The following is a 461373-nucleotide window of genomic DNA, read 5'->3' as shown; positions in this document are numbered from 1 at the left end:
GAAAATTGTTCAAACAGCTGGATGATTTCCTGTCCGTTTACATGTTTAGACATGTCCGATTACCTCCTTCAGCAGAGAAATCCGCTCTTTCAATTCAGCTAATTTTTCATGACTTTCATGCTTTGCGCTGCGGCTGATCTGTTCATAAATTTGTTCAGTATGCTTAAGTTCCTGGCTCCATTTCCGAAGAAACACTTCATTCCTCTCTTTTAATAAAAACGGACCCGCAAGCATTCCGGCAGCCATCGGCACGTCCCGATACGGCGCATCACGGTCGCCAGTTTCCGCAACGAGGATTTCATAATACTTTCCGTCTTCTTCGAGAATCACTTCATCAATCAGTTCATAGCCTTCCTGATACAGCCACTCTCTTATATGAACGGCATGAATATTCGGCTGCAGAATCAGCCGTTCACGCCCCGTCAATTTCGTTTTTCCGGACTCCAAAATATGAGCGATCAGCGCTCCGCCCATGCCCGCGATTGTAATGGCGCCGGCTTCTCCTTTTTCAAGGACGCTCAGCCCGTCACCTTTCCTTACGGAGATAAGAGTGCTTAAGTCCAGTTTTTCCACCTGCTGTTTGGCGGATAGAAACGGTCCGTCTGTAATTTCACCGGCGATTGCCCGGCTTGCCAAACGATTCAAAACGGCATAGCAAGGAAGATACGCGTGGTCCGACCCGATATCAGCAACCAGGGCACCCGGAGGGATATATTCCGCCACAGACTGCAATCTTTTAGATAACTTCATTTCATTCACAATATCACAACTTTTCTCAGGTTCTTTTTCCTTTACTATCATATAAAAAAACCGCCCGGAATCCAAGCGGCGGATAGAGTTTTTCATATGTCTTTTATATAGGGACCGGTAAAGCTTTATTTAATGTCAGAAACCCATTTTGCCATGTCATCCAGCTTTTCGGCCGGCACAAGGCCTGCGGGCATCCCGTTGCCGCCTTTTTCAATTTTTGTTTTAATCTCAGCGACATCTTTTCTTTTGCCGACGCCTTTTAAGTTCGGCCCTGATACACCTTCATAGTTTTCCCCGTGACAGGTGATGCAGTTCGCTTTATAAATCTCTTCAGGTGAAGCGTTTGCAGTTTCCTTCTCGGCATTTTTACTTTCACCGCCGCTTGCGATCTGATGCGCATCTCCATTGCCTTTTACAGCTAAAAAGAAAGTCAGCCCTATTCCCAGCACTGCAATGAGCAAAAAAGGAATCAGCGGATTCCACTTCATATCTCCATCCCCCTTTTTCATTCTCCCCCTATGTAAACACTTCTAATTCTAACTTATTTTTACAAAAAGTAAATGGTCTTGTTCAGCAATTTCTTTGATTTCACAATTTATACAAAAAGCAAAAATAACTGTTTTGTTTATCACAAAATTATCTTTATTCTATTGTATAATGAATTGTATACGCTTACAATAAAGAATATAAATAAACTTATCTCATTTTCCCCCTTTCAGGACATGCCGCATTTTTTCCAAACTCATTTGCAAAACATATGCTTATCCAGTAAAATAAAGGTATATTATCCATATATCTTATACATAAAAAAGAACGGATCAAAAAGACCCGTTCCATTCTATTCGAGAAAATCCTTCAGACGTTTGCTTCTGCTCGGATGTCTCAATTTGCGAAGCGCTTTTGCTTCAATTTGGCGAATACGCTCTCTCGTTACTCCAAACACTTTGCCTACTTCTTCCAAAGTTCTTGTGCGTCCGTCATCCAGACCGAAACGGAGACGCAGCACGTTTTCTTCACGATCTGTCAACGTATCCAGCACATCTTCCAGCTGTTCTTTTAAAAGCTCATATGCCGCATGATCCGACGGAGATGTCGCTTCCTGGTCTTCGATGAAATCACCGAGATGTGAGTCGTCTTCTTCACCGATCGGCGTTTCTAAAGAAACAGGCTCTTGAGCAATTTTTAATATTTCACGGACTTTTTCAGGTGTAAGATCCATGTCTTCAGCAATCTCTTCCGGTGTCGGCTCTCTGCCAAGATCCTGAAGAAGCTGACGTTGCACCCGGATTAATTTGTTGATGGTTTCCACCATGTGAACCGGGATACGAATTGTTCTCGCCTGGTCAGCGATGGCGCGTGTAATCGCCTGTCTGATCCACCAAGTCGCATACGTACTGAATTTATATCCTTTACGGTAGTCAAACTTCTCGACGGCTTTCATGAGACCCATGTTTCCTTCTTGGATCAAGTCTAAGAAAAGCATGCCGCGGCCGACATACCGTTTAGCAATGCTGACAACTAAACGAAGGTTTGCTTCAGCCAGTCTGCGTTTAGATTCCTCGTCACCCTCTTCAATTTTTTGAGCGTAGGTGATTTCTTCTTTAGCAGAAAGAAGATTTACCCGTCCGATTTCCTTAAGGTACATGCGGACTGGATCATTGATCTTTACGCCAGGCGGTACGCTGAGGTCATTAAGGTCAAATTCTTCTTCGGCTTTGGCAAGCTGTTGAATATTAGGATCTTCCGTTTCTTCATTTTCACTAATTAATTCAACACCTTGTTCTCCTAAAAATTCATAATACTCATCCATTTGGTCTGATTCAATTTCAAAGCTGGACATGCGTTCAGCAATTTCTTCATATGTTAAAACGCCACGTTTTTTTCCAGTTTCAGTAAGCTGTTCTTTTACCTGGTCTAATGTAAGTTCTGTTTCTGTTTCGTGGGTTTGTTTATCAGCCATTATGGATCCCTCCTTCCAAAGCTTGCAACGAATTCTAAAAGCGGTATGTTTCTTATCCGACCCGGAAGCCTTCTCTCTTTTTCAGCATGCAGGGCTGCGGATAATAAATGACAATTCATGATGAGGTTAAGCGATCTATTTGCTCCTCCGCAAGGAATCATTGCCAATCAGAACGCAAGCCTCTTTTTGGTGTTACTTTAATGATCGGTTCAATGCAACAATTTCTTGAGCCAGAGACGCAGCTTTCACGAAGTCTTTCTGCCTCTCCGCATCCGCTCTTTCTGCTTCTTTTTCCTTTATCATTGACCATTTTCGGTGATCCAACACTTTTTTTACGTAATCGGATAACTCGGCCTCTGAGAGCTCCTCGTTTACTTGGAGCATCCCTATATCTGAAAGCAGCTGGCTGATTTCCTCATCCTGCACTCTCGCCATAAGATGCTGCGGCGTCATGTCAGCCCCCTCTTCATATACAGCGTACAGGTATGCTGCCAGCGCACGATGTCCGTCAATGTTAAATTCAAAGCCGACACGCTCAATCACTTTCTTTATGACGTTTCGGTCTCTCAGCATATGAGCGAGCAGAAGTCTTTCCGCGTTCTCATAGGCGGGACGGAGACGGCGCCGTTTTGCTTTTGTCGTCACCCGGGCCCGTCTTGTCTGCGGTTCGGCGTTTTTGTCGCCGGGGGCGTTTTGTCTGGCGTAGATGGAAAGCTGTTCCGTCAAAGATTCTACCGAAAGAGAAAATTCTGAGGCGAGCTGCTTCACATACATTTCCTGCTCAAGCGACCCGGAAAGAGCGCTGATTTCTTTCAGCACTTCTTTCATGTAAGCGAGCCGGTCTCCTTCGTCAGATAAGTTTTTCCCTTTGCGGAAATACTGCATTTTAAAAGCCATGACCGTAACGCTTGCATCAATGATATCGGTCCGGAATTTTTCTCCGCCCCGGGTTCTGATATAATCATCAGGATCAAGCCCGTCAGGCAGCATGCTTACTCTTACCTTACAATCGGCTTTCTGAAGCAGGCCGGCCGCTTTCAGCGTAGCTTCGTACCCGGCTTTATCCGAATCGTAGCAGAGAATGACCTCCTGAACATTTCTCCTGAGGATTTTCACATGTTCTTCGGTGAGCGACGTCCCCATTGTGGCGATACTTTCTTTTACGCCTGAGCTGACGGCGGATATGACGTCAGCGAAGCCTTCAAACAGAACGGCTCTCTCCTCTTTCCTGATCGGCAGGCGCGCCTTATGAAAGTTATACAGCAGCTTAGATTTATGAAACAGCGGCGTTTCCGGGCTGTTCATATATTTCGGCTGCTGGCTTCCGAGCGCCCTTCCTGAAAAAGCCGCCACGGCTCCGTGGTGATCATGAATGGGAAACATAATTCTGTTTCTGAAACGGTCAAAATACCCGCTGCCGTCTTCCCTTCTGATCAGCAGACCCGCTTTTTCCATCAGTTCTTCCTCAAAACCGCGCTTTTTCATGAATTTCGTCATGAAATCCCAGGAATCCAGCGCGTAGCCGATTTCAAACTCATCTATGAGCTCTTTCGTAAAACCCCTTGATAAAAGGTAATCTAACGCTTCCTGGCCTTCCTTTGTATTTATTAGCAAATGATGGTAAAATTTCTTCAGAAGCTCGTGGGCTTCCGCCATCTTCTGCTCTCCGGAAGATTCAGGCCTGGATGCAGAGTGAATCGTTATATCATCAGGGAAATCAATCTGATATTTATCCGCAAGGTGAGAAACAGCTTCCGTAAATGAATAGCCTTCCATCTGCCGTAAGAAAGAGAAAACGTTCCCGCCCGCACCGCATCCGAAGCAATGAAAGATCTGCTTATCGCTGGAGACGGAAAACGAGGGCGTGTTTTCCCCGTGAAACGGACAGAGCCCAAAGTAGTTGCGGCCTTGCTTTTTCAATTGGACATAATCACCTATGACTTCAACAATGTCTGCTGACTGCTGCACCTGATTAACTACTTCATCTGGTATGCGGTTTCCCATCTTATAACACTCCGTCGTACATTATTCGATGTTTTGATTTGAAATCCCTTCATCATTCGACAGGATTTTTTTAAGCAGGGTAACAAATCGATTCCGATCTTCTTTATTTAATTTTTTAGGTCCTTTGGAATGAATGCCGCTTCTTCTCATTTTGCCTGACATATGACGGCTCATCAGAGCGAAGTCAATCGTGTCTTCAGTATAAGAACGGCCCCTTTCCGATAAGACGGCAATATTTCTGTTCAGCAAAAGAGAGGCTAAACCGATATCCTGCGTGACTACGACGTCTCCCGATCTCACATGGTTTGCGATATATAAGTCTGCCGCTTCTTTATGAGGATCAACGTATACCCAGTTCTCGTCTTTGCTTCTGGAAAGCTGGTAGTGTTCAAATGATGCGACGAAAATAACCCGAACGCTGTATTGCGATGCAATGAGCATTATTTCCTCTTTTACGGGGCATGCGTCTGCATCGACAAAAATCGTCTTTTCTTTTTCATTTAGAAGACTAATTCTCCATCCCTCCATCAATCTCCTGCATAAAAACAAGCGAAATCGCATATGCTCCATGACTGCGGATCTATTTTGAGCTTTGTCGAAAAATTTCCGGGAGTTATTCTTGACATCTTACCCATAATAGTTTATTCGTATCACACGAAGCTTAAACCTAAAAATAAACATTTTATCACAATTTTTTATTATAATACAAACTTCGCGAAGATGCCATCCTTTTTGTTTATTCCCTATTTGCATACCCAAAAACCCAGGATAAAGCGTCCTGAGTTATCGGCCCTTTGTTTTGAGATGATGAATGATGTTCGCTGTTTCCTCGACCGCTTTATTCGAAACGTCAACGACCTGGCAGCCGATCCGGTCCACGATTTTCTCAAAATACTCCAGCTCTTCTTTAATTCTGTTGATATTGGCGTAAATGGCTTTGTCATTTAAGCCGAGAGATTTTAACCGTTCTTTTCGTATATGGTTCAGTTTATCAGGGCTGATTTTTAAGCCGATGCATTTTTTCGGATCAACGCTGAACAGTTCTTCCGGCGGATCGACCTCAGGAACGATCGGCACATTGGCCACTTTCAGACGCTTATGGGCAAGATATTGTGATAATGGGGTTTTAGACGTTCTGGATACTCCGAGCAGGATGATATCGGCTTTTAAAATGCCTCTTGGATCTCTGCCATCGTCATATTTGACGGCAAACTCGATCGCCTCGACCTTTTTGAAATAATCTTCATCAAGCTGGCGGACGCGGCCCGGTTCATATTTAGCGGTCAGACCGTAAGCCGATTCCATTTTATCGATGAGCGGACCGATAATATCGTAATACAGCACATTCGCTTTTTCCGCTTGTTCAACCAGGTATTTGCGCATTTCAGGAACAACGAGCGTAAAACAAATAATGCCGCCGTCCGCTTTGGCGAGAGACACGACTTCATTAATGGTGCCGATATCTTCCACATAAGGTATTCTTCTGATATGCGTATCATCTGCTGAGCCGTTAAACTGGCTGAGCGAGGCTTTTACAACGAGTTCGGCGGTTTCTCCGACTGAGTCTGATACTACATAAATGATGCGATTGTCCATGTTATCCCCCCGTTAGTTTTCAAGCTTATATGATTTCATTTTCTGATAAACTGACAAGTATCTTAGTCATATTCGTTTTGGTAAACCGGCCGATGACCTCAAAGCCTTTATCCGTATCTTTAATAACGGGCAGGGCATCGATCTGTTTTTCAATTAAATACTTGGCGATGTCCATCACATAATCGTCACGCCGGCAGACGGCGATATTCGGCATTCTTGTCATGATAATATGAACCGGTATTGAGGCAAGTTCCTGCTGGCCGATGCTCGCCCGCAGCAAATCTTTGCGTGACAGCACACCGACTAAGACAGCATCACGATCTACGACAAATAACGTGCCGACATCTTCTAAAAACATGGTGCAGATGGCATCGTATACCGAGACATTCTCATTGATGACAACAGGGATCGATTGAAAATCTTTCACTTGCAGCTTTTTCAGTTTATCCGCAAGCAGCTGATTTCCCGTTTTCCCCGTATAAAAATAACCGACCCGCGGACGGGCCTCTAAGAAGCCTGACATGGTGAGTATGGCCAAGTCCGGCCGCAGCGTGGCCCTCGTTAAATTGAGCTGTTCTGCGATATGCTCTCCGGTAATCGGGCCGTTTTCCTTTACAATCTGTAAAATTTGTTCTTGCCGTTTATTTAATTCGATCGTACTCACCACCTTTATGGAAGGGTTTCTTTATCTATGTTTTCATTCTGTGATGTTTATGTAAAAGGGGAAAAGACGATTGCCGATCACACAGCAACCGTCTTTTTCTTTATTTTACAATAAGATGATTCATATTAGCAAAAGACTTGATCACATCTGCAAGAGCGGTCATTTGCGCTAAACGGTTGGTTTTTAATGCTTCATCGTCCGCATTTACCATCGTGTGATTAAAGTAGTCTTCAATCGGCTCCTTTAATCCGCTGAGCACGGCAAGCGCCTGTTCATAGTTTTTGGAGGCAAAGCTTTCCGCGACACTGTCTTTTGTTTTTTGATAAGCGTCAAACAGCTTTTTCTCCTGTTCATTTTCAAACAGATCCGGATTGATATCGCGGCTCTCGCCTTTTTTGCTGATGGAGATGACCCGGCCGAGTGATTCAGCCGTTTCTTTAAATCCGGGTGTGCCGAGGTGCTTCTCAAGCACTCTTGCTTTATGAACGGCTGCATACGGCTCAAGCTCTGTGCTGTCCAGAACGGCTTCGATAACGTCATGACGGATGTCTTCAGCGTTTAAGACGTATTTCAGACGCTGTGTAAAGAAATCGAGGAGCTCATTTTCTTTTTCTGTTTCTGTCAATGACAGCAGTTCTTTAAAAGAAATGCCCCAGTTGCGGTCGATCAGAATGGAAACGATGCCGCTTGCCTGACGGCGCAATCCGTACGGGTCCTGAGAACCTGTCGGAATCACGTCAATGCTGAAGAAGGAAGCAATCGTGTCCAGTTTATCAGCTAACGCTACAACCGCGCCGGTGAAGGTTGAAGGCACTTCTCCCCCGGCCGCTCTCGGCATATAGTGCTCATTGACTGCGGCAGCGACGGCTTCATCTTCACCGAGCATGCGCGCATATTTTTCTCCCATCACGCCCTGAAGCTCAGGGAACTCATAGATCATATGTGTAACCAGGTCAAATTTAGAAATTTCTGCGGCGCGCTTCACAAGGTTTTGCGTCTGTTCATCCGCTTTCAGGCGGACGGCAAGTTTGCCCGCAATGGCGGCCGCTCTTCTTACTTTATCTCCAAGGGAGCCGAGCTCTTCATGGAAAACGATATTTTCCAGTTTCTTCACGTTTTCATCAATGTTCAGCTTTTGGTCTTCTTTGTAGAAGAACGCAGCATCTGAAAGCCTTGCTCTCAGCACTTTCTCGTTTCCGCGGGCAACATTTTCAATTGCATGGCTGTTCCCGTTTCTTACCGTAATAAAATGAGGAAGCAGATTCCCGTTTTCATCTTTTACCGGGAAGTAGCGCTGATGCTCTTTCATTGTTGTCACAAGCACTTCTTCAGGAATAGAAAGAAACTCGGATTCAAAAGATCCGTAAAGCGCCGTCGGGTATTCCACCAGATGGTTGACTTCGTTCAGCAGATCCTCATCGATCGGAATGTTCCATTTCTTCTCGGCTGCAAGCGCGTCCAGCTGGCTTTGGATCATTTGTTTGCGTTCTTTCGGGTCAGCAATGACGCTTTGTTCTTTCAGCAGCTTTTCGTATGATGACGGTGCATCAACAGATACTTCTTGGCCGAGAAAGCGGTGTCCCTGTGTGTTCCGGCCCGTTTCTACATTTGTGATTTTAAACGGAATGACGTCTTTTCCAAAGAGAGCGATAATCCATTTGATCGGACGGATATAGCGCAGATCCTGCGTGCCCCAGCGCATGTTTTTCGGAAAATGCATTCCGGCAATCAAATTTTCCAGCTGCGGTAAAAGTGTCTTCGTCTCTTGTCCCGCCTGGAATTTTTGAACGAAGACATATTCCGTGCCGTTTACATCTTTTATATACAGATCATCCACTCCGGCGCCTTGGCCTTTTGAAAATCCGATAGCGGCTTTTGTCCAGTTTCCGTCAGCATCCAGAGCGATTTTTTTCGCAGGGCCTTTTGCTTCTTCCTGAATATCAGCCTGTTTTTCTGCTACGTCTTTTATATATACTGCCAGACGTCTCGGCGTATTAAAAAGTTTCACTTCGCCATGGGCGATATTTTTTTCAGCCAGCCAGCCGGTCAGCTTTTCACCGAGCTGCACCATGCTGTCATGTAAAAACCGCGCCGGCATTTCCTCGAGTCCGATCTCTAAAAGCAAGTCTTGTTTACTCATGGGAAGAGCCCTCCTCTTTAAGCATTGGGAACCCTAATTTTTCCCGTTCTTCATAATACGTTTTTGCCACTTTTCTCGCTAAGTTGCGGACACGGCCGATATAACCCGTCCGCTCCGTCACCGAGATCGCGCCTTTTGCATCGAGCAGATTAAATGTGTGAGAGCATTTCAGCACATAATCATAGGCCGGATGCACGAGCCCGTTATCCATTTGTCTGATCGCTTCTTTTTCATAGGTGCTGAACAAATGGAAAAGCATATCCACGTCAGATGTTTCAAAAGTATAAACGGAATGCTCATATTCAGCCATCATAAATAAATCTTTCACAGTAAATCCTGACGTCCATTCAAGATCAAAGACGTTTTCTTTATCCTGAATATATGACGCGAGACGTTCAATACCATACGTGATCTCAACGGATACCGGTTTACATTCAATTCCGCCCACCTGCTGGAAGTATGTAAACTGAGTAATTTCCATCCCGTCAAGCCATACTTCCCAGCCGAGACCTGCACAGCCTAAAGACGGGTTTTCCCAGTTGTCTTCTACGAAACGGATATCATGTTCAAGCGGGTCAATGCCGAGCGCACGCAATGAATCAAGGTAAAGCTCTTGAATGTTATCAGGCGACGGCTTGATAATGACTTGGAATTGGTGATGCTGATAGAGCCTGTTCGGGTTTTCGCCGTACCGTCCGTCCGCAGGCCGCCTGGACGGCTCAACGTAAGCCACTCTCCACGGTTCCGGCCCGATGCTTCGTAAAAATGTATACGGGCTCATTGTGCCTGCGCCTTTCTCCACATCATACGACTGCATGAGCACACAGCCTTCATTCGACCAGTGCTTCTGCAAGGTTAAAATCATATCTTGAATGTTCATTTCAAGCACCTCCACTTTCTCCATTCTTTTACAAGTGCGGCGGCAACCAAAAAACTCCCGTCTCTATGCTTGCCGGCCGCAAACATAGGGACGAGAGTTCTCCCGCGGTTCCACCCTAGTTGCTGAGGATGTGAATCACTCAGCCTCTTTTTAAAGGGTTGCTCGAGAATGCCTTTCGTTGCGCGCTCATCCTTAGCTTACACTGCCCTAAGGTCGCTTGTATGAGTTGGACGCAAGTACTTCTTTCTGTCACTGCAACATATTTTATAATAAATGATCATATAAAAAGATGGGCAGAATGTCAACTTTTGTTTTCATCCAAAAGGTTCTTCATGCTTTCCATCTGATCTAAAAACCGTTTTGACTTTAAATAAAGTCCTGAATATTCTTCGTAATACAGATCAATGACCCGTTTAATTTCATTTTTGGTTTCCTGTTTTAACGAGACGCTGCCGAGCCTTCCGATATCAAAGTAATAAAAAAGCCTTAGCAGCCTTGCCGTTTGCGGCGAAATCGGAACTCTGTACGGATCCTTTTCAAAGCAGCGGTGGCAGATAAACCCGTTATCTCTTATCGAAAAATGAAACGTCCCTTCCCCGCTTTTGCAGTGGACACAATGATTCAGCTCCGGATACAGCCCCATGACGCCGAGCATTTTCATCTGCACGATGAAGGTGATCACGTCCGGGTCAGTCCCGTCATTCAGCCTCTTAAAGGATTCGAGAATCAATTCGAATAAATAGGGGTTCGGTTTCTTCTCTTCCGTTCCTTTGTCAGTGAGTTCAGCGATAAAAGCGGCATACGCCGTCAAAAATAAATCTTCTCTGATCGTTCTCATGCTGAGAATCATTTCACCCTGCTGGAGCGTGCCGAGTCCGGATGTTCTTTGCATTAAAAATGACCCGTACAAAAACGGCTGGCTGACTGCTGACAGCCGGCTGGCTGACTTCCTGGCGCCCCTTGCCATGACGCCGATTTTGCCGTGTTCCCTCGTCAGCAATGTCACGATTTTATTCGTCTCCCCGTAGTCATTCGTACGGAGCACGATTCCTTCACATTTAGTCAGCATTTCCGCACCTTCCAACAATGGGAGGGGCCAAGAGGTTTACAAAATTGGAAAATCAATTCGGGCTAGCTCATCTTCCGGTTCTTCGGGTCTTTCCAGGTTCTCTTTTTCCAGTTCTTTAAAAAGAAGGTACGTATCAACACTTCCTGTTTGAGAAAATACGTTCCAGGTAAAATTCAACACAAAAAACCCACCTTTCATCATTAAACTAGCTTGCAAATCCAAATTCTTACCCTTATCTTGACCTGATGTCCTCCTTTTCATGTTAAACAAATTTTGCTAACGAATCCCTGCTTCTGTGAGGTAATCTCACACCTCAGGCATGCGCCTTAGATGAATTAATATTCATCCTCTTTGAAGCCGAAATCACGCAGCTGAGACATTTTATTCCGCCAGTCCTTCTGCACCTTCACCCATAATTCCAGGTAAACGCGTGAGCCCAAAAGAGCTTCAATATCAGCCCGCGCTCTTTTGCCGACTTCTTTCAGAAGCGCTCCTTTTTTACCGATGACGATGCCTTTTTGAGAATCCCGCTCGACCACAATGGTGGCGGCGACATGGACGGAGCCGTTTTCCTGCCCTTTAATGGACTCGATGGCGACAGCGATGCTGTGCGGCACTTCTTCCCTTGTCAGATGGAGCACTTTTTCTCTGATCAGTTCAGAAATAATGAACCGCTCGGGGTGGTCAGTCACCTGATCGCTCGGATAGAACTGAGGCCCTTCCGGTAAATACGCTTCAATCTGCGCGAGAAGGGTTTCGACGTTGTTCCCTTCCAAAGCTGAGATCGGCACGATTTCTTTAAACGGATAGCGCGTACGGTACTCATCAATTAAAAGAAGCAGCTGGTCAGGGTGGATCTTATCAATTTTGTTTACGATCAGAAAGACCGGTGTAGACGTCTGTCCGAGCTTTTCAATGATAAACTCGTCGCCTTTTCCGTACCCTTCTTCGGCGTTAATCATAAATAACACCAAGTCAACTTCTTTCAGCGTATTCTGCGCCACTTTCATCATAAAGTCGCCAAGCTTGTGCTTTGGTTTGTGAATGCCCGGTGTATCAATAAAAATAGTCTGCGACGTGCCGGTTGTCAGCACCCCTTGGACTTTATTTCTTGTCGTCTGGGGTTTGTCGCTCATGATGGCGATCTTTTGACCGATGACCCTGTTTAAAAAGGTAGACTTTCCTACATTCGGCCTTCCGATGATAGATACAAATCCTGATTTAAAGCTTTCGTTCGTCATGTAAATCCTCCGATGAAAATGCGCCCGGCAATAATTCTTCCGCAGTCATTTCTTTTATTTGTCCTTGTAAGTTGGTCAGAATAACAAGCATATCCTTTGAGCACAGCTCGGAAATTACTTGTCTGCAGGCTCCGCACGGCGAAACCGGTCCCGGAGTATCCGCAGCCACGGCGAGCATCGCAAATTCCGTATCCCCCTCGGAAACAGCTTTGAATATCGCCGTGCGTTCAGCACAGTTGCACATGCTGTATGCCGCATTTTCGATGTTGCAGCCTCTGTACACTTTTCCGTCTTTGGTAAGAAGAGCGGCTCCCACTCTGAAATTTGAATACGGCACATACGCTGTGTCCCGCGCTTTTAATGCTTCTGCAATCAATTCTTGTCTGTTCATGTGTACTTAATTCCTCTCTTACCTTTATCCTGTATGATACCGCTGTCACTTTTATTTTACATAATTATGATTGGTTTTTCACGCCCATTTTTGGCAATGTAAAATAATTGTAAGAATCTTCTGCTAACATATCTTCGGCAAGAAGATGAGTAAACCAATGATACACGATATCACGGCAAAGACGCAAACGGCTCCGGCGGCCGCGTCCTTTGCCGCTTTTGCGAGCGGGTGATACTGATCGGTAACTAAATCCACAACATGCTCTATCGCCGTATTTAAAAGCTCCAAAGCAAGCATCCCTCCGATCAGCACCAAAACAACGGCCCATTCGGCTGTGCTCAGCCCGGTGAGAAAACCGCAAACGATAACGGCGCAGGCCGCGGTAATATGAAATTGAAAATTCCGCTCTGACCGCGCCGTTTTCCAGATTCCCCTCCATGCATGGACAAAGCTCTTCAGGAACCTGCTCCACTCGTTTTTATGATCTCGTGAGTCCATACTCATCCAGCAAATCCTTTTGCTTTGAAAACATTTCTTCCTCTTCTTCTTTTGTCATGTGATCATAGCCAAGCAAATGCAAAAAGCCGTGCACGGCCAGAAAACCGAGCTCTCTCATAAACGAATGGCCGTACTCTTCCGCCTGCTCTTTCGTTCTGTCAGCGCTGATGATAATATCTCCTAAAACAGGCGGCATGTCGGCGCCTACGATTTCAACCTCGTCTTCGCCTTCTTCTTCAAGCGCAAACGAAATGACGTCAGTCGGAGTGTCTTTTCCCCGGTAGTCTCTGTTGATTTCTCTGATTTCCTCATTTGTCACAATCGTGACCGATACTTCAGCCTGGTCCTGAACGCCTTCTTTTTCCGCCGCGAATTGGAGCAGCTTCTCCACTTCTTGGAGCGCATCAGCTGAGACGCTGTTCGTTTCATCAACAATATCTATGAGTAAACTCATTTATTTCACCTTCTTCGTAGCCTCCGGATATTCAATCCGGGAGTGGAAAATTCCTTTTAAAGTCGCACATAGTGTTTTTGCGATCGTATCCAGTTCTCGGAACGTGAGATCACATTCTGAGAATTGTCCGTCCTGAAGCTTATCGGATATAATTCCCCGCACCAGTTTTTCGATCCGCTCGGGATTGGGATTATGCATGGAACGGACGGCGGCTTCAACGCTGTCGGCCACTGAGATAATAGCCGCTTCTTTCGATTGCGGCTTCGGCCCCGGGTAGCGGAACTCTTTCTCTGTAATCTGGTCGCCCTTTTCTTTCGCTTTATAATAAAAGAATTTTAAAAGGGACGTTCCGTGATGCTGCTCCGCGATATCCACAAGCTCTTTCGGAAACTTATAGCTTCTGAGCATATTCGCACCGTCTGTCGTATGTGCGATAATGATATTTTTGCTGAGCTGCGGAGACAGCTTGTCATGCGGATTATCCATATTCATCTGATTTTCAATAAAATATTGCGGACGTTTCGTTTTGCCGAGATCGTGATAATACGCTCCGACCCGTGCTAAAAGACCGTTTGCCCCTACGGCTTCACAAGCCGCTTCCGACAGATTTGCCACCATGACGCTGTGATGATATGTACCGGGTGTTTCCGTTAAAATCTTTCGAAGCAGGGGATGATTCGGATTAGACAGTTCAATCAGCCTCATTGTTGAAAGAATGCCGAATCCCGTCTCAAAAAACGGCATCAGACCGATAATCAAAACGGATGAAGCAAGTCCCGAGACGACCCCCATCAGCATAAGCGTTCCGATTTCAACCGGTGACAGCGCCGTATTTTGTATTAATAAAAGCGACAGCACGATAATCATATTAATAAATGAGACGAACAGTCCCGTCTGCAATATTTTTGATCTCGCATTATGTTTTCCCAAAAACAAAATGCCTGAAATGCTGCTGATTAAATAGTAAATGCCGATGACGTAATTAAATGTTCCCGTCACACCCTGATTAAACATCATACTGCCGCAGATCGCCAGAATGATGCTTCCTAAAATGGCGAGCCTTTCATTGAGCAGCAGCCTGATTAAAATCGCGCCGGCGGCGATCGGCACAAGATAGCCGATATTGGTGTATTCAATCTTCTGAAAGAGACTGACGACTTCCATAATGACGAGAATAAGCGTTGTAATGATAGAAAACAGCAAAAGAGATTTATTTTTCAGCTTAAGCTCCTGCTGCTGTTTCTCAAAATAGTAGACAAGCGTGGCAATAAACAGGCCGATCATCAGAAGGAGACCGCTGATCGGTTTTAACAGGTTGGAATTATTCAAAAGACCCGTCAGTTCAAGCTTCCTGTATACTTCCCGGTCAATCAGATCATTCTCTTCCACGAGAACCTGTCCCTGTTTGATCTGTACCGGCTGGACGCTGTCTGACGCTTCCTGGCGTTTTTCATCGGTCGCTTTCGGATCAAATACGTAATTCGGGATGACCGCGTATTTTCCGATTTCAGTCGCAGCCGCTAAATATTTTGACGGCACAGAAGCGCTTTTCAGCTCTTTTGCGACCTTATCCTTCGCTTCGGCAAGCTTTTCAGAAGGAATTTCACTGCTCATCACCGTATTCACCGCAGTAATGACGGAATCCCTCACAAATGAGAAATCTTCATTGTTTGCATGGAGAAGCGATTTAATGGCATCTTCCGAGACGGATTCATTGACATCCTGTGTCAGCTTGTTTTTCACCGATTTTACCAGTGATTTTTCCGAAGGTGACTTTTTGTCTTTTTCCGCATCTTTTTTCACTTCGCCGATGCTGTCAAAAATGGAAGTGATCAGGTCAAGCCGATTGTCGGTATAGCCTTTTTTCAGAGTGTATTGATCTTCCACCGCATCTTCGGCCGCCTGTTTTTTCGATTCCGTCGCCTGCTGATCTTCCACTGTGGCGGGCGCGTAAATCGTCTTATCACTGACTGCAAACAAATCCAAATTAAGTGATTCAGGTTTTACATGAATAAAGAGCAAACCAAACATGATCGCTGAAAGCAGCAGGTACAGCAGCACATGGGCTGAGCGGGCATGTCTGAAACTGCGGAACCGTTCCCGGGCGCTTTTGCCCTTTCCCTTCTTTTTCAAAACAAGAACCTCCTCCCTGAAACATCAGGAACACATCATATAAAAATGACCCGATAACGGGAGATCGGGTCATTTTTGCATTACTTTTGCTTATCATAAGCTTCAATAATTTTTGCAACAAGCGGATGCCTGACCACATCTGTCTGGTCAAGTTCAATCACGGAGATGCCGTTTACGTCCTTCAGCATGTCCTTCGCCACTGCAAGTCCCGATGTGACGCCTTTCGGCAGGTCAATTTGGCTTACGTCGCCCGTAATGATCATTTTAGAGCCAAAACCCAATCTCGTCAAAAACATTTTCATTTGAGCGGGAGTGGTATTCTGGGCTTCATCAAGAATCACATACGCGTCGTCAAGCGTCCGCCCTCTCATATAGGCAAGCGGGGCGATTTCGATAACCCCTCTTTCCATAAGACGCTCCGTATGGTCGCTTCCGAGCACATCATGGAGCGCGTCATACAGCGGGCGCAGATAAGGATCTACTTTTTCCTTTAAATCTCCGGGCAGAAAACCGAGGCTCTCGCCGGCTTCCACAGCGGGTCTTGTTAAAATAATTTTTTTAATGTGGCCGTTTTTTAAAGCGTGCACCGCTTTTACGACCGCCAAATAAGTTTTGCCGGTTCCCGCCGGCCCGATGCCGAACACCATGTCGTTTTTCTTCATCGCCGCCACATATTCTCTTTGGCCGATGGTTTTGACACGGATCGGTTTGCCTTTTGCCGTTTTCGTTATTTCCTCTTCATACATGCTTTCAAAATAGTCCAGTTCATCTTTTTTTGCCATTTTCACGGCATACAGCACATCACGTTCCGAAATCTCGATCCCCTTGCGAATTAAAGTAAGGAGCGAGCCCAATAATCTGTCAGCGATCTCAAATGTTTCATCATTCCCGGAAACGTAAATGGTTTCACCGCGTGTGATGAGGCTAATGCCCAGATCCTTCTCCATTAAATGTAAAAAGGCATCTTGGCTGCCGAACAAAGAAAGTGCTTCGTCCGGGCTTTTCAGTTTGTGATTAATCGCAAGTAAATGTTCTGCCATTCTTTAGTCTCCCTGAACAATAGGTGTGGTTTGAACGATATCTTCTATAACTTGGTAGAGAATAATCAACTTTACTTTACCATTCTCAACGGATTGGTGCAAAACTTTTTCACTTTCCACCTCTCCGCTGCCGTTTAATCGCTTTTCTACATCTTGTCTTCCCATTTTGATACCGGCCTGAACCGCTTCGCCTTTCGTATAAGTCCGCACGGATGTTTCACTTTCCCTTGTCTGTTCTTGAACGTAAGAAACCGGAAGCTTCATCCCCAGAAATTGAAACGGATGCTTTTCTTCCTCTGTTTTTGGATGTTTCAGCGGCTTCTCATTAAATTCAAAGCCCCAAAAAGGCACGCCCCATGATCCGAAAGACAGCTTGTGCTTCGTCCTTACTTTACCCGTATATAGCGTAAATGATGTTTCAAGGGGCACGGTTACTTCTGACTTGTACCATGTTTCTCCGTAAATTTCCGCTTTTGAGGCGACTTTCCGGTCTTCATTTCCGATCAGTCCTGAGACGAGGAGCTGTCCTTTGTCAACATGATCGTTCACAAAAGCCATCGGCTGCCCCTTTTGCACGAACATCCTTTTGATGACCGCCTTCTTTTTGGCAACGATATGGCGGGGGCTTACGTACTTTTCTTTTGTCGGTTCGTTCTTTTCGACCACTTTCATATGAAGGGCTGTCCCGTTCAATTCCACACCGACCCACGTAATATTATCGATGCCGTTTGTTAATGATTTTTGAATTTTCTCCGGCGTCATCATTAAAAATTGCAAACGGCCTTTTTTCACACCGATTTCTTCAAGATGCTTTACCATCTGATGCTCGGTCTCTGGCTTGGCCCCTTTAATATCAATTTCCCAAATCATGTTGGACAAAAGAAACAATATAACAAAAAATATCACAAATCCCGCAGTGAAGCCCAGATTTAATTTTGATTTGAGAAGCAGAAAGGGAAGACCCTTTCTTTTTGTAAAGCTTGCTTTGCATTCATGTTTTCTGATGACTCTTCTGAAAGCATGTACATCTTGAAGCTGAATCATCAGCAGAACACAGTCTTGCTTTTTTTTCACCGCAAAGATGGCGATTCCGTTTCTCGTGCATTCATTCAGCAGCCGTTCAATCCCTTTTCCTTTGACTTCCACTTGGACTTTACCCGAAAAAAATGACAGCCATTTGTTTTTCACATTATTTCCCCCCGGCTTTATGAATCGACATATCGTACGTGATCTATCGTGCCTTCCAAAAGGATTTCCTCAGGAAGGATTGCCTTAATGACCAAGTTTTTTCCTGATATGATACACTGCCCCTGCTTGAGCATCAGCCTGACTTCTTCTTCACTGAACAGCAGGAGGCCTCTGTGATTCTCTATGTAGATATGAAGTCTGCCGACCATCGTAATACGAGGCAGATCCATCATAACGTCCGGGGGAATTTCCAATGCTCTTGTCAGCCATGCCTTTACACGATTCTTTCTTTGCCCCATAAAAAAAGAACCCCCTTTCATCTCATATGTATGATTTGAAAAGGGGTTCTAACACTTTATTTTTTACCGATGTTCCGCATGGTCCGGTGCGGTTTTTTTGCACGGGGCGGACCCAAAACCTCACTGAATATAATGCCTTGGACCGCAGTTTCTTTATTTATTTTGAGGGCTGATTTCTTCAGAGACGCGTTTCGTGCGCGTGCGGATGTCAGCTTATGTTCAAGCCCGTTAAACATCTGCTCCGTCTCCGCTAGGCGCTTTTCAGCTTCCCTTCTTTTTTGCTCAAAAGGGTTCTCTTCTGAAACGGCAGGCCATTCTTCCGCTTTTGGCTTATGCTCTTTCTGCGGCTGTTTTTGATCCTGCTTTTTTGCCTGATTTCCGGGACGTGTACCCGGCGGACGTTTTTCATCTTTGTTTTTCTTGCCGAATATTGCCGATATAATGCCGATGACGGCGGCAATGACGAGCGGATTTGTCAGAATCTCGTGCATATAGCGGCTCCCTCCTTAATAGAGAGGTTATTGTTGGTCTTCATCTTGCTGGTCATTCGTCAGCTTGCCGATAGAATCCCTCATGTCCGTATCCGCGTCGATATTTTTTATGTTCATATAGTCCATGACGCCGATGTTTCCTTCACGCAACGCTTCTGCCATCGCAAGCGGCACTTCGGCTTCTGCTTCCACGACTTTCGCACGCATTTCTTCTACGCGAGCGCGCATTTCCTGCTCTTGGGCGACCGCCATGGCACGGCGCTCTTCGGCTTTGGCCTGCGCAATGTTTTTGTCTGCTTCTGCCTGATCCGTCTGAAGAATCGCTCCGATGTTTTTGCCGATATCCACGTCGGCGATGTCAATCGAAAGAATTTCAAATGCGGTGCCTGAATCCAGCCCTTTGCCAAGTACAGTCTGCGAAATCATATCAGGGTTTTCAAGCACTTTTTTATGATTGTGTGAAGAACCGATTGTCGAGACAATCCCTTCTCCGACACGGGCGACAACCGTCTCTTCTCCCGCTCCTCCGACAAGGCGCTCAATATTGGCTCTTACCGTGATTCTGGCTTTTGCTTTTACTTCAATTCCGTCCATGGCGACACCCGCGATAAACGGTGTTTCAATGACCTTCGGATTGACGCTCATCTGTACGGCTTCCAATACGTCACGCCCGGCCAGGTCAATGGCTGCGCAGCGTTCAAATGACAGCTCAATATTGGCGCGCTGTGCCGCAATCAGGGCATTGACCACCCTGTCGACATTACCTCCGGCCAGATAATGGCTTTCGAGCTGATTTGTTGTTGCGGACAGGCCGGCTTTGTGCGCTTTAATTAACGGATTGACAACGCGGCTTGGTATGACGCGCCGCAGCCTCATCCCGACCAAAGTGAAAATGCTGATTCTGACTCCTGCCGCAAGCGCCGAAATCCATAGCATCACCGGTACAAAGGTGAAGAATATGGCTAACACAATAATGGCAGCAGCAACTAATGCTAAAATCGCCAAACTTGACAGTTCCATCTAATTCCTCCTCAAGGTTATCATCTATATTTCTCTCACGACAATGCGTGAGCCTTCCGCTTTCACTACTTTCACCTGTCTGTCTTTTTCAGTGAATGATCCTTCCGAGACGACATCCAGACGTTCATCATCAATAATGACGGTGCCTGACGGTCTGAGGGCTGTAGCGGTAACGCCGACTTTTCCCAACAGCTCCGTCCGGTTCTGATTTGAAACATAACCGCTCTCCGTGCTTGTTGAATCAGTTAATATTAATTTTTTAAAGAATTTCATTCGTTTCCCCAACACCCTTGTTAATATGATAAAGGCTGTAATAGACACAGCAATGGCGATCAAGAGAGAAACCGCCATTACGGTAAAGCTGCCCGCAGCGAGAAAGAGGCTCGCAATGACGCCTGCAATACCGATAAGACCGATTATGCCTCCGGGCAGAAATATCTCTAAAAGGATAAAAACCAAGCCCGCGCAAAATAAGAATACGCTGTCATAGCCGGCGAATCCGGCAGCGATATGCCCGGTGAAAAACAGCAGCATGGCCGTCAGTCCGACGGCACCCGGTATCCCGAGGCCCGGCGAGAACAATTCAATGGTCAAACCAAGCAAAGCAAGCGTTAATAAGACGGGGACAACAAACGGATTTGTCAGCCATCTGCCCAGTTTGCCGACGAAACCTTCTTCTGCATGGTGAACATCCGCTTTGTCAAAACCGAGCTTTGTATATAAAGCATCAAGGTCTGAAACCGTGCCCTCCGAATATCCGACTTCCTTGGCTTTTTCAGCTGTCAGTGTCAGCAGTTTTCCCTTTGGGGCGCCCGCTTCCTTTGCATTAATGGCGGGATCTGCCATGGCCAGGGCGTATTTCGGATTTCGGTTGTTTTTAACCGCTGCGTCCTCCATTTCTGCATGCCACAGTGATTGGGCCTTTTTGTCTGCCGCGTTTCCCTTTCCGTCGATGATGGCTGCGGCACCCATTTTTCCGCCCGGCGCCATATAGAATTCATCTGCCTGGAGCGCTATATACGCTCCGGCAGAAAGCGCCCGTTTATTAACGTAAGCGGTAACAGGCACATCCGCGCGGCCGATGATATCCGCAATATCCAAGGCTGATTGAACGGCGCCTCCCGGTGTATTGATGTCAAGAATAATGTGTGACGCGCCGGACTCCTTCGCTTCTTTGAAAGAACGCGATAAAAACGAGGCGAGCCCCTGTTCGACATTTTTCTCAACCGGGATGACATAAACCGATGGGTGATCAGCTTTCGCGTTCAATTGAACCCCTAATAAAGATAATACAAATAAGCCCAATAGAGCAACAGCAATTCCGGTTTTTTTTCGGAACAAGGCAAATATACCCTCCTTCCCGTTTCGTTCTTCTTTATATACGTAACAAATGTACTTTAGTTTCATTTTTTTATGTATAAAAAAAGACATCTCTCAAGGAAAGATGTCTTTTTTCTTGTCAATTAAGATAATTGACTGCTGACAAGTCTGTTAATTACGCTGCCGTCAGCTTTACCTTTTACTTTAGGCATAATAGCACTCATCACTTTGCCCATGTCCGCTTTGGAGCTCGCACCGACTTCAGCGATGGTTTCATTTACGATTGTCTGCAGCTCTTCTTCAGAAAGCTGCTTCGGTAAATAAACTTCTAAAATGTCCAGCTCTTTTTGAACTTTATCTACTAAATCTAAACGATTAGCGTTTGAAAATTCATGGAGGGAGTCTTTACGTTGCTTAAGTTCACGAGATAGGACAGTAAGTTCCTCATCCTCGGTCAAACTGTCTTTCTTAAGCTTAATTGCTTCGTTTTGAAGTGAAGCTTTCACCATTCGAACGACAGTCAGTTTGTCTTTCTCACGGCTTTTCATATACAGCTTCATATCTTGGTTAAGTCGCTCAAGAAGACTCATAAATCCACCCTCTTTTAGAATTTGCGTTTTCTAGCAGCTTCTGACTTTTTCTTGCGCTTTACGCTAGGTTTTTCATAAAATTCGCGCTTTCTTGCTTCTTGCAAAGTACCTGTCTTTGATACACTGCGTTTGAAGCGACGAAGAGCATCTTCAAGCGATTCGTTTTTTCTAACGACCGTTTTTGACATTCTCTTTCCCTCCCTCCGAATACACCAATCGACTACCTTTAAAAAGATACATATATAAACATGTACTTTGACATTATAATATAAGCCATCAGTCAGGTCAACTAAGCGAGCTCACTTTTCCGTCATGAATAAGGCTGCTTGTCTATATAATGATGGAAAGGGGTGTTTCGTTTGATGATACTGATTCTCTTTACCGCACTTATCCTGGTTTTTTTACTCGGAATGAGCCTGCTCAGGCAGGGCCTGATCGCCTTAACGTATTCAAAAATTGAGAAGAGCCTGCTCTTATTTACCGACCACCCTTTGAAAGCTTTTCTCATAAGCATCGTATTCACCGGTTTTCTTCAGAGCAGCTCAGCCTTCATGGTCATTGTCATCGGCTTTGTCAGCGCAGGCGCTTTATCTTTTAAACGGACCATTCCGATGATTCTCGGCACGAATGTCGGCTCCACGTTTACGACGGAGTTTTTAGCCATAAAGATGGATGTGCTCATTTGGGTGCTTTTTATCGGAGGCCTTGTGTTTATCCTCCTCCGTAAATATCCGTTCAGGCAGATCGGCATAAGCTTCCTCGGTCTCGGCATCATCTTTTTTTGCATCACATGCTTCAGCCGGCTCGCCGTTCCGCTGACAGAAATGAAGGCGGGGGCGGAGGTTTTGCGACATGTGAATGATTCGAGCTGGTCCGCTCTTTTTATCGGTATGATATTGACGGCAATCATTCATTCAAGCTCCGTCTGCATCGGCATTTTGATGAGTTTTATGAACGAAGGAGTGATCGGCATTGAACAAGCGGTCAGCGTCGTTCTGGGATCTAATATCGGGACATGCGTCACGGCCGTCATGGCTGCTGTTTCAGGCGGTTATGCCGCCAGACAGACCGCCGGTGCTCACGTTGTGTTTAATATTCTCGGCGTGCTGCTCGTATTTCCCTTCCTGTCCGCATCAGCAGGTTTTACGGAGCGCCTGTCTGATGATCCCGCGCAGATGATTGCGCATTTCAGCCTGTTATTTAACGTAGTCACCGCCTTATTGTTTCTGCCGTTCACACATTTGTTTTACCGGCTGATTGACAGGCTGATTCCTCCGAAACCGTAAAAAAACCGATGCGGGAAGGGGACTGACCCCATAATATGAGACAAACAAAAAACACCTTCAAGTTTGAAAACGGATCGTTGTTATCCGAAATTAGACTTGGAGGTGTTTTTCTATGAGGGCAAGAGTGAGTTATCCGGTTGAAGTCAAACAGAAGGCTGTAGAAATGAGATTGGCGGGCGTGCCTGTGAAGGAGATCATGCAGGAATTGAATATAAAGAATAAGACGCAGGTGCAGACATGGGTCAGGTGGTATAAAGCTGGGGACACACATCGATTCGAACAACCTGTCGGAAAGCAATATTCTTATGGAAAAGGTCCAGAGTATTCTTCCGAATTAGAGAAACTGCAGGCAGAAAATCGTTATCTGAGACAACAGAATGAAGTGTTAAAAAAGTACAACGAATTGGAAAGGAAGCTGATAGCGAAACGCCAGTCGAGCTTGTAGAAGCATTGCGCGGCACAATGACCATACAGGATATCTGTATTCATTTAGGTATCTCACGAGCATCTTATTATCGTTGGAAGAAGAATCTGATGAAAGATAACCCTAAATACCATTTAGAAAAACAAATCGGCACGTTGTGCCGAGAACATAAGTATCGATATGGCTATCGGAAAATCACAGCCATATTAAAAAAGGGAATGCGTATTAATCATAAAACGGTTCAGCGCATTATGCAGAAAAACCAGTGGCAATGCCGGGTTAAGGTGAAAAAGCGCAAGAAGAATGGGCAGCCATATGCCGTGGCCGAGAATATATTAGATCGGAACTTTCAGTCTGATCGCCCTCTGGAAAAGCTAGTAACGGATATCACATATTTGCCTTATGGGCAGAAACAATTGTATCTTTCCAGTATATTGGATTTATACAATGGAGAAGTGATTGCTTTTACGATTGGCGATAGACAGGACACAGATTTTGTCTTACACACACTTGATCAGCTGCCCGTACTCCCAGAGAACTGCGTGTTACATAGTGACCAAGGTTCTGTTTATACATCTTATGAGTATCAGAAAGCTGTTAAAACAAAAGGCATTACCATGAGCATGTCCCGTAAAGGGACACCCGCTGATAATGCCTCCATCGAATCGTTTCATTCCTCACTAAAGTCTGAAACGTTCTACCTCGACAGGTTGGAAAGCACTACGACGACCATCGTAGAGCAAACTGTCGAAACCTATATATACTATTATAACAACATTCGTATTCAAACGAAACTAAACAACCAGCCGCCGGTCACATACCGACAGCTGGCTGCTTAAAGGTGTTTTGATCCCTGTCTCAAAAACGGGGGTCAGTCCCGGAAGGCACCGGTTTTTTTATCTGTTATGAAGACATGCGCATGTTCCGGGTCATTTCATCCTCAACGACGCGGACGAATTGCCCTTCATTATACGGATAGCCCGCTTTTTGAATTTTGACTTTGACAAGTTTGCCGATTACATCTTCCGTGCCTTTGAAGACGACTTTCATGTAATTGTCCGTATAGCCGACGAACATGCCGTCTTCATCAGACTCTTTAAACGCCTCTTCCGGAATGATTTCCAGAACCTCTCCTTCATAATCGGAGGCGTATTCTTTTGCAAGCTGGTCAGACAGCGCGATCAGCTTATGCACCCGTTCGTTTTTCACGTTCTCGTCAACCTGGTCTTCCATTCTGGCCGCAGGTGTTCCGGTGCGTTTGCTGTAAGGGAATACGTGAAGCTCTGAAAACTTATGTTCTTTAATGAACCGGTATGTTTCCATAAATTCTTCTTCCGTTTCTCCCGGGAAACCGACGATGACATCAGATGTGACGGCAAGACCCGGCAGCGCTTCTTTAAGCTTATTTAAACGGTCCGCGAAAAATTCCATCGTATATTTGCGTCTCATCCGTTTCAGAACGGTGTTTGATCCTGACTGAATCGGGATATGAAGGTGACGGACGATTTTATCAGACGCATCCAGCACTTCAATTACTTCATCAGTGATTTGGCTTGCTTCAATAGATGAAATTCTGATCCGCTTCAGTCCTTCTACACGTGTATCAAGCTCGCGGAGAAGCTTGGCGAAATTATAATCTTTCATATCTTCGCCGTAGCCGCCCGTATGAATCCCCGTCAGGACGATTTCTTTATAGCCGGCATCCACCAGCTGCTGCGCCTGTTTAATGACTTCTTCCGGATCGCGGGAACGAAGCAGGCCGCGCGCCCAAGGGATAATGCAGAACGTACAGAAGTTGTTGCAGCCCTCTTGGATTTTTAACGACGCTCTTGTACGGTCAGTAAAAGCAGGAACATCCAGCTCTTCAAACACGCGTGCTTTCATAATATTGCCGACGCCGTTGATCGGCTGGCGCTCTTCCCTGTACTGCTCAATGTAACCGAGCATTTTTTCACGATCCTGCGTGCCGACGACGATGTCAACACCCGGGATGGCCATAATTTCCGCCGGAGAGGTTTGCGCATAGCACCCTGTTACGCAGATGACGCCGTCAGGATTTTGGCGGATCGCCCGTCTGATGACTTGACGGCTTTTTTTATCTCCCGTGTTTGTTACCGTACATGTATTAATGACATATACATCTGCTGTCTGTTCGAATTCTTTTCGTTCATAACCCGCATCTTTAAACAGCTGCCAGATTGCTTCTGTTTCATAATGGTTGACCTTGCAGCCAAGGGTATGAAAAGCAACAGTTGCCACTACTGATCACCTCTTAATAACTCTGTATGATAGGAAACTGCGCTTAACGCGTAAAGAGGCGCAGTTTCAGTCCGTAAAATTCTCGGTCCGAGGCCGCATAAGACGGCGCCTTTTTCTGAGAGCTGATGAACTTCAGACTCAGTCAGACCGCCTTCAGGGCCGAATACGATTAAAAGAGACGAACCTTGCGGAAGGCTTTTGAGCTCCGCAGCGAAAGCGCCCGTTTCTCCCTGCTTTGATGACTCCTCGTATGCAACGACACATTTATCGACATTCTCCGCCATTTCAAGCAGCTGCCGGAACGTATGAACGGTTTTCACTTCGGGAATTTCATTGCGGTACGATTGCTCCGCCGCTTCCTTCGCGATTTTCGCCCATCTCTCCCGCTTTTTCTTTGCCTTTTTGTCGTCTAGCTTAACGACGGATCTGGCGCCCTGAAAGGGGATGAACATACTAGCCCCCAGCTCGGTCCCTTTTTGGATAATCCATTCAAGCTTATCGCCTTTCGGGAGGCCGCTTGCGATCCTGATCTTCAGCGGCAGTTCACGGTTTTCACCCGTCCACTCAGCAATGCTGCATGATATATGATCTTTAGAAACCTCTTTAAGCAGGCATAACGCTTCATGGCCGTCTTTCGAACAGCAGATAATCCGGCCGCCCGCACTCATTCTCATGACATTCGCTATATGGTGGACGTCTTCCCCCGTGATTTGAAAATCGGGAGTTTCGTCCATCTCCTGCTTCGTGAGCTCGATAAAATATCGTTGCATACGCTGTGACACCTACTAACTGTTATTTTTTCGCGATGATGCTGACCCAATCTTCCATAGACAGAATTTCTATGATGGTAAAGCCGGCTTTTTCCAACGCTTCTTTTACTTCCTGTTTTTTCTGGCCGATAATGCCTGAAGTAATAAAATGGCCTCCGTCTTTGAGCAGGTCGTACGCCTGTGATGTAAAGCGGAGAATCACTTCCGCCAAAATATTTGCGACAATGACATCATGTTCGCCCGTGATGCCGTCTAACAAATTGTTCTGCTTCACTTCGGCCGTATCACTCACTTTGTTCAATTTCACATTCAGACGCGCGCTTTCAACAGCGACCGGATCAAGGTCATACGCATGAACCGATTCGGCCTCAAGCATGGCGGCCGCGATGCTTAAAATTCCTGAACCGGTGCCGACATCAATGACACGGTCGCCTTTTTGAACGATGCGCTCAAGCGCCTGAATGCACAGAACGGTTGTCGGATGCGTTCCCGTACCGAATGCCATACCCGGATCCATTTCGATAATCAGTTCATCTGTATGAACAGGTGTGTACGTTTCCCATGTGGGAACGATCGTGAACTTTTCAGAAATTTTCACAGGATGATAATACTTTTTCCAAGCTGTCGCCCATTCTTCTTCATTAACTTCAGAAATGGTGATTGTGTTTCTGCCCAAATCAATGTCGTACAAAAGCAGATTATTAATCGTCTCTTTAATGCCGTCCACCGTTTCGCCGAGGAAACTGTTGATCGGCAGATACGCTTTGACAATGACACCCTCATCGGGGTAATCATTGGGGTCGAGCTGGTAGATTTCCCCGTAAACATTCTCACGCTCTTTCATTAAATCAAGCGGATCTTCGATGACAACCCCGCTCGCACCAGCTTCATGCAAAATATTTGAGATGGGTTCGACCGCTTCATGTGTTGTGTGAATGCTGATTTCGGACCATTTCAAAACTACCAACTCCTATCCAATCATTACTCGCCTTTAAATGCGCGTTTTACTTTGTCAAAGAAACTCATTTCTTGTTCATCCGGCAGGTTTCCGCTGACTTCAGCGAACTCGCGGATGATGTCTTTTTGTTTGTCTGTCAGATTCGTCGGTGTGACGACGCGGACGACAATGTGCTGGTCGCCTTGTCCGTAGCCCCGGACGTTCTGAACGCCTTTGCCTCTTAATCTGAATTTCGTGCCTGTTTGTGTGCCGGCAGGTATTTTCAATTTCACTTTTCCGTGAAGCGTCGGCACTTCCACTTCGTCTCCGAGTGCCGCTTGGGCAAACGTTAACGGCATTTCGCAATAAATATCGTCTCCGTCGCGCTCAAAGAACTCGTGGGCGCGCACATGGAATACGACAAACAGATCTCCCGCAGGCCCTCCGTTTACGCCCGGTTCACCTTGGCCCGGAACGCGCAGCTGCTGTCCGTCATCCACACCGGCAGGAATCGTGACATTGATTTTTTTCCGTTTTTTCACTTTGCCCGTGCCGCCGCAGTCAGAACACTTGTTTTTGATGATTTTTCCTGTTCCTTCACAATGGTGGCAGACTCTTCGGTTAACCACTTTGCCAAACGGCGTGTTCTGTTCGACGTTCAGCTGGCCTGAACCTCCGCAGTGCGAGCACGTATCCGGCTTTGTTCCCGGCTTCGCGCCAGACCCTTTACATGTTTCGCAATTCTCTTCGCGCGGAATTTCAATGATCGTTTCTTTCCCGAAAGCCGCGTCTTCAAATGACAGGGTCATTGTATACTGCAGATCCGCGCCTTGCCGCGGCGCATTCGGGTCACGGCGTCTCGTGCCGCCTCCGAAGATGCTTGAGAAGATGTCATCGAAACCGAAGCCGCCGAAGTCTCCGCCGCCTCCGAAACCGCCGCCGAATCCCTGGTTAGGGTCTGTATGGCCGAATTGGTCATATTGAGCGCGTTTTTGGTCGTCTGAGAGCGCTTCGTACGCTTCTTTTACCTCTTTGAATTTTTCATCTGCTCCGGATTCTTTATTGATATCAGGATGATATTTTTTTGAAAGCTTCCGATAGGCTTTTTTGATTTCATCCTTTGAAGCGCTCTTACTTACCCCAAGCACTTCATAGTAATCACGCTTACTCATCTCGCTTCACTCTCCCGAATTTCTCACATAAATTAGATTGTATCATTTTGAATTATGTTTTTTCAATTCCTTTTATCCCGGGCAAGAAAAAAAGTCAAAGCCAAGAGATGCCTGACTTTGACTTTCTGTCTGTTGAATCAGAATATGCTATGTGTTCTTCCGCCTATAGCCATGCGGGAAAGAACTTATTTTTTCGTTTCGTCGTCTTTTACTTCTTCGTATTCCGCATCGACAACGTTGTCATCCGCTTTTTTGCCTTCAGCGTTTGCTCCGCCTTCAGCCTGCTGCGCTTTCGCCGCTTCCTCGTAAAGCTTCATAGAAAGCTCTTGAACGATTGTTTGAAGCTCATCTTTTTTCGCTTTGATGTCTTCAATTTCGTTTTTCTCGATAGCGTCTTTCAGCGCGTCTTTCGCGTCGTTTGCTTTTTTCACTTGCTCTTCGTCCACTTTGCCTTCCAGATCTTTTAATGTTTTTTCCGTTTGGAACACAAGCTGGTCAGCTTCGTTGCGGACTTCGATTTCTTCTTTTCTTTTCGCATCAGCGTCAGCATTTTCTTCCGCTTCTTTTACCATGCGTTCGATCTCATCATCAGAAAGACCTGATGAAGATTTGATTGTAATATTTTGTTCTTTTCCTGTGCCTAAGTCTTTCGCTCTTACGTTTACGATACCGTTTTTGTCAATATCGAAAGAAACTTCGATTTGCGGTACGCCGCGCGGTGCAGGCGGGATATCAGTAAGCTGGAAGCGGCCGAGCGTTTTGTTGTCGGCAGACATCGGGCGCTCACCTTGAAGCACGTGAATGTCAACAGCCGTTTGGTTGTCAGCTGCAGTTGAGAATACTTGAGACTTGCTCGTCGGAATTGTCGTGTTGCGGTCGATCAGTTTTGTGAACACGCCGCCCATTGTTTCAATACCGAGAGAAAGCGGTGTAACGTCAAGAAGAACAACGTCTTTTACGTCTCCCGTGATGACGCCGCCTTGAATCGCTGCACCCAGTGCTACAACTTCATCAGGGTTTACGCCTTTATGCGCTTCTTTACCCGTTTCTTTTTTGATTGCTTCCTGTACGGCAGGAATACGTGTTGATCCGCCGACAAGGATAACTTTGTCGATTTCGCTTGCAGAAAGATCCGCATCTTGAAGAGCCTGACGGACAGGAGCCATTGTGCGCTCAACAAGGTGAGCGGAAAGCTCTTCGAATTTAGCGCGGGTCAGTGTCAGCTCAAGGTGAAGAGGGCCTGCTTCTCCCGCTGTGATAAATGGTAAAGAAATTTGTGTAGATGAAACGCCGGAAAGATCTTTTTTCGCTTTCTCAGCCGCATCTTTCAAACGCTGAAGCGCCATTTTGTCTTTTGAAAGATCAATGCCGTTTTCTTTTTTGAATTCTGCTACGAGATGATCGATGATGACTTGGTCAAAGTCGTCCCCGCCAAGACGGTTGTCACCGGCAGTTGAACGGACTTCAAACACGCCGTCGCCAAGTTCAAGAACAGATACGTCAAACGTACCGCCGCCAAGGTCGTAAACAAGAATCGTTTGGTCTTCGTCCGTTTTATCAAGTCCGTATGCAAGCGCTGCTGCAGTCGGCTCGTTGATAATACGTTCTACTTCAAGACCGGCGATTTTACCGGCATCTTTTGTCGCTTGGCGCTCCGCATCGTTGAAGTATGCAGGAACCGTGATAACGGCTTTTGAAACTGTTTCGCCAAGGTAGCTTTCAGCATATGCTTTCAGATGCTGAAGGATAATAGCTGACACTTCTTGAGGCGTGTAGTCTTTTCCTTCGATTTCCACTTTATAGTCAGTACCCATATGGCGTTTAACAGACATGATTGTGTTGGGGTTTGTGATGGATTGGCGTTTTGCCACTTCCCCTACTTGGCGCTCGCCGTTTTTAAATGCAACGACTGACGGAGTCGTACGGTTTCCTTCAGCGTTGGCGATGACTGTAGGCTCTCCGCCTTCAAGCACTGCCACACATGAGTTTGTCGTACCCAAGTCAATTCCGATTACTTTACTCACTTTGAATTACCTCCTGCTATGTAGTTATTGATTCACTTTTACCATTGAAGGACGGATGACGCGATCCTTCAGTTTGTAGCCTTTTTGCAATTCTTCGATAACAATATTGCTGCCGAAGTTTTCATCTTCCACCTGCATGACGGCTTGGTGAAGGTTCGGATCAAATTCCTGACCGACAGCTTCAATAGCTTCAACGCCTTCTTTTTCAAGTGCGTCCATCAGCTGGCGGCGGACCATTTCCATACCTTGCAGCAAGCTTTTTGTCTGCTCGCTTTCAGCTTCTACCTGTAACGCCCGTTCAAAGTTGTCGAGAGCCGGAAGGATTTCCGTTACGACGTTTTGAGAACGGTATTTCTGAGCAGCTTCCATTTCAAGGCGGCTGCGTCGTTTATAGTTTTCAAAGTCTGCTTGAACACGCAAAAGCTTGTTTTCTTTTTCATCAAGCAAACCCTGCAATTCATCAATTTGGTGCTGAAGGGCTTCTTCCTGACCTGCCGTTTCTTCATGCTGCTCTTGTGAAGCGGCTTGTTCTGCCTGTTCTGTCACTTCTTCTTGTTCTGCTGCTTCAACCTGTTCTGCTGCTTCAACCTGTTCTGCGGTTTGTTTTTCTTCTGACATTGTGTTCACCTCCCTCAAATGCTGTAAAAAGATGACTGAAAATGATTGCCAAAATTCCCTTATTCATCATACAAACTTGTGAATGCTTTTGACAAGTCCGAAGTCACGTGCTGCAGCAGGCTGACGACTCTTGAATAATTCATGCGCGTCGGCCCGATAATGGCGATTGATCCGATCTGTTTCGTATCAACTGTATAGGTGGCCGTGATTAAACTGCAGTTTTCCATTTCTTCGTAGTCGTTTTCTTTCCCGATTTTGATTGAAATCCCGGCTTTTGATGACTGAAACAGCTTCAGAACATCCTGCTCTTTTTCAATTAAAGATAAGAGCGAGCGGACCCTTTCAATATCATGGAACTCCGGCTGATTCAGCATGTTGATTTTTCCGCCGAAAAACAATTTCTCAACGTGGGCCGCCGGATGGAATGTGGAGCGGAGCGATTCAAGTATGCTGTCATAGTTGGCGATATGCTGCCTTAAATATGTGACAACCTCTTTGAAAATGCGCTCATTCAGTTCGTCCATCGGCACGCCCGCTAATCTATCGTTTAGTATATTGACCAGTTTTTCAATATCGGCCAAATCCACTTTAGCCGGGAAATTGATGGTGCGGTTTTCGACATGCCCCGTGTTCGTGACGAGGATGGCGACCGCCTTATCCGGCTGGATCGGAACGATTTGAATCTGTTTAAGATAGTTCTCGCTCAGCGTCGGCCCGAGGACAATCGATGTGTAGTTTGTCAGGTCGGACAGGATTTGCGCTGATTTTTGGACTGTTTTTTCCAGCTCGAAGATTTTTTCTTTAAATATCGAGTGAATTAAATCCAGATCGGTTTTTGTCAGCTTGACGGGTGACAGCAAATGATCGACATAATACCTGTACCCTTTTTCCGACGGAATCCGTCCTGAGGATGAATGGGTTTTTTCAATAAAGCCCAATTCCTCCAAGTCAGCCATCTCGTTTCTGATCGTTGCAGAGCTGAATGTAATCTCGTCTTTTTTTGAAAGAGTTCTTGATCCTACAGGCTGCGCCGATTGTATAAAATCATTAATAATCACTTGCAGGATCAACAGCTGACGATTTGTTAACATCATCATCACCCCTGTTAGCACTCAAGGTCAGCGAGTGCTAATTCTATATCAAAAGTAACAAACCAAAAGAAAAATGTCAATTATAACTCACCCAAAAAAGCGCCAAAAACCTCATTTCCTAATAATTTGCCTTCATGCGTTAATGCAACCGATTCTTCCGTGTCACAGATCAGGCCTTTTTCGGTTAAATCTTTGAGAACATCGGGAAACAGTTCGTCGACCGAGCGTCCGAATTTATCGAGAAAAGCTTGCTTTTGTACGCCGGACATTTTTCTGAGACCGAGGAACATTTCTTCTTCAATCTGCTCCTCACGTGTCACCTCGTGCGTGTCACGGTAAGGCAGCCCCTTTTCTTCGATGAGCTGCATGTAATGTTTCACAGGCCCGGCGTTGACGGTGCGCGTGCCGCTGATATATCCGTGAGCGCCTGCGCCAAAACCGAAATACTCTTCATTGCTCCAATACGTCAGATTATGCTGGGACTCGTATCCGGGCTTTGCAAAGTTACTGATCTCGTATTGACGGATGCCCGCTTCACTCATCTGCCTCATGACCGTTTCATACATCTCGGCCTCTTGTTCTTGCGCGGGGAGATGCAGGCGGCCTTTTTGCATTAAATTATAAAACACCGTTTTCGGCTCTACGATCAGCGAGTAAACGGAATAGTGCTCCGCATCAAGAGACAAAGCCGTTTTGACGGAATTGTCAAGATCGGCCAGCGTCTGACCCGGCAGGCCGAACATTAAATCGAGACTGATGTTGTCGAAGCCGAGAGCTCTCGCACGTTCAAAGGAAGTGAATACGTCCTTTTGTTTATGCACTCTGCCGATTTTTTGTAAAAGCTCATCTTCAAAGGTTTGAACACCGAAGCTCAGCCGGTTGATACCGGCATTTTTCATGATTTTTAATTTTTCCGGGGATAAATCATCCGGATTCGCTTCCGCGGCAAATTCTATGAGTCCGTCAGAAGGCTTCAGCACGCGGTGAATGGAATCCATCAATTTTTCCAGTTGGACGGGTGAGAGCGATGTCGGCGTGCCTCCCCCGATAAAAATCGTGCGGAGATCAGGGCGTCCCGTCCGTTCTATTGTATTTATCATTTCCTTTTCGAGTGAGTTTAAGTACTCATCGACAGGCTGGCTCTGAATAAAATATTTATTGAAATCGCAATAGTGGCAGATATGCTCACAAAACGGAATATGAATATAAGCTGATTTCATTTTGAAACACCTTCTTCTTTACAGAAAGAAGCCGCAGCGCGGGGCTGCGGCGGCTTCCGTTATTTTTTCGGGCTGTCATCCATTTTAAGAACGGCCATAAACGCTTCCTGCGGCACTTCTACTGAGCCGACCTGCTTCATCCGGCGTTTTCCTTCTTTTTGTTTTTCAAGAAGCTTCCGTTTCCGTGAGATGTCTCCTCCGTAACATTTAGCCAATACGTTTTTACGCATCGCTTTAATGGTAGAGCGGGCCACGATTTTCTGGCCGATCGCCGCTTGAATCGGTACTTCAAAGTGCTGGCGCGGAATGAGCTCTTTTAGTTTTTCTACAATTACCTTTCCGCGTTCGTACGCGTAATCGCGATGCACGATAAATGAAAGGGCGTCGATTTTTTCTCCGTTCAGCATAATGTCCATCTTGACAAGTTTAGACGGTTTGTAGCCGATCAGCTCGTAATCAAAGGACGCGTAGCCTTTTGTGCTTGATTTCAGCTGATCAAAAAATTCATATACGATTTCCGCTAATGGCATGTCATAGACAATGCTGACACGATTTGCGTCTAAATATTGCATGTCGATAAAATTGCCGCGTTTTCCTTGGCAAAGCTCCATCACCGCACCGACATAATCGTTCGGCACCATCATTGTCGCTTTTACATACGGCTCCTCGATTCTTTCGATCTTTTGTGGGTCAGGCATGTTGGACGGATTGTCAACAACAACCTTTTCGCCGTCTGTCATATACACATCATAGATAACACTCGGTGCCGTTGTGATCAGGTCGATTTTAAACTCACGCTCAATCCGCTCCTGAATGATTTCCATGTGAAGCATACCTAAAAATCCGCAGCGGAAACCGAATCCGAGCGCTTGGGATGTCTCTGCTTCATATTGAAGCGATGAGTCATTCAGTTCAAGCTTCTCAAGAGCTTCCCTTAAATCATTGTATTTGGCCGTATCGATCGGATACAAACCGCAATACACCATCGGGTTCAGCTTGCGATACCCAGGCAATGCTTCGGCAGCCTGATTGGCCGCGCTTGTTATCGTGTCACCGACGCGTGTGTCACCGACATTTTTGATCGCAGCAGTTAAAAAGCCTACATCGCCGACAGTCAGTTCATCTGTCGGAGTTGCTTTCGGCGTGAACACACCGACTTCTGTCACTTCAAACTCTTTTCCGGTTGCCATCATTTTAATTTTCTGGCCCGGTTTGACCGTTCCTTCTACGACTCTGATATACGCGACGACTCCGCGGTACGCGTCATAAAGCGAGTCAAAGATGAGCGCTTTCAGCGGAGCTTCCGGATCTCCCGCGGGAGCCGGCACTTTTTCTACGATCTGTTCTAAAATGTCTTCGATGCCGATGCCCGCTTTCGCTGAAGCGAGGACGGCGTCTGAAGCGTCAAGGCCGATAACGTCCTCAACCTCTTGACGCACACGTTCTGGCTCTGCGCTCGGGAGATCGATTTTATTAATGACAGGAAGAATCTCAAGATCATTATCAAGCGCCAGATAGACGTTCGCCAATGTCTGCGCTTCTATTCCCTGAGCCGCATCAACAACGAGAATCGCGCCTTCACAGGCAGCCAGGCTTCGCGATACTTCATATGTAAAGTCGACGTGTCCGGGCGTGTCGATGAGATGAAATATATATTCTTCTCCGTCTTTTGCTTTGTATTTCAGCTGAACGGAATTTAATTTGATGGTAATTCCCCGTTCGCGTTCAAGGTCCATTGAATCAAGCAATTGTTCTTTCATTTCCCGCTGGGTGATCGCCGATGTTTTTTCTAAAATCCGATCCGCCAAGGTCGATTTGCCGTGGTCTATGTGGGCGATGATGGAGAAATTCCGGATTCTTGACTGCCTCTCTAAACGCTTTTCTTTATCTGTCACAATCTATCACTCCTACTATTAAACGCAAAATACACTAGCTTAGATTATATCAATAGGATTGTAAACATTCAATTAAAACAAGAAAGAGAAAAGCTTCCTTTAAGGAATCATCCGCTTTTCTCTTCATCAATGCTAACGGTTCAGTTTCGAAACCCACTCATACATCGCCTGCGCCGAGTCCGTCACGGTATTTGAAAGGGTTTCTCCGGCTTTTGAAAACAGGTTGAAGGTTTCCGCCTGTTCCAGCTGTTTTTGTTTTTCTTCCAGATCTTTCGCCGTAACGGTTTGCCCCAAAATGGAAGCTTCTTTTTCCTGTCCTTCTCCGCCGCCGAGCGTGAATGCTCCTTTTAAGGAAGGGTCTTTGTATCCTTTCATATCAAGCATTCCGCTGTTTGCCTGCTGCATGCCGAACAATACGCCGAAAAACATGACAATGGCGATCAGCAGGCATTTGCCGGTAAAACGGATCATTCGAATCACCTGATTTCTATTGTTTTTTCTTCTCTCCTGATTGCGAGCTGACTTTTTCTGCATCCCAGTACAGTTCGCTGAACACATCGGCCACGGCATCTGATGCGCGCCTCAGTTCTTCAAGATTGTTATCCACGCCCCCGAATTCCAGCAGAAGCGACCGGTCGTTTAAATCTTGGTTGTATACTCCATTATCTCCCGGAGAGCCTTTTGATAAAACACCGACGCTTAAGCCGGGGTATTTTTTCTCCATCAGCTTATGAAGTTCACTTGCGAGTTTATAGTTTTCTTCAAAATTAGCGCTTTTTTTGCCGACGACGATGGCGACTCTGGCATAGCTTTTTCCTTTGATGTCGGCTGTCGTATTTTTCTTGCGGCGGGAATCCCGGTGAATGTCTATGGTATATTGCAGGTTTTTATTTTTGGCGAGCGCGCTTTTTACGACCGGCCTTGATTCGTCGTAGCTTCGCGCATAATTTAAACCGTCTTTGTTCAGGCGGGCCTGAATGTCGGTTTTATCTACGGTCGCTCCTACACCTTGCGCTTCAAGCGCTTTTCCGAACATATCTCCGACAAGCGTGACATTGGCCTTCGAATGGCGGGCGTTATCCGGATTTGTTTCCCCCTTTAACAGAGGAAGATAGGATTCGGTATTATGAGTGTGGTAAATAAAAACGACTTTTTTGCTGCCTGTTGAATGTTTCGGCGGCGCCGTTTCTTCTTTTTTCGTTTTGTTTTCGATTTCTGCCAGGTTCACTTCTTTTTCTTTTTCCATCACCTTTGACGGCGGCGGAGATTCAGCCGGCATATTCGTATAATCCGTCCCCTGCCCCGCCAGAAGGATCTCCGTATCATATTGGGAAAATCCCGGCAGCTCACGTCCCAAGAAACTCCGCGGGTCTTCCATATTAATGCTTGTCGCCAGTTTTAAGGACAGCCGGGACAGCTGAAAAGAGTCTTTTTCAGGAAGCTCTGAGGCGAAATAATGATTTTCCATGCCGAGGAGGTGTGCAAACGCGTCACCCGGAAGTTCTCCGGCAATTCCGTGAAGAGAATCCGAAGAAAGCCTCAGTTCAGGGCGAAGCGATGTGAGCACACCCGATAATACAAAAATAACGATAAGGCTTGTCATAAACAAAAACATGCCCTTGAGCGCATTTCCACCGTTTACTGCAACGACAATTTGACGGTTTCTGCGTTTTTTTCTCATGATTTGAATCCCTCCAGCGCTTGTCTAGTAATTACTCTATGAACAAGCTAGAGGAGGTAGAACCATTTTAATGATTATAAGAACCTTTGTTATCTTGTGACACTTTTTCATGAAGGGCGGTGTTTAACCCGTTTGCAAGTACGTTCGCCATATCATCAATAAAGGTGTCAATCTCCTTCGGCGTGACCATCAGATTATGGCCGAGCGGAGAAAGCACTTCGTGAATCAGCTGGCGTTTTTCGTTTTCGTCCAGCGTGCCGACAATACCGAGAAAGGATTGGCGTTCTTTTTCTCCCGGAAGGTCTTCGTCTGTCAGCACCTTCTTTTTGCCGAAGTTCATTCCGGCGGGCACCAGAGATCTTGACGGGCTGTCATCTTTCATCTCTCTTCCGAAATGTTTTAATATATAATCCACCGTATCGCTTGCGATCGTAACCGCATCAACGACAGTCGGTACCCCGATTGCGATGACGGGAATGCCGAGCGTTTCCTTGCTTAATTCTTTTCTCTTATTGCCGACGCCTGATCCCGGGTGAATGCCCGTATCAGAAAATTGGATGGTCGTGTTCACCCTTTCAACGGCTCTGGCCGCAAGAGCGTCTACCGCGATCACAAAATCCGGCTTTGATTCTTTGATCACACCTTGAATAATATCGCTCGTTTCAATTCCCGTTAATCCCATCACACCGGGAGCAAGCGCGCTGACCGGCCTGTACCCTTCCTGCACGTTTTCCGGCTGAAGCCTGAACAGATGCCTTGTCACAAGAAGGTTTTCGGTCACGAGAGGGCCGAGCGCATCCGGCGTCACATTCCAGTTGCCCAGACCGACGATCAAACAGCTTGCATCCTTTGGAATCTTTAATGCCGACAGATAGGCGGAAAATTCCTCGGCAAACACTTCCGTTACTTTTTCCTGCATGTCAGAGTCGTGTTCCCGAACCCCTTGAGCCTCGATCGTGACATAGCGTCCCTGCTTTTTCCCCGATAGCTCGGCGCCTTCTTTGGTAATATCGACGGTTCTGACTTTAATGCCGCCCTTGTCGCGTTCTTTTTCAATAAACCCGTTTATTTCTTTTTTCTGACCGGCTTGTCCGTCTTTTACCGCCTGTTTCGTTTCTACCGCTAAATCCGTCCGTATCAGAAATTGATTGACATCCAGTTCGTTGTTTTTCACAGGGAAGACCTCCTTCAATCATCGTGGTACATAGTGTGACCATTTACAAAACGAATCATGCGAATTTACCCATCAACGAAAAATACTTTACATTTATATTGCAATCTAAAGTTCTGTTTGATAGAATACAATTTGTTCTATTGTGAAGAAGATTTAACCTTAAGACACTGTGCTACAGGTTGTATCTTAGGAGGTGAAACACATGCCAAACATTAAATCAGCGATTAAACGTACAAAAACAAACAACGAACGCCGCGCTCATAACGCGACAATCAAATCTGCTATGCGTACTGCAATCAAACAAGTTGAAGCTTCTGTTGCTAACAACGAAGCGGATAAAGCGAAAACTGCTCTTTCTGAAGCAGCGAAACGCATTGATAAAGCAGTGAAAACAGGTCTTGTACACAAAAATGCCGCAGCTCGATACAAATCTAGACTTGCGAAACAAGTGAACGGACTTTCTGCATAATACAAAAACGATCCCTTTAACGGGGATCGTTTTTTTCATTCAGTCCGGAGAAGCTCAAGGAGAAAGAGCTCCAGCAAGAGCTGCTTGTCCTTTTTCCCCGTTTTCATTTCATAATCCATCACTGCGAGTCTTTCTATAATACGCCGCAGCTCTTCTTCGGAAAAAAGCCTCGCCTGATCCATCGCCAGTTTTACCCGGAAGGGGTGCACCTTTAAGTTGGAAGCGATTTGCTTTTGGCCGTATCCTTGTCCCGCAAAATACTTTGTCTGCATAATCAGTCGGAATTGGTTGGCGATCAGCGCCATAATTTTGATCGGTTCTTCGTTTTGTTTTAAAAGATCATAAAATATTTGAAGACTTTCCGTCCGTTTTCGGTTCACGATTTTGTTGATCAGCTCAAAAATATTCTGCTCCAAACTTCTTGCGACGAGCTCCCGGACATCTTCAAGTGTGATCTCATGTCTGTCACCGGTGTAGGCGGAGAGTTTTTGTATTTCCTGATATATGGATGACAGATGGCCGTTTGCAAGCAGAACCAAATGCTCGGCAGCTTCTGTATCGATCATTTTATTTTCGGATTTCGCCAGATTAATCGTAAAATCAGTTGTCTCCTTTGCATTCAGCTCCTTAGCTTCAATCATAAGGGCTTTTTGCTTCAGCGCTTTCGTCAGCTTTTTCCGTTCGTCCAGTTTCTCATACGGAGCCACAATCACAAAGACCGTGTAAGGTGCAGGCTCCTTCAGATAAGTCTCCAGAGCGGCTGTATTATGCTCTATTTTTTCTTTCTTTTTTTCCCCTGTTAAAAAAGACGGATTTTTTACGATGACCAGCCGCTTCTCTCCCATAAACGGAAACGTTTCCGCATCGGTTACGGCCTGGTCAAGCGGATCCTCTTCAAGATCAAAAACAGACAGGTTAAAATCCTTTGTCTCCTCATCAACGACAGCTTGTCTGATCCGGCTGACAGTTTCTTGGAGCAGATACGTTTCTTTTCCGTATAAGCAATAAACGGAGCGGACATCCCCTTTTTTCAGGGCTTTCCAAACATCAAATACCATGATCGTATGACTTCCTCTCTTTCTTGATCCCCTTCTATCCTAAATTGAGTTCGGCAAATAGTAAAGAGGAAGCTTTAAGGACAGCTTCCTCATTTATAATAAACGCCTGATTCACAAGCTCCCGGGTCTGCTTGTAAAAAGGCGATAATCACAAGAACAGAAAACGTTACCATCACTTCTAGATTTTTCAAAACAATTCCAGTATACTTAGAGAAGTCAGGAGGGATGAAATTGAATGATTTTGAAAAAAACGTTCAAAGCAAACGAAATGATGCTGTTGACTCAGCTGTCGGTTTTGTCGTGTCCTTCGGATTTTTCGCCTTTTTGTTCGTGATGGCAACAGCCATCCATCTTATCGGCTCTTAGCCGCATTCCGGGCTGCTGTCAATCGGCAGTCTTTTTTACTTCTTGCGCCCTGGTTTCTTCTATATCATATGGAGGGAAGACGGAAAACGTTCCGGCGCCTTTTTTAAATCTGTATTGAATCGTTCCGCTGACATCGGTGCGAAGCACATTGACAGAGTACGCCTTCAAACGATCCAGCACTTCTTCATGCGGATGATGGTATCGATTCTCTTTTCCTGCTGAAATCAGCGCTGCTTCCGGCTGAAGCTGCTTCAAAAAGGCTTCACTCGTTGAGCTTTTGCTGCCGTGATGACCCGCCTTCAATATATCAGCCTTCAGATTCGGATACGTTTTCAGCACTTCCGTTTCGCCGTCCGATTCTAAATCTCCCGTCAAAAGCCAGCTCACTCCGCCAAAAACCGTCCAAAGCACCAGTGACGAATCATTTTTACTCCTTCCGTCAGACGACTCCGGAGACAGCACCTGAAACTGAAGATCCCCGGCTGTAATGGTGTCGCCCCGCTTTGCTTCGGCAACGGGAATGTTGTTTTCTTTCGCCATATTTAATATGTTCTGATCTTTCGGTTCTTTTACGAATCCTACGGGGACAATTAACCGTTTGACTCTATGATTTTTGATTAACACTCCGGCTTCCCCGATGTGATCTTGATCCGCATGGGTTAAAATCAGCGCATCCAGCTTTTTCACCCCTTTTCCGTTTAAAAATGGAATCAAAACCTTCTCGCCGATAGAATATGGGTGGCGTTTTTCTTTCCATGATTCTCCGGGATAAGCAATCACTCCCCCTGTATCAACCATTACGGTCCCTTTGCGGTGCGGCGCGCTTATAAACAGTGAGTCTCCCTGCCCGATATCAAGCATATCCGCTTCTCCCCATGGACTGAAATACGGACGGCATATTAAATAAGCCAAAACCGCGCAGAAAAAAAGAGCCGATTTCCTGAGTTTTAAAAAACCTCCCTTTTCCAAAGCCGCAAAAAGCGTAAAAACGGAAACCGCAAGCAGAAGAAGGGAAACAAAGTCAGGCTTTGACACAATCATAGTAAATAAATCAACGGATGCCGCATATGTAATGAAATCATGCACAGGCTTCATCACAAGGTCAAACATACCAAACAAACATTCTCCCATCTGCCTTGAGAGTAAAAGAAGAAGGAAACCGATGACAGAAACCGGAATGACAAATAACGTATAAAAAGGCACCATCACCATATTCATCGGAAAACTGACAAGTGAAATCTGCTGAAAATGATAGAGAAGAAACGGAAGTGAGCTGAGCTCCGCAATGAATGAAGCCATCGCAAGCCCGGCAAGTCTGCTTTCCCCTGCTTTCTTTAAAATGGAGGATGACAGAATTAAAGAGGCGCTTACCGCAAAGGAAAGCTGGAAGCCCGCCTGCCAAAGGAAGTAAGGATTAAACAGCAGAAGCAGCAGATAAGACAAGGACAATGCAGCAGAGGAATGAATGCCGCGTTTAACAAGAGTTCCGGCGATATAAAATCCCAGCATGAGGGATGCGCGCAATACGGATGGGGCGGCACCGCTCAGCAGCGTATACACCGGCAAAAACAGCAGCAGCAAAATTCCCGCCTTTTCTCTTGTCAGCCCGATTCTGATCAGAGCATAAAATAATCCCGCCGTAATAAGACCGACATGCATTCCGGAAATCGCCATTAAATGAACGACTCCCAAATTTTGATATGCACTCAGTATATCGTCCTCTATAGAAAATCTTTCACCTAAGGTCAGCGCTTCAACAATTCCGGCGGAAGATTCAGGCACGTGATTCCGAATGATCGAAATCAAATTTTTTCTGATGTTCAGCAGTTTAAACAGCGGCTGTTTGGATTTTTCACACTGCTCAATGGAAGTCACGGAAAATAACCAGTGAATCTGCTGAGAGTAAAGATATTCCTTATAATCAAAACCTCCGGGAACCGTCGCATGTGCAGGCTGTTCCAGAGAGCCTGTAAACGTGCAGCGCATCCCCGGTTCAAGCTGTTCAATGAGTCTTTTTTCCTCAAGAGAACGGATTTTGTACGAAGCCGCCCATTTTTCCTTGTCATGTGTACGGATAACAGCTGACATTTTCGCTCCGTCAACCTTCGGAATATTAGTGATGACGGCCTGTTCAGTATAACTGCCGGCCTGATAGCGCGTTACATTCGCAGCGTCACAAACCGTATAAAGATAGAAATAAAGACAAAAAGAAACGAGGCAGACGATAACCGGAGCATGGTGCTTTGTTTTTACAATAATAAAGAGAAGATACAGAAGAAAAAGGAGCAGAACCCAGAAGACATGAGCGGCGGCAATTCCCGCAGTTGCAGAAACCGCCGCCAGAGGCAGAAGAAGGTATTTATATTTCATTTATACGTAACTGGTAAACAGCTCATTGGCCTGTTCATGAATTTTTTTCAGTTCATCTGCCTTAACTCCCGCATCAGATAATTGCTGAATCAGACCTGCGACAAAAGACAATTTTTCGCGGTTTTTCAGATCGATGATCATTTCATCAAGTTCGACCTGCTCCACCTTGACTCCGGCTTGGCTGAACAGCTCTTTTGCATAAGGCTGTGTTTTGTAATCTTCGGCATAATAGACCGTTTTGATGCCTGCCTGGATAATTGATTTGCAGCATTGAATACAAGGATAATGCGTCACATAAATTTCGGCGCCCTCCGTCGGAACACCGAACTTAGAACATTGCAGAATCGCATTCATCTCTGCATGTATGGTCCTCTGGCAATGATTATCTATTAAAAGGCATCCTTCATCAGCGCAATGGACGCCGCCGGCGATTGAGCCGTTGTATCCGCCGGCAATCATCCGCTTATCTCTGACTACGGTTGCCCCGACTGACAGTCTCGGACATGTGCTTCTCAGCGCCAGCAAATGGCTTTGCGCCATAAAATATTGATTCCATGAGATTCGTTCCACAAGTGTTCCCTCCAAAAAGTCTTGTTGCTTTTCTAAGTTTACATAGATTTAAGCAAAACCGTCAATTCACTTTACCGTAATGGAAGTTTTTATCCGCTCAAATGACTTTTCTCCAAAGCCTGATACATTCATCAAATCTTCAGCAGTCTGAAACCGTCCGTTTTCTTCTCGGTAGGCGATAATCGCTTCCGCTTTTTTCTGCCCCACCCCGGAAATCGCCTGAAGTTCGTCCAGAGATGCCGTATTGATATTGACAGCTGCATTCTCCTTTTCACCCGCTGCTGTTTTCGGGCGATTCTCCTCTTCGCCTTCACTCGGAATATAAACAATCGTCCCGTCCTGCAGCTGCTCTGCTAAATTAATATTCAATTCATCCGCCTTTTTCTTCAGGCCGCCGGCTTTTTCAATGGCTTGCGTCACCCTGTCTCCCGCTTTCATTTCATACACGCCGGGATTTCGGACCGCGCCTTTCACATCAATCATAATCTTATCGGCTGCGGTGTCTTTTTTGTCCGCGACGGATACTGAGGCTGTTTGGCCAAGCACGGACTGCTGTTTGACCGGCTCTTCCTTTTCAGAACGAAACAGCCAAATGCAGATAAAAATCGCCCCTGCCGCAAGACAAGCGACCAGGATTTTCAGGTTCCGCCGCAGCCGCTCCGTCATCATCGCTTTCGTCATATTGCATTGCCTCCCCGCATAAGGTTTAGAGGATTAAGGGAAAAAGGAGGGGAATTCATTGAAAATAGGCTTTATCGGCACCGGAAACATGGGAACGATCCTGATTGAATCGTTTATCGAATCAAACGCTGCCGATCCCTCACATATCACCATCACAAACAGAACAATCGAAAAAGCATTAAAACTAAAAGAACGTTTCAGCGGCATCCATGTCACCGAGGATCAGGAAAAGCTCGTACAGGATAATGAAATAATATTCATTTGTGTAAAACCGCTGGATATATATCCTTTGCTGAAAAAACTCACACCGCATTTACGGAAAGATCACATTTTAATCTCCATTACCAGCCCCGTTCAGACGGATCAGATTGAACATACGGTTCCGTGTCAGACGGCCCGCGTCATTCCGAGCATTACGAACCGCGCCTTGGCCGGCGTCTCGCTTGTTACGTTCGGCAAAAGCTGCAGCGAGTCGGCAAAAGCGGATATTCAAACGCTGTTCACTCATATTTCAAAACCTGTGGAAATCAGCATCGGCATTACAAGAGCGGCGTCAGACATTGTCAGCTGCGGGCCCGCTTTTATGAGTTATCTCGTTCAGCGCTTTATTGACGCGGCAGTGGAAGAAACGGACATCACCAAAGAAGAAGCCGTGATTATGTCGACGGAAATGCTTGTCGGTCTCGGAAAGCTTCTGGAAACAGGGCATTACACACTTCCCGCCTTGCAGGAAAAAGTATGCGTAAAAGGCGGCGTCACCGGGGAAGGACTGAAGGCTCTCGAAAGCGGTGTTCAGGATATGTTCAACCGTGTCTTTCAGCGTACACATAACAAATACGATGAAGATATATCGTTAGTGAAGAAGCAATTTCACGTGTAACTGAGTATGCCATAAAGTGCTTTATCGCGCCAATCGCAAAAAATGCATTTTAAAAACCATCGTTTCGTTTAAACGATGGTTTTTGGTTTGCCTGCCGTAAAGAAAAGACGTTCAGACTCTGTTGAAGGAGGCCGGTCTGTAAAATCGGCCGTCACTTTCTTCAGTTCAAATCCGGTCTCTGCAAGCATTTGTTCATATTCTTCAATGTAAAATGTTTTTTGCTCATGCGTCTCGTCATAACGGTCATAAGATTGTCCGTTCCATACAAAAAAGGACATATCATGGATGACAGAAAGCTCTTCATCGCCGGCAAAGCTTTGCCAGATATAGCTGATCTGCTCATCCTGATCCGCATGGGTGCTGTCCGGAAAAAGCTCCGTCATTTTAAATGGGGAATGGACGTCAAACAGAAGCAGGCCGCCCTCCTTCAAAACTTGAAAAACACTTTTGAAGGTGCTTAAGACATCATTTTTCGTTTTTAAGTAATTTAGGGAATCACAGCAGATGACAACGGCATCAAACTGTTCTTCAAAACCGGAAAGCTCTCTCATATCCTGTTGGAGAAAAAGAATCGGCTTTCCCGTTTTTTTCTGCTGGGCACAGCTCAGCATATCTTCACTCAAATCAATCCCCGTGACTTCGCAGCCTTTTTCAGCAAGCCTGATGGATATTTCTCCGGTTCCGCAGGCAAGATCAAGCACCCTTCCCTTTTCCGGAAGAGACGCTTCGATCCAGCCCGCCCATTCATCATACGGCGCATGTGACATTAACTCGTCATATACGCCGGCGAAGCCTTGGTAAATCATGAGTTCAAGCCGAGTTCAAGCTCTGCGAGCGGTGCGTCGCCCCATAGCTTTTCAAGATTGTAGTAGCTTCTTTCATCTTTATGGAAAACGTGGACAATGACGTCGCCGAGATCAACTAAAATCCAGCGGGCCTCATCAAACCCTTCCATCTTTTTGACATCAATGCCGTTTTCTTCTGCCTGATCTTTAATTTCACGCGCAATTGCCTGAACCTGCTTATCAGAATTCCCGTGGCAGATTAAAAAGTAATCCGCTATAAGTGAGATTCCTTCCATGTCCAGCGCTAAAATATCTTCTGCACGTTTATCGTCGCATGCTTTTGCCGCGATTTTTAATACGGAAGCTTGATTCATTCTTTAAATTCCTCCTGTCAATTTTGAGACACCAGCCAATTATAGGTTGCAAACGTCTCCGGAAAGACCGGCTGGTTTTTTTTCATCAGAAATATCATTGTATTTTTCATTGCTTGTATGAGCGCTTCGTTCAGATCTGTTTCCGCCAGACGGCGCACCTCTTCCACTCCGGGGAAATGGCGTCCGGGTTCAATGTAATCCGCAACGTAAATGACTTTGTCTAAAAGGGTCATTCCGGGACGCCCTGACGTGTGATAGCGGATTGCATCCAAGATCTCATGATCAGTGATCCCCGCTTCTTTCTCAGCCAAATACGCTCCCACAGGGGCATGCCACAGCTCGGCATTGTAATCCAAGAGCTCAGCCGGCATTTTTTCCCGCACGATGATCTGCTTCATTTCTTCTTTCGGCCGGAATTTCGCATAATCATGAAAAATAGCCGCCATTTCCGCTTTTTTCGGGTCTGCTCCGAACCGGCCTGCGAGAATAACCGCCGTATCTGTTACGCCGATTGTGTGGATGTAGCGATGCTCGGTCAGCTGCTCTTTGACGCAGGCAAGTGCTTCCTCACGATTCATATAAATCATTCTCCTCTATATACTGCCTCACTTTATCCGGCATTAAGTATTGCGTCGGCTTTTTTGCTTTGAGACGTTCTCTCAGCATCGTTGACGAAACGTCAAATTCCGGAACGTCGGCAAAAAGCAGCGGGTACGGGGTCTCAATATGATACCCCGGGCGCCGCACTCCGATAAATTGAATGAGCGTGAGCAGTTCGTCCAGTTTGTACCATTTCGGCAGATATTCAATCATATCCGCCCCGATAATAAAGAAAAGCTTGTCGTTCGGGTGCCGCTCCTTCAGTAAACGGACGGTATCATAGGTATAAGAAGGGCCTTTCCGGTCCATTTCCGCAAGTTCAAGCTTAAAGCCGGAATTAGAGCTGATGGCAAGCTTCAGCATCTCCACCCGGTGCCGGCTGTCTGTAAAGTCTTCATTCTGCTTATGCGGAGGGATTTTATTGGGCATAAACCAAATCTCATCGAGCTCCGCCTGATGAAGGACTTCATTAGCCATCAGAAGATGTCCGTTGTGCGGAGGGTCAAATGTGCCCCCGAATATTCCGATTTTCTTCATGTCAACCACCTTACGGAAGCTCGATTTGTTTATTTTCCTTTGATTCCTTATACAGTACGATCGTATTTCCGATCGTCTGCACCAATTGTGAGCGGGTGCCTTTCACAAGGGCTTTTGCGACATCATTTTTATCGTCTTCGCAGTTTTGAAGCACGCTGACTTTAATCAGCTCTCTTGCTTCTAAAGCCTCGGCAATCTGTTTCACCATGTTTTCGTTGACTCCGCCTTTTCCCACTTGAAAAATAGGCGTTAAATGATGCGCTTTTGAACGCAAAAACCGTTTTTGTTTTCCTGTTAACATTGTGTTCCTCCTAGTTTTCCTTCAACAATTGCTCTCATTAAGCCGCTGTCAGGCTCTTGTCCCGTCCACAGCTTGAAAGACAGTGCGGCCTGTTCCACAAACATGCCGACACCGTCAAGGGTAGTTAAACCTCTTTTTTCAGCTTCTTTTAAGAACGCCGTTTGAATCGGGTTGTATACGATATCACAAACGATGGCGCCCGTTTTGGCCCGTTCCAATGAGAGCGGCACGGCATCCGTTTTCGGATACATGCCGACAGATGTTGTATGAATAATGACGTCATATTGTTCAAGCTGATTTTCAGCTTCTTTTAAAGTAAGGGCGCGTTTCTGCTGAAAAGAGGGAGCAGCCGCAATCAGATTTTCTGCTTTTTCCGGCGTGCGGTTGCAAACGTCAAATTGTTTCGGCTCTCCGCGGACGATCGTCGTAAAAATCGCTCTTGCCGCTCCTCCCGCCCCAATCATGAGGATGGAGAGCTCTGATATCGGTTTGTCCAATACTTTGACTAAGGATTTATAAAACCCATCTCCGTCAGTATTATACCCGATGAGCCTGTCTCCCTCTCTTTTGACGGTATTTACGGCCCCGAGTACTTTCGCGCTTTCATGTATTTCATCCAGATGCTCCATGATCGCGACTTTATGCGGGACTGTGACGTTCACTCCGCAGATGCCAAGCGCCTTGATTCCGTTAACGGCGTCCTTGAGATGATGAGGTTCCACCTGAAACGCAAAATACTGCCCGTTGATGTTCTTATCTTGCAAAGCCGCGTTATGAATATCGGGTGACATTGAATGCCCGATCGGATTTCCGATTACTCCGTACAATTGTTTCATGCTCCCTCTCCCCTTCTCTCTATATTAATGAACGGCGGACAAATACGTGTACGCCTTTCGGAGCGTATGCCGTTATTTTTTTATCTGCTTGCTGCACCGTGACCCAGCCGAGACCGGAAAAAACGATATCCGTCTTTCCTTCTTTAATCGAAAACGTATGGGGTGTAAGCTCCGGAAATTCATCCAAATGATCTTTTCCGGGCGGGGTAAGCAGTTCTCCCGCATGCTTTTCGTATAAGGCATCAGCATTTTCAAGCTTTGTTCTGTGAATCATCAATTCATTCGGCATATAGCAGACAAACGCCGTTTTATCGCCTGATACATAGTCAAACCGGGCAAGCCCGCCGAAATAAAGCGTTTGTTTTTCATTCAGTTGAAAAGTGCGCGGCTTCAGTTCTTTTTTCGGTGTCAGCACCTTTAAGTCACGCTTGTCCACGTAATGCGCCATCTGGTGATGGTTAATGATTCCCGGCGTATCATAAAGCGCAGATCCGTCATCGAGCGGGATTTCAATCGCGTCAAGCGTCGTGCCCGGAAATTGAGAGGTGGTAATAATATTCTCTTCCCCTGAGACCTCTTTAATAATCCGGTTGATAAATGTGGATTTGCCGACATTGGTACAGCCCACCACATACACATCGCGCCCTTCGCGGTAATGTTCAATGGCGTCAATGACTTCTTTCATCCCTTGTCCGCGGGAAGCGCTGATTAAAAAGACATCAAGGGGTTTTAAGCCGTATTCTTTCGCTTCGCGTTTCATCCATTGAACGAGCCGTTCCCGTTTTACGGATTTCGGCAGGATATCGGCCTTATTACCGACAAGAATGATCGGATTACCGCCGACAAAGCGGTTCAGCCCGTTTATCCAGCTTCCGTTAAAATCAAAAATATCAACGACTTTGACAATTAGAGAGTCAGTATCGCCGATTGTGTGCAAGATATTTAAAAAGTCATCATCCGTTAATGAAACATCTTGAATTTCATTGTAATTTTTCAGTCTGAAGCAGCGCTGACAGATGACATTCTCCTTTGTGAGAGATGCCTTTGGCGCGTATCCGAGACCTTGTTTATCCTCGGTCTGGATCGTTACTCCGCAGCCGATGCAAACAACCTTTTCCATTTCTAATCCTCCCACTGAATATGGCCTTTACGTTTCAAAGAACTCAATATTCTCCGTTCAATCCGGCGGTTAAAGCGCGTCATGACTCCGTCAGAGGAAGCGACAGGCACGACGAGGATCGTATGATACCCGTTTCTGTTTCCGCCGAGAACATCAGTAAGCAGCTGATCGCCGATGACCACACAGTCTTCTTTTTTCAGATCCATGCTGCTGACGGCTCTTTTAAAGGCGCGCCCCATCGGCTTTCTTGCCTTATAAATAAACGGTATGCCAAGCGGCTCCGAGAATAATTTCACTCTTCGTTCATTATTATTGGAGACGATCGTGACTTTAATGCCGTGCTCCTTCATTTCTTCAAACCACTCGATTAATCGAGGTGTCGCACTCGGTCTGTCCCACTCCACAAGCGTGTTGTCAAGGTCTGTAATAATCCCTTTCACATTGCGTTCTTTGAGCTTTTCCGGTGTGATATGAAATATATTTTTCACAAATTCGTCAGGTAAAAAAAACTTTTTTAACAAAACCCGCACCCTTCCTTTTCTTTCTATCATCTATATGTCGAAACCTGTCAGATTTAAAAACAAAGTCGGACTCAGTAAAAAAATTTCGACAAAAATTGGGTTTCTTCACCAGTTGTGGATAAAATTACACACATTATCCACTCTTATTACATCCGGATTTATCCAGATTATAAACAAGATACTAACAAGTTATCCACTTACGAGTGTGGATAACAGAACGATTGTTCTTATTTGTATTTCATGGTAGATTAAAGATAACCTCACCATGATTGAAACGCAACCTTCCATCATATGCTTGCGTCTGATGATTGATTACAATTGTAAGGAGGTGCCACTCCCATTAATTGGGTCCCCGGCATGAGAAAGCTTTCTGATGAATTACTAATAGAATCTTATTTCAAAGCCAATGAAATGAATTTGAGCCGTGAATTTATCGAGTTAATTGAAAACGAAATCAAAAGAAGATCGCTCGGACACATTATTTCCGTTTCTTCTTAAACAGAAAAAAATTCCCGGGCGAATTTCCTTTTTTTACTCAGATGACTGATATTATATCACTTCGGTTATGCGCATTACTACCACTTTCAACAAAAAACACCCCTAAAATAGAGGTGTTTAAGAGGACGGCTGCTATATATTGAACCAATACAGACCGCCCAGGACGAGAATGACGACGAGCAGCACAACAAAAAATGCGTACCAGTACCCCGCATTCACCCGAGGAGGCGGGCATACAGGATATTGCGGAGGGAAACCGCGGTTCATAGCAATCGCCTCCAAAAAGATGTTTTTTCTACAGCCTATGAAGCAGAAGCAAAACGGTTTAGGCAGCTGACGGCGTCAGCGTTCCAAAACCCGCCCATTTTTTATGCCTTCAATTAAGATTCTGGCGCCTTTTGGCGTCATATGATTTCCGGAGGGATCTATCAGTCCGGATTGGATCAGCGCCCGGTCTGTATCTTTGCCGCCGTCCGCGCGTATAAAGTGTTTCCAGTTATCCACCAGCGGCACTTTCAACTCAGCTGCAACCTGCCTCGTAACGCCGTTATAGGAATTATGCCATTTTCTCGCGCCGCCTTTTTCTTTAAAGGCTGAGGCTTTATATCTCGAATAGTAATAGAGATGATGCGTTCCGTTTCCTTCTATAACCGGGATGCACGTCATTAAAATCGGCTTTATGCCGTGATTTCTGCTTTCGTTTATGAAATAAGTCAGGTTTTCTTTAAACCGTTTCTTTGATACCCGCGGCTGATCGCCCGTCAAAATGCCCGCATCATTTGTTCCGAACATGATAAATAAATATTGGGGCTTACGGTCCAGCACGTCGCTTTGAAAGCGCAGGCGCGCATCCTCAGTCGTCTGACCGCCTATTCCCGCATTTATAACCGTAAGACGGCCGCGTTCCGCTGTTTTTAAAATGTTTACCCACTGCTGCGCCTTCGGATAATCACGATAATCCCAGTTGGAACCGCGCGTATTGCTGTCGCCGAACGCGACAACACTTTTTTCTTTGCCCGCGGCGCATCCTGATAACAGACAGATTATCGTAATAAAAAGAACAGCAAACTTCATTTTCTCTCCCCCCAAACCTTACCTCCTATGGTACACATCTCTTTGGCGGCTTTCAACGCGGCGCTCTCTTTACTGAATATGAAAAGGACCGGAATCCTGTCCGATCAAATCCGAAACCTTAACAAACGTGTAGCCCTGCTTTTTCAGCTTGGGAATGATTTCTTTCAAAGCCTCAACCGTCTGGCGCCGGTTTCCTCCGCCGTCATGCAGAAGAACGATATCTCCATCTCTGGCATGTGAAACAACGTGCCTGACGATTTTTCCTTTCCCGGGCCTTTTCCAGTCCCTCGGATCTTGGTTCCATGACCACATGATGATATGATAGCCCTCTTTTAAGATGCTTTTGAAAGCCGTATGATTCAGCGACCCTCCCGGCGGGCGGAATAACTTGTCCCCTTCCGGCTGCAGCGATGTGATATGATGCGCGGAGCTGTGAAGCTCTTGTAAAATGTCTTTGCGTTTCAGTCGGTGAAAATAAACATGGTTCATCGTATGGTTGCCGATTTCATGCCCTTCTTCAACGATGCGTTTTGCCGTTATGGGGTATTTGTCTATACGGCTCCCGACACAAAAAAAGGTTGCTTTAACATTGTGCTGTTTCAGCACGTCTAACACAGCCTCCGTATAGACAGGATGGGGGCCGTCATCGAAGGTTAAAGATAGTTTCTTTTTTTCAGACCTTATATCCCAGTACACGTTTCCCGTCTTCTCCATGTCACTTCTTTTTAAAGATTTCGCATCGGCGGACACGGCAGTGAGACTCGTGAGGACGCATATCATGATGATCAGATGAAAGCATCTCAACGTTTACACCTCCAGTAAACACTACTGTTAACGTGTCCCCTTTTATAAAAATCATTCTCTGCATCAAATGATGCACATCACCCGCTTCCCGCTTGTTTTTGTCCAAACCCGGGTGCCAGCCGTTTCTCATCAAACGGCAAATGCTGATAAATCAAATACGCTTATCGGACAGCTTATTTTAATAGAAGGAGATAGATTTGTGCTGTATACTAATTGACAAGAGGTGAACGTGCAGATGATAAAAAAGGGATTCAGTCTTGCCGTCATCATTGCTGTCGTGATGATCGGCTTTATGCAAAAAGACGTCTGGCTCAGCATGATTCGCGCGGGCGGCATGTACGCCGTGCTTATGAGTATCCTTCTGGTCGCAGCTGACGTATTTTTTCCGATTGTTCCATTCGCCATTATCGCGGCCTTAAACGGAGCGGTTTTCGGGATTGTAAACGGGGTGTGGATTACAATGTCAGGCGCGATGCTCGGAACAATGGCATTGTTTTTTCTCGTCCGGTACGGATTCAGAGACTGGGCCAGAAAAAAGCTGCTGGCTTACCCGGCCGCGGCTCAATATGAAGATTCATTTCATCAGCACGCGTTTACGGCGGTGCTTTTCGGGCGGCTGATTCCGATTATACCGTCGCTTGCCATGAATACCGTCTGCGGGCTGAGTAACATACGATGGCCGATCTTTTTTTCTGCGTCGGTGCTCGGCAAAATTCCGAACATTGTGATCGTGACCGTCGCAGGCGCTTCATTTACAAGCAACAAACTGCTGTCTTTCGGGATTTACGGAATGTATATGCTTGTCTTAATGGCGGTCATTTATAAGAAGTTTCCCGACCTTTTAAAAACAACGAAAAAATGAAGCGCGTACCGCCCCCCCCTATTCCGGCGGTACGGCTCCTCTCATTCTGAGAACTTTTCCGTTACATTCTGAACCGATCACTTCCATGTTTTTCTTTCTGTAAAATGACAGAGCCGCTTCATTGCCCGGCGAAACTCTCAGGTGATATTCCGAAACACCGTTCGCTCTGAAAAACTGATTCGCGGATTGATACAGTTTTGTTCCGCACCCCCTTCCCCTCTGCTGCTCAGTCATATAGTAAAGGTACATATAACCGGTTTTTTGGCTGCGGTAAAATTTGATGGAAGCTTCAAGCTGTCCGATCGGCTGCCCGTTATGAAGAAGCAGCTTAAAATTGTCGGGTGAGTATTTGATTTGGGATGACAGCCACCTGAGATATTCATCCTTATTAAAATGATCCGCCGTGCCAAAGCTGACGAAAAACGAATCCTCACGAAATGAACCGGCCGTCTCTTTATGTTTGTTTACATTGATCCGCTTGAAATACATCGGGAGTCCTCCTTTTTGAGGCCGCAAATAAGAACGAGCATAAAACGGCTGCCAACGCCAGCATAACAGCAGCCCCTGCGATGACGATGCCGCGGACGGAAGAACTGACAGCCGCCGCTCCGAAAACCGCCGTTACCACTATAATGAAGACGGCTTCGACTAATGAATAAAAGCTCCCCACTCTCCCCATGATGTCCACCGGAACATTCTTTTGATAAAACGTCAGAAAGCCTGTATTGGCAAACGCCAGAAAAAAAGCGAGAAGGAAAAATCCGAAAGCAGCCGTCCAAAAAACGTCAGAAAACGCATAAATCATATATCCGGCCGCTGTGAATAAAGAGCCCATTCCTATCAATAAAGAAGCCGGCATTTTTTTATTAAAGAACACATTGACAAGCGCCCCCGCAATAATGCCTGCCCCTGAGACACTGACAAGAAAACCGTAATCGGCATCAGTCAGCTGAAGAACCTCTTTTGCAAAAGCGGCTTCAAGCGAATCAAGCGCGGATGGCATAACGGTCATGACCAGACTGAATAAAAAATAAATGATCATGACGTTTCGCGCCGTGCGGCTGAAGCGATAGACGAGCTTCCAATCTTCTTTGTACACTGCCAAAGAAAGCTTCTGTGCGGGAGAATGTACGTGGGGCTCATTTTCAAGGTTCGGCAGCATCATCGTAATGAAACCGGACAGCACTAAAGCCGCCGCATTCACCCAAATCGCAAAAATCGGCGTGCCGGCGATAAAAAGCAGCCCGGCCGCAGCCGGCCCGAGGAGAAAAGCCCCTGATTCCGACAAAGCCCTTAGTGAATTGAATCGTTTTCTCCTTTCAGCCGGGATAAGCATCGTCACATACGCCATGGAACACGGACGAAACATCGCATTGGCCATTTGAATCAAAAATACGATACAATAAACGGAAAATAAAGACCGTGCAGTAACCATCAGCGGCAGAACGGCAATGAATGCAGCCCGGGTGAAATCAAGCGACATCATCATATTCCGTTTGTTACACCGGTCGATGATGCTGCCCGCCCACCCATTTGTCATCAAAACAGCCGCAGGCCTGATTAAATAAAGGATGGAAACCGCAAAAGCAGCCCCCGTTTCTTTTAAGACAATAAGATTAAGAGACAAAAAATAGATCCATTCACCAATATTTGCTATCCCGATTCCGGTTAACAGAAGCATCGGGTACCGCCAAGACTTCAGGTTTTTCATCTTATCCCTCCCTTAAAAATAAAAAACGCCCTCAAGACAATAAAGTCTTGAGGACGGGAAACAGCCCGCTATGCCACCTCAATTCGGTTTGGTGCCGGCCTAAGCCGGGTACAAAGCTTACTCGGTAACAGGAGTATCCGCCGCATCATCCTCGTGTTTCATGATTCCGATGCGAAGCTAAGAGGTTTGTTTCAACACATCCATTCATACTCCTTCACAGCTCCCGGAGCTCTCTGTCATGAATGATATCTGTCTACTCGTCTCTTCAGCGCTTTTCGTTATATTCTTTTCACCCTTACTTTTTTTAACAATATACAGGCTCAATCAGCAAAAATCAAGAGGCTGTAAGAAATAAAACCTGCCTTTGATTAATTTCCCTGTACAGACACAAACAGCCTGACTGCCACATACAGTTACATATAGGCTTTTGCCTACATAACTTTGTGGAGGTGAGGACGGTGACAGGTGTTTTTGCAGCGCTCGGGTTTATTGTGAAAGAACTTGTGTTTTTAGTATCATACGTGAAAAATAATGCCTTTCCACAACCGCTCTCAAATAATGAGGAGAAAAAATACTTAGACCTTATGGCTGAAGGAGATGAACACGCCCGCAACATGCTGATCGAACATAATCTCCGTTTAGTCGCCCATATTGTGAAAAAATTCGAAAACACGGGAGAGGACGCGGAAGATCTGATCTCCATCGGTACAATCGGGCTGATTAAAGGAATTGAAAGCTACTCAGCCGGAAAAGGCACGAAGCTTGCCACATATGCCGCACGATGTATTGAAAATGAGATTTTAATGCATCTGCGCGCATTGAAAAAAACGAAAAAAGACGTCTCCCTTCATGATCCGATCGGCCAGGATAAAGAAGGGAATGAAATAAGCCTGATCGATGTCCTCAAGTCGGAAAGCGAAGATGTGATCGACACCATTCAGCTCAACATGGAACTTGAAAAGGTCAAAAAATATATCGATATTTTAGACGACCGCGAAAAAGAAGTCATCGTCGGCCGCTTCGGGCTTGATTTAAAAAAAGAAAAAACGCAGCGCGAGATCGCAAAGGAGCTCGGCATTTCAAGGAGTTATGTGTCGCGGATTGAAAAACGCGCATTGATGAAGATGTTTCATGAGTTTTATCGGGCGGAGAAGGAGAAGCGGAAGAAGAAGGGAAAGTGAGCGAAAAGCCGGATCTGACATCCCGGCTTTTTCTGCATTTTAGGACATTGCTCTTCAAGTATAACTTCAGGATTTAAAAATAAAACATAACAAATGAATAAAATTGGTACAATCGTTAACCTTTTTAATAATTTTTCATTGATATTTAACCCCTTCAACATAGCCCTCTTTTTTTAACAATCCGTTTCATTTGGGCTACACCCCCATCATTGAATGTATTTCCTATGAAAAATGATTTTGAACCTCATAGGAACTCTTACATGACAGGGTTTTTGTTGTTTTTTCATTGTTTATCAAGACCTAAAGCAAAAGAACTTGCTAATTCTCAAATACATCCACCAAATGTTCAATGTTAGTTTGTTTTTCATACATACTAATAATAAAAATAAAACCTAGTTAAAACTTTACAAGACAAGCTGAATTGACTATAGTCTAATTAGACTAAAATATTGATGTAAAGAAGTGAAAAATGAGATGATAAAGTCTTTTTTAATGTTGGGGCAGTCGAATATGGCGGGCCGTGGATTTTTGAATGAAGTAGACCCTATCTATAATGAAAAAATAAAAATGCTGCGCAATGGACAATGGCAGATGATGACAGAGCCGATTAATTACGACCGTCCGGTTTCCGGCGTTGGCCTGGCGGCATCTTTTGCAGATGCTTGGTCGAAAGCTCATCCCGATGAAGAAATTGGCTTGATCCCTTGTGCGGAAGGCGGCAGTTCATTGAATGACTGGCATCCGGAAGGCATCCTTTTTCAGCATGCTTTGTCCGAAGCCCGCTTCGCCCTCCGATCCAGTCAAATTTGCGGAATTCTTTGGCATCAAGGTGAGAGTGACAGTTATCGTTCGCTGCATGAAACTTATTACGAGAAATTAACTCTTATCATCGAGACGCTAAGAAACGAGTTGGAACTTGATGAGGTACCGTTGATTATTGGAGGGCTTGGTGACTTTCTTGGGAAGACCGGTTTTGGACAGCACGCGACTGAATTTCGACAGGTTAATGAACAATTGCTGCGTTTTGCTGATGAACAACAGAATTGTTATTTTGTTACTGCAGCAGGTTTGACTGCGAATCCTGATGGCATTCATTTAGACGCAGCTTCACAACGCAAATTAGGTTACCGCTATTTCGAGGCTTTTTCGAAAAAGCACCATATCCTGAAACCCATTTCGGGAGAGGAGCAATCGCTGAAAGTGAATGGTGACTATTCTAAAACAGAACAGATTTACCTTCATAGTATGGATTTGGCTTCGGGTAAAATCACGTACGCGGAATTTGAAGCGCGGATGGCGAAGGTGATGAAACCATGATTCCCTTACTTATCCTTGGCTTGCTCATCCAAAACCCCGGAGCTCACGGCTATGAACTTCTGGCCTTAATGGAAAAACGTCATTACAAGTACATCGTTAACTTCACGAAAGGTTCATTTTATTACAATCTGCAGCAACTTGAAGAAAAGTGTTTGATTGAACAGATTCAGCAGAAACCCTCAACCGGCGGGCGTGAAATCCGTAACTTTAAAGTCACAGATTCGGGAAGGGCAGAATTCGAAAAATTAATGATCAAATACGGCACCAAATCGGAATATGTGAACCTGCAATTTTATGGGGCGTTACTCTTTGCCGATGAATTCGACAAAAGTAAATTACTGGATCTGATCCAATCACAAATCGATCAGACTAAAACTCGAATCGAACTCCTTGATGAATACCTGTCCATCACTCAAGAAATTCCCGGCACAATCAATTACTTTCGCCGTATGAACGAAAATTCCCGTTCACATCACTTGGTTAATTTAGAGTGGTTCGAAAAATTGAAAGCAGAAATAGAGTGAACTATTGCATAATAAAAATGCAATGTTACATATATCAGAATATTAGTTACCTGCATATAAAACCTGTGTCGCAGATATCTCGTAACATCATTGATACAGGTTTTATACCCCTTCTTTTAATTAAACCAGCAATGGGGTTGTCAACACTTGCCCCAAACAAGAGCACGTGAGTCTGCTGCGTGTTCTTCTTTTTCAATCCGTATGAATAACCGCTTTTTACACCTATTTAGTATTCAAGTAAGTCATAGGACATTTCAGTGGCGTATCGGTATAAAGTGAACTAATTTATTAATGTTCAACAACAGAATTTCGTCTATTGACAATAAAGAATGCACAAATCATTGCAAGAATGGCCATCGCCCACCAGAACGTTGAGATCGCCTGGTCATGATCGATGATTATCAAACGAATGACAGCCGTGATGCCAATATAAATAAAGTAGCGAAGCGGGAAATGAAAGTCTGATTTGAAGTATTTGATAATCAAAGCAATGAACTCAAAGTACATGAAGAATATAAGCAGTTCCCCAAGCATCTCATAATAGCTGTCCACTTTGTTGAACAGTGACTTGTATACGAATTGCACAATGTACCATGTCTCGCTGATCAGAAGTCCGCTTAAGGCTATGGCCAGGAAGAACAGGCAGACATTGAGAAGCGCTTGTAACAGGTAAGGTGCCTTTTTGAAATTGTTGGAAAATCTCATCTTGTTGTCTCCTATTTCAATATTTTCGTCGTTTTGATTCGCAGCCTACATCTTTCTGTTCCAAAATCGCAGCACGATGCAGTACTTGGAATTCTTTTGTATACTGTGAAACTGCCCCTGCATGCGGGACATCATTCGCGCAATGCTTCTTTCACCGAGTCCGTTGCTTTCCGGTGTTACATCCGCAAGTTTAATCGTATTGCTGATATGAATCTCAAATATTTCTTGATCAGATACAAACGTGATGCTGATTTCTTCTTCCGGATCTGCGTATTTAAATAAGTTTGACATCACATTATCAAATACACGACCAAGCTCCTCTAAATTCACGTTAATATAGGTTTCCGGCAGCTCGCCTGAAATATGGACCCGGAAATGCTCCTGATGAAGGATAGCAATCTGATCTGATATTAGATCGTAGATCACTTCTTTCACTGCAACGGTCTCCAGGTCGGCCCCATGTTCCTTATTCAGCAGGAAATACGCAAACAGATTGTCAGACAAGTTTTTTAATTGCAGTGCTTTACCATAAGCATTGGCTACATAACGATCTTTGCTTGTACCCGCTTCGCCTCCTTCTTTTTTGGCAAACTCCAGATTCATGATCAGCGACGTCAGCGGTGTGCGCATATCGTGCGACATTTCGGTAACCAGGCTGCGGCTCTCTGCTTGCAATTCCTCGATCGCTTTAAGTTTGTCCAAGAAAGCTTTCCGCAGATCCTCAATGCTCTTTGCAATCATCGCTAATTCATCATGCCCTTTTATCGTCATCTCGTAGTCCAGTTCGCCCCCTTCAAGAATATGAATCTCTTGGTGAATCGTTTTAAGGTAGCGAAGACTTTGGCGAATTCCGAAGAGAACAATAATTAAAAAGATGAGGGTTGCCCCGAACAAATCCAATGCAAAAGCCAGATCATAATATCGGGAAGAGTAGAAACCGTCGATAATGACTCGTCCTTCACCATCGCTGAACTTGACAGGATGTGAATGATTTTGAGCGTACTGAGTCAGCTTTTCCTTTCCATAATCCGATTCGGAATAAATAGAATCATATTGCAGCTCCTGATCCTTAAATATGGTGAGGTTAATGTAATTTTCTTTTTTGACCCACTCGCCAAACGCTTTTCTATCTGATGTAGACAACTCATTTTCTGAAACGTACTTGCTGAATTTTTGAATGTATCTTGCTGACTCCTTGTGATAATACTCTTCCGAACTCAGATATCCCTCGATCAGATTATCTGTGATCTTTTGCAGCGTCAGAAAGATCACACCGCTCACAATCGCAGCAACCATGATCAGCAAAGCCAGTTTTTTGGTTAGCGTAAATTTAAGATGCGCCAAATCGATATCCTCTTCCCCATTCAGTTTTTATATAAACCGGACGTGCCGGATCATCCTCAATTTTGGAGCGCAGCTTCCGAATATGCACCATCACCGTATTGTTAGAACAGTAAAAGTAAGGCTGTCCCCACACACTCTCATATATATTTTGGGCAGAAAATATTTTGTTGCGTTTGCTCATCAGCAGTTTCAGGATACGATACTCCAGATCTGACAGCTTGATTTGCTTCTCCTCTTTCCACACCTCATTAAATTCTTCGCTCACTCTTAGTTTGCCCCCGATAAGAAATGTTTCTTCCTGTTCCTTCTTTTCCTGATAGATAGTATATCTGCGTAATTGAGCAATCACTCTAGCGTGAAGTTCCTCTTCCGAGAATGGTTTAGTCATATAATCATCGCCGCCGGCGAGTAATCCCTCAGTTTTATCGAGTATACTCGATCTGGCCGTCAGAAACAGAATCGGGACGTTAGAGGATTTCCTGATGTGCTGACATGTTTCAATTCCCGAAATGCCTGGCATCATAATATCCAAAATAACCAAATCAAGCGAGTCATTCACAAGTTGCAATGCTCGCTTTCCATCCTTGGCTCTTAGCACCTCGTAACCTGAACGCGTAAGGGATTCCTTCAAAAGATCACCAATATCCCGATCATCCTCTACGACTAATATTCGATGGGTCATGCCTTTTTCACCTCATGATTCTTGATGTTATTTCTGTCACCTTACTATATATCATTCATAAGTAACGTACGTTATAAGATACTACGTAAATCTTAACAGTTTATGAAAGCTGATGTCCGCCACAATTTTGTCACATTTTAAAAAAAATGATGAACCTTCATAAATTGTTAAGATTCTGTCTTTATATTTATCCATTGTAAGGCTCGAGTTTTTCAGATCCGCACTGCACATTGCAATGGTAAATGGGAAAGGAGTATTGATATGATTGTACAAAAAGAAGAACGCGGGCAACCAGTGAGTCTGCGGGAACGGGTTCATTTTCTGGATATTGTACGTGGATTTGCCTTGCTTGGCATTATTATTGTCAACTATTTTCTGATCGTAGATTCAGTAAAGGGATTCGAAATGGCCTCCGGTGACCTCCTGCACAATCTGGTTTCCTGGTTTGCCGAAGGGAAATTCGTTACATTATTCTCCTTCTTGTTCGGAGTTGGGTTTATGATCTTTATGGATCGAGCCGCGCAGAAGGTAGATAGTCCCAACAAGCTGTTTGCCCGCAGGTTATCTATCCTTTTGGGGTTTGGCATTTTGCACATCACATTTGTTTGGGTCGGTGACATATTGACCTTTTACGCCGTAAGCGGCTTCCTGTTACTCGCTTTCTATAAACGCACGGCCAAAACGGTTCTTAGATGGATTATCGCACTTATCGTGTTTCAATTCCTGATTCCTGTTTTCACAATGTTGTACAATGTCATCAATACTGCAGGGTCAAAAAACCCGAATTTTTCAGAGTTTACTTTGTTTAGCCACACAAGCCTTACCTACATGGAATCCATCAGCACCCGGTGGACAGATATGGTCACGATGGCTGCTGGCTCTTTCTCTATGATCTATTCCATGTTTCTCATGTTTCTGCTGGGCGTGTACTTTGTTAAGATGGAATTTTTCAAAGACATGGAAGCGAAAAAGTTCATATGGAAGCGTATCTGGATCATTAGCACAATCGCTTTTCTAATAACACAAAGCAGTATATTACTAGACATGTCTAATCTTTCTGAGAATATGCTGTGGAAGGACATTTCCTCTGTCGTGGGTCAAAATGGCGGCTTAACCGGAAGTATGTTTTATATGAGCACTTTTGCAATGCTGTTTCTGTACGTTCCTCAGCTGCGAGGCCCTATGATGATATTCACCAAAGTCGGACGGATGTCATTGACCTGTTATCTGCTTCACTCTATCATTGGAACAGTTTTGTTCCTCCGGTACGGATTCGGGCTTGCGGATCATATTCAATCCGCCGGCACGTTCATGTTCAGTCTGGCCGTGTACTTCGTGCTTATGAGCTTTAGTACATTGTGGTTGAAACGGTTTAAGTACGGTCCGATGGAATTGATATGGCGCAAGCTGACGTACGGCAAAGTAAACGGAAGTCCCAAAGCGACTCCGCTGCATCCGGAAAAATCAATACAGAAATAACCCCTTTGCACAGATTGCATGACTTCAAATTAGTTTTTGAGAAGTGGGCATTAAACGGACAGATTTGATATATATACTAGTTATTTTTATATCATTTAGGCTTCTTTGGGCTAATAAATTCACCGGAGTTTACTCAATGTGCATTGCTCATGATCGAATCTTTGAATCTTTTACGCATGTTCATAGGCAAAGGCGCCACATTCGACTATTTTTGCAACTTTTCGCAGGAAAAGTTTGAGAATGATGGCAAATCCCGCGTACCACACTTAATACGGCAGTGAACGATAGTAAATAAGGATTACATGCAGCTTGTTTTTTAAGAAAACAAAGAAAAAGACATCATACAAAAAGACAGGAGAAAGCTTTTGAAGTATTTTAACGCCAAATTTACCGCGGAAGAAAAAGCGGCAGAGCAGCTGGAATGTTTTACTGAACGTTTATTTCAGCAACTGAAGGAGTGACAATCATGAAAACAAAAAAGGAACCAAAAGTTATTCTGGAACCAGCAAAGGAATCTGATCTGCCAGAATTCCAAAAAAAATTACAAGAAGCCTTTGCGATCGCCGTAATTGAAACGTTCGGTGATTGCGAAGATGGACCGATTCCATCGGACAATGATGTTCAGGAATCTTTCGACGCTCCCGGAGCAGTCGTTTATCATATTCTTCGGGATGGTAAGAAGGTAGGTGGTGCAGTAGTACGTATCAACAGCGAAACACATCATAATTCGCTAGATTTATTCTATGTATCTCCAGAACATCACAGCCAGGGGATTGGTCTTTCTGCTTGGAAAGCCATAGAAGCACAGTATCCGGATACTGTGCTTTGGGAAACCGTGACACCTTATTTCGAAAAGCGAAATATCAACTTCTATGTGAATAAGTGCGGATTCCATATCGTAGAGTTCTACAATGAACATCACTCTGATCCGCATATGCATCGCAATGGACGCGAAGATGACAAGCCCCTGCCGGATGATGACTTTTTCAGATTTGTAAAGATTATGAAAAAAAAGCACTAAACAATTGAACACTGCGAGATGCCGCAGAAAGTTGCCGGTATCTTTTTTATAGATATTTGTTTGGATCGAAAAAATTCTAAAAATATATTGTGGAAAGCCCTTCTCGTTATGAGAGGGCTTTAATTCGGTCTGAAAATGAGATGGAGAATAAAAATAAACAAAGAAATAATTGATTAGGTGATGAACGATTTATACGAATTTTACAGAAATACTCCAACGGAGAACTTAATGAAGAACAAATCACTTCTCTATTGTGGGATGCTGCCGAAAATAAATCACTTCACAACAGAGAAACTGAAAGCGGTATAAAAAAACAGCTCCGTTAAAATGGCCGGAACTGTCTTTGAATTTTGGTTTTTCAGTTATCACCATCCGTTAGTTTAATTAAAATTCAGATAATCCAAGACACGATCAACTCTTTCATTGACTGAGTAATCTCCTTCAATTTTCAGCAATGGACAAGATAAATCCGCCATCCAATGTTCGTGTAAAGCTTTGCTTCGAACTTCCATTCCGGCATTATCATATAAAGAAGCCCACTCTAAAAATGTTTTTGATTGTTCATATTTACTGCCGCCGGCTAACACTTCGTTTCCATAACGCTGAAATTCCCTATGCCTTAATCTCTCAAGCCGTATATCTTGCGGAATCCATAAGAAGATGACAAGGTCAAAATAACTTTTTAGATCATCGCCCCAGCCGCACACTGCGCCAGAAAGAATCCATTTCTCATTTATTGTCAAGTCTTTTTCAAGCAACTTTCTTCTTTCAGGAATTTCTCTTTTCTTAGTGAATTTATCTGTCCAATAGTAATCATCGGTATCAAGATGCGTATGAGGCAAATGCTTTGATAATGCAACACCCAATGTTGAAGTTCCGACTCCGGAGGCTCCCAGTATGTGAATATTATTCATAGTTCCCTCTCCTTATGAAGCAACGAAACTCCCTGTCCGCTGCCCAAGGTTCTTACTATTATTTTTTCATAAATCCCCAAAAACCTTTACTTTGCCAGGGAAATCCAAATGCGTGTTAAAACCATACTGCTTACGAACATCATGGTCATTTTCAAAAAGAATGATTAACTTTCTCCCCGGCCTATTTTAATATCCTCATACACTTTCTCAAAAGTCTCGATTGGCAGTGAAAACTTGGTTGTTTTCTCGTTACGATAATTGATCATGATCTCAATTTGATTATTTTTTTGTTCAAACTCAATAAGTGCATTCTCCCATTTATCTCTGATTGAAATGATACAATTTCCATTTTTCTTTTCCTTTTTCTTATAAATGTAATTCACTTTAACTCCCCTTTCATTGATCGACAAAAGGTTTCGGAATAAGGAAGCTCCTCAAAAAAAGGATCAAAACTTTTATCAAGTTTGATCCTTTTCCCTTTTTAGTCATTTCTTTGCGAACGTTTATAGACATTCATGGTTAACAGCCAGCTCATAACGATGATTCCTGCAAAAAGAATGAGCATATTACTGTACAAATAAGCGGAATGATCAGCGTTAACAGGCAGCAGCCTTTGATCCAGCAAGCGGGTCGATAATAAACCGCCTGCAATCGAGATACCCGTTCCCTCTGATAAAAAGCTCGTAAAATTAAGCAGACTCATTCCGGCGCCGGCTTCCTTTTGTTTCAAACTGCCAGACACAATTGTAGATATAACCGTTTTTGTGAAGGAGAGCCCCCCAAAAACAAAAACGATGATAACGGTCATGAGCCATGGTGTCGCATCTATAAAAAAGGCAGCGATTAAAAAGCTGAAAGACATCAATGCAATCCCAATGGTCAGCACATATAAAGAACCTTTCCGATCAACAAGCCATCCTCCAATGTAACCGAAGATGATGACGCTCATCGTTCCGGGAAACATAATCCCGCTTCCAATTGCCGCAGTACTTAAATGGTGAACATCTTTCATCATATAAGGAACCATAGACACAAATCCTGCAGCAGTGCCGAATATCAGGCCTCCGCAAAGGACGCCCATCATAAACAAGACATTTTTCCCCAGTGCAGGGTCAACAAAGGGATCTTGAGTTTTCCTAATATGTTTCACAAATATCAGGAAAGCTAGAATACTGATGATCAGAAAAGACATTCTATATGACGTTGTAAACAGTTGTAAACAGCAGAAAAAATACGATGCCTGCAGATATTAATATAATTCCCGCCATATCAAAGCGCCCGCTGATTCTTTCTTCCTTTTCCAGCAGTTTCATCAAGAATGGAACGGTGATAACTGTTGCTGTCGGAATAAGCAGCAAATATGACCAGTGAATATAATGAGCGATCATTCCGCCAATAGCTGGTCCGGCGCCTTCCCCCATTGCCACCAGCGACCCGATCAGACCAAATGCTTTACCCCTGTTTTCTTTCGGAATATAGCGTACTACTGCAACCATCACAAGGGCCGGGAATGCGGCTGCACCAGCCCCTTGAATAAATCGGGCCAGAATGAGTACAGGAAAGAAAGAGTGTCCGACAAATCCAATGATCGACCCGAAGCCATTTACCATAATTCCAAATAGGAGCAGCTTTTTGATGCCCAGCTGATCTGATAACTTCCCATACAGAGCAGTTCCGATGGAAAAGGTTAACATAAAGGCCGTGTTCACCCAGTTTGCACTCGCCGGCAGTTTATGAAAATCGTTGGCGATATCAGGTAACGAGACGTTCAAAACCATTTCATTTAATACGCTGAAAAATGACAGAACACAAAGCCAAATGAACACTTGGTTGTGCCGTAAAGCTGACTGTGAATAAGGCGTATTCACAACTTTCCCTCCATTAATGAGGGCAGACGCAGTTTATAGGGCCATTGATACTCTTCCCTCTTTTAATTGTACCCTGTTCATTTTTTTGCACTTCATCCATAACTCCCCCTGCATTGATTGATATACCTTATTATATACAGATTAAGGTATATAACAATATGGCTCGTGTGCGGAAAAAGAAAATTCCTCAATGCGATTTTGAATACATTAGAACATACACCCGCTATATGAGCAAGATGATGAAACATCAAATACTGTTATATTTTTATATTAAAACACCTTAAAACACCTCAGAACACTACTCACCCTTACTCTGACAAGGGATAAAGGCACTTGTTACACACGATACTGCATCCGTTCAGGATTTGTAATATTCTTTAGGTTATTGTTATACGCTAATAATTATATCATCATAGTTCAAAACCCAATCACTTTAATAAAGTTAACCAAAAGCTCTCAATAAATGATTTTATCTTATGATTTAAAAAGGCGCCTTTATTAATGATCATGCATGTTCACTCACAACTCTTCACTAATTCCCAAAATCACTTCAACTTCTTTAATATGATCTAATTCATAGAACATAAAAAACTCAGCTTCTAACCGATTTGGACATTTCATTAAAATCTCTAAACGGTCAGAAAAATGAACACAAGAGATTATTCTCCAATTCATAGCTCTCATCTTCCGCAATTGCTTATAATCCTCTTGAAATTTTTCCTCTCGTTTTAATTTCTTTTCGTATATTTCATCTATTAAATTAAAGTTTTTATTTGTGTTGGAAACATTAATTCTTCTTATGAAAAGAGCAATAAAAACACATAACAAAATACCTAAAGCAATATAAACATAAGTATCAATTATATGTTCAGAAATATTATCGAAATCCTTTTGCAACTCATTGGAATTCTCTAGTGGTTTCAAATCATTAATATTGTATTTTTTGAAAAGTAAACCTAATCCATAGTTAAAATATGAATTAAAATAAGAGTTCAAAAATAAAAATACTGGCACAATCGTTATTGTAATAATTGAAGCTTTTGTGGAAAAGTTGGCAGCTCTTTCGTATTTATCTTTGGCATAAAGTCGAAGATCTGCAACTTGACTAAGATTTAATTTTTCAATTTCCTTTCTAAGTTTGGAAACATTCGTTGCTAATTTCAACTTAACTTTTGGATCTTCCAAATGTCTAATAATATGCATATAACCTTCTTGACTGAATAAATTTACTTCAACAATACAAGTGAACTCCGAACGAGTAATTCAAAAGTTCAAAAAACATCGTTTCAACTCTATCTTACTATGGCATCTAACCCCTATAATCAGTGAAGAGGTAAGTTTTATATCTCATGTTCGTTGTACATCTCTGATGAATAATCTTGAGTATATCGTCAGCAGCTTCCATTATAATTTTCTGTACGAGATAATTTTACTACCTCCACTTCCTTCTTCAATTGCTATTTGAATAATTAAGCTCTCAAACTCTGGAAAGTCGCCTTCAATTGGATAGGATTTAATTACAACCAAATAATTGTCTCCTCTCTATTAAAGACTACACTGTTAACTTTCAATTAATCCTTTCAAAAATTATTTCCAATTCCTAATTACCAAATTTTTAGCATCTATCCCATTTGAATTATTCTGCATCTGTTTCCCCCTTTTTTGATCTGCACTTTAAAAGCAGTTCTTCCAGATAAAGATTTCACCTTAATTAAAAAAGACGAGGATTTCTCCCCGCCTGAATTGCAATCTTTATTCGCCTAACATTTCGAGAAATTCAGCAAAATTATTTGCCACCGGATAAGTTACAGGAGCAAACTCTCCTGATTCTTCATGACTCCATACACACACTGCAGGTTCGTTCCTATTTGATCTATAATCCAAACAAACAAAATCACCTGCAAAGAGAACGGCGATTGGCAAAATCTCAACTCCAATTAAATCCTCATCTTCAATTATTCTCTCATCTAACTGTGACATGGTAGCCCCTATATCGTACCACTCGAGTTCATTTTCCCCAGTGACTTTTAAAATACATAGAAACCTATCAATAGCATAGTTATGCCCATTACATAAAAATTGGCTTTCTAAAGGTATTCCTCCACTATTTTGTTTAATAAAGGTTTTATAACTTTGAGGTAAGGTTATTCTCCATTTTCTTTCTTTTTCATCCAGCAGCTCGTCTGTTGGAAGTGGATTTATAATTGAATTTTCCTTCATATTCATAAGTCGTTACCTCCAAAATTTTTATCTTGGTGCATCTGCCCACATCCCTTTCGTTCTGCCTCCATTATGTATTGTAACATTATGAATGCCAAACGGGACTAACTCCATTATCCCAGGAAATTCAGTGTGATGCCAAGTCATGCCATCTCTGTGACCACCAATTGCTTTATCTAAATAATCAAATTGCACCTTATCAGAAGCATGCCACAATTCTTTTGGCAACGGAATTGTCTTTTCTACAACTCCAGCACCTTTGAAATCAGCAAACCCAAATGGCATCCCCTCTACTTTTGTTACTTTTATATTTGGGATTAACTGATTTGTAAGTGCTTTTTCTTTTATCAATTTCTTCTGCTTTCCTGTTAAATTTTCTCCACCTAAGATTGTATCATCCCACGACCATGGTTTATTAGAGTTTACTGTTTCTTTATATAATTGTGCATAGTCGTCTACTACATCATTAAAATGTTTATTTCCACTAATAAATTCTTCAATATTTTTTGTGTCTACTTTTTTCGCTAAGTCAGCTTTTTTAAGTCTATGCGCGGGCTTTTTAGTAACTTTTACACCAGTATTAGCACTTTTAGCCATCATCATCAATTTGTCTTTTAAACCTAAGCCGTCAACCGCATTATAAGGGACCTTTCCTATTCCTGCACCTGCTAACTGATGTTTTGAGGCATAAGGAAGCCACTCTGCTAAAGATATATCTTTAACCGTTTGTCCGGCCTTGGTCACACTAGTTTTTACTGCTACCTTTGTAGTCGCTACTCCTGTTTTGGTTATAGATCCAGCACCTTTTGTTCCAAATATTGAAGTTACAACAGTCCCTACAGCATAGGAAACCCAATGTGCTCTAGAATATGAATCTCCATTTACCATATCTCGCTCATACGAGTCGGATATGGATTTTGCAATCATATTGTATGTATCAACAGGATGGATGACGGCCGTTACAACAGCTTCAATCGTACCTGCTGGATTGACCACCAAATCGTAGATGCCAGTGACAAAATCCTTCCCTACATCGTAAAGCCCAACCCCTACTCCTTTTGTAACGTTCCAGACCTGATTTCCTAATTCCTGTTGTGACTTTGCTTGAAGTAGTTGTCCATAGTAAAGTTTTTGATCAGACGTCAGGTTTTCATAACCGACTTCAGTTGCAATGTCGATATAATCATCTACTGATAAATCCCCTGGCTTGTCCAATTTAGCCTTTAATTCTTTGATTCTGCGTTTCTCTGCTTCTTCCTTTTTAATGCGTAAATATGTTTTCACTTCTGCATCAATATGTTTATGTGCTTTATATACTTCTGATTCATGAAACTTATTCGCATCATAATACATCGGTAGTGCTGATTTTCCTCTTCCTGTAGCAGCCATCAATGCAGAATAGAAAGATTTGATATGCTGCTCAATAGGTTCAGATTTGGCATATTCCATCACTAGTTCATGATCCAATTTATAAACAGCGTCTATTGTTTCTCTTCGGACTTTGTCAGCATCATTAAGTCGATCATTAACTGGCTCACTTGAAAACGGTGTTAAATGAATAATGTCGCTAATACCAGCAAATATTCCGGAAAGCTCCCGCTGTTGTTCGTCAATAATACTACGACTGTTTTTGATTCCCTGTTCTAATTGATTTTCGACAAAATGTTCATCAACAAATGTACCACCGGCAAGCCCCATATCTTCCAGCTTTCCTTCAATACTATTGAAAAAGACGATCTGCATCTCAGTGAAGTTCATATATGTTTCGGTGTACAATGCTAAATCGTTAAAAAAATCTTTAATATTATCTGCGCCTCGGCCAGTGAAATCATCACCCAGATTAGACACATCTTCTAATGATTTCTTTAAATCGGATAGTTCTTCACGAAGTTGTTGATATTCTTTGGAGCGTTGTTGTGAGGATGTAATAAGCGATTGTGCATCAAGGATTTTCATAAAAAGGCTCCTTATGAGTTATTCTGTAGGTTAAGAATATCATAAAAGGGAGAATATTCATTGAACTTTTCACCAAACCTTTAAAATATTTCAATTATATCGTCAACCACATTTCACCTAAAAAGAATTAAAGAAAGTCTTCTCTTAATGAATACAATACTGGCTTTAAAGGAGATACTCTTTTAAAGCCTAGACATTTATTGGACAGTGACTTTTCCATAAAAACAAAAAAATGTCTGCCTAATTTTCAAATTAATCTTTCCTATCCTTATATATCTTTTTTGCACTATTATATTCTCTTTTTTTCTTATTATATTAAAATGTTTTATGTTGGAGACGTGGTCATGATTGAAGGACTTGATTCATTTCAAGTCATCCTCTATATCTTAGTGAAGCTCAAATTGCATAAGATTAATAAAAATTTAAAAAGGCGAAGTTATCCTCGCCAATTGAATAGTCATTTTGATTAATTTTTAGGAATTTCCCTCGGCAATTTATCTGCATATTTAGGGTTGTCAGTCCATCCACTGCTTATATTTCGTTCTTTACATGTAAGATAAGCTTCTTCTCCAATCAACAATCTGGTTTTCTCTAAGTTTTCATGCGAGACATTTGATTTGATACCGTCATGAGGAATCCATTTATAAAAATAAACTTTATTTTCTTCTTCAACTATTTTTCGATAGGGAGCAATATCAGCTGGGACAACACGATTCTCATTTGATATATTATGAGGAACACGATCATTAACTAAATTAAGAAAAGCATTAGTGCTGAATTTGTTATTATCATCTTTTTTTATCCCTAATATCTCACATAATCGATAATACTTTTCTTTTTCTATGTAAGAGTTAATATTATATCCCTCTTTCACTTCAAATTCCAAATAAAAATTTACTCCTCTAGCTGCCAAAATCAATTTAAATGGAGACTTATCGATAAGGAATATACACTTGAAATGAGCTGATTTAAATCGAATATCAAATTTAGATCGATCAATATTTTTTCTTGTCATATCTTTACATAAAAAATTCAGATTTTTTAACTGCACACCTCTACACCCTTCTAATTTATTGTATGAATGAAGAGAGCAATTCAAAATGGGCCCTAAAAAAATAATCAGATGTTTACTAACTAGTGGTAGTCGACACTTAGTTGAAGGAAGAGAAAAAAACTTCTCAACATTTAATTACTTATTGTTATAGAAGATTCTTTTAAGCCATTTAAGGATTAATTAACCCCTTTTTCAGTATCATCCTCTCTTGATATTAACTTAATCATCTTTTTTTCCCTTAAATCGAATGGGTAAAGAGAATTTTTATTCTCTTTTAGAATCTTTTTTATTTCTGCGGGAATGGTATTAATATGTTTATATTCTGATATTTCAAACATCACAGAATGCCCCTTTGAATGTACAACATCAACATTGAAACAGACTATTTTCTTATCACATTTGAAGTATAATTCATCTTTGCCGTATTTGTCTTCTTTTAGTTTTTTAATAAAACCTTCCAGGTTGGAATTCTCAGAAGCAGTTCCAACGTATTCAGCACTTAAATAATTATCACTTGGTTGCAATATGAGGACTGTACTTTCATTCCCTATAACTTTTCTAAAAATTAAACTTGTATTAAAAAACTTTACACTTTCATTTATTGATACATTAATTATATTTTTATCAACAGAAAATTTCAGTATAAGATTATTTAACTTCTCAATAATTTCATGCATTTCAATATTCTTAAATTTGTTCAAAGTACTTGTAAAATTACCTAGTGTAAATTGATTTGAATTAAATTGTTTAAAATTATTAAATTTATTAAATGCAATTGGTATTAAATAAAATAAAGCCATCATTGTTAAAGTGATACTACTGATAATTAAAACATTCCCTATGCCCTTATATTTAGTCACTAAGTTAATTAGAACAATTCCCCATGGAATGAGCATAATCCATAAAATAAATTTAAAAAAAATCAATGTCTTTTTATAATTTTTACTATTTTTATAAAGATTCTGCAGTTTATTAATTTTTTGAATTACGTCTTTAACATTGTTATCAAAATTGTCATTAATTATTATATAATTTATTTCACTCCATAAAGTCTCCGCCCCGAAAACAATTTTTTCATTAAAAATTGTTATAATAATAACAAGAAGAGCTAATGTTGTAGCAATGATAGATGTAATACTTATTAAATAAGTAACCACTTCTGCATCAAGAGTAAAAAGGTTTTTAAAGAACACCACGATTTCACATATTGACATTATTTAATTCAACCATTTCTATAATTTTTTTAAATAATTTTTTCAGACAGTTTATTTCAAAATTCGAATTTGATGAAAAAGTGACTAGACCATTTGTGTAGACTTTACCACTTATCAAGTTACTGCAAAGAAATGTAAAGGTCAAACCGAATATTTCATCAACCTCATTAATATATAGATCCCCATAAGAACAGATGTGTTTTTTAACAGGAATCGGTAATAGTAGAATATTCAATTTGACGCTACGGTTAATTTCACTCAAAACTGTATCAAGTATCTGTGCTTGACTAGGATTATCCGTAAAAAGTATATAGTAATCCCCCAGAATCATAAATTTTATAATGTTCATTTTTCCGTATTTATAAGAAATAGACCAATGCAGTTCTCCCAATAACATATTGGAATTTGGCCATCTTATAGAATAGAATCTTGACTCTTTCATAAAAGAAAAATTATTTTTTTTACACTGTTCATTCAATGCACTTACAGAGACGATTATTACTGCCTCAGATACAAACATATTATCTTACCTTTCAAAGGTTATTCTATTGACCACTTATCCCTAAAATAAGTAATGATAATATTTTTTATCTCAGGATCATAACTTTCAGTATCAAAAGACTTTATCAGATCTGATTTTATTTCACTTAGTTGCACTACTGACTCATCCTCTTGGTAATCTTCGAGTGGAGTTAAAACCTTTTCTATACACTTTGCCCCTTCAACCTTTAACTCATCTCTATTTTCCGTTAACCTTATTATCTCTTCAAAGAGAGTTATAGCAAAATCTCTATTATGTATATTAGTGTATTCTGTGTCACTAAAAGTTATGTTGAAAATACTTTTAAAATCTATCTCTACTTGAACTTTAGCTCCGTTTATCTCATTTATAACCTTCATGAAATCAAATCGAAAGCTTATTATTTTGTCCATATTATAAATTCTTTTAATAGCATCTCTATCATTAAAAATGCGGTTTCCGTACATTTTGATGCCCTTAATATACTCAGCATTACTATTACTTAATTTTACCCTATCCACTCCATTTAAAGTGAATTCGAGCCTCGGTAAAGATTTGTATAATAGATAAAATGTTAATAAAGTGACATTGTCAAATACATCATGCTTTCTTCCTTTAGTTTTTTGCAAAATGTAAATGTGTTTAAATCTTATTAAAGAGAAATTATTTGTTATAAATTCTGTGAATTTATCGAAGATTCTTCTATAAATATTACCTGTCCCTATACATAATTTTTTTCTAGTTAAGAAAATTACAGAACAACTACCTTGATCTAAAGGAGTCACCCTTTCACCATCTCGATCAATAAAATACTGTTTATATTTTAATTCTATTGTTACTGAGTGATCCTGTTCATCGATTCTGATATCCTCTTTATTAAAATCAAACTCTTGATACTCAAAAGTATTGGTTTCTTCAAACATTTCTGTAAACATATCGTATAAGTTAGATTCCGAATCCACGCCTGAAAAGTTTGAAAAAAAGTATGGCGTCCCCCTTGTATACTTTTCATAAAAGATATCATAACAAATACTTAATACTTCTTCTTCTTGATCTCTATGATCTCTGCAAAACTCAATAATTTTTGTTAAAAGTCTTGTTGAATCCAAATCTCCATTAATTCTAATATTCATTTCATACTCATCATTTAAAAAAATTGCAAGTGAAAGTAACCGCTTTTGATAAGTTGTATCTCTTCTTCTTTCATCAAAGGCTTTTTTAAGTGACTCTATATTCATTGTTCTACCCCTATATCTTCAAACTCTAAAACCGCATTACCTAACCTGATCACTATATCTTTATTTTTAATTCATAAATAACAATCTCTATAACCTTTTATCGACATACGTTACAAATATTTAAATTATATCTAATAAATTCAAAAAAATCAATATTAATCTCAATACTGACCTTTATCAAGAGACGCTTTGTTTAATGAAGGTATTCACACTCTAACTCGAAGATGAAGAGGAAGAATAAGAGACGTTTGATGGCGAAGTTGTTTTAGTTGTGGGAATTACTAGCTTTTCACAAAATATAAAGTCTCCTGCACTCTAAAGAGTTAAGGGTACAGCAAAGCGTAACAAGGTGATGACTTTATCCAAAGGACAGCATTTAACTTTAGAAGATGCTCAGGCTACCGGTCAATCAAAATCTCGTATGGCGCTGATTACAGAAGTGATCTGATAACTCTCATTCTTTGATATATAGTTTTTTCCATCTTTTGCTTCTTCATTTGAAAAAGCAATTGACCTTCACTTCTTCATCAATTATTCTTATAAATGAATCAAAAAGTCCATCTATATTCTTACTACAGAGGTAAACCGTTTATATAACGGTTTCTGCGTCTTCAATAAGAAAAAGAGAGCGTGCACACCACTGCAGCTCCCTTTAATAAAACATTACTGTATACTTAAATGTTATATCACAATTTTGGCGAATAATTTTGTGGTTTTTTGTGATTTTCTTGTTGCAAAAACATCCAAAAAAAATTTTTAGACTTCTTAAAATGCTCTCCATGCCACCTATCCTCATTATCTGCAATATAGTCTAGCGCTTTCAACAAGACTCTAACAACCTCTTGCTTTGTCATCTTCATAAACTTTTTTTCAGCAATTTTTTTATCTCTGCTGGATTTAATCTTCCTGAAGTAGGCATCATCAACTTCAAGTATTCGATTCTTTTTGTCATTTAACCGTTTCTTTTTCCTATACGATATACTGTATTCCTGATAGTAACAATAAAGGTCAGTATTTGTTTTCACAGAGTTTGAATGAATTCCTTTACTTGTTGGATCTAGTTCCTTTGTTCGTTTACTTATACTCTGCCGGGTTACAGGCATTCCCTCTTTAACTAAGGAATCAATCGCTTTTTTTCCTAGTTGAAAGGTACGATCCCACATTTTAGGTTTCTGTTTTAAAATTTACAGTACCAAAAAACCGCAATTTCATTTGCTGTTGAAAAATTGGAATAAAGCATTGTATCGACCGCTCCTATGACAAAGTTATTTTTGGCATAAAAATGACAAGCTGAAACATTAATATCTTGTGTTTCAAGCATAAGACCGCATAAATGATTCTCCTTTGCCCACTCAATCGCTTTATGTAATAAAGCCGTCCCGACACCATTTTTTCTATAATCTTCTGCAACGGCAATGTCTTCAATCAGTGCGTATCCATTCCAATTAGAACGAAGCTTACTCCGGCCGACACAGTCGTTCTCTGCGTAATAAAAAAAGACAACTTTATCCTCTTCTTCAATATAACTGACATCAATGTCTTCATCGTCATATTTTTTGACATAAGGCTCAGCAAATTTCTCCTCTGTATATGTCCAAACATTGTCCTCAAATGAAGGGATGATTCTCCCTGAAACTACGAAAGGTTCGTTTGGTTTATTGAAGTCTTTCATATTGAATCGCGTCATTTTAGTTATCATCATAATCACCTTTCTGCATTTATTGACCTTAATTTACATCTATTGAACTGTTGATTCGTCTGCATGTCATGGATACCGGTTTAATCACTCTAAGACTAAAACAAAAAAGATACCAACATCGATTGGTATCATCTATTCATTCGAGCCCTTACAACAATATCCTATTTCGGAGCTTCCAAACCGAATTTAATCCATTCCTCTTTTGCCGGACCGTAAATACCCGGAACAGGTAAACCTGCTTGTCTCATAAGGACAGTCATTTGTCCTCGATGATGGTTTTGATGTTGAATTAAAAACATCAAAAGTGAACCATTTGGCAATTGCTGACCAATAAAGTTGACACATTCTTGAAGTGTATCGTCAGTCCATTGCGTTTTTAACGCCTGTACAAATGCATTACTGGCTTGATGATAACTCTCAGCAATAAACCGCGCCGATGCAGGAACAGGATAATCTTCGGCCGGAGCGTGAAACGTTAAATCTGTGTTTGAGGTAATGATGTGAATGGCAGCGACAGTATGCCAAGCAATACGGCCTAAAGTCCAATGTTCTGAAGTGATTTCTTGTTTAAGTGATTCATCAGTCAGATGATTCAGCAGTTTTTGTGTCGCATCGGCTTCGAATTCCCAAGATTTCAAAAAATGGTCTAAGGTTTGAAACATAAAAATCCTCCTTATCCTTTTTTATTTTTCTATGTATCTACAGTTCAATTATAGTGCTCCGTTTAGTTAAAAAAGAACAAAATGATAGACAGACATTTTCAACAGAAAGCCCGATCTTACAACAACAGACAAAAATATAAGAACATAACGGATAACTCTATACTTCTTTTTCTTCAATCGACAAAAAAAGGATAGCTGTTCAAACAGGGTTCTTCTGTCTAATATTTTTTCTTTGCGAAAGTCCATATCGTCTTAGTGATTGAACCGGAGACAAAACAGCTCCCCGTCATCATAGCCACCCAAATGAAAAATGTCGGTTCGGCGCCTATTACAATAAACATGAATATCAAGGACAAAATGAAGACAATAACAACCATCATCCATACTTTTTTAAAGATGAAATATCCTAAAATCCCTAACAGAAAAGAAGCTGCCGGAAGAAAAATAAGAATGATATACGCGGGGCTCAACAGCGGGCTAATACAAACACCTCCCAATTTCAAAACGAGGCAGTTCCGACTTTTTGTCTGATATGAAGTGATTTTTTTCATCTTGATATTACACCGCTTCATTCATTTTATACATATTATACCAATACCATCGAGTCAAATATAGATATTTATTCATTTTTAACATATTTTAGAAAAACCAGAAGTGAATTAAAGTCTGAGGATAGCCCGCTTTTTCTATCCCTAGTAAGCCCTGCCGCATTGATTTTAGCCCATCATTGTTTTTGCAGCGCTAATATTCTCAAAATCGTGTGCATGACGCTGCTTTCCTCATTTGATTTGATGACAAAGTGCGCCGCATCTTTTATTTCGTCAATGGCGTTCTTAACCGCAAAGCTGTAGGATGCCGCTTCCATCAATTCTTTGTCATTGCGGCCGTCTCCGAACGCCATTGTTTCATCAGCCGAAACCCCTAATAATCGCTGCAGTTCTTGTACTGTTGTTCCTTTATGTATTCCGATATTTGATATGTCCATCCAGGTATCCTCTGATGCTACGATATATAATTGGTGAAAAAATTCATGCAGCTTTTCTCTCGTTTCCGGACAGTTGGCGTCGGGGTCATGAACCGTAATCTTGATAAAATCGTCTTTTATCTCAGTAAAATCAGTTATTTTCGTTACATGTGCATAAGAGGCATTTACATATTTCATCTCACTTTCAGACAGATTTTCTTTTACGATCGCACCATTTTTTGTGCATGCGATAATGCTATGCCCGCAGCTGATTTTTTCTACAGCGCCTATAATTGACAGTCCCGCTTCATTGCTGATCAAAGATTCATATACGAACTTGCCGTTCTTTTTTATACGTGTGGCACTGTCTCCTAAAATCCAAAAATCGTTCGCATCTTCTCCGAATAAAGCTTCCACCCTTTCACACTGCTTCCCGGTGCAGATGGCGAAAGCGACATGCTGTTCCTCCATTACTCGTTTTGTCTTTTCAAATAACGTTCTGTCAAAATCGCCTTGATTATTTAAAAATGTACCGTCTAAATCCGTAATCACCAATTTAATCATCGTTCAGCACCTCCGCAGTTAAAACGTCTTTTTCAGACAAAGGGTTTTTCACATTTGAGGATGGAATCAATCGCATTTAAGACCCCTTCTTCATTGTTTGATTGCGTGATATGCGCGGCAGCCTGTTTAATGCTTTCATGTGCATTATCCATGGCGACTCCATATTTCACGGCAGACACCATCTCCAAATCATTGCCGCTGTCTCCGAAGGCCGCACACTCTTCATCGCCCATCCCCCATTGTTTCTGGAGGAGCTTAATCCCGCTTGCTTTATGAAGCCCCGGTATGATCAGATCTATGTCACCGTGCCCGCTTGATACAGGCGTGACGAAAGACCCGATGGCGTTTTTTAAACGGCTCAGAAGTGCGGAACAATGTTCGGCGGGAAAGCTGATGGAAAATTTCAAAATGTCATCATCGATGTTTTCAAAATGCGGCACCCTTTTTAACACATAATAATACTTACTGGCATGCAGATATTCATCTTCACCGGCATTTTCATGAATATACGCGCTTTTTTTTCCGCAGGCAATGACGTTTTTCACCTCATACTGCTTTAAAGCACGGATCACTGCTTTTATAGTGTCTTCAGACATCCTGCCCGCGAATAATTCTTCTCCGGCATTCACGACGAAAGCGCCATTCTCGGCAACGAAAGCGATTTCACTTTTGATTTCCGGAAAGAAGGATGTAAGCTGCGCATACTGGTTTCCGCTTGCTACGGCAAATTTAATTCCCCGCGATTTTAATTCACGATACTGATTCATAAAACGCTCTTTGTTATATGCCATTTCATCATTCAAAAACGTTCCGTCCATATCAACCGCTATCAGTTTGATACTCATATTGTCCTCCTTTTTTCGGCCGCTTTTGTCAGAGACCCTTGAAGAGATCATGCATAAAGCGTATGAACGAATTATATCCGCAGTTGTTTTGCGCCGTAAATCATTGGCTGACGTCTTGTTTTGAATGACACAAAAAGTGATTTGTCACATAAATATAACACTATGTTTCTTTTAAAAATGATATGTTACGATTAGATGTACATTCACCATTCTCATAAAAAGGAGAATCCCCCTGCATGTTCACACACGAAATGATTGCTTCATTTAACGAGCTTGAAACTTCTTTATACAACTACATCTCCCAAAACAGCGAGAAAGTCGTCTATATGCGAATCCGTGAATTGGCAAATGAAACCCATGTATCTACGGCTTCTATTTTACGTTTCTGCAAAAAAATAAACTGTGAAGGGTTTTCGGAGTTTAAGGTGAAGCTGAAAATGTATACGGAGGCAAATAAAAAAACGATTTTAAAGAGTCCCCATCATTCCGTTGCCGAGTTTTTTGAAAGAACAGTGAGCGGAGGGATGGAAGAAAAGCTGAAGGAAGCAGCAGCCCTTGCGGCCGATGCAAAAAGCGTTATTTTTATCGGAGTGGGAAGTTCAGGAATTCTCGCCGAATACGGAGCCAGATATTTTTCGTGCTTAGGGAAACTTTCAATGTATATTAAAGATCCTTACTTTCCGGCCCATTCCCATTTCCGTCATAACAGTATCACGATCGCATTATCGGTTTCAGGTGAAGGAGATTCTACGGTGACTCATCTGAATCAGCTGAAACAAGAAGGCAGCCGGGTCATCAGTATTACAAATCATAAACATTCAACCATTGCCAAAATGGCCGATGTGAATATTTCATATTACGTGACGGAAGAATGGGTTGAAAATGCGAATATCACCACCCAAATCCCCGCTATGTACATACTTGAATCAATGGCTCGGGAGATATACAAATTGAGAGAATAAATTCAGGAACGAAAACACTGATACACTGAAATACCGTCCTTTTTGTAAAAATAATGGAAAACCCTTCTCTGATGCTAGAGAAGGGTTTTGAGGATCACAGATGAGACACAATACAATTTGCATGGCCCGCCAGTTTATATTCTCCCAAACCGGAAGGCAGGAGAATATGATCTCCTTTTCTAAAGGGATATTCATGCCCGCCTGCACTCATTATTCCGTCTCCTTCGATCACGCTGACAAGAAGGAAGGGATGATGCTGGAATAGATTTGCTTCACCTTTTACAACCCACTTTTCGACTGAAAAATAAGGACATTCTATTAAAACAGCTGCCAGCAGATCATCTGTTTGTTTATATTGAACGGTCGGCCGTTCACGGACAGATGGAACGTCTATCACTTCTATACTTTTTTCCAAATGGAGCTCGCGCAGCCTGCCGTCCGCATCTTTTCTTCCGTAATCATACAATCTGTAAGTCGTATCTGAATTTTGCTGCGTCTCTAAAATAAGTGTGCCCTTTCCAATCGCGTGAACGGTGCCGCTTGGGACAAAGAAGAAATCTCCCGGCTTTACCTTAACTCTGTTCAGGAGCCCGTCCCATTCTCCGCGCTCAATCATGGATATCAGTTCTTCTTTTGTTGTTGCGTTGTGGCCGAAAATGATCTCCGCATCTTTTCCACAATCAATGATATACCAGCATTCGGTTTTTCCAAGTTCCCCGTTTTCATGCATTTTGGCAAAGTCATCATTCGGATGCACCTGAACGGACAGGTCTTGGTCCGCATCCAAAATTTTTGTAAGAAGAGGAAAACGATCTCCTTCAAGGTTTCCGAATAAATCTCTGTGATGCTCCCACAATTCACCGAGCGTACATCCTTTATACATGCCGTTTCGAACTGTGCTCTGTCCATTTTGATGAGCGGCGAAGGCCCAGCACTCCCCTGTCCGCTCGGACGGAATATTATAGTGAAAATCACGCAGGGCGGCGCCTCCCCAAATCCTTTCTTTGAAAACCGGATTGAAAAATATCGGTTCAGTAGACATGATCATCCCCCGCTTTATTCGATTTCTTCCAGAAGCTTATACGCCTCTTCTTTTGTCTGAACGGAGAGCAGCCTTTCCCGATAGCTGTCATCCATCAGTTTTCGGGATAACATCTGCAATATTTTCAGATGCTGATTTCCGCCGCTTTCCTTCGGTACGGCAATCATAAAAATCAGTTTTGCATCAGAACCATCAAGGCTGTTCCAGTCAACACCCGAACGCCTTATTCCGAATGCGACACCCGGCGTTTTGACGGTTTCAGACTTTCCGTGCGGAATGGCGATATTCATACCTATCGCCGTGGTTCCCTGCTGTTCCCGGCTCAAAATGGCCTGCTTAAATCCGCTGTCAGACAGCAGCATACCTTTACGGGACATTTTCTCGATCATTTCATCGATAATGTCATCCCTCGTTTCGCCGGATAAATGCGGTTCAATCAAGTCCGTACTGATAATGTCAGTCAGTTTTTTGATTTCGGTCATCCCGGCTTTTCGGCTGTCAGCCTGAGATGGTTCCTTTGTTTCTTTTGCCGCTGCAGCTTCATTTGGTGCGGCAGACGGCAGCACCTCGCCGGGCGCGGGGGATTTCGCCATATCTTTCTTCAGTACATTAACCAATAGAGCGGTGACAAGAGAGCCTGCTGTTACAGCGATAAAAAACATCAGTACATGATCTACTGCTCCAAGTACAGCAACGATGGGTCCGCCGTGTGCCACTCTGTCCCCCACATGGCCGATCATCGCTATCACCGAGCCGGTCATAGAACCCGCCATAATACTCGGGATCACACGAAGGGGGTCTTGGGCCGCAAATGGAATGGCTCCTTCCGTGATACCGAAAAGGCCCATCGTAAATGATGCTTTTCCCATTTCTCTTTCTGCGGCGGCGAATTTTCTTTTTCCTAAAAACGTTGCAATCCCAAGCCCTATCGGCGGTATACAAATGGAAACGGCAATCGGGCCCATAATTTCATAATTTCCTTCTCCGATCATTGCCGATCCGAAAAGAAAGGCCACCTTGTTTACGGGTCCTCCCATATCAAAGGAGATCATCGCTCCTAAAATCAATGCCAGAAGAATTGAACTCGAACCTTTCATTCCCGCAAGCCAAACCGTTAATGATGCGAAAATATGAGCGACGGGGGCGCCGATCAGAAAGACAAACGCCAAACCGACGATCAGTGAGGCAAACACCGGAATAATAATGATCGGCATAATCGGCTGTATTGCTTTAGGAACTTTACATTTTTTGATTCCAAGCGCCGCATACCCCGCCAAAAATCCCGCAATGATTCCTCCAAGAAATCCTGCGCCGCTTGCACTGTCGTAAAAGCTGCCGGATGCCGCAATATATCCGCCGATCATTCCGGGGACAAGACCCGGCTTATCAGCGATGCTGAACGCGATGTACCCGGCTAAAATCGGGATCATGAATGAAAAAGAAGCACTGCCGATCTGTTCAATCGTTTTCCAAAAAGACTCGTCCGGAATGACTAACCCCTTTGGTGTTTTTTCTCCTCCAAGCGTCAATGCAACCGCTATCAATAATCCGCCGACGACAATGAAAGGAACCATAAAAGAAACGCCGTTCATTAAATGACGGTAAATCGGGTTTTGTTTTTTGCCCTGCTGACTTGCGGATTCAGCTTTTGAAGCAGATTGATAGACCGGCACTTCACCGCTAAGCGCTTTTTGAATTAATTCTTCCGGTTTGCGGATGCCTTCCTGAACCCCGACAGCCAGCAGCTTTTTTCCCGCGAATCGGTCTTTGTTCACCGAGCGGTCCGCCGCGATAATGATTGCGTCCGCTTCCCGGATTTCCTCTTCGGTCAGCCTATTTTCCACCCCGATTCCGCCCTGGGTTTCCACTTTGATCTCAACGCCTAATCTGCCGGCTGCTTTTTGTAAATTTTCAGCAGCCATATACGTATGGGCAATGCCGTTCGGACATGATGTAATCGCTAACAGTTTCATATAAATCCTCCTTTGCAGTCTGAATTTCAAGATCTTGTCTCAACTTTATACTGAAATCAGCCTGTGATAAGCGCGTTTTTTTACCATAAGTTCCGGAAATAACTGCATTTTTCCCTATAAACAGAAAAAAAGCAGGGAGCCATTCCCTGCTTTTAATAGTTTAAATACGATAAAAACGTCATCACATTTTTTTCTTCCGTCAGTTTTTGAATAAATGCCGGCTGCTCGCTAAGATAGGAAAGCTCACTGAATAATTGCTTTACCTTGTTTTGATCTTCGTGTTTGACGGCAAGCATAAAAACGAGCGACACCTTTTCTGTCCCCCACTCAATCGGCTCTTTTATAGTGGCGATTGCAATGGCTGATTGTTTGATATATTTAGAGTTCGCGTGAGGGATGGCAATACCCGCCCCGATATTTGTCGCCGACATTTTTTCTCTCATTACTGCATGAATGCCATACTCTTTTTCTACATAGCCTTTTTCATACAAAGCCTGCGCCAGCTTTTCAATGACCTGATAACGGTGCTCTGTCTCTTGCTGTAAAAAAACGAGAAACGGAGTCGTGTCGTTCAGCATTTTAAACGTTTTTTGCTCCCGGCGGTGTGATGTATCAAGCTGTTGCATAAATGCGCTGAGCTTCTTTTCATCAGCAGACTCCAAAAGCGGTGATACGACAATATGAGGGATCGTTACATTTCCAAGCCCTATCGTAGAAATGACGAAATCTATATCTTTATGCTTTTTGATATACTCTGTCAGCTCCGCTTTTGCGATACAGTCTTTTACCGTAATGTGATGAAATTTGCGTTCAATTTTAGTCCGCAGCAATTGCGACATGCCAATGCCCATATGGCAGACGATGATCGTCCTTTTAGGGTTATGACTGCTTCGGCGCAGCCGTTCGATCGCTGCCTGAAAATGCAGCGTCAAATAGGCCGCCTCTTCTTCAGGAATATAAAGATCAAATGTTTGATTGATGTCTTCTAAAACGTCAATGATAAGATGAAACAAATAAGGGTACATTTTTTTGATGTCGTGAAGCATGGGGTTTGAAACAGAGAGATCATAACTCAGCCGCTTCAACACCGGATCGAGATGAATGTTCAATCCGTTGATCAGTTCCCGGTCTTTATGAAAATCCAGCATTTGCAGTTCTGAAACACGATTTATCAAATGCCTGACGACTTTGGAGAGCTCAGAATCTTCAAGATCAAGCTTCTTTTCTTGCTGCGATGGATAGCGGACTTTCCCGCCTATTATATGTAAAGTTAAATAGACGGCTTCTTCCTCAGGAAAACGGATGGCAAATACCGGCTCAAGCCGTTTTAAACAAGCCAGTGTCCATTCATATTCTTTCTTCTTTTTTACCGCGTCCAGCTGTCTTGCAGAAATGGCGACCGGCTGTTTCATTTTGATACGGCGGATAGTCAGCAATGTATGCAGCAGCAAACTTTCAAATGTTTCATCCGTAAAATAGATAGAATGTTTTTTTTGTAATAACTTGATTTCTTTTCTCACAAAGTCCGCTTCATAACTTAAAAACTTACTTTTTATAAATTGGCTTGTAAATTCCGCATTATCAATCAAATCTGAAATTCGCGCCAATGCTTTTCTTTTGTTTTTTTCGTCCCCTTCAATCTTTAAGCCGAGCCGCTGTTTAGAAACCAGTATGAGATCAAATCGCTTCAGCCACTCTTCAACCGCACTTACATCCTTTTTAATGGAAGCTCTGTTTACAAAATGCTGTGCGGCAATTTCTTTTGCGGAAACGGGCTTTGAATTCATTAATAAATCATAAGCGATGTGAAGTATTCTTTCTTCATCGGTCTTGTGCCTGCACGTAAAGTGCTCATTATAAATTTGCCGGCTTAACCGTGACCTTTCCTGTTCCGATATATGTAAATAGACGCCTAATCCCGGTTTGCGGATCAGCTGAGCTTGAGCATGTTCATTCAGGAAATCTTCAATCGTTTTCAAATCATTCCTGATCGTTTTTTCAGAACAGCGGACCCTGTCTGCGAAATCTTGCACAACTAAGTAGTCATCAGGTTCAGATAACAACAGATACAAAATCTTTTTCTGCCTTGAATTCATGTATTTCATCTGTTTTTCTATCCTTCCTGTCCGTTTCTGCTGGAGCAATTGTGATAGGTTAAATATACTGCGCATACGAAACCGTTTTCATTTTATAGTGAAACAAAAGAGTAAAAAGTTTTGTTTTTTACCGCAGGTTCCGGAAAAATCATGTTTTATACAGAGACAATTCACCTTTGATTGACGTCAAAACACCAACCGTTTTTAAACGATTGGTGTCGGCAGCGAAAACCTGCTGTTACAGCCAAAATGTTTCGCCAAGCGCTAACGCTTTCAGGTTTTCAGGAGGTAATGCAAGCCGATCCCACTCGCCGTGCAGTCTGCTTAATGCTTCCGGGCCTGTATCATCAGCAAGCCGGAATGCCCCGTAATGCATGGGAATGAAGCTGTCAGCCTTCAGCTCCAAAAACGCTTTCACGGCGTCTTCCGGATTGATATGTGACACTTGCATAAACCATTCCGGTTCGTATGCTCCGATCGGCATCAGAGCCGCCTTAATACGAAACCTCTCTCCGATTTCTTTAAAGCCTTCAAAATAGCCTGTATCTCCTGCAAAATAGATGGACTCGCCGTTTTCGCTTTCTATGACCCAGCCTCCCCAATGAGAGGTATCGGTATCCCAAAGCGTTCTCCGTGTCCAGTGCTGGGCCGGAACAAATGATATGTTCACCCCCCGCATCTCAAAACGATCCCACCAATTCATTTCATGGACCTTTTTGCGGCCTTTTTTGTTGAACAGCTTTTTCAGTCCCGCAGGCACGTAAAAATCCGGGTTTCCTCTCAGTTTTTTTATACTCGGAAAATGAAGATGGTCATAATGCCCGTGTGAGATGAGCACGGCATCAATGTCAGGCAGTTCGCTCAATTCATATCCCGGCTCTGTCAGCCGTTTTTGAAAACCCATCCTCCGCGCCCATACAGGGTCGGTCATTATGTTAAGCCCCTGTATTTGGATCACAAACGAAGAATGGCCGATCCATGTTATGGCGGTTTCCGTCCGATTGACGGCAACATCACGGACATCCCTTGTGACCGCTTTCGGAATATTCTCGCTTAAATCTTTACTTTTTTCTCTTCGTTCTTTCATCCATTTCCACATGTCCCTGAATCCATGTTCATTCTTCACGCCATTCAAGTTTTCATATCTTTTTTTCATTATCATTCTCCCTTGACACGTGTTCCATTAGATTCATCGGACATTTATACAATGTCTGTAAATACCGCCCCGCTTGCTTTGGCCAAATCTTGAGGCGCTGCTTTCAGCTGCATTCCGATTTTCCCCGCACTGACAATCATAAACTCCAGTGTTTCAGCGGATCTATCAATAAAAGTCGGAAACCTTTTTTTCATGCCGATCGGAGAGCAGCCGCCGCGCATATAGCCGGTTACTCCCAAAAGGTCCTTCGTGGCAATCATTTCTATTTTCTTCTCACCTGCCGCCTTCGCAGCTTTTTTCAGATTCAGTTCTTTTGCAACGGGAACGACAAAGACGTAATAACGATCAGTTCCTGCAGATGCCACTAAGGTTTTATAAACATATTCGGCAGCGTATCCGATTTTTTGTGAAACGGAAAGACCGTCTGCGGGCTGTCCCCCTTCTGTTTTGTAACCTAATAGCTCATAGGGAATGTTTTGCTGCTCAATGATACGGACAGCATTTGTTTTCACTGTTTTTTTCGCCATGGTTTTCCTCCGTTTTTGTATTTCTTTCTGCTTTATTTTCAACTTCGATTTTAATAAAATGACCGCTCAGTTGCGTGCTTTGTAATACTCAAGTGCAAACTGTTTAAAACGCTCAGCAGCGGGAGAGAGAGCATGGTTTTTCAGCTGGGCTAACGCTATGGTGCGTTCGCATTGGTAATCTGCAACCGGAAGAAAAACGACCGGAAAGTATGAATGCTCCGCGGTTTTCGGCAGCACTGCAGCCCCCAGACCCGCGGCGGTCAGCCCTAATATGGTTGACACTTCCTCTCCTTCAAATGCGAGATGCGGGTGTATATTCAAATCCCGGCACATCAGATCAAACATATACCTCAGCCCGTATCCCGGTTTAAAACCCACAAAATCCTCGTCCTGCATCTCTTTCATTTGAATGCTTTTATTTCCTGCAAGCGGGTGGTTCTCAGGTAGCACCGCATAAAGAGGCTCTTTCTCCAGCACTGTCCATTGTAAAAGCTCGCTGGGAAGCGGCGGGGAGCTGAGACAGATATCCGCATCTCCCGTTTCCACCATTTTGCGAAGCGTTTCATTTGCGCCTTGATAAAGCCGGAAGGTCACGTTTGGGTATAGCTTTTTAAATTCGGCAATCAGCTGAGGCATTAAGCGCAGCCCGAGCGTATGAAGAAAAGATACAGATATTTCGCCGTGCTCCAGGCTCATATTCTTTTTCACTTGTTCAACGCCTTCATTTAAAGCTCGTCTCGCTTGTTTTGCTTTTATTAAGAACTGCTCTCCGTGCCTTGTCAGCCGGACGGCTTTTGTCTCTCTGTAAAATAACGGCGCGCCTAATTCTTCTTCGAGCCTGATAATCGATCGGCTTAATGCCGGCTGAGAAATCATTCTTTCTTTTGCCGCATTTGTGAAATGCTGATGAGTTGCCGCCGCAATGAAGTTGTCAATTTGATGAAGCTCCATTTTCTCCTTCTCCCCTTCCTTCATAACCTACACGCATTAATTCTATAGTTATTATAAATTAGACACATTGAAATGAAAAGCGTACGATACATATATAACCAACAGTGAGAAAAGAGGGACATTCATGACGTTTATTCAGCCTCATACAAAGGCTTACAGAAAGGCCAGCTTGGCTCTGTTTATCAGCGGCTTTGTGACCTTCGCCACGCTTTACACGACACAGCCGCTTCTGCCTTTGTTTTCGGAAGAGTTTCATATTTCCGCTGCGGCTGCCAGCTTAACTTTATCCATCTCAACAGCCGTTTTGGCATTTTCATTATTGGCCGCCGCTTCGTTGTCTGACGGATTCGGCAGAAAAAAATTAATGGTGCTGTCGTTAACAGCTACTTCTGTTTTAGGTCTATTAACAGCGTTCAGTCCGGCTTTTCCCGCGCTTTTGGCGATGAGAGCGCTGCTCGGTATTTTCCTGGCAGGCGTTCCGGCTGTCGCTATGACATATGTAGGCGAGGAGTTTGATCCGAAGGGCCTCGGGAAAATGATGGGCTTGTATATCAGCGGCACAAGCATCGGGGGAATGAGCGGCAGGCTGTTAACGGGGCTTCTGACCGATGTATTCGGCTGGCGGCCGGCGCTTGCCATCATCGGCATTCTTTCTATTGTATTAAGCTATTTGTTTTGGCGTTTTCTTCCGGCTCCGCGCCATTCATCTCAGCGGCATGCGGGCGTAAAATCGGCATGTAAGGAATACGGAGCGGTCCTGCACCGCAAACGGCTGCTTTTGTTAATATCTCTGGGATTTATATTAATGGGGAGTTTTGTGACATTATATAATTATATCGGCTTTCATTTAATGGCGGCTCCTTATCATTTGTCGCAGACTGTGATCGGTTTTATTTTTATTGTCTATCTCGCGGGAACGTTCAGCTCGGTCTATATGGGAAAAAAAGCAGATCTTTTCGGAAGCGCGAAAATGATTAAGATTGCGATTTTTGTTATGCTTGCCGGCGCAGCGGTGACACTTTTGCCCCAGCTTGCGCTTAAAATCGCGGGGATTGCCGTCTTTACCTTCGGCTTTTTCGGCGCGCATTCGATCGCAAGCGCCTGGGTCGGCCGCGCAGCCGGTGATCATCGTGCGCAAGCCTCTTCATTATATCTGCTTGCATACTATATCGGTTCAAGCGTGGCAGGGTCTTGCGGCGGTTTCTTTTGGACGCATTTTCATTGGATCGGTATCATTTCATTTATTTCGGTTTTGCTATTGCTGTCTTATCCGGTTTTATTTCTGGCGGAATTCAGAAAAAAGGGACATAGCCGCCTGCATGTAAATCAATAAAAACATTAAAGATTTGTGCCTTTTGTCCGATACTAAAGATAAGGCCGGCACGATACTCCCTATAACTATTCCTTTTGATTCAGTAGATTTCAAATATCGTGCCGGCTTTCTTCAATTAAAAAACATTCTTCAGTTGTCTCACTCTTCTGTTACATACCTGCCCAAACATCTTTCGCATATCTTCCTTCCGCCTGCAGCTGTTCAAGCCACTCCAAGGAAACTTTTGAATCAGTGTTATGCACCTTTTCATACGCCTGAAGCAGTACATTTTCGACAGCCGGAGCCATTTTGCTTCCGTCACCGCATATATAGAGATGGCCGCCTTGGTCAAGAAGGGCAATAATTTGTGCAGCCTCGCGAAGCAGAACATCCTGTACATATACTTTACAGTCCTGATTTAACCTGGAATACGCCCGATGCACGGTGACAAGGCCGTTTTTCTCCGCATGGTCGAATTCATCTTTGTACAGATCGTCTTCTTCAGGATGCCTGCAGCCGAAGTATAAATGAGCTTCGCCCAGGCTGTTACCGGACATTTTTTCGGCAGCCCGCGCCTGGATAAATCCCCTGAACGGCGCAATTCCTGTGCCTGCTCCGACCATAATGAGAGGCGTTTTCGGATTTTCAGGCAATGCGAAACCCGACTGCGGCGAGCGGATGAAACAGACGGCAGAATCGCCTTTTTGTAATCCGGCTAAATAGTTCGAAGCCACGCCCCGGTATTCCCCACGGCCGCTCCATGCCGGAGCCGTCACAACGCCGACTGTGATACTGAGCTCCCCGCTGGCTGCCTTCGGTGAGCTTGAGATTGAATAATAGCGCGCCTTTAAGGACGGCAGAAGTTCTAAAAAGCGCTCAAACGGCAGTTCACATGCAGGATAATCTTCAAGCAGGTCCAGCATGGTCATTCGTTTTTTCAGCACGTTTTCTTTATATGCCGCATCATCAGAATAAAGATGCTCCAATTCTTTTTGGTGCGGCGGGCACACGGTATGTGCGGCAAGTTCGCGAAGCTGGGCTCTCGTTGCCGGCTCCTGCAGCTCTACATAGGACGCCAAAAGCTCCGGCGCATTAACCGGCCGGTCCATCGGCAGATGAGGCAGCTGCCGGCCCTTGATCTTAAAGTGCTGGTTCGGATCAAGACCGAATCGGCGAATGACACGGCTGATCAGTTCCCCGCTGTTTTGCGGAAGCACCCCGAGATGATCTCCTTCCTGATACGTTTCTGTTTCAGGGAGACGCAGCTCAATATGCCGGACTGAGCGCTTGCTGCTTTCGGTATGAAGCTCTTTGTTCGTGATGACCTCTGCCTCAAATGCTTTGTACGTTTTGGCAATCGGCGTCTCGGCTGCTTCACTTACGTATTCGATTGATAGCTGTGATTTGTTTGTCTGTTTTGGAGCGGCCTCTATATGAAAAGCCTTCATGATGTCCTTCCAGAATGAGTCTTCCCAGACTTCCTGACTGTACTCAAAATCATCGGCATTGTCGCCCTCCCCGATAGAGGTCAGCCGTTTTGCCCCTTTTTCTTCAAGCACTTTGTCTATCAGGCGGGGGATCCTTTGGTAAGTGGCGGCCCAGTTGCGGTCTCCGCAGCCGAAGACGGCGTAAGAAACACCCTTTAATTCCTGATCTTCAAGGGTTTCCATCCATTTCACAAAACCCGCCGCATTATCAGGCGGCGCCCCGTTATAAGAAGCCGTAACAATAACGACCGCGCCTTTTACAGGCAGTTTCCCGGCATAATCATCGAGCGGGCCGGTTTCAGTTGAAAATCCTTTGCTTCTTCCGATATCAGCCAGCTCTTCCGCGATTCCTTCCGCAGTTCCTAAATTTGATCCGTAAAGAATGAGAAGCGGCGTTCCGTGGGACGGGATTTCTTTCGTTTCTTCTTTGTGACCGCTGCCTTCAGCTTTATGGTTTTGTACGGGCTGATGATTGGACACGTCCTTGTTTTTCACACGGATTTTAAAATCACCGGGCTTAATGGTTAGAGCTTCTTTAATCGTAAGCTCATAATCAGTATGATCAATCAGTTCAAAGTGTTTCAGGACAAGGCCGAGCACCATTGTCGCTTCCTGCAGGGCAAACTGCATCCCGATGCATGCGCGCTGTCCGTTTCCGAACGGCTTATACGCATCAGCCGGAATTGCCGCGGGATCGCTGAACCTTTCCGGACGGAATAACTCGGCATCTTCTCCCCACGCGCTTTTATCCCGGTGCAGCTGCGGAGTCAGAATCGTCACCGGCTGTCCCTTCGCAATCGGATATTTCCCGCCGAGAACCGTATCTTCTTTCGCGTACAGAGAAAATGCCGGGGCAGTCGGATACAGCCGCAAAGTCTCGTTTAGCACCATGCGGATATATGTCAGCTGCTGAATCTGCTTATATTCAGGGGTCTCTCCCGTCAGCACCCGCTCGGCTTCCTGAACGGCTTTTTTCAATTTATCTTTATTTTTCAGCAGGCAGTATATCGCAAAAGAAAGCAGCCCGCTTGTGGTTTCATGCCCAGCGATCAAAAAGGTAATGATTTGATAACGGATATTTTCATCATCCAGCCTTTCCCCTGTTACAGGGTCTTTCGCTTCAAGCATCAATGCTAAAAGGTCAGACAGATTCTCATCCGGATTTTCCCTCCGCTCAGCGATGATCCGGTCTACAAGCGAATTCATCTCTTCAATATCCTGCTGGAACTGATGTCTCGTTTTGATCATCAGCTTGTCCTGCAGGCTGTGTCTTTGTGATTGGCGCATTGCCTCCTGCAGCGCACGAAGCATACTTGTGATAAAAGGATGCTGTGTGTCGCGGTAAAAGCTGTTAAAGCGGTAATGAAATCCGCACAGGCCGATTGTATCCAGCGTCAGGCGCGTCATATCTTCGGCAACGTCAATTTCTTCATTCGGATTTAATCTGCTCCACTTCTGCACGAGCTGCATGGCAATATCCAGCATCATTGAATGATAGCCTTTCATCGCCTTCTGGCTGAAGCTCGGCAATAAAATCCGATGCGCTTTCTGCCAATTCTTTTCGTGAGTCCAGCTCGTAAATAGTCCGTCACCGCCAAACTCACGGACCTTCAGCAGGGCTTTGCTGAGATTTTTGTCAAATCGCTTTTCATCACAGACTTCTGCCGCGAGCTCGCGGCCTGATACGAAGACCCCGACAGAGCTCGGAAATTCAAAACGAAAGATCGGGCCGTATTCTTCGGCAATTTTCCAGAGCGATTGTGACAGTTTTTCTTTTTCCAAGTGAGGGAGATTTTTCAGAGGTCCGTATGTTTTCGGCTGCGGTATAGCGCTTAGCTGTTTCATATCGATCTTCCTTCCTTCGGCGAATAATTAATGAGTTCTGATGGCATCCCAAGAACATTGTTCCAATTCTTTCAGAAACGGTTTTGTTATTTCGACGCTTCCCGTCCGGATAAGCTGATAGAGTTTGAGATATGCCCCGAGCAGCAGCCCCATCAGCACATTGGACGGCAGATTGCGGAGCACGCCTTCAGACTTGCCGCGCTGAAAAAAGACGTCAAGCATCTGTGTTATTTCATCAAGAAGCTTACGGCTCGTTTCATTCAGAAAGTAGGCGTCCTTATTCGTTTCAAGAAAAAACAATGCATACTCACTTTCCTTCGTAAAATCAATCAGACAATAAAACAGGTGATGAAACCCTTCTCTTACAGATATCCCCTGAAAGTCCGTTTTGACTTTTTTCATAAAACGCTGCGCACTTTCCTGATACAGTACGTTCACAAGTGTCTCTTTACTGTCAAAGTAACGGTAAATTGTGCCGGTTCCGACATCGGCCTGAGCGGCAATCATCGGAATCGTCGTGGCGTCAAATCCTCTATCTGTAAACAAAGTAAGCGACGCTTTCATAATGAGTTCAACCTTATTTGAAGCTGTCATTTCATCCCCCTTTCTAAATGCGGAATGAATATTCATTCCGTTTGTTCAAAATATTTAAAATGTACGGTCATCTGATTACCATTGTATAAGAAAAAAACTTTTTTTAATATAAAATATATGTGAAATAACCAAAAATAAGGAAATATGCCCAATTTCACAAAAAGAGCTGCAGTGACTTAAGCAGCTCTTTTTATTTCCCAAGAAATATTCTATTTAATGGCAGTAATAAAATGGAATGAATCTCTGCTGACAACTGAAATGTCTCTGAAATGCTGATCATAGAGCACCTCAATCACATCCTTTTCACTCATCCGCGAAGGTTTCAAAACCATATAGAAACACCCGTCAATTTGAAGAACGCGGTACACTTCTTTACATGCCGTGCGGTAATCGCTGACTGTTTCAGCAGTATGTAACGAGAAGACTTTATGAAAACTGCGGTCGCGGAACGGTATGCTTTCCGGCCTCCCCTGCTGAATGTTTCCGAGCCCGGCTTTTATAACCGAACGGTTTGCGCGCTGTGTTTTCCGTATTTTACGTTTCGATGTTTCTATGCTTTTAAGACTGCCCTTTTCAAGCTGTCCGATGATTTGTTTAAACATTGAGCCGTTTCCGGTCCCGATTTCCAAAATGCGGTCGTATTCCTGTATGTCCATCAAGATTTGCTGAATGACTGACTCTGCCGGTTCTGATGCAGCAAAGTATTTCGCGCGCATTCGTTTTAATGCTGAAGATGTGTGTTGCAACATTGTATAACACCCGCTTTTCCATTCCTGTGATTTATTATTCAGAAATAATATTACCTCGTATTAGTATGAGGTACTAACTAGACGCACTTCTCTTCATGAACGTTTCGATTTATTTGAAATTTATATTTGTTTTCATAAAAAAAAAGACGGAAAACGTAGGTTTTCCGCCTGCTCTAGTACCAATAATACGGTGCTATATATCTTGTCTGCCGGGAAAGCGCCGCCATTCTCTGCCGGCGATACGGGTTGCCGTAGCCGTGTTTAAATGAATGGGGCATTGACGCATACCCGTGCCCGATGGATGGAATTCTGTTCTGACCGCCTTGCATGCTATCACCCGCTTACCAATTTTTCTTTCTTTACCATGGTATGCAGGCCGTCTGCGACGTGACAGCAACATCCTCGCTAAACCTGGTCCTTCTCCATTGTGTAATGATTCAGCAGTTCAATTCTGAACATGATGATCTCCTCCTTCTCCTCCGTTTTGGCCCTTCGTGTCCGTTAGTTCATATAAAAATGTTTCAGCTGGCGTTCTTTCGCTTCATTATAAAACTCTTCGACCTGCTGTTCTCGTTCATACTCTTCCGCACTTTTAAAACGCTTTGAAATGGTCAGTGTTAAAAAGAAAAGATTAATGGTCATTATCGCTCACCCCCTTTCAATATCCGCACAAGCGAAAATAACCCGCAGCAAAGTTCATATGCGCTGCGGGCAGACTAAATCCGCAGACAAAAGAAGACTGTGCTTCTTTCCCTGCGGGGAGCTGCGAATGTCCTGATACTCCGAAATTAACGTGCTTGACGGGCAGAGGTTAAGGAAGGACACGAACTCTTCCACAGGCTGAATCGGTTCAATTGTAGATTTTGATTGCCGTTTAACGTCGTCATGTGATTCAACCTCCCTTTGCTTTTTTCTTACTTTGTAAGTATATCCATCAGCTTCCATTTTGTAAACATTTTTTTCAAGATTTGGACGGAAAATGTGCTGGCATTCCGCTTCAATTGTCCATGTTTTCCGGCATCTTTCTTACCTCAGGAAACTCTTTTCATCCCTTGCTTTTTCTGATCTTTTTTTGAATATGCAATAAAATAAATAAGGCCGACAAACACTGCCCCGCCGATGACATTCCCGATAAAGGCCGGAATGAGATTGCCAATCAGATCACCCCACGAAAAAGAGCCTGCAAATATCGCAGCCGGGATGATAAACATATTGGCTACAACGTGCTGAAAACCAATTGCGACAAACGCCATAATCGGAAACCATATACCCGCGATTTTTCCGGCTCCGTCTTCTGCGCCGAAAGAAAGCCAGACGGCCAAACAGACAAGCCAGTTACAGCCGATCGCCGAAACAATGACTTTTCCAAACGGCATATCCAATTTGCCTTGTGCGACCGCAATTGTTTTTTCCAAGTAAGGTCCTGTTTCGGTTAATCCGACAACATGTCCGAAAAAGTAAGCGACAAACAGTGCGCCGACAAGATTCATCAACGTCACGATCACCCAATTTTTCACTAATGCACCGGCGGATATTCTTCTGGAAAACAGCGCCATGGATACCGACATCATATTTCCCGTAATTAGCTCCGCGCCGGCAAGAACGACGAGCACCAATCCGATGGGAAACACGGACGCCCCGATTAAACTCGACAGGCTTCCCCATTCTTTCGGAAGGTCGCCGATGACACGGATATCAAGCAAATAACCGAGTGCGATAAACGCTCCTCCCAAAAATCCTAATACAATCAGTGCTGAAAGCGGTGAATGCACCTTTTTTACCCCTGATTCGACCGCAAGCTCCGCTATTTCGTCCGGTTTACGAAAAGCCATAATAACCCCTCCATTTATCATTTCAGCCCGCAGTTTCCAAAGACGCCTAACAAAAAAGGCAGCATTCAACTAACCCGTCTGAAAAAACGGGGTTTGAATGCTGCCTAACTTGTATGCATACCCATACAACAATATCAAGCAGAATGAAAATATGCGGTATAGAATATGTACAGATCATGCACACATTCCATAAAAAATCGTCCTTAGGCCACTGCTGGCAGTTCATATCATATCAAATGTGACAATTTCGTGTCAATTGAATATTGTCAGCTTTTGATTTCTTCTTTATGCTCTTCAATTGAGCGGTCAAAGACAAACACCGATACGGCAATATTTTCCTCTATTTTTATATCTGAAAACAGATGCACCAGCTTTGCTCCGATGAGCTCTTCCATTCCGTCAGGCGTTTGTTTTGAATACAGCTCCTGAATTAAGCTGGTTCGCGCCGCATGAACCATTTCTCTTCCTTCAGGCGTGCGTGCGATAAACTGCTCACTTGCGCTTAGATTTCCGTAAAGTGTAGATACCGCCATGTTATCCACAAAAACGGTGTGAATTCGTTCAGGCCCCTTTCCAAATAATTCTTTGCGCAATTTCCGGATAATATCGTTAAATTCATGAATTTTTTTAGACATATTGTCCCCTCCGATTTTAGCCTATGAAAGACATTCCCGGTTCCCCTTTGTGACATTTCACCTGGTTAAAGTTTTCCTTTCGTATTGTATTATAATAAATATCATCTTATAATAAAAGCAGTGAAGATGGATTTGTAATAGGAAACGTGTTATGAGTCTATCGTTTTATACAAATAGGATTGGTCTGTTAGTAAGACTTGCTAGTGAACTATTCCGCCATGCGTATTTATACCGTTCTCCGGACAGGAGGCCGGTATCTATGTGCATGGCTTTTTTTCGAGTTTAAAAGATGGAGGGGAATTGGAAGTGACAGACGTTCAGTCTATCCGTGTCAAAATTGACGGCACGGAGTATGAAGCACCAGAGGGGTCTAAGATTTTAGATATTTTAAACCAAAACGGAATTGAGATTCCGCAAATATGCCATGTACCGGAAGTGGATCCGATTCAAACATGTGACACCTGTATTGTTGAAGTAAACGGGAAATTGCAGCGTTCTTGTTCCACGGCTGCAGAAAACGGGATGTCCATCTCGCTTACGTCGGGAAGGGTAAAAGAGGCTCAGACAGAGGCCATGGACCGCCTGCTCGAGAATCACCTGCTTTACTGTACGGTATGCGATAACAACAACGGCAATTGCACACTGCATAATACAGCGGAAATGATGGGAATTGAACATCAGAAATATCCGTATACGCCGAAAGATGATTCAAAGTGCGCGGTTGATATGTCTCACCCGTTTTACCGCTATGATCCGAACCAATGCATCGCCTGCGGCCAATGTGTGGAAGTGTGTCAAAACCTTCAGGTGAATGAGACCCTTTCAATTGATTGGGAGCGCGACCGCCCGCGGGTCATTTGGGATGAAGGCGTCGCCATTAATGAATCTTCCTGCGTCAGCTGCGGCCAGTGTGTCACTGTCTGTCCTTGTAACGCACTGATGGAAAAATCAATGCTCGGCCAAGCCGGATTTATGACAGGAATAAAAGAAGATGTCATGGAACCAATGATTGATTTAGTAAAAAATGTTGAACCCGACTATACAAGCATCTTCGCCGTGTCTGAAGTGGAAGCGGCTATGCGCGATAAACGGACGAAAAAAACAAAAACAGTCTGCACGTTCTGCGGCGTCGGATGCTCTTTTGAAGTATGGACAAAAGGACGTGACATCCTTAAAATTCAGCCTGTTTCCGATGCTCCGGTTAACGCGATTTCCACATGTGTGAAAGGGAAATTCGGCTGGGACTTCGTGAATTCGGAAGAACGGATTACAAAACCGCTCATCCGGAAAAACGGCGCATTTGTTGAATCGTCATGGGAAGAAGCTCTTGATCTTGTCGCTTCAAGACTCGGTTCGATCAAGGCCGAACACGGAAATGGTTCTGTCGGTTTTATTTCTTCTTCTAAAATTACGAATGAAGACAACTACGTCATTCAAAAATTGGCACGTCAAGTATTTGAAACCAACAACGTGGATAACTGCTCACGCTACTGCCAGTCACCGGCAACGGACGGCTTATTCCGCACCGTCGGTATGGGCGGAGACGCCGGCACAATTAAAGATATCGCAAAAGCGGGCCTCGTGCTCATCGTCGGCGCCAATCCGGCGGAAGGACATCCGGTTCTGGCCACACGCGTGAAACGCGCCCATAAACTGCACGGCCAAAAACTGATTGTTGCCGATCTGCGCAGAAATGAAATGGCTGAACGGTCCGACCTCTTTATCAGCCCGAAACAAGGGACTGACCAGGTCTGGCTCATGGCAGTAACGAAATATATGATTGACCAAGGCTGGCACGATCAAGCGTTTATTGATGAAAATGTCAACTACTTTGATGATTATAAAGAAACGCTGGAAAAATACACATTGGAATATGCGGAGCGCATCACCGGACTTTCTCAGGATACGATCATCCGCATTGCCGAAATGATTCGTGATGCAGACGGCACTTGTGTTCTTTGGGGCATGGGCGTTACTCAAAATACAGGCGGCTCTGATACATCAGCGGCGATTTCCAACCTGCTGCTTGCCACAGGAAACTACCGCCGTCCGGGCGCCGGAGCCTATCCGCTGCGGGGACATAACAACGTTCAAGGCGCTTGCGATATGGGAACTCTTCCAGGCTGGCTTCCGGGGTATCAGCATATTACCGATGATGCGGCACGCGCTAAATTCGAAAAAGCTTACGGTGTTGAAATTGACGGCAAGCCGGGTCTTGATAATATCGAAATGCTCCATGCGATTGAAGAAGGAAACATGAAAGCCATGTATCTCGTCGGTGAAGATATGGCGCTCGTTGATTCAAACGCCAACCATGTTCATGACATTTTATCCAGCCTTGATTTCTTTGTTGTGCAGGATATTTTCCTTTCAAGAACGGCGCAATACGCGGATGTCATCCTGCCTGCGGTTCCATCTCTTGAAAAAGACGGAACATTTACAAACACAGAGCGGCGTGTGCAAAGGTTGTATCAGGCGCTTCCGACACTCGGCGATGCAAAACCCGACTGGTGGATTATTCAGGAAGTCGCCAATCGTTTAGGCGCTGATTGGAATTACACGCATCCTAGCGACATTTTCTCAGAAATGGCGAGCCTTTCTCCGCTGTTCGGAAAAGCAAGCTACGACGTTCTTAGCGGCTGGAACAGCTTCCTATGGGGAAGCTTTACGGGAGAAAGCACTCCGCTTCTTTATGAAGACGGCTTTAACTTCCCGGACAAAAAAGCCCGTTTTGCGCTGAGCGATTGGGTGGAGCCTGCTGTATTCCCTGAAGAATATGACCTGCATATTAACAATGGACGGATGCTTGAACATTTCCACGAAGGAAACATGACAAACAAGTCAAAAGGCATTCAGTCTAAAGTTCCGGATGTATTTGTTGAAGTATCGCCGGAGCTCGCGGCTGAACGCGGAATTTGCGACGGGACAATGATCCGGCTCGTCTCTCCTTTTGGGGCGGTTAAATTGAACGCGCTTGTGACAGACCGAGTCCGCGCAAATGAGCTTTATCTGCCGATGAACTCTACAGATAAAGATTCTGCGATTAATTTCCTGACCGGGCCTGCGTATGATTCACGGACACATACACCTGCCTATAAGCAGACAAAAGTCCGCATGGAAGTGCTTGGTTCCTGTGATACTCCGCCGCTTCCGAAAACGAATCCGCGGAACAAAAAACGTCATCCGCAAAACGGTGTGGAAGCTCAGCGAAAATGGAACCGTCCGGGCTATGTGCACTTAACTGATTAAGGAAAGGAGGAAACATTATGGCAAGCCCAATTACTGAAATTCAAAAAGAAACGAAAACAGAGGAACAGCTGAAAGCTGAAAAACTGGAAGAACTGAAGACGCTTCTCGCAGAAAATGAAGAAGCCGTCGCGAAAACGATGTCCATCATGGCAGAGCTGAATGGCTTGGGCATTTTTGATGCCGCCGGCTATATGCTCCAGGCAAAAGAGGAGATTGCCAAAATCGCACTCGGACAGATTTCCCGGGAACCTGTCACCAATCTCCTGAATACGATGATGGCCGCGGGAGGCGCGCTGTCAAAAGCTGATCCCGAATTTATGGGCAGACTTTTAGAAAGCGCCATGGCCGGGACAGATCAGGCGCAAAGATTTTTAAAAGAGGACAGGAAAGTCAGTATGTTTGAACTGATGAAAGCCGTCGGTGATCCTGATATTAACCGGGCGCTCGGCTTCGGGCTGCAGTTTTTAAAAGGAATGGGAAAAGAATTACGCGAAACCCCGTCTGAATAAGAAACGAAAAAGCCATTGTCAAAAGACAATGGCTTTTTTTTATTCATCGGCCTCTTCCAGCCTCTTTTTATAAATAAGTGAACGGTCAACGCAGAAATAAGCGCCCGCTAAAAATACACAATCCGTTACAAACATCAGCATTTTCTGGCCCGCAGTCAGCCCTTGTCCGGGAAGAACCGCGCCGATATAAATGAAGGTGCTGACTGCAAGCAGAATAAATGCGTAATGCTTAAAATCTTCTATTAATGATTTCAGTCTTTTCTTCTCCATATAAGGTCACCTGCCAGTTTTATAGTCTACCAACATTATAATACAAGCTGACAGCCGACAGAGAATGTAAATCTATCCATTCTTTATAAAAGTGAATCAAGCGCCTGTTTCACATCCGCCGTTAAATCCTCAGTATCCTCAATACCGACCGAGATCCGCACGAGCCCGTCGGTAATGCCAAGCGCAAGCCGGCGGTCGCGCGGGATCGATGCGTGCGTCATTCTGGACGGCACGGAGATTAAGCTTTCAACCGCTCCTAAACTTTCCGCGATCGTAAACAGGTTCAATTTTTCTAAAAACGCGTCGACGCGTTCGCTGCTGCCGACATCAAAGGAAATCATTCCGCCGAAACCGGAGCTTTGTGCTTTTGTCAGCTCATGGCCCGGGTGTTTCGCTGATCCGGGATAGTAGAGCGTCTGAACGGCATCATGCGCTTCAAGCAGCCCGGCGATTTTTCCGGCGCTGTGATTGATGGCATCCATTCTGAGTCCCAGCGTTTTAATGCCTCTCATCAAAAGCCATGAATCCTGCGGTCCTAAAACGCCGCCCGTTGAGTTTTGCACATAATGAAGCTTTTCGCCCAGTTCTTTATCAGCCGTGACGACTAAGCCGCCGACGACATCGCTGTGGCCGCCGAGATATTTTGTCGCGCTGTGAAGCACGATGTCCGCGCCGAAGCTGAGCGGCTGCTGGAAATACGGCGTGTAAAACGTATTATCGACGATAAGCAATACACCCGCTTCTTTTGCGATGTCAGACATCAGTTTGAGGTCAGTCACTTTTAATAGCGGGTTTGTCGGTGTTTCGATATAAATGGCTTTCGTATTCGGGCGAATGGCCTTTTTGACTTTTTCTTCACTGCTCGTATCGACAAAGTCCGCTTCAATGCCGAAGCGGTTCAGCACGCCTGTCATCACCCGGTAAGTTCCGCCGTATACATCATCCGTCAAAATAACATGATCGCCGCTGTCAAACAGCATCATGACGGCAGTAATCGCAGCCATGCCTGAGCCGAACGCATATCCCGCCGCGCCGCCTTCAAGCTCCGCAATTAAGCTTTCAAGCGCCGTCCGCGTCGGATTGGCCGTTCTTGAATATTCATAACCCGTGTGCTCGCCCGCTTTCGGCTGTTGGTACGTGCTTACTTGATAAATCGGTACGGAAACCGCTCCTGTTTTTTCATCTCCCGTAATTCCTCCGTGCACCATCAGCGTTTTTTTCTTCATCTTACTGACCTCCTTGAAAAATGTTTTTGCTTATATATCGATCGCTACCGTCAGGGAAAATGGTAACGATATTTGATCCGGCGGGCGCTTTTTTCGCTTCTTCAAGCGCTGCATAAAGAGCCGCCCCTGAAGAGCTTCCGATTAAGAGGCCTTCTTTCTCGGCCGCTTCTCTGACTAGCGAAAACGCCGTATCGTCTTCCACCGTGTAAATGGCGTCAAAATGGTTCTCATCCATATAATCCGGGATAAACTCCATGCCGATGCCTTCCGTTTTATGGGCATGCGGCTCTCCGCCATTCAGGATCGAGCCTTCCGGTTCAACGATCACCGTTTTGACAGCAGGATTTTTCTCCTTTAAATAAGCTGCCGTACCGGCAAAGGTGCCGCCGGAACCCGCTCCTGCGACAAAAGCGTGGATATCCCCGCCGAGCGCGTTCCATATTTCAGGTCCGATCGTTTTGTAGTAAGTCAATGGATTTACTCGGTTTTTAAATTGCAGAACGGCATAAGAATTATTAATCTCTCTCTCCAGTTCAAGCGCTTTTCGGATGGCTCCCTGCATGCCTTCTTCTCTCGGCGTATGCACGATGTCCGCTCCGAGAGCTTTCATAATTTGCTGCTTTTCTCTGCTGAAATGCTCCGGGACGCAAAAAACGGCGCGAAGCTGATGCTTTCTGGCGCACAGAGCGAGTCCGATCCCGGTGTTTCCGGCAGTCGCCTCAATGATAACGCCGCCCGGTTTCACCTTTCCCGTGCGAAGCGCATCTTCAATGAGCATCCCGCCCAGCCTGTCTTTAATGCTTCCGCCCGGATTCATCATCTCAAGCTTAGCATAAACCGCTGTTCCCTCCGGTAGATCAAAATGCTTGAGACGGAGCAGCGGTGTATTTCCGATCAGTTCTGTAATATCTGTTATCACGTTCAATATATGTCCTCCTCCTGGAAAAGCGGAGGAGAACGAGAATCCCCCGCTTAGTGAATTCGTTTGATGACATTCAGGACAAGCTCAGTTGAATGAACGGCAGCCTGTTCTAAAAATTTATCAAATGAAACGTCAGATTCTTTTCCGGCAATATCAGATAAAGCTCTGATGACAACAAAAGGCGTTTTGAACTGGTGGCACACCTGTGCGACAGCCGCAGCTTCCATTTCAACCGCGTACAAATCCGCAAATTTGGCGCGTACGTCTTCAACCCGCTTCGGATCATTCATAAAAGAATCTCCCGTTGCGATTGTGCCTTTGGCGACTTGAATGCCGTTCAGTTCAGAAACCGCTTCCTCAGTAATACTGATAAGCTTTTCATCAGCTTTGTATGCTGCCGGAAGACCCGGCACCTGTCCGTATTCATAGTCAAACGCCGTCACATCCACGTCATGATGGCGGACATCTGTTGAGATGACGACGTCGCCTACATTCAATGTATGATGAAAACCGCCCGCTGAGCCTGTGTTAATCACATAATCAGGTTTGAAACGGTCAAGCAGAAGCGTCGTGCTGATCGCCGCGTTGACTTTCCCGATACCTGATTTCAGCAAGATGACTTCGACGCCTTCATAGCTGCCAGTTGTAAACTCACAGTGAGCGATCATCTCTTGTTTTGCGTCTTTCAGTTTGCTTCTTAAAATCGTAACTTCCTCTTCCATTGCTCCGATGACTGCCAGTTTCATTTATACACAATCCCTTCGATTTACCGTTTAATCGCCTCCATTATCCAGACAAAGTCATTTTGCTGCGTAAACCGCGCGGCAAATCCCTCTTCTGAAAAGATGTTTTTCATTGTCCCGAGTGTCGGATAATGTTCCGTCTTTAAATCATCCGCTAATTGATGATAGCCGTTTCGGATTGCTTTTTTAATGGCTTCATCATAAGCTTCATGATCTTTAAAGACGGTATCGGCAAACACTATTTTATCATGCTTCTGAAGGATTGCGCCATACTGCTTTACAGCCGTTCGCTTTTCTTCATCGGTTAAATGATGAAAGGCGTACGAGCTGACGATGGTATCTATTTGAAAAGGCGGAGCGGGAAACTCCAGAAAATCTCCGTCACTGAACACGGCTTTGTCAGAAAGCTTGTCAGCCGCCAGTTTTCTCATTGACGGAGACGGTTCTACACCAAACACCTTTTTGTTCGCAGCGGCTAATTTCGCCGTTAAATTCCCCGTTCCCGGTCCGAACTCTAAAACGTTTGAACCTGAAAGTGCGACAATGCTGTCAAGAATGTTGTCATATCCTTTAAAAACAGCGGCATATTGTTTGTCAGCCCCGTGCACTGTGGCATCATAAGTCGCTGCCCAATCTTCAAATAAAGGAATAAATTCACGGCCCATATTTTTCACTCTCCATAATTTATAATTCCTATGTGTATAGTATGGATTAATCGTGGAACAGTTCCTATCCTATCACAAAAAAGAATGGAAGGGTACTAAAATACTTTGGGATTATTGCGCAATTACGGCAGAAAGGCTTATACTTTCATTGACTCAGAAGAAAAATCAGGAGGATCTGTACTGATGAATTTTCAATTGGATTTAATCAAAGATAAAGTAGAATTTTTCGAAGCGGCATCTTTGCAGGAGCTTGAAAAGAAAATAAACGTTCAGATTGAAAACAACCAGGCGATTATGCTTCGCGTCCGTTCCGTATCCCATCAGGTGACGGCCGTTGACGGCAGAATCCTTTACAGCGCGTCGGTGCATTTTTCAGCTGACGTATGACAAAAAAAAGCAGCTGAATAATCAGCTGCTTTTTTGCGGTTATTTTAAGGTTTCTACTTTTGTCGGCTTCCAGCCTTTTTTGTCTTTCCAAGTGATGGTGACCTGATACTTTTTGCCGTTCGTTTTGTCTAAAACTTTACCCTTCGCATCTTGCGGGCTTCCATTGTTTCCGAGCCACAGCACTGTCATATGATCTTTTGACACGCCTGTTGCGTAAGAGATGGCGTCAAGCATTTCGGACCAGTCTTCAGAGCTTGAGTCATACGTCGCCGCATGTTCTCCCGTCTGCTTTGTGCCGACCGCTTTCCATTTTGGGTTAACAATTGTTTTCTCGACATCGCTTGATGAGCCGCCCTCTGTTATTTTTGCGCCTTTAAAAGGATCGCTTGAATCAGAGTCTTTTTTGCTGCTGTCATCACTTTTCGATGAATCATCGTCTTTTTTGCTGTCAGAGTCTGAAGATGAATCAGATGTGTCCTTATCCTGTTTATCTTTTTTGTCATCGTCTGATGCCGTATCTTTTTTGCTGTCTTTTATGTCTTCATCCGATGTCTGCTTCGTCTTGCCTGATGCAGGTGTTTCCTGCTTCTGGCTCGTGTCCGCTTTTTCGCTCACGTCGCTCGACGGACTGTTGATGAAGAGGCTGACGGCAACGACGACAATAAGAATAGATACGATAGCAATTAAAATGTTAAGCACCATATTTGCTTTTCTGCGCTTATCACGGTTTTCAAAACGAGATTGTTTATTGCTCAATCATTCTGCACTCCTTTATCCCTCTTGCTCAGCATATATTTTAACATGGGCTGAGCGGTTGTTCTATGTCTGATTTATTTCATTTTCATGTACCTTTTTAACAATATCATAAAACACTGTATTTGTCAGAGCCTTATCCCCCGGCGTGTCCATGTGCAGCACCACGAGAGCATATTTCGGCTTGTCCGCGGGAAAGTATCCCGCAAACCATTTGTGGTAAAGCGTCTGTTTTTCTTTTGTGAACATTCCTGTCTGGGCCGTTCCCGATTTGCCTGCTATCTCATACGGCAGATCCTGAAACCTTCGGCCGGTTCCTTTCGGTGAGGTGACGACTTCTCTGAGAATTTTTTGAAGCTGCTGCGCCGTATATTTGTCGATGTTTTCCCCTTTTAACGGCTGATCTTTGAATGACGCCATCGTCGTTTTGTTTTTGTATTCAATTTTGTCCGCGATTTTGACTTGTTTTTTTTCACCGCCGCGCGCGATCGCCGCCATCATATTGGCGACTTCAAGAGGCGTGACTTTCACGTTTTTTTGCCCGATCGCCGTCTGTGCGACGGCTTTTTTTACGGTTTTGTCTTTGTCATCTCCCCAAATGACCCCGCTTTTTTCATTATACAGCTGCCTGAATCCGTCTTCCCGGTACAGCTTGCCTTCCCAGCCCGCCCGCTGGGTGAGACCAAGTTTTCCCGCCATGTTTTCAATAACGGAATCATCTTTTTTGATCAATTTTTCCGCAAGGCTTGTAAACGTATAATTGCAGCTTTGGGCAAAGCTTTCTCCAAAACTGAGCGTGCCTTTGTCATCCCCCGGCTCTCCGTACAGGTTGAGATTGCAGTTAAAGGATGTGCCCGGCTTCACTTCGTTTTGTTCTATTGCGGCTGCGGCGATCACCGTTTTAAATACTGATCCCGGATAAATCGGCGTCAGCATGTAATTTTGCAGTGTCTGCTGCTTTGACATGTCGGCGTCAGGCTTTGATACCATTCCGAGCACACTGCTTTTTTCAATGTCTAAAAGGACGGCTCCCCCCTTTTTTAACCCGCGGTCTTTCAATACATCTTCCATTGCTTTTTGAATATTGCGGTCGATGGAGGTTTTGACTTGCAGCGGATAAAACGCGTTTGCTTCAGCCGTATATTTGACGTCCATTCCGAATAAAGGGTTTCCCCTTCCGTCGACATGATACAAAAGTTTTGTGTCCTGATCCGCCAGTAAAAACTCATCAAACGTCCGCTCCATCCCGCTTGTCCCGATCTTTGCCGTGATCGGCAGTTCCTTCCTGCCGGGGTATTTCTTTTTCAAAAGCTCAGGGTCCTGGTTTGTCGCGCCCAACAGATGAGCGGCTATGTTTGTTTCCTTGCTGTCTTTCATATATACGCCGTAAATGCCGGGATATTTCAAAGAATTGATATTTGACACGGATTGTTTCGTCAAATGTTTTATTTTTCTGCTGTTCAGGACCACCGGTTTTTTCGCTTCCGTGAGCAGCTGCCTGAGCTCCCCCTGTTTCATTCCGAGAATGTCTGATACCCGGTCAACCGGCCAATCCTGCGTCACGAGAAAGGGAAACAGTATGACGGCAGGCTGCTTTTTTCCGGTCAGTTCTTTGCCGTTCCGATCAAGAAAAGAGCCGCGTCCATCTGAAATAAGGACTTCTTCCGTCCGCTGCTTGACGCTTTCCTGAATCAGATTAATATTGGATTTTGAAAAAGATTCTGTAAAAAACAGCTGAATTTCAGCCAGCCTCGCAAGCAGAAAGAAAAACACAAGCAGAAAACAAATCACGGCCGTTTTCAGCCTTTTTGATACGATCATAAAAAACACCTCATCCACATTTTGGACGAGGTGTTTCATTGTTAAACGGATCTTATGAAATTTTCACAATTTTCACGAGCATTTCTCCGCCCGGCGTCTGAACTGTCACTTCTTCGTCCACTTTTCTGCCGAGCAGGCTTTTGGCGATTGGCGAGTCGTTTGATATTTTCCCTTCAAACGGATCAGCTTCAGCGCTTCCGACAATCGTGTAAGATTCTTCTTCACCGTCCGGCAATTCGATGAATGATACGGTTTTTCCTAAACCGACTACATTTGAACCGCCGTCGTCCTCGATGATTTTCGCATTGCGGATCATGTTTTCAAGCGTCGTGATGCGCCCTTCCACAAATGCCTGTTCTTCTTTTGCAGAATCATACTCAGAGTTCTCTGACAGATCTCCGAAGCTTCTTGCGATTTTAATTCGTTCTACTACTTCTTTACGTTTAACCGTTTTCAATTGCTCTAATTCTTGTTCTAGTTTTTGTTTTCCTTCGTGAGTCATCGGAAAAACTTTTTCTTGTGCCATGTTCCTTCACTCCTTGGTGGTTGTCCCTCAACAATAACGTGTGATTATGTATGAGAGCATAAACGAAAAAATCAAGAATGAGAACACAGGGCAGTCCTCGTTCTTCTCTCCCATATAGGTACTGTTTATCTTAAACTGAATGTGTGTTTTCTGCAAATGTTTCGGTTTATAAACAGGGAAAGAAGGGAACTGTCTCATTCCCTTCCAGCCTATACATAATATGGTCTGAGTTATTTATGTCTATGCTATGGTATTACAAAATTGCATTTTGTTCAAGGATCGTTTGAATCTTCGTGACCATCAGATCAATTGCGACGTGGTTTTGTCCGCCTTCCGGAATAATGATGTCCGCGTAGCGTTTCGTCGGTTCAACAAACTGATTGTGCATCGGTCTGACGACGGACACATACTGCTCAATGACAGAATCGATTGAACGGCCTCTTTCGTTAATATCTCTCATAATCCGTCTGATGATACGGAGATCCGCGTCCGTGTCGACATAAAGTTTCATATCCATGAGGTCGCGAAGTCTTTTATCTTCGAGAACGAGAATGCCTTCCAGAATAATGACATCCTTCGGCTCAACCGGAATGGTTTCCTCAGAACGCGTATGCAGTTTATAATCATAAATCGGCTTTTCTATCGGCCGGTAATTCAAAAGCTCCTGAATATGCTCGATTAAATAGTCATTATCAAATGCGAGCGGGTGATCATAGTTTGTGTTCAGCCTTTCTTCAAACGGAAGATGGCTTTGGTCTTTATAATAAAGGTCTTGCTGGATCATTAAAATCGAGTGTCCTTTAAACTGTTCATAGATGGAACGGGTGACGCTTGTTTTTCCTGATCCGGAACCTCCTGCGATGCCTATAACTACAGGACTCTTACCCATTGGTGATTACTTCCCCTTTCTCATCATGTTGCTCGGATAAATCTTTTTGTCTACTTTAAATGTAACGATTTGCAGGGGATGGCGGGCAGCATCAAGCTCGTTTCCGTCTTCGTCCCAAATAGTGCCGATTGTGAATGTGAAATTGTCGATTTCAGGACCGAAAAATTCCACTTCGTCACCTTGTTTAAAGAAATTGCGCTGCTGGAGCGTCACCATTTGAGTTTCCTCGTTATACGCGAGCACGAGACCGGCAAAATCAAATGTTGTTTTCTTTCCGTGTTCGCCGAACATCTGCTCTTCATACCCGGGCGTGCCTTCAAAGAAAGCAGGCGCGGTATCCCGGTTTGCACATTTGTCCAGCTCATCCAGCCATTCTTTTTGAATGACAAAGTTTTCAGGATCAGCGCAGTATGCGTCGATGACTTTGCGATACACGCTGACAACCGTCGCAACGTAATGAATCGATTTCATCCGGCCTTCAATTTTCAGGCTGTCGATGCCCATCTCGATCATTTGCGGAATGGATTCAATTAATTTTAAATCTTTCGGGCTCATCGCAAACGGAGCGTCTTCTTCGTCATAGAGCGCGACCGCGTTTGCACCGTCTGTCTGATACAGGTCATAATCCCAGCGGCAGGACTGACAGCAGCCGCCGCGGTTGGAATCCCGGGCCGTCATGTGATTGCTCAGCACGCATCGGCCTGAATAAGCGATACACATGGCGCCGTGGATAAAGGTTTCAATTTCAATATCCACCTTTTCCTTCATTTCTTTAATTTCCAGTCCGCTCGTTTCACGGGCAAGCACCACGCGGTCAAGCCCTTCTTCTTTCCAGAACTGCACCGCTTTCCAGTTGGAAAGGGACTGCTGTGTACTGAGGTGAATTTCTACGTCCGGGGCCACTCTCCGGCATGTTTCAATAATCAGCGGATCAGCGACGATAATTCCGGCAACTTTTGCGTCTCCCAACGCTTTTAAGTATTCTTCCAGACCGTCCATATTTTCATTATGGGCAAAAATGTTTGTTGTCACATATATTTTTGCCCCGTATTTTTCAGCAAATTCTACGCCCTCTGCGATTTCTTCTATTGAGAAGTTATCCGCATTTGAGCGGAGTCCGTATTCCTGTCCTCCGATAAAAACCGCGTCCGCTCCGTAATGAACGGCAATTTTTAATTTTTCAAGGTTTCCTGCCGGAGCAAGGAGTTCAGGTTTTTTCGTAATGACGCGTTTTCCGTTTACGACTTTGGAAATGGTTTGATTTACGGCTGTCATCCGTTGCACCCTCCTTTTTAATAGACCGTTTCTTTAAAGAAGAATCCTGTGTCGATGCTTCTGTTCACAGGCTGAATGCTTTCAATCCGCTCTATCCAGCTCTCTTTTTTCTCTTCGTATGTCTCCCGGCTTTCGAAGCACAGATCGATTGCTTCTCTGTACATGCGGGTCACTTCAGTTAAGTATTCAGGAGACTTCAAAACTCCGTCGATTTTGAAAGAATCGATGCCGGCGTCCATCAGGTCCTCTAATTCATCAATCATGCACACATCGTTCGGGCTCATGATGTGCGTGCCGTTTTCATCTTCAAAAATCGGGTATTTATTGCCCCGTTCTTTGTCATGCAGAAACATCCCCGCTTCTTTTTTCTTCTGTTCGATGTCCATGACTTTACCCTGGTATTCAAAGTAATGGCCCACTAAAGAACGCTTCGATTGGAACATGCACGTCATGCCGTGGATTTGAATTTCAATTTCCACTTCGGCGTTTTCTTTTATGTCAATGATGCTGTCCATATTTAATTCCTTAGCCAGCACTGCCCGCCGTGCGCCTTTGCGTCCCCAGTAATTGCAGGAGTAGTAGTTGGTTCCCGTTGTTTCCGTGCTCCAGTGCAGTTTAAGCTCGGGAGCCGCTTCACGCGCCGCCATTAAAACGGCCGGATCACCGAAAACAGCCGCATCAACGCCGGCCTCCTGCAAAAAGGCAAGATAGCCGTTCAGCTCGTCCACTTTTTCGTTGTGAAAAATAGCATTGACGGCGGCGTACACTTTCGCGCCTTCCTGATGAGCTGTCTTTACGGCTTCTTTTATATCTTCTCTTGAAAATTCACCGGCCAGTCTCAGGCCGTATCTCTGTTCTCCGACTAACAGGGCCGTTGCGCCCGCTTGAATGAGCGGAAGAATATCCTGTACAGAAGTCGGAGTCACCAAAAGTTCAGGTTTTTTCATGATCATTCACCTCTTCTTTTTACTGATGGCGATGCCGTCTCCGACCGGCAGTATGACCGTTTGATAGTCAGGCCGGTTCATCAGCCATTGGTTATATTGATCAATTTTTTCAACAAGCTTCCGTCTTCTTTTCGGCTCAATGTCCGAGTGATTTTGCGCCACCAGCCCTTTAAACAGAACATTGTCCGTAAAAATGACTCCATCCGGCGCAAGCATCGGTTCATAGAGCTCAAAAAAGTTCGTGTACTGGCCTTTGGCCGCGTCGATAAAAATGGCATCATAAGGAGCCGTGACACGGACAGACTCAGAAAGTTCCAGCGCATCCCCGTGCATTACGTGAATCCGGTTTTCCATTTCAAAGTCTTTTATATTGTTCACAGCTTCTTCATAGCGTTTGTCGTCCCGTTCAATCGTGTAAATATTCGCACCCGGAAGCTCAAGCGCCATCCGTATGGCGGAATATCCGATTGCCGCGCCGATTTCCAAAATGTTTTTCGCCTGTTGAATCGACAGCATTTGAAGCAGCACTTCAATGCCCGCTTCTTCCATAATCGGAACATGGTGCTCTTTTGCATAGGCTTCAAGCTTTTTCACTTTATCAGGCCGAGGCTTCAGCATCGCGTTTATATACTCGTTTATTTGTTCATACCGATCATTCACGGCAAACAGCCTCCGTTCTAAAAAGGAGTGCCCCTGACGAATCCGCGGGGACACTCTCTTAAGACACTTCTTTATCCATAAGTAAACAACCCGATATATTTTATCATAAAACCTTTCAGAATGGAATAAAAGGAGAGCTTTTGCCCTCCTTTTATTCGCTGTCTTTTTTGGAAATATACTTTTCCTTCGCTTTATTATGGTCTTTTAATGTTTTGGTGAAAACAACCTCGCCGTTTGATTTTGCAAGGAAATAGAGATAATCCGTTTTGTCAGGGCGGAGAGCCGCTTCCCATGATGAATCACCGGCATTTGCAATCGGTCCCGGCGGCAGCCCCTTATGTTTATACGTATTAAACGGAGAATCAATTTTCAGGTCTTTGTAGTAGACCCGGCTTTTATGCTTACCGGCCGCATATAATACCGTCGGGTCAGTCTGCAGCGGCATTTTTTCTTCGAGCCTGTTGTAAAAAACGCTGGCGATTTTGTGACGGTCAGCTTTGGCGGTGGCTTCTTCTTCAATTAGCGATGCCATTGTCAGCGCGTTATGAACGGAAAGTTTCTTTTTTTCCAGTTCAGATTTATACGTTTCGATACGGGCGTTTGTTTCCTGAACCATTGCCGTCAAAATCGTGTCAAGCGATGCATCCGGATCATTAAACGGATATGTGGCCGGATACAGATAGCCTTCTAGCGGATGCTTGAGCTTCTTGTTTGAAAGCGCGTCCGTTATCGTATCAGGAAACTGTTTCTTCAGTTTGCCGATGAATGTTTTGTCATCCAGTTTCGCCATGATCTCTTCTTTAGAATATGATGTTTCTTTTGCGATCGCCTCTGCAATCTGCGTAAGCTGTTTTCCTTCAGGAACGGAGATCTGAAAAGCATATCCCGTTGATCCCGCGGTCAGTTTTTTGATAATCGCATCCGCATCCATTCCTTTATTCAGGTGGTAAAATCCCGCCTGAAACCCGGAAGCGCCTTTATACTTCACATACAGCTGAAATGCTTTTTTGCTTTTGATGACATGCTGATCCTCAAGAATTTCAGCGATTGCCGAAACGGAAGAACCGCTCGGAATATTAATATTGACTGCCGTTTTGCTGCCTTTGTCAACCGGAGACAGCAGAGATTTTCCATAGAAAAAAGCACCGCAAATGATGATAAGCAGAGCGATCACGGAGGACAGTATTATCGTCGTTTTTTTGTTTTTACGCGGAAATGAATGTTTAGTCTGATTGATATTCATACAAGTATTTTCCTCCCAACAGCTCTTATACTACATGATTCATGTGCATTCGGCAATTTATTACAAAAAAAAGCCGAAGCGCATATGCGCTCCGGCTTTTTCCGTTCATTTTATTCTTCGTCTTCTTCCGCTAAAAACGTGTTCAGCGTTTCTTCGATCATTTCCCACTCTTCATCGGTTTCAATCGGCATCAATTCGCCGTCTTCACCGTTTTCGTTCGGTTCGAAGCTTGAAGCGTGAATTTCGATTTCATCATCGTCTTGAGCATCAATCGGATAATAAAGTACGTAAGATTTGTTGAATGTGTCGTTTTCAAATGTGAACAGCACTTCGCAAAGCTGTTCGTTGCCTTGATCATCGACAATTGTAATGTGTTTTTCGCCGTGTTCCATTTTTTTCACCTCTTAGTTTAAACTGTCCAGATATCCTTGAAGGATCATGACAGCCGCCATTTTATCAATGACTTTTTTTCGTTTTTGCCTGCTGACGTCAGCCGCGATCAGCATTTTTTCAGCCGCCATCGTCGTCAGACGCTCGTCCCACAGCACAACAGGGACATTGTACGCTGTTTCAAGCAGTTTCGCAAATGTTTGGCTGGCTTCGCCTCTCGGACCGATCGTCCCGTTCATGTTTTTCGGAAAACCGAGCACGATCTTCTCTACATTATAGTCTTTCATCAGCTCGGATAAACGGTCCAGACCGTAATCTCCTTCAGCCTCGTTTATTTTTATCGTCTCAATGCCTTGAGCGGTCCAGCCCATTTCATCGCTTAAAGCTACGCCGAGTGTTTTCGTTCCAAGATCAAGTCCCAATATTCTCATGAATGTATTTACGCCTCTTTATGCTGTTCTAGATAGGATTTTACCAATTCCTCGATTAATTCGTCACGTTCCAGTTTGCGAATTAAGTTCCGGGCGTCGCGATGCCTAGGAATGTATGCAGGATCTCCAGACAGCAAGTATCCGACAATCTGGTTGATAGGATTGTACCCCTTTTCCTGAAGCGCATCATATACCGTAATCAGCACTTCTTCGACGTTTGTTTCAGCAGAATCATCGGAGAAATTAAATTTCATCGTTTTATCAAACGAGCTCACCGTTTTGCACCTCTTTCCCAAATTCGCAGGCAAAGTTCAGCCTGAGGTCCTCATCTTATCATCATTCTACACTAGTTGAAAGGATTATAAAACGGATTTTATCCAATCTTCCGCAGATGCGAGCGCCTCTTCCAATTTTTCAGGCTGCTTTCCGCCGGCCTGCGCCATGTCCGGACGGCCTCCGCCTCCGCCTCCGCAGACTTCAGCCGCTTGTTTGACCATTTTGCCGGCATGAAGACCTTTTTCAATCAGGTCTTTCGTCACGCCTGCTGAAAGGTTGACTTTCTCATTTTGCGCGGCGCCGAGAATGATGACCGCAGAACCGAGCTTCGCTTTCAGATCATCCACCATAGTGCGAAGGTGGTTCATGTCTTTCGCATTTACTTTTTCAGCCAGCACTTTTACGCCGCCGATGTCTTTTACTTTAGACAGAATGGCTCCGGCTTCCACATTGCCGAGTTTGCTGAGCAATGATTCATTTTCTCTTTGCGCTTCCTTCAGCTCCGCTTGAAGAGACTGAATTCGCTTCGGTACGTCTTTTACGTTTGATTTCAGCTCGTCCGCAGCGTGCTGCAGAAGGCTGAGCTGGCTGTTCATTTCCTGATAAGCGCCTTTTCCTGTTACGGCTTCAATTCTTCGCGTCCCTGCGCCGATCCCTGATTCGGATACGATTTTAAACAGGCCGATTTCAGCCGTATTCGTGACATGGCATCCGCCGCAAAGCTCAAGGCTGTAATCTCCGACTTGTACGACGCGGACGATATCGCCGTATTTCTCGCCGAACAGGGCCATCGCGCCCATTTCTTTCGCTTCATTGATCGGTTTCAAATCAATCGCTACCGGAATGCTCTCCCAGATTTTTTCGTTGACGATTCCTTCAATGCGTTCAAGTTCTTCTTTCGTCACTTGACCGAAATGAGAGAAGTCAAAACGCAGACGGTTTTCGGTAACGAGTGAACCCGCTTGGTTGACATGTGTGCCGAGAACGTCTTTCAGCGCCTGGTGCAGAAGGTGGGTAGCCGTATGGTTTTTCACCACGCCGCTTCTCATTTGATCTTCAACTTCAGCCGTCACGCTTGCGCCTTTTTGAATCGTGCCGCTAGCCACCGTGCCTTCGTGTACATGCTGACCGTTCGGAGCTTTTTTCACGTCTTTAATGGTTACGACAGCCTGCTCGCTTCTCAGCACTCCTCTGTCACCGATCTGTCCGCCGCTTTCAGCATAGAAAGGCGTTTTGTCAAGAAGAATTTGGACGGTATCCCCTTCATGCGCCTCACTGATTAATTGCCCGTCATGAAGAAGCTCGATCACCTTCGCTTCAGCTTTTACGGCACTGTAGCCGACAAATGTGCTTTCTGCGGTAATGTCGCGCAATGCGCCGCCCTGAACCTGCATGCTTCCTACATCTTGGCGCGCATTTCTCGCCCGTTCACGCTGTTTTTCCATTTCGGCTTCAAAGCCTTTATGGTCAACCGTCATTTGCTCATCTTCCGCGTATTCCTCCGTCAATTCAACCGGGAATCCGTACGTATCGTACAGTTTGAATACGTCTTTTCCGGAGATGATGCCGCTGCCTTTTTCCTTCTCTTTCTTTATCACGTCGGATAAAATGGCCAGACCTTCGTTTAATGTTTCGTGGAAGCGCTCTTCCTCCGTTTTGATGACTTTGGCGATAAACTCTTGCTTTTCTTTCACCTCCGGATAGAAAGCGTCCATAATTCCTGCAACAGTCGGTACCAGTTCGTACATAAACGGACGGCTGATACCGATGGTTTTCGCGTATCGCACTGCCCGGCGCAAGAGGCGTCTCAGTACATACCCGCGCCCTTCGTTCGAAGGCAGCGCCCCGTCGCTTACCGCAAATGCGACCGTTCTGATATGATCGGCGATCACTTTAAAGGCCGTATCCTTCACTGCATCCTTTCCGTAAGCATCTCCGGAAATGCGCTCTGTTGCTTCAATAATCGGCATAAACAAATCAGTGTCAAAGTTTGTCGGGACATCCTGAATCACGGAGACCATCCGTTCAAGCCCCATGCCCGTATCAATGTTTTTCTTCGGAAGCGGTGTGTACGTGCCGTCCGGGTTGTGGTTGAACTCTGAGAATACCAGGTTCCATACTTCAAGATAACGATCATTTTCGCCGCCCGGATACAATTCAGAATCTGACGGGTCATTGCCGTATTTCTCGCCGCGGTCATAGAAAATTTCCGTATTCGGTCCGCTCGGGCCTTCGCCGATATCCCAGAAGTTCCCTTCCAGACGGATGATTCTTTCTTCCGGAACGCCGATTTTTTCCGCCCATAGCGTATAAGCTTCTTCATCCTCAGGGTGAACCGTTACAGACAGCAGCTCCGGATCAAAGCCGATCCACTTTTCGCTCGTTAAAAACTCCCATGCCCACGTGATCGCTTCTTCTTTAAAATAATCACCGATGGAAAAGTTTCCGAGCATCTCAAAGAACGTGTGGTGGCGCGCCGTTTTCCCCACATTTTCAATATCATTTGTTCGGATTGATTTTTGCGCGTTTACAATTCTCGGATTCTCCGGCACAACGCGGCCGTCAAAGTATTTTTTCAGCGTCGCAACGCCGCTGTTGATCCATAATAAAGACGGATCTTCATGCGGAACCAATGAGGCGCTCGGTTCAACGGCATGGCCTTTTTCTTTAAAGAAATCTAAAAACATTTGACGCACTTCAGCAGAAGTTAAGTGTTTCATCTATATTCCTCCTTATCACTACCCGAAATTCTCTTTTGCGACAGCAAAAAAGCTCTCTCCCTATGCAAACCATGCGTTCACACAGGGACGAGAGCTGTCTCGCGGTACCACCCTGATTACAGGCCGAAAAAGGCCTGTCACCTTTCATCCCGTAACGCAGGACTGCGGCAGCCTTTAACTGCACTCAGGATTAGCTTCGGCCGATCTTCTGCTGAAGCTCCTTTCAGCGTATCGGAGCTTCTCTCTTAAACAGGGCTTCGGCGTACTCATATCCGTCACTCGAGATTCGTATGTATTCTACTCGAAATTATAGACAAGCAGAACCCGAATGTCAATGTTCCGTCCTGATCCGCAAAAAGTGTATGGCCGTCACTTTTAAAATGGCTGCCGCCGGAACAGCGAGAATCATGCCGGGTATGCCCGCGAGCTCTCCTCCGGCAAGGAGCGCCAGCATGATCACGACGGGGTGCATTCTGAGACTGCGCCCGACAATAAGCGGGCTCAAAATGTTTCCTTCTATAAATTGCAGAATAAAAATCGTGACGATTACGATGATCACAGCTTTAGCAGAAATCGCCAGCGAAAGGAGCAGCGCCGGCACAGCGCCGATAAACGGACCGAAATACGGGATGACATTCGTAACCCCGATGGCAAGGCCCAAAATCAGCGGGTAAGGAAGCCCGAACAGCCAAAATGAAACGCCGGCTATTAGCCCGAGCAAAAAACAAACGAGAAGCTGACCGCGGATGTAATCACCGAGAGAGTCGTCCACATCCCGCAGAAATTCACTCCCCCTTTTTCTCCAGGACTTCGGCGTCAAATACCAGACTGTCTTTTTCATGCCGTCTATATCCTTCACCATATAGAACACGAGAAAAGGAATCGTCGCCGCGATCAGGATATAATCAAGCACGAAACGGATGCTTCTGATCGTGCTTTCAATCGTGCCGGCAAGAAACGTTTCTGTCTGCTGAATCATTTTGTCCATTCGATGGTGCATGCCGTCAGGCCAATGATCCGTGTGATTATGCAGATGCTTCAGCATGCTGTTGTAGTTTTTGGCAAGACCGGGAATGCTCTCAGACAGATCCTGCAGCTGTTCAATTAAAACAGGAACCCCTTTATAAACCCCCCAGCCGATTCCGCCGAAAAACAGGCAATAAATCAGAAGCAGGCTTAAAGTTCTAGGCATCCCTTTTCTATGAAGCCATTCAGTAATCGGAAGTAAAAGATAAGCAATAAATACTGCAATGAATATAGGAATAAAGAGAGATTTTATAACAAGCCAAATGGGAGACCATAACATATCGAGCATGCAAAAGACATACACTGTTAACAAAACGAGCAGACATACAGCCGTCCACATTAAGAGCTGCAGCGGTTTTTGAAGCATGACGTTTCACCTCTTGCTTTATCTTTTGACAGAAAGCCGGAATTATTCCCGTTTCATAAACTCCGCCTTATGACGCAGACCTCTTGACGGAAACAATTATCAGAAATTACGAAATAATCTAAATAATATTCATAAAAATCTGTATAACTATCGTAATGTGTTAAAGGGTTTTAAAACTGTCCAGTCAAAATGACTCATGTTTTTTAAGGAGGATGGCCATGATTTCATTTCAGGATGTAAATAAGCACTACGGACATTTCCACGTGCTGAAAAACATTAATCTGCACATTAAAAAAGGGGAAGTCGTCGTTATCATCGGACCTTCAGGATCGGGAAAAAGCACGCTTCTCCGCTGCATTAATCAGCTGGAAACAGTTGATGGAGGCGCCTTAACGGTAAACGGCGTCTCCATCCATGACAAGAAAACGGATATAAATAAGGTCCGCCGCAATATCGGCATGGTGTTCCAGCATTTTCATCTGTACCCGCACAAAACCGTTCTGCAAAACATCATGCTCGCACCGATCAAAGTACTTAAGCAATCAAAAGAAGAAGCAAAAGAAACGGCCTTATACTATTTGAAAAAAGTCGGTATACCGGAAAAAGCGGACGCTTATCCTTCACAGCTTTCCGGCGGCCAGCAGCAGCGTGTCGCCATCGCCAGGGGGCTTGCGATGAAGCCCGAAATTATGCTGTTTGATGAACCCACATCTGCGCTTGATCCGGAAATGATCGGGGAAGTGCTGGATGTCATGAAAACACTCGCAAAGGAAGGCATGACCATGGCAGTCGTCACACATGAAATGGGATTCGCAAAAGAAGTGGCGGACCGCATCGTGTTTATCGACGGCGGAGCCATCTTAGAAGAAGCTGCACCGGCTGAATTTTACGAAAGCCCACGTGAAGAGAGGGCGCGTTTATTCTTAAGCCGTATTTTAAATCACTGAAAAGAAACGGAGGAGTGCTTATGTCACGTGTAACAAAATGGTTGTCATTCGGGTTGATATCACTGCTGGCCGTCTTTATGCTGGCCGCCTGCGGAGGGAAAGAAACGTCCGGAGATTCAAAAGGAACGGGAAAAGACACGTTAGCCTCTATTAAAGACAGAGACAAAATCATCTTCGGCGTCAAAACCGACACGAGGTTATTCGGGCTGAAAAACCCAAGCTCCGGTGATATTGAAGGCTTCGATATTGATATCTCAAAACAGCTCGCAAAAGATATTCTGGGGGATGAGAAGAAAGCGGAATTTAAAGAAGTGACGTCAAAAACGAGAATTCCGATGCTGCAAAACGGCGATATCGATGCCATCACCGCCACGATGACAATAACGGATGAGCGGAAAAAAGAAGTTGATTTCTCAGATGTTTATTTTGAAGCCGGGCAATCCCTGCTCGTCAAAAAAGGAAGCAGCATCAAAAGCACCGAAGACCTGGGAAAAGGCTCAAAAGTATTGGCGGTAAAAGGCTCTACTTCCTCACAAAACATCAGAGAAAAAGCGCCTGAGGCCTCAGTGCTGGAATTTGAAAATTACGCCGAAGCGTTCACTGCGCTTAAAGCGGGACAGGGAGATGCGCTCACAACCGATAATGCGATTTTATACGGCATGGCAGATGAAAATAAACAATATCAGCTGACAGGCGAAACCTTCACCGATGAACCTTACGGAATCGCCGTCAAAAAAGGCCAATCCGAACTCATCAAGGAAATCAACGCCTCTTTGAAAAAAATGAAAGCCGACGGCAGGTACGAAAAAATCTATAAAAAATGGATTAAAGAAGAACCGGCAAAATAGAAAGGACCGCGGGATGAGCAGGCATGCTCATCCCCGTTTTATAAGGAGTGACATAGATGAACTTTTCAATTTTAACGGAAAACTTCGATATGTATATGGACGGTTTCCTGCACACATTGCTTGCGAGCTTCATCGCGCTGGCAGGCAGCTTTGCGCTGGGCGTTCTGATCGCAGTCATGAGAATCACGGCTTTCAAACCCCTTCAATGGATCGGCACTGCGTATGTGGAATTTATCCGGAACATCCCGCTTCTCCTCATCACATTCGTTTTTTATTTCGGACTTCCGAACGTCGGGCTGAGACTGGACGGCTTTCAGGCGGGAACGATTGCGCTGACGATTTACACATCCGCCTTTATCGCAGAAGCCATCAGAGCCGGAATTCAGACTGTCTCCAAAGGGCAGATGGAAGCGGCCAGATCGTCAGGCTTCACCTACAGTCAGGCGATGAGATATATCATTCTTCCTCAGGCCGTAAAAATCGTGATTCCCCCGCTCGGAAACCAATTTCTCAACCTTGTCAAAAACTCATCAATACTCGGAGTGGTGGCGGGACTCGATTTGATGTATCAGGCGGATCTCGTTTCCTCAAGCACTCTTGTCGTGTTTGATGTCTATATTTTCGTCGCGCTTTTTTATTTGATAGTAACGATCCCGCTCAGCATCGGGGTTCACTATTTGGAAAGACGTCTCGGAAAGAGTTATTAGAGAAGGAGAGTGAAAAACATGGATTTTAGCGGCGCCTATACACCTGACCATCTGCTGTTTTTATGGGACGGCTTTTTGGTCACACTTTATGTTGCACTGATCTCCATTGTCCTGAGTTTTATTTTCGGGCTTGCCGCCGGCACTTTGCGCTATGCGAAAATTCCTATCGTCTCGGGCATTATAGCGGCCATTGTGGAAACCATCCGCAACCTGCCGCTGTTATTAATCATTTTCTTTACGTTTTTTGCCCTTCCGGAAATCGGGATCAAGCTGGAAATTACCGCGGCCGCCATCACGGCGCTGACGATTTTTGAATCGGCCATGCTGTCAGAAATCATCAGAAGCGGTTTGCAATCCGTTGACAAAGGACAGATTGAAGCGGCGCGTTCTTCAGGACTGACGTACACGCAGACTCTTTTTCTCGTCGTCATGCCGCAGGCGCTCAGGCGTATGGTTCCTCCGATTGTGAGCCAGTTTATCTCCTTATTAAAGGATACGTCACTTGCGGTCGTCATCGCTCTGCCCGAACTGATTCATAACGCGCAGATCTTAAACGGACAAAGCGCTGACGGAGGATATTTTTTCCCGATCTTTCTGCTGGCGGCCCTGATGTATTTCGCGGTCAATTACAGCCTGTCTCTCGCAGCCAGCCGGCTGGAAGCGAGACAAACGTAAAAAGGATACTTCCGGAGAAGTATCCTTTTTTCTGCTTAAAACATTTTCATGACTCGTCTTCTCATCCGTTTCATACCTTTTTTATTCAGCATATCGGATTGAGAAGCCATACGATACATAACGGCTCCAGCTCCTAAAGCCAACAGAGAGGTCATTGTTCTGCCCATCGCGCGTATCTCCTTTCAACTTTAAAAATTGATACTGCGTTCGTCTTCAGAAAACAAATCATCAAGACTGCTTAATGTGCCGTCTTCCTCTACTTGATGTGTCGCAATTTTGCCTTTGGCCACCGTCAGCTCAATGAAGCAGCCCCAGCAATAGTATTGGTTTACGCCGATTTTGCCGATATCTTTACTTTTGCAGTTCGGACATACAAGCACAGACTACACCTCTTATCCGTTCAGGACGATGCCTTCTTTCCCCGCTTCAATAAGCGTATCGGCGGCGCGGCGCACTTGGCGTCTGCCTGCCAGATCTGAAAAGAAGCCGTCCGAGAGTTCATATGCTACGATTATGCCCCTGTCCAAACAAAAGTATACATCTTCCAGCAAACCGAACATTTCACCATCAGGCGATTTCACCGGCTGCATCTTAATCTGTTCAAAGGTGAAACAGCTCTTCGGCAAAGGCTGCAAATGAGCATGACCGGCAGCTACGGCTTCTTGATCCATCTCTTTTATATCACTTGCCTCTAAAAAAAGATGGCGGTTGTGAAACAGGCGTTTCTGCTCCAGCACGAAACCGAGAAACCGGCCGTCCAGAGAGAAACATACATCCGATATCATCCCGAGACTGCGCCCGGTGTTTTCGTCATATACTGTTCGTCCTTCAGCTGCATGGCATGTTCTCAAAGTGTGATCAACCACCTTTTGTTGAACACGTATAGGTTTTGCCAAGAAGCCGGGCAGCATACTTTGAAATGACTTCCACAGGCGAAAACCCGGCGCATGTTTATACTCCGGGTTTTATTTACGCTTTTTCTTCCATAAAGTCAAACGGCGTGATGCCTTCCATTCCGATGTTCGCATCATATACACTGAACGGCAGCTCTTTTTGCAGGGCGGCCAGTTCTGCATCCATCTCTTCAGTCTGCTCTGTGAGCCTGTTTCTAAGCGACGTCTGTCTGACGGTGGCATCATTGTTTTTGACGCCCCATTCAAGCGCTTCTTCTTCTCCGCAAAGAATCAGAAATTTTTTCGCCCTTGTTATGGCGGTATAAAGCAGATTTCTCCTGAGCATTCGATAGTAGCCTTTGACGACAGGCAGGACGACAATCGGGAATTCGCTCCCCTGCGACTTATGAATGGAACAGCAGTACGCGTGGGTAAACTGGCTGAAGTCCTTTTTCGTAAAGGTGATTTCGTTGCCGTCAAATGAGACGACGACCATGTCTTCTTTTTCCGTATTTTCTTTGGCATAAAAAATGGATACGATTTCGCCGATATCGCCGTTAAACACATTGTTTTCCGGCTGGTTGACAAGCTGTAATATTTTATCGCCCGTCCTGTAGACGACATCACCGAATTTCAGCTCCCGCCTTTTTTCTTTCGGCGGATTCATGATGTCTTGAAGAAGCATATTCAGCTCGTTAATTCCCGCTTTTCCCCTGTACATCGGGGCCAGCACTTGAATATCCCTGGAGGTATACCCCTTTTTTAACGCGTTCGAAACGACCTGATCCACGACTTCTTTAATCTGTGAAGAATTACAGCGGATAAATGAGCGGTCCTTTGTCGGCGCGGTCAGCCCCTTTGGAAGCAGTCCTTTTTTCATATCATGCGCAAGTTCCACAATGGATGATCCTTCAGCCTGACGGTAAATATCTGTCAGGCGCACGGTCGGCAGCACCTCAGAAGCCAAAAGGTCTCTGAGCACCTGCCCCGGTCCTACTGAAGGAAGCTGGTCTTCATCACCGACGACAATGAGCTGAATGTGCTTAGGAAGCGCCTTAAACAAATGGCTGGCGAGCCAGATATCGAGCATACTCGCTTCGTCTATAATGATCAGTTTCCCTTCTATCGGCTGATCTTCATTGTAGGTAAAGCCTTCAGCGCCATTCCAGCCGAGCAGCCTGTGTATCGTAACAGCCGGCAGACCCGTAGATTCGCTCATCCGTTTTGCGGCTCTTCCCGTCGGCGCGGCAAGCAGCACCGGGAACGTCTCGTCTTTTTTATAATCACCGGGGTCAAGCGATACTCCGTGCAGTTCACTGTATAATTCCACGATTCCTTTAATAACGGTCGTTTTCCCCGTCCCGGGTCCTCCGGTCAGTAAAAGCATCGGTGAAGACAGCGCTTTTTGAATGGCATCCTTTTGGCTTGGCGCGTATTGAACATTCATCCGTTCTTCCAGTTCACCGAGTGCAAGCAGAAATTCCGATTCAGGAAATTGATCGGCATACTCCGTTTGAGCCGCAATGTCGAGCACGCGTTTTGCGACATTTTGTTCGGCGTAATACAAGGACGGAAAATAGCAGCGTTCTCCTTCTATGACGATATCCTTACTCTCCCCGAGGGCGATGATGCCGTCAGCCGCATCCATTTCCGTGACGCGGCCGCCTTCAGCTGACTGATTCAGGAGCGTTTGCGTATTGATTATCAGCTGCTTTGTTTCTATGTACGTATGGCCCTCTGAAAGACAGGTCGATTCAATTGTATATAAGATAGCCGCTTTGATCCGCTCCGGGTGGTTTCCTGACAGACCCATTTTTCCGCCCAGCTCGTCAGCTTTCACAAAGCCGATGCCTTCAACGTCTTTTACAAGCTGATAAGGATTTTCCTGAATTTTCTCCAGTGTTTCCGTTTCGTAGGCCTGATATATTTTCATGGATAGCTGGGGCCCGAAACCGTATTGGTTCAGAGAGATCATAATCTGCTCAAGCCCCTGATGCCGCTGCAGCTCTCCGGCAAGCTTATCCGCTTTCTTTTTCGACATTTTCGGCACATCGTAAAGCACCGATGCATCCGTCAGAATTTTATTGAGCGCGCCGTCTCCGAGCTTTTTGACGATTTCTTCCGCCGTTTTTTTTCCGATTCCTTCAAACAGATCACTTGATAAATAGTGAATGATCCCTTCTTTTGTGGTCGGAATTTCTTTTTTAAAGTGTTCAGCCTGAAATTGCAGGCCGAACTTAGGATGCGTGGCGGTTTTTCCGTAAAATGTGTAGGTCTCATCTTCTTGCAGCAGAGGGAAGTAGCCCGTTACGGATACGACCTTGTCTTCGATCGCCTCAGACGTTTCTGCAACCTTGACTTTCAGCACTGTATACAGGTTGGTGTCATTATGATAAATGACCGTATGAATGACGCCTTTTACATACGGCTGTTCTTCGATGTTCAGCTGATCCACGAGCCTTCCCTCCTTTTGTTATGACTGGGTGATAAGCTGTTTCGCATGAAGCGCAAGCATATGATCAGGCTGTATGCCGATTGCGCCTTCCAGCATCTCAAGCGCCTTTTCACGATTTTCTTTGTACGCGTAAGCGACCCCGGCATTATAAAATGCGTCCGCGTGGCTTGGGTCCTGCTCGATCACCGTCTCAAACTGCGCCAGAGCTTCATCCAGCATTTCTTCGTTTGCGAGGCACATTCCGAACTGGAAGCGTGCTTCCGTGTCATTTTCATTTAATTCAACGGCACGCTGCAAATATGGCAGTGCAAGCTTCGGCCGCTCTAATTTAACGAGAACGGTCCCCAGCATATAAAACAAATCTCCGTTTTCCATTCCGGAGCGAAGCGCTTTTTCAAACATATCCTTCGCTTCGGAAAACGATTCTTTCATCACATATACGTTTCCCGCACCGTAATAAGCGGCTGCCGCCGAATTGTCCAATTCAAGCGCTCTGTTATAGAATGCAAGCGCCCGTTCGAGTTCGTTCACAGAAGAAAGCAGATTTGCGAAGTTGATATACGGCACCGGATCTTGGCCGTTTTCCTCAATCGCTTTCGTAAAAGCCTCTGCCGCTTTTTCAAAATCGCCCTCCTGCATGGCGTCAATCCCGATTTTATTATAATCCATTTTTAACTTCCTTTCGCTAAAAAACCCCAACATGCGAGTTGAGGTTTTTTACATGTGTTATACGTACCACAGTTTTGTTCCGTCTTTATAAACGTCATCTATCGTTCCGCCGCCGAGGCACTCTTCTCCGTCATAAAAAACGACGGCTTGTCCCGGCGTAACGGCGCGTACCTGCCCGTCAAAAATGACTTCCGCTTCATCATCACCCGTCATTTTCACCGTTACTTTGTGATCTTCCTGACGGTAGCGGAATTTCGCCGTGCATGTCATTTCGCCGCCGTCCATCAGACCGGGACGCGTCCAGCTGACATTTGTCGCCGTGATCTTGTCAGAATACAGAAGCGGATTATGGAATCCTTGATCAACATACAGAATGTTTTTTTCAAGATCTTTACCGACGGCGAACCACGGCTCGCCGCTTCCGCCGATTCCAAGACCGTGGCGCTGTCCGATAGTATAATACATCAGACCGTCATGACGCCCTTTTACTTCTCCGTCCATTGTCATCATATCGCCCGGCTGAGCGGGGAGATATTGGCTGAGAAACGTTTTGAAGTTGCGTTCGCCGATAAAGCAGATTCCCGTGCTGTCTTTTTTCGCAGCTGTCGCAAGTTCCGCTTCTTTGGCGATTTCCCGCACGCGGCTTTTTTGCAGATCACCGATCGGGAACATGACTTTGCTGAGCTGTTCCTGATTGAGCTGATTCAGAAAATAAGTCTGGTCCTTGTTTTCATCCAGACCGCGGAGCATGCGCACTGTACCTGCGCTTCTGTCCACGCGGGCGTAATGGCCCGTCGCAAGATAATCCGCGCCGAGTGACAGAGCATGATCCAAGAAAGCCTTAAACTTAATTTCTTTATTGCACATGACATCCGGATTGGGGGTTCTTCCGGCTTTATATTCATCAAGGAAATATTGAAATACCTTTTCCCAATATTGCTTCTCAAAATTGACGGCATAATACGGAATTCCGATTTGGTTGCAGACCCGGATGACGTCTTCATAATCTTCCGTCGCCGTGCAAAAACCGTTTTCGTCCGTATCATCCCAGTTTTTCATAAAGATTCCGATTACATCGTAGCCCTGCTCCTTCAGCAGAAGGGCCGCCACGGAAGAGTCCACGCCGCCGGACATGCCGACTACGACTCTTGTATCCTCCGGCCGTTTTTCCATTTGCATTCACTCCATTAAAAACGTAAGTCCGCCGTTTTAAGCAAGCCGTTTAACGACGGCGGCAAGCTTTTCGGCGGCTGTTTCGATTTGTTCCGCCGTATTGCCGAGGCCGAAGCTGAGGCGGATTGACGAAGTCAGCCTGCCGCTCTCACTTCCGAACATGGCTGTAAGCACATGGGACGGAAGAACGGATCCTGCCGTACAAGCAGATCCGCTGGAGACGGCAACGCCTTCCATGTCAAGATTGACCAGCAGCGCTTCCACCGGCACACCGGGAAAGTAAAGGTTTAAAATATGAGGCAGGCATTTCTCGGCATCTCCGTTCACCTCCGCTGTGACGCCGGATTTTTCCAGCGTGCTCATGATAATATTCTTAAACTCCTTATACTTCGCTGTTTTCTCTTCCCTCTCACGGTTTGAAAGGACGACCGCTTCTTTTAAGCCGGCGATGCCCGGTACATTTTCCGTCCCCGCGCGGCGCTTTCGTTCCTGCTCTCCCCCGAGAAGAATCGGTGACAGCTTCACCTCTTGATTTACATATAAAAAGCCTGTCCCTTTAGGCCCGTTAAGCTTGTGACCGGAAACAGACAGCATGTCAATTCTGCTTTTTTTCACGTCAATCGGCATATAACCGAATGCCTGGACGGCATCTGTGTGAAAATAGGCCTGATGCCCGCTTAACAGCTCTCCGATTTCGTCAATCGGCTGAATGGTTCCGACTTCGTTATTGCCATACATGACGGTAACAAGGATTGTATCATCACGGAGCGCTTCTTTCACCTGATTTGCACTGATCCATCCTGAAGGGCCGGGGATGAGGTATGTCACCTCAAAGCCGTCTTCTTCCAGCTTTTCGCAGGCGTGCAATACAGCATGATGCTCAACAGCGGTCGTAATGATATGCTTTCCTTCATTCTTCCGGGCGGCAGCCGTTCCGAAAATCGCTAAATTATCAGCCTCCGTGCCGCCGCTTGTGAAAATAATTTCCTGTTCTTTCGCACTGATTTCGCGCGCGATGTCCGCTCTCGCTTCATCGACCCATTTCCGGGATTCTCTTCCGAATGAATGAATGCTTGACGGGTTGCCGAAACTGCCGAAGAAATGGGGCTTCATTTCTTCGAGCACACGCTCATCCATCGGGGAAGTCGCGGCATGATCTAAATAAATCCGTTCCATTGTCTGTACACCTCTGGTTTAAATATAGAACATATAAGCTTCCTGCTCGCCGTCCGTGTAGCTCGCAAGGTCTTCTAACGTCGTGCTGTCCAGCACGTCTTTTACAGCGTCGCGGATGCGGATCCATAACTCCCGCTTGGCAGGCTCTTCATCCTCAAGCACTTCTACCGGGCTGATCGGCCCTTCCAGCACTCTGATAATATCTCCGGCCGTTATCTCTTCAGGCTGGCCCCCGAGCACGTACCCCCCGTAAGCGCCTCTGATGCTTTTTACGAGTCCGGCGTTTCTGAGCGGTGATACAAGCTGTTCCAAGTAATGCTCAGAAAGGCTGTTTGTTTGGGCGATGCTTTTGAGCGACGTCGGACCGTCTCCGTGCTTTTTCGCCAATTCAATCATAATGGTGAGCCCGTATCTTCCCTTTGTCGATATTTTCAATATGAACACCCCAGTCAATTCTAATTGTTAATTTATACAAGTAAATGGATATGAATAATCTGTTTAGTATCTTATAGACCAACTGTTATTATAACATAACTTATCCTAATTTTCATTGAAACACGGGGCCCGCCGCAATTCGCTTTTCTAATCGTCCGTTTTCCGTTACCCTGTATATGTAAGGAGAGATGTTCATGAAACCATTGGCGTATCGGATGCGGCCTGCCAATATCGAAGACATTATCGGCCAGGAACATTTGGTCAAAGAAGATAAAATCATCGGCAGAATGGTGCGTGCAAAGCACTTATCATCCATGATCCTGTACGGGCCGCCGGGCATCGGAAAAACGTCCATCGCCACAGCGATCGCAGGATCGACAAGCATCGCATTCAGGAAATTGAATGCCGTCATTCATAATAAAAAAGACATGGAGATTGTCGTACAGGAAGCGAAAATGTCAGGCCAGGTCATTTTAATCCTTGACGAAGTGCACAGGCTTGATAAGGGAAAGCAGGATTTTCTGCTGCCCTATTTAGAAAACGGCATGATTATTTTAATCGGCGCGACGACCGCCAACCCTTATCATGCCATTAACCCGGCCATCAGAAGCCGGACCCAGATCTTCGAGCTTGAACCGTTAACACCCGATCTGATCAAGCAGGCATTGGAAAGAGCGCTCACAGATGAACACCGGGGACTCGGTTCCTACAGCGTTTCGGTGGACGACGACGCGATGGATCATTTCGCGCAAGGGTGCGGAGGAGACGTCCGCTCCGCTTTGAACGCACTGGAGCTTGCCGTGCTCTCCACAAAGGAATCAAGCGACGGCACGATCCGGATTACACGGGAGACGGCGGAAGAATGTCTGCAGAAAAAAAGCTATACTCATGATAAAAACGGCGATGCGCATTATGACGTCTTATCCGCCTTCCAAAAATCGATCCGAGGCTCGGACGCAAACGCCGCCCTTCATTATCTGGCCCGTCTGATCGAAGCCGGCGACCTTGAAAGCATATCAAGAAGGCTTCTCGTGATCGCCTATGAAGATATCGGCCTCGCAAGCCCGCAGGCAGGCCCCCGGGTGCTGAGCGCGATTCAGACCGCAGAACGGATCGGCTTTCCGGAAGCGAGAATTCCGCTGGCCAATGCGGTAATCGAATTATGCCTCTCGCCAAAATCAAACTCCGCCATCTCAGCCGTTGATGAGGCGCTCAAAGACATCAGGACGGGTAAAATCGGCGATGTGCCGAAACATTTAAAAGACGCCCACTATAAAGGGGCCCAAGAGCTCGGACGCGGGATCGGCTATCAATATCCTCACGATTTCGAGAACGGATGGGTCGAACAGCAATATTTGCCTGATCCGTTAAAAAACAAGCAATACTATAAACCGAAACAAACGGGGAAATTTGAAGCCGCCATAAAGCAAGTGTATGAAAAACTGATGAAGCAGAAAAAATAACCGGACAAGAACACCCTATGTGTTCTTGTTTTTTTTGATACCGGCCAAAACCTTTCGTGTAAACGGCGGATTCAAATAAAAAAACAGCCTTTCCTGAAGAAGGCTGTTTTTCTTTTTATTTATCTTTAACCCGTTTAATGTCGATGTCCTTTAAGAGCTCCATGACAACATGTCCGCCCATAATCAGACCGGCCACTGACGGAACCCAGGCGTTGGAAGACGGCGGCATTTGCGCTTTACGGATTTTCGCTTCATCATTCCCGACTTCTTTTCTGACGTCTTCACGGATGACGATCGGGCTTTCATCAGAAAAAATGACCTGTACGCCTTTTTTAATGCCCTCTTTACGAAGCCTTGTGCGGACGACTTTGGCAATCGGATCAGTATGGGTTTTTGAAATATCAGCAATCTGAAAGCGTGTCGGGTCTGTTTTATTCGCCGCTCCCATGCTTGAAATCAGCGGAACATTCCGTTTCAGACATTCTTTCATCAGATGAATTTTATAATGAATCGTATCCGACGCGTCAATGACGTAATCGAGCGGATGCTCAAAGAACTGCTCATACGTCTCTTCCGTATAAAACATTTTTAAGGCGACGACATCGCAATCCGGATTAATATCCGCGATCCGCGCTTTCATCAAGTCTGTTTTCGGCTGTCCCACCGTCGACAAGAGCGCATGCAGCTGGCGGTTTACGTTTGTAATGTCAACATCATCTTTATCGACAAGCACGATCCGCCCCACTCCGGACCTCGCCAATGCTTCGGCAGCGAATGAACCGACTCCGCCGACGCCGAGAACGGCCACCGTGCTGTTTTTTAACGTGTCCAGCCCTTCTTTTCCAATCGCTAGCTCATTTCTGGAAAACTGATGTAACAAGAACCTCACTCCACATTCTGGTTTTATAAACTCGGCTTGTCAAAAAGCCGCTGGTTTTAGCGCACAAAAAATAAAGTCCCAATTGTGCCGTTGCAGCTTTCCTTCGTTTTGAACCCGCTCTCAGCAGGTGGGTGCCCTTTTTTAAATCTTGTAAGTCCTCTTAACGAATGAAAAGAGGCATGTACGCCATTTAAAAATGCGGGCTCCCAAATCAAAAAAATGTTCGGTCAAAACTAGGTGTACAACTAACACATCAGGACTTTATTTAACTTGTCAAAATCATATCACAGCAGATTTTGATTTTCAAGAAACAAACTGCTGATCTTTACTGTTTCACTTTTCTTTTGACAGAAAGGTGAAGTTCTTCAAGCTGGGCGTCGCTCACTTCGCCGGGCGCTTCCGTAAGAAGGCAGCTTGCGCTTGCCGTTTTCGGGAAAGCGATCGTATCTCTTAAGTTTGTGCGGCCTGCAAGAAGCATAACCAAACGGTCTAAGCCGAGCGCGATTCCGCCGTGCGGAGGGGCGCCGTATTCAAAGGCTTCAAGAAGGTATCCGAACTCCTCCTCCGCTTCTTCTTTTGTAAAGCCGAGAAGCCCGAACATTTTTTCCTGAACGTCTTTTTCAAAAATACGGATTGAGCCTCCGCCGAGTTCATAGCCGTTTAAGACAAGGTCGTAAGCCTGCGCTTTCATATCTTCAGGCGCCGTTTCAATCAGGTCAAGATCTTCACGGACAGGCATTGTAAACGGATGGTGAGCCGCATAGAAACGGCCTTCTTCCTCGTCATGCTCCAGTAACGGCCAGTCCACAACCCACAGGAAGTTGAAGAGGCTTTCGTCAATCAGGCCGCGTTCTTTGCCGAGCTTTAAGCGAAGCGCGCCGAGGGATTGAGCCACAACCTCAAACTTATCAGCGCCGAACAGGAGCAGATCGCCTTCAGAAGCATCAAGTGCTTCAGCCAGTTTTGCCTGCTTCTCTTCATCAAAGAATTTCGCAATCGGGCCTTTTACGCCGTCAGCTTCAACTTTCACCCAAGCGAGACCTTTCGCGCCGTAATTTCCGGCAAAAACGCCGAGCGCATCGATATCTTTTCTGGAATAGTCGCCGGCAGCGCCTTTGACATTGATCGCTTTTACAACGCCGCCGTTTGCCACGGCTGATGAGAACACCTTAAATTCAGTATCTTTCACTATGTCTGACACGTCCGTCAGCAGCATGCCGAAGCGGGTGTCAGGCTTGTCGGAACCGTAGCTGTTCATCGCTTCTTCATATGTCATTCGCGGAAGCGGCAGCGGTACTTCAACACCTTTTGTTTCAAGCATGACTTTCGCCATCATCTCTTCCGCCAGAGCCATGATGTCCTCTTGACTCATAAAGGACATTTCGATATCAATCTGCGTAAATTCCGGCTGGCGGTCGGCACGCAAGTCTTCATCGCGGAAGCAGCGGGCCACTTGATAATACCGTTCAAAGCCCGACACCATCAGAAGCTGTTTAAAAATCTGCGGCGATTGCGGAAGGGCGTAAAATTCTCCTTCATGCACCCGGCTCGGCACTAAGTAATCACGGGCGCCTTCGGGAGAGCTTTTTGTTAAAATCGGTGTTTCAATATCAAGAAATCCGTTTTCATCCAAGAAATGGCGGATGGATTTTGTGACTTGGTGGCGCATTTGCAATGTTTGAAACATCGCCGGTCGGCGCAAATCCAAATAGCGGTGTTTTAACCGGACGTCTTCAGAAACCTCAGCCGCCTGGTCACTGATCGGAAACGGAGGCGTTTTCGCCGTACTGAGCACCGTCACCGCTTCAGCTTTGATTTCAATTTTACCGGTTTTCAGGTTGGAATTCACCGTGCCTTCTTCACGGGCAGAAACCGTGCCTTCGATATCAAGCACATATTCGTTTCTGATTGCTTCCGCTGCGGCAAGGGCTTCCTTTGATACGTCAGGGTTGAACACGACTTGCACAATACCCGAGCGGTCGCGCAAATCAATGAAAATCAAGCCGCCGAGATCGCGCCGTTTCTGCACCCACCCTTTCAGTTTGACGGTTTCGCCAATCGCTTTTTCAGTTATCTCGCCACAATAATATGTTCTTCCAAACATAGCGTTCCTCTCCTTCACTGCTTTTGATCTGCCTTTAACACTTGTATCAGCTCGTCTAACACCACTTCACGCTGCTCTCCTGTTTCCGCATCTTTTACATTGATTTTATTTTGGGCAAGCTCATCTTCCCCTAAAATCGCAATAAAACGTGCGCCGAGACGGTCAGCTGTTTTAAATTGGCCCTTCATCTTTTTATTTTCATAATCGATTTCACTTGAGATGCCCGCTTCTCTCAGTTTGTACACGAGGGAAACGGAATAATCCTTCGCTTTTTCTCCGAGCGTCACGATGTAGCAGTCAATCCCCTGATTGACGGGAAGCTCTGTTTTCTCAGCGTCAATGGCTGCCAGCAGACGTTCGATGCTCATCGCAAATCCGATACCCGGCGCCTCAGGTCCGCCGATCTGTTCAACAAGCCCGTCATAGCGGCCTCCGCCGGCAAGGGTTGTAATCGCTCCGAATCCTTCGGCATTGCTCATAATTTCAAAAGCGGTATGGTTATAATAATCAAGCCCTCTGACAAGGTTCGGATCTATTTCGAACGGGATGCCGAGATCGTTTAAGTATTGTTTTACTTTCTCAAAATAAGCGGCTGATTCTTCATTTAAGTAATCAAGAATGGACGGAGCCGTTTTCATCAGTTCATGCTCTCTGTCTTTCTTGCAGTCAAGAATTCTGAGCGGGTTTGTGTGCAGACGCGACTGGCAGTCTGAGCAAAACTCTCCGATGCGCGGTTCAAAATGTTTGACGAGCGCTTCCCGGTAGGATTTGCGGCTGTCCTGGTCACCAAGGCTGTTCAGCACAAGCTTGACATGTTTCAAACCGGCTGTGCGGTAAATACTCATCGCAAGCGCAATGACTTCTGCATCCACGGCCGGATCTTTGGAGCCGATCGCTTCGATTCCGAATTGATAGAATTGCCGGAAACGCCCCGTCTGCGGACGTTCGTAACGGAACATCGGTCCGACATAATAAAGCTTCGTCGGCTGCACCGGGTTCGCAAATAATTTATTTTCATTGAACGCGCGGACTGCAGCGGCTGTTCCTTCCGGCCGAAGCGTCAGGCTTCTCCCTTTACGGTCTTCAAACGTGTACATTTCTTTCTGCACGATATCTGTAGACTCACCGACGCCTCTTGCGAACAATTCCGTATGCTCGAAAATCGGTGTGCGGATTTCTTTATATTGATAAGTGCGGCACGTCTCCCTCATAATTTGTTCGACGAACTGCCATCTGTCTGATTCACCCGGCAGTATGTCCTGTGTGCCTCTTGGAATGTGATATGCCATGTTACAGGCCTCCTTAATGTCTTTCTTCAAATAAAAAAACTCCCGCTCCTACTATACATGTATAGTAGGGACGAGAGTTATACCCGTGGTGCCACCCTAGTTGGAATGCCGAAGCATCCCCGCTCTGACCTTTAACGCAGGTTCACGTCCGCTGCCTAATGACTTGCAAAAGCGTTCAGCAGGGAACCTCCGGAGTGTTGTTTCGAGAAAGATGCAGTGCGGATCCGCTTTCAGCCCGGGACGGTTCCTCTCTTCTCCATGCATTCTGACCTACTCTTCTCCATTATCGGTTCAAAATCGTTATCATGACTTATGTACATCAATTTCTATTATAATAATGGGATTGCACTCCCCTGTCAAGTTTTATTCCGTCTGTTTTTCCTTGCGACCGCTTCTTTCGATAAGAGACCGAACTCCGTCGCCGTCTCTTCAAGAAAACCCGCCTTTTCGCTATCGCTCTGATCACTGAAGTGCAGATTTCCTTCCGCATCGTGCAGCGCGCGTCCCATTTTTGGTTGATATTTCATGATTTGCACACCTTTTCGCTGTATTTATGACTAGTATAAACAAACCATTTTATTTTTATTTAACATTCAGCAAGGAAAATACGATATTATACAAGAATGTATTTTAGTTAGTTCAGAAAGGAGGACAGCCATGAAGAAGAGAACTCTTGCTCTTATTTTATGCGGCGTCATCATCACAGCGCTTCTTCCGTCATTCCACACCGCAATCGCCGCAGAGGGAGAAGCGGTCATCGCGACAGACAAGATCAATGTCAGAGGCGGTCCCGGCCTGAGCTACGGAATTAAGGCTGAAGTAAAAAAAGGGGAAAGATACCCGATCGCTAAAGAAGAGGGAGACTGGGTGCAGCTTCAGCTGAGCCCCGGTAAAACCGGATGGGTCGTTTCCTGGCTGATATCAAAAACAGCCGGGGGAGCAGACCATTCATCCGCAACAAGCGGAACGGTCACTTCCACCGATCCCGACCTCCGCATCAGAAAAGGCCCGGGGACATCGTATGAAGTCATCGGCAAACTTCCGCAAGGCGCACATGCATCCGTGCTGGACAAGAACAGCGGATGGGTGAACATTTCTTATCAAGGCACAACCGGATGGGTTTCTTCCGAATACGTCACCGCGGACAGCGGAGGATCGGATACGAAAGCCACTTCGGCCCGAAGCGGGTCAAAAAACGGGACTGTCGGCGTTTCTTCATTGAATGTCAGAAGTGCAGCATCACATGATTCAGCGATTATGACTAAATTATCACGCGGAACAAAGGTTTCCATCTTAAGTGAAGACCACGGCTGGCTGAAAATTGAAGCAAACGGGCAAAAAGGCTGGGCAGCAAGCCACTACATCATAAAGGATTCTGACTCATCGGACAGCGCATCCGGCTCGGGAGACGGTTCTGCGGGCTCAGGCTCCTCGAAAAAAGCGTATATTGTTTACGGCGGCACCAACTTAAGGAGCTCGGCCTCGACTTCCGCTTCTATCGTAAAAAGAGCAGATAAAGGCGCAGCCTACCCGATTGTCGGCTCAAGCGGCAAATGGTATGAAGTCCGGCTTGAAAACGGACAAACCGCATATGTGGCAAACTGGGTCGTACAAACGTCAAAAAGCGGTGAGGAAACAGGAGAAGCACCTTCTCCCGACACGTCAGGCGGCAGCGGCTCACTTAAAAACAAAACGATCGTCGTTGATCCCGGACACGGAGGAAAAGACAGCGGAACGATCGGCTACTCCGGAAAGTTTGAAAAAAACGTAACCATTAAAACCGCTAAGCTGCTGGCCCAAAAATTGCGGGCGGCCGGTGCAAACGTGTATATCACCAGACAGGATGATACTTTTATCAGCCTGCAGGCCAGGGTTTCAACCTCTCATTACCGGAATGCGGATGCCTTTATCAGCATTCACTATGACAGCTATGCCGATACGTCAACACGGGGAAGCACGGCTTATTATTACAGTCCGTCTAAGGATCGCCAGCTTGCCTCAGACGTCCATTCTGAAGTAGTGAAGCGTTCCTCTATCCCGGATCGCGGCGTTCTGTTTGGCGATTATTACGTCCTGAGGGAAAATAAACGGCCTGCCATGCTGTATGAGCTCGGCTATCTCAGTCAACCGCAAGAAGAAACAATCATACATAGCGGCTCTTATCAGGAAAAAGTGACAGACGGAATTGAAAGCGGATTGGAACATTATTTTCAATCATAAAAAAAAGCTGCCGAACGGCAGCTTTTTTATTGTTTAGAATCCATAATCAATGTAATCGGCCCGGAATTCGTCAGCTGAACATCCATCATGGCTCCGAATATTCCGGTTTCCACTTTGACTCCATTTTCCCGAAGGAGTTCGTTCCACTTTTCATAAAGGAGCACAGCCTGATCCGGTTTAGCCGCATTCATAAAATTCGGGCGTCTCCCTTTCTTCGTTTCGCCGTAAAGCGTAAACTGGGAAACGGATAAAATCTCCCCGCCCGTATCCAAAAGCGATAAATTCATCTTACCGCTTTCATCATCAAAAATCCGAAGATTCACGATTTTATCCGCCAAGTAAGCGGCATCTTCTTCTGTATCTTCATGAGTGATGCCGACAAGCGCCATAATGCCGGGTCCGATCCGGCCGGCGACAGCGCCGTCAACCGTCACACTCGCTTCTGTTACACGCTGAACAACTAATTTCATAGCAAGCTCCTTTTAGTTCATTACCCGCCGGACTGAATAGATGTCTCTGATCTGCTTAATCCGCTCGACCACTTTATGCAGATGGTTGATGTTTTGAATAAAAATCGCCATATGAATCGTAGCGACTTTATTGCGGTCGGATTTGCCGGAGACAGAGGAGATGTTGGTTTTCGTTTCATTTACGGCTTGGAGCACCTCATTTAAAAGCCCGAGACGGTCATACCCCAAAATCTCAATCTCAACGTTATATTCTTTGCGTCTTTGAACCTGTGATTCATGCTCCCATTCAACGGGGATCAGACGTTCCTGCGCTTCATTCGTTTTGACGTTCGGACAGTCATCCCGGTGAACGGATACACCGCGCCCTTTTGTAATAAAACCGACAATATGGTCGCCAGGCACCGGGTTGCAGCATTTCGACAAGCGGACGAGAAGGTTGTCAATGCCTTTTACGCGCACACCCGCTTCCCGTTTTCTCCCTTGCGGATAATGTTTCGGCTCGGAAGTGACTTCCTGAACGATTTTTTCCTGCTCTTCCTGGTCACGCAGCTTCCGTTCTTTTTCGGTGAGCCTGTTGGCCACCTGAAGAGCGGTAATGCCGTTATATCCGACCGCCGCGTACATATCCTCTTCATTTGAGAAATTGAACTTGTCGGCAACTTTTTGAAGATTTTCGAGTGTTAAAACATCTTTCACTTCAAAATCAAGATTTTTAATTTCTTTCTCGACAAGCTCACGGCCTTTTTCGACGTTTTCTTCACGGCGCTGTTTCTTAAAGAATTGGCGGATTTTGTGTTTCGCCTGGGACGTCTGCGCCAGTTTGACCCAGTCTTGACTCGGGCCGTATGAATGCTTGGACGTCAGAATCTCGACGATGTCGCCCGTCCGGAGCTTATGGTCAAGCGTCACCATTTTTCCGTTCACTTTCGCCCCGATTGTTTTGTTGCCGATCTCCGAGTGGATCCTGTAGGAAAAATCAATCGGCACAGAGCCTGACGGCAGTTCAATGACATCGCCTTTTGGCGTAAATACGTATACCATGTCAGAAAACAGATCGATTTTCAGCGATTCCATAAATTCTTCCGCATCGGTAGACTCGTTTTGGAATTCCAGAATTTCACGGAACCAGGACAGTTTTTTCTCAAATGTCGCTTCTTCGTTTGCAGCCTTGCCTTCTTTATATGCCCAGTGTGCGGCCACCCCGTATTCAGCGATCTCATGCATCTCAAACGTTCTGATCTGCACTTCCAGCGGATCGCCTTTAGGCCCGATTACGGTCGTATGCAGCGACTGATACATATTCGGCTTAGGCATTGCAATATAATCTTTGAATCTGCCCGGCATCGGCTTCCAGCACGTATGAATAATGCCGAGTACGGCGTAGCAGTCTTTAATGCTTCCGACAAGAATACGGACGGCGAGCAGATCATATATTTCATTGAACTGTTTATTTTGCAGCGCCATCTTGCGGTAAATGCTGTAGATGTGCTTCGGACGTCCTGAGAAGTCCGCTTTGATATTTACTTCTTCGACCCGTTTTTTCACTTCATTGACAACCTCTTCGACATAAAGTTCGCGTTCCGCGCGCTTTTTCTTCATGAGGTTGACGATTCTGTAATATTGCTGAGGATTCAAATAACGGAGAGCGGTGTCTTCCAGCTCCCATTTGATTTTAGAAATCCCGAGCCGATGGGCCAGCGGAGCGAAAATTTCCAGCGTCTCATTTGAAATTCTCCGCTGCTTTTCCTGCGGAAGATGCTTTAACGTCCGCATATTGTGAAGGCGATCTGCCAGCTTGATCAATATGACTCTGATATCCTGAGCCATAGCGACAAACATTTTTCGATGGTTTTCCGCCTGCTGCTCCTCTTGAGATTTATACTTAATTTTACCGAGCTTCGTCACGCCGTCGACAAGCATCGCCACTTCTTCAGAAAATGCTTCCTTCAGGTCGTCGAGGGTGACATCCGTGTCCTCTACCACGTCATGCAGAAATCCGCCCGCAATCGTGGAAGGGTCCATTTCCAGATCGACGAGGATCCCCGCCACCTGAATCGGATGAATGATGTACGGCTCACCTGATTTGCGGTACTGTTCGCGATGCGCGTTTTGCGCATACAGGTAAGCTTTCTCAACAAACGCAATCTGCTCCTCCGGCAGATAAGTGCGCGCTTTATCTATTACTTGCTCGGCAGTCAATACTTGTTCGTTCGCCATGGAATCACCTTTTTTAAATGTAAACTGTATTAGTTTATTATCAAGAAAAAAACGAGAGATGTAAAGGGCAGAAGTTCAAAACACCTAAAGAATCTGTCAGGATGATGAAATAATAGGAAAAAAGCACCCTGACACGAGTGCTTTTTTCCATATGCGGTTAATATTTCATTAATGTTAAAATATCGTAGTCGTCAAGCTTGTCTCTGCCGTCAAGGTAAGAAAGCTCGATTAAGAACGCAATACCGGCTACGACGCCGCCCAGTTCTTCGACCAGCTTAATCGTTGCTTCGATCGTGCCGCCTGTTGCAAGCAAGTCATCAGTAATCAGCACGCGCTGTCCCGGCAGAATCGCATCTTTATGAATCGTCAGTACGTCTTTTCCGTACTCCAAACCGTAATCGACTTTAATGACCTCACGCGGAAGTTTTCCTTCTTTCCGAACCGGCGCAAAGCCCACTCCGAGAGCGTATGCAACCGGACAGCCGATAATAAAGCCGCGCGCTTCAGGCCCGACAACTAAATCAATTTCTTTTTCTTTTGCATATTCAACAATTTGGTCAGTGGCGTAACGGTATACGTCGCCTTTGTCCATCAATGTCGTAATATCTTTAAATTGTACGCCTTCTTTCGGGTAATCGGGCACAATTGTTACGTATTTTTTAAGATCCATCTGTTCTATGTCCTCCTCGTACTTTCATAAGCTTCTGAACCTTGGTTCATCAGCTTATTCAGCCATTCCTTCAGCTCATGGGCTGCGGAATAATTGAGCTTCTGGTCTAATTCCATCAGCTGCTGTTTTACCTGATAGGTTTGCGAATCTGCCAGGTCGCGTTTTTTCGCGCCGCTCACGACAGACAGCACACCATCTTCTATTTTAACAAAACCGAGATCAAAAAACACCTTTGTCATGAAATTGATTGTGTCAATTGACCATCCTCTGTGTCTCGCAAGCTCTGAACCATGCTTGCCGAAGTCAAAAGCGCCCCTTTTCAAGAGAAATGCGTAAAACCACTTGAAATCATTCCGAGATGGAAATGAGGACAGGAAATGTTCTTCATGATTGATAAAAACAAAATAAATCCGTTCCGGCTTCTTTCCGTCAAGCAAATGCTGCAGGCGATCCGCTGACGGCGGCACATCCAGAAAAACGGCATATTTTCCGTCAAGCTGGAGAGCTTCCGCCTCGGATTCCGATGTGATCCCGGCCAGCTCGCCCGACAGCTCTTTTGCACGGAGCTTCTGAGCGGTTTTTTCGTTAAAGCTGATGAGCACCCGTTTTTCCTTCGGCAGCGCGGTGACCGTGTCTTCCCACGTCCGCTTGCCCCTGATATCAAAAAGCTGCCATTCCGGCACCGCAGCGTCTTTAATCATCAGCTGGGGCTTCTTTCTGTTGTTCCATTCATTAATGGACATCTCGCCGACAATGGAAATCGTTGATCCGGGGACAACTCCGGCTTCAAGCTCTCCTTTGTTAAAGCCGACGCAGTCAAGGACGGCGGAATCACTTTTCACCGTCATTTTCACGTGATTTTTATTCGCTCCGATCAGGCGCACATCATCAAGCACGGCATTTTTCACCATCACATGCGGTTTAGGGTTAAGCATGCCGAACGGCGACAGCATATTTAATTCTGTAATGCTTTCAACGGTTATGTCTTCTACGCCGCAGACAAGATCAACCTCCTGAACGGGAATAAAATCCTCTTCCGTAAGGGTTTCTTCAGCCATTTGATTCAGCCTGTCCCTTAATTCCGCCACATCTTCAGCCTTCAACGTCATTCCTGCCGCCATCGGATGCCCGCCGAAATGAGGAAGAATGTCTCTGCACTGTGAAAGGCTCGTAAACAGGTTGAAGCCTCTGATGCTTCGCGCCGACCCTTTAGCGATTCCCTGCTCCTCATCTATCCCAAGCACAACAGCGGGCCGGTAAAAACGTTCAGCCAGCTTCGATGCGACAATACCGACGACTCCCGGATTCCAGCCGGCTTTTGCCACTACAATGGCAGACGGGTTTCCGCCTTGCTGCTGAACCATTTCAACAGCCTCTTCGGTCATGGTTTTCACCATTTTCTGCCGCTCTTTATTCAGCCGGTCAATATCCGAAGCCAGTTCCTCCGCTTCAAACTGATCTTCGGTCATCAGCAGATGGACGGCGGGATCGGCCTGTTCTATTCTTCCGACGGCATTGAGCCTCGGCGCGACCTGAAATCCGATCGTTTCCTCATCAGCTTGTCCGATATCTCCGCCGGAAAGCTTAATCAGGGCTTTGAGGCCCGGCCGATTTGTCGTCCTAAGCCTTTTGATTCCGAGTGACGCAATTAATCTGTTTTCATCATGAAGAGGCACCAGATCTGCAACCGTACCGATTGCCGCCAAGTCCAGCATAGCTTCCGGCAAAGAACCCGTAAGCGCGTGGGCAAGCTTAAACGCCACACCGACGCCGGCCAATTCTTTAAACGGATAGCCGCAGCCCGGCTGCTTCGGGTGGATGATCGCAAATACGTCAGGAAGCTCGGGTCCCGGCTCATGGTGGTCGGTAATAATGACGTCTAAGCCCAGCTCTTTTGCAACTTCAGCTTCATGGACGGCGGCGATTCCCGTATCCACTGTAATGATCAGCGAAAATCCCCGCTCTTTTATGGAGCGGAAAGCTTGTTCATTCGGGCCGTAGCCTTCTGTGAAACGGTCGGGAATATAAAAGTCAACGTCCGCCGACAGCTGTCTGAGTGCCGTCAGCATCACCGACGTGCTTGTAACGCCGTCTGCATCGTAATCTCCGTAAATCATAATCGGTTCCCCTTGAGAAACCGCCAGTTTTATCCGATCAACTGCTTCCCGCATTCCCTTTAATTCATACGGGTCATAAAAGTCTGCATCCTTTGTATGTAAAAACAGCCTTGCGCTTTCGGCAGTATCAAAACCTCTTTTTACAAGCAGTGATGCCACAAGAGGTGTTATGTCCAATTGTTCTGTGAGTGATTTGACTTTTTCCTGATCCGGCTGCTGGATTTCCCAGCGCATTTTTGACGCTAACATAAATTCACCCCTCAACCACCCTATTATACTAGAGCGGACTGAGGGGTTTCAAATGTTATTCTGATCCTTTTTTCTCTTCAAGCATTTCTTCCGGCGGCGCGGCTGTTTTTTGGCCGTCCGATTCAGTCGTCAATTCAGCCTCGGATCTGTTTTCTTTCCGCAGCATTTTAATTTCGCGCTTCAGTTTCATCACTTGAAAGATACCGGCCGAAAACACGATCAGCGCTCCCATTAACACAGAGCCTAAAATGACTAAAATCAGCGGCCATTCAGCGGTTCCGAACAGATAATCAACCTCAACCGCCCGCACGTTAATGACAGCAAAGATGGCGACAATCAAAGTAAATAGTAAAGCGAATATAATAGTCCATTGTTTATTCATGCGTCTGCCCCCAATTGTTCATTCTTATCTTTTCCCCCATTTTCCCGGGAGTAAACCCCGGTCTCAGGAAATCCGGGCCGTTAACTGCTCGCGGACCAGCTTTTTCAGTCCGCTTCTTTCACCCGATATGACGAGGGTGTCCCCTGCTTCAATTACGGTATCAATGCCGGGGCTCAGCTGTTTTTGCCGGTTTTTCTTTACGATCGCAATAATCTGGACGTTGTAATGTTTCTTGATCTCCAAATCTCCGATTGTACGGCTGACAGCCGGTGCATGAGATTCGGCTTTAAACCACTCAATGACGAGGTCATCAAGCGCAACTTCCACAGATTCCAGCGCTTTCGGCTTATACGTCATCCCGCCTAAAATAGCGGAAATCTGCCTCGCCTCTTCGTCGTTAAATTCAACGGATGCCAGGCATTCGTCATGATCATTCTCATCGAAGTAATAGAGCTCTTTTCTGCCGTCATCATGAAGAATAATACTGATTTTATCGTGATTTTTCGTAATGACTTCTACTTTCTGGCCGATGCCCGGAAGCTCCGACTCACGAACGTTCATAAGAACCCTCCTACATGTTTTTACAATGATGATTGATTATGTAAGCGTATGTCATTATAGCAAATGCAGGTTTTAAGTTCAATGCGGCCTAAAAAAACAGGCTGCCTTCTGCAAGACAGCCTGTTCCCACTTTACTCTTCGATTGATTTTTTCCCTTTAAATTCTTTACCTTTCCATACAAGCCACAGCTGCGCGGCGATGTAAAGAGAGGAATAAACGCCCGTCAATAAACCGACCAATAAAGCGACGGAGAAGTTTGTAATTGACGATGAGCCCAAAATGAGCAGCACGACGACAACAATCACAACGGTCAAGACCGTATTGATCGAACGTGTAAAGGTTTGCTGCAAGCTCAGATTCACGATATGTTCCAGATCGGCAAATGACTTCGGCTTGCGTTTTTTCATCTGCTCGCGTATCCGGTCAAATGTAACGATCGTATCATTTATCGAGTAACCGATTATGGTGAGAATAGCGGCGATAAAGGTGACATCGACCTCCAGCCTTGTAATGCTGAAAAACGCGATGATAAAGAAAGCGTCATACAGCAGGGATACAATTGCGGCGACAGCCATTCTGTACTCGAAACGTATTGATACGTAAATAATGATGCCGATTGATGCAATGGCGACAGCATATAAAGCATTACGGGCCAGTTCTTTTCCGACTGTCGGCGATACCGTGCTGACGTTCGGTTCAGATCCGTATTTGTCCTTAAAGTACGTTTTGATTTCAGCGATTTTTTCTTTAGATGGCTCTCCGACAAACCGGGCCGCGGCAACATGGTTCTCTTTACCCGAGAGCACGATGTTTTCCGGATCCATGCCGAGAGAGTCAAAGTCCTTTTCAACCTGCTGCGCCGTCAATGCATGATTGCTCTGCACGTCAATCCGCGCGCCGCTTGCAAAATCGATTCCCAGGTTGAGCTTAAAGACCAGCAAGATGATAATTCCCGCAATGGTTACAGCGCTTGAGAAAATAAAGAAATATTTTCGCTTGCTCGTGAAATCCCATTTTTGGAATGCCGTATGCGGTTCAGTATTTTCGTCGGTCTTTTGAATGTCCATAATATGTTTTTTCTTGACGCCGAACCAGCTTTTTTTCCGGTCAAGCCATCTGCTTTCCACGAGAAGGGAGAGCAGGAATCTTGAAAGGAAGACAGCTGTAATAAAGCTTGTCAGAATTGACAGAATCAGCATCGTCGCAAACCCTTTTACAGAGCTTGTCCCGAAAATAAAGAGCACGACCGCTGCGATGATCGTTGTAATGTTCGCATCGAAAATCGTCGCGAATGACCGTCTGTTCCCTGAACGGAAAGCTGAGCGGACGGATTTGCCGAGTTTCAGTTCTTCTTTTATCCGTTCATAGGTGATGATGTTGGCGTCAACCGCCATCCCGACACCCAAAATGAGCGCCGCAATACCCGGAAGCGTCAGCACCGCCTGCATCCAGTCAAACACTTGAAGCGTAATATATACGTATACAGAAAGCGTAATTACCGCTATGAGTCCAGGCAGTCTGTAATAAAGCAGCATAAATAAGAAAACAATTGCAATACCGATGATGCCGGCCTCTACCGTATCATGCAAAGCCTGCTGTCCGAATTGCGCCCCTACTGAAGTAGAGTATTTTTCGGTCAGTTTCACAGGCAGCGCGCCCGCGTTTAAAATATTGGCCAAGTCCTTCGCTTTTTGAACGGTGAACTGACCTTCAATCGTGACATCCTTCGTGTTTAATTCCTGGCTCACATTCGGAGCGGATACATATTTCGGATGTTTTTTGCCGACTTCTTTTTTAAATGAATCGCCTTTTTGGTAATCAAGCCAGATCACAAGCTGATTATTAGGCGCCATTTTCTTGACTTTTTTCGTCACTTCTCCGAACTTATCCGCATCCTTCAGCTTAACGCTGACAATCGGTTCGTTCGTCGTCGGATCAAAGGTTTGCTTCGCGCCGTTTTCCACGAGATCAGAGCCGTTTAACAACTCTTTATCATTCGTATCCCTGAACGAGAGCTGCGCTTCCGTTGACAGAATTTCGCGCGCCCTGTTCTGATTCGTGACGCCCGCCAGCTGTACGCGGATGCGGTTATTTCCTTCAATCTGAATGTTCGGCTCGCTTACGCCGAGAACGTTAGCCCGGCGGTTCAGCGCCTGCACCGTGCTGACGAGCACGTCTTTTGTGATTTTATCGCCTTTTTTGACGGGCTGCACATCGTACAGAACTTCAAACCCGCCGCGTAAATCCAATCCTAACGTAATATTATTGGCAGCCGGTTTTGTAAAATACCCCAGCCCTGTGCCGATCAATAATACGATCAGGAAAAACGCAATCAAGCGTCCTTTTTTCATTATGTATTTCCTCCTTAAACCTATGCCGTCAAATCATTATCTCAGCAGTTCATCTAAAGCTTCCTGACCCTCATCGCTTTCCAGCCAATTAGACGACTTAAAAGCTTCAACGGTTGCATAGTTCATAAAATCGCCAATTTTAACTGATAAAATATGACCGGCCAATTCATGCAGCGGCAGTTCCTTTTTCTGTTTCCACTTTTTATGTATTAAGTATGACCATAAACTTTCGTGCTCAACATCATCGTATCCGAGGATTTTGAACTCTTCAAGTTTACTGTACAAGAAAGGCCGCAAATGATCTTTGTACATTTCGGCGGGATGTTTCTCCACTGGGCGCTCGCTCCTTTTTCCATTTTTCTCGAAGACTTGTCATGCTCGGACGACATCGGCGCATATCTTTATTGTATATGATTCCAGGTAGTTTGAGAAGGCAGGGGTTTATAAAATGGCAAAACAGACTTTTTTAAGGGGCACTCTTATTCTCATCGCAGCCGGGATGATTACGAGAATGCTCGGCTTTGTCAACCGGGTGGTTATCGCCCGGTTTATCGGTGAAGAAGGGGTCGGTTTATACATGATGGCTGCCCCGACATTTTTCTTGGCCACCACTTTGACTCAATTCGGCCTCCCCGTTGCCATCAGCAAACTTGTCGCTGAAGCAAGCGCGCGGGGGGACAGGCAGAAAATGAAACACATTTTAGTGATGTCGCTTACCGTCACCGGGATATTAAGTCTCATCTTCACGCCGCTGTTTTTATGCTTTGCGCCGATTATGTCCGAAACGATGCTGACGGATCAGCGCACGGTTTATCCGCTTCTGGCGATTACGCCCGTCGTGCCGATTATCGCGATCTCCAGCGTGCTGCGCGGTTACTTTCAGGGCAGGCAGAATATGAACCCGCTCGCATTTTCCCAAGTGCTTGAGCAGATCGTGCGGATTTCACTTGTCGCGGTCTGCACGACGGTGTTTCTGCCGTACGGGATTGAATATGCCGCAGCCGGAGCCATGATTTCGTCTGTCATCGGGGAGCTTGCCTCTCTTATTTATTTATTCATTTGTTTTAAAGCAAATAAAACAATCAGAATCAGAAAACAATTTTTCAAGTCAATCGCAAATGGAAAAGAAACCTTCCGCCAGCTGATGAGCGTGTCGCTCCCAACAACCGGAAGCCGCTTCATCGGAAATTTATCTTGGTTTTTTGAACCTATTGTCGTCGCGCAAAGCCTTGCGATTGCAGGAGTGGCCACCGCTGCCGCCACCAGCCAGTACGGGGAGCTGACCGGATTTGCCATGACGGTTTTGACGCTGCCCAGCTTTATAACCTATTCTCTGTCAACGGCACTTGTTCCTGCGATCAGTGAAGGAATGGAGCAAAAAAAGCTGCAAGTTGTCGAATACCGTCTGGAACAGGCGATGCGGCTGTGTCTTTTAAGCGGAGGCATTTCGGTGGTTATTTTATTCTCTTTCGCTGATGAACTGATGTCCGTCATGTACGGATCAACGAATGCGGCGGTATTTGTTAAAGTGATGGCGCCGTTTTTTCTGCTTTACTATTTTCAGGGGCCCCTTCAGGCGGTGCTGCAGGCTCTCAATTTAGCCGGGGCCGCCATGATGAACAGTTTTATCGGCGCCGCTGTCAAAACTGGCCTAATTTTTGTTTTGGCGACCAGGCCTTCCTTGGGCATCATGGGCGCCGCACTTGCGATTGTAACGGGGATGGTTCTTGTCACCCTGCTGCATGCGGCCACCGTAAGCAAGGTGCTTCCGATCAGCATTAAAATAAAAGAATACGCGCTCTGTTTTGCCGTCATATTCATTTGCGGCTATGTCAGCCGCATCATCAAGCACGCCGTTCATTTTTCAGGATCAGAGGCTGTTAATCTCACAGGCTGGATTGCAATGACCGCGATTTTGTACATTGCGCTTCTTCTGTTATTCAAGCTGATTAAAAGGGAAGAGCTGATCCGGATTCCGGTCATCGGCAAGTTCGTCACGCGGTGAAACCGATTCATGGCTCCCCTTTTTCATCTTTAAGATCAATAAAAAAAGCGCCGTCCGTAAACGTGCAGAATGATATAACCGAAAGATCGCGATATCCTCTTTTTGCTAAATTTTTTTCGAGCCAGTGTTTATCTTTCCCGATTCTGTCCAGATGCTCGTTCTGAATGACCCCGTCAACGATAAGCGATGTTTCCATCTGCTTATCCTTATTGTTTTTCTTTTTGACGATCGACAGTTTGCCTGAAGACTCCAAAATGGCATATGACACGTCAGAGATTCTATCGATGTTATTCTCCCTCAGCTGCATAAGAAGATCGTCAAAATTGTAGCGCTGCGATCTCATCGCCCGTTCATCAATTTTTCCCTGTTTGATAATAATGGTGGGTTTTCCGTCAAGCAGCTGCCGTATTTTTTGGCTTTTGAGCGAAATAAAAGCAAGGCTTACTTGAATAATCATTAAAACGACAATCGGCACAATCGTATGCAAAAGCTTATCTTTTACATTTTCAATTGCCAATACGGCAATCTCGGCAATCATAATGGAGACGACAAGGTCTAAAATGCTCAGTTCTCCGATTTCCCGTTTTCCCATCAGTCTGAAAATCACAAGAATGATAAAATAAAGCACAATCGTACGAAACGTAATAATGAAAATATCTTCCATATCGCACCTCCAACGGTCATAGCATTTGCCATCGGCTCTGAATTATGTAAGAAACGGGCTGAACATCATGCATTTACGTCTAATTCGAACATTAAGAGAATACATTTAGAAAAAGACGGGCTCCGGCTTGTCATATATCAGGCCGCAGAGCGGAGAGGAGATAAAAATGGAAGAAACGAAACAAGTGGGAAGAGGCGTCTTGTACGGCTTAGTGGCTATTTTTGCGGTGATGCTTCTTACGAGTTTGGCAATTTCGCTTTTACTGACGGTTACCTCAATGGAAGAATCATCTTTCAGCTGGCTGATCACCGCGCTTTCCTTTCTTTCTTTATTTGCGGGCGGTTTTATATCGGGCGGCAAAGCGAAGGAAAAAGGCTGGATGATCGGAGCGTTAACCGCCGTCTGTTTTTCATTAATCATCTTGCTGTTTCAATATTTAGGGTTCGGAAAAACGTTTACATCCGGTCAGCTTTTGTTTCATCTCGGCTTTTTGGGAGTCAGTATGCTGGGCGGCATTTTCGGAGTGAATTTGAAAGGAAGCAGATCAGCGTAATAAAAAAAGAGCGGATTCTCCGCTCTTTTTTTGTATGTATGAGCTTCGCTGTTATTCAGCGGAAGCTTCTCTGATTGCGCGGCGGTCAAATGTTAAACGGGTGTTATCACCTGTTTTAATGACGACCTTGCTTTCATCAATTGAATCAACAGTGCCGTGCAATCCTCCGATTGTCACCACTGAATCCCCTTTTTTCAGCTCTTCCTGCATCTGGCGTACGGCCTTCTGCTGCTTTTGCTGCGGACGGATGAGCAGGAAATAAAGCACTGCAAACATTAAAATAATAGGAACGATTGTGCCTAAAGTACCCATCTGTTTCCCTCCTTTCAAGAATGGTTTTATTTAGAAGCTTTTCGCATTTGGCTTATTATAGCCGTAACGCTCAAAGAACTCTTCTCGGAAATCACCAAGACGATCCTCCCGGATGGCTTGTCTGACCTGCTCCATTAAGTGTAACAGAAAATGAAGGTTATGGTAAGTTGTTAATCGAATTCCAAACGTTTCATTACAGCGGATCAAATGTCTGATGTAAGCGCGGGAGTAATTTTTACATGTATGGCAGCTGCACTCTTCGTCAATCGGACGGAAATCACGCTCATATTTGGCGTTTTTCATATTCAGACGCCCTTCATTCGTAAACACCGTGCCGTTTCGGGCAATCCGGGTCGGCAGTACGCAGTCAAACATATCCACGCCGCGGATGGCGCCGTCAATTAAAGCATCCGGTGAACCCACACCCATTAAATATCTCGGCTTGTCCTTCGGTAAAAGCGGAGTTGTAAACTCAAGCACTCGGTTCATGACGTGCTTCGGCTCGCCGACAGATAACCCGCCTATGGCATAACCCGGAAAATCAAGCGAAACCAAGTCTTTTGCACTTTGTGTCCGCAGGTCTTCGTATTCTCCGCCCTGTACGATTCCGAACAGCCCCTGCTCATCTGAGCGCCCGTGCGCCTCCAGGCAGCGTTCCGCCCAGCGGCTGGTCCGTTCCACAGAGCGTTTCATGTAATCATACTCTGCCGGATACGGCGGACACTCATCAAACGCCATCATGATATCAGAGCCGAGGGCGTTTTGAATTTCCATCGCTTTTTCCGGAGATAAAAACAGCTTGTCTCCGTTTAAGTGATTGCGGAAATGAACGCCTTCTTCTTCTATATTACGAAACTTGCTCAATGAAAAGACCTGAAAACCGCCGGAATCCGTTAAAATCGCGCGGTCCCAGTTCATAAACTTATGAAGCCCGCCCGCTTCTTTTACAATGTCGTGTCCCGGGCGGAGCCATAAATGGTACGTATTGCTTAAAATAATGCCCGCATCCATAGATTTCAGCTCGTCCGGAGACATCGTCTTTACCGTAGCAAGCGTGCCGACCGGCATAAATACAGGCGTCTCAAAGGAGCCGTGGGGCGTATGGACTCTGCCCAGGCGCGCTCCCGTTTGTTTGCATTCCTTTATAAATTCATAACGTATCGGTTGTTCAGCCACTTTGTATGAGGCCTCCTGTCATTCAAATTAGATAATCAGCATGGCGTCGCCAAAGCTGAAGAAACGATATTCCTCTTCTACCGCATGACGGTAGGCGGAAAGAACATGCTCTCTGCCGGCAAGCGCAGAAACGAGCATGATAAGGGAAGATTTCGGCAGATGAAAATTGGTGATCATGCCGTCAATCGCCTTAAATTCATATCCCGGATAAATGAAGATGGACGTCCAGCCGCTTGAAGCGGTAAATACGCCGTCATGCTCGCCGGCAATGGTTTCCAGGGTGCGCGTGGATGTCGTCCCGACCGACACAATGCGCCCTCCCGCCTTTCTGACCTCGTTTAAAGAGGCGGCGGTTTCTTCCGTCATTTCATAAAATTCCGCGTGCATGTTATGCTCTTCCACATCATCCGCACTGACCGGGCGGAATGTGCCGAGTCCCACATGAAGTGTGATAAATTCAATCCGCACACCTTTTTGCTTCAGCTCGTCCAGAATCTCTTCCGTAAAATGAAGTCCGGCAGTCGGAGCTGCGGCAGATCCGATTTCTTTTGAAAAGACGGTCTGGTACCGTTCTTTATCATCAAGCTGCTCTTTAATATAAGGAGGCAGCGGCATTTCACCGAGTGATTCAAGCACTTCGTAAAAAATCCCGTCATACCGGAATTCTATTTTTCTGCCTCCGTGATCAAGCTCCTCCGTGCAGACCGCTGTCAGCCGGCCGTCGCCAAATGTCAGGACCGTTCCTTTTTTTACGCGTTTCGCCGGCTTTACGAGCGTTTCCCATGTATCATTTTCTTCCTGTTTTAATAACAGAAGCTCCACTTTCGCTCCCGTATCTTCTTTTGTGCCGAATAATCTTGCAGGCAGCACACGGGTATTGTTCAAGACGAGGCAATCCCCTTCATTAAAAAAGCTTACAATCTCTTTAAATGAACTGTCCGTCAGCCCGCCCGTCTGTTTGTCGAGCACCATCAGCCGCGATGCGTCACGCTCTTTAAGCGGCACTTGGGCTATGAGGCGTTCAGGCAGTTCAAAATCAAATAAATCGACTTTCATCATTTCACCTTAATTCTGTCTATTGTTATTTCATTCTGCCGAAAAAATTAAGCAGAATGGATAGTATCACACTGATCACAATACAAGTGACAACGGGAAAGAAAAATGTAACATTTCCCTTCTTAACGAAAATATCTCCGGGCAGCCTTCCGACAAAGTGCCAGACTGCGCCGGCAATAAGCAAAACGGCACCGAGAACCATGAGAACCTTCGGAAAGTCAGTCACGGGCGGGCGCCTCCAATCGAAAATGTTCATACACAGCCGGAGTCACGACCCGTCCCCTCGGCGTCCTCTGAAGAAATCCGATCTGCAGCAGATACGGTTCGTACACATCCTCTATTGTATGCGGTTCTTCGCCGATTGTCGCGGAAATCGTATCAAGGCCGACGGGACCGCCGCTGAATTTTTCGATCATGCCCATCAGCAGCTTATGGTCGATATGGTCAAGGCCGAGCGCATCGACTTGAAGACGTTCGAGCGCGTCGTGAGCGATTTCTTCCGTGATGCGGCTGTCGCCGAGCACCTGGGCAAAATCTCTCACCCTTCTGAGCAGACGGTTTGCAACCCGCGGCGTTCCCCTTGACCGTCTGGCGATTTCCAGAGCCGGGGCTTTTTCGATATCCACTTCAAAAACGTCAGCCGTTCTTGACACGATATCTGTCAGCTCTTCCTGCGTATAGTATTCAAGGCGCGACAGCACCCCGAACCGGTCTCTGAGCGGTGCGGTCAATAATCCGACCCTTGTCGTCGCTCCTACAAGCGTAAAAGGGGGAAGGTCGAGACGGACGGAGCGGGCGGACGGGCCTTTTCCAATGACAATATCAAGGCAGAAATCCTCCATCGCCGGGTACAGCACTTCCTCAATTGAGCGGTTCAGCCTGTGAATTTCGTCTATAAACAGCACATCCCCTGGTTCGAGCGCCGTCAAAATGGCTGCCAAATCTCCCGGTCTTTCGATGGCGGGACCTGACGTCGTCCGCATCTCCACACCCATCTCATTGGCCACGATAGACGCAAGCGTTGTTTTCCCGAGACCCGGAGGCCCGTATAAAAGAACGTGGTCCAGCGTTTCCTGCCTCATTTTCGCCGCATCGATAAACACGCGCAGATTTTCTTTCACTTTCTTTTGGCCGATATACTGGGCGAGATTCTGCGGCCTGAGGCTTTGCTCGATTATTGATTCATGGCTGTCTGCTTCACTTGAAACGAGCCGTTCATCCATGAACATCACCTTACTTTAATAATTTTTGCAATGCTTTTTTCACATATTGATCTGTTGAAAGCGCCGTTTCCTCTTTTAAGTGAGGAAGCACTTTTTTAATTTCTTTTTCGGCGTAGCCGAGAACCCGGAGCGCTTCAAGCGCCTCGTCAAGCGCCGTTTCAGCCTCTTGTTTTTCAATGCGCGCTTCATGATTGAACAGGTTGTCAATCATTTCAGGCACGACGTCGGCAAGTTTGCCTTTCAAATCAAGAATAATCTGCCGCGCCGTTTTTTTGCCCACACCCGGAAATTTCACCAAAAAGGCTTCATCTTCCTGTTCGATCGCTTCGATGACGGCTCCGGGATCACCGGAACCGAGGATGGCGAGCGCCCCTTTCGGCCCGATGCCGGTGACGTTCAGCAGCTTTGTAAAAAGCGCTTTTTCTTCCCGGGTTGAAAAACCGTACAAAGAAAAGGCATCTTCTTTTATATGATGATACGTAAAAATGGTCTCTTGATTGCTTACCTTATAAATAAACGGATTCGGAGTGAAGACCTGATAGCCGATTCCGCCGTTTTCAATCACGATGTATTGGGGAGATACATAATCAATCGTCCCCTTCACGAATTCAATCACACCTATTCACCTCTTTGACTGCTTATCATTGTAACACAAAAACAGCCAAAGTCTTATAGAAAAGTTAACGTATGTTCGCTCTGACACCTTCCATTCAGAAAAAAAAGACATGTGTCACATGTCTTGCGTCAAAGTCAGCCGCTGTAAGTCTTAATATGATCGATCACGCTCTCAAACTCCGCTTTTGTCCTGTACGGTATGCCGTGTTCCAAGTGCTTTTGCAATCGGCTTTCCAGTCTTTCTATATCAATCTGGAAGAAAGATTGAATCGGCTCGGCCAGCGATCCGGGACGGCCGTGAAAAGTGGAGATGACGCCTCCGTCCGTGACGCCGATATAACCGTTAACCTTACTGAGCGGAGAAATGTCATCAACATGCTTACGGAAAAGGACGAAGCCTTTTTTCTGCTCAACGAGCGTCCAGCCGGCATATGAGGCCCAAAAATCCTCCATCGCCAAAACGGTTTCATCCGTATGTTCGATGCCGACATCACCGTCCAGATAGACCTTTTCCAGCTGGACGTGCACCCGAAGCGGCCCGTAATGCTCAACCTCCGCCCCGTATGCGCCTTTTCCTCCGCAAATCAGGACTGCAGCCGATAAGACAAGCATAAACAATAGACGAGCACCGCAAATTCGTTTCACCAATAACACCTCTTTATTCAATCAAACTCTTGATGCTAGTTTGACCAAAGATGCCGGTGCTTAATCGTTTTCTTTCATTTGTCTGTTTCAGCCGAAAAAAAGCAGCTCTCTAAATGAGGGCTGCTGCGATGATTATGCCCGACCGGCTGAAATCAGTTTCATTTGTCCGGGCGTCAGTTTGAGCCGGTATCCCCTTACGGTCAGATACACAGTTTTTGCTCCGCGGCTTTTGTCATGCTCCGTTTTTTTCATCCCGGCCCCTCCGTTACGTTTTATTACTTTTATGTTAACACCGCAATATAAAGAGCGTTTTAAGAATATGTAAAGAAATGATGAAGCTTTATCCATAAAAATACTGCCGGATGAAATCATCCGGCAGTCCCGTTTAACGGCTGTTTCTGTTCATGTCTTGCAGCTTTGTAAAAGTAGCGTTGTCGGTAAACACTTGAATTGTACGGCCGTCCGCGAATTTTTTGGCCGCATGTTTGACATGTTTATCATCATTCTTCGTAAAAGGATGATTTGTTCTGACGGCAATGACGACTCTCGTGTCAGTCACGATGACCTGACTATCCTGTACGCCTTTTACTTTTTTCACGCGGTTTGCAACTTTTGCCGCCAACCTGATGTTTTCGGCGTTGTCATACCCATTATAAGACATTGCTGCCGGCGGCGTATTGACATTTCGGCCGTTATATGTGCCGTCCGTCGTTAACGGAACCCCGTCATTAGGCGCGTACTGATCGGACACGTTTGTCGTATTATGACGGCCGTTTCGGTTTTCCATCATTTCAGAAACGGGTCCTTGATGGTCCATTCCGTACTGGCCTCTGCCGTTACCATTATCATTCGAATAATATCCGACCGGACGTGTTGACTGGTTGTAGCGTCCGTCATTCATGGCATTATTTGCTCCGCATGCCGTTAAGCTTGCCGTCACGGCTAAAACGCCCGCGATCGTCATCAGTTTTTTACCCAATGGAAAAACCCCCCGTGGATTCATCGCTGTTTTGAGCGTTTTCCGCTCATGTTTAGGATGCGCGGCGGGCGGCGGGTTTAAGCTTGTCAGTTATGTCCATTCCTCAGTTGGACATAAAAAAAGGAACGACATACATCGTCCCGAAACATTAATCTTCTTCTTCCTCCGGCCGTCCGAATACTTGATTTGGACTCGGCTGATTCGGCGCGGCATTAGGATTTGCTCCGCCGTAAGGCATAAAATATCCGGCGTTTGCACCCATATTCGGATACGGCTGCACAGGCATATTTGCGTGATGGTGATGTGAACCGTGGTGATGGTGGTGATGATGTGAATCATGGCAGCCGCAATCATCATCCTTATATTTCCCATCATGATGAGGCGCGTTTGCGTAATGTGACGAATATCCGCCGTAATACGGCATTTGACCGTACGGAGCACCGCCGAAACCAGATGCAGAACCATCATAATGCTCTGCATTTTCATGGGCCTGGTTTTCATATTCACCGTAACCCGCTTGCGGCCCAAATCCCGGATGATGGAATCCGTATGGTAACGGCATCGGCATTACCGGAAAGCCTCCAAAACCTCCTCCAAAACCGCCGAAACCTCCGCCTACCGGGAAGCACGGATGGCATAGTCCCGAACCCGGCAGCATCGGTGTCACCGGAACCGGACAAGGACAAGGCATGCACGGCATCGGGTAATGCATAAAAGACGGTTCAACGGCCGGCATATTCGGAAACGGGACATTCGGAATGTTTGGCATGTTCGGCAGATGATAAGCGGCGTTTTCTTCTTCCATCTTTCCGGCTTCAGGCGCCTTTGGCATATTCGGGTAATTCGCGTTTTCCATGTTGATCATTTCCTCCTGTTGTGGAATGTTATTGTCATGCTCTTTTTCTTTCGGCTCGACAAAATGTGTCACCGGTTCCTCCGGCTTAGGAGGCGACCACGGCTGAAACAGCTGATTGGACGGGTAATATTGGTTCATATCAGCTTCCGGCAGCACATTTTCATGCTTTTCAGGGATTGGCGGCACATACGGAATTGACGGCTTTGGTTCTTCCGGTATGGTGTCTTCAATGTCCACAACTGATTTCGGTTTTTCTTTGGCATATGGATGCTCATGCTTATGCGCAGACGTTCCGAAGCCGGCCTTAGGTTCTTTTCTGACCGGAACGGCTTCTGAAGGCACCTTTATCTTCATTCCAGGCATAATTAAGTCTGGATTGCTAAGCTGATGATTCAGTTTTTTTAACTCTTCAAGATCAACTCCGTATTTTTCAGCTATTTTCCAGAGCGAATCGCCTTTTTGAACGATATGAATTTTCAACGTTTTCCCCTCCTATGCACAAAACGTGAACGGTACATTTGTCATTACAATACGTTTCTTCACACTATATGCCGATGGACTGGGCATGATGATAAAAAATTTGGGAAGGAGGGGAAATTTTTATAATTACGTATGACTCAGCATTCTGTTCAAAGCACGAAGCGCTTCTGTCCGAACCGCTTCCGGAACTTTAATGACACCCTTCGGCTCGCCTTTTTCAAGCTGCTCAAGCGACCACAATAAATGCGGCAGGTCGATTCTGTTCATTGTCAGACACGGACACATATCGGGATTCAATGATTCAATCTGTTTATCCGGATGCGATTGAATGAGGCGCTGAACAAGATTCATTTCCGTGCCGATCGCCCATTTGCTTCCCGGTTCAGCCTGTTCGATCGTATCAATAATGTATTTGGTAGACCCGCTGTCGTCACTGAGCGAGACCACTTCCCGCGAACATTCCGGATGAACGATAATGCGGATGCCGGAATCCCGCTGCCGCAGCTGAGAAATATTTTCCGCTGTAAACTTTTCGTGTACGGAGCAATGCCCTTTCCAAAGGATAACCTTAATGTTTTCCGGATGGTCAGTAAGCAATCGGTTCTGCACCGGGTCCCATACAGCCATTTCTGTCAGCGGAATGCCGAGGTCATAGGCCGTATTTCTGCCTAAATGCTGATCCGGTAAAAATAAAATCCTCTCTTTTTGTTTAAAAGCCCATTTCAGCACACTCCGGGCATTTGAAGAGGTGACGGTCGCTCCCCCGTGCCGTCCGACGAATGCTTTAATTTTCGCCGTCGAGTTAACATATGTTAACGGAATGATGGTGTTACCGTACAGTTCTTGAAGCTCTTGCCATGCTTTGTCCGTCTGCTGAATATCTGCCATATCAGCCATCGAGCATCCGGCGCGCATGTCGGGCAAAATGACGGTTTGGTTATCATCAGTCAGCATATCAGCGGTTTCCGCCATAAAATGCACGCCGCAAAACACAATATATTCCGCCTCTTTATTTTTTTCTGCCACTTGAGCGAGCTGCAGGGAGTCACCTGCCGTATCGGCGAATTGTATTACTTCGTCTTTTTGATAGTGATGCCCCGGAATGAACAGGCGCTTTCCGAAAGCCCGTTTAATGGCGGCGACCCGCTTTTCCATTTCTCCTGTGCTCATGTCTTTATAATGGCTCGGCATCATTTCGGCTGATGCAGTTAGCACGTCAAAAATAGACATCTTAAAAATCCCCCTGTTCCGCAGCCTCAACATCCATGCTGATGTCGGCGCTTTTTACTGAATGAGTCAGAAATCCGAGTGAAATATATTGGACGCCCGTTCCTTTAAAAGCGGGCAATGTACCGAGCGTTATGCCTCCGGATGCTTCCGTTTTGATATGACCCGGTGTCATGCCTGCAAAACGCCGGACGGACTCAGGCGGACAGTTGTCAAACATAATAACGTCTGCACCCGCTTCTATTGCCTCGAGCAGCTGCTGTTCGGATTCGATTTCGACTTCCACCGCAAGCATCTGCCCCGCCGTTTTTCTTGCCCGCTCCATGGCAGCCTTTATCGATCCGCAGGCAGCAATATGATTATCTTTTATCATGATGCCGTCATATAAGCCGAAGCGATGATTAAAGCCGCCTCCGACCCGAACGGCGTATTTTTCCAGCATTCTGAGCCCGGGTGTCGTTTTTCTCGTATCACAAAGCTTGATGGACGGATCATCAAGACGCCTTTTGGCCTCATCCGTCATTGTCGCAATGCCTGACATTCTTTGTATGAGATTCAGAATGACCCGCTCCCCCGTAAGAAGAGCCGCCGCCTGGCCTTCCATTTCAGCGAGCACGTCTCCTTTTTTCATCCGTTCTCCGTCTTTTTTCAGGGAGCGGATGCGGATGTCATCGTGTAAAAGCTTCCATCCTTCACGGATAACGGCTTCTCCGGCAAACACGCCGTCTGTTTTTGCGATGATTCGCGCTTTACATTGCTGATCAGAAAAAATCGCTTGTGACGTCGCATCACCCGTTCCGATATCTTCCTGAAAAAAATGAGTCAGCATTTGTTTCAGCTGCAGAATGTCCATAGTTCCCCAATCCTTTCGTTTTTTCTGATAACTGTTCCAGATGTTGAATGAATGATTTGTTTTCCGTGCCACTCTTTCTCCGTCCCGGGAAAATCAGCGCGAAAATGAGCGCCCCTGCTTTCTTCCCGAATAAGGGCTGAGGTCACAACAAGTTGCGCAGTCTTCCATAGGCAGGATAGCTCGGCTTGTTCTATTGTGATATCCTTCACATTTATATGACGCACAGATACGTTGTTAAGCCAGGATGCCAGCGCCTGCATGTTTTCTTTTTCCCTGACGATGCCCGCTCCGGTTGTCATTTTGGCTTGGAGCACATGAAGCGCTGTGTCCGGCACTTGTAAGATGACGTCAGATTTCTTCGGGGTTTTTTTATATCTTCCGTTTAACGGTGTTTGAATGATATGTTCAGCACATCGTTGCCCGCTTGCCAGCGCTTCCAGCAGTGAGTTGCTCGCAAGGCGGTTCGCCCCGTGCAATCCTGTGCAGGCGGTCTCGCCTATGGCGTACAAATCAGGCACGGACGTTTTCCCCCAGGTATCGGCTTTTACTCCGCCCATTAAAAAATGCATTCCGGGTGCTACAGGAACCCCGCTTTCAAGATCAACACCGGCTGTTTGACAAATTTCTGTTATGGTCGGAAAACGTTTCTTAAAATCGGCTATTCGGCTGCAATTTATAAAAACAGGATTTTCTTTCATCATTTCTTCATAAATCGCCCGTGAAACCACATCCCGGGGCGCCAAATCTTCAAGCGCGTGTCTGCCAGCCATGATCCTGCGCCCGAAGCGATCCGCTAAATATCCGCCTTCTCCTCTCACTGCTTCAGAAATCAGGCCGTACACAGTCCCGTTTTTCACAAGGAGGGTCGGGTGGAACTGGGTGAACTCCATATCCGTGATCTCAGCTCCCGCGCGGAAGGCAAGAGCGATGCCGTCTCCCGTTATGGCGGAATCATTTGTGTGATATTGGTACAGACTGCCGCAGCCGCCTGATGCAAGCACTACACAATCCGCTCTTCTGTAAGAAACGGCGCCTGAAGCATCCTTTACGGCAACACCTGCGCATCGTCCGTGTTCAATCAGCAGATCAACAACCGTCTCGTGTTCAATGATCCGTATGCCGTCCCTCACCTGCTGAACCAGAAACTCAACCAACATCCGTCCGGTCGCATCTCCCCCGGCGTGCAGAATTCTCCTTTTGGAATGAGCGCCTTCCCTGCCGAGACAAAACGTTCCGTCCGACTTCGTATCAAAAGGGAAATGGCCTTCTATCAGCCTGTTTATCATGCTCTGTCCGCTTTGCAGCAAATGCCGCACGGCTGTCACGTCATTGTGTCCGCATCCCGCATACAGTGTATCGTTCACATGGGATTCTATCGAGTCATCTTTTGCGTATGAAACAGCAATCCCGCCTTGAGCATAATGCGAATTGCTGTTCGTTACGTTTCTTTTTGTGATGACGGTCACTTGGTATGACGGAGGAAATGAGGAAGCACAGGCAAGGGCCGCCGTCCCCGAACCAATGACGATAATTGTTTTTTCAGACATACATCAACCTCCCGTTACGTTTACACCTGTCTTGACACCTATATTTACACAACGATAAAATAAACTCAAGCTTTTTTTAACATAAACGGATAGGAGACGGGCTGTATGATTTATCTTGATTACGCGGCGGGAGCGCCTTTAAGCAAAGAAGCCGCGAAAGTCTTTCAGCATCTCAGCACAGAGGTATACGGCAATGCAAGCAGCCTTCATGACGCCGGAGGAAGAGCGGCGGACGTGCTGGAATATTGCAGACATTCTGCAGGAAAATTGATCGGCGGAGCGGCAGACGGCATTTACTTTACAAGCGGCGGAACGGAAGCGAACATCCTGGCCGTCCAATCATTGCTGCACGGCCTGCCCGATCACAAAAAACATTTTATTACGACCGCAATGGAACACCATTCGATCCATAATGCCGCTGCGTTTTTAGCTGACCGTGGAATTGATGTCACCATCATATATCCCGACGAAAACGGCCTTATAACCGAGGACATACTGGCGGCTCATGTCCGTCCTGACACGGGGCTCGTTTCCATACAGCACGCCAATTCAGAAACCGGTCTCATCCAGCCTGTGAATCGTCTGGCCGCTTTTCTTCACCAGAGAAACATTTTGCTGCATTGCGATTGTGTTCAAAGTTTCGGCAAACTGCCGATTGATGCGGATCAGGCGGGAATCGACGCCCTTTCCATCTCCGGTCATAAAGTATACGGCCCGAAAGGCACCGGGGCTGTTTACATTCGGCCCGGTGTCAGCTGGAACCCGGTTTATCCGCATACCGTGCATGAAAACGGGTTCAGGCCCGGTACGGTGAATGTGCCGGCCATCGGCGCTTTTACCGCTGCTGCGGAGTATGCAGTGAAACATATGGAGGAACACCGTGAGCATGCTGACAGGCTGAGGAATTATTTGTATGACCAAATTCGGCGTCAAGGCCTCCCCATTTCATTTTCAGAGGAAGAAACCGGCGGTGAATGCCTGCCTCACATTGTCGGGTGTTTTTTTCACTCCGTTGAAGGACAATATATTATGTTAGAATGTAATCGTAACGATATTTGCATCTCAACCGGGAGCGCATGTTCCGCCGGCAGCCACGGCCCTTCTTCAGCTATGAAGGCGCTGGGAAAAACCGAACGGGAAGCGCGGCAGTTTTTCCGGATCTCATTCGGAAACGAAACAACATGTGAACAGCTCGATATGCTGATACATACATTTACGGCGCTATGGGAGCAAAAGAAAGGAGAATCAGCAATTTGACAGAAGGAACGAAGCTTACTGGGGAGAAAAGACGCGACATGCTGCTTCATTGGCTGAAAGAAGCCGGCTCGCCATTAACAGGAGGCGAATTGGCCAAAAAAGCAAATGTCTCAAGACAGGTGATCGTGCAGGACATATCGCTTTTGAAAGCAAAAAACGAGCCGATTATCGCGACGAGCCAAGGCTACTTATACATCAGCATGAATGCCGGCGGCGAAAAAAATGCCGAACGGATTGTCGCCTGTCTGCACGGCCCGGAGCGGACGGAAGAAGAGCTTGCACTCATTGTCGATGAAGGCGTCACAATAAAGGACGTCATAATTGAACACCCCGTATACGGCGATTTAACCGCCGCCATAAGAGTCAGTACACGGAAAGAAGTCAAACAATTCATGGATCACATTAACTCGACAAATGCCGCTTACCTTTCACAGCTAACCGGAGGCGTGCACCTCCATACGTTAAGCGCCCCGACAAAAGAGCGGATTGACCAAGCCTGCCAAGCGCTGGACGACGCGGGTATTTTAATAAAAGATTAAAAAAAGCCCCCTGAAGGGCTTTTTTTATATCGAATAGGATTGATATGTTCCCAGAAGCTTGACCCGGCAGCCGAGGGCTTCCATCTCTTGAACGGCACCGGGAATGAGAACCTGATCCATCGCCTGTTCAATATCAATAATAAAGAAATAGTTGCCGAGACCCGTTTTTGTCGGGCGCGATTCGATCTTTGATAAATTCAGGTTTCTCCATGAAAAAGCCGACAGCACCCTGTGCAGCGCACCTGATTGGTCATCTTGGGGAAGCGTTACCATCATCGTCGTTTTCGGCCGTGAAGACAGTTTCGCATTCACTTCGAATGAGACGTCTTTTTCAGGCGAAAGAATGACAAATCTCGTGTGGTTGTCCTGATAATCCTGAATATCCCGCTTCACGATGCTCAATCCGTATGTAGCGGCGGCCATTTCATTTGCAATCACGCCGATCGGAAGGTCCGAATGCTCACTGACATACTTGGCAGCCGCACCTGTTGACTTCGCATACTCATAAGGAACGGACGAAAAATGCCGGTGAAGAAATTTGTGGCATTGCGCAATCGCATGGGAATGAGAATAAATTTTCTCAAGCTTTTTCCACTCATTTTCTCTCGAAGGGTGAACGAGCAGATGCTGGTGAATCGGCAGCGTCATTTCCCCCACGATCGCAAGAGGCTGCTCATGAATCAAATAGTCAATCGTTAAGTTAACCGAGCCTTCCAGCGCGTTTTCCAAAGGAACAAATGCAAGATCAACTTCTCCCGCAACCGCCGCATCCATGCATGCCGGTATTGTTTGATAAGGTGCTTGTGTCACGCTGTTTTGAAAGCAGGAACTGACTGCTAGATGTGTAAATGTGGCTTCTGGCCCTAAATAACCGACTTTCATGTCTCTTCTCTCCTTACGCGCCTGACCCTAAGATCTCAACTTTTTCTATAAAATCAAATTTTCTCAGTTTATTCATTAACGTATGAATGTTTTCTTCCATTGCGGACGTACTGATTGAGAGCGTGACATTCGCCCTGCCCTGAAGCGGAATCGTCTGGTGAATGGAAAGCACGTTGCTTCCTGAGTCAGCCACCGCCTGCAAAAGCTGGGATAACGCGCCTGACCGATCCTCCAAATGAAAGAAAAGTGTGATTATTTGTTCTTTAACCATCGTGTAAAAAGGGAAAACCGCGTCTCGGTATTTGTAAAAAGCGCTTCTGCTTAAATCGACTTTCTGCACGGCATCTGCAACCGATTCAGCCTTTTTTCTGTCGAGCAGCTTTTTGACTTCAAGGGTTTTCCGCATCGCATCAGGCAGAACGTCTTCACGCACTAAATAAAATGTCTCTTCTTTCACCTGCACCCCTCCCTTTTACATCAGAGAGCCTGCATTGCAAGCTCTCCGTTTTTTTAATCAATAAATTCAAATTCAAATTCCAGAAGCCGGATGATATCGCCGTCTTTAGCACCGCGTTCTCTGAGCGCTTCATCAACGCCCATACCGCGCATCTGTCTTGCAAAACGCTTGACGGATTCGTCACGGGAGAAATCAGTCATTTTAAAGAGACGTTCCAGGCTGTCACCTGAAAGCACAAACGCGCCGTCCGGATCACGGGTAATGTTAAATGGAATTTCTTCGTCTTCCATCGTGTACATTACGCGGTTTTCCGCCAGTTCTTCTTCATCATACAGCGGGAATTCAGGCGTTGTTTCCAGCTGGTTGGCGACTTCAAACAGAAGATCGCGGAGCCCTTCTCTCGTCACAGCGCTGATCGGAAAGACAGGGTGATCATCCTGAAGCTTTTCTTTAAACGCTTTAAGATTTTCAGCCGCTTCGGGCATGTCCATTTTATTCGCAACGATAATTTGCGGACGCTCCGTCAGCCGCAGATTATATTCACTGAGCTCCTGATTAATGGTGACATAATCCTCATACGGATCACGGCCTTCCATCGCTGACATGTCAATGACGTGAACGATGACGCGCGTCCGTTCGATATGGCGGAGAAATTGGTGGCCTAAGCCGACTCCTTCATGCGCTCCTTCAATCAAACCGGGCAGATCCGCCATGACGAAGCTTCTTCCGTCATCCGTTTCCACCATGCCCAGATTCGGAACAAGCGTTGTAAAATGATAATCGGCGATTTTCGGCTTTGCCGATGAAACGACAGACAGAAGCGTAGATTTTCCGACGCTCGGGAAGCCGACGAGGCCTACGTCTGCAAGCACTTTCAGTTCAAGCACGATATAGCGCTCTTTTCCGGGCTCTCCGTGCTCTGACAGCTGCGGTGCCGGGTTGGCCGGTGTCGCAAAGCGGGTATTTCCGCGTCCGCCGCGTCCGCCTTTTGCGATGACGGCGCGCTGCCCGTGCTCTGTCAGATCGGCAATGACCTGTTTTGTATCGTCATCCGTTACGACTGTGCCGGGCGGAACTTTAACAACCATATCGTCCGCATTTCTGCCGTGCTGGTTTTTAGACATGCCGTGCTCGCCGCGTATCGCTTTGAAATGCCGCTGGTACCGGAAGTCCATGAGCGTGCGCAGTCCTTCATCAACCTCAAAAACGACGTCGCCTCCATTACCTCCGTCACCGCCGGCAGGCCCGCCTTTCGGCACATATTTTTCACGGCGGAACGCAACCATTCCGTTACCGCCGTCGCCGCCTTTTACATATACTTTCACCTGATCTACAAACATAATATCCTCCGTTCTAAACCGTAAAAAACCGCTAGTTCATTCCAATTTCGGCCACACATTCATGGCCGGTCAGCTCAAATTGCATGACATCAAAGTCCTCATGCCGGGATTTGCGAAATTCATCAAACACATCTGCATTTGCAATCGTTCCATGAAAATCGAGATATACAATAAGCTGTCTGTCAGGGTGATCCGTCTGCAGCGATACGGTCAGATGATTTTCACTTTCATTGTTTACCGCCAGACCGAACAGATGAAACAGTTTTCTCATCAGGTTCGACAGCTTTTGATCATATGCCGATAAATCTTTAATTTCTCCGAGCACTTCGTATTCGAGCCTCATATAACGGGACTTCCAATTAAATGTAAGAAAGTCAAACGCCAAGTGCGGGGTTTTCAGGTTTGAGAGCTTTGATTCGTGCTTTGCATCTATGACCATTTCGTCAATAATTTCAACGACCCTGTCATACTTCTGCAAACTTAAGTTTCCTTTTATCAGCTGCAGCTTATTCATCCAATCATGACGGAAATGGCCCATTAATTGGATCAGCTCATTGATCAGAGCCGCATCGCTTACAGGTTCTTCTTGTTTCTTCGATACATCCTTCATTTTCGCACTCCCAATCGTTTAATTTCTTTTTAGGAGTCTTGATAAGTGTGTACTATGAATTATAACAGAGAAGGCTTTGTTAAAAAAACACTTGTTTTTCCTGGTTCATCATGTTCCTTTTTCGGATCGCATACAATGCGGATGCCAGGCAGAAACATTTTTGGTATCACTGCTTGGGGAACATATCCAGTGGGTATGGGAAGCTGATGTCCTCATTCAAGGCGGGGTTCACTCACGCATCCTCTGCTTTTCATTCTTGATGTTACTCCGCTTACTGCAAAAAAAACTCCAGTCAACGACCGGAGTTTTTTGTGTCATTATTGAGCTACAGGATATACGCTCACTTTTTTGCGGTCACGGCCGAAACGTTCGAATTTAACAGTTCCGTCGATTTTAGCAAAAAGAGTGTCATCTCCTCCGCGGCCCACGTTTTCACCTGGGTAGATTTTCGTTCCGCGTTGACGGTAAAGGATAGATCCGCCTGTTACGAATTGACCGTCTGCACGTTTAGCGCCTAAACGTTTAGATTCAGAGTCACGTCCGTTCTTTGTAGAACCTACACCTTTTTTAGAAGCGAAAAACTGAAGATCTAATCTAAGCATGTAACTCACCTCCTATATTTGGTTTGCAGTCAACCGTAAGTGTTCACTGTAATCCCGCTCGATCGTTTCAAGAGAAACAATCATGCCTTCAATCAGCAGCTGCGCTTTTTGCAAAGCTTCCTGATCAGCGGCTTCAGGGAATTCAAAGTAGAAATAACCCCCGTCCTCGCCTATATCAAGAATCGGTTCGAGAGGAGCCAGCGCGATAACCGCATTGACCGCTCCGAAAACGACAGCCGTGACCCCGGCGCATACGAGATCTCGTCCATGTTCAGCAAAATCGGCATGTCCCGTCATTTCAAAGGACAATATGCCCCCGTCATTCCGGGATCTTCGAATTGTTGCCTCAATCATGCTTACGCGTTGATTTTTTCGATTGTCAATTTAGTATAAGGCTGACGATGACCTTGTTTTTTATGAACATTTTTCTTTGGCTTGTAACGGAAAACAGTGATTTTTTTCGCACGGCCTTGTTTTTCAACTTTAGCTGTAACTGTCGCGCCTGCAACTGTTGGGTTGCCGACTTTCACGCTGTCTCCGCCAACAAACAATACGTCTTCAAACGTCACTGTTTCACCTGCTTCAGCAGCAAGTTTTTCGATGTAAACAGTTTGACCTTCTTCAACTTTGATTTGTTTTCCGCCTGTTTTAATGATTGCGTACATTCTCTGCACCTCCTATTAGACTAAGACTCGCCAGCAACAGGGGGCTTTAAAGCTCTTATCACCTGTCCCGAGCGGTTGTAGCATTGGTGCTACATCCATAACATTAAAAAATATATCAGAACCAAAAGGATATGTCAATCTATTTCTAGTAAGGCAGCAGCAGGTCTTCCATAGAGGAATCTGTCCGTTTATCGGCAAAATACGCATGAAGCACTTCATTTTCATCGAGCTGGCTGAGCTTTTCGCCGGCTTTTTCAACGATAATGGGGTGCTTGCATCCCCGTTTGAATTCGGCCATGACATGCTTTACTTTGGCATCGGCCGCGACCGTCAAAGGATGCAGCATGGCGACATCGCGGTTTTTGCCGTAGTATCTCTCCAAAAGAAACCTCAGCTGAATATAATGCCGCTTCCGGTATTCGTCCCATAAAGAAGCGGCGAGAAAGACGAACAGCACCCATGCGCTGACCTGAAGGGGGACGGCCAGCACAATCCAGCAGCAGAGCAAAAGCGCGGAAACGGCTGATGTCTGCAGGCTGAGGAGATGCGCTTTTTGAAAAGCCATTTGTTTAGAGAAGTATAAAAACACGAACTTTCCGCCGTCAAGCGGCCAGATCGGCAAAAGATTGATGAAAAGAATGGAGAGATTATAAAAGGTAAACATCTCAAATGTCTGCTCACTTGCCAAGCCTGACATGAAAAAGAGCCAGGCTGCCGCCTGAAGCCACACATGCTGAAGCGGGCCCGCCAGAATGACCGCGAATTCCTCTTTAAGCGGCCGGTTTCCGTGCTCCTCCACCTCAACCGTCCCGCCGAAAGGGAGCAGAAAGATGCGTTTAATGCGCCACGAAAAAAACACAGCCAGAGCAGCATGCCCCAGCTCATGAACGGATACGACCAGCAAAAGACACAGCAGCGCTTTGATGTGCCCCGTCATAAGACCAAGCCCCATGATAATCCAAAGAAAAGGATGGACATGAATTTTAAAAAGGAGGATGAGCCATTTATTCATCAAATGTGATCACCTGGATCGGATCTATGAATTTATCGCCATCCTGGATCGCGAAATAGTACTGGCCTTTACTTTTATCGTTGAGCTTGATCGAACCGATCTTTTTCCCTTTATCGACAAAGTCGTACAATGAAACATTAACATCTTTTAGCCGGCCGTAAATGCTGCTGGTATTGTCGGCGTGCTGCACCTTCACCGTCAGTCCTGTTTTTTTATCTTTGCTCACTTCCATAATGTAGCCTTCTTTTACGCTGTCAATGGCTTCGCTGGCGGTTTCGACGACGACGCCTTCTCCGTTATTTTGAAAGTCCTGCTGGATTTTCCCCGCGGCAGGAACAGCCATATCCTGACTGACCGCCACCTGACCGTCCTTCTTTTTCGTTCCCGGCGTAAGAAAAGCGAGCGGGTTTCCGAAGGAAGATACGAACCAATTGCTTACGGCAGCAAACTGAAATTCTTTTTGAAAGGTTTGTGCGATCGCCGGTTTGATCTGACTCAGCGGCTGTTTGTCAGTTTTATAGGCAATAGCGGAGATCAGTACGAGACAGGCGGCCAGCAGGCATTTTAAAATAATAGAATGAGCGCTGATCAATGGATGCCGTCCGTTAAATTCGGGCGGGTGTTCCGTTTGATATTCGTAGTCCGGTAGAAGCTTGTGCTTTTCCTGCTCCTTGACCGTCTGCCACGCGGGAAAATTCTGCGTTTGGGCGTTTTGAACGAAAGTCCGTTTTGATTCAGGCCGCTGTTTTCTTCTTTTGGCCAGTCTTTTTCTAATTTCATCAGCTCTGTGACTCATCGCCATCATCCTTTGCAATCGTTGGGTTTGTACATCCTATGTCTTGTCCATTGCAAATATGCGCTCTTGAAAAACAAAAAAGACCTGATAAGCTGGGCTTCATCAGATCTTTGTATTCTGGTATATATTATGAACGCACGCCGAAAAATGACTTGATTTTCGCCATCATCCCTTTTTGCTGCTCTTCAAGCACCTGCAAAGGAACGGATTCTCCTAAAATGCGCCGGGCGATATTGCGGTACGCAATGCTGGCGCGGTTTTTGGAATTCATGGCAATCGGTTCGCCGATATTTGAAGCCCTGATCACTTCATCATCGTCAGCAACGATTCCGAGGAGATCAATAGAGAGATGATGAACAACTTCATCCACATCCATCGTGTCACCGTTTTTCACCAGATGATTTCTGATGCGGTTCACGATAAGGCGCGGCGGTTCGATATCTTCCTGCTCCAAAAGTCCGATAATGCGGTCAGCGTCCCGCACCGCTGATATTTCCGGCGTCGTCACAACAATCGCCTTATCAGCTCCGGAGACGGCATTTTTATAGCCTTGTTCAATTCCGGCCGGACAATCAATAATGACATAATCAAATTCCTGCTTAAGCTCCTGCACAAGCGATTTGATCTGCTCAGGGACAACAGCCGTCTTGTCGCTTGTCTGGGCAGCCGGCATTAAATGAAGCAGATCATCAAAACGTTTGTCTTTGACAAGCGCCTGATGCGTCTTGCATCTGCCTTCAATTACATCTACTAAGTCGTAAATAATTCTGTTTTCAAGACCCATTACGACATCAAGGTTGCGCAGTCCGATATCTGTGTCTACCAAACAGACGCGCTTCCCTAAAATGGCTAAGGCGGTACCGAGGTTTGCAGATGTTGTTGTTTTACCTACTCCGCCTTTTCCCGAAGTTATTACGATAGCCTCACCCAATTTCACATTCCTCCCTCAAGCCTTGTTAGATCAGGTCTTAAATGAGCCAATTGCTGAAGGCGTTCAATGACCATATTTCCGTCAGTATCTAAATAAGCACATTCCATGTCGTTCCCTTTTTGAATGTGGTCTGGGGAGCGATTTAACACGTGATTGATCCTCAATTGTGTCGGCATCATTTCTGATGCGGCGATCACAGCCCGGTTATTTCCGTTATAACCCGCGTGGGCAATCCCTTTTAATGAACCGAGAACAAATATATTTCCTCCGGCTCTGATCGTACCGCCGGGATTCACATCTCCGATTAAAAGCAAATCTCCCGTCACGTGAAGCACCTGGCCCGAACGGACGATTTTGGAAACAGAAACAATTTCCTGCTCCTCTTTCATCCGCTGCGCTTCTTCTTTGGCGATGACTTCACTGTCAATTGAATGCACGACTAAATCTTTCTTTGACGCGATCAGATCAGTCAGCTGCTCTGCCTGTTCCTGATACAGATACCGATGCCCGAGTTTAATATGAACACTGATTTTTTGCCCTTTGCCATCAGTATATTGTTCAATCGACAGCATGTTTTGAAGACCATCGAGAAGCTCATCAAAAGAGCACGCATCATCCAGATGCAATGTTAAGCCGTTTTTTGTTCCTTTTATTGTTACATATTGCTGCTTTTTGGCCTTCATCAATGTTCACCTCAACAACATACTCTTTTCGTCAAAAAAAGATAAAATCCTTTTTACTCATCTCTTAATTCTTTCTTCAGACTTATATAAAACAGCCTGAAGGGCAGGACTAATATAACGGCTCCCGCAATATTCAGCAAAGCGGTCGGCAAGAACCTCTGAATGACAAAATCGTTAAACGTCATTGTGCCGCTGCGGATTAACGTCTGAATGCCGTAGACGTAAAATTCAAGCACACATACGCTCAGCACCGCAACCAGAATGACCATCAGGGCGTTTGTCTGCAGCACTTTAAACGCTTTGGCCGCCAGATAGCATAAACCGGCAAAACCAAACATATAAACGCCTAAAACACCCGTATAATTGATGTCATAAAGAAATCCGAAAATCAAACCGTAGATCACCGCATGCTTTTGGTTGATATAAGCGGACATAAAAATCAGCGCAAGCAAAAGAAAATGCGGAACGACCTGCTGCTCGACGGAAACGAAAGGAAAACGCACCAGATCGGTATAGATGCTTTCCGCACAAAAGACCAAAATCATAATCAAAGGGAGAAGGAAACGTTTCACGATCCTTCCTCCCCTGTTGCTACGCTTCGGTTCACGACGATGACATGGTCAAGATCGTACAGGTCGGCAGCCGGTTTCACGTAAGCGATTTTCGTCAGGCCGTAAGCATCTGATTCTACATCGGTCACTTCCCCGACCGTCAGCCCTTGAGGAAATACGCCGCCCGTTCCGGATGTCTCCACGAGGTCGCCTTTTTTCACTTCGCGTTTTTCATCCGGCTCAAGGATGGTCATTTTCAGAGTCTGTTTCTTTTTATCATACCCTTCAATTAAACCGTAGCCTTTGCTTCCCTTTTTGCCGGAGATTTTGGTGGCCACTCTGTTATTGCGGTCAACATCGCTCAGCAGCTGAACGGCGGATGTGAAACTGTTGAGTCCGCTGCTTTTGATCTTCCCGACCAGCGCACCCTTTTCGTTCGTGACAGCCATGTCTTTGGCCACTTTCTGCTTCGTTCCCTTATTGATCATGATCTGCTTGTACCATTGATCAGGGTTTCTGGCGATAACGGTCGCTAAAATCGGATCATAGTCGGAAATTGATTTGACATGTCCGAGTTCATCACGCAGCTTCTTGTTTTCATCTTTGAGTTCTTGGAGCTTCGCTTCATATTGTGTCTGTCCGTCCAGCTTTTGTCTTAAGCGTTCGTTTTCCTTGTACGTGTTTTTCAGGTCTTTTATGTCCCCGAAGAACCCTGCAAAATATTCGGCAGGCGTGTGAAAAATGTTTTGAAATACTCCCGTCGTATCACCGATCAGCTTTTCAGGCCAGGTGGTATTACGGCCGTTCTTCAGCGAGAATCCAATCATAGCCACCAATATGATAATACACAGAAGTAATAGCATTAACCGTTTGTTCGGCATCGTGATACACCTCTTCTATTTAACTCCTGATTATCTTGTTTTTCCTTTGAAAAGATGGATGTGTTCCAGTGCTTTTCCAGTGCCGATCGCAACACAATCCAGCGGATCTTCAGCGATAAGAACAGGCATTTTCGTTTCGTCGCTGATGACTTTGTCGAGATTGCGGAGCAGGGCGCCTCCCCCTGTTAATACAATACCTCTGTCCATAATATCAGCGGCCAGCTCAGGCGGTGTTTTTTCAAGCGTGCTCTTCACCGCGTCAACGATTGAGAGAACTGTATCACGCAGTGCATTTGCAATTTCCGTTCCCGTGATTTCGATCGTTTTCGGCAGACCTGTCAGAAGATCGCGGCCGCGGATTTCCATTGACGCATTTTCTTCACCGGTTTCTGCTGAACCGATTTCCATTTTAATAGCTTCCGCCGTACGGTCACCGATCATCAGATTATATGTTTTTCTGATATAGCTGATGATTGAGTCGTCCATTTCGTCACCGGCTACGCGGATTGACTGAGACGTGACAATGCCGCCTAAAGAAATGATCGCCACTTCAGTTGTTCCGCCGCCGATATCAACGACCATGCTGCCCGTCGGCTCCCATACCGGAAGATTCGCGCCGATTGCTGCCGCAAAAGGTTCTTCAATCGGATAAGCGTCACGTGCGCCCGCTTGTCTTGTCGCGTCGATGACCGCCCGTTCTTCAACGGCCGTAATACCTGACGGCACACACACCATAACGTAAGGCTTTCTCGCAAACAATCCTTTATTTTTCACAGCCTGATTAATGTAGTATTTCATCATTGTCGCAGTTGTTTCATAGTCAGCGATAACGCCGTCTTTCATCGGACGGAGCGCAACCACGTTGCCCGGAGTTCTTCCGATCATGTTTTTCGCATCGTTACCGACCGCAACGATGGACTTCGTATCCGTTTGCAGAGCAACGACAGACGGCTCTCTCACTACGATTCCTTTACCCTTAACAAACACAAGCGTATTCGCGGTTCCCAAATCTATACCAAGGTCTCTTGTACCAATTCCGAACATATGTATGTATCTTCCTTTCTTAAAGCAAAAATACCCTAAAGGGAAAAACTCATAAAATCTATTATATCTTAAATCAACGAAAAAAAAAGTGTTACAAATATCCTTTTTCCTTTAAACTCACAAATTTTTTGTCACCAATGACCAAATGATCCAGCAGCTCGATGCCGATTAAATTTCCGCACTCAAAAAGCCGCCTGGTTACCTCTATATCTTCCCTGCTCGGTGTAGGATCTCCTGAAGGATGATTGTGAACGCAAATGAAGGACGCGGCGGATCGTTTGAAAGCTTCTTTAAACACCTCCCGCGGGTGGACAATAGATGAATTCAGACTTCCGATAAAAACGGTGCGTTTATGAATGACTTGATTTTTGGTATTTAAATATAAACAGACAAAATGCTCCTGGGATAAAAAGCGCATATCCTCCATCACATACTTCGCCCCGTCTTCCGGAGAGCGGATGACGCAATGCTCCCCGGCGGATGTCTTATGAATGCGGCTCCCCAGCTCAATTGCGGCAAGAATCTGAACGGCTTTCACCGTGCCGATTCCCGGAATGCTGGAAAGCTCCTGGGCAGAGGCGCCTTTTAACAGTCGCAGCCCGTCAAACGTCCGCAGCAGCCGGTGAGCGAGGTTCATGACGGACTCATGTTTCGTTCCCGTCCGCAGCAGGATGGCGAGCAATTCATTGTTAGAGAGATGTTCGGCTCCGAAGTGCAGAAGCCGCTCTCTCGGTTTTTCTTTTTCGGGGAAATCTCTTAATTTTAACGGCAGATCACGGATGATCAACCCCTCCTTGTTCCCCTTCCCGGTTTGAACATCAAGCTTTTATATTAAATTCTTTCAAGGCTCTCATTGTTTTAGCGACAGGAAGCCCGACGACAGAATAAAAATCACCGTCTATTTTTTTCACTAAAAGCGCGCCTTTTCCTTGGATGCCGTATGCACCTGCTTTATCCATCGGTTCTTTTGTTTCAATGTAGAGCTGTATGTCGTCTTCACTGAGCGGCCAAAACGTCACTTCCGTCGTGTCACAGAACGTTTCTTTCCGGTCATGCGTCTGAATGCTGACCGCCGTAATGACTTGATGGCTTCGGCCGGAAAGCCTCCGCAGCATGTGTGCCGCTTCTTCCCTGTCACGCGGTTTGCCGAGGCACTCGCCGTCTATGCACACCATCGTGTCAGCCCCGATAACGACTGCATCGGGATTTTCGGCCAATACAGCTCCGGCTTTTTGCTCGGCCAAACATTGGACGTTTTCTTCCGGCGAAAGGTTTCGATTTAATTTTTCTTCTGTGCGGCTTGCAATAATGCTGTAAGGAATCTGAAGAAGATTAAGGAGTTCTTTTCTTCGCGGAGATTGTGATGCGAGTATTAAGCGTTTTGTCATGATTGTCATCCTTTCAGGGTTTGCTTAAGAAAAAAAGATACTTGTCTATCCTACCAAATCAAACGGGCAACCACAATTTCAGAAAAATAACTTTTTGATGACAAAATAAAAAATCCCGCCGGATGACGGGAAATGAGATACTATTTTACAACACTTAAAAGCTCTTTTTGGGCTTTCCAGCCGGATTCCGAACCCGACGTTTCCAGTTCTTTCAGCGCTTGAAGGACGGCCTCTTTCTGCTTTTTGTCAGCGGCATCTGCACCGTCTGCCGCTTTTGCCGCTTCAGCCACTTCCGTTTTTGAAAGATCTTTGCCAGTAATCGCTTTGGCGGAGAGCTCAGATGCCTGTTTAAAAGAGTCTTCCAGTCCTGAATCGACCGCAAAGCTGAGCTCTTTTCCGCCCCAAGCCTCAAAATCATGGTCTATCAGTGTCTGACCCAATTGCTGTGATAGGCTTTTTTCCGCTGCAAGCCCGGCGATCACGTATGTGTATCCGTCTTCTTTAGCCAGAGAGACGGCCGAGTATCCTTTTTCAGTCAGCTGGTCAACAAGGGTTTGCGCTCCTTTTTCTGATGAAAATTTTCCGGCCTGCACCGCATATGTTTTATAGTTTCCCTCTGAAGATTCCGCATCTCCTGTGCCGGCTGTTTCAGATTTGTCTTTAGAAACATCTCCCGCTTTCGCCGTCTGCCCTTGTGAACCTTTGTCAGCTGATGCCGGAGCGGAGGCTTCTTTACTTCCCGACATATTTAAGGCGACAAGGCCGAGCCCGGTGCCTAAAACAGCCGCAACGGCAATTGTCGTGACCGCTTTTTTAACTGGAGAAGACGGCTGCTTTTTTTTCGGAAAATGAGAGCCGTTTTTTTTCTTCTGGTATGGAGGAACGACTTTCGGGTCATCTTCAAATACCTCAGAATTCTTCTCATGATCCCAATTGAAATCTTCTTCTTTCGGATCTTCATGGGATGCGGCGGTCTCCTGCTCCGCCTTTTTTGTTTCTTCCCAATTTGAAAATGTGACGGTTTTCTCCCCGCCTTCTTTCACATCTTCTTGTCCATACATCGTTTCTTCTTGTCCGTTAATGGTTACTTTAAGGGCATTGTTTTTTGCGTTGCTGTGCTTTTTGCTCTTCCTTTTTTTCAACGTCTCTTCCCCCTTGCATTCGTCTTGGCCGTACCTTGAACTGATCATGGTTCACACTTTAGCATAGGCGAAAAAAAAAAGAACAAGACTTTTGTCGTCTTGTCCAAAAAACGTTCGCCAAATTTTTCAAGCCCCGCCTGAAGCGAGCTTGATGTAAAACGAAAACAGCTCTTCACCGTATAAATAACTCAAAGCGCTCCCGACTGAGATGGCCGGCGCAAACGGAAATGGCTGCTTTTTACCAAGCCTGCCCCGGGCTGCGGCGCACATACCGTATACGGCTCCGATCATAACGGAGAGAAAGAATGCAATGAGCACGAGCTTCACGCCGAGCGTCAGGCCGATCACCCCAAACAGTTTCACATCACCTGCGCCGATGCCTCCTTTACTGACAAACATGATAAAAACAAGCAGAAAAAATCCGCAAACGGCTCCGGCAAACCCTGCATACCATGAATCCAGCGGAGAAAACATACGGCCGGCGATGAAAAGCGGAAGAAAAAACAGCAGAACCTTGTCAGGAATCAGCATATATTGCAGATCCGTCATAGTAACAATCATGAGCAGAGACAGAAATAACAGCGCGACTAACAGTTCTTTTGAGAAACCGAAATGAATGCCTGCAGCCGTGAATAAACACGCCGTCCAGCATTCCGCCGCCGGATACATAACCGACAGCTTCGCACGACAGTTTCTGCATCTGCCTCTTTGCAGAATATAGGAAACGACGGGCACAAGCTCCCCCCAGGAGAGCGGCAAGCGGCAAAACGAACAGGCTGAACGCGGCGAAATAACCGAGATTCGCAGCGGGATACGGCACGCTGCTGTATAAAAAAAAGAACCGAAAATCAAGCCGAGAAAAAACAGAATCAAAAGCACTCAGACCACACCTTTACTATCAATCTGGCTCAGATTATAGCAAAGAAAAACACCATGACTGAAATGGCTGAAAATATATTTTCAGCATAAAAACACCCGGCAAAACCGTAAAATGGTCTGCCGGGCATCCGAGGGGCTGTCAGATAAGCCGCTTTCTCATTTCTGAAATAAAATATAAGGAGCCGGTAATGATGATGACATCATCCGCCCCGTCTTTTTGTTCTATCCATTCTTTCACACTGTCCGGGTTCTCATCGAAGCTCTTATCCGCTAGACTGCTTGCGTTATAAAGGGCTTCGGCGCTTGAAGCACGCGGAAAGTCAAATGATACAAAGTGAATGGAATCCGCTTCGGTTTCAAGCTTTTCAATCATTTCCTGATACGGTTTGTCTTTTAATGCGCTGAATACGACATGGACGTTTTTACCGGCAAAGCGCTGCCGGATCGTTTCTATCAGCGTTTCAACGCCCTCTTCGTTATGGGCGCCGTCCGCAAACACTAAAGGGCGGCTTTGAAGACGTTCAAACCGGCCCGGCCACGATGCTTTTTTCAGGCCGTTTCGCATCGCTTCTTCAGAAATGGCTGCGGCTTCCAGGCGATTCAGCCATTCAGCGGCCAATATCACCAATGCCGCATTCTGCCTTTGGTGAATGCCGATCAGCGACGTTTGAATGTTTTCATAGCATTTCGTTTCCGTTTCCAGCGAAAAGCTTTCACCGGACGGAAGCGCCGCTTCATTAAACAGTCTGCACGTTTTATATAGTGACTGATACGGAGCCTGCTTTTTTTCGGCTTCCGCTTCAATGACGCCGAGTGCTTCCGGCTGATTGACGCCCGTAATAACCGGAATGGAATTTTTAATGATACCGGCTTTCTGCCCGGCGATCTCCTCGATGGTATTTCCTAGGATCGCCATATGGTCATGTCCGATACTTGTGATAACCGACAGGAGCGGATTCACAATATTGGTTGAATCAAATGTGCCGCCGAGCCCCGCTTCAAAAATGACAAAATCGATATCAGCCCGCTTCGCAAAATATAAAAATGCACACGCTGTAATGATTTCAAATTCTGTCACCGTTCCGCCATCGGTCTTATCAAGCTCATCGACTATCGGTTTTATGTCATTAACGAGCGTTCTCCATTCCTCATCAGAAATCGGCGTGCCGTTGACGCTGATACGCTCATTAAACGTAATAATGTAAGGCGATGTGAACGTGCCGACCGTATAACCGGCTTCTTGAAGCACGGAACGGATAAAAGCGACGGTCGATCCTTTGCCGTTTGTGCCCGCCACATGAATGGCGCGAATGTTCTTTTCCGGGTGTTCCAGTTTTTCCATCAGCTTTTCCATACGGAGAAGGCCCGGCTTAACGCCGAACTTGAGTCTGCCGTGAATCCAGCTGATCGCTTCTTTGTACGTATTAAACAATGAAATCCCCTCTTTTATACAACAAGGCGGTTTCTTAGGAAACCGCCCCGCTGTTTTATCAGCCTTTCAGCTCTGCAATCCGCTGCCGGACAGCTTCGCGTTTTGCCGTGTAGTCTTTCTCTTTTCCGCGTTCTTCTTCAATGACATGCTCAGGAGCTTTTTTAATAAATCCTTCGTTGCCGAGTTTTTTCTGAACGCGTTCGACCTCTTTTGTCAGCTTGTCGAATTCTTTTTGCAGACGGGCGATCTCCTCATCAATGTTAATCAGCCCTTCAAGCGGCAGAATGACTTCCGCTCCGGTGACGACCGCTGTCATCGCTTTGTCTGCCGCAGTGATATCCGTCCCGATTTTCAGCGTGCTCGGATTCGTAAAGCGTTCAACGTAAGAACGGTTCTTCTCAAGGCGGCCGGCAATGTCTTCGGTAGCTGTTTTAATGTAAAGCTCAACCTGCTTGCTCATCGGCGTGTTGACTTCGCTCCGGATATTGCGGACAGAACGGATTAATTCAACGAGCAGTTTCATATCCGCCGCTGCCTCTTTATCCGTATGTTCCGGCACCGGAACCGGCCAAGAGCTGATCGTGATTGACTCGCCTTCATGAGGAAGGTGCTGCCAGATTTCTTCCGTTAAGAATGGCATAAACGGGTGAAGAAGACGCATCGTCTGGTCAAGCACGTATGCCAGAACAGAACGGGTTGTTTTCTTCGCCGCTTCATCTTCCCCGTACAGCGGAAGCTTTGCCATTTCGATATACCAGTCGCACACATCGTCCCAGATAAAGTTGTACAGGTGGCGTCCGACTTCGCCGAATTCATAACGATCCGCAAGCTGGGTTACGTCTTCTATCGTTTCATTCAGTCTTGTGAGGATCCACTTATCAGCAACTGATTTTTCACCGGACAGATCAAGCTCGTCATACGTCATGCCGTCCATGTTCATTAAGGCAAAACGGGAGGCGTTCCAAATTTTATTTGCGAAATTCCATGTGGATTCCACTTTTTCATAGCTGAAACGGAGATCCTGTCCCGGTGAACTTCCGGTTGCCAGGAAATAGCGCAGGGAATCCGCTCCGTACTTGTCGATGACATCCATCGGGTCCACGCCGTTCCCAAGGGATTTACTCATTTTTCTGCCCTGCTCGTCACGGATTAAGCCGTGAATCAGCACGTCTTTGAACGGACGCTCGCCGGTAAACTCAAGACCTTGGAAAATCATCCGGGATACCCAGAAGAAAATGATGTCATATCCCGTTACAAGAACATCGGTTGAGTAATACCGCTTAAAGTCTTCAGCGTTTTCATCAGGCCAGCCCATTGTAGAAAACGGCCAAAGCGCGGAGCTGAACCATGTATCAAGCACGTCTGAATCCTGTTCCCAATTTTCACTGTCCTCAGGCGCCTCAAGGCCGACGTACACTTCTTTTGTTTCTTTATGATACCAAGCCGGGATGCGGTGGCCCCACCACAGCTGACGGGAAATACACCAATCACGGATATTTTCCATCCAGTGCAGGTACGTTTTCTCGAACCGGTCAGGAACGAAGTGAACTTTCTCTTCTTTTGACTGAAGGTCAACCGCAGCATCGGCCAGCGGCTGCATTTTGACAAACCATTGTGTGGACAGGTACGGCTCAACAACGGCGCCGCTTCTCTCACTATGTCCGACAGAATGCATATGGTCTTCGATTTTAAAGAGAACACCGGATTCCTGAAGATCATTGACGAGTTTTTTGCGGCATTCAAACCGGTCCATGCCGTTATATTGCAGCGCTTTTTCATTCATTGTTCCGTCTTCATTCATGACGAGAATCCGCTCTAGATTGTGGCGGTTTCCGAGTTCAAAATCATTCGGGTCATGGGCAGGCGTGATTTTAACGGCGCCTGATCCGAATTCCATATCAACATAATCATCGCCGACGATCGGAATTTCGCGGTTTGTAATCGGCAGAATCACCGTTTTGCCGATTAAGTGCTTGTAGCGCTCATCTTCAGGATGAACCGCGACAGCCGTGTCGCCAAGCATCGTTTCCGGACGGGTGGTCGCGATTTCAATTGAGCCTGAACCGTCTGCTAACGGATAGCGCAAATGATAAAACGCGCCCTGTACGTCTTTGTAAATTACTTCAATATCGGATAAAGCCGTTTTTGTGGCAGGGTCCCAGTTGATGATATATTCGCCTCTGTAAATCAAGCCTTTTTTGTACAGCTTGACGAATACTTCCCGCACTGCTTTGTTCAGCCCTTCATCAAGAGTGAAACGTTCGCGCGAATAATCGAGTCCGAGCCCCATCTTGGCCCATTGGCTGCGGATGAAATCAGCATACTCTTCCTTCCACTTCCACGTTTCTTCTAAAAACTTTTCACGGCCGAGATCATAACGGCTTGTGCCCTGTTCGCGGAGTTTCGCTTCGACTTTTGCCTGAGTGGCGATGCCGGCGTGGTCCATGCCCGGAAGCCAGAGCACGTCATAGCCCTGCATGCGTTTCATACGCGTAACGATATCTTGCAGCGTCGTATCCCACGCATGTCCGAGGTGCAGCCTGCCCGTCACGTTCGGCGGCGGAATGACGACAGAATACGGCTGTTTCGTTTGATCGCCGCCCGCTTCAAAATATTTTCCTTTCAGCCAAAAATCATAGCGGCCTTTTTCAATCGCAGACGGATCATATTTTGTCGGCATTGTTTGTTCGTTTGTATCCATGATAACCCTCCAGCATGTTTAGAAATGGCTGAGCAACTAAAAAAGAGCCTTCATCCTGATAAAGGACGAAAAGCTCTTTCGCGGTACCACCTTTTTTCATGAACAGATTTGTTCATGCACTTAAACGGATAACGGGTGCGGCCCGAATTTCTCTACTGTATGTTCAAGAAATTATGCTCCCGGGCGACCTTCCAATGAGACGGCATAAGAAGCCTTTCAGCACAGTAGCTTCTCTCTCTTCATGCGTCTTTCTTGTACTCTTCCCGTTCAAAGCAGGTGTATTTATATCAGCTCATGATCTTATTTATTATGTTCTTTATTATAGTAAAAGTGTTTTTGATTCGTCAATCATCTTTTCCAAAAACCGCTGCCGTCATACATAAATGGGCATGCACCCCGCCCTTTCCCTTACATACGATACATAGAAAGGCGAATGTGAGGAGGAATTGCCCGTGAGAAAAAAATTCAATTCTTATTCGCTCCCCCAGTGGGCCAGACAGGTCCGCCTTGTATCCGTGCAAGTCATTATCCCGATTACGATCTTTCAGGGGATCAGGACGATTTTCTTTCCGACGACTTTTGATGTCCTGCTGCTTGCCATCCTGCTGTTTTTAGCGTGCGCCCTGCATTTGGAATGGATATAAAAAAACGAGTCCCGTTATGAAGAGGACTCGTTTTCCGCTTTTATTTTTTTCTCCCGCTCAATCTGATGAACCTTCATGAGAAAAGGCTCAACATTTTTCATCTGCCAAAACGCTCTTAATAATTGCGTACACTCTTCTTTTTCAGAGCCCCTTTGGCCGGTCTGATACCGTTTCAGCACTTTGTACATGGCGGACGGATAAGCCATATAGCTGAGAAACAGGCTGATTTCCGCTTCACGGAGCGGGAATGATTTGTGATACGTATAAAACCAGTCCAGACATTCCGGGCATGCTTTCGGATAGCTTCTGAACATTCTGGAGTAAAAGCCGAGCAGGTCGTTTTGCGGAGGGCCCAGCGCAGCTTTCTCGAAATTCGTGAAAAAGCCCGATCCCGCATCATTATACAGAAAGTGGCGGCTCGATAAGCTGCCGTGGTTGATCACCGCTCTCGTCTTGTCATGATCCTTTGCCGCGTCAAACCATTCTTCCAGACGTTCCAGAGCAAAATTGACGGCAGAAACCGTTTCTGTAAGATACGTAACAGCCTGCAGTTCAAAAGGTGAAAGATACCACTCTTTTTCCGCCCGGTCGGCGAATTGTTCATAGACAAGCTTATCATTTTCCCAATCTCTTTTCGTTGCTTCATAAAAGCCGCTGATATCTTCAGTCCGGATTTGGATGTCCCGCACAGTCGCGGAGTGGAGCTTCGCGACCTCTTTAAAAAGGTAAACATGTTTTTGGTCCCGTTCCTCTTCCTGATCGTACTGAAGCCAAGGCATTAAATAATAAGAATTCTCCGTCTGTGTTCCCGCAAAAAAATCGCCGGCATACGTGCGGCAGATCGGCACAAATGATCGGTAGCCTTTCTCCTCAATCTCAATCATAAGATCCGTAAATTCACTGCTGCGGGCCGGCTTGAGCTGTTTCAAAGCAAAAATGCCGTAGTTTGAGTAGACCTTCCAAACATGCGGGCTGACAGGCTCAATATACTCAGCCGCCAGCCCGTATTCCTGAAGCACTGATTGGACTGCTTCCATTCCATTCACCACATTTTTACGGCCTCTTTGTGCTTACGCATGGCTGTTATTATATTCAGGTATATACAGAAGCTGACCTTCTTCAAGCTCGTCATCAAACGATAAAGCATTCGTTCTGATGAGCTGCTGGGATGTTATGTCATATCGTTCACACACCCGGTCGATAGTATCTTGCTGCTGTACGATACAAATTTTCATTCTTGAAAACTTTTCTTCTTCCCTTGTAAATAATTTTGTCAAGTAATGAGAGTTGTCATTTTCCTTCTGCTCGGTTCCCGGTGCCGCTTCTTCATTCTTTCTTTCAGACTTAAGCGGCTCAGGCGGTTCAGCTTGCGCCGGCTCCTCAGGCGGCAGTTTGGAAAACTGAAAAGACAAATCGAGAGGCTTCCCGGTTTCCTCCTCCGGCGGCGCCATCTTCCTTACCTCAATTTCGAACCCTACTTCATCCTGAGACTCTTCTTCAAGCAGCTTAGGAGCGCTGTAAAACTCCTCTTCCTGCTGTTCCGGAACGAACTCGCGATAAACGGGCGCCTGCTCTTCTTGAAAAACCGCAGGCTCATCTTCGTCTTCTGCCGCCTCATGATCGCTCTGACGGAGAAGCGGCTCGGCCTCTGGCTGTTTTTCTTTTTGAAGGAAGGGCTGTTCCGCAATTTTTGGTTTTTCTGCATGCGGAGTCAGAGTGAACGCAGGGAAAACCGGCTCGTTATCATCTTTTGGCTCTTCCTGCACTTCTGCTGAATCATCGTCAAATACAGGTTCATTCCTCACAGCCGACATGATTGCAGGCTCCTCAGCTTCTTCCTGCTCTTCTTCGTGTTGGAAGGAAACGGGAGGAGGAGGCTCAGTAAAGGAAACAGGTTTCGGCACCTCTTCCTGCTCCCTCAGAACCGGGGCGGTCTCCTGCTCTTCTTCTTCCCGCTCCCTCAAAATCGGGGCTGCTTCCTGCTCCTCTTCTTCTTCCCGCTCCCTCAAAATCGGGGCTGCTTCCTGTTCTTCTTCTTCCTGCTCCCTCAAAATCGGGGCTGCTTCCTGTTCTTCTTCTTCCTGCTCCCTCAAAATCGGGGCTGCTTCCTGCTCTTCTTCTTCCTGCTCTCTCAGAATCGGGGCTGCTTCCTGCTCTTCTTCTTCCTGCTCTCTCAGAATCGGGGCTGCTTCCTGCTCTTCTTCTTCCCGCTCCCTCAGAATCGGGGCTGCTTCCTGCTCTTCTTCTTCCTGCTCTCTCAGAATCGGGGCAGCTCCCTGCTCTTCTTCCTCCTGCCTGAGTAAAGGCGGGGTTTCTTCCTCGTTCTTCTCGGTTTCTTGTGCTGCTTCTTTTGATACACTCAAAGGTATTTCAGGCTCATGGCGTATCATTAATTCTGGTTCGTTTTCGTCCTCCAAATGATGTCCGGCAAGATTGATCATTTCTTCTCTGGCAAATTCAGGAGCCACGTACAAAGGGATCTCCGGCTCTTTTGGCTCGGATTCCTCAAGCAGCCCTTCAATTGCCAAATCAGCCTGAATGGTTAAGATCCTTGAATCCGTCAGCTGATAATCAAAGGCATCGATAAATACGAAAACATCATTGAGGTGGCTCACTTTATTTTTCGGAATCGTAATATCCACCGGGAAACAATGAATGAGCTCGGCCGTGCCATCCTCCCTCGCCCTCACTTCCTCTACATGCCTCATCTCCCTATCAAGCTCTTCAAAATGACTGCTGTGATCTATGTTGTACTCGCCAGTAAGTTCTAATGATCCTTTAATTGAGACATAATCATTTACTTCCTGCACCCTGATGTCAGGGTCTAATGAAATCGAAAGTAATTCAGAAACTTCCTGTCCTTTTTGGAAACAGATTGATTCTTCAACAGAAAATTGCAATCGGTGATTATGCGGCAAGTTCATATCCTCCTTTCATCTAATCCATACAATTAGATGTCACTAAAGGTGTATGCCGCAATCCGGAAAAATATGATAATGGAGGCATTGAAAAAAGCCGATACAAGTCTTGCTTGCATCGGCTTTTCGGTATCAGCGGCTGATCGCCTGGAACACTTTCTCAGCGGCTTGAATGGTATTTTCAATATCCTCCATTGTATGCGCAGTGGAGAGAAACAATCCTTCAAATTGAGACGGCGGCAGAAATACGCCTGCGTCGGCCATCCCTTTATAATACTTGGCGAACAGCTTTAAATCAGAAGATTTGGCTGCTTCATAGTTAATGACAGGCTCATTTGTGAAAAAGAAGCCGATCATTGAACCCGCCCGGTTAAACGTGTGCGGAATGCCATGTGCTGCAGCTGCTTTTGAAATGCCTTCTTCAAGCATATCGCCTTTTTTCACAAATTCTTGGTAAGATTCAGGTGTGAGCTGCTGTAACGTCTCAAGTCCCGCTGTCATGGCAAGCGGATTTCCTGACAATGTTCCAGCCTGATAGATCGGACCGCTCGGCGCGATTCGTTCCATAATGTCAGCTTTTCCGCCATACGCACCGACAGGAAGACCGCCGCCTATGACTTTGCCGAGACACGTTAAGTCAGGCGTCACGCCGAAATACCCTTGCGCACAGTTATAATCCACGCGAAAACCGGTCATGACCTCATCAAAAATGAGCAGCGCGCCATACTGTTCCGTCATGTCGCGAAGTCCTTGTAAAAAGCCTTCCTGCGGCGGAACAACGCCCATATTGCCTGCTACCGGTTCAACAATGACCCCGGCAATATCTTCACCGTACTCCCGGAATGCGAGTGCAACGCTTTCCAAGTCGTTGTATGGAACGGTAATCGTATTCATTGCTATTCCTTCCGGCACGCCCGGGCTGTCCGGAAGGCCGAGTGTCGCCACTCCGGATCCCGCTTTGATCAGCAGTGAATCACCATGGCCGTGGTAACAGCCTTCGAATTTCAAAATTTTGTTTCGGCCGGTATATCCTCTTGCCAGACGCAGGGCGCTCATTGTCGCCTCTGTGCCGGAGCTGACCATCCGCACGATTTCAACAGACGGCACACGGTCAATGACCAATTTGGCCAGTTCGTTTTCCACCTCAGTAGATGCTCCGAAACTTGTCCCGTTCTCGGCTACTTTTTTCAGGCTTTCAACGACCCGGTCGTTCGTGTGGCCCAAAATGAGCGGCCCCCAGCTCAGGACGTAGTCGATATATTCATTGCCGTCAATATCAAAAATTTTCGATCCTTTTCCGCGCTGCATAAAGATCGGGTCCATATCGACTGATTTAAACGCGCGCACCGGGCTGTTCACTCCGCCCGGCATCAGTTTCTGCGCTTCTTTAAAAGCGGCTTTTGATTTTTCATAGCTTCTCATCTGCCTCAGCTCCCGTCAAATGAAATCGTTACTCAGCAAGCCATCTTGCTGCGTCTTTTGCATGATACGTCATAATCAGATCGGCTCCTGCACGTTTCATGCCCGTTAAAATTTCCAGCACCATTTCTTTTTCTTTAATCCAGCCGTTTTGGGCTGCCGCTTTCACCATGGAATACTCCCCGCTCACATTATATGCGACCAGCGGCAGGTGATGGCGGTTTTTCACATCACGCATAATATCTAAGTATGACATAGACGGTTTGACGATTAAAAAGTCAGCGCCTTCTGCCGCGTCTGATTCAGCCTCACGGAGCGCTTCCAAGCGGTTGGCCGGATCCATCTGATATGTTTTTCGGTCTCCGAACTGCGGCGTGCTGTCAGCCGCGTCGCGGAACGGACCGTAAAATTCACTTGAATATTTCACGGCATAAGACATGATCGGAATATTCGTGAATCCTTCTTTGTCGAGCGCTTCCCTGATCACTGTGACAAAACCGTCCATCATATTTGAAGGAGCGATGATATCAGCGCCGGCTTTGGCCTGACTGACGGCTGTCTGAGCCAGCAGCTCAAGCGACTCGTCATTGAGGATTTCTCCGTCTTTCACGACGCCGCAATGGCCGTGATCCGTGTATTCACAGAGACACGTATCAGCGATGACGATCATTTCAGGATAATGCTTTTTAATTTCAGCAATCCCTTTCTGCACAATGCCGTGATCGTGAAAAGCCTGGGTTCCGCAGGCGTCTTTTTCTTCCGGCACGCCGAAAACGATGACCGACTTAATGCCGAGCGATATCAGCTCAGCCATTTCATCCTTTAACAAATCGAGTGATACATGATAAACCCCCGGCATGGAAGGAACTTCTTTTTTTCCTTCGAGCCCTTCAACGACAAATAACGGGTAAATAAAATCTGAGGGGTGAAGACGTGTTTCTTTTACTAAATCTCTCATCGCAGCGTTCGCGCGCAAACGGCGGTGTCTGTTAAATGTTTGATTCATCATTATCAATCCTTTCCCGACATACTGCACATGACGTCCAGCATGCCTTCAATCGTATAAGTGTCAGGCACATGGGATGAGATCCCGTATTCCAAGAGCGCTTTCTCTGTCAAAGGGCCGATGCTGATATAGCTCGCACCGCTGTTTTCCCACGCTTTTTCTCCGTCTCCGACCGCGTGCATAAACGTATGGACCGCCGATGAGCTGGTAAACGTAATAAAATCAAAATGAGAGCGGGATGCAGCCCGTCTCAGCTCGTCCATGCCTTTTTCATCCTGAATGGTATTGTATAACACCCATTCCCTTATTTGATAGCCAAGCGGCTCAAGCTCCGCTTTTATGACATCGCGTGATAAATTGCCCTTTATCACTGAAATGGGTTCGGCAGCTGATGCGTGCCGTTTTAAAGTATCAGCCAGACATTCCGCCACATACTCGTCAGGCATCGCATCCGTCCGGGCTCCCCGCTCTTTCAGGGCGCGCGCAGTCTTTTCACCGACGGTCGCGATTTTTTTCCGTCCCGATAGCGCAAGACCGTGACGATCAAGATAGGAAAAAAAGAACCGGACACCGTTTACGCTTGTAAACACAAGCCATCCCGGCTCAGAAAGGTCTTCCCGCAGACTGTCCGCACATTCATCCGGGAGCGCTTCCTGAAAAGCGATCAGCGAAGCGGAAACAGCCGTTCCGCCGAGCGCTTCCACTTTTTTTCGGAACGGTGCGGCCTGTCTTTTGTTCCGGGTGACAAGCACGGTCTTTCCTTGTAAAGGAAGGTCATTTGCCATCCTGATCGAGCTCCTGTTTCACGCTGTCGATTAATGCTTTGGCTCCTTTTTCAGACATCATCGCCGCACAGCGTTTTCCGATTTCTTCCGGATCATGTCCCGCCGCTGTTTCTTTATAAATCGTCTTTCCGTCCGGAGACGCGACAAGACCGACCAATTCAACCTCATCCCGGTCATTGACGGACGCATACCCGGCTATCGGCACTTGGCAGCCGCCTTCCATCGCGTGTAAGAAAGCCCGTTCGGCTGCCACCGTGCGCTGCGTATACTCATCGGTAAATTGCGCAAACAGCTTCAAAAGCTCCTCATCCGACTCTCTGCATTCAATGGCAAGAGCGCCTTGGCCGACCGCAGGCAGACAGCGGTCCGGTTCGAGAAATTCAGATACGACATCATCTTTCCAGCCCATTCTCGAAAGTCCCGCAGCCGCTAAAATAATAGCATCGTAATCTTCCGTTTCAAGCTTTTGAAGTCTCGTATCAATATTGCCTCTGATCCACTTAATTGTAAGATCTGGGCGTTCAGCAAGAATCTGGGCGCTTCTTCTTAAACTGCTGGTGCCGATGATGCCTCCTTCTTTTATGTCGTCCAGCTTTTGATGCCCCTTTGAAATCAGCGCATCACGCGGATCCTCACGTTTCGGTATGCAGCCTATGACAAGACCCTCGGGCAAAACGGCGGGCATGTCTTTCATGCTGTGAACCGCCATATCAATCTCCTGATGCAGCAGCGCCTGTTCAATCTCTTTGACAAACAAACCTTTGCCGCCCACTTTTGACAGTGTAACATCAAGGATGCGGTCGCCTTTTGTGACAATCTCCCGGATTTCAAAGTTATAGGAAGGGTTCAATTCCTTCAGTTTGTTAATCACCCATTTTGTCTGGGTCATAGCCAGTTTGCTCCGTCTGGAACCTACCTTAATCGTTCTCATTTTCTTTCCTCCCGAATCTGTTTGGGCGCGTGCGTTAACTGAACCAATGGAATTGCGACAGGCTTCCGAGCAGGAAGTAATTAATCATCAGCACGAGAAAACATGCTGAATTCCATAACGCCGCCACTTTTCCCTGCAGTTCCTTAATCAATCTGATATATAAATAGTAGCTGTATAAAAGCAGCACAATAAACGAGCCGAGCACTTTTGAATCAAACCAGTACAGCGTTTCCAGCGACACATACGCCCAGATCACGCCTAATATCAGGCTCAACAGCAGCATCGGAACCCCGATGACATTTAAAACGTAAGCCATATAATCAAGTTTTGACAAATCTTCAATTCTCAACAGCCATTTTCCCCATTTTTTCTTCTTTAATAAAGAATATTGAAACTGATAAAGAAGCGAAAAGACAAAAGAAAGGGAAAAAGCGCCGTAAGACAGAATCGCCATTGTAATATGAATGACCAAAAGCTCTGAGACCAGCTGGCCGGAAAAAGCGGCCGAATGCTGATCCGTCGGTGAAAACGTATGGATCGCAATCATCGAGAAACCGATGACATTCGTGAAAAACACGATAAAATCAACGCGCAGAATCTGCGTGACCACAAGTGAGAGCGTGACAAGCACCCACGCATAAAAGTAAAGGGCCTCCGTAATATTCAAGACCGGAAATCTGCCCGTCTGCCACATAAAATAAGAAAGATAGACGGTTTGCAGAGTCCAGACAATAGAAAGCAACCAGAAGGCCATTTTCCCAGCCTTCCGGTTGTGTTGAAGAAAATCTATAAAGTAAAAAAGGACGCTTACTGCATAAATAACAATTGTCGCTTCATTAAGTCTTGCCATTGCTGTATCAATCATACAGCCCTCACTCACTTACAAGCGGACGTAAGCCCGTTTTTGCTTCTGCCTTTTGAAACGAATGAACCGTCTGGCGGTTATCCAGGCTTTTGTCCAGCTGGCGGCCGGCCTCTTCCTCAATATCGAAAATCTGCATAAACAGCTTCAGCTTTTCATCTGAATCCGCTTCAGCCGCAAGCTCTTTCGCTTTCAGAATCGGGTCGCGCAGCATTTGGTTAATGATGCTTTTCGTATGTTTGCTGAGAAGTTTTTTCTCTCTTACCGTCAGATGAGGCAGCTTGCGCTCAATGCTCTGCATCGTATCGGACTGGATGGACAGCGCCTTTTCACGCAGCGCCGAAATGACCGGCACGACGCCGAGCGTATTAAGCCACTGCTTAAACTCAACAATTGCCGCTTCAATAAACAGCTCGACTTTTTCAGCGGTTTCACGGCGTTCTTGTAAGTTGGCTTCAACGATTCCTTCAAGGTCATCAATATCGTACAGAAAAACACCTTCAAGATCGTTCAGCGCCGGATCGAGATCTCTCGGCACAGCGATATCCACCATAAATAACGGGCGGCCTTTCCGCTGTCTGCCCGCTCTCTCCATCATTTCTTTAGACACGACGAAATCACTTGCGCCTGTCGAACTGATTAAAATATCAGCTTCAGCAAGTGCATGTTCAAGCTGGTTTAAGCTGCGCGCTTCTCCGGAGAAACGGTCAGCGAGCGCTTTTGCCTTCAAAAACGTTCTGTTGATGACCGTTACTTTGCCGATGCCCTGACCGTGCAGGTTTTCTGCGGCGAGCTCGCCCATTTTTCCCGCACCGAGAATCAAAATGTGCTTATTTGACAATGAGCCGAAGATTTTTTTCGCGAGTTCAACGGCGGCGTAACTGACGGAAACGGCATTGGCGCCGATATCGGTTTCAGCATGCGTGCGTTTGCCGACGGTCACCGCCTGTTTAAACAGCTCATTGAAAATGGTGCCGATCGTCTTTTCTGCCTGCGCCGTTTTAAAGCTTGAGCGGACCTGGCCGAGTATTTGCGTTTCTCCGATGACCATGGAATCCAAGCCGCATGCCACACGGAATAAATGCTCGATCGCCGCGTCGCTCTCATAAAATTTCAGAAACGGAGACAGCTCTTCTTTCGGCAGCGAGAACCATTCGGATAAAAATGTTTTTATATAATAACGGCCGGTATGAAGCTGGTCGACCACCGCATATATTTCGGTGCGGTTGCAGGTTGACACGATAATGTTTTCAAGAACGCTTTTTTCTTCTTTTAAACGAAGCATCGCTTCCGCAAGCTCATCCGGCTGAAAACTTATTTTTTCGCGTATTTCAATAGGGGCGGATTTATAATCTACTCCCACAACAAGAATATGCATCGCTTTCATGCACCCCCGTACATCGCAATTTATTTATAATCATTCTAACATAGAATTTATTATTTATAATAATTATAACATAGTTTCTTCGGGAAAATGTGAACAGATTTCAAAAATGTTATGCTATAGTATAAAAAGCTCGTTTCCACTGTAATCATCATACTAAAAATCCTTTACTGCGGGTAGGTGACAGGATGAAAAAAACATCAATTTTATTACCGGGACTTCTGCTTGCCGCTTCATTATTCGCATGGCTTCAGAGCGGACAGGTTCACCTGTTTGCGAATCAGGGGGAATGGCCGGTGCTCCTTATGCTTTTGGGTGCCGTGCTCTTGTATCAGGGCAAAAAGGAAGCGGCCGGGCCTCACGTCCTGATCGGCATGCTTCTTTTCGGCATAGGTTTACACTTTTTCGCCAAACCTGAGCTCTCATGGTGGCCGGGAGATTTTGAAATGATTCTCTTCGTCTTCGGATTCTCCTTATTTGCGGCAGCCAGAAAAGAATATGTATACGAAGCGGTTGCCATGATTGGTTTTTCCCTCTTTTTATACTTCTTTAAACAAATTACGGCGTGGCTGGAGTCCGTCCATATTCCGACGGAACACTTCAAAACATACTGGCCGTATGTTTTCATCGGAATCAGCCTTTTATTATTGTTTATCAAGCGGAACAAAACTATACGATAAAACCCAAAACGCACTGCGTTTTGGGTTTTTCATTACCGGCTGATCATTTTTTTAATGGCTCCCCATGCTTCATCTTTGCCTTTTTTCGTTTCAGAGGAAAATAAAATCAGCTCATCTTCAGGATCCATATCAAGCGTCTGTTTGACAACCTTTAAGTGCTTGTCCCATTTTCCTTTTGGAATCTTATCCGCTTTTGTCGCGATAACGATGACGGGAATGCCGTAATACTTCAGGAATTCATACATGTTCACGTCTTCAGCAGACGGCGCGTGCCTGAGGTCGACAATCTGCACGCAGGCTTTCAGCTCTTCGCGGGTCGTCATATAGGTTTCAATCATTCTCCCCCATGCTTCCCGCTCGCTTTTGGAAACTTTCGCAAATCCGTACCCGGGAACATCGACAAAATGCAATTCATCATTGATGATGTAAAAGTTTAGGGTCTGTGTTTTCCCCGGTTTTGATGACGTTCTGGCCAAGTTTTTCCGATTGATTAATGAATTGATAAAAGATGACTTTCCTACATTTGATCTTCCCGCCAGCGCGATTTCCGGAAGCCCCCCATTAGGGTACTGTTCGGGTTTGACCGCGCTGATCACGATTTCTGACTTTGTGACTTTCATTTCTTCTCTCCTACTAAGGCATGTTCCAAAACGTCATCCAGGTGAGAAACGAATATAAACTTCAGTCCTTCTCTGACGCTTTCTGGAATATCCTCTATATCTTTTTCGTTATCTTTAGGCGCAATAATAGTGGTCAGGCCCGCTCTGTGCGCGCCGAGCGCCTTTTCTTTCAGTCCGCCGATCGGAAGCACGCGGCCCCGCAGCGTGATTTCTCCCGTCATACCGACTTCGCGTTTTACCGCACGGTCCGTTAATGCTGAAACGAGCGCCGTGGCCATCGTAATTCCGGCAGAAGGGCCGTCTTTCGGCACCGCTCCTTCAGGGACATGGATATGAATGTCATACTTCTCATGGAATTTCGGATCGATTCCGAACTGTTCCGCTTTCGAGCGGACATAACTGAAAGCGGCCTGCGCTGATTCCCGCATGACATCTCCAAGCTTCCCGGTCAGAATCAGCTTTCCTTTTCCCGGTGACAATGACACTTCGATTGACAGCGTATCTCCGCCGACCGTCGTATACGCAAGCCCCGTGACAACCCCGATTTGATCTTCGGTTTCCGCCTGTCCGTATCTGAATATCCGTTTTCCGAGATAGTCGGCCAGATTTTTCTCTGTAACGGTAATGCGTTTTCTCTCCTCAGACACAATGGCTTTTGCAGCCTTTCGGCAAATGGCGGCAATCTGGCGTTCAAGCGTTCTCACGCCGGCTTCCCTCGTGTAGTAGCGGATGATGTCCGTAATCGCCTGGTCCCGAATCTGCAGGTTGCTCTTTGTGAGCCCGTGCTCTTTGATTTGTTTCGGAAGCAGGTGGTCCTTCACGATCTCCAGCTTTTCGTTTTCAGTGTAGCCTGACAGGCTGATAATCTCCATTCTGTCTCTGAGAGGGCCCGGGATGGAAGCAAGGTTATTCGCAGTCGCGATAAACAGCACTTTCGATAAATCGAACGTCTCTTCAATATAGTGGTCGCTGAATGTGCTGTTTTGTTCCGGATCCAGCACCTCAAGCATCGCCGAAGACGGATCGCCTCTGAAATCAGACGACATTTTGTCGATCTCATCCAGGAGAAAAACCGGATTTTGTTTGCCGGCTTTTTTCATCCCCTGTATAATACGGCCCGGCATCGCTCCGACGTATGTACGCCGGTGCCCGCGGATTTCAGACTCATCGCGCACTCCGCCCAGTGAAATTCTCACAAAACGGCGCCCCATGCTCGTACTGATTGATTTTGCAAGAGATGTTTTGCCGACTCCCGGAGGTCCGGCCAGACAAAGAATCGGCCCTTTCAGCGTTTTCGTCAGCTGTTTCACGGCCAAATACTCCAAAATCCGCTCTTTCACTTTCTCTAAGCCGTGGTGCTCTTTATCTAAGATTTCCCCGGCTTTTTTAATATCAAGTTTATCTTCTGTTTCATCTGACCACGGAAGGGCGATGAGCCAGTCGATATAGTTGCGGATAACAGAGCTTTCCGCTGAGCTTGACGGCACTTTTTCGTAACGGCTTAATTCCTTAAGCGCCGTTTCTTTGACACGCTCAGGCATGCCTGCTTCTTCTATCTTTTCCGTGAGCGACTGAACTTCGCCGGTTTTTCCTTCTTTGTCGCCAAGCTCCTTCTGAATGGCTTTCATCTGTTCACGCAAGTAGTATTCCTTTTGAGTGCGTTCCATCGAACGTTTGACGCGCTGACCGATTTTTTTCTCAATCTCCAGCACTTCTTTTTCATTATGAATGGAACGGATGACCTTATTCAGACGTTCTTTAATATCCGCCGTTTCTAAAATGTCCTGCTTGTCCTTTAATTTCAGCGGGAGATGAGAAGCGACGATATCCGCCATTCTGCCGGGCTCTTCAATATCAGTCACAGCCGCATACGTTTCTGCGGAGATTTTTTTAGAAATTTTTATGTACTGGTCAAAATGGTCCAGCAGCGTCCGCATAAGCGCTTCGTCTTCCACGTCTTTTGAATCATCCTCATGCATCAGCTGTATATCGACCGAAATATAATCTTCGAGCTCGGTGTATTCAAGGATCTGCGCCCGCTGAATTCCTTCTACAAGCACTCTGATCGTACCGTTGGGCAGCTTCAGCATCTGTTTAATTTTTGTATAAGTGCCGACGGCGAAAATATCCTCTTCACCCGGTTCGTCTATCGAAATATCCTGCTGAGTGGCTAAAAAAATCATATGATCATGCATCATTGCCTGTTCAAGAGCCTGAACCGACTTGTCACGGCCTACATCTAAATGTAAAACCATTGTCGGGTATACCAATAAGCCTCTTAAAGGGAGGAGCGGGATGCTGCGTTTTGTATCTTCTGCCATGTGACTGACACCTCCGTGACTTTAGTATGAACCATTATAATACAACTTTTTCACCGTTGTACAATTCCGGGATCGGGCTTTAATCGGCTTATCCGCCTGCCCTGTATATAAAACAGTCTCTTCGTAGTATACCCTTTCTTTCTGTTCTGAAAAAGGAAAAGATGTCCTCCATAAAAAAACCCCATTATAAAAATGGGGTTTATACGGATTCTTTATTCATTTGGATATCAAACGGTTTTTGTTCTGAAGGAGGGTCAACCAATATGACGTCCAGCACTTCCTGGAACGTTTTTACCGCTTTAATGGTGATTCCGTCTATTCGTTTCAGAATGGACTGCTGATTTTCATATGGGATAATGACCGTTTTTGCTCCGGCCTGTTTTGCGGCTTTAATTTTCGGAATGACGCCGCCGATCGGTTTGACAAGCCCCGTCAGGCTGATTTCTCCCGTCATCGCCACCGTATGGTCGATCGGGATGCGGTGAATCGCGGAAAAAATCCCCGCGGCCATTGCGATACCTGCTGAAGGTCCGTCAATCGGGCCTCCGCCCGGAAAATTGACGTGAATGTCATAGTCTGAAGGTTTGATGCCCATTGTGCGGAGAACCGTCAGAACATTTTCCACAGATCCCTTCGCCATGCTTTTGCGGCGGATCGACTTCGATTGGCTGCCGATACTTTCTTCCTCTGCAATTCCCGTGATATTCAGGCTTCCTTTGTCCTGCGCAGGTGTGACATTCACTTCGATTTCCAGCAATGCGCCGCTGTTCGGCCCGTAGACGGCAAGTCCGTTCACGATGCCGACTTGCGGTTCATCGGCAATTTTCTGCTCATTTTTAGGTGTAAGCTGACTGGAATGAACAACCCATTCTATATCTTCTGTCGTAATTTCTTTTCTGTCCTCAGTCACCGCCATGCCGGCGGCGATCTGGATCATATTGACGGCTTCACGTCCGTTTCTCGTATATGTGGTCAGCACACTGAGAGCTTCGTCAGAAATCTCTTTCTGAATTTTGTCGGCTGCTTTTTTCGCAACGATTTTAAGTTCATCCTTTTCCAGCTCGCGGAAAAATACTTCAAGACAGCGCGAACGGATGGCCGGCGGAATTTCATTCGGCATTCTCGTTGTCGCTCCGATCAAACGGAAATCTGCCGGAAGCCCATTTTGAAAAATATCATGAATGTGATTCGGTATTTGCGTATTTTCTTCACTGTAATACGCACTGTCTAAAAATACTTTTCGATCTTCAAGCACCTTCAGCATTTTATTCATCTGAATCGGGTGAAGCTCGCCGATTTCATCAATAAACAATACCCCGCCGTGAGCATGGGTCACAGCCCCCTGTTTCGGCTGCGGAATGCCTGCTTGGCCCATCGCACCCGCTCCCTGATAAATCGGATCATGCACTGAACCGATAAGCGGATCGGCAATCCCCCGTTCATCAAATCGCGCGGTCGTCGCATCAAGTTCAACAAATACAGCCTGCTTTTGAAACGGTGACTGTTTATGTTTTTTCGCTTCTTCCAATACCAGCCGCGCCGCAGCCGTTTTACCGACTCCCGGAGGACCGTAAATAATGACGTGCTGCGGGTTCGGTCCGCAAAGCGCTGCTTTTAACGCTTTAATTCCGTCTTCCTGGCCGACAATGTCCTGAAAGCTTTTCGGCCGCACCTTTTCTGATAAAGGTTCTGATAAACTGATGGCGCGCATTTTGCGCAGCTGTTCCATTTCTTTTTTTGATTCTTTATCTATCGTCACTTTTTGTGTACGCTGGTTTTTGAGCAGATTCCAAAAATATAATCCGATGACTATCCCGAAAAACAGCTGTACAAATAATGCGATCCCTGTCCAACTCATGCTGGTCCCTCCTGAAAAAACGATTTATGTATCCAATTCATTCCTCTGTCCGCTAGTATCTCCCAGCAAAGCCCGAAATAAACATTTTCAGAAGGGTCAGGACAAGAAAAAAACCTCCTGATCAATTCGAGTCAGGAGGTTTTGTCATGTTATGCTGATGTTTTATCTTGGCCGACAACTGTGCCGTCTTTTAATACAAGACGCGGTGCTTCACCGTCTGCGACTGTCGCTCCGGTAATGACACATTTTTCAATATCATCGCGGGACGGCAGATCAAACATGACGTCAAGCATGATGCCTTCAATGATAGAACGCAGGCCGCGTGCGCCTGTTTTACGCTCGATCGCTTTTTTCGCAATTTCAGATAATGCCTCGTCTTCAAATTCAAGCTCGACATCATCAAGTTCTAACATTTTCTTGTATTGTTTGACGAGTGCGTTTTTCGGTTTAGTCAGAATTTCAACCAGTGCCGTTTCGTCAAGCTGCTCAAGGCTTGCAATGACAGGAAGACGGCCGATGAATTCAGGAATCAGACCGAAACGGAGCAAGTCTTCAGGAAGAACTTTAGAAAGCAGTTCTTCTTTTTCCAGGTCTGCCGCTTTATTATCAGAGCCGAAGCCGATGACTTTTTGTCCGAGACGGCGTTTGATGATTTGTTCGATGCCGTCAAATGCACCGCCGCAAATGAACAGGATGTTCGTCGTATCGATCTGGATGAATTCCTGATGAGGATGTTTGCGTCCTCCTTGAGGCGGCACGCTTGCAACCGTTCCTTCAAGAATTTTCAGCAGCGCCTGCTGAACGCCTTCGCCTGATACGTCGCGTGTAATGGACGGGTTTTCAGATTTTCGCGCTACTTTATCGATTTCATCGATATAAATAATACCTTTTTCTGCTTTTTCCACATCATAGTCTGCTGCCTGAATCAGCTTGAGGAGGATGTTTTCTACGTCCTCACCGACATATCCGGCTTCAGTCAGAGATGTAGCGTCCGCGATCGCAAACGGCACGTTCAGAATACGCGCAAGCGTCTGGGCAAGAAGTGTTTTCCCGCTTCCAGTCGGTCCGATTAAAGAAATATTACTTTTAGAAAGCTCGACATCATCCACTTTACTGTTGGAGTTGATGCGTTTGTAATGGTTGTATACCGCAACCGCAAGTGATTTCTTCGCCTGATCCTGTCCGATGACATATTCATTCAGAATCTCACGGATTTCCTGCGGCTTCGGAACGTCTTTAAATTCGACTTCTTCTTCTGTACCAAGCTCTTCCTCTACGATTTCTGTACAGAGCTCAATACATTCGTCGCATATATATACACCCGGTCCTGCAACCAGCTTACGAACCTGATCTTGCGTTTTTCCGCAGAACGAGCATTTCAATTGTCCTTTTTCCTCGTTGAATTTAAACATTCTTTCACCCCTTAATCTTGTCTCACTTTTTCTTTTACCTGAAGGGCAAAAGAAAACGGTTCTTGCTACGATCGAGTATGTATTGCATTTTACCATACTTTCCAGTAAGACGGTAACAATGTGTTTCGCACTTGCACATTCTATATGTATGACGAAAAACAGCCCGGCAATGACTATCTTGCCCCAAGAAAAAGAGTTATATCATAATTGTACAAAACAAGGCACGAATTAATCGCGCCCTGTTTTATTATGTCTATTATTATGAACCATATTAACGGTTTTCTACAAGAAAATCAATTGCTTTTCGAACTTTTAAATCTTCTTTCATCGCGTCAGTTGAACCGATTGCCTGCTTAATGTTTTCAACCGGCATGTTGTAAGCTTCAGCCATTTTAGTCAGCTCAGCTTCAACTTCTTCGTCCGTTACTTCAAGGTTTTCTGCTTGAGCGATCGCTTCAAGAGTCAGGTTTGATTTTACGCGTTTTGCGGCATCTTCTTTCATTTGCTCTTTTAACGCGTTTTCGTCTTGGCCTGAGAATTGAGTGTAAAGCTCAAGGTTCATGCCTTGCATTTGCAGACGCTGTTCGAATTCTTTCAGCATGCGGTCAAGCTCAGTGTCGATCATCGCTTGAGGAACATCAGCTTCAGCGTTTTCAGATGCTTTCAGAACAAGCTCTTCACGCAATTTAGCGTCAGCTTCGTTTTCTTTTGCTTCTTCAAGGCGTTTTTTTGTTTTCTCAGTTAATTCAGCAAGCGTTTCAACTTCTTCGTCAATGTCTTTTGCGAATTCGTCGTTAAGCTCAGGAAGCTCTTTCGCTTTGATTTCATGAATTTTCACTTTGAAAACAGCTGGTTTTCCGGCAAGCTCTTCAGCGTGGTACTCTTCAGGGAATGTTACTTCAACATCCTTTTCAGCGCCTGCTTCAAGGCCTGTTAACTGCTCTTCGAAGCCCGGGATGAATGAACCTGATCCTACTTCAAGTGAGTAGTTCTCAGCTTTTCCGCCTTCAAACGCTTCGCCGTCAACGAAACCTTCGAAGTCAAGAACGACTGTATCGCCGTTTTCAACAGCGCCTTCTTCTTTCACGACAAGCTCAGCCTGACGCTCTTGAAGAGCTTTAAGTTCGTTTTGTACATCTTCGTCAGTAACGGCAGTGTCATCTTTTTCGATTCCTAAGCCTTTGTAATCGCCAAGTTTCACTTCCGGTTTTACAGTCACTTTTGCAGTGAAAATCAAGCTTTCGCCTTTTTCGATTTTTTCAACATCGATTTCAGGGCGGTCTACAGGCTCAATGCCGGCTTCTTCAACCGCTTTAGGGTATTCTACAGGAAGTAAAATATCTAAAGCATCCTGGTAAAGAGCTTCAACGCCGAAACGCTGTTCGAATAAACCGCGGGGAACTTTCCCTTTGCGGAATCCAGGAATAGAAACCTGTTTTACTACTTTTTTAAATGCATCATCAAGAGCTGTTTTGAACGTATCCGCATCAACTTCAACCGTTAATACGCCTTCGTTGCCTTCTTGTTTTTCCCATTTTACAGACATGTGTTTCCCTCCAAAAATCTATTCAGGTTGTGTCGGTCTTCCATTCTAAAGCAATCCGCGGCTTTGTCAAAGAAAAAACCGCTTTGAATCAGAATCATTATGTAATGAACTGGCAGCCTGTCCAACCGTAATTCTCATTTCAGTTAAACCGCTATACATAAATACAACCACTATATTATAACATAACGCCTACCGCTTTCAACTATATGGTGTGATTTACAAATAAGAAATTTCTTCAATATCCTTAATCATCGAGCAGGCTTCTTCGAGTTCGCGGCTGTCAAACTCGTACATCATATGAAGTTCCTCCTGCTCAATGTCAATGCCGTGCATCTCGTAACCGACCTTATGAAGCGCCGCCGCCCATAAATCTGCGTTCAAAAACTTCGGCATAAAAGGGTGCAGAACGTACAGATGCCTTCTCCACAGCTCCTCGACGGCAGCGTATAATGTAGGGTTTTCATTGCCGAGCGTTTCATCAAGCACCCGGAGAACGCGATGCAAAATCGGAGCCGCATCAGGCTGAACCGTTTCACTCGGAACCGCGGTCATTGAATCGCCGAATTTTGTAATATGGACCGGCTTGCTGTAGTCATGGTCCGCCATCAGCGTCAAAATCATCGTCTTGATAAGAGGATGAGCGCCCGGATCTTGAAGAATCGTTTTTAAGAGACCCGTGTATTTTGCAATATTGCGGTCTTTGAGAGAATGAATCAGATTCATTTGTTCAGCGGGGCTGTTCAGCACTTTTTCCGCATCAAGAATGTCCTCGTATTCCTCCTCCCACGCTTCATCCTGCTGGTCGGGATCGGTCATTTTGCGGCTGAATTCGAGCAGCCGGTAGAATTGCTCCGCACTTTCTGCGGGCAGCTGGTTTTCTTCCAGCACAGCTTCAATTGTGCTTTTGACTTCTTCATATTGTTTCAGCTGAATTAAAATGGTCATGTACACTTGCAGTACGGTGAAATAATGGCCGTACCCTTCATTCAGCATTTTCTCGCAAACTTGTTTTGCTTCTTCCAATTCCCCGAGTTCCAGAAAACAAATCGCCATGCCTAAATGTACGTCGGACTCGGTATCGCCGTGGCTTACCGCCTCTGAGAACAGTTCGAGGGCCTCCTGATACTGTTTATCCTTCATGGCGGCCATCCCTTTATCAACCAAGCGTTCTTTCAGACGGGGGAAAGGAATGATATCAGCTTTTTTCTTGTCATGCGTCATACTTTATTTCCTTTCAGGCGCTATTTTTTTCAAGTGTATCAACACGCGTCAGGAAACACAAGAAAGGATGGTGCGCACGGTAAAAAAAGCCGCCGGACAGATCCGGTCGGCTTTTTTCAGGCTTGAAGCCAAGAACTTCTTTTCGATTCAAACTGCTGAATGTCGTCCTCCAGCAGAAGCGTTAATGAAATTTCATCATAACCGTTAATCAGCATTTCCTTCCAGTGCGGATCGACTTCAAATGAAATCTCTTTGCCTTCACTGTCGTGAATGAGCTGGTTTTCCAAATCAACCGTCATGTTAAGGGACTGATTTTCATATTGACCGGCGAGTTTTTTCCACTGATCATACGGCATACGGATGGGAAGCATACCGTTTTTAAAACAGTTTTGATGAAAAATATCGGCAAATGACGGAGCAATGATGATTTTGAAGCCGTAATCATCCAGCGCCCAAGGAGCGTGCTCACGGGATGATCCGCAGCCGAAATTCTCTCCGGCAATTAATATGGACGCGCCTTCATAGACTTTGCGGTTTAATTCAAATTCAGGATCAGGCTCACCGTTCTCAAGGTATCTCCAATCAAAAAACGCGAATCTGCCGTATCCTGTTCTTTCAATTCTTTTCAAAAACTGTTTCGGAATAATCTGGTCCGTATCGACGTTGATCCGATTTAAGACGGCCGCTTTTCCCGTATGCGTTTTTAAAGGTTCCATCTTTTCGCGCACTCCTTACACAACTGTTTTTTCTTGATAAAACTTTCTTACATCGACGAAATGCCCGTGAATGGCTGCCATTGCCGCCATCGCCGGACTGACAAGGTGTGTTCTCGCGCCTTTTCCCTGTCTGCCTTCGAAGTTGCGGTTGGAAGTGGAAGCGCATCGTTCCCCTTCAGGCACGACATCATTGTTCATACTGAGGCACATGCTGCAGCCTGATTCTCTCCATTCAAATCCGGCCTCGAGAAACACGCGGTGCAGCCCTTCTTCTTCGGCCTGCTGTTTCACGCTTTGAGAACCCGGGACCACAATGGCTCTGACGCTGTCAGCGACTTTTCGGCCTTTGATCATATCCGCAGCCTGGCGAAGATCGGTCATCCGCGAATTTGTACAGGAGCCAATAAACACATGCTCGACTTTAATATCTTCAATTTTTTGATTCGGTGAGATTCCCATGTATTCGTACGCGCGGATGGCTTCTTTTTTACCGTCTTCAGAATCAATCGTTTCCGGCGCCGGTATTTGGGCATCGACCGGAAGAACCATACCGGGATTGACGCCCCATGTTACCATTGGAGAAATCTCGCTGCCGTCTAGCACGATGGAATGATCGTATACGGCGCCCGGATCGGTTTTTAACGCTTTCCATTCTGCGGCGGCTTTTTCAAATTCCTCGCCTTTTGGCGCGTATTTACGGTTTTTACAATATTCAATCGTCGTGTCATCCGGAGCGATCAGTCCCGCCCGGGCTCCCGCTTCTATTGACATATTGCAGACGGTCATGCGTTCGTCCATAGACATGTTTCTGAATACTTCCCCGGTGTATTCAATGACATATCCGGTACCGAATTTCACCCCGTATTTTCCGATGACCGACAAGATGACATCCTTCGCGGTCACTCCTTTTTGGAGCGTTCCGTCAACGCGGATTTCAAGCGTTTTCGGCCGCTGCTGCCACAATGTCTGAGTGGAAAGAACATGTTCCACCTCACTTGTGCCGATACCGAAGGCAAGCGCCCCGAATGCGCCGTGAGTCGATGTATGGCTGTCTCCGCAAACGATCGTTTTCCCCGGTAGTGTCAGACCAAGCTCAGGTCCGACTACGTGAACGATTCCCTGGTCTGCGCTGTGAAGATCCGCAAGACGGACGCCAAACTCCTCACAATTCCGTTCAAGCGCGGTTACTTGGCGCTTTGCGACTTCATCTTTAATGTCAAAACGGTTGACGGTCGGAATATTGTGGTCCATCGTTGCGAATGTGTTCTGCGGCCGTCTGACCTTTCTTCCCTTCTGCCTTAACCCTTCGAACGCCTGAGGAGACGTCACCTCATGAATGAGGTGCAGATCAATATAGAGAAGGTCGGGTTTTCCTTCACCGCTTTTTACAACATGCCGATCCCAAATCTTTTCGATGATTGTTCGAGGCATCATCTTTGTTTCCTCCCTCTACCTATGAACTAAGACCGCTTTCTTTAAAGCGTCACACTATAGATTTTGTACTCGAGCCGGCTAATGCGGCTTTTACTTTTTCAGTAATGTCATGCGTTCCGGCATATTGGCCGTCCCAGGCGATATCACGTGTACGGCTGCCGTCTGCAAGCACCTTTGCGACCGCTTTTTCCACCGCCTGCGCTTCGTTTTCAAGCCCGAAAGATGTTCTCAAAAGCATCGCCGCTGATAAAATCGCCGCAAACGGATTGGCCATCCCTTTACCGGCGATGTCAGGCGCAGATCCATGCACGGGTTCAAACAAGTGAAGACCTGAACTTGATAAGCTGGCTGACGGCAGCATGCCGAGCGAGCCTGTCAGCATGGAGGCTTCATCGCTTAAAATATCGCCGAACATATTCTCAGTTACGACGACGTCAAACTGGCTCGGAGCGTAGATGAGCTGCATCGCGGCATTATCGACAAGCATATGTTCAAGCGTCACATCAGGAAATTCTTTTGCGATTTCATCCGCTGTTTCCCGCCAAAGCCTGCTTGATGAAAGCACATTCGCCTTATCAACGGACGTCACTTTTCCTTTTCTGCCGGCAGCCATCTTAAAGGCTTCTCTGACAACGCGTGCGATTTCTTCTTTCTTATAAAAAAGGGTATCGACCGCTTCCTTTTCTCCCGCTTCATTGACATACTGTCTGCTCGGTTCTCCGAAGTAGAGGCCGCCCGTCAGTTCCCTGACGATTACAAAGTCGACGCCGCTGATATATTCTTTTTTCAGCGGAGACGCCTCAGACAGGCTTTCAAATACGGTCACGGGACGCAGATTGGCAAACAGGCCGAGTTTTTTTCTGATGCCGAGCAGGCCTTTTTCCGGTCTGAGCTCCGGAGGATTTTGGTCCCATTTCGGCCCGCCGACTGCCCCGAGCAGGATGGCGTCGGATCTTTCACAAAGAGCCACCGTCTCCTCAGGAAGGGGGTTTTGATGGGCGTCAATAGCCGCTCCCCCGATCAGCCCGTTTTCAAATTCAAATTCATGTCCGAATTGTTCGGCAACGCTTTTCAATACATCTGCCGCTGATTCCGCCACTTCCGGTCCGATTCCGTCACCGGGCAGCAAAGCAATACGTTTTTTCAAATCAAACGTTCTCCTTTCTATTACGAGCCGACCGCAGTCTGTCTCTTTAATCCGTCTATATTGCAATCCAGCACCAATTGCCGGTTCACGGCGTTCAAATATGCTTTTGCAGAAGCTTCCAGAACATCCTGCGCGATTCCCCGCCCTGATGTTTCTTTTCCGTTCACGGTCACTCTGACAAAAACTTGAGCCAGCGCGTCTTCGCCTTTCCGGTTGGATTGGATGCGGTAGTCTGTCAGTTCAATATTTTTATCGATGCAGCGCCCGAGCGTATTATAAACGGCTTCTACGCTGCCCGCCCCCGTTGCCGCCTCTTGAATCAGCTGTTCGTTTTCCTGATTTTTTAAAGAGACTGTTGCAGTCGGCACCTGAGACGTCCCGTAATGCACTTGCAGAGACAAAAATTCATAGCCGATTTTTTTGTCTGTCACTTTTTCTTCTAAAATAAGAGAAATCAAGTCATCATCGGTGATTTCTTTTTTCTTTTCGGTCAGTTCTTTAAACATCGTAAAAAATTTATTGATTTCCTCACTATCAAACTGGAATCCAAGCGCATTCAGGCGGTCTTTGAACGCATGGCGTCCGGAATGCTTTCCGAGTACGAGCGCATCAGCAGTCACGCCGACAAGTTCCGGTGAAATGATTTCATATGTTGATTTTTCTTTCAGGAAACCGTCTTGGTGAATGCCGGACTCATGTGCGAAAGCGTTATCTCCGACGATTGCTTTATTGCGGGGAACGGCCATGCCCGTCAGTTTGCTGACAAGATCACTCGTCCGCTTCAATTCATGAAGATTGAGGGATGAATCGGCTTGATGCGCGTCATTTCTGACATGAAGCGCAACGGCGATTTCCTCTAGCGCGGCGTTCCCGGCTCTTTCTCCTATGCCGTTAATGGCGCATTCAATTTGATCAGCGCCGTTCTCAATTGCCGAAAGCGAGTTGGCAACCGCCATTCCGAGATCATCGTGGCAATGGGCTGAAAGCTTTACCCGGTTGATATTCGGAACGTGTTCCTTCATATATTTAAAGATGTTTCCGTATTCAGCCGGCGTCAGGTAACCTACAGTGTCCGGCAGGTTGATGACGCTCGCGCCGGCATCAATCACTTCTTCAACGATTTCAGCCAGAAACGGAAGTTCGGTGCGGCATGCGTCTTCTGCTGACCATTGAACGATCGGAAAGCGTTCTTTTGCATACTTCACCATTTCAACCGCTTTTTCCTTAACCTCTTCCCGCGTCATTTTCAGCTTATGCTTCAGATGAATGTCAGAGGTGGCGATAAAGATGTGAATCCGCGGGCTGGCCCCGTCTTTCAGCGCTTCCCAGGCTGCGTCGATGTCACCTTTGACAGATCGGGCAAGCCCTGTTACCGAACAATTTTTAATCGTTCTTGCGATTTCCTGCACGGCTAAAAAATCACCTCGGGATGAAGCGGGAAATCCCGCTTCAATAATATCCACCCCGAGTCTTTCAAGCTGCTTGGCTATCGCCAGTTTCTCCCGGGAATTGAGGTTGACCCCGGGGGATTGTTCACCGTCACGAAGGGTCGTGTCGAAAACATTAATTTTGCGCAACGGAGACCACCGCTTCCTTCTTTTTGCCTTGTTTGACAAACGGCATCATTTCACGAAGCTGTCTGCCGACCTTTTCAATCTGATGCTCGTTTTCACTTGCATTGATCGCATTGAAGCGAGGACGGTTCACTTGGTTTTCCACGATCCATTCTTTCGCGAATGTACCGTTTTGAATATCTGTTAATACTTGTTTCATCGATTCTTTTACCTTCGCATCGACTACGCGCGGCCCTGAGACAAAATCTCCCCATTGAGCCGTATCGGAGATAGAGTATCTCATGCCCGCCAATCCTTCTTCATACATCAAGTCTACGATCAGCTTCAGTTCGTGCAGACACTCGAAGTATGCGAGTTCAGGCTGGTAGCCGGCTTCTGTCAGCGTTTCAAAACCCGCTTTGACAAGCGCCGTTAAACCTCCGCACAGAACAGCCTGCTCACCGAACAAATCCGTTTCCGTTTCTTCCTTAAATGTTGTTTCAAGAACGCCCGCACGCGCTCCGCCGATTCCTTTTGCATAAGCAAGAGCCGTATCTTTCGCTTCGCCTGATACATCCTGGTAGATGGCAAACAATGCCGGTACGCCCGCGCCTTGTTCATATGTTCTTCTGACAAGGTGTCCCGGTCCTTTAGGGGCGACAAGGAATACATCCACATCAGCAGGAGGCACGATCTGATGGAAATGGACGTTAAATCCGTGTGCGAATACTAATGACTTGCCCGCCGTCAATTCATCTTTGATTTCAGCTTCATATACTTTTTGCTGCTGTTCATCCGGAAGAAGAACCATAATGATATCAGCCTGGGCAGCCGCTTCTCTTACCGAAAAGACTTTATGACCGTCTTCTTGGGCCTGTGTAAATGATTTTCCTTGTCTGACGCCGACAATGACATCAATTCCGCTTTCTTTTAAGTTCAGCGCATGTGCGTGACCTTGTGAACCGTAACCGATAATCGCTACTTTTTTACCTGCCAATACGTTCTCTTTGATATCACCGTTATAATATACTTTTACCATTTTAATCTCTCCCTTTTTTGTGTTATACAATTGAAATTGTTTTATTGGATGACGCCTTCTGCTGGGTTCCCCTCGCAAAAGCCGTTGTGCCCGTTCTCGCGATTTCTTTAATGCCGTAAGGTTTGAGCAGCTCTATGAGCGCTTCGATTTTATTAGATTCGCCGGTAACCTGAACGACGATGCTGTCTCTTGAGACATCAACGACGGAAGCTCTGAACGGCTCAATGATTCCATTGATTTCCGTTCTGGCCGACGGTGCGGAAACAACTTTGATTAATGCCAGCTCACGCTGTACAATCGATTGGTTTGTAATATCCGTCACTTTCAGGACGTCAATTTGTTTGTTAAGCTGCTTTGTCAGCTGCTCTACGTCATTTTCGCCTTCCACATGGACGACAAATGTAATTCTTGAAACACCGCTTGTTTCCGTGTGGCCTACAGTGATGCTTTCGATATTATAGTGTCTTTTTGTAAACAGGCCGGTGATCCGGTTTAATACTCCCGAGCGGTTGACCACCGTTAATGTGATTATGCGTTTCAAGGTTTCACCCCCACCATTTCATGAAGTCCTTTACCCGGCGCAATCATCGGGAATACTTTCTCGCTTTTGGCGACCCGGACGTCAATAACGGCCGGTTCTTTTGATGAAAGCGCCTTTTTAAGCTCTTCTTCCGCCTCTTCCTCCGATGAAATCCGGACGCCTTTAATGCCGTAGGCTTCTGACAATTTGACAAAGTCAGGCTGCGCCGAGAATTTGGATTCAGAATAGCGCTCTTCATAGAAGATTTCCTGCCACTGTCTGACCATGCCCAGACATTCGTTGTTTAAGATAACCACTTTGACAGGAAGATTCAGCTGCCGGATGACATCTAATTCCTGAAGGGTCATCTGAAAACCGCCGTCTCCGAGGATGGCAACGACCGTGGCGTTACGATCGGCCAGCTGCGCTCCGATAGCCGCCGGAAGGCCGAAGCCCATTGTGCCGAGTCCCCCCGAGGTCACCCACTTATCAGCCTTTCGGAAAGGATAAAACTGAGCCGCCCACATCTGGTGCTGGCCGACATCCGTCGCCACAATCGCCTCACCGTTTGTGAATTGGTGAATATACTCAATCAGCTTTTGGGGTTTAAAGCCCTCTTCTCTGTTGTCTGTATACCAAAGCGGATATTCTTCTTTCCATTCTGAAAGCTGCTGTTTCCATTCCTCTGTCTGTCCCTGTTTTCCGTTTTGCTTCAATAATTCCTGAAGGACGATTTTACTGTCGCCGACCACCGGAATCTGCGTTTCGATAATTTTTCCGATTTCAGCAGGATCAATATCGATATGCGCCACTTTGGCCGATTTTGCAAAATGCTTCAGATTTCCGGTCACGCGATCATCGAACCGCGCTCCGATACTGATCAACAAGTCACAGTGGTAAAGCGCCATATTCGCTGTGTATGTGCCGTGCATCCCCGCCATTCCCAGAAAAAGAGGATGGTCTGCCGGGAAACCGCCCAGACCGAGGAGCGTGTGCGCTACCGGAATTTGCTGCTGTTCGACATAATTTTTTAAATCTTCTGAAGCTTTACCGTGCAAAACACCCGCTCCGGCTAAAATAACCGGCTTTTTCGCACTGCTGACAGCTTCCACGAGCTTTCGGATCTGCAGATAGTTAGGCTCTTTTACAGGCTGATAACCCGGAAGGCTGATCTCGTGATCATATCTGAACTCTCCTTCAAATGCTGCGACATCCTTCGGTATATCAATTAATACCGGGCCCGGTCTTCCCGTCGTGGCGATATGGAACGCCTCTTTAATCACACGGGGGAGATCTTCCGGACGGCGGACTTGGTAGCTGTGTTTCGTAATCGGCATCGTAATTCCTAAAATGTCGGCTTCCTGGAAAGCGTCGCTGCCGATGACCGAAGTGGCCACCTGACCGGTAAACACTACGAGCGGCAATGAATCTATCATCGCATCCGCAAGACCGGTAACTAAATTTGTCGCTCCGGGTCCGGAGGTAGCAATCACAACCCCCGGCTTTCCGGAGACTCTCGCATACCCTTCTGCCGCATGAATCGCGCCTTGCTCGTGGCGGGGCAGGATGTGAACCAATCCTGATTGATACAGTTTATCGTAAATCGGAAGGACGGCTCCCCCCGGATAGCCGAAGATCATCTCGACATTTTCTTTCTTTAATGATTCAATCAGCATCAGAGCCCCGTTCATTGTTTTTGTACATTCGGCAGACAAAGAATCCGCCTGTACATTTGTGCCCATTTTCAGTTCCTCCTTTTCAATGTTCCCTTCTAAAATCCAATTCATAAAACGCAGCGCCGGCTGACGCAAATAAAAAAGCCTTCCCACCCACATTCAGCCAAGCATTTCATGCGATAGCCAAAAGGGGCGAAAAGGCTTTGCTTTCCGCGGTACCACCCTTGTTTACGATCATATGCAGACCGTCTCATGGATAATGATTATCCGTTTTGATAACGAGTAAACATTGTGTTCACTCGGCCGAGTCCTACTCTTTACATTTCAGACCGGCACTCTGAGGGGAGTTCACTTTGATTTGTTTTACCGGCTCTCAGCGTTACCGGCTCTCTGTGAAAAACTTCAGCAAAGCTACTTATCCTCTTCTGCGCTTTTTATTATGGCAGCTCTTTTATTGAAAAAGAACCTTCATTAGTTTGTTTTTTCAGTGTTTTATGATTTTTCTTTTTAGCGTGAATCATTTATTTATTTTTGTTTGAACTCATATTACGCCCGTTTGCAGGCAGTGTCAACAGCATTTTTATAATTATTAGACAATTTAGATTAATCAATCTACTTTGTATACGCTTTCATTACTGGTACAAAGGGATCTGTAAATATTAAAAGTTTTTATCATTTTTTTATTAATCTCTCAAGATTACATGAAATTTTTCCGTTCATATACGAATATGTCACATTTTATTACACGATTTTTCTCTGTCCTTCCGGCATGCTTGTCAGATATTCCGTTCGATTGAACAGGCTCTTTATACAGACATACGCATACACTGTTCTTATCTCGTAAGAAATGAGTGATGTCATGAATAAGATGTTATCAGGCATGCAGGGCCTGCCTCCTGGATTTCCGCCTTTACCGGTCTTACCGCCGCAGTCTTATTATCCTCCGGCCCCGATGCATACAGCACCATATCAAGGCGGCCCTTCTTTTCAGCAGGGATTCCCGTCATCCGGCTACGGACAGCAGACCCCGCAAAGCACGCTGTCATTCGCCGGGCAGCAATTCGTTCCGTACCCTTATACAACCGGGTACTACGGCCAATCCTTCAGTGACGTCGGCGGAAGCCTCGGCGCCGGGGCGCATCCCGGCGCGCTCGGGGGCGGTTTCAGCGGCCATGCCGGGGGCTTCAGCGCTCCGAGCGGATTCAGATGATACAAAAACCGGCCTCCCACGGCCGGTTTCTTTTCTTATTCACAGAGTATAACGGTCATTCCACTGATTCATTTCCTGCTCCGTATAGTAATCAGCCCTTGAAACCTCAACAATGATTAAACCGCATTGAGTGATTAAAAATTGCTTCAGTTCCTCAAACAGCTCGTCTTTTCCGCAAAAGATCGTTTCTATTTTGTGATTTTTATATGCAAATGCGTACTTCAAAGCTAATTCCTCCTGCTGTCTTTCTATCATTCATTGACAAAATGTATGATAGAAATTAGATAATTTATCACTCAAGGGCACCTTAAGTATCTTTATACATATATTTATTACGGTAAATATTACATTAAGTTTCATTTATATTAAAATCACTTTACAATTTTCATCAAATACGGAACTTTTGTTTCGTAAAATAAAATACAAAAAAACCTCAAGCCCATTGTCAGGGCTTGAGGTTTTTATACGTCCCAGGAGAGATTCGAACTCCCGACCGACGGCTTAGAAGGCCGTTGCTCTATCCGGCCTTCATCCTTTACATATCGCTATCGTTACGTTCATGTATAACGGTCACTTTCCGAACTTTGACCGATTGACTTACTTTCTATTATATTTGCTTACACTTTATAATTCAAGCATTCATATAGTAGAAAACAACCCTATTTAAAAGGTAAAACAGTTGTACTTAAATCTGCTATAAAACGTAAAGGTATTTATTTAAAGGAGTGGTTTCATGAGAGATAACAAAGAATGCTGTCCCTATTGCGATGCTGATGCAACCCACGATAATACCTGTAACACCAAGTAAGCTATGAAAGAATCGATGAGTCATTGTGTATACAACAATGGCATATCCATTTCAACAATATGTACTTTAATGCTCTGTGTGATATCTTTCCACTCGTTTAAAATCCTCTCTTTGTTACGACCTAGCCTATCTAATGAATGTATGTATAACGTATCTCCTTTTCGCAAACGCAATTTCAAAGCTTGGTATCGAGGTCTATTGAAGTCTTTCCCGATTTGCTTATCGATATGTATATCACGCTCATCAATTCCAAGAGCATACATACTATCCAGTTGTCATGCTTCATTTTGGTCTCTGCTGCTTACTCTAACGTGTCCAAATTCTTTGTTGTCCATAATTGATTCCACCTTGAGGCATCGGTATCTTTTCTTTGATATCACTTATAAGTCTACACCCTCTGCTATCGATATTATTATCGAACTCGAATAGGGTTTCACTGCAACTCTTATTACTTTACCATGTTAAATCACATTGAGAATCTGAGTCGTATCGAAAATTTACCGATTGTAGTTTGTGAATGAGAGTGGTTCTGTATCAAACTAATACCACAACTTGGCATGTATACAACCATAAAAGACATCCAATTAATTTGGATGCCTTCTTACAACTATTTTACCTGTTCTTGAAGAACTTCTTTTAACAATTCAATCGCATTTTCTTCCCTTGGGTCATTTGTTCCAAGTTCACCTCGGAAGGCTTTAGAGAGGGTAGCCTGCTTTAAAGTTTCTAATTTATCTTCAACGTTAAGTATTTTCAAAGTTTCTTTTTCATTTTTCAATAGATTATTTAACATCTTTTCAATTTCTTTTGCTTCTTCTAAAGGGGGGATTGGAATTAAAATAGATTCTACTGCCTTAGAGCCTACGTTTCCTTGATTAACCCCACCTGTTTCAAAACTAAAGAATACATCCCTAAATACAGAAGATTGAAGATAATAAAAAATATATTCATCCATAAAGTTTGGATTTAAAGATAGGATTCGTTGATTGAGAAGTAAAGGTTTTTCAACCCCTTCCACTCTAACAGCATATCCGTAATCTCTCTTATATTTAGTGCCTGTTAATGATAATAAAATATCCCCATTTTTAACTGAATATTTTTCGATTATCTTTTCATCAAAATCTAAAGGCATATAAACAGGGTTTCTATCCAATGCTAAATCATTTTTATAGAGATTACCCATCCTTACCAATTGGATACCTTGTTCCACAAAATCCTTACTCTTAAATGCAAAACCGTTTTTAAAGCTAGCTACATCTTTTAATTTACGCCATTTCCATGTAGTTGGTATTGAATACGGTGAATTTGATTCTATGGATTGATTTCCATTTATTAACTCTACTTCTTTTTTCTCAAGAGAATTTTCTTCTCTCCACTTTCTTGTCAATTCTCCACGAAATGCCTTATCCAAAATAGCCGCTCGACGAAGTTCAAACGTATCCTTCGCTTCCTCAATCAACTGCTTTGCTTCTTCAATTTTACTTAAAAGACGCTCCACTTTCTCAGCAATCCGTTTTTGTTCATTAAAAGGAGGTAAAACATAAGGAATCAAAGACATTTTTCCTTTATTAATTATTGAAACTGTTGTGGCAGAAGAGCGATTCCAAAGCTCATTTTGGTAAGTTCCATTTAAAACTTGATAATAGTTAAACTTTGGGTTAATCATTTTCTTATTTGGCACAAGTGAATTTATTTGTTGATTAGTTGTACATTCAACAGTACTAAATCCAGCCTTTCCAATAGAACCAATACAACATACCATCGTAGATTCCTTTGGTATAATTCTAGAAACGGCTTTGCCCTTCTCAGTCAAATATTCAGAAGCATGAATAACTTCGCTACCTTGTTCTAAATCTGCTGGCTTCACAAATGGAAAGCCACCACCATAATACTCACTCTGTTTCTTAGCTGGGGTAGAACCTGTAACTATGCCATTTGCTGTTTCAGTTCTTACCCAAACCCAATTCTCAGGTACTTGGAATGGTTGCTCATCCTCTGGTACTAGTGCTTCTTCTAACAATTCCCCAATGGTCTTTTTTTTCTTACTCATTTTATGACCACCTCATCCTCTTCAACAGCACGTAACTCCTCAACTACTTCATTTAATAAATCCATTGCCTGTTGAAGTTTCACAATCGCTTCTTCTGCTGATGCAATTGGGTCTGGCAAGTTGTCGTATGAAGATAATGATTCATCTGCAATTAATCCAATATCTAAACTATCATCTTTTTTTGCGATATCTTCTCGTGTAAACACATTCCAACGCTCATCTTCTATCTTAGAACGGTCTTCAGCTACATATGCCTTCATGAAGTTTTCAAAATGAGCCATTGTTAGCTGATTACGTTTGCCAAATGAAGTCATATTTGTCCGAAGATCATAGACCCATACATCCTTCGTGTTATCTTGGTCTGTTGTTCCCCTTGTAAAGAATAAGACATTCGTTTTTACACCTTGCGCATAAAAAATTCCTGTTGGTAAGCGTAAAATCGTGTGTAAGTTACATTTGTTCATCAAGTCACGACGAATTTGTGAGCCAATCCCGCTTTCAAACAAGACATTATCGGGCAAGATAACCGCTGCTCTTGCATTTCCATCATCTTTTAATGCGTTATAAATCAACTGCAAGAAATTCAACTGTTTGTTCGATGTTTCAAACGTTAAATCGTCACGGGATACCCGTTCCCCGCCTTTTTTTGTACCGAACGGCGGGTTTGTTAAAATAACATCAAAGTTCTTCATCCATTTCCCGTTACCCGATAAAGTATCGCCTTGTTCCAAACGTCCTTCGATATTATGAAGCAACGCATTCATGAGTGCCAGGCGATGCGTATCTTTAACAAGTTCCATACCTACAAAAGCTTCTTTCTTTTGGAACTCGGCTTCTTGTGGTTCTATATCGAAGTAGTCATCTGTTTGATTCTTTAAATATTGGTCTGCAGCAATCATGAAACCGAATGTTCCAGCTGCAGGGTCAGCGCATCGCTCACCGATTTTCGGGTCGATTAATTGAACCATCACATCAATTAATACACGAGGTGTGAAGTATTGCCCCGCTCCTGATTTCTTTTCACTTGCATTCTTCTCTAATAGACCCTCATAAAGATTGCCTAGCCCTTCTTCTTTTGCATTGTACCAATCAAGGGCATCAATAGATTTAATAATCTTCTCTAAGTTTTTCGGCTCAGCAATACTTGTAGAAGCATCACTGTATATTAGACGCAGCCGCTCATTTTCACTGCTTCCTAATTCAAGTAACAATCGCTGATAAAATTTCTTTAATTCCAAACCTTCTTTATCTAACAAATCATCCCATCGATTCCCTTCTGGAATCACACCTTCTGTTTCCTGCTCCTTCATCATTTTGAGGAATAATAAGTAGGTTAACTCTGTTACATATTGCTGATAGGTAATCCCATCATCACGTAACACATTACATAAATTCCATAGTTTTTGAACGATTTCTTGGTTGTTCATTTTTCAGCCTCCTGCTAACTCCGAGTATATTTTAATGTTGGATTCTCATTCAAACCTCATTAAAGTGAAAATCAAGGATAAAGTAACTTATCTATTATAACTTAAAAAGTGCCCCTATGAAGAGGCACATTATTAACTAATATAAAGGTTCTCATTTATAGTGGTAACAACCGTATCAATATAGTCACCGAACTCCCGCTTCAGCAATTTATAGCCGCCCGGAGTTTTAAATGGTTCTTCCGAGAATGCCTCTTCTGCAGTCGGTGCTAATACAGGCACTTTAAGTAATTGCTTTTCTATTCTCTCTAACCATTTCTTCTGTCTTGGAGTCCAATCATGCAGTGAATACACTTTTTGCATCGCCTGTTTAATACGTGCTTCATGGGCAACTAGCGCTTCACCTAATGCAGCTTGGCGAATAAAGCTAATAATGTCTGCTGCAATGTCTTCATTTTTTGTCTGCTTCCAAGCTGTCTGCAAATGCGATTGCTTAAAGCCTTTCGTTTCTAGAATGGTAATAAGTTCTCGTAAATCCTGCCTTGTTAAATCTTTCGGTCGTGTGCAAATAAGATGAAGAGCGGGAATTTCATTAATATTTTCTTGGATAAAACGAACGAAACCTTCTAAATAATCTTCTGGTCTCTTGTTTCCTTCACCATATCCCCGAACCACATCTGTTACTTCATCCTCTTTGTTGGAGATATATCGTTTCTCGCCTTTTACCCGATAGGCTTCCATATATTCAAATAACATGTTGTGCTGTTTTGCTTCTTGTGGCGTATACGTTTGAATTTCTTTCGCCCACTCATCCACATTTTTTCCATTCGACAATTCTTCAAACTTTTGTTTTCCTTCTTCATTCAGCCTTTGCTTGCGACGCTGAATTTTCACTGCCAATTGGTCACGATAAAACGAAGCTTCATCTTCTGCAGTAGCATTGGCAAGTGATTCATATAGTTCACCGATACTGTAATTTTGTTTCTTTACAACAGGTTTCATCTCCGTATAGTTTTGCAATTTATCGTAGATGCCCACTGCATCGTAAATGTTAAAGTGTGTTTTTCCAATGTCGGGACAAAGACGGGTTGCACGTCCAAGCATTTGGTCATAAAGAATACGAGACTGTATACGCCGTAAGAATACTAGATTTGTTATTGGAGGAACGTCAATGCCTGTGGTGAGTAAATCAACCGTTACAACGACATTTGGCAGCCGCTCGTTCTTAAACCTTTTAATGGCATCTAATGGCTTATAGATATAGCCAGTAATTTTCATAATAGCATCATCTTCAATTTCATCGCCACGTTCTTTAAAGGCTTCCTTTAATAACCGAACAACCAAATCTGCGTGTTGGTCAGTGGCTGCAAAGATAAGAGTTTTCTCTTTTCCTGTCGGATCAATGTATTCAACCAGTTTGTTTAGAACCGCCCGATTAAAAGGTTCAGTAATTACCCGTTTATTAAACTGCTCAACCTCAAAATGAATGGTATCTTCCATTTTTTCTAGTTGAATCTCGCCTTTATCAACATCATACACTTCAACTTCTTCGTCTTTTTCAAGAGTAATGCCGACTTGTGAAAGTTCTGTCTTAAACAGATATGGTGGTTCATGGTCAACTAAGTAGCCATCCAGAACCGCTTCACTATAAGAATACTTAAAAATAGGCATACCAAAAATCTCTGTTGTATGAAGAGCTGGTGTTGCAGTAAGTCCTAAACATGCCGCATCAAAATAATCAATTACACGTCGATATTGGCTAATATAATCATTTTGGTCACGGAATTTCAATTCTTCCTCTGACATTTCTTTGTCACTTGTATAGCCACGATGTGCTTCATCTACAATGATGAAATCATACTGCCCGACACTTGGAAGCTTTTCGTTATCGCTATAGAAAAGTCTTCTAACCATTCCCTGCACCGTCGCAATTTGCACCTTCGTTTCAACTTCTGGAGACATGTCTTCTAAAGATTTCACATCGTATATATCAGCAAATGAGTAGCCTTCAATTTTTGTATCCTTAAGTGCATCCTCTGTCTGTTTTCCTAACGAATTACGGTCTACAAGGAAAAGAATACGACGACATTTTTTGGACTTAATTAAGCGATACATGAGGGCGATAGCTGTACGAGTTTTCCCAGTTCCAGTTGCCATTGCAATAAGCATTCTTCGTTGCCCTTCTTTTAATCCCTCTTCAGCGGAAAGTACCGCTCTTTGCTGATAATGACGCAAACCAAACTTCGTAATATCCTCTTCTTCTAACCGTTTATTCGCATCCTTATCATCTTGACTAAGAAGAAGCTGCAAGTCGTCAGGTGAATGCCAGCCTTCTAATGGGCGAGCATGTTCTAACGGTTTACGTGAATCCCAAAACCAGATGCCCGACTCTTCTTGAAGTTGTTTCAAGTATGGTCGGCCGTTCGTTGCGTATAAGAACGGCACCTTATATTCACCTGTTGTAGGTGTGATGACTTCATCTTCGACTTGTGCCACATTTTTTGCATACACTTTTGTTTGACTTTCTAATGCGCCAGGAATCGTTTTCTTTTTTGCCTTAGCTTCAATAAAGCCAACAAGCTTTAAGCCAATAAACAACGCATAGTCAATCCTGCCGCCATTGACCTTCCATTCAGCAATTGCCATGTTTCGATTTTTCTCTGGCAGCGTTCCGTTCTTTTGATGATTTAGTACAGTTGTGTCTACTTCCCATCCAACAGCACGTAGTTTTCCATCAATAATCGTACGCGTTTCGGCTTCAGTTAATTGCTGTCGACGCATAAAGTTTTTGGATATTTTTTTACGCTCGATTTTTACCTCTTCTTGTTCCACTTCCGCCTGTCGACGAATTGCCTCTAATTCTTCTTCAAGCTTTTTGACTTTTTCCTCATATTCTCGCTGAAGTGTTTCTGTACTCTGTTCTACTTGTTCTTGAAGTTCTGTATACTCTGGTGCTTGAAAATCCCAATCACCATATACCTCCATGAACCAAATGGACAAGCGGAACGTTAATTGCAACAAAGCCTTTGCTTCTTCTACTTTTCCATAATCCGCTTCATGCATCGCTACATTCCCTTTGCGACGAAGAGCCTCTAATATATCAATTAATTCAGGCTCAAGTAACCTTTCCCGACGCAAAGTATTAATGCGATCCACTTGCGTTGTACCATATGCCTCTTTAATATTTTCAGCGGCAAGAATAAATTTAGTTAATGTTTCAGCGAACAATCTCAGTTTCATTACTGTTGTATGGGGGTCATGATATACATTTCTCTCAGCTGTCTCTCCCAAGTTAGCAAGTACATCCCATTTCCCTTGAAAAAATGAAAAGTTGCCACTCATTGTTATCACCGTTTTCCTAAAAGGTTGTTTGTGTCCATTATACTATAATCATGCAAAAATTAGGGAATAAGATGTATCGCTCTTTTTTTCTACTCTGCTCCTTAGTTTAGGTTCATTCTTTAACCAAGTGAATAAAAGACGGGTTTTATTAGTTACTGTTTAAATATTGAGGCTACGACATCAGATTTGATCAATTAAAAGAAGAGCCTCAATTAAGAGACTCCTACAAAGTTTGTGCCTTTTATTGAATAATTACCGCATCCGCTCCATATATAGATTCTGCAAGTGTAACCTCTTAGCTCCCAAGTCGTAGCCAGCAAAGATATCTTCAAGTTCTTGCTGCGAGTAGAAGAGTCTAATAAATATTTCCTCTTCCTCAGTGGCAAATCCAATCTTCTGTTCCTTGTATTACTGAAGCCTTTGCTTGTGACGTTTCTCAGCCTTTTTCATGATATTTACCTTACGCTTTAGCACATAGTCAGCTTCATTTTCATTTTCTTTTGGTCACAACAAAAAACCTCCTATATCGAAAGTAATATAAGCCAATAACAGGGTAATTTCTTACGTGACCGTTATACTGACTGTTTCACTAACGATATAGAAGGTTGATTTGACGGGCTTTAGCACCCGATTTATTAACGTCCCAGGAGAGATTCGAACTCCCGACCGACGGCTTAGAAGGCCGTTGCTCTATCCGGCTGAGCTACTGGGACATGAAAATCAAATTGTTCTGCTGATCATTTTACCATGATTTCAGCGATTTGACAATATAGTCATCCGATAAAAAAGGCCAGCGGCATCAGTTTTCACTCTGATGTCACCAGCTCTTTTTTTTGTACGTCCCAGGAGAGATTCGAACTCCCGACCGACGGCTTAGAAGGCCGTTGCTCTATCCAGCTGAGCTACTGGGACAGCTTTTGCTTTATGTATCAGCGACAAGATTTATTATATACAGGTTCAAATCATAAGTCAATATTTTTTTAAAAACTTTTGATGGGGAAGAATGAAATCTCCCCCATCACTTGTTAAAAACTGATTGTATTCCCAAAGTCCTTCAATTCCCGACCCGTTTCGTCGTAAAATGTCACGGCGCCTTCTCTTTCTGTAAGAGTAAGAATGGCATAGCTTTTCACATTGCGGACTCTCGGAAGACGGATGCTGCCCGGATTAATCAAAAGCTTGCCCCGAAGCTCTTCACTCCCGGCAATATGTGAATGGCCGAAGCAGACGACATCCGCCCCAAGCTCTTCCGCCCGGTAAAAAACAGTTAAAAGTGACTGTTTAATGCCGTGAAGATGCCCGTGAACGGCCAGAATTTTCTTTGAACCTGCGTCCAGAAGAAGTTCATCCTGAAACCCGCCGCCAAAGTCGCAATTGCCTTTTACCGTGTGAAACGGCGTAAGCGCCGGATGTGCAGCGTCAAGCTCTGAATCACCGCAATGAATCATCAGATCCGCTTCGTCTTCGTGCCGCTTTGCAATCGTCTCCAGCTCGTCTTCAAGGCCGTGACTGTCACTTATTATCAGCACTTTCATTGCATACGCTCCCCCTTATGAATCAAGCAGCTTTGACAGTTTCTTGAGCGCCTCAGCCCTGTGGCTGATTTTGTTTTTCTGAGCGCTTGTCAGCTGGGCCATGGTTTTATCTTTATCTTTTACAATAAAAATGGGATCATAGCCGAACCCGTTATCCCCCTCGGGTCCTTCCGCAATATACCCTTCAACATGACCTTCGACCGTTTTTGTTTCCTGCCCCGGCATGCTGACGGCAAGGGCGCAGCGGAAACGGGCCGTACGCTGCTCTTTTTCGATGCCTTTTAATTCTGACAGCACCTTGTCCATATTCGCCTTATCATCTTTTGCTTCTCCGGCATAACGGGCTGAATAAACGCCCGGTCTGCCTCCAAGGTTGTCCACCGATAAACCGGAGTCGTCTGCAATGACCATTTTGTTTACGGCTTTTGCCACGGCTTCCGCTTTTAAGATGGCGTTTTCTTCAAAGGTATGTCCGGTTTCCTCAATTTCTTCCGTAAATCCGATTTCCGCCAAAGAAGAGACGCTGTAGCCTTTCGGTTCGAGTATTTCCTTGAATTCTTTCACTTTTCCCTGATTGTGTGTCGCAATAATGGCTTCTTTCACGGTGATCAGGCCTCTCTTTCTTATTTCAGTTCAGGCAATGTTTCTCCCAGCACTTCTTTTTGCTTTTGAATAAGCGTCTGGATTCCTTTTTCGGCAAGGCTTAACAGTCCGTTTAAATCTTCACGGGAGAATGTGGCTTCTTCGCCCGTCCCTTGAAGCTCTACAAAACGTCCGCTTCCCGTCATGATGATATTCATGTCGACTTCAGCCGCCGAATCCTCTTCATAATTCAGATCCAAAAGAAGGCCTTCTTCTTTATCCATCCCGACAGAAATGGCCGCGAGATAATCTGTCACAGGAGAGGTTTTGATAACGCCGCTTTTTACTAGTTTGCCGATCGCAATGGCCATTGCCAAGAAGGCGCCGGTAATGGAAGCCGTTCTTGTTCCGCCGTCAGCTTGAATGACGTCACAGTCGATCCAGATCGTCCGTTCGCCGAGCTTCTCCAAATCAACGACGGCCCGGAGCGCGCGCCCGATCAGCCGCTGAATTTCCATCGTTCTGCCGGAGACCTTTCCTTTTGAAGATTCTCTTATCGTTCTTTGATTCGTCGCGCGGGGAAGCATGCTGTATTCCGCTGTGATCCAGCCTTTTCCTCCGCCGCGTAAAAATGGCGGCACCCGGTCTTCCACAGATGCATTACAGATGACCTTCGTATTTCCCGCTGTAATTAAAACAGAGCCTTCCGGGTGAGTGATAAAATCCAAATCAAATGTGATAGGGCGCAACTCATCGTGCTGTCTTCCGTCGTGTCTCATATTTTACCTCCGATTATATGTACATAAACCTTTTGTTCCGGATTGCGAATAAAGAAAGAGGCAGCCGGAACGCTAACCTCTTTTTTATTAGTATATCAAAAATCGCAAATTAAAAACTACCCGTATTCACTTGTGACGGCCTCGAAACAGGTTTTGAAAGGGATTCTCCTTTTTCATTCACCAGTTCTGATTTTCCGTTTACTTTTATAGAAACACTTTTAATTGACGGCTGTTCGGTTAACGTGAGAACGATGCTGTCCAGTACGCCCGATGATACCATTTTTGTTTTTTCGTCGGCGCTTCCGTAAATGGAGCTGTTAAAGTCCAGTGTAACCTGGCCGTCTTTCACTTTCGGCTTGCTGAGAAGCTTAACATCGTTATTAAAGTCCGTCAAAAGCCCGCTTGCTTTGCCCGGTCCGTCGGTGAGCTGTTCAACGGCAGCGGTGATGTCATTTGTTTCCGAATTGTCAATCCGCTTTGTGACAGGTACGTAGTATTCGCTTGTCTCTGTTTCCGCCAGATAATAGACAGTCAGCGGATGGGTGTCTGTCAGATCATTCACTCCGGCCGTTTCAATATTAATCCCGTCTTTTCTGCTTAAGTCGCCCGTAATCGGCGTACCGCCCACAGGCATTTCTTTCAGTTCGTGCCCGTTGATTCTGATTTTGACTTTATCTATTGAGCTGAATTGGGTAAGCGTCCATGTAATCGATTGCAGGATTTTTTGTTCGTCTTCTTTTTTATAGTTTTTAAATTCCTTCGAAAAATCAGCGACGGCAGTGCCGTCTTTTTTAATATCGACATTTACCGTCGTATCCGCAGGGAGCACCGCTCTGAAGCCGTTCGGCAGGATTTCTGACACAGGCCCTCCCTGAACCAAATACTCAAGGGCCTGCTTTGCGGTTCCCTCACTGTTCGGAAGAGGCAGTGTCTGTGCTGCGACATAGCCGTTTTTATCAATCAGATACAGCTCTCTCATGACTGTATTGGCCGGCTGGTCGGCTTTAGAAGTGCCGTTTTTCTCTGACTGCTTTGGTTTTGCCTGAATTCCCGCTTCATCCTTTACATATGAAATGTCTTGAGGCGGGTCAATTTCCCCGGCTGTTTTATCGGATTGAAACAAACCGCATCCAGATAACACAAAAGCCGAAGTAAGACATGTTGCAGCAATGACTGCAGGTCCTTTTTTCAGCATACTTTTCCCTCCTAAGGCTGTTTGTACTATGATGTATACGAGCCCTGTCCGGGAAATAGACCGGGAAGCGCAAAAAAACCCGCCGTAAACAGCGGGTTTTTTGATTTATTTTCTGACCGGCTCTTGAAGGGAGATGCACTCGACATGGCCGATTTCGTGGCCGAACCAGTCTTCGGCAATTTTTGCGAAGCCGTTCCGCTCTCCCGTTGTAAGAAATTGATGCTCCGGTGCATGTTTCGATTGGTTTAACAAACCTTTATAAGACAAGATGGTGCTCACTTCTCTCGCCGTCTCGTCTCCGGAGGAAATGATTTTCACATGCTCTCCCATATAGTTCTGAATCGGATCCTTTAAAATCGGATAATGCGTACATCCTAAAATCAAGGTGTCAATTGATGTACCTTTTAAAGGCTCAAGCGATGCTTCAACCGCTTCCTCCGCTGATTCCTGAAGAAACCGTCCGCTTTCCACAAACGGCACGAGCAGCGGACAAGCCGTGTTCTCAACTTGAAGTTCTGCGTTTAACCCGAGCAGCGCCTGCTCATATGCTCTGCTTTTAATGGTATTGACCGTACCGATGACGCCGATATGCTGGTTTTTCGTGACCTTTATCGCCGTTCTCGCACCCGGCTGAATGACGCCGACAACCGGAATATCCGTTTTGCGCTGAATATCCTCCAAGGCAATGGCCGTGGCCGTATTGCAGGCGATCACGAGCATTTTGATATGGTGGTTTTCCAGCAGGTAATCGGTCATTTCCCACGTGTATTGAAGAACTTCTTCTTCAGGACGCGGGCCGTACGGGCAGCGTTTTGTATCTCCCACATAGATGATATTTTCCTTCGGTAGCTGTCTCATGATTTCCTTAGCAACGGTTAACCCGCCAACCCCGGAATCAATGACTCCTATCGGCTGTTCCAACAAAATCGCCTCATTTTCTTTTCATTTCATGCTGCAGTTTCAATAATGATTTTTCGAAAGCGGCTGTTTCTTCTTCGGAAAATGTCGCAAACATATCCCGCAAATAAGCCTGTCTTTTCAAAATCACTTCTTGGATAATGCGCTCTCCTTCAGCGAGAAGATGAATTCTGACGACCCGTCTGTCAGCCGGGTCTTTCACCCGCTCGACAAGCTTATTTTTTTCCATGCGGTCTATCAGATCCGTCGTCGTGCTGCAAGCCAAATACATTTTGCCTGATAATTCGCCTATTGTCATATCCCCCAATTCATAAAGCCATTGAAGCCCCACGAATTGCGGCGGTGTAATTGCATATTGGTTAAGGATTTCTCTTCCTTTTTGTTTAATGATCGCAGCGATATGGCGGAGTGATTTTTCGATATCCGCAACATGCTCTACAGATTTTGATGTCATTTGTCCATCCCTCACTCAAGGATCTTTCTGGGCTATGCGCTCCGTGTCTATTTTCCTTCTTTTTTTAAGAAAATGCAAGACTGACAGAGAAAAAGGAAAAACCGGGATTTTCACCGCATGCCCATCAGCCCGGGCGCCAACGCAAATAACCGGCTCCTTCTCGAAAAGAAGGAAAACCGGCAAGAATCAGAGCTCTAGCTCACCCATTCTAAGAAGCTCGACAACAGCTTGCGAACGCCCTTTCACACCTAACTTCTGCATGGCATTTGAAATGTGATTCCGTACAGTTTTTTCACTGATAAATAGCTCGCTTGCAATTTCCTTTGTTGTCTTGTCTTGAACGAGCAATTCGAATACTTCTCTTTCTCTTTTGGTCAGCAGCGGCTTTGATTGAAAATCTTTCTCCTTCAAGTATTGTAACCCTCCTTGCTAAGGTGAGAGCGAATCTGAAACGAATGGGTTTATATAGTCAAGATATCATATGTAAAGGGCGCTTCGGAGGTGACGTCTCTTAGAGAAATAGTTATCCGTTCAGGCGAGCAGAATGCCTTTCTCCCGCTCCGTCCAGCTGACCGCTTTGCCGCTTTTCTTCGACACTTGAACCATAACGACGGAACCTGTAAAGCACGGCAGGCCCGACTCATTTTCTCCAAGGTAATGAAGGGTGACGGACGCATTTCCGGCAGCGCTCGCTTTCACATAAATCCGCAGATTTTCATACGGCATCACCTGACGCATATAGTCGCACTGCTGGCTTGCGACGACCGTCATCGTTTCCGAGTTTTGCGCCGTTATGCCTCGCTGTTTGAAATAAGCGATCCGTGCTTCTTCAAAATAGATGAAAGGGGTTACATTATTCATATGGCCGAACATATCCGTTTCTGAAAAACGAACCGATACTTCAGTAAAGAAAGAAAACGACTGTCTCCATTCTTCAAACGGGATATCAATATATTGCGGTTGTTTCATCACCTTCAGCTCCTTATAAAAAAACCTCTCCCGTGCGCGGAAGAGGCTCTTTTTCTCTTTCTTATACTCTGTCGCTTCCGAAGAAATTACGGAATGCTTGTAAATTGGTATCTCTGTTCAAAGCGGCGATTGAAGTCGTAAGCGGAATGCCTTTCGGGCAGGATTGAACACAGTTTTGTGAATTCCCGCAATCTCCGAGGCCGCCGTCTGTCATTAACGCTTCTAAACGTTCTGCTTTGTTCATCGCGCCCGTCGGATGGGCGTTAAACAGACGCACTTGCGACATCGGGGCAGGCCCCATGAATTTCGACTTGCTGTTGACGTTCGGGCAGGCTTCGAGGCAGACGCCGCATGTCATGCATTTAGACAGTTCATATGCCCACTGGCGGCGTTTTTCCGGCATTCTCGGCCCCGGCCCCAAATCGTAAGTTCCGTCAATCGGCACCCATGCTTTCACTTTTTTCAGTGAATCAAACATTCTGCTGCGGTCAACCTGAAGGTCACGGACAACCGGGAATGTTTTCATCGGTTTCAGACGGATCGGCTGTTCCAGCTTATCAATCAGCGCCGTACATGACTGGCGCGGTCTCCCGTTGATGACCATGGAGCAGGCGCCGCATACTTCTTCAAGACAGTTCATGTCCCATGCGACCGGAGTGGTTTTCTCTCCTTTTGCATTCACGGGATTTCTGCGGATTTCCATCAGGGCAGAAATCACGTTCAGATTCGGGCGGTAATTGATTTCGAATTCTTCATCGTATGGCGCGCTTTCGGGCGTATCCTGACGTGTAATGATAAACCGTATCTTTTTCTCACTCATGATTATTTCGCCACCTTCTTCTTCGAGTAGTCGCGTTTACGGGGCGCAATCAGTGATACATCGACATCCTGATATTCAAATTCCGGAGCTTCAAACGGACCGGCATGTTTCGCCATCGTCGTTTTGAGCCACTCATCGTCATTTCTTTCAGGGAAATCCGGTTTATAGTGCGCTCCCCGGCTTTCGTTTCGGTTATATGCGCCGAGCGTGATGACTCTGGCAAGCTGAAGCATATTGGAGAATTGGCGGGTGAACATCGCGCCTTGGTTGCTCCATTTTGTCGTATCGTTGATATTGATTTTCTTAAAGCGTTCCATCAGCTCTTGGATTTTGTCATCCGTTTTCAAAAGCTTGTCATTGTGGCGGACCACCGTGACGTTGGCCGTCATCCATTCTCCGAGCTCACGGTGAAGCACGTAGGCATTTTCGTCGCCGTCCATCTTCATGATATCGGCCCATTTTTCTTCTTCTTTTTTCACATAGGAATCAAATAATGAAGAAGACAGGTCTTCCGCTGATGTTTCAAGTCCGGAAACATATTTCACCGCATTCGGTCCGGCCACCATTCCTCCGTAGATGGCGGAAAGCAGAGAGTTCGCCCCTAAACGGTTTCCTCCGTGCATTGAATAATCACATTCTCCCGCTGCGAACAGTCCGCGGATGCTTGTCATCTGATCATAATCAACCCACAGTCCGCCCATTGAATAGTGAACGGCAGGGAAAATTTTCATCGGAAGCTTGCGCGGGTCATCGCCCATGAATTTTTCATAGATTTCGATAATGCCGCCAAGCTTAACATCAAGCTCTTTCGGATCTTTGTGCGACAGATCGAGATACACCATGTTTTCTCCGTTGATGCCGAGTTTTTGATTCACGCACACGTCAAAGATTTCACGTGTCGCAATATCCCGCGGCACGAGGTTTCCGTAAGCCGGATATTTTTCCTCAAGGAAGTACCAAGGTTTTCCGTCTTTGTACGTCCAGACTCTTCCGCCCTCGCCGCGCGCCGATTCACTCATCAGACGCAGTTTATCGTCCCCCGGGATTGCTGTCGGGTGAATTTGGATAAATTCGCCGTTTGCATAATAAGCTCCCTGCTGATAAACGATTGATGCGGCAGATCCCGTGTTGATCATGCTGTTTGTTGATTTGCCGAATACGATTCCGGGACCTCCCGTCGCCATAATAACGGCGTCAGAACGGAATGACTCGATTTGCATATTGGTCAGATTTTGGGCTACGATACCGCGGCACGTGCGCTCATCGTCAAGAACGGCGCCGAGGAATTCCCAGCCTTCGTATTTTGTGACGAGACCCGCCACTTCATATCTGCGCACCTGCTCGTCCAGTGCGTAAAGAAGCTGCTGACCCGTCGTCGCTCCCGCGTATGCGGTTCTGTGATGCTGTGTACCCCCGAAACGGCGGAAGTCCAAGAGCCCTTCCGGCGTTCTGTTAAACATAACCCCCATGCGGTCCAATAAGTGGATAATGGACGGCGCCGCTTCACACATCGCTTTTACAGGAGGCTGGTTTGCCAAAAAGTCGCCTCCGTATACCGTGTCATCAAAATGCTCAAACGGAGAGTCTCCTTCCCCTTTTGTGTTGACAGCTCCGTTTATCCCGCCCTGCGCGCAGACCGAGTGAGAGCGTTTGACCGGAACGATGGAAAACAATTTAACGGCCGTGCCTGATTCCGCTGCTTTAATTGTCGCCATGAGGCCGGCAAGACCCCCGCCGACTACGATAATGCTTGATTGACTCATGATAGCCCCTCTCCCTCTAGTAATCTAGTTCTCTTACACAAACGCAAAAATCGCTTTTAAACCTACGTATGAAAGCGCTAAAAATATAATCAGCGTCACGTAAGTCGAAATTCTTTGAGAACGCGGCGTGACCGTGATCCCCCATGTGACCGCAAAAGACCATAAGCCGTTTGAAAAGTGGAAAATGACCGATAAAACGCCTACAATGTAAAAACCGAGCATAAACGGCGAGCTCAAAATATTCGCCATCATATCGAAGTTGACTTCAGCGCCCATCTGCGCGGCAATCCGCGTCTGCCACACATGCCAGCTGACGAAAATAAGGGTGAGAATACCAGTGACACGCTGAAGCACAAACATCCAGTTTCTGAAATAACTGTAGTGGCCAGCGTTGTTTTTCGCAGTAAATGCTATGTACACACCGTAAACCGCATGATAAATTAAAGGTAAGAAAATAATAAAAATTTCTAACGCATACCTGAACGGCAGACTGTCCATAAAGCCGGCCGCCTTGTTAAACGCATCCGCTCCCCTTGCGGCAAATTGGTTGACGACTAAATGCTGGATCAAAAAGATGCCGACCGGAATAACACCGAGCAAGGAATGCAATCTTCGAAAATAAAACTCTCTGTTCCCAGACATTACTTTACCCCCTGTTTGATTTAAGTGCGAAATGTACTAAAATCTCTGCCCCCACTTCGTTTCAATTGTAAGCACTTTATTAAAATTTATTGACAATTTCATTTTACTCCTCCCTCAAAAGGGCGTCAAGAAAACGTGTACATAAATTATAATTTTCGGAATTGATTATCTGGAGGGAAAATTTTATTTTCCTGCGATATCTTTCTCACATTTTTTCGCGTGTTTTATAGGATCATCCTGTAATCCTCCCCCCTGTTTAAGCTATAATAAACGAAGGAGAGAGGGGAATACATAATATGAAGAATAATTATGAAGCAGCTTTAGAACCTTTAACTGAACTCGACGTCAGCGCATACGGCTACGAATTAATCCGGGAAATCGTGCTTCCGGATATCCTCGGCCCGGAGCATTCATCGATGATGTATTGGGCGGGAAAACGCCTCGCCCGCAAATTTCCTCTTCAATCGTGGGAAGAAATCCCCGCCTTTTTTGAAAAAGCCGGCTGGGGAACTTTGACAAACGCAGGATCGAAAAAACAAGAACTGGAATTTGAACTGGAAGGACCGCTCGTATCCAGCAGGCTCAAACATCAGAAAGAGCCTTGTTTTCAGCTTGAAGCCGGTTTTATAGCCGAACAGATTCAATTGATGAACGATCAGATTGCAGAATCTTATGAACAGGTAAAAAAGAGAGCGGATAAAGTCGTCCTGACCGTAAAATGGGATATGAAGGACCCTGTATAATTGAAAAAAGGCGGTGACTCCAAGTCCCGCCTTTTTGCCTGCCCGTTTATACGGCAGACGGCTGTTTAGAAAGCTCAAACGCATCATGAAGCGCTTCGACCGCTTTCACCATATCATTTTCGCTGACAACCGCTGATACTTTTATTTCAGATGTGCTTACCATTTTGACTTGTACATTTTTTTCCGCCAGTACGGCAAACATGTCCGCGGCGACGCCGGGATTTGAAACCATGCCCGACCCGACAATGGAGACTTTCGCCAGTTTTCTTTCGGTTTCAATTTTTTCATAGTCAAGCGCGTTTTTATATTCTTCAAGCACGGCGACCGTTTGCGCAGCATCTTCCGTTTTCACTGAGAAAGAAATATCCGCTTCCCCATCGTCCGACTGTGTCTGAATAATAATGTCAACGTTGATGTTTCGTTTTGCCAGCGCGGTGAAGATTGTTGAAAGTGTTGTCAATCCGCTTGCAAGGCCCGTAACGGACACCCTCGTGATCTGGTCTTCAAATGCAATTCCTCTGACGATTAAATTCTGCTCCATTGATGATTCCTCCTCAATTAATGTTCCCGCTTCATGTTCCGTACTTGACCGCACTTCTAAAGGCACTTGGTAGTTTTTCGCGAACTCAACCGCCCGCGGGTGAAGAACACCCGCTCCCAGATTTGCAAGCTCCAGCATTTCATCATAAGAAATTCCCGCCAGTTTTCTCGCTGACCGGACATACCGCGGATCTGTCGTAAATACGCCCGGAACATCTGTATAAATGTCGCATTTATCCGCTTCCAGCGCTGCGGCAAGAGCGACCGCCGTCGTATCGGAACCGCCCCGTCCGAGCGTCGTGATGCCGCCGTCTTCCGTTACGCCCTGAAAACCGGCAACGACTGTAATCCTGCCTTCTGCAAGCTGCGAACGAATCGCCGTGATATCAATATCCGTAATTCTCGCATTGCCGTGAACGGCTTCCGTGCGGACACCCGCCTGCCAGCCCGTATAAGAGACGGCGTCATATCCTTTTTCCTGAAGCGCCATGGCCAAAAGCGAAATCGTGACCTGCTCTCCCGTAGACAAAAGCATATCCATCTCGCGTCTGCTTGGTTCAGATGTGATTTCACCCGCGAGGTTAACGAGCGCGTCGGTTGATTTTCCCATTGCCGAAACGACGACTACGACGTCATGGCCTTTTTGCTTTTCAGCAATGGCGCGATTTGCGGCATTTTGAATTTTTTCGGCAGAGCCGACGGAAGTGCCTCCGAATTTTTGTACGATAAGACCCATACTAGACCACCCTTTACATTTTGGTTCGTGCGGGTGAGGAGAAAAGAGCGTTTTGTCCACAATAAAAAAAGCAATGAGAGGAATAGCTCTCATTGCTTTTTCATATCATTACGATTGATTATGAACAACGAGATAGCCCTCCAAGAAAATGAATTCTTGACAGCCTTACATTTATTTAATGCAAGGCCAGCGAATCACACCGATGGGATGTGATACACTTCGGCGACGCTCCCCTTTCAGCCTTTTTCGCAGAATCCATCATTCTCCAAAGGCTTACTATTGAAGTTCGCACCTCTATCTTCACCATATAACACGATCTTATGAAATTAGTTCACATTCTAGCAGATTTTTCAGAAAAGCACAATACTATTTTTTTAATTTTTCAAACAGCAGCTGGGCCGCCGCGGCCGGCACACCCGCTTTTTTGATATCGTCAAGGCTTGCTTCCTTCATCTTTTTGACAGATCCGAAATGTTTTAAGAGCATTTTTTTGCGTTTTTCGCCGATTCCGGGGATATCATCCAGAACGGATTGAAAGGCGCTTTTTCCCCGGATCTGTCTGTGAAAGCTGATCGCAAAACGGTGAACTTCGTCCTGAATGCGCTGAAGCAGGTAAAACTCTTGGCTGTTTCGCTCCAGAAACACCGGTTCAAGCGGGTCGCCGATCAAAAGGTTGGATGTCCGGTGTTTATCATCTTTCGCCAATCCCGCTACCGGGACATCAAGGCCGAGCTCATTCTCGAGCACGTCGCGCGCCGCGTTAATCTGCCCTTTTCCGCCGTCAATGATGATTAAATCCGGCAGCGGAAGATTTTCGCGAAGCACCCTCGTGTACCTTCTTCTGACGACTTCCCTCATTGAGCCGTAATCATCCGGCCCTGTTACGGTTTTAATTTTATATTTGCGGTATTCCTTTTTATTCGGTTTTCCGTCAATAAAGACAATCATGGCCGATACGGGGTTTGTGCCTTGAATATTGGAGTTGTCAAACGCTTCAATCCGATGCGGCGTATAAATATTCAGCGCTTCGCCGAGCCGTTCGGCTGCACCGATTGACCGTTCCTCATCCCGCTCGATTAACGAGAATTTTTCCCGCAGGGCGATTTTCGCATTTTTGTGCGCAAGCAAAAGCAGCTCTTTTTTCGGGCCTTTTTTCGGCTGATGGACGGCGGTTTCCAACAGCTCGGTGATCATGTCCCTGTCAACGCTGTCAGGCACCAGAATTTCCTTAGGCAGAAAGTGATTGTTTTTAGAGTAGAACTGGCCGATGAAGGTCAGAAATTCTTCATCCGCTTCCTGATACATCGGAAACATGCTGACGTCACGTTCGATCAGTTTTCCTTGGCGTATGAAAAAGACTTGGACGCACATCCAGCCTTTATCGTAGGCATATGCAAACACATCGCGGTCCAGAAGGTCATTCATGGTCATTTTTTGCTTCTCCATCGTCGATTCGATGTGAGCAAGCTGGTCGCGGAATTCTTTAGCCCGTTCAAATTCAAGCTTTTCCGCCGCTTCTGACATTTTCGCTTCGAGCTCTTTTTTGATTTCGTTATGCCCTCCCTTTAAAAAACGGGTGATGTCTTCAACAATCTCGCGGTTTGTCTCCTCAGATATATCCTTTACACATGGGGCGAGGCATTGTCCGAGATGATAATAGAGACAGACGCGGTCCGGAAGCTTTGAGCATTTCCTGAGCGGGTAAAGGCGGTCCAGCAGTTTTTTCGTTTCCCGCGCCGCCTGCACATTCGGATACGGGCCGAAATAGCGTCCTTTGTCTTTTTTGACATTCCGGGTGACAATCAGCCGCGGATGGCGTTCATGGGTGATTTTAATAAAGGGATAGGTTTTATCATCTTTCAGCATGACATTGTATTTCGGATCGTATTTTTTAATCAGATTCATTTCCAAAATAAGCGCTTCAAGATTGGAGGAAGTCACGATATATTCAAAGTCCTCAATCTCCGTCACAAGCCGTTGGGTTTTTGCGTCGTGAGAACCGGTGAAATAAGATCGCACCCTGTTTTTCAAGACTTTCGCTTTCCCCACGTAGATGACTGTTTTTTGACGGTCTTTCATTAAATAACAGCCCGGCTGATCGGGAAGGAGGGCCAGTTTTTCTTTCAGTTGTTTATTCATACGTTACCCTTCCTTACATTCATTTCTCGTGTCCATTCAGTGTATCACGAACATTTGTTTTTCTCCATTCTCAGCTTTTGGAAGATCAAAAAAGGCGATTCCCTTCAAAGGAATCGCCCTGCCGTAACGAAAGCTTTCGGCTTACAGATGTTTGTTTACAAGCTCTTCAAGAGCTTCTTTCGGTTTGAAACCGACAGATGTTTCAACGACTTCTCCGTCTTTCAATACGAGAAGTGTCGGGATGCTCATGACGCCGTATTTACCGGCAGTTTCTTGGTTTTCATCCACGTCGATTTTAACGATTTTCAGTTTGTCTCCCATTTCTTGATCAAGCTCTTCAAGAACGGGCGCGATCATTTTACAAGGTCCGCACCAAGGAGCCCAGAAATCAGCCAATACGACACCTTCACTTGTTTCAGCTGAGAACGATTGATCAGTTGCTTTTACGATAGCCATTTGTTATTCCTCCAATTGTCAAATGATGATTTTTAGTATAGCATCTCCCATTCGTTCATGCTAATTTAATGCTTATATTATTTTCTCCCGAACCCGCCGGAAATAATCTTTTTTATACAGTGTATTATAACCGGGCGGCAGGCGTTCAAAACTTAAGATGGATTCGCAGGCAGCGTGATTAGTACAACCGCCATCGGAGGAAGCTCCGCCTCAAGTTTTCCGCCCTTTTGAGCAAACCCGGAAAACGGCTTCGGTTTGACGTTTTCCGGACTGCTGAATGTATTGTGGGCATTCATTTTTTCCGCGTGAAGAATCGTTCCCGAAGGCTTCCCTGTCTTTTTCATGCCCCGCAGTTCAATCTTCACATCAGCTTTGTGCAGATGATCGATATTGCAAAGGCTGATATGTATGTCTCCGTTTTGCTGTTTGGACGCTGAAATGCTGACTTGCGGGAGCCGGCCGTCATTCCATTCGTACCCGGCTGCTTTTGTTTCTGTCGCCAAAAGAGAAGCGTCCTGATGCACCTTAAACATATCAAACACATGATACGTCGGCGTCAGCAGCATGTCTTTCCCTTCTGTCAGGATCATTGCCTGAAGCACGTTGACGGTTTGCGCGATATTGGCCATCTGTACGCGGTCTGCGTGCTGATGAAAAATGTGAAAATGCGTGGCTGCCACAAGGGCGTCGCGGATCGTATTCTGCTGATACAGAAAGCCCGGATTCGTGCCCGGCTCAGGATCAAGCCACGTGCCCCATTCATCAATGATCAGCCCGACTCTTTTTTCGGGATCGTACTGATCCATGATGGCGCTGTGCCTTGTGATCAATTCATCCATATGCGCCGCTTTTTTCATCGTGATGAACCATTCATCTTCCGTAAACTCCGTCGCTGATCCTTTCCCCTTCCAGAAATCGCCCGGTATTGTGTAATAATGAAGGCTCAGCCCGTCCATGAGATCAGCGGCTTTTTTCATTAAAGTTTCAGTCCAGCGGTAATCATCGACATTCGCGCCGCCGGCAATTTTATAGATTTCATTACCGCTGTAATTGCGGACATAGGTTTGAAAGTTTCTGTAAAGGTCGGCATAATACTCAGGATGCATGTTTCCGCCGCAGCCCCAGTTCTCATTCCCTATTCCGAAATATGTCAGCTTCCACGGTTTTTCCCGCCCGTTTTCTTTTCTCCAGTCGGACATCGGCGTGCCCGCTTCAAACGTCATGTATTCAATCCAATCAGCCATTTCTTTAACCGTTCCGCTGCCGACGTTTCCGGCGATGTACGGTTCGCAGCCGAGCAGTTCACAAAGCATCATAAACTCGTGCGTGCCGAATTCATTGGAATCAATCGTCCCGCCCCAATGGGTATTCAGCATGGTTTTGCGTTTCCCTACGCCGTTTGCCCAATGGTATTCATCTGCAAAGCAGCCGCCCGGCCATCTGAGGACGGGAATCTGAAGCTGTTTGAGGGCGGCGGCGACATCCGTCCTGACCCCGCCGGTATTCGGAATATCGGAATCTTTTCCGACCCAGATGCCCTCATATATGCCTCTTCCCAGGTGTTCCGCGAAATGTCCGTATATGTTTTTATTAATGGTTCCCCGTGTGATATCAGTTTGAATGACTGCCGTATTGTGAGACAAACTTGATCATTCCTTTCCCTTAATAAGAATGAAAGCACTACAGCCGATCTATGTATCTGGGATGTATGCTGAATGGATAAGTTTGTAAGCGCTTTACAAAAGCTTATTATATTGGTTCGTACATGTCAATCTCTTATTTTATCAACCTTTAATTTGTACGAACCAATTAACACAAATTAAAACCCTCTGACAAATAAGCCAGAGGGTTTATGATTATGAATGAATATTGGCATTTTTAAATTCTTGGGTCAGAAGCGGAACCACTTCGAACAAATCGCCGACAATTCCGTAGTCCGCTATTTTAAATATTTCCGCTTCCGGGTCTTTGTTAATGGCAACAATGACCTTACTATTTGACATGCCCGCCAAGTGCTGAATCGCTCCGGAAATGCCGCAGGCGATATACAAATCCGGCGTGACGACTTTTCCCGTCTGGCCGATTTGAAGGGAATAATCGCAATAGTCCGCGTCACACGCGCCGCGTGAAGCGCCCACCGCTGCTCCGAGCACCTCGGCAAGTTCTTTTAACGGTTCAAATCCATCTTTGCTTTTTACACCGCGGCCGCCTGCTACGATAATTTTCGCTTCTGATAAATCCACGCCGTCCGCCGTTTTTTTGACTACTTCTTCAATGACCGTCCGCAAATCTGCCGGAGGCGCCGCAAGCTCTTCGATATCACCCGTCCGGCTCGCGTCTTTTTCTAATGCCTGAATATTATTCGGACGAATCGTCGCCAAAATGAACGGATCGGTTGAAATTACCTGTTCAAAGGCTTTGCCGGAATAGATCGGTCTTGTAAAAACGATGTTGTCTCCGGTAACGCTTACATCCGTGCTGTCTGAAATCAGCCCCGTTTCAAACCGGGCCGCAAGCTTAGGTGACAAATCTTTTCCCATAGAAGTGTGGCCGAAAATAACCGCATCAGGCTTTTCATTTTCGATCAGATCCCCGAGAACCGCGGCATATCCGTCCGCCGTATACTGAGAAAGCCCCGGCGAATCGGCCGTAAATACTTTGTCGGCGCCGTACTGAATGAGTTCTGGTGCTGCATCAGCTGCGCCTTTTCCCATCAGCACGCCGATGACATTTCCTCCGCCGGAAATGGTTTTGCCTGCGGCTATGGCTTCAAAGGTGACGTTCCGTAAGGCGCCGTCACGAATTTCTCCGAGTACGATCACTTTTTTTCCCATTCTGACATCCCCCAGTTTCTTTAATATCGGTTTATACGACTTTGGCTTCTTTTCTCAGCAGTGACACAAGCTCTTTCGCCTGCTCAGCGGCTTCTCCTTCGATCAGTCTGCCCGCTTCTTTTTGCGGCGGCAGAAAACGTTCGATCGTTTTGAGCTTCGGTGCGGCATCTTCTTCATCAATGTCGAGGTCATCGAGCTCAAGTTCTTCCAGCGGTTTTTTCTTCGCCTTCATAATGCCCGGAAGCGACGGATAGCGCGGCTCGTTTAAGCCTTGCTGTGCCGTGATGACTAAAGGAAGTGAGGTTTTAATGATTTCGGTATCCCCTTCATTGTCTTTCTCTGCCACAGCTTCATCGCCGCTGATTGTCAGTTTTGTGATCGTTGTGACGCAAGGAATGTTCAGCAGTTCGGCAAGCCTTGGAGCCACTTGGCCTGAACCGCCGTCAATCGCGACATTTCCGCCGAGAATCAGATCATATTCCCGGTCCTTGAAATAATGATATAAGATAGTTGAAATGGAGTATTGGTCAGGATCGCTCAGATCATCTTCAATATTGATTAACACCGCCTGGTCACAGCCCATCGCAAGGGCGGTTCTCAGTTCTTTCTCCGCATCTTCTCCGCCGACGGTTACGGCGGTAACGGTTCCGCTGTGCTCTTCCTTCAGCTGAATGGCTTCTTCAATGGCGTATTCATCATATGGATTAATGATAAATTCGGCCCCGTCCTCCTGAATCTTTCCTGCTTCAATGACGATTTTCTCTTCTGTGTCAAACGTCCGTTTCATCAGTACAAATAGATTCATAATCTTATCCCCTTTATCTTCGCCCACCGAATTGAGGCTTTCTTTTTTCGAGAAATGCCTGAATGCCTTCTTTTGCGTCATCTGATGCAAATGCTTCCCCAAAACGCTTTGCTTCAAGCTTTAAGCCGCCGTCATAAGAATAGATCTTGTTTGAATAAAGGAGCTCAAGCAGAGAAGCCATCGACTGCGGGCTTTTTTCCGCAAACTTGCCCGCGAGCGTTTTCGCCTTTTTCAGCAGCTCTTCCTCATGTTCGGCGCCTATCGTGACAAGCCCGAGGCTGAGCGCTTCTTCTCCGGTCACAGGTTCTGAAGTGCCGATCATTTCAAGCGCTTTCGCCGTACCGACGTACCGGGGAAGCCGCTGCGTCCCGGCAAAGCCCGGAATAATGCCGAGATTCAGCTCGGGCAGGCCGAGCTTTGCATCTAATGTAGCGATTCTGATATGGCAGGCCATGGCTAGCTCAAGACCGCCTCCGAGCGCAGCACCGTGAATCGCTGCGATCACGGGCTTCGGAAACCCTTCAATTCTTTCCATCAGCTGCTGGCCTTTATCCGCCATGGCAGAAGATTGCTCAAGATTTTCAAGCGACGTAAATTCCTTTATATCGGCGCCCGCCGAGAAAAATTTCCCCTCACCGCGAATGATGATGCTTCTGACGCTGTCATCTGTTTCACACCGGTCGAACAGACCGGATAACTCATCTAAAACCGCACCGGACAGCGCGTTGGCCGGCTGATGATTAATGGTGATCACCGCAACAGATTGTTCTACCGCCATCGAAAGGCTGTTCATCCGTCAACCCCCTTTAGTTTTGATGAATTCCTGACACCAACAGCTCCAATACCTTGTCTGACAAATCCGGAAGATCATATTTTTGATCGTTCATCACCCATGTTGTCACTGTCTCATCTATCGTCCCGAATATCATCTGCCGGGCGAGGCGGACGTCGAGATTGTCTTTCCATTCCCCCGACTTGATTCCTTCGGTCAAAATGGTGTCCAGCATGTTTAAATAACCTTTTAAAATATCATTGATTTTCAGGCGCAGCTTGATATTTGACTGTCTGAGCTCAAGCTGGGTCACAATCGCGAGGTGGCGGTCATTGCCGAGCAGTGTGAAATGCTGCTTAATAACGAGGGCGAGTTTTTCTTTTGCCGTCGTTTTTTCTTTCACTTCTTCTTCCATGCGTTCAATGAACTGGCCCATCTTTTCTTTAAAAAGAGAAATGAGTATATCCTCTTTGTTTTTGAAATATAAATAGATGGTGCCGTCCGCAACGCCGGCCTGCTTGGCGATTTTGGACACCTGTGATTGGTGATAGCCGTTTTCCGCTATGACTTCTACTGCTGCATCAATAATCTGCATATACTTTGGCCGTTTTTGGTTCAATGTCATCGTTCCTTCCTTCGATAAATGAATGACTATTCATTCATAACTTCATGATAAAAAGGAATCCGGATTTTGTCAAGTTTTTCTTTTAAGGCACCTTGTTTTCACGGGAAGCATCTTCCTCTTCGACTAAACGCCTTCTTAATATTTTTCCGACGGCCGTTTTCGGAAGCTCTTTTCTGAATTCGTAAAGCTTCGGGACTTTGTACGGCGCAAGCCGCTCTCTTGCAAACGCATCAAGCTCATCGGCATCTGCCTCGGCGCCTTTTTTCAAAACGATAAATGCTTTCACCGTTTCCCCTCTGTAGGAGTCAGGGACGCCCGCTACGACAATTTCCTGAACGGCTTCATGCTCATAAAGCGCCTCCTCCACCTCCCGGGGGTAAATGTTGTATCCGCCGGCAATGATGATGTCTTTTTTCCTGTCGGCGATGTAGAAAAATCCTTCCTCATCCATATATCCCATATCTCCGGTAAACAGCCAGCCGTCTCTGATGACACGCGCCGTCTCCTCCTGCTTATTCCAGTATCCTTTCATGACCTGAGGGCCTTTTACGATCAGCTCGCCGTGTTCATACGGCCCCGCAAGCCCGCCTTTTTCTTCTGAATAGATTCCGGCGTCGGTATTGGGCCAGGGACAGCCGATGCTGCCGGGTTTATTTTTTCCCCAAATGAAGTTTGAATGGGTAACCGGTGATGCTTCGGATAATCCGTAGCCTTCCACAAGCTTTCCTCCGGTCACTTTTTCAAATTTCTGTTTGACCTCAACCGGCAGCGCCGCTGAACCGCTCGGACAGCTTTCAATGGAGGACAAATCATACTTATTCAGCTCCGGGTGATGCAACAGCCCGATGTAAATCGTCGGCGCCCCGGGAAAAACCGTCGGCTTCAGCCTGTCGATTGTTTTCAGGGTATCCAAAGGATTAAATTTAGGAAGAAGGATCATTTCACATCCCTGCATAATGGAAAAATTGAGCACGGCGGTCAATCCGTACACATGAAAAAAAGGCACGATGCCGAGCACCTTTTCGGCTCCCTTTTTCATTTTGTACATCCAGGCGGCGCCCATTTCTGTATTGGCCTGAATGTTCCGGTGTGTGAGCATGACGCCTTTCGGATAGCCGGTTGTTCCGCCCGTGTATTGAAGCACGGCGATGTCATGCGCAGGGTCAATATCAAATGGCTCTGCCTCCTCCGCTCTTTCGTTTTTTAAAATATCCGCTAATTTGTGAATTTGTTCGCAGCCGTCATAATCAATATGCACCTGTTGTTTTTGCGTGAGCGTATACAGCATATTTTTCGGAAACGGCAAAAAATCTTTTATACTCGTTGTAATAATGCGTTCGACGAGTGATAACGTTTTCATTTTTATCACCTTCGGAAACAGCATATCAAGGGTGATGATCACGCGCGGCGCACTGTCTTTCAGCTGATACTCAAGCTCGTGTTCCGTGTAGAGAGGATTGGTCTGAACGACAATGCCGCCGGCAAACAATACACCGTAAAAAGCGATGACCGACTGCGGACAATTGGGCAGCATAATGGCGGCTCTGTCACCCTTTTTCAGGCCTGTTTTGCGTAAAAAAGCGGCTAGCTTTAACGAATCTGTGAGAACGTCCTGGAATGTGAGTTTTTTTCCGAGAAAATAAATGGCGGTATGGTTCGGGAATTGAGCTGCGGAGTTTGTCAGATTGGATGGCAGGGTTTGATCGGTAAATTCAAGCTCATGCGGAATCTCTTCGGGATATTGAGAAAGCCATGGCTTTTCAGACTGCATAATACCTCTCCCTTCTGTTTTCCTATACGTTATTATTATAGCAGAAGGGTGATTGGAATTGGAAAGCGTTTCATGTGAAATTTCGAGTTTCAGGAGGTGTTGAGCTTGCTGGAAACGCTGCATTTTGAAGAGGGAGTTCCTATCCTGCGCCAGCTGCCGAAGCCGTTTACGTCGGCCGCCTTTTTGCTCCATCCCTTTGTCCGGATGCCGGATGGGTGGGAAGAGCAAAAGCGCAAACGGCCTTATGAACATATGTATCCGAGTGATGAGGAGATCATCGCGATGGGCAGACCCGTTTCCTGGCAATCCGTCATGACCGTTTGCGGATTGCGCTCTGAAAAAGAGACGGCGCTTGCGCTTATGACTGCTGCCACGGCACTTCGGGATGAATATGCACATCCTGAATCCGCCAGGCTGTTTAATCGGCTTCATCCCGATCTGTACTTGCCAAGCGACGATGTCACTTCACCATTTTTAATTCCGGGACTTTTGGATGTGTTCCGTTCAAAAGGCATAAAGCGCTGCACTTATTTTGAGCCGGTCGAAGAGAAAGGCATATTTTCACTCAATCAAACGGCGGCTTCGGATGTATGCGGACTGCTGCGGGCTGACATGATCATTGCCGACGAAAAACGGCGCGCCGCTTTTATGAGCCTATATGATTCTTTTACGACACTTTTTCTTATGGAAGATCAAGACATGCCGTCTGTCATCCGCACCATGAGTTGGGAAGCCGTCATTTGCTCTGATACGGCCTGCATAAACTGGTATTCTCAATAAAAAAGGCCGCCGATTTTAGTTCGGCAGCCTTTTTTCAGTATTAATCAGTATTAAGATGTCATGACCAGATAAATAAGTCCGATGAACAGAAAAATTCCCGCTGCCGACAGCAGCACTTTCGCAAGCTTCTCCATTTTTCCCCGTCCCCTTAAATCCCGGCGGCCACCACAAATGACAGGCCGACTGAGATGACAAATGAAATAAAGCCGACAGCTCTGTTATCTTTTTCAATTTCTTTATCAATTTTAAACCGGGGCGTCAGAAATTCAAAGATAAAATAGCTGATTAAAAGCATAATAAATCCGTATACGCCCCAGCCGATCATTTGCAAAAGCGAATTATGCTGGGCGATGCTGTGCTGAAAGACATTTGCGATACCGAGAATTTTCCCTCCGGTCGCCATTGCCACCGCAAGATTGCCTTTTTGGATTTCCACCCAGTTCTTATAGGATGTCACCAATTCAAACACGGTCAGAAAAATGACGAGACACAAGACGGCTACACTGTAATAAGCCGCGATTTCAACAAGCTCATTTTCCCAAAAAGCATTCATGACGTTTACTCCCTTTTTATTTTAGTTCGACAATCGTTACGCCTGATCCTCCTTCTCCCGCTTCCCCGAACCGCGAACTTTTCACGCTGCGGTGGTTTTTCAGAAGATCCTGCACCCCTTTTCGGAGGGCGCCCGTGCCTTTTCCGTGAATGATGGACACTCTCGGATGGCCGGCAAGCACCGCGTCATCTAAATATTTTTCGACGCGGCTGAGGGCGTTTTCGTAACGCTCTCCCCTGAGGTCAAGTTCAAGGGATACGTGATAATCCTTCCCTTTTACGGCGGTGATTGCTTTTTCTTTTTTCGGTTCAGGAGCCGATTTGAGAAACTCAAGATCTTTTTCCTTCACCTTCATTTTGAGGATGCCGATTTGGACGTTCCATTCTTTCTCGCCGGTTTTCTCAAGCAGCGCCCCTTTTTGTCCGAATGTGAGCACCTTTACTTCGTCGCCCGGCTTCAGCTCGCGTTTTTTCTCTGTTTTTCTTTCCGGCTGCTTTGATTTTTCAAAAGCCGGCATCGCGTCTCCGAGACGTTTTTTGGCGTCAATCAGCTCGTGTTCCTTAAAGGATCTGTGTTCTTGCTTGATGGACCTGAGCTCGCGGATAATCTGTTCGGCTTCTTTTGCGGCGGCTTCCAGTTTTTCCGCAGCTTTCTGCTCGGCTTCTTCCATCATTTTATCTTTTTGGGCGTTAAGCTCAATGATTTGCTGCTGAAGCTCTTTGTGCAGTTTTTCTGCTTCTTTTCTGATTGATTCGGTTTCAGAAAGCTCTTCATCCGCTCTTTTTTTGCTTTTTTCAAGCGATGCGATCATCAGATCGACTTCGTTATGTTCGACGGTCATTTCTGACTTCGCCTGGCCGATGATATGCTCCGGAAGCCCAAGGCGTCTTGAGATTTCAAATGCGTTGCTTCGGCCCGGCACTCCGATCAGAAGCTTATAGGTAGGCGAAAGCGTTTCAATGTCAAATTCAACGCTGGCATTCATGACGCCTTGTCTGTTATATCCGTATGCTTTCAGTTCCGGATAATGGGTTGTCGCAAGCACTCTGGCGTTTGTCCGGTGAACTTCGTCAAGGATGCTCATGGCAAGCGCCGCTCCTTCCTGCGGATCTGTTCCGGCACCGAGTTCATCAAACAGCACAAGACTGTTTTCAGACACGTCTTTTAAAATATTGACGATATTGACCATGTGGGATGAGAACGTACTCAGACTTTGTTCGATCGACTGTTCATCGCCGATATCGGCAAACACATTGTCAAATACTGCTGCTTCCGATCCCTCATCAGCCGGTATGTGCAATCCTGCCTGCGCCATTATCGTCAGCAGCCCGAGTGTTTTTAACGTAACGGTTTTACCGCCCGTATTCGGTCCCGTGATGACGATCGTTGAATAATCTCCGCCCAGTTCAATATCGTTGGCCACGACTTGATCTTGGGGCAGCAGCGGATGGCGCGCTTTTTTCAGCCGGATAAAACCGTCTCCGTTCATGAGTGGTTTTGTCGCCTTCATCGCTTTTGCGTATCTCGCTTTGGCGAAAATGAAATCCAGTGTCTGCAGCACTTCCACATTTTGAGCGATTTCTTGTGTGTGTTCAGCCGTATGCTCCGTCAGCATCCGGAGAATCCGTTCGATTTCCTGTTTTTCTTTTACTTTCGCCTGCTGAAGCGAGTTGTTCATATCTACGATCGCCTGCGGTTCAATAAACAGTGTCGCACCGGATGAAGATGTATCGTGGACAATTCCGCCGTAGCTTGATCTGTATTCCTGTTTGACCGGGATGACAAAGCGGTCATTCCGAATCGTAACGATGGTGTCAGACAGCATTTTAGAAGCGGAAGATGAACGCAGCATCGATTCAAGCCGGTCTCTGACTCTTGATTCAAGTGTCCTAAGCTGCGTGCGGATTCCCCTTAAAGCGGGAGACGCATGATCAAGCACTTCACCATGGTCATCAATGCAGGAGTTAATCTCCCTTTCCAAATCGCCCAATGTAATCAGTTCTTCTGCATGGGCCTGTATCAGCGGAATGCCGACGCCGTCTTCTGTCATTTGGCTGATAAAATGCTTCATTTGTTTAACGGCATACAGCAGCCCGGACAATTCGGTAAATTCCGCCGGCGTCAGCACACTGCCGATTTCCGCCCGCCGTAAAGCGGATCTTATGTCGGTCAGGCCGCCGAACGGAGCATGGCCTCTCAAGCGCATGACCGCGGATGCTTCTTCGACTTCATCCAGCTGTTTTTGGATGTCTGAGAGATCCGTCAAAGGTTTCAGCTGCAGAAGCTTCTCCCGGCCGAGCGATGAGGCGGCATGTGCGGTAATCTGTTCTTTTACTTTATGAAATTCAAGTGATGATAACACTTTTTGCTGCACGGTTTTGTGATCCTCCTTACTTAATCATTGCGCGTCAGAAATGCTTTGACCTCGTGTAGCGGCCGGGCGTTTAACACATGTTTTGTCTCCGTCCACCCTTTGCGCGCAGCGGTCACGCCCGTTTTCATATCATCGAGCATCTCGATATTATGGGCATCGGTATTAATGACCAAAGTCACACCTTTTTCATTTGCTTTGATCAGATGCTCAGTCCGTAAATCAAGGCGCGCGGGGTTTGCATTCAGTTCAAGCGCCGTATTTGTTTTGGCGGCGAGTTCAATCAGCATGTCGATGTCGACTTCATAGCCGGCCCGTCTGCCGATCAGGCGTCCCGTCGGGTGGGCGATAATGTCCACGTGCTTATTCGTCAGCGCCTGTTCAAGCCGTTTCATAATGACATGCTCCGGCTGGCTGAAGCTTGAATGAATAGATGCGATGACAAGATCCATTTCCGACAGAACACTGTCATCATAATCAAGTGAACCGTCGGGGAGAATGTCCATTTCTACGCCTTTAAAAATATGAAAATTTTCAAATTCAGCATTTAACGCGTCAATTTCTTCCGCCTGTTTTTTGAGCCGTTCGGCTGTTAAACCGTTGGCTACCTTTAAATATTGGGAATGGTCGGTGATCGCCATGTACTGATAGCCTTTTGCCATACACGCTTCTGCCATTTCTCTGATGGAAAAAGCGCCGTCACTCCAGGCTGAGTGCATGTGGAGATCGCCTTTTATCGCTTTATGCTCCACAAGATCCGTTTCTTCCCGGTACGTGTCGACCTCCTGACCGCTTTCTCTGAGCTCAGGAGGAATAAACGGCAGACCGAAGTGGGCGTAAAACGCTGCTTCGCTCGGGAATGTTTTGACGTCTCCCGTTTCTATGGTTTCTACTCCGTATTCACTGATCCGTTCACCGCGCTCTTTCGCAAGCTGGCGCATTTTAATGTTGTGATCTTTAGAACCGGTAAAATGATGGAGTGTGGTGGCAAACTGTTCCTCTGTCACAAGCCGGAAATCCACACTCGTCTCATATTCAAAGGTCAGGATGACTGATACTTTTGTATCCCCGCTCGCTATCACGTCTTTTACGTTCGGGAGAGAAAGAAGCTGTTCTCTGACAGCCTCCGGATGATCTGTAGCGATAATGTAATCCAGATCTTTTACAGTCTCCCGCGCTCTTCTGAGACTGCCGGCCCGGGAATATTTCTGAATATCCGTCAGCCGGGCCAAATGTTCTTCAATTACTGAAGCAATGCTGAGCGCATAGCCGATCGGAAACCGTTCCGGCTGTTTTCCGGCTTCTCCGAGAGCCTGGAGGATTTTCTCCTCCGTTTTTTTGCCGAAACCGGCGAGCCCCTGTACTTTTTGCTGCTCGCATGCTTCTTTCAACGATTCCGCGTCATGAACGCCCAGTTCCTGATACAGCTTGGCGATTTTTTTGCCGCCGAGGCCCGGAAGCTTCAAAAGAGGAACCAAGCCTTCCGGAACTTCTTTCTGCAATTGGAGAAGCGTGCCGGACACACCTTCCTGCATATATTCACGAATGACGCCGTAGGTGCCTTTTCCGATTCCGGATAAAGACATCATGTCGTCGATTTCCGACAGGCTGCGGTCATCCTGCTCAAGCGCCGCTGCCGCTTTTCGGAAGGCTGATATTTTAAACGGGTTGTCCCCTTTCAGTTCCATATAGACCGCAATCGTTTCAAGCAGCCTGATGATATCTTTTTTATGCATACTCTTAACCCCCAGTCGTTTCCTGCTTTTCATCATACAAATTTTTCTCCTCCGGCACAACTGACGCAGAGCTTGAAAAAAACTTCTCCGGTCAAGAGAAGTTTTTTATGCCCCGTACTGGGCCCACAGTTCTTGCAGGAGCCCTGACAGATACGGCGTATGATGTGTGATGATATTTGCAAGCGTCGATTGTGCGAGCATATCCTGAAGCGCGCTTACCGGCAGTACGGATGCGACGTATAACAGGATAAACGCAAATAAATAGACTTCCAGAAACCCAAGCACCCCGCCCAGCAGTTTGTTGATCTGTTTAATGACCGGAATGCCGGCGATGATATTAAGCGCCGCTCCGATAATCCGGAGCAGAATCTTTGCGATGATAAACAAAATGACAAACGCGATCGCGTTGTAATAAGCCGTCTCTACGTTTCCTTTAATAAAAGACAGAGCCGCCTGCCCGCCGGAAAAATCAGGCGCGGGTATAAAGCTCAGATGCGGGGCCAGATTTTTGTAAAAAAGCGCCGCAAACGCAATCGAGAGGATGAAACTCGTTAAATATATAAATTGGAGGATAAATCCTCTTTTTAATCCAAGCAATGTGCCCATTAAGAGCAAAACTAAGATGATGATATCTATCATATGGTGTTCATTCCTTTTCTTTAAGCTGCCGCTCCAGTATTTCATATTTTTCTTGCAGTTTCATATAATCATGCACGACATTGACCGCAGTCAATACAGCGAGCTTATTTATATCAAGATATGGATTTTTCTCGTTGATTTCTCTCATTTTATCATCAACCACTCCGGCCACATGGCGCATATGCGCTTTGCTTTCTTCCCCGATAATGGTGAAGTGCTGGCCGTAAATGTTTACTGTCGTTTTGGTTTTTTTGCCGTCAGACAACGTTTCTCCTCCATTCCGCGAGAATCCTAGTTCCTATCATACCACGATTATCGTTTGAATGGAAAGACGAGCCTCGGGCTGTTATGATACACTGGTATATACAGTGAAAAGTGCCAAAAAAGGAGATTATATCGTGTCCCATTCTGTTATAAAAGTATCCGCTTCCGCTATGGAACAAATGAAACAATCCTATGCCGGCTCCCTTACTCCCTCCGTTCCGCAGGGCGCCGTCTTCCAGGCCAAGCCTCCGGGCTGTACCATTACAGCCTACCGCTCGGGCAAGGTTCTCTTTCAAGGAAAAAACGCCGGCACAGAAGCGGCCCGCTGGGGAACGGCTGAGGCGCCGAAATCAAAGAAAACCGTCAAAAAAGCGGCCGACCCGCTTTACGCTCCCCCGGCGGGCATTGCCTCCATGTCAGTGATCGGCTCTGATGAAGTCGGAACAGGCGATTACTTCGGGCCGATAACGGTTGCCTGCGCCTACGCAGACAAATCAAAGCTCTCTTTAATGAAAGAACTCGGTGTGAAGGATTCGAAGGATTTAAAAGATCCGCAGATTATTGAAATCGCCAAACTGTTAATTAAAACCATCCCTTACAGCCTGCTTGTGTTAAAAAACGAAAAATACAATCAGATGCAGGAAAAAGGCATGAGCCAAGGAAAAATGAAGGCGCTCCTTCATAATCAGGCGATTTCCAATCTGCTGAAAAAAATGAACGGCGTTAAACCGGAAGCGATTCTGATTGACCAATTCGCAGACCCCGGCATCTATTTTAAGCATCTTTCCGGACGGGATATCGTAAAAGAAAAAACGTTTTTCAGCACGAAAGCGGAAAGCATACATCTTTCCGTCGCCGCAGCCTCTATCATTGCGCGATATTCTTTCTTAATTGAAATGGATAAGCTTTCCCGAGACGCTGGGATGACGATTCCGAAAGGCGCGGGGCCGCATGTCGATGAAGCTGCCGCCAAGCTGATCATCAATAAGGGAGAAGGTGCGCTCAGAACGTTCACCAAACTGCATTTTGCCAATACGCAAAAAGCGAAACGCCTTGTTGAACGGAAGCGGTCATAATAAAAAAGCTTGCAGAGTGATCTGCAAGCTTTTTCTTTATCCTCTTAATACGGCCTGATACGTTTCTTCCAGCGCTTTCAGCACGTTTTCATGTACTTTTGTCACTTCTTCTTCTGTCAATGTTTGTTCAGGGTTAACATATTGGAGCGAGAAGGCGACGGATTTTTTGCCTTCTTCCATATGCTCACCTTCGTACACATCAAATACGGTGACTTCTTTCAGCAGCGCACCGCCGGCTTCTTTGATCACGGCTTCGAGCTGTCCGCTTGTAACGGTTTTATCTGCCACAAGCGCAATGTCGCGCGTGACAGACGGGTACTTCGGAATCGGCGTATACACGACAGGTTCTGTTTCCTCGGTCAGAAGCGCGTGCAGATCAAGCTCGAACACATACGTTTCTTTGATATCCAGCTCTTTTTCCATTGCCGGATGCACCTGGCCGATAAATCCGGCAAGCGAACCGTTCAACAGAATGTTTGCCGTCCGGCCGGGATGCATGTTTTTGCGTTCTGACTGGACAAATTCAATCCGGTCTGACACATTCAATTGATGCAGCAGGCCTTCAACGATTCCTTTGACGACAAAGAAATCAACCGGCTTTTTCTCACCCTGCCATAGGTTTTTGCGCCATAATCCGGTTACGGCTCCGGCAACCCGTTCTTTTTCAACCGGTTTTGTGTTTTCTTCCTTCGTCAGAAATACAGAACCCGTTTCGTATAAAGCAACGGAATCAGTCTGTCTGGCCAGATTGTATGAAACGGCTTCAAGCAGATTCGGCACGAGGCTGTGTCTGAGAATGCTTCTTTCTTCGCTCATCGGCAGAGCAAGCATCGTATTGAATGATTTTTCGATCGCAAAAGCGGCCGCTTTTTTATCATTCGTCAATGAATATGTGGTTGCTTGTGAAAGACCCGCTCCTTCAAGGAAACGTCTCACTTTCCGGCGTTTTGCCTGATACGGTGTTAAGCCGCCTGTCGTGCCGGCCGTTTCCGGAAGCGTGGACGGAATATTGTCATACCCGTACAGTCTTGCCGCTTCTTCAATCAGGTCCTCTTCGATTTTAATATCTCCGCGGCGTGACGGCACTGTTACGACCAGAACGTCTTTTGCTTCACCGACTGCAAAACCAAGGCGCTTGTAAATGCTGATGATTTCTTCTTTAGTGATTGTCATGCCGAGCACGGCGTTCACTTTGTCAACAGATACATGAATGTTGTTCGCTTCGATTTCCAGATGGTTTTCTTCGACCGTGCCTGAGAGCACTTCTCCGCCGGCATACGCCTGAATGAGGCTACAGGCCCGTTCAGCCGCCAGCAGAACGCGTGCCGGGTCAATGCCTTTTTCATATCTGGCGCTCGCTTCGCTTCTCAGCCCGAGGTCTCTCGACGCTTTGCGGACGGTCTGTCCGTCGAAATAAGCGGCTTCCAGTAAAATCGCGGTGGTGTCTTCGCGGACTTCAGATTCTGCTCCGCCCATGACTCCCGCAACGGCTTGCGCTTTTTCTCCGTTCGTGATGACCAAATGGCTGCTTGACAGCTTGCGCTCCTGTTCATCCAGCGTCACGATGGTTTCGTTTTCCGCCGCTTTTCTGACGACGACTTCTTTTGAACCGAACCGGTCGTAATCGAAAGCGTGAAGCGGCTGGCCGTACTCAAGGAGGACGAAGTTTGTGATGTCCACGACGTTATTGTGCGGGCGGATGCCTGCATTCATCAGCTTCGTCTGCATCCACAGTGGAGACGGGCCGATTTTGACGTTTTTAATGATTTTTGCGGCATAATGCGGATTGGCCTGCGTATCTTCAATCTTGACGGAAACAGCGTCCGCCGCTTTTTCTGCCGCTTTTTCATATGAAGCCTCCGGAAGCTTTACCTCTGCGCCGAGGATAGCCGCAACTTCATAAGCCACGCCAAGCATGTTCATCGCGTCGGCGCGGTTCGGCGTTAAGCCCAATTCTAAAATCGCATCATCAAGCTGAAGGGCCGCCATTGCGTCAGCTCCCGTTTCAGCATCATTCGGAAAAACGAAAATGCCTTCCGCATATTCTTTCGCCACGAGCTTGCTTTCAATGCCGAGCTCCTGAAGGGAACAGATCATGCCGTGAGACGCTTCGCCGCGCAGCTTGGCTTTTTTAATTTTGAAATTGCCGGGAAGCACGGCTCCGACCGTTGCAACGGCAACCTTCTGTCCTTTATCAACATTCGGGGCGCCGCAGATAATCTGCACGGGTTCCTCCGCACCGATATCAACAAGGCATTTGTTGAGTTTATCGGCATTCGGGTGCTGTTCGCGCTCAAGCACGTGTCCGATGACAACGCCTTTTACGCCCTCCCCTTTATACTCGATACCCTCAACTTCAATACCGGCTCTCGTAATTTTTTCTGCAAGCACGGCCGGGTCGATTCCCTGCAAGTCAACGTAATCTTCTAACCATTTATAAGAAACAAACATGTGTATCCTCCTCTTACGCCTGTTTAAACTGCGAAATGAATCTGACATCATTGGTATAGAAATGGCGGATATCTTCAATGCCGTATTTCAGCATCGCGATACGTTCAACACCCATTCCGAAAGCAAAACCCTGGTATTCCTCAGGATTGAATCCAGCCATCTTCAGCACGTTCGGGTGAACCATGCCGGCGCCGAGAATTTCGATCCAGCCTGTTTTTTTGCAGACGGAGCAGCCTTGTCCGCCGCACTTAAAGCAGGTCACATCCACCTCGACAGAAGGCTCTGTGAATGGGAAAAAGCTCGGACGGAGCCTGATTTCACGATCTTGGCCGAACATTTTTTTGGCGACCAATTCAAGCGTGCCTTTCAGGTCGCTCATGCTGATTTTGCGGTCGACGACGAGACCCTCGATCTGCATGAACTGATGGGAATGTGTCGCGTCATCGTTGTCGCGGCGATACACTTTACCGGGACAAATGATTTTGACGGGGCCTTTTCCTTTATGCTTTTCCATCGTGCGCGTCTGCACCGGTGACGTCTGCGTTCTCATCAGCATTTCTTCTGTAATGTAAAAGCTGTCCTGCATGTCGCGGGCCGGATGTTCCTTCGGCAGGTTCAGCGCCTCAAAGTTGTAATAATCCGTTTCCACTTCAGGGCCTTCTTCGACGGTATATCCCATGCCGATAAATAAATCTTCAATTTCTTCAATAACGACCGTCAGCGGATGGCGCCCGCCGATGTTTACCTGACTGCCCGGCAACGTGACGTCAATCGTCTGGCTGCTGAGTTTTTTATTCATTTCTTCTTGTTCAAGCTGTTCATTTTTCGCCGTAATGGCTGCTGCAATGCGCTCTCTCACTTCATTGGCGAGCGCTCCCATTTTCGGGCGCTCTTCGGCGGACAGTTTGCCCATGCCGCGGAGAACTTCTGTAATCGGCCCTTTTTTTCCGAGATATTGCACCCGAATGTCGTTAACTTCTTTTAATGAACCCGCCGCTTCTACTTTTTCTGCAGCTTCCAGTTCGAGCTGTTTAAGCTTCTCTTCCATCATGCATCCTCCTTTTATGTAAACCAAACCGTTCTATGCCTTTTTCAGAAAACAAAAAAACCCGCCCCTTGAGAGAAGGGACGAGTTGTGGCCGCGGTACCACCCTTTTTAAGGCAGACTTCATCTGCCGACAGCTTCATTGACATAACGGAAACGATCGTTCCGGTTCACCTTTACGCGCGTTTGGCGCGGTCCCGGTGACAACTCGAGAGGTGAAAATCAATTTTTGTGCTGCGATAAAAATGCTTTCAGTCAGCGGCATTTTCTCCCTGGAAGGCAGTGTGTGCAAAAATTGACGTCCTCTGTCACGGTTTTTACATTATTGCTATCTATTATAGTGAAATCCAAGGCTTTTCGCAACCTATCCTCTGAGATGATAAACGAGGATGGCGGCCGCTACCGCTACATTCAGCGATTCCGCCTGTCCATACAGCGGAACGTACAGGTTGAGATCGGTTTTTTGCAGAAGGCCGGCGTCCACTCCCGCCCCCTCGTTCCCGACGATCAACGCGAACGATTCTTCAGGCTTCACGCTTTGATAAGCCGCACCGTTTTCAAGCGCCGTGCCGTAGATCGTGACGCCTTGTGATTTCAGCTCAGCGGTGAACTCATCAAGCGGACGTTTCAAAATGGGAATATGAAAATGAGATCCTTGTGCTGAACGCAGCGTTTTTCCATTGTACGGGTCTGCTGTTCCCTCACCAAGGACAACGGCGTCGATTCCCGCCGCATCTGCCGTTCTGATCATTGTTCCTAAATTCCCCGGATCCTGCACGGCATCAATCAGAAGCAGCCGCTTCAGCTGATCAGGCTGCCTATCCGGCATATGGCAGACCGCGGCGATCCGCTGCGGCGTTTCTGTTTCCGTCACGGCTGAAAACGCGTCTTCGCTCAGCACGTAGCACGGAATGCTCATGTCCAGATCGGCCGGGATGGCGCTCTCATCGTTTACGAGAATTTCTTTTACCGTTCCCTTTGATTTGAGCGCTTCTTCTGCCAGATGCTCTCCTTCTATCAGAAATGTATACGTTTTAAGTCTCTCTTTTTTTGTGTGAAGTTTTTTCCAGTCCTTCACTTTTTGGTTTTTTGCAGAGTCGATTCGTTTCACTTTATGTCTGTGCTCTCCTTTTTTCATGCATGTTGTTATTATATCTTAAGAACAGCACATAATAAACCGCGTGCGCGGTAAGAATATGCGTATCACATTCAGAAAAAGGAGCGGTTGTAATGGATCTTAATTTACGCAATGCCGTTATTGCCAATGTAACCGGCAATAACCAGGATCAGCTGGAGCATACGATCGTTGACGCCATCCAAAGCGGTGAAGAAAAAATGCTTCCGGGCCTAGGCGTCTTATTCGAAGTTCTTTGGCAGCATGCGTCGGACTCAGAAAAAAATGAAATGCTCAAAACACTTGAAGGCGGGTTAAAACCTGCGCAATAAGCATGAACCGGGTGATGGGACACCCGGTTTTTTTTGTATAATAATGGCGAGGGGGATCGCCATGCAGTTACAGCCGGAACTGGCAAAGAAATTGATTGCCGAAGTCAAACATATGTACAGCCGCGAAGTGATTATTGCCGATACAAAAGGCATGATCATCGCGGGCACTAACGAGGCGCGCGCCGGATGGTTTCATGAAGGCGCACTGATCTGCGCGCGCGAAAAACGGAATGTCATCATTACGAAAGAAGATGAAAAACGGCTCGAGGGCGTAAAAGCAGGACTGAACCTCCCCGTTTTTTCAGGCCATGAAGTGATCGGAGTATTCGGCCTGACAGGAGACCCTGACGATATCCTGCCTTTCGGAGAATTGCTCAGAAAAATGACGGAGCTGTTTATTAAAGAAACGCGCCATATGGAAGAAGCGCAGTGGCGTGCGAGAATGCTTGAATCCTTTATGGTTGATTGGCTGCAGCTGAAAGAATGGTCTCCGGGCTTTTTAGAAAAAGCAAAGCTCATCGGCGCAGACCTTCACGCATACCGCCGGATCATACTCATTCAAGGCCGTTATGAGCAATATAAAGCGGAGGAGCTCGGGCGGCTCTGGCAGTACGAATGCCCTGAAGACCTGTTTGTCCGCTGGGGAAATGAACGAATTCTCATTAATCATGAAGCAAATTCGGCTTCCAAAACACAGCTCATTAAAAAGATCGGCGCCGTTTTTGGGCTGCCTGTCACCGCCGGCATCGGACGGATCGTTCCGGGAGAGCGCCTCACGGAATCATACGAACAGGCAGATAAAGCACTTTCAGCCGGCATCGGTGACAAGCAGGCCGTCTTTGAAGAAGATTTAAAACTGGATATGTGTCTTGCCGATATCACCCCCCGCACGAGGTCGGAATTTTCACGGCGGGTTCTCGAGCATGTACTCGGCCGGGAAGAACTTCTGGATACGCTGCGCGCCTTTTTCGACCGGCAATTATCGTTAAAGCGCACCGCCAACGACATGCATATTCATATCAACACATTGCGCTACCGTCTTTCCAAACTGGAATCACTGACAAATATGAAGCTGGACCGCCCTGAAGACATAACGGCTTTTTATTTGGCGTTGCGCTTTTTAGATCAACATACAAAAAGCACGTAATCATATCATCATTTTTCATATGTTTCTCCATAGTGTGCGGAATCGTTTTTCTTTACAATTAAATGAAAACGCTTTTCTTATCAGGGAGGTTGGGAGAACATGATTTCACGAGAGGCAAAAGAAGCGTTCATCCGGACGGTCGGGAAGGAGAATTATGATGATTCGGCGGCGGGCCGTCTTGTGTATTCTTATGATGCGGCTCCTCAGCTGCAAGCCATGCCGGATGCGGTAATCGCCCCCCGCAGCGCGGATGACGTGTCCCGTATATTAACGATTTGCAGCAGGCATGACATTCCGATCGTGCCGAGGGGTTCAGGCACAAACTTATGCGGCGGCACATGTCCGTCTGAAGGCGGGCTTGTGCTTTTATTCAAACATATGAACCGCATTTTAGAAATCGATGAAGAAAATTTGACGGCAACCGTCCAGCCGGGCGTGATTACGCAAGATATGATCCGTGCGGTTGAACAAAAAGGTTTATTTTATCCGCCTGATCCGAGCAGCATGAAAATATCGACAATCGGCGGGAATATTAATGAAAATTCCGGCGGGCTGCGCGGTTTGAAGTACGGCGTCACCCGGGATTATGTCCTCGGCCTTGAAGCCGTCTTGGCTTCAGGCGATATCATCCGCACAGGAGGAAAGCTGACAAAGGATGTCGCCGGTTATGATCTGACCCGGCTTTTCGTCGGATCAGAAGGGACGCTCGGCGTTGTGACGGAAGCGACTTTAAAGCTGGTTCCGAAGCCGGAAACGAAAAAAACGCTGCTTGCACTCTATGAACATATTGAAGCGGCTGCGGAATCGGTTTCTGCCATCATCGCTGAAAAAATCATTCCGGCGACACTCGAATTTCTGGATCAGCCGACACTGCAGGTCATTGAAGATTACGCCAAGATCGGGCTTCCGACCGACGCAAAAGCGGTGCTGCTGATCGAACAGGACGGTGACATCGACACGGTCAGACGAGATATGGAAAAAATCGAAGCGATTTGTAAAAACGGAGCCGCCGTATCCGTCCAAACGGCTGAAACCGAGGAAGAGGCATTCGCGCTTACAGAGGCCAGACGGTCCGCATTATCAGCCCTTGCCCGGCTGAAACCGACAACGATTCTGGAAGATGCGACCGTGCCGAGATCACAAATTGCCAGCATGGTCAAAGCCATTAACGAGATTGCAGAAACATACGGCCTGTCCATCTGCACATTCGGCCATGCCGGAGACGGCAACCTCCATCCGACGTGCACCACCGATATCCGAAATACAGAGGAAATGGAACGTGTCGAAAAAGCTTTTGCCGCCATTTTTGAAAAAGCGATTGAGCTGGGCGGAACGATAACGGGTGAACACGGGGTCGGCATCGTAAAAGCGCCGTATTTAGAAATGAAACTGAAAACAGAAGGCATCACCGCCATGAAAGCGATCAAACAAGCGCTTGATCCCCAAAATCTGCTGAATCCGGGAAAAATATTCGCCAATTCATCAAGGAAACGCGTGGTGGTGATGAAATGACAACGGCTAAAGAGCAGCAACAAATTCAAACAGAATTCAAAAACCGCATGGATGAAGGTGAATTGCTGAACTGTATGCGCTGCGGCTTCTGCCTTCCTTCCTGTCCGACCTATATTGAATCGGGATTTCAAGAATCCCATTCGCCGCGCGGCAGGATCGCCCTGATGAAAGCCGTCACAGACGGACTGATCGAGCCGGATGAAGATGTCGAGCGCTCACTTTCGCTGTGTCTCGGATGCCGGGCATGCGAGCCCGTTTGTCCGGCAGGGGTCAATTACGGACAGCTGCTTGAAGAAGCGAGGGATATCATTCATCAAAATAAAAAACATAAGCCGGGCGTGCGCCTCTTGCGGAAAGCCGCCTTCACCGGGCTTTTCCCTCATCAAAACCGCATGCAGACAGCCGTAAATCTTCTCGGAATATACCAAAGATCGGGACTGCAGACCGCCGTCAGAAAAACCGGTATGCTGCGCGTTTTGCCTGAACATCTGCGCACAATGGAACAAGTGCTCCCGCCCGCCCCGAAACGGAAAGACATGAAGGAAAGGCCGCGTTTTCTTCCTGCCGCGGGTCCCGTCCAAAAACGGGCCGCTTTTTTCTCGGGCTGCTTAATGGATACGATGTTTTTAGCGACAAATCATGCGACAACGGCGCTTTTACAGGCGGCCGGGTGTGAAATCGCGGTCCCGGACGGCCAGGCGTGCTGCGGCGCGCTTCACGGGCACAGCGGAGAAAAAGAGATGGGAAAAGAACTGGCCAAGCGGAATATCGCGGCTTTTGAAGCGCTTGACGCTGATTATATCATTACAAACGCCGGCGGATGCGGCGCCTTTCTTCAGGAATATCCGCATTTACTGAAAGATGAACCTGGATGGGCGGAACGTGCCGAACAATTCGTCCGGAAGCTCAAAGACTTTTCATCCGTACTGGTTGATCTGAAGTTCCATCAAAAAAACCTGCGGGCGCAGTCTCCTCATATCGTCACATATCAGGACTCCTGCCATCTCCGCAATGTGATGCATACGTCAGAGGAACCGCGCACGCTTTTGAAAAGCATTAAAGGGGCTGAGTACAGAGAAATGGAAAAGGCCGACAGCTGCTGCGGGTCGGCGGGAATTTATAATATAACAGAGTCAGAGATGTCTATGAAAATATTAGACAGTAAGATGAAAGCCGCCGGAAAAACGGAGGCGGCCGTCATCGTGACAGCCAATCCCGGATGCCTTCTGCAAATGCAGCTCGGCATTTTACGCGAAGGATTAACAGGCCGTGTCCGGGCGGTTCATTTGGCGGATTACCTTTTGGAAGCGGTGGATTTGTCATAAGATGAAAGCAGAGAGACCGATCGGCTCTCTGCTTTTTTTATGATGCTGCATGTTCGGACGGCCGCGGATTTATCCGGGTATTGAAGCTTCCAGTCTGGCACTCGGATCACGCCATACATTCGCCCATTTTTTCACAGCCGCAATGATAATCACAAGCCCGAGAATGAGCATGATAATGGATAAAACGCCATTCAGCACGTTGTATCCCACCGCTTCGGGGTTCAAATACACATACCGCACCATCCAATAACCCGCATAGTTGACGGTCACGTACAAATAAGCGAGAGGAATCAGGCATGTCAGCATATAGCGCCGCTTATCCGCTATTTTTAATACGACGGTCGCACCGATAATTAAGCCGACAGACGCCATAAGCTGATTGGATACGCCGAACAGCGCCCAAATGGAGCTGATGTCGCCCGAATACAGAAGATAGCCCCACAGCAGGCAGGCGAGCGCGCTTGAGAAAATCGAGCCCGGCAGCCAGTCTGTTTTTTTCAGCGGCTTATAGACCTCTCCGAAAAACTCTTGAATCAAATACCGGGCGACACGGGTTCCCGCATCAATCGCCGTTAAAATAAACACCGCTTCAAACATAATGACGAATTGAAAAAAGTATGAAGCCAAATGACTGAAAAACGGAATCTCCGTAAAGATATACGTCATTCCGACGGCAAGCGTAACAGCGCCGCCCGTTCTTCCTTCCAGACTGAGCCCGATTTCTTTACTCAATTCAGGCAGATGGACGACATTCATCCCGAGGGTGCGGAATATTTCAGGCGTGCTGTTTATAGCAAAATAGTCGGCGGGCTCAAGAGCGGCAGCTGCAATGAGCGCCATAATTCCGACGAGACATTCCACAAGCATCGCTCCGAAAGCAACCGGCTTTATATCACTCCATTTATCCAGCATTTTCGGCGTTGTGCCGGAACCGACAAATGCATGAAAGCCCGAAATGGCGCCGCAGGCAATCGTTATTGAAATAAACGGCCAGACAGGACCCGCGATCACCGGCCCTCCGCCGTGAATAAACTCCGTTACGGCCGGAAATTTAATGGCGGGATTGACGAAAAAGACGCCTGCGATCAAAGCGGCAAAAACCCCGATTTTCATAAAACTGCTTAAATAGTCACGCGGAGCCAGCAAAAGCCAAACCGGAAGCGCCGCGGCGAAAAACGCATAGACAGGAAGCGCCACTGCAAGCGTTTTCGCATCCAGTGTCAGCATGTCCCCGAGAGCCGTTGTCTGCAGCCGCGGCCCGATTACAACACCGGCCATTAACAAAAGAAACCCGACAGTTGATGCGAGTTTGAGATTGCCCGTTTTTTTATAGTAGAGGCCGACCCCCATCGCGATCGGAATCGTAATCCCCACCGCAAACGTTCCCCACGGGTTTTTCTCAAGCGCGTGCAGCACAACCATGGACAGCCCCGCCATCGTGATCGTAATGATAAACAGCATCGAGAGACCCGTGCAAAAACCCGCCACCGGGCCGAGCTCTTCTTTGGCGACTTCAGAAAGCGTTTTCCCTTTTTTCCGCATTGATGCAAACAATACGACAATATCGTGCACGGCTCCTCCGATCACCGCCCCGATTAACAGCCATAAAAGCCCGGGCAGATAGCCGAACTGAGCTGCCAGAATCGGTCCGACAAGCGGGCCGGCAGCGGCGATTGCCGCGAAGTGGTGGCCGAATGACACCCACTTATTCGTCGGCACATAATCTTTCCCATCCTCAAGCACATGGGCCGGAGTCGGTGTCTGATCATTGATTTTTAATACTTTGACCATCATAAAGGTACCGTAAAGCCGATAGGCGATCGCCAGAATACATATAGACGCTATGACGATTGTAATCGCATTCATTTAATCCCAGCCCCTTATCTCTTTTTCTAAATATTATCACAATTATCAGATAACAGGAGATGATTTTTGCGTAAAAAAAAGCCGGCGGCTCAGCCCGGCTTTTCGGAACATTATTTGCCTGATAAACGGATGACATTCCAGGACAGCGGAGTAAAATGAGCCGTTATCCCTTCAGCATTTGCCGAAGACGTTCCGTTTGAGTGAGGCGTGACTTCTTTTCTGTTTTTTTGATTGGTCGCTTTCATATCCTGATGCTCCAGCACAATATGCTCAATGATGCGGTAATCTTCAAACCCCCTCAGTTTGATCTCCGTTTCCATCAGTTCCTTGCTTTTGTTGACGGCAAAAATGGTCAGTGCTTCATCCTCTTCGCGGTAAACGGCCGCGGCATCAACATACGGCACATCCGTAAAGTCCGCCGAGTCGTATTTCGGGGAGGTAATCAGCAGCTTCATCGAAGTCCCTCTCCCGTAGACAGAGGCGTGCATGTAAGGGTAAAAGATCGGCTGCCTCCATGCTTCTCCGCCCTTTTCGGTCATGATAGGCGCAATTACGTTGACAAGCTGGGCGAGACAGGCGATCTTTAGTCTGTCCGCATGCTGCAGCATCGTAATCAGCAGTGAACCGATCAACAGCGCATCTTCAAAATTGTAGATGTCTTCAAGAATCGGCCGGGCCGTAATCCACGGCTCCACTTTTTTATCCGCTTCATTTGAGTGATACCACACATTCCATTCATCTAAAGAAAGGTGAATCGTTTTTTTGCTGCGTTTTTTCGCTTTCATATAATCACATACGGCTGTGACGGATTTAATAAAATGGTCTAAATCCATCGACTTCGCCAAATAGTTCTCAAGATCATTTTCATGGTTGCCGTAATACGTATGCAGTGAGATGTAATCCACATGCTCGTACGTATGCTCAAGCACCTCGGCCTCCCACTCAATGAAGGACGGCATGCCGCTGTTTGAGCTTCCGCAAGCCACCAATTCGATCGTCGGGTCCGTCCATTTCATCACCTTTGCCGTTTCAGCGGCGAGCCGTCCGTATTCATGCGCCGTTTTATGACCGATCTGCCAAGGGCCGTCCATCTCATTTCCTAAGCACCATGTTTTGATGCCGTAAGGTTTTTCATATCCGTGCGATTTTCGTAAGTCGCTCCAGTATGACCCTTCAGGATGGTTGCAGTATTCGACGAGGTTCCGGGCGGCATCGATCCCTCTCGTCCCGAGATTGACCGCCATATTCACTTCGGCGTTCACTTTTTTCGCCCACGTTAAAAATTCATTCGTCCCCACTTCGTTCGTTTCTGTCGTCTGCCATGCCAAATCTAGCCTCCGCGGGCGGTCCTTCACCGGCCCGACACCGTCTTCCCAATTGTAGCCCGAGAGAAAATTCCCTCCCGGATAGCGGATGAACGGCACTTGCAATTCCTTGATTAACTCCTGCACGTCTGTTCTGAAGCCGTCCTTGTCGGCTTTCGGGTGTCCTGGCTCATAAATGCCTTCATACACCGCCCGGCCCATATGTTCTATAAATGATCCGTACATCCGTTTGTCCACTTCACCGATGATATATTCTTTATCTGCTGTAATCCCCGCTTTTTTCATTATTATATTTCCTCCCTCTCTCTATCCCTTCACTCCGCCTACTGTGAGTCCGGAAATGAAGTATTTTTGGAAAAACAAGAATATGATGATCACCGGAAGTATCGCAAAAACGGACCCGGAAATCAGCATGTCATAGTTGTTGCCGTACGGACTCAGCAGGCCTGAAAGTCCGATTGGAAGCGTAAACATTTCTTTCGACCGAAGCACGATCAGCGGCCATAAAAAGTTATTCCAGCTGTTTAAAGATTGAAGAATGATCATTGCCCCGAATGCCGGTTTCATGAGCGGCGCCATAATTCTGAAAAAAATGCCGAATTCGGTGCAGCCGTCCATTCTCGCTGAATCAAGCAGATCCTTCGGAAGTCCGAGCGCATATTGCCGGAAAAAGAACACGGCGACAGGCGACACAATAAACGGCAGAATCACTCCAGTATAAGAATCGATCAAATGAAGACCCACCGTCAATTTGAACAACGGAAGCATCATCACTTCAAGAGGCACCATCATAATGATCAGCACAAGAACGAAAATAATATTTCTGCCTTTAAATTCGTAGACACCGAGTCCGTAGCCGATCAAAGAGGAAAAAAACAGCGTGAGAACCGTGGTGAGAGCGCCGAGCAGCAGGCTGTTAAAAAACCATTTGAAATAAATGCTCCCCCCGTTGAACAAATAGGTGTAGTTATCAAGGCTCATCACATCCGGATCAAGACGCAGATTCAGCCCGATACGCATCAGCTCAGATGACGGCTTTAAAGAACCGAGCAATAGGCAGATCATCGGAAAGATATACAACAGGCTCAGCATGATAAAAAACAAGGTAAACGCGACTCTGTACACGGAAAACATGTGATTGTTACGCAACGCTTATCCCTCCCCTTTAAACGAACCGGACAGTTTCAGTGAAACAAGACTGACTAGTAAGATGACAAGCAAAAGGACAATTCCGATTGCGGCCCCGTAGCCCATTTCGTTGTATGCAAGCCCCTGCTGATATAAATAACCGACAAGCGTGAGGCCGATATTGCCCGGGGAATTATTCTGCCAAAGCACATAGCTTTCCTCAAACATTCTGAAACCGCCGATAATACTGATCGTTAACACATAAACGGACACCGGCTTTAAAAATGGAAGGGTAATATGCCGGAACTTTTTCCACGTACTCGCCCCGTCAATTTCAGCCGCTTCATACAATTCTTTCGGAACGTTTTGCAATCCCGCCAGAAAGTAAAGAATGTTAATCCCCATCCACCTCCATGACGCAAGCAGCACCATTAAAAACATGCCGGTGCCTTTGTTGTTGAGCCAGTTTTGGGGTGATGCGCCAAGCTTCATCATCAGCTCGTTTGCAAGCGACGTATTCATTTCTCCGAACATCAGACGGAAAATAATCCCCGCTACGATCGTCGATGTTAAAGCCGGTACAAACAGAGCCGATTTAAACACATTTCTGAACCTGACGAGCTTCGAATTCAGAATCACCGCCAAAAGAAGCGGTACCGGAATCAGCACGATCAGCGTCCAGAAGGTATATTCCAATGTGTTAAATAATGCCGTATAAAAGGTTGGATTAAGAAGAGCGGTATAATTGGAAAACCCGACAAATGTAATTTCTCCCGGCAGTATCCGCTGAAAGCTCATGATAAACACGCTGATAATCGGATACAAAAAGAAAACGAGAAACGAAATGATAAATGGCGCCGTAAACAGATAAGGCGCCGCTTTTTTTGAATACAGCACATTGCGCCGGCGCGGCTTCTTCCGGACTGCAGAAACGGTTTGCGCTGTCTCTGTCTTTACAGGTCTCATAAAAGCTCCCCCGCTTTCACTGTTAAATAGGGCGGCTTCTCCTATTTCTCTAATTGCTCTGCCGCCTCGTCCAAGGCTTCCTTAGGTGTTTTTTCCTGCGTCTTCAGCGCATCGAACAGCACTTGTCTGACAACGAGATCAGCCGCTTTAGAGAAGTCTTCATGCAGATAAATCGGATTGATCTCATCTTTTATTTCAAGGAGCGAGGAAAAAATTGACGTACCGTTCCGGAAGAAATCCGTGTACTTGTTTTTCTCCTTCAATTCTTTTGAATCCCACACGTCCCAGCGGAGCGGGTCAAAGCCGAGCACCGTCCAAAGCTTTATATTCCCTTCCTTCGAACCTTTCGCAAAACCGAGAAATTCTTTCGCGAGCTTCAGATGTTCAGCCTGCTTCGGCACAACGGTGGCTGTTCCGCCTAAACCCGCTGATCTGTCACCGCCTTCTTTCCAGGCCGGCATAGGGTAAATCGCCATTTTGCCTTTTAAATCAGGCATATAATCGATAAACCGTCCCATGTACCAAATGGGCATCAGCACTGAGGCTGCCCCGCCCTGATTCATAAAACCGTAGTATTCTTCGCTGTGATGGCCGCCGCCGGGAGCCGGCAGAAGGGTTTTATCATTTACCATGTCCTTTACATAATTCAGTGTGTCTGTATTCGTCTTGCTGTTCAGAATCAATTTTCCGTTTTTGCTGTAGTAGCCTGACCCTTGCTGCGAAATCATGGATAGGAATGTGGCGGAGTCGTTTGTTTCAACCGTTCCCATCGGTTCCCCAGCGGCCTCACGCACTTTTTTCCCTGCCCGCCGGTAATCTTCCCATGTCTTAATGGAGGCGGGATCAACGCCCGCTTTTTTCATGATATCCATGTTGTAAAACATGACGGTCGTCCCCACATGTGTATCAAGGCCGTACAATTTTCCGTTTTTGCTGTATAAGGCCAGACGCGCTTCCACAAACTTATCGCGGTCTTTTTCAATCAGCGGCGTCAGATCGGCAAGCGGGATATCCTTCCCCTTCAGAAAGTTCGAGAACCGGCTTAATTCCACGTCGGCTATATCGGGAAGCCCCTCACCCGCGATCAGCGAAACCGATAAATTATCATGCATTTGTCCATAAGGATAAACAACGGTATTCAGCTTGATTTTGCGATCCGGATATTTCTGATTCCATTCTTTGACCATTTCCTGATAAAACTGTTCGTGCAGACCGTTAAATGTCCAAAACGTCAGCTCTGTTTCTCCCGGCCGGCCGGCAGTCCGTTCTTGTGAACAGCCGGCGGTAAACAAGAAGAGCATCATCAGCACCAAACATACAGCGGTCGTTTTTTTCATGTCATTACCCCTTCCACTTTAGGCCGTGCGGCTATTGATGCAAATGATGTGCAAAGAGCGCTGCATTTTCATTTATGATGGTTAAACCGGTATAACGGTCTCGCAGTGTGTGCGCATGCTTAAGCGCATCGCTGACAAGGTCCTGTTTTACACCGATCTCATCGAAACAGGCGGGACCTCCCGCAGATGCGAGCCACCCGGCAATTGTCTTGCCGTCGGGAAGCCCTTCATATGCAGATTGAATCGCCTCGCGAAAGTGCGGCGGCAGTTCAGCAAGCTTTTCGTGACAAGCCAGTTCTTTGTAAATATCACTCAGCACCGCGCACGCACAGCCGACCTTCGCACCGTGGAGAATCGGAGGCTGTTTTGCCTTCAGCATTTCCATCTCAATCCAATGCGAGATGTGATGTTCTCCTCCTGAGGCGGGGCGGGAGTGGTCAAGCGCAAGCATGACAAGACCCGAAACGATCAGCGCTTCCATCAGTATCTGAATGCCGGCCTCCGTTCCCATGGCAATGTCAGCGCGGTGATCAATGCACTGCCAAAGCGCGTCTTTCACAAGCTTCGCCCCGGCTTCTGAGTACGGCTCACCCGCAAGCCTGCGGGAAATCTCCCAATCTGCCAGCGATGTTATTTTTCCGAGCATGTCTCCGAAGCCCGCGGCTGTCATTGAACGGGGCGCTTCTTTTAATACATTCGTATCCGCAAATAAGGCGATCGGCGCTTTCGTTTGAATCGTCGTTTTGATTCCGTTTAATATGAGCGGCGCTCCCGCCGACGTAAAACCGTCGACTGACGGAGCGGTGGGGAATGAGATAAACGGCAATCCGCGCTGGCAGGCGGCAAACCGCGTAATGTCGTGAATCGTTCCTGTACCGGCCGCAATGATGACATCCGTCTCTTCCGCGAGATTGATCAGCGTATAGACCAATGTCCTCTCATCAGCCGCGGCGGCCCCGGCTTCATGCTCCGGAATAATGACTTTTGACGCTTTGATCCCGCCTGCCCTCAATTCGTCCGCAAGCAGACGCCCCGCCGCCTCGTACGTGTTCCGGTCACAGACGATGACCGGATGATTCCAGCATTTTTTTTGCAGAAATCTGAGAAGCTCTTCTTTTGCATTCGCCCCGATCACGATATCTTCTATTTGAATCGGTGAGCGGCTGGCCCCTTCCTTGTCAAACTCGGATTGAATGTCCTCAGGAGAACGTTTCATAAAAGGATTCCCTCCTTCGCTAATTCTGTCAGGTCTTTAATAGAATCAAGGACGATGTCAGGTTCATATAGACGGGGCTCCCCAAGTTTGGCCGACCCCGTCAGAACCAATACGCTTTTCATCCCGTACAGGCTGCCCATTGCGATATCTGATTCGAGGCTGTCTCCGATAATGGCGCATTCCTCAGGGGGAAGTCCGAGCGCTTCACATGCCGCCTCAGCCATCAGCCAAGACGGTTTGCCGATGACAAGCTCCGTTTTTGCTCCGGCGGATGCTTCAATGGCCCCGATCATTCCCGCGACGTCCATGGCATGGCCGTCTTCATTCGGAAAGGAGCGGTCCCGGTTCGTGGCGATGATGCGCGCGCCGGAGGAAGCCGCCTTAAAAGCGAGATTCAGATCCTCATAGGTGACGGTTTCATGCAGGGAGATGACAAGCCAGTCTGCCGCCTGCGGGTTTTGCGCCAGGGCGACACCCGCTAAAGCGAGTTCATCAGTCAGCCCTTTTTCCCCTAACACCCACGCCTTTGACAAAGGATAATGCTTCTTTAAAAATGATGCCGTCACACTGGAGGACAGCACGATGCTCCGTTCATCCGTGCGGATACCGGCACCCAGCAGTTTCTTTCGGCACATTGCTCTTGATAGATTGCCGCGGTTACTTAAAAAGACAACGGCTTTGCCCAGTGACTGAAGGGTATGAACGGCTTCTTTCGCGCCGTCAATCAGCTCCCGCCCCCTGAATACGGTTCCGTCTAAATCAATCAGAAACCCGGCTGCGTCAAGTTTGGCCATAATAAGCATTCGCCCCGTGTTTTCTGTAAAAATGCTTATCATGCAGCACTCTGTCGATCGGACTGAGCTGTTTGTTCAGCATAAGCGAATGGTAGGCCATTTCCGCTACCGTTTCGAGCACAACGGCGTTATGCAGGGCATTCAGCGCGTCCGTTCCCCAGCAGAACGGGCCGTGGCTGTGGACGAGGACACCCGGGTTTTGTTCATACGGTTCGTTTTGAAAGGTTTCGGCTATGACTTTGCCTGTATGATATTCGTAATCTTTCACAATTTCTTCTTCATACATTTCCCTCGTGCAGCGTATAGCGCTTTCAAAGTAATCCGCGTGAGTCGTTCCGAGAGCGGGTATGTCTCTTCCGGACTGCGCCCAGCTCGTCGCCCAGCGGGAGTGCGTATGAACGATTCCGCCGATAGCCGGAAACGCTTTATACAGATAAAGATGGGTCGGCGTGTCAGAAGACGGTTTCAGCGAGCCTTCGAGAATGTCTCCGTCCTCATTCAGGACGACCAGTTTGTCAGCGGTCAGCTCACTGTAATCGACACCGCTCGGTTTAATGACGATTCTCCCGCTCTCTCTGTCAATGCCGCTGACATTCCCCCATGTAAACGTGACAAGGTTATGTTCCTCAAGCTTCAGATTGGCGGCGAGCACTTCTTCTTTTAACGCTTCAAGCATGGCGGCTCCCTCCTTTCGCAAAATCACGGTTTTTAATGGCTTTCAGGCGTTTCATGACATTGTTTTCTTTGCCGAAGTAGTGTACGAGCTCTTTATATTCCGCATATAAGCTGTCATAAATCTCAGCTCTTTCCCGGTTCGGGGCATAAAAGCCGTCTTTTAATTTCCCCATATGCGCACATGCTTCAGCAATATTGGAGTATCCCCCGTTTTCCCGTCCCGCGGCGAGCGCTCCGAAAATCGCGGAGCCCAGTGCCGGCGCCTGCGGAGAACCGGATAATTGAATGTCCATATTTGTGACGTCTGCATAAATTTGCATGATAAATGGATTTTTCTCGGCGATTCCTCCGGCTGCGTAAAGCTCCTCGACCGGAACGCCGTTTTCCCGAAACGTTTCGATAATCATCCTCGTTCCGAACGCCGTCGCTTCAATCAATGCCCTGTAGATTTCTTCCGGCTTCGTGTGCAGCGTCATGCCGAGCATCATGCCCGTCAAATCGGCGTCCACCAAGGTTGACCGGTTTCCGTTCCACCAGTCAAGCGCGAGAAGGCCGCTATCCCCCGGAACAAGTTCAGCTGCTTTTTTGCTGAGCAGCTCGTGGATGTCTATTTGTTTATCCTCAGCTTCCTTCTCATAGTCTCTCGGAACGCACGTTTTGACGAACCATTCAAAGTGGTCGCCGACACAGGACTGCCCCGCTTCATATCCCGCATATCCGGGCAAGATGCCGTTATTGACGACCCCGCACATACCGGGGACGATATGTTCTTCCTCGCCGAGCAGCACATGGCAGGTAGACGTTCCCATAATCATCAGCATTTTCCCCGGCTCTGTAATACCGACCGCGGGCACTGACACGTGGGCGTCGACATTGGCGACGGCAACGGCCGTCCCCGGCAGAAGCCCGGTCAGCTCCGCCATTTTTTCGGTCAAACCTCCTGCCTTTTCCCCGACTGAATAAATGGTGCCGCTTAATTTATCCTTTGTAATCGTTTTCATTAACGGGTTGAGCCTTTCGAAAAAATGATCCGGCGGATACCCCGTCTCCTCATTCCAGATTGCTTTGTAGCCGGCCGTGCAGTTGCTTCGCTTCAATGAACCGCACAATTGATAGACGATCCAGTCTGCCGCTTCCACAATCCGATCTGCCGCCTTGTATATATGCGGCGCTTCTTCCGCGATTTGCATGATTTTCGGGATCATCCATTCAGAAGAAATTTTACCGCCGTATCTTTTAAGGAATGTTTCTTTTGTGTCTTCGGCAACCGTGTTCAAACGGTCTGCATGTTTTTGAGCCGCATGATGCTTCCACAGCTTCACATAACTGTGGGGCTCCCGTTCAAATTCCGGCAGCATACAAAGCGGCTGCCCCGCGACGTCTATCGGCAAAATCGTGCAGGCGGTAAAATCAATTCCTATGCCGATCACGTCTTTTGGATCAGTGCCCGCCTCTTGAAGCAGGTTCGGAATCGCTGTTTCCAGAACTTCGATATAATCGGCAGGATGCTGAAGCGCCCAGTCCCGAGGGAGTTTTTCACCCGTCTTCGGCAGCGTGCGGTCGATGACGGCATGAGTGTATTCTTTTACCGCAGACGCGATTTCTTCGCCCGTGCGGACATTGACAAGCACCGCCCGGCCGGACAATGTGCCGAAATCAACACCAATCGTATACGCCATATCAATTCCCTCCCAGCCGGTATAATACGTCATTCCATTTCAGCTCTTTTTTCAGCTCATGTATTTCGGTATTGCGGGAAATAAAGATGCTTTCTATGCCTGCCATCTCAGCCCAGTCAAGCATCTGTTCAGCCGTAAGCCGGAAGGACATACAAGTATGATGGGCGCCTCCCGCCAAAATCCATGCTTCCGCAGCTGTTTTCAGCGATGGCTCCGGCTTCCATAGCACCCGCGCCACAGGAAGATTCGGCATATCATGATCAATCTCCCTGCCTTCCGCTTCATTCAGAATGAGACGGAATCGCCCGCCGATATCAATGATGCTGGCGATGATGGCTGAGCCGCCGATTCCGTTAAAGACCAACCGGGCCGGATCTTCCTTCCCTCCGATTGAGAGAGGATGGACTTCGATTTTCGGCTGATCAAGGGCGATCGTCGGACATACTTCAAGCATATGTGATCCGAGAATCATCGCACGCCCCGGTTCAAAATGGTACGTATAATCTTCCATGAAGGAGGTTTGTTCTCCGTCCGCCATTATTTTCATCATTCGCACAAGGGCAGCCGTTTTCCAATCGCCTTCGCCGGCAAATCCGTACCCTTTTTCCATGAGACGCTGAACGGCAAGACCCGGAAGCTGCTTCATTCCGTGCAAAACTTCAAAGGAGGTCGAAAACGCTGTATATCCGCCCCGTTCGAGAAAGGCCGTTAATCCGAGTTCAATTTTCGCCTGTTCTTTAATGGAAGCAACTTTTGCTTCATCCCGTTTTGTTTCGCCGCTGATGACATACAATTTGTCGTATTCCTCATAAAGCGCCTCAATTTCTGCGTCGGTGACGTTGTTCATCACCTCGGTAAGATCGCCGATTCCGTACCCGTCAACCTGCCAGCCGAATTGGATGTGGGCGCCGACTTTGTCTCCGTCAGTAACCGCTACATTCCGCATATTGTCGCCGAACCGGGCTACTTTAATATTCCTGCTTTCATTCCAGGCGGCAGCAGTGTTCATCCATTGCGAAATGTCATGTTTGACTTCCTCATCATCCCAATAGCCTGCGATGACTTTTCTCGTCTGCCCCATTCTTGACTGGATATATCCGTATTCCCGGTCTCCGTGAGCGGATTGGTTGCTGTTCATAAAGTCCATATCAATCGTTTCCCACGGGATGTCGCGATGATACTGGGTATGAAGATGAAGCATCGGCTTTTGAAAAGCGGAAAGACCTTCAATCCACATTTTCGCAGGGGAAAATGTATGCATCCATGTCACGACCCCGGCACAGTTTTCTTGATACTGCGCTTCCCGCAAAACCTCTCTGATCGTTTCAGATGACGTGACAACCGGTTTATGCCTGATCTTGTATCTTGATGACACCCCGCTGAGGCCGTCACATATTCCCTTTGCGTGTTTATCGACAAGCTGCAGCGTTTCCTCTCCGTATAAGTGCTGGCTTCCCGTTACAAACCAAAATTCATATTCTTTGTTCTGAAGCACATTCATTTCCCCTTCCCATCAAAATAAAGCGCTTGCATTTTTAAAAAATATACGTACGAATATAAACAACAAAACTTTTATCCTTTTATTTGTACGAACAATTTTATTATAGTTAAGGAGGAATCAAACTGTCAATCTTTTATTGCAAGTAAAAAAGCCGGACACACATGCCCGGCTGATCAATTAATAGGAAGGCCAGCCTGAACTCCAATCGATATCATTGATGAGCATCTTCGGAATTCCGCTGTTTTCGGCATCATACGCATGACGCACTAAAATATTCCCGTTCACAATGTCTTGACCGCCCGGGCCTTTCCAGCGGTCATTGCCGGAGTCAAGAATCGTCCCTCCGCCTTCTGACATGCTTTTCCCGCTTTTATCGAGATATGGGCCGGTGATGCTTTTGGATCTTCCATAAGCGATTTTGTACGTACTATTCACGCCTGAACAGCATTTATCAAACGACACCATTAAGTAATAGTAGCCGTTCTGGTAGGTGATGGCCGGCGCTTCCAAAGCTCCGCCGTTATTCGGTCTGGCAGCGATGGAATAAAGTGATCCCGTCGGTTTCATTGTATTTTTATCAAGCTTTGTCAGCTTAATGCCGCTCCAAAAAGAACCGAAGGCAAGCCAAGGGTTTCCATCTTTATCAATTGTCAGCTCCGGATCAATTGCATTGTAGTTATCGGCGCTTGTTGAACGGATGACGAGCCCTTCGTCCTTCCAGTTTCCCGAACTGAGGCTTGCAGATGATGCAAGACCGATCGCGGAGGTATTTTTGCCGAATGAAGAAACGGCATAATACAGCCAATACTTTCCGTTAAAATATTGAACATCGGGGGCCCATTGATTCAGCCCGTAATTCGGCACATAATTGCCCCACCATGACAGCGGGGAAGTAAAGATTGATTTCTGAACGGTCCATATGCCGCCGCTGCCCGCCTTTAAGACGCGAAGCCCCCTCTCCCCTTCCAAACCGGTTCCGAAAGCGTACCACGTGTTTCCTTCCTTCGCCATTGTCGGATCGTGAAGCAATTCATTTGATGCCCCCCAAAACGCGGCAGATGCCGGAGATGAAGACATCAGCAGCAGACCGGCTGTAACGGCTGCGCATGAAAAGCGGATCATGCGTCTGAATCTGTTTTTCATTTGTAAACCCTCCCTTTTTTAAAGCGCTTCCAAAAACATGTTGTCAGATTTTTCTATGTCTTCTCTTATTGTAGACGCAGGGCTCATATTTGTACAGACAAAAAAAAGAATCTGCTTAAAAAAGCAGATTCTTCCGTATCTTTATTGATAAGTAATACGGTCAACCGTTTCCCGGTCTAATTTTTTAATCACTTCTGTGATCAATTTCACCGTATTCTCATAATCATCCCGATGCAAAATAGCGGCATGAGTGTGAATGTAGCGCGTCGCAATCGTAATGGACAGCGCCGGCACTCCGTTTGCGGTTAAATGAATGGAACCTGAATCCGTGCCCCCTCCGGCAATGGAATCGAATTGATACGGAATTCCCGCTTCTTCCGCCGTGTTCACGACAAGGTCGCGCAACCCTTTGTGAGATACCATTGACGCGTCATACAGAATAATTTGCGGCCCTTCGCCGATTTTGCTTTGCGCCTCTTTTTCAGAAATTCCCGGTGTATCTCCGGCAATTCCGACATCCACACCGAACGCGATATCAGGCTGGATCGTATGTGCCGCTGTTTTCGCCCCGCGCAGCCCGACTTCTTCCTGAACCGTTCCGACCCCGTATACTTCATTCGGATGATCGCTGTTTTTCAGATTTTTTAATACATCGATGGCAATCGCGCAGCCGATACGGTTGTCCCATGCTTTCGCCAATAAATGCTTTTCATTGTTCATCACTGTAAATTCAAAATACGGCACAATCTGGTCACCCGGAAGAACGCCCCATTCCATTGCTTCTTCACGGCTGGACGCCCCGATATCGATGAACATCTCTTTAATATCGGCGGCTTTTTTTCTGGCGTCAGGAGGCAGAATGTGAGGCGGTTTCGAACCGATGATCCCCGTGATGTCCCCTTTTTTTGTCACGACGGTGACGCGCTGGGCCAGCATGACCTGAGACCACCAGCCGCCGACGGTTTGAAAGCGGAGAAAGCCTTTGTCAGTGATTTGCGTCACCATAAAACCGACTTCGTCTAAATGCCCTGAGATCATGATTTTCGGACCGTTTTCTTTGCCGGTTTTTTTGGCGATTAAGCTTCCCAGCCGGTCTGTTGTGACATCATCGGCAAATGGTTCTATGTATGATTTCATCACTTGTCTTACTTCTCTCTCATTTCCCGGTATCCCTTTTGCATCCGTTAACGCTTTCAGCATGGTGAGCGTTTCATCTAATTTTGTCATCAATAAACCTCCTTTTTTTCACTACCCTTCTTATTATACAAAACCAATGCTGAAGCATACGATTAATTCGCCTGAAAAACGGGTAAATGTTTTTATCTATTTCTTTTAAAAAAATGAAACCTTTTGTTTTGTTTTTCGTATTACATCAGATCATGACAAAGGTGAGGAGGTGCCTTCACACATATGGCCATTACAGTATTGAGGATTGTCTTGCTTGCACTTCTTATTTATTTTATTTACATGGGCGTCAAATTTTACGCAAACCCGAAAAGAAGGCTCAGACTGGCGCAATCAAAAGAGAATTTTTATTTTATTGACGAACAGAAAAACACGCGAAAAAATCTCCAGCTTACTTATAAAGGAGTGCTCTTTGAAGGAGAAAAGCATATCCCTTCCAAAGATCATCCGCTGTTTATTCATACGATTTTTGTATGGACCGAAAATCCGGAAAAGCTGAACCGCTTTTCTGCAGGTGATTTTGAAGAAGTCGAAAAAAAGGTATTGGAGCGGTACCCGAATTGCAAGATTGATTGGGACCAGCCCATCAAAAAAGCGAAAAAAGCAGGCGAGCGATAAGCTCTCCTGCTTTTTTTATGTTTTATACATCAAATACATCAGCACAAGGACGGCTTCAGTGAGAAAAAGCAGCGGCACCCCGTATAAAAAGGATTTGTGTTTCGTCTTATGCCTGAAGGTGCGCATGCCGATCCATACGCCGAGTGAGCCGAACATGGCGGCTGTGAGCCATATTCGTTTCTCTGATATTCTCCACCTGTGCGCCTTTGCTCTTCTTTTATCAGTGCCCATGATCCAAAAGCCGTATCCGTTTATCAATACGGCGTAAATGAAGAGAGCCATTGATTGTCACCCTTTACGTAAAAAAACCGCTCCCGGAAAGAGAGCGGCTTTTTCAACTTACTTGTCTAACTGAGCTTTAGCAGCATCAGCAAGCTGATTGAAAGCAGTAAGATCGTTTACAGCAAGATCAGCAAGCATTTTGCGGTTTACTTCGATGCCTGAAAGCTTAAGACCGTGCATTAAACGGCTGTAAGAAAGACCGTTCATACGTGCAGCAGCGTTGATACGAGTGATCCAAAGCTTACGGAAATCACGTTTTTTCTGACGGCGGTCACGGAATGCATAGTTTCCTGATTTCATGACCTGCTGGTTTGCTACTTTGTATAATGTATGTTTTGAACCGAAATAACCTTTTGCTAATTTAAGAACCTTTTTACGACGCTTACGTGTAACAGTTCCGCCTTTTACTCTTGGCATTAGATTTCCCTCCTAATTGTTCCTTGTCCGATTACTTGATGTTGGCAAGCTGTTGTTTGATGCGTTTGAAGTCTCCTGCGCTCACAATAGCACCCTTGCGAAGCTTACGCTTTTGCTTTTGGGATTTGTTGGCGAATAAGTGACTTGTGTATGCATGAGAACGTTTTAACTTCCCAGAACCTGTCTTTTTAAAACGTTTAGCAGATCCGCGGTGAGTTTTCATTTTTGGCATGGGATTTCCTCCTTATTGCTTTTCGTTTTTCGGCGCGAGCATTAAGAACATGCTGCGGCCGTCCATTTTTGGTTTTGTTTCGACTGTCGCAACTTCCGCACATGCTTCAGAGAAACGGTCCAATACGCGCTGGCCGATTTCTTTATGAGTGATTGCGCGCCCTTTAAAGCGGATAGAAGCTTTCACTTTATCGCCTTTTTCAAGGAATTTAATCGCATTGCGCAATTTCGTGTTAAAGTCATGCTCATCGATCGTCGGACTTAATCTAACTTCTTTTAAGTTAATGATTTTTTGATTTTTGCGTGCTTCTTTGTCCTTTTTCTGCTGCTCGAATCTGAACTTACCGTAGTCCATGATGCGGCAGACAGGCGGTTTTGCATTTGCTGCAACTAACACAAGGTCAAGATTTGCGCGGCCGGCGATTTCAAGTGCTTCCTGACGGGACTTGATGCCGAGCTGATCGCCATTTTGTCCGATCAGACGAACTTCACGTGCACGGATACCCTCATTAACCAATTGATCTTTGCTAATAATGAGCCACCTCCATAGTTTCTTCGAATTGATTCACAACGCTTGTTGACTGCATTCTGCAGGCAAACAAAAAGTGCGGGCATGACAACACACCCACACTACGAACATCTGCATAAATAAAAATGTACGGTCAACCTGCCAACTACATGAATGTGTCAATCAGGTGAGAAGCGGGTGCCTCTGCTTGTGATTTATATTCAATTCAATAACTATTCTACACAATACCGGATCATTAGTCAAGAATGACTTCTCCGGATCAACTTTTTCATTTTAACACGATGCCGGGGCGAGCGCAAGGAAAAATGTGAAATTTCGTTCTTTGCCGCACGCGGACGTGCCAACACAATAAAAAAACCCGGGTCTATGACCCGGGTTTATCCTCCGATGAGCTGAACGAATACCGGAATGACCAGCACCGTCACCACTCCTACGACGACAACCGCGATACTTGCCATTGCCGCTTCTACTTCTCCCATCTCAATACCGACCGCAACACCGAGTGCGTGTCCGGATGTGCCGAGAGCCAGTCCTTTAGAGATCGGGTGCTTTACTTTAAACAGTTTTAAGAATAGAGCGCCCAGAGCATAGACGATAACGGCGTTGAAAATAACGGCGAAAGCGGTGATGTCGGTGATGCCGCCGATTCCTTTTGACAGCGGAAGGGCAATTGCCGTTGTCGCCGCCTGCGGAAGCATGCTTTTCATAACGGCCGCGTCAAGATGAATGCCTTTTGCGATCAAATAGACAATCGTAACTGAGCAGATAGAGCCGACAATGATAGAAGACATGATCTGCCACCAGTATTTTTTCAGTTTGTCACGCTGTTTGTATAAAGGGATGGCAAAAGCGATCGTCGCGGGCTCCAGGAAGAATTTAATAATGTCTCCCCCGCTTTTATAATCTTCATATGAAAAACCGCCGAGCTTCAGAAAAAGGATTCCAAGCACCATCGCGACAAACAGCGGGGTGAAGAGGAAAAAGCCTCTCGTTTTTTTAAATAAATACGTGCCGATGCCAAAGGCCGCAAGTGAAACGACAATACCGAAATATGGACTCATCCGATTTCCCTCCTAATGCTGCACAAGTTCTTTTTCATGATTGGAACGGCGCACCGTTTGTTTTTCAGGGGCTGCCTTCTGACGTTTTTGGCTGACAGACAAGATCAGCTGAGAAAAAAGGCCCGTCGCCCCTAACAGAATGATGGTAGCGAGTAAGATGACGAGTGCGATCTGCACGCCGTACTGCTGCATGACGCCAAGTGAATTCATCACGGAGATGCCCGACGGGACAAATAAAAATCCGATCAGTGACGTTAATGATGTTCCCAGCGTTTCTACTTGTTCAAGCTTAATCACTTTCAGGCATAAGAGGACAAATAATAACACCAAACCTACTACGGAAGCGGGTATAGGAATGGGGACAATCGCTGCAATCCCATTAGATATGAGCATAATTACGGCAAAAATAAATGCTTGTGTCAGAAATCCGTACACTTTTTTCGCACTCATTTTCTTCACCTCTTTCTCTTTGTTAGGTCCATTATAAAAGAGGAATCGCCTTTTGAAGCGCTTTCATAACAAACGGCTGAATATTCATTCTGAAATGCAAAAAACGGCTGCTGAAATGCAAAAGCCGCCTCATATAATATGAAGCAGCTTTTTTAAGTCCTTGGCGTATGTACGGCTGACGGGAATTTTAGAGCCGTCTTTTAAGATAAGATTGTACGTCGAATTAAACCACGGATGAATTTCCGTAATATGCTCCGTATTCACGATGAACGCGCGGTGCACTCTCAAGAAACCCGTATCAGGCAGTTTTTTCTCAATGACCGCCAAAGTTTCATGAACGGAATAAGACGCGGCAAACGTTTTGACGGAAACGTGTCCGTCCTCCATGCCGGCGTAAATAATGTCCTTCGTATCTAAAATGACAATTGATTCACCGGCTGATACAGCCAGTTTATGCGCTCCGGCTGCGGACGGCTGCTCTGAGACGGCTCCTGCCCTGTCCCGCTTCACTCTTTTAAACTTTCTGATCGTCTGGCGCACTCTTTCTTCATCAAAAGGCTTCGTTAAATAATCGAGCGCGTCGACTTCAAAGGCTTTTAAAGCAAATTGGTCATACGCCGTCGCAAAAACGACGGCCGGCGGATTTTTCATGTTTTTCAGCCGTTTGGCAATGTCAAATCCGTTTTCTCCTGACAAATCAACGTCCAAAAACAGCAGATCCGGTTTTTGATCCATCATACTGTCAAAAGCGGATTCAATATTTTCAGCTTCGTTTATGTCACTTACTTCATTCGTCCGTTTCAGCAAATAAGCTAATTCATCTCTTGCCAGCATTTCATCATCAACGATTAACACCTTCAGCATGTTCTTCTCCTTTAGTCATCAGTTTCAAAGGCAGCTCAAATGATACGTCCGTACCTTTGCCGGCCTCACTTTCCAATCGCAGAGCTGCTTTGGGGCCGAACAGCCCGATCAGCCGCTGATTTAAATTGTAAAGCGCGGTTCCCGTCCCTTCTTTAGACGGCAGCGGACGGTTTCCGAGCACGGACAGCAATTCCGGATCAATTCCCCGCCCGTTATCTCCAACCCGCATTAAAACCGATTGACCGGCGGATACCACGCTGACATTGACGGCACAGCTGTCCTGCTTTCTTGAAAATGCATGGCGGAGCGCATTTTCGACGAGGATCTGCAGCACAAAAGGAGGAATTTCGATGTCCTCCAAACCGTGTTCGATTTCAAGGCTGATTTTATATTTCCCGGGAAAACGGGCCTGCTCCAATGATAAATATGCCTGCAGATGGTTCAGTTCTTTAGAAAGCGGGATGAGCAGCTGCCTTGCCCCCTGCAGATTGGAACGGAAATAGACGCTGAGCTGCAGCAGAAGCTTTCGGGTTTTTTCCACATCCGTACGGCAAAGAGCAGAAATCGTATTGATCGCATTAAACAGAAAATGCGGATTGACCTGGGCCTGAAGCGCCTTTATTTCTGCGTCTTTCAGCAATTTGCTCTGCAGTTCCGCCTCGCCGAGTTCAAGCTGAGTGGAAAACAGCATGGCGAGTCCTTCTGCAAGCTCTTCTTCAACCCGGCTTAAACCTGACGGGCTTTTAAAGTACATCTTCAACGTCCCGATCGTTTTGCCGTTTGACGTCAGCGGCAATACGATCGCCGCATGCAGCGGACAGGGATCGTGCGTGCATTCAATTTCTTCCTTTGATGTCGCTTTCATAATATGACCCGTTTTAATGACGCGTTTTGACAATCCGGTGATCAGGCTTTCAGACGGAATATGATGGTCGGCACCCGCGCCGACGTGCGCCAAAATCTTTTCGTTATCCGTAAGCGATACCGCGTCCGTTCCTGTTTGACTGTGAATGATGGCGGCGACGCTTTTGCATGAGCTTTCATTCAGCCCCTGGCGGAAAAACGGAAGCGTCTGGTCGGCAATCATCAGCACCCTGTGGGTTTCAAGGGCTCTCGCCCGTTCTTCCTTCCGGATAATCGACTGAATGATCGAAAGAAAAATAAAAGTCCCTGACCCGTTTACCAATATCATCGGGATGCCGATGATGCTCACAAGCGTCCAAGCATCAGAAAACGGCTTGGCCATCAAGAGGATGAGCAGCATTTGCAGCGATTCCATTCCGAGTCCGACAAGCGCGGCCACCCGCGGTGTCGGCATCGCATAGCGTTTTCTGAAATACCGTCCGATCCAGCCGGACAAAATGCCCGCTAAAACGGATGAGACGGCACAGCTGACTGCGGTCGCGCCGCCGAGTGATAAACGATGCAGGCCGGCCAGTATGCCGACGCCGATCCCCACATACGGGCCGCCTAAGAGTCCGCCGATTTCAACGCCCATAATTCTTGTATTGGCAATTGAACCGGACGGATTAATTTGAAACACCCAGTCATTATTCATGATTGTATTCCGCTGAATTTCTATTCCCGTATAGTTGCTGATGATACTGAACAGCGAGAAAATTGAAATCAGCACCGCTTTGCCTTTATAGCTCTCAGGCTGCTGGAGCGCCTGTCTGAACAATCTGGTATGAGCCAGAACAAATCCCAATATGACGATAATTCCGACTCTTTCCAGCATCATGATGATCAAATGCAGCATACTTTTCACCTGTTCTTTCAAATTTTATTTTATCACGTTTTTGAGCCTGAGACAGAATCTGACACAAACCTGCCTGTTTTTTTCAAATCATCTGAAAACAAATCTTTCACAGTCTATATATCTATTGTAGAATAAACGGGAGCCTTGCGGCAGAGAGTTTCAGAATATAACAAAGAGGAGAAGATCATGAAAGCCGTATTTTTTGATTTGGACGATACACTGTTATGGGATGAAAAAAGCGTCAGAACAACATTCAGGGAAACATGTTTACAAGCGGAAAAAAAATATGGCCTTGACCCGCATACATTTGAAGATGCGGTTCGGAAAGCGGCACGGGAATTGTATATGTCATACGAAACCTATCCTTATACGGTCATGATCGGCATTAATCCATTTGAAGGATTGTGGGCGAATTTTTCCGAGCCGGTCAGCGAAGGATTTAAACAGCTGAATCGGATTGCCCCGGAATACAGACGAAACGCCTGGACGAACGGCTTAAAAAGCGTCGGTATAGACGATGCGGCTTACGGCGAATATTTGGCGGAGTTTTTCGCGGCGGAACGCAGACAGCGTCCGTACGTGTATGATGAAACGTTTGCGGTGCTTGATAAGCTGAAAGGTGTTTATGAATTGCTTCTGCTGACAAACGGCGATCCCAGCCTGCAGAAAGAAAAACTCGCCGGCGTTCCTGAGCTCGCGCCTTATTTTAATGAAATCGTCATCTCAGGCGCTTTCGGAAAAGGGAAACCCGACGCCTCCATATTCGAACATTGCCTCGGCCTCCTGAACCTGAAAAAAGAAGACGCCATTATGGTCGGAGATAACCTCAATACTGATATATTGGGAGCGAAACGGGCAGGCATTACGACAGTCTGGGTAAACCGGACGCAAAAGAAAAATGATACGGACATTGCGCCTGATTACGTGATCAGCGATCTTCACGAGCTGTTTGCGATTATAGAGAAACAAAAAGAAAGATAATGTTATACGCAAAAAAACCCCATTCTGAATGAACGGGGTTTTTGTATTTCCGGTTATTTTTTCGCTTCGGCTACAGCCTTTTTCACAAAATCGTCCAATGAGACGGTTTCTGATTTCTGCTCGCCGTATTTCCGGACGTTTACCGCGCCGTTTTCCGCTTCTTGGTCACCGACCACAAGCATGTACGGGATTTTTTGCATTTGCGCTTCACGGATTTTATAGCCGATTTTTTCGTCCCGGCTGTCAAGCTCGACACGCAGGCCTTCGCGCTGCAGGCGCTCCTGCACTTTTTTCGCATAGTCAAGATGCACGGACGGTGATACAGGAATGACTTGGAATTGCACCGGCGCAAGCCATGTCGGAAGGGCGCCTTTGTGCTCTTCGATTAAGAAAGCAACGAAACGCTCCATCGTTGACACGACGCCGCGGTGAATAACGACAGGGCGGTGCTGTTTGCCGTCTTCTCCGACGTAAGTGAGATCAAAGCGTTCCGGAAGAAGGAAGTCAAGCTGTACAGTTGACAATGTCTCTTCTTTGCCGATCGCCGTTTTCACCTGCACGTCAAGTTTAGGGCCGTAAAACGCCGCTTCGCCTTCCGCTTCATAATAGTCGTGCCCCATCTCATCCATTGCCGCCTTCAGCATGGATTGCGCTTTGTTCCACATCTCATCATCATCAAAATATTTTTCCGTGTCTTCAGGATCGCGGTAAGACAGGCGGAATGTGTAATCATTCAGGCCGAAGTCTTCGTATACGTCTTGAATCAAACGGACCGTGCGGATGAATTCTTCTTTAATCTGATCAGGGCGGACGAAAATGTGCGCGTCATTTAACGTCATGCCGCGTACGCGCTGAAGACCTGAAAGCGCCCCGGACATTTCGTATCGGTGCATCGTTCCCAGCTCTGCAATCCGGATCGGAAGCTCGCGGTAGCTGTGAATGTCCTGCTTGTAAATCATCATATGGTGAGGACAGTTCATCGGACGGAGCACGAGTGTTTCATTGTCCATTTCCATCGGCGGGAACATCGTATCCTGATAATGATCCCAATGGCCCGATGTTTCGTACAGGTCTTTGCTTCCGAGAACAGGCGTATAGACGTGCTCATAACCGAGGCTCAGCTCTTTATCCACAATGTAGCGCTCGATCACGCGGCGGATGGTCGCGCCTTTCGGCAGCCAGAGCGGCAGACCTTGTCCGACTTTTTGAGAGTTGGCAAACAATTTTAATTCTTTGCCCAGTTTTCGGTGGTCGCGCTCTTTCGCTTCTTCAAGCATGCGCAAATGCTCTTTCAAGTCATCCTTTTTAAAGAAGGCCGTGCCGTAAATGCGCTGAAGCATTTGGTTTTTGCTGTCGCCGCGCCAGTATGCGCCCGCAAGGCTCAGCAGCTTAAATTCTTTAATTTTGCCTGTAGACGGCACGTGCACGCCGCGGCACAGGTCAAAAAATTCGCCCTGCTCATAAATGGAGACCGTTTCGTCTTCTGGAATCGCATCCAGCAGTTCAAGCTTCAGATTATCGCCGATTTCCGCAAACATGGCTTTTGCTTCATCACGGCTCACTTCTTTTCGGATGATCGGCAGATTTTCACCGATGATCCGTTTCATTTCTTTTTCAATCTTCGGAAGGTCATCCGGCGTCAGCGCCTGTTCCATTTCAACGTCATAATAGAACCCGTTTTCAATGACGGGGCCGACTCCGAATTTCACATCTTTATAAATGCGTTTAATCGCCTGGGCCAATAAATGCGCCGTGCTGTGCCGCATGATGTTCAAACCTTCTTCTGTGCCTTCTGTAATGATTTCTACGGCACCGTCCTCTTGAATCGGCGTTCTTAGATCAATTTCCTGTCCGTTCAGTTTTCCGGCTAAAGACTTTTTCTTTAATCCCGGGCTGATGGATGCCGCGATATCTTCTGTTGTTGTTCCTTTCGGAAATTCCTTTACCGCTCCGTCCGGAAATGTGATGTTGATCATATCTGACATCTTCGTCACTCCTTTTTTTATGCAAATCAAAAACCCCGCCCCCTATGAAAGGGACGAGGTTAAATAAACGGAATCGTGGTTCCACCCTTTTTTCCGCGCGGCCGATTGCTTCGGCACCTGCGGCTCTAAGCTCTGTAACGGGAGTTCCCGTCAGCTATTACTGGCGCTTCTTCCGGCGTTCACAGCTGAAGTTCAAAGGCGGTAAAGACAATGATCCATAGCTGGAAAGCTTTCAGCCTGGGCTCTCCTCTCTTATAAAGCCGGTATCAATGCTTCATGTCCTTATCAATACGTGTAGCAATCATTAATCTTTTATGTATTATAAAATGTCTGTGAAAAAAATGCAACTCGGTTTTCCGTCTGATTTCGCAAAGACAGCCCTGCCGCTTACACAAGGCCGTCCGTGCGGCTATCCTTCCGTCTTCTCGGCTGCAAACGCGCCCAGCGGAAAAAGGCGCACCCTCTCCTGAAACACGTTTTGAATCGTTCTGGACATCATATGCTCCGGTTTGTCCGTATACAGTTCTACCGTCTCAGGCGCAATGGAGATCAGCGGCGCAAGGAGATGGGAATCTATATACATCGGGTGCTCCCGCACAAACCGTCTGTCTATGTATTTTTTCTGTTCCCGTTCTGACAAATAGCGCAGCTCCCACAGCGTAAAAGCCCGGTCATGTACGATGCGGACTTTCTTCATCCGCGGCGGATTGGATGTCACATAATCTCTCAGAGACTGGATAAAGTTTTGATATTCCTGTTCCATCCGATATTCATCTATCGCAGCCTCCGCGTATTCTCTGAGCCGCTCATAATACCTGCCGAGCCGGAACGTCTGAAACGAACGCACGGAAAAAACACCCGCATCAAGTGAAATCGTCCGGAGCGCATCTGAAATAAACTGTGTGCGCGGCTCTTTCTTCGGCTCGAACGGATGATCATCAAGCTCTCCTTCCATAATGCTGTGTGCAAGCTGAAGGATTTGCTGCTGTTCATCCTGATCGGTGAAGCAGTATGCATCCTCAATAAGCGAAAGCATATGCTCGTCTTCTTTGCATTCCAAAAAAAACCTGACAAGTATCGGCTCAATAAAGCGCTGAACGCAAAAAGCCGTTTCAGACCTTGCGATTCCGACTTTTTTTATGCCTTCACGGACAATAAAATGTCTCCGGTCGTCCGATTGCTGAATGAGATGTAAAAAAGCGGCGGTATCGTGGTCATCTTCAAAGATCACTTCAAGCATATTTGTCCCCCCTTACGGCATCTGTTACAAGTATATGGGGGATGTTTTTAAAATAGACGTAAAGGTTAGCTTTCACCGCCGAACAAATGGCGCACCTTCTTTTTAAATATAACGGGAAGCGATAAAAATACGATGTAAAGACAGATCACGCCGAGTACGGTCAGCACATTGCCGGACATAAAGCTCGCGCCGAGCACATTCAGGACGATCGTCCCCGGAATGATGCCCGCTGCGGTCGCCAAAAAATACGTCATCGGCCTGACTTTCGATAGGCCCGCGGCATAGCTGATCACATCAAAGTTAACAGGCAGAATGCGCAGGATAAAAATATAAAAGAAGCCATTGGTTTTCATCTGCTTTTGAATGGCTTCCATTTTTCCATGACGGCTTTTCTCATTAAAGGCAAACAGCCCCGCCGCAAAAAAAGACGCGGCGGCAGCGCCCATTGAGCCCGCCAGCGTATACACGGTGCCGAAAAACGGGCCGAACGCCAATCCTCCGGCGACGGAAACGATTGATACGGGAAACAGCACAAAAGGCCTGACGATGGAAATTCCGATAAACACAAGCGGCGCAAAAACACCGAACGATAACACCCACAGCCGGATCTCCTTAGGCGACAGATTCAAATATTTGCGGTTTGCCCACAGCAAAAGGCCCGCTCCCGCCGCAGCCGCAGCCCAAGTGACAGCCTTCTTATTCCTCATTCCCTCAAATCCTTCCCATTGGACGCCGGCATCATGAACGGCGGCGGTTTTCCCCGTCAAGACGGACGGGCGAAGCCAAATATAAAATCCGCTCCATCAGTCTTGCCGCTTTTACTTCTTCCTTTTCTCCCCGCTGTGAATACGTAAAATGATGCTTCAGCTCGTCAGGTGAAAAATTAGACGAGAAGAAAGTGGGAAGCTGCTGGCTCATTCTGTGCTGAAGCACGGTGCCGATGACTTCATCCCTGACCCAGCTTGTCATTGATTCCGCTCCGATGTCATCAAGCATCAGTACGGGCGTCGTTTTCACCATATTCAGTTTCGCCTCCAACGACTGATCCTGGAGCGAGTTTTTCAGCTCTCTGACAAATTCGGGAACATATACGATCATTGATGAATACTCTTTTTCCGCCAGTTCGTTAGCAATGGCGGCTAAAATAAATGTCTTTCCGATTCCGAATTTTCCGTACAGATACAGCCCTTTGCCTTTTCCTGTTTCATTATAACTCTTCAGAAAATCCGTCACATGCTGGAAAATGCCGACTCTGCTCGGATCGGTAATGTCGATCTGCTGAAACGTCGCGCCGAGAAGATCCTGCTGGATATACATGCTCTTCATCAGGGACTTTTGCCTTTTCTGGCGGTCGAGCTTTCTCTTTTCCGGACATTCGTAATATTCAATATCGATGGAATGCCCGTTGATCACAAGCTTCGGATGATAGCCTTCAAGCAGGCTGTTCGTCCGGCTGTCTTTCGAACAGAAGGCGCACTGTTTGCTTTGCTGAACGAATTCGTACAGTTTATTTAACCCTCTGTCAATCATGCTTTGATTGATTACATCTTTCTGTTCCTTCAAAAAAGCCTGGACGTCTTCGTCGGCCATGACTTGCTGCTGCATTCGTTCCAGGCGTTTTTGAAAGTCAGGTCTTTTCGTCACGCCTTCTAAGGATCGGCTGATCGGTTCCATTCAATATCACCCCGCTTCTCTGTCTCAATAGGCAGAGTATTTTTTCAGTTTTTTCATTTCTTCCATCATTTTTTTCTTCTGTTCTTCAAGATCCTGCGCGGAAAGAGCCGGCTGTTCTTGTTTCTTCCCGGTTTCTTCTTTCATCCAATCAGGGCGCTTTTCTTCCCGGACGGTTTTTTTGCCGCGCGCCGCGCCGTTTGTTTTGCCGTCCGCCCAATCAAGATATTGCCTGTGCTCTTCTATTGCGAGCTTCATTGCTTCCCGTACCGTTTTGACTTTCTTTCTGGCCCAGTGGGCGGCGATTTTTTGGATATAGTTTTTGGACAGCTTCATATCCGTTTTCAGCATGACATAATAAATCAGCACATTGGTGACGCCGGGCTCAAGCTTTTGTTCGAACATAATATCGGCAATAATCTGCAAGTCGGCTTTTGACGGCTCGGTCCCGTCCGCAATGTCCTGAAGAAGCTTTCTCGGTGATATGGTCTCAAGCTGTGCGATGAGTTCGCCGTTCAATGAATCGTCCTTTTCCGTCCGGTTTTCTCTCAAGGTGACAGGCTGTGTTTTATCAATCAGTTCCGGAAGCTTACCGCTTCTTTCAATTTGGTACCAGTCGCTGGCCGCTTTCCTCAGCGCTTCGGCCGTTATCGTATCCTGTTCATTAATTGCGGTCATGACGACGTGCTGCATGGAGATAGGATCTATTCCGTATAAATATGAAAGCTTTTTAATGCTCTCCCGCACGTCCTGCGTGATTGATTTTCGCGGTATCATCGTTTCTGACAGTCCCGCCATGAAAAGCTCAAAATCAAATACTTCCTCCGTCACCGTATAGGAAGGCGCTTGTCCGACAGACGCCGTCTCATAGTCCTCGGGGAGCTTCATCGCCTCTTCCATATCAGGCGTCATTTTCCATTCACTCGGCTGAAAAGAGGCAAAGGCGTGATTAAACGGACGGGTAATTTCCCTTGCGCCCGCGCCGACGGAAGGGTGCGTGTAAAATTGTCTCAGCTGCTGGTATTTCGTTTTACCGACTCTGTTATAAAGAAAGACATTCAGCATGCCGTCTTCAAAAAAATCATTCGGTCTGAGCGGGGGCAGCAGCTCATAAATAAACATCCGCTCTTTTTGCTCGGACTCCCGGATATACACTTTCAGCAGCCCGATTCCTTCAAGCTTTCCCTGTTCATGATGAATCTTTTTTAAATTTGACTGCATCATGCCCATCAGCTGCCTGTGCGTGGATTCCGCTCCCCACAAGCGGTTCTGCTCAAGCTCTCCCCATAAGGTCATATAAAGGGAGAATGCAAAAGAACCGATCAGCGGCTGGTACAGATGTGTCAAAACCTGTCTGTCGACATCCTGAAGAAGCGAACGGCTTTTGACCGTATAAGGATCTACAGGCAATACGTCATTCCAATAGTCAGCCATGATTCTCAAACCTTCCGATATGTTTCTACTCTCATTTTACACCGTTTCTGCGATCTATCAAATGCCAATTTTGCTCATGAGAAAAGAGCCAGACACAATCTCTTAGCTCTCTCAGCGTTCTTTCTTTATTAAATCTTTCAATTCATCGATAAACACGTTTATATCCTTAAACTGCCGGTAGACGGAGGCAAAGCGGACATAAGACACCTCATCGATTTTCGCCAGACGGTCCATTACCATTTCTCCGACAAGTTCGCTTTTGACTTCAGATACACCTTGGTTTCTCAGCTCTTTTTCAATGTCAAAGCACATGTCTTCCAATGTTTTTAAAGGAACGGGCCTTTTTTCACAAGCTTTAATTAACCCGCGCAGCATTTTTTCACGGCTGAATTCTTCCCGGACGCCTTCTTTTTTCACGACGATCAGAGGCATCTCTTCAAACTTCTCAAATGTAGTGAAGCGGTAATGGCAGGCTTCGCATTCCCGCCTTCTGCGGATTGATTTCCCTTCGTCCGCAGGCCGTGAATCAAGTACGCGGGAACCGTTGTGCTGGCATGAAGGACATTTCAAATTGGATCAGCTCCCATCTGTTTCGTTGCTGTAATGCGGTTCGCAAGCTTCCGGTAAATGCCCGCCAACGTTTCTAGGATGAGCCTATTTGTTGGGAGAGCCGATAGACCGGCCTTATCTTTTCTATTTTACAAAAAAAATGCTTAAAGAAAAAGCAATGCTGTTTTTTTACATTAGAAAAGGAGCATCAGCTTCAAAGCGCGTAATGGCTTTTTCAGCTTAGCTCCCTTGTGTTTGCGTTTTGAAAATTACAGTACTTTCGCTTGTGCCTGTTTAATCTGTACAGGCCCCATTCCTCTCGGTATTTCAATGTTTTCTCTTGTATCTGCATGTAATGCGTCCGCAATGTAATCCGCAGCCACATTAGGATCCAGGTCTCCACAAGTATAAACATCAATGCTTGCATATCCGTGTTCAGGAAAACTGTGAATCGTTAAATGTGACTCAGAGATAATAACGACTCCGCTTACGCCTTGCGGTGCAAATTTGTGAAATGCGACCTCGCGCACTTCAGCTCCTGATTTCAAAGCAGCATTTACAAACGTTTTTTCAATAAAATCCATGTCATTGAGCTTATCAAAATCGCATCCCCACAGCTCGGAGATGACGTGACGCCCCATTGTTTCCATAATCATGGACCCCCCTTAACAAGAATTAAAAAAGTGAATTTCCGAGAACTGACCCGGCCATTTACCACGGGGGAAAGTTAGTCCGGAGAGGTCCTAACCCTTTAAGTAATTCCGAAGCAGTCACGAGCAAGAAGTTCACGAAAGATAGTATACTGTGTTTAAGTTTATTTTGCAAGGTGTGTTTTTTGCGAATATGCCGTTAAGGGTTTTTTTCTAACAAATGTCCATGATCTTTAGTCTACACAGCTGACGGGTGTTTCATTCGCGCGGCGACGTGACGGATAAGATCAACGACCCGGCAGGAATATCCCCATTCATTGTCATACCAGGCGAGCACCTTTACTTTTCGGTCTTCCATCACCATCGTTGTCAGTCCGTCGATGATCGCAGAGTGTGAATTCGTATTATAATCCGAAGAAACGAGCGGCTCATCCGAATAATCAAGAATTCCGTACATCGACGTTTTTGCGGCTCTTTGGAAAGCGGCGTTCACTTGCTCGGCCGACACATCTGTTTTCAGATCGCAGACAAGGTCCACTAATGACACATTCGGAACGGGAACACGCAAAGCGAGACCGTGAAGTTTTCCTTTCAAATGAGGCAGCACGAGCGACAGCGCTTTGGCGGCGCCTGTAGAAGTCGGAATGATGGATTCTCCGCACGCTCTCGCCCTCCGCAGATCTTTATGCGGATTGTCGATATTTTTTTGATCATTCGTGTAAGCGTGAACAGTCGTCATCAGGCCGCTTTCGATCCCGAATTCCTGATCAAGCACTTTGACGACCGGCGCAAGACAGTTTGTCGTGCAGGATGCATTTGAAATAATGACATGTTCATCGGGATTGAACTGCTCTTCATTTACTCCCATGACAATGGTAACGTCTTCATTTTTGCCCGGAGCCGTTAAAATGACTTTTTTCGCCCCTGCTTCAATATGGCTCATTGCTTTTTCTTTTGAATTAAATTTCCCCGTTGCCTCTACGACGATGTCTATTCCGCATTCTTTCCACGGAAGCTCTCTCGGGTCCCGGCGATTGAACAGCATAATATGTTTTCCGTTGACGATCAGGCTGTCGTCGGAGGTCTCAACTTCTTGATCGTATTTGCCGTGAATTGTGTCATACTTTATCAAATGAGCAAGCGTTTCCGGGGGATAGCTTGCATTAATGGCTGTTATTTGAATTTGATCATCTTCCATTGCTTTTCTGAACACCATTCTTCCGATTCTACCAAACCCGTTGATTGCTACTTTTACCTTCATGCTCAGGTCACCCCTTTTTAATATGCCACTCTAATTTACCTTTATTTATATATAGTATAACACATTAAAAGAAATCCGCCAGTACAACTTGATAAAAATCCACCCTTATACCGATCAATATGTTGTTCAATCGGTTTTTTTGCATATAAAATGATCTTTCTTCCATAAAAAAAGCAGGATCAGCGTCTCAGGCTGCCTGCTTTTTTCTTATATTTGTCCCGGTTCTTTAAATTTGTCATTTAAAATGCTGTCCTCTAAAACGGAAGACACCTCGCCGTACCGTTTAGCAATATGCATCGCGCCCCAGTCGCACAGCGCGTTTAAAATTCTTTCCAGACTGTGCCCGTATTCACTCAGCTCGTATTCCACTTTCGGCGGCACCTGATTGTACACGATCCGGTTGATAACGCCGTCAGCTTCCAGCTCCCGCAATTGCTGTGTCAGCATCTTCTGGGTGATGTCCGGCATAAGCCGCTTCAATTCGCTTGTCCGTTTTTTCCCGCGCATGAGGTGGCAGAGGATCACACACTTCCATTTTCCGCCGATCACTTCAAGCGCCGCCTCTACGGATATATTGTATTTTTTCTTCAGCAACGGTAATTCCTCCTCATCTATAGGAACTAAAAAGTGCCTATGGCACTTAAAAGTACGTTCTTTTCAATGACACTTCTATCGATCATAATGACATTTGCCGGCTGAAAAGGAATGTACTCTTATACTTATATCGTTTACCCGGCATCATTTCAACCATACATTATCGTTCAAGGAGGAAAACAGATGTCTTCACATCGCCAAAGCTATTTACCAGCGCTGCTGGCATTAGCCGTCAGCGCTTTTGCGATCGGCACAACCGAATTTATCAGCGTCGGGCTGCTGCCGCTTATATCTCAAGATCTGCATATACCTGTGACAACGGCGGGACTTACCGTTTCCATGTATGCTCTGGGCGTGACATTCGGCGCGCCGGTTTTAACGTCTCTCACATCCGGCATGTCGCGGAAAACGCTGTTGCTCTGGGTGATGTTAATTTTTATCGCCGGAAATACACTCGCAGCGAGCGCTTCCTCAATCGGCGTCTTACTGGCGGCACGGGTCATTTCGGCTTTTTCCCACGGCATTTTCATGTCAATCGGGGCAACAATCGCCGCCAATATCGTGCCGGAGCATAAAAGAGCAAGCGCGATTTCTATCATGTTTACGGGGCTGACGGTGGCTACGGTGACCGGCGTTCCATTCGGCACCTATCTCGGCCAGCAATTCGGATGGAGAATCGCATTTGCCGTCATTGTAGCGGTAGGAATCATCGCATTCCTCACAAACGCGCTTCTCGTTCCGTCACATTTGCGCAAAGGGACGAAAACCGCATTTGCCGAGCAGGTCAAACTCGTCACAAACGGCCGGTTATTGCTTTTATTTATCATTACCGCGTTAGGCTACGGCGGAACGTTTGTCGTGTTTACGTATTTATCTCCGCTTCTTCAGGAGGTAACCGGTTTTCAGAAAGAAACCGTCGCGGCCATCCTGCTCATTTACGGAATTGCGATTGCCATCGGAAACATGATTGGCGGCCGTTTATCAAACCGAAATCCGCTGAAAGCCTTGTTTTATATGTTCATTGTCCAGGCTGCTGTGCTGTTTGTTCTGACTTTTACCGCGCCGTTTAAAACAGCCGGGCTGATCACCATTATTTTCATGGGGCTGTTGGCGTTTATGAATGTGCCGGGGCTTCAGGTATATGTCGTGATGCTGAGTGAACGTTTTGCGCCAAACGCCGTTGATACAGCATCAGCCTTAAATATCGCGGCATTTAATGCCGGAATCGCGATCGGCTCGTTTGCCGGCGGAATCATTACAGACTCAATCGGAATCATTCATACCGCTTGGATCGGGGCGCTGATGGTGCTCAGCGCGGTTGTATTAACCGGATGGAGCAGGAAGCTTGAAAAGCGGGATCGCACTGCCCTTGAAAGGAGGTGAGTTTTTCTTCAGCGCATTTTGATTGTTTCAACAGACAACTAATAGGAGGAATATATACATGACAACACATTTACAAGCAAAAGCAACATTGCATAACGGAGTAGAGATGCCTTGGTTCGGCATCGGAGTTTTCAAAGTAGAGGAAGGCGCGGAACTCGTCAACGCGGTGAAAACGGCATTGGTGCACGGCTATCGCAGCGTTGATACCGCCGCGATTTACGGAAATGAAGAAGGTGTCGGCGAAGGCATCCGCCAAGGGCTGCAAGAAGCGGGATTAAAACGTGAAGACATTTTTGTCACGTCAAAAGTATGGAATGCCGATTTAGGATATGAAGAAACGTTAAAAGCGTTTGACACAAGCTTAGAAAAACTCGGTTTAGATTATTTGGATTTATATTTGATCCATTGGCCTGTCGAAGGAAAGTACATCGATGCGTGGCGGGCGCTCGAAACCCTCTACCGGGATGGACGCATTAAGGCGATCGGGGTCAGCAATTTCCAAATTCACCATCTGAAACATCTCATGAAAGAGACGGAAATCAAGCCGATGATCAACCAGGTGGAGTACCATCCTCGTCTGACACAGAAAGAACTGCTTGCTTTCTGCACTGAACAAGGCATTCAGCTTGAAGCGTGGTCGCCATTGATGCAAGGTCAGCTGCTTGATCACACCGTTTTACAGGAAATCGCTGAGAAGTACGGCAAATCAGCCGCCCAAGTGATTTTGCGCTGGGATTTGCAGAACGGTGTCATCACCATTCCGAAATCAACGAAAAAACACCGTATTGAAGAAAATGCAAATGTCTTTGATTTCGAACTGTCAGCTGACGATATGAAGCGGATTGATGATCTGAACGAAAACCTCCGTGTCGGTCCTGATCCTGACAATTTTGATTTTTAACCAAAAAAACACCGTTCGGCTTTCCGAACGGTGTTTGTTTATGCCCAGCCGCTCAATACTTCCTCAAGCTGGTGCTTTGTATATTCAAGACTGCCGCTGTTATCAATGACGGCGTCAGCTTTTTTTGTTTTATCCGCTAAAGGCATTTGCGACGTTATCCGGCTCATCGCTGCTTCTTCTGTAAGGGAATTCCGCTCCATCAGCCGTTTAAGCTGAATGTCTGCCGGTACGGTGACGACGAGCACCTTGCCGACAAGATAATCAAGCCCGCTTTCATACAAAAGCGGTATATCCAAAACGACGAACTGCTCTTTTCGCGCAACGGCTTCATCCCGCTGTTTCAGCATTTCCGCACGTACTGCCGGATGAACGATCTGATTCAGCTTCAGACGCTTCTGTTCGTCAGTGAAAACGATAGAACCGAGTTTTTTTCTGTCAATACCGCCATTTTCCAGCAGGATGTCTTTTCCGAATGCCTCCACAATTTGTCCGTAAGCCGGCATTCCTTTTTCCACCGCCTGTTTTGCGATGACATCCGCATCAATGACTGTTATTTTTTTGTCGATCAGCATACGCGCTACCGTGCTTTTGCCGCTTGCGATGCCTCCCGTTAAACCGATGACCAAGCTCAAAAAGCCCACTCCTTCTTACATTTTCCAAATCCCGATGATAATCAGCAGGACTCCCGGCAAAAATGTCATTTTATCTATCCAATTCCATCTTGAAAGCAAATGCCCCGCGTTTATGCCGAGTGAAACAAACAGCGAGCTCATCAGCCCGACAGTCACGCTCATCATAACCGGAGAAAAGCCGAGAATGGCCGCTCCCAGCCCGGCGCCAAACGCGTCAATGGATAAGGCGATACCGAGCAGAAGCGCCTCGACTCCGTTAATGGTTCCGGATTGATCAATATCGGCGCTGGTCGGTTTTTTCAAAATATGAATGACGATGCCGAGCGATTTCACTTCAAGATTAAGTAACGTTTTTTCATGCAATAAGTAATCCGGCTCTTTAGCCGGTTTGAAAAATTGCCAGATGACCCATGCCCCGATTCCGATTAAGATCAGCCCGCCCAGTTTTTCCGTGACGGATACGGGAAAAATCTTTGTCAGAAAATGGCCGATCAGCATGGATATAAACATCACAGAGGCTGAACAGCAAGCGATCACGGCAATCGCTTTGAACGGGATTTTCATTTTTCTCAAACCATACGTAAACCCGACTGAAAAACTGTCCAAGCTGACAGCAAAAGCCAAAAGCAGCAAAGAAACAATCTCCATATCCGTTTCTCCCTTTCTCTTGATCGGCAATTGTGACATATGCCTATTGGGTGAATCACAATATATATATGGAGAAAGGTCATCAACTGTGTTAGAAAAAAGTCATTCTGCTGCCGCCTGCTTGAACCGCTTCAGTTTATGATTTTTTTTGGCAGCGGGCGCAAAAATGAGTACCCCTTCCGCCGACCACGATTTTAGAAATCATCGTGCCGCACGTTTTGCACGGCTCATCCTTTTTGCCGTATACGTAATGTTTGAGCTGAAACATTCCGATTTCCCCTTGAGAATTGATATAAGACCGGACGGTGCTCCCGCCCGCGTCAATCGCTTCCTGAAGGGTGTCTTTAATTTCTGTATGAAGCGTTTTTATCTGCCCGTCTGACAGACTGTTCGCTTTTGTCTCAGGATGAATACGCGCCCGGAATAAAGCTTCATCGACATAAATATTGCCGAGGCCGACGACCGCTTTTTGGTCGAGCAGGGCGGTTTTCACCGCGCGGTTCGTTTTTGCAAGCCGCTCTTTTAAATAAGCAGCGGTAAATGCTTCATCATCGGGTTCGGGCCCGAGCTGTGAAAGCGGTAATGCATTCAATTCCTCTCCCGGCGCAAACAAATGCATCGTGCCGAATTTCCGGACATCCCGGTAGCGGAGCTGTGTTCCGTCCGTCATGTGAAACACGACGTGCACATGTTTATCGTCAGGCTCATCGGCCTGATGAAGACCGTATTTCCCCTCCATCCGCAGGTGGGACACCATGACATAATGATCCAGATGGAAAAGCAAAAACTTTCCCCTTCTTCCGATGGATCGGATTGTTTCTCCTTCAATCTGCCGCGCGAATTCCTCCGGCTCGGCGGGTTTTTTGATGATATTCGGCCATCTGATATCCGCCGATTCAATCGTTTTCCCCTTCACAAGACCGGTCAGAGTGCGCCGGACCGTTTCAACTTCTGGTAATTCCGGCACAATCATCACTTCCTTTTTCTCTGTTTACTTTGCATCGTACCAAGACGGCCCTGAAGCATAATCCGCCTTCAGCGGCACGTCTAATGCCAAAGCATGCTCCATCACTTCAGGAACCAGCTTCTCTAATATTTCAATTTCTTCCTTAGGCGCTTCAAAAATCAATTCATCGTGCACCTGAAGCAGCAGTCGCGCCTTCAGGTTTTTTTCTTTCAGCTCAGCTGCCATGTCAATCATGGCTTTTTTAATAATATCGGCGGCGCTTCCCTGAATCGGCGTATTCATGGCCGTCCGTTCCGCAAAGCTCCGCAGGTTGAAGTTGCGGCTTGTCAGCTCAGGAATGTAGCGGCGGCGCTGCATAAGTGTCGTGACATATCCTTTTTGCTTCGCTTCCTGCACCGATTCTTCCATATACGCCTTAACGCCCGGGAAGCTCTCCAAATAGCGGTCTATAAAAGCGCCCGCTTCTTTCCGGGTGATGCCGAGGTTTTGTGACAGCCCGTAATCACTGATGCCGTAAACAATACCGAAATTGACGGCCTTTGCCTGGCGGCGCATCGCTTGTGTCACTTCATCTTCACTGACATGAAATACGTCCATGGCGGTTTTTGTGTGAATATCCATGTCATTCGTAAACGCTTCGATCAGATTTTCATCTTTTGAAATATGCGCAAGCACCCTTAATTCAATTTGTGAATAATCGGCGGCGAAAATAAGCCAGTCCGGTTCGGACGGTACGAAAGCCTGACGGATTTTCCGCCCTTCCTCCAGCCGGATCGGAATATTTTGCAGGTTCGGATCCGTTGAGCTGAGGCGTCCGGTTTGAGTCAACGCCTGATTGAATCGTGTATGCACCTTATGAGAATCCTTGCGCGTGACCTTTAGCAGCCCTTCTATATAAGTCGATTGAAGCTTGCCGATTTGTCTGTATTGCAGAATGTGCGCGACGATATCATGTTTGTCTGCGAGCTTCTCAAGCACATCAGCTGAAGTGGAATAGCCTGTTTTTGTTTTCTTTACTGGCGGCAGGCCGAGCTTTTCAAACAGAATGACGCCGAGCTGTTTTGGTGAATTGATGTTAAACGGCTCACCGGCGATGTCATGGATTTTTTCTTCATATTCTTTCAGCTTCGCCTTAAGCTCTTCGCCCATTCGCTTCAGTCTTTCAACATCCACTTTGACGCCCATTGACTCCATTTCTCCGAGAATAAGCGCAAGCGGGAGTTCGAGATCTTCATATAATTCAAGCTGATTATTTTCTTCCAAAGCGTCGAGCAGTTTGTCACGGAGGCTGTTAACGGCAGACGCTTTCCGCGCGAGATGATCGGCAAGCTCTTTTTCAGCCGGAACGGCGCGCTTTGCGCCCTTTCCGTATACCGCTTCATCTTTTGAAACGATATTCAGCCCGTATTCTTTCGCTACGCTCGCGACATCGTCGTACGAATTGCCCGGGTTTATAATGTAGGCAGCAAGAAGCGCGTCAAATTCCGTTCCCTTCAGCTCAATTCCCTGCCAGCGCAAAGCGACGACGGAACGTTTGCTGTCGAACACCCACTTTTTCATCGATTCATCTTCAGCCCAAGATTTAAAAGCTTCAGACTGAATGGCGATTTCTTTCGGAATATAATAAAGACCTGTTTCATTCACGATGGAAAAGCCGAGGATCGGTTCTTCGTGATAGTTATCACCGATTTGTTCAACGACCAAAGCGGACGGCGAAACGAGCATATCTTCGGTGATTTCTTCTGCCGTTTCAACATTGATGTCTTCAAAATTTTCTTCCGCCGTTTCGCCGCTTTCTTCACCGAGCCGCTCAAGAAGCGTATTAAAACCGAGGTCTTTAAAAATGGCAACAACTTGTTCACGGTCAAACCCTTGGTAATCTAAATCTTCGGGCTTGACTTCAATCGGCGCATTTGTCATAATCGTCGCCAGCTCTTTGCTCATCAGGGCTTGTTCCTTATATTCTTCAAGCTTTTCTTTTAATTTTTTTCCGCTGACTTCATCAATGGAATCAAGCAGTTTCTCAACCGAATGGAACTGCTTTAAAAGCTTAATCGCGGTTTTTTCTCCGACGCCGGGGACGCCCGGTATGTTATCGGATGAATCCCCCATTAATCCCTTCATATCAATGATTTGCAAAGGGGTCAGACCGTACTTTTCTTGCACGTGCTCCGGCGTGTAATCTTCCACGTCAGTAATGCCTTTTCTCGTAATGGCAACGGTCGTTTTCCCGGTTGCAAGCTGGGTTAAGTCCTTGTCCCCCGACACTACCTTTACTTCGAAGCCTTCTTTTTCAGCAGAAACGGCAAGGGTGCCGATAATATCGTCCGCTTCATATTCAGGAAGCTCGTAGCGGCTGATTTTGTAGGCATCAAGGAGCTCGCGGATGAACGGCATCTGTTCTGAAAGCTCCGGCGGCGTTTTTTGTCTTCCGCCTTTATATTCTTTAAACGTGCTGTGGCGGAAAGTGGTTTTTCCCGCATCAAAAGCCACCAGCATGTGGGTCGGCTTTTCATCTTCCAGCATTTTCATTAAAATCATCGCAAACCCGTATACGGCATTTGTATGGATGCCTTTTTCATTGCTTAAAAGCGGCAATGCAAAAAACGCCCGGTACGCCAGACTGTTTCCGTCGACAAGCACTAATTTTTTTCGTTCCGTCATTCAATATCCTCCTAAGAGCAAAAGCTCGTCATTCCTCTATTTTTTAATTTCACAGCTTCTCTTATTTTAACAAAGTTCAATTTGAAAGGAAAATGAGCGAACCCCGTGAAAACGCAAAAAAGGACGGGAACAAGAAAACACGTTCCCGCCGTCAAAATTGGCTCCTTGGATGAAGGGGTTCTGTTACATCCTAACAAGATAGGTTTAACAGGTCATGAAGAAATTGTTAATCCTTTGTAAAGCTGATCACGCTTCCGGCTGCCGCTTCAGCGTCACGGTAAATACAGTCCCCTGTCCCGGCTCGCTTGTGACCTCGATTTTACCTTCATGGGCTTCTATTAAGTGCTTCACGATGGCGAGGCCGAGCCCGGTTCCTCCCGAGTTGCGGCTTCTGTCTTTATCCACGCGGTAGAATCTCTCAAATATCCTCGGGATCTCTTCCTTTTGAATGCCGATTCCCGTATCGGACACTTTGATATCGACAACGGTTTCTTTCACATGTACCGAAATCCCCACCGTCCCTTTTTCAGGCGTGTAGGTCAGGGCATTGTTCGCCAGATTCAAAAACACCTGCTTCAGCCTGTGCGCGTCACCCGTCACAAAAATCGGCTCTTCCGGGAGATCGAGCTGAAAGCTGATGCCTTTTTCCGCAGCCTTATGCCGCAAAAGCGCTTCAATTTCATGCAGAATTTTTGCGGCGTCAAAGGACTCTACGCGCATCGTAAAGTTTTGCTGCTCCATCTTGGATAAATCCAGTAAATCCTGCACGAGAGATTGGAGCCGCTCACTTTCTTTCAGAATGATAGACAGAAAGTCTGAAAGCGCCTTTTCGTCTTTCATCGCTCCGTCTAACAGTGTTTCCGTAAATCCTTTAATCGAGGTGATCGGTGTTTTCAGTTCATGGGAGACATTGGCGACGAAGTCCTTTCTCATCTGCTCCAATTTTTTAATTTCCGTCATATCGTGAAAGACGAGGACGATGCCCTTCCATTCATCGTCAGGGCCCATGATCGGAACGCCGTCAACTTCAAAGTAGCGCCGCTCAATGTTGATGGGAAGTCTGAGCAGCTGGCATTTTTTCGTCTCCGTCATAAAAATGTCTTCGACAAGCCGAATGATCTCCTCATGTTCAAACGCATCATGGTAAAGGCGCCGAAGCAGACGTTCAGGATTTGTATGAAACTGCTTCGTGTATGACCGGTTCACGAGATTGATAAAACCTCTCCCGTCTATTAAAATCAAACCGGATCCGATATTTTCAATGACGGTTAACAGACGATCGCGCTGCATATCCTGCGTTCTCGTCATTTCCATTAAATCGACCGCCAGGCTGTTCATCGCACGGCCGAGACGGTCCGACCGCCTTGCGTAACCGCTGTAGGAGCGGGCGTCATAATTCCCCTTGGACAGCTCCGTCGCCACCTTTGTCGCGGCGTCGATTGATTTTTTGTAACGGGACGTCATGTTTGTATAAAAGAAAACGATAATGATAAAAGCGGTACAAAGACTTGCTGCCAGCATGCCCCACATTTCTCCGGTAACGCTTGAACCGCCGTTGATCTCAGAGGAAACGAGTACATACCCCGCAATTTTCCCGGCGTCATTTTTTACGGCAGTGCCGCGGATGACTTTGCTTTTCGACTGTACGGCTTCCTCGCTTTTATTGTGAGAAATGAACTCCTTTACGGCTGAATCATCAGCACGACTGCCGGAATGAAATACGGCGTCACCCTTCTCGTTGAGCAAAGAGACGTTTATACCGAGGGTGCGGCCGGCGTCACGGATTACCGTTTCATTGCTTTTATTGCCGATTCGGCCGGTGTCAAGAAGGCCCGCTATGTATACCGATTCCTTTTTCAGCTGATCCGCCGTTCTTTCTTCAGCGGATGAAGAAATAAGCTGCTGTAAAAAAAGGCCGAGAACACTGAAAACCAATATGATACATACAACGAGTAAAGCGAACAGACGCACACGGACTTTATTCATTCATTTTTGGCTCCTCCAGTTTATACCCCAAACCTCTGATTGTTTTAATATAGATGGGTTTTTTGGTATTTGATTCGATTTTGTCGCGCAGATGGCTGATATGAACGTCAACAATCCGGGTATCCCCGGCAAAATCATAGTTCCAGACCGCGCTCAGCAGAAGATCTCTCGTCAGCACTCTTCCCTTATGTTTTCCCAAATACAGAAGCAGTTCAAATTCTTTAGGCGTCAATTCCAGCTGTTCTGACTTGAAGTACGCTTCGTAATGCTCCGGAAGAATTTTCAGCTCGCCGATGAGGATCTGCCCGTCCTTTTCCTCTTCTCTGCCTTGTGCCAGCGAAGAAATGTCAGCCCTTCTTAAAATGGCTTTCACCCGCGCAGTGACTTCCCGCGGACTGAACGGCTTTGTCATGTAATCATCCGCTCCGAGCTCCAGTCCCAGCACCTTATCAAACTCCTCATCTTTTGCTGTCAGCATCAAGATCGGAACCATCATTTTCTGCTGTCTGAGCTGTTTACAGACGTCGATTCCGTCCACTTTCGGCAGCATGACATCCAGTACGATTAAATCCGGATTTTCGTTCTCTGCCTGCTCCAAAGCCTCTTCGCCGTCTGATGCGGTAATGACATCATAGCCGGACCGTTCCAGATTATACTGTAAAAGAGTAACGATAGATTGTTCATCATCTACAACTAAAATTTTTTTGTTCATGCTGCGCCCTCCGCTGTCTATTTTCCCCGACATCCAATTTTCTCTATTTTATGTGCTGCATATCACTTTATGATTTCATTTTATCCAATACTGCCCGTTCAGACAATTCGCCTTTTTGATCATTTTCAGAGAAAGGATCGCTCAGGGAAAAAGAAAACGCTTTCATTAATTGTAAAAAGAGGAAGGCTTCTGATTCGGAAGCCTTCCCTTTTTTCTTATGACAATACTTTCATCACGTTTTTGACAGATTCAACTGATTTACTCAGCTGCGCTTTTTCATAGTCTGTCAGTTCAAGCTCGATGATTTGCTCTAGGCCGTTTCCTCCGATAATTGTCGGTACGCCTAAGTAAATGCCTTCATGACCGTATTCGCCTTCTAAGTAAGCGATGGTCGGAAGCACGCGGCGCTGATCTTTCAAAATGGCTTCTACCATTTCAGTCAGTGATGCAGCAGGCGCGTAGTAGGCGCTTCCGTTGCCGAGAAGGTTGACGATTTCCCCGCCGCCTTTTCTTGTGCGTTCTACAATCGCATCAAGACGGTCTTTCGGGATAAGCGTTTCAAGCGGAATGCCGCCCGCATAGGAATAACGGACGAGAGGAACCATGTCGTCACCATGTCCGCCAAGAACAAAACCGGTCACATCTTTTACAGACAGGTTTAATTCTTCAGCGACGAATGTTCTGAATCGCGCAGTGTCAAGCACTCCGGATTGTCCGATGACGCGTTCTTTCGGGAAGCCTGATTCTTTGTACACCGCATATGTCATAGCATCAACAGGGTTTGTCAATACAACGATAATGCAGTCAGGAGAATATTTCACGATCTCACGTGTGACGCTTCTCATGATTTTTTCGTTTGTAGATACGAGATCATCACGGCTCATGCCCGGTTTTCTCGCAATTCCGGCTGTGATGACGACGATATCAGAACCGGCTGTGTCCTCGTAGTTGGACGTGCCTGTGATTTTCGCGTCAAATCCTTGAACCGGACTTGCTTCGAGCATGTCTAGCGCTTTTCCTTTTGTCGGGTTTTCTAATTGCGGAATATCAACGAGCACAACGTCCGCAAGCTCTTTTTGAGCTGTCAGAAAGGCTGTTGTCGCTCCCGTAAATCCTGCTCCGATAACAGAAACTTTACTGCGTGTTTTTCCCATGATTCTCTTCTCCTTTTTTGGCTTCATTAGAAGTCTGCTTTAGGTTCAGTCCATGTTTTTAATTAGCTCTTCACCAAACTCTGAACATTTCACTTCAGTTGCGCCGTCCATTAATCTAGCAAAATCGTACGTTACTACTTTTGAAGCAATCGTTTTTTCCATAGATTTAATGATCAAGTCAGCAGCCTCATTCCAGTTCAGGTGTTCAAGAAGAAGCACTCCTGAAAGGATGACGGATGACGGGTTGACTTTGTCAAGGCCGGCATATTTAGGAGCCGTTCCGTGAGTCGCTTCGAAAATCGCATGCCCTGTTTCATAGTTGATGTTCGCTCCAGGCGCGATTCCGATTCCGCCTACCTGAGCGGCAAGCGCATCAGAGATATAGTCTCCGTTTAAGTTCATTGTCGCCACGACGTCGAATTCGCTCGGACGGGTTAAGATCTGCTGAAGGAAAATATCAGCGATGCTGTCTTTGACGATGATTTTTCCTGCCGCTTCCGCGTCGCTCTGCGCTTTATCAGCCGCTTCTTTTCCGTCTTTTTCGACAATACGGTCATATTCTGCCCAAGTGAATACTTTATCTCCGTATTCTCTTTCGGCAAGCTCGTAGCCCCAGTTTTTAAATGCCCCTTCAGTGAACTTCATGATGTTTCCTTTGTGGACAAGCGTGACAGACTTACGGCCGTTTTCGATCGCATACTCAATGGCAGCTCTGACTAAGCGGCTTGTGCCTTCTTCAGAAACAGGTTTGATGCCGATTCCTGACGTTTCAGGGAAACGGATTTTGTTAACACCCATTTCATTTTGCAGGAAGCTGATCAGCTTTTCAACCTCTTCAGAACCTTTCGCATACTCAATTCCGGCATAAATATCTTCCGTATTCTCGCGGAAAATGACCATATCCGTATCTTCAGGTCGTTTAACCGGAGAAGGCACTCCCGTGAAATATCTGACAGGGCGCAGGCACGTAAACAAATCAAGCTCCTGTCTCAGCGCCACGTTCAGAGAACGGATACCGCCGCCGACCGGTGTCGTCAGAGGACCTTTGATGGCGATGAAGTACTCTCTGATGTCTTCCAGCGTTTCGGCAGGAAGCCACTCACCTGTTTTATTATAAGCCTTTTCACCGGCATAAACTTCTTTCCACGTGATTTTTTTCTCGCCTTTATATGCTTTTTCAACAGCGGCTTCCAATACTTTAGAAGCGGCGTTCCAAATATCAGGGCCTGTGCCGTCGCCTTCAATAAACGGGATAATCGGATTATTTGGTACGTTTAATACTCCATTAGAGACTGTAATTTTTTCACCTTGTGACACAATATTACCTCCCAGTATGTAATTCATATTTAGAAAACATTTTATTTTTCTTGTATAGAAAATAAAATGACTTTTCTCAAGATTCTATCAAAATTGTAAACCAATCCGGGCTTGATTAACAAGAGGCTAACGACATGAAAATCACCAGCCTCCCGTTTGATCAGGCTCTTTCATCAATCGGAACAAAAGTCTGCTTATCCGGACCCGTGTAATCAGCGCGCGGGCGGATGAGGCGGTTGTTATCGTACTGTTCAAGAATATGGGCGATCCATCCTGACATTCTGCTGACCGCAAAGATCGGCGTGAACAGATCGTGATCAATGCCGAGACTGTGGTATACAGATGCGGAATAGAAATCAACGTTAGGCGGGAGTTTTTTCTCCGACGTCACGATTTCTTCGACACGGATTGACATATCGTACCATTTGCTTTCACCCGTCAGATTCGTCAGGCGTTTGCTCATTTCTTTTAAGTGTTTGGCGCGCGGGTCTCCATGCTTATACACACGGTGTCCGAAGCCCATTACTTTTTCCTTTTTCTCCATTTTGCTGCGGATATAAGGCTCGGCGTTTTCCACCTCGCCGATTTCTGTCAGCATTTTCATGACGGCTTCATTGGCTCCGCCGTGAAGCGGCCCTTTTAAAGCGCCGATGGCAGCAGTGATGCCTGAGTAAATATCAGATAAGGTGGCGACACATACTCTCGCCGTAAATGTTGATGCGTTCAGCTCATGATCCGCATGAAGAATGAGCGCTTTGTTAAACGCTTCCACTTCGATCGGAGAAGGCTCTTCACCGTTTAAGGTGTAAAGGAAGTTCTCCGCGATTCCGTACTCTTCCTTCGGTTCAACAGGATCAAGTCCTTTGCGGATTCTTGAGAAAGCGGCGACAATGCCCGGCACTTTCGCCTGCAGACGGATGGCTTTTCTATAGTTCGCTTCCGGATTCATAACATCGGCTTCACTGTCAGTCAGACCGAGTAATGAAATCGCCGTCCGGAGAGCAGCCATTGGATGTACGTTATTGAGGGGATAGGATTTGAAGTGCTCAATGATTTCTTGTGGAACGGCAGCTTCTTTCGCAAGCTGTTTTTTCAGTTCAGCAAGTTCCGTTTTATTCGGCAGGCGCAGATGCCACAGCAAATAAATAATTTCTTCAAAACTTGCATTCTCTGTCAAGTCGTCAATATCGTACCCTACATATGTAAGGGTATCGTCGATAATAGAGCTTACAGATGATGTTGTTGCTACAACCCCTTCAAGACCGCGTGTTGCTGTCATATTCAACCTCTCCTTTTCAATCAAAATTCCCCTTTAAAGAGTATATAAAACATACGGCTTACTTAAAATGAGTCATGCAAACACTCCCTTTCCCCTTCAAGAAAATGCTTACATTTCACTGGTTGCGGTTACATAACCGATATGCTTATAGAGGAACATAACAAATTCTTATAAGCTTATTTAAGTTTAAGCCTATTCTTATTATAAACAATAATCTGATTAATTTGTAGACTTTTAACTAAAAATGTTTTAAAAGCCCTATATATCAAGGCTTGGCGTTGATAAATTTAATCGTTTGCTTTCAGGCGCTTTGTAAAACCATGTATTCTCATGTTTTCATTTGGGGGAGTTTTGGAGGAGACTTTAAAAGGACAGGCGCGACAACTTCACCGCAAATTTAACCCCCCTTCTTTACCGGAGAAGGGGGTTATTTTGTTTACTCGACTGAATCAATGTTCGGATCAGCTTCAGAAATCCAGGTCTTGGTTTTAGTTGGCTCCCCGCACATGGACTGGAATCGTTTGACTGCATTTGCGCTGTTTTCGGGCTGTAAATATCCTCATCAAACCGTTCATCAATTGAAACTGACTCATTTACTGATGTAAGTGATTTTAAATAAATGGCAGAAAAACCCTCCTCATCTCGAGAAGGGCTCTGACTTATACTTCTTTTTCTCTAAATCAGTCCGAAGAAACTAACTGATGCCGCTCAACTTTTCAATCGAAGGGCTTCATCGGGCTCTCCAACTATTTTCCCCTATGCTTTTCTTTTGCTTTTTGTTTTCTGATTAAATATTTTTGTTCCTTTATTTTTTCTCTTTGTTTTCTATTCAGTTGTTTTTTCTTTTCTTTTCTTGCTTCAAGCTCCTGTTTTATCGCTTTTTGTGCCTTAGTTGATATCCCGATATTTTTCATCTCTTTAGAAGCTTGTCGCTGCAATCTTTTTGGGTTTAATTTCTTAGATTTTGCTTTAACACAAACCCCTTCTTGTTCAGTGTGGGAGAGAGTCTGTAAAAGTTGATTATTAACAAAATGCATTATTTCTGAATCCTTTGGCTCTTGTCCAAACAAATGACGAATTGCTCTTAATTTCCCGTCATTCACAACTTCAATGACTCCTACCCAAAACTGACCATCGTAGTAAACCGTTAATTTCATAACGATTCCCTCCTCCTAAATTTACTGAAGAATGATGGACATCCCGAGGAGGGGAAGGTTACTGACATTTTAAATCATGCATCCGGACTACCAACCGAATTGTGTTTTTTCATTCTCATTATAAATCTAACAAACTTTCAAATTGAAGGAAAGAGGGTCTCCGCTTATTTTAACAACACTTCAAGTTTTGCTTTGGTATCAGGCCCATAAATCCCATCAGCTTTTAATCTACTGCAATCGCTGTTTTCGCTCCATGTGCGCCGTCAATCCCGAAGTTCTTTGTTACATGGTAAGCCGCTTCATTCATCGGAATAATGCAAATGGCATTTGTCTGAACTACAAAATGCGAAGGTGCAAACTCTAATTTTCTCCACAAAAAAAAGCAGCTTTACGCCGCTTTTTTACTTTACGAAGTGAACATTTTAACGATTTGCATGGCCAAGTAGGCGATTCCGGCGCCGATTAACGGGCCGACGGCGACGCCTCCGAAAAGCGCGACGGCAAGTATCGTGCCGATGACCAGCGCCGTTGTAATATGAGGGTCGTTTTCCAATAAGGTGAGACCGTTTTTGGCGATTAAGGCAACCGCGATCCCGGCACCGAGAGCGATCCACGCATAATATGATTTCATCGCTTCTCCGAGCTGTTTAAAACCGATATCGCCTGTGGCAATCGGCACTAAAACGGCGATTGTAATGACGGTGACTCCCCAGTTGATGCCTTTTGACTGAATAACCGGAAATAGTTTCTGATCAAGACCGACAGCTTTTATCACAATGAGAAAGCCGACGGCAAAAAGCAATGACTGATTTTTGGCTACCAATGCGATGGCCAGCAATAATAGTAAAAATAAATTCGCCTGTGTAAACATCCTGAAAGCACCTTCTTTCATCATATCTGTATTCATATCCTTTTTTTTGACGAATAAACTAATGTAATAGGACGTGCCGACCGAGAGGAGGATCGACGTGAATCCGCACTATGCAACTGTTTTTTTCCGCGCGCTGTTTGTACTCGCTGCGGCCGGCGGCGCTTTAGCGGCCGGTTACGCCTCATTTCCGTTAACTTATCCGTTTCTGATCGCCCTTATTCTGTCATCAGCGATCATTCCCGTAGTTGACTGGCTGGACAAACTGACGGGGCTGCCCCGGTCAGTCAATACTGTCATTGTCCTGGTCTTCTTTTTGCTTATTCTTCTTGGGGCGGCGACATTTCTCGTTGCGGAAATCATTTCGGGAACCGCCTATCTGGCCAAAACGCTCCCTCCCCATATCAGCGCCTTTATGACGTATTGCGAAGAGCTGTTCACTTCCCGCATTCAGCCATTGTACCACGAGCTGACTGTCCTATTTAACGGGCTTGAAACCAATCAGCAGGCATCCATCGTGACGCATATTCAGACCCTCGGTGATACAGCCGCTAAAAATGCGGGGCTGATGCTTTCACATCTTTTGGAGCTGGTGCCGAAATGGATTGCCTTCCTTCCCAATACAGCTGCCGTCTTCATTTTCGCAATGCTGGCGACTTTTTTTATGACAAAGGACTGGCATAAGCTGAAGGCGCTGCTTTATTCCATTTTTCCGGAACGGGTTTCGGCAAACGCCAAGGCCGTATCGGGAGAGCTGAAAAAAGCGATGGCAGGTTTCATTAAGGCGCAGGCCGTGCTCATACTTTTCACGATGATCATTGTCTTTATCGGACTTTTTCTTTTAGGGATTGAGCATGCGGCAACCATCGCCTTTTTTATCGGCCTGGTGGACCTTCTCCCGTATCTCGGCGCCGGGTCGGTCTTTGTTCCCTGGATTATGTATTTGGCCATTGCCGGTCAGCTTCCTCAAGCGATCGGTCTCGGTGTTTTATATATTGTGGTTCTTATCCAGCGCCAGCTGACGGAGCCGAAAATTTTAAGCAAGTCAATCGGACTTGATCCGCTTGCGACCTTAATCGCCCTGTTTGCCGGCTTTAAATTGTTCGGAATTTTAGGACTGGCTGCGGGGCCCGCGCTGCTCGTTTTCATTCAGGCCTTTATCACAACGGGCGCTTTAAAAGAAATATGGGCCTATATTACTGTTCAGTCCAAATAAAAACAGCAGCCCTGTAAGAAGGCTGCCGTTTTTATTTGATAATGATCCGCTTGTTTTTTGACATGCCTCTCAGCCATTTGAACAAAAGCGGCTTCATGCGGTTCCGAGTGAACGGAATCAGAAGACAGGCCCCTGCAATATCGGACAGAAAACCCGGAAGCATCAAAAGCAGGCCTCCGAAAAAGACGCATATTCCGTCAAGAAGCGCTTCCCCCGGCATTTTGCCGTGCTGCAGGTCGCGCATCACCCGATGATACACATCGGTTCCCTGTCTTTTTGCCACCAAGGCGCCTAACACGCCTGTCAAAATGATGAGAAGGAAGGTCGGAAAAATACCGAGCCATTTTCCCGCCAGCAGAAACAAACCGATTTCAATTGCCGGACATACGATAAACAGTAAGAATAACACTCTCATTTTTCTGCCCTCCTGCCCTTCTAAAAGCGCGTCACCGCCCGCATGGGAATAGGAAAATCAACCTAAAGACAAAAGAGAAGGGAGAACCCCCCTCTCTTTTTTAAAGCTGTTTAAAGAACGCTTGCGCGGCCTTCATACACAGCGCCGCGGGCAGCGTCAACTGTGATAACCTGTCCTTCTGTTAAAACTGAAGTTGCGTTCTCAAGACCGACGATAACCGGAATGCCCAAGCTTAAACCGACAACGGCTGCATGGCTTGTCAGACCGCCTTCTTCAGTGATGAGCGCTGATGCTTTTTCAAGTGAAGCGATCATGTCGCGGTCAGTGCTTGAAGCAACCAATACTGCGCCGTCTGTCATTTTTTGTTCAGCTTCTTTCGCATTTTTTGCAACAACGACCGGACCGAATGCAGATTTGCGTCCGATGCCTTGCCCTTTCGCGATAATGCTGCCGACAGTGTGGACTTTCATCAGATTCGTCGTGCCTGATTCACCGACAGAACCTGCTGTAATGACAATCAGATCACCGCGTTTCACGATGCCGCTGTCAAGTGATTTTTGAACCGCGTCTTCAAGCATTTCATCGGTTGAATTCGCGTTTTGGCCGCTTGCCGGGAATACACCGAATACAAGGCCGAGTTTGCGTGATACAGACTCATTAACCGTAACGGCTACAATCGGAGCCTGCGGACGGTATTTCGCGATCATACGCGCCGTATGGCCGCTTTCTGTAGGGGTAACGATAGCTGCCGCACTCAGATTGATCGCCGTGTGCGCAACTGATTGGCCGATCGCATCGGTAATCGTCATGCCGACCTGATCTCTGCGTTTAGACAGAATTTCTTTGTAGTTCAGAGATTCTTCCGTGCGTGTGGCGATGTTAAACATTGTTTGAACCGCCTCGACAGGATATTGTCCCGCAGCCGTCTCACCGGAAAGCATGATAGCGTCTGTGCCGTCGAAAATGGCGTTGGCAACGTCACTTGCTTCAGCGCGTGTCGGACGAGGGTTGCGCTGCATGCTGTCAAGCATTTGTGTCGCAGTAATAACCGGTTTGCCTAGCGCGTTGCATTTTTTGATCATTTCTTTTTGCACGAGCGGCACTTCTTCGGCCGGAATCTCTACGCCGAGGTCTCCGCGCGCTACCATTAAGCCGTCAGATACTTCCAGGATCGCATCCAAGTTGTCCACGCCTTCTTGGTTCTCGATCTTAGGAATGATTTGAATGTCAGACGCGTTATGCTCTTCAAGCAGTTCGCGGATTTCCAGGACATCCGTAGAACGGCGTACAAATGACGCAGCGATGAAATCAACGCCTTGCTCGATACCGAATACGATGTCTTTGGCGTCTTTTTCAGTAATTCCCGGAAGGTTGACGCTGACGCCGGGAACGTTTACGCCTTTTTTATTTTTCAGCGTGCCGCTGTTTAAGATTTTTGTTTTGATTTCGTGTTTTTCCGGATTTGATTCTAGCACTTCCAATCCGATTAAACCGTCATCCAACAGGATGATAGACCCTGCCGACACGTCGTCTGCCAGGCCTTCATAAGAAACTGAGAATTTTTCAAGCGTTCCCAGCACCTGTTTCGTAGAAACGATAATTTCATTTCCCGCCTGAAGCTCAAGCGCGCCGTTTTCCATATCGTGCGTGCGGATTTCCGGACCTTTTGTATCGAGGAGAATCCCCACGTTTTTGCCGAGCTTTTTGCTTGCTTCTCTGATGTTTTTGATTCTTGCGCCGTGCTCTTCGAAATCACCGTGTGAAAAATTCAGACGAGCAACGTTCATACCCGCTTCCATCAATTTTGTCAGCATTTCTACACTTTCACTGGCCGGACCGATTGTACAAACGATTTTTGTTTTTTTCAACTCGTTCACTTCCTTCTGAAATCTTCAGCTTCTTCCGCCTTAAATAGACAGTTCTTTTGAAAGCTGATACATGTTTGGTTCAACAGTATGTTTTGATTCTAAAATTTCTATAATATCATGGTCTACAAGCTTGTTGTTTTGTATACCTACGCAGCGTCCGCCTTTTCCTTTAAGCAGAAGCTCAACCGCGTAAGCGCCGAGGCGGCTTGCAAGAACCCGGTCAGAAGCGCTTGGAGATCCGCCGCGCTGGATGTGCCCTAAAACGGATACCCGTGTTTCAAGGTTCGTTTCTTCTTCGATGCGTTTTCCGAATTCAACCCCGCTGCCTACCCCTTCTGCAACGATGATGATACTGTGTTTTTTGCCGCGGTCGTGCCCTCTCTTCAAACGGCCGATAATTTCCTGCATATCGTAGTCCGCTTCAGGAATTAAAATTGATTCCGCTCCGCCTGCAAGACCTGCCCATAAAGCAATGTCGCCCGCATGGCGCCCCATCACTTCAATAACGTATGTACGCTCATGAGACGTAGCGGTGTCACGGATTTTATCAATCGCATCAATTACGGTGTTTAACGCCGTATCAAATCCGATCGTAAAATCAGTTCCCGGGATGTCATTATCTATCGTACCCGGTACACCCACACACGGAAACCCGTGTTCCGTTAATTTTTTCGCACCCATGTATGAACCGTCTCCGCCGATGACGACAAGACCTTCAATGCCGAGTTTCTTTAAATTTTCGATTCCTTTTTCACGGCCTTCAACTGTTTTGAATTCAGGACATCTGGCCGTGTACAGCTTTGTTCCGCCGCGGTGGATGATGTCACCGACCGAACCAAGCTCCAGTTTCTCTATTTTACCGCTGATTAATCCTGAATAACCGTTATAAATTCCGTACACTTCGACGTCGTGGTAGATAGCTTTCCGCACAACCGCGCGCACCGCAGCGTTCATACCCGGGGAATCCCCGCCGCTCGTTAAAACTCCTATACGCTTCATTTCCTATTCACCTCAGCAACATATATATGTTAAACATATCATGATCATTGCCCTAAAACAATGAAAAGGGACGCCTGAGCTCCCATGAAACCTTACCTATTATACAATTAAATAAATTGTTTTTAAATAAAATTTAAGGAATATCACAAAAATCACAAAAAATAAACGTGAGCCATAGGCTTCACGTCTATTCAGTTTACCCCGATATATTGATCCTCAACCGAAACTTTCCCGATTGCTTTATATTTTTCATAGCGCTGTGAGATCAATTCTTCGGCGTTCAATTGAAGAAGAGATTTTAACGTTTCTTTAAGAATACCGTCAATGTAGCCCGCCTGCTGCTTAATATCATGGTGAGCTCCGCCCTTCACTTCTTTAATCATATCATCAATAATTCCTAAATCTAATAAATCGGGCGCAGTAATCTTCATGGATTCGGCCGCTTTTTTCGCAAGGCCGGAGTCTTTCCACAAAATGGATGCGGCTCCTTCAGGAGAAATAACGGAATACGTCGAGTTCTCAAGCATCAGCATGCGGTTGCCCACACCTAACGCAAGCGCGCCTCCGCTGCCGCCTTCCCCGATGACGATACAAACGACAGGCACTGTCAGGCCGGCCATCTCGAACAGGTTCTTGGCGATGGCTTCACTTTGTCCCCGCTCCTCCGCCGCTTTACCCGGGTACGCTCCCTTCGTGTCGATGAAGCAGATAATCGGGCGGTTGAACTTATCCGCCTGCTTCATGAGACGAAGCGCTTTGCGGTAGCCCTCAGGGTGAGGCATCCCGAAATTGCGGACAAGGTTTTCTTTCGTGTCTTTTCCGCGCTGATGTCCGATGACGGTGACCGGCATGCCGTGATATTTGGCGACTCCGCCGACAATCGCCGCATCATCTCCGTATGTTCTGTCTCCGTGGCACTCAAAAAAGTCGGTAAACAGGTATTGAATGTAATCAAGCGTCGTCGGCCGGTCGGGAAGGCGTGCGATCTGCACTCTGTCCCACGGCTTCAGGTTTTTATAAATCTCATCCTGGAGCTTGCTGAGCCGGTCTTCAAGTCTTGCGATTTCAGCGCTTAAATCCATCTCCGAATCTTGGGTGAATTTTTTCAGTTCGGCGATTTTCGTCTGCAGTTCAATCACCGGTTTTTCAAATTCTAATCTTGCAGCCACTCATGCTCACCTCCTGTTTGGTGCATGTCCAGCAGAAATGCGAGTTTGTCTTTCATGTCGTTTCGGTGAATCACCGCATCAAGCTGGCCGTGCTTTAATAAAAATTCCGCCGTCTGGAAATCTTCCGGCAGTTTTTCCCCGATCGTCTGTTCAATAATACGTCTTCCGGCAAATCCGATCAAGGCGCCCGGTTCAGCGAAATTATAATCACCGAGAGACGCGAAACTGGCTGATACACCGCCTGTCGTCGGGTGGGTCATGACAGAAATAATCAGTCCCTGCTCCTCACTGAACAGTTTTAATGCAGAGCTTGTCTTTGCCATTTGCATAAGGCTTAAGACCCCCTCCTGCATACGTGCGCCGCCGGAAGCGGTAAAGATGATAAACGGGACTTTTTCCTCTTTTGCTTTTTCAATTGCAAGCGTGATTTTTTCGCCGACAACCGAACCCATGCTGCCCATTCGGAATGTTGAATCCATGATCGCGATCACGGCCGGGAATCCGCTGATGGTTCCTTTTCCGGTAACCACCGCTTCATTCAGCGATGTTTTCTCACGGTCTTTTTCGATTTTTTCTAAGTATTCCGGGAAACCGAGCGGGTTTTCAGATATCATTCCCTGGTTGAATTCTTCGAATGAATCTTCATCCAGGAGGCTTTCAATGCGCTGCTTTGCATTCATCGGGAAATGGTGCCCGCAGTTCATGCAGACGCGCAGGTTTTTATCTAACTCTTTTGTGAGCATGATTTTTTTACATTTGGGGCACTTTGTCATAATGCCTTCCGGAACATCATGTTTTGCCTGCTCAGACGGCACGGAAGCATATTTTTTCTTTTTTGTGAATATATCCTTTAACAAATGATTACCTCCCTTTTGTGAAGGGTTCTCTTCACTGCATGTCTTCCGATTAGATAGACTTAATAATAACTTTACCGAAACTATTGTACTTTTTTTGTCAAACGGTGTCATCCTCCATTCGACATTTTTTGCTTCAAAACAGACGGAAACGGACGGATTTCATACCGTAAAAAGCGTTGTTCAGCCTTATCTGTCAGCGTTTTCAAAAGAAATAAGGATTCTGCTGAAATTTTTTTAAGACCTGCCCTTAAAAAAATTTCAGCAGTCCGTATATTGAACAGCAGCGCGTTGTTTTTTTCCAACGCGCTGCCATTTCATTTTTGTGTTATTATTCGCCGATGACCGTAAGCTGTCTTGTTTTTTCAGCCACTTCCTCAGGATCGACCGTAATTCTGGCGACGCCCGTTTCCATCGCTGCTTTCGCAACAGCTTTCGCAACGGCAGGAGCCACACGTTTGTCAAATGGAGCCGGGATGACATAATCAGCGCTTAATTCTTCCTCTGTAACAAGGGAAGCAATCGCTTCAACCGCAGCAATTTTCATTTCTTCGTTGATGTGAGTCGCGCGAACGTCAAGCGCCCCGCGGAAAATTCCAGGGAATGCCAGGACGTTGTTGACCTGGTTCGGGAAATCAGAACGGCCTGTTCCGATTACGCTTGCGCCGGCTGCGCGCGCGTCTTCAGGCATGATTTCCGGATTCGGGTTGGCCATTGCGAAGATAATCGGATCTTTCGCCATGCTCTCCACCATTTCTTTCGTCAGCGCACCTTCGACTGATACGCCGATAAAGACGTCTGCATCTTTAATGACATCCTGCAGCGAACCGTCGTTGCGGTCTTGGTTTGTAAACTTCGCCACTTCGTTTTTCACTGCGTTCATGCCGGCCGGACGCCCTTCGTAAATCGCCCCTTTAGAGTCGCACATTACGATGTTGCGTACGCCGAAATGGTAAAGAAGCTTGATGATCGCGATGCCTGCCGCTCCCGCTCCGTTTGCCACAACTTTAATGGATGACATGGATTTTCCTGATAATTTCAGCGCGTTTACAAGTCCGGCAACGGTTACGATGGCAGTGCCGTGCTGATCATCGTGAAAAACCGGAATGTTTGTTTCTTTTTTCAGGCGCTCTTCGATAATGAAGCAGTTCGGCGCCGCAATATCTTCAAGGTTGACACCGCCGAATGTCGGTGCAAGCAGCTTTACAGTGTCAATGATTTTGTCCACATCGTTTGTGTCAAGCGCGATCGGGAATGCATCCACGCCCGCGAAACTTTTGAACAGCACCGCTTTCCCTTCCATGACCGGAAGTGAAGCTTCAGGCCCGATATTACCGAGGCCGAGAACGGCTGATCCGTCTGTTACGACTGCTACCATGTTCCCCTTCATTGTATAATCATATACTTTGTTTTTATCGTCATAAATCTCTTTACAAGGCTCAGCTACTCCGGGAGAGTAGGCAAGGCTTAAGTCATCTGCATTTCTGACTTCTACCTTTGCTTTTGATTCCAGCTTTCCTTGATTTACTTTGTGTAAATGTAACGCTTCTTCTCTTAATGACATTCTAAACACTCCTTTTAAGTACTTTGTTACATATTCTGCCGCATAGACTGGTACAATCGCTGGAGGTGAAAAATTTCAGAATCTTTAAATAAGATAGCACAATTGTTTCAATTGTATAACAAAACGATTATTGTTACCACTATTTTAACACGACGTTTTCGCGGCCCAGCAGCTCTTTTAAACGGTATAACACCTGATGGTCCGCCTGAATATGAAAAGTATCCGGCAGCCTGATCGTCTGCTTGTCTTTTTCATAATAAAGATAAACGCCGGTTTCCCCTTTATGCTCCAGTAAAATACGCTTCATCTTTTCCAAAAACTCCTGATTGTGCCGGCTGCCTTCGATTTTGATGTAAACAGACGGCGCTCTGTCTGCCTCCGTCTGCTCAAGAAGAGAGGCGGATGACATGATGAATTGTGTCTTCTCCTGACGCTCTTCCATTTTTCCGGCGGCGAATAAAAGCGCGCCTTCCTTTAACAGCGGAGACAGCCTTCTATATTGGTCAGGAAACACGACGGCTTCCATTTCTCCCGTTTCATCGCTTAATGTGAGAAACGCCATATGCTGACCTGTCTTTGTCCGAATCGTTTTGATGCCCGCGAGCAAAGCGCCGATTGACAGCTGCCCCTTCGGCATCTGCCGCGCTGCTGTGATCGCTTGCGCCCCCCGTTTTTTCAGGAGATCCCTGAAAGCGGATAAAGGATGGCTTGAGAAATAAACACCGAGAGCTTCTTTTTCGAACCGAAGCTTGTCCACGAGCGGAAATTCCTCAGCCTCTACATATTTTGGCTTAATGGAGAACGATTCTTCCAAAAACAATCCCATTTGGTCATCGTCTGCACGAAAAAGTTCAGCGTGCTCTAAAGCCACATCAACGGAGGCCAGCAAGGCGGCGCGATTTTGATTGAATTCGTCCATGGCGCCAGAAAATATAAGGGCTTCGATTGCTTTCCGATTCACGCTTTTTGCAGGTACGCGAAAGCAGAAATCGAAAAGATCCTCGAACGGTTTATGTGTTCTTGCTTTATAAATATCTTTCACTGCCGAGACGCCTACGTTTTTAACGGCCCGCAAACTGTATCTGACGGCTCCGTTTTCCGGCGCAAACGGAAAACCGCTTTTGTTTATTGACGGCGGAAGGACTTGAATCCCGCTCCCCTTCGCTTCATGCAGATATTGCGATATTTTGTCCTCATTGCCGATGACGCTCGTCAACAGCCCGCACATAAAATATAACGGATAATGCGCTTTTAAATAGGCGAGCTGATAGCCGATCATGCTGTATGCGACAGCATGGCTTCTGTTGAATCCGTAGTTAGCGAATTTTACAATCAGATCATAGACCTCGTTTGCAGTGACTACAGAATACTCCTTTTTTAAGCACCCTTCAACAAAATGGCTTCGCTCTCTGTCCAGAATGTCCTTTTGCTTTTTGCTGACAGCCCGTCTGAGCAGATCCGCTTCACCTAATGAAAACCCTGCCATGCGCGAGGCGATCATCATTATCTGTTCTTGATAGACGATGACGCCGTAAGTGTCACTGAGAATATTTCGTACGTCCTCGTGCGGCACTTCCACACGCGCCCGCCCGTGCTTCCGGTCGATAAATAACGGAATATTTTCCATCGGTCCCGGCCTGTAAAGCGCGTTAACCGCGACAATGTCTTCCAGTCTTGACGGCTTCAGGCGTTTCAGCACGTTTCTCATTCCTGATGATTCCAGCTGGAAAATACCCGTCGTATCACCGTTTGACAATAGTGAGAACGTTTTTTCATCCTGATAAGAAATCTCGGAAAAATCAATTTTCGTATTCGTTTCTTTTTCAATCATCGTTTTAATGGATTCAATAAGCGTAAGGTTGCGCAAACCTAAAAAGTCCATTTTTAAAAGACCGAGATCTTCCAAGTGATCCATCGCATACTGCGTTAAATACACGCCGTCATGCCCTTCTTGAAGAGGGACAACTTCCGAAAGCGGCTCTTTACTGAGAACGACCCCGGCCGCGTGTGTTGACGTGTGCCGCGGAAGACCTTCAATTTTCCTTGCGATCTGAAACACTTTATGAAGAACGGCGGATTCGGACAGCCTCCTGTTCAGCTGAGCGGACTGCCGCCTCGCTTCATCAAGCGTCATTCCCGGTTTTGACGGAATCAGGCGGGCAAGCTGGTCGGCTTCTTTCGGGCTGATTCCGAACACTCTCCCGGTATCCCTTAACGCCGCCTTTGCGGCCAATGTCCCGAAGGTGATAATCTGGGCGACGTGCATGGCCCCGTACTTATTTTGTACATACTGAATGACCTCATCCCTTCTCGTATCAGGGAAATCGATATCAATATCCGGCATGCTGATCCGCTCGGGATTAAGAAATCTCTCAAACAGCAGAGAATGTTTAAGCGGATCCACGTCGGTAATGAAAAGGGAGTAAGCGACAAGCGAGCCTGCCGCGGACCCCCTTCCCGGGCCTGTCACAATGCCCTTTTCATGCGCGTACTTCATAAAGTCCCATACGATGAGAAAATAATCACTGAATTTCATGCGCCTGATGACGTCCAGCTCATATTCAAGCCGGCGGACAGCGCGCTCATCAGGAGTGCCGAAACGGAGGCGCAGCCCCTCATGACAGATCTCCGCCAAATAGTCATCGGCTGATTTGCCGTCCGGCGCCGGAAAAGACGGAAGCTGTGTCTGTCCGAGGCTGACATCGACCCGGCATTGCCGGGCGATACGCGCGGCTGCTTCAATCGCTTCCGGATGCCGCGTGTAAAGCTCTGCCATTTCTTCAGGCGCCCTCAAGTATAAGTCCGGCAGATTCCCGCTCTGATCCTCCCACTTCTCTCCGGCTTTAATAGCGCACAGACAGCGGTACGCATCTTGATCTTCTTTCTTGATATAACGGACATCTCCCGCAGCGCAGACAGCGATTTCCGTCTCGGCTGACAGGCGGAGAATCTCTTCTGATAACGTCTCATGTCCTTTAAACGGCTGGTACCCTAAATAAAAACGGCCGTCTCCGAACAGCTCCCGGAATCCTTCGGCAGCCCGGACCGCTTCTTCAAACTTCCCGGCTTGAAGCAGGCTTTCAATGTACCCGTTTTCACCGGGCGTAATGGCGATCAGCCCCTCATGATAGCTCTTCATCCATTTTCGCTTCATGCCGCCCTTTGCCATGGATTGCAGCGCACTTGAGATTTTCACCAGGTTCTGATATCCGGTGTTTGTCTCTGCTAAAAGAATGAGCGGGTGTGCTTCAAGCTCCGTATCGTCCGTGTATATAGAAGCCGTCAGACCGATAATCGGCTTCATTCCGTTTGATTTGCATGCTTTATAAAACTCAATGGCGCCGTACATCACATTTTCGTCCGTCAGCGCCAATGATGAATATCCGAGTTCCTTCGCTTGTGTAACAAGCTCTTTTACAGAAGCGGCGCTGTTTAACAGACTGTAGCCGCTATGTACTTGCAGGTGAACAAAAGACAATGCCGCCACTCCTTTCCCATACGTTCATTTTGCCTTTCTACATTATAAGACGGGTTTTCTTAAGAAACAAATGTTCTTTTTTGACTCATCATCATACTTGTCCGTTTCGCTCAATATGATAGAAAAGTGAGGTGGTGTATATATGGATCAGGAAGCCGGATTTATGGCGAATTTCATCAGCAGTTATTTTATCGCCCTCGGTGTGTTGCTCGGCGGCGCGCTGATCGGCGGCCTCGGAGCTTATTTATCAGGCGAGCCTCCGCTGACGGCGATCACAAAATTGGCGAACAGGCTGAAGATCTGGGCGCTTGTCGCGGCCATCGGGGGAACATTTGACGCGGTATACAGTTTCGAGCGGGGACTGTTTGAAGGCAACACGCGCGACATCTTCAAACAGCTTCTTTTAATTATTTCAGCAATGGGCGGCGCGCAGACCGGCTGGCTGATTATTTCATGGCTGACCCAGGAGAATATGTCATCATGAGAATTCCCGAGTATTATAAAAAACCGGGATGGCAGCGTTTTTTTGCGGGAATGATGTGCGGAGCCATCGTCAGCTGGCTGTTCTTTCTGTTTACATACGGAACGTTTCAGGAAGAACAAGTGACGTTAATTGAAAAGCAGCGTGAGCACGCGCGGGATTTAAAAAACCAAATCTCCATCTATCAGAAGGATCTTCATAAATTAAATGAGGATAATAAGCAAAGACTTCTCATCCAAAGTGTTGATGTGAAGCTGATCAATGGGGAAAAATACAGAATCGCCCAGCCTGACAAGATGAAATTTGAGGAACAAGTGAAAGATAATATTTCTGAAGTCATCACAAAAGATATTGAAAGCGTGTATAAAACAAAGGAGCTTTTAAAACGGACGATCGAAAACAAAATATACACCATAAATGAGAAGGAATTTAAAGCTGAAGTAAAGGAACTGACGATTTATACGAGATTGTCTGTCGAAATTCATATTTCTTTTGCGACGTAATTATGTCATTTTTAAAAATTTTCCATAGATCTGTCGCTTTTTTCTCCGCTTTTTTATAAACTGTAGATGAGACATTTTCAATGATTCTGAAGGGAGGAAGGGAAAATGGAGGTTTTTAGTGAACGACGCTTGGCAAAAGATCATGCAGCCCGAATCAGACAAGGCTATTCCGCATATGCAGAAACAGACACACTCGCTTCCCTCATAAAAAAAGAACTCCAAATCTGTAATCTCCGCGTCTACGAAGACCTGACTGAATTCGGCTGCTGGTTCATCCCCGTGACAGATGAACACTAAGAAAGAGGGTCTCCCCTCTACTTGTGTTCGTTACATACCTCTTCCAGATCAGCAAGAATCTGATCGGTTTCATCCCAGCTGAAGATGGATGCGCCGGCCGCAAGCGGATGTCCGCCGCCATTGTATTTCCGGGCAATTCCGTTGATGACCGGACCTTTTGAACGGAACCGGACTCTGATTTGATCGTCTTCTTCTACGAAAAACACCCAAGCGCGGATACCCGAAATATTTCCGAGTGTTCCGACAAGCTGCGACGCTTCAGAAGCGGTGGTTCCATATGTCTCCAAAATGTCTTTTTTAATGAAAACGGAAGCGACGCCGTTTTCAGACAGTGACACATTTTGATAAATAAAGCCGTTAAGCTTCACCACATTTAATTTTGTTTCATACAATTGATTGAACAGTTCTGACGATGAAAATGGGAACTCAATGAGCTCTCCCGCGTATTTTAATGTCTTTTTTGTGGTGTTCGGGAATAAGAAACGCCCCGTATCACCGACGATACCCGCGTAGATCAGCTCAGCTGCTTTCGTATTCAGTTTCCAGCCGTGCTGTTTTCCTTCCAGGTACAGCTCATAGATCATTTCGCTTACGGAGCTTGCATTCGTATCGACCCATAACAGATCGCCATACGGATCTTCATTTGGATGGTGGTCTATTTTCATGAGCTTTGCGCCGGAATGGTAGCGCTGATCGTCGACCCTGCCTTGGTTTGCGGTGTCGCACACGATGACAAGAGCATCTTTATAGGTTTCGTCATCCACCTCATCGAGGGAATATAAAAAAGACAAGGACGGCTCAGGCTGTCCGACGGCAAAAATATTTTTTTCGGGATACGTTTCCCGCAGGATTTCCGTAAGGCCGCACTGTGAACCGTAGGCGTCCGGGTCAGGCCTCACATGTCTATGTAAGATAATGGTGTCATATAATGATATGGTTCTGATCAGTTCGGATTTCATCGCTTTCTCCTTTTCGTTTTTATTCATTTAATCATACTCTTTATCCATGGAAAAGGAAAATCTTTCAGCAACGGTATAAACGGTTTTGCAAACTCATATAATGGAGGATTTCATTTATGCTGGTTTTTGTTTTTCTCATCGGGCTTTCTGCCTGCTTTTACGTGTATTACAAAGTAAAAGGAATCCAGACGAAACGGGCGCTGGAAAAAGAATGTTTTTCGGCTAAATCAAGTATGGCATTAGGCGCGCTGGTGTTTTTGTACGGAGTAAACCAAATGATTCTGTTTCACTCCGTCCTGACCCTGGTCATCGGCGGCGTCTTCATTTTAATCGGAGCAGGCAGCGCATGGGCCGGGTATAAAGCCTATAAGCATTATGAGCCCATCCACGCAAAGGAAGCGGAGAGGGACCACGCATAATGAATGCCAAGGGACCCGGGTGCGTCCCTTAACTTCTCTCCATCAGCTGCACCATGAGCATCGCTTTTGAAACGATGCCGCTTTGGCTTGACACTTCCACTTCCATTTTCCCGAATTTCCGGCCCGCCTCTAAAATGCGCGGTTTCACTTCAATGACCGACTCCATCTGTACGGGCTTCAGGAAGAAAATCGTAATGCTTTCAATGACCAGCTCGCCGCGTTTGCGGGAGCGTAAAAATCGGCTGGCGGCCTGGGTTAAAATCGTCGTAAACACCCCGTAAGAAATCGTGCCGAGCTGATTGGTCATTTGCGGCGTGACTTCATATTGATAAACGGCCGGCGTTTTGTCATCTTCGTCTTCTTTAAATCCCCTTGAAACAATATCATCCAGCTTTTCCCCGACCTGAGGCTGCTTTTGAACCATTTGAAGCGCTTTTAAGACATCCTGGCGGCTGATCATTCCGATCAGTTTGTGATGCCCGTCTGTCACCGGAAGCACTTCAATTCCTTCCCAAACCATCATTTGAGCCGCTGAGGCGACAGATGTTTTCCCGATCACCGTGACAGGGTTTTTGGTCATTACTTTTTCAATCGGAACTGACCGGTCATGCCCCGCGATATCTTTCGATGTGAGAATTCCGTGGATTTTCATCTGCTGATCGATCACCGGGAAGCGGCCGTGTCCGGTTTCATAGTTCTTTTCGTACCATTTCTCCAGCTTATCCTTAGGGGACAGCGTCACTGTCCGATCTGCGGGCGTCAAAATGTCTTCCACGAGCACAATCTCTTTTTTTATGAGCTGATCATAGATCGCCCGGTTGATCATCGCGGCTACCGTAAAGGTATCGTAACTCGTGGAGAGAATCGGAAGCTCAAGCATATCAGCCAGCTCGATAATGCTGTCGTCGGTATTAAACCCTCCCGTTACCAAAACAGCCGCGCCCGCTTCAAGCGCCTGGCGGTGGGCGTTGATTCGGTTCCCGACGATTAACAGGTTCCCCGCCGCTGTATAACGCATCATCGCGTCAAGCTCCATCGCGCCGATCACAAACTTGTTCAACGTTTTATGCAGACCGGCTTTTCCGCCGAGCACCTGGCCGTCTATCACATTGACGACCTCGGCGTATGTCAGCTTTTCAATATTTTCTTTTTTCTTCTGTTCAATCCGGATGGTCCCCACACGTTCAATAGTGGAAACGAATCCTTTGTTTTCGGCTTCCTTAATGGCTCTGTAAGCCGTTCCTTCACTGACTTTCATTTCTTTCGCAATTCTTCTGACCGAAATTTTTTCACCGACAGGAAGCGAATCTATGTATGATAGGATTTGTTCATGCTTTGTTGCCAAGCGTTTCACCTCTAAGGACAGTCTTCTGCTTTTATTATAAGGGTACGGGGGATTCATTCGCAATGAGACGCCCGAAAAAAGGCGGCATCACAAAAAGACCTTCTGAATGCTTGATTCAGAAGGTCTTTGACACATATGTCAGACAAGCTCAATGGTCTCGCCGACCGCCATGACTTTGCCGACGCCTCCGGGCAGACTTTCGGCGAAAGCGTCAGGATCCTGTTCAATGACGGGGAATGTATTGTAATGGACGGGAACGACCTGTTTCGCTCTCAGCCACTCAGCCGCGAGTTTCGCATCTTCAGGGCCCATGGTGAAGTTATCACCGATCGGCAGAAACGCCAGGTCAATGTGATTCAGTTCCCCGATCAGTTTCATATCAGAGAACAGCGCCGTGTCCCCGGCGTGGAAAATCGTTTTGCCGTCAATCGTCAATAAAATCCCAGCCGGCATCCCCGTGTACGTAATGGTTTTGTTTTCTTCATCAGTGACCGCCGATCCGTGGAATGCCTGTGTCAGTTTCACTTTACCGAAATCAAATTGGCGCGCCCCTCCGATATGCATCGGGTGGACCTTTAAACCTTTAAAGCCGAGATAAACGGCCAGCTCGTTCGGCGCAATAACGAGCGCATCGTTTTGTTTAGCGATCTGCTCTGTATCTCCGACATGGTCATTGTGTCCGTGAGTAAGCAGGATGACATCCGCTTTCACTTCTTCCGGTTTCAAATTTGTCAGACTGTTTCCGGTCAGAAACGGATCAAAAATAATGTTATGGGTTTTCGTTTCCACTTGAATGACAGAATGTCCGTGATAAGTCACTTTCATCGTTTTCACCTCATAAAAAATTAATATTTATCAAGTTCCCTTTTTGACAAACGAAAAAACTTACAGGGATTGATGCCTGTTAATCACATTCAGCCCGCCTGTTGCTTCAATGACCGTTCCGGTTACAAGATCGGAATCATCTTCACATAAAAAGGCGATAATTCTCGCAATGTCCTCTCCGGTTCCGGACCTGCCGATCGGCGTCTTTTCTTTGCCGATTTTCCGTCTTGCTTCCTCTATAGACGCTTCTTTCATATCTCCTACAATATCACCCGGGCAGACCATATTGGCCGTAATGCCTGATTCAGCTTCTTCAATCGCAATGGTTTTCGTTAACGAAGCCAATCCGACTTTAGCCGCTCCGAAAGCTGAACGGTGAAGCCAGCCGGGGGCATGGTCCGCTCCTTGAAAACCGTATGTAATAATCCGGCCGAACCGCTGCTGTCTCATGACCGGGATAACCGCTTTAAACAGATGGAAAACGGCGCTTAAATTCCCTTCAAGCATGTCATACCATTCGTCATCGGAGTAATCGGCAAGCTTTTTGCGCTCAAATATGTACGGCCCGGCATTGTTAATCAGTATGTCAATCCTTCCAAACCGCTGAAGGGCTGCATCGGCGATCCGCATGAGATCTTCTTTCCGGGTTACATCGCCCTTAACGAATTGCAATCTGTCATGGCACCCGGGATAATCCGCCTTCAGACAGGCGACCGCTTCTTCGTCTTGTCTGTAATTCACTGTGACAGAAAAGCCTTTTTCCAGAAGCATTTCAGTCACTTTTCGGCCCAATCCCTTTGTACCGGCAGTGATTAGAGCATGTCGCACATTGAATACCCTCCCCAGGCAACGTTGCCGCTTCAATAAAATCAAGACGTTTCTCCCTCTACTTTACTATAAACAAACGGCAATATCACTTTTTTGCACTTCGTCCGCACGAAAAAAAAGCCGTCTTTACAGACAGCTTAATTTTCTGAAGGAGCAGAGGCTTCCTCCATGCCGACATAACCGCTTTCGTATGCCTCTGAGATGAGCCTGGCCGTTTCTTCACTTTCTTTTTCATCATAGATGTAACGGTCTTGTTCTTTGCGCATTCCTTCTACCTCCCATCTTTATAGATGTAGGGTGTCTGATATGACGGGAAAATATGAAGGAAATTTCAGCAAATTAAATGCCGGCGCAGGCTTTTGCTTTTACGAGCGCCTGTTCTACCTGCTGAAAACCCGTTCCGCCGGCGCTCATTCTTTTTTCAACCGCATGATGCGGATCGAGCACGGTATAGATGTCTTCTTCAAAGAGACTGCTGGCTTGAAGGAATTCTTCAAATGCCATATCACTTAAATAGATTCCTTTTTCAATGCAGCTGTACACAAGCTTGCCGACCACTTCATGCGCTTCTCTGAACGGCATGCCTTTTTTAGCTAAATAATCGGCAAGTTCCGTCGCGTTTGAAAAATCTTGTTTTGTCGCTTGTTTCATGATGTCTTTGTTTACTTTCATCGTTTCAATCATGCCCGTGAAAATCTGAAGGCTTCCTTCAACGGTTTTCACCGTGTCGAACATGCCTTCTTTATCTTCCTGCAGGTCTTTGTTGTAAGCGAGCGGGAGCCCTTTCATAATCGTGAAAAGCCCCATCATATCACCGTATACGCGTCCGGTTTTACCGCGGATCAGCTCCGCCATGTCGGGGTTTTTCTTCTGCGGCATCATGCTGCTTCCCGTCGCATACGTATCATCCAGTTCAATGAATCTGAATTCCTGCGAGCACCATAGAATGATTTCTTCTGATAAACGCGAAAGGTGCATCATCAGCATGCTGCTGCCGCTTAAAAACTCGAGAATAAAATCTCTGTCACTGACTCCGTCAAGACTGTTCTCATAAATGGAGTCAAAACCGAGCAGCTCCGCCGAATAGTTACGGTCTATCGGAAACGTGGTTCCGGCAAGCGCCCCGCATCCGAGCGGCGATATGTTAATCCGCTTCATAGCATCGCGAAAACGCTCTTTATCCCGTTCAAGCATCCAAAAATAAGCAAGCAGATGGTGGGCGAAAGAAATCGGCTGAGCCCGCTGTAAATGGGTGTACCCCGGCAGAATGGTCTCGACATTGGCCTCCGCTTTTTCGATCAGCGCTTTTTGGAACTGTTCAATCAACACGATGATATGTGAGACATGATCTTTCAAATACAAATGCATGTCGGTCGCCACCTGGTCATTCCGGCTTCTGCCGGTATGGAGCTTGCCGCCTAGCGGTCCGATTTCTTCGATCAGCATTTTTTCAATATTCAAATGGATATCTTCATATTCAACAGAGAATTCAAGCGTCCCTTCCTCTGCTTTTTGCAGGAGGGTCTGCAGCCCCTGTCGGATGGCGCCTTCTTCTTCTTCCGTCAGAATGCCGCATTTTTTCAGCATTGCCGCATGAGCGAGAGACCCTGTAATATCCTCTTTGACTAAGTTTTGGTCGAATGTGATGGATGCGCCGAACTCATCGACCCACTTTTCCGGTGTTTTTTGAAAACGGCCTCCCCAAAGCTTCTTCATGCTTCAATCTGCTCCTTCTTTTTCACAATGCTGTTTACTTTTGTCGGCAGCCCCCAAAGCTCAATGAAACCGATTGCCGCGTGATGGTCAAAAGCATCGTCTTTTGTATATGTCGCAAGTTTTTCGTCGTAGAGTGAATATTCCGACTTACGTCCTTCTACAATGGCATGGCCTTTAAACAGCTTGACGCGCACGACGCCGGTGACGTGTTTTTGGGTTTCTTTCAAGAATGCAAGCAGCGCGTCTTTTAACGGCGAGAACCATAAACCGTTATAGATGATTTCAGACAGTTTTTGTTCAATTGCCGGTTTGAAATGGGCCACTTCTTTCACTAAAGTCAGATCCTCAAGTTCTTTGTGAGCCGTAATCAAAGTCATGGCGCCCGGGCACTCATAAACTTCACGGGACTTAATGCCGACCAGGCGGTTTTCCACATGGTCAATCCGGCCGATGCCGTGTTTTCCGGCAGTCTCGTTCAGCTTGAGAATTAAATCAGCGAGCGGGTAGGTTACGCCGTCGATTGAAACCGGAACACCGGCTTCAAATGCGATTTCGATGATTTCCGGAACGTCCGGCGTGTTTTCAAGAGATGCTGTCAGGTCATATGCCCCTTCAGGCGGCGCCGCCCACGGGTCTTCTAATATACCGCATTCATTGGCGCGTCCCCATAGGTTCTGGTCGATGGAATACGGGCTGTCAAGATTGATCGGAATCGGTATGCCGCGGCTTGCGGCATATTCAATTTCTTCTTCACGCGACCATTGCCACTCACGGACCGGAGCAATGACCTCCAGATCAGGATTTAATGATTTAATGGATACTTCGAAACGCACCTGATCGTTGCCTTTTCCCGTGCAGCCGTGCGCTACGGCCACCGCGTTTTCCTTTTCCGCGACTTCAACGAGTTTTTTCGCGATCAACGGACGGGATAGTGCAGATACGAGCGGATACTTGCCTTCATACATTGTATGGGCCTGCATAGAAATGAGCGCGTACTCCCGGGCGAATTCTTCTTTCGCATCAATCACATAGGAATTTACGGCGCCTACTTCCAGCGCTTTTTGCTGAACGAATGCCAAATCCTTTCCTTCCCCTACGTCTAAGCAGCAGGCAACAACATCGTATCCCTGTTCTTGCAGCCATTTTATCGCTACAGAAGTATCAAGACCTCCTGAGTATGCCAATACAACCTTTTTTTGTTCTGCCATGTTAAAAGCTCCCTTTTGTATAAAAATTAGTTTTAATTAATAAAAATGCATTTTGTATGTATACACTGTAACAAGTAAATTCTGTTTTTTCAAGCCTTTTATAAAAAAAACCCCACCCAATTTTTTGAGCGGAGCAGAGCCTTTTTATACATTTATAAATCTTTTCGGATTTCCCGGAGCACATGGGGCAGTTCAGGAATAATCAGTTTACTCATCGCAAGCTTTACGGCGCCTGAGGAGCCGGGCGTGCAGAAGACTGCGGTATTTTGGATCACACCCGCTGCCGCTCTGGACAAAATGGCGGCGGAACCGATGTCCTCCGTATAGCTCAGCATGCGGAACAGCTCGCCGAATCCCGGGAGTTCTTTTGAAAACAGCGGCGTGACCGCTTCAATTGTGACATCCCTCTCGGCAATGCCCGTCCCTCCGTTTAACAGCACCGCATCTGTATATTCATCCATACAGCCGGATAAAACGGCTTTCTGCAATTCATCTTTTTCATCTTTAACAATGTCATAAGCGACCGTTTCAAATCCCGCTTCCCTGAGGAAGTCCATCATGACGCGCCCGCTCTTGTCGGTTTCTTTCGTTCTCGTGTCGCTGACTGTAATCACCTTGCAGCGCACGGCTGACGGGGCTTCTTGTTTATGTTCATGCACACTCATTACTTCACCTCATCGTTTATGTATTAAACATATCGTAACGTTTGATTCTGGGGCATTCAATAAAAAAGCACACCCTAAAAGGATGTGCTTTTTTCGATCATTACTGTGCAAGGCGGACAACATCGCGTGCGATCATGACCTCTTCGTCAGTCGGAATGATCATGACTTTGACAGGAGAGTGAGGGTAGCTGATAAAGGCTTCCTCGCCGCGCACGTTGTTCAGCGCAGGATCCCAATATACACCCATGAATTCTAAGCCGCGAAGCACGCGTTCTCTGACTTCAACGCTGTTTTCACCGATACCCGCAGTGAAAATAATCGCGTCAACGCCGCTCATTCTCGCAGCGTAAGAACCGATGTATTTATGGATTCTGCTTGCAAACACTTCAAGAGCCGTTTCCGCTCTTTCGTTTCCTTCTTTTGAAGCTTCCACGATATCGCGTAGGTCGCTGGAGAAACCGGATACGCCAAGCAGTCCGCTCTTTTTATTTAACGTATTTAATACTTCATCTGCCGTCTGATCCGTTTTTTCCATAATGTACGGAATCAATGCAGGGTCGATGTTTCCTGAACGTGTTCCCATCGCAACACCCGCAAGCGGTGTGAAGCCCATTGACGTATCAATGGATTTTCCGCCTTCTACGGCCGCGATACTTGCGCCGTTACCGAGGTGGCAGGAAATCAGACGCAAATCTTCAAGCGGGCGGCCGAGAAGCTCAGCTGCGCGCTGTGTCACGTATTTATGAGATGTGCCGTGGAAACCGTATTTGCGAATGCCGTATTTCTCGTAGTATTCGTACGGTAGGCTGTACAGGTAGGATTGTTCAGGCATCGTTTGGTGGAACGCCGTATCAAACACTGCAACCGCAGGCACATTCGGAAGCACTTCTTTAAAGGCTTTAATGCCGACGATGTTAGCCGGGTTGTGAAGCGGCGCTAGTTCTGAAATCTCTTCAATCTCACGGATTGTTTCATCCGTAAGCAAAACAGAATCGCTGAATTTTTCTCCGCCGTGAACCACACGGTGGCCGATTCCGTCAATTTCATTTAAATCCTTTATAATACCGAATTCAGTCAGCTTGTGAAGCAGCATCTTCACCGCAACCGCATGATCCGGAATATCTGTCACTTCTGTATTTTTTTCGCCGTTAACAGAGATTGTGAAAACGCTGTCGGCGATACCGATCCGTTCTACTAAACCTTTTGTTAGCACCTTTTCTGAAGGCATTTCGAATAACTGAAATTTTAAAGATGAGCTTCCTGCGTTAATTGCAATAATTTTAGACATAAATGACGCTCCTATCAAAATTCTTCTTCGTTTGTTCGTTCTTTTTTCCCAGACCATAATTGCAGTCCAAAAAATATCTGACTTTTCCATTTAAACATTGTCAACTCAGCATTTCAAGTCAACATCCACATTGGTACCGCTTACAATATGAAGTCGATATTTTCTGATAAATTTCATTTGTGCCAAATGGACGGCACGGTCTTACGAAATGTTATTTTCTTTCCTTAATTTGTGTTATCGTCCTGATTTCCATTCATTTTAAAAAGCAAAAGCAGTGCGGGATTTTGCATCTCACACTGCTTCTTCGCCATTATTTTTCTTTTTGAATCCATTGATCCAATTTTGCCGTCATTTCCCGCATCGCCTGCTGGTTCGCAAAGGAAGGAAGATTCGCCAAAAGCGCTTGTTTCGGCGGCTTTGCGTCTTCGCCTTTTTTCTGCAAGATTAAAATGCTCTTTGCCTGCGCTTCGTCTTTAAACATAGTAGCCGGCAGCTGAAGAAGGGCGTTGATATACACTTTTTCCGCAAAAAACCGCTTCAGTTTATCGCTTTGCGCGCTGTCAAACAGATGGTTCGGAATCATAAAAAATAAGTATCCGCCCGGTTTTGTATGTTTGACGCTCTGCTCAATAAATAAGTGGTGAGCAAAAGAGTGGCCTTCATCCGCTTTCAGCTCAAACGCTTCAGCGCCTTCGTCATTCGGATAGTAGCCGACCGGCAAATCGCAGATGACCGCATCGGCCGGTTCGATAAATAACGGCTGAAGACTGTCCTGGCAGAACAGCTCCATTTCTTTTTCCTGCAGATTCGCCTGAGCATAAGCGATCTTCAGAAGGACATCGTCGATTTCAATGCCGAAGCTTTTTGCCGCTTTGTCAGAAAGCTGGTTTGCCGCGGTCAGCAGAAGATTTCCGGTGCCGCAGGCGGGGTCCAGCAATGTCAGGCCTTTTCGGCCGCCCGTAAATTTATTCACGAGGTAACTGATGAAAATGCCGATCGTATCAGGCGTCATCTGTCTGTTCGGATGGGACTTATCTTTCAGCCCTTTTAAAATGGCGAGCTGGAACGCCTTGCGGATCCATTCATGCTCCCACTTTCTGAAGTCTGCTTTCGCAAGCAGGCTGTTAAGCTCGCCGGTTTGCTTTTCCTGAAGCGGAAGCTGGTCGGCCTTTTCAAGAAAATACATTTCTCCCGCTTCCGCAAGCCCCTCAATATAAGAAATCTGAAGGCCTTCTGCTATCACTTGGGCGGCTTCATCTAAAAGTTCATAAATCTGACCGACATGGTCGTGTTGCATGCTGTTTCCTCCTTGCCATGAAAAGAGCTCCGCGGCAGCACCCGGAGCTCTTTTTCTCTCTTTACTTGATTAACGCTTTTGCAGCTTCGATAGGCTTTTCATAATTCGGGTGGTTTGTCGCTTCGCTTACGTATTCCGCGTAAACGACTTTTCCGTCCTGATCAAGGACAAATACGGAACGTGCCAAAAGACGAAGTTCTTTAATGTGAACACCGAATGCTTCACCAAATGACATCTCTTTATGATCCGATAATGTTTCAACTTTATCAATTCCGTTCGCTCCGCACCAGCGCGCTTGTGCAAACGGAAGGTCGGCGCTGATTGTATAAACGTTCACATCACCGAGTTTTGCGGCTTCTTCGTTGAAGCGGCGTGTTTGCGCGTCACATACGCCTGTGTCAATGGAAGGAATAACGGATATGATCGTTACTTTCCCTTTCATATCTGCTAATGTCTTCTCTTCTAATCCGTTTGTCAGAACCGTGAAGTCAGGAGCTTGGTCACCCGGTTTCACTTCTTGTCCGATCAGCGTCACGGCTCCGCCTTTAAATGTAATTTCAGCCATTCTGATTCCTCCCTTTATCTATGTATAGCTCTATCATAGTCGAGTTTTATGCAAACTGCAAAGGTTATGCCGCATCGTAAAAAAAGCTAACTGCGGGCGGCAGTTAACTTTTTTGTTATAAATCGATATCCGTTCTTTTTTGGTTCCGGCCTTTTTCATTCTTTTTAAACATATGCTGGATGCGTTCAATCGTTTGAGGCGCGGAGTCTAACAGTTTATCAATCAGGTGGGTGTTTTCGTCTAAATGAAGCATGCGCACGCCGTTTGTTCCGACAATCAGAAACGCAATCGGCGTAATGGATACTCCGCCGCCGCTTCCGCCGCCGAACGGGAGCTTCTGCTCTTTTCTTTCATCGTCCTCGGTTCTTTTTTCAGCCGGCTTTCCTCCAAACTCGCTTCCGCCCGCCGCAAATCCGAAGCCGACCTTTGAAACCGTTAAGATTACGCTGCCGTCAGGCGTTTCAACAGGATCGCCGATGATTGTATTCACGTCAATCATTTCTTTTAAATTTTCCATAGCGGTTTTCATTAAACCTTGAATGGGATGGTCTGCCATATGCGCTCCTCCTTAAACTGATGAATCATTCTTTGAAGCAACCGGAACCGGCTGTTTCTTTCGTATGATAGAAAGTCCGTTCCGCCCGTATTTGAGCAATTTGAAAGCTGCACCTATAAGATGTCCAAAACGAAAAAAGAATATACACTGCAAATGCGTCTTGGATGCAGGCACTTGAAAAGACGGAATGACTTCGCACACCGGTTTATGTATGAAACGCAGATGATCATACAGCATCGCCGTCAGGCCTCCCTTTACGGCCCACAATCCGCCGGCGGCGATTCCCGTAACGGCGGCGTCCTTTATTCCGATAACCGTCACCCATTCGAACTTCGTAACACGGACTCCCGCAAGAAATGAAGCGGCGATTTGGCGCATCTGAAAGACTTGGTGCAGAATCATTTCTATTCTGTGAATGCTCTGTTTGACATCTTCATATGTGATTTTTTTCTTCTCTTTTTTCTGACCTTTCATTTCTGATTTTGTGTCCTGTTTGACATCAATTGACGCGTCTTCGCTGTTTACTTTAATGACGGGCAGCGTTTTTTTAATACGGATCAGCCCGTATAAGGCCGAGAGTTTAAACGTCAGTTTGTCGTTATCTTTATCGTGAAGATATTCGAAAGTCAGATGGATTTTCATCCTCATGAGCAGCCAGGCCAAAATGAGAATGAGAATAACAGCTGCTGCGGCATATCCCATAAGCTTCACTTCCTTAGCAGCATTATCGCCAAAACCAAAAAAAATAAACCCGGACGTTTATTCCGGGTTTACTGCTTTTATTTGCGGTACAGCGCTTCGTGAATTACCGTTGTGTCGGCGATCAGATCATGAATGCCCTGCTTTTTGGGCGTAAACGCAATGACGATATAGAGAATCCAGATTTTATCGATATAACGCCCCACCGCTTCTCTGAAAATGACGGTGCTCCAAGTCAGCGGCTTTTCGGGCGTCAAAGAAGTGACCTTTAACCCGAAGACCATCTTGCCGAGTGTCTGATGAAACCATTTCGTCATGAACACAAAATAGGCGAGGTAGACGATCAGGGTTGTGACGGAATAAGCTGAGATTGTAAACATTCCGCTTGTTGCGGGGAGCTTCATCAGCGTAAAAATCGGTGAAACGATGAGATGGTTAAGTCCCCAGACCACCAGCCAATCAAGAAGAAACGCCCAAAACCTGATCCAAAAGCCCGCATATGCCTGCTCGGGCGCCCTCTGTTGTTCGGCTTCCTCTTCTTTGCCGTGAAAGCCTTCGTAAGTCGCGTCCATTCTTTCTTCCCCCCTACTTTGCATAGAGATACATCATCCGCGGCGAACCGGATTGCGAAATGAGTTCTTTCATATTCAGAAAATCAATTTCGCTTTTAAACATTTTCGCTGCGCTCATGGAAAAGAGCGAGCCTAATCCGAATCCTTCCTCGTATGTGATGACTGAAGCGTTTTTCATATTTTTATGGTCCTTTTTCATCGCGCTGATCGTATCATCGTAAAAACCGAGCTCATCAACGAGGCCGATTTTTTTCGCTTGTCTGCCGTCGTAAACACGGCCGTCGGCAATTTTTTTCACATCCGCTTTTGACATGTGCCGGCCTTTTGAAATGACATTGACAAATCCTTCATAAGAATCGTTGACCATTGTCTGCATGATCTTTCTTTCTTCCTTCGTCATGTCGCGGGTCGGGGACATGATGTCTTTATGCGCGCCGCTTTTAATGGTTTCAAACTTGATGCCGAGTTCATCGGCGAGCTTGGAATAATTGACGCTTTCCATGATGACGCCCAGTGAACCCGTGAGCGTTTCCGGTGAAGCATAGATTTTATCGGCGGCCGTTGAAATATAATAGCCTCCCGATGCCGCCATGGAGCCCATGGATACATAAATCGGTTTCTTCGTTTCTTTCTTTAGTTCTTCCAGTTTTTTATGTATTTCCGCGCTTTCGTACACGCCTCCGCCAGGGGAATTGATTTTCAGCACAATTCCTTTGACGCTTTTGTCTTCTTTCGCACGCTCAACCTGTTTTAAAAATGATCTGTGATCATACCCGCCTGAGCTGAGCAGGCCAGCGGACCCGCCGTTATCCTCAATCGTGCCGTCCACTTCAAGCACGGCGATTTTACTGCCGGGGCTGCCCTTATCCAGCGTCACTTCCTCTGTGTCATCTGTCAGTGAGGCAAAGTCAGACCCTGTATCTCCGATATTCTTCAGCACCCCGACAGTCACACTTGCAATGACTGATACGCCGAAAATGCCGAGCGCGATGACGAGCGCAATCCATCTTTTTGCATTCATTTGTTCTCCTCCTTTTCTGTCAATATTCGTACGTTCCCCCGTAAAAAAAGATTCATTTTTTTCATGAAGCGCTTTCCCTTAACGGATAAACAGGAAACATGTTACACTATTGCCACAGGTATTTTAACACAATACCTGCTGGGAGAAAAACGTAAATATGACAGCAAAGGGGAATGGGGATATGACCGATCTTCGCCGCAATGTTTATTTTTTTCACAAACAAAACAACGAAACAAAAGAACAAGTCAGCTCTTTGAAGCAGCTTGCTGAATCGCACGGTTTTACAGTTGCGGCTCAACCGGAGGATGCCGGAATTATCGCCAGCATCGGCAGCGACGGCTCATTTCTGCAAGCCGTCAGAAAAACCGGATTCCGTGATGACTGCCTGTATGTCGGCATCGCTAAAAAAGGGAAAGCCCATTTGTACTGTGATTTTCACAGCGATGAGCCTGAAAAAATGGCGGCCAGCATGACCGCGGAACAGCTTGAGGTCAGAAAATACCCGCTCATTCACGTAACGGTGGACGGCAGCAATCATTTTCACTGTTTAAACGAGGTTTCCATCCGTTCAAGCATTATTAAAACGTTTGTGATGGATGTGTTAATTGATGATCTTCATTTTGAGACGTTCAGAGGAGACGGGATGATCATTTCCACCCCGACGGGCAGCACCGCCTACAATAAATCTGTTTCAGGCGCCGTTGTTGATCCTTTGATTTCCTGCATGCAGGTATCCGAACTGGCGTCGTTGAACAACAACACATACCGTACACTCGGATCTTCGTTTATTTTAAGCTCAGACCGGAAGCTGACACTGCAGGTGGTGCAAGACGGCAATGAGCATCCGATTATCGGGCTTGATAATGAAGCGCTCAGCACGCGGAATGTCAAAAAGGTTGAGATTACACTATCCGATAAAAAAATCAAAACGGTGAAACTGAAAGACAATTCTTTCTGGGAAAAAGTAAAGCGATCATTTTTATCATAAAAAAAGAGGACGGGCATCACTGCCTGTCCTCTTTTTCATATACGATACGGCCGCCGACGACGGTTTTGACAGCTTCCAATTCATGAAGCTTTTTCGGGTCCGTCCTGAACGGATCACCGCTGAGTACGGTAAAGTCGGCATCATAGCCGGGGGCGATACGGCCGCGGCTATGTTCTTTATGGATGATGGCCGCGCTTCCCTCCGTGTAAAGCTGAACGGCTTCGTACACGGTCAGGCACTCTTTTTCATAATAGGCCGGACCTTCCGGGCGCTGCTTGCTCGTACGGAGCACAGCCGATTGAATGCCCAGAAGCGGATCGGCCGGCTCAATCGGGGCATCTGAACCTCCGGCGCACAGCAGCCCTTTTGACAGCAGTGTTTTCCAGGCGAATGCCGTTTTCATCCGCTCTTCTCCGAGCCTGTCAATCACCCACGGAAAATCACTGGCCACAAAATGCGGCTGAAGATCAAGTCCGATCGGCAGCCGGGCGGCTCTTTCAATCAATCCGTCATCTAATACTTGCGCATGAATGAGCCTGTCTAGCTGTCCGGGCTTTGCCGGGTACCTTTCGATAACATCCAGCACCTTTTCAAATGCAAGGTCGCCAATCGCGTGCACGGCGATCTCCATCCCTTTCTCTCTCGCTTTATAAACAAGAGCGGCAAGGATTTCGTCATCATGCACCTGAACGCCGGAAACAGACGGATCATCATGATAAGGCTTTTTCAATAGAGCGGTTCTGCCTCCGAGCGCGCCGTCAGCAAAAATTTTCATCGCTCCGTATTCCAGATAAGGTCCGGTCGATTTATCCAGAGCGCTCCAGCTGTCGACGGCTTCGTGATGAACGAGCAGATGGGCGCGAAAAGGATAAAGGCCGCTGCCGGTTAATGACTCGTACGCGGCAACGGGAACGGACGCGTCTCCGTAGTATGCCAGATCTTCTGAATGCCCGCCGGTCAGGCCTTTTGACCAGCAGTCCGTAATCGCCGTTTGAAGCGCGCGTTTGACATAGTAAGGTGAGACGGGCGGCAGGGCCTGTGTCACAAGCTCTTGGGCTTTATCCAGCAGAAGGCCTGTCGGACCGGTGCCGTCCCGGACGATAATTCCGCCGTTTGGATCAGGTGTTTCGTTTGTAATTCCCGCCGCGCGCAATGCGGCTGAATTAACCGCGGCGGCGTGCCTGCATACCCGCTTCAGCAGGACGGGGCGGTCGGGAAAGAGCGGGTCAAGGTCATGCTTCGTGATGTAATCCGGCTGTTCAAACAGATTTTCATCCCAGCCTTCGCCGATCAGCCATTCGCCATCTTCCAATTCACGCTCTGCTTCTTTTGCGGCCCGCAGTATCGCTTCTTTTGACGTCAGCTGCGACAAATCGAGGCGAAGCTGTTTTTCCCCGTGTCCGATTAAATGCATATGACTGTCCGTAAACCCCGGGAACATGACAGCCCCATGTAAATCGATTTCCTCCGTACAAGGCGAACCGTATGTTCCTTGGAGCTCCCGGAAGCTGCCCGTCTGCCTGATGACGCCTTCTTCGGTATAAATCGCTTCAGTGACATGATTCTTGTCCAGCATTGTATAGATGGTGCCGCCGTGCCAAATCGCTTTCATCCCCGCTCACCCTTTATCCTGTATTATGCTTTTTTATCAGCCTTCAGCCGTTCTTCACGCTGTCTCAGCTCCACACGTCTGATTTTTGCGGACGCCGTTTTCGGCAGGCTTTCGACAAACTCAATTTCTCTCGGATATTTGTAAGGCGCCGTAATCGTTTTTACGTGGTTTTGCAGTTCTTTGACAAGTTCGTCACTGCGCTTTTCATCGTCTTGTAAAACGACATAGGCTTTTACGATTGAACCTCTGATTTCATCCGGGCTCGCCACGACGGCACATTCTTTCACTTCCGGATGCTTCACAAGCGCGTCCTCTACTTCAAAAGGCCCGATTGTATATCCGGAGCTGACGATGATGTCATCATTGCGGCTCTCAAACCAAAAGTAGCCGTCCTCGTCTTTTTTCGCGCGGTCTCCTGTAAGAAAGTAATCTCCGCGAATCTGCTTTTTCGTTCTTTCGGGATCTTTATAATATTCCTTGAATAAGGCCGGTGTGCTCAAATGCACGGCGATATCGCCCGTTTCGCCAATTTCGCATATTTCGCCTTTATCGTTTATAATCTCCACTTGATTTCCAGGGGTCGGTTTGCCCATGCTTCCCGGCTTAATATCCATATCCTTCAGGACGCCGACTAACAGGGTGCTCTCCGTTTGGCCGTATCCGTCTCTCACTTTAATGCCGAAATGCTTCCGGAATACGTCAATGACTTCCCGGTTTAATGGCTCACCCGCAGAAACTGCGCTGTGAAGGCCAGAAAGGTCATATTTGTCTAACTCCTCCACTTTTGCCATCAGGCGGTATTCCGTCGGGGTACAGCAGAAGACATTTACTTGATGGCGCTCCAGCAGCTCTAAATACGTCTTGGCGCTGAATCTGCCGTGATAAATGACTCCTGTCGCGCCGCTTCCCAGAATTGCGAGCAGCGGGCTCCACACCCATTTCTGCCAGCCGGGCGCCGCGGTGGCCCACACTGTATCGTCTTCAGAAATATCCAGCCATGCACCGGCTGATGTTTTTAAATGGGCAAAGGCCCAGCCGTGTGTATGTACAACGCCTTTAGGCTGGCCGGTCGTGCCTGAAGTATAGGACAAAAACGCCATGTCTTCTCTTGTTGTATCAGCTGTTTGAAAACTGTCTCCATCCGCTTCAATCGTTAGGAGGTTTTTCCAGCCGGCATCATTTTCACCGATTGACAATGTCACCAGCTGTTCGGTATTCACCTCGTCAAACGCGTTTATAAATGAAGGATAAACGATAGCGCCTTTCACTTCGGCGTGTTTGATCCGGTATTCAAGGTCTTTGGCGCGCAGCATTTCCGAGCAAGGAATGACGACCATCCCCGCTTTTAAGATCGCTAAATAAACGGCATACGCTTCAAGCACTCTCGGAACCATGACAATCAGCTTATCGCCTTTTTCAAATCCGAGACCTTTCAGGCGGGCTCCGATTTTATTCGTTTCTTCCATCAATTTTTCATACGTCCAGACTTTCTTGCCGCCTGTTTGATCTTCCCAAATAAGCGCGTTCTTCTCTTTGGAACGGCTGAACTTTTCGATTTCATTTACAAGGTTATAGTTCTTTGGGGCGATTAAATCTTCTCGTTTTAACACGAACAACTCCTCACTTTCTTTCCCCATTATACATAAACATAGGCCATTACAATAAAAATATGCATAAATTGCTTCCCGCCTTCTATCTATACTCATGAAAAAAGAGCGGGGAATTCCCCGCTCTCTTAGCCATTATGTGAAGTTGTGATTAAAACTGCTGCTGGCTGCTTCCGCCCATGCTTTGCTGAGCAAAAGAGACAAGACGTTTTGTGATTTCTCCACCGACAGAACCGTTGGCGCGAGAAGTTGTTTCCGGTCCAAGGTTTACACCGAATTCAGAAGCGATTTCATACTTCATTTGGTCGATAGCTTGAGCAGCGCCTGGCACTAAAAGCTGGTTGCTGTTTCCGCTGTTTGATTGTTGTGACATGTGTATCACCTCCTTGTGAGTATAGAATGTGATAAAACACATGTCTTCATTCAAAAAAACTTTGGTAATTGTATACAGTTTTAAAACAGGCCGGCAAACTTATCGTGAGCTTCCTGCTCTGAGTAAACAGTGATGGTTTCGATGCCGGCAGCGGCCTCTGCAATCAGCGGTTCAAAATCAACGAAGCTTTCGAAGTGCTCGATTTTTTCTTTTTTCGGGCGTGTTTTCGGACTTGGCGGCGTAAAGATGGTGCAGCAGTCCTCAAACGGCTGAATGCTTGTTTCATAAGTGCCGATTTCTTTTGATTTTTCGATGATTTCTGTTTTGTCCATTCCGATTAAAGGGCGCAAAATCGGCGTTGCCGTCACCGCATTGATCGCATACATGCTTTCAAGCGTCTGGCTCGCTACCTGCCCGAGGCTTTCTCCCGTAATGATCGCGAGCGCTTTCCGTTCTTCTCTGATTCTGTCCGCGATTTGCAGCATAAGACGCCGCGTCGCCGTCATCGTATAGTTCTCCGGGATTTGTTTTTGGATGAGTTCCTGCGTCTTTGTAAACGGCACGATATGAAGTGTCATACTGCCGCCGAACTTCGCGAGGCATCCCGCGAGATCCATGACTTTCTGCTTTGCCCGTTCACTCGTATACGGCGGACTGAAGAAATGTACGGCTTCAACTGATAATCCCCGTTTCATCGCGTAAAAACCGGCGACCGGACTGTCAAAACCGCCGGAAAGCATCAGCATCGCTTTACCCGCGGAACCGACAGGAAGGCCTCCGGCGCCTTTTTCGTTACGAATGGTCAGGAATGTCGCTTCCTCCCTGATTTCAATCCGAAGCGGAATATCGGGATTTCTCACATCGACGGTTAATCCATCCGTGTTTTTCAAAATATGGCCGCCGATTTCAGCGTTCATCGCATTCGTATCTAATTCAAACTGTTTGTAAGCCCGTTTGGTCTCGACCTTAAACGTATTCCCCGGTTTATATTCGCCTTCTATCGCGGCTAAAGCCGTTTTTTTAATGTCTTCCAGCTTGCTTTCGCATTTAATTGCGAGACTAAAGCTTTGAATGCCGAATATATTCTTTAATAAGGAACAAATTTCCTCCGGGTTTTCTCCATTAAGTGTAATTGACATCCGGTCCCGGTTTGAAAAGTATTTTACTTTTTTATAATCCTTTAATACCAGGCGGATATTCTGTTTTAATCTTTCAATAAAACTGCGTCTGTTTTTTCCTTTTGTGGATATTTCACCAAAACGGATTAAAATATGATCGTAATTCATATGCTACCTCATCATTTTTTTTAGTTTTTGAACAGCCGGCGCCAGCGCGGCCATAAACGGCTCCGTGATGTCAGCCGTATGGCTGAAGTTCAGGCTGACTCTTATGCTGCTTGATGCAATCTGTTCGCCTTTATTCATTTGCAGAAGAACACGGCTCGGTTTGTGCTCTCTTGCCGAACATGCCGCGGTTGTGGAAACATATATTCCTTTTTCCTCAAGCATGTGCAGCAGCACTTCCGCCTTCACGCCCGGAACGGAAAAATTAATGATATGCGGCGCGCTGTTTTCAGCGGGGGTGTTGATAACGACCCCGTCCGTCCCGCTCAGCCTTTCCATGAGCGCATTCTTGGCAGCCTCCACGGAAGAAAGCCGCTCGTTCATGTCACGCGCGGAAAGATTGATCGCTTTCGCAAGGGAAACGGCGCCTGCCGTGTGTTCCGTTCCGGCGCGGACGCCTTTTTGCTGCGAGCCGCCTGTGATAAGCGGAATGAGCCGCGTTCCTTTTTTGACGATAAGCGCTCCTGTCCCTTTTAAGCCGTGAAACTTATGCCCTGAAACGGTGCAAAGGTCAATGCCCGCTTCTTCTATAGACAGCGGAACTTTATGAATGCCCTGCACATGATCAACATGAAACAGAATATTCCGGTGCTGCTTCAAAAACCCGCCGATTTCCTTTACGGGCTGAATGGAGCCGACTTCGTTATTGACATGCATGACGCTGACGATTATCGTATCCGGCCTGATAGCCGATTTGACGTCTTTCAAAGAAACGAAGCCGTTTTGATCGGCCGGAAGATATGTGACTTCAAAGCCGAACAGCTCTGTCAGCTGATCAAGCGTCTCCGTCACAGAAGGATGCTCAATCGCCGAAGCAATGATATGCCTTCCTTTACTCATGTTTGCCCAGGCCGCTCCCTTTAACGCCGCGTTATTCGCTTCAGTCGCGCCTGATGTAAATACAATATCATAATTTTTTAAACGCAAGGTTTTTTTTATTTGCTGAGCGGCCGCTTCAAGGAGCTGTTCCGTCTCAGTTCCTAACCGGTGCAGAGACGAAGGATTGCCGAAATAACGGCTGCTCGTCTGTTTATACACTTCCAAAACCTCTTCATACGGCTCGGTCGTTGAGCTGTTGTCTAAATATATCATTTTTTTTACTCCTTTAATGAAAACGGTACATCGTATGATATTTATGCTACCATAACAAAAGTAAATATAAATTCGCAATAAATCGAGTATTGACTTCTCTGTACATTGCCATATAATAAGTAATGTTCGTTTTGTTATATTATCTGACAATTAATTGACAGAATATTTCAACATAGTATTTAGGAGGATTTTTATGAAACACTCACTACCTGTCAAAGATACCGTTATTATCGGTTTCATGCTTTTCGCACTTTTTTTCGGGGCAGGAAATATGATATATCCGCCGGAGCTCGGGCAAGCGGCGGGGCATAATGTCTGGAAAGCGATGGGCGGTTTCTTACTGACCGGCGTTGGTCTGCCGCTTTTGGGTATTATCGCCATCGCATTAACGGGCAAAGACGCGAAAGGGCTTGCCGATAAAGCTCATCCGGTATTCGGGACTATTTTCACCGTTGTGCTTTATTTATCAATCGGGCCGCTTTTCGCGATTCCGAGAACCGGAACCGTTTCATATGAAATCGGTGCAGTTCCGTTTTTAAGCGGCATTCCGGAAAGATTATCTTTATTTGTTTTCACGTTGATCTTTTTTTCTATTACGTATTATTTAGCTCTTAACCCGTCCAAAATCGTGGACAGAGTCGGAAAGATTTTGACTCCTATTAAATTCGGTATTATTTTAATCATCGTCGTAAAAGCCATTGTCACTCCGATGGGCGGACTGGGCGCCGTACATCAGGCATATTCCGGAACGCCGGTGTTCAAAGGATTTTTGGAAGGCTATAAAACAATGGATGCGCTCGCCTCAATCGTCTTCGGCGTCGTTGTCGTCAACGCTGTTAAAAGCAGGGGCGTCACCCAGCGTAAAGCGCTCGCCGCCGCTTGTATTAAAGCGGGTCTGATTGCAGCGGCAGGTTTGACATTCATTTATTTATCTTTGGCCTATTTGGGAGCGACAAGCACGGATGCTGTGGGGCCGCTCGGCGAAGGCGCAAAGATTTTATCAGCTTCATCTGATTACCTGTTCGGTTCACTGGGAAACATCGTTCTCGGCGCCGCCATCACCGTTGCGTGTTTAACGACAAGCATCGGGCTTGTCACATCTTGCGGCGAATATTTTTCAAAATTGATTCCCGCTTTATCATACAAAATGGTGGTGACGATTGTCACGCTCTTCAGCCTGGCGATTTCAAATTTCGGACTTGCTGAAATTATTGCATTTTCAGTTCCTATTTTATCAGCCATTTACCCGCTGGCGATTGTCATTATCGTCCTTTCCTTTATTGATAAAATGTTCAAGGAAAGACGCGAAGTCTATATCGCCTGCCTGATCGGAACGGGGCTGTTCAGTATCCTGGACGGTTTGAAGGCAGCCGGCATTCCGCTCGGATCATTAGATTCATTCTTAAACGCAAATCTTCCGCTTTACAGCATGGGAATCGGCTGGGTGCTTCCGGGCATTGCCGGAGCGATCATCGGCTGCATCATCACATTTTTTACCAGCCCGCCCATCGAATTAAATAAAGCAAAATCGTAACATTCAGCGCCTGCGGTTTGATGTATATCAGCCGCAGGCTTTTTATATTCCGTGAGAAACTAAAAAACTGCACCTCTGATTTCCATCAGGGTGCAGTTTTTGCTTGTGCGTCTATGAAGCAGATTGATCAGCTTTAATTTTTTTCACGGCGCCGGGAGCTGCTTTTTCAACAGCATCTGCCGCCATCTCATAAGCTTCATTATAGCTGTAAGCGTAAAACAGCCGTTCCGCTTCTTTCAGCTGTTCGGATAAAATATGATTCTGGCTTCGGAAGCGGTTGCCGTACTGGATGATCCGCTCAATCAGCTTCACCTGAATCACAAGATCTTCCGCCTCTTCGCTGACTTCCTCAACCACCTTTTCGGCTTCGGCCAGATGTTTGGCGGCTTCCTCCATGTTCAGCGGCAGCTCTTCCAATTGGCTGACGGTTTCTTCTATATGATGATTTGCCGTCTCGAGCTTGTCCTTGACTTGTTCAGGAATTCCCGGCACATTGCTTTTTTGCAGCATTCGGGCCGTGTCAGAAATGGTTTTCCGAAGATTCATCAGCGTTTCCCGCGCCTGCAGTTCTTCTTTTCTGAGCGCCTGCAGATTTTCACGGTATTCGGCATGTTCTTTCTGAGCCTCTTCCATCTGCTTTTCGATGGCCTCGACTTCTTCAATCAGCAGCGAGTAAGCGACATGCTCACCGTCAAGCTTTTCTCTCGCCTGCTCAAGGAGCCGGCCGATCGTTTCCAGCTGTTTTTCGAAGGCATGCTGCCTGCTGATTTCTCCCGCGGTCAGCTGATAGCTTTCCTTGACGAGCTCCGTTTCGGTTTTTGTGCGGTCTTTTTCTTCCTCAAGCTTCTCATACGCGATGATCAGCTCAGGCATTTTGCTTAATACGGACTGTCCGGCTTCCACTTCTCCTTCCAGCTGTTCATACATCGATTGAATGGTTTCATCAATCAGCTGAAGGATGGCGGACGCTTCGTCGACATCTAATTCTTCCAAAAGCGCGTTTTCGGCCCGTTTCAATTGATTTGAGAGTGTATCCAGCTCTTTTTCGATTTGAATATGCTCCAATTTGTAGCCTTTTTCCGTCATTTCCCGGTAGCCGTCTTTCAGCTTGGCAATTTGGTTCGGCACGGTCTGTTTACAGTCCGCAAGCAGTTTCGGAACGTCATCTATGTATGTCTGAAGCTGATCCAGTCTGCGGTCCTGTTCAAGCAGCACTTTTCTCGCTTTGATGTAATTGCCGCTTTCCGTCTCTTCTTCGAACTCTTTTATGCCGCTCCAGATTTCGTCGAGATCCGTCTCCAGGCTGTTGTAAAGCTCTCCGTAGAGATGGCTGTACGCCAGAAGGTTTTTCCGCGCTTTTGAATACCGCTCACGCACCTGTTCAATCTCTCCGCGGCTTTTTTCCTCGCTCGTCACAAGGTCGCTGATCTCACGCAGTATGCCTTCTATATTTGATTCGGCTGCAGTGAGGAGGTCGTCGATGTGGACAAGCACCTGATTCGCTTTTTTAAACCGGTATTTGTCGGCGTTCTCTTCGGCATCATAAAGGAGCTCTTCTACTTTCGGCAGATGGGCTGTGACAATTTCATCCCACTCTTCGCGCCATCTTTCAAAGAACTCTTCCGTCTCTCCGGTCATTTTCAGATGTTTGATCTTGGACATTTCTTCCACTATCGAACGGTTTAAAATTTCAATCTTCCATGACTCCAGCCGGTCAATTTCCGTATAAATTTTTTTCCTGAAAAAGTAGCCCGCCGCAAAGAGCGCGAGCAGTATAACCAATAATCCGATGACTAACTCCATAATGAGCCCCCTTGTTGTTCTCTTAATCTGTCAGGGTGTTTTATGTATTCAGAAAGATTTCAATATATGTATTGAGAAAATCTGTCGTTTTCATTGTTATTATGATACCATGTAACCAACATTTTTTGACCAGAAATCAAAAACTTTTTGCATAATTTCGGCAGGATTCTGCAATTTTTTAATGGAGTGACACAAATGGAAAAACGAGACGCTCATATCCACACCCCTTTTTGCCCTCACGGCTCGAAGGATGCGCTGAAACAATATGTCGAAAAGGCCCTGGAAAGAGGCTTTGACTCGATCACATTTACAGAGCACGCCCCCCTTCCTCCGTCATTTCAAGATCCCGTACCGCTTCAGGACAGCGCGATGGATCTCAGACAGATGGAGGTTTATTTGGAGCGGCTGTCACAGCTGAAAAAGGAATACGATGGACAAATCAGCATTCTGACTGGACTTGAAACCGATTTTATCACAGGGTATGAAGAGGAAACCGCGGCGTTTCTGAACACATACGGCCCCTCACTGGATGACGGCATCTTATCCGTTCATTTTTTGAAAACCGGTCCGTCTTATATATGCCTCGATTTTGACGAGCACGCCTTTCAGCAGCTTGCCGACCGCTTCGGAAGCGTTGAAGCCGTATATGAACAATACTATGAAACCGTGTATTCTTCCATTGTAACACCGCTCGGCCCCTTTAAGCCAAAACGGGTCGGCCATATCACGCTCGTCAAAAAATTCGCGCGCCTTTTCCCCTATAGCATGTCACCTCAAATAAGAGAGCTTGCGGCCCGCTGTCTTGACGCCGTGAAAGAACACGGAATGGAGCTGGATGTGAATACATCCGGGCTCAGAAAGAAGTTTGCCGGGGAAGTATACATGGAGGATTGGATGGCTAAGACGGCGAAGCAAAAAAAAATCCCGCTCATATTCGGGTCGGACGCCCATCAAGCGGAAGATGTCGGCAGTTCCTACGAAACGTACAAAAACATCATTACTTCATAAGCGCCGCATCAGGCCGCCGGAACACGCTTTCGATCCAGATCTTCACCTCTTCAAAATACCTTTTATAAAAGTACGGCTCATGAGGCTGCATATAGAGCACCTCCGTAATATATTGAGGCTGGAGATACGGCATCATCAAGAGGGATTTCAATTGCAGAATAAAATGCGGCACGGGCAGCGTCAGCCGTCTATGGCGTGACTGCCCTTCTTCAATCACCAGCTGGAAAATATATTTTTCTTTCATTAAGTAAGTAGACATAATTTCCCTGATCAGCACGGAATCAATCGTCACTTCCCGGTATACAAACCGCGTTAATTGACGGTTATCGTGCTGATAGGATAAAATATCGAAAATCACCCGCAGGATGCGTTCCTGCGCGTCTTCACCCTTCATACTGACGGCGGCTTTTTCCAGCGCTTCAGTATAGCCTTCGTAAAACTCGGAAACTAAATGTTCCATTAATCCGCCTTTCCCTTTAAAATAGTAGGAGATGTGCGCAACATTTACATCAGCTGACTTTGCGATTTCACGGACGGACGTGCCGGAATAACCTTTTTGGTTAAACAGCTGGACAGCGGCGTTAATAATTTTGTCTTTGGTGCTTACTTTCATACGGCTCACCCCTTTATGTGTAACAATTCAAGCAGAAAGGCGCCGTTCCTGTAAGAACTTCTCGACAAATGCCGGCAGAACGGCCGGAACTTTGTTTGATATTATAGAAAAAGTGAGGGTTTTCCATGTTTCATGTCGAAAAACAATCCGGAGATAAAGAAAAAAGTTATCAGCTTCTGCTTAAACAGCTCGAAGCCATGACAGAAGATGAAACGGATGCGATCGCAAATTACGCGAATGCGTCAGCGCTTTTATACCATTCATTACATGAAGTCAACTGGGCGGGGTTTTACTTCGCTAAAGAGGGCGAGCTCGTGCTCGGACCGTTTCAAGGACTTCCTGCCTGTGTGCGCATTCCGTTCGGCAGAGGCGTATGCGGCACTGCCTACTCTAATGGCGACGTGCAGCGGATTGCCGATGTGAATGCGTTCCCGGGACATATCGCCTGTGACGCGGCTTCCCAGTCAGAAATCGTTCTTCCGATCCGCGTAAACGGTGAAGTGATCGGTGTGCTGGACATTGACAGCCCCGTGAAAAACCGTTTTGATGAAACGGACGAAACCTATTTAGCAAAGTTTGTTGAAACGCTTGAAAAACGATTAGGATAAAAAAAGGAGCCCGGCCGGCAGGCCGGCTCCTTTTTTATGTCGTCGTGCTGTTTTGATGGATGATCAGCCGGTTTTTGCCGTTCCGTTTGGCGATATAAAGCGCCTCATCCGCTTGCTGAACGAGCAATTTCAACGGCATCGGGCCGGTCTTTGACCAGCAGGAAACGCCGCAGGAAATCGTCACGCGCGGCTCGGTATTTTCCCGGATGGCGCGAACCAGCCTTTTAGCGATGCGTTCTCCGGATGACACGTTGATATTCGGCAGATAGACAGCCAGCTCCTCGCCCCCCCACCTCGCAGCGACATCATGCTCACGAATATGGTTCTTCATAACGGAGGCCACCTGAATCAGGATCGAATCTCCCGTTTGATGACCGTATGTATCATTAATATTTTTGAAATTATCGATATCAACGAGGATGAATACACCCCGTTTATGAATTTTCATGCTGTATTGAATTTTCTCATCCAAATAGGTTCTTGAATACAGCTCCGTCAGCTGGTCTGTCTGAACAAGATGCTCAAGCCTGTCGCGCAGCATGGAGTTCGTGACCGCCAATGTCGCATGGTGAATGAGCGCTTGAAAAAGCTTATACATTTCAAACGTAAAAGCATACAAATCCTTTTTCAATAAAATCGCGAACCCGAAGACGGTGTCATTTTCGATCATCGGCACCGCCATCAGCGAGCCGAAACCGTTTTCGCCGAATACAGTCTTTCCGCTGCCGATAAACACGCCCTTTTCTCCCTCGAACAGCTTTTCCTTCACAATGCTGATATAGGGGTTCGCACGTTCTGTCTTAAAAAAAGCGGTATGTCCCGGAAGCAGATTTTGCGTCTCAAAATGATCAATATGAAAAAAAGCCACTTCTTCCGCATGAAACGATTGGGTCATAATGGCGGCGAGCTCCCGCATCGTATCAGTGAGTCTGAGGCGCTGATTCAGCTGGCGCGATGTTTCATTAATGAGCTCCAGATTCGCAATGCTTTTTTTCGATTGCTCATAGAGCTGCGCATTTTCAAATGCTTTTCCCGCTGCGCCCGCAAGCAGCAGCATTTCACTGAGAGTACTGCACGAAAGAACGGCATCCTGCAGCCCCTCCGTCTTCAGAACCCCGTAAGTCCCCTGCTGGCCTTTGATCGGCAGATAAGCAGATGACCTGCCTTTTCTGAGCAGTCTCCCCGATAAATAAACCTTCAGGGCAGACGGATCGGCATCTTTTCCGTCCATATGTAATTCTTTTGCGGGAAGCTGTCTGTCCGTATCCTGATCCTGCGTGATAAACAGTGAAAAACGGAAAGACCGGAAAGCCGTACTCAAACTTGCCTGCAGTTTTTCCAAAACCTCATTTTGGTCCAAAAGCGAATGGAACATTTCTGTCATTCTGTGAATTTTCCGCTGATGCTTCGTTTTGTCAAACAGCCCGCTTTGTCTCACAGATTGATTAATAAACTGAGTAACGATCTCAGGCAATGATTCCGGGATCGGCAGCCCGCCTTCCGAGCGCAGATAAAAGGATCTGCCGGACGTCTGATTCCTGATCATAAAACGGCCGTCACTCTCTTTCAGCGGAGCATAATGCGGTTCATCTTCTGTTTTTATGGTGAAACGTGTTGATTCTGCCGGTGAAAGGGTCAATGAAAGAGATGTAAAGCAGGATTCTAGAGCTGAGGCCAGCCATAACAGCGAGTCGGATAATGAGACGGATTCAGATTTCGTTAAGAAAAAAGAAAGCATTTTCTGATGAAAGGCCGTCACTTCATCAATTGTTTGTTTTTTCATTTTTATCACCTAAACATGTACTACTCATTTTTGTACATTATATCATAAACCGGCACTCTTCATGGAGAAATGGTTGACGGCGGCGGAGAAAAATCATATAATGTTCTTTGTGTGAAATATTGCAGCCTTTTTGTTCAGCTTCTGTGTTTGCATTTTGTTCCTTAGCTGTAAGGTGTATCGTGTAACTCTCTGCTGCTGGAGCGAGGATACATGAAAACAAAATGTGCACGGTCGGATCGAACAGACGGTTTTTATTTTCCACAAAATAAAACCAAAGGAGGAGTCACATTATGGCTCGCTATACAGGTCCATCTTGGAAACTGTCTCGCCGTTTAGGAATCTCTCTTAGCGGTACAGGTAAAGAATTAGAAAAACGCCCTTACGCACCAGGCCCCCACGGTCCGGGACAGCGTAAAAAACTATCAGAATACGGTTTGCAATTGCAAGAAAAGCAAAAACTTCGTCACATGTACGGTGTAAACGAACGTCAATTCCGCACATTGTTTGACAAAGCTGCAAAAATGACTGGTAAACACGGCGAAAACTTCATGATTCTTTTAGATGCACGTCTTGATAACGTTGTGTACAAGCTCGGTCTTGCGCGCACTCGCCGTCAAGCACGCCAATTAGTTAACCACGGTCACATCCTTGTTGACGGAAGCCGCGTTGACATTCCGTCTTACCAAGTAAAACCTGGTCAAACAATCGGTGTTCGCGAAAAATCAAGAAACCTTTCTATCATCAAAGAATCTGTAGAAGTAAACAACTTCGTTCCTGAGTACCTTACTTTCGACGCTGAAAAGCTTGAAGGTACATTCACTCGTCTTCCAGAGCGCTCTGAGCTTGCTCCGGAAATTAACGAAGCGCTTATCGTTGAGTTCTACTCCCGTTAAGTAAAACGCTCTTTAAAGAGCATTGGATTAAACCCCGGACATGTTGTGATGACAATGTGTCCGGGGTTTTTCTTTTGGGCTGTCAGAATAATGGACAGATGCTCCCTCTCTTTATTAAAAAAAGCCCCTGTCCGGGGCTTTTTTTATGTACCAACTGGCTTTTCAGCTACATGTACATTAGAAAAACCCATTTGACAAGCAGAAGCGATTTTTTACATAATGAATCATCATACCTTACAAAAAAGGAGCGACTGAATGAACAGCATCCCCTCTATCGTCAGCAAGCACAAAGCCTATTTTGCGGCGGGGCATACGAGACAGCTAGAATCGAGACTGAACATTTTGCAGAAGCTGAAACAAGCCGTCAAAACTCATGAAGCCGATCTCATAGCCGCTCTCTATCAGGATCTCCACAAATCCGAACAGGAGTCGTACACGACAGAAATCGGAATTGTACTGGAGGAAATCAGTTTTGTGATGAAGCGGCTGGGAAAATGGATCAAACCGAAACGAGTCAAAACGCCTCTGACTCACCTAGGCTCGAAAAGCATCATTATCCCTGAGCCATATGGAACCGTTTTGGTGATTGCGCCTTGGAACTATCCCTTGCAGCTGGCGCTTTCTCCGTTGATTGGAGCCATTGCGGCCGGAAACACGGTCGTTCTCAAACCGTCAGAATATACGCCGGCGGTTTCCGCTGTTCTTTCCAAACTCATCAGCAGCGTTTTTCCGAGTGACTATGTCGCTATGGCGGAGGGTGGGCCCGACGTCAGCACTGTGTTATTACAGCAGCCCTTTGACTATATTTTCTTCACAGGAAGCGTAGCCGTGGGAAAAATCGTCATGGAGGCCGCCGCCAAACAATTAATTCCCGTTACCTTGGAGCTCGGCGGCAAAAGTCCCTGCATTGTCCATAAGGATGCTGATATACAGCTTGCCGCCAAACGCATCGTCTTCGGGAAATTTACAAATGCAGGGCAAACCTGCATCGCACCGGATTATTTATTTGTCCACCAAGATATCAAAATGAAGCTCACAGAAGAAATGAAGCGTGCGATCAGCGAATTTTACGGTCCTCAGCCTGAACAAAATCCGCAGTACGGCAAAATCGTCAGTGAACGCCACTATCAGCGGCTGCTCAGCTTTCTGAATGATGGCGTCCCGCTCACAGGCGGACAATCTGATCCCGCTCATCATAAAATTGCGCCGACCATTCTCGAACAAGTGAGGGATGACTCTCCAGTGATGCAGGAGGAGATTTTCGGGCCGATTCTTCCGCTCTTTACATACGGCGATATCAATGAAGTCATTGAGAAAGTCCAATCGCGCCCAAAGCCGCTCGCCCTGTATCTCTTCACCACAAACAAAGAAACTGAGCGCGCTGTTTTAGAGAACCTGTCGTTTGGCGGAGGCTGTATCAATGATACGTTAATGCACGTCGCAACACCGTATTTGCCATTCGGCGGCGTCGGGGAAAGCGGCATCGGCAGCTATCACGGATTTGACAGCTTTAACACGTTTACGCACAAAAAAAGCCTCGTCAAACAAACGAACCGCTTCGACTTCGCTTTCCGTTATCCTTCTTCCAAAAACGGGCTGCGAATGATTAGGAAAATACTTAAATAAAAAAGCGCAGAGTATCTGCGCTTTTTATAAATCCTCTATACACCAATTAAACGGTTCGTCTCCTAAATTAAACCTATTTTTAAAAGTTCAAATCGAAGTCTAATAGTAAAAATGAACCAACCCAACTGTAGGAAAGGTTAATCCTCATCACCCTGGTGAGTCCTATAATAATTTTCAGCAGTATAGATATTCCACTCCCAAAAATTTGCTCCTTGAGACATGATATACCTATCTAAAAATATCTCAAAATTAAGTTGCATTGGTTCATACTCAATAAATCCGCGGAACCATAAATAGTTTGGATCTGTGGACATTTTGGTTTTGTCAATTAACAAATAACATCCGTCTAACAGATGTGCGACGGGAATAAACTGAGGCTTTAAAAAACCATTTTGCATATACTTTTCAATCTCTTCTACATTAAGAATATGCAAACCCCCACCTACATTCTCACCGTAAATCAACAAATCAAATATTCTGGCTCCGTTATGCAATTTTAAAAAGGTTTTATAATCTTCAGGAAGTGAGACTTTTATTTTCTTCTCAAAACTCTCAATCTCCAGATCTGTTGCACCTTTAGAGAAAGTACATTCTGTTTCTAAAAGCGCTCCTTCATTCCCTAAAATTTTCAAGCGGCCTTTTTCATCAATTAATTCTTCTAGACCCTGGATCGTTTTTTCAACAAAAACCGCCATTGAGCCACCTCTTACTTATTAATATTTATTCCACCAAGGATTTAAAAGGTTGTGATCCGTTCTGTGATTCCATTTTTCTCTTTTATCGACAGGTACAACCTGGAAATTTGCTTTAGCCGGTAAGGGCATTGTTTTTTTCTGTGAGTATTTATTATCTCTGGATACAGCATTGCTATTTTATTCGCAAGAGCAGGAGCCAATGTTCCAGTTGAAGTATCAGGAAGTGAACCATTCCAGCCGGCTACCGAAGTATGTTGGGACATAAAAAGCTTTGTCTTTTTATGATACTACGACGTTGAATATGATTTACCTGCTTTAATATCCTTCCCTAAAAATTCTCTATTATGGAGAAAAACCCCTCCATATTTTCCGCTATAAGTGTTACTTACGTATAATCGTTTGTTCCTCCTCCCCACCACTTCTTTCCGGGTGCCTCCTGTTGTGGCACTTTAAACAGATCGTTTTATGATTATCAAGATTAAATGCCACGCTTGGATCATCTCTTAATGTGTTGGTATTTGCCTCCGTTATTAATCCACGACAACGTCACTCACAACACAAATAGCCGTCCCTTATCAGAACGACTTTCCTTACTCGCTTCCAGCGTGCTGTATTATATATTTTGTCTAATTCGTCACGTTGCCTTGCCATGCTTATTCCTTTTCTGATTTACCTGAACAGACTACACACGACAAGCAGAAGAACGTGAGCGCAATAAACCATGACGTCTCAGATGAGTGCGCATAAATTGTTTTCATGCTCTATCAACATAAAAAGCTTCTATGGATAGCGGTTTGGGCGTTCGCATCCTTTCAGCCGCACACCTTAGATTCTTTCCTAATTCCTCAAAGGCTTAATTAATTGTTTTCATGTAATCCCTCCAATCATATTCTTTCTAAACTGCCCCCCGTCCTCAGACTGTTAACCGCCAATAGTTTCTCTGAGGTTTACCGGAATCGGTTTACAGAGAATATAAAAAGCACCCAACAGGATGCTTTTAAAAAATGAGCAAATTGTACTTTTTCACGTGTTTAATTCTGTTTCTTCAAAAGATGAATCATTAACTTCTTCATCAGTTATCTCTGTCATCCTTAAAACACGAATATATTGATTATTTACTAGTTCCTTGAACAAATCTGTACTTATTTTTTCAAAAGAACTTAATTGTATCATATAAGCATTGTAGTTATTATCTTTCAAGTCTTGAATCACCTTAAATGATAAAGGTATAGAGTTATAAAGGTCTGAATGAGCCTTTATTATTTTTTTAGTTAGAGTATTTAAATCTTCAGTTTCGCTTGGGGTTACTGTAGCAATAATTTCATAAGTATGTATGAATTTCAACTTAGACTTCCTAGTATCCCTGCGAATTGGAAAGGGCCTTGGCTTGTTATCTTCATATAACCACTTCAACTTTAATTCTTCTTTTTCTCTCTCTAATTGTATTGCTTCTTCATTGGCTATTACACTTTTCTTATATTGATTAATACTCTCTATCGCTGCATCAATTCTTTTAGAATCAATAGGAAAACCTTTAGATTCTTTACAATTCTCCAAGAACTGTTTTGTTTTATATATATATATATTATTCCCGCCAGTCTCTCTCCTGAACTCTTGAATTAGTTCCGGATGTGGTCCCAATGTTTTTCCATGTGAAATTGACCACCAGTCCTCTTTTTTATCATCTGTAACAAAAATAATATCTGTTTTTTTACTCTTTGCAAAATCTATAATTTGCTTCCACAACACTAAATCACCATATTTTTTTGTATAATGCAAACCATCAAAATATCTCTTCGAATCACCTTTATCAATATCCTTAAATCCTGGTGGTACTAAATTCTCAAAACGGATTTCTCCATCTTTGTATATATCATTTAATTGTTCTTGAGAATAAGGTTCACCGATATTTCCTTCAAATATTTGCGCAATTTGCATGCTCAATTTTTCATAATTAGGGTGTTGTTCCTTTTGTGTATTTATTTCTTGTATTAACTCATCTAAGATATCATTAAATTTACCCTGTATCTGGTCATTTAAAATTAAAGTTGAGTGTTTTAATGAAATACGTTTATATACATTTTCAAGGTCTGTTCCTAAATCCCGGATAGAAGATTCGAGTTCTTTATATGCGCTATCCTGTATATAAATTTCCTCATTAATATTATGGTGATACTCTAAACCCACTTGATGAGGAATCCATAGTCGAGAGCGATCGCGCAAAATCGTTAATACCTCTAATATTACTTCTCTTGCAATCGTTTGAAAACGAAAAGGATTAATTAGGGTATTGGTATCAAAAACAAAATAGCCATCAGACCACATCTTTTGAAACTCTCTTTTTGTCGGCCGGTAAAAACCTTTAAAGTAATCTCTCATTGATTCTTCTCCCTTGTTTTTCTTTATTATGACATATCAGTTAGGGAAAAAGAACCATATGCAAATTTTGTCGAACAAAAAAAGCACCCTTATAGGGATGCTTTCCTTCATTTCTTAAATATAAGCCTATAAATCATTGTCTTATTTCTTGTTCCATGCTTAAATTCGGAGCGATCCAAAGAGTAAATATACCACTTATCATGACGGTCAGAACGGCTAACACATTCAGTTTTTACAACGTCAGGATAACTGTATGTATATTCTTCACCACTCTGTGGATTTTCCAAATGAACAAACAGAATAGATCCGGTCTTCGTTTCTATACTACCGTACCCTTTTATTGTATGAATTATCGTTTCATCTAATCCCGAAATATCGGGGTCAGTGCTTAATTCAATTTTTTCATAGCTTTGCAAACAATTGATTAACATAGGATCAATTGTCATTATATTCACATCCAATCTACCTTATTAGTTAATGGAAAATAGCTCTATTAAATTTCCTGCTTGAAGATAAATTTCACATCACCTGATGAAACTGATACATCCCCTTCAGAACCATGACCTTTAACCATAGGTAAAGCAGATACAAGTTCCCATCCTTCCTTACCAAATCTTTCGAGTTTGTTTTCTAAAGAATTATCGTCACTATACATCTGACCAAAATTATAAGTGAAAACTTTATATGAGTATTTTTTCAATTCATTTCACCTCCTGCTGTAAATATCGACAGAAAAGGCTAAAAGGAAATACATTTACGAAATTTGTCGAACGAAAGTTCTTTTCATAAATTAGTCTCAAGTAAGACAAAAAATACTTTTTTTTCAAAAAAAGTATCTACACGTATAAATAATACGTGTTATAATTTATGAAGAGAGGGAAACATGAAGTCTTCAAGAAATATCATAAAGATACTTACTAAAGATGGGTGGTATTTAAAACGAGTTGTTGGTAGTCATCACCACTTTAAACATCCAACCAAACCGGGCACGGTAACAGTCCCACATCCAAAAAAGACTTCAAACCCAGCACACTAAATTCTATACTTAAACAACCCCCTTGTAAGGAGGTTTTATATATATGGCAAAGTATTTATTTCCGGCGATTTTTGATGCAGGAGAAAACGGAAGCGACGGCTACACAATTACCTTTCCCGATTTACCCGGCTGCATTTCAGAAGGCGAGAACGTGGATGATGCTATGAGCATGGCAAAAGATGCGCTCGAAGGCTTTCTATATGGCATGGAAGAAGACGGCGAAGACATCCCTTCCCCCTCCGCTCCAAAAGATATCAAAGTGCCGGCAACCGGTTTTGTTGTTATGGTAAGCGCCTGGACAGATATTGTCCGTGATGAAATGGAAAACAAAGCGGTGAAAAAGACACTTACTGTACCTAAATGGCTGGCGGAAGCAGCAGAAAAAGAAGGTGTAAACTTTTCGCATCTTCTTCAATTTGCATTACGTGAGCGGCTTGGCATTAATAAAAGATCATCATAAAAAAGACAGCCTGTTTAAGCTAAACAAAAAGGCTGTCTTTTGCTCTATTTTTCATTTTTAAGCGGGATCGTTCAATATTTTTTTGGACGGTTCCTTTTTTTATATTGAGTAAAGCGGCTATTTCTTCAAAAGACATATTTTGCACAGCGTGCATGATAAAAATATCTTTCTCGGGGTCTGTCAGTACAGAAAGATCGCTATTCTTTCCCTGTTCCAATCGCTTGCCTCTCCATCAGGGCCCTGAACGATTGCATATTCTTCCGGCAGCGCATCAATTAAACGCGGATCAGAAAGGATCGTTCTTTTATACGCATCCCTGCGATCAGCACCACGGCGGGCGCCGGGTTGTCTTCCGTTCTGCAGCCATTCGATTGTATTCAATGTCGCTTATCATGCCGCCAATAATCTTTTTATCGCTGTTTTGTTCAACGGTTAAGAGACTGTCAGCAACCGCCGATAATTGCCGGTACATCTTTTTAACATCTTTCAATGCGTTTTTATATTCAATGATTAAATCTTGCATATGTTTCCTTCTGTTATTTCTCCTTAAATATGCCGCTCCCGGCTCGTTTCATCCTTTTCCAATTCCCCGACTCCCCCACTTTTGGGGAAAAGCCCTCAGATTGAACCCTACGCAATATTCAGCACTTCTTTATCGATGCTTCCGAAAAACAAAAAACGGACACCAATCAGAGCACAGTAATTCTGTACAATGATCATTGTCCAAAGCTTTCCGTCTAGGGCTTATTTAAACTTTTCTCTTTATCTTCTTTCTACTACCTAGTTTGATTTCTTTCTCTAATAAATATCCTTGTAAAATCCGTTCCAGTTCCTTATATGCTTTTTTTTCACTAAAAATACTTAATGTGGGTAATGCTTTAAATGATGTTGCACCAATAAACTATAACATAATTGTAATAGAACCAAGAGTTAATAAAAATCCCTTAAATTCTACTAAACTGGCTGATTCATTAATACTTGTGGTAAACAATACCCCAAATATACTAACAGGTATTGATACTACAATAGACGGGATCACAACTTTCAGAAATGAACCAATGGAATATAACTCAAGATTGGAGTTTTTCGATATTATATAAGGTAAAATGCGTTTTTCAATAACTTTATCGTTATAATTTTTTCTGTGTAAATATTTTTTTAAGGCCTTATAAGAAAGTGAATAATATAAATCACTTATTCCCCATTTACGATCAACCAACATAGCATATTTCCTTAAAGTAACCGCAATTATCACCATAATTGGAAAGATTGAAAGGCTTATAGTTAATATAATAGCGTTAGACTTTGAAATATCTAATTTAGCAGTAAAATCTTCTAATGAATAATATAAATTCTTAAACAAAAATTCCCTTCCGATTAAAAAGTAAGCTATTATACTAACAACTCCAAGAAAGAAGTAAAGCCTCTTTTTCCATCGGTCTCCTTTAGATTTTAGGAAAGACGATGTCCAAAACACATTTTTGACACTCTTAGCGCATTTTACCTCTTGTGCCATCTTAAATATTTCAACATCTATATTCATATTAACACTCCTCCATAATCTTACGATCTGAATGACGGATAGTTTCATTAATTTCCAATCAAATAAGATTTCATTATTATTCTCCAAATCCCTTGCACTTGTCTCCTTTTTTAACCCGTTGTTCTTATCCAACAAATAAGGCGTCTATTTTATCCTTAAATTTTCCTTCATGGAAAAATTTAGCAACCTATTCCTGGTCCTTGCTCTAAACCAAAAAACTCAATTAGCAGGATAAGGGAATAATAATTATGCCTCAGTGTTTCTCTATAGCAATCTCTAACTGTCAAATCTACGCTCCAAATTCAGGAACAAACCGTATTCTTTAATGAACGTCAGTTAAACAGTTTTGACCGGCCGTTTCGCTGCTTTTAATTTTGCTCTCGCTTTACTTTTCGTAATAATTCTTCCGATGAAGAAACCCAATGACAACCGCGACCAATTCAATTTGTTCCGATTCTCTTATGTCCTGCCGCTGTTCAACGCTCCGTGAAAGCTGACTGACGTAATAACGCAAATACCCAACTCGCAGGCCATATGTTTTCATGCGGCTGATTTTGATGGCGGTCAAAAATTCCGAGATCAGCAGAGCCGAGAACCCCGTTTACTTATAAAAGCAATATTTCCAAGGATGAAATGGCATTTCAGGAACTGCTTTTTCAAGGAAGAAAATACCCACTCCCAAAACGGGGCCGATATAAAATAAAAAAGCACCCAATCCGGGTGCTTCATACATTAAAATCATCGTCCTTCCTTGTTCAATCACACCATACTCAGCTGCGGTTCAAATAATTCATAGTGAATGGATTCCGGCGGTGTATTGAATTCAGAAATCAGCTTTTTCATTTCTTTAATGAACGACGGTGATCCGCACAGGTAAAAATCAGCATCTTTATCTGTCATCACTTCTTCTAACAGCTGTTTGTCAATCCGGCCTTCCCGAAAACGAATGTTTTCTGAACGGTCTTGTTCGGACGGCTCGCTGTAAATAAAGAGGGTGTCAACGGATGAGTGTTCCGCGGCTTCTTCAGCTTCATGCCGCAACGCATGATACTCTCCGCTCCTTGCCGCATGGATAAAGAGAACGTTTCGCTGCGGCTGGGTTTTGGCAACCGTCTTTAACATACTGATCATAGGGGTAATTCCGATACCGGCACTGATGAGAACCAGATTCTTTTTGGAATCAGGGTCTAATACGAAATCCCCGGCCGGAGCGCTGATCTCAATTGAATCCTTTTCGTGTAATTGGTCATGCAGATATGAAGAAACAATTCCGTCTTTTTTCACGGAAATCCTGTAATAATCCTTACCGGATACATCCGACAAACTGTACTGGCGGATATGCGTATAACCCGTGTCCGGAATGTATACTTTTACACTGATATACTGTCCCGCTTTGAACTCGGGGAGAACTTGTCCGTCTTCCGGTTTTAAATAAAACGACGTTATCTCCTTGCTTTCTTTTACCTTTTTATCAATTTTAAACGCCTTATAGTCTTTCCAGCCGCCTTTTTGCGTTTCCGCTTGTTCATACATGTCCTTCTCAATTCCGATAAAAGCGTCTGCAATGACGCCGTATGCTTTTTCCCATGCCTGAATGACCTCAGGAGCAGCCCCGTCTTTTAGAACATCCTTTATCGCGATTAACAAGTAATTTCCAACGATTGGGTAATGCTCGGGCTTAACACCGATACTCCGGTGCTTATGGCTGATTTGTTTGACGACGGGAACGATGTTTTCCAGCCGGTCAATATTGGCTGCGGCCGCAATCACAGCATTCGACAAGGCCGTACGCTGTGTTTTTTTCTTTTGATTCGTCTGATTAAAGATATTCAGCAGCTCAGGGTGATGCTGAAAAAGCAGGTCATAAAATCGGCCTGTGATTTCTTCACCATGCTCTTCTAAGACCGGCACTGTGCTTTTAATGATTTCAATCGTTTTTTCATCGAGCATTCTAAAAATCCCCCTAGAGATGTATGCATCTCGATTGACCTGAGAAAAGAATCGTTTTTGAATTCTTTTTTATAGATTTCCCCGTTCAAAAAGGGTTAGCCATTCCAATTTGAGACGGATTCAGGAAAAACCAGAAAAACGAAATTGCGTCTGGAAAATTGTGGACTTGCCATGGTGTACTTGTCCGATGCAAAACCCTCCTTGTCAGCATTTAATAAAGTACGGGAGGTGAGATGAATGGGTAAAAAATCGAAAGTGTATTACTGTGACCCTAAGTATATTGTGACTGACAAGTATACTGACAAAGAAGTGGTTTACGTCCATCCCATCAAACACATTAACAGAGAGCATATCCGTTATGTTCCCCGCCACGTTTATAAGGAAGAAACAATTCACGAAGTCATTGATCCGGGCGATCCGGGGAAATGCGGGTGTAAAAAGCAGAAAAAAAGACGCAAAAAGTAATTGGTTCGATTTCTTGCCTTATCTCAGGTTAAACACGTAAGTTTCAGCAGACCTCCGTACCTTTTGGCTCCTCTTTTCCAGAGGGGTCTTTTTTCATAAGCAAATACGTTGTGAGGCGGGAATCCGCCTGATATTCTTGTCATATACAAATTCACAGGAGGCATGATGTATGAGCAAAAAAATCGCAGTTCTGATGACAGATCAATTTGAGGATATTGAATATACAAGCCCGGCGGAAGCATTTAAAGAAGCGGGCCACAGTGTGGTGACAATAGATTTGGAAGCAGGGAAAGAAGTGACGGGCAAGCACGGTGAGAAAGTAAAGATCGATCAAGCGATCTCAGACGCAGACGCCAAGGAATTCGATGCGTTATTGATTCCCGGAGGCTTTTCACCGGATCTTCTGCGCGGAGATGACCGCCCGGGTGAATTCACTAAAGCATTCGTGGAAAATCAGAAACCCGTTTTCGCGATCTGCCACGGCCCGCAGCTGCTGATTGATACCGACCTTCTTAAAGGAAAAGATATCACGGGATTCCGCAGCATCCGCAAAGACTTAATCAATGCCGGCGCACATTATAAAGATGAAGAAGTCGTCGTGAGCCATAACATCGTAACAAGCAGAACACCTGACGATTTGGAAGCCTTTAATCGTGAATCATTGAACCTGCTGAAATAAGAGAAAAAAGCACAGACCCGTTCAGTCTGTGCTTTTTTTTATGGATTTATAAAGAAACACCAATAGTTAGACCTATTCTCTCCCCCATCCATAATAAGTAAAATAAAGAGTGGGTTTTTCAACACTCGACGGGAGGTTCGCTATGTGGATGATCATTTTGCTGCTTATCATTTTAATCGGTTTTACCGGTAATATCGTCTCGCTTTTGAGAGCGCAAAAACACGCATCTCAAAGAATAATTGAGCTTTTAGAAAAGCAAAGCCGAAAATACTCTGTTAGCGCTGTGTTACCCATAATAGTAATAATAATTCCGGCAGATTTCCTGAAATATGATTTGATGCCCTTTCTCGTTCGGATGAAGACCTTCTGACATGCACATGCTGCGGAAAGCGGGATTATACGGGTCGATGAGATCAGTATCAAACAGATCGGCATATGGTACAGAGAGGAGTGTGCAGGCTTCTTTTTGGGCTTTCACATAGTCAGCCAGCTTCAGGCCCAGTTTATTTTTATCAGTATCACGGCGGACGATTTTTCCTTTTGACATTTTGGCTTGTCTCGTTGGGGTCACCACAATGATGCTCGCGCCTTTATTTCCGCTCCGCAGCTGCTGGATCACTTGACAGAAGCCTCCGTAAAATGTGGTGATATCCTTTTCATCTGTGCCGATGGGAATGTGGTTGCACCAATCATCATCTGTTCCCTGGACAATGATGACATCATGTCCCTTTGTTTTAAGCGCCTGCTGATAAATGTTATCGCTTCCGTTGTTGCTCATATTAACGCCGCTGACAGACAGATTGGTTATTTCAGCGTTTGTCCGGTCTTTCAGAATGTCACCAAAGCCGTATTCCGCACGCAGCCCCCGGGCGACGCTGTCACCTAAGATCGCGATTTTCGAAGCCTTCCGCAGCCTGCTTATGCTGATAAAGTCAACGCTGATATGCCCGCTGTCCGTGATATGCAAAAGCTTGCTGCTTATGTTTGGCAAAGAGACTGTCTTTCCTTCAGAGTTATAAAAATCCTCATTCAGCTTCATTCGGCGTCATCCCTTCCTTTTTATCCTCCGGCATCTTTTTTGACATAAAAAACGGACACGAACAAACAGCGCCATGTTGTCAGTTCAGTGTCCGCAGATGATGATACTGGATTTTTTATGCAGTTCTCTTGCCATTATAGCAGATCTCCGTTACTTGTAATAGAGTCTGCTGTCAGCATTTAAAACAGCGTTTGCGGGTACGTTTTTGATGAGACCGTCTGCTGCGGGAACGGTGTGTCCGGCGATGCGTCCGTCTTCTGCTGCGGGAACGGTGTGTCCGGTGATGCGTCCGTCTTCTGCTGCGGGAACGGTGTGTCCGGTGATGCGTCCGTCTTCTGCTGCGGGAACGGTGTGTCCGGTGATGCGTCCGTCTTCTGCTGCGAGAACGGTGTGTCCGTTTTCTGCTGCGGGAACGGCGCGAACATTTTTTAGAAACCGGTTCTTGGTATAAATACTCCCCTAAACCTTCTCTTTCCGCAACGGCAACTCCATGTTCAATTTCTTTAACAGAAATAGCGTTCAATTCTGTTCACCTCCCTTTTTCTTTACAACATAACGTATGAAATGAACCCCTCACGTGTATAAGCTTATCTCTCATATGAGCGAGAAATAGTCATTTATACAACAAAAAGACCCGTGGGAACGGGCCTTTTGCAGGCATTTTGCCGGGAACAAACGCAAACATAAGATCGATTTATTTCTTCCTCTCGCTCTCCGGCTCGGGGTGAATCATTACCTGTGCTTGTTTGAATTCATTCGTAATATCTCTTTCAATGCGGTCACACAGGTCATGCACGTCTTTAATCGTCACGTGAGAGGCTACGACCAGGTGAAAATCAATATACTCCTGCGGGCCGGAGCGCCTTGTACGAAAATCGTGAATTTCAATAAATTCCTGTTGAAATGTTTCAATAATCTTTAAAATTGTTTTTTCTTCCTCTTCCGACAAACGGGTATCAATCAGCGGCGGGAATGCTTCTTTCATTAACTTAAACGCTTCATATATGATATACACCGCCAGCACCATACCTATAATGGGATCAAGTATGTACCACTCCGTTAAGGTAACAACCAAAAGGCTTGCCGCTACGCCTAATGATGTGTACACGTCAGTCAGTAAATGCAGGGCATTTGATTTCATTGCCACGGAATTAACCTTTTCGGCTTCTCTTTTTACGAACTTCGAAACGATCAAATTAATGAGAGCCCCCGCAAGCATCACAACAATTCCCAATACAGGCAGATGAACCGGCGCGGGGTTGACCAGTTTTTGAACGCATTCATATATCATCCAAATCCCTGCCGCAAAAATCAGAATCGTCTCGATAGTCCCCGACAGATTCTCGACTTTTCCATGACCGTACGGATGCCCTGTATCAGCCGGCTTTTTTGAAATCCTGACGGAGATAAAGGCGATGAAGGCGGCGATCAAATCTAAAAAAGAATGAATGGCTTCAGAAAGTATCGCGACAGATCCGGTTATGATCCCCACCACTATTTTGAGCATGACGACCAGGGAATTGCTTATAACCGATAAAAAAGCGATTTTAGAGGTGTTTTCCACCGTGATCCTCCTCTTTTTAACTTCTTGAATTTATCGTATCAAACGCATTCGTGTGGGTCTACGGCAACGTTTTTCACAAAAGCCATACATGTAACTCACCATAAACTAAGTTGGAAAGCGACAAAAACAGGCGCACCTTTCTTTCAGCACTCAAGTCCCATTGACAAGATATAACCGCTTACATTATAGTAGTTTCATGAATAACCACTACGGAGGATGTTTATGGAGGATGTTCTGAAAGAATTACAGAAATTTGGATTTTCTCAATATGAATGTAAAGCATATATCGGCTTGTTGAAACACTCGCCTGTTACCGGATATGAAATCAGCAAAAGGTCAGGCGTCCCCCGCTCAATGATCTATGAGGTATTGGGGAAATTAGTTGATAAAGGCGCTGTCCATATTGTGCCGTCTGATCCGGTTACATATGCTCCGCTTGCCGGAAAGGAATTAATCGACCGGCTCCGGCACGATTTCGAGAGCTCATTCGGCTACCTTGAGGAAAAGTTATTGGCGCTGGAAAGCGAGCAGGAGATGAATGTCATCCGCCGCATCAGCACGAATGATCATGTCATCAATGAGATGAAGGATATGATTGAAAAAGCCGAGGAAGAGTTGTGGCTGTCTGTCTGGGAACAGCAGATTCCCTTTATTCAAGAAGCCGCTAACAAACGCGCCGCCGAACAATTGCCCGTCTTTTCGATTGTGTTCGGCCCTCCGGAAGTGAAGCTCGGAAATACGACAAATCATAATATGTCTCCTGAAGTGGCGGAGAAACGGATGGGCGGGAGATTAACAATAGCTGCCCGCGATAATAAAGAAGTCTTAATCGCCAATTTTTCTCCGCAGACGAATGCCTGGGCCATTAAATCAGAAGATCCCGCTCTCGTTCTCGTGGCCATGGAATATATGAGGCACGATCTGATGTTCGCGGAGCTTGTGAAAGAAGTCGGGGCTGAGAAAGTTGAAGGCCTGATGAAACAAAACCATTCGTTATTTCATGTCGTCACCGGAAATCGGTTCATATAAATGTGAACCGTATTTTCTTTGATTTTTTCATTAGTCGTTATCATTATAATCTCTATGAAAGGAGTATGAAAAATGATTAACACAGAAGTGCAAAAAACCGCCGTTTCCCGGGAAATGAACGATACGTTTTTACAGGGGGTGCGGGATTGTGTGCCTACGCTGCTGGGCTATATGAGCATCGGTTTTGCTTTCGGCATCGTTGGCGTTGCCTCTCATCTAAGCATTCTTGAAATTTGTTTGTTATCTTTGTTTGTCTATGCCGGCGCCGCCCAATTTATTATTTGCTCGCTCCTTGTTTCCGGGAGTCCGATTTCCGCCATTATTTTAACGACGTTTATCGTCAATCTGCGGCACCTTCTGCTGAGCCTGACCATCGCGCCGTATTTCACGAAATACTCTTTGCTGAAAAATATCGGCTTCGGGGCTTTGCTTACTGATGAATCTTTCGGGGTAGCGGTGAACAAAGCGGCTCAGAACGGCAGGTTATACGATAAATGGATGAACGGCCTCAATATAACCGCTTACATGTGCTGGGTTATTTCCTGCGTGATGGGCGGGCTTCTCGGACAATGGATATCTGATCCTTACGCGCTCGGCCTGGACTTTGCTTTGCCCGCTATGTTTGCGGCGCTGCTTGTGCTGCAATTGCAATCGTCCGCTTCGGAAAAGCTGAAGCACAACCTCTCCTTAATTCTCTATATGATCATTTTTATGGTCTTGTTATCGTATTTCGTCCCGTCACACATCGCGGTCATCGTCTCAACCGTGATTGTGGCAACGATCGGGGTGGTGACGGACAAATGAGCATCAGCACACAAATGATCTGGATTATACTCGGCTGCATGATTGTTACACTTGTGCCGCGCATTGTTCCGTTTATATTTGTCCGGAACATTCAGATGCCTGAATTGGCTTTAAAATGGCTCTCCTTTATTCCGCTTTGTATTTTGACGGCTCTGGTAACGGAAAGCATGATTGTGAAAACAAACAGCGCTTTGACCTTTGATTGGAAAGCAATGATCGTTCTCATCCCGACATTGCTTTGCGCGATGCTGACAAAAAGCTTATCCATCACGGTCATCACGGGAGTCGTGCTGATGGCCGCCGTCAGGCTGATATGGTGACAATCAAAAGCCTCCATTCCGCAGAATGGAGGCTTTACCTTTATGATGTCGGATTTTCTTCTTCCGTCTCTGATTCCTCGGCTTTGGCTTCGGCGTTTATGCTTTGCTGCTGTTCCCAATGATCCCGCTGCAATCTTTCTTTTGCGATGGTAAACATGAAATTCACGGCGCAGCACCCCTTCCCTGTTTTGCTTGTACTATGTACTGTACTCATTTCCCCGTGCAGTATTCACAAAACATAAAAAAGCAGCCTGCCGCATTAAGCGGCCGGACTGCTTTTTATTTTCAGTACGTGATCAGGAAGTATTTTTTCTTTCCGCGGCGCAGTACGGTAAATTGATCTTCAATGCGGTCTTCCGCAGTCAGAAGATGCCCGATGTCCGTCTGGCGCTCGCCGTTAATGTAAACAGCTCCGTTTTGAATGTCTTCGCGGGCCTGCCGTTTTGAAGGCGACAATTTAGATTCCACAAGCACGTCTACTAAAGACAGTTCTTCAGAGCGGTCTTTTTCAAACGAAGGTACATCTTTAAATCCTACCTTGACGTCTTGAGCGGAAAGCTCTTTAATATTGCCGCTGAACAGCGCCTGAGAGATATGAACGGCCTGCTCAAGCGCTTCGCGGCCGTGTACAAGAACAGTCACCTCTTCAGCGAGACGTTTCTGCGCTTCTCTTTTCTCAGGAGCCGTCTCCGTTTTTTCAGCATAAGCTTCAATTTCCTCTTTTGATAAGAAAGTAAAGTATTTTAAGTATTTGACGACGTCGCGGTCATCTGTATTGATCCAGAACTGGTAGAATTCGTACGGCGATGTTTTTTCTTTATCAAGCCAAATGGCGCCGCCTTCCGTTTTGCCGAATTTCGTGCCGTCAGCTTTTGTGACGAGCGGAATGGTAAGACCGAAAGCTTTCGCCCCTTCTTCTTCTGATTTTCTGATCAGTTCAAGACCGGCCGTGATGTTGCCCCACTGGTCACTGCCTCCGATTTGGAGTTTGCAGTTCTTTTCTCTGTACAGATTCAGAAAATCGTAGGATTGCAGGATCATGTAGCTGAATTCCGTGTAAGAAATTCCGGTTTCAATTCTTGAGCTTACAGTATCTTTCGCAAGCATGTAGTTAATTCCGAAGTTCTTTCCGACGTCACGGAGAAATTCAATAATGCTCAGCTTTCCGATCCAGTCAAAGTTGTTCGCTATGACAGCGGGGTTTTCTCCGGCCTCGAAATCTAAAAATCGGGAAAGCTGATTTTTAATTTTTTGCGACCATTCGACAACGATATCCTGAGTATTTAACGTACGTTCCGCTTTTTTGCCGCTCGGATCGCCGATCAGTCCCGTCGCACCGCCTACAAGCGCAATCGGATGGTGGCCTGCAAGCTGGAACCGGCGCAGTGTCAATATCGGCAGAAGGTGTCCGATGTGCAGGCTGTCAGCCGTCGGGTCAAACCCTGAGTATAAACGGATTTTTTCCTCGTTCAGCTGTTTATTCAGTCCTTCTTCATCCGTCATTTGCTGGATTAAGCCGCGGAATGATAAATCCTCTAATAAGTTAGTCATTTTGTCTGCTCCTTTGTTTATGAAAATAAAAAACGCCCCTTCGTTTAAAACGAAGGGACGATATAATCGCGGTACCACCCTACTAATAAAAGCATAAAAAAGCTTTTATCACTCTTTTTGATAACGGACCGTGTCCGTTCTTTCACTACTGAAAGCCTTGGAATGGCTTTGTTCGCAAAAACGGTTCATGAGTGTATTCGGCATATCTTATGTGCTGATTTTCACCGGCCATCAGCTCTCTTGAACAATCAGATACCCTACTTGTCTCAATCAAAACCTTTTCGTATGAAGCTTACTCATTTTTAACATAAATAAGATACGATGTCAACGCCGTCTTTAATCTTCCATTGTGGACAGGTCGCCTGCCGGCAGGTTCAGCTCCCACGCCTTCAGCACACGTCTCATGATTTTTCCGCTCCGTGTTTTCGGAAGTTTATCTTTGAATTCAATTTCCCGCGGTGCGGCATGCGCGGCAAGCCCCTGTTTTACAAAGAGGCGAATGTCCTCCTTCAGCTGATCGGATGGCTCATGCCCTTCTCTGAGCGCGATAAACGCTTTAATAATTTCTCCCCGGACAGGGTCCGGCTTTCCGATGACGCCGGCTTCGGCAATCGCCGGATGTTCAACAAGTTTGCTTTCGACTTCAAACGGGCCGACGCGCTCGCCGGATGTCATGATGACATCATCGACTCTGCCTTGGAACCAGAAATAACCGTCTTCATCCATATAAGCAGAATCTCCGGAAACATACCAGCCGCCCGGCATGAAATAAGAATCATATTTCTCTTTGTTGTTCCAAATGGAATCCATCATCGACGGCCAGCCCTTTTTAATGGCGAGATTCCCCATTCGGTACGGCGGAAGCTCATTTCCCTGATTGTCAACGATCGCCGCTTCCACTCCCGGAATCGGTTTCCCCATTGAACCCGGCTTGATCTCCATGCAAGGATAATTGCAAATGAGCTGTCCGCCCGTTTCTGTCATCCACCACGTGTCGTGGATGCGCTTGCCGAATACTTTATGTCCCCACTTGATGACCTCGGGGTTCAAAGGTTCTCCGACACTCAGGACGTGACGAAGTGAAGTAAGGTCAAATTTGGATGCCATTTCATCTCCGGCGCCCATAAGCATTCTGAAAGCCGTCGGAGCGCTGTACCAGACGCTGACACCGAGCTTCTCGATCGTGCCGTACCAGTTTTCCGGACTGAACCTGCCGCCGACGATCACATTCGCCGCTCCGTTCAGCCACGGCGCAAATATCCCGTACACCGTCCCGGTCACCCAGCCCGGGTCCGCAGTGCACCAGTAAATATCGTCTTCTTTAAGATCAAGCACCCACTTGCCGGTCTGGTATTGCTGAATCATGGCTTCATGAACGTGGAGCACACCTTTGGGCGTTCCGGTAGATCCTGATGTGTAGTGAAGCAGGTAGCCGTCTCTTCTGTCCATCCATTCAATATCAAGTCTCGTGCTTTCTCCCTCAGCCGCTTTATCATAATGAATGATTTTATCTCCCGCTTCTTTGCTGCCGCCGACAATGAAAATATGCTCGAGGTCGGGCAGGCTGTCCGCCGGAATCCGTTCGGCCAGTTCAGGTGTCGTCACGACAACCTTTGCCTGGCTGTTCAAGAGGCGGTCTTTGACGGCGCCTTCCATAAACGCTTCAAATAAAGGACCGGCGATCGCACCGATTTTAATTGCGCCGAGCATGATAAAGTAAAGCTCCGGCGAACGCGGCATGAAAATAAAAACGCGGTCCCCTTTTTCCACGTTTCCATACCGTCTCAGTACATTTCCCGCCCGGTTCGATTCCTCCATCATTTCTTTAAATGTGTATTTTTCATCCCGATTTGCGTCCTTGTAATACAGCGCTACTTTGTTTTTTCGAAATGATTCGGCATGACGGTCAATCGCTTCGTACGCCGCATTCAGCTTCCCCGTCTGATGCCAGGAAAATGCCGCTTCGACCTCTTTCCAATCGAAGCTGCGGTACGTTTCCTCATAATTTCGCAGATGATAATTCCCCTTTTCCGCCGGCAGCGCTTTCAAATTCATGCAACATCCCCCTTTGCTTATCTATAGACTAATTATAGTAGATGTTCACAGTTTTCTCAATTTTTAAAATATAAATTACAACACTATTGAAAACGCTTTATATTTTGTTATGCTTAAAAGAGATGTGTTTTTATTAAGAACCGACAGGCGGTGAATCAGTGAAACATCATAAAACGTACCATTCTTCATCAATTCAGACAGCAGCCGGCCCTCTTTTAGTAGAAGGGCCCGTTCCTCCAGGGGATCTAGCACAGTATGAGTTTCATGAAGGCCTGACAGCCTTTCGCCTTCCTCATGAACAGCACAAAGCGTTAATCGAGATCGCCGGGCTTCCTGAAGGTCGGATCATTATTGCCAGGGACGGACAGACGATTATCGGCTATGTGACGTATTTATATCCTGATCCGCTTGAACGGTGGTCTGACGGAAATATGGAAGACCTCCTTGAACTCGGGGCGATCGAGGTCGCTCCCGGCTACAGGGGCTGTTCTGTCGGAAAAACTTTGCTGACAGTCAGCATGATGGATGAACAGATGGAACGGTACATCATCATGACGACGGAATATTACTGGCATTGGGATTTAAAAGGAATGAAAAAAGATGTGTGGGAATACAGAAAGATCATGGAAAAGATGATGAATGCCGGGGGTCTTGTCTGGTTCGCAACGGATGAACCGGAAATCAGTTCTCATCCGGCCAATTGTCTGATGGCCCGCATCGGCAGGCACGTCAGTCAGGAGTCAATTGAACAGTTCGACAGGCTTCGTTTTTATCAGCGATTTATGTATTGACTGACATACAAAGGGGATAAAAAGATGATTGCAGAACAAATCATGAAACGGGACGTCATCACCGTCTCAAAACACGACTCCATTGAAACAGCCGTCCGTAAAATGAAGACATATCATATCCGCCATCTCCCTGTCATCGACGACGAGCTGCACGTCATCGGTATTGTCACAGACAGAGACATTAAACAGGCCGGCCCCGGCAGCTTTGAACAAAAGGAACGCGGCGCATTTCTGACAAACAAAGTGGAGACCATTATGAAGCGGAATGTCATCTGCGCCCATCCGCTTGACTTTGTGGAAGAAATATCCGCTTCCTTTTATGAGCACGGCATCGGCTGTCTGCCGATTACGGTAAATCATAAGCTGACGGGCATTTTAACGAAAACCGACGTGCTCCGGACTTTCGTCAGCCTGACAGGCGCGGCCCAGCCGGGATCACAGGTGGAAATCCTGGTGACGGATATGACAAAAAGCCTTGCTGATCTCAGCTGCATGTGCCGCGATCTTCAGCTGCAAATCCTGAGTGTGCTCGTCTATCCCCATGATTCCGCCGGGTCGAACATTCTCGTCTTCCGGGTGAAGACGATGAATCCGCTCCCTTTTATCCGTGCCGTTCAAGAAGCCGGATACAATGTCTTATGGCCGAAACATTTGAGGGATCAGCCATGAGAGACAGCGTTTTTGTTTACTCGCCTTCTTATCAGACGTATCAATTTCATCAGGAACATCCGTTCAATCAGCGTCGTGTGCTTTTAACATACGATCTGCTTCAGGCGGCGGATGCGTTTGACGAAGGAGATATCGTCACACCGCGCACGGCCGCTAAAGAAGAGCTGGCTCTCGTTCATACGGAGGATTATATACAGGCGGTGGAACTAGCGGGTGCGGGCCGGCTCCCTGCCGCAGAAGGAGAAAGCTACGGTCTCGGAACGGAAGACACCCCCGTTTTTGCCGGCATGCATGAAGCCGCGTCACTTCTGGTGGGCGGCACCTTAACGGCGGCTGATTATGTCATGACGGGACAAGCCAGGCACGCCTGCAATTTAGGAGGCGGCCTTCACCACGGCTTCCGCGGCAGGGCCTCAGGCTTTTGTATCTATAATGACAGCGCCGTGGCCATCCAATACATCCAGAAGAACTACGGGGCAAAAGTGTTATACATTGATACAGACGCCCATCACGGCGACGGCGTTCAATTTACGTTTTACGACAGGTCTGATGTCTGCACTGTTTCTTTTCACGAGACCGGGCGTTATTTATTTCCCGGGACGGGACAGGTACTGGAAAAAGGAAGCGGGCAAGGCTACGGCTATTCTTTTAACATTCCCCTGGACGCTTTCACAGAGGACGATTCCTTTCTTCACGCTTACAATACGGCCGCCTCAGAAATCGCGGCTTTTTTTAAGCCGGATGTGATTCTTACCCAAAACGGTGCGGACGCCCATTATTACGACCCATTGACACACCTGTCCAATACAATCTCCATTTATCAGGAGATCCCGCGGCTTGCTCATTCATTAGCCCATCAATATTGCAGCGGCAGATGGATCGCGGTCGGCGGCGGCGGATACGATATTTGGAGAGTCGTCCCGAGAGCATGGAGCCGCATTTGGCTTGAGATGAAAGGGATTGATCCCGGGGAACGCATACCGCAGAAATGGATTGATAAATGGCAGAAGCACTCCCCCTGCACGTTGCCCGCTTTTTGGAGTGATCCTGAACAATTATATCCTCCGATTCCCCGCAAAGAAGAAATTTCAGAAAAAAATGCCCAAATCGTGGAAAAAGCACTTTTTGCCATCCGGTCTGAGCAGCGGTATAAAACAAAATAAAAAACGACCTTATGAGGAGGTCGTTTTTTTGATCACAATTTCTACACGGCGGTTTTCTTTCATATGTCCGGGACTTTTGTTGTCCTTCACAGGTTTCGTATCCGCATACCCGGCAGAGATAAACCGTTTGGCGGAAAAGTCTTCATTCGCGGTAAAATACCGGATCACACTCGCCGCTCTTGCAGACGACAGCTCCCAATTTGACGGAAATTGATAGGTGGAAATCCGGCGGCTGTCCGTATGGCCTTCTACCTGTATGTCATTCGGAATTGTTTTTAAAAGCACCGCGATCTGATGCAGAACCGGCTCGGCGTTTTTCAGCACATCCGCTTTTCCTGTCTGAAACAGAACGGCCTCCTGCAGCACCAGAACCACTCCGCGCTCATCGCGCTTCGCCGTCAATTTCGAACTCAAATGATGCGCTTTTATGTATGTCTTCACGTTTTGCAGGAGCAAATCCTGTTCTTTATTTTCATTTGCTTTGTCTGATGACGCCGGTTCACCCCCGCTGCCGTTTGTATGAATTGATGAAACGGCAGATTGAAATTTTCCCGCGTCTATTTGCGACATCGAAAAAAGCAATATAAAGAACACGAGAATGAGCGTGATCAAGTCAGCGAACGTCACCATCCATCTCGGCGAACCGCCGGAATGTTCCGGTTTGTTTCTTCTTTCAAAACGCTCTTTTCTAAGCTTCATGGACAGCGCCCTTTTTCTTGTTCGCAGGCTGTCCTTTACGCCAGTCTTCTCTTGAGCTGAAGACAACGAGCTGACTTTCGAGGTTGCGGGGATTTTTGCCCGATTGGATGCCGACAACCCCTTCGATCATGACCTGTTTGATGAAAATTTCACTTTCCGTTTTTTCTTCAAGCTTTGCCGCGATTGGGATAAACACCAAGTTGGCAAGCAGCGCTCCGTACAGCGTCGTCAATAGCGCAACGGCCATGTTCGGTCCGAGGGTATGCGGGTCATTTAAGTTTTTGAGCATGAGAACGAGTCCGACGAGCGTCCCGATCATTCCCCAGGCGGGTGCGAAATCACCGGCTTTTTCAAAAACGCGTCTTCCTTTTCTGTGTCTTTCTTCCATCGCGGCGATCTCAGAATCCATTACCAGCCGGATCGTTTCCTCGTCCCAGCCGTCAATCGCAAGCAAAAGCCCTTTTTTTAAAAACGGATCCTTGATCTCACGCGCCTGGTCATCCAGAGACAGAAGCCCCTGCCTGCGTGCCTGCTCCGAAAGGCTGACAAATACTCTGACAAGCTCTTTCACATTGTCATCCTGACGGGAGAATACCTGTTTCAGAACAGAAGGGGTTTTCTTTAAATCCCTCGGCGGAAAGCTGATAAAGATCGCCGCAGCAAGGCCGCCTGTGACGATTAAAAAAGAAGTCAGATCTAAAAATGAACTGATTCCCGCCAGTCCCGTCCCTGACAGAATACCGATTGCGACAATAATACAGCCTAACATAAAGCCAACGGGCGTCAGATAATCAAAACGTTTCATATCTTCTCCTTACTCAAGTAAAAAAGCAAGATTCCACCCCTCAGAGTGAAGCTTGCTTTTCCGTTTTTTTATGACTTGGTTGATTGTCTTAATTCGATGCGGTGAGGCAATTCGACGATATGCTCTTCAACCGGCTCTTTGTTCATCAGTTTTGTCAAAAGTCTCATCGCCACGGCGCCGATATCGTACGTAGGCTGCACGACTGTTGAAAGCTGAGGGCGGACCATCAGGCTCAATCTCGTATTGTCAAAACCGATAATATCAAGATCATCAGGTATCGAAAGACCTTGATCTTGGGCCGCATGGATAATGCCGAGGGCCATTTCATCCGTCGCAGAAAGAATCGCCGTCGGTTTCCGGTCAAGGCCCATCAAGCTTTGAAGCGCCTCCATACCGGAATCATAAGTGTAATCGCCTTCCGCTACGAATTGCTCGTTAAACGGAATCGCCGCTTCTTCAAGCGCCCGTTTGTACCCTTGCAGTTTTTTCGAACGGTTGATCGGCTCTTGCATCGGTCCGGAGACGAGTGCAATATCGCGATGCCCTTTATCAATGAAAAGCTTAACGGCATCATAAATCGCCTGTTCGTAATCAATGGCGACAGAAGGCGTCTCGCCCTGTTCTTCCACTGATGCCGCCAAGACGATCGGCACAGGAGAGCGCTTAAATTCTTCGACATGCTCGTCCGTAATGTTGCCGCCCATAAATACGATACCGTCCACTTGTTTGCCAAGCATCGTATTTAACAGATGCAGTTCTTTCTCAAGATTTTGGTCCGAGTTGCTTAAAATAATATTATATTTGTACATCGTCGCGATATCTTCAATTCCACGCGCAAGTTCAGAGTAGAAAATGCTTGAGATATCAGGGATGATGACGCCGACCGTAGTCGTTTTTTTGCTTGCAAGCCCTCTTGCCACCGCATTCGGGCGATAGCCGAGCCGGTCAATGGCTTCCAATACTTTTTTTCTGGTCGTCGGTTTTACATTCGGGTTGCCGTTCACGACGCGGGAAACAGTCGCCATACTGACATTTGCTTCTCTGGCCACATCGTATATCGTAATGTTGCTCACTGAAACCACTCCTTTTACTGGATACACTTATCCTTATCTATAGCATAAACACTTTATGTAAAGAAATGTCGTACGATTTCGCATTCTGTCGTTTATGATTGTAAGCGTAAGTCAGTAGTGTACATTATTTTTCATTATTCATCAAATTTAAATATCTCTCATGAAATTATACACGTTTTTCCCAGTGATGAAAACGTTCACTTTCATTTTATAATTAAATAAAATGAAGATACGAAAAAAAGCCGCGCGAGGCGGCCTTTAAAGAGCGGAACGTTGTATTATGCTTTTACTTTCAGCATTGGCTTTAATTCGTTCAGCCATTTCTCGAATTCAGGTATATCCATCTGCTGCGCAGAGTCTGAAAGGGCAACGGAAGGATCAGGGTGAACTTCGGCCATCACGCCGTCAGCGCCGATCGCAAGCGCCGCTTTTGCTGTCGGAAGCAGGAGATCGCGGCGGCCTGTTGAATGTGTGACGTCAACAAACACCGGCAAGTGAGTTTCCTGTTTCAAAATCGGCACGGCAGAAATGTCGAGTGTGTTTCTCGTTGCCGTTTCGTACGTTCTGATACCGCGCTCACAAAGAATGATTTGGTCGTTTCCTTGTGACATGATGTATTCAGCTGCATTGATGAACTCTGAAATTGTTGCGGCAAGACCGCGTTTTAACAATACCGGCTTTTTAACGGAACCGGCGGCTTTCAGCAATTCAAAGTTTTGCATGTTCCGCGCGCCGATCTGAATGACGTCAATGTAATCAATCGCTTGCTCAATGTGTGCGGGCGTTACGATTTCACTGATCACCGCGAGGTCATATTCATCAGCGACGCGTTTAAGAATTTGCAGGCCTTCTACGCCGAGACCTTGGAAATCATACGGACTTGTGCGGGGTTTAAACGCACCCCCGCGCAGGATTTTAATGCCTTGTTTTTTCGCTGCGGCCGCTACTTCGGCAACCTGCTCATAGCTTTCTACGGCACAAGGTCCGACGATGAATCTCTGATCGCCGTCACCGATTTTTTCACCTTTAATGTCAACGATCGTATCTTCTGCTTTTTTCTTCCGGGAGACGAGCAACGCTTTGCTGTGATCCTCTTCTTGAAGTTCAAGTCCGGCTTTGAAAATTTCTTTGAAAATATGCTGGATCGTTGAGTTTTCAAATGGGCCGTCATTGCTTTCAATTATGCGGTTAAGCATTGTACGCTCTCTGACAGGGTCAAATCGGTTGACACCCTGTGCTTCCTTTGCTTTACCGATTTCTTTTACAACGGCTCCGCGTTCATTGATTAATTTAAGGATTTCTAAGTTTAGTGCGTCTGCCTGCTGTCTTAGGCTCTCTAATTCCTTGTTGCTCATCTTTTTCATCCCTTCTATGCTATGTTTTATTTTAATGGTTAACATGCATCTTACTACAGTTATGCGAAAATAGGAATATGAAATAATAAATTTTTTCACATTCGGCTTTATCACCAAAACGCTTTTAAGCTTTTATGCGTTGAAGCGGTATATATTGATATCCTACATGATCCGGCTGAAATGATCAATAGTTTTTTTCAAAAAAAAAAACCGCCGGTATCAACCGGCGGCCAGCAATTATGAAAGGTGCTGCTCTATTGCGTTTTTTGTGATTTGTGAATGAGACGCGTGCCATTTCACTTCGCCGTTTGCAATGACGAATACTTGCGGGCTTTCATGTTTCACGCCGTATGTCTCGGCGATATAGTTTGAAAGCGGCCGGCTGTCCTGCACCTGCAGGTAATAAGAAGGCACTTCCGAATGCGCCGATGCAAAGGCGTCAAACTCCTGAAACGCGGCTTGGCTGATCGGGCAGGTTGTGCTGTGTTTCAAAAACACGAGCTTGTTTTCTTTCTCAACGGCATTTTTGAACTCTTCTTCAGACGATATCAGCTGTTTTGTCATGTCGGTTATCTCTCCTTATTGAAGATCAGCGATTTGCCTGACCGGCTTTTTCCCCGGCGTCTTCCGCTTCGGCCTTGATGCTTTGGGCCGTGTCCTGCATTTCGCTTCTCGTCTCTTCGGCTTTCTCGGTTAGTGTGCTCTTAGAACGGTCTTTTAAATCCTTCACTTTATTCATAATCTGGCCTGACTGATCAGCTACCAGCTGGGTGATATTAGATGTTTTGTCTTTGGCGATGCTGACATATTGAGAGCCTTTTTCTTTCGCGTCGGCCGTCATTCTGTCCGTCTTATCCTTTAACGCAGAAGCCTGACTGCCGAGATCGTCGCGCAGCTCCTTACCTGATTTAGGCGCCAGAAACAACGCCGTTGTCGCGCCGATAATTCCCCCGATCAGCGTTCCGATTAAAAAATCCTTACTATTGATTCCATCTTTGCTCATTATGATTCCTCCTTAGTGGATTTTTCTTATGATTAAAGCGATGTTTTTTTCTTTTGCTTCCACTTGTCCCATATTTCCATAGCGGCCTGGCTCCAGGTGACAACCTGACTGATCTTATCCTGATTCTCTCTTACAGAGGCCGTAACGGAACCTGCTGCCTGCTTTATGGATGTATTAAACTGCTGGACGGAAGTTCCCACTTCCTGGACAGCATGGACAACCGTATTTAATTTCTCTGATTTTTCCTGTATGTCTTCCGCGAGACGGTTTGTCTTATGTAACAGCTCGGTTGTCTCTGCGGTAATGCCTTTCATCTGCCCTTCAAGGCCGTCTAAAGTCGAGGCAACGTTTGTTAAAGTCATCTGCACGGACTTTAATGTTTTGGACAGATAGATGACGAGGATGAGAAATGCAACGGCAATGAGTGCGACGCTTAAGTAAAGAATGATGATCATCTAATACCTCCTTAATGCAGGATATAGTGGTATATACCCAATTCTTAAAATGATAAACATATATGAAAGATCTGTATGTATACTATTTCTCCGTTTCTCGGTAAATCCCTTTGCAGCACGCGCAAAAAAGCAGTGAGAGCCCCACTGCTTTTTCGTTATGCTATGACGTTTTCATAGGCTCTCATATATTTTTGAATGTCTCCGGCGCCCATGAAGATCAGCACTGCGCCTTCATGCGCTTTTAACACGGATGTGTCATTTTCTTCAATGAGTTCTGCGTTAGCGATTTTTTCCTGAAGATCCGTGATCGTGAGCTTGCCGACGTTCTCGCGGGCAGAGCCGAAAATGTCGCACAGATACACGCGATCGGCCGCGCTTAAGCTTTCTGCGAATTCATCCAGGAATGATTGCGTCCGTGTAAACGTATGCGGCTGAAATACCGCGATGATTTCACGTTCGGGATATTTTTGGCGCGCCGCCTCAATCGTGACTTTGATTTCAGTCGGATGGTGGGCGTAGTCGTCGATCAGTACCTGGCTGCCGATCACTTTTTCATTGAATCTGCGTTTGACGCCGCCGAATGATTCAAGTCCGCGCTTAATCATGTTCACGTCTATCTCTTCATAGTGGCAGAGCGCAATAACCGCTAAGGAATTGAGGACATTGTGATGCCCGTATGCCGGGATGTAGAACGTATCGTAAAACGTATTGCGGACAAAGACGTCAAATGTCGTGCCTTCCGTATTTTTCACGATGTTTCTCGCTTGAAAATCATTTTCTTCTCCCGTGCCGTAATAAACGACAGGCACATTGGCGTGAATTTTCGGCAGGTACTCGTCATCACCGCAGGCAATGATGCCTTTGTTGACTTGAAGCGCCATGTTTTGGAAAGCATCAAACACATCGTCAATGTTGGCGAAATAATCAGGGTGGTCAAAATCAATATTCGTCATAATCGCATAATCAGGCTGATAGCTTAGAAAATGACGGCGGTACTCGCAGGCTTCAAATACAAAGTATTCGCTGCTTTCATTTCCTCTGCCCGTTCCGTCCCCGATAAGAAACGAAGTCGGCTTCGCCTGCTGCATCACGTGTGCCAAGAGGCCCGTTGTGGACGTCTTGCCGTGTGCGCCCGTTACCGCGACACTTGTGTATTTTTTCATATATTCAGCTAAAAATTTATGATATCTGATGACAGGAATCCCTTCAGCGAGCGCCTTTGCGATTTCCGGATGAGAATCAGGGAATGCGTTTCCGGCGATTACCGTTAAGCCGGGTTTGATGTTATCGGCGCTGAACGGATAGATCGGGATATTTCTTTTTTCAAGGGCAGCCTGAGTGAAAATCTGCTTCTCGATATCCGATCCCTGCACCTGATACCCTGTATCATGCAGGATTTGAGCAAGCGGGCTCATACCTGTCCCTTTTATTCCAACAAAATGATAAACAGTCATAATCGTACCTCCAACAAACGTCTATCTGTTCCCCAGTATATGACGCTCATTTCATTTTGCGACCGCCGCGGGCAAAAAGCCCGCACAGCGGCGCTTCCATTTATTTTTACGTTATCGTCAGTATCTGTAACTTTCTTTTTGATTAAACCTGCCGCATGATATTTCAGCGCGTGACAGTGATGCAGTTTTGATGGTCCATCCACTATCATACCATGTTTGTGAGAAAAATGAACGATATTCTTATTCTTGAGCAATGTCAGCGGCCGTAATCAGCACTTCACGGGGTTTGCTGCCCTTCGCTTCTGAGATCATGCCTTCGGCTTCCATCATGTCAATCAGCCTCGCGGCGCGATTATAACCGATTCTGAACCTTCTTTGAAGGCTTGAGGTGCTGGCGCTGTTTTGCTCCACGACGAATTGGCACGCCTCAGGAAACAGTTCGTCTTCTTCCTTGAGGGCGGTTCCCTGCCTGATCAGTTCTTCCTGTTCAAACAAATAAGAAGGCGGCAGCTGCTTTCTGACATGAGAGACGACGCGGTCAATTTCTCTGTCGGATACAAAGTTGCCCTGCAGGCGCACCGGTTTTCCGGTACCGTTTTCCCAGTACAGCATGTCGCCTTTTCCGAGCAGCTTTTCCGCTCCCGCCATGTCGATGATCGTTCTGGAATCTACCTGGCTTGAGACGGAGAATGCAATCCTCGTCGGTATGTTTGCCTTGATCATTCCGGTAATGACATCGACAGACGGACGCTGTGTTGCGACAAGCAGATGAATGCCGCAGGCTCTCGCTTTCTGCGCGATTCTGGCAATGCTTTCTTCCACATCGTTCGGCGCGACCATCATTAAATCGGCAAGCTCATCAATGACCACTACGAGGTACGGAAGCTTTTCGCCTGTCTTATGATCGGCGGTTAATTCATTAAAGCGGCCGATATCTCTCACACCCGAATGGGCAAACAGTTCATATCGCCGTTCCATCTCTTCCACAACCCATTTTAACGCGGCGGTCGCGGCTTTGGCGTCCGTGATGACGGGGCTGACCAAATGCGGAATTTGGTTATATGGCGCAAGCTCGACCATTTTCGGATCAATCAGAAGCATTTTGACATCACTCGGATCCGCCTTATAAAGCAGACTGACCAAAATGGTATTGATGCAGACGCTTTTTCCCGATCCTGTCGCACCCGCTATCAACCCGTGCGGCATCTTTTTCAAATCAATGACGACCGGGTTTCCGGAAATATCGACACCGAGCGCGGCTGTAAGCGGAGACGGATTCGTCCTGAAAGCGGCGCTTCTGATCATCTGCCTTAAATCGACGACTTTGCTTACGCGGTTCGGAACTTCAATGCCGATCGTGTTTTTACCGGGGATCGGCGCCTCAATCCGAATATCCTTGGCAGACAGGCTCAGTTTAATATCATCTGCTAAGTTTGTAATTTTGTTTACTTTCACTCCGGGCTCAGGATGCACTTCAAAACGTGTGACGGACGGGCCTTGTGTGACATGAACGACTTGGGCGCGCACATTAAAGTTTTTCAGCGTAACGTTTAAAAGCTCGCGCTGTTCTTCAATCCACGATTGGTCGTCATGTCTTTGCGCCGGTGGTACGTCCAGAAGCGACAGATTCGGAAAGACATAGCTCGCTCCGCCCTCTGGCGTCTTCGCCTGCTTGTGTTTATCGCTTTTAAGCATCATGACGTTAAACGGAACATTGCGCTCTTTCGGCCGCTCCGCTTTTTTCACAGTCTGAGGCTGTCCTTGATGCTCCGTTTTTTCTTCGGCAGGCCGGGACGGGGCATCGGCCGTCTCGATGCTTGCAAGTTCAGGCTCGGGGTCTGAATGCCGCGTGACTTCATTGTACTCAGACTGAGAGTCTGCTTCCTGTTTCGCGTCGGTTTCAGCTGATTCGGGCTTGTCTTCAGACTGCGGCTGAACTTCCTCATCGTATCCGGGTTCTGTGTATGTATACACCGTTTCTTCCGCGGTTTCAAAAGGCGGTGCTTTTTCCGGCTCAGGCTCCTGATATTCCTCCTGCGGCGCCGCTTGTTCCTCTGTGTTTTCAGCCGTTCGGGATACTTCATACTCAGGCTCTTTAATAGGCTGCGGGCGGGTTTGTTCATGCTCTTGTTCTTCTGTAAAGCCGGCAGACTCCGCGCTTTCCGTGTGCTCCCGCTCTTCAGTCTGCTGCGGTTCTGCTGCTGCAAACACTTGCTCTTTTACATTCTCAGCCTCGGTGTGAAGCTCCTCTTTTTTAACGGCCGGGATTTCTTCCGTCTCTTGTTTCGCAAACGGTTCTGGCTGGTCATTCGTCTGTTTTGTTATGCCGGATGTTGTGAAGACGGGCTCTTTTTCTGTTTCCTGGCCGGCTTTTGGCGGAACAAATTGCTCCTCTGAAAGCAATGTTACGTTCTCTTCACGCCGCTTTTCGGAATTAGGCGCTTTTTTTATGCTGTGCTGAGATTGAAAGCCGTAAACCGGTGAAGGAATGGATGACGGTTTAAAGGGCTTTTTCACCGTTTCAGGCTCTTTATGTGTATGCTGTTTCCGCTCGGTTTGCTCCTTCCCGGCGGCATAATCCCGGGACGGCTGGCGGCGTTCGTGCCTTTCCCGCTGTCTTTGGTTTTGCTCCGTTCGCTTATAGCCGTCCGGAACGACGGGGAAGCGGAAATTCCCTTTCGGATATTCGTAATATATTTTAGGATCTTCCATGCGCGTGAATTTGCCTTCTGGCTGATCCGGTATCTGCTGTTTCGGGATTTGGGCATGCGTGTTTGGTTCACGTTCATGCTCTTCTTCTTTTTCACCTAAAAATAAGTCAAAAAATTTATTCAGCCAACTCATGTTTAATCACTCTCTAACTCCCTTTTTAGTAGTCTGGGACGATATTTAGTATACCATTGCCGGGCGGCTCAGAAAAGATTAAGCTCCCAACTGAAGAAAGCCGTTAAGCAGGCCTGCTTAACGGCTTTCTCTCACATCATTCGATTCTGTGCGCTTATTTATGGGAGTTAGAATTGAAATGCTTCGCCGGCCTCGCGGCTGTCTTCAAGAACAAGAATCCCTTTTTCCGCCGGCGCATCCGGCAAAGCGAGTTCTTTCGCGGAGCAGATCATGCCGCTTGACGGAACGCCTCTTAATTCAGCGTCTTTAATCACAAGTCCGCTCGGCATCACCGCGCCGACTTTAGCGACGACGACTTTTTGCCCTTTGTCCACGTTCGGCGCGCCGCAAACGATTTGGAGGGTTTCCTCTCCCACATTCACTTGGCAGATATTCAGTTTATCCGCATTCGGATGTTTTTCTTTCGATTCAACGTGACCGACAACAAATTTCGGAGAAAGGTCAACCGTCAGCGTTTCTGAAACGCCGTTTCTGTTCAGTATTTCATTCACATCCTGAACGAATGTCTCAGACAAAGCGACGGGGCCGTTGTCCTCAATCTGTAGATAAGAAGACACATTAAAAATGTTAAAGCCCGTCGTTTCTTTTGTTTCTTTGTTAAAGATTCTGATGACATCGCCTTCTCTTTCATAGGCGATTTCTTCGCGTGCCGCATCTTTAAGAGAGATCAGAAGCGTATCTCCCACACCTTCTTTATTGTAAAAAGCGTTCATAAGAAAAATCCTTTCTAATCCTTTTTCGGCCGGCTTTTCGCCATGATAAACACAGGTTCCAGTCTGCCTTCATTATACAGAAATGAAAGGGCCGTAATCGGCACCGTGCCGCTTGCAAAGAAGCTCATGGACATTTGCCCTAAAATATCATAACCCGATTCATTTCGAATGTCAGCAAGTATTAATACATCCTGATGCGGGACGGAAATCGCCAATTCGCCTTCAGCGGCCTGCTTGTATTCATGAAGAATCGAATCATTGAGAATCCGGCTGGCGTCATAGCCGTCATTCGCCCTGAAAAAATAAAAATAATTGTCCGCAACCGTATCCTGTTTCACAACTGAAGGAAGAGAGCGGAGATTGAATGACGCCGTCTCCCTGATCCGTTCTTTTGTCCAGTTTTCTTTCTCGAGCATACGGCTGTCAATTAAGCGGTACGTCTTGCCGAGGTCAAGCGCGTAGTAGATTCTCGTTTCGGCCGTATGGTCATCATACACGAGGGGAATGCCGTCGCTCGTTTGATCGGGAAATGATGTGGAGCGGATGACCGGATAGATTCCCGCTTCCTTTCCGGACATCTCCTGTCCGCTGCCTTCCATCGCCTCCATTGCTTCTGACACATAGTAGACGATTTCGTCGATCGCTTCTTCTTTTTTCGTCTCCCACTTCGCAATGATCGGCGGGAGCTCCAATGTGATGCCTTTTTTGGTCGTTTGATCCTCAACACGGAGGGTGTCTTTTTCTCTGTCAAAAAAGAAGGATCGGTTCTCGTGCTGCAGGCGCTGTTTTAATAAATCCGCCAGCTTCCTTGACGTCATTTTCAAAGCCCGTGGCCTCCTTTATGCTTTAGCAAGGGAATCGGTTAAAAATTGCTCAATTTCTTCTTTTGTTTTACGGTCTTTGCTGACGAAGCGGTTCACTTCTTTTCCTCCGTTAAACACAACAAAGCTCGGAATGCCGTAAATTTCCCATTCCGCGCATGTATCAATAAATTGATCGCGGTCTACGTAGTAATAAGTGAATTCAGGAAAGTCCGCTTCCAGCTCAGGGAGAAACGGATCCACAAAGCGGCAGTCCGGGCACCAATCCGCTGAAAACATAAATACCGCCCAATCGTCTTGTACCGCTTTTTGCAATTCTTCCGTGCTTTCAATCTTTTTCATTGTCATTCCTCCATCTGGATTATGAGTTTTTTATATGCTGATGTTTGTCCAATTGGATCATACCAGACTGTTTACGGCAAGACCAACTATATGCAATATCATTATCATATTTCATTTGCATTATCAAGCAAGTTTCGTTTACCATTTTGCTTGTAGCCGTACGAAAATCTGAATATGTACATAAGGAGGGGCAAAAGATGCAGTTTGTCGTGTATTTAGCGGGTGAGATCCACAGTAATTGGCGGGATGAGATTAAGCAAAAAGCAACGGCGCTGGACCTGCCGATTACGTTTGTCGGCCCGATGGAAAACCATGAACGCTCAGACAATATCGGAGAAGAGATTATGGGCGTGCAGCCCGATTCTGTTTTAAAAGACGCCAGAGCTTCTGATATCAACAATTTCCGTACAGAGGTGCTGATGGAAAAAGCCGATTTTGTGATCGCCCTGTTTGGCGAGAAATATAAGCAGTGGAATACCGCGATGGATGCTTCTTATGCCATCGCAAAAGGAAAGCCGCTCATTCTCATCCGTCCGAAAGAACTTCATCATCCGCTGAAAGAGCTTTCCGGAAAAGCGAATATCACGGTCGAAACCGTCAATCAAGCGATGAAAGCACTCTCTTATTTATTTGAAACAGAATAAGCAGGCCGCCTTTATGCGGTCCTGCTTATTTTTTCACACATTTTCTCTGATCGTTTCGACCGTCTGTTTGTCACTCGCCATGACCAGCTTAATGAGCATTTCTTTCGCCGCGGCATAATCATCGACATGGATGATGGCGGCATTTGTATGAATGTATCTTGAACAAATGCCGATGACGGCAGACGGAACCCCGCTGTTTGATATGTGGACCCGTCCGGCATCCGTTCCCCCGCCTGAAGCGAAATATTGATAAGGGATATTGTGCGTTTCCGCCATATCAAGGACGAACTCTCTCATCCCGCGGTGCATGACCGTCGTTCTGTCGAGAATGCGGAGCAGCACCCCCTCGCCGAGACGGCCGAACAGCTCCTTATCGCCGGTCATATCATTTGCCGGGCTGGCATCAAGCGCGAAGAAGAGATCAGGCTGAATCATATTGGCCGCTGTCTGCGCCCCTCTCAAGCCGACTTCCTCCTGAACGGTGGCCCCGGCGTACAGATTGTTCGGCAGGTCTTTTCCGTGCAGCTCTTTTAATAGTTCAATGCTTAACCCGCAGCCGTAGCGGTTATCCCACGCTTTGGACAATATTTTCTTCTCGTTGGCCATCGGGGTGAACGGGCAGACAGGCACAACCTGCTGTCCCGGTCTGATCCCCATTTTGACCGCGTCCTCTCTGTCATCGGCACCGATATCAATCATCATATTTTTGATCTCCATCGGCTTTGCGCGCTGGGCATCCGTTAAAATGTGGGGCGGGATGCTTGAGATGACGCCGATAATCGGTCCGTTATCCGTCTGCACCTCGACGCGCTGGGCAAGCAGCACCTGACTCCACCAGCCGCCGAGCGTCTGAAATCTCAGCATGCCGTTATCCGTAATCTGCGTTACCATAAACCCGACTTCGTCCATATGGCCGGCTACCATAACGGTTGGCGCATCTTCAGCGCCGCGCCTTACTCCGAAAACACTTCCGAGTCTGTCCTGCACGATGTCATCCGCATATTTCGCAAGCTCCCGTTTCATAAAGGAGCGGACCTGATGTTCATTTCCCGGTGCGCCGGGAAGCTGCGTCAGCGTCCGGAAAAGCGTTTTCGTTTCCTCATTCATATTTTCCCCTCATTTCTATGTAATGCTTTTATTTTATTAGAAAAACAACTGTTTTCCAAGCGCACAGATTGAATGGGCTGGAAAACCGCCGCTTTACTTAACACCGCCTGGCATCTTCTGTATAATAAAAATTACGACATAATTGGAGGTGCTTCATATTGAAATTACGTCATTTTCTCTTAGGTGCAGGAGTCGGATTATGCGCTGCCATCGCAGTGAAAAAGTATGCGATGAAACCTTATATCTCTTCAGAAAAAGCGCTCCGTATCGTAAAAGCGGCTTTTAAACAGCGCGGGCCGATAGACGGATCATGGATTTACACAGAGCCCGAGCCCTACCAGGTAAACGGAGAAACCATCCAGGTATACAAGACCGGCGTGACACGTTCGGCATTCGGCGAACTGGAGCAATATGAAGTTATGGTCAATGCAAAAACAGGCCAGATTGTCGATGTCATTGATTCTGTCGCCTCATAATTCGGACAAGCAAAAAATAAAGCCCAAAACCATCAGCGTTTTGGGCTTTATTCGGTTACATCGGCCGAATTCGTTTATATACGGGGTGCCACATCGCGTCCTGCACCGCTTGGATCAGATCCTCGGGTTCCGTTTCCGCTACACCGTCCTGAATGGCCGCTTTAGCTACAGCTACCGCCACAGTTGCCGATACCGTCCTAAGATCCTCCACTTTCGGAAGCATCGGCGCCCCCGGCTTGCCGACATCCACCATACCGGCGATGGCATTCGCGCAGGCAACGAACATATTGTCCGTAATGATCCTTGCTTTCGTCACAATCGTGCCGAGTCCGAGTCCCGGGAATACGAGCGCGTTATTCGCCTGTCCGATATGGTAGGTAACGCCGTTATACGCAACAGGCGGAAACGGACTACCCGTAGTGACAAGCGCGCGGCCTTCCGTCCATTTAATCAAATCTTCAGGTTTTGCTTCTGATAATGTCGTCGGGTTTGACATCGGCAAAATAGCGGGCCGTTTGACATGTGAGGCCATTTCTTTGACGATTTCTTCCGTAAATGCGCCTGATACGGTGGATGTGCCGATCAGAATCGTCGGCTTGGCCTGACGCACCGTCTCCGCCAGATCAATTGATCCGCCTTCACCGCTGCGGCCGTACTCTTTCACTTCATCAGCAGGACGCGCGTACGGAACCTGAAAATCACGCAAGTCCTTCATATCATCCGTTAACAATCCGTTTCTGTCGATACACCAAAAATGGCTGTAGGATTCTTCTTCGCTTAATCCGTCATGCACCATGGCTTCGCGCAGCTGCTCAGCAATTCCGATACCGGCCGTTCCCGCGCCGAAAACGACGACTTTATGCTCTTTTAAAGGCACTTTTGATGCTTTTGCACACGCTAAAACAGCTGCAAGCGATACCGCGCCCGTTCCTTGAATGTCATCGTTAAACGTACAGACTTTATCTTTATACCGTTTTAATATGCCGCGGGCGTTAGCCGTACCGAAATCCTCCCAATGAAGCAGCGCATTCGGGAATGTTTCCCGGGCAAGCGAGACATACTCATCAATAAAGCGGTCATATTTCTCGCCGCGCACTCTTGAATGCTGGTTTCCGACATACAGCGGGTCATTTAAGAGGCTTTCCTGATTTGTCCCCGCGTCCAATACGACCGCAAGCACTCGTGACGGATCAATTCCGGCCGCCGCCGTATACACCGCGAGTTTTCCGACAGAAATGGCGATGCCGCCGACCCCCCAGTCACCGATTCCCAGAATGCCCTCCGCATCTGTGGCAACGATTAAGTCAATGTTTTCATTTTTTCCGAACTGCTGAAATGCGGCGCGCATTCCCTCAGGATCATCTATCGACAAATACAGACCGCGGGGTTTTCTGTACTCATGGCTGTAACGCTGGATCGCGGTGCCGACGGTCGGCGTATATACGATCGGCAGCATTTCGCCTAAATGATCATTTAACAGCCTGTAAAATAACGTTTCATTCCGGTCATGGAGAGCGGTCAAGTACACATTTTTGCTCAGCTCATCAGGCTGCGAACTGAATTGTTCGTAGGCCCGCCTCGCCTGCTCTTCGATTGTCAATACTTTCGGCGGCAGAAACCCCTCGAGCCCGAGTTCCTTTCTTTCCTCCTGTGTAAAGGCCACCCCTTTATTTAAAAAAGGCGTAGAAAGCACTTCTAATCCGCGCAGTGTTGTTTTGATTTCTCCATCTTTCGTCACTTGAAATTGATTCACCTGTCTCTTCCTTTCAAAGCAATTTGTCTTAGGTTTGCTTTTATTCCCGAAATTCATACAGGCAAATCATCGATCCGCTTATTTTTTCTCCCGTTTGACAGATGCAGCCACTTCGCCGTCTTCTCCCCATTTTACCGCTCTGTAAATCGCGTCGTGATAGAAAATCAGCCAGGCGTCTTTTTCTGCCGCGAACGTCTGCCATTTCTGCTTTTCTGGAATAGAGGTCATCGGATAATCATCATAGGCCAGCACCCATAACGGATTTTTATGCGCATTCGTCGGCATCAGGTCGGCAAAATGCACAGCCGTCTCCCCTCCGTCTTCTAAGACGATGACGCTGTGGCCGTCGCTGTGGCCGCCGGTGTGGTGCATCGTAATGCCTTCTGTCAGCTGATACTCGTTCTCAAAGGTTTCGACCTGACCTTGTACCGCCTCCCAATTTTCTCTCCAATATGTATTTTTCGATCTGATATTAGGATTTCTCATTTCGCGCCACTCTGTTGCAGAAGTGATAATGCGGGCATTCGGGAAAACAGAGACAAGCTCCTCTCCGCTGTACTCCGTCAGGCCGCATGCATGGTCAAAATGAAGATGGGTCATCGCGGCAATATGAATGTCCTCACAAGAAAGCCCGAGGTCACGAAGAGATTGTTTCAGATTGGATTCCTGTGTTACGCCGTAATTCCTTTTTTGTTTATCAGAGAATTTCCCTCGGCCGATACCCGCGTCAACCAATATATTCAGGCCGTTTTTTCTGATCAGAATCGGGTCTGTTCTTAATTCAATCTGGTTTTTGTCATTTACGGGGTATTTTCTCGACCATAAAGGTTTCGGAACAACGCCGAACATCGCTCCGCCGTCCATATGCGTTACACCGCCGTCCAGCCATGTTAATGAAATATTCCCAATATTCAATGCCTCCATCTTGATCCCTCCTGATGTAATGGTAGCAAATGGCGGCATAAAAAAACAGACTCCCGCATCAGAGTCTGTCTTTTGTTCTCCATTCAACTTCGGCCCGATAAATCGGCTGGCCGAGCGCGGAGAATTTTTCTTCGTATTCTGTCATAATATTGCCCTTCGGATCGCTGTTGTGCAGATCAAGGCTGACTTCCGTCAGAAGCAGGCCGTATTCGGAAAAGCTTTTCAGAGAGTATTCGAATAAACCGCGGTTATCGGTTTTGAAATGAATCTCACCTGTTTCGCCCATCACTTCTTCGTATTTTTTCAAGAACGTTTTAAAAGTTAAACGGCGCTTTTCGTGGCGGTTTTTCGGCCACGGGTCAGAAAAGTTTAAATATACGCGCTTGATTTCTCCCCGTTCAAATACGTCATTCAGTGTTTCCGCGTCTATATTTAACAAACGGACATTGTGAGCCCCGCTGTCCTTAACTTTTTGGACGGCAGTGACGATGACGCTTTTAAACAGCTCAATCCCGATATAGTTGATATCCGGATTCTGCTTGGCCATTCCTGAAATGAACTGCCCTTTTCCGGTACCGACTTCAATATGGATCGGGTTGTCATTGCCAAAGACCGTGTTCCACCGCCCTTTATACTGGGCCGGATCACTGATGGCGATGTCAGCGTTTTCTGCCAGAAAATCATTCGCCCAAGGTTTATGGCGCATTCTCATATGATTGACACCTCTATCTATAATTTCGAGTAACAACATACCATGAAACATAAAGAGCCGCAAGCGCCTTTTAAAGGCGCCGGCCGCATAAAAAAAGAGGCTCCCCGGTCCGGAACACTCATGTGATGCATAAAACCGCACCGCTTTGCACAATGTATGACACAGAAAGGATGTGTATATGAATCATGGGCTTAACAAGCGAACATCAGGTCCGGTTATTAAAGGACATACTGGCCGACCATCAATTGGATTGCTGCGGCACGGTTGCCGAGTATGAACAGCTGGAGCGCGTCATCAAATCACTGATGGCCAACACCGGGCTGGATTCAAATATAAAAAACGTGCTCGAGGATGTCTACCGCTACAGCCAGTCCGGCATCACGGCCGATTCCATCGACACGCATATTCAGGAGCACCAAAACCATTTGTCCCAATGGGTGGAGCAGATGGATTCGTACTCCTGACTACTTGACAATCCGCTTCATCAGGGCATGAAGCTCTTCCATGGCATCATGATACGCTTTGTCGTTTCCTTTTGATTTGTGCCAGGCGATGAAGGTGATGGTCTCCGATAACATGTACCACGCCATCCGCAGCCGAAGCCCTTCCGTGAGCTTCATGCCGTACATCCCAAGCCAGCTGTCCCACGCTGGCTCTTCGACGTAATGATACAATAAAGGGCCGAGATCCATGGCCGGATCAGCTATCATGGCGCCGTCCCAATCTATTAAATACAGCTGGTTGTCTTCAGACAGAAGCCAGTTATTATGATTCACATCACAATGGCAAACGACTTTTTCACCGAATTGCACCTGATCCACATGAGCTTCCAAATAAGCAAGGCCTTCCTGAATAAGCGGCGAAAATTGCCGCACGGCAAAGACGGCCTGCTTCAGCTGCGACAAAAGGGCGCCCGGATCAAGCGGTTCTTTTCCCAATCTTTTCAGCATGTCGAGCAAAGCTTTTGATGTGTGGATTTTGCGGAGCAGCTCAGCCACCGGGCGTCCGCTCATATCCTTTGCCTTCAGCTCCCTGCCCGCCATCCAATGCTGAGCCGTAATGACGTCTCCATTTTCCATCCGTTTCGTCCAAACCAGCTTCGGAACAATGCCTTCGGCGGATAACACGGCTAAAAAGGGCGAGCTATTACGTTTTAAAAAAAGCTGTTGGCCGTTATGTTTCGCATAATATGCATCTCCTGTAGCTCCTCCGGCGGGGAAGATCTCCCAATCGCTACCTAGTAATTGTCCCAACCAGTTCATATCAATGTTCAACCCATCATTTCTTAAAATATTTTAGAATAGGCCTCCAGCCTTTCTCTATTGGCGGAGCGGCCTGTCATAAACAATTTCATGAGAATAAAAAAGACAGCTATTGAGAGTCTCATATGCTAATCAATAGCCGTCCTATAAATTTTAGCGCTACAGCACAAACTTCGTCAAGCAAAACTAGCAAGAACACCTGTGAATTCTGAAGATTTATGCCGCGAACCGCTCCTTTGCCGTAAAACATTTGACGGGTTTCATTTGTTTATTATGTTTTTATTTTCAACGGCGCACCGCCCGGCATAAGCCGAAACGGCGTCGTTCCGATCAGCTCGCCGTCAGCGTGAAACGGAATTTTCCCATCTGTTTCAAAAACGAATTCCTTCCCCTTTATCATCGTCACTCCGTCCATTTTGATATGCCGGCCGAAGCTCATCGCCCATAAAAAACGATACAGCGAGAAAAAGGACAGGTTTTCTGCGACGACAATATCAAAATGGTTTTGACGGGGATTTGCTGAAGGCGCCGCTTTCATGCCGCCTCCGTAATAAGGGTGATTAGCCGCTATGACAAACCAGACATTGCGGAATTCTCGCCTCTGGCCGTCTGCCGTGCAAACAAATCTGAACGGCTGAAACCCCGAGGCCGTATGTAAATGCGCGAGCGGGTAAATCACAAAGCCGAGACGCAAAAGCCGAAGAACGCGCGATAACGGAAAATTCGCCGCTGCCTTCAAAACTGAGGCATCGAAGCCGACAGACAGGTGGTTAATAAAATAAAGTGATTGCGCTTTGTCATGAAAAAAGTTGATGTTTCCCGCAAAAAATTTCCGTGTGAGCGGGCGGTGCAGACTTTTGATTTCTTGGAGGAGCGCCGACTTCTTAATACCGAGCCCTTTGGAAAAGTCATTGTACGAACCGGCGGGCACAAAGGTCAGCTCAATCTGGTCCGTTCCTTTCAGTCCGTTAATGACTTCATGCATCGTCCCGTCACCGCCGATGACGAACAGCCGCTTAAGCTTATGATCCTGCATCATTGAAATCTGTCTCGCCAGCACTTCCGCATGTCCGGGATGCCCGGTCAAAAAAGAACGGTGGCTGACCCCGCGCCTGTTCAGCTCTTTTTGAACTGATTTCCAGACACGCCGGCCCCGCCCGCCTCCTGAGACCGGATTAATAATAAAAAACCATTGACTCATCGTTTGTTTTCACCTGCTTCATAGATGAAGAGACAGCCGGCAAACGTCCGTTTTAATCAAGCCATTCCTGTCTCCGGCTTGAATCGCTTAAGCCGTAAGACAAAAGAGCCTTCGCCGCCTTGAGCTGGTGGTGCTTGATCGGCGCCGTATTTTTCTGCTGCTTTTCCACCCACTCTGCGGCAGTCCGTTTATCAGCTATTTCCAGCCCGTACGGCGGCTCCGGATAATCAATATAAGACGTTCTGCTGAGCAAAAGCTTCCGCACGGGAATGTCGGCCTGCTTTTCTTTTACGATTTGCGAAACGACCGAGCCCGTCCGGTGCAGGCTGAGAGACGGATTCAATACTTGGCGCGTGCTGCCGGAGCCTCTTTCTTCCCAAAAACGGTGTTTTGATCCGATATATACGGTGTCCTCTTCCGCTTCCATAAAAGCGGCGCAGAAAATCTCCAGCGGCGAGATGATGATCATGCTCAGTTCGACGGACGCCTGCTGAATTTGCAGAACCGGATGATACATCACAAAATAGGAATCGGGCAGCTTTTGAGCCAGCATTTTTAACATCCCGTCCCTTTTGACCGCCTGTGAAAGCTCAGACTTTTGAGAAAGCGTGGAGCTCGCCCATTTTAATTGAAAGTCATACAGCTGATCTTTGAAAAAAGGCGCGAGCTCAGACTTTCGAGACGGGAGATTCCCGAACAGCGCCTCTTCTCCCTCCGGCTCATCAAACCATTGGTGCCTCTTTTCATTTATATCGGCCGTATTTTCTTCTTTTCTCTTTTTTAAGGAAAATTTTTTCCTGGCCGGCGCTTGATCGGTTTCCCCGCCGGCAGCCGTTTCCGTTTCTTTTTCTTCCGTCATCCGGTCAAACGCTTCAAGAAGCGCCTCAAAGCGTTCTTTCTTCAGCCGGATAAACTGGTTCATATAATGATATGGATCAAGTTCATATCTGGATATGCAGTCGTGAATTTTGATGATCTGTGCCATGTGATTTCTCCACTCCGAATATTTGTTTATGTCAATTGAAACTGTGCAATTTCTTCGTATTTAGGCGACCGGTCAAGATGGGTCTGAAACAGGGAAAACCGGCTGACGGCACTTTGCACCCTGCCGCTTTCAAACGGCACATCGTCAGGAAACGGCCGGTCTCCCGCCCACTTCCGCGCCATCGTCATATGAGGGTGATACGGGCGTTTTTCCACTTGAAAACCAGCTTTCAAAACAGCCTGTTTTGTTTTTTCCCGCAAATCAAAGAGCAGTTCATTCCGTTCGGGCTCAAGGTGAAGCACTCTCGGCTGTCTGCGGTCGCCGAAAATATCCAGATGCTGAAACTGTACGGTAAACGGCTGCGCTGCCGACGCAGCATCTGCGAGCAGCGACGATAATTTCGCAAGCCGTTCTTCATCCGCGGCTCCGAGAAAAATGAGTGTAATATGATAGTCATGCGGGTGCACCCATTTTTTGAATGTTAACGCCGGCTCCTTTTTGGCTGCTTCCCAAATCGGTTCAGCAATGTCAGCCGGAATCGGAATGCCGATAAAATAATGCGGCAATGAAGCTTTCATACGAGGATCTCCCCCTCTTTGGTTATGGTGTTATTATAAAACGGATAAGCGGAGAGGAGAACCCTGTCCGCTCATTATGATAGGATATTATGTACCGAACGTTTTATACAGAAAGGAATGAGCCGGTCTTGAAAATCGTAAACAGCACGGCGGAGCTGATCGGCGGCACACCGATCGTAAAGCTCAATCGTCTTCAGCCAGAACATGCAGCGCAGGTCTATTTAAAATTAGAATCGTTTAACCCGAGCGGCAGTGTCAAAGACAGAGCGGCTTACAATATGATCATTGAGGCGGAAAACAGCGGGCATTTAAAACCCGGCTCTGTCATCATCGAACCGACAAGCGGCAACACAGGCATCGGCCTGGCGATGAACGCGGCGGCGCGCGGCTACAAGGCAATCCTCGTCATGCCTGACACGATGACGAAAGAACGCATCAACCTCCTGAAAGCGTACGGCGCGGAGGTTGTGTTAACACCGGGGGCGGAAAGAATGCCCGGCAGCATCAAAAAAGCGAAAGAACTCGCCGAACAGATTCCGGGAAGTTTTATCCCTATGCAATTCGATAACGGCGCAAATCCAGATGCCCACCGAAAAACGACAGCCATTGAAATCTATCAGGCCGTTCAGCAGCTCAACAGACCGCTCGGTGCTTTTGTGGCAACGGCGGGAACGGGCGGAACCATTACCGGAACTGGAGAAACGCTGAGGGAGCTTTTCCCGGATATGATTGTTCATGTCGCCGAGCCGGCGGGATCTCCCGTCCTGTCTGGCGGAAAACCCGGAGCCCATAAGCTTGTCGGGACAAGCCCCGGATTTATTCCCGGCATACTGAATCAGGACGTTTACGATGAAATCATGAAAATATCTGATGAAGATGCGTATACGACAACACGCCGTCTGGCCCGGGAAGAAGGCATACTCGTCGGACCGTCTTCAGGCGCCGCCTGCTTCGCCGCCATTGAAACCGCAAAACGACTCCCTTCCGAACAGATCGTCATCTGTATGACGGCCGATACGGGAGAACGTTATTTATCAACGGATTTATGGTCATTTGAATGATAAAAAGGGATGCCGCTTTCGGCGTCCCTTTTTATTATCACTTGGCAAGCTCATAAATGGCTTCGGCATATAAAGCGGTTGACCGGAGAAGGTCATCGATTTCAATGTACTCATCCTTTTGATGCGCGCTGTCAGGCCGGCCGGGGAACAGCGGCCCGAACGCGACGCCCGCCGAAAGGGATCTCGCATACGTTCCTCCGCCGATTGAAATCAGATCCGCTTTCTTTCCCGTCTGTCCTTCGTAAACCTTTTGAAGCGTCTTTACGAGCGGATGATCGGCAGAAACGTGGTGCGGTTTGCTGTCTTTAAATTCTTCAAGCCGGAATTCTTCAGCAGACGTAAAAGCATCACGGATGACTTTGCTGTCTGAAGTGACGGGATAACGGATGTTGATGCCGAGTTCTCCTTCCTCACCCTTTCTGTATGTAAAGGTGCCGACATTCAATGTAAGCTCTCCGCTGATGTCATCCCTGCAATCAATTTTCAGCTTTTTGCCTCGTGTATCATTTAAAAAATAGTCACTGACGGTTTTGACAAAGTTCTTTCCAGCTTCATCCAGATCTGTTCCATTAAGGCATTCAGCAAGCTTTAAGCCGGCATTAACACCATTATCCGGTTCCATCGCGTGGCATGATTTTCCGTATACCCGAAGCGTCAGTTTTCCATTTTCCGAAACTGCTTCACCCTGTGTTTTTGACTGCTCAAGCCATTTGCTGAAATATGCGTGCACGGCATCAAGACCGTCCCCTTCAATAACCGCTTCAGCCGCATCCGGCACCATGTTCAAGCGCAGTCCTGAACGGAATGACAGAAGCCCGTTTTTTGCGTCTTTGTCAGAAGCGCTTTTTACAATGCGCAGTGATGCATCTATAATTCCTTTTTCCGCGTTAATGATTGGAAAATCCGCGTCAGGAGCAAAGCCGATGTCAGGCATTTTTTCGTGTTTGAAGTAGTGATCCACGCATCTCCAATCACTTTCTTCATCCGTTCCGATGATGATTCTCACGCGTTTGGATAAAGGGAGCTGCATGTCTTTGACGATTTTCAGCGCATAAAACGCCGCCATTGTCGGCCCTTTATCATCTATGGCGCCTCTGGCATATATCCGGCCGTCCCTGATATCGGCTGAAAACGGATCGCTCGTCCAGCCGTCTCCGGGCGGAACGACATCGACGTGGCACAGAACGCCGACGATTTCGTCACCCGTTCCCCATTCAATATGGCCCGCATAGCCATCAAGATTCTTTACGGTGAAGCCTTCTTTTTCACCGAATTCCAGCAGTGACGTCAGGCTGGCATTGACGCCTTCTCCAAACGGCCGGCCGGGACCGGCTGTTGATTCGTCCATTACGCTGTTGATCTGCAAAAACTTCTGCGTGTCACGGATCAGATCTTCTTTGTTTCTGATGACTTCAACTTCCCAGTTCATCACAAATCCCCTTTCTTGATAAAGACTTGCAAAATGTCGATAAAACGAATAATATAGATGATGTTTTGAAAAAATGTTCGTCATTGGAGGTACTTATGTTTCATCTCGACAAGCATCAAACGACAATAAAAAGAGAAATTACCGCGGGATTGACCACCTTTTTCACAATGGTGTATATCATTGTCGTCAATCCGGTGATCCTTTCCAATGCGGGAATTCCGTTTGACCAGGTGTTCACCGCGACGATTATCGCTTCCATTGTCGGAACTTTATGGATGGCTCTCGCTGCGAATTTTCCGATCGCCATTGCCCCCGGCATGGGCTTAAACGCGTATCTTGCCTTTCACGTTGTCGGCACAGGCAGCGGCATTACGTATCAGACGGCTTTCAGCGCCGTTTTTATCGCGGGAGTCATCTTTATTATTTTATCGTTAACGCCTTTAAGAAAACAACTTATAGAAGCGATTCCGGACAATTTAAAATACGGAATTACGACCGGCATCGGCTTATTTATCGCTTTTATCGGCTTACGCCAATCCGGAATCATCACGGCTGATAAATCTAATCTGGTCGCACTCGGCGATCTTCATTCGCCCGCCGTCATTTTAACGCTTATCGGACTTATCATCAGTATTGTACTGATGGTGCTGAATGTTAACGGGGCTCTGTTCATCGGCATGGCGCTGACCGCTATCATTGCCTTTTTGACCGGACAGATCCATTTCGCGAAAGGATTCATGTCCTTCCCGCACCTGCCGGAGGGGCTTTTGATCACAAATCCGTTCGGAGCCCTCGGGGATGTCGTGCATCACGGTCTGTACGCCGTTGTGTTTTCTTTTCTTCTCGTTACGATTTTTGACACGACCGGCACCATGATCGGTGTCGCCGAACAAGCGGGACTGATCAAAAACAATCAGCTGCCGAATGCCAGAAGAGCGCTTTTGGCTGATTCGACCGCTACGACGGTGGGAAGCATCTTCGGCACCAGCCCGACGACCGCGTTCGTTGAATCTTCAGCAGGTGTGGCGGCCGGCGGAAGAACGGGTCTGACGGCGCTGACGATTGCGGTTATGTTTGCCGTTTCCATGTTTTTCAGCCCGCTTGTCAGCGTCTTATCGGAAGTGTCAGCGATTACGTCACCGGCTCTGATTATTGTCGGCAGCCTGATGATGGGTGCTGTGTCGAATATCCGCTGGAATGAGCTTGATGAAGCGTTCCCGGCCTTTCTCGTCATTTTGGCGATGCCTTTAACGTCCAGTATTTCAACCGGAATCGCACTCGGCTTCATTTCATATCCGCTTGTTAAAGCAGCTAAGAAAAAATGGCGCGAAATCCATCCTTTAGTCATCATCTTCGCCGTGCTGTTTTTTATTCAGCTTTTTATTTTGAACGGACATTAAGAAAAATCCCTTTCCTTTTTCGGAAAGGGATTTTCACATATAAAGAACGGAAAGAATCGCGGCAATGAGACACCAGGCGGAACAGATGACTTGGATGACGGTTAATGCGCTGTTTCGCGCCCTGAAATAGTCATCACTGTCTCTCTTGATACCGCTTAAAACCGGTTTATCCATGATCCGGTCAAATAAAAGTGACGCGGCATAGCGGCTGACGATCGCAAACAAAATGAGAACTGCCGGCTTGACTAAGAGCGGAAGAACGAGAATAAGAGCTGTAAAAGCCGCGGTTAAAAGGTAAAGCTGCCGGAGATACCCGCCGTTTCGGATCAGCACTTTAAAGAACAATTCTTTCCACGCCGTATACGCCGACCGTTTTGTAAAGATGTGCTTTGAGCCGGGATATAAAAACGGCTTGCTCCGCCCTTTATGTTTACCATTCGGGAGCTGCACATCATGGCTGAGCATCAAAACAGAGGCCGCGAATGAAAGCTTGCGCCTGTTCTCCTCAAGCACTTCTTCCTCAAAGGCTGATAATGTCTCCGTCCCTTTCCGAGTCAAAAGAGCGGAACAGATGAACAATATACATCCCGCCGGCCAAAGCCAATACCATTCGGCGGCAAAGACGATCATAAAAAACGCACCCGCCATCAGAACCATCACTTTCAGCCAGCCCGCCGCCTGATTCCCGAATGTCCGCCTGCTGTTTTTTCTGTGCCGGTGCACCGCTAATATTGCAGTATGGAAGCCGAACAGACAGCAAAACATACCCGAATATGCCGGTAAGGTACAGTCACCGTATTGGCGCCATAAGGGAAATAACAATACGGCAAGCGCACCCCATTTGATAAGGGAAAGGAACATCGAATACAAAAGCGCGTACCGTTTCAGCTTTTGCATCAGATGTTTTGCATGCACCAAAAATACGTGATCCGCTTCCAGCAAAAAGGTATGAATAAAACCCGTGCACAACAGCAGGGCACTGAATACATACAGCCAGCCCCATCCTAATACTCCTGCCGCTCCATTAAGAAGCCCCCTGCCGTTCAGCCATTCAGCATATTGATAAACGGCAAATGCGGCAGCGGGAAGAACGATATACAGCGCGACCGTCCAATCAATGACCGTCTGAAACACCTTCCATTGATACCGCCAATAATGAAACAGCCTTTGAAAAAACAAAGCCCGCCCAGTCATCGCTGACTGCTCCGAACCGCTGAATAAAAGCAATCCAGCAGTGAACGGCTCCCCGTTTTTTCCTGAAGCTCCTCTAACGTGCCTTGAAGAAGCAGAGCGCCCTGATCCAGCAAATAAAACCGGTCGCAGATTTTTTCCGCCGTATCCAGAACATGAGTGCACATCAAAATTCCCGCGCCCCTTTCTTTCTCAGCAATCAGCATGTCGGTAAACAGCTTCGTTGAGATCGGATCAAGTCCGATAAAAGGCTCATCAATGATGTAAATATCCGGCTTCGCCAAAAATGCCTGTATAAGCATCAATTTTTGCTGCATCCCTTTTGAAAAACCGGAAGGCAAATCATGTGTTACAGACGTCAGCGAAAACTCTTCAAGCAGCCGCCCTGCCCGTTCACGGCACTCTTCCCCTTCCATGCCCCGCAATGACCCGGTCAGCTCGAGATGCTCCCAAAGCGTCAGTTCATCGTAAAAACTCGGACGCTCCGGTATGTAAGCATAAGATGAATCATTCCACTCAATTCCGCCCTCTATATCCCGGGACAGCCCGAGAACCGCCTTTATCACTGTGCTTTTCCCCGCGCCGTTCGCTCCGATTAAACCGGCAATTTCACCAGCGTTGACTGACAGAGATACATCAGAAATCACCTTCGGCCTGTCAGCATAACCGGCGCAGACAATGTTTGCATTCAATAATTCTCCCAAACTTCTCACTCCCCCGTTTTCATACGGACATGTATAAAAAAAGTTTCAGTTTCCATAATAATAAAAGCGGACCGAGCATAGTAATGCACCAAGGCGGCACTCATTTGGAAAAAATTATCTGCGCTTATTCCTAGATTCATGTTGTCCATATCGTGTATAATGGAGGCAGTTAAAAGAGAAAAAACAGAATGTCATCCTTTGTTGCTTATTCGTACGAAGTTTTAGAGTCGAAAGTTGTGGTATATCAAGTCCATCCGATCTTATGATAGGGAGTGGTTTTTTGAAACCTTCAACAAATCGTATGCTGACTCGGATTAAATCAGTTTACATGTTCATCCAGGAAAAAGGCCTTGTGACAACACAGGAACTGGTTGATGAATTCGGCATTACACCTAGAACCATTCAGCGAGACTTAAATGTGTTAGCATACAATGATCTTGTTCATAGTCCTAGCCGAGGCAAGTGGGAGACAACACGAAAAAAAGTGAAAATTACATCTTAAGCGAACAATTACATAAGGCCCTTTTCGGCCTGACATGCTGCAAGGCAAAGCAGCGTCTTTGCCTTGTTTTTTGTTCCTCTATATAAAAAGCCCAAAACAAATCTGTTTTGGGCTTTTCTGATATCGATTACACTTCAGCGCCTCTCAGCGTTTCGAGCTCTTCTTCAGTCAGCTCGCGGAATTCTCCCGGTTTAAGATCCGGGTCAAGAGAAACAGCCCCCATCGAAAGCCGCTTCAAATAAGCCACTTCATTTCCGACAGCCTTTGCCATCAGCTTCACCTGATGATATTTGCCTTCTGTAATGGTCAAATGAATCACCGTTTCATCCGGGCTTTCTGTAATGATTTCAACGGCTGCCGGCTTCGTTTTATAGCCTCCTTCAATGACGACGCCTCTTTCCAGATGAACGATGTCTTCCGGTGACAGAGGCGAGGTTAACCGGACCTCATATGTTTTAGGCACATGCTTTTTCGGAGAAAGCAGGCGATGAGCGAGCTGCCCGTCATTGGTCAGAAGCAAAAAGCCTTCCGTATCCTTATCAAGACGTCCCGCCGGAAACGGTTCAAATCGCTGTTCTTCAGGCGTCAGCAGATCAACCACCGTTTGCTGGCGGCTGTCTTCGGTAGCGGACAGGACTCCTTGCGGCTTATTCATCATGACATAAATAAATTCACGATAGTCTGCCGGCTCTCCGTATACCGTGATGTCCTGTTTTTCCGGATCGACATGGGTTTTCACATCTTTCGCCGGCTCTCCGTCAATCATGACAGCCCCGGCCTTGACGATTTTTTTCACATCTTTTCTTGAGCCGAATCCGCTGTTGGCAAGCAGTTTATCAAGTCTCATCCTGATCCTCTCCTTTAAAAAGAAAAGCCCGCGATAAGCGGACTATTCATTATTTCTCAATGGGCGGAATGCCTGCCTCTCCTCAAAACACGGGGCAGACGGTTTCCAAACATTTTCTGTAAAAATCCGATTCGGTACGCGGCAAACATGTACACCGCACCGCCGACAGCGGCGCAGACAAAGACGACAATCGCCGCATGCACCTGGCCGCTTTGGTATGTTACAAAGAAACTGAGCAGCCATTGAGTCAGCTTGACCGCGACTCCCATCACGACGGACAGGACTGCGATTAAAATGACCCGTTTTATAAGTACCGTATACGAATAGCCCGCATGGCGCTTAATCATAATAAAACCGTACAGAAGAGAAGCGATATAACCGAGCGCCGTTGCCAAGATGGCCCCGTCTCCCTGAAACAGCTTGATCAGCGGCACGTTCAGCACCACTTTTATAATGACGCCGATGAAAAGGCTCACGACAGCAAATTTCTGCTTATTAATCCCTTGCAGGATCGCGGCGTTTACGGTAAACAGAGAAAACAGAATCGCGACAGGCGCGTACCAGAACAATATATCCTGTCCGATATCCGGGCGAAGACTTTCAGAGCCGTAGAAGAACGTATAGGCCGGACCCGATAACACGGACATCCCGACAACTGCGGGAATAACCAAAAACAGAATGATTTGCATCGTCTGGTTAATCTGCTGGTTCAAAAGCTTATAATTCCTGCTCGTAAACGATTCAGTAATCGTCGGAATCAGCGTCAGACCGAAAGCGGTCGCCAGAGAAACCGGGATCATGACAAGCTTCGGCACATAAAGAGTGACAATCGCAAGCATGTCCTGGCTGATATCCTTATGGCCTGCCGCAATCATCGCTTTATTAAACGTATTCGTATCGATATAAGAATACAAAGGAATCGCCAGTCCGACAAATACGTAAGGAGCGGCATAACTGAAAAGCTCAATGAACATTTTTTTATAACTTAAGTTCGCAGACGGGACGAGATTCGGCTTCATCGCCAGAAGATCGCCCTTCCGCTTATTCCAGTAAATATAAAGGACGACAAGCCCTCCGAATGATCCGATCAGCGCCGCGAAAGTCGCGTATCCGACTGCGATGACAAGGCCGCCGTTGATCACTCTTAAAATCAAATACGTGGCGCCCAATAAAAAGATGATCCGGGCAAGCTGCTCCACAACCTGTGAAACGGCTGTCGGCCCCATCATCTGATGACCTTGGAAAAAACCGCGCACAAGACTCATAATCGGCACGACCAAAAGTGCCAGACTCACCATCCGGATGACATAAACGACGTGGTCAATCGTAAGTCCGTTGTTACTCGTGCCGCCGAGAGATGTTTCCGCAAAAAACGGCGCCGAAATATAAAGAATTGAAAAAGCGATCATCCCGGTTACGAGCATAACCGACATTCCCGCTCTCAGCATCCGCCTGCTTGTCTCATAGTCTCCCTTGGAATTATATTTCGAGACAAATTTTGAAACCGCGGCGGGAAATCCCATCGTGGCAATGTTTAAAAACAGTGTATATTGATTATATCCGTATTGAAACAAAGCTCCGCCCGTCGCTCCGACCATCGCTCCGAACGGGATCAGATAAATCATCCCTAAAATCCGCGATATATAGGTGCCGAGCGTCAGCACGAACGTGCCCCTTAACAATTTGCTTGACATGTTTCCTCATCACCATTTTCTACGAAGATTCAACTTTTCTATTTTAACACAACTGGGCAATTAGACGGTAATAATTACAGCGGGAAACTTTTTGGGAAAACTCTTTAAAAAACAAAATACGTTTAAGGATTCCCTTTCTTTCGCTATAATAGCAGAAAGCGGACATTTCCGCCTATTATACGTGAAAAAGAAAGTTGTTGATGAAAGATGAAACATTATGACGTGATTGTGATCGGCGGCGGCCCGTCCGGTTTAATGGCTGCGATTGCGGCAGGCGAAGAAGGCGCGGACGTATTATTAATCGATAAAGGAAACAAGCTGGGACGGAAGCTGGCGATTTCCGGCGGCGGGCGCTGCAACGTGACCAACCGCCTCCCCGTTGAAGAAATCATCAAACACATCCCCGGCAACGGCCGCTTTTTATACAGCGCGTTTTCCGAATTTAATAATGAAGATATCATCGCCTTTTTTGAAAAACTCGGCATTCAGCTGAAAGAAGAAGACCACGGGCGCATGTTCCCGGTGACGGACAAAGCACAAAGCGTTGTCGATGCGCTTTTGAACCGATTAAAACAACTGAATGTCACCATCCGTACAAATGAAAAAATCAAAGAAGTGCGGTACGAGAACGGCAGGACAGCAGGCATTACGACAAACAATGACGAACACATTAACGCAGACGCCGTCATTATCGCGGTCGGCGGAAAATCAGTCCCGCATACCGGCAGCACCGGAGACGGCTATGCATGGGCGGAAGCGGCCGGTCATACCGTGACCGAACTCTTTCCGACGGAAGTGCCGGTTACGTCGTCAGAACCGTTTATTAAACAAAAAACACTTCAGGGGCTGTCTCTTAGAAACGCGGCCGTCAGCGTTCTGAATAAAAAAGGCAAACCAATCGTCACACACGTGATGGACATGCTGTTTACCCATTTCGGCTTGTCAGGCCCCGCCATTCTCCGCTGCAGCCAGTTTGTCGTCAAAGAACTGAAAAAGCAGCCAGAGGTCAAACTCCGCATCGATCTGTTTCCCGGCATCAACGAGGAAGAGTTATTTCAAAAGATGCACAAGGAACTGAAAGACGCACCGAAAAAAGCGCTCAAAAACGCGCTGAAGCCGTGGATGCAGGAACGGTACCTGCTTTTTCTTCTGGAACGGAACGGTCTTGATCCGCAGACAAGCTTTACGGAACTGCCGAAGGATCAATTCAGGGCTTTTGTCAAAGACTGCAAACAATTTACGGTTGCCGCTGACGGAACGCTTTCTTTGGACAAAGCGTTTGTCACAGGCGGAGGTGTTTCCGTAAAAGAGATTGAGCCGAAACAAATGGCGTCTAAAAAAATGGAAGGCTTATATTTTTGCGGAGAAATACTCGACATTCACGGCTATACCGGGGGCTACAATATCACTTCAGCCTTTGTTACGGGGCGTCTCGCCGGTTTGAATGCAGGACGTTTCTCACGCTCGCTCTAAATGGTTTAAAGCGCACTTACCTGAGCGTCCCCGTTGATAATTGACCAAAAACATGATAGAGTTTTCTGCGTTTTGTTTCACCTGATTGAGGGAATAGGAAGAAAGGAATGATCTGCAATCGTACGACCATACTAAAACAAAATGGCGTATTGAAAAAAATAGTCAGAGGGTGAGAACGTTTGAAGAAGAACATCTCCAGTGTTTTTTGGATTGTGATTGTCATCACAGCCGCTGCGGTTTTATGGGGGGCCATTTCTCCTGACAGCCTGCAGCAAGTCACTGATACGGCACAAAAATTTATTACGGATTCTTTCGGCTGGTATTATCTGCTGGTCGTTTCTATATTTGTCGGTTTCTGTCTCTTTCTCATTGTGAGTCCGATCGGCACAATAAAACTCGGAAAACCCGGGGAAAAACCGGAATTCGGCTTATTATCTTGGTTTGCCATGCTTTTCAGCGCGGGCATGGGAATCGGTTTGGTATTTTACGGGGCTGCGGAACCGATCAGCCATTACGCCATCAGCTCTCCCTCAGGTGAAACAGAAACGCCCCAAGCATTTCGTGATGCGCTCCGGTACACATTTTTCCACTGGGGGCTGCACGCTTGGGCCATCTATGCGGTTGTCGCTTTATGTATCGCATATTTTCAATTCAGAAAAGACGCGCCCGGTTTGATCAGCAGCACACTGACACCGCTTTTGGGCGATAAAGTAAACGGGCCGATCGGCAAAGCGATTGACTGTATCGCCGTGTTTGCGACCGTTGTCGGTGTGGCGACAAGCTTAGGGCTCGGAGCGACTCAGATCAACGGCGGTCTGCATTATTTATTCGGCATTCCGAAAACATTTTCCATTCAGCTGATCCTGATCGCTGTCGTGACCGTGTTATTTTTGATTTCTGCGTGGAGCGGAATCGGCAAAGGGATTAAATACTTAAGCAATACCAACATGGCGCTCGCGGCTATTTTAATGATCTTTATGCTCATTGCAGGTCCGACGGTGCTGATTATGAACTCATTTACCGATTCTATCGGCCAATACATCCAAAATATCGTGCAGATGAGCTTTCGCTTGTCTCCGAATGATCCCCAAAAACGCGAATGGATTAACAGCTGGACCATTTTCTATTGGGCCTGGTGGATATCCTGGTCGCCGTTTGTCGGCATTTTTATCGCCCGTGTATCAAGGGGCCGGACGATCCGGGAATTTTTAATCGGGGTGTTGGTGACACCTTGTATATTGGCTTTCTTATGGTTTGCGATCTTCGGTGTATCCGCGATGGATCTTCAGCAGAAAGGCGTATTCAATGTCGCGGGAATGTCAACGGATACGATGCTGTTCGGCGCACTCAGCCACTATCCGCTGACAATGGTGACATCCGTATTAACGCTTGTTCTGATCGCTGTATTCTTTATTACATCAGCGGATTCAGCGACATTTGTGCTTGGAATGCAAACGTCTTACGGCTCATTAGACCCGTCAAACCGGGTGAAAATCATCTGGGGCGTCATCCAGTCCGCCGTGGCAGCGGTTTTGTTATATTCCGGCGGTCTGGCCGCACTGCAAAACACGGCCATTCTCGCCGCGGTTCCGTTTTCAGTCGTGATCCTTCTGATGATCGTGTCTCTGTACAAGTCATTAGCGAGCGAGAGAAAAGGAATTAAACAAGCGGAGAAATACCAAAAACCAAGAAGTCCCCGCGTCAAAAAAGCATAATGAACAACGAAGCCCGGCATTTCGTCCGTCCGGGCTTCTTTATTTTCGGTATAAAATGAGAGCGGAAAAACAATAAAGCTGCTCACCTTCAGGATCACAGGCCGCCGCTACCGTATATTTAATATCAACGAGCTGTTCATCAGAAATCCCCTTTAAAAATGTATTGACTTCAGTCTGCAGATCCTTTTCATGCTCCTCATCAAAAACAGCTATCTTCAGCACATCACCCTCTCCTTTCTCTATCAATTTATTCCGGTTCAATTGAAATATGATAGAGAAAAACAGATTTTCTTTTTTACTGATTTTTACTAAAAGTAACCAAAAATAGTTATTGAAAACGCTTACTCTCGTATGATAATATCATTTTAACAATAACCAGGTCATTTCTGTTTAGTAAATATTTAGTAAAAAGGAGATGCGAAATGGTCCGTCTCAAAGATATTGCCTTACAGGCATCTGTATCCAGCGCGACAGTATCGAGAATTTTGAATAAGGATGACTCTTTGGCTGTGACTGATGAAACAAGAGAAAAAGTTCTGAGGATCGCCGATGAGCTGGGCTATCAGCCGTCGGCAAAAAGACGGAAGAACCGCAGCCGCAGCGATTCAGCGCCCCTGATCGGCGTTGTCAGCTGCCTGTCACCGGAAGAAGAACGGCAGGATCCTTATTTTTCGGCGATCCGAAAAGGCATTGAAGAAGAATGCTTTCGGCAAAAAATTTTTATCACATCTTCTATCCATCTCGGTTCTTTTCAAGAGCATATGTTTCACGAACTGGACGGCGTCATCGTCATCGGCAGCCTGCAAGACGAGGCGCTTACGAATATCAGCGCCGCTTTCAGGCACGCGGTATTTGTTAACGGCACCCCCGATCCCGCCCGCTACGATTCCGTCAGCGTGGATTTTTATGCCGCAGCGCAAAAGGCGATAGAACATCTACTGTCGCTCGGTTACCAGCGGCTCGGTTATATCGGCGGCCGGGAGCGGGAACATACCGTCATAGACGGTGTAAACAGCAATAAAACGATTGAGGATAAGCGTCTGACCGCTTTCTTACAAATGGCCGGCGCCGAGCCGGAGCATGTACTGATCGGCGAATACAGCATGCACGAAGGGTTCCGGCTGATGAATGAAGCCGTCAAAGGCGGAAGTCTCCCCGATGCCTTTTTTATCGCAAGTGATTCGATGGCTGTCGGCGCTTTAAAAGCCTTGCAGGAAGCCGGCCTTCAAGTCCCGCGCGATACGGCGGTTGTCAGCTTCAACGGAATTGATGAGGCAGAATACGCCAGCACGCCGTTATCAACGGTAAAAGTATACACGGAAGAGATGGGCCGGACGGGTGTCAAATTGCTTCTCGACCGTTTAAACGGCAGAACCGTCCCGCTGGCCGTGACGCTCCCCACTTCATTGATTGTCAGACAAAGCTGCGGCTCACAAGAAAGGTGGTGACGTGTCCCGCAGCGTTTATATCATATTTAAAGGAGGAAAAGATGAAACGCTTACTGGCTTTGTTTCTTTCTTTTACTTGCATGATACTTCCCGGCTGCTCGGCAGAACAGAGCGGCGCCGGAGAAAAGCAGAAAACATTGACAGTCTATTCCACCATATCCTCAGACAGCGAACGCGCCGTATTCAGAAAGTTGGCTGATTCATTCCAAAAAGAACATCCGGACATTCAAGTAAACGTTCATTTCCCAGGCAATGACTACGAAAATATGATGAGGGTCAGGATGGCGGCCGGTGATATGCCCGATCTTTTCGACACACACGGCTGGGCCAAAATCCGCTACGGAGAATATACCGCCGACCTCAGCGGCATGTCTTGGACGAAGCGGCTCGATCCGAATTTAAACAGCATGCTCAAAGACGCCAAAGGCAGAATATACGCCTTCCCTCTGAATCAGGCAAAGGACGGACTGGCCTACAATCGTACGTTGTTAGAAAAATACGGAATCAAACCGCCGGAAACAATGGATGATTTTATGAAGGCACTGCGACAGATTAAAGAAAAAAGCGGCGGAACAGTCACCCCCTTCTGGTTTGCCGGCTATGAGAAAAGCTCATTTGCCCAATATTACGATCAATTCGCCGCACCGCTTCTCATCACAGATCCCGCACACCGTTACAAAAAACAACTGTTAAACGGAACCTTCCGCTGGACACACTTCACCTATTTATCTGACAAACTGAAAGAGATGCAAAAGGAAAACCTGCTCAATATAGATGCCGTGACGGCAAAACGGTCCCAGCTCATTGAACTGATGGCGCAAAACAAAATCGCCTTTACGCTGCAGGGCGGCACCCTCGGCCAAGACGTCGCTCAAATCAATCCGAAGGTAAAAGTCGGCATCATACCGACCCCGGCCGTCCATAAGGGAGACGCGCCGGTTTGGATCGGAGGCGAACGTTACACGCTGGCGGCATTCAAGGATTCCCCGCGGCTTGAAGAAGCGAAACAGTTTATCGCATTTATGGCCCGACCCGAGCATGCAAAATCAATTGCCGAAGCGACCTCGCTTCCGGCCGGATTAGTGAATGTGCAAACGGACATTTTCTACGCAAATGACTATAAGCGCTATCAGCATATTAAGGTGCAGCCTTATTTTGACCGCCTTTATTTGCCGAACGGAATGTGGGATGTGATGGGAACAGCCGGGCAGGAGCTGATGGCCGATATCTTAACCCCCGCTGAAATTTCAGCGAAACTCGGCAGGGAATATAAGCGGCTTCGGCTTCAATCTGATTCATGGGGAGCTGAAAAAGAATGAGTGATCTTGCAAAAGAAACCCAAGGATTTCAACATCAAAAGCCGGTAAAACCCGCGTCACTGTGGTGGATGTACGTTCCCGCTCTTGCCACGGTTTTTATTTTCATGATTTTTCCGTTTGTCAAAGGCGCTTTTATCACATTTACAAACTGGAACGGCTTCTCACAGACGTATCAATGGGTGGGGGTTACTCAATATAAAAGGCTTTTTACAGATCCGGACACGTGGCTTGTTGTGAAAAACACTTTGCTTTACGGCATCGGAAGCACTTTTTTTCAGAATATGCTCGGACTTTTATATGCGCTGCTTTTGAATCAGAGCTTAAAAATGAAGGCGCTCACAAGAACGATCGTCTACCTGCCCGTCATTATCAGTCCGCTGATTATGGGATACATTTGGTATTTTATTTTCTCATATGACGGGGGTGCGCTGAATGATGTGCTTGGCGCACTGGGAATCGGTCCTGTCAACGCCTTGGCAAGCCCTGCGGCAAACCCGTGGATTATCGTCATGATTAACACATATCAATACGCAGGCATTGCGATGATTGTATATTTGGCGGGGCTGCAAAGCATTCCGAAAGATTATTACGAAGCCGCAAAAATGGATGGCGCGGGAGGTCTTCAGCCGTTTTTCACCATCACCCTGCCTTTATTGATGCCGGCTGTCACCATCAACATGGTCATCAATATCATCGGCGGGCTGAAGCTGTTTGATGTCATTTTCGCGCTGACCGCAGGCGGGCCGGGCAATTCCTCTCAATCGATGTCAACGTTTATGTATGATTTATATTTTAAACGGCAGGATGCGGGATATGCCGCCGCCCAAGGCGTGTTTATGTCCGTCATTATTCTTGTCATCAGCTTTTCGGCTCTCGTGTATTTCAAGCGAAAGGAGACGGAAATGTCATGAAAACAGCCCGAATGCGGATTTTTACGCTGTTGGCAGCCGTTATCTCGTGCGTTCATATTGTCCCCTTTTATATTTTGCTGACCACGTCATTAAAAGCAAAAGGTGACTACAGTTCAAAATGGTCGCTGCCATCCGCCTTTTCATTTCAGAATTTTCGTGAAGCATGGGAACGTGCCTCTCTCGGGCAATCCTTTCTGAACACGATTATCATTACAGCCGTTTCCGCCGCTTTATTAATTTTCATGGGTTCGCTTGCCGCATACCCGCTCGCAAGAAGAAATACAAAGCTGAACAAAATCGTCTTCGGCCTTTTGATTTCAATCATGATCATCCCGCCTTTGACTTCCATGGTTCCTTTATACAAGATGGTCGCTGATGCGGGGCTGATCAATACGCATGCCGCAGCCATTCTCATTAATACGGCTGCATATATGCCGCTGACCGTTTTCTTATATTCGGGGTTTATCCGCTCTTCCATTCCGAAAGAGCTTGAGGAAGCCGCCAGGATGGACGGCGCGGGATTGATCAGGACTTTTTATACAATCGTGTTTCCTTTGTTGAAACCGATTACCGCAACGGTCTGCATAATTTCCTGCGTGTTTATCTGGAACGATTACCAATTTGCGATTTTCTTTTTACAAGATCAAAAGGTGCAGACATTGACCGTGGCCATGGCGGGATTCTTCGGCGAAAACGCGAACAATCTTCACTTAGTCGCCGCAGCCGCGATCATGGCGATGCTGCCGATGGTCGTATTGTTTTTGGCGCTTCAAAAATATTTTATCTCAGGGCTGTCCTCCGGGGCGGTCAAAGGCTGAGAAGAAAAGGGAGGAATTTCTGTTGAAGAAAATTACGTTTATCGGAGCGGGGAGCACGATTTTCGCCAAAAATGTACTGGGGGACTGCTTACTGACTGAAGCATTAAACGGGTTTGAATTCGCGCTTTATGATATTGACGCTGTACGGCTGAAAGAATCCCAGCTCATGCTGGAAAACATGAGAGACCGCTACAATACGAGTATATCCATCATCTCCTACGATGACCGAAAACAGGCGCTTACACACGCCGGCTATGTGATAAATGCCATTCAGGTCGGAGGTTATAAACCCGCGACGGTCATTGACTTTGACATCCCGAAGCGGTACGGTCTCCGCCAGACGATTGCCGATACCGTCGGAATAGGCGGTATTTTCCGTTCCCTTCGCACCATCCCCGTTTTATTTGACATCGCAAAAGACATGGAAGAGGTCTGCCCGGATGCGTGGCTGTTAAATTATACAAATCCGATGGCCTCTCTGACCGGAGCGATGCTCAGACATACAAATGTCAAAACGGTCGGCCTGTGCCACAGCGTCCAGGTATGTACCAAAGATCTGTTTGACTCACTCGGCATGGATCACGAAGGGACGGAAGAACGCATTGCCGGCATCAACCATATGGCTTGGCTTTTGGAGATTAAAAAAGACGGAATTGATTTATATCCGGAAATTAAAAGACGGGCACGCGAAAAACAAAAGACGAAACATAAGGACATGGTGCGGTTTGAGCTGATGGATAAATTCGGCTGCTACGTAACGGAATCATCTGAGCATAATGCCGAATATCACCCGTATTTTATAAAAAGCCGGTATCCTGGGCTGATAGATGAACTCCAAATTCCGCTTGATGAATATCCGAGGAGATGCGCGGAACAAATCAACAATTGGGAAACGATGAGAGACAGCATCATCAACAACCAAAACCTGACGCATGAACGCTCAAAAGAATACGGTTCGAGAATTATTGAAGCGATGGAGACGGGCAAACCGTTCACATTCGGCGGCAATGTGCTGAATACCGGGTTGATACCGAATCTGCCGGCGAAAGCGGTCGTTGAAGTGCCTTGCACAGCCGTCAAAAACCACATTATGCCGTGCTATTCCGGCGAACTTCCCGAGCAGCTCGCGGCGCTCAACAGAACAAACATTAACACACAGCTTTTAACCATCGAAGCGGCCGTTACATTAAAAAAGGAAGCTGTATATCAGGCGGCCATGCTTGATCCGCATACGAGCGCCGAGCTTTCCATGAATGACATCATCTCTTTGTGCGATGACTTATTTGAAGCGCACAAAGACCGGCTTCCGGCTTATCACTGATCATTCGCGTTCCGGTCCTGGGCGGGCCGGACGCTTTTATATGTTCAGTACCAGTTTGACCGTCTGTAAAGTGTGTCCTTTAAAGTCTTCTTCAAATTCACATACCCATTGAAACCCTTTCGCTTGATAAAAGGATAAGGCAATGCGGTTCTCTTTTTCTGCATGGACATAAAGCTTTTTTACCCCGCCGGACTGCCTGATGCATTCTTTAAGGAGTGCCGTGCCTATCCCGTTTCCCTGGCAATCCGGGTCAATATAGATGGCGGTCAGCTCCGCATTTCCGTCTTTTTGAACCGGGGTGGTATTTGCAAAACCGAGCACTCGCCCCTCTTCTTCTGCCACAAAGAACAGAGAATGCAAGAGCCGGCGTTCCATCATCTCATCCTGATAGGCGGATTCGAGAAACTGATCTTGAATGTGTCTGGGAATAATCCCTTCATACGTATGATGCCAGCTGCGTTCTGCGACTTGCCGGACCTGTTTGATATCGTTTGTTTTCATCGCGCGGATCATCGGTTTCACCTGATTCGCCTCCCGTTTTTTTATAAAAAAAGAAGAAAAAGACGCACATCCCTTTTCTTCTTTCACTTCAAAGCGTTATTTCTTCGGCTTTGTTTCGCCTTCCCACTCCAGCATGCCGCCTTCAACATTAACCGTACGGAAGCCCTGCTCATGTAAATACATACAAACGTTCATGCTTCTTTTTCCGGAACGGCAGATAAATACATATTCCTTGTCCTTGTCTAACGCATCCATCTTCTCAGGGATGTCCCCCATGCGGATGTGAACGGCCTCCGGAATCATTCCTTCGGCAACTTCTTCGTCTTCTCTGACATCAATCAGATACAGCTCTTCTCCCGCTTTTAATTTTTCTTCCAGTGCGGCTGTGCTGATTTCATTTATTTTCAATGTGTGACACTCCCATTCATCTTTATGGTGTTAAGTATACCAAAGCCCGCGGTGCAATTTCTATCATAGAGGCTGATAAAAAAGCCCCTCTCTGTAGGAGAGGGGCTTCGCCCGGTCAGTTTGCCACGATATTGACAAGCTTGCCCGGTACGGCAATGATTTTTCGGATCGTTTTTCCTTCAAGCTGCTCTTTTACTTTTTCGTCAGCTTGTGCGAGCTGTTCTAACGCTGCTTTATCAGCATCAGCCGGAACCATTAATTTCGCTTTTACTTTTCCGTTCAGCTGGACGACGATTTCCACTTCATCGTCCACCAGTTTTGATTCGTCATAAGCAGGCCAAGCCTCGTATGCAATCGAACCTTCGTGGCCGAGTTTTTCCCACAGCTCTTCCGCCAAATGCGGCGCAATAGGAGAAAGCAGCTTCACAAAACCTTCGATATATTCTCTCGGCAGTTCATTCGCTTTGTAAGCTTCATTAATGAAGACCATCAGCTGAGAAATGCCCGTGTTAAAACGAAGGGCTTCGAAGTTTTCTGTCACTTTCATGACCGTTTCATGATAGACGCGTTCAAGAGTTTCGCCTGCGCCTTCTGTCACTTTGCCCGTCAGCTCGCCGTTTTCCTCGATAAACAAACGCCATACGCGGTCAAGGAAGCGGCGCGCTCCGTCAAGACCTGATTCAGACCAGGCGATAGATGCATCAAGCGGCCCCATAAACATTTCGTACAGGCGGAGCGTATCTGCCCCGTGAGACGCCACAATTTCATCCGGATTGACGACGTTTCCGCGGGATTTACTCATTTTTTCATTGTTTTCCCCGAGAATCATTCCTTGGTTATACAGCTTTTGGAACGGTTCTTTCGTCGGCACGACACCGATATCGTAGAGAAATTTATGCCAGAAACGCGCGTACAGAAGGTGAAGCACGGCATGCTCCGCTCCTCCAATGTAAATATCAACGGGCAGCCATTTATCCAGTTTCTCAGGTGAAGCGAGCTGATCCGGATTTTTCGGGTCGATAAAGCGGAGGAAATACCAGCAGCTTCCCGCCCATTGCGGCATCGTGTTCGTTTCTCTTCTGCCTTTTTTGCCCGTTTCAGGATCAGTGACTTCCACCCACTCTTTAATGTTGGCAAGCGGTGATTCACCTGTTCCGCTCGGTTTGATCTCATCGGTTTTCGGCAGAATCAGCGGCAGCTCTTCCGCCGGAACGGCTGTTGACGTGCCGTCTTCCCAATGAATGACCGGAATCGGCTCGCCCCAATAGCGCTGGCGGCTGAACAGCCAATCACGCAGACGGTATGTCACTTTTTTCTCACCGTTTTTCGTTTCTTCAAGCCAGGCGATCATTTTTTCAATCGCTTCCGCTTTATTCAGTCCGTTCAGAAAGCCGGAATTGACATGCTCTCCGTCTCCCGTGTACGCTTCTTCTTCCGTGTTTCCGCCTTTTACGACTTCTTTGACAGGCAGGCTGAACACTTTGGCGAATTCAAAATCACGTTCGTCATGCGCCGGCACGGCCATTACAGCGCCCGTTCCGTAAGAGGCGAGGACATAATCCGCTATCCAGATCGGCAGCTTTTCCCCGTTTGCAGGGTTTACGGCATATGCGCCCGTGAAGACGCCCGTTTTTGTTTTCGCAAGATCCGTCCGTTCCAGGTCACTTTTCGCCTGAACTTCTTTAACATAAGCATCTACCGCTTCTTTTTGTTCAGGCGTCGTGATGGCCTCCACAAGCTCATGCTCAGGAGCCAGTACGGCATAAGCCGCGCCGAACAGCGTGTCCGGTCTTGTCGTAAACACGGTAAACGTGTCATCAGTGCCGTCGATCGCGAAATGCACGTTTGCGCCTTCTGAGCGTCCGATCCAGTTGCGCTGCATGTCTTTAATGCTTTCCGGCCAGTCAAGTTCTTCTAAATCTTCAAGAAGCCTGTCCGCATAAGCGGTGATTTTCAGCATCCATTGTCTCATCGGGCGGCGTTCAACCGGATGGCCGCCCCGCTCGCTTTTGCCGTCAATGACTTCTTCGTTCGCAAGCACCGTTCCGAGCGCCGGGCACCAGTTGACCGGCACTTCGTCTACGTAAGCGAGCCCTTTTTCGTACAGCTTGGTGAAGATCCACTGCGTCCACTTGTAATAGTCCGGATCAGTCGTATTGATTTCACGATCCCAATCATATGAAAATCCGAGCGATTGAATCTGGCGGCGGAAATTATCGATATTTTGTTTTGTGAACTCAGCCGGATCATTCCCCGTGTCAAGCGCGTATTGCTCGGCAGGAAGCCCGAACGCGTCCCATCCCATCGGATGAAGCACATTGTATCCTTGCATGCGTCTCATGCGCGAAAGGATATCGGTTGCCGTATAGCCTTCCGGATGTCCGACATGAAGGCCGGCTCCTGAAGGATACGGGAACATGTCAAGCGCGTAAAACTTCGGCTTGTCATTCTCTTCACTGACGGCGAACGTTTTATGATCCAACCAGTAATTCTGCCATTTCTTTTCTATTTTTTCATGCTGAAAACTCAACGTAAAAACCTCCTTCTGATTGAATACGGCGTATGTAGTCCAAGTATTGACGGGATGAGAAAGATTATATTCAGATTATTCTAAAACTAAAAAAACTCCCTCATCCCAAAAAGGGACGAGAGATTTTTATTTCCCGCGGTACCACCCTCGTTAGCGCGGTTTTGAGCCGCACTCACTTGATACTTTTAACGCAGTTATGCGTCAGCGGTTTTGCCGCTGCAACTCTGAGGCGAGTTCGGAAACAGACTTGATTGACTTGCACCGGCCGTCAACTCTCTGATTGCAAAATCTGCTTCTTACTGCTCCTCTTCACTGTTCTTATCGCTACCGTAATCTTACCTGTATTTTATAGAATTCTGTTCATAAGTGCAAGCAGGTTTGTATACAATGGGAATGTACCCGGAACGGGTCATGAGCGGGGATATTATTTTGATGGAGGATTTTTTTGCTGGTGTGGTTTTGCTTCGGCCGAATCACTGTTTTGTTCTCTGACAAAATCAAAGCTCCTGAGAACAGCTTCTCCGCCGTAGCCTGCGATTATGGATAAGATGACGAGTTGAATTCCTGAATCGGGGTCAGCGGATAAGACAAGTAAGATGGAAGCAGCCATTCCGATAAAACCATCTTCCAAAAAACCGAGATAGATAAACCGCTTTGTCATTCTGGGTTTCTCCAGCCTGCCTCTCTTTTTCACATGACCGAGAACCCCCATGATTCCTCCAATTACACAAGCAATTATTACCTGATGCAGCATCTTCATCACCTTCCTAAAGCCCTTATTTAGTAAAGCGACTTCAGGCCATCCAGCCCCCTTACGAATACGATGATATTCGATATCTACATACCGGCGATTGAGCAGGAAAGTAAAAAGCTTGTTTCTTCCATTATATGTGAACACATGATCGGTAAGCTTGATGCATTAGATTCATTTTTCACCCAGTGACAATGACCTAGTCACTTACTTAGCGATGATGTGCCTTCCCCTTATATATTCAGTGTATATGAGGACAAGCCCGAATGACAAATTGCAAACTTCGGCTGCTTGAATCAGAACATATGTTATGCTACGGTTACTGTAGATTCATTTAAAAAGGGGAGAAACAATGGCTGAAAAAGCGCGCAGCTTTACGGCCAAAAGGGGGTTTTACATGGCTGACTCAAATGTATCCGGAAAACTGGAGCAGCTGGAGCTTATCAAAAAGGCGCTTGATCACGCACGCATCGGCGTGGTGATTACAGACCCCTCTCTTGAGGACAATCCCATCATATATACAAATCAGGGATTTATGGATATGACAGGCTACTCTTCCGAAGAGATATTAGGTAAGAACTGCAGATTTCTGCAAAGCAAAGAAACCGACCGTCAACAAGTCGCGAAAATCAGAAAGAGCTTAACCCAGAAAGAAAAGATCACGGTGCGGCTGAAAAACGTCAAAAAAGACGGCACCCCATTTTGGAATGAACTCAACATTGATCCTCTTTATGTTGAAGACAAGCTCTATTTTGTCGGTTTTCAAAAAGACATTACAGAGCAGAAAGAATACGAAAAGCTCCTTGAGGATTCCCTCACAGAAATCACGACGCTGTCAACTCCGGTTGTTCCGATCCGAAACGGCATCTCCGCTTTGCCGTTAGTGGGAAACTTAACGGAAGAACGATTTGATTCAATTGTGACAACTTTGACGGACATATTAACCGCATCTAAAGATGATTACTTAATTATAGACTTATCAGGTCTGGCCGAGGTAAACGAACAGACCGCAGACCGGATTTTCAAATTGCACCACCTGCTTAAATTAATCGGCACGGAATTGATTATCACCGGTATCAAGCCTACCCTCGCCATGAGAATGAATCAGCTTGATGCCAGCTTTTCTTCATTAAAGACGTATTTAAACGTTAAGGACGCCGTCAACGTGCTTCCGGTCGTATAAACAAAAAAATCCCGCCGAAACAGCGGGATTTTTTTATGTCGTCATCGTACTTGGACGTTTTGTTTATTAACGGTTTTCAGGCGTTTGTCGTACAGCACCGTCGCTGCGATGCTGACAACAAGAAGCACCATCAGGATCAACAGCAGCACGCTCATTCCGTACTGATCAACCAGCACGCCGCCAAGGAGCGGCCCGATCATTCTGCCGCCCGTCGCCGCACTGTTGACGAATCCTTGGTAAAACCCTTCTTTCCCCTTAGGCGCAAGCTGATTGGCAATGGTAGGCACGGCAGGCCAGACAAGCATTTCTCCGACGGTTAAAATCACCATTGCGGTGAGGTACATCGGAAATTGCTTGGCGCTGAGAAGCACGCCGAACGAGACGATAAAAATACAAAAGCCGATGACCATCTGCGTTTTTAACGCACCGGACCATTTTTTCAGAACAGCTCCCATGAGAGGCTGTCCGGCGACAATTAATATTCCGTTTACGGTCCAGAGCACACTGTATAATGAAAGCGGCATACCGATGCTTTGAGTATGTGACGCAACGGTTGTGGACCACTGCGAATAGGCGATCCACCCGAGAACATACCCGCCGCTCAATATGAGAAGCGCCGTAAATTTCGTTCTGCTGCTGACAGGCTCGTAGTCCAGAACAGAAACCTGGCTCGCATTTTGGGTTTTGATATTTCGAAACCCGAAAAATACGATAAGGAAAAACAGCACATACAGCATAGCATTGGCTAAAAACACGTACGTAAACGAGTACGCCGCAACCATCCCGCCGAGTGCCGAGCCCACGGCGACACCTGCGTTCTGAGCTACATAAATCGCATTAAAAGCTCTCCGCCCGCCTTCTTTCCATACCGCTCCCGCCATGGCGTAACTGGCCGGGAACACGATACCGGAACCGAAGCCGACAATGATGAGCAGCCAAATATAAACGGGCCATTGATGAAACAGAACGAGTCCGAGAAGACTTGCCAATGTGATCATAATGCCCAGCATAATGGATTTGAATCCGCCGATTTTATCAAACAAAAATCCGCCGCATAAATTCCCCGCCACACTGGCACCGGAATTCAGCATCAGAACAATCCCCGCAACAGTCAGCGATTTCCCTAAATGATTATGAATATAGATCGTATTCAGCGGCCACAAAAAAGATGCGCCCGTCACATTGATAAACATTCCGATGATTAATATCTTCAAAGCGCGCGGCATACCGATCCCCCTCTCTCTATAAAAAACCCCATGAAAAAACGGAAACCGCAAGCCGCGGCTCCGTATCGAACACGTTATCATAGCACATTCATTCTATCGCCGCGGACATCTTTTTTCAACATCAGAATCTGAAAAAAATAATGCCGGAATGTTGAAAAAATTACAAATGATTGGATTCACAAAAACAGGCCGGCCTCATGCTCTTTTCCTCAGCAGCCAAAACGGAATATACAGAATGAAAAAGCTCAATATCACCGCCGCTTCCATTGATAGAAGATACCACGGCCAAGGTCCGAAAACATTCAGAAGCGAAGCGGTCTTCGGTTTTTTCATTAGGTATAAGTAATTTGCATTCAGCACACGATCAATAAAAAAGACACACGCCCCGTACAGATTTACGATCAGCACCGATACCCACAGCCCGCGTGCCGACGGTCTGTACCTTTCTGAAGCGGCCATGAATAGGCAGGTAAGAAAAACACAGCCGTGGGAGACGAAAAACACGATGTACCGAAAATGCGGGAAAGAATACGCCCCTAAATCAGGTGTTGCCATCGCCTGTACGGCGCTGCCCAAACCGGCAAAATAGAGGAAGGCGAACAGTTTTTTGCTTTTTGTCATGACCATCAGCATTGCCAAATAGACGGAAAGGTCGCTCAGCTGCAGCGGCAGAGCTGTTTTCAGCGACCAGGCATGATGACAAAGCAGCCATATATGATAGCTGATCTGCGACACGGCAAGGAGAATGAATAGTACATAGCGGATCATGCGACTCTGGTTGAGCTGTTTCCGGAATATGATCACGCACACCCCAAGCAATCCGATGATCAACAGCGTGAAAATGTGTTCCCTGGAAAATAGATGAAAGGCCCCTGTTTCAGATTTCAATTGAAAATACTTCTGCATAAGGCTCCCCCGCGCGAAAAAATGACGTATGTCTATTCTTTTTAAAATCGCTTTCTTCTATTCATACAAAAAAAGCCTCCGCTTATGCGGAGGCTCAGGCTGTCGAGAAAATCTCGACAGCCTTTGTTTTTTCTTAAAATATCCATTCTCCTGTAATAAAATAAAAGAAAGATTTCAAAAGGACGGTGTCTTTCTCATGTTCCACACAAGAAATTCTTCTCAAAACACAGCCGAATTTGTTCTGCTTGACCAACTCGTCGAAAAGGATCACCTGCTTCGAAAAATTGATCAGTACATAAACTTTTCTTTCATCATTGAAAAGGTCAAACCTTACTACAGCGAAAATAAAGGCCGCCCCTCACTTGATCCGCTGATTTTATTCAAAATGATGTTTATCGGATACCTCTACGGTATCCGTTCAGAAAGACAGCTGGAAAAAGAAATTTACTACAATATGGGGTACAGATGGTTTCTGGGATTAAACATCAATGATCCGGTTCCGCATCACTCCACCATCAGCTGGAACAGACGCACTCGCTTCAAAAATACAACCATCTTCCAAGACATTTTTGATGAGATCGTTCTTCAGGCCATCAATCATGATATGGTGGGCGGGCGTGTCTTATTCACTGATTCCACTCACCTAAAAGCCAATGCCAACAAGCACAAATACACAAGAAAAACGATTGAACAAGATACACAAAACTATATCAGGGATTTAAATGAAGCCATTCAAGAGGATCGGGAGGAACACGGAAAAAAGCCGTTAAAAGTCAAAGAGGAGGTGAAAGCTGAAAAAGAAATCCGACACAGCACAACCGACCCGGAAAGTGGATATCTGTATCGTGAAAATAAACCGGAGGGTTTCTTTTACTTAGATCACAGAACAACGGATATGAAATATAACATTATTACCGATGCCTATGTAACTCCGGGCAATGTCCATGATTCTATGCCTTATCTTGATCGATTAGATCACCAAATCGCCCGATTTGATTTTCAAGTAGAAGCCGTCGCTCTTGATTCCGGTTATTTAACAACTCCCATCTGTAAAGGCCTATTTGATCGCCGTATCTTTGGTGTCATCGCACATAGACGTTATCACCCTGTCAGGGGCTTGTTTCCAAAATGGAAATTTCATTATGACAGTGAACAAGACAGGTACATTTGTCCGAATCAGCAAACACTTACGTACTCAACAACTGACCGCAAAGGCTACCGGTCATATAAGTCAAATTCTGAAACATGTTCCTTATGCCCGCTGCTTGAGAAATGCACAAAATCAAAGAATCGTCAGAAAGTCATCACCCGGCATGTATGGGAAGACCACAAAGAAAAGGTCAGACAAAATCGCTTGTCTGTTTCAGGGAAAACCCTCTACAAAAAAAGAAAAGAAAAAATAGAGCGAAGCTTTGCAGATTCAAAACAGCTGCATGGGCTTCGCTATTGCAGGTTGAGGGGAAAACAAAATGTGAGCGAACAAGTTCTCCTCACAGCCGCATGTCAAAACATGAAGAAGATTGCCACATACCTAGCCAAGCAGGGCTAGGTATGCGGGAGCTCTTTTTCGGTTTCTAGAAACAGGTGAATTGGGTATGAAAATGCATAAAAAACAAAAAAGCTTGTAGAAAAAACATGGTTTTCTCTACAAGCTGAGCCTCCGCTTATGCGGAGGCTCCTCAACTTGTTTTACAAGGCGGATTGAATGACCTTTTTATAGTATAGCACCGACAGCATGCCGAAGATGGAGTACAGCAGCGTATACAGCGCCATGACGATGATCATCGGCGTCCACACTTCCGTTCCGAATAAAAACCATCCTGACTGAACGGCAAAATAGCTGTGGAACAGCCCGAGAACGAGCGGAATGCCGAAATGATACGCCTGCTTCCGGCGGATGCCTTTCAGCAGATCTCCCGTTGTGAAGCCGAGCTTCCGCAATATCGTATAATCAGCCTTCTCATCCTCACACTCGCCCATTTGTTTAAAATAAAGGATACAGCCTGAGGTAATCAGAAAGGTTAATCCTAAAAACCCGACAATAAACATGACCAGCCCCATGTTTTTCTTTTGCGTGTCAGCCGTTTCAAATTGTGAAAGCGCACCGTCTGAATAGTGCTGCGCCTGAAACAGACCATCAGCTTTTTGGATGTCCTCTTCACGTTTGAGTGTAATGCCGAAAAAACGATTTGATTTTCCCTGAATGGACGGGTCGATATCTTTCTCGATCCGGTCGAATACCTGCTGCGTGACGATAACGGTCGGCAGCCCTCCGCTTGTAAATGTATATGACAGAAGGAAGTCGTTCTTCAAGCCCTTATACGCCAGCGGTATTTTATCCGTTTTGCCGTTTATATCAATGGAACCTGACGTTTTCAGGTCGAGAAATCTTTTCATCATATCATTATATCCGGTAAACACGGCTTCTCCGTCAGAAAGCTCCGTCCCTTCTGCGTCTTTCTCGCTTATAATCGGCAGCGCCAAGCTGGACGGGTCTTGTTGAAAGCTTTTCATGTCGCCGTTTATGATGTTCTTCATATTGACACCGGCTTGAATGGTCTTGATTGTTTTCACTTTGTGTTCAATTCCGTTTTTCTTCAATAAAGCGGTAAATGAGTCAGTCTCCTTTTGGTTATCAAACGCAAAGTCCGCGGCCGTATTTTGCTCAGCCGATTTTTCCGCGGAATAGTACGAGATATAGCTTAAAGACAGCAAACCGATTGCCAGCGCCGAAAGAGTCGTAATAATCGTCAGCAGGACGGCGTTTGACTTCATCCGGAACATGATGGATGACAAAGACAGCACTTCACTGACATTCAGATACCCGCCTTTTGATTTTCGGACGAGATTTGCCAGAAAGCTGACCGAACCTTTATAAAACAGATAGGTTCCGATAATGACCGAGCCGAGAATAAACACCATGGCCGAAAACAGTTCATTCATGCTTGTAAAACTGCCTCCGAATAAATCCGCGGACACGGCATAGCCGGCGATAATGGCCGCAATACCGACAACACCGATCGACATCTGCACCCAAGAAAGCCGTCTTATGCCGCTTTCTGACGATGACGCGGTTTTAAATAAAGACAAAATGCTTTGCCGTTTAATAAATAAGTAATTCATCATCATAATCAGCACGTAAATCGCCCCGAACACAATTAACGTCTGAACGAGCGCCTTGTTTGAAAAAAACAGTGAGACAGAGGCTTTCACACCGACTGTATGAAACAGCATCATCATACATAATTTCGAGAGAGAAAAGCCGGCAAAAATACCGATCCAAATCGATCCGAAATACAAAATGAAATTTTCTGTGCTGAGTATGCGGAAAATGTGCATTTTCGTCATGCCGATTAATCGGAATAAGCCGATTTCCCGGCCGCGCCGTTTAATAAAAATAGTGTTGGCGTACAAAAGAAATACCGACACGATCGCCACAAGCAGTACAGAGGCTGCCCGGATTGCCGCCGCTCCTTTTATGGAGCTTTTCATTTCATCAAGCGCCGGATCGTATTGCATCGTGACAAACGCGAAATAAAGGGCGGCGCTGAACACCAGCGCAAAAACGTAAAGGTAATAGTTTTTCAAATTCTTTTTCAGGTTCTGGAAGATCAAATGATGAATACTCATGCCTGAACCCCGCCCAATACACTTTGCGTTTTCATAATATCCTGAAAAAAGTCCGGTCTGTCCTGGCCGCCTTTATTCAGCTGTGTATACACACGGCCGTCTTTAATGAAAATCACACGTCCGGAATAGCTGGCGGCAACCGGATCATGCGTCACCATCACAATGGTGGCGCGGCGTTTTTGATTCAGACGGCTGAGTTTATTCAGTAAATCCATGGCAGCCTTTGAATCGAGCGCTCCGGTCGGCTCATCAGCAAAAATAATGCCCGGTTCGTGAATAACAGCTCTTGCGGCAGACGTCCGCTGTTTTTGCCCGCCGGAAATTTCACTCGGATACTTATGTCGCAAATCATAGATCCCAAGCTCCTCTGCCGTCTCGGCAAATCGCAGGTCCGCCTCTTTCTTAGACATTTTCGTAATGGATAACGGCAGGAGTATGTTTTCTTTCACGGTCAGGGTGTCCAATAAATTATAATCCTGAAAAATAAAGCCGAGATGCCGTTTTCTGAATTCGGCAAGCTGCTTTTCTTTCATGGATGTAATCTCCGTCTCATTCAGTTTAATGGTGCCCGCGCTCACTTTATCAATGGAGGAAAGCACATTCAAAAGGGTCGTTTTCCCTGATCCCGACGGGCCCATAATGCTGACGAATTCCCCTTTGTGAATCTGAAGATCAATTCCTTTCAGCACTTCTTGTTTATTCAGCTTGTTTCCGTAGCTTTTTTGGATATTGCCTGCTTCTAAAATCATCACGTTCTGATTCTCCTTTTACATTGGTTATCTTTATTTTAAAAACAGAAGCCGTTTTTTTCGTTTGATTAAGCGAACAAAAGAGAAAAGCATGTGACACTTTTGTCACACGCTGAACATGCTGACGGCATCGTTCTGTTTCGGAAACACCAAGGTAAAAACCGTGCCGCTTTCCGGCTCAGAGCGCACGCTGATCTGGATAAGAAGCGGAGCCGCGGCTTTTCGAGCCAAATACAGGCCCATCCCCGTTGACGCGTGATCACGTCTCATTCGCGTCGAGGTAAATCCCTTTTCAAAAATGCGCGGAAGATCTTTGGGCTCGATGCCGATGCCGCGGTCTTCGATATCCACATGCACCCGGCCGTTTTGTTCATAGCTTTTTACGGTAATGTCATCCGCCTCACTGTATTTGACGGCATTGCTTAACAGCTGCCTGATGATGAAGGAAAGCCATTTTCCGTCACTGTGAACGTCTGGTGAATCAAGCTGAATGTCAAACCCGATCCCTTTTTGTATACACCATGATTGCAGATTTTTAATTTCTTTGAAAACGAGCGGCCTGAGCTGAATTCGCTGGAATGATAAATCATTTTCAATAAAGGACAATCGTTTCTGATGAAGCTGCTGGTCCAGAAGATGGTGAATCCGCAGCCATTCATACAGCAAAGGGGCTTTCAGCGGCTGTTCATCAAGGCGCTCAATCATGAGATGCATCGCTGTCATCGGTGTTTTGACCTCGTGAATCCATGACATCAGATCGTCCTTTTCATGCTCTGACGCCGCCTGAAGATCAAGTGAGCTTTTTCTTAACTGCTCTGTCTGCCCTTCAATGCTTTCTTCAACGATAGACTCAAACGGACTGTCAGGCGCTTTAAGGTAAGACATGTCTAAATTGGCGTCCCACTCTCTTAAGCTTTTATAATAGGCGGTCTCTTTACGATAGCGGAACAAGAGAAATACAAGAAACACAAGAAGAGACAGGTAAACGAAATACAGCACCGAAAAAAACGGAATAGACGGATCAATATATGCCGCAAAAAGGAGCACAGCCTGCTGCAAAAGAAACATCGCGATCCAGCTCTTTCTTTCGAGCAGAAATGATTTAATCATAAAGACCGTCTTCTTCCTTTGCGATGTATCCCTGCCCCACCTTGGTTTCAATCATTTTCCCGATGCCTAATTGATCGAGTTTTTTCCGCAGCCGGTTGACATTCACCGTCAGCGTATTATCACTGACGAAACGCTCATCATTCCATAGGCTTCTGATGAGTTCTTCCCTGCTGACGATTTTATTTTTCTGCTCAGCCAGCAGTTTTAAGATCAGCATTTCGTTTTTGGTCAGCTCGACCGAACCGTTTTTACGGCTGACCGTGTTGGTTTCTGTGTCAATGACCGCCCCGCACCATCTTTTCATCAGCGCCGGTTCTGTGCCGTATTGATGCACACGGCGGAACACCGCCTGTATTTTCGCGATTAACACATCAAAGTGAAAAGGCTTCTGAATAAAATCATCTGCCCCGAGCTGCATCGACATGACCATATCCGCGGGATGATCGCGCGAGGACAAAAAGAGAATCGGCACGTTTGATTGGGAGCGTATCATTCTGCACCAATGAAAGCCGTCAAATTTCGGCAGCTGTACATCAATGATCACCAAATCAGGCTTAATTTCGGAAAACTCCCGGATGACCCGGCTGAAATCTTTTATTCCGTGCACCGCAAATGACCAGCCCGTTAATCTCTCTTTCATCTCATGAAACAAAGTGTTATCATCTTCTATTAACAAAATGTGAAACATGGTATCCGCCCTTTTCTGATAGATAGAGGAAAAACCGGCTGATGTCCAGCCGGCTTTTTTCCTTTACAGTTCTCTTCTTAATGCAGTCAGAACGTTGGTTTTTGTCGCTTTGCGGGCCGGATTCATACCGGAAATTACCGCGACCCCCGCACAAATGACAACTGCAATCACAACGAGGCTGAGCGGGATATAGGAGAAGGTATAATGAAGATCTTCGGCTCCGGTGTTTCCCCCTACCGCTTTCAAAATAACCGGCACAGCCAGATTGACGGCAAAACTCACTCCGTAAGAAATGATAATCCCGATGACAGAACCTAATATCCCGATATAGGCGCTTTCCATCAGGAACATTCTGCGGATGATGGACGGGCTTGCGCCGATCGCTTTCATAATCCCGATTTCCTGCGTTCGTTCCGTCACCGCCATCGTCATCGTATTGAAAATACCGATGGCAGAAATCACGACGGCGATAAAGCCGACAAAGATCAGGCCGATTTTAAAGACGAGGAAAAAGGTGTTGACGCCCTTCAGCTCGGTTGTGACAGATCTGACATAAAAGCCGTCATCCGTGAGGTCATGGGTAAGCTGATCGACATGATCGAATTTGTCTGCATACACATTGATGCTTTTTTCCGCATTTCCATTCTTCAGATCCAAGAATGTTGAGAAGTCCTTCTTGAATTGATCACTCACAAAAATATTTGTATCCTCCATCCAATCTTGGGACGGTTTTTTTGTAATTCCGACTACTTTGAAGTCGTACGTTTTCGTTTTTTCAACGTCTCCGTCTTTGTTTGTTTTGGAGATGCTCAGCTGTATCGTTTTATTAAGCAGGTCTTTCGTATAGCCTTTTGGTTTTTTCACATCCGACATGTCGCCTTGGTGATCATTTAACTCTTTGTCGTAAGCGTCAGCCTCTTTTTTCGTCAATAGGTTCTTCGCAAAATCATAGCCGACCACGATTTCATTCTCTGTGCGGGCGACTCTTCCCCGATCAAGCTCCATATTGGCTTTGACTTCATCGTTCATGTTTGTCAGCACAATGGCTGAATCTTCATTTGTTCGGTTTCCCAACGACGCTTTGTTCGGTTCATACACTTGTGTTCTTTCAACGACAGATTTGACATTTTTATACTTTTCCAAGTCTGACTTCTTCACGGCTTTTCCGTTCTCTTGGCCGAGCACATTGATTTCCGTAACAATCTGCTGGCTCATGGTTATGTCTGTAATCGTTTTTTGGATGCCGAATCCGACGGAAGCCAGCACCACTAAAAACGCGCACGCCATTGTCGTCGCCAGCACCGTCATGAAAACACGCAGCCGGTTTTTCTTCATATTTCTTCTGATAAAGTGAATCTGATCCTTAAATCTCAACAGTAACGCCCCCCTTTTAATACACCGTCATGCAGCTGGAATTTTGAATGCGCGATCGAAGCGACTTCATCGTCATGCGTAATGATGACAAATGTAATCCCGCGCTCCCGGTTCAGCTGCTGAATTAATGCAAGCACCTCAAGTTCCGTTTCTGAATCAAGGCTTCCCGTCGGCTCATCAGCTAAAATAATCGACGGATTTAAAATCAGGGCTCTTGCGATACTGACACGCTGCTGCTGGCCGCCTGACAGCTCATTCGGATAATGATTCGCATGATTCTCAAGTCCGACCCGTTTCAGCATGTCCGCGACTTTCTGCTTGCGTTCAGACGGTTTGACGCCTTTTAAGGCAAGCGGCATTTCAACATTTTCATAGGTTGTCAGACTCGGAATGAGCTGAAAGCTTTGAAAAATAAAGCCGAAATGCCCGAGGCGGAACTGCGCCCACTCTTTTTCACTGAAGCCCGTCACATCAGTGCCGTTAATGACGATACGGCCCTTCGTCGGCGCTATGTATCCGGATATTAAATTCAGAAGCGTTGATTTTCCGGAACCGCTCCGCCCGACGATACAGGCAATTTCCCCTTTTTCAACGGTCAAAGAGACATCCTTCAGCACCGGAACCTCACTCTCTCTGCCTTTCCTGCCGATTTTAAATGAATGATCAATATGCTGTACTTCTATCACGTACACCACTCCCCCTTATATCTGTTTCGTTTTTTTATAGATGAAGTAATAACTGATGAAAAACCCGATAACCGCGCCGATAAGCATGCCGAATATGTAACCGGTATACGAACCGTTATAAGCATATCCGCACACCCCCGCACTTCCCAGCATACTGAGCGACATGACGAGCACTTGAATGATGCGTTCAATGTGTTTGCTCAGGATAAAATGTCCGCTTCGTTCACTCGGCATTTTAAGGAAATTCACATAGCCGAATAGATAGAAACAACATCCCATTAATGCGGAGATTAACAATGCGTGTTTCATGTAATACATCCATGATGTATGGATGTAAGCGGCAGGCATGAAATAGATCAGAAATCCGCTCCAAGGGAAATCAATATCCGGCACAGCCTGCCTGCCAAAAAGGAACTCGGCGTTTAACAGGTAAATCGTCATAACCACGATCGGAAAGACGGAAACCGTGAACGCTGTGATCAGCTGCGCCGCTAAATTGCCCGTTATCGTGCCGGCAGCTGTCACTAATGCATAAATCATCAAGCTGATGACCAGCATCCCTGCGCTGAATGATTGAAAATGATGGACAGCGTCAGGTTTAAGAGCTAGAAACAATATGTCAGATACTCCGTAAGAAACAAATTGCGAGCCGGCTAACACAGCTGCTCCCAAGAAAAACTTCGTATGAAATATCCGGCTTCTCGAATACGGAAGGCTCAGTGTAAACATCCTTTCAGCCCGGCCTCCTCTTATCAGAAAAAGCCCCATCATAACCGGAGGAATGAAATGAAGCCCAATCAAATTCCGATTGCTGTAATCAATGCTGAACGTACAAACTGAACCTGAATATTGATGAAGCACACTCAAACAATCCTTATAGTGAAAATACTCATTTATAATTGCAAAAGGGCCTAAGATAGATAAGAACCCCGCTGTGAGAAGCAGCAGCGTCTGCCGCTGCTTCCATTCTTTATAAAGCAAACCGCTAATCGGCACCTTGCCTTCCTCCAAACTGCTCATTTTCAAACAGATCTACATATGCTTTGACTTCCTGTAAACCGTAAAATAACTGATGAAAAACCCGATAACCGCGCCGAAGATAATGCCGGCTAAATAGCCGAACATCGTGTCTGTGACCCCGTATCCGAAAACGCCGAAACCCATAACGGCAAAGGCAATCACCAAGATCTGCGCCGGCCGGTCCAACTTACTCCAAAGAAAGAATCTGCCGTTCCGTTCATTCGGATGTTTCAGAAAGCTGACGTAACCGATCAGATAAAAGACAAGGCTCATCACAATCGGAATGATTAAAACCAAATCCCTTTCTCTGATCCAGTCGTTAAACACATATCCAATAGGGGTTACAAATATAAAAAGACGGGATTCGATATAACTGCTGATAAAAGAAAATTGACTTCCCACACTAATATCGAAAACGACCTCCAAATTCGCGGCCGGCAGACCGATGAGTAAAAAGGGCAGAACCGTGACGGTAAACGCCGTTAACAGCTGGGCGAATATCTGTCCCGTTAATGCGCCGGATGCCATTAACAAGGCGTAAGCCATAAAACTGATGACAATCATTCCGATTGAAAAATGATCAAAATCGTACGTATGGCTCGGTTTCAGCAAAGATATCAGCAATGACGCCGCTCCATAGCCTATCGCCTGAGGAACAACAATGACTGCTGCGCCAAGCCAGAATTTCGTCTGAAAGATTTGGCCTCTGCTGTATGGCATGCTTAACAAAGCATCCATCGTTCCCTTTGTCCGTTCCAAGCCTAATAAGAAGACAGCAATGATGACACTCACAATCCAGCTGAAGGAAAGAGGCGACCCATTCGTATAATTGACAACGAATTCACAATCTTGAAGAGCTGGGTTATTCAAACATTCTTGATATGTTGAGTAGTTGTTATAAACCATAAAAGGGTTTGCCGCCATTAAAAGAATGCCGCTGCATAAAAACAACCACTGATTTTTTTTCCATTCTGTGTACAACAATCCCCGCGGTATCATTCCGGTCCTCCTCTCTTACACATGCTTTGTTTTTTTATAAATCACAAAATAACTGACTAAAAATCCGACCGCTCCCCCGACAATCATTCCGGCCACATATCCTGTCATCGTATGTCCCGTCGAGTACCCCGCCAGGCCAAAACCGAGAACGGCGATTATGATCACCACAATCTGAATGGGCCGGTCAAGCTGTCTCCAAAGGAAAAAACGGCCGTTCCGTTCCACCGGCTGCCTGACATAGCAAAAGTACCCGATGGCATAAAATACAATGCTCATCACTGCCGGGATGAGTAATATATACTTGCTGGCAGATACCCAATCTGTATCAATGTACATGATCGGATTCAAGTATTGAAAAAGATTGTATACTTTGATATAAGCATCGACTGACGGCATCAGCTCATACATGCCGGCTCCGAAGATGACTTCTACATTGGACAACGGCAACGTAATGATCAAGTATGGTGATATCGACACAGTAAACGCCGTTAACAGCTGAGCGAACGTATTCCCCGTTAAGCAGCCCGCGCTCGCAACCAATGTAAAAGCCAAAACACTCACAATAATCTCTCCGACGCTGTAATGGTGAAAGAAATATACACGCTCAGGCTTTAACAGAAGAATGAGCAGCTCAGCCAGTCCGTAGCCGATCACCTGAGCGCCGGCAATGACCGCCGCTCCGAGCCAAAATTTAGTGTGAAACACCTGAGCGCGGGAATAAGGCAGACTGAAAAGCGCATCAATCGTTCCTTTCGTGCGTTCCAGTCCGAATAAGCAAACCGCCAAAATGACAGCGGGCGCCCAGTTTAAGTTCAGCATTCCGCTATCCAAAGAATTCACATAAAACTTACAATATGCTCCGTGGGTGTCCAGACAGCCTTGATAAACCAGATAGGTATTTAACACTTCAAATGGATTGACCGCCGCTAAAAAAATGCCGACCATCACAAGAACAGTTCGATTCTGCACCCATTCCCTGTACAGCAATCCCCTGTCTACCATCTCCGGTTCCCTCCAAACTTCGCGATGAAGACCTCTTCTAAGTTCACAGGAAGTTCATTCCATACTTTCGGCCGCAGCTCTTGCAGAAAGTTCTTTTTCTTCTCATCGTTCTTTTGAATCAGCACCGTATAAAACACACCGGCATGGTCGAGAATCGGTATGTTTTGTTCTCTGATCCTCAAGGCGACGTCCTCTTCAAATGCCATTTGGATTTTCATGTACTCTTCCTTCATATCATCCAAGTCCATCACATTCGTCAGCTGATTTCCTTCCAAAAACCCGATCCGGTTGCACATTCGCTCAATATCTTCTAGGCGGTGTGAGGTAATCAGAATACTCGTTTCCCGTTCAGCCACTTCATCCACCATAAGCTGCAGCACGTCATGACGCGTTACGGCGTCAATTCCGTCCGTCGGTTCATCCAAAAGGATAAGAGCCGGGCGTGAAGCAAAGGCAAGGACGAGCGCAAGCTGTTTTTTCAGGCCTGTCGATAATTCACGGTATTTCTTCGTTTCCGGAATGCCGTACCTGTTCATCAGCTCATTGGCGTAAGTCACATCAAAATTCGGATAGATTCTGCTTACAATCGCAACAAGCTGTTTATATGTATACTTGTCATAAAAAGGATTTTCAACAGGCATATAAATGATGTTCTGTTTTACTTTCGGATGCCGCTTTATTTCCACCTGATTAAATAAAACCGTCCCTTGATCCGGCAGCAGAATCTGCTGAATAAGCCGGAGCAGTGTTGTTTTCCCTGATCCGTTTCGTCCGAGCAGCCCGAAAATTTCCCCTTTTCCGATGGTGAGCGAAATATCCTTGAGCACTTCTTTACCGTCTATCGTTTTTGAGAGATTCCGCAATTCAATCATGATCCTTGCCTCCTTTCACATCAGCGCTGATTTCCTTTATCCATTCCTGCAGCTTCTCCAGCTCAACTCCCGCGTAATGGGCATCGATGATGAGCTGTTTCAATTGCTCTTTTATCATCGTCATCTTCCCTTCAACCAATGTCGTTTTTGCATTCTCCGATATATACGTTCCTCTTCCCCTCAGCGTTTCAATGACACCATCGCGTTCGAGCTCCTTGTACGCTTTGCTGACTGTGTTCGGATTGGCGATAATGATCGTTGCCAATTCCCTGACAGAAGGAAGTTTATCCCCCGGCTTCATGATCCCTTTTAAACAAAGCTCTTTCAGTTGCTGTATGATCTGCTCATAAATCGGAGTTGAGCTTCTCGGATCGATTTGAATCATTTACTTCCCTTCTTTCTTTTACGAGCTGCTCTCTTTCTTTAAATGTTCTGCCATTGAAAACCGATGACGACAAGAACGACAAACAGACTGCTTGCCAAAACCGAGGCGGCGATAATAAGAGGCACATCTTGTTTTACGGATCTTTTGTTTTTCATGAAAGTTCCCCTTCCCTATGGTTAACATTTATATGTCGATTTCATTTTTCGAGTGTTTTATGTGTATTACATCAAGTAGTACACATAAAACAATAAACACACTCCGCCCTATTGTCAATTCTTTTTTTAAAAGAAATACAAAAAAACCCGCCGGGATTCCGGCAGGTTTGCTGAACCATTTGAAACGGCGCGGTCAGTAATCAAAATTACGCTGCAAAATCATATTGTTTTGCAAGGTCTGCAGCTGCAATCTCATTCGGTAAAGCTGCTCTCTTTGCTGATCATTCGCAGATAATGACAGCTTGTTTAATTCATTCACCGCGTTTTCAAGCATCATTTGCGCTTCACTGTACTCATTATCATTATAATGCTCTTGTTTCGAAGCGGTCATAAATTGCTCATTCGCAAATTCATACGCCTGTTCGCTTCTTTGGAGATGTTCATCTACTGATTGTCTTGTTGCCATTAAACAGTCCTCCTATTGATAATGTCATATCAATAGTATTTCTTATTCCAAATAAATTCTCACAAGAAATTTCAGGTAATTCATACACAAGACAGAGATGGTATAAAATACGATTAAATGTAAAACTTAATCAAGACAGAATGAAATCTTTATAAAAATCCGCCATTTTAGAACGATAACTTAATTCTTCTTTTATTAAAAACATTAAAATTTTCTCACATCACTCACAAGATCTTCGGTTCGCTTTAAATTGTTTACCATCAAATTATCTTTTTTGTGTAAAACACCCAGGATTCATCATATTTTTTGGGTATCCAATTCATTAGACGATCTGTTTTTATTAGCTTTAATTATCATCCCGAAACTAACACCAACTATAAAACCAAAACCTTTTTTACTCATCCCCGTCTAAGCCTGGAACAGCTTTAAATTTTTTCAACAAACCGTTCAAAAGAGAATCGAATTTTGAAGAATTAAGATAATAGTATGTTTTATTTTGATTTCTCGTACTCTCAACTAAACCTTGCAATGTCAAAATTCTCATATGGTGTGAAATCGTTGCGTTGGTTAAATTTAGCTGTTCAGCAATCTCATTAGCATACATTTTTTTATGACAAAGTAAAATTAATATCTTGAACTTACTTTTATCCGATAAAAGCTTCAAAAAATCAATAATATGATTAATCTCAGCTTTCCCTAATGTATTTTCGAAAATTTTATCAACTTTATAACCAAGTCCAACATAAATGTTATCTTCACTTTTCGTAATAGTTGCAGTGTAAGGTAAAAGTGTTGGATATATATTAATATAATTACAAGATAAGTATTCCTTACCTTTTAACGTACTGATTATCTTTTTTGGAAAATCCATATTTATGTTTTTTAATTGATTCATCCACTCATCTCTAAATTTAATTAAATTATAAATCGCCTCGTTAAGATAACCATTCACCAACATTAATTTATTGCAAAATTGATCTACATAAGTTTTAGGAGATTTCATTACCTTAAATATGATCCACTTGTATTCGGGCTTTATATTTAGATTATTAAGTAGCTCAAATAAACTTTCCCTATCATTTAAATACTGTTCGGTAGATGTTTCAGTTTTAAGATCTCCTTGTAAATAAATTAGAGACTCTAAAATATTTTTTCTTATCTCTTCTTCTGTAACTGCAGACAAATAATCAATAATTTCAAAAAAATCTTTCGTATAAATTTGTGGGATTTTAAAAAAGGTTGTGGCTAAACAAAAAATATTTGCATTCCTAACATCTTTGTAGTCGCAAAAGCTGCCAAAATAAAAATTTAAAAACTCACTATCTAACTCTTTTATTCTTTTAAGATCATCTAGTAATACAAAATATTCATTATCTAATTTTATACCCAATTTAGTTGTATAATCTTTGAAGAATTCCTCGTGTTTCAAGAATAGAATAGAGGATATCTTGTCAAAGAATTCTGAAACACTGTCATTAATTATTAACCGCACTTTTTCACACCCCATAAAGTCTTTTTCCACAAGGAAAACGTTGTACTATCTTCATGTCAGACATTTTACATTTTTAATATTATCAATCAAAAGGGAACTTTCAAAGAATATTCATTTCTAATTTTAAAGAATTTTCCTTTAAGCACATACCTGACTGAGCATTATCATGAGCAGTCCTAGATTTATTAGACTTGCCTCACCTCTTGCTGAGTGTTCTCCTCATGTCACACTCTTCAGAAATCCTTCATCATCTCAGCTAGTTTACAGGTGAATTTTAGCTCTTATTGAGTTATTTCAAGTTACAAAATTGTTGAATTATAAAAATATGATTTCGAGAAAAGTGGATGAAAAAACAATTTATGAATAATATTGACACCTCTTAAGATTACATTTATCATGTTTTTAGATATATATCGAATTTAAATTTAGATTAATATCTAATGGAGGTTATAGGTTTGAATTTTCAAAAATTAATTATGCTATCTGCATTATTATTAGGTACATTCATTTCAGTAATGGACACCACTATAGTAAATATCGCCTTACCTAAGATGCTGGATTATTTTTCGAGTAACCTTTCTCAAGTAGCATGGGTGGCTACAGGTTATACTTTAGCTTTTGCGGTTTTATTAGTAGGTGCATCAAAGCTGGCAGACCATTTTGGAAGAAAAAAAGCTTTTATGTTTGGATTAGCACTTTTTATTTTGACATCAGTTATTGCATGTTTGAGCACTTCAATTGAAATGCTTGTCACAATTAGAGTGATTCAGGGATTATCTGCTGCTTTCATTGTACCTGTTACAATGCCTATAGCTTTAGCTATCGTACCTCCAAATAAAAAAGGAATGATCATTGGAATCTGGGGTGCTTTCTCAGGATTAGCAGCTACATTAGGACCTGTACTTGGAGGATTATTAACTGAAAATTTTAATTGGCAAGCTATCTTCTTCATAAATATTCCTTTAGGTCTGATTTCTCTTTTTTTAGCAGCATTTTTTATTACTGAGAGTTATGATGAAACAGTGAGTAAAAAAATTGATTACATGGGGATTCTTATTTTATCCGGAGCTCTCTTCTGTTTAACCTTTGGTTTTGCAAAAGTATCTGACTTAGGCTGGTCATCACAATTAATTATCTCTCTTTTTGTAATCTCTGTATTATTATTCTGTTTGTTTTTCTTTATTGAATCTAAGATTAAAAACCCGATGATTCCCTTATCCATGCTGAAGATACGTACGTTTAGTTTCAGTTCTTTCACCCTCTTTATGCAGGGCCTTGGATTAACAAGCGGTACCCTTATTATTACTTTACTCCTCACGAATTTAATGGGAAAAACTGAATTAGAAGCGGGGTTAATTGTTTCTACATTAGCTCTATCATCTATGTTTACCTCTGTACTTTCTGGAAAGCTATCTGATAAACTCGGGGGCATTTGGCTTTCGGGTCTAGGTATGCTCGGTTTAACAATCACAACATATTTATATGGATACATACGATACGACAGTTCTATAACGTCAGTAATTATTCTGTTATGTTTGATCGGCTTAGCTTTAGGGCTTGTAATAGGACCAGCAATGAGTTCAGGGATACGGCTTATTCCTCCTGAGAAAGTAGGAATTGCCTCAGGTATTCTTAATATGATGCGGACAGTTGGACAAGCGCTAGGCATTGCCATACTTACATCTGTGCTTACAATGAATATAAATGATCACACAGCTACTGCGAAAAAAGAAGCCATTAAAATTGTGGAAAGCAATCAGGTTTTTGATAAAAATGCAAAGAACGAGATAATAACTCACTTAAAGCATTCAGACAGTAAAGGTTTCGATCGAAGCAAAAGTATTGCTGAATTAAACAAAAAAGAGGAAGAAATACTATCTATAACCCCGGATCCGTATAAAGAAAAAGTACAAAAAAGCTTCAATATTCAAAAGAAGGAAGTTATGGCTATCCAGAAAAAAATTTCAAATTTATATAATGAAAAAATAAGTGACAGTTTTAATAATACATTCAAAGTAGGCAGTGTAATTCTTATTTTAGGAATTATTTTTGCATTGTTCAGTGATATTTCTCCAAAACGTTTAAAACAACAACAGAAAAACCAGGTAGATATTACGTCCTGACCGTTCCATAATTGTTTCATTGTTCCGCTCCATCATTCATGCTACAATTTTAGGATGCATCTGATGTGAGGGAGGCTTTTTGAACATTGAACGAGAATAACCCTTTTCCTTATTCAAATACGGAAAAACGGTACCATACATTAAATTATCATCTGCGGGAGCATTTCGGGCATAAAGTGTTTAAAGTCGCGCTTGACGGCGGTTTTGACTGCCCGAATCGGGACGGCACGGTTGCACACGGAGGCTGTACATTCTGCAGCGCGGCGGGCTCCGGTGATTTTGCCGGCAATCGGGCCGATGACTTACTCACGCAATTTCACGATATCAAAAACCGCATGCACGAAAAGTGGAAAGACGGCAAATATATCGCATATTTCCAAGCGTTCACGAATACGCATGCTCCGGTAGAGGAGCTGCGAGAAAAATTCGAATCCGTCCTCAAGCTTGACGGCGTTGTCGGCATGTCGATCGCGACCCGTCCGGACTGTCTTCCGGACGATGTCGTGGAATATTTGGCCGAACTGAATGAGCGGACCTATTTGTGGGTTGAACTCGGACTGCAGACCGTGCATGAGCGGACTGCCCTTCTGATCAACCGCGCCCATGATTTTGACTGCTATGTTGAGGGTGTCAATAAACTGAGAAAACACGGCATCCGCGTTTGTTCCCATATCATTAACGGGCTTCCGCTTGAAAACAGGGACATGATGATGGAGACGGCCAAAGCCGTCGCTGATTTGGATGTCCAAGGCATTAAAATTCACCTGCTTCACTTATTAAAAGGCACACCGATGGTGAAGCAATATGAAAAAGGAAAGCTGGAGTTCCTTTCTCAAGAAGAATATGTAAGTCTTGTATGTGATCAGCTCGAAATCATTCCCCCGGAAATGATCGTTCACCGCATTACGGGAGACGGGCCGATCGAATTAATGGTCGGACCGATGTGGAGCGTCAATAAGTGGGAAGTACTGGGCGCCATTCAAAAAGAGCTGGAAACACGGGGAAGCTATCAAGGAAAGCTCTTCAGAAAGATCGGGGAGGAGACCGCCCTATGACCTTGATGCACATCCTCCCTTTCAGTAAAGAATTGCTGAAGTCCGCCGCACAGGAAGGTGATATCACGGTTGACGCGACGATGGGCAACGGACATGATACATATTTCCTGGCCGGCCTTGTCGGTGAGACAGGACATGTCCATGCCTTTGATATTCAAGCGGACGCACTCGCTAAAACGAAGGAGCGGCTCGGTGCCGACTTCAGTCCGCGCGTCACGCTTCACCATAAGAGCCATGATCAAATAAAGGCATCGCTGCCTGAGGATGCGCACGGTCGTGTGGCTTGCGCCGTGTTTAATCTCGGCTATCTGCCCGGCGGCGATAAAAGCATTACGACAAACGGCCACTCAACCATTTCCGCGATCGAACAGCTCCTTGAACTGCTGAAGGAGAACGGGCTGATCGTTCTCGTTGTGTACCACGGGCATCCTGAAGGCAAGACGGAAAAAAGTGCATTACTGGACTACTGCAGCAATCTTGATCAGGAAAAAGCGCGCGTGCTGAGCTACGGCTTTCTCAACCAGCGAAACGACCCGCCGTTTATTATAGCGATTGAAAAGAAATCTGCCGGCAAATAAAGAATCGGCCTGTCATAAGCGGGCCGATTCTTTTTGTGTTTACTTTTTCTGAAAAATCAATTACTATGAAGTAATGGAAAAAAGTTCATCTTTTAAGTGTAACATCTGGGAGGAGCGGCAGTTTGAATATTCTTCGCATCATATTTTCAAGTGTTCCCTATGTGATGTTCGTCATCATTTTATCAAGACATTTAGGATTTGAGTTCGCAAAAACCTATTACTGGTGGTTTGCTGCATTTTTTGTCATCGGGCTGATCGGCAAATTCGTAATGCACCTTGCGGCAAAAAAGAAACCGTTAAAAAAAGAGACAGCGTAAATGCGCATGTCTCTTTTTATTTACTGTTTTGCAGCACGCCGCGTGTATAAGCGGGATTGTTTGTAAAGACACCATCTGCTTTTTGTTTCAGCATAATAGGCGTCAGCGTATGCTCGTCTTCCTTATCAAAAAACACGTGCACTTTCATCTTATTGTGATGAATGCGCTTCACGACTGCTTCATTTGCCAATTTGGCGTTGAGCCCGACTGTATCAGCATACGTTCTGATGGTTTGCAGCTGCTTATCATTTATCTCCTCAGCCTCGTTATCTTTTAATAAGCGAACAAGAGGAACTTTTTTATCCATAGATCGAACTTTCTTTAAGCTCTTCCCGCTAAAAGACTCAATGACTGCTTTATGGCTGGAAATCAGCTTATGTTTTTGTAATATGTCAATCAGTTTCTTTTCCATCACCAGGCTGCCGTTGCTTTCTCTTGTCTCAATATAGTAATTGGCAGTTTGTCCGAATTTCTGTATGATTTCTTCTAATGTTAAAATCTTTTCTCCTTTTCCCGCATTCAGTTTCTTAATCTGAGCCAAAGACAGATCATCTGTCATCCCTTTACCATCTGTTGTCCGATCTACCGTGTTATCGTGAATTGCAATCAGATGGCCGTCCTTTGTCTCCCGTAAGTCTATCTCAATATAATCTGCTTTGTCTTTAATGGCACGCGCATAAGACAAAGCTGTATGTTCCGGCTCAATCGCAGAAGAGCCCCTGTGCGCTATCAAGACAGGATGATAGCCGGCGGAAGCGTGGATGACGGAGCAGCCTCCGGAAATGGAAAGTAATGCTATGACCGCTAAATACTTTAATTTTTTCATAAAATTAAAGTATCATATTCTGCAGGCGTAAACAATGTTTCATTTCATACTTCACGTCATAAATAAAAAACTGCGCCGTCATGATTTACACGAGAGGCGCAGTTCACCCATTACGAACTTTTCGTCCAAGCCATCTTCTGAAATTTGCGGTAGGCTCTTCCGTTGATATAAAAGAAAAATGACGTTTTTCCGCTAGCCCTGATCAGCTTTCGCGCGAGGCGGCCCATTTCTTTTTGGCCGGCGACTTTGTCATCGGATAAATAGACGCCGAGCAGCCCTCTGTTGATCAGCCGGTGAAAATTTTCATGCGGAATGCCTTGCAAATGTTCATCCGCTTTTTCAATAAAATGCTGCAGTCTCTGCATCATTTCTTCATGAGACTGATAATACGTACAGAAATTCAGATCGCCTTCAAGCAGATCCTCTTCCTGGTCAATTAAATAATCAAGCAGTATATGCAGCCCTTGTATGTACGGAAAATAACTGCTGCGGATTTTCTCAGCGGTATGTTCGTTAAAATCAGGCTGGAATGAGTAAGCAACGAGACAGAAAATACCTAACGTCGATCCGGCGCAGGCCGAGAACTCAAACCACTCCATTTCCGGAAGCTGTGACCGGTACTGCTCAAACCAGGATTTAAGCCTCGGAACGCGTTCATGCTCAACGACATGCTTATGAACCTGAAGATCGCAATAATAATCACACAGCTCAAGCAAATAAGGTTTAATGATACCGTAATGTTCTATTGACCCGAGCACCCGCTGGCATGTTCTGACCAGCTCATGAAGATAACCGCCGTCATCCCGCTCGTCTCTGTACTGATAGTACGGCCGCACCTCGGCACCGACCGTCAGCGCGTCACGCATGGAGAGATGAAGCATGCGGAAGTCCTCGGGATCAAGCGAGGTGCTGCGGTCGCACAGATTGTCCAGATAATCACTGATTGTCTGATACGCGATGATAAATTGCACGCATTTCTGTTTCTGTTCTCCCGAAAGCAGGGCTAAAATGCCGCCGCCTTCACAATGAAACGACTTATCACGGATACTTGCGGCCGCCTGCTGCCGCAGTTCGGTATTTTTAATGGAATCTGATTTTTCCCGCCACATGTTCAATTCTTGATGAACGAGCGGAAAAATTTCCCGATACACTTTTGCCATAAGGTTAAAAGGATGTTCCGGTACTGTCAACTTATGCACCCCCAGCGAATTCAAATATACTGATCTGTAAAGGCTTTTGCCGCCTTAAACACAGTTTCTCTTTCCGGTTCATTAAAAATTTCATGATAAAGCCCTTCCCATTCCCGGTACGATTTATTATGGGAAGCCACACCGGAAAACCATTTGCGGACCTTCATTTTATCGACGATTTTGTCATCTCCGCCCTGCATAAGCAAAAGCGGCACCTTTAAAAACGCATCAGTCGGCACCATAGCGGCATCAATGGTTTTTAAAAGCTCTCTGTACCATCTTACGGATACCTTCGTGACATATAAAGAATCGTTTTGATCCGCTTCAATCATATCCGCATTCCTCGTTGCCATATCAGGTGATAAGCCGGAATCCACTCTGAGGGACGGAGCGAGGACGTTCAGTCCTTTAGACGCAAAATCAAGGACTTTATTGACTTTTATTTGCAGACCCAGACAAGGTGATGATAAAATGAGTGCCGTAATGCGGGGATTTCTCTGCTGCTTAAACCATTCTATCGAAATCAGTCCGCCCATGCTGTGGCCCAAAAGGAAAACGGGCGCTTCAAGCGTTCTCGCTTTATCAATCCATATATCTACTTCATCAATGTATTCTTGGAAAGAGCGAATATGCCCTCTGGCGCGGGTCGACGTTCCCTGACCGGGCAAATCGCCCATCACCACGTTATATCCGGAAGATCTCCACATTTCAACGAGCCATTTATAACGTCCGTGGTATTCGCTTGCCCCGTGGATAATGACAATGGTACCGACGGGCCTGTCTGCTTTCCAAGTCCACATGCAGTTCACCTCTTACATAAATTTAGAGAAAGAAGGATGAGACATGATAATCTACCCTTATAAACAATTTACGCCTGACATACATCCTGAAGCGTTCATTGCGGATAACGCCGTCATTACGGGCGACGTCGTGATCGGAGAACAATCAAGCATTTGGTTCTCAGCCGTCATCCGGGGGGATGTTGCGCCGACAAGGATCGGAAAAAGAGTCAGCATACAAGACTTGAGCTGTCTGCATCAAAGTCCGAACCGCCCGCTTCTTATTGAAGATGACGTCACGATCGGCCATCAGGTTACACTGCACAGCGCAATCATCAAAAAGAATGCTTTAATCGGTATGGGCTCCGTCATTCTGGACGGGGCGGAAATCGGAGAAGGCGCGTTTATCGGCGCCGGAAGTCTCGTTCCTCCGGGCAAAACCATTCCTCCCGGCTGTCTTGCGTTCGGCCGGCCCGCAAAGGTTATCCGCCGGCTGACAGAAGAAGACATACGGGACATGGAAAGAATCAGAACGGAATATGTTGAAAAAGGCCGATACTATAAAACACTGCAAGAGAAATAAAAATAGATCAGCTTTGTTTTATTACTGTACCATTTTTCAAAATATTATTTAAGTAAAAACCATTTGCATTCTCCCGATTGTCAGGAAACAGAAGCAAAATGTTCAGGAATTTGTTTTATTCTTTCCCCGCCGGCCCGATCCTATGAAAAAAAGAGCCCATGTCCCGGGCTCTTTTTTTACGCTTTTTCGGCGAATGTCTGTCCGTTTTCCAGACCTATGTCTTTTCTTTTATGGAAACCTTTCCCGTAATAGGCGGCTAATAATATGCCGAACCAGACAGGCCCGATGATGACGGCCACCCGGGTCTCTGCATTAAAAGCCATCAGCACAACGACAAAAGCGAGAAATGCCAGCGAGATATATGAGGAAAAGGGGTATAAAGGCATTTTATATTTGAGTTTTTTCCGTTGTTCCGGCTGTAAGCTTTTACGGTATTTCATTTGGGAAAGCAAAATAATCGACCATGTCCAAATCGCCCCGAACGTCGCAATGCTCGTCACCCACGTAAACACCTTCGCCGGCACCACGTAGTTCAGCAAAACGCCGATGCATAACGCGCCCGCTGAAACCAATACCGCTTTTCCCGGCACACCGCCTCTTGTGACCGTACCGTATGCTTTAGGCGCTTCATTTTGTTCCGCCAGATTGAACAGCATGCGCCCCGTGCTGAAGATCCCGCTGTTGCAGGAAGAAAGGGCCGCCGTCAATACGACAAAATTAATGATTCCGGCTGCAGCGGGTATTCCGATTTTTTCAAATGTCAAAACAAACGGGCTTCCGCCTGAACCGATTTCCTGCCACGGATAAATTGACATAATGACAAACAAAGCTCCGACGTAAAAAATGAGAATGCGCCAAAAAACAGTATCTATGGCCCGCGCCAGTGATTTTTCCGGATTTTTGACCTCACCGGCTGTGACACCGATCAGCTCAATCCCGAGATAGGCAAACATGACCATTTGAAGCGACAGCAGCACCCCTTTAATCCCATTCGGGAAAAAGCCGCCGTGGCTCCATAAATTGCTGATTCCGAGCGCAACGCCTCCGTTTCCGAGACCGAATACGATCATCACCAGACCGATCGCGATCATTGACAGAATCGCCAAGACTTTAATGAGCGCAAACCAGAATTCAAGCTCACCGTACGCTTTGACCGCCAGAAAGTTGACAGCCGTCATAATGACGAGTGCACAAAGCGCCCAGATCCATGACGGCACGTCAGGGAACCAGTAGCCCATATAAATGCCGACCGCGGTGATTTCCGCCATGCAGGTAACAACCCATAAAAACCAATAATTCCAGCCTGTTAAAAACCCGGCAAGCGGACCGAGGTAATCTCTGGCATACCGGCTGAATGAGCCGGCTACAGGCTTTTGAATCGCCATTTCCCCTAATGCCCGCATAATAAAAAACATAATCAGCCCGCTGCAGGCGTAAGCGGCTAAAATCCCCGGCCCGGCAAGCTTTATGGCAGAAGCCGACCCGAGAAACAGCCCGACTCCTATCGCGGCGCCCAACGACATAAGCGAGATATGCCGCTCTTCCAAGCCGCGGTGAAGCGTTTTTTCTTTGTTTTGCATAACTCTCCCTCCCCCTGATTTTGACAAAGAAACAACAAACCGAGACGAAATAGCCAGAAAACACTTTCCGGAATCTACCCGATTAGTCCTATTATAACCTTTTTCTGAATATTGCGTAATACTTTGTCGAAAACAGAGCGGAATAGACGGTTTACAAAAAAACAATAGAAAAAAGGCTTTCGATAACATCGAAAGCCTTTTGGATTAAACGAAAATGACTTCTTTCGGCTGATGATTCAGCTCTTCCGGCACCAGTCTTTTTTCAACATTGATGCTGTGCCAGATCATGAAGATCAGCACGGTCCAGATTTTGCGGCTGTTGTCCGCTCTGTCGGCACAATGATCTTCCAGAAGCTGAAGGACATAATCCTTTTCAATATAAGCATCTGTTTCACTTTCACGAATGATGTTGCGAACCCATTCGTTCATTTCATTTTTCAGCCAGTGGCGGATCGGCACAGGGAAGCCGAGTTTTTTGCGGTTAAGCACATGATCAGGCACTACCCCTTCAGCAGCTTTGCGCAGAAGGTATTTCGTCGTGCCGTTTTTCGTTTTCAGTTCATCCGGAATTTTAGAAGCCACGTCAAACACGACTTTATCAAGGAACGGCACGCGCAGTTCCAATGAGTTGGCCATCGTCATTTTGTCAGCCTTTAACAGGATGTCGCCGCGCATCCACGTATGGATGTCAACATACTGCATTTTATTAATGTCGCTGTATGAACGGCTTTCCGTAAAGTACGGCTTCGTGACATCACGGTATGAAAGCTCTGGATTGTAATGTTTGAGCAGCTGTTTTTTCACGGGCTCTTCAAAAATCTTCGCATTACCGATATAACGCTCCTCAAGCGGTGTGCAGCCGCGGACTAAGAGGCTTTTCCCTCTCATTCCTTCAGGCATGACGGACGCCACATGAAGAAGCATTTTTTTCAGACCGGACGGAATGCGTTCAAACGGTTTAAGCGAAAGCGGTTCGCGGTAAATATTGTATCCGCCGAACAGCTCGTCCGCGCCTTCCCCGGATAACGCGACCGTTACATGTTTTTTCGCTTCTTTCGCGACAAAGTACAAAGGAATCGCCGCCGGATCTGCAAGCGGGTCATCAAAGTGCCAGACGATTTTCGGAAGCTCGTTCATATACTCCTCAGGAGAAATGACTTTGCTGATGTTTTCAATTCCGAGCGCGGCAGCCGTTTCCTTCGCTACGTCAACCTCACTGAAGCCCTGCTGCTCAAAACCGACGGAAAATGTTTTAAGGCTCGGGTGAAATTCTTTCGCAACTGAGACGATAAAAGAAGAGTCAATACCGCCGGATAGAAACGAACCGACAGGCACGTCACTTCTCATGTGGACTTTGACAGAGTCAAAGATTGCGTCTCTGACTTCTTTCACCAATTTATCTTCATCAGACTGAACAGGCTTGAAGTTCGCTTTGAAATATGTTTTAAACGCGATGTCGCCTTCCGGACGGATCGTAAACTGGCTGCCCGGCTCGACTTTTTTCACTTCAGCGTCAAGCGTGCTCGGTTCAGGAACGAATTGGAAAGACATATATTGCTGTAAAGAAGCTGTATCAAGATCAATGCCGTTTTGAGCGGCCATTAAACTTTTTCTTTCAGATGCAAAATATACTTTGTCCCCGATGGTTGTGTAATACAGCGGTTTAATGCCGAACGGGTCTCTCGCGCCGTACATGACGCGGTCAGCTTTGTTCCAGATTAAAAACGCAAACATTCCGCGAAGCTTTGAAGCAGCTTCTTCTTTATAATGACGGTATGTCGCAAGGAGCACTTCGGTATCGGAATCTGTATTGAAAGTGTAGCCTTTCGCTTCAAGCTCTTCTCTCAATTCAATGTAGTTATAGATTTCGCCGTTAAAAATGATCCAATATTTTTCGTCTTCATATGATAAAGGCTGTCCGCCGTTTTCTACGTCAATAATACTGAGCCGTCTGAAGCCGAATCCGACGTGCTCGTCATGATAATACCCATCGCTGTCAGGACCGCGGTGAACGATCATTTGGTTCATTTGTTTGATTAGCTCTTCTTGATCTGCGGTTTGAGTTAATGGATGCTTATTAAAAACACCGACAAATCCACACATAGTATAGCCTCCATAAGTGTAATTTTCTAATTGGACCCCCTTTTTATAGACGCTTTGTTACGCCATTGGTTTCACGCTATGTAAAAAATAAGCATGGCAGCATCTACAAAAAGGGAAAGCCGCTTAAGTAAGCGGCTATAAAATTATTCTCCTAGTGCTTCTTTGCGAAGCGCATCCGCCTTGTCAGTACGCTCCCAAGGAAGATCCACATCATGACGTCCGAAGTGGCCGTAAGCAGCTGTCTGCTTATAGATCGGGCGGCGCAGATCAAGCATTTTAATAATGCCGGCAGGTCTCAGGTCGAAGTTATTCCGTACGACTTCGATCAGTTTTTCTTCAGAAGCTTTTCCTGTATCAAATGTATTGATGGAAATAGAAACAGGCTGTGCCACGCCGATTGCGTATGCAAGCTGCACTTCACAAGAATCAGCAAGACCTGCTGCCACGATGTTTTTCGCTACGTATCTCGCAGCGTATGCCGCAGAACGGTCTACCTTCGTCGCATCCTTACCGGAGAATGCGCCGCCGCCGTGGCGTGCATATCCGCCGTATGTGTCAACGATGATTTTACGGCCGGTAAGACCCGCATCACCTTGAGGTCCGCCGATTACGAAACGTCCCGTAGGGTTGATGAAGTATTTTGTCTCTTCATCGATCAGTTCCTCAGGCACGACAGGGTTAATGACATGCTCTTTCAGATTGCGCTGAATCTGCTCAAGCGTAATTTCCGGGTGGTGCTGAGTTGAAATGACGATCGCGTCGATGCGGACCGGCTTGTTGTTTTCATCATATTCAACGGTAACTTGCGTTTTGCCGTCAGGGCGAAGGTACGGAAGAATGTCTTCTTTGCGGACTTCGCTCAAACGGCGGGCTAATTTATGCGCCAAAGAGATCGGAAGCGGCATAAGCTCTTTCGTTTCGTTACACGCATAACCGAACATCAGGCCTTGGTCTCCCGCTCCGATTGCTTCGATTTCAGCATCGCTCATTGTGCCTTCACGCGCTTCAAGAGCCTGATCGACACCCATTGCGATATCCGCAGACTGTTCATCAATTGATGTTAAAACAGCGCAAGTCTCCGCATCAAATCCATATTTGGCGCGTGTGTAGCCGATTTCTTTAATCGTTTCACGGACTGTTTTCGGAATGTCAACGTATGTTGATGTAGTAATCTCTCCGCTTACCAGCACAAGTCCTGTCGTTACAGATGTTTCGCAGGCTACGCGCGCGTTCGGGTCATTTTTTAAAATCTCATCTAAGATACTGTCAGAAATTTGGTCACAGATTTTGTCCGGATGACCCTCAGTAACAGATTCAGATGTAAATAGTCGACGGTTTTTACTCATTCACTTTTCCTCCTGAAAAAAGATCTTTTGCAAGACCTTTTCATATGATACGGAACTCGCTCCCTCTTAATACAATGTCACTATATCAGAGAATGTTAATTGGCATATTTTATGAAATAAAAAAACCTTTTCCACTCGAGGAAAGGGTTTGGTCTGTGTGCCTTTCACTCTTATCGCTCAAGGAAAATATTAAACCTTGCATCAGGTTAGCACCTTGGTTTCCCACAGTGTTTTCACCTGCTTTTTTACAGAGAAACCGGTTGCTGGGCTTCATCGGGCCTGTCCCTCCGCCAGCTCGGGATAAGAGTATCCGCTCAATGAAATATCTTATCGTAAAAGGGCGGAAAGTGTCAATATGAATTAAAGCGATTACGCGCCTTTATTTCGGGAAGCAATGGAAAAACACAAACAAAAAACCGCAAATAGTATAGACTATTTTCAGATATATGTTATACTAATTCCACATTCAGCGAAATACAAATAAACCGGCAAAGGAAGGTTTTTATGAAATTAGTTGATTTAACCGCAGATCTTCAAGCATTACTTGCAAGTCCGAATGTGCATCATAATTTATCGGCTCCAAAACTTACCGAAAAAGTGATCAGCCGAAATGAAGGAACGCTGACATCAACGGGCGCCGTACGCGCCACCACCGGCGCATATACAGGCCGGTCACCTAAAGATAAATTTATCGTCCGTGAACAAAGCACAGAAAATCAAATTGATTGGGGCGCGGTGAATCAGCCCATTTCTGAAGAGGCATTTGAAAAGCTGTACGCCAAAGTCGTCAGCTACTTAAAACAGCGGGATGAACTGTTTGTGTTTGAAGGATTCGCGGGAGCGGATGAAAAATACAGACTCCCGATTACGGTCGTAAATGAATTTGCGTGGCACAATTTATTCGCGCGCCAGCTGTTTATCAGACCGGAGACGGATGAAAGAGACACGCAAGCGCAGCCTTTCACCATTCTCTCAGCTCCGCATTTTAAAGCAGATCCGGAGACGGACGGCACGCATTCGGAAACATTTATCATTGTCTCTTTCGAAAAGCGCGTCATTTTAATCGGCGGCACCGAATACGCCGGAGAAATGAAAAAATCAATATTCTCCATTATGAACTTCCTGCTTCCGCAGCAGGATATACTGCCGATGCACTGCTCAGCCAATGTCGGTGAAAAAGGCGATGTCGCCCTGTTTTTCGGCCTTTCCGGCACAGGGAAAACGACGCTTTCAGCCGATGCGGACCGCAAACTGATCGGCGATGACGAGCACGGCTGGTCAGATTCCGGCGTTTTCAACATTGAAGGCGGATGTTACGCTAAATGTATCAATCTGAGCGAGGAAAAAGAACCGCAGATTTTTCGTGCGATCCGCTTCGGGTCTGTTCTTGAGAATGTCGTGCTTGATGAAAAAACGGGTGAAGCGGATTACGGCAATTCCTTCTACACGGAAAACACAAGAGCCGCATATCCGATTGAGATGATCGGCAATATCGTGCAGCCGAGCATTGCCGGCCATCCGCAGGCGATCGTCTTTTTAACGGCGGACGCATTCGGCGTGCTTCCTCCGATCAGCAAACTGACGAAGGAACAGGCGATGTATCACTTCTTAAGCGGGTACACCAGTAAACTCGCAGGAACCGAGCGCGGCGTGACATCTCCGCAAACGACTTTCTCGACGTGCTTCGGTTCACCGTTCCTTCCGCTTCCGGCGCATGTATATGCCGAAATGCTCGGGCATAAAATCGATGAACACGGCGTTCAAGTCTTCTTGGTCAACACAGGCTGGACCGGCGGAGGGTACGGAGTCGGAGAACGGATGAAACTTTCGTATACAAGAGCGATGGTCAAGGCCGCTATTGAAGGCAGACTGAACCAAACTGACATGACGGCAGACAGCATTTTCGGCCTGCGCAGTCCCGTTCATGTTCCGGGCGTGCCGGATGAAGTTCTTCAGCCTGAAAACACATGGAGCGATAAACAAGCATACAACGAAAAAGCGCTGTTTTTAGCCAATGAGTTTAAAGAAAACTTTAAAAAGTTTTCCCATGCGGACTTGATTGCCAAAGCCGGCGGACCTCTCGTGTAATCAAAAAAGCCAAGGGCGTTTATGCCCTCGGCTTTTGTTTTTTCAGTTTGTCGAATGAAGCGACGTGAGTCTGTATGTAATGCTTGTCCGGCCGTTCGCCCATTCGAGCTTCTGGACCTCGCCGGTGCCGGATTTCTCGCCGGTTTTCGTTTTGCGCACGTCCATCGGAATATCAAGAGGATAGACGCGGTAGCCCTCTTTCTCCAATAAAAAGATATTTTCCTCTATCCTTTTTTCATTGCCTTTTGTCACAATCATGGTATTAAATTCAACAGGCATTCCCAAAATGAAAATCCCCTTTCATTCTCTTATTCTTTATTATCATAACATAAATCAGGCATCTTACCGTGTCTTCATCCATTCCGCCAGCCGCCGGACAATGCGTCTGTTTTCCTGCGGCGGAAAATAATGCGTAAAACCGCTGTAATACCAAGTTGCCACCGGTTTCCCCGCCTCTTTCAGCTTGTCCTCGATCATTCGGGCGTGTTCGATCGAAACATTCTCATCATTCTCTCCATGGATGAGCAGCACAGGGGCCTGAATGCGGTCTGCTTTTTCAAACGGCGAACGCCATCTGTATTCATCCGGCACCTTTTTCGGCGTGCCCCCGATCACCCGCTTCATCATCCGCCGCATATCCTTCCGCTCTTCATAAGTAAGCACCATATCGCTCACACCGCCCCATGATACGAGCGAAGCCGCTTGATGCCCCATTTCAATCGCGGTCAAAAGCCCCATGATACCGCCCCGGGAAAAACCGAAAATATGCACCCGCCCTTCCCTGACGTTCGGATGCTCCCGAAGCAGGCGGAAAGCGGAAAACGCGTCCTCTCTGTCCTCTCCCGCAAAATCTTCATTTCCCTCGCCGCCCTGGTTGCCTCTGTAATAAGGCGCAAACACGACAAAGCCTTGGGAAGCAAATTGAACGATTCTTCCGGGGCGTACCATGCCGACATTTTTTATGCCGCCGCGCAAATATAAAAAACCGTCATATGTTCCCGGCGCCGCAGGCTCGGCAAGAAGCCCCTTTACCTTCAGCCCTTCTGACTCATAGCATACCGCAAAGAGGCGGATATGCGGACTCGGAGACGGGAACCTTTTCTTTTCTACCAGCAAAACAATGGCCTCCTTATATCATCACTTTTTTTATTCTTTCCCAACGTGAATATGGGCACTCACACATTTTTTATACCCATCATACGATATGTAAAGCAGAAAAGGTTATTTTAACGCTTAAAACAAGGAGGTTACACCGTGAACAAATGGCTCAAAACGGGCTGCGTTTTTGTCATATGCGCCTTTTTCCTGCTCATTCTTCCGGCCTGCAGACAGGAAGAAAGTCTGACAAAGGTAAAGGTGGCGGAAGTCACACACTCCATCTTCTATACGCCTCTGTATGTCGCTGAAGCAAAAGGTTTCTTTAAAAAAGAAGGGCTCCAAGTATCACTTCAAACAACATGGGGCGGAGACAAAACGATGACATCGCTTTTGTCAAACGGGTCTGATATCGCGCTGGTCGGTTCTGAAACATCCATTTACGTGGAGGCGCAGGGAGCAAAAGATCCGGTCATCAACTTCGCGCAGCTGACACAGACGGACGGCACATTTCTCGTGTCACGGAAGGATGAGAAATCATTCAAATGGAACGATTTAAAAGGAAAAACATTTCTCGGCCAGCGAAAAGGCGGCATGCCCCAAATGGCCGGTGAGTACGTCCTGAAAAAGAATCACATAGAGCCGAAAAAAGACATTAACCTCGTTCAAAACATTGATTTCGCCAATATTTCCAACGCATTCGCATCCGGAACGGGTGATTATGTGCAGCTGTTTGAACCGACGGCATCCCAATTTGAAAAAGAAGGCATCGGCCATATCGTCGCATCCTTCGGAAAAGCTTCCGGCCAAATGCCATACACAACCTTTATGGCAAAAGAAAGTTATTTGAAAACCAATGAAAAGACGGCGGAAAAATTCACCCGCGCCATCTATCGCGCCCAGCAATGGGTGGAAAGCCATCCGGCCAAAGACATCGCAAAAACGATTCAGAAGGAATTTGCCGATACCGATCCGGCCATTATCGAAACATCAATAGAGCGATATAAAAAACAAAAGTCATTCTCTGCAGACCCAGTTCTGCAAAAGGATGAATGGGAACAGCTTCAATCTATTATGGATGAAGCCGGAGAGCTCCCGAAACACATTCCGTACAGCAAACTCGTCAACACAAAAATCGCCAAAAAAGTCACCTCAGAACAATAGGAGGAACATGAATGTCTTTTTTACATGTGGATCATGTAACACATACTTATTTCTCGCTGAAAGAAAAGACAACCGCCGTGAAAGATATACATTTTCAGATTGAAAAAGGGGATTTCATCTCCTTTCTCGGACCGAGCGGATGCGGAAAAACAACACTCCTGTCCATTCTGGCCGGCCTTATTACTCCTGCGCAAGGCCGGGTGCTGATTGAAGGAAGCGTGCCGAACCATAAAGAACACCAAATCGGTTATATGCTTCAGCAGGATTATTTATTTCCTTGGAAATCAATTGAGGAAAACGTGCTGCTCGGTTTACACATTTCAAAAACATTAACAGAAGAAAAAAGAGCTGAAGTTCTCAGCCTTCTGCCTAAGCTCGGATTAATCGGCGTTGAAAAGAAATACCCGAAAGAGCTGTCAGGCGGGATGCGGCAGCGGGCGGCACTTGCCAGAACTCTTGCGCCGGACCCGGGACTGCTGCTCCTTGATGAACCGTTTTCCGCGCTGGACTTTCAAACGAAGCTTTCCTTGGAAAACCTTGTCTTCAGAACATTAAAGGATTTTCAAAAAACCGCCGTGCTCGTCACCCACGATATCGGTGAAGCCATCGCCATGAGCGATACGATCTATTTATTTTCGAATCAGCCGGGCACCATCCACCAAATATTCACCGTGCCTAAGGAGCTCGCGGCTTTAGATCCGTTTGACGCGCGTCAGGATCCGGCCTTTCAGCCGCTGTTTCAAACCATATGGAAGGAGCTGAATTCCCTTGAAAAACAGCAGCGGCACGATTGAACAGCTTCATCAGCAGTTTAAGAAAAGACACCGAAAAGAAAAGCTCCGGATCCGTGCGTATCAGGCCGCCATTTTCATCGTATTTTTTGCCGGCTGGGAAATATCGAGCAGGGCGGGCTGGATCGATCCGTTAATCTTCAGCTCACCCTCCGCCGTTTGCAGGCTTTTAGTTGAAAAGATTGCGGACGGATCCCTTGCGGCGCACATCGGCGTAACCTTAGGAGAAACCGTTCTCGGCTTTTTGTTCGGCACGCTCCTCGGCACATGCCTCGCCGCTCTGTTATGGTGGTCAAACAGGCTCGCCCGGGTTTTAGACCCGTACCTCGTCATTTTAAACGCGATGCCAAAGGTCGCACTCGGACCGATTCTCATCGTGGCACTCGGACCGAATTTCACAAGCATTGTCGCCATGGGAGCAGTCATCAGTGTCATTATCACGACAATCGTCGTCTTTACGGCTTTTCAGGAAGTGGATGAAAACTATATTAAAGTGATGAAAACCTTCGGAGCGAAAAGAAGCATCATGTTTAAAGAAGTCATTCTGCCGGCATGCGCCCCCGCGATTATTTCCGCGCTTAAAGTGAACGTCGGTTTATCCTGGGTCGGTGTCATCGTCGGCGAGTTTCTCGTTTCCGAAAAAGGTCTGGGCTACATGATCATTTACGGATTCCAGGTCTTCAATTTCACTCTTGTGTTCTTAAGCCTTCTGATCATCGCGATTTTTGCGACATTGATGTATCAGGGAGTCGAACTGTTAGAAAGAAAATGGACGAAAGGAAAAATTTAAAAAAGACCCGTGCGTAAACGCCGGGTCTTCGTTTTTATGATTGAAATACGCCGTCCTCTTTCAGCTTTTTCAGACTGATCGGAAGCACCGAATCTTTCATAATGAAACTGAATTTTTTATTTCGCGGGAGATTCTCCGGCAGTTCGCTGAACAGCACCGGTCCCTTTGTTTCAAAATAATCAGCCTGTTGTTCAAGCTTTTCAATATCGGCAAAATAAATATTTTTCACGATTACCTTTTCCCTGCCGAGAACTTTATACTGTCCGACGTACTTCAGATGTCTTACCGCGGCGCCGGTTTCTTCTTTCACCTCGCGCAGGGCCGCTTCCTCCGCACATTCCATCGGCTCCACTTTTCCGCCCGGAAATTCAAACCCCCGGTCTTCGTGCTCAGTCAAAAGCCACTTATCTCCATATCGGCATATGACCCACACGTGCTTCGGGCTGTCTGAAAAAGGCTGGTGTTCAAAGGAGAGCTGAACAGTGTTCTGATAATAGTCTTTAAACTCGTACATGTTTATCCCTCTAATCCGTTCCTTCATATCTTCCATACATCATACCACAGTTGCGTTTGTTCGGAAGCCCTTTATCAAAAATTCAGAGGAAAACCATCATACCCGCTAGTATAGCCTCCTTTGAAGCAAATGTTACGGTTTGCGCTTGAATTTATTTTTCAAAGTATCCAATAGGTCGACGAGCACCTGCGGAACCGGTATGCCCAGCGAGCTTGCCGTAATCACGATCTGAACCGATTCGTATAAGATATAAAACATGATAGCCAAATTACGGATGGCGCCTTCGGTATGAAGCAGCTGGTCAAAAAAATGGCAAACTGAGACTAATGCCAGGGTCACGATTTTTTTGACCAGCCGCGCAAAAAGCTTTCTTGCGCTCAGCTGCTGCAAAAGAGATTCTTTTAAGCTTGTACTGATAAACTCAATCGCCATGACCGATAGCAAAATCAGAAACGAATACTGAAAACCTCCGAAGAAAAACCCCGCTGCCGACACGATCACTGCAAAAAACGAAAAGATGCCAAAGTCTTTGCCCACTTGATCCAACATCCTTTCACAGAAACGGCCTTACATTATTCTATGAAAAGTGAATGGAACGGACTGGATTTTTCAGAAAAATGGACAACACCTCTCTTCGGCAGCCAAATAAAAGACCGAGTGCTTTATAGCCCCGGTCTTCCCTTGTTGATTATCCCAAATACGCTTTCAGCATCCAGTTATGTTTTTCGATATTCTGGTGAATGGCAAGCAGCATATCACCGGTCGTTTCGTCTCCTACCTCATCTGCGAGATCCATGCCGCTTTTCAGCTCTTCCGCAATGACAGTGAAATCATCATAAATGTTCTGTACCATTTGTTCTGCGCTCTCATTGCCTTCCGCTTCTTTTACAGACGCTGTCTTCAATGATTCCGTCATTGTGCCGATCGGCTTGCCGTTTAATGCCAGCAGACGTTCTGCCAGATCATCAATATATGTAGCCGTTTCGTTATACAGCTCCTCGAACTTTTCATGCAATGTGAAAAAGTCCTTCCCTTTGACGTACCAATGATAGTTATGTAATTTCACGTACATGACCGTCCAGTTTGCAACTTGCTTATTGACTGCATCCAATAGTTTTTCTGACATGCCTATCTTCCTCCTTTGGTTTACTATTGATATACCCTATATATCGTGTGTTAAAACATAAATTTTTAGCCCTTGATTTTACGGATGGAAAATATGTTATGATTTGTTAAAAAGGAGGGATTTCATGCTGCTTCTTCTGAGCTTCGGCTTTCTTATCGTGCTCGCCGTGCTGCTTTTATCCATCTGGTCGACTGTAAGAGCTTATAATGTAAAACATACGATTGACCCGCCGGAGGACGCATCAAAAGGCTTGACGGATAAAAAAAATCCTTAATGATGATGCGTCTGTTCCTCATGGCCGGAGGAATCATCGGCAGCTTCAGCATCCCCGACACGCACTTTTACAGTCGGCATATTATGCTGCTGTTTTGCCGTTACGTGGGATTGAACGGTATACACACCCTCTTCATCAAATTCAGTCCGCAGGTGATACGCCCCTTTTTCCTCCTTGGCCTTGCTTGTTTTGCTGCTGCCTTTTTTTCCTTCTTTCCATACTTCAAACATGACTTCATCCGCATCCGTGACACGCTTGCCGCCGTAAAAAACTTCCGCCTTGTATTCCGTTTTTTCATGCGGTGCTGCCGTTTCCGGTCCTGTAAGCTTGACCTCAAGCGCTTTAGGCTCTTCATCCGCGGAGGTTTTGTCCGAATTGCCCCCGCAGGAAGATAATAGAAATACCATACCGCACATACCTGCCAATACAGCCCGTTTCATCCCATCACTCCTTCATGTTTGCTTCTATTTTAGCAAACGCTTACACATAAGGTGTGACATTTTTTAGAAATATGTAAAAAAGCCTTTTTGCATGTCAGCAAAAAGGCCTGTTTTTTATCCGAACACTTTCAGCAAATCTTCTTTATCCTGTGACAGCCAGAAACGCATCAGACGTTTCGCGCCTTCTAAATCATGAAGTTTCGCCTGGCCGCACTGTTTTTCGTTGGCCGCCGGAATCTCCGTAATATCGATGGCTTCTTTCAGCGTAGCGTCAAGCAGGTCTACAATTTCTTCCGCTGTCGGCTCGCCGCTGACAACAAGATAATAGCCTGTCTGGCAGCCCATCGGTGAGATATCTATGATGTCGAAGTGATCGTATTTCTCAGAATGTGTGCGAATCGTAAACGCAAGCAAGTGCTCAAGCGTATGAATCGTATCCGGCTTCATCGCCTGTTTGTTCGGCTGGCAGAAGCGAATGTCAAACTTATTCACGACGCCGTCTGTTCCGACTTTATGCACTCCGCAATGTCTTACATACGGAGCCACAACCGCATTATGGTCAAGCTCAAAACTTTCTACTGAAGGCATAATGGCACTCCCTTTTTTTCAGAATATGCATCCATTATAACACAGTTTTCCGATAAGAATTGTGGCGGAAGCTTTTCAATCTGAAATTTTTTTTCTATACTAGCATCAGAAAGGTGGTTTTTTTGATGAAAACCATAATGATTGCTTTAATTCGCGGATACCAGAAGTTCATCTCTCCGCTGACGCCGCCGTCATGCCGCTTTTATCCGACGTGTTCGCAGTACGGAATCGAAGCCGTCAAGACTCACGGCGCATTAAAAGGCGGATGGCTGACACTGAAGCGGATTTTAAAGTGCCACCCTTTTCATCCGGGCGGTGTTGATCCCGTACCGGACAAAAAACAAAAACATTAGTCCATATGCTGGTAGCCGTCGATCACCAGATCAAGTTTACCGGTTTCAGGATCAATCACCAGACCGTGCACCGGCACATTGTCAGGGAATAGCGGATGGTGTTTAATGACGTTTACGCTGTCTGTAACACTCGCTTCTACTGAATCAAAGCTTTTCAGCCATTGATCAAGATCAACTCCTGAGTGCTTCAGCATGTCAATCCGCTCTTTCGGAATACCGCGGTCGATAATTTTATCGAGCATATCCTCGCTGTTGATTTTGCTCATGCCGCAATCATGGTGGCCGATAACGCAGACTTCATCGGCGTTTAATTCGTATACGGCCACTAAAAGGCTGCGCATGATACTTCCGAACGGGTGGGCGACAAGCGCGCCGGCACTTTTAATAATTTTCACATCGCCGTTTCGCATGTTCATCGCATGCGGAAGCAATTCTACAAGACGTGTGTCCATACAGGACAAAATCGCCATTTTTTTATCCGGGAATTTAGATGTTTGGTATTTTTCATAATCTTTGTTTTTAGTGAACTGCTCATTAAATTGCATGATATCGTTTAGAAGACTCATCTTGGTGTTTCCTTTCTGCTTTTTTATTCACAATATAACATAAGACGGGTCATTTCGTCACTCCCCGCACGAGATGACAAAGTGCTCAATAAATAAGACAAACCCCATTGGGCTTGTCTTATTTTCCCATATTGTATTTTTTGTTGAACTGTTCGACTCTCCCGCCTTTTTCGTTGAACTTTTGGCGGCCTGTATAAAACGGATGCGTATCTGAGCTGACTTCCACTTTAATCAGCGGGTATGTTTTTCCGTCTTCCCACTCTGCCGTTTCCGCTGACGTTTTCGTAGAATGGCTTAAAAAGCGATAGCCGCTGTTCACATCTTGAAAAATCACTTGATGGTTATCCGGATGAATATCTTTTTTCATGCTGATCCCCCTTTCTCAAATCGTAATTATTACGTTTTATTTTAAACCTTAAATAACCGCTTGTCAATCATATATGCCCTGATCCCTTGGTTTCTAAACCCTGCACATATATGGAATCGGAAGAATAATCTAATCGCTTCAGCAAATAATATAACCACATTACATAAAACGGTAATTTAGAAAGGCGGTTTATGATCGTGGATGATTTAGTATTAGCCAGAAGCCTGTTCGGGACAACCATGGGCTTTCATATTATTTTTGCGACGCTTGGTGTCGGCTTGCCTCTGATGATTTTAATGGCTGAATTGATTTATCAAAAAACAAAAGATCCGCATTATGCCATTATGGCGAAAAGGTGGACGAAGGCGCAGGCTGTTCTGCTCGGCGTGGCGATACCGACCGGAACGATCGCGGGTACACAGCTTGCCCTTTTGTGGCCCGGATTCATGGAAGTCATCGGCAGGGTGATGTCCCTCCCGTTTCAGATTGAAATTTATGCATTCTTTATCGAAGCGCTGTTTATGTCCATTTATGTCTACGCCGCTGACCGGCTGACTCCGGCGATGCGCATCATTGCCGTTATTTTCGTTTTGATCGGCGCCGCGGCATCCGCCGTCTTAATCACAAATGTTCACGCATTTGAAGGAACGCCGGCCGGCTTTAAAATTTTAAACGGCAAAATCACTGACGTCGAACCTTGGGCAGCGTTTTTTAATCCGAGCTTTTTCACCACCGCGGGCCATGTCGTACTGACGGCTTTCATGACCGGTGCATTTATCGTCGCGTCAGTTGCGGCTTATAAAATGCTGAGAACGAGAAAACAGGAGCAGGTATACCGCTTTCACCGAAAAGCGCTGCTGCTCGCCTTAACGATCGGCGGGATATTCTCCATTATTGCCTCTTTAAACGGTCACGAGTCAGCCCAGCTTCTTTACGAATACCAGCCTGAGAAGCTTGCGGGCGCAGAAGGGCTGTTTGAAACTAGATCACACGCTCCGCTTGCGATCGGGGGTTTTACTGATGCAAAAGAAGAAAAAGTAAAATGGGCGATAGAAGTGCCGTGGGCTTTAAGCTTTTTGGCCGCAAACAGCTTTGATACCGTCGTCAAAGGATTGAACGCGTTTCCGAAAGACGAGTGGCCGCCTTTATTCATCCATACACTGTTTAACGGAATGGTCGGCATCGGAATGCTGCTCATTTTGTACTCAATCATCGGCATCGTGTGGAGAAAAGTTTTAAAGAAAGACAGCTTTCCGACTTGGCTTTTGATTTTATTTTTAACCGCAGGACCGCTCAGTCTGATCGGAATTGAATTCGGGTGGATATTCGCTTGTACGGGGCGGCAGCCATGGGTGATTTACCATCTCTTGAAAACGTCTGATGTCGTCACGACAACCGGTTCAATCGGTTTGCTGTTCATCCTGTTTACAGTGGTTTACGCCATTTTGGCAGCCGCAGTCATTTATGTGCTGCTTTATTATTTCCGCAAACATCCCGTTGAGGAGGATGTAAAAGCGGCGGAATCCTAACAATAGAAAGGGCTGAATTAAAATGGACATTACCATGGATGCTCTCATTGCGATATCAATCGTATGGGGCTTCGTGTTTATCTACGCGGTCATGGCAACGATGGACTTCGGAGCCGGCTTTTGGTCGATGATTTATTTAAATAGAGAACAAACAAAGGCGACAAACATCGCCAACCGTTATTTGTCCCCGACATGGGAAGTGACCAACGTCTTTATCGTCGCAATTGTTGTCGCCCTATTCAGCTTCTTTCCAGGGGCAACCTTCGTGCTGGGAACCGTTTTATTGATCCCGGGGAGTATTATTTTACTGCTTTTAGCCATCCGCAGCGGCTTTCTCGTCTTCTCCAATACGGCGAAGGAAAGAAAAATCATGAGATATATCTCCGGAATTTCGGGCTTCATTATTCCCGCTGTGTTGATTTTGGTCCTTCCGGTCACACACGGAGGATTTATTGAGAAGACGGGCGGAGTGTATCAACTGAATTTGGCAAATGTCTTTACAAGCCTTAATGCGTATGCGTTTATCGGCTTTGCCATTTTAAGCACTTTATTTTTATCTTCACTGCTTCTGGCCGATTTTTCAAATGTTGCGGAAGAGGAGCATGCGTACCGCATCTACAGACGGAGTTCTTTACTAACAGGGCCGCTTTCGCTTCTATTTGCCTTCTTCATTATGCTGACATTACGCAACGAAGCCGGCTGGCTGTATACGGGGATGATGAAAGACAAGACATGGCTTATCCTGTCTGTTATCATGTTTTTCATTGCCGGCGCGGCCCTGTTTTTGCCGAATAAACGCTTCGGCCGCAACCTCGGCAAACCAAGAATCGCCATGATCGCCATTGCGCTTCAATACTTTCTGGCAAGCTATGCATACGGACGGGCGCATCTTCCTTATATGATTTATCCTGATATTACGGTCATGTCAGGATTTACGGAGCCGGCCACCTTCAGGGCGCTGTTTATGACGTATATCGTCGCTTTCATCATTTTGTTTCCCGGGTTTTATTTCTTCTGGAAGCTCTTTATGAAAGACAGACGTTATATCCGCCAGGAGGAATAACAAAAATCAGGGCGGCTCATACTAATGGCGTACCTTTTATCTTGGAGGGGAGCCAGCATGGACCAAAAAATTCTGTGTGAAGTCAATAACTGTTCATATTGGGGCAGAGGAAACAAATGCACGGCCGACGCGATTTATGTGGTCAGCCATACAGGCGAAACCGCTGAAAAAAGTGAAGAAACGGATTGCAAAACCTTTAAACCGCATGATTTATAAAAGAAAAGAGCTGTTTTATACAGCTCTTTTTCATTTCCGCGCCGCAAGCCTTTTTGAAATCAGCCCCTGAGCCGGGGAAAATCGCGCTGATGAAAAGCATGGAAGAAAGGCGGTTTGTCAGTCTAGGCGGCTGCAGGCGGTACAATCAGTATCGCATTCATGACAAGCACAGAATTTTTTATCAAGATGTACATGTTTGCCCCAGCCAGAAAGCAACACCTGCGATGTAAAGCCGACACTGTTTGAACAATAAAAAAATCATCGCATTCGCCTATTAAAAAAACCGGCTGATACAGCCGGTTCAAACGGGGGAAGGGGTGATGATGAACAGTTTCAATATAACAGCAGCATACAGGCAGCTCAACTCGCTGAAATGTCTTTTTATCAATTGTTTGTCGTAAAAACGTCCATTTGGGTGACGTATTTTCTCATTATTTCCTGATTGACTTCAACACCCAGTCCGGGGCCGTCCGGAACAGAGATGAATCCCTCTTCGATACGTATGTCGGGAGTGACAATATCCTCCTCCCAGTATCGGTCTGATGAGGAAATATCACCCGGTATCGTAAATTGCGGCAGCGAAGCAAGCGCGACTGTCTGCGCTCTCGAAATGCCGGTTTCAAACATTCCGCCGCACCAAACCGGCATGTGATGCTCTCTGCATAAGTCATGTATTTTTAAAGCCTCTGTCAGGCCTCCTACACGCGCCGGTTTTATGTTAATGATTTTACAGCTCCCAAGCTCAATCGCCCGCCTTGCGTCATCATATGAGCATATGCTTTCATCAAGGCATACCGCGGTTCTTAAGTGTTTCTGCAGATGGCGGTGATCGACAATATCATCTGCCTGAAGCGGCTGTTCTATCATCATGAGCTGGAATTCATCCAACTCTTTCAGCCTGCTGATGTCTTTCAGTTCATATGCCGAGTTGGCATCCGCCATCAGCGGTACGTTCGGAAAACGGCTGCGGATGGATCTGACCAGATCAACGTCATGGCCGGGCTGAATTTTTATTTTTATACGTTGATAACCTTCTTTTACGTATTGCTCAATTTCCCGAAGCATCTCATCAGCCGAAGCCAGACCCACCGCCACGCCGGCGGGCACTTTATCTCTTTTGCCCCCTAAGGCTTCTGCGAGAGATATCCCCTTTTTCTTGGCATATAGATCCCACACGGCTGATTCAAGCCCCGCTTTTGCCATGCGGTTTCCTTTGAAACGCGCGAGACTGTCAGGCACTTCTGACGGATGGAAAAACTCGCGGCCTACGACATTTGGGATGAAAAAATCTCTCAGCATATGCGCGCATGTCTGAATCGTTTCTTCTGTATACCACGGAGAAGAAAACGCCGATACCTCCCCCCAGCCGGTTCTCCCGGTTTCATCGATCGCTTCCACGATCAAAAATTTACGGTCCTGCAGCGTTTCAATACTTGTTTTAAACGGTTTTTTCAGCCTCATACTTACATGATAAAGGGTGATTTTTTCAATCTTAATCATGACAATTCTCCTTTACGAAGCTCATTCAGCCGATGCCTCATCAGTTTATTGGACGCGTTCCGCGGGAGCCCGTCAACCTTGAAAAAAGCAGCCGGTATTTTATATTTTGCAAGCCGCTCACGGCAAAAAGCGGTCAGCTCCTCAGAACTGACAGAAGAAGTCAGCACGAGAAAAGCATGCGGCACTTTCCCCCACTTCGGATCTTCGGCTCCCGAAACACCGGCCTCCGCTACAGCCGGATGGGCAAGCAGCGCCGCTTCCACTTCTGCCGGGTAGATGTTCTCTCCGCCTGAAATAATGAGGTCCGACCGCCTGTCCAGCACGTATAAAAACCCTTCATCATCCAAATAGCCAAGATCGCCCGTTTTAAACCATCCATTATGAAAAGCGGCCTGGTTCGCGTCGTCACGATGATAATACCCTTTCATTACATTCGGGCCTTTCACCGTAATTTCACCGTGTTCAAACGGCGCACAAGGGCTTCCGTCTTTTTCAATTCTAATTTCGCATGAAAACAGCGGTTTACCGGCCGAGCCGAGCTTGTCCATACTGAATTCCGGAGAAAGCGTGACAATCTGTGAGCAGGTTTCAGTCAAGCCGTAAGATTGAAATACCGGAAATTGTTTCCTGCGGCATTCTTCAAGGAGCGGCAGCGGTGCCGGACCCCCGCCAAGCAGAATGCAGCGCAGTGATTCAGGACATTGTTCAGTTTCCGCAAGCAGGCCCGAAAGCATGGTCTGCACCGCTGAAATGATCGTGACCTGATGGGAGCTGATGCTGTCCAGCACATCAGTGACAGAAAATTTTTGATGAAGCACGACAGGCATGCCGTAAATGACCGACTTAAACAGCGCAGACAGACCGCTGATATGAAACAGCGGCAGCGCAATAAGCCAGCGGTCCCGCTCCGTGACCCCCAGATTCAGCGCAGACGATACAGCGCTGGAATAATGATTACCGAAAGTCTGCTGCACCCCCTTCGGCCTTCCCGTTGTTCCTGACGTATACATAAGAGTCGCCGTATCATCAAGCGTTACATAAGCTTCAGGTTCAATGTCTCCCGCGGCTTCAGCCTGCAGCTCGTCCACGTCCGCAGCGGCGACCGCAGATTCATATTCTTCACGGCAAAAACCGTCCTCCGTCAATAAAAGCTTAGCCTGTGAATCTTTGAGCTGAAACATCCGTTCCTGTTTTGAGAGCTTCGTATTCAACAGCACAGCTTCCGCCCCTAATAAGAAACAGGCGTGAACGGCATAAACCATTTCCGGTCTGTTAGAAAGCAAAATCGCGGCCCGGTCTCCTTTTTTAAGCGAGCAGTATTTGGACAGCCGCGCGGCCATTTGTTTAGAAGCATGATATAATTCTCTGAATGTCATCTGTTTGTTTTCAAATATGAGAGCGATTCTCTCTGGTGTCAGCTGAGCCCTTTGAATGAGCCAATTCGGCTGTTCTGTCAGCATGTTATCATCTCCGAGGTAAAAGTACTGTTTTTGAAAAGAAAACAGCTTGGACCAGAGCGGCTCAAGCTGTTTCGTAGTGTCATCTGATCACGGAAAACGAGGGAATTGACCGAAATCGGGACTGCGTTTCTCTTTAAAGGAATCGCGGCCTTCTTTCGCTTCGTCAGTCGTGTAATAAAGAAGCGTTGCATCTCCTGCAAATTGCTGAATTCCGGCGAGGCCGTCTGTATCTGCGTTAAATGCCGCTTTAAGGAAACGAAGGGCTGTAGGGCTTTTCTCAAGCATTTCTTCACACCATTTAATTGTTTCCTCTTCAAGTTTCTCTAATGGGACAACCGTATTGACAAGCCCCATGTCGAGCGCTTCCTGCGCGTTGTATTGACGGCACAGGTACCAGATTTCACGGGCTTTCTTATGTCCGACGATACGCGCCAGGTAACCTGAGCCGTAACCGGCATCAAAGCTTCCCACTTTCGGTCCGGTTTGGCCGAAAATCGCGTTATCGGCCGCAATCGTTAAATCACAGACGATATGAAGCACATGGCCTCCGCCGATGGCATAGCCTGATACCATTGCTACGACCGGTTTAGGAATAACACGGATCAAACGCTGAAGATCAAGCACATTCAGACGCGGGATCTGATCGTCTCCGACATATCCGCCGTGACCGCGGACTTTTTGGTCTCCGCCTGAACAGAATGCTTTATCTCCCGCTCCCGCAAGAACGATGACACCAATATTGGAGTCATCACGCGCACGAGCAAACGCGTCAATCATTTCTGATACCGTCTTAGGAGTAAATGCGTTATGTACCTCCGGGCGGTTAATTGTTATTTTTGCAATACCGTTATACGTCTCGTACAGGATTTCATCGTACTGACGTTCACTTTTCCATTCTGCAGCCATTGATATGACCTCCTTCATTTTTGCCTGAGTCCGGCCGAAAAGCTATTTTCTTTATGCTTTACAAGCCGTATAAAAACTCACTTACTATCTTACCAAAAATTCGCGGCTGTTCCACATGTACCGTGTGCCCCGCCTGTTTGACAACCTCTATTTTACTTGATGGGAGCAGGTTATGCACCTTTTGATTAATAGCGCAAAACTTTTCATCCCATTCACCGCATATGAGCAGAACGGGTGCTTTGATGCGGTGTAATGCCTCCCACCAGGAAGGCTGTGAGCCCGTCCCCATTCCGAGCAGGCTGCCTGCAAGTCCGGACGGATTATTTTTCATCCTGCCGGCACGGATGGACGCCTTTACGCTGTCCGGCAGAGAAAGCTGCGTGGCAAACAACGGAATGCCCTCCCAATAATCGACAAACGATGTTATACCTTCCCGCAATATAAAGTCAGCAAGCTTCCGGTCTGACTGAATCCGCTTTTTGCGTTCCTGAAGCGTGCTGAGGCCCGGGGTTGTACTTTCCAAAACAAGCGCTGACACCCGATGCGGAAATGCCTGTGCAAAGGAATACGCAAGTCTTCCCCCCATAGAATAACCAATAAGTTTCACTTTGTGAAGTTTTAATTGATCAAAAACGGCGGCAAGGTCCGCAACCTGCCGGCTCGCACTGTACCTTGCCGCTTGCACAGGCGCGTCTGTCTCCCCGTGACCCAGGCAGTCAATCATCACCATTCGTTCGCCGGGAAACATGCCGCGTAAAAACATCCATGATTCTTTGCTGCCCGTAAATCCATGCAGACAAACAATAGCTTCAGATGATTCGTGTCCGCTATCAGCAGCACGATAGCATACGCCGTCGGCCGTTTTAACTGTTACAGTTTCCATTCTTTTTTCACTTCCCGCACTGCGGCCTGCAGCAGATCGCGATGGAATTGAACTCTTGATGTCCGATCTGTTTTCAGCTCGATTATATGAAGTCCGGGCTTGTCCGCCTGCGGCTGATACGCATCCTTAAATGCTTCCCATGTCTCAGGGCAAGTATACGTCCCGCCGTACAGTGCGGCGGCATGCCGGAAATCAAGACCCGTCGGCGTACCGAACAGTTCTTCAAAATGAGTCTTATCAGATGCCTGCGGCAAAAACGAGAAAATCCCGCCGCCATCATTGTTTATTAAAATAACCGTAAGCGGAATTCCAAGTTTTTTAGCCGCTAACAGCCCGTTTAAATCATGGTAAAACGATAAATCTCCAATTACAAGCGTGACAGGAGCTTTTGTACCTTCACACAGTCCCATAGCCGAGGAGACAACTCCGTCAATTCCGTTAGCGCCGCGGTTGGCATAGACACGGAAGGAGCGATCTTGTTTTTCAAAGAACGTATCCACGTCGCGAATCGGCATGCTGTTTCCGACAAAAATCGAACTGCCTTCAGGGACAAGGTGCTGAAGCTGACGATATACATTTCCTTCAAATGATAAATCATCCATGCTCGCGTCCTGTAAATGACTCCGGAAACGCTCATTGACAAACTGCCATTTCTCAAGCCATCCGGACGGCCGCTTTCCGGTTTCAGCTGAACGGACCGCTTCCAAAAACACCGACGGATGGCAATGAATCATATGCGCGCCGGCCTGGGTGGGATCTCTCCATCCTCCGTCTTCATCGACGATAAACTGCTCAATGGCAGGATCATCTCTGAGCCATAAAAAGAGCGGTTTAGAAACCGGCATCGGACCGAAGCGGATCACAGCGTCAGGGCGCAGCGCCTCTTTTATTTCTTCATCTTTTAAAAACGAGTCATAAGCATCAATAATCAGCGTCTTATCATGCTCCCCGTTTCGGAGGTTTGAAAGCGGATCAGCCAAAATCGGGAACTGAAGCATCTCGGCAAGAGCGATGATTTGCTGCTTTTCTGCTTCACCGTGAATTTCGCCGCAGACGATCATACCTCTTTCGGTACCCGCGAGACGCTCTGTAATATGATAGAGAGAATCTTGATCAGCTGACTGAATCCCTGTTGTGACTGAGACGTGCCGCCCCTTTCTCATTCTTTCAAAAGGTGCGGCTGATAAATCCGGCATCAAAGGCTCTCTGAGCGGCACATTGATATGGACCGGCCCCATCGGGCGCTTCCCGGCTTCACTTACGGCTCTGCCGGCCAATGTTCTGATATAGCTCAGCATTTGAGGATTTTCCTCAGGTAGAGCCGAGTCTGTGAAAAACTTAACAAAGTTACCGAACAGAAAATGCTGGTTAATCGCCTGAGGCGCCCCCACTTCCCTCAATTCATGAGGCCGGTCAGCAGTCAGGACAATAAGAGGCACTCTTGAATAATGAGCTTCAATCACGGCCGGATAGAAGTTAGCCGCTGCCGTTCCTGACGTACAAATCAGCATGACCGGACGCTGGCGGGCTTTTGCAAGACCGAGTGCGAAAAAACCTGCGGATCGTTCATCAATCTGTATATGGACTTGAATATCCGGGTGGGCCGCCGCCAAAACCGCCAAGGGAGTTGACCTCGATCCCGGGCAAACAACCGCGTCGGTGACACCCGATAGGGCGAATTCATCAATAAAGCTTCCGATATAATGTGTAATCGGGTTTGTCAAAGCCTTTCACCTCCTAAAGCAGAGATCATCGGCTTTAGTTTAATTTGTGTTTCTTCATATTCTGATTGCGGATCTGAATCTTCAACAATGCCGCAGCCTGCGAAAAGCCGCGCACTTTTGCCTTCAATCAGCCCTGATCGGATAGCCACGACAAATTCTCCGTTTTCCCTGCCGTCCATCCAGCCGATCGGGGCCGCGTACCATCCGCGTGTCATCGGTTCAATATCAGCGATAACTTCAACAGCTTTCTGCTGGGGAGCTCCGCCCAATGCCGGTGTGGGATGCAGCTTTTCAATTAAATCAAACAGGGAAGCGGACGTTTTAAGATGGCCTGTGATCGGTGTATATAGATGCTGAACACTTTTTGTTTTATATAATTGCGGACCTGCAGGCTTTTTCACATCGCTGCAGCTCGACAAGAAAGAATCGTGTATCATCTGAACCACAAAATCATGTTCCGCGAGATTTTTTTCGTCATGCAGCAGCTCTTTGCCGAGACGGTCATCTTCTTGTTGACTTTCTCCGCGCTTAATTGAACCTGCCAGACAGGTGGACATGACGTCTTTGCCGGATTTTTTGATCAGCCGTTCCGGTGAAGCGCCGACAAAGCATTTATCTCCCTGCTCAATCGCAAAAACATAGCTTGTCGTTTGGTCCGTCAAAAGCTTGCGGACAACGCTCTCCGCCGGAATAGGCCCATCATATGACAAAACGACTTCCCTTGCCAGCACGACTTTATCATATTGATTTGCTTTCATATCATTTGTTGCTGTTTTAATGGCTTCAAGCCAGTTTTCCACATCAAGTTCTTCCGCTTTTGTTAAAACAGGATATTCTTCATACTCGATTGAAGAAACTGAAAAAGCTTCCGAAAAAGATTTCAGACGTTTCAGCGTATCTTCTGCCTGATTACCGTCTGCCGCCCATTGATTGACGGTTAAATAATCACCATCTGCCGTCTTTGTCAGCATGAGTGAGGGGATAAAGAACAGTCCTTCTTCGAACCCGTTCCATTCGTCTCCTCTCTCTTCAGCGGGATTAAATGAAAAACCGCCGAATAAGACAGGGCCGACCGCGGTATGCGCCGCCTCTTCTTCTTCATGAATATGAAAAGCCGTCTTTTTAAAGCGCTCCCATTGTTCAAAAACGTCGTGATAACGCTTTCCATTTTTTTCATTCGATTGGAACAGCGCTTCTGTGCCAAGACCGACTATTGTTAATTCGCTACCGGGTTCTGACCAAAAAAATCGTTTGCCTTTATATTTTTTTGCTCCGTCTTTGAAAAATGATAGAGGGTCTAAAGACGCAATACGTCTTGAATAGCTCAATAAGACAGCATGGTTGACTTGTTTGGCTTTATGTAATGCATGATCTGCTTCCTCTCGGAACGTATGCTGCACCGTTGTCACCATGAGACATTCCTCCATAATCCGTTAAATGCTTTTAATACAATACACCTGTGATGACTTTGTGTCAAACACACAGATTTGAGCACGACAAAATGCCTGCATTTCTTATTATAAACCTTTTTGCGCAAATGAATAAAGAAACAAACTTGAATTTTCTTTCCCCACTCTCGGCAATCACTGTATCCTTTTACTTCCTCATGGGAAAATGACTATTTTTATCCACCATTTTTCTGCGCAAAAGCGTTCATACTAACAGTAAGTATCACATAGAAACGAGGGATTAATGTGCTTACAAACGAACAGATCACACACTTAAAAAAAGAATTAGAAGAAGCCAGACATGATATTTTGAGCCGCTTTAAAGAAAATGATCAATTTCAGTTAGCTGATGAATTCCCGTATCAGTCATCCGGCGAATTGTCTTCCTATGACAATCATCCCGGCGATCAGGCGACCGAATTATACGAGCGGGAAAAAGACCTGGCTCTGCTCGACCATGAACGAGAGCACCTTCGCGATATTGATTACTCTCTGAAGCAAATTGAAAACGGCACATACGGCACATGTGAAGTCAGCGGCAAGGACATTCCTTATGACAGACTCGAAGCTCTGCCGACGGCTACGACATTGGCGGAATATTCCTCGCAGGATGCCGTTTCCAAAGACAGGCCGATTGAGGAGGAAACACCGTTCGGACAGTTTGAATTTGATGATGATGAATCAATCCGGGCGGCTTACGATAGTGAAGATGCTTATCAGGATGTTGAGGAATACGGAAACTCAGAAACGCCTCAGGATTTAGAAGATCCTCCGCTCAGCTATGGGGATATGACAATGAACTCAGAAGAAAACATCGGCTATGCTGAGGATTATGAAAACTTTATCGCGACAGATATTACCGGAAAAAACATTTCCGTGTATCCAAGCAAAGCACACGAAAAATATGAACAGGAACTGGACGAAGAAGGAATTATGACGACCTTTGGCGATCTTCATGCTGATTAAAACCCCGGCCTGCCGGGGTTTTTGAATACAAATAAATGGTTTGCTGCATTTTCACACTGAAAACTCATACACTTAATGATGCATAAACCTTTTAAAAGGTTTAATCTTTCCAAAAAAGGGAACTAACGTATTGACATTGAATGACGGAGGGAACAAATGAAAAAGAAGTATATCGGTGCGATTATTGTATTTATCATTACATATGTCTTGTTTTCTTTAGCGGGGGTTCTCTTTCCCATCGACCGTGAATGGTATGACGCGCTGCAAAAAACTGACTGGACGCCGAGCGGATCAGTGATCGGCATCATATGGGCGGTTTTGTTTGCGCTTATTTCGCTCTCAGCAGCCATGATATACGCAAAGTTTTCATGTAAAGAATCCAAAGCTTTTTGGGTGATGCTTCTCATCAATTATATCGTGAATCAAGGATTCAGCTATTTTCAATTCACACAGAAAAATTTGCTTGCTGCATCTATCGATTGCCTGCTTGTGGCTGTGACAACACTCATTCTGTTGCTCATTGCCGGTAAATACAGTAAAGCTTCAGCCTGGCTTCTGGTTCCTTATTTATTATGGAGCGCTTTTGCCACATACTTGTCTTTTACCATTTATGCTATGAACGCATAATAAAAAACCTTGCATAGTATGCAAGGTTTTTTAATGACCCGTACGGGATTCGAACCCGTGTTACCGCCGTGAAAGGGCGGTGTCTTAACCGCTTGACCAACGGGCCTTATGGCGGAGAAGGAGGGATTTGAACCCTCGCGCCGCTTACACGACCTACACCCTTAGCAGGGGCGCCTCTTCAGCCACTTGAGTACTTCTCCGTATGGCTCCACAGGCAGGATTCGAACCTGCGACCGATCGGTTAACAGCCGATAGCTCTACCACTGAGCTACTGTGGAAAAATCATCATGGTGGGCCTGAGTGGACTCGAACCACCGACCTCACGCTTATCAGGCGTGCGCTCTAACCAGCTGAGCTACAGGCCCATGACAATATAAAAATGGAGCGGGTGATGGGAATCGAACCCACGACATCAGCTTGGAAGGCTGAGGTTTTACCACTAAACTACACCCGCATGTTGTATGGGGCGATTGATGGGAATCGAACCCACGAGTGCCAGAGCCACAATCTGGTGCGTTAACCACTTCGCCACAACCGCCAAAACAATATTAAATTAAATGGTGGCTCGGGACGGAATCGAACCGCCGACACACGGATTTTCAGTCCGTTGCTCTACCAACTGAGCTACCGAGCCTTTTTATAAATGGCGGTCCGGACGGGACTCGAACCCGCGACCTCCTGCGTGACAGGCAGGCATTCTAACCAACTGAACTACCGGACCATTTTTTTGGTTGCGGGGGCAGGATTTGAACCTGCGACCTTCGGGTTATGAGCCCGACGAGCTACCGAACTGCTCCACCCCGCGATGATAATTAAATTATATATGGCGGAGGAAGAGGGATTCGAACCCCCGCGGGCTTTGACACCCCTGTCGGTTTTCAAGACCGATCCCTTCAGCCAGACTTGGGTATTCCTCCGTATAAGTGGTGGACCTTGTAGGACTCGAACCTACGACCGGACGGTTATGAGCCGTCTGCTCTAACCAACTGAGCTAAAGGTCCAATGGTAGCGGCGGAGGGGATCGAACCCCCGACCTCACGGGTATGAACCGTACGCTCTAGCCAGCTGAGCTACACCGCCAAAAAACAATTAAAATCAAGTGGAGCCTAGCGGGATCGAACCGCTGACCTCCTGCGTGCAAAGCAGGCGCTCTCCCAGCTGAGCTAAGGCCCCAAAATGGTCGGGAAGACAGGATTCGAACCTGCGACCCCATGGTCCCAAACCATGTGCTCTACCAAGCTGAGCTACTTCCCGTTTTTCAAAAGTATGTATGGCGCGCCCGAGAGGAGTCGAACCCCTAACCTTTTGATCCGTAGTCAAACGCTCTATCCAATTGAGCTACGGGCGCAACAATAAGTGCCGAGGGCCGGACTTGAACCGGCACGGTAGTCACCTACCGCAGGATTTTAAGTCCTGTGTGTCTGCCAATTCCACCACCCCGGCATGGATGGTATAGTATAGTTGGAGCGGAAGACGGGATTCGAACCCGCGACCCCCACCTTGGCAAGGTGATGTTCTACCACTGAACTACTTCCGCGTTTGGCAATGCGGATGAAGGGACTTGAACCCCCACGTCTGTAAAGACACTAGAGCCTGATTCTAGCGCGTCTGCCAATTCCGCCACATCCGCAAGAAAAACATGGTGAGCCATGAAGGACTCGAACCTTCGACCCTCTGATTAAAAGTCAGATGCTCTACCAACTGAGCTAATGGCTCTTATTACAAGAGACTTATATAGTATAACATATAAAGGTGGTGCCGGCAAGAGGACTTGAACCCCCAACCTACTGATTACAAGTCAGTTGCTCTACCAATTGAGCTACACCGGCTTAATACGCCAACTTATGTATGATAGGAATGGTGGAGGATGACGGGCTCGAACCGCCGACCCTCTGCTTGTAAGGCAGATGCTCTCCCAGCTGAGCTAATCCTCCGTATATTACACTTGCGTGTAATGGCTTGGCGGCGTCCTACTCTCACAGGGGGAAACCCCCGACTACCATCGGCGCTGAAGAGCTTAACTTCCGTGTTCGGCATGGGAACGGGTGTGACCTCTTCGCTATCGCCACCAAACCATTGAGAGTGTTCTCTCAAAACTAGATAACAGTAAGCATACATTCAAATTGGTTAAGTCCTCGATCGATTAGTATCTGTCAGCTCCATGTGTCGCCACACTTCCACCTCAGACCTATCAACCTGATCATCTTTCAGGGATCTTACTTCCTTGCGGAATGGG

451 protein-coding genes, 23 tRNA genes, 2 rRNA genes, 1 other RNA gene, 11 pseudogenes, 2 riboswitches and 8 other annotated features (2 of these 498 cut by a window edge) are annotated in these 461373 nt (G+C 46.1%); of the genes and pseudogenes, 94 read left to right on the top strand and 394 right to left on the bottom strand.

Annotated elements, in window-relative coordinates:
• The 25 genes and pseudogenes from BZ167_RS17295 to rpsU all read right to left on the bottom strand — a co-directional run.
• Positions 1–53, bottom strand: the start of a protein-coding gene (locus tag BZ167_RS17295; RefSeq protein WP_031378940.1) for a Nif3-like dinuclear metal center hexameric protein. It extends 1069 nt beyond the left edge of the window; only the first 53 of its 1122 coding nucleotides appear in the window; its start codon is at positions 51–53; the stop codon falls past the left edge of the window.
• Complete coding sequence (locus BZ167_RS17290) at positions 46–750, bottom strand: tRNA (adenine(22)-N(1))-methyltransferase (RefSeq protein WP_156886069.1); 705 nt, start codon at positions 748–750, stop codon at positions 46–48. The genes BZ167_RS17295 and BZ167_RS17290 overlap by 8 nt, the downstream gene beginning before the upstream one ends.
• A gap of 125 nt (positions 751–875) precedes the next feature.
• Positions 876–1238 carry a cytochrome c550 gene (gene cccA, locus BZ167_RS17285; RefSeq protein WP_003152999.1) on the bottom strand — a complete coding sequence of 121 codons (363 nt, stop codon included), beginning with the start codon at positions 1236–1238 and terminating at the stop codon, positions 876–878.
• Between the two features lie 350 nt (positions 1239–1588).
• Positions 1589–2710 (bottom strand): RNA polymerase sigma factor RpoD, encoded by a 1122-nt coding sequence (gene rpoD, locus BZ167_RS17280; RefSeq protein WP_003152998.1) that lies wholly within the window; start codon positions 2708–2710, stop codon positions 1589–1591.
• A 192-nt stretch (positions 2711–2902) separates the two neighbouring features.
• Positions 2903–4714 (bottom strand): DNA primase, encoded by a 1812-nt coding sequence (gene dnaG / locus BZ167_RS17275; protein WP_077392157.1) that lies wholly within the window; start codon positions 4712–4714, stop codon positions 2903–2905.
• 21 nt (positions 4715–4735) lie between these two features.
• Positions 4736–5242, bottom strand: a complete 507-nt coding sequence (locus tag BZ167_RS17270) for a YaiI/YqxD family protein (RefSeq protein WP_007408289.1) — start codon at positions 5240–5242, stop codon at positions 4736–4738.
• Positions 5243–5497: 255 nt separating this feature from the next.
• Positions 5498–6310: a pyruvate, water dikinase regulatory protein gene (locus tag BZ167_RS17265; RefSeq protein ID WP_003152991.1), complete on the bottom strand. Its 813-nt coding sequence runs from the start codon at positions 6308–6310 to the stop codon at positions 5498–5500.
• Between the two features lie 25 nt (positions 6311–6335).
• Positions 6336–6974 (bottom strand): transcriptional regulator CcpN, encoded by a 639-nt coding sequence (gene ccpN, locus BZ167_RS17260; protein ID WP_003152989.1) that lies wholly within the window; start codon positions 6972–6974, stop codon positions 6336–6338.
• 100 nt (positions 6975–7074) lie between these two features.
• Positions 7075–9114 carry a glycine--tRNA ligase subunit beta gene (glyS, locus tag BZ167_RS17255; RefSeq protein ID WP_061860718.1) on the bottom strand — a complete coding sequence of 680 codons (2040 nt, stop codon included), beginning with the start codon at positions 9112–9114 and terminating at the stop codon, positions 7075–7077.
• Positions 9107–9994 carry a glycine--tRNA ligase subunit alpha gene (gene glyQ, locus BZ167_RS17250; RefSeq protein WP_003152984.1) on the bottom strand — a complete coding sequence of 296 codons (888 nt, stop codon included), beginning with the start codon at positions 9992–9994 and terminating at the stop codon, positions 9107–9109. Before glyQ ends, glyS begins: the two co-directional genes overlap by 8 nt.
• Positions 9995–10295: 301 nt before the next feature.
• Positions 10296–11063, bottom strand: a complete 768-nt coding sequence (gene recO / locus BZ167_RS17245; protein WP_007408287.1) for a DNA repair protein RecO — start codon at positions 11061–11063, stop codon at positions 10296–10298.
• A 36-nt stretch (positions 11064–11099) separates the two neighbouring features.
• Positions 11100–11243, bottom strand: coding sequence for a YqzL family protein (locus tag BZ167_RS17240; protein WP_007408286.1), 144 nt, complete (start codon positions 11241–11243; stop codon positions 11100–11102).
• 155 nt (positions 11244–11398) lie between these two features.
• On the bottom strand, positions 11399–12304 hold the full coding sequence (era, locus tag BZ167_RS17235) for a GTPase Era (RefSeq protein ID WP_007408285.1): 906 nt from the start codon (positions 12302–12304) through the stop codon (positions 11399–11401).
• Positions 12285–12695 carry a cytidine deaminase gene (locus tag BZ167_RS17230; protein WP_003152976.1) on the bottom strand — a complete coding sequence of 137 codons (411 nt, stop codon included), beginning with the start codon at positions 12693–12695 and terminating at the stop codon, positions 12285–12287. Before BZ167_RS17230 ends, era begins: the two co-directional genes overlap by 20 nt.
• Before the next feature lie 123 nt (positions 12696–12818).
• Positions 12819–13193 (bottom strand): diacylglycerol kinase family protein, encoded by a 375-nt coding sequence (locus BZ167_RS17225; RefSeq protein WP_003152974.1) that lies wholly within the window; start codon positions 13191–13193, stop codon positions 12819–12821.
• On the bottom strand, positions 13174–13647 hold the full coding sequence (ybeY, locus tag BZ167_RS17220; protein ID WP_012118016.1) for an rRNA maturation RNase YbeY: 474 nt from the start codon (positions 13645–13647) through the stop codon (positions 13174–13176). Before ybeY ends, BZ167_RS17225 begins: the two co-directional genes overlap by 20 nt.
• Complete coding sequence (locus BZ167_RS17215) at positions 13648–15780, bottom strand: HD family phosphohydrolase (protein WP_007408284.1); 2133 nt, start codon at positions 15778–15780, stop codon at positions 13648–13650. It abuts the gene before it with no gap.
• An 80-nt stretch (positions 15781–15860) separates the two neighbouring features.
• Complete coding sequence (locus BZ167_RS17210; RefSeq protein WP_007408283.1) at positions 15861–16820, bottom strand: PhoH family protein; 960 nt, start codon at positions 16818–16820, stop codon at positions 15861–15863.
• A pseudogene (gene yqfD / locus BZ167_RS17205) lies at positions 16784–18008 on the bottom strand (sporulation protein YqfD). The gene BZ167_RS17210 and the pseudogene yqfD overlap by 37 nt, the downstream one beginning before the upstream one ends.
• A gap of 17 nt (positions 18009–18025) precedes the next feature.
• Entirely contained in the window at positions 18026–18307 is a 282-nt protein-coding gene (gene yqfC / locus BZ167_RS17200) for a sporulation protein YqfC (protein WP_003152966.1), read from the bottom strand.
• A gap of 56 nt (positions 18308–18363) precedes the next feature.
• Positions 18364–18798 carry a YqfB family membrane protein gene (locus BZ167_RS17195; RefSeq protein WP_039254434.1) on the bottom strand — a complete coding sequence of 145 codons (435 nt, stop codon included), beginning with the start codon at positions 18796–18798 and terminating at the stop codon, positions 18364–18366.
• A gap of 27 nt (positions 18799–18825) precedes the next feature.
• Positions 18826–19818 carry a flotillin-like protein FloA gene (gene floA / locus BZ167_RS17190; protein ID WP_007408280.1) on the bottom strand — a complete coding sequence of 331 codons (993 nt, stop codon included), beginning with the start codon at positions 19816–19818 and terminating at the stop codon, positions 18826–18828.
• A 24-nt stretch (positions 19819–19842) separates the two neighbouring features.
• Entirely contained in the window at positions 19843–21159 is a 1317-nt protein-coding gene (locus BZ167_RS17185; RefSeq protein ID WP_061860719.1) for an NfeD family protein, read from the bottom strand.
• A 122-nt stretch (positions 21160–21281) separates the two neighbouring features.
• Positions 21282–21728, bottom strand: coding sequence for a GatB/YqeY domain-containing protein (locus BZ167_RS17180; RefSeq protein WP_007408278.1), 447 nt, complete (start codon positions 21726–21728; stop codon positions 21282–21284).
• 14 nt (positions 21729–21742) lie between these two features.
• On the bottom strand, positions 21743–21916 hold the full coding sequence (gene rpsU / locus BZ167_RS17175) for a 30S ribosomal protein S21 (protein WP_003152957.1): 174 nt from the start codon (positions 21914–21916) through the stop codon (positions 21743–21745).
• A 171-nt stretch (positions 21917–22087) separates the two neighbouring features.
• On the opposite strand from rpsU, the gene BZ167_RS17170 reads away from it, so the two are divergent.
• Positions 22088–23014 carry a Na/Pi symporter gene (locus BZ167_RS17170; protein WP_007408277.1) on the top strand — a complete coding sequence of 309 codons (927 nt, stop codon included), beginning with the start codon at positions 22088–22090 and terminating at the stop codon, positions 23012–23014.
• A 112-nt stretch (positions 23015–23126) separates the two neighbouring features.
• A protein-coding gene (locus tag BZ167_RS17165; protein ID WP_095352997.1) for an IS3 family transposase occupies positions 23127–24277 on the top strand; the annotation gives its coding sequence in 2 pieces (ribosomal slippage) (positions 23127–23400 and positions 23400–24277; 1152 coding nt in all).
• A gap of 64 nt (positions 24278–24341) precedes the next feature.
• Here the strand turns inward: BZ167_RS17165 and mtaB are convergent.
• From mtaB to gpr, 12 genes are all read right to left on the bottom strand, one after another.
• The gene (gene mtaB / locus BZ167_RS17160; protein ID WP_014305444.1) at positions 24342–25697 is read right to left on the bottom strand and encodes a tRNA (N(6)-L-threonylcarbamoyladenosine(37)-C(2))-methylthiotransferase MtaB; all 1356 of its coding nucleotides are present in this window, start codon (positions 25695–25697) and stop codon (positions 24342–24344) included.
• Positions 25697–26467 (bottom strand): 16S rRNA (uracil(1498)-N(3))-methyltransferase, encoded by a 771-nt coding sequence (locus BZ167_RS17155; protein ID WP_015417848.1) that lies wholly within the window; start codon positions 26465–26467, stop codon positions 25697–25699. Before BZ167_RS17155 ends, mtaB begins: the two co-directional genes overlap by 1 nt.
• Positions 26468–26489: 22 nt before the next feature.
• Positions 26490–27425 carry a 50S ribosomal protein L11 methyltransferase gene (gene prmA / locus BZ167_RS17150; RefSeq protein WP_012118021.1) on the bottom strand — a complete coding sequence of 312 codons (936 nt, stop codon included), beginning with the start codon at positions 27423–27425 and terminating at the stop codon, positions 26490–26492.
• Positions 27426–27448: 23 nt separating this feature from the next.
• Positions 27449–28576 (bottom strand): molecular chaperone DnaJ, encoded by a 1128-nt coding sequence (dnaJ, locus tag BZ167_RS17145; protein WP_003152895.1) that lies wholly within the window; start codon positions 28574–28576, stop codon positions 27449–27451.
• Between the two features lie 185 nt (positions 28577–28761).
• A complete protein-coding gene (gene dnaK / locus BZ167_RS17140; RefSeq protein ID WP_015417849.1) occupies positions 28762–30600 on the bottom strand; it encodes a molecular chaperone DnaK in 1839 nt (612 codons plus the stop codon).
• Positions 30601–30624: 24 nt separating this feature from the next.
• On the bottom strand, positions 30625–31218 hold the full coding sequence (grpE, locus tag BZ167_RS17135; protein ID WP_033574149.1) for a nucleotide exchange factor GrpE: 594 nt from the start codon (positions 31216–31218) through the stop codon (positions 30625–30627).
• Between the two features lie 59 nt (positions 31219–31277).
• Positions 31278–32309 carry a heat-inducible transcriptional repressor HrcA gene (gene hrcA / locus BZ167_RS17130; protein WP_003152889.1) on the bottom strand — a complete coding sequence of 344 codons (1032 nt, stop codon included), beginning with the start codon at positions 32307–32309 and terminating at the stop codon, positions 31278–31280.
• A gap of 80 nt (positions 32310–32389) precedes the next feature.
• The gene (gene hemW, locus BZ167_RS17125) at positions 32390–33529 is read right to left on the bottom strand and encodes a radical SAM family heme chaperone HemW (RefSeq protein ID WP_015417851.1); all 1140 of its coding nucleotides are present in this window, start codon (positions 33527–33529) and stop codon (positions 32390–32392) included.
• Positions 33530–33588: 59 nt separating this feature from the next.
• A complete protein-coding gene (lepA, locus tag BZ167_RS17120) occupies positions 33589–35424 on the bottom strand; it encodes a translation elongation factor 4 (protein ID WP_014418416.1) in 1836 nt (611 codons plus the stop codon).
• Between the two features lie 132 nt (positions 35425–35556).
• Positions 35557–35895, bottom strand: a complete 339-nt coding sequence (locus BZ167_RS17115) for a YqxA family protein (RefSeq protein WP_007408270.1) — start codon at positions 35893–35895, stop codon at positions 35557–35559.
• A 16-nt stretch (positions 35896–35911) separates the two neighbouring features.
• Positions 35912–37105: a stage II sporulation protein P gene (gene spoIIP / locus BZ167_RS17110; RefSeq protein ID WP_060674653.1), complete on the bottom strand. Its 1194-nt coding sequence runs from the start codon at positions 37103–37105 to the stop codon at positions 35912–35914.
• 67 nt (positions 37106–37172) lie between these two features.
• A complete protein-coding gene (gene gpr / locus BZ167_RS17105) occupies positions 37173–38279 on the bottom strand; it encodes a GPR endopeptidase (RefSeq protein ID WP_007408268.1) in 1107 nt (368 codons plus the stop codon).
• Between the two features lie 202 nt (positions 38280–38481).
• Here gpr and rpsT point away from each other — a divergent pair, with 202 nt between their 5' ends.
• Positions 38482–38748 (top strand): 30S ribosomal protein S20, encoded by a 267-nt coding sequence (gene rpsT, locus BZ167_RS17100; protein WP_003152876.1) that lies wholly within the window; start codon positions 38482–38484, stop codon positions 38746–38748.
• Between the two features lie 16 nt (positions 38749–38764).
• Here the strand turns inward: rpsT and holA are convergent.
• Positions 38765–39806, bottom strand: a pseudogene (holA, locus tag BZ167_RS17095) (DNA polymerase III subunit delta).
• Positions 39807–39845: 39 nt separating this feature from the next.
• A pseudogene (locus BZ167_RS20190) lies at positions 39846–39997 on the bottom strand (hypothetical protein).
• A 40-nt stretch (positions 39998–40037) separates the two neighbouring features.
• Here BZ167_RS20190 and BZ167_RS17090 point away from each other — a divergent pair.
• Entirely contained in the window at positions 40038–40172 is a 135-nt protein-coding gene (locus BZ167_RS17090) for a YqzM family protein (protein ID WP_003152870.1), read from the top strand.
• A gap of 18 nt (positions 40173–40190) precedes the next feature.
• Here the strand turns inward: BZ167_RS17090 and BZ167_RS17085 are convergent, their stop codons facing one another.
• The 3 genes from BZ167_RS17085 to BZ167_RS17075 all read right to left on the bottom strand — a co-directional run bounded on the left by BZ167_RS17085 (position 40191) and on the right by BZ167_RS17075 (position 43793).
• Positions 40191–42542, bottom strand: a complete 2352-nt coding sequence (locus tag BZ167_RS17085; RefSeq protein ID WP_060674655.1) for a DNA internalization-related competence protein ComEC/Rec2 — start codon at positions 42540–42542, stop codon at positions 40191–40193.
• Complete coding sequence (locus tag BZ167_RS17080) at positions 42543–43112, bottom strand: ComE operon protein 2 (RefSeq protein WP_003152868.1); 570 nt, start codon at positions 43110–43112, stop codon at positions 42543–42545.
• Positions 43113–43178: 66 nt separating this feature from the next.
• Positions 43179–43793 carry a helix-hairpin-helix domain-containing protein gene (locus tag BZ167_RS17075; protein ID WP_061860722.1) on the bottom strand — a complete coding sequence of 205 codons (615 nt, stop codon included), beginning with the start codon at positions 43791–43793 and terminating at the stop codon, positions 43179–43181.
• A gap of 58 nt (positions 43794–43851) precedes the next feature.
• Here BZ167_RS17075 and comER point away from each other — a divergent pair, with 58 nt between their 5' ends.
• Positions 43852–44673, top strand: a complete 822-nt coding sequence (gene comER, locus BZ167_RS17070; protein ID WP_061860723.1) for a late competence protein ComER — start codon at positions 43852–43854, stop codon at positions 44671–44673.
• Positions 44674–44741: 68 nt separating this feature from the next.
• On the opposite strand, the gene BZ167_RS17065 is transcribed toward comER, so the two are convergent.
• Genes BZ167_RS17065 through BZ167_RS17030 form a run of 8 tightly spaced genes read right to left on the bottom strand, consistent with a single transcriptional unit; the run spans position 44742 to position 49747 of the window.
• On the bottom strand, positions 44742–45479 hold the full coding sequence (locus BZ167_RS17065; RefSeq protein WP_015417856.1) for a class I SAM-dependent DNA methyltransferase: 738 nt from the start codon (positions 45477–45479) through the stop codon (positions 44742–44744).
• Positions 45476–45832: a ribosome silencing factor gene (rsfS, locus tag BZ167_RS17060; RefSeq protein WP_007408260.1), complete on the bottom strand. Its 357-nt coding sequence runs from the start codon at positions 45830–45832 to the stop codon at positions 45476–45478. The genes BZ167_RS17065 and rsfS overlap by 4 nt, the downstream gene beginning before the upstream one ends.
• Positions 45833–45849: 17 nt before the next feature.
• Entirely contained in the window at positions 45850–46410 is a 561-nt protein-coding gene (gene yqeK / locus BZ167_RS17055) for a bis(5'-nucleosyl)-tetraphosphatase (symmetrical) YqeK (RefSeq protein WP_077392156.1), read from the bottom strand.
• Positions 46400–46969, bottom strand: coding sequence for a nicotinate-nucleotide adenylyltransferase (locus BZ167_RS17050; protein WP_007408258.1), 570 nt, complete (start codon positions 46967–46969; stop codon positions 46400–46402). Before BZ167_RS17050 ends, yqeK begins: the two co-directional genes overlap by 11 nt.
• A gap of 10 nt (positions 46970–46979) precedes the next feature.
• Positions 46980–47270, bottom strand: a complete 291-nt coding sequence (gene yhbY / locus BZ167_RS17045; protein WP_061860725.1) for a ribosome assembly RNA-binding protein YhbY — start codon at positions 47268–47270, stop codon at positions 46980–46982.
• Positions 47264–48106, bottom strand: coding sequence for a shikimate dehydrogenase (gene aroE / locus BZ167_RS17040; protein ID WP_039254404.1), 843 nt, complete (start codon positions 48104–48106; stop codon positions 47264–47266). Before aroE ends, yhbY begins: the two co-directional genes overlap by 7 nt.
• 19 nt (positions 48107–48125) lie before the next feature.
• The gene (gene yqeH / locus BZ167_RS17035) at positions 48126–49226 is read right to left on the bottom strand and encodes a ribosome biogenesis GTPase YqeH (RefSeq protein ID WP_033574151.1); all 1101 of its coding nucleotides are present in this window, start codon (positions 49224–49226) and stop codon (positions 48126–48128) included.
• Positions 49227–49228: 2 nt separating this feature from the next.
• On the bottom strand, positions 49229–49747 hold the full coding sequence (locus tag BZ167_RS17030) for a YqeG family HAD IIIA-type phosphatase (RefSeq protein ID WP_007408254.1): 519 nt from the start codon (positions 49745–49747) through the stop codon (positions 49229–49231).
• A gap of 357 nt (positions 49748–50104) precedes the next feature.
• Here BZ167_RS17030 and BZ167_RS17025 point away from each other — a divergent pair, with 357 nt between their 5' ends.
• Positions 50105–50245 carry a sporulation histidine kinase inhibitor Sda gene (locus BZ167_RS17025; protein ID WP_003152850.1) on the top strand — a complete coding sequence of 47 codons (141 nt, stop codon included), beginning with the start codon at positions 50105–50107 and terminating at the stop codon, positions 50243–50245.
• Between the two features lie 132 nt (positions 50246–50377).
• Here the strand turns inward: BZ167_RS17025 and BZ167_RS20650 are convergent, their stop codons facing one another.
• From BZ167_RS20650 to BZ167_RS17015, 3 genes are all read right to left on the bottom strand, one after another.
• Entirely contained in the window at positions 50378–50512 is a 135-nt protein-coding gene (locus BZ167_RS20650) for a hypothetical protein (RefSeq protein ID WP_003152848.1), read from the bottom strand.
• 75 nt (positions 50513–50587) lie between these two features.
• Entirely contained in the window at positions 50588–51319 is a 732-nt protein-coding gene (locus BZ167_RS17020; protein WP_007408253.1) for an SGNH/GDSL hydrolase family protein, read from the bottom strand.
• Between the two features lie 69 nt (positions 51320–51388).
• Positions 51389–52123, bottom strand: coding sequence for a polysaccharide deacetylase family protein (locus BZ167_RS17015; protein ID WP_007612700.1), 735 nt, complete (start codon positions 52121–52123; stop codon positions 51389–51391).
• 235 nt (positions 52124–52358) lie between these two features.
• Between BZ167_RS17015 and BZ167_RS17010 the strand changes: the two genes are divergently transcribed.
• Positions 52359–52985 (top strand): TVP38/TMEM64 family protein, encoded by a 627-nt coding sequence (locus BZ167_RS17010; RefSeq protein ID WP_077392155.1) that lies wholly within the window; start codon positions 52359–52361, stop codon positions 52983–52985.
• A gap of 18 nt (positions 52986–53003) precedes the next feature.
• On the opposite strand, the gene BZ167_RS17005 is transcribed toward BZ167_RS17010, so the two are convergent.
• Together BZ167_RS17005 and BZ167_RS17000 are read right to left on the bottom strand one after the other, a co-directional pair.
• Positions 53004–53474: a GNAT family N-acetyltransferase gene (locus tag BZ167_RS17005; RefSeq protein WP_077392215.1), complete on the bottom strand. Its 471-nt coding sequence runs from the start codon at positions 53472–53474 to the stop codon at positions 53004–53006.
• Positions 53440–54696, bottom strand: a complete 1257-nt coding sequence (locus BZ167_RS17000) for an MFS transporter (protein WP_077392154.1) — start codon at positions 54694–54696, stop codon at positions 53440–53442. The genes BZ167_RS17005 and BZ167_RS17000 overlap by 35 nt, the downstream gene beginning before the upstream one ends.
• 458 nt (positions 54697–55154) lie before the next feature.
• On the opposite strand from BZ167_RS17000, the gene sigK reads away from it, so the two are divergent.
• The 3 genes from sigK to BZ167_RS16980 all read left to right on the top strand — a co-directional run bounded on the left by sigK (position 55155) and on the right by BZ167_RS16980 (position 57718).
• A complete protein-coding gene (sigK, locus tag BZ167_RS16995; protein WP_007408248.1) occupies positions 55155–55877 on the top strand; it encodes an RNA polymerase sporulation sigma factor SigK in 723 nt (240 codons plus the stop codon).
• Positions 55878–56351: 474 nt separating this feature from the next.
• Positions 56352–57194, top strand: coding sequence for a sialate O-acetylesterase (locus tag BZ167_RS16985; RefSeq protein WP_061860728.1), 843 nt, complete (start codon positions 56352–56354; stop codon positions 57192–57194).
• The gene (locus BZ167_RS16980; protein WP_060674662.1) at positions 57191–57718 is read left to right on the top strand and encodes a PadR family transcriptional regulator; all 528 of its coding nucleotides are present in this window, start codon (positions 57191–57193) and stop codon (positions 57716–57718) included. Before BZ167_RS16985 ends, BZ167_RS16980 begins: the two co-directional genes overlap by 4 nt.
• Before the next feature lie 288 nt (positions 57719–58006).
• Here BZ167_RS16980 and psiE read toward each other — a convergent pair whose 3' ends face one another.
• Genes psiE through yrkP form a run of 3 tightly spaced genes read right to left on the bottom strand, consistent with a single transcriptional unit; the run spans position 58007 to position 60449 of the window.
• Positions 58007–58423 (bottom strand): phosphate-starvation-inducible protein PsiE, encoded by a 417-nt coding sequence (gene psiE / locus BZ167_RS16975; protein ID WP_012118039.1) that lies wholly within the window; start codon positions 58421–58423, stop codon positions 58007–58009.
• Positions 58424–58468: 45 nt separating this feature from the next.
• Positions 58469–59767, bottom strand: coding sequence for a two-component system sensor histidine kinase YrkQ (yrkQ, locus tag BZ167_RS16970; RefSeq protein ID WP_061860729.1), 1299 nt, complete (start codon positions 59765–59767; stop codon positions 58469–58471).
• Positions 59754–60449, bottom strand: a complete 696-nt coding sequence (gene yrkP, locus BZ167_RS16965) for a two-component response regulator YrkP (protein WP_061860730.1) — start codon at positions 60447–60449, stop codon at positions 59754–59756. The genes yrkQ and yrkP overlap by 14 nt, the downstream gene beginning before the upstream one ends.
• Positions 60450–60710: 261 nt before the next feature.
• Between yrkP and BZ167_RS16960 the strand changes: the two genes are divergently transcribed.
• The 3 genes and pseudogenes from BZ167_RS16960 (at position 60711) to BZ167_RS16955 (ending at position 62949) form a co-directional block, all read left to right on the top strand.
• Positions 60711–61928, top strand: a complete 1218-nt coding sequence (locus tag BZ167_RS16960; RefSeq protein ID WP_061860731.1) for a DUF418 domain-containing protein — start codon at positions 60711–60713, stop codon at positions 61926–61928.
• Positions 61847–62088 (top strand): annotated as a pseudogene (locus tag BZ167_RS20185) (hypothetical protein); the annotation flags it as partial. The gene BZ167_RS16960 and the pseudogene BZ167_RS20185, both read left to right, overlap by 82 nt.
• 306 nt (positions 62089–62394) lie before the next feature.
• Positions 62395–62949 carry a GNAT family N-acetyltransferase gene (locus BZ167_RS16955; protein WP_061890732.1) on the top strand — a complete coding sequence of 185 codons (555 nt, stop codon included), beginning with the start codon at positions 62395–62397 and terminating at the stop codon, positions 62947–62949.
• 380 nt (positions 62950–63329) lie between these two features.
• Here BZ167_RS16955 and BZ167_RS16950 read toward each other — a convergent pair whose 3' ends face one another.
• The 18 genes and pseudogenes from BZ167_RS16950 to BZ167_RS16870 form a co-directional block, all read right to left on the bottom strand.
• Positions 63330–63863 (bottom strand): ATP-binding protein, encoded by a 534-nt coding sequence (locus tag BZ167_RS16950; protein WP_033574157.1) that lies wholly within the window; start codon positions 63861–63863, stop codon positions 63330–63332.
• Between the two features lie 164 nt (positions 63864–64027).
• Positions 64028–64246 carry a hypothetical protein gene (locus tag BZ167_RS16945; protein ID WP_033574158.1) on the bottom strand — a complete coding sequence of 73 codons (219 nt, stop codon included), beginning with the start codon at positions 64244–64246 and terminating at the stop codon, positions 64028–64030.
• A gap of 98 nt (positions 64247–64344) precedes the next feature.
• A pseudogene (gene tet / locus BZ167_RS16940) lies at positions 64345–65731 on the bottom strand (Tet(L)/Tet(K)/Tet(45) family tetracycline efflux MFS transporter).
• A gap of 33 nt (positions 65732–65764) precedes the next feature.
• Positions 65765–65827: a tetracycline resistance efflux system leader peptide gene (locus BZ167_RS20750; RefSeq protein WP_224463275.1), complete on the bottom strand. Its 63-nt coding sequence runs from the start codon at positions 65825–65827 to the stop codon at positions 65765–65767.
• Between the two features lie 423 nt (positions 65828–66250).
• Entirely contained in the window at positions 66251–66934 is a 684-nt protein-coding gene (locus BZ167_RS16935) for a hypothetical protein (protein ID WP_061860734.1), read from the bottom strand.
• Positions 66935–67135: 201 nt separating this feature from the next.
• Complete coding sequence (locus BZ167_RS20645; RefSeq protein WP_260654643.1) at positions 67136–67258, bottom strand: hypothetical protein; 123 nt, start codon at positions 67256–67258, stop codon at positions 67136–67138.
• A 225-nt stretch (positions 67259–67483) separates the two neighbouring features.
• Positions 67484–67957, bottom strand: coding sequence for an SMI1/KNR4 family protein (locus BZ167_RS16930; RefSeq protein ID WP_046559892.1), 474 nt, complete (start codon positions 67955–67957; stop codon positions 67484–67486).
• 21 nt (positions 67958–67978) lie between these two features.
• Entirely contained in the window at positions 67979–69907 is a 1929-nt protein-coding gene (locus BZ167_RS16925; protein ID WP_061860735.1) for a T7SS effector LXG polymorphic toxin, read from the bottom strand.
• 466 nt (positions 69908–70373) lie between these two features.
• Positions 70374–70958 carry a DUF6037 family protein gene (locus BZ167_RS16915; protein ID WP_061860737.1) on the bottom strand — a complete coding sequence of 195 codons (585 nt, stop codon included), beginning with the start codon at positions 70956–70958 and terminating at the stop codon, positions 70374–70376.
• A gap of 179 nt (positions 70959–71137) precedes the next feature.
• A complete protein-coding gene (locus BZ167_RS16910) occupies positions 71138–72175 on the bottom strand; it encodes a hypothetical protein (protein WP_061860738.1) in 1038 nt (345 codons plus the stop codon).
• Positions 72162–72695, bottom strand: a complete 534-nt coding sequence (locus BZ167_RS16905; RefSeq protein WP_061860739.1) for a hypothetical protein — start codon at positions 72693–72695, stop codon at positions 72162–72164. Before BZ167_RS16905 ends, BZ167_RS16910 begins: the two co-directional genes overlap by 14 nt.
• 20 nt (positions 72696–72715) lie before the next feature.
• Positions 72716–73933, bottom strand: a complete 1218-nt coding sequence (locus BZ167_RS16900) for a hypothetical protein (RefSeq protein WP_061860740.1) — start codon at positions 73931–73933, stop codon at positions 72716–72718.
• A gap of 686 nt (positions 73934–74619) precedes the next feature.
• Positions 74620–75096 (bottom strand): hypothetical protein, encoded by a 477-nt coding sequence (locus BZ167_RS16895; protein WP_061860741.1) that lies wholly within the window; start codon positions 75094–75096, stop codon positions 74620–74622.
• Between the two features lie 14 nt (positions 75097–75110).
• A complete protein-coding gene (gene satA, locus BZ167_RS16890; RefSeq protein ID WP_033574159.1) occupies positions 75111–75632 on the bottom strand; it encodes a streptothricin N-acetyltransferase SatA in 522 nt (173 codons plus the stop codon).
• A gap of 161 nt (positions 75633–75793) precedes the next feature.
• Entirely contained in the window at positions 75794–76294 is a 501-nt protein-coding gene (locus BZ167_RS16885; RefSeq protein WP_007408241.1) for a DinB family protein, read from the bottom strand.
• 218 nt (positions 76295–76512) lie between these two features.
• Positions 76513–76845 (bottom strand): DUF2651 family protein, encoded by a 333-nt coding sequence (locus BZ167_RS16880; RefSeq protein WP_077392153.1) that lies wholly within the window; start codon positions 76843–76845, stop codon positions 76513–76515.
• Positions 76846–77018: 173 nt separating this feature from the next.
• Entirely contained in the window at positions 77019–77822 is an 804-nt protein-coding gene (locus tag BZ167_RS16875) for an HAD-IIB family hydrolase (protein ID WP_060674670.1), read from the bottom strand.
• A gap of 32 nt (positions 77823–77854) precedes the next feature.
• On the bottom strand, positions 77855–78667 hold the full coding sequence (locus BZ167_RS16870; protein WP_060674672.1) for a Cof-type HAD-IIB family hydrolase: 813 nt from the start codon (positions 78665–78667) through the stop codon (positions 77855–77857).
• A 236-nt stretch (positions 78668–78903) separates the two neighbouring features.
• Here BZ167_RS16870 and BZ167_RS16865 point away from each other — a divergent pair, with 236 nt between their 5' ends.
• Positions 78904–79629 (top strand): MurR/RpiR family transcriptional regulator, encoded by a 726-nt coding sequence (locus BZ167_RS16865; protein ID WP_060674674.1) that lies wholly within the window; start codon positions 78904–78906, stop codon positions 79627–79629.
• Between the two features lie 94 nt (positions 79630–79723).
• Here BZ167_RS16865 and manA read toward each other — a convergent pair whose 3' ends face one another.
• From manA to BZ167_RS16835, 6 genes are all read right to left on the bottom strand, one after another.
• Positions 79724–80671 (bottom strand): mannose-6-phosphate isomerase, class I, encoded by a 948-nt coding sequence (manA, locus tag BZ167_RS16860; protein WP_061860742.1) that lies wholly within the window; start codon positions 80669–80671, stop codon positions 79724–79726.
• Between the two features lie 14 nt (positions 80672–80685).
• Positions 80686–82644 (bottom strand): fructose-specific PTS transporter subunit EIIC, encoded by a 1959-nt coding sequence (locus BZ167_RS16855; protein WP_061860743.1) that lies wholly within the window; start codon positions 82642–82644, stop codon positions 80686–80688.
• A gap of 152 nt (positions 82645–82796) precedes the next feature.
• Positions 82797–84749 (bottom strand): mannose transport/utilization transcriptional regulator ManR, encoded by a 1953-nt coding sequence (locus BZ167_RS16850; protein ID WP_061860744.1) that lies wholly within the window; start codon positions 84747–84749, stop codon positions 82797–82799.
• 229 nt (positions 84750–84978) lie between these two features.
• On the bottom strand, positions 84979–85896 hold the full coding sequence (locus tag BZ167_RS16845) for an MBL fold metallo-hydrolase (protein WP_061860745.1): 918 nt from the start codon (positions 85894–85896) through the stop codon (positions 84979–84981).
• 44 nt (positions 85897–85940) lie between these two features.
• Complete coding sequence (ybaK, locus tag BZ167_RS16840) at positions 85941–86423, bottom strand: Cys-tRNA(Pro) deacylase (RefSeq protein ID WP_060674684.1); 483 nt, start codon at positions 86421–86423, stop codon at positions 85941–85943.
• Positions 86424–86489: 66 nt separating this feature from the next.
• On the bottom strand, positions 86490–87374 hold the full coding sequence (locus tag BZ167_RS16835; RefSeq protein WP_007408231.1) for a LysR family transcriptional regulator: 885 nt from the start codon (positions 87372–87374) through the stop codon (positions 86490–86492).
• Positions 87375–87498: 124 nt separating this feature from the next.
• Here BZ167_RS16835 and BZ167_RS16830 point away from each other — a divergent pair, with 124 nt between their 5' ends.
• On the top strand, positions 87499–88707 hold the full coding sequence (locus BZ167_RS16830; protein ID WP_031378918.1) for an MFS transporter: 1209 nt from the start codon (positions 87499–87501) through the stop codon (positions 88705–88707).
• Positions 88708–88856: 149 nt separating this feature from the next.
• Here the strand turns inward: BZ167_RS16830 and BZ167_RS16825 are convergent, their stop codons facing one another.
• The 7 genes from BZ167_RS16825 to BZ167_RS16795 all read right to left on the bottom strand — a co-directional run bounded on the left by BZ167_RS16825 (position 88857) and on the right by BZ167_RS16795 (position 95828).
• Positions 88857–92018 (bottom strand): bifunctional cytochrome P450/NADPH--P450 reductase, encoded by a 3162-nt coding sequence (locus BZ167_RS16825; RefSeq protein WP_015417892.1) that lies wholly within the window; start codon positions 92016–92018, stop codon positions 88857–88859.
• Positions 92019–92045: 27 nt separating this feature from the next.
• Positions 92046–92612 carry a TetR/AcrR family transcriptional regulator gene (locus tag BZ167_RS16820; protein WP_015417893.1) on the bottom strand — a complete coding sequence of 189 codons (567 nt, stop codon included), beginning with the start codon at positions 92610–92612 and terminating at the stop codon, positions 92046–92048.
• A 209-nt stretch (positions 92613–92821) separates the two neighbouring features.
• A complete protein-coding gene (locus BZ167_RS16815; protein ID WP_007408228.1) occupies positions 92822–93361 on the bottom strand; it encodes a class I SAM-dependent methyltransferase in 540 nt (179 codons plus the stop codon).
• A gap of 173 nt (positions 93362–93534) precedes the next feature.
• Positions 93535–93690 carry a hypothetical protein gene (locus BZ167_RS20365; protein ID WP_007408227.1) on the bottom strand — a complete coding sequence of 52 codons (156 nt, stop codon included), beginning with the start codon at positions 93688–93690 and terminating at the stop codon, positions 93535–93537.
• 172 nt (positions 93691–93862) lie between these two features.
• Complete coding sequence (locus tag BZ167_RS16810) at positions 93863–94003, bottom strand: YrzI family small protein (protein WP_003152787.1); 141 nt, start codon at positions 94001–94003, stop codon at positions 93863–93865.
• A 389-nt stretch (positions 94004–94392) separates the two neighbouring features.
• Positions 94393–95193 (bottom strand): formate/nitrite transporter family protein, encoded by an 801-nt coding sequence (locus BZ167_RS16800; protein WP_007408225.1) that lies wholly within the window; start codon positions 95191–95193, stop codon positions 94393–94395.
• Positions 95194–95459: 266 nt separating this feature from the next.
• A complete protein-coding gene (locus BZ167_RS16795; protein WP_007408224.1) occupies positions 95460–95828 on the bottom strand; it encodes a Na-translocating system protein MpsC family protein in 369 nt (122 codons plus the stop codon).
• 306 nt (positions 95829–96134) lie between these two features.
• On the opposite strand from BZ167_RS16795, the gene fdhF reads away from it, so the two are divergent.
• A complete protein-coding gene (gene fdhF, locus BZ167_RS16790; protein ID WP_087920802.1) occupies positions 96135–99077 on the top strand; it encodes a formate dehydrogenase subunit alpha in 2943 nt (980 codons plus the stop codon).
• Positions 99078–99094: 17 nt separating this feature from the next.
• Positions 99095–99586 (top strand): helical membrane plugin domain-containing protein, encoded by a 492-nt coding sequence (locus tag BZ167_RS16785; RefSeq protein WP_003152780.1) that lies wholly within the window; start codon positions 99095–99097, stop codon positions 99584–99586.
• Positions 99587–99625: 39 nt separating this feature from the next.
• Here BZ167_RS16785 and BZ167_RS16780 read toward each other — a convergent pair whose 3' ends face one another.
• From BZ167_RS16780 to BZ167_RS16760, 5 genes are all read right to left on the bottom strand, one after another.
• Positions 99626–99856 (bottom strand): YrhC family protein, encoded by a 231-nt coding sequence (locus tag BZ167_RS16780; protein ID WP_012118061.1) that lies wholly within the window; start codon positions 99854–99856, stop codon positions 99626–99628.
• A gap of 83 nt (positions 99857–99939) precedes the next feature.
• On the bottom strand, positions 99940–101082 hold the full coding sequence (locus BZ167_RS16775; protein WP_015417894.1) for a bifunctional cystathionine gamma-lyase/homocysteine desulfhydrase: 1143 nt from the start codon (positions 101080–101082) through the stop codon (positions 99940–99942).
• A gap of 1 nt (position 101083) precedes the next feature.
• Positions 101084–102007, bottom strand: a complete 924-nt coding sequence (locus BZ167_RS16770) for an O-acetylserine dependent cystathionine beta-synthase (RefSeq protein ID WP_007408220.1) — start codon at positions 102005–102007, stop codon at positions 101084–101086.
• A 47-nt stretch (positions 102008–102054) separates the two neighbouring features.
• Positions 102055–102750 (bottom strand): 5'-methylthioadenosine/S-adenosylhomocysteine nucleosidase, encoded by a 696-nt coding sequence (mtnN, locus tag BZ167_RS16765; protein ID WP_003152774.1) that lies wholly within the window; start codon positions 102748–102750, stop codon positions 102055–102057.
• A gap of 20 nt (positions 102751–102770) precedes the next feature.
• Complete coding sequence (locus BZ167_RS16760) at positions 102771–103412, bottom strand: class I SAM-dependent methyltransferase (protein WP_012118064.1); 642 nt, start codon at positions 103410–103412, stop codon at positions 102771–102773.
• A 183-nt stretch (positions 103413–103595) separates the two neighbouring features.
• Here BZ167_RS16760 and BZ167_RS16755 point away from each other — a divergent pair, with 183 nt between their 5' ends.
• Positions 103596–103799: a YrzA family protein gene (locus tag BZ167_RS16755; protein ID WP_003152771.1), complete on the top strand. Its 204-nt coding sequence runs from the start codon at positions 103596–103598 to the stop codon at positions 103797–103799.
• Between the two features lie 39 nt (positions 103800–103838).
• On the opposite strand, the gene BZ167_RS16750 is transcribed toward BZ167_RS16755, so the two are convergent.
• The 13 genes from BZ167_RS16750 to BZ167_RS16690 all read right to left on the bottom strand — a co-directional run bounded on the left by BZ167_RS16750 (position 103839) and on the right by BZ167_RS16690 (position 117123).
• Complete coding sequence (locus BZ167_RS16750; protein ID WP_014305483.1) at positions 103839–104555, bottom strand: YrrS family protein; 717 nt, start codon at positions 104553–104555, stop codon at positions 103839–103841.
• Positions 104556–104618: 63 nt separating this feature from the next.
• Positions 104619–106373: a peptidoglycan D,D-transpeptidase FtsI family protein gene (locus tag BZ167_RS16745; protein ID WP_077392152.1), complete on the bottom strand. Its 1755-nt coding sequence runs from the start codon at positions 106371–106373 to the stop codon at positions 104619–104621.
• A 52-nt stretch (positions 106374–106425) separates the two neighbouring features.
• The gene (gene greA, locus BZ167_RS16740) at positions 106426–106899 is read right to left on the bottom strand and encodes a transcription elongation factor GreA (RefSeq protein WP_003152766.1); all 474 of its coding nucleotides are present in this window, start codon (positions 106897–106899) and stop codon (positions 106426–106428) included.
• 253 nt (positions 106900–107152) lie between these two features.
• Positions 107153–107788: a uridine kinase gene (gene udk, locus BZ167_RS16735; protein ID WP_003152763.1), complete on the bottom strand. Its 636-nt coding sequence runs from the start codon at positions 107786–107788 to the stop codon at positions 107153–107155.
• Positions 107789–107794: 6 nt separating this feature from the next.
• Positions 107795–109063, bottom strand: coding sequence for a peptidase U32 family protein (locus BZ167_RS16730; protein WP_015417896.1), 1269 nt, complete (start codon positions 109061–109063; stop codon positions 107795–107797).
• A 17-nt stretch (positions 109064–109080) separates the two neighbouring features.
• A complete protein-coding gene (locus tag BZ167_RS16725) occupies positions 109081–110010 on the bottom strand; it encodes a peptidase U32 family protein (RefSeq protein WP_007408214.1) in 930 nt (309 codons plus the stop codon).
• Between the two features lie 6 nt (positions 110011–110016).
• Positions 110017–110670 carry an O-methyltransferase gene (locus tag BZ167_RS16720; protein ID WP_015387906.1) on the bottom strand — a complete coding sequence of 218 codons (654 nt, stop codon included), beginning with the start codon at positions 110668–110670 and terminating at the stop codon, positions 110017–110019.
• A 151-nt stretch (positions 110671–110821) separates the two neighbouring features.
• Positions 110822–111913 carry an endolytic transglycosylase MltG gene (gene mltG, locus BZ167_RS16715; protein WP_053573165.1) on the bottom strand — a complete coding sequence of 364 codons (1092 nt, stop codon included), beginning with the start codon at positions 111911–111913 and terminating at the stop codon, positions 110822–110824.
• A 110-nt stretch (positions 111914–112023) separates the two neighbouring features.
• Entirely contained in the window at positions 112024–112305 is a 282-nt protein-coding gene (locus BZ167_RS16710; RefSeq protein ID WP_003152751.1) for a DUF1292 domain-containing protein, read from the bottom strand.
• Between the two features lie 12 nt (positions 112306–112317).
• Positions 112318–112734, bottom strand: coding sequence for a Holliday junction resolvase RuvX (gene ruvX / locus BZ167_RS16705; protein WP_003152750.1), 417 nt, complete (start codon positions 112732–112734; stop codon positions 112318–112320).
• 8 nt (positions 112735–112742) lie between these two features.
• Positions 112743–113009 (bottom strand): IreB family regulatory phosphoprotein, encoded by a 267-nt coding sequence (locus tag BZ167_RS16700; RefSeq protein ID WP_003152749.1) that lies wholly within the window; start codon positions 113007–113009, stop codon positions 112743–112745.
• An 84-nt stretch (positions 113010–113093) separates the two neighbouring features.
• Positions 113094–115730 carry an alanine--tRNA ligase gene (gene alaS, locus BZ167_RS16695; RefSeq protein WP_077392151.1) on the bottom strand — a complete coding sequence of 879 codons (2637 nt, stop codon included), beginning with the start codon at positions 115728–115730 and terminating at the stop codon, positions 113094–113096.
• An 80-nt stretch (positions 115731–115810) separates the two neighbouring features.
• Positions 115811–116018 (bottom strand) — a binding site (T-box leader).
• 43 nt (positions 116019–116061) lie between these two features.
• The gene (locus BZ167_RS16690; protein ID WP_077392150.1) at positions 116062–117123 is read right to left on the bottom strand and encodes an AI-2E family transporter; all 1062 of its coding nucleotides are present in this window, start codon (positions 117121–117123) and stop codon (positions 116062–116064) included.
• A 218-nt stretch (positions 117124–117341) separates the two neighbouring features.
• Between BZ167_RS16690 and BZ167_RS16685 the strand changes: the two genes are divergently transcribed.
• From BZ167_RS16685 to BZ167_RS16670, 4 genes are read left to right on the top strand one after another with little or no spacing between them, the layout of a single operon-like run.
• The gene (locus BZ167_RS16685; protein ID WP_007408209.1) at positions 117342–118070 is read left to right on the top strand and encodes an amino acid ABC transporter ATP-binding protein; all 729 of its coding nucleotides are present in this window, start codon (positions 117342–117344) and stop codon (positions 118068–118070) included.
• Between the two features lie 20 nt (positions 118071–118090).
• A complete protein-coding gene (locus BZ167_RS16680) occupies positions 118091–118918 on the top strand; it encodes a transporter substrate-binding domain-containing protein (RefSeq protein WP_061860748.1) in 828 nt (275 codons plus the stop codon).
• A 56-nt stretch (positions 118919–118974) separates the two neighbouring features.
• Positions 118975–119625: an amino acid ABC transporter permease gene (locus BZ167_RS16675; RefSeq protein ID WP_061860749.1), complete on the top strand. Its 651-nt coding sequence runs from the start codon at positions 118975–118977 to the stop codon at positions 119623–119625.
• An 18-nt stretch (positions 119626–119643) separates the two neighbouring features.
• On the top strand, positions 119644–120300 hold the full coding sequence (locus BZ167_RS16670) for an amino acid ABC transporter permease (protein WP_053103958.1): 657 nt from the start codon (positions 119644–119646) through the stop codon (positions 120298–120300).
• Positions 120301–120335: 35 nt separating this feature from the next.
• On the opposite strand, the gene BZ167_RS16665 is transcribed toward BZ167_RS16670, so the two are convergent.
• From BZ167_RS16665 to cymR, 8 genes are all read right to left on the bottom strand, one after another.
• Positions 120336–120467, bottom strand: a complete 132-nt coding sequence (locus BZ167_RS16665) for a YrzQ family protein (protein ID WP_003152741.1) — start codon at positions 120465–120467, stop codon at positions 120336–120338.
• Between the two features lie 21 nt (positions 120468–120488).
• The gene (locus BZ167_RS16660) at positions 120489–120680 is read right to left on the bottom strand and encodes a hypothetical protein (protein ID WP_003152738.1); all 192 of its coding nucleotides are present in this window, start codon (positions 120678–120680) and stop codon (positions 120489–120491) included.
• A 12-nt stretch (positions 120681–120692) separates the two neighbouring features.
• Positions 120693–121151, bottom strand: coding sequence for a PRC-barrel domain-containing protein (locus BZ167_RS16655; RefSeq protein WP_007408205.1), 459 nt, complete (start codon positions 121149–121151; stop codon positions 120693–120695).
• 118 nt (positions 121152–121269) lie between these two features.
• Positions 121270–123648 (bottom strand): SF1B family DNA helicase RecD2, encoded by a 2379-nt coding sequence (recD2, locus tag BZ167_RS16650; protein ID WP_061860750.1) that lies wholly within the window; start codon positions 123646–123648, stop codon positions 121270–121272.
• 18 nt (positions 123649–123666) lie between these two features.
• Complete coding sequence (locus BZ167_RS16645) at positions 123667–124287, bottom strand: tetratricopeptide repeat protein (protein ID WP_088461189.1); 621 nt, start codon at positions 124285–124287, stop codon at positions 123667–123669.
• Positions 124288–124374: 87 nt separating this feature from the next.
• Entirely contained in the window at positions 124375–125490 is a 1116-nt protein-coding gene (mnmA, locus tag BZ167_RS16640; protein WP_012118077.1) for a tRNA 2-thiouridine(34) synthase MnmA, read from the bottom strand.
• Between the two features lie 36 nt (positions 125491–125526).
• Positions 125527–126666 (bottom strand): cysteine desulfurase family protein, encoded by a 1140-nt coding sequence (locus tag BZ167_RS16635; RefSeq protein ID WP_077392149.1) that lies wholly within the window; start codon positions 126664–126666, stop codon positions 125527–125529.
• A gap of 18 nt (positions 126667–126684) precedes the next feature.
• Complete coding sequence (gene cymR / locus BZ167_RS16630; RefSeq protein ID WP_003152730.1) at positions 126685–127101, bottom strand: cysteine metabolism transcriptional regulator CymR; 417 nt, start codon at positions 127099–127101, stop codon at positions 126685–126687.
• A 194-nt stretch (positions 127102–127295) separates the two neighbouring features.
• Here cymR and BZ167_RS16625 point away from each other — a divergent pair, with 194 nt between their 5' ends.
• Positions 127296–128564 carry a replication-associated recombination protein A gene (locus BZ167_RS16625; protein WP_015240288.1) on the top strand — a complete coding sequence of 423 codons (1269 nt, stop codon included), beginning with the start codon at positions 127296–127298 and terminating at the stop codon, positions 128562–128564.
• 115 nt (positions 128565–128679) lie between these two features.
• Here the strand turns inward: BZ167_RS16625 and BZ167_RS16620 are convergent, their stop codons facing one another.
• From BZ167_RS16620 to BZ167_RS20360, 5 genes are all read right to left on the bottom strand, one after another.
• Positions 128680–129444, bottom strand: coding sequence for a tRNA threonylcarbamoyladenosine dehydratase (locus BZ167_RS16620; RefSeq protein ID WP_015240289.1), 765 nt, complete (start codon positions 129442–129444; stop codon positions 128680–128682).
• A 71-nt stretch (positions 129445–129515) separates the two neighbouring features.
• A non-coding RNA gene (ssrS, locus tag BZ167_RS16615) (6S RNA) lies at positions 129516–129707 on the bottom strand.
• A gap of 62 nt (positions 129708–129769) precedes the next feature.
• A complete protein-coding gene (gene aspS, locus BZ167_RS16610) occupies positions 129770–131548 on the bottom strand; it encodes an aspartate--tRNA ligase (protein ID WP_031378916.1) in 1779 nt (592 codons plus the stop codon).
• Positions 131549–131562: 14 nt separating this feature from the next.
• Complete coding sequence (hisS, locus tag BZ167_RS16605) at positions 131563–132837, bottom strand: histidine--tRNA ligase (protein ID WP_015417909.1); 1275 nt, start codon at positions 132835–132837, stop codon at positions 131563–131565.
• A gap of 63 nt (positions 132838–132900) precedes the next feature.
• Positions 132901–133133, bottom strand: a binding site (T-box leader).
• A gap of 60 nt (positions 133134–133193) precedes the next feature.
• Positions 133194–133364: a YrzK family protein gene (locus BZ167_RS20360; protein WP_012118083.1), complete on the bottom strand. Its 171-nt coding sequence runs from the start codon at positions 133362–133364 to the stop codon at positions 133194–133196.
• Positions 133365–133494: 130 nt separating this feature from the next.
• On the opposite strand from BZ167_RS20360, the gene BZ167_RS16600 reads away from it, so the two are divergent.
• Positions 133495–135057, top strand: coding sequence for an N-acetylmuramoyl-L-alanine amidase family protein (locus BZ167_RS16600; protein WP_077392148.1), 1563 nt, complete (start codon positions 133495–133497; stop codon positions 135055–135057).
• Positions 135058–135083: 26 nt separating this feature from the next.
• Here the strand turns inward: BZ167_RS16600 and dtd are convergent, their stop codons facing one another.
• The 8 genes from dtd to BZ167_RS16560 all read right to left on the bottom strand — a co-directional run bounded on the left by dtd (position 135084) and on the right by BZ167_RS16560 (position 144407).
• Complete coding sequence (gene dtd / locus BZ167_RS16595) at positions 135084–135527, bottom strand: D-aminoacyl-tRNA deacylase (RefSeq protein ID WP_077392147.1); 444 nt, start codon at positions 135525–135527, stop codon at positions 135084–135086.
• Positions 135528–135539: 12 nt separating this feature from the next.
• On the bottom strand, positions 135540–137744 hold the full coding sequence (gene relA, locus BZ167_RS16590; protein ID WP_003152716.1) for a GTP diphosphokinase: 2205 nt from the start codon (positions 137742–137744) through the stop codon (positions 135540–135542).
• Between the two features lie 157 nt (positions 137745–137901).
• Entirely contained in the window at positions 137902–138414 is a 513-nt protein-coding gene (locus BZ167_RS16585; RefSeq protein WP_003152714.1) for an adenine phosphoribosyltransferase, read from the bottom strand.
• A 5-nt stretch (positions 138415–138419) separates the two neighbouring features.
• Complete coding sequence (recJ, locus tag BZ167_RS16580; RefSeq protein WP_015417911.1) at positions 138420–140780, bottom strand: single-stranded-DNA-specific exonuclease RecJ; 2361 nt, start codon at positions 140778–140780, stop codon at positions 138420–138422.
• A gap of 55 nt (positions 140781–140835) precedes the next feature.
• Complete coding sequence (locus tag BZ167_RS16575) at positions 140836–141162, bottom strand: LapA family protein (RefSeq protein WP_015417912.1); 327 nt, start codon at positions 141160–141162, stop codon at positions 140836–140838.
• Between the two features lie 63 nt (positions 141163–141225).
• Positions 141226–141723: a cation:proton antiporter regulatory subunit gene (locus BZ167_RS16570; protein ID WP_044801628.1), complete on the bottom strand. Its 498-nt coding sequence runs from the start codon at positions 141721–141723 to the stop codon at positions 141226–141228.
• A gap of 131 nt (positions 141724–141854) precedes the next feature.
• On the bottom strand, positions 141855–144074 hold the full coding sequence (gene secDF, locus BZ167_RS16565; protein WP_015417914.1) for a protein translocase subunit SecDF: 2220 nt from the start codon (positions 144072–144074) through the stop codon (positions 141855–141857).
• Positions 144075–144110: 36 nt separating this feature from the next.
• Entirely contained in the window at positions 144111–144407 is a 297-nt protein-coding gene (locus tag BZ167_RS16560) for a post-transcriptional regulator (RefSeq protein WP_007408189.1), read from the bottom strand.
• A gap of 115 nt (positions 144408–144522) precedes the next feature.
• Between BZ167_RS16560 and spoVB the strand changes: the two genes are divergently transcribed.
• Positions 144523–146079 (top strand): stage V sporulation protein B, encoded by a 1557-nt coding sequence (gene spoVB, locus BZ167_RS16555; protein WP_015417915.1) that lies wholly within the window; start codon positions 144523–144525, stop codon positions 146077–146079.
• Between the two features lie 7 nt (positions 146080–146086).
• Here spoVB and BZ167_RS16550 read toward each other — a convergent pair whose 3' ends face one another.
• Complete coding sequence (locus BZ167_RS16550; RefSeq protein WP_003152699.1) at positions 146087–146743, bottom strand: DUF421 domain-containing protein; 657 nt, start codon at positions 146741–146743, stop codon at positions 146087–146089.
• A gap of 166 nt (positions 146744–146909) precedes the next feature.
• Between BZ167_RS16550 and BZ167_RS16545 the strand changes: the two genes are divergently transcribed.
• Positions 146910–147296 carry a TIGR04086 family membrane protein gene (locus BZ167_RS16545; RefSeq protein ID WP_003152697.1) on the top strand — a complete coding sequence of 129 codons (387 nt, stop codon included), beginning with the start codon at positions 146910–146912 and terminating at the stop codon, positions 147294–147296.
• Between the two features lie 51 nt (positions 147297–147347).
• On the opposite strand, the gene yajC is transcribed toward BZ167_RS16545, so the two are convergent.
• The 13 genes from yajC to nadB all read right to left on the bottom strand — a co-directional run bounded on the left by yajC (position 147348) and on the right by nadB (position 158265).
• The gene (yajC, locus tag BZ167_RS16540; RefSeq protein ID WP_003152695.1) at positions 147348–147608 is read right to left on the bottom strand and encodes a preprotein translocase subunit YajC; all 261 of its coding nucleotides are present in this window, start codon (positions 147606–147608) and stop codon (positions 147348–147350) included.
• A 30-nt stretch (positions 147609–147638) separates the two neighbouring features.
• A complete protein-coding gene (gene tgt / locus BZ167_RS16535; protein WP_007408186.1) occupies positions 147639–148784 on the bottom strand; it encodes a tRNA guanosine(34) transglycosylase Tgt in 1146 nt (381 codons plus the stop codon).
• Positions 148785–148811: 27 nt separating this feature from the next.
• A complete protein-coding gene (gene queA / locus BZ167_RS16530; RefSeq protein WP_003152692.1) occupies positions 148812–149840 on the bottom strand; it encodes a tRNA preQ1(34) S-adenosylmethionine ribosyltransferase-isomerase QueA in 1029 nt (342 codons plus the stop codon).
• A gap of 25 nt (positions 149841–149865) precedes the next feature.
• The gene (locus BZ167_RS16525) at positions 149866–150066 is read right to left on the bottom strand and encodes a DUF2905 domain-containing protein (protein ID WP_003152687.1); all 201 of its coding nucleotides are present in this window, start codon (positions 150064–150066) and stop codon (positions 149866–149868) included.
• Positions 150059–151063 carry a Holliday junction branch migration DNA helicase RuvB gene (ruvB, locus tag BZ167_RS16520; protein ID WP_007408185.1) on the bottom strand — a complete coding sequence of 335 codons (1005 nt, stop codon included), beginning with the start codon at positions 151061–151063 and terminating at the stop codon, positions 150059–150061. Before ruvB ends, BZ167_RS16525 begins: the two co-directional genes overlap by 8 nt.
• Before the next feature lie 10 nt (positions 151064–151073).
• Entirely contained in the window at positions 151074–151679 is a 606-nt protein-coding gene (ruvA, locus tag BZ167_RS16515; RefSeq protein ID WP_003152683.1) for a Holliday junction branch migration protein RuvA, read from the bottom strand.
• A gap of 134 nt (positions 151680–151813) precedes the next feature.
• Positions 151814–152323: a sporulation cell-cell signaling protein BofC gene (locus tag BZ167_RS16510; RefSeq protein ID WP_015417917.1), complete on the bottom strand. Its 510-nt coding sequence runs from the start codon at positions 152321–152323 to the stop codon at positions 151814–151816.
• Between the two features lie 132 nt (positions 152324–152455).
• Positions 152456–152575: a hypothetical protein gene (locus tag BZ167_RS20745; RefSeq protein WP_007612850.1), complete on the bottom strand. Its 120-nt coding sequence runs from the start codon at positions 152573–152575 to the stop codon at positions 152456–152458.
• Between the two features lie 133 nt (positions 152576–152708).
• Positions 152709–153302, bottom strand: a complete 594-nt coding sequence (locus BZ167_RS16500; RefSeq protein ID WP_014721606.1) for a YhcN/YlaJ family sporulation lipoprotein — start codon at positions 153300–153302, stop codon at positions 152709–152711.
• A 148-nt stretch (positions 153303–153450) separates the two neighbouring features.
• Complete coding sequence (gene safA / locus BZ167_RS16495) at positions 153451–154638, bottom strand: SafA/ExsA family spore coat assembly protein (protein WP_061860757.1); 1188 nt, start codon at positions 154636–154638, stop codon at positions 153451–153453.
• A 126-nt stretch (positions 154639–154764) separates the two neighbouring features.
• A complete protein-coding gene (nadA, locus tag BZ167_RS16490; RefSeq protein WP_077392146.1) occupies positions 154765–155868 on the bottom strand; it encodes a quinolinate synthase NadA in 1104 nt (367 codons plus the stop codon).
• Between the two features lies 1 nt (position 155869).
• Positions 155870–156718, bottom strand: coding sequence for a carboxylating nicotinate-nucleotide diphosphorylase (gene nadC, locus BZ167_RS16485; protein ID WP_015417919.1), 849 nt, complete (start codon positions 156716–156718; stop codon positions 155870–155872).
• Positions 156700–158265 carry an L-aspartate oxidase gene (nadB, locus tag BZ167_RS16480; RefSeq protein WP_039254365.1) on the bottom strand — a complete coding sequence of 522 codons (1566 nt, stop codon included), beginning with the start codon at positions 158263–158265 and terminating at the stop codon, positions 156700–156702. The genes nadC and nadB overlap by 19 nt, the downstream gene beginning before the upstream one ends.
• A gap of 105 nt (positions 158266–158370) precedes the next feature.
• Here nadB and BZ167_RS16475 point away from each other — a divergent pair, with 105 nt between their 5' ends.
• Positions 158371–159522 carry an IscS subfamily cysteine desulfurase gene (locus tag BZ167_RS16475; protein ID WP_077392145.1) on the top strand — a complete coding sequence of 384 codons (1152 nt, stop codon included), beginning with the start codon at positions 158371–158373 and terminating at the stop codon, positions 159520–159522.
• Positions 159519–160061: a transcription repressor NadR gene (locus tag BZ167_RS16470; protein WP_012118101.1), complete on the top strand. Its 543-nt coding sequence runs from the start codon at positions 159519–159521 to the stop codon at positions 160059–160061. The genes BZ167_RS16475 and BZ167_RS16470 overlap by 4 nt, the downstream gene beginning before the upstream one ends.
• A 24-nt stretch (positions 160062–160085) precedes the next feature.
• Here the strand turns inward: BZ167_RS16470 and pheA are convergent, their stop codons facing one another.
• The 20 genes from pheA to BZ167_RS16370 all read right to left on the bottom strand — a co-directional run bounded on the left by pheA (position 160086) and on the right by BZ167_RS16370 (position 178057).
• Positions 160086–160943 (bottom strand): prephenate dehydratase, encoded by an 858-nt coding sequence (gene pheA / locus BZ167_RS16465; RefSeq protein WP_003152668.1) that lies wholly within the window; start codon positions 160941–160943, stop codon positions 160086–160088.
• Positions 160944–160956: 13 nt separating this feature from the next.
• Positions 160957–161400 carry a transcriptional regulator ThrR gene (gene thrR / locus BZ167_RS16460; protein ID WP_007408173.1) on the bottom strand — a complete coding sequence of 148 codons (444 nt, stop codon included), beginning with the start codon at positions 161398–161400 and terminating at the stop codon, positions 160957–160959.
• 53 nt (positions 161401–161453) lie between these two features.
• Positions 161454–162740, bottom strand: coding sequence for a GTPase ObgE (obgE, locus tag BZ167_RS16455; RefSeq protein WP_007408172.1), 1287 nt, complete (start codon positions 162738–162740; stop codon positions 161454–161456).
• A 31-nt stretch (positions 162741–162771) separates the two neighbouring features.
• On the bottom strand, positions 162772–163350 hold the full coding sequence (locus tag BZ167_RS16450; RefSeq protein WP_007408171.1) for a sporulation initiation phosphotransferase B: 579 nt from the start codon (positions 163348–163350) through the stop codon (positions 162772–162774).
• 317 nt (positions 163351–163667) lie between these two features.
• Positions 163668–163952: a 50S ribosomal protein L27 gene (gene rpmA, locus BZ167_RS16445; RefSeq protein ID WP_003152662.1), complete on the bottom strand. Its 285-nt coding sequence runs from the start codon at positions 163950–163952 to the stop codon at positions 163668–163670.
• A 12-nt stretch (positions 163953–163964) separates the two neighbouring features.
• A complete protein-coding gene (locus tag BZ167_RS16440; protein ID WP_012118103.1) occupies positions 163965–164306 on the bottom strand; it encodes a ribosomal-processing cysteine protease Prp in 342 nt (113 codons plus the stop codon).
• A 2-nt stretch (positions 164307–164308) separates the two neighbouring features.
• Entirely contained in the window at positions 164309–164617 is a 309-nt protein-coding gene (rplU, locus tag BZ167_RS16435) for a 50S ribosomal protein L21 (protein ID WP_003152660.1), read from the bottom strand.
• Positions 164618–164630: 13 nt separating this feature from the next.
• Positions 164631–164704, bottom strand: a sequence feature (ribosomal protein L21 leader region).
• A gap of 58 nt (positions 164705–164762) precedes the next feature.
• Complete coding sequence (locus BZ167_RS16430; RefSeq protein ID WP_015417924.1) at positions 164763–165629, bottom strand: M50 family metallopeptidase; 867 nt, start codon at positions 165627–165629, stop codon at positions 164763–164765.
• Positions 165622–166425 carry a M23 family metallopeptidase gene (locus tag BZ167_RS16425; RefSeq protein WP_007408168.1) on the bottom strand — a complete coding sequence of 268 codons (804 nt, stop codon included), beginning with the start codon at positions 166423–166425 and terminating at the stop codon, positions 165622–165624. Before BZ167_RS16425 ends, BZ167_RS16430 begins: the two co-directional genes overlap by 8 nt.
• Before the next feature lie 127 nt (positions 166426–166552).
• Positions 166553–167356 (bottom strand): septum site-determining protein MinD, encoded by an 804-nt coding sequence (minD, locus tag BZ167_RS16420; RefSeq protein ID WP_003152655.1) that lies wholly within the window; start codon positions 167354–167356, stop codon positions 166553–166555.
• Between the two features lie 2 nt (positions 167357–167358).
• Positions 167359–168039: a septum site-determining protein MinC gene (minC, locus tag BZ167_RS16415; RefSeq protein WP_031378910.1), complete on the bottom strand. Its 681-nt coding sequence runs from the start codon at positions 168037–168039 to the stop codon at positions 167359–167361.
• A 53-nt stretch (positions 168040–168092) separates the two neighbouring features.
• A complete protein-coding gene (gene mreD / locus BZ167_RS16410) occupies positions 168093–168611 on the bottom strand; it encodes a rod shape-determining protein MreD (protein WP_007408167.1) in 519 nt (172 codons plus the stop codon).
• A complete protein-coding gene (mreC, locus tag BZ167_RS16405) occupies positions 168608–169471 on the bottom strand; it encodes a rod shape-determining protein MreC (RefSeq protein WP_007408166.1) in 864 nt (287 codons plus the stop codon). The genes mreD and mreC overlap by 4 nt, the downstream gene beginning before the upstream one ends.
• 30 nt (positions 169472–169501) lie before the next feature.
• Positions 169502–170515, bottom strand: a complete 1014-nt coding sequence (gene mreB / locus BZ167_RS16400; protein WP_003152647.1) for a cell shape-determining protein MreB — start codon at positions 170513–170515, stop codon at positions 169502–169504.
• 91 nt (positions 170516–170606) lie between these two features.
• Complete coding sequence (radC, locus tag BZ167_RS16395) at positions 170607–171302, bottom strand: RadC family protein (RefSeq protein WP_007408165.1); 696 nt, start codon at positions 171300–171302, stop codon at positions 170607–170609.
• Between the two features lie 31 nt (positions 171303–171333).
• The gene (locus tag BZ167_RS16390; protein WP_015417926.1) at positions 171334–171903 is read right to left on the bottom strand and encodes a Maf family protein; all 570 of its coding nucleotides are present in this window, start codon (positions 171901–171903) and stop codon (positions 171334–171336) included.
• Between the two features lie 140 nt (positions 171904–172043).
• Positions 172044–173045 carry an SPOR domain-containing protein gene (locus BZ167_RS16385; RefSeq protein WP_015417927.1) on the bottom strand — a complete coding sequence of 334 codons (1002 nt, stop codon included), beginning with the start codon at positions 173043–173045 and terminating at the stop codon, positions 172044–172046.
• A gap of 126 nt (positions 173046–173171) precedes the next feature.
• Positions 173172–173924 carry a prepilin peptidase gene (locus BZ167_RS16380; protein ID WP_015417928.1) on the bottom strand — a complete coding sequence of 251 codons (753 nt, stop codon included), beginning with the start codon at positions 173922–173924 and terminating at the stop codon, positions 173172–173174.
• Between the two features lie 139 nt (positions 173925–174063).
• On the bottom strand, positions 174064–175356 hold the full coding sequence (locus BZ167_RS16375) for a bifunctional folylpolyglutamate synthase/dihydrofolate synthase (protein WP_064115685.1): 1293 nt from the start codon (positions 175354–175356) through the stop codon (positions 174064–174066).
• 58 nt (positions 175357–175414) lie between these two features.
• Positions 175415–178057, bottom strand: coding sequence for a valine--tRNA ligase (locus BZ167_RS16370; protein WP_064115684.1), 2643 nt, complete (start codon positions 178055–178057; stop codon positions 175415–175417).
• Positions 178058–178115: 58 nt separating this feature from the next.
• Positions 178116–178337: a binding site (T-box leader), on the bottom strand.
• Between the two features lie 172 nt (positions 178338–178509).
• On the opposite strand from BZ167_RS16370, the gene BZ167_RS16365 reads away from it, so the two are divergent.
• Complete coding sequence (locus BZ167_RS16365; RefSeq protein WP_003152639.1) at positions 178510–178701, top strand: hypothetical protein; 192 nt, start codon at positions 178510–178512, stop codon at positions 178699–178701.
• Positions 178702–178715: 14 nt separating this feature from the next.
• On the opposite strand, the gene ysxE is transcribed toward BZ167_RS16365, so the two are convergent.
• From ysxE to hemA, 8 genes are all read right to left on the bottom strand, one after another.
• Entirely contained in the window at positions 178716–179738 is a 1023-nt protein-coding gene (gene ysxE, locus BZ167_RS16360) for a spore coat protein YsxE (protein WP_039255075.1), read from the bottom strand.
• 33 nt (positions 179739–179771) lie between these two features.
• Positions 179772–181619: a LysM peptidoglycan-binding domain-containing protein gene (locus BZ167_RS16355; RefSeq protein WP_039254349.1), complete on the bottom strand. Its 1848-nt coding sequence runs from the start codon at positions 181617–181619 to the stop codon at positions 179772–179774.
• 132 nt (positions 181620–181751) lie between these two features.
• Complete coding sequence (hemL, locus tag BZ167_RS16350) at positions 181752–183041, bottom strand: glutamate-1-semialdehyde 2,1-aminomutase (RefSeq protein ID WP_012118112.1); 1290 nt, start codon at positions 183039–183041, stop codon at positions 181752–181754.
• Between the two features lie 28 nt (positions 183042–183069).
• Entirely contained in the window at positions 183070–184044 is a 975-nt protein-coding gene (hemB, locus tag BZ167_RS16345; protein ID WP_099686900.1) for a porphobilinogen synthase, read from the bottom strand.
• A gap of 5 nt (positions 184045–184049) precedes the next feature.
• On the bottom strand, positions 184050–184829 hold the full coding sequence (locus BZ167_RS16340) for a uroporphyrinogen-III synthase (RefSeq protein ID WP_015417934.1): 780 nt from the start codon (positions 184827–184829) through the stop codon (positions 184050–184052).
• The gene (gene hemC, locus BZ167_RS16335; RefSeq protein ID WP_007408155.1) at positions 184819–185760 is read right to left on the bottom strand and encodes a hydroxymethylbilane synthase; all 942 of its coding nucleotides are present in this window, start codon (positions 185758–185760) and stop codon (positions 184819–184821) included. Before hemC ends, BZ167_RS16340 begins: the two co-directional genes overlap by 11 nt.
• Before the next feature lie 34 nt (positions 185761–185794).
• Complete coding sequence (locus BZ167_RS16330) at positions 185795–186625, bottom strand: cytochrome c biogenesis protein (RefSeq protein WP_015417935.1); 831 nt, start codon at positions 186623–186625, stop codon at positions 185795–185797.
• A 7-nt stretch (positions 186626–186632) separates the two neighbouring features.
• Entirely contained in the window at positions 186633–188000 is a 1368-nt protein-coding gene (gene hemA, locus BZ167_RS16325; protein WP_003152628.1) for a glutamyl-tRNA reductase, read from the bottom strand.
• Positions 188001–188194: 194 nt separating this feature from the next.
• On the opposite strand from hemA, the gene BZ167_RS16320 reads away from it, so the two are divergent.
• Positions 188195–188686, top strand: a complete 492-nt coding sequence (locus BZ167_RS16320; RefSeq protein WP_015240316.1) for a hypothetical protein — start codon at positions 188195–188197, stop codon at positions 188684–188686.
• 32 nt (positions 188687–188718) lie between these two features.
• Here the strand turns inward: BZ167_RS16320 and yihA are convergent, their stop codons facing one another.
• From yihA to ilvB, 13 genes are all read right to left on the bottom strand, one after another.
• Entirely contained in the window at positions 188719–189306 is a 588-nt protein-coding gene (gene yihA, locus BZ167_RS16315) for a ribosome biogenesis GTP-binding protein YihA/YsxC (protein ID WP_007612895.1), read from the bottom strand.
• On the bottom strand, positions 189303–191627 hold the full coding sequence (gene lon, locus BZ167_RS16310; RefSeq protein ID WP_077392144.1) for an endopeptidase La: 2325 nt from the start codon (positions 191625–191627) through the stop codon (positions 189303–189305). Before lon ends, yihA begins: the two co-directional genes overlap by 4 nt.
• A gap of 199 nt (positions 191628–191826) precedes the next feature.
• Entirely contained in the window at positions 191827–193485 is a 1659-nt protein-coding gene (gene lonB, locus BZ167_RS16305) for an ATP-dependent protease LonB (protein WP_012118116.1), read from the bottom strand.
• Positions 193486–193634: 149 nt separating this feature from the next.
• Positions 193635–194897 (bottom strand): ATP-dependent protease ATP-binding subunit ClpX, encoded by a 1263-nt coding sequence (clpX, locus tag BZ167_RS16300; protein ID WP_007408149.1) that lies wholly within the window; start codon positions 194895–194897, stop codon positions 193635–193637.
• 271 nt (positions 194898–195168) lie between these two features.
• Entirely contained in the window at positions 195169–196443 is a 1275-nt protein-coding gene (gene tig, locus BZ167_RS16295; RefSeq protein ID WP_003152618.1) for a trigger factor, read from the bottom strand.
• 216 nt (positions 196444–196659) lie between these two features.
• On the bottom strand, positions 196660–197664 hold the full coding sequence (gene ddcA, locus BZ167_RS16290; RefSeq protein WP_015417936.1) for a DNA damage checkpoint antagonist DdcA: 1005 nt from the start codon (positions 197662–197664) through the stop codon (positions 196660–196662).
• A 116-nt stretch (positions 197665–197780) separates the two neighbouring features.
• Complete coding sequence (gene leuD / locus BZ167_RS16285) at positions 197781–198380, bottom strand: 3-isopropylmalate dehydratase small subunit (protein WP_007408146.1); 600 nt, start codon at positions 198378–198380, stop codon at positions 197781–197783.
• 15 nt (positions 198381–198395) lie between these two features.
• Positions 198396–199814 (bottom strand): 3-isopropylmalate dehydratase large subunit, encoded by a 1419-nt coding sequence (gene leuC, locus BZ167_RS16280; protein WP_007408145.1) that lies wholly within the window; start codon positions 199812–199814, stop codon positions 198396–198398.
• Between the two features lie 49 nt (positions 199815–199863).
• Complete coding sequence (gene leuB / locus BZ167_RS16275) at positions 199864–200961, bottom strand: 3-isopropylmalate dehydrogenase (RefSeq protein WP_077392143.1); 1098 nt, start codon at positions 200959–200961, stop codon at positions 199864–199866.
• Positions 200962–200981: 20 nt separating this feature from the next.
• Positions 200982–202538 carry a 2-isopropylmalate synthase gene (locus BZ167_RS16270; protein WP_033574188.1) on the bottom strand — a complete coding sequence of 519 codons (1557 nt, stop codon included), beginning with the start codon at positions 202536–202538 and terminating at the stop codon, positions 200982–200984.
• Positions 202525–203553 (bottom strand): ketol-acid reductoisomerase, encoded by a 1029-nt coding sequence (gene ilvC, locus BZ167_RS16265; protein WP_003152600.1) that lies wholly within the window; start codon positions 203551–203553, stop codon positions 202525–202527. Before ilvC ends, BZ167_RS16270 begins: the two co-directional genes overlap by 14 nt.
• A gap of 22 nt (positions 203554–203575) precedes the next feature.
• Positions 203576–204094 carry an acetolactate synthase small subunit gene (gene ilvN, locus BZ167_RS16260; protein WP_003152598.1) on the bottom strand — a complete coding sequence of 173 codons (519 nt, stop codon included), beginning with the start codon at positions 204092–204094 and terminating at the stop codon, positions 203576–203578.
• Entirely contained in the window at positions 204091–205815 is a 1725-nt protein-coding gene (ilvB, locus tag BZ167_RS16255) for an acetolactate synthase large subunit (protein WP_053573227.1), read from the bottom strand. The genes ilvN and ilvB overlap by 4 nt, the downstream gene beginning before the upstream one ends.
• A gap of 119 nt (positions 205816–205934) precedes the next feature.
• Positions 205935–206186 (bottom strand) — a binding site (T-box leader).
• A gap of 422 nt (positions 206187–206608) precedes the next feature.
• On the opposite strand from ilvB, the gene BZ167_RS16250 reads away from it, so the two are divergent.
• On the top strand, positions 206609–206959 hold the full coding sequence (locus BZ167_RS16250) for a hypothetical protein (RefSeq protein ID WP_015417942.1): 351 nt from the start codon (positions 206609–206611) through the stop codon (positions 206957–206959).
• Positions 206960–206998: 39 nt separating this feature from the next.
• On the opposite strand, the gene BZ167_RS16245 is transcribed toward BZ167_RS16250, so the two are convergent.
• The 18 genes and pseudogenes from BZ167_RS16245 to sdhC all read right to left on the bottom strand — a co-directional run bounded on the left by BZ167_RS16245 (position 206999) and on the right by sdhC (position 224240).
• Entirely contained in the window at positions 206999–207184 is a 186-nt protein-coding gene (locus BZ167_RS16245; protein WP_060674750.1) for a hypothetical protein, read from the bottom strand.
• Between the two features lie 606 nt (positions 207185–207790).
• Positions 207791–208030 (bottom strand): annotated as a pseudogene (locus BZ167_RS16240) (recombinase family protein); the annotation flags it as partial.
• Positions 208031–208374: 344 nt separating this feature from the next.
• Entirely contained in the window at positions 208375–209817 is a 1443-nt protein-coding gene (locus tag BZ167_RS16235) for a restriction endonuclease subunit S (protein ID WP_060674754.1), read from the bottom strand.
• A complete protein-coding gene (locus BZ167_RS16230) occupies positions 209814–211244 on the bottom strand; it encodes a class I SAM-dependent DNA methyltransferase (protein WP_061890753.1) in 1431 nt (476 codons plus the stop codon). The genes BZ167_RS16235 and BZ167_RS16230 overlap by 4 nt, the downstream gene beginning before the upstream one ends.
• Before the next feature lie 132 nt (positions 211245–211376).
• On the bottom strand, positions 211377–214583 hold the full coding sequence (gene hsdR / locus BZ167_RS16225; protein ID WP_039254323.1) for a type I restriction-modification system endonuclease: 3207 nt from the start codon (positions 214581–214583) through the stop codon (positions 211377–211379).
• A gap of 639 nt (positions 214584–215222) precedes the next feature.
• A tRNA-Arg gene (locus BZ167_RS16220) sits at positions 215223–215296 on the bottom strand.
• Positions 215297–215421: 125 nt separating this feature from the next.
• Positions 215422–215495 (bottom strand) — tRNA-Arg (locus tag BZ167_RS16215).
• Positions 215496–215608: 113 nt separating this feature from the next.
• Entirely contained in the window at positions 215609–216118 is a 510-nt protein-coding gene (locus BZ167_RS16210) for a YfcE family phosphodiesterase (protein ID WP_015417943.1), read from the bottom strand.
• 15 nt (positions 216119–216133) lie between these two features.
• The gene (locus tag BZ167_RS16205) at positions 216134–216730 is read right to left on the bottom strand and encodes an XTP/dITP diphosphatase (RefSeq protein WP_088056439.1); all 597 of its coding nucleotides are present in this window, start codon (positions 216728–216730) and stop codon (positions 216134–216136) included.
• Positions 216731–216741: 11 nt separating this feature from the next.
• Positions 216742–217479 (bottom strand): ribonuclease PH, encoded by a 738-nt coding sequence (gene rph, locus BZ167_RS16200; protein ID WP_007612934.1) that lies wholly within the window; start codon positions 217477–217479, stop codon positions 216742–216744.
• Between the two features lie 109 nt (positions 217480–217588).
• On the bottom strand, positions 217589–218674 hold the full coding sequence (locus tag BZ167_RS16195; protein WP_039254321.1) for a GerMN domain-containing protein: 1086 nt from the start codon (positions 218672–218674) through the stop codon (positions 217589–217591).
• Between the two features lie 105 nt (positions 218675–218779).
• On the bottom strand, positions 218780–219598 hold the full coding sequence (gene racE / locus BZ167_RS16190) for a glutamate racemase (RefSeq protein WP_012118125.1): 819 nt from the start codon (positions 219596–219598) through the stop codon (positions 218780–218782).
• A gap of 7 nt (positions 219599–219605) precedes the next feature.
• Positions 219606–220046, bottom strand: coding sequence for a MarR family winged helix-turn-helix transcriptional regulator (locus BZ167_RS16185; RefSeq protein WP_003152580.1), 441 nt, complete (start codon positions 220044–220046; stop codon positions 219606–219608).
• 186 nt (positions 220047–220232) lie between these two features.
• Positions 220233–220457, bottom strand: a complete 225-nt coding sequence (gene gerE, locus BZ167_RS16180; RefSeq protein ID WP_003152579.1) for a spore germination transcription factor GerE — start codon at positions 220455–220457, stop codon at positions 220233–220235.
• 120 nt (positions 220458–220577) lie between these two features.
• On the bottom strand, positions 220578–221015 hold the full coding sequence (locus BZ167_RS16175; protein WP_012118126.1) for an acyl-CoA thioesterase: 438 nt from the start codon (positions 221013–221015) through the stop codon (positions 220578–220580).
• A 61-nt stretch (positions 221016–221076) separates the two neighbouring features.
• Complete coding sequence (gene sdhB / locus BZ167_RS16170) at positions 221077–221835, bottom strand: succinate dehydrogenase iron-sulfur subunit (RefSeq protein WP_003152575.1); 759 nt, start codon at positions 221833–221835, stop codon at positions 221077–221079.
• A gap of 2 nt (positions 221836–221837) precedes the next feature.
• A complete protein-coding gene (sdhA, locus tag BZ167_RS16165) occupies positions 221838–223598 on the bottom strand; it encodes a succinate dehydrogenase flavoprotein subunit (protein WP_003152573.1) in 1761 nt (586 codons plus the stop codon).
• Positions 223599–223631: 33 nt separating this feature from the next.
• Positions 223632–224240 (bottom strand): succinate dehydrogenase cytochrome B558, encoded by a 609-nt coding sequence (gene sdhC, locus BZ167_RS16160; protein WP_003152571.1) that lies wholly within the window; start codon positions 224238–224240, stop codon positions 223632–223634.
• Between the two features lie 296 nt (positions 224241–224536).
• Here sdhC and BZ167_RS16155 point away from each other — a divergent pair, with 296 nt between their 5' ends.
• The gene (locus BZ167_RS16155) at positions 224537–224983 is read left to right on the top strand and encodes a YslB family protein (RefSeq protein WP_007612940.1); all 447 of its coding nucleotides are present in this window, start codon (positions 224537–224539) and stop codon (positions 224981–224983) included.
• 46 nt (positions 224984–225029) lie between these two features.
• Here BZ167_RS16155 and BZ167_RS16150 read toward each other — a convergent pair whose 3' ends face one another.
• The 9 genes from BZ167_RS16150 to BZ167_RS16105 form a co-directional block, all read right to left on the bottom strand.
• Positions 225030–226259 carry an aspartate kinase gene (locus BZ167_RS16150; RefSeq protein ID WP_015417947.1) on the bottom strand — a complete coding sequence of 410 codons (1230 nt, stop codon included), beginning with the start codon at positions 226257–226259 and terminating at the stop codon, positions 225030–225032.
• Positions 226260–226384: 125 nt separating this feature from the next.
• A riboswitch (Lysine riboswitch) is annotated at positions 226385–226564 on the bottom strand.
• 61 nt (positions 226565–226625) lie between these two features.
• Entirely contained in the window at positions 226626–228398 is a 1773-nt protein-coding gene (gene uvrC, locus BZ167_RS16140; protein ID WP_040237872.1) for an excinuclease ABC subunit UvrC, read from the bottom strand.
• A 141-nt stretch (positions 228399–228539) separates the two neighbouring features.
• A complete protein-coding gene (trxA, locus tag BZ167_RS16135; protein ID WP_003152560.1) occupies positions 228540–228854 on the bottom strand; it encodes a thioredoxin in 315 nt (104 codons plus the stop codon).
• Between the two features lie 152 nt (positions 228855–229006).
• Entirely contained in the window at positions 229007–230497 is a 1491-nt protein-coding gene (locus BZ167_RS16130; RefSeq protein ID WP_015417949.1) for an alpha-N-arabinofuranosidase, read from the bottom strand.
• Between the two features lie 213 nt (positions 230498–230710).
• Positions 230711–231688 carry an electron transfer flavoprotein subunit alpha/FixB family protein gene (locus BZ167_RS16125; RefSeq protein ID WP_015417950.1) on the bottom strand — a complete coding sequence of 326 codons (978 nt, stop codon included), beginning with the start codon at positions 231686–231688 and terminating at the stop codon, positions 230711–230713.
• A 31-nt stretch (positions 231689–231719) separates the two neighbouring features.
• Positions 231720–232493, bottom strand: coding sequence for an electron transfer flavoprotein subunit beta/FixA family protein (locus BZ167_RS16120; protein ID WP_077392141.1), 774 nt, complete (start codon positions 232491–232493; stop codon positions 231720–231722).
• Between the two features lie 13 nt (positions 232494–232506).
• On the bottom strand, positions 232507–233286 hold the full coding sequence (locus tag BZ167_RS16115) for an enoyl-CoA hydratase (RefSeq protein ID WP_022552859.1): 780 nt from the start codon (positions 233284–233286) through the stop codon (positions 232507–232509).
• Positions 233287–233299: 13 nt separating this feature from the next.
• Positions 233300–233884, bottom strand: a complete 585-nt coding sequence (locus BZ167_RS16110; protein WP_007408119.1) for a fatty acid metabolism transcriptional regulator FadR — start codon at positions 233882–233884, stop codon at positions 233300–233302.
• An 88-nt stretch (positions 233885–233972) separates the two neighbouring features.
• The gene (locus BZ167_RS16105; RefSeq protein ID WP_061890758.1) at positions 233973–235661 is read right to left on the bottom strand and encodes an AMP-binding protein; all 1689 of its coding nucleotides are present in this window, start codon (positions 235659–235661) and stop codon (positions 233973–233975) included.
• Between the two features lie 105 nt (positions 235662–235766).
• Here BZ167_RS16105 and BZ167_RS16100 point away from each other — a divergent pair, with 105 nt between their 5' ends.
• Complete coding sequence (locus BZ167_RS16100) at positions 235767–236441, top strand: DUF2711 family protein (RefSeq protein ID WP_077392140.1); 675 nt, start codon at positions 235767–235769, stop codon at positions 236439–236441.
• Positions 236442–236589: 148 nt separating this feature from the next.
• Here the strand turns inward: BZ167_RS16100 and BZ167_RS16095 are convergent, their stop codons facing one another.
• The 5 genes from BZ167_RS16095 to zapA form a co-directional block, all read right to left on the bottom strand.
• Positions 236590–236994 carry a DUF350 domain-containing protein gene (locus tag BZ167_RS16095; RefSeq protein ID WP_003152541.1) on the bottom strand — a complete coding sequence of 135 codons (405 nt, stop codon included), beginning with the start codon at positions 236992–236994 and terminating at the stop codon, positions 236590–236592.
• A gap of 16 nt (positions 236995–237010) precedes the next feature.
• Positions 237011–239368, bottom strand: a complete 2358-nt coding sequence (locus tag BZ167_RS16090; protein ID WP_077392139.1) for an endonuclease MutS2 — start codon at positions 239366–239368, stop codon at positions 237011–237013.
• A 20-nt stretch (positions 239369–239388) separates the two neighbouring features.
• Positions 239389–241101, bottom strand: coding sequence for a DNA polymerase/3'-5' exonuclease PolX (polX, locus tag BZ167_RS16085; RefSeq protein WP_039254303.1), 1713 nt, complete (start codon positions 241099–241101; stop codon positions 239389–239391).
• A gap of 105 nt (positions 241102–241206) precedes the next feature.
• Positions 241207–241740 (bottom strand): CvpA family protein, encoded by a 534-nt coding sequence (locus BZ167_RS16080; RefSeq protein ID WP_003152534.1) that lies wholly within the window; start codon positions 241738–241740, stop codon positions 241207–241209.
• Positions 241741–241747: 7 nt separating this feature from the next.
• A complete protein-coding gene (gene zapA, locus BZ167_RS16075; protein WP_007408114.1) occupies positions 241748–242005 on the bottom strand; it encodes a cell division protein ZapA in 258 nt (85 codons plus the stop codon).
• A 133-nt stretch (positions 242006–242138) separates the two neighbouring features.
• Here zapA and rnhC point away from each other — a divergent pair, with 133 nt between their 5' ends.
• On the top strand, positions 242139–243080 hold the full coding sequence (gene rnhC / locus BZ167_RS16070) for a ribonuclease HIII (RefSeq protein WP_039254299.1): 942 nt from the start codon (positions 242139–242141) through the stop codon (positions 243078–243080).
• A 36-nt stretch (positions 243081–243116) separates the two neighbouring features.
• Here the strand turns inward: rnhC and pheT are convergent, their stop codons facing one another.
• The 3 genes from pheT to BZ167_RS16055 all read right to left on the bottom strand — a co-directional run bounded on the left by pheT (position 243117) and on the right by BZ167_RS16055 (position 247687).
• Complete coding sequence (gene pheT, locus BZ167_RS16065; RefSeq protein WP_077392138.1) at positions 243117–245531, bottom strand: phenylalanine--tRNA ligase subunit beta; 2415 nt, start codon at positions 245529–245531, stop codon at positions 243117–243119.
• Between the two features lie 13 nt (positions 245532–245544).
• Positions 245545–246579 (bottom strand): phenylalanine--tRNA ligase subunit alpha, encoded by a 1035-nt coding sequence (gene pheS / locus BZ167_RS16060; protein ID WP_003152530.1) that lies wholly within the window; start codon positions 246577–246579, stop codon positions 245545–245547.
• 361 nt (positions 246580–246940) lie between these two features.
• A complete protein-coding gene (locus BZ167_RS16055) occupies positions 246941–247687 on the bottom strand; it encodes a TrmH family RNA methyltransferase (protein WP_039254294.1) in 747 nt (248 codons plus the stop codon).
• Between the two features lie 119 nt (positions 247688–247806).
• On the opposite strand from BZ167_RS16055, the gene sspI reads away from it, so the two are divergent.
• The 4 genes from sspI (at position 247807) to BZ167_RS16035 (ending at position 252006) form a co-directional block, all read left to right on the top strand.
• Positions 247807–248022, top strand: coding sequence for a small acid-soluble spore protein SspI (gene sspI, locus BZ167_RS16050; protein WP_003152527.1), 216 nt, complete (start codon positions 247807–247809; stop codon positions 248020–248022).
• 61 nt (positions 248023–248083) lie between these two features.
• Positions 248084–249169, top strand: a complete 1086-nt coding sequence (locus tag BZ167_RS16045) for a CdaR family transcriptional regulator (RefSeq protein WP_039254291.1) — start codon at positions 248084–248086, stop codon at positions 249167–249169.
• A 99-nt stretch (positions 249170–249268) separates the two neighbouring features.
• Positions 249269–250681 carry a glycolate oxidase subunit GlcD gene (glcD, locus tag BZ167_RS16040; RefSeq protein ID WP_015417962.1) on the top strand — a complete coding sequence of 471 codons (1413 nt, stop codon included), beginning with the start codon at positions 249269–249271 and terminating at the stop codon, positions 250679–250681.
• Positions 250678–252006, top strand: coding sequence for a (Fe-S)-binding protein (locus tag BZ167_RS16035; RefSeq protein ID WP_015417963.1), 1329 nt, complete (start codon positions 250678–250680; stop codon positions 252004–252006). The genes glcD and BZ167_RS16035 overlap by 4 nt, the downstream gene beginning before the upstream one ends.
• Positions 252007–252075: 69 nt before the next feature.
• Here the strand turns inward: BZ167_RS16035 and cstA are convergent, their stop codons facing one another.
• The 12 genes from cstA to BZ167_RS15975 form a co-directional block, all read right to left on the bottom strand.
• Positions 252076–253872 carry a carbon starvation protein CstA gene (cstA, locus tag BZ167_RS16030; RefSeq protein ID WP_015417964.1) on the bottom strand — a complete coding sequence of 599 codons (1797 nt, stop codon included), beginning with the start codon at positions 253870–253872 and terminating at the stop codon, positions 252076–252078.
• Between the two features lie 110 nt (positions 253873–253982).
• A complete protein-coding gene (gene arfA / locus BZ167_RS16025) occupies positions 253983–255482 on the bottom strand; it encodes an arabinosylfuranosidase ArfA (RefSeq protein WP_015417965.1) in 1500 nt (499 codons plus the stop codon).
• Positions 255483–255503: 21 nt separating this feature from the next.
• Complete coding sequence (locus BZ167_RS16020; RefSeq protein ID WP_033574252.1) at positions 255504–256331, bottom strand: arabinooligosaccharides ABC transporter permease AraQ; 828 nt, start codon at positions 256329–256331, stop codon at positions 255504–255506.
• Between the two features lie 18 nt (positions 256332–256349).
• Complete coding sequence (locus BZ167_RS16015) at positions 256350–257291, bottom strand: arabinooligosaccharides ABC transporter permease AraP (RefSeq protein ID WP_007408105.1); 942 nt, start codon at positions 257289–257291, stop codon at positions 256350–256352.
• A 41-nt stretch (positions 257292–257332) separates the two neighbouring features.
• Positions 257333–258628, bottom strand: a complete 1296-nt coding sequence (locus BZ167_RS16010; RefSeq protein WP_077392137.1) for an arabinooligosaccharides ABC transporter substrate-binding protein AraN — start codon at positions 258626–258628, stop codon at positions 257333–257335.
• A gap of 31 nt (positions 258629–258659) precedes the next feature.
• Positions 258660–259844, bottom strand: coding sequence for a sn-glycerol-1-phosphate dehydrogenase (locus BZ167_RS16005; protein WP_015417967.1), 1185 nt, complete (start codon positions 259842–259844; stop codon positions 258660–258662).
• Positions 259841–260647 (bottom strand): sugar-phosphatase AraL, encoded by an 807-nt coding sequence (locus BZ167_RS16000; RefSeq protein WP_370529536.1) that lies wholly within the window; start codon positions 260645–260647, stop codon positions 259841–259843. The genes BZ167_RS16005 and BZ167_RS16000 overlap by 4 nt, the downstream gene beginning before the upstream one ends.
• Positions 260625–261314 carry an L-ribulose-5-phosphate 4-epimerase gene (gene araD / locus BZ167_RS15995; RefSeq protein WP_033574193.1) on the bottom strand — a complete coding sequence of 230 codons (690 nt, stop codon included), beginning with the start codon at positions 261312–261314 and terminating at the stop codon, positions 260625–260627. The genes BZ167_RS16000 and araD overlap by 23 nt, the downstream gene beginning before the upstream one ends.
• Positions 261307–262992 carry a ribulokinase gene (araB, locus tag BZ167_RS15990; protein WP_033574194.1) on the bottom strand — a complete coding sequence of 562 codons (1686 nt, stop codon included), beginning with the start codon at positions 262990–262992 and terminating at the stop codon, positions 261307–261309. Before araB ends, araD begins: the two co-directional genes overlap by 8 nt.
• Before the next feature lies 1 nt (position 262993).
• Positions 262994–264487, bottom strand: coding sequence for an L-arabinose isomerase (gene araA / locus BZ167_RS15985; protein ID WP_015240350.1), 1494 nt, complete (start codon positions 264485–264487; stop codon positions 262994–262996).
• A gap of 183 nt (positions 264488–264670) precedes the next feature.
• Positions 264671–265636 (bottom strand): arabinan endo-1,5-alpha-L-arabinosidase AbnA, encoded by a 966-nt coding sequence (locus BZ167_RS15980; protein ID WP_015417971.1) that lies wholly within the window; start codon positions 265634–265636, stop codon positions 264671–264673.
• Between the two features lie 141 nt (positions 265637–265777).
• Positions 265778–266863, bottom strand: a complete 1086-nt coding sequence (locus BZ167_RS15975; RefSeq protein WP_007408096.1) for a M42 family metallopeptidase — start codon at positions 266861–266863, stop codon at positions 265778–265780.
• A gap of 183 nt (positions 266864–267046) precedes the next feature.
• Between BZ167_RS15975 and BZ167_RS15970 the strand changes: the two genes are divergently transcribed.
• Positions 267047–267439 (top strand): hypothetical protein, encoded by a 393-nt coding sequence (locus BZ167_RS15970; protein ID WP_007408095.1) that lies wholly within the window; start codon positions 267047–267049, stop codon positions 267437–267439.
• Positions 267440–267454: 15 nt separating this feature from the next.
• On the opposite strand, the gene BZ167_RS15965 is transcribed toward BZ167_RS15970, so the two are convergent.
• The 8 genes from BZ167_RS15965 to BZ167_RS15930 form a co-directional block, all read right to left on the bottom strand.
• On the bottom strand, positions 267455–267721 hold the full coding sequence (locus tag BZ167_RS15965) for a DUF1294 domain-containing protein (protein WP_060674794.1): 267 nt from the start codon (positions 267719–267721) through the stop codon (positions 267455–267457).
• A gap of 57 nt (positions 267722–267778) precedes the next feature.
• Positions 267779–268138, bottom strand: a complete 360-nt coding sequence (rplT, locus tag BZ167_RS15960) for a 50S ribosomal protein L20 (RefSeq protein ID WP_003152495.1) — start codon at positions 268136–268138, stop codon at positions 267779–267781.
• A gap of 31 nt (positions 268139–268169) precedes the next feature.
• Positions 268170–268370, bottom strand: a complete 201-nt coding sequence (gene rpmI, locus BZ167_RS15955; RefSeq protein WP_003152493.1) for a 50S ribosomal protein L35 — start codon at positions 268368–268370, stop codon at positions 268170–268172.
• A gap of 12 nt (positions 268371–268382) precedes the next feature.
• Positions 268383–268904, bottom strand: coding sequence for a translation initiation factor IF-3 (gene infC / locus BZ167_RS15950; RefSeq protein WP_071543361.1), 522 nt, complete (start codon positions 268902–268904; stop codon positions 268383–268385).
• 58 nt (positions 268905–268962) lie between these two features.
• Positions 268963–269093 (bottom strand) — a sequence feature (ribosomal protein L20 leader region).
• 182 nt (positions 269094–269275) lie between these two features.
• Positions 269276–269959: an antiholin-like protein LrgB gene (gene lrgB, locus BZ167_RS15945; RefSeq protein ID WP_007408093.1), complete on the bottom strand. Its 684-nt coding sequence runs from the start codon at positions 269957–269959 to the stop codon at positions 269276–269278.
• Positions 269960–269971: 12 nt separating this feature from the next.
• Complete coding sequence (gene lrgA, locus BZ167_RS15940) at positions 269972–270409, bottom strand: antiholin-like murein hydrolase modulator LrgA (RefSeq protein ID WP_015417975.1); 438 nt, start codon at positions 270407–270409, stop codon at positions 269972–269974.
• Positions 270410–270538: 129 nt separating this feature from the next.
• Positions 270539–271273: a LytR/AlgR family response regulator transcription factor gene (locus BZ167_RS15935; protein ID WP_015417976.1), complete on the bottom strand. Its 735-nt coding sequence runs from the start codon at positions 271271–271273 to the stop codon at positions 270539–270541.
• Entirely contained in the window at positions 271251–273032 is a 1782-nt protein-coding gene (locus BZ167_RS15930; RefSeq protein WP_039254256.1) for a sensor histidine kinase, read from the bottom strand. The genes BZ167_RS15935 and BZ167_RS15930 overlap by 23 nt, the downstream gene beginning before the upstream one ends.
• Positions 273033–273218: 186 nt before the next feature.
• Between BZ167_RS15930 and BZ167_RS15925 the strand changes: the two genes are divergently transcribed.
• Positions 273219–274013 (top strand): HAD family hydrolase, encoded by a 795-nt coding sequence (locus BZ167_RS15925; RefSeq protein WP_015240354.1) that lies wholly within the window; start codon positions 273219–273221, stop codon positions 274011–274013.
• A 53-nt stretch (positions 274014–274066) separates the two neighbouring features.
• On the opposite strand, the gene thrS is transcribed toward BZ167_RS15925, so the two are convergent.
• From thrS to BZ167_RS15880, 9 genes are all read right to left on the bottom strand, one after another.
• Complete coding sequence (thrS, locus tag BZ167_RS15920; protein WP_015417978.1) at positions 274067–275998, bottom strand: threonine--tRNA ligase; 1932 nt, start codon at positions 275996–275998, stop codon at positions 274067–274069.
• Positions 275999–276407: 409 nt separating this feature from the next.
• Positions 276408–277238, bottom strand: coding sequence for a putative sporulation protein YtxC (ytxC, locus tag BZ167_RS15915; RefSeq protein ID WP_015240356.1), 831 nt, complete (start codon positions 277236–277238; stop codon positions 276408–276410).
• Positions 277239–277303: 65 nt separating this feature from the next.
• A complete protein-coding gene (locus tag BZ167_RS15910) occupies positions 277304–277945 on the bottom strand; it encodes a TVP38/TMEM64 family protein (protein WP_007408086.1) in 642 nt (213 codons plus the stop codon).
• Positions 277946–277976: 31 nt separating this feature from the next.
• On the bottom strand, positions 277977–278912 hold the full coding sequence (gene dnaI / locus BZ167_RS15905) for a primosomal protein DnaI (protein WP_061860776.1): 936 nt from the start codon (positions 278910–278912) through the stop codon (positions 277977–277979).
• A gap of 24 nt (positions 278913–278936) precedes the next feature.
• Complete coding sequence (locus tag BZ167_RS15900; RefSeq protein WP_015417981.1) at positions 278937–280343, bottom strand: replicative helicase loading/DNA remodeling protein DnaB; 1407 nt, start codon at positions 280341–280343, stop codon at positions 278937–278939.
• 111 nt (positions 280344–280454) lie between these two features.
• On the bottom strand, positions 280455–280913 hold the full coding sequence (gene nrdR / locus BZ167_RS15895; RefSeq protein WP_003152473.1) for a transcriptional regulator NrdR: 459 nt from the start codon (positions 280911–280913) through the stop codon (positions 280455–280457).
• 248 nt (positions 280914–281161) lie between these two features.
• Positions 281162–281542: an adenosylmethionine decarboxylase gene (gene speD, locus BZ167_RS15890; RefSeq protein ID WP_003152471.1), complete on the bottom strand. Its 381-nt coding sequence runs from the start codon at positions 281540–281542 to the stop codon at positions 281162–281164.
• Between the two features lie 238 nt (positions 281543–281780).
• The gene (locus BZ167_RS15885; protein ID WP_007408083.1) at positions 281781–282803 is read right to left on the bottom strand and encodes a glyceraldehyde-3-phosphate dehydrogenase; all 1023 of its coding nucleotides are present in this window, start codon (positions 282801–282803) and stop codon (positions 281781–281783) included.
• 207 nt (positions 282804–283010) lie between these two features.
• Positions 283011–283397, bottom strand: a complete 387-nt coding sequence (locus BZ167_RS15880; protein WP_003152469.1) for a winged helix-turn-helix transcriptional regulator — start codon at positions 283395–283397, stop codon at positions 283011–283013.
• 183 nt (positions 283398–283580) lie between these two features.
• Here BZ167_RS15880 and BZ167_RS15875 point away from each other — a divergent pair, with 183 nt between their 5' ends.
• Both BZ167_RS15875 and BZ167_RS15870 read left to right on the top strand, forming a co-directional pair.
• Complete coding sequence (locus BZ167_RS15875; RefSeq protein WP_061890765.1) at positions 283581–284780, top strand: MFS transporter; 1200 nt, start codon at positions 283581–283583, stop codon at positions 284778–284780.
• A 58-nt stretch (positions 284781–284838) separates the two neighbouring features.
• Positions 284839–285681: an aldo/keto reductase gene (locus tag BZ167_RS15870; RefSeq protein ID WP_007408081.1), complete on the top strand. Its 843-nt coding sequence runs from the start codon at positions 284839–284841 to the stop codon at positions 285679–285681.
• A gap of 38 nt (positions 285682–285719) precedes the next feature.
• Here BZ167_RS15870 and coaE read toward each other — a convergent pair whose 3' ends face one another.
• The 12 genes and pseudogenes from coaE to BZ167_RS15815 all read right to left on the bottom strand — a co-directional run bounded on the left by coaE (position 285720) and on the right by BZ167_RS15815 (position 299068).
• Positions 285720–286313, bottom strand: a complete 594-nt coding sequence (coaE, locus tag BZ167_RS15865; protein WP_033574197.1) for a dephospho-CoA kinase — start codon at positions 286311–286313, stop codon at positions 285720–285722.
• A gap of 15 nt (positions 286314–286328) precedes the next feature.
• Positions 286329–286961: a sporulation membrane protein YtaF gene (gene ytaF / locus BZ167_RS15860; RefSeq protein WP_003152461.1), complete on the bottom strand. Its 633-nt coding sequence runs from the start codon at positions 286959–286961 to the stop codon at positions 286329–286331.
• A 136-nt stretch (positions 286962–287097) separates the two neighbouring features.
• A complete protein-coding gene (gene mutM / locus BZ167_RS15855; RefSeq protein WP_095284170.1) occupies positions 287098–287928 on the bottom strand; it encodes a DNA-formamidopyrimidine glycosylase in 831 nt (276 codons plus the stop codon).
• A gap of 24 nt (positions 287929–287952) precedes the next feature.
• Entirely contained in the window at positions 287953–290592 is a 2640-nt protein-coding gene (gene polA / locus BZ167_RS15850; protein ID WP_015417985.1) for a DNA polymerase I, read from the bottom strand.
• 246 nt (positions 290593–290838) lie between these two features.
• Positions 290839–292578: a two-component system histidine kinase PnpS gene (gene pnpS, locus BZ167_RS15845; RefSeq protein WP_060674802.1), complete on the bottom strand. Its 1740-nt coding sequence runs from the start codon at positions 292576–292578 to the stop codon at positions 290839–290841.
• On the bottom strand, positions 292571–293290 hold the full coding sequence (locus BZ167_RS15840; protein WP_031379143.1) for a response regulator transcription factor: 720 nt from the start codon (positions 293288–293290) through the stop codon (positions 292571–292573). The genes pnpS and BZ167_RS15840 overlap by 8 nt, the downstream gene beginning before the upstream one ends.
• 215 nt (positions 293291–293505) lie before the next feature.
• Positions 293506–294444 (bottom strand): malate dehydrogenase, encoded by a 939-nt coding sequence (mdh, locus tag BZ167_RS15835; RefSeq protein ID WP_003152455.1) that lies wholly within the window; start codon positions 294442–294444, stop codon positions 293506–293508.
• A 45-nt stretch (positions 294445–294489) separates the two neighbouring features.
• A complete protein-coding gene (gene icd, locus BZ167_RS15830) occupies positions 294490–295761 on the bottom strand; it encodes an NADP-dependent isocitrate dehydrogenase (protein WP_007408075.1) in 1272 nt (423 codons plus the stop codon).
• Between the two features lie 160 nt (positions 295762–295921).
• On the bottom strand, positions 295922–297040 hold the full coding sequence (citZ, locus tag BZ167_RS15825; protein ID WP_007613059.1) for a citrate synthase: 1119 nt from the start codon (positions 297038–297040) through the stop codon (positions 295922–295924).
• 746 nt (positions 297041–297786) lie between these two features.
• Positions 297787–298197, bottom strand: coding sequence for a YjdF family protein (locus BZ167_RS15820; protein ID WP_015240369.1), 411 nt, complete (start codon positions 298195–298197; stop codon positions 297787–297789).
• Between the two features lie 164 nt (positions 298198–298361).
• Positions 298362–298477, bottom strand: a pseudogene (locus tag BZ167_RS20560) (N-acetylmuramoyl-L-alanine amidase); the annotation flags it as partial.
• Between the two features lie 126 nt (positions 298478–298603).
• Positions 298604–299068, bottom strand: a complete 465-nt coding sequence (locus BZ167_RS15815; RefSeq protein ID WP_015417989.1) for a DUF441 domain-containing protein — start codon at positions 299066–299068, stop codon at positions 298604–298606.
• A 97-nt stretch (positions 299069–299165) separates the two neighbouring features.
• On the opposite strand from BZ167_RS15815, the gene ytvI reads away from it, so the two are divergent.
• Complete coding sequence (gene ytvI / locus BZ167_RS15810; protein ID WP_003152446.1) at positions 299166–300281, top strand: sporulation integral membrane protein YtvI; 1116 nt, start codon at positions 299166–299168, stop codon at positions 300279–300281.
• A gap of 31 nt (positions 300282–300312) precedes the next feature.
• Here ytvI and BZ167_RS15805 read toward each other — a convergent pair whose 3' ends face one another.
• The 7 genes from BZ167_RS15805 to dnaE form a co-directional block, all read right to left on the bottom strand.
• Positions 300313–300696 (bottom strand): FxsA family protein, encoded by a 384-nt coding sequence (locus BZ167_RS15805; protein WP_012118168.1) that lies wholly within the window; start codon positions 300694–300696, stop codon positions 300313–300315.
• 110 nt (positions 300697–300806) lie between these two features.
• The gene (gene pyk, locus BZ167_RS15800) at positions 300807–302564 is read right to left on the bottom strand and encodes a pyruvate kinase (RefSeq protein ID WP_031379141.1); all 1758 of its coding nucleotides are present in this window, start codon (positions 302562–302564) and stop codon (positions 300807–300809) included.
• A gap of 39 nt (positions 302565–302603) precedes the next feature.
• A complete protein-coding gene (gene pfkA / locus BZ167_RS15795; RefSeq protein WP_007408068.1) occupies positions 302604–303563 on the bottom strand; it encodes a 6-phosphofructokinase in 960 nt (319 codons plus the stop codon).
• Positions 303564–303754: 191 nt separating this feature from the next.
• Complete coding sequence (accA, locus tag BZ167_RS15790; protein ID WP_060674806.1) at positions 303755–304732, bottom strand: acetyl-CoA carboxylase carboxyl transferase subunit alpha; 978 nt, start codon at positions 304730–304732, stop codon at positions 303755–303757.
• Positions 304717–305589: an acetyl-CoA carboxylase, carboxyltransferase subunit beta gene (accD, locus tag BZ167_RS15785; RefSeq protein ID WP_003152441.1), complete on the bottom strand. Its 873-nt coding sequence runs from the start codon at positions 305587–305589 to the stop codon at positions 304717–304719. Before accD ends, accA begins: the two co-directional genes overlap by 16 nt.
• Positions 305590–305917: 328 nt before the next feature.
• Complete coding sequence (locus tag BZ167_RS15780; RefSeq protein WP_015240371.1) at positions 305918–307150, bottom strand: NADP-dependent malic enzyme; 1233 nt, start codon at positions 307148–307150, stop codon at positions 305918–305920.
• Positions 307151–307289: 139 nt separating this feature from the next.
• Positions 307290–310628, bottom strand: coding sequence for a DNA polymerase III subunit alpha (gene dnaE / locus BZ167_RS15775; RefSeq protein WP_061860779.1), 3339 nt, complete (start codon positions 310626–310628; stop codon positions 307290–307292).
• Between the two features lie 142 nt (positions 310629–310770).
• Here dnaE and BZ167_RS15770 point away from each other — a divergent pair, with 142 nt between their 5' ends.
• The 3 genes from BZ167_RS15770 to BZ167_RS15760 all read left to right on the top strand — a co-directional run bounded on the left by BZ167_RS15770 (position 310771) and on the right by BZ167_RS15760 (position 311909).
• Positions 310771–311112, top strand: coding sequence for a sporulation membrane protein YtrH (locus BZ167_RS15770; protein WP_003152438.1), 342 nt, complete (start codon positions 310771–310773; stop codon positions 311110–311112).
• Positions 311109–311612, top strand: coding sequence for a sporulation membrane protein YtrI (ytrI, locus tag BZ167_RS15765; RefSeq protein WP_007408062.1), 504 nt, complete (start codon positions 311109–311111; stop codon positions 311610–311612). Before BZ167_RS15770 ends, ytrI begins: the two co-directional genes overlap by 4 nt.
• A gap of 105 nt (positions 311613–311717) precedes the next feature.
• Positions 311718–311909, top strand: a complete 192-nt coding sequence (locus tag BZ167_RS15760) for a YtzJ family protein (protein WP_003152436.1) — start codon at positions 311718–311720, stop codon at positions 311907–311909.
• A gap of 17 nt (positions 311910–311926) precedes the next feature.
• Here the strand turns inward: BZ167_RS15760 and BZ167_RS15755 are convergent, their stop codons facing one another.
• The gene (locus tag BZ167_RS15755; protein ID WP_003152435.1) at positions 311927–312868 is read right to left on the bottom strand and encodes a DHH family phosphoesterase; all 942 of its coding nucleotides are present in this window, start codon (positions 312866–312868) and stop codon (positions 311927–311929) included.
• A gap of 116 nt (positions 312869–312984) precedes the next feature.
• Between BZ167_RS15755 and BZ167_RS15750 the strand changes: the two genes are divergently transcribed.
• A complete protein-coding gene (locus BZ167_RS15750; RefSeq protein WP_007408059.1) occupies positions 312985–313287 on the top strand; it encodes a YtpI family protein in 303 nt (100 codons plus the stop codon).
• 28 nt (positions 313288–313315) lie between these two features.
• On the opposite strand, the gene BZ167_RS15745 is transcribed toward BZ167_RS15750, so the two are convergent.
• From BZ167_RS15745 to sppA, 14 genes are all read right to left on the bottom strand, one after another.
• Positions 313316–314632: a CBS domain-containing protein gene (locus BZ167_RS15745; protein WP_012118175.1), complete on the bottom strand. Its 1317-nt coding sequence runs from the start codon at positions 314630–314632 to the stop codon at positions 313316–313318.
• 138 nt (positions 314633–314770) lie between these two features.
• A complete protein-coding gene (locus tag BZ167_RS15740) occupies positions 314771–315457 on the bottom strand; it encodes a metal-dependent hydrolase (protein WP_061860780.1) in 687 nt (228 codons plus the stop codon).
• A gap of 60 nt (positions 315458–315517) precedes the next feature.
• On the bottom strand, positions 315518–316285 hold the full coding sequence (locus BZ167_RS15735; RefSeq protein WP_012118176.1) for an SDR family oxidoreductase: 768 nt from the start codon (positions 316283–316285) through the stop codon (positions 315518–315520).
• 137 nt (positions 316286–316422) lie between these two features.
• Positions 316423–316551, bottom strand: a complete 129-nt coding sequence (locus BZ167_RS20640; protein WP_007408056.1) for a hypothetical protein — start codon at positions 316549–316551, stop codon at positions 316423–316425.
• 73 nt (positions 316552–316624) lie between these two features.
• Positions 316625–318001 (bottom strand): argininosuccinate lyase, encoded by a 1377-nt coding sequence (gene argH, locus BZ167_RS15730; RefSeq protein ID WP_061860781.1) that lies wholly within the window; start codon positions 317999–318001, stop codon positions 316625–316627.
• Positions 317998–319209, bottom strand: coding sequence for an argininosuccinate synthase (locus BZ167_RS15725; protein WP_003152428.1), 1212 nt, complete (start codon positions 319207–319209; stop codon positions 317998–318000). The genes argH and BZ167_RS15725 overlap by 4 nt, the downstream gene beginning before the upstream one ends.
• A gap of 152 nt (positions 319210–319361) precedes the next feature.
• A complete protein-coding gene (locus tag BZ167_RS15720) occupies positions 319362–319874 on the bottom strand; it encodes a MogA/MoaB family molybdenum cofactor biosynthesis protein (protein WP_007408054.1) in 513 nt (170 codons plus the stop codon).
• 100 nt (positions 319875–319974) lie between these two features.
• A complete protein-coding gene (locus BZ167_RS15715) occupies positions 319975–321162 on the bottom strand; it encodes an acetate kinase (RefSeq protein ID WP_007408053.1) in 1188 nt (395 codons plus the stop codon).
• 310 nt (positions 321163–321472) lie between these two features.
• On the bottom strand, positions 321473–322459 hold the full coding sequence (locus BZ167_RS15710; protein WP_007408051.1) for a class I SAM-dependent methyltransferase: 987 nt from the start codon (positions 322457–322459) through the stop codon (positions 321473–321475).
• A 61-nt stretch (positions 322460–322520) separates the two neighbouring features.
• A complete protein-coding gene (tpx, locus tag BZ167_RS15705; RefSeq protein WP_007613091.1) occupies positions 322521–323024 on the bottom strand; it encodes a thiol peroxidase in 504 nt (167 codons plus the stop codon).
• 115 nt (positions 323025–323139) lie between these two features.
• Positions 323140–323580, bottom strand: a complete 441-nt coding sequence (gene ytfJ, locus BZ167_RS15700; protein WP_013353179.1) for a GerW family sporulation protein — start codon at positions 323578–323580, stop codon at positions 323140–323142.
• A 12-nt stretch (positions 323581–323592) separates the two neighbouring features.
• Positions 323593–324282 carry a DUF2953 domain-containing protein gene (locus BZ167_RS15695; RefSeq protein WP_015417997.1) on the bottom strand — a complete coding sequence of 230 codons (690 nt, stop codon included), beginning with the start codon at positions 324280–324282 and terminating at the stop codon, positions 323593–323595.
• 77 nt (positions 324283–324359) lie between these two features.
• Positions 324360–324851, bottom strand: coding sequence for an RDD family protein (locus BZ167_RS15690; protein ID WP_061860782.1), 492 nt, complete (start codon positions 324849–324851; stop codon positions 324360–324362).
• Positions 324852–324864: 13 nt separating this feature from the next.
• Complete coding sequence (gene sppA / locus BZ167_RS15685; RefSeq protein WP_003152419.1) at positions 324865–325872, bottom strand: signal peptide peptidase SppA; 1008 nt, start codon at positions 325870–325872, stop codon at positions 324865–324867.
• Positions 325873–326053: 181 nt separating this feature from the next.
• Between sppA and BZ167_RS15680 the strand changes: the two genes are divergently transcribed.
• Positions 326054–326860, top strand: a complete 807-nt coding sequence (locus tag BZ167_RS15680) for an NAD kinase (protein ID WP_015240378.1) — start codon at positions 326054–326056, stop codon at positions 326858–326860.
• A gap of 16 nt (positions 326861–326876) precedes the next feature.
• On the opposite strand, the gene BZ167_RS15675 is transcribed toward BZ167_RS15680, so the two are convergent.
• The 5 genes from BZ167_RS15675 to BZ167_RS15655 form a co-directional block, all read right to left on the bottom strand.
• Positions 326877–328472 (bottom strand): amidohydrolase, encoded by a 1596-nt coding sequence (locus tag BZ167_RS15675; RefSeq protein WP_061860783.1) that lies wholly within the window; start codon positions 328470–328472, stop codon positions 326877–326879.
• A gap of 23 nt (positions 328473–328495) precedes the next feature.
• Complete coding sequence (mbcS, locus tag BZ167_RS15670; RefSeq protein ID WP_077392136.1) at positions 328496–330082, bottom strand: acyl-CoA synthetase MbcS; 1587 nt, start codon at positions 330080–330082, stop codon at positions 328496–328498.
• 148 nt (positions 330083–330230) lie between these two features.
• Positions 330231–330452: an alpha/beta-type small acid-soluble spore protein gene (locus tag BZ167_RS15665; protein WP_007408043.1), complete on the bottom strand. Its 222-nt coding sequence runs from the start codon at positions 330450–330452 to the stop codon at positions 330231–330233.
• 80 nt (positions 330453–330532) lie between these two features.
• Positions 330533–331738: a tRNA uracil 4-sulfurtransferase ThiI gene (gene thiI, locus BZ167_RS15660; RefSeq protein ID WP_032871699.1), complete on the bottom strand. Its 1206-nt coding sequence runs from the start codon at positions 331736–331738 to the stop codon at positions 330533–330535.
• A gap of 3 nt (positions 331739–331741) precedes the next feature.
• Entirely contained in the window at positions 331742–332887 is a 1146-nt protein-coding gene (locus tag BZ167_RS15655; RefSeq protein WP_061046562.1) for a cysteine desulfurase family protein, read from the bottom strand.
• Between the two features lie 193 nt (positions 332888–333080).
• Between BZ167_RS15655 and brnQ the strand changes: the two genes are divergently transcribed.
• Complete coding sequence (gene brnQ / locus BZ167_RS15650; RefSeq protein ID WP_007408040.1) at positions 333081–334421, top strand: branched-chain amino acid transport system II carrier protein; 1341 nt, start codon at positions 333081–333083, stop codon at positions 334419–334421.
• 111 nt (positions 334422–334532) lie between these two features.
• On the opposite strand, the gene ezrA is transcribed toward brnQ, so the two are convergent.
• A complete protein-coding gene (gene ezrA / locus BZ167_RS15645; RefSeq protein ID WP_061046561.1) occupies positions 334533–336224 on the bottom strand; it encodes a septation ring formation regulator EzrA in 1692 nt (563 codons plus the stop codon).
• 195 nt (positions 336225–336419) lie between these two features.
• Here ezrA and hisJ point away from each other — a divergent pair, with 195 nt between their 5' ends.
• Positions 336420–337232, top strand: a complete 813-nt coding sequence (gene hisJ / locus BZ167_RS15640; protein ID WP_047936030.1) for a histidinol-phosphatase HisJ — start codon at positions 336420–336422, stop codon at positions 337230–337232.
• Here the strand turns inward: hisJ and refZ are convergent.
• Positions 337222–337845, bottom strand: coding sequence for a forespore capture DNA-binding protein RefZ (refZ, locus tag BZ167_RS15635; protein WP_032866509.1), 624 nt, complete (start codon positions 337843–337845; stop codon positions 337222–337224). The genes hisJ and refZ overlap by 11 nt on opposite strands.
• 125 nt (positions 337846–337970) lie before the next feature.
• Here refZ and BZ167_RS15630 point away from each other — a divergent pair, with 125 nt between their 5' ends.
• Positions 337971–338453, top strand: a complete 483-nt coding sequence (locus tag BZ167_RS15630) for a GAF domain-containing protein (protein ID WP_007408037.1) — start codon at positions 337971–337973, stop codon at positions 338451–338453.
• A 34-nt stretch (positions 338454–338487) separates the two neighbouring features.
• Here BZ167_RS15630 and BZ167_RS15625 read toward each other — a convergent pair whose 3' ends face one another.
• Positions 338488–340236 carry a sensor domain-containing diguanylate cyclase gene (locus BZ167_RS15625; RefSeq protein ID WP_031379135.1) on the bottom strand — a complete coding sequence of 583 codons (1749 nt, stop codon included), beginning with the start codon at positions 340234–340236 and terminating at the stop codon, positions 338488–338490.
• A gap of 290 nt (positions 340237–340526) precedes the next feature.
• Between BZ167_RS15625 and rpsD the strand changes: the two genes are divergently transcribed.
• Together rpsD and BZ167_RS15610 are read left to right on the top strand one after the other, a co-directional pair.
• Complete coding sequence (rpsD, locus tag BZ167_RS15615; protein ID WP_003152406.1) at positions 340527–341129, top strand: 30S ribosomal protein S4; 603 nt, start codon at positions 340527–340529, stop codon at positions 341127–341129.
• A 255-nt stretch (positions 341130–341384) separates the two neighbouring features.
• Positions 341385–342755 carry an aldehyde dehydrogenase gene (locus BZ167_RS15610; RefSeq protein WP_061860787.1) on the top strand — a complete coding sequence of 457 codons (1371 nt, stop codon included), beginning with the start codon at positions 341385–341387 and terminating at the stop codon, positions 342753–342755.
• 137 nt (positions 342756–342892) lie between these two features.
• Here BZ167_RS15610 and BZ167_RS15605 read toward each other — a convergent pair whose 3' ends face one another.
• From BZ167_RS15605 to BZ167_RS15580, 4 genes are all read right to left on the bottom strand, one after another.
• Positions 342893–343450 (bottom strand): SMI1/KNR4 family protein, encoded by a 558-nt coding sequence (locus BZ167_RS15605; protein ID WP_060674825.1) that lies wholly within the window; start codon positions 343448–343450, stop codon positions 342893–342895.
• Positions 343451–344473: 1023 nt separating this feature from the next.
• Positions 344474–345829 (bottom strand): PIN-like domain-containing protein, encoded by a 1356-nt coding sequence (locus tag BZ167_RS15590; protein WP_077392135.1) that lies wholly within the window; start codon positions 345827–345829, stop codon positions 344474–344476.
• A 107-nt stretch (positions 345830–345936) separates the two neighbouring features.
• Positions 345937–346275, bottom strand: coding sequence for a hypothetical protein (locus BZ167_RS15585; RefSeq protein ID WP_061860790.1), 339 nt, complete (start codon positions 346273–346275; stop codon positions 345937–345939).
• A 47-nt stretch (positions 346276–346322) separates the two neighbouring features.
• Positions 346323–346529 carry a DUF4177 domain-containing protein gene (locus tag BZ167_RS15580; protein ID WP_061860791.1) on the bottom strand — a complete coding sequence of 69 codons (207 nt, stop codon included), beginning with the start codon at positions 346527–346529 and terminating at the stop codon, positions 346323–346325.
• Between the two features lie 183 nt (positions 346530–346712).
• On the opposite strand from BZ167_RS15580, the pseudogene BZ167_RS15575 reads away from it, so the two are divergent.
• Both BZ167_RS15575 and BZ167_RS15570 read left to right on the top strand, forming a co-directional pair.
• A pseudogene (locus BZ167_RS15575) lies at positions 346713–346882 on the top strand (type II toxin-antitoxin system HicA family toxin); the annotation flags it as partial.
• Between the two features lie 26 nt (positions 346883–346908).
• Positions 346909–347325 (top strand): type II toxin-antitoxin system HicB family antitoxin, encoded by a 417-nt coding sequence (locus BZ167_RS15570; RefSeq protein ID WP_061860792.1) that lies wholly within the window; start codon positions 346909–346911, stop codon positions 347323–347325.
• 19 nt (positions 347326–347344) lie between these two features.
• On the opposite strand, the pseudogene BZ167_RS15565 reads toward BZ167_RS15570, so the two are convergent.
• The 5 genes and pseudogenes from BZ167_RS15565 to hmpA all read right to left on the bottom strand — a co-directional run bounded on the left by BZ167_RS15565 (position 347345) and on the right by hmpA (position 350818).
• Positions 347345–347848: pseudogene (locus tag BZ167_RS15565) on the bottom strand (sigma factor-like helix-turn-helix DNA-binding protein).
• A gap of 378 nt (positions 347849–348226) precedes the next feature.
• Positions 348227–348868: a hypothetical protein gene (locus BZ167_RS15560; RefSeq protein ID WP_148660065.1), complete on the bottom strand. Its 642-nt coding sequence runs from the start codon at positions 348866–348868 to the stop codon at positions 348227–348229.
• Positions 348869–349253: 385 nt separating this feature from the next.
• Entirely contained in the window at positions 349254–349412 is a 159-nt protein-coding gene (locus BZ167_RS20740) for a DnaB-like helicase C-terminal domain-containing protein (RefSeq protein WP_223302485.1), read from the bottom strand.
• Positions 349413–349469: 57 nt separating this feature from the next.
• The gene (locus BZ167_RS20170) at positions 349470–349631 is read right to left on the bottom strand and encodes a hypothetical protein (RefSeq protein ID WP_156886068.1); all 162 of its coding nucleotides are present in this window, start codon (positions 349629–349631) and stop codon (positions 349470–349472) included.
• Positions 349628–350818: an NO-inducible flavohemoprotein gene (gene hmpA / locus BZ167_RS15555; RefSeq protein ID WP_033574212.1), complete on the bottom strand. Its 1191-nt coding sequence runs from the start codon at positions 350816–350818 to the stop codon at positions 349628–349630. Before hmpA ends, BZ167_RS20170 begins: the two co-directional genes overlap by 4 nt.
• 237 nt (positions 350819–351055) lie before the next feature.
• Here hmpA and BZ167_RS15550 point away from each other — a divergent pair, with 237 nt between their 5' ends.
• On the top strand, positions 351056–351283 hold the full coding sequence (locus tag BZ167_RS15550; protein ID WP_007408759.1) for a hypothetical protein: 228 nt from the start codon (positions 351056–351058) through the stop codon (positions 351281–351283).
• Between the two features lie 169 nt (positions 351284–351452).
• On the top strand, positions 351453–351962 hold the full coding sequence (locus tag BZ167_RS15545; RefSeq protein ID WP_007408760.1) for a cysteine protease YraA: 510 nt from the start codon (positions 351453–351455) through the stop codon (positions 351960–351962).
• Between the two features lie 286 nt (positions 351963–352248).
• On the opposite strand, the gene BZ167_RS15535 is transcribed toward BZ167_RS15545, so the two are convergent.
• From BZ167_RS15535 to BZ167_RS15525, 4 genes and pseudogenes are all read right to left on the bottom strand, one after another.
• Positions 352249–353001: an SGNH/GDSL hydrolase family protein gene (locus BZ167_RS15535; protein ID WP_007408762.1), complete on the bottom strand. Its 753-nt coding sequence runs from the start codon at positions 352999–353001 to the stop codon at positions 352249–352251.
• A gap of 179 nt (positions 353002–353180) precedes the next feature.
• The gene (locus BZ167_RS15530; RefSeq protein ID WP_033574213.1) at positions 353181–353426 is read right to left on the bottom strand and encodes a hypothetical protein; all 246 of its coding nucleotides are present in this window, start codon (positions 353424–353426) and stop codon (positions 353181–353183) included.
• 47 nt (positions 353427–353473) lie between these two features.
• Positions 353474–353524 (bottom strand): annotated as a pseudogene (locus tag BZ167_RS20735) (hypothetical protein); the annotation flags it as partial.
• 171 nt (positions 353525–353695) lie between these two features.
• Complete coding sequence (locus BZ167_RS15525; RefSeq protein WP_007408764.1) at positions 353696–354565, bottom strand: cation diffusion facilitator family transporter; 870 nt, start codon at positions 354563–354565, stop codon at positions 353696–353698.
• A gap of 222 nt (positions 354566–354787) precedes the next feature.
• Between BZ167_RS15525 and BZ167_RS15520 the strand changes: the two genes are divergently transcribed.
• The 3 genes from BZ167_RS15520 (at position 354788) to BZ167_RS15510 (ending at position 356718) form a co-directional block, all read left to right on the top strand.
• The gene (locus BZ167_RS15520) at positions 354788–355594 is read left to right on the top strand and encodes a TrmB family transcriptional regulator (protein WP_007408765.1); all 807 of its coding nucleotides are present in this window, start codon (positions 354788–354790) and stop codon (positions 355592–355594) included.
• 72 nt (positions 355595–355666) lie between these two features.
• The gene (locus tag BZ167_RS15515; RefSeq protein ID WP_033574214.1) at positions 355667–356398 is read left to right on the top strand and encodes an AzlC family ABC transporter permease; all 732 of its coding nucleotides are present in this window, start codon (positions 355667–355669) and stop codon (positions 356396–356398) included.
• Positions 356395–356718 (top strand): AzlD domain-containing protein, encoded by a 324-nt coding sequence (locus BZ167_RS15510; RefSeq protein ID WP_003152394.1) that lies wholly within the window; start codon positions 356395–356397, stop codon positions 356716–356718. Before BZ167_RS15515 ends, BZ167_RS15510 begins: the two co-directional genes overlap by 4 nt.
• Positions 356719–356758: 40 nt before the next feature.
• Here BZ167_RS15510 and sr7p read toward each other — a convergent pair whose 3' ends face one another.
• The 3 genes from sr7p to acsA all read right to left on the bottom strand — a co-directional run bounded on the left by sr7p (position 356759) and on the right by acsA (position 360324).
• Positions 356759–356884, bottom strand: a complete 126-nt coding sequence (gene sr7p / locus BZ167_RS20635; protein WP_007408768.1) for a small protein SR7P — start codon at positions 356882–356884, stop codon at positions 356759–356761.
• A 119-nt stretch (positions 356885–357003) separates the two neighbouring features.
• Positions 357004–358269, bottom strand: coding sequence for a tyrosine--tRNA ligase (tyrS, locus tag BZ167_RS15505; RefSeq protein ID WP_007613147.1), 1266 nt, complete (start codon positions 358267–358269; stop codon positions 357004–357006).
• Positions 358270–358319: 50 nt separating this feature from the next.
• Positions 358320–358552 (bottom strand) — a binding site (T-box leader).
• Between the two features lie 53 nt (positions 358553–358605).
• Entirely contained in the window at positions 358606–360324 is a 1719-nt protein-coding gene (acsA, locus tag BZ167_RS15495; protein ID WP_007408770.1) for an acetate--CoA ligase, read from the bottom strand.
• 158 nt (positions 360325–360482) lie between these two features.
• Here acsA and BZ167_RS15490 point away from each other — a divergent pair, with 158 nt between their 5' ends.
• Genes BZ167_RS15490 through BZ167_RS15480 form a run of 3 tightly spaced genes read left to right on the top strand, consistent with a single transcriptional unit; the run spans position 360483 to position 362947 of the window.
• The gene (locus BZ167_RS15490) at positions 360483–361115 is read left to right on the top strand and encodes a GNAT family N-acetyltransferase (protein ID WP_007408771.1); all 633 of its coding nucleotides are present in this window, start codon (positions 360483–360485) and stop codon (positions 361113–361115) included.
• Positions 361116–361139: 24 nt separating this feature from the next.
• On the top strand, positions 361140–361784 hold the full coding sequence (locus tag BZ167_RS15485) for an acetoin utilization AcuB family protein (RefSeq protein WP_033574215.1): 645 nt from the start codon (positions 361140–361142) through the stop codon (positions 361782–361784).
• Positions 361781–362947, top strand: a complete 1167-nt coding sequence (locus BZ167_RS15480; RefSeq protein ID WP_033574216.1) for an acetoin utilization protein AcuC — start codon at positions 361781–361783, stop codon at positions 362945–362947. Before BZ167_RS15485 ends, BZ167_RS15480 begins: the two co-directional genes overlap by 4 nt.
• Positions 362948–362956: 9 nt before the next feature.
• On the opposite strand, the gene motS is transcribed toward BZ167_RS15480, so the two are convergent.
• The 12 genes from motS to BZ167_RS15420 form a co-directional block, all read right to left on the bottom strand.
• On the bottom strand, positions 362957–363646 hold the full coding sequence (gene motS / locus BZ167_RS15475) for a flagellar motor protein MotS (protein ID WP_033574217.1): 690 nt from the start codon (positions 363644–363646) through the stop codon (positions 362957–362959).
• Positions 363636–364451 (bottom strand): flagellar motor protein MotP, encoded by an 816-nt coding sequence (gene motP / locus BZ167_RS15470; RefSeq protein WP_007408775.1) that lies wholly within the window; start codon positions 364449–364451, stop codon positions 363636–363638. Before motP ends, motS begins: the two co-directional genes overlap by 11 nt.
• A 68-nt stretch (positions 364452–364519) precedes the next feature.
• Complete coding sequence (ccpA, locus tag BZ167_RS15465; RefSeq protein ID WP_032871678.1) at positions 364520–365524, bottom strand: catabolite control protein A; 1005 nt, start codon at positions 365522–365524, stop codon at positions 364520–364522.
• Positions 365525–365802: 278 nt separating this feature from the next.
• On the bottom strand, positions 365803–366879 hold the full coding sequence (locus tag BZ167_RS15460; protein ID WP_003152383.1) for a bifunctional 3-deoxy-7-phosphoheptulonate synthase/chorismate mutase: 1077 nt from the start codon (positions 366877–366879) through the stop codon (positions 365803–365805).
• Positions 366880–367116: 237 nt separating this feature from the next.
• Positions 367117–367443: a bacillithiol system redox-active protein YtxJ gene (ytxJ, locus tag BZ167_RS15455; RefSeq protein WP_033574218.1), complete on the bottom strand. Its 327-nt coding sequence runs from the start codon at positions 367441–367443 to the stop codon at positions 367117–367119.
• 25 nt (positions 367444–367468) lie between these two features.
• Positions 367469–367882 (bottom strand): YtxH domain-containing protein, encoded by a 414-nt coding sequence (locus BZ167_RS15450; protein ID WP_003152380.1) that lies wholly within the window; start codon positions 367880–367882, stop codon positions 367469–367471.
• Positions 367883–367914: 32 nt separating this feature from the next.
• A complete protein-coding gene (locus BZ167_RS15445; protein WP_007408777.1) occupies positions 367915–368337 on the bottom strand; it encodes a DUF948 domain-containing protein in 423 nt (140 codons plus the stop codon).
• A 155-nt stretch (positions 368338–368492) separates the two neighbouring features.
• Positions 368493–369791, bottom strand: a complete 1299-nt coding sequence (gene murC, locus BZ167_RS15440) for a UDP-N-acetylmuramate--L-alanine ligase (RefSeq protein ID WP_015418019.1) — start codon at positions 369789–369791, stop codon at positions 368493–368495.
• Positions 369792–370031: 240 nt separating this feature from the next.
• Entirely contained in the window at positions 370032–372635 is a 2604-nt protein-coding gene (locus BZ167_RS15435; RefSeq protein ID WP_061860797.1) for a DNA translocase FtsK, read from the bottom strand.
• Between the two features lie 167 nt (positions 372636–372802).
• Entirely contained in the window at positions 372803–373408 is a 606-nt protein-coding gene (ytpR, locus tag BZ167_RS15430; protein WP_022552814.1) for a YtpR family tRNA-binding protein, read from the bottom strand.
• A gap of 14 nt (positions 373409–373422) precedes the next feature.
• The gene (locus BZ167_RS15425) at positions 373423–374232 is read right to left on the bottom strand and encodes a DUF1444 domain-containing protein (protein WP_012118213.1); all 810 of its coding nucleotides are present in this window, start codon (positions 374230–374232) and stop codon (positions 373423–373425) included.
• 15 nt (positions 374233–374247) lie between these two features.
• The gene (locus BZ167_RS15420; RefSeq protein ID WP_077392133.1) at positions 374248–374571 is read right to left on the bottom strand and encodes a thioredoxin family protein; all 324 of its coding nucleotides are present in this window, start codon (positions 374569–374571) and stop codon (positions 374248–374250) included.
• Between the two features lie 197 nt (positions 374572–374768).
• Here BZ167_RS15420 and BZ167_RS15415 point away from each other — a divergent pair, with 197 nt between their 5' ends.
• Positions 374769–375215, top strand: coding sequence for a YtoQ family protein (locus tag BZ167_RS15415; protein ID WP_007408781.1), 447 nt, complete (start codon positions 374769–374771; stop codon positions 375213–375215).
• A gap of 33 nt (positions 375216–375248) precedes the next feature.
• Here the strand turns inward: BZ167_RS15415 and BZ167_RS15410 are convergent, their stop codons facing one another.
• Complete coding sequence (locus tag BZ167_RS15410) at positions 375249–376322, bottom strand: M42 family metallopeptidase (RefSeq protein WP_031379296.1); 1074 nt, start codon at positions 376320–376322, stop codon at positions 375249–375251.
• Positions 376323–376480: 158 nt separating this feature from the next.
• On the opposite strand from BZ167_RS15410, the gene BZ167_RS15405 reads away from it, so the two are divergent.
• Complete coding sequence (locus BZ167_RS15405; protein ID WP_003152366.1) at positions 376481–376798, top strand: PepSY domain-containing protein; 318 nt, start codon at positions 376481–376483, stop codon at positions 376796–376798.
• Between the two features lie 55 nt (positions 376799–376853).
• Here the strand turns inward: BZ167_RS15405 and BZ167_RS15400 are convergent, their stop codons facing one another.
• The 3 genes from BZ167_RS15400 to trmB all read right to left on the bottom strand — a co-directional run bounded on the left by BZ167_RS15400 (position 376854) and on the right by trmB (position 380187).
• On the bottom strand, positions 376854–378551 hold the full coding sequence (locus BZ167_RS15400; RefSeq protein ID WP_031379297.1) for an NAD-dependent malic enzyme: 1698 nt from the start codon (positions 378549–378551) through the stop codon (positions 376854–376856).
• 78 nt (positions 378552–378629) lie between these two features.
• Positions 378630–379475, bottom strand: coding sequence for a YtnP family quorum-quenching lactonase (locus BZ167_RS15395; RefSeq protein WP_031379298.1), 846 nt, complete (start codon positions 379473–379475; stop codon positions 378630–378632).
• Between the two features lie 58 nt (positions 379476–379533).
• A complete protein-coding gene (trmB, locus tag BZ167_RS15390) occupies positions 379534–380187 on the bottom strand; it encodes a tRNA (guanosine(46)-N7)-methyltransferase TrmB (protein WP_003152359.1) in 654 nt (217 codons plus the stop codon).
• 185 nt (positions 380188–380372) lie between these two features.
• Here trmB and BZ167_RS15385 point away from each other — a divergent pair, with 185 nt between their 5' ends.
• On the top strand, positions 380373–380651 hold the full coding sequence (locus BZ167_RS15385) for a YtzH-like family protein (RefSeq protein ID WP_003152357.1): 279 nt from the start codon (positions 380373–380375) through the stop codon (positions 380649–380651).
• Here the strand turns inward: BZ167_RS15385 and BZ167_RS15380 are convergent, their stop codons facing one another.
• The 4 genes from BZ167_RS15380 to thpR all read right to left on the bottom strand — a co-directional run bounded on the left by BZ167_RS15380 (position 380652) and on the right by thpR (position 384213).
• A complete protein-coding gene (locus tag BZ167_RS15380) occupies positions 380652–381449 on the bottom strand; it encodes a phosphotransferase family protein (protein ID WP_003152355.1) in 798 nt (265 codons plus the stop codon).
• Between the two features lie 271 nt (positions 381450–381720).
• Entirely contained in the window at positions 381721–382650 is a 930-nt protein-coding gene (locus BZ167_RS15375; protein WP_031379299.1) for a YegS/Rv2252/BmrU family lipid kinase, read from the bottom strand.
• A gap of 52 nt (positions 382651–382702) precedes the next feature.
• Positions 382703–383635, bottom strand: a complete 933-nt coding sequence (locus BZ167_RS15370) for a hypothetical protein (protein WP_015418026.1) — start codon at positions 383633–383635, stop codon at positions 382703–382705.
• A 26-nt stretch (positions 383636–383661) separates the two neighbouring features.
• Complete coding sequence (gene thpR / locus BZ167_RS15365) at positions 383662–384213, bottom strand: RNA 2',3'-cyclic phosphodiesterase (RefSeq protein ID WP_015418027.1); 552 nt, start codon at positions 384211–384213, stop codon at positions 383662–383664.
• An 89-nt stretch (positions 384214–384302) separates the two neighbouring features.
• On the opposite strand from thpR, the gene cysK reads away from it, so the two are divergent.
• Positions 384303–385274 (top strand): cysteine synthase A, encoded by a 972-nt coding sequence (gene cysK / locus BZ167_RS15360; RefSeq protein WP_134816643.1) that lies wholly within the window; start codon positions 384303–384305, stop codon positions 385272–385274.
• Positions 385275–385311: 37 nt separating this feature from the next.
• Here the strand turns inward: cysK and pepV are convergent, their stop codons facing one another.
• Positions 385312–386703 (bottom strand): dipeptidase PepV, encoded by a 1392-nt coding sequence (gene pepV / locus BZ167_RS15355; protein WP_077392132.1) that lies wholly within the window; start codon positions 386701–386703, stop codon positions 385312–385314.
• A gap of 95 nt (positions 386704–386798) precedes the next feature.
• Here pepV and BZ167_RS15350 point away from each other — a divergent pair, with 95 nt between their 5' ends.
• Positions 386799–388103 (top strand): NCS2 family permease, encoded by a 1305-nt coding sequence (locus BZ167_RS15350; protein ID WP_014418668.1) that lies wholly within the window; start codon positions 386799–386801, stop codon positions 388101–388103.
• Positions 388104–388136: 33 nt separating this feature from the next.
• Here BZ167_RS15350 and BZ167_RS15345 read toward each other — a convergent pair whose 3' ends face one another.
• Together BZ167_RS15345 and BZ167_RS15340 are read right to left on the bottom strand one after the other, a co-directional pair.
• On the bottom strand, positions 388137–389297 hold the full coding sequence (locus BZ167_RS15345) for an ABC transporter permease (protein ID WP_039254170.1): 1161 nt from the start codon (positions 389295–389297) through the stop codon (positions 388137–388139).
• Positions 389294–389998, bottom strand: a complete 705-nt coding sequence (locus tag BZ167_RS15340) for an ABC transporter ATP-binding protein (RefSeq protein WP_031379302.1) — start codon at positions 389996–389998, stop codon at positions 389294–389296. The genes BZ167_RS15345 and BZ167_RS15340 overlap by 4 nt, the downstream gene beginning before the upstream one ends.
• 280 nt (positions 389999–390278) lie before the next feature.
• Between BZ167_RS15340 and BZ167_RS15335 the strand changes: the two genes are divergently transcribed.
• Complete coding sequence (locus tag BZ167_RS15335; protein WP_003152337.1) at positions 390279–390500, top strand: DeoR family transcriptional regulator; 222 nt, start codon at positions 390279–390281, stop codon at positions 390498–390500.
• Positions 390501–390627: 127 nt separating this feature from the next.
• On the opposite strand, the gene BZ167_RS15330 is transcribed toward BZ167_RS15335, so the two are convergent.
• Together BZ167_RS15330 and BZ167_RS15325 are read right to left on the bottom strand one after the other, a co-directional pair.
• Positions 390628–391347, bottom strand: a complete 720-nt coding sequence (locus tag BZ167_RS15330; RefSeq protein WP_007408795.1) for a pseudouridine synthase — start codon at positions 391345–391347, stop codon at positions 390628–390630.
• 56 nt (positions 391348–391403) lie between these two features.
• On the bottom strand, positions 391404–393041 hold the full coding sequence (locus tag BZ167_RS15325; protein ID WP_003152313.1) for a putative polysaccharide biosynthesis protein: 1638 nt from the start codon (positions 393039–393041) through the stop codon (positions 391404–391406).
• 207 nt (positions 393042–393248) lie between these two features.
• Between BZ167_RS15325 and BZ167_RS15320 the strand changes: the two genes are divergently transcribed.
• Together BZ167_RS15320 and opuD are read left to right on the top strand one after the other, a co-directional pair.
• Positions 393249–394514 (top strand): BaiN/RdsA family NAD(P)/FAD-dependent oxidoreductase, encoded by a 1266-nt coding sequence (locus tag BZ167_RS15320; protein WP_007408798.1) that lies wholly within the window; start codon positions 393249–393251, stop codon positions 394512–394514.
• A 179-nt stretch (positions 394515–394693) separates the two neighbouring features.
• Entirely contained in the window at positions 394694–396229 is a 1536-nt protein-coding gene (opuD, locus tag BZ167_RS15315; protein WP_012118228.1) for a glycine betaine transporter OpuD, read from the top strand.
• Positions 396230–396268: 39 nt separating this feature from the next.
• Here opuD and BZ167_RS15310 read toward each other — a convergent pair whose 3' ends face one another.
• Positions 396269–396451, bottom strand: coding sequence for a sporulation protein Cse60 (locus BZ167_RS15310; protein WP_003152309.1), 183 nt, complete (start codon positions 396449–396451; stop codon positions 396269–396271).
• Positions 396452–396651: 200 nt separating this feature from the next.
• On the opposite strand from BZ167_RS15310, the gene BZ167_RS15305 reads away from it, so the two are divergent.
• The 5 genes from BZ167_RS15305 to melA are packed head-to-tail and all read left to right on the top strand — an operon-like array spanning position 396652 to position 402046.
• Positions 396652–397677 carry a LacI family DNA-binding transcriptional regulator gene (locus BZ167_RS15305; protein ID WP_077392131.1) on the top strand — a complete coding sequence of 342 codons (1026 nt, stop codon included), beginning with the start codon at positions 396652–396654 and terminating at the stop codon, positions 397675–397677.
• A gap of 41 nt (positions 397678–397718) precedes the next feature.
• Positions 397719–398996, top strand: coding sequence for an ABC transporter substrate-binding protein (locus BZ167_RS15300; protein WP_032868339.1), 1278 nt, complete (start codon positions 397719–397721; stop codon positions 398994–398996).
• Positions 398993–399907, top strand: coding sequence for a carbohydrate ABC transporter permease (locus BZ167_RS15295; RefSeq protein ID WP_015240414.1), 915 nt, complete (start codon positions 398993–398995; stop codon positions 399905–399907). The genes BZ167_RS15300 and BZ167_RS15295 overlap by 4 nt, the downstream gene beginning before the upstream one ends.
• Positions 399904–400725: a carbohydrate ABC transporter permease gene (locus BZ167_RS15290; RefSeq protein WP_007408803.1), complete on the top strand. Its 822-nt coding sequence runs from the start codon at positions 399904–399906 to the stop codon at positions 400723–400725. Before BZ167_RS15295 ends, BZ167_RS15290 begins: the two co-directional genes overlap by 4 nt.
• A 22-nt stretch (positions 400726–400747) precedes the next feature.
• Positions 400748–402046, top strand: coding sequence for an alpha-galactosidase MelA (melA, locus tag BZ167_RS15285; protein WP_060674854.1), 1299 nt, complete (start codon positions 400748–400750; stop codon positions 402044–402046).
• A gap of 36 nt (positions 402047–402082) precedes the next feature.
• On the opposite strand, the gene BZ167_RS15280 is transcribed toward melA, so the two are convergent.
• The 4 genes from BZ167_RS15280 to BZ167_RS15265 form a co-directional block, all read right to left on the bottom strand.
• The gene (locus BZ167_RS15280) at positions 402083–402634 is read right to left on the bottom strand and encodes a GNAT family N-acetyltransferase (RefSeq protein ID WP_077392130.1); all 552 of its coding nucleotides are present in this window, start codon (positions 402632–402634) and stop codon (positions 402083–402085) included.
• Between the two features lie 9 nt (positions 402635–402643).
• Positions 402644–402955, bottom strand: coding sequence for a rhodanese-like domain-containing protein (locus tag BZ167_RS15275; RefSeq protein WP_003152299.1), 312 nt, complete (start codon positions 402953–402955; stop codon positions 402644–402646).
• Positions 402956–403070: 115 nt separating this feature from the next.
• A complete protein-coding gene (gene leuS, locus BZ167_RS15270) occupies positions 403071–405485 on the bottom strand; it encodes a leucine--tRNA ligase (RefSeq protein WP_022553637.1) in 2415 nt (804 codons plus the stop codon).
• Positions 405486–405593: 108 nt separating this feature from the next.
• Positions 405594–405807, bottom strand: a binding site (T-box leader).
• A gap of 102 nt (positions 405808–405909) precedes the next feature.
• The gene (locus tag BZ167_RS15265) at positions 405910–406245 is read right to left on the bottom strand and encodes a DUF4257 domain-containing protein (RefSeq protein ID WP_015418038.1); all 336 of its coding nucleotides are present in this window, start codon (positions 406243–406245) and stop codon (positions 405910–405912) included.
• 388 nt (positions 406246–406633) lie between these two features.
• On the opposite strand from BZ167_RS15265, the gene BZ167_RS15260 reads away from it, so the two are divergent.
• On the top strand, positions 406634–407419 hold the full coding sequence (locus BZ167_RS15260; RefSeq protein WP_031378730.1) for a YtvA family blue-light photoreceptor: 786 nt from the start codon (positions 406634–406636) through the stop codon (positions 407417–407419).
• Between the two features lie 41 nt (positions 407420–407460).
• Here the strand turns inward: BZ167_RS15260 and BZ167_RS15255 are convergent, their stop codons facing one another.
• Together BZ167_RS15255 and BZ167_RS15250 are read right to left on the bottom strand one after the other, a co-directional pair.
• A complete protein-coding gene (locus BZ167_RS15255; protein ID WP_012118236.1) occupies positions 407461–408645 on the bottom strand; it encodes an MDR family MFS transporter in 1185 nt (394 codons plus the stop codon).
• A 195-nt stretch (positions 408646–408840) separates the two neighbouring features.
• Positions 408841–409551 (bottom strand): YwaF family protein, encoded by a 711-nt coding sequence (locus BZ167_RS15250; RefSeq protein ID WP_077392129.1) that lies wholly within the window; start codon positions 409549–409551, stop codon positions 408841–408843.
• A 196-nt stretch (positions 409552–409747) separates the two neighbouring features.
• On the opposite strand from BZ167_RS15250, the gene BZ167_RS15245 reads away from it, so the two are divergent.
• Positions 409748–411100: an IS1182 family transposase gene (locus tag BZ167_RS15245; RefSeq protein ID WP_060675290.1), complete on the top strand. Its 1353-nt coding sequence runs from the start codon at positions 409748–409750 to the stop codon at positions 411098–411100.
• A 140-nt stretch (positions 411101–411240) separates the two neighbouring features.
• Here BZ167_RS15245 and BZ167_RS15240 read toward each other — a convergent pair whose 3' ends face one another.
• The 13 genes and pseudogenes from BZ167_RS15240 to BZ167_RS15180 form a co-directional block, all read right to left on the bottom strand.
• Positions 411241–413181, bottom strand: a complete 1941-nt coding sequence (locus BZ167_RS15240; protein ID WP_077392128.1) for an FtsX-like permease family protein — start codon at positions 413179–413181, stop codon at positions 411241–411243.
• Complete coding sequence (locus tag BZ167_RS15235) at positions 413178–413933, bottom strand: ABC transporter ATP-binding protein (protein ID WP_031378726.1); 756 nt, start codon at positions 413931–413933, stop codon at positions 413178–413180. Before BZ167_RS15235 ends, BZ167_RS15240 begins: the two co-directional genes overlap by 4 nt.
• 102 nt (positions 413934–414035) lie before the next feature.
• Positions 414036–415040 carry a sensor histidine kinase gene (locus tag BZ167_RS15230; RefSeq protein WP_077392127.1) on the bottom strand — a complete coding sequence of 335 codons (1005 nt, stop codon included), beginning with the start codon at positions 415038–415040 and terminating at the stop codon, positions 414036–414038.
• On the bottom strand, positions 415033–415728 hold the full coding sequence (locus tag BZ167_RS15225) for a response regulator transcription factor (RefSeq protein WP_014418686.1): 696 nt from the start codon (positions 415726–415728) through the stop codon (positions 415033–415035). Before BZ167_RS15225 ends, BZ167_RS15230 begins: the two co-directional genes overlap by 8 nt.
• A 63-nt stretch (positions 415729–415791) precedes the next feature.
• Positions 415792–417102: an ABC transporter permease gene (locus BZ167_RS15220; RefSeq protein ID WP_060673731.1), complete on the bottom strand. Its 1311-nt coding sequence runs from the start codon at positions 417100–417102 to the stop codon at positions 415792–415794.
• A pseudogene (locus tag BZ167_RS15215) lies at positions 417092–417788 on the bottom strand (ABC transporter ATP-binding protein). The gene BZ167_RS15220 and the pseudogene BZ167_RS15215 overlap by 11 nt, the downstream one beginning before the upstream one ends.
• Before the next feature lie 15 nt (positions 417789–417803).
• Positions 417804–418784 (bottom strand): hypothetical protein, encoded by a 981-nt coding sequence (locus tag BZ167_RS15210; protein ID WP_061860809.1) that lies wholly within the window; start codon positions 418782–418784, stop codon positions 417804–417806.
• Between the two features lie 36 nt (positions 418785–418820).
• Positions 418821–419807, bottom strand: a complete 987-nt coding sequence (locus tag BZ167_RS15205) for an ABC transporter permease (RefSeq protein ID WP_039254158.1) — start codon at positions 419805–419807, stop codon at positions 418821–418823.
• 15 nt (positions 419808–419822) lie between these two features.
• Positions 419823–420809, bottom strand: coding sequence for an ABC transporter permease subunit (locus BZ167_RS15200; RefSeq protein WP_031378721.1), 987 nt, complete (start codon positions 420807–420809; stop codon positions 419823–419825).
• Complete coding sequence (locus BZ167_RS15195) at positions 420803–421681, bottom strand: ABC transporter ATP-binding protein (RefSeq protein ID WP_061860810.1); 879 nt, start codon at positions 421679–421681, stop codon at positions 420803–420805. Before BZ167_RS15195 ends, BZ167_RS15200 begins: the two co-directional genes overlap by 7 nt.
• Positions 421674–422066 carry a GntR family transcriptional regulator YtrA gene (ytrA, locus tag BZ167_RS15190; protein ID WP_003152275.1) on the bottom strand — a complete coding sequence of 131 codons (393 nt, stop codon included), beginning with the start codon at positions 422064–422066 and terminating at the stop codon, positions 421674–421676. The genes BZ167_RS15195 and ytrA overlap by 8 nt, the downstream gene beginning before the upstream one ends.
• Positions 422067–422414: 348 nt before the next feature.
• The gene (locus BZ167_RS15185) at positions 422415–422687 is read right to left on the bottom strand and encodes a YtzC family protein (RefSeq protein WP_003152272.1); all 273 of its coding nucleotides are present in this window, start codon (positions 422685–422687) and stop codon (positions 422415–422417) included.
• Positions 422688–423081: 394 nt separating this feature from the next.
• A complete protein-coding gene (locus BZ167_RS15180) occupies positions 423082–424194 on the bottom strand; it encodes an ArsR/SmtB family transcription factor (protein WP_061860811.1) in 1113 nt (370 codons plus the stop codon).
• Positions 424195–424634: 440 nt separating this feature from the next.
• Here BZ167_RS15180 and BZ167_RS15175 point away from each other — a divergent pair, with 440 nt between their 5' ends.
• From BZ167_RS15175 to BZ167_RS15160, 4 genes are all read left to right on the top strand, one after another.
• Positions 424635–426302, top strand: coding sequence for an MFS transporter (locus BZ167_RS15175; RefSeq protein ID WP_060673729.1), 1668 nt, complete (start codon positions 424635–424637; stop codon positions 426300–426302).
• A gap of 86 nt (positions 426303–426388) precedes the next feature.
• Positions 426389–427357: a tRNA modification radical SAM protein MnmL/YtqA gene (locus BZ167_RS15170; RefSeq protein WP_007408822.1), complete on the top strand. Its 969-nt coding sequence runs from the start codon at positions 426389–426391 to the stop codon at positions 427355–427357.
• Entirely contained in the window at positions 427354–427935 is a 582-nt protein-coding gene (locus tag BZ167_RS15165) for a tRNA 5-(aminomethyl)-2-thiouridylate-methyltransferase MnmM (RefSeq protein WP_031378719.1), read from the top strand. Before BZ167_RS15170 ends, BZ167_RS15165 begins: the two co-directional genes overlap by 4 nt.
• A 122-nt stretch (positions 427936–428057) precedes the next feature.
• Positions 428058–428252: a hypothetical protein gene (locus BZ167_RS15160; RefSeq protein WP_031378718.1), complete on the top strand. Its 195-nt coding sequence runs from the start codon at positions 428058–428060 to the stop codon at positions 428250–428252.
• Positions 428253–428268: 16 nt separating this feature from the next.
• Here the strand turns inward: BZ167_RS15160 and BZ167_RS15155 are convergent, their stop codons facing one another.
• The 3 genes from BZ167_RS15155 to BZ167_RS15145 form a co-directional block, all read right to left on the bottom strand.
• A complete protein-coding gene (locus BZ167_RS15155; RefSeq protein ID WP_061860812.1) occupies positions 428269–429078 on the bottom strand; it encodes a glycerophosphodiester phosphodiesterase family protein in 810 nt (269 codons plus the stop codon).
• 110 nt (positions 429079–429188) lie between these two features.
• On the bottom strand, positions 429189–430268 hold the full coding sequence (locus BZ167_RS15150; protein WP_053573223.1) for a tetraprenyl-beta-curcumene synthase family protein: 1080 nt from the start codon (positions 430266–430268) through the stop codon (positions 429189–429191).
• A 20-nt stretch (positions 430269–430288) separates the two neighbouring features.
• Positions 430289–431068, bottom strand: coding sequence for an alpha/beta hydrolase (locus tag BZ167_RS15145; protein ID WP_052827754.1), 780 nt, complete (start codon positions 431066–431068; stop codon positions 430289–430291).
• A 46-nt stretch (positions 431069–431114) separates the two neighbouring features.
• On the opposite strand from BZ167_RS15145, the gene BZ167_RS15140 reads away from it, so the two are divergent.
• On the top strand, positions 431115–431630 hold the full coding sequence (locus BZ167_RS15140) for a gamma carbonic anhydrase (protein WP_025285156.1): 516 nt from the start codon (positions 431115–431117) through the stop codon (positions 431628–431630).
• 176 nt (positions 431631–431806) lie between these two features.
• On the opposite strand, the gene alaP is transcribed toward BZ167_RS15140, so the two are convergent.
• The 3 genes from alaP to metK all read right to left on the bottom strand — a co-directional run bounded on the left by alaP (position 431807) and on the right by metK (position 436659).
• Positions 431807–433210: an alanine permease AlaP gene (alaP, locus tag BZ167_RS15135; RefSeq protein ID WP_064107383.1), complete on the bottom strand. Its 1404-nt coding sequence runs from the start codon at positions 433208–433210 to the stop codon at positions 431807–431809.
• Positions 433211–433414: 204 nt separating this feature from the next.
• Entirely contained in the window at positions 433415–435313 is a 1899-nt protein-coding gene (gene asnB, locus BZ167_RS15130; RefSeq protein WP_003152255.1) for an asparagine synthase (glutamine-hydrolyzing), read from the bottom strand.
• 143 nt (positions 435314–435456) lie between these two features.
• Entirely contained in the window at positions 435457–436659 is a 1203-nt protein-coding gene (metK, locus tag BZ167_RS15125) for a methionine adenosyltransferase (protein ID WP_003152253.1), read from the bottom strand.
• Between the two features lie 167 nt (positions 436660–436826).
• Positions 436827–436966: riboswitch (SAM riboswitch) on the bottom strand.
• A gap of 197 nt (positions 436967–437163) precedes the next feature.
• Between metK and pckA the strand changes: the two genes are divergently transcribed.
• Positions 437164–438747 (top strand): phosphoenolpyruvate carboxykinase (ATP), encoded by a 1584-nt coding sequence (gene pckA, locus BZ167_RS15120; RefSeq protein WP_061860814.1) that lies wholly within the window; start codon positions 437164–437166, stop codon positions 438745–438747.
• A 42-nt stretch (positions 438748–438789) separates the two neighbouring features.
• On the opposite strand, the gene BZ167_RS15115 is transcribed toward pckA, so the two are convergent.
• Together BZ167_RS15115 and BZ167_RS15110 are read right to left on the bottom strand one after the other, a co-directional pair.
• Positions 438790–439032, bottom strand: coding sequence for a DUF2584 domain-containing protein (locus BZ167_RS15115; RefSeq protein WP_003152249.1), 243 nt, complete (start codon positions 439030–439032; stop codon positions 438790–438792).
• A 57-nt stretch (positions 439033–439089) separates the two neighbouring features.
• A complete protein-coding gene (locus tag BZ167_RS15110) occupies positions 439090–439863 on the bottom strand; it encodes an alpha/beta hydrolase family protein (RefSeq protein ID WP_060673725.1) in 774 nt (257 codons plus the stop codon).
• Positions 439864–440001: 138 nt separating this feature from the next.
• On the opposite strand from BZ167_RS15110, the gene BZ167_RS15105 reads away from it, so the two are divergent.
• Genes BZ167_RS15105 through BZ167_RS15095 form a run of 3 tightly spaced genes read left to right on the top strand, consistent with a single transcriptional unit; the run spans position 440002 to position 442587 of the window.
• Positions 440002–441006, top strand: a complete 1005-nt coding sequence (locus tag BZ167_RS15105; RefSeq protein WP_060673723.1) for an ABC transporter substrate-binding protein — start codon at positions 440002–440004, stop codon at positions 441004–441006.
• 11 nt (positions 441007–441017) lie between these two features.
• Positions 441018–441800 carry an ABC transporter ATP-binding protein gene (locus BZ167_RS15100; RefSeq protein WP_003152246.1) on the top strand — a complete coding sequence of 261 codons (783 nt, stop codon included), beginning with the start codon at positions 441018–441020 and terminating at the stop codon, positions 441798–441800.
• Positions 441775–442587, top strand: coding sequence for an ABC transporter permease (locus BZ167_RS15095; protein WP_060673721.1), 813 nt, complete (start codon positions 441775–441777; stop codon positions 442585–442587). The genes BZ167_RS15100 and BZ167_RS15095 overlap by 26 nt, the downstream gene beginning before the upstream one ends.
• Before the next feature lie 34 nt (positions 442588–442621).
• Here the strand turns inward: BZ167_RS15095 and ytkD are convergent, their stop codons facing one another.
• The 3 genes from ytkD to BZ167_RS15080 all read right to left on the bottom strand — a co-directional run bounded on the left by ytkD (position 442622) and on the right by BZ167_RS15080 (position 444227).
• On the bottom strand, positions 442622–443101 hold the full coding sequence (gene ytkD / locus BZ167_RS15090) for an RNA deprotection pyrophosphohydrolase (protein ID WP_007408833.1): 480 nt from the start codon (positions 443099–443101) through the stop codon (positions 442622–442624).
• A 132-nt stretch (positions 443102–443233) separates the two neighbouring features.
• Positions 443234–443638 (bottom strand): phage holin family protein, encoded by a 405-nt coding sequence (locus tag BZ167_RS15085; RefSeq protein ID WP_007408834.1) that lies wholly within the window; start codon positions 443636–443638, stop codon positions 443234–443236.
• A gap of 151 nt (positions 443639–443789) precedes the next feature.
• Positions 443790–444227, bottom strand: coding sequence for a Dps family protein (locus BZ167_RS15080; protein ID WP_007408835.1), 438 nt, complete (start codon positions 444225–444227; stop codon positions 443790–443792).
• Positions 444228–444351: 124 nt separating this feature from the next.
• On the opposite strand from BZ167_RS15080, the gene ytzI reads away from it, so the two are divergent.
• Positions 444352–444501 (top strand): YtzI protein, encoded by a 150-nt coding sequence (ytzI, locus tag BZ167_RS15075; protein ID WP_007408836.1) that lies wholly within the window; start codon positions 444352–444354, stop codon positions 444499–444501.
• Here ytzI and BZ167_RS15070 read toward each other — a convergent pair.
• Both BZ167_RS15070 and BZ167_RS15065 read right to left on the bottom strand, forming a co-directional pair.
• Positions 444498–444941: a FixH family protein gene (locus tag BZ167_RS15070; protein ID WP_060673718.1), complete on the bottom strand. Its 444-nt coding sequence runs from the start codon at positions 444939–444941 to the stop codon at positions 444498–444500. The genes ytzI and BZ167_RS15070 overlap by 4 nt on opposite strands.
• A 114-nt stretch (positions 444942–445055) precedes the next feature.
• Entirely contained in the window at positions 445056–445529 is a 474-nt protein-coding gene (locus BZ167_RS15065) for an S-ribosylhomocysteine lyase (RefSeq protein WP_003152237.1), read from the bottom strand.
• A 125-nt stretch (positions 445530–445654) separates the two neighbouring features.
• Here BZ167_RS15065 and yidD point away from each other — a divergent pair, with 125 nt between their 5' ends.
• A complete protein-coding gene (yidD, locus tag BZ167_RS15060) occupies positions 445655–445882 on the top strand; it encodes a membrane protein insertion efficiency factor YidD (RefSeq protein ID WP_003152235.1) in 228 nt (75 codons plus the stop codon).
• On the opposite strand, the gene BZ167_RS15055 is transcribed toward yidD, so the two are convergent.
• Both BZ167_RS15055 and BZ167_RS15050 read right to left on the bottom strand, forming a co-directional pair.
• Positions 445879–446448, bottom strand: a complete 570-nt coding sequence (locus BZ167_RS15055) for a beta-class carbonic anhydrase (protein ID WP_003152233.1) — start codon at positions 446446–446448, stop codon at positions 445879–445881. The two genes, yidD and BZ167_RS15055, sit on opposite strands and share 4 nt — an antisense overlap.
• Before the next feature lie 118 nt (positions 446449–446566).
• Positions 446567–446815, bottom strand: a complete 249-nt coding sequence (locus BZ167_RS15050; protein ID WP_007408839.1) for a type B 50S ribosomal protein L31 — start codon at positions 446813–446815, stop codon at positions 446567–446569.
• A 197-nt stretch (positions 446816–447012) separates the two neighbouring features.
• On the opposite strand from BZ167_RS15050, the gene BZ167_RS15045 reads away from it, so the two are divergent.
• From BZ167_RS15045 to BZ167_RS15035, 3 genes are read left to right on the top strand one after another with little or no spacing between them, the layout of a single operon-like run.
• On the top strand, positions 447013–448344 hold the full coding sequence (locus BZ167_RS15045; protein ID WP_060673735.1) for a cytochrome ubiquinol oxidase subunit I: 1332 nt from the start codon (positions 447013–447015) through the stop codon (positions 448342–448344).
• A gap of 22 nt (positions 448345–448366) precedes the next feature.
• Positions 448367–449407: a cytochrome d ubiquinol oxidase subunit II gene (locus BZ167_RS15040; protein WP_060673717.1), complete on the top strand. Its 1041-nt coding sequence runs from the start codon at positions 448367–448369 to the stop codon at positions 449405–449407.
• Positions 449408–449464: 57 nt separating this feature from the next.
• Positions 449465–449623 carry a DUF1540 domain-containing protein gene (locus BZ167_RS15035; RefSeq protein ID WP_007408842.1) on the top strand — a complete coding sequence of 53 codons (159 nt, stop codon included), beginning with the start codon at positions 449465–449467 and terminating at the stop codon, positions 449621–449623.
• 384 nt (positions 449624–450007) lie between these two features.
• On the opposite strand, the gene menC is transcribed toward BZ167_RS15035, so the two are convergent.
• The 6 genes from menC to BZ167_RS15000 all read right to left on the bottom strand — a co-directional run bounded on the left by menC (position 450008) and on the right by BZ167_RS15000 (position 457508).
• Positions 450008–451123 (bottom strand): o-succinylbenzoate synthase, encoded by a 1116-nt coding sequence (gene menC / locus BZ167_RS15025; protein ID WP_007408844.1) that lies wholly within the window; start codon positions 451121–451123, stop codon positions 450008–450010.
• Positions 451120–452583 carry an o-succinylbenzoate--CoA ligase gene (locus tag BZ167_RS15020; RefSeq protein ID WP_015418062.1) on the bottom strand — a complete coding sequence of 488 codons (1464 nt, stop codon included), beginning with the start codon at positions 452581–452583 and terminating at the stop codon, positions 451120–451122. The genes menC and BZ167_RS15020 overlap by 4 nt, the downstream gene beginning before the upstream one ends.
• Before the next feature lie 87 nt (positions 452584–452670).
• Positions 452671–453489, bottom strand: coding sequence for a 1,4-dihydroxy-2-naphthoyl-CoA synthase (gene menB, locus BZ167_RS15015; protein ID WP_007408846.1), 819 nt, complete (start codon positions 453487–453489; stop codon positions 452671–452673).
• A 58-nt stretch (positions 453490–453547) separates the two neighbouring features.
• Positions 453548–454372 (bottom strand): 2-succinyl-6-hydroxy-2,4-cyclohexadiene-1-carboxylate synthase, encoded by an 825-nt coding sequence (menH, locus tag BZ167_RS15010; protein ID WP_007408847.1) that lies wholly within the window; start codon positions 454370–454372, stop codon positions 453548–453550.
• A complete protein-coding gene (gene menD, locus BZ167_RS15005; protein WP_077392126.1) occupies positions 454360–456096 on the bottom strand; it encodes a 2-succinyl-5-enolpyruvyl-6-hydroxy-3-cyclohexene-1-carboxylic-acid synthase in 1737 nt (578 codons plus the stop codon). Before menD ends, menH begins: the two co-directional genes overlap by 13 nt.
• Complete coding sequence (locus BZ167_RS15000) at positions 456093–457508, bottom strand: isochorismate synthase (protein ID WP_033574247.1); 1416 nt, start codon at positions 457506–457508, stop codon at positions 456093–456095. The genes menD and BZ167_RS15000 overlap by 4 nt, the downstream gene beginning before the upstream one ends.
• 282 nt (positions 457509–457790) lie before the next feature.
• Here BZ167_RS15000 and BZ167_RS14995 point away from each other — a divergent pair, with 282 nt between their 5' ends.
• Both BZ167_RS14995 and BZ167_RS14990 read left to right on the top strand, forming a co-directional pair.
• Positions 457791–458510 (top strand): TraR/DksA C4-type zinc finger protein, encoded by a 720-nt coding sequence (locus tag BZ167_RS14995; protein ID WP_015418067.1) that lies wholly within the window; start codon positions 457791–457793, stop codon positions 458508–458510.
• A 156-nt stretch (positions 458511–458666) separates the two neighbouring features.
• Positions 458667–459137, top strand: a complete 471-nt coding sequence (locus tag BZ167_RS14990) for a TspO/MBR family protein (RefSeq protein WP_077392125.1) — start codon at positions 458667–458669, stop codon at positions 459135–459137.
• A gap of 34 nt (positions 459138–459171) precedes the next feature.
• Here BZ167_RS14990 and BZ167_RS14985 read toward each other — a convergent pair.
• From BZ167_RS14985 to BZ167_RS14875, 23 genes are all read right to left on the bottom strand, one after another.
• Positions 459172–459243: transfer RNA gene (locus BZ167_RS14985), tRNA-Glu, on the bottom strand.
• 3 nt (positions 459244–459246) lie between these two features.
• A tRNA-Ser gene (locus BZ167_RS14980) sits at positions 459247–459337 on the bottom strand.
• A gap of 3 nt (positions 459338–459340) precedes the next feature.
• A tRNA-Asn gene (locus tag BZ167_RS14975) sits at positions 459341–459415 on the bottom strand.
• A 10-nt stretch (positions 459416–459425) separates the two neighbouring features.
• Positions 459426–459502, bottom strand: a tRNA-Ile gene (locus BZ167_RS14970).
• A gap of 15 nt (positions 459503–459517) precedes the next feature.
• Positions 459518–459591, bottom strand: a tRNA-Gly gene (locus BZ167_RS14965).
• Positions 459592–459599: 8 nt separating this feature from the next.
• Positions 459600–459675, bottom strand: a tRNA-His gene (locus BZ167_RS14960).
• Positions 459676–459695: 20 nt separating this feature from the next.
• A tRNA-Phe gene (locus BZ167_RS14955) sits at positions 459696–459771 on the bottom strand.
• 10 nt (positions 459772–459781) lie between these two features.
• Positions 459782–459858 (bottom strand) — tRNA-Asp (locus tag BZ167_RS14950).
• Positions 459859–459865: 7 nt separating this feature from the next.
• Positions 459866–459942 (bottom strand) — tRNA-Met (locus tag BZ167_RS14945).
• A 19-nt stretch (positions 459943–459961) separates the two neighbouring features.
• A tRNA-Ser gene (locus BZ167_RS14940) sits at positions 459962–460054 on the bottom strand.
• A gap of 7 nt (positions 460055–460061) precedes the next feature.
• Positions 460062–460138: transfer RNA gene (locus BZ167_RS14935), tRNA-Ile, on the bottom strand.
• Between the two features lie 2 nt (positions 460139–460140).
• Positions 460141–460217: transfer RNA gene (locus BZ167_RS14930), tRNA-Met, on the bottom strand.
• 20 nt (positions 460218–460237) lie between these two features.
• Positions 460238–460310: transfer RNA gene (locus BZ167_RS14925), tRNA-Ala, on the bottom strand.
• A gap of 4 nt (positions 460311–460314) precedes the next feature.
• A tRNA-Pro gene (locus BZ167_RS14920) sits at positions 460315–460391 on the bottom strand.
• A 17-nt stretch (positions 460392–460408) separates the two neighbouring features.
• Positions 460409–460485: transfer RNA gene (locus tag BZ167_RS14915), tRNA-Arg, on the bottom strand.
• Between the two features lie 9 nt (positions 460486–460494).
• A tRNA-Leu gene (locus tag BZ167_RS14910) sits at positions 460495–460580 on the bottom strand.
• Positions 460581–460599: 19 nt separating this feature from the next.
• Positions 460600–460674: transfer RNA gene (locus tag BZ167_RS14905), tRNA-Gly, on the bottom strand.
• A gap of 9 nt (positions 460675–460683) precedes the next feature.
• Positions 460684–460767 (bottom strand) — tRNA-Leu (locus tag BZ167_RS14900).
• Between the two features lie 10 nt (positions 460768–460777).
• A tRNA-Lys gene (locus BZ167_RS14895) sits at positions 460778–460853 on the bottom strand.
• Positions 460854–460890: 37 nt separating this feature from the next.
• Positions 460891–460966: transfer RNA gene (locus BZ167_RS14890), tRNA-Thr, on the bottom strand.
• A gap of 29 nt (positions 460967–460995) precedes the next feature.
• Positions 460996–461071, bottom strand: a tRNA-Val gene (locus BZ167_RS14885).
• 23 nt (positions 461072–461094) lie between these two features.
• Positions 461095–461210, bottom strand: a 5S ribosomal RNA gene (gene rrf, locus BZ167_RS14880).
• Positions 461211–461260: 50 nt separating this feature from the next.
• Positions 461261–461373 (bottom strand): 23S ribosomal RNA (locus BZ167_RS14875) (it continues 2817 nt past the right edge of the window).

This window comes from Bacillus sp. 275 (assembly GCF_001999205.1).
Taxonomy (GTDB): domain Bacteria; phylum Bacillota; class Bacilli; order Bacillales; family Bacillaceae; genus Bacillus; species Bacillus velezensis.
This window is presented reverse-complemented; position numbering and strand designations above follow the sequence as displayed.

What these genes read in the sequence shown, in the direction of transcription:
- BZ167_RS17225 (WP_003152974.1), bottom strand. Translation starts at nt 13,193, where the DNA reads ATGGACTCACGAGATCATAAAAACGAGTGGAGCAGGTTCCTGAAGAGC.
- BZ167_RS15100 (WP_003152246.1), top strand. Translation starts at nt 441,018, where the DNA reads ATGTCTTTTTTACATGTGGATCATGTAACACATACTTATTTCTCGCTG.
- BZ167_RS16250 (WP_015417942.1), top strand. Translation starts at nt 206,609, where the DNA reads ATGAATAAGATGTTATCAGGCATGCAGGGCCTGCCTCCTGGATTTCCG.
- BZ167_RS15515 (WP_033574214.1), top strand. Translation starts at nt 355,667, where the DNA reads ATGATTAACACAGAAGTGCAAAAAACCGCCGTTTCCCGGGAAATGAAC.
- BZ167_RS16870 (WP_060674672.1), bottom strand. Translation starts at nt 78,667, where the DNA reads ATGAGTATCAAACTGATAGCGGTTGATATGGACGGAACGTTTTTGAAT.
- cstA (WP_015417964.1), bottom strand. Translation starts at nt 253,872, where the DNA reads ATGAATGCGATTACAATCGTCATAGCGTCTATATGTATTCTGGCGATC.
- BZ167_RS16800 (WP_007408225.1), bottom strand. Translation starts at nt 95,193, where the DNA reads ATGGCTTTTCGTAAACCGGACGAAATAGCGGAGCTTGCGGTCGAATCA.
- ytfJ (WP_013353179.1), bottom strand. Translation starts at nt 323,580, where the DNA reads ATGGCAGACCATCCCATTCAAGGTTTAATGAAAACCGCTATGGAAAAT.
- pckA (WP_061860814.1), top strand. Translation starts at nt 437,164, where the DNA reads ATGAAATTAGTTGATTTAACCGCAGATCTTCAAGCATTACTTGCAAGT.
- BZ167_RS15720 (WP_007408054.1), bottom strand. Translation starts at nt 319,874, where the DNA reads ATGAGTGTGCATGAACATAAACAAGAAGCCCCGTCAGCCGTGCGCTGC.
- BZ167_RS17115 (WP_007408270.1), bottom strand. Translation starts at nt 35,895, where the DNA reads ATGATCCGTTTTACCGGCAAATGCCTGCTGATCGCCATTGTCATGTTT.
- ytpR (WP_022552814.1), bottom strand. Translation starts at nt 373,408, where the DNA reads ATGAACGCTTTTTACAATAAAGAAGGTGTGGGAGATACGCTTCTGATC.
- BZ167_RS16005 (WP_015417967.1), bottom strand. Translation starts at nt 259,844, where the DNA reads ATGAAACGTTCTCCTGAGGACATTCAATCCGAGTTTGACAAGGAAGGG.
- BZ167_RS16230 (WP_061890753.1), bottom strand. Translation starts at nt 211,244, where the DNA reads ATGAACAACCAAGAAATCGTTCAAAAACTATGGAATTTATGTAATGTG.
- ilvB (WP_053573227.1), bottom strand. Translation starts at nt 205,815, where the DNA reads ATGGGCACAAATGTACAGGCGGATTCTTTGTCTGCCGAATGTACAAAA.
- BZ167_RS15200 (WP_031378721.1), bottom strand. Translation starts at nt 420,809, where the DNA reads ATGGTAGACAGGGGATTGCTGTACAGGGAATGGGTGCAGAATCGAACT.
- BZ167_RS15260 (WP_031378730.1), top strand. Translation starts at nt 406,634, where the DNA reads ATGGCTGACTCAAATGTATCCGGAAAACTGGAGCAGCTGGAGCTTATC.
- BZ167_RS15300 (WP_032868339.1), top strand. Translation starts at nt 397,719, where the DNA reads ATGAAACGCTTACTGGCTTTGTTTCTTTCTTTTACTTGCATGATACTT.
- yqeK (WP_077392156.1), bottom strand. Translation starts at nt 46,410, where the DNA reads ATGAATCGTGAGGAAGCACTTGCCTGCGTCAAAGAGCAGCTGACCGAG.
- argH (WP_061860781.1), bottom strand. Translation starts at nt 318,001, where the DNA reads ATGAAGAAGCTTTGGGGAGGCCGTTTTCAAAAAACACCGGAAAAGTGG.
- BZ167_RS16665 (WP_003152741.1), bottom strand. Translation starts at nt 120,467, where the DNA reads ATGGGCAGAACAATGACCTCTCTGTTGGCTTTAGGAGCTGGAGCCGTT.
- BZ167_RS16955 (WP_061890732.1), top strand. Translation starts at nt 62,395, where the DNA reads ATGAAAACAAAAAAGGAACCAAAAGTTATTCTGGAACCAGCAAAGGAA.
- BZ167_RS16855 (WP_061860743.1), bottom strand. Translation starts at nt 82,644, where the DNA reads ATGAAACTGTTAGCGATTACATCATGTCCGAACGGCATTGCCCATACG.
- rplU (WP_003152660.1), bottom strand. Translation starts at nt 164,617, where the DNA reads ATGTACGCAATCATTAAAACAGGCGGAAAACAAATCAAAGTTGAAGAA.
- ytzI (WP_007408836.1), top strand. Translation starts at nt 444,352, where the DNA reads ATGCTGCTTCTTCTGAGCTTCGGCTTTCTTATCGTGCTCGCCGTGCTG.
- BZ167_RS15840 (WP_031379143.1), bottom strand. Translation starts at nt 293,290, where the DNA reads ATGAACAAAAAAATTTTAGTTGTAGATGATGAACAATCTATCGTTACT.
- BZ167_RS16425 (WP_007408168.1), bottom strand. Translation starts at nt 166,425, where the DNA reads ATGAGTCACAGAGCTGATGAAATTAGAAAAAGACTGGCCAAAAGAAGA.
- BZ167_RS15965 (WP_060674794.1), bottom strand. Translation starts at nt 267,721, where the DNA reads ATGGCTCTCTTCATTTACGCCGTATTGATAAACGGATACGGCTTTTGG.
- recO (WP_007408287.1), bottom strand. Translation starts at nt 11,063, where the DNA reads ATGCTGACTAAATGTGAAGGAATCGTGCTCCGTACGAATGACTACGGG.
- BZ167_RS15080 (WP_007408835.1), bottom strand. Translation starts at nt 444,227, where the DNA reads ATGTCAGAAAAACTATTGGATGCAGTCAATAAGCAAGTTGCAAACTGG.
- rpsD (WP_003152406.1), top strand. Translation starts at nt 340,527, where the DNA reads ATGGCTCGCTATACAGGTCCATCTTGGAAACTGTCTCGCCGTTTAGGA.
- tyrS (WP_007613147.1), bottom strand. Translation starts at nt 358,269, where the DNA reads ATGACTAACTTATTAGAGGATTTATCATTCCGCGGCTTAATCCAGCAA.
- BZ167_RS16985 (WP_061860728.1), top strand. Translation starts at nt 56,352, where the DNA reads ATGATAAAGTCTTTTTTAATGTTGGGGCAGTCGAATATGGCGGGCCGT.
- BZ167_RS17075 (WP_061860722.1), bottom strand. Translation starts at nt 43,793, where the DNA reads ATGACGAAAGCGATGATGACGGAGCGGCTGCGGCGGAACCTGAAAATC.
- grpE (WP_033574149.1), bottom strand. Translation starts at nt 31,218, where the DNA reads ATGTCAGAAGAAAAACAAACCGCAGAACAGGTTGAAGCAGCAGAACAG.
- BZ167_RS15035 (WP_007408842.1), top strand. Translation starts at nt 449,465, where the DNA reads ATGGACCAAAAAATTCTGTGTGAAGTCAATAACTGTTCATATTGGGGC.
- BZ167_RS15820 (WP_015240369.1), bottom strand. Translation starts at nt 298,197, where the DNA reads ATGAAATTAACGGTTTACTACGATGGTCAGTTTTGGGTAGGAGTCATT.
- lrgA (WP_015417975.1), bottom strand. Translation starts at nt 270,409, where the DNA reads ATGAGTGCGAAAAAAGTGTACGGATTTCTGACACAAGCATTTATTTTT.
- BZ167_RS16545 (WP_003152697.1), top strand. Translation starts at nt 146,910, where the DNA reads ATGGAAGAAACGAAACAAGTGGGAAGAGGCGTCTTGTACGGCTTAGTG.
- BZ167_RS16935 (WP_061860734.1), bottom strand. Translation starts at nt 66,934, where the DNA reads ATGCATATTATTAGACATTTGGAAGATCCAAAAGTTAAGTTGAAATTA.
- pheA (WP_003152668.1), bottom strand. Translation starts at nt 160,943, where the DNA reads ATGAAAGTCGGTTATTTAGGGCCAGAAGCCACATTTACACATCTAGCA.
- BZ167_RS16810 (WP_003152787.1), bottom strand. Translation starts at nt 94,003, where the DNA reads ATGACCATTAATCTTTTCTTTTTAACACTGACCATTTCAAAGCGTTTT.
- BZ167_RS17020 (WP_007408253.1), bottom strand. Translation starts at nt 51,319, where the DNA reads ATGAAGTTTGCTGTTCTTTTTATTACGATAATCTGTCTGTTATCAGGA.
- pepV (WP_077392132.1), bottom strand. Translation starts at nt 386,703, where the DNA reads ATGAACTGGGAAGTTGAAGTCATCAGAAACAAAGAAGATCTGATCCGT.
- BZ167_RS15710 (WP_007408051.1), bottom strand. Translation starts at nt 322,459, where the DNA reads ATGCAACACGACCATGTCGGTCAGATTTATGAACTTTTAGATGAAGCC.
- minC (WP_031378910.1), bottom strand. Translation starts at nt 168,039, where the DNA reads ATGAAGGCCAAAAAGCAGCAATATGTAACAATAAAAGGAACAAAAAAC.
- BZ167_RS16010 (WP_077392137.1), bottom strand. Translation starts at nt 258,628, where the DNA reads ATGAAAAAAACGACCGCTGTATGTTTGGTGCTGATGATGCTCTTCTTG.
- BZ167_RS16725 (WP_007408214.1), bottom strand. Translation starts at nt 110,010, where the DNA reads ATGAAAAAACCTGAACTTTTGGTGACTCCGACTTCTGTACAGGATATT.
- psiE (WP_012118039.1), bottom strand. Translation starts at nt 58,423, where the DNA reads ATGAGATTTTCCAACAATTTCAAAAAGGCACCTTACCTGTTACAAGCG.
- BZ167_RS15290 (WP_007408803.1), top strand. Translation starts at nt 399,904, where the DNA reads ATGAAAACAGCCCGAATGCGGATTTTTACGCTGTTGGCAGCCGTTATC.
- BZ167_RS15375 (WP_031379299.1), bottom strand. Translation starts at nt 382,650, where the DNA reads ATGAGTCAATGGTTTTTTATTATTAATCCGGTCTCAGGAGGCGGGCGG.
- polA (WP_015417985.1), bottom strand. Translation starts at nt 290,592, where the DNA reads ATGACGGAACGAAAAAAATTAGTGCTTGTCGACGGAAACAGTCTGGCG.
- hisJ (WP_047936030.1), top strand. Translation starts at nt 336,420, where the DNA reads ATGGAAAAACGAGACGCTCATATCCACACCCCTTTTTGCCCTCACGGC.
- BZ167_RS16815 (WP_007408228.1), bottom strand. Translation starts at nt 93,361, where the DNA reads ATGTTGCAACACACATCTTCAGCATTAAAACGAATGCGCGCGAAATAC.
- BZ167_RS15325 (WP_003152313.1), bottom strand. Translation starts at nt 393,041, where the DNA reads ATGTCAAGCAAATTGTTAAGGGGCACGTTCGTGCTGACGCTCGGCACC.
- BZ167_RS15770 (WP_003152438.1), top strand. Translation starts at nt 310,771, where the DNA reads ATGGATCAGGAAGCCGGATTTATGGCGAATTTCATCAGCAGTTATTTT.
- ytxC (WP_015240356.1), bottom strand. Translation starts at nt 277,238, where the DNA reads ATGCTTGAAGTGATCTTTGAAGATGACCACGATACCGCCGCTTTTTTA.
- BZ167_RS17265 (WP_003152991.1), bottom strand. Translation starts at nt 6,310, where the DNA reads ATGGACAATCGCATCATTTATGTAGTATCAGACTCAGTCGGAGAAACC.
- BZ167_RS20745 (WP_007612850.1), bottom strand. Translation starts at nt 152,575, where the DNA reads ATGAAAAAAACGGAGCATGACAAAAGCCGCGGAGCAAAAACTGTGTAT.
- rsfS (WP_007408260.1), bottom strand. Translation starts at nt 45,832, where the DNA reads ATGAATCAAGCTTCCGTATTAAAAATCGCGGCAAAAGCATGCGACGAT.
- BZ167_RS16575 (WP_015417912.1), bottom strand. Translation starts at nt 141,162, where the DNA reads ATGAATAAACAATGGACTATTATATTCGCTTTACTATTTACTTTGATT.
- BZ167_RS15345 (WP_039254170.1), bottom strand. Translation starts at nt 389,297, where the DNA reads ATGACTGGGCGGGCTTTGTTTTTTCAAAGGCTGTTTCATTATTGGCGG.
- BZ167_RS17065 (WP_015417856.1), bottom strand. Translation starts at nt 45,479, where the DNA reads ATGATTTACCAAGGCTTCGCCGGCGTATATGACGAGTTAATGTCACAT.
- BZ167_RS15585 (WP_061860790.1), bottom strand. Translation starts at nt 346,275, where the DNA reads ATGACAATTGATCCTATGTTAATCAATTGTTTGCAAAGCTATGAAAAA.
- BZ167_RS16115 (WP_022552859.1), bottom strand. Translation starts at nt 233,286, where the DNA reads ATGAACAGCCTTTCGATGGCGGTAGAACAATCTGTTGCGGTGATCACC.
- BZ167_RS16885 (WP_007408241.1), bottom strand. Translation starts at nt 76,294, where the DNA reads ATGTTTCAAACCTTAGACCATTTTTTGAAATCTTGGGAATTCGAAGCC.
- greA (WP_003152766.1), bottom strand. Translation starts at nt 106,899, where the DNA reads ATGGCACAAGAAAAAGTTTTTCCGATGACTCACGAAGGAAAACAAAAA.
- BZ167_RS15265 (WP_015418038.1), bottom strand. Translation starts at nt 406,245, where the DNA reads ATGAAGATGCTGCATCAGGTAATAATTGCTTGTGTAATTGGAGGAATC.
- BZ167_RS16895 (WP_061860741.1), bottom strand. Translation starts at nt 75,096, where the DNA reads ATGTGGGATCGTACCTTTCAACTAGGAAAAAAAGCGATTGATTCCTTA.
- BZ167_RS16730 (WP_015417896.1), bottom strand. Translation starts at nt 109,063, where the DNA reads ATGACAGCCGTAAATCAAACCATTTCCAAAGTCGTAAACGGAAAACGC.
- BZ167_RS16430 (WP_015417924.1), bottom strand. Translation starts at nt 165,629, where the DNA reads ATGAATAAATGGCTCATCCTCCTTTTTAAAATTCATGTCCATCCTTTT.
- ysxE (WP_039255075.1), bottom strand. Translation starts at nt 179,738, where the DNA reads ATGGAAGCAGTCCAATCAGTGCTTCAGGAATACGGGCTGGCGGCTGAG.
- secDF (WP_015417914.1), bottom strand. Translation starts at nt 144,074, where the DNA reads ATGAAAAAAGGACGCTTGATTGCGTTTTTCCTGATCGTATTATTGATC.
- rpmA (WP_003152662.1), bottom strand. Translation starts at nt 163,952, where the DNA reads ATGCTTAGATTAGATCTTCAGTTTTTCGCTTCTAAAAAAGGTGTAGGT.
- polX (WP_039254303.1), bottom strand. Translation starts at nt 241,101, where the DNA reads ATGCATAAAAAAGATATCATCAGGCTGCTTGAAACGATTGCGGTCTAT.
- menC (WP_007408844.1), bottom strand. Translation starts at nt 451,123, where the DNA reads ATGATTAAGATTGAAAAAATCACCCTTTATCATGTAAGTATGAGGCTG.
- sdhA (WP_003152573.1), bottom strand. Translation starts at nt 223,598, where the DNA reads ATGAGTCAATCAAGCATTATCGTAGTCGGCGGGGGTCTTGCCGGCCTC.
- relA (WP_003152716.1), bottom strand. Translation starts at nt 137,744, where the DNA reads ATGGCGAACGAACAAGTATTGACTGCCGAGCAAGTAATAGATAAAGCG.
- motS (WP_033574217.1), bottom strand. Translation starts at nt 363,646, where the DNA reads ATGAAGCTTAGAAAAGAGCGTTTTGAAAGAAGAAACAAACCGGAACAT.
- BZ167_RS16780 (WP_012118061.1), bottom strand. Translation starts at nt 99,856, where the DNA reads ATGGAGAAGAAAAGACTGAAATCATTAATAGAAGATTTTAAGCATTAC.
- acsA (WP_007408770.1), bottom strand. Translation starts at nt 360,324, where the DNA reads ATGAATTTGAAAGCGCTGCCGGCGGAAAAGGGGAATTATCATCTGCGA.
- BZ167_RS15155 (WP_061860812.1), bottom strand. Translation starts at nt 429,078, where the DNA reads ATGAAAAAATTAAAGTATTTAGCGGTCATAGCATTACTTTCCATTTCC.
- BZ167_RS15930 (WP_039254256.1), bottom strand. Translation starts at nt 273,032, where the DNA reads ATGCTGCATTTGATCATCATGATGCTGGAAAGAGTCGGAATTATCGTC.
- ytrI (WP_007408062.1), top strand. Translation starts at nt 311,109, where the DNA reads ATGAGAATTCCCGAGTATTATAAAAAACCGGGATGGCAGCGTTTTTTT.
- murC (WP_015418019.1), bottom strand. Translation starts at nt 369,791, where the DNA reads ATGACTGTTTATCATTTTGTTGGAATAAAAGGGACAGGTATGAGCCCG.
- BZ167_RS16925 (WP_061860735.1), bottom strand. Translation starts at nt 69,907, where the DNA reads ATGAAAATCCTTGATGCACAATCGCTTATTACATCCTCACAACAACGC.
- ytxJ (WP_033574218.1), bottom strand. Translation starts at nt 367,443, where the DNA reads ATGACAAAACAGCTGATATCGTCTGAAGAAGAGTTCAAAAATGCCGTT.
- BZ167_RS15870 (WP_007408081.1), top strand. Translation starts at nt 284,839, where the DNA reads ATGACAACACATTTACAAGCAAAAGCAACATTGCATAACGGAGTAGAG.
- ybeY (WP_012118016.1), bottom strand. Translation starts at nt 13,647, where the DNA reads ATGAGTTTACTCATAGATATTGTTGATGAAACGAACAGCGTCTCAGCT.
- BZ167_RS15970 (WP_007408095.1), top strand. Translation starts at nt 267,047, where the DNA reads ATGGCCATTACAGTATTGAGGATTGTCTTGCTTGCACTTCTTATTTAT.
- BZ167_RS17000 (WP_077392154.1), bottom strand. Translation starts at nt 54,696, where the DNA reads ATGAAAAACCTGAAGTCTTGGCGGTACCCGATGCTTCTGTTAACCGGA.
- trmB (WP_003152359.1), bottom strand. Translation starts at nt 380,187, where the DNA reads ATGAGAATGCGCCATAAACCTTGGGCGAATGATTTTCTGGCAGAAAAC.
- mnmA (WP_012118077.1), bottom strand. Translation starts at nt 125,490, where the DNA reads ATGGAAAAACGGCCGGAGGATACAAGAGTCGTAGTCGGCATGTCCGGC.
- BZ167_RS17180 (WP_007408278.1), bottom strand. Translation starts at nt 21,728, where the DNA reads ATGAGTCTTCTTGAGCGACTTAACCAAGATATGAAGCTGTATATGAAA.
- BZ167_RS15605 (WP_060674825.1), bottom strand. Translation starts at nt 343,450, where the DNA reads ATGGCGGTTTTTGTTGAAAAAACGATCCAGGGTCTAGAAGAATTAATT.
- BZ167_RS15935 (WP_015417976.1), bottom strand. Translation starts at nt 271,273, where the DNA reads ATGCTGAAGGTGTTAATCGTTGATGATGAAATGCTGGCAAGAGATGAA.
- hemC (WP_007408155.1), bottom strand. Translation starts at nt 185,760, where the DNA reads ATGAGAACGATTAAGGTAGGTTCCAGACGGAGCAAACTGGCTATGACC.
- BZ167_RS15055 (WP_003152233.1), bottom strand. Translation starts at nt 446,448, where the DNA reads ATGAGTCTTCTAAACGATATCATGCAATTTAATGAGCAGTTCACTAAA.
- BZ167_RS15560 (WP_148660065.1), bottom strand. Translation starts at nt 348,868, where the DNA reads ATGAATATAGATGTTGAAATATTTAAGATGGCACAAGAGGTAAAATGC.
- BZ167_RS16340 (WP_015417934.1), bottom strand. Translation starts at nt 184,829, where the DNA reads ATGGCAAATGACCTTCCTTTACAAGGAAAGACCGTGCTTGTCACCCGG.
- BZ167_RS16690 (WP_077392150.1), bottom strand. Translation starts at nt 117,123, where the DNA reads ATGCTTCAAAAACCGCTGCAGCTCTTAATGTGGACGGCTGTATGTCTG.
- BZ167_RS16710 (WP_003152751.1), bottom strand. Translation starts at nt 112,305, where the DNA reads ATGGAACACGGCGAAAAACACATTACAATTGTCGATGATCAAGGCAAC.
- thiI (WP_032871699.1), bottom strand. Translation starts at nt 331,738, where the DNA reads ATGAATTACGATCATATTTTAATCCGTTTTGGTGAAATATCCACAAAA.
- pfkA (WP_007408068.1), bottom strand. Translation starts at nt 303,563, where the DNA reads ATGAAGCGTATAGGAGTTTTAACGAGCGGCGGGGATTCCCCGGGTATG.
- rplT (WP_003152495.1), bottom strand. Translation starts at nt 268,138, where the DNA reads ATGCCAAGAGTAAAAGGCGGAACTGTTACACGTAAGCGTCGTAAAAAG.
- BZ167_RS16910 (WP_061860738.1), bottom strand. Translation starts at nt 72,175, where the DNA reads ATGTCAATATGTGAAATCGTGGTGTTCTTTAAAAACCTTTTTACTCTT.
- BZ167_RS15050 (WP_007408839.1), bottom strand. Translation starts at nt 446,815, where the DNA reads ATGAAAAAAGATATTCATCCGGATAACCATCAAGTGATTTTTCAAGAT.
- rpoD (WP_003152998.1), bottom strand. Translation starts at nt 2,710, where the DNA reads ATGGCTGATAAACAAACCCACGAAACAGAAACAGAACTTACATTAGAC.
- mtnN (WP_003152774.1), bottom strand. Translation starts at nt 102,750, where the DNA reads ATGAAACTGGCAGTCATCGGAGCAATGGAAGAGGAAGTTACGATTTTA.
- BZ167_RS16900 (WP_061860740.1), bottom strand. Translation starts at nt 73,933, where the DNA reads ATGAATATAGAGTCACTTAAAAAAGCCTTTGATGAAAGAAGAAGAGAT.
- hmpA (WP_033574212.1), bottom strand. Translation starts at nt 350,818, where the DNA reads ATGCTCGATGAAAAAACGATTGAAATCATTAAAAGCACAGTGCCGGTC.
- BZ167_RS16930 (WP_046559892.1), bottom strand. Translation starts at nt 67,957, where the DNA reads ATGAATATGAAGGAAAATTCAATTATAAATCCACTTCCAACAGACGAG.
- BZ167_RS15000 (WP_033574247.1), bottom strand. Translation starts at nt 457,508, where the DNA reads ATGGTGACAACGGTGCAGCATACGTTCCGAGAGGAAGCAGATCATGCA.
- BZ167_RS17085 (WP_060674655.1), bottom strand. Translation starts at nt 42,542, where the DNA reads ATGAAATATAAATACCTTCTTCTGCCTCTGGCGGCGGTTTCTGCAACT.
- BZ167_RS16850 (WP_061860744.1), bottom strand. Translation starts at nt 84,749, where the DNA reads ATGAAATACATGAATTCAAGGCAGAAAAAGATTTTGTATCTGTTGTTA.
- thpR (WP_015418027.1), bottom strand. Translation starts at nt 384,213, where the DNA reads ATGAAAGCTTCATTGCCGCATTATTTTATCGGCATTCCGATTCCGGCT.
- BZ167_RS15305 (WP_077392131.1), top strand. Translation starts at nt 396,652, where the DNA reads ATGGTCCGTCTCAAAGATATTGCCTTACAGGCATCTGTATCCAGCGCG.
- BZ167_RS15245 (WP_060675290.1), top strand. Translation starts at nt 409,748, where the DNA reads ATGTTCCACACAAGAAATTCTTCTCAAAACACAGCCGAATTTGTTCTG.
- BZ167_RS20650 (WP_003152848.1), bottom strand. Translation starts at nt 50,512, where the DNA reads ATGAACCGCGGTTTCCCTCCGCAATATCCTGTATGCCCGCCTCCTCGG.
- BZ167_RS15240 (WP_077392128.1), bottom strand. Translation starts at nt 413,181, where the DNA reads ATGAGTATTCATCATTTGATCTTCCAGAACCTGAAAAAGAATTTGAAA.
- BZ167_RS16645 (WP_088461189.1), bottom strand. Translation starts at nt 124,287, where the DNA reads ATGCAGGAGGGCGATTTTGAAAAAGCGGCAGAGGCTTTTACGAAAGCG.
- BZ167_RS16830 (WP_031378918.1), top strand. Translation starts at nt 87,499, where the DNA reads ATGACGTTTATTCAGCCTCATACAAAGGCTTACAGAAAGGCCAGCTTG.
- BZ167_RS16210 (WP_015417943.1), bottom strand. Translation starts at nt 216,118, where the DNA reads ATGAAAGTGCTGATAATAAGTGACAGTCACGGCCTTGAAGACGAGCTG.
- BZ167_RS15680 (WP_015240378.1), top strand. Translation starts at nt 326,054, where the DNA reads ATGACCGATCTTCGCCGCAATGTTTATTTTTTTCACAAACAAAACAAC.
- BZ167_RS15900 (WP_015417981.1), bottom strand. Translation starts at nt 280,343, where the DNA reads ATGGCTGACTATTGGAATGACGTATTGCCTGTAGATCCTTATACGGTC.
- BZ167_RS15435 (WP_061860797.1), bottom strand. Translation starts at nt 372,635, where the DNA reads ATGAGTTGGCTGAATAAATTTTTTGACTTATTTTTAGGTGAAAAAGAA.
- BZ167_RS15250 (WP_077392129.1), bottom strand. Translation starts at nt 409,551, where the DNA reads ATGCAGAAGTATTTTCAATTGAAATCTGAAACAGGGGCCTTTCATCTA.
- BZ167_RS15320 (WP_007408798.1), top strand. Translation starts at nt 393,249, where the DNA reads ATGAAACATTATGACGTGATTGTGATCGGCGGCGGCCCGTCCGGTTTA.
- BZ167_RS15570 (WP_061860792.1), top strand. Translation starts at nt 346,909, where the DNA reads ATGGCAAAGTATTTATTTCCGGCGATTTTTGATGCAGGAGAAAACGGA.
- BZ167_RS16675 (WP_061860749.1), top strand. Translation starts at nt 118,975, where the DNA reads ATGAACTTTTCAATTTTAACGGAAAACTTCGATATGTATATGGACGGT.
- BZ167_RS16175 (WP_012118126.1), bottom strand. Translation starts at nt 221,015, where the DNA reads ATGAAACAACCGCAATATATTGATATCCCGTTTGAAGAATGGAGACAG.
- speD (WP_003152471.1), bottom strand. Translation starts at nt 281,542, where the DNA reads ATGGAAACAATGGGGCGTCACGTCATCTCCGAGCTGTGGGGATGCGAT.
- trxA (WP_003152560.1), bottom strand. Translation starts at nt 228,854, where the DNA reads ATGGCTATCGTAAAAGCAACTGATCAATCGTTCTCAGCTGAAACAAGT.
- BZ167_RS15450 (WP_003152380.1), bottom strand. Translation starts at nt 367,882, where the DNA reads ATGAGCAAAGATGGAATCAATAGTAAGGATTTTTTAATCGGAACGCTG.
- glcD (WP_015417962.1), top strand. Translation starts at nt 249,269, where the DNA reads ATGATTTCACGAGAGGCAAAAGAAGCGTTCATCCGGACGGTCGGGAAG.
- BZ167_RS15630 (WP_007408037.1), top strand. Translation starts at nt 337,971, where the DNA reads ATGTTTCATGTCGAAAAACAATCCGGAGATAAAGAAAAAAGTTATCAG.
- BZ167_RS16865 (WP_060674674.1), top strand. Translation starts at nt 78,904, where the DNA reads ATGTTCACACACGAAATGATTGCTTCATTTAACGAGCTTGAAACTTCT.
- BZ167_RS15255 (WP_012118236.1), bottom strand. Translation starts at nt 408,645, where the DNA reads ATGCCGCGCGCTTTGAAGATATTAATCATCGGAATGTTTATCAATGTG.
- BZ167_RS15750 (WP_007408059.1), top strand. Translation starts at nt 312,985, where the DNA reads ATGCTGGTTTTTGTTTTTCTCATCGGGCTTTCTGCCTGCTTTTACGTG.
- mdh (WP_003152455.1), bottom strand. Translation starts at nt 294,444, where the DNA reads ATGGGAAAAACACGCAGTAAAGTTTCTGTTATCGGAGCAGGATTTACG.
- BZ167_RS15780 (WP_015240371.1), bottom strand. Translation starts at nt 307,150, where the DNA reads ATGTCATTAAGAGAAGAAGCGTTACATTTACACAAAGTAAATCAAGGA.
- araD (WP_033574193.1), bottom strand. Translation starts at nt 261,314, where the DNA reads ATGCTTGAAGCGTTAAAAGAAGAAGTGCTCGCCGCCAATCTGAAGCTT.
- asnB (WP_003152255.1), bottom strand. Translation starts at nt 435,313, where the DNA reads ATGTGTGGATTTGTCGGTGTTTTTAATAAGCATCCATTAACTCAAACC.
- BZ167_RS16390 (WP_015417926.1), bottom strand. Translation starts at nt 171,903, where the DNA reads ATGACAAAACGCTTAATACTCGCATCACAATCTCCGCGAAGAAAAGAA.
- BZ167_RS15740 (WP_061860780.1), bottom strand. Translation starts at nt 315,457, where the DNA reads ATGAAAGTGACTTATCACGGACATTCTGTCATTCAAGTGGAAACGAAA.
- BZ167_RS16570 (WP_044801628.1), bottom strand. Translation starts at nt 141,723, where the DNA reads ATGAACGTTCGTGAGTCGGAGCTTCCGGGCATCGGCCAGAAAGTAGAA.
- BZ167_RS15395 (WP_031379298.1), bottom strand. Translation starts at nt 379,475, where the DNA reads ATGGAGGCATTGAATATTGGGAATATTTCATTAACATGGCTGGACGGC.
- ruvB (WP_007408185.1), bottom strand. Translation starts at nt 151,063, where the DNA reads ATGGATGAACGGCTCGTTTCAAGTGAAGCAGACAGCCATGAATCAATA.
- brnQ (WP_007408040.1), top strand. Translation starts at nt 333,081, where the DNA reads ATGAAACACTCACTACCTGTCAAAGATACCGTTATTATCGGTTTCATG.
- clpX (WP_007408149.1), bottom strand. Translation starts at nt 194,897, where the DNA reads ATGTTTAAATTCAACGAGGAAAAAGGACAATTGAAATGCTCGTTCTGC.
- BZ167_RS16785 (WP_003152780.1), top strand. Translation starts at nt 99,095, where the DNA reads ATGGCAAGCCCAATTACTGAAATTCAAAAAGAAACGAAAACAGAGGAA.
- BZ167_RS15715 (WP_007408053.1), bottom strand. Translation starts at nt 321,162, where the DNA reads ATGTCTAAAATTATTGCAATTAACGCAGGAAGCTCATCTTTAAAATTT.
- BZ167_RS20640 (WP_007408056.1), bottom strand. Translation starts at nt 316,551, where the DNA reads ATGCGCAAAGAACAAGACCGTTACATCTATGATGAAAAAGAAAGTGAA.
- BZ167_RS15655 (WP_061046562.1), bottom strand. Translation starts at nt 332,887, where the DNA reads ATGATATATTTAGACAACAGCTCAACGACCGAGCCGTATGAAGAGGTT.
- sppA (WP_003152419.1), bottom strand. Translation starts at nt 325,872, where the DNA reads ATGAATGCAAAAAGATGGATTGCGCTCGTCATCGCGCTCGGCATTTTC.
- BZ167_RS15665 (WP_007408043.1), bottom strand. Translation starts at nt 330,452, where the DNA reads ATGTCACAACAATCAAACAGCGGAAACAGCAACCAGCTTTTAGTGCCA.
- BZ167_RS15370 (WP_015418026.1), bottom strand. Translation starts at nt 383,635, where the DNA reads ATGGCACAGATCATCAAAATTCACGACTGCATATCCAGATATGAACTT.
- motP (WP_007408775.1), bottom strand. Translation starts at nt 364,451, where the DNA reads ATGAAACGTTTTGATTATCTGACGCCCGTTGGCTTTATGTTAGGCTGT.
- hrcA (WP_003152889.1), bottom strand. Translation starts at nt 32,309, where the DNA reads ATGTTAACAAATCGTCAGCTGTTGATCCTGCAAGTGATTATTAATGAT.
- BZ167_RS15350 (WP_014418668.1), top strand. Translation starts at nt 386,799, where the DNA reads ATGTTTCATCTCGACAAGCATCAAACGACAATAAAAAGAGAAATTACC.
- BZ167_RS15885 (WP_007408083.1), bottom strand. Translation starts at nt 282,803, where the DNA reads ATGAAGGTAAAAGTAGCAATCAACGGGTTTGGTAGAATCGGAAGAATG.
- BZ167_RS15690 (WP_061860782.1), bottom strand. Translation starts at nt 324,851, where the DNA reads ATGGACGCGACTTACGAAGGCTTTCACGGCAAAGAAGAGGAAGCCGAA.
- yihA (WP_007612895.1), bottom strand. Translation starts at nt 189,306, where the DNA reads ATGAAAGTCACAAAGTCAGAAATCGTGATCAGCGCGGTCAAACCCGAA.
- BZ167_RS15020 (WP_015418062.1), bottom strand. Translation starts at nt 452,583, where the DNA reads ATGCTGACAGAACAGCCGAATTGGCTCATTCAAAGGGCTCAGCTGACA.
- BZ167_RS16370 (WP_064115684.1), bottom strand. Translation starts at nt 178,057, where the DNA reads ATGGATACAAACGAACAAACAATGCCGACAAAATATGATCCGTCTGCG.
- BZ167_RS15625 (WP_031379135.1), bottom strand. Translation starts at nt 340,236, where the DNA reads ATGAAAAAACAAACAATTGATGAAGTGACGGCCTTTCATCAGAAAATG.
- pnpS (WP_060674802.1), bottom strand. Translation starts at nt 292,578, where the DNA reads ATGAATAAAGTCCGTGTGCGTCTGTTCGCTTTACTCGTTGTATGTATC.
- BZ167_RS15195 (WP_061860810.1), bottom strand. Translation starts at nt 421,681, where the DNA reads ATGATTGAATTGCGGAATCTCTCAAAAACGATAGACGGTAAAGAAGTG.
- BZ167_RS15545 (WP_007408760.1), top strand. Translation starts at nt 351,453, where the DNA reads ATGAGCAAAAAAATCGCAGTTCTGATGACAGATCAATTTGAGGATATT.
- araB (WP_033574194.1), bottom strand. Translation starts at nt 262,992, where the DNA reads ATGGCGTATACGATTGGTGTTGATTTCGGCACATTGTCCGGCCGGGCG.
- BZ167_RS15480 (WP_033574216.1), top strand. Translation starts at nt 361,781, where the DNA reads ATGAGAGACAGCGTTTTTGTTTACTCGCCTTCTTATCAGACGTATCAA.
- BZ167_RS17195 (WP_039254434.1), bottom strand. Translation starts at nt 18,798, where the DNA reads ATGCACGAGATTCTGACAAATCCGCTCGTCATTGCCGCCGTCATCGGC.
- BZ167_RS16155 (WP_007612940.1), top strand. Translation starts at nt 224,537, where the DNA reads ATGAAGAATAATTATGAAGCAGCTTTAGAACCTTTAACTGAACTCGAC.
- lon (WP_077392144.1), bottom strand. Translation starts at nt 191,627, where the DNA reads ATGGCAGAAGATACAAAACGCAGCATCCCGCTCCTCCCTTTAAGAGGC.
- BZ167_RS15445 (WP_007408777.1), bottom strand. Translation starts at nt 368,337, where the DNA reads ATGATCATCATTCTTTACTTAAGCGTCGCACTCATTGCCGTTGCATTT.
- BZ167_RS16320 (WP_015240316.1), top strand. Translation starts at nt 188,195, where the DNA reads ATGAAAAAAACATCAATTTTATTACCGGGACTTCTGCTTGCCGCTTCA.
- metK (WP_003152253.1), bottom strand. Translation starts at nt 436,659, where the DNA reads ATGAGTAAAAACCGTCGACTATTTACATCTGAATCTGTTACTGAGGGT.
- BZ167_RS16745 (WP_077392152.1), bottom strand. Translation starts at nt 106,373, where the DNA reads ATGATCGTATCAAAAAGGCTGAAAACGGCCGTGATTTGTTTTCTGCTT.
- BZ167_RS16795 (WP_007408224.1), bottom strand. Translation starts at nt 95,828, where the DNA reads ATGTCTAAAAAAATTCATGAATTTAACGATATTATCCGGAAATTGCGC.
- lonB (WP_012118116.1), bottom strand. Translation starts at nt 193,485, where the DNA reads ATGAGTTGGACAGGGATCGCATTATTTGTACAGCTGTTTTTCGGGATA.
- ytrA (WP_003152275.1), bottom strand. Translation starts at nt 422,066, where the DNA reads ATGATTCAAATCGATCCGAGAAGCTCAACTCCGATTTATGAGCAGATC.
- mreB (WP_003152647.1), bottom strand. Translation starts at nt 170,515, where the DNA reads ATGTTCGGAATTGGTACAAGAGACCTTGGTATAGATTTGGGAACCGCG.
- udk (WP_003152763.1), bottom strand. Translation starts at nt 107,788, where the DNA reads ATGGGTAAGAGTCCTGTAGTTATAGGCATCGCAGGAGGTTCCGGATCA.
- nadC (WP_015417919.1), bottom strand. Translation starts at nt 156,718, where the DNA reads ATGGACATTCTGCAGCTGAAACAAATGCTGACTCATTTTTTTCAGGAA.
- BZ167_RS15755 (WP_003152435.1), bottom strand. Translation starts at nt 312,868, where the DNA reads ATGAAATCCGAACTGATCAGAACCATATCATTATATGACACCATTATC.
- pheT (WP_077392138.1), bottom strand. Translation starts at nt 245,531, where the DNA reads ATGTTTGTTTCTTATAAATGGTTAGAAGATTACGTTGACTTGCAGGGA.
- recJ (WP_015417911.1), bottom strand. Translation starts at nt 140,780, where the DNA reads ATGTTAGCGTCAAAAATGCGCTGGGAAATCCAGCAGCCGGATCAGGAA.
- ezrA (WP_061046561.1), bottom strand. Translation starts at nt 336,224, where the DNA reads ATGGAGTTAGTCATCGGATTATTGGTTATACTGCTCGCGCTCTTTGCG.
- BZ167_RS15165 (WP_031378719.1), top strand. Translation starts at nt 427,354, where the DNA reads ATGACCTTGATGCACATCCTCCCTTTCAGTAAAGAATTGCTGAAGTCC.
- BZ167_RS15925 (WP_015240354.1), top strand. Translation starts at nt 273,219, where the DNA reads ATGAAAGCCGTATTTTTTGATTTGGACGATACACTGTTATGGGATGAA.
- yrkP (WP_061860730.1), bottom strand. Translation starts at nt 60,449, where the DNA reads ATGACCCATCGAATATTAGTCGTAGAGGATGATCGGGATATTGGTGAT.
- hisS (WP_015417909.1), bottom strand. Translation starts at nt 132,837, where the DNA reads ATGGCATATCACATTCCAAGAGGCACACAGGACATACTGCCGGGTGAA.
- ybaK (WP_060674684.1), bottom strand. Translation starts at nt 86,423, where the DNA reads ATGGCGAAAAAAACAGTGAAAACAAATGCTGTCCGTATCATTGAGCAG.
- refZ (WP_032866509.1), bottom strand. Translation starts at nt 337,845, where the DNA reads ATGAAAGTAAGCACCAAAGACAAAATTATTAACGCCGCTGTCCAGCTG.
- mltG (WP_053573165.1), bottom strand. Translation starts at nt 111,913, where the DNA reads ATGAATATCAATCAGACTAAACATTCATTTCCGCGTAAAAACAAAAAA.
- hemA (WP_003152628.1), bottom strand. Translation starts at nt 188,000, where the DNA reads ATGCATATTCTTGTTGTGGGAGTAGATTATAAATCCGCCCCTATTGAA.
- yqeH (WP_033574151.1), bottom strand. Translation starts at nt 49,226, where the DNA reads ATGGAAAAGGTTGTTTGCATCGGCTGCGGAGTAACGATCCAGACCGAG.
- citZ (WP_007613059.1), bottom strand. Translation starts at nt 297,040, where the DNA reads ATGACAGCAACACGCGGTCTTGAAGGGGTTGTAGCAACAACATCATCT.
- nadB (WP_039254365.1), bottom strand. Translation starts at nt 158,265, where the DNA reads ATGTCTGAAAAAACAATTATCGTCATTGGTTCGGGGACGGCGGCCCTT.
- BZ167_RS17050 (WP_007408258.1), bottom strand. Translation starts at nt 46,969, where the DNA reads ATGAAGAAAATCGGAATATTCGGGGGCACATTTGACCCTCCGCACAAC.
- BZ167_RS15980 (WP_015417971.1), bottom strand. Translation starts at nt 265,636, where the DNA reads ATGAAAAACAGATTCAGACGCATGATCCGCTTTTCATGCGCAGCCGTT.
- BZ167_RS20365 (WP_007408227.1), bottom strand. Translation starts at nt 93,690, where the DNA reads ATGCAAGGCGGTCAGAACAGAATTCCATCCATCGGGCACGGGTATGCG.
- BZ167_RS15385 (WP_003152357.1), top strand. Translation starts at nt 380,373, where the DNA reads ATGGGCTTAACAAGCGAACATCAGGTCCGGTTATTAAAGGACATACTG.
- BZ167_RS16755 (WP_003152771.1), top strand. Translation starts at nt 103,596, where the DNA reads ATGAATTTTCAATTGGATTTAATCAAAGATAAAGTAGAATTTTTCGAA.
- BZ167_RS16775 (WP_015417894.1), bottom strand. Translation starts at nt 101,082, where the DNA reads ATGAAGAAAAAAACGCTGATGGTGCACGGAGGAATTACGGGAGATGAA.
- BZ167_RS16950 (WP_033574157.1), bottom strand. Translation starts at nt 63,863, where the DNA reads ATGAATAATATTCACATACTGGGAGCCTCCGGAGTCGGAACTTCAACA.
- rpsU (WP_003152957.1), bottom strand. Translation starts at nt 21,916, where the DNA reads ATGTCAAAAACGGTCGTTAGAAAAAACGAATCGCTTGAAGATGCTCTT.
- BZ167_RS15725 (WP_003152428.1), bottom strand. Translation starts at nt 319,209, where the DNA reads ATGGCAGAACAAAAAAAGGTTGTATTGGCATACTCAGGAGGTCTTGAT.
- BZ167_RS16845 (WP_061860745.1), bottom strand. Translation starts at nt 85,896, where the DNA reads ATGAAAAAAAGATATGAAAACTTGAATGGCGTGAAGAATGAACATGGA.
- BZ167_RS15145 (WP_052827754.1), bottom strand. Translation starts at nt 431,068, where the DNA reads ATGTGGACTTGGAAAGCAGACAGGCCCGTCGGTACCATTGTCATTATC.
- BZ167_RS15510 (WP_003152394.1), top strand. Translation starts at nt 356,395, where the DNA reads ATGAGCATCAGCACACAAATGATCTGGATTATACTCGGCTGCATGATT.
- sdhB (WP_003152575.1), bottom strand. Translation starts at nt 221,835, where the DNA reads ATGAGTGAGAAAAAGATACGGTTTATCATTACACGTCAGGATACGCCC.
- BZ167_RS15535 (WP_007408762.1), bottom strand. Translation starts at nt 353,001, where the DNA reads ATGAAGCTGAATGAGGATTTTTATAACTCTGAAGGAAAGACAGTCTCT.
- BZ167_RS15910 (WP_007408086.1), bottom strand. Translation starts at nt 277,945, where the DNA reads ATGAGGAATAAGAAGGCTGTCACTTGGGCTGCGGCTGCGGCGGGAGCG.
- ruvX (WP_003152750.1), bottom strand. Translation starts at nt 112,734, where the DNA reads ATGAGAATATTGGGACTTGATCTTGGAACGAAAACACTCGGCGTAGCT.
- BZ167_RS16905 (WP_061860739.1), bottom strand. Translation starts at nt 72,695, where the DNA reads ATGTTTGTATCTGAGGCAGTAATAATCGTCTCTGTAAGTGCATTGAAT.
- cysK (WP_134816643.1), top strand. Translation starts at nt 384,303, where the DNA reads ATGTACCGAACGTTTTATACAGAAAGGAATGAGCCGGTCTTGAAAATC.
- hsdR (WP_039254323.1), bottom strand. Translation starts at nt 214,583, where the DNA reads ATGAGTGGCAACTTTTCATTTTTTCAAGGGAAATGGGATGTACTTGCT.
- sspI (WP_003152527.1), top strand. Translation starts at nt 247,807, where the DNA reads ATGGATCTTAATTTACGCAATGCCGTTATTGCCAATGTAACCGGCAAT.
- ilvC (WP_003152600.1), bottom strand. Translation starts at nt 203,553, where the DNA reads ATGGTAAAAGTATATTATAACGGTGATATCAAAGAGAACGTATTGGCA.
- leuC (WP_007408145.1), bottom strand. Translation starts at nt 199,814, where the DNA reads ATGATGCCTCGAACAATCATCGAAAAGATTTGGGATCGGCATGTTGTA.
- BZ167_RS16585 (WP_003152714.1), bottom strand. Translation starts at nt 138,414, where the DNA reads ATGGATCTTAAAAAATACGTAACAATTGTGCCCGATTACCCGAAAGAA.
- menB (WP_007408846.1), bottom strand. Translation starts at nt 453,489, where the DNA reads ATGGCTGCAGAATGGAAAAGTGAACGTCAGTACGATGAAATCCTGTAC.
- BZ167_RS15760 (WP_003152436.1), top strand. Translation starts at nt 311,718, where the DNA reads ATGGAGGTTTTTAGTGAACGACGCTTGGCAAAAGATCATGCAGCCCGA.
- BZ167_RS15805 (WP_012118168.1), bottom strand. Translation starts at nt 300,696, where the DNA reads ATGAGAGTGTTATTCTTACTGTTTATCGTATGTCCGGCAATTGAAATC.
- BZ167_RS15180 (WP_061860811.1), bottom strand. Translation starts at nt 424,194, where the DNA reads ATGGGGTGTGAAAAAGTGCGGTTAATAATTAATGACAGTGTTTCAGAA.
- rpsT (WP_003152876.1), top strand. Translation starts at nt 38,482, where the DNA reads ATGCCAAACATTAAATCAGCGATTAAACGTACAAAAACAAACAACGAA.
- hemW (WP_015417851.1), bottom strand. Translation starts at nt 33,529, where the DNA reads ATGAAATCAGCTTATATTCATATTCCGTTTTGTGAGCATATCTGCCAC.
- BZ167_RS15330 (WP_007408795.1), bottom strand. Translation starts at nt 391,347, where the DNA reads ATGAGACTTGATAAACTGCTTGCCAACAGCGGATTCGGCTCAAGAAAA.
- BZ167_RS16450 (WP_007408171.1), bottom strand. Translation starts at nt 163,350, where the DNA reads ATGAAGGATGTATCGAAGAAACAAGAAGAACCTGTAAGCGATGCGGCT.
- BZ167_RS16760 (WP_012118064.1), bottom strand. Translation starts at nt 103,412, where the DNA reads ATGGGCCGTGAATTTATTCCTTTATTTGAAGATTGGGCAGCGACTTAT.
- BZ167_RS15590 (WP_077392135.1), bottom strand. Translation starts at nt 345,829, where the DNA reads ATGAGAGATTACTTTAAAGGTTTTTACCGGCCGACAAAAAGAGAGTTT.
- BZ167_RS16635 (WP_077392149.1), bottom strand. Translation starts at nt 126,666, where the DNA reads ATGGAACGGATTTATTTAGATCATGCCGCGACTTCCCCGATGGATGAG.
- BZ167_RS15070 (WP_060673718.1), bottom strand. Translation starts at nt 444,941, where the DNA reads ATGAAACGGGCTGTATTGGCAGGTATGTGCGGTATGGTATTTCTATTA.
- yqfC (WP_003152966.1), bottom strand. Translation starts at nt 18,307, where the DNA reads ATGGGGCAAAGAAAGAATCGTGTAAAGGCATGGCTGACAAGAGCATTG.
- BZ167_RS20360 (WP_012118083.1), bottom strand. Translation starts at nt 133,364, where the DNA reads ATGAAATATCAACCAAAAATGGGACGCGCGCTGCACGATGCGGAAGGA.
- rph (WP_007612934.1), bottom strand. Translation starts at nt 217,479, where the DNA reads ATGAGACACGACGGAAGACAGCACGATGAGTTGCGCCCTATCACATTT.
- BZ167_RS16875 (WP_060674670.1), bottom strand. Translation starts at nt 77,822, where the DNA reads ATGATTAAATTGGTGATTACGGATTTAGACGGTACATTTTTAAATAAT.
- BZ167_RS16045 (WP_039254291.1), top strand. Translation starts at nt 248,084, where the DNA reads ATGCAGTTACAGCCGGAACTGGCAAAGAAATTGATTGCCGAAGTCAAA.
- yidD (WP_003152235.1), top strand. Translation starts at nt 445,655, where the DNA reads ATGAAAACCATAATGATTGCTTTAATTCGCGGATACCAGAAGTTCATC.
- rpmI (WP_003152493.1), bottom strand. Translation starts at nt 268,370, where the DNA reads ATGCCAAAAATGAAAACTCACCGCGGATCTGCTAAACGTTTTAAAAAG.
- glyQ (WP_003152984.1), bottom strand. Translation starts at nt 9,994, where the DNA reads ATGAACATTCAAGATATGATTTTAACCTTGCAGAAGCACTGGTCGAAT.
- pheS (WP_003152530.1), bottom strand. Translation starts at nt 246,579, where the DNA reads ATGGAAGAGAAGCTTAAACAGCTCGAACTGGAAGCTGCAGAAAAAGTA.
- BZ167_RS15485 (WP_033574215.1), top strand. Translation starts at nt 361,140, where the DNA reads ATGATTGCAGAACAAATCATGAAACGGGACGTCATCACCGTCTCAAAA.
- BZ167_RS16600 (WP_077392148.1), top strand. Translation starts at nt 133,495, where the DNA reads ATGAAGAAGAGAACTCTTGCTCTTATTTTATGCGGCGTCATCATCACA.
- BZ167_RS16880 (WP_077392153.1), bottom strand. Translation starts at nt 76,845, where the DNA reads ATGAAAAAAATCACTTCATATCAGACAAAAAGTCGGAACTGCCTCGTT.
- BZ167_RS16000 (WP_370529536.1), bottom strand. Translation starts at nt 260,647, where the DNA reads ATGCTTATTATGGCCAAACTTGACGCAGCCGGGTTTCTGATTGATTTA.
- BZ167_RS16195 (WP_039254321.1), bottom strand. Translation starts at nt 218,674, where the DNA reads ATGCTGAAAAAAGGACCTGCAGTCATTGCTGCAACATGTCTTACTTCG.
- BZ167_RS15815 (WP_015417989.1), bottom strand. Translation starts at nt 299,068, where the DNA reads ATGTTTACACAGGCGAATTTATTTTTACTATTATTGCTGGCCATCGCA.
- aroE (WP_039254404.1), bottom strand. Translation starts at nt 48,106, where the DNA reads ATGAAACAATTGTACGGAGTAATCGGAAATCCGATCGGGCATTCAATG.
- nadA (WP_077392146.1), bottom strand. Translation starts at nt 155,868, where the DNA reads ATGTCTATTTTTGACGTGCTAACTGCATCAGCCGAAATGATGCCGAGC.
- BZ167_RS16235 (WP_060674754.1), bottom strand. Translation starts at nt 209,817, where the DNA reads ATGAGTAAGAAAAAAAAGACCATTGGGGAATTGTTAGAAGAAGCACTA.
- BZ167_RS16150 (WP_015417947.1), bottom strand. Translation starts at nt 226,259, where the DNA reads ATGGGTCTTATCGTACAAAAATTCGGAGGCACTTCCGTCGGCTCTGCC.
- BZ167_RS16670 (WP_053103958.1), top strand. Translation starts at nt 119,644, where the DNA reads ATGGATTTTAGCGGCGCCTATACACCTGACCATCTGCTGTTTTTATGG.
- BZ167_RS15295 (WP_015240414.1), top strand. Translation starts at nt 398,993, where the DNA reads ATGAGTGATCTTGCAAAAGAAACCCAAGGATTTCAACATCAAAAGCCG.
- BZ167_RS17210 (WP_007408283.1), bottom strand. Translation starts at nt 16,820, where the DNA reads ATGGCAGAACATTTACTTGCGATTAATCACAAACTGAAAAGCCCGGAC.
- BZ167_RS16475 (WP_077392145.1), top strand. Translation starts at nt 158,371, where the DNA reads ATGATTTATCTTGATTACGCGGCGGGAGCGCCTTTAAGCAAAGAAGCC.
- manA (WP_061860742.1), bottom strand. Translation starts at nt 80,671, where the DNA reads ATGTCTACTGAACCGATATTTTTCAATCCGGTTTTCAAAGAAAGGATT.
- BZ167_RS15380 (WP_003152355.1), bottom strand. Translation starts at nt 381,449, where the DNA reads ATGAACTGGTTGGGACAATTACTAGGTAGCGATTGGGAGATCTTCCCC.
- BZ167_RS16440 (WP_012118103.1), bottom strand. Translation starts at nt 164,306, where the DNA reads ATGATTGAGGCAACAATTCGAAGATCCCGGAATGACGGGGGCATATTG.
- menH (WP_007408847.1), bottom strand. Translation starts at nt 454,372, where the DNA reads ATGGAAACTGTAACAGTTAAAACGGCCGACGGCGTATGCTATCGTGCT.
- BZ167_RS15420 (WP_077392133.1), bottom strand. Translation starts at nt 374,571, where the DNA reads ATGAAAAAGATTGAAAGCACGGAAGAATTGCAAAAAGCGGTACAAGAC.
- dnaJ (WP_003152895.1), bottom strand. Translation starts at nt 28,576, where the DNA reads ATGAGTAAGCGTGATTACTATGAAGTGCTTGGGGTAAGTAAGAGCGCT.
- BZ167_RS14990 (WP_077392125.1), top strand. Translation starts at nt 458,667, where the DNA reads ATGAAAAAGAAGTATATCGGTGCGATTATTGTATTTATCATTACATAT.
- BZ167_RS17290 (WP_156886069.1), bottom strand. Translation starts at nt 750, where the DNA reads ATGAAGTTATCTAAAAGATTGCAGTCTGTGGCGGAATATATCCCTCCG.
- aspS (WP_031378916.1), bottom strand. Translation starts at nt 131,548, where the DNA reads ATGTTTGGAAGAACATATTATTGTGGCGAGATAACTGAAAAAGCGATT.
- ytkD (WP_007408833.1), bottom strand. Translation starts at nt 443,101, where the DNA reads ATGTACGAGTTTAAAGACTATTATCAGAACACTGTTCAGCTCTCCTTT.
- BZ167_RS16835 (WP_007408231.1), bottom strand. Translation starts at nt 87,374, where the DNA reads ATGGAGCTTCATCAAATTGACAACTTCATTGCGGCGGCAACTCATCAG.
- BZ167_RS16080 (WP_003152534.1), bottom strand. Translation starts at nt 241,740, where the DNA reads ATGATAGATATCATCATCTTAGTTTTGCTCTTAATGGGCACATTGCTT.
- BZ167_RS16550 (WP_003152699.1), bottom strand. Translation starts at nt 146,743, where the DNA reads ATGGAAGATATTTTCATTATTACGTTTCGTACGATTGTGCTTTATTTT.
- BZ167_RS16015 (WP_007408105.1), bottom strand. Translation starts at nt 257,291, where the DNA reads ATGAGACCTGTAAAGACAGAGACAGCGCAAACCGTTTCTGCAGTCCGG.
- alaP (WP_064107383.1), bottom strand. Translation starts at nt 433,210, where the DNA reads ATGCAAAACAAAGAAAAAACGCTTCACCGCGGCTTGGAAGAGCGGCAT.
- alaS (WP_077392151.1), bottom strand. Translation starts at nt 115,730, where the DNA reads ATGAAACACTTAACTTCTGCTGAAGTGCGTCAAATGTTTTTAGATTTC.
- glyS (WP_061860718.1), bottom strand. Translation starts at nt 9,114, where the DNA reads ATGAGTAAACAAGACTTGCTTTTAGAGATCGGACTCGAGGAAATGCCG.
- BZ167_RS15185 (WP_003152272.1), bottom strand. Translation starts at nt 422,687, where the DNA reads ATGGCAACAAGACAATCAGTAGATGAACATCTCCAAAGAAGCGAACAG.
- BZ167_RS16960 (WP_061860731.1), top strand. Translation starts at nt 60,711, where the DNA reads ATGATTGTACAAAAAGAAGAACGCGGGCAACCAGTGAGTCTGCGGGAA.
- yajC (WP_003152695.1), bottom strand. Translation starts at nt 147,608, where the DNA reads ATGGGTACTTTAGGCACAATCGTTCCTATTATTTTAATGTTTGCAGTG.
- BZ167_RS16095 (WP_003152541.1), bottom strand. Translation starts at nt 236,994, where the DNA reads ATGAATGCTTTTTGGGAAAATGAGCTTGTTGAAATCGCGGCTTATTAC.
- hemB (WP_099686900.1), bottom strand. Translation starts at nt 184,044, where the DNA reads ATGAATCAAACATTTAACAGACACCGCCGTTTGCGCGCGAACGCTGCG.
- BZ167_RS15550 (WP_007408759.1), top strand. Translation starts at nt 351,056, where the DNA reads ATGGGTAAAAAATCGAAAGTGTATTACTGTGACCCTAAGTATATTGTG.
- uvrC (WP_040237872.1), bottom strand. Translation starts at nt 228,398, where the DNA reads ATGAATAAACAACTGAAAGAAAAACTGGCCCTCCTTCCCGATCAGCCG.
- BZ167_RS17005 (WP_077392215.1), bottom strand. Translation starts at nt 53,474, where the DNA reads ATGTATTTCAAGCGGATCAATGTAAACAAACATAAAGAGACGGCCGGT.
- sdhC (WP_003152571.1), bottom strand. Translation starts at nt 224,240, where the DNA reads ATGTCTGGGAACAGAGAGTTTTATTTTCGAAGATTGCATTCCTTGCTC.
- BZ167_RS15225 (WP_014418686.1), bottom strand. Translation starts at nt 415,728, where the DNA reads ATGTTTCACATTTTGTTAATAGAAGATGATAACACTTTGTTTCATGAG.
- BZ167_RS15875 (WP_061890765.1), top strand. Translation starts at nt 283,581, where the DNA reads ATGTCTTCACATCGCCAAAGCTATTTACCAGCGCTGCTGGCATTAGCC.
- BZ167_RS16625 (WP_015240288.1), top strand. Translation starts at nt 127,296, where the DNA reads ATGAAACCATTGGCGTATCGGATGCGGCCTGCCAATATCGAAGACATT.
- BZ167_RS15675 (WP_061860783.1), bottom strand. Translation starts at nt 328,472, where the DNA reads ATGAAAGCGATTTGGCACGGCGGCACCATCTATACAATGCTGGACAAG.
- BZ167_RS16035 (WP_015417963.1), top strand. Translation starts at nt 250,678, where the DNA reads ATGACAACGGCTAAAGAGCAGCAACAAATTCAAACAGAATTCAAAAAC.
- BZ167_RS16820 (WP_015417893.1), bottom strand. Translation starts at nt 92,612, where the DNA reads ATGACAGCTTCAAATAAGGTTGAACTCATTATGAAAGCGTCGCTTACT.
- yhbY (WP_061860725.1), bottom strand. Translation starts at nt 47,270, where the DNA reads ATGTTAACAGGAAAACAAAAACGGTTTTTGCGTTCAAAAGCGCATCAT.
- BZ167_RS15230 (WP_077392127.1), bottom strand. Translation starts at nt 415,040, where the DNA reads ATGATTAAATCATTTCTGCTCGAAAGAAAGAGCTGGATCGCGATGTTT.
- thrS (WP_015417978.1), bottom strand. Translation starts at nt 275,998, where the DNA reads ATGTCAGATATGATCAACATCACATTTCCGGACGGAGCGGTAAAGGAA.
- BZ167_RS16020 (WP_033574252.1), bottom strand. Translation starts at nt 256,331, where the DNA reads ATGTTTTCCGTGTACAGAGTCGCGTTTACCTTGTTTTTTATCATGCTG.
- leuD (WP_007408146.1), bottom strand. Translation starts at nt 198,380, where the DNA reads ATGGAACCTTTAAAAACGCATACGGGAAAAGCGGCCGTCTTAAATCGG.
- BZ167_RS16680 (WP_061860748.1), top strand. Translation starts at nt 118,091, where the DNA reads ATGTCACGTGTAACAAAATGGTTGTCATTCGGGTTGATATCACTGCTG.
- BZ167_RS16120 (WP_077392141.1), bottom strand. Translation starts at nt 232,493, where the DNA reads ATGAATCTATTTGTACTGATGAAACGGACGTTTGACACAGAAGAGAAA.
- spoIIP (WP_060674653.1), bottom strand. Translation starts at nt 37,105, where the DNA reads ATGAGAAAAAAACGCAGAAACCGTCAAATTGTCGTTGCAGTAAACGGT.
- ddcA (WP_015417936.1), bottom strand. Translation starts at nt 197,664, where the DNA reads ATGACGCATGACAAGAAAAAAGCTGATATCATTCCTTTCCCCCGTCTG.
- dnaG (WP_077392157.1), bottom strand. Translation starts at nt 4,714, where the DNA reads ATGGGAAACCGCATACCAGATGAAGTAGTTAATCAGGTGCAGCAGTCA.
- BZ167_RS15410 (WP_031379296.1), bottom strand. Translation starts at nt 376,322, where the DNA reads ATGAATGAGGAAACGAAAACGCTTTTCCGGACGCTGACGCAGCTTCCC.
- BZ167_RS15415 (WP_007408781.1), top strand. Translation starts at nt 374,769, where the DNA reads ATGCAGTTTGTCGTGTATTTAGCGGGTGAGATCCACAGTAATTGGCGG.
- cccA (WP_003152999.1), bottom strand. Translation starts at nt 1,238, where the DNA reads ATGAAGTGGAATCCGCTGATTCCTTTTTTGCTCATTGCAGTGCTGGGA.
- BZ167_RS15520 (WP_007408765.1), top strand. Translation starts at nt 354,788, where the DNA reads ATGGAGGATGTTCTGAAAGAATTACAGAAATTTGGATTTTCTCAATAT.
- obgE (WP_007408172.1), bottom strand. Translation starts at nt 162,740, where the DNA reads ATGTTTGTAGATCAGGTGAAAGTATATGTAAAAGGCGGCGACGGCGGT.
- BZ167_RS15040 (WP_060673717.1), top strand. Translation starts at nt 448,367, where the DNA reads ATGGACATTACCATGGATGCTCTCATTGCGATATCAATCGTATGGGGC.
- tig (WP_003152618.1), bottom strand. Translation starts at nt 196,443, where the DNA reads ATGTCTGTAAAATGGGAAAAACAAGAAGGCAACGAAGGCGTATTAACG.
- BZ167_RS17025 (WP_003152850.1), top strand. Translation starts at nt 50,105, where the DNA reads ATGAGAAAGCTTTCTGATGAATTACTAATAGAATCTTATTTCAAAGCC.
- mreC (WP_007408166.1), bottom strand. Translation starts at nt 169,471, where the DNA reads ATGCCGAACAAACGGTTAATGCTATTACTTCTGTGTATTATCATATTG.
- spoVB (WP_015417915.1), top strand. Translation starts at nt 144,523, where the DNA reads ATGGCAAAACAGACTTTTTTAAGGGGCACTCTTATTCTCATCGCAGCC.
- dtd (WP_077392147.1), bottom strand. Translation starts at nt 135,527, where the DNA reads ATGAAATTAGTTGTTCAGCGTGTAACAGAAGCGAGTGTGACGGTTGAC.
- BZ167_RS16980 (WP_060674662.1), top strand. Translation starts at nt 57,191, where the DNA reads ATGATTCCCTTACTTATCCTTGGCTTGCTCATCCAAAACCCCGGAGCT.
- BZ167_RS16685 (WP_007408209.1), top strand. Translation starts at nt 117,342, where the DNA reads ATGATTTCATTTCAGGATGTAAATAAGCACTACGGACATTTCCACGTG.
- BZ167_RS15065 (WP_003152237.1), bottom strand. Translation starts at nt 445,529, where the DNA reads ATGCCTTCAGTAGAAAGTTTTGAGCTTGACCATAATGCGGTTGTGGCT.
- BZ167_RS17270 (WP_007408289.1), bottom strand. Translation starts at nt 5,242, where the DNA reads ATGGAGGGATGGAGAATTAGTCTTCTAAATGAAAAAGAAAAGACGATT.
- hemL (WP_012118112.1), bottom strand. Translation starts at nt 183,041, where the DNA reads ATGAGAAGCTATGAAAAATCAAAAGCCGCTTTTAAAGAAGCGCAGAAA.
- BZ167_RS16105 (WP_061890758.1), bottom strand. Translation starts at nt 235,661, where the DNA reads ATGCAGTCTGAAAAGCCATGGCTTTCTCAATATCCCGAAGAGATTCCG.
- satA (WP_033574159.1), bottom strand. Translation starts at nt 75,632, where the DNA reads ATGATAACTAAAATGACGCGATTCAATATGAAAGACTTCAATAAACCA.
- BZ167_RS15610 (WP_061860787.1), top strand. Translation starts at nt 341,385, where the DNA reads ATGAACAGCATCCCCTCTATCGTCAGCAAGCACAAAGCCTATTTTGCG.
- BZ167_RS16185 (WP_003152580.1), bottom strand. Translation starts at nt 220,046, where the DNA reads ATGACATCAAAATCTGTAGAGCATGTTGCGGATATCGAAAAATCACTC.
- BZ167_RS15205 (WP_039254158.1), bottom strand. Translation starts at nt 419,807, where the DNA reads ATGATACCGCGGGGATTGTTGTACACAGAATGGAAAAAAAATCAGTGG.
- BZ167_RS17155 (WP_015417848.1), bottom strand. Translation starts at nt 26,467, where the DNA reads ATGCAACGATATTTTATCGAGCTCACGAAGCAGGAGATGGACGAAACT.
- BZ167_RS15530 (WP_033574213.1), bottom strand. Translation starts at nt 353,426, where the DNA reads ATGTTCGCGCCGTTCCCGCAGCAGAAAACGGACACACCGTTCTCGCAG.
- era (WP_007408285.1), bottom strand. Translation starts at nt 12,304, where the DNA reads ATGACGAACGAAAGCTTTAAATCAGGATTTGTATCTATCATCGGAAGG.
- ytaF (WP_003152461.1), bottom strand. Translation starts at nt 286,961, where the DNA reads ATGGAGATTGTTTCTTTGCTGCTTTTGGCTTTTGCTGTCAGCTTGGAC.
- tpx (WP_007613091.1), bottom strand. Translation starts at nt 323,024, where the DNA reads ATGGCTGAAATTACATTTAAAGGCGGAGCCGTGACGCTGATCGGACAA.
- BZ167_RS15460 (WP_003152383.1), bottom strand. Translation starts at nt 366,879, where the DNA reads ATGAGCAACAAGGAATTAGAGAGCCTAAGACAGCAGGCAGACGCACTA.
- floA (WP_007408280.1), bottom strand. Translation starts at nt 19,818, where the DNA reads ATGGAACTGTCAAGTTTGGCGATTTTAGCATTAGTTGCTGCTGCCATT.
- BZ167_RS16330 (WP_015417935.1), bottom strand. Translation starts at nt 186,625, where the DNA reads ATGATTGATACAGCAATGGCAAGACTTAATGAAGCGACAATTGTTATT.
- BZ167_RS16125 (WP_015417950.1), bottom strand. Translation starts at nt 231,688, where the DNA reads ATGGGAAAAAAAGTGATCGTACTCGGAGAAATTCGTGACGGCGCCTTA.
- arfA (WP_015417965.1), bottom strand. Translation starts at nt 255,482, where the DNA reads ATGAAAAAAGCGGGGATTACAGCAGATAAAGAATATATCATCGGTGAA.
- queA (WP_003152692.1), bottom strand. Translation starts at nt 149,840, where the DNA reads ATGAAAGTCGATTTATTTGATTTTGAACTGCCTGAACGCCTCATAGCC.
- BZ167_RS15695 (WP_015417997.1), bottom strand. Translation starts at nt 324,282, where the DNA reads ATGGGATATGCCGCAGCAGCTGTTATTCTCATTCTCATTTTGGCCTGG.
- BZ167_RS17010 (WP_077392155.1), top strand. Translation starts at nt 52,359, where the DNA reads ATGATAAAAAAGGGATTCAGTCTTGCCGTCATCATTGCTGTCGTGATG.
- BZ167_RS17230 (WP_003152976.1), bottom strand. Translation starts at nt 12,695, where the DNA reads ATGAACAGACAAGAATTGATTGCAGAAGCATTAAAAGCGCGGGACACA.
- BZ167_RS16825 (WP_015417892.1), bottom strand. Translation starts at nt 92,018, where the DNA reads ATGAAACAGCTAAGCGCTATACCGCAGCCGAAAACATACGGACCTCTG.
- BZ167_RS15975 (WP_007408096.1), bottom strand. Translation starts at nt 266,863, where the DNA reads ATGACAAAATTAGATGAAACGCTCACCATGCTGAAAGCGTTAACGGAT.
- BZ167_RS20740 (WP_223302485.1), bottom strand. Translation starts at nt 349,412, where the DNA reads ATGAAAACATATGGCCTGCGAGTTGGGTATTTGCGTTATTACGTCAGT.
- dnaI (WP_061860776.1), bottom strand. Translation starts at nt 278,912, where the DNA reads ATGGAACCGATCAGCCGATCCTTAGAAGGCGTGACGAAAAGACCTGAC.
- lrgB (WP_007408093.1), bottom strand. Translation starts at nt 269,959, where the DNA reads ATGAGTCCATATTTCGGTATTGTCGTTTCACTTGCGGCCTTTGGCATC.